Genomic DNA, 453,572 nt, shown 5'->3' on the forward strand with positions numbered 1-453,572 from the left:
ATCCAAGTAACCGGGAGGCCCCATTCGCGAGCAAGCTCGCTCCTACGAAAAGCCCATCCCCCAGCAATCACCCCAAAACTGCCAACACCCCACCCACCAGCGGCACCCCCGCCGCCGCCGGCAGCGCCAGGCGCGGCAGCCAGGCCAGCAGGGCCACCAGGGTGGTGGTGGCGAGCATCAGCAGACAGGCCCAGTAGACCAGGCCCAGCTCGATGCCCAGCAGGTGGATGCAGTAGGCCAGCGCTAGCCCGCCGTCCACCAGCGCCACGCCGCGCAGCAGGCGCACGCGGGCCTCGCTGGGCGCGCGGCCGAACAGTTCGCGGTGGTGGCGGGCGAGGCCCAGGCAGGCGGCGGTCATCGCCAGCAGGTTGAGACCGAAGACCAGCAGCATCAGGCGTACTCCCCTTCCACGCGTTCACGGCGGCGCGCCTTGGCTTCGGGCGCCGGCGGGCGGCCCAGGCGCCAGGCCAGGGCTGCGCACAGCGCGCCGGTGAGCAGCAGCGCCAGGTCGATGCCGGCGAGCAGCCAGTCGCCACGGGCCAGGCTGCTGGTCAGGCGGCCCGGCTCGGGGCCGAACAGCCCCAGCAGCGGTAGGCCCAGGGCCAGCACGGCGGCGACCAGCGCCTGCTCGCGGGCGGTGCGGCCGCTGCCCTGGCGCCACGCCGCGTGCAGCAGCGCCAGCAGCCAGACCACCACGAAGCTGGTGATTTCCCAGCGATCGCGCTGCGCCAGTTCCGCCGGCAGCAGGCGCGAGGCCGCCAGCAATCCCAGGCTGGCCAGCGGCAGGCCGCCGCAGACCGCGGCGTTGAGCGTGCGCACCAGGCCCAGGCCGGCGCTGCCGCGGGCCTCGCGCTTGGCCACCCAGACCTGCAGGCCGCCGAAGATCATCCCGCAGCCGACCAGGCCCAGCAGCAGGTAGAGGATGCGCACCAGGGTGCCGCCGAACTGCGCCATGTGCAGCCCGGTCAGCCAGGCGTAGGTCTTGTAGCCGTTGCCATAGGGCGGCTGCACGTGCAGTAGCGCGCCGGTGGCGGCGTCGAAGGAAACGGTGCGCTGGTCGTTGACCATGCCGCGGTCCACGGCCCGGCGGATCTGCACCATGGACGAGGCGTCGTTGGGGTGTTCGAGGTTGATCCAGCCCACCCGGCTGTCGTCGCCCCACTGCTCGCGGGCGCGCTCGACCATGCGCGAGATCGGCTTCGGCGGCTTGGCCGGGCGGCCCAGCTCCTCGCGGTCGAAGGCGTGCTGCACCTCGTGTTCGAAGCGCTCGAAGTCGCCCTTGTAGGCGACCTTGATGCCGGCCTGCATGTACAGGGTGATGAAGATCACCAGCCCGGTGTAGGCCAGCAGCACGTGGAACGGCAGGCCGATCACCCCCAGCACGTTGTGCGCGTCGAGCCAGCTGCGCTGGCGCGCCGCCTTCGGCCGCAGGGTGAAGAAGTCCTTGAAGATGCGCCGGTGGACGATCACCCCGCTGACCAGCGCCACCAGCATGAACATCCCGGCGATACCGACGATGTAGATGCCCGGGGTGCCGGCGTGCAGGGCATAGTGCAGCTCGAAGAAGAAGCCGCCGCCGACGGTCTTCGGCAGTTCCTCGCCGGTCTGGGCGTCGATCAGGAAGGAGCGGAAGGCGCTGAGGTCGCTGGGCACCCAGCCGGCGGTCCAGTAGGGCCCGCGCTCGGTCGGCGGCAGCATCCAGTAGGCATGGGCCTTGGGCGCGCGCTCGACCAGGGCGGCGTGGACCTGGTCCACGCCCACCGCCGGCTGCTGCGCCTCGTGCAGTTGCGGCAGCATCCAGCGCGTCAGCTCCGGCTCGAAGCACGACAGGCTGCCGGAAAAGATCACCACGAACAGCAGCCAGCTGACCAGCAGGCCGCTCCAGGTATGCAGTCCGGACATCGACTGGCGCAGGCTCATGGGCGCACTCCGAAGTCGTGGGGCAGGAACGCGGCCAGCGCCAGCAGCGCGCTCAGCGCCAGCGGCACCAGGCAGGCGCGCCAGGTGCTGCGGGCGGCGAACACGTAGAGGATGGCCACCACCCAGACCATGAAGCAGCCCAGGCTGGCGAAGGCCACGCGGTCGGCGCGGGCCAGCGGCAGGTAGACGCTGAGGAAGGCGGTGCTGGTGTAGGCCAGGGCATAGCCGCCGAACAATGCGGCCAGGATGCGCGCGCTGAGTTGCGCGCCGAAGCGGCCCTTGCTGCTCATGGGCGTACCTCGGGCTGGAACGGCGGGAATCCGGACGGGTGCATGGCTGTGCTCACCTGCTGACAGAAGTTCACCCCGAACAGGGGTGGGCAAAAGCGGAAATTTATATGAAATGCGTTCGCATTTGAAAGAGATACGCAAGAACGGATGTGAATAATCCCGCGCCTCTTCCCCACCATCAGGGCATTCCAGGCCGGGCGTAGGCGCTGTGGCTGAGCGCGCCCGAGGCCGGCAGGAAGTTGTCCTGGGCGCAGCACAAGCGGGATTGCACAGAGGCCGAACGACCGTGGAAAACCTGCAGAAAAAATCAGAAAAGTTTTCAGCGCCCCCGCCGGGCCTTTTCCATGGCCCGTTCGAGCAGTTGGAAGACCCGCGGCGACTGGCACTGGGCGACGTTGAAGCGCAGGAAGTCCGGCGCGTTCTGGCCCAGGCTGAAGACGTTGCCCGGCGCCAGCACCATGCCCTGCTCCAGCGCCGCGCGGGACACCGCAGCGGCATCCAGAGCGCCGGGCAGGCGCGCCCAGACGAACACCCCGCCGCGCGGCTCCAGCCAGGGCTGCAGGCCCAGGCCACGCAGGCGCGCCAGGGTTTCGCCCATGGCGTCGGCCAGGCGCACGCGCAGGCTTTCTATATGCCGGCGGTAGCCGCCCTTGCGCAGCAGTTCGTGGAGCAGCTCGGCGTTGAACGGGCTGTTGCCGAAGGACGTGGCCAGTTTCAGGTCCACCAGTTGCTCGCACCACTGCGGTCGCGCCGCGATGTAGCCGCAGCGCACCGAGGCGGACAGCGTCTTGGAGAAGCTGCCGACCTGGATCACCCGCTGCAGGCCGTCGAAGGCGGACAGCCGCGGCGCCTGCTCGTGCTCGAAGTCGGCGAAGATGTCGTCCTCGACTATCAGCAGGTCATGGGCCTCGGCCAGCTTCAGCAGGCGGTGCGCCACCAGCGGCGAGAGCTGCGCGCCGGTGGGGTTGTGGAAGGCCGAGTTGGTGATGTACAGGCGCGGCCGGTGGCGCTGCAGGATGCCGGCCAGGGCCTCGATGTCCGGCCCCTGCGGCGTGTAGGGCACGCCGATGGCCACCGCGCGGTGGGCGCGCAGCAGGGCCTGGAAGTTGAAGTAGCCGGGGTCGTCCACCAGCACCTCGTCGCCGGGCTCCAGCAGGAAGCGGCAGACCAGGTCGATGGCGTGGGTGCCGCCGTCGGTGAGCACGATCTGCTGCGCGCCGACCTGCAGGCCGTAGTCGCCCAGGCGCCGCGCCAGCTGCTCGCGCAGGCCGGCGTGGCCGTAGGGGCGGCCGTATTCCAGCAGGCTCGACTGCGGCTCGCGGGCCAGTTGGCGCAGGGCACGGCGCAGCTCGTCCTCCGGCAGCCAGGACGGCGGCAGCCAGCCGCAGCCGGGCTTGAGCGAGTCCTCTGCGGCTTCCAGCGCCTGTCGGGAAATCCATAGCGGGTCGATGCTGCGGTCCAGCGCCGGGCCGATCTCGGCCAGCGACAGCGGCGGCAGCCGGCCGCAGACGTAGAAGCCGGAACCGCGCCGGGCGGCGATCAGCCCCTCGGCGGCAAGGCGCTCGTAGGCCTCCACCACGGTGCTCTTGGACACCTCCAGGCTCTGCGCCAGCGCGCGGATCGACGGCAGCCGCTCGCCCGGCACCAGGCTGCGCGCCGCCAGGCGTTCGCGCACCTGGCGCATCACCCCGTCCACCCGTGTCACGGCCATGGCCACCTCGACTGTACCGATGAAAATCCAGGACAGTTTGTTCGAATTGTACTGATCTGTCACTGGCCGCCCGCCCTTCCCGGCGCCACCATCGAGACTCCCCTCTGCTCTTGGCGAATGCTCGATGAATGCTTCTTTAGGCGGTTGGTTCAGCGGTTTCCTCGGCGTGCTCATCTTCAGCGGCTCGCTGCCGGCCACGCGGGTGGCGGTGGGCAGCTTCGAACCGACCTTCCTCACCCTGGCCCGGGCCAGCATCGCCGGGCTGCTGGCCGCGGCCATCCTCTTCGTGCTGCGCCAGCGCCGCCCGGCGCGCCAGGACATCCCGGCGCTGCTGGTGGTGGCCCTGGGCGTGGTGGTCGGCTTCCCGCTGCTCACCGCCCTGGCCCTGCGCCACGTCAGCTCGGCCCATGCCATCGTCTTCGTCGGCCTGCTGCCGCTGGCCACCGCCAGCTTCGCCGTGCTGCGCGCCGGCGAGCGGCCACGCCCGGCGTTCTGGGCCTTCTCGCTGCTCGGCAGCGCGGCGGTGGCCGGCTACGCGCTGAGCCAGGGCGGCGCCGGCAGCCTGCTGGGCGATGTGCTGATGCTGGCGGCCATCCTCGCCTGCGGCCTGGGCTACGCCGAGGGCGCGCGGCTGTCGCGGCACCTGGGCAGCTGGCAGGTGATCTGCTGGGTGCTGGTGCTGTCGTTGCCGCTGATGCTGCCGCTGACCTTGTGGACCTGGCCGGCCGACCTCGCCGCGGCCAGCCTGCCGGCCTGGTTGAGCCTGGGCTACGTGTCGCTGTTCAGCATGCTCATCGGCTTCTTCTTCTGGTACCACGGCCTGGCCCGCGGCGGCATCGCCGCGGTGGGCCAGCTGCAGCTGCTGCAACCCTTCTTCGGCCTGGCCCTGGCCGGCCTGCTGCTGCACGAGCAGGTCAGCCCGCTGATGGCCGTCTCGACCCTCGTGGTGGTGGCCTGCGTGGCAGGAGCGCGGCGCTTCGCCCGCTGAGCCGCCCGTGGCAGCGCGTCGCGGGAAATAGGGGTATCATCGGGCGTTTGTGTATTTCCCCGGGCTTGCCGGAAGGAACCTCCGATGACCCCACCCGCCGAGCCGCCCGCGGCGCCCGCCGACCTGGCGCCGCGCCCGCGCCTGACCCTGGGCAGCCACGTGCACAGCGGCTTCGACCTGCGCAGCGGGCGCATGCAGAACATCGCCCGGCACCGCGCCGCGCTGGCCTTCCTGTACGCCGGCATGCCCGTCTCGGGGCCGATCAACCCGCGCACCGGCAGCGAGCTGCGGGTGTTCCGCGACGACCGCATCGTCCGCCTAAGCCGCCAGCCCGAGCGCGAGCAGCAGCTGCGCCAGCAACTGCGCCAGTTCGGCTTCAAGCCGGCGATGCGGCGCAGCGATGCCCTGGAGGAAAGCGCGGGGGAGATGTTCGAGCTGCCCGACGACGCCACCTGGCAGCAGTTCATGCGCGAGGGCCTGCCGCAGCTGCGTGAGCTCGGCTGGGACGTGGACGTGCGCCCGGAGTTCGTCTTCGACCTGACGCCCATCGAGAACTGGTACGCCGAGATCGAGGAGACCGACGACCGCCAGTGGTTCGACCTGGAACTGGGCATCGAGGTCGACGGCCGCCGCATCAGCCTGCTGCCGGCGCTGATCGAGCTGATCCGACGCATGCCGGCGCTGCTCGACCCGCAGGCCCTGGCCCGCCACCCCGACGACGAGCAACTGGTGCTGCGTCTGGACGCCGGGCGCAACCCGGTGCACAGCTGGCAGACCGCCTCGGAGCGGCCGCTGCGGGTGGCCCTGCCCTTCGGCAAGCTCAAGCCGCTGCTGGGCACCCTGTCGGAGTTCTACCTGGGCGACCAGGCGCCGGTGCGCCGCCTGCGCATGGGCGCGCCGGACGCCGCGCGGCTCTCCGAGCTGGAAGAACTACCGCTGCGCTGGCAGGGCGGCGATGAGTTGCGCGAGATCGCCCTGCGCCTGCGCGACTACCGCGCCCAGCCGGCGCCGCTGCCCGAGGGCCTGCGCGCCGAGCTGCGCGCCTACCAGCACGAGGGCCTGAGCTGGATGCAGACGCTGCGCGCGGTGGGCGCCAGCGGCATCCTCGCCGACGACATGGGCCTGGGCAAGACGCTGCAATCCCTGGCCCACGTGCTGCTGGAAAAACAGGCCGGGCGCCTCAACGCGCCGGCCCTGGTGGTGATGCCCACCAGCCTGATCCCCAACTGGCTGGACGAGGCCGAGCGCTTCACCCCCGGCCTGCGCGTGCTGGCCCTGCACGGCGCCGGCCGGCGGCGCGACTTCGCGAAGATCGAGGAGCACGACCTCATCCTCACCACCTACGCCCTGCTCCCGCGGGATGCGGAAAAGCTCGGCAAGCACGCCTACCACCTGCTGATCCTCGACGAGGCGCAGAACATCAAGAACGCCGGCACCAAGGCGGCCCAGGCCGCGCGCCAGCTGAACGCGCGGCACCGCCTGTGCCTAACCGGCACGCCGCTGGAAAACCACCTGGGCGAGCTCTGGTCGCTGTTCCACTTCCTGCTGCCCGGCTGGCTGGGCGACGCCAAGCAGTTCGCCCAGCACTACCGCACGCCCATCGAGCGCCACGGCGACCAGGCGCGCCTGGCCCACCTGGCCGCGCGCATCCGCCCCTTCCTGCTGCGCCGCACCAAGGAGCAGGTGGCCTCGGAGCTGCCGCCCAAGAGCGAGTTCATCCAGCACATCGAGCTCAGCGAGGCCCAGCGCGACCTCTACGAGACGGTGCGCCTGGCCCTGGACCGCAAGGTCCGCGACGAAATCGCCCGCCGCGGCCTGGCGCGCAGCCGCATCATCATCCTCGAGGCGCTGCTCAAGCTGCGCCAGGTGTGCTGCGACATCCGCCTGGTGCAGAAGGACGCCCCGCCGCCAAGCGGCCGCGCCAAGGCGGTGACCTCGGGCAAGCTGGAATACCTGCTGGACATGCTCGAGGAACTGCTCGCCGAAGGCCGCCGCGTGCTGCTGTTCTCGCAGTTCACCTCGATGCTCGCGCTGGTCGGCGAAGCCCTGCAGCAACGCGGCATCGACTACGCCCTGCTGACCGGCGACAGCCGCGACCGCCGCCAGCCGGTGGAAGACTTCCAGCAGGGCCGCGTGCCGCTGTTCCTGATCAGCCTGAAGGCCGGCGGCGTGGGCCTGAACCTGACCGCGGCGGACACGGTGATCCACTACGACCCCTGGTGGAACCCGGCCGCCGAGAACCAGGCCAGCGACCGCGCCTACCGCATCGGCCAGGACAAGCCGGTGTTCGTCTACAAACTGATCGCCCGCGGCACGGTGGAAGAGAAGATCCAGCTGCTGCAGCGGGAGAAGGCCGCGCTGGCAGCCGGCATCCTCGAAGGCGCGGGAACGGATTGGCAGTTGGACGATGCCGATATCGATGCGCTGTTCGCGCCTTTGCCGAAGGCGGTTTGAGGAGGTTCGTGGGGCGGTCTGTGGGGGCGAGCTTGCTCGCGAATGGGCGTATCCCTTTGGCCACTGTTTCTGGGGCCAACTCTGCTCCCTCTCCCTAACCCTCTCCCTGAAGGGAGAGGGGACTGTTCGGAGCGCTTTGGTATTCCTGAGTCAGCCGGCAACACCTGGGGTTTCCGGCTGAAACCATTCCTTCTCTCGGCACGGACAAGCCCCCTCTCCCTTCAGGGAGAGGGCTGGGGAGAGGGCGCTCTTGAACCCAGCACCTACGCCACCGGCAAACGCCGTTCGCGAGCAAGCTCGCTCCTACGAAAGCCCCCTACAACTGCGCCACATGCCCCGCCGTCTGGTGCGCTCGCAGGTAAGGCAACACCGCCGCCAGCAACGGTGCCTTGAACGCCTCCTGGAAACGGTGGGCCATCCCCGGAATCAGCTTCAGCTCCGCCCCGCGGATATGCGCCGCCACATGCACCCCATGCATCACCGGCAACAACGGATCGGCGGTGCCATGGATGACCAGGGTAGGCACATTCAAACGATTGAGCAGGTCGACCCGGCTGGGCTCGGCGAGGATCGCCAGCATCTGCCTCTGCACCCCCTCGGGGTTGAAGGCGCGGTCGTAGGATTGCGCCGCCTGGCGCAGCAGTTGCTCGCGGTCGTCTTTCACCTCCGGGCTGCCCAGGGCAGCGAGCAGGTCGGCCTGCTGCTCGATGGCCTGTTCGCGGCTGCCGGCCTCGCGCCGGGCCAGCAGTTTCAGCAGGCTGTCGCTGGGCGCCGGCAGGCCCTCGGCGCCGGAACTGGTCATCACCAGGGTCAGGCTGAGCACCCGCTGCGGCGCCAGGTCGGCGACGTGCTGGGCGATCATCCCGCCCATGCTCGCGCCCAGCACGTGGGCCTGCTCGACGTGCAGCCCGTCCAGCAGGCGCAGGGCGTCCCAGGCCATGTCGGTGAGGCTGTAGGGCGCGCTGACCGGCAGGCCCAGGCGGTAGCGGATCACCTCGTAGGTGAGGTTGGCATCGGGCGTGGGTACGCGCCAGGCGCTCAGGCCGACGTCGCGGTTGTCGTAGCGGATGACGCGGAAGCCCTGCTGGCAGAGGGTCTGCACCACTTCGTCGGGCCAGTGGATGAGCTGGCCGCCCAGGCCCATGATCAGCAGCAGCGTCGGGTCCTTCGGCGAGCCTATGCTCTGGTAGGCCAGGCGCACGTCGCCCAGGTCCAGGGTGTCGGTGGGCACCCGTGGGTCGCAACGATCGCCGGCAAAGGCAGTGAAGGGCGCCAGGCACGACAGTGCCAGCGCCAAGAGAAACGCACGCATGTGAAAATCCGGAATGCAGAACCCCAGTGAAAGCCGATTCTGATGAATTTCCGTGCATCGCTCTGCCACACAACCGTGACACTTTGATGAAAGGCGCCGAGCGGTCGCCGCCAGCCTGACCGGCGTCATGGCACGGGCGCGGCCGGCCCGGCATGGTTCCAGGGAAGCAGTCGTTCGCCAAGGGGCGCCCATGAGCTATCCGATCCTGCTGGTCCTGCATCTGCTGGCCGCCATCGCCTTCGTCGGCACCGTGTTCTTCGAGGTGCTGATTCTCGAACGGGTGCGCCGCCATGTGCCGGCAGACGCCCTGCGCGCCGTGGAGCGCGCCCTCGGCCAGCGCCTGCGGCGGGTGATGCCCTGGGTGATCCTGACGCTCTTCGGCAGCGGCCTGGGCATGCTGAAGCTGCGCTACCTGCCGCTGCTGGCCCATCCGCTGGACTCGCCCTTCGCCACCCTGCTCAGCCTGAAGCTGCTGCTGGCCGCCAGCGTGCTCTGCCACTTCTTCTGCGCCATGTACCTGATGCACAGCGGCGGGATGACCGGACGGCGCTCGCGGATCATCCACTACAGCGTCTTCGCCCACGTCCTGGGCATAGTGCTGCTGGCCAAGGGCATGTTCTATCTGAGCTGGTAGATCGGCGGCGGCACGGGCGGGTCGACAGCCGGCCGCGCATGAGACAAACTCAATCCAGTTTCGGATGTAATCAAGTTTTACTCATGTTGGAAGCGGCACCATGCTCGAGATTCGTCACCTGAAAACCCTCCACGCCCTGCGTGAGGCCGACAGTCTGGTGGAAGCCGCCGAACGCCTGCACCTGACCCAATCCGCCCTGTCCCACCAGTTCAAGGAACTGGAGGACCGCCTGGGCCTGTCGCTGTTCATCCGCAAGACCAAGCCGGTGCGTTTCACCAGCGCCGGCCTGCGCCTGCTGCAGCTGGCCGACGCCATCCTGCCGCAGCTGCGCACCGCCGAGCGCGACCTGGCGCGCCTGGCCGGCGGCACCGCCGGGCGCCTGCACATGGCCATCGAATGCCACAGCTGCTTCCAGTGGCTGATGCCGACCATCGACCAGTTCCGCGACGCCTGGCCGGAAGTGGAGCTGGACCTGGCCTCGGGCTTCTCCTTCGCCCCGCTGCCGGCCCTGGCCCGCGGCGACCTCGACCTGGTGGTGACCTCCGACCCGGTGGACATCGCCGGCATCACCTACGTGCCGCTGTTCACCTACGAGGCGCTGCTGGCGGTGGACAACCAGCACGCGCTGGCCGGCAAGCCCTACATAGTGCCGGAAGACCTGGCCAGCCAGACGCTGATCACCTACCCCATCGAGCGCGACCGCCTGGACATCTTCACCCGCTTCCTGGAACCGGCCGACGTCGAGCCGGCCCAGGTGCGCACCTCGGAGCTGACGGTGATGATGATGCAGCTGGTGGCCTCCGGCCGCGGCGTGTGCAGCCTGCCCAACTGGGCGCTGCACGAATACAGCTCGCGCGGCTACGTGACGGCCAAGCGCCTGGGCGAAAAAGGCCTGTACTGCACCCTCTACGCGGCCATCCGCGCGGACATGCTGGATGCGCCCTTCATGCGCGACTTCCTGCTGACGGCCAAGGACACCTCCTTCGCCACCCTGGAGGGGGTCAGCGCGGCGAAGGGGTGAAATCGCGGGCAGCGCTTGCGCTGGCCCAAAGGGGAATAACCCAGCTGCCTTCTTGTTTGGGTGTAGCGCGCCGCTCCGAGTCTGCGGAGATTTTTTGTTTCGCCCCCTCGGGCGAGTCCCTTTTGTCAATCGCCACAAAAGGAACCAAAAAGGCTTGCCCCGACATACGGGCCCGATGGAGCCGGGCTACCCTCGCGAATTCCCCCGCCACGGAGGCCCGCCCCGAGGGTACGTCCCTGTAGCCCATCGGGGCTCTCGCGACATCCATGTCGCATGACCTCCTGAGCGCCGGTTTCGCTCGGCCTTCTGAAGGGGCGTTTCGGAGTGCGCGGATGTTTCTCTGGAAGTCCCAAGAGCAAACGCGCTTTTGCTTTTCGTAGGAGCGAGCTTGCTCGCGAACCCTGGGCTCCCGCGTTCGCGGGAATGACGGGGTGGGGGTTAGGCGTTTCAGGATGACTCAGGATTCTCCGGCCACTCCGAACAGCCCCCTCTCCCGCTTGCGGGAGAGGGCTGGGGAGAGGGCGCTCTTTGCAGAGCCCCAACCCCTGCCGCAACCCCGTCGGAAATCCGTAGGGCGGATAACGCCTACGGCGTTATCCGCCGAATCGCGGGCAGGGCCCGCTCCTACACCTTTCCCGCCGCCTTGGCGTGTTCCGCGTGCCATTGCGCGTCCCGTTCGGCGATCTTGGCGAAGGAGGGCCGCGCGGTGACTTTCGCGATGTAGCGCTCGATGGCCGGGGTCTTCGGCACTATGCCGAAGTGCGTGGTCCAGGCCAGCGCCGAGCCCCAGAGCACGTCCGCCGCGGTGAAGCGTTCGCCGAGCAGGTAGGGCCCCTTCTGCAACTGCTCGTCGATGACCTTCATCACCGTCTCGAAATCGCCATAGGGGCTGCGCGCCTGGGGCGCCGGCTCGCGGCCCAGGGAACGGTCGGTCACCGCCGGCTCGAAGCTGGAGCCGTAGAACACCAGCCAGCGCAGGTAGGGCCCGCGCAGCGGGTCGCCGATGGCCGGCGCCAGTCCGGCTTCCGGGTACAGGTCCGCGAGGTAGATGTAAACGGCGCCCTGCTCGGTCACCAGCGCCTCGCCATGGCGGATGGCCGGGACCTTGCCCATCGGGTTGATCGCCAGGTAGGCCGGCTGGCGCTGCTCGCCGGCCTGCATGTTGAGCAGGTGCAGGTCGTAGTCGGCGCCCAGTTCCTCCAGCAGCGCCAGGGTGCCGGAGGAACGGGTTTGCGGGGAGTGGTAGAAGGTGATGCGACGGTCGCTCATGGTGCTTGCCTCTGCCGATGACGGGTCGGCCCCAAAGCATAGACCGCTCGCAGCGGAACGGCGCCATCACCTGGCGCAGGTCCCCCACGTGGGCAAAACCGCCGGAAAGACTCAGCCGCGGACGATGCCGCGCCGGTACAGGGCCTCGATGGTCTCGGGCGCCAGGCCCAGCTCCGCGAGCACCTCGCGGGTATTCCCGCCCAGGGCCGGCGGCGCGCTGCGGTAGCTGGCCGGGGTGCGCGAGAGCTTCACCGGCGAGGCGATGCCGCGGTAGTCGCCCAGTCGCACCACCAGGCCGCGATGCGCGGTGTGCGGGTGCTCCACCACGCGGTCCACCGTGGCGATGGCGCCGCAGGGCACGCCCAGGCGGATCAGCCGTTCGGCCAGCTCGCGGCCGTCGTGGGCCGCCAGGTGGCCCTCCAGCGCCTGCTTGAGCGCTTCGCGGTTGACCGAGCGCTGGCCGTTGTCGGCGAAGCGCGGGTCCTCCAGCAATTCGCCGGCGCCCAGGTAGTCGCACAGCCTGGCGAACTGGCGGTCGTTGCCCACGGCGAGGAAGATCGGCTCGCCGCCGGTGCGGTAGCTGTCGTAGGGGGCGATGTTCGGGTGGGCGTTGCCGGTGCGTTGCGGCGTGCGGCCGGAGACGAAGTGGTTCGGCAGGTGCGGGTGCAGCAGCGAGATGCCGCAGTCGTACAGGGCGATGTCCACCGACTGCCCGCGCCCGCTGCGTTCGCGCTCGTGCAGCGCCAGCAGGATGCCGGCCACGGCGTTCAGCCCGGTGACCATGTCGACGATCGGCAGGCCGATGCGCAGCGGCCCGCCCTCGGCCTCGCCGTTCACGCTCATCAGCCCGGCCATGGCCTGGATCGCCGCGTCGTAGCCCGGCAGCCCGCCCAGCGGGCCGTCGGCGCCGAAGCCGGACACCGCGCAGTGGACCAGCCGCGGGAAGCGCGGGCTGAGCACCTCGGCGTAGCCGATGCCCCAGCGCGCCAGGGTGCCGGGCTTGAAGTTCTCGATCAGCACGTCGGCGCCTTCCAGCAGTTGCAGCAGCAACTCGATGCCCTCGGGCCTGGACAGGTCGACGGCGATGCCCTTCTTGTTGCGGTTGACGCCGCGGAAATGGAAGCCGTGCCGTCCTCGAAGGGCGGGCCCCAGCCGCGCGTCTCGTCGCCGCCCAGGGGTTCCAGCTTGATCACTTCCGCGCCGTGGTCGGCCAGGGCCTGGGAGCAGTAGGGGCCGCCCAGCACGCGGCTCAGGTCGATGACTTTCAGGCCACGCAGGGCACCGGTCTCGGGGTTCATGGCAACTCTCTCTTGTCGATTCTTGTCGGTTGCGGGAAATCAGGCCGGCAGCAGTTGCATGGCTTCGTCCAGGCTCATCTCGCTTTCGTCGAGCAGCCGGGCCAGCAGCGGCGCCCCGGCCTGCAGGCCCAGCGGGTCGCGCGGCAGCAGCTTGTGCTGCAGCACCAGGTGGGCCAGGGCCAGGCGCCGGCGGTCGCTGGCCTGGCGGCCGGCTTCCCAGGCCATGAAGATGGCGCTGGCGATGTGGTAGAGCGCGCTGCCAGCCTGGCGCACCTGCTCGTCCTGGCGCGCCTCGGCCACGTCGGCCATGAGTGCCACGCTGCGCTCCAGCAGCGCCTCGAAGCGGGCGCGGCTGGCCTCCGGCAGGCCGCTCTCGGCCAGCAGGCCGCACAGGTACTGGTGCAGCGGCTCCAGGGCCTGTTCGCGGGTGACGGCGCGGGCGATGTCCAGCGCGACTATGTTGCTGGTGCCTTCCCAGATGGAGCCCAGGTGGGCGTCGCGGACCAGGCGCGCGTCGCTCCATTCCTCGATGTAGCCCACCCCGCCGCGCACTTCCATGGCGTCGCCGGTGACGCGCCGGGCATCGCGGCAGGCGCGGAACTTGATCAGCGGGGTGAGGATGCGCACGCACTTCTGCGCCGCGGCGTCGCCGCCGTCGGCGCGCGGCAGCAGGGTGGCGATCTGCATGAACATGGAGCGCGCCTGCTCGGCCGGCAGCATCAGCTTCAGCAGTTGCTTCTGCATCAGCGGCATGTCGATCAGGTGCTTGCCGAAGGCGCGGCGATGGCGGGCGATGAACAGCGCCTCGCTCAGCGCCCGGCGCATCAGGCCGGCGGCGCGCACGCCGTTGGACAGGCGCGACATGTTGACCATGTCGGCCATCTGCTGGAAGCCGCGGCCGACCTCGCCGATCAGGTAGGCGCTGGCGCCCTCCAGGCAGATTTCGCCGCTGGCCATGGAGCGGCTGCCCAGCTTGTCCTTCAGGCGCAGGATGCGGTAGGCGTTGCGCGAGCCGTCCGGGCGGTGCTTGGGCAGCAGGAACAGGGTCACGCCCTTCATGCCCTCGGGTGCGCCTTCGGGGCGGGCCAGGACCATGGCCAGGTCGGCGTCGGGGTTGGAGCAGAACCACTTGTCGCCGTACAGCTTCCACTCCCCGTCCTCTTGCCGCGCCAGGGTGCGGGTGCGGGCGACGTCGGAGCCGGCGGCCTGCTCGGTCATGAACATGGCGCCCTGGAACAGCCTGTCGAAGTCCCGCGAGGCCAGCGACGGCAGGTAGCGCTCCACCAGCTCCGGCGCGCCGAACTTGCGCAGGGTGCGGGTCAGCGAGTCGGTCATGCTGACCGGGCAGCACAGGCCGAACTCGGCCTGCACGAACAGGTAGGTCAGCGCGTACTTCACCAGCGGCGGAGCGCCGTCCGGGCGGTGGCTCATGGAGGCCAGGCCCAGTTCCGAATAGGCCACGCGCTCCAGGGCGACGTAGTCCGGGTGCTTGCGGATGCTCTGCAGGTCCTCGCCGCGGCGGGTGCGCGGCGCCAGCTGCGGCGGGTTCCTGTCGGCCGACAGGGCCAGCACGTCCAGTTCGTCGCCGGCGCGGGCGCCGAGGCGTTCGAGGGTGTCGCGCCACTGCGCCAGCACCTCCGGCGGCAGGTACACCTCCAGCAGGCGCTGCAGCGAGGGGTCGCAGGCATACAGGTTGATGCCGCGGCTGTCGGGGATGTTCAGGGCGTCTTCGGGGGCTGTTTCGGGCATGGCGGTCATGGCGCGTCTCCGGGTCTTGTTCTGGCGCCGAGACTAGGAGTGCGTGACGATAAGTATCCAATACAATAAAAATCATCCACGATAAGAAAAACAAATCGTAGAAACCCGGGTGCCCTGCCATGGACCTCAAGCAACTGCGCTACTTCATCGCCGTCGCCGAGGAGCTGCATTTCGGCCGCGCCGCCGCGCGCCTGTTCATCTCCCAGCCGGCGCTGAGCTTCGACATCAAGAAGCTGGAGGAGCAACTGGGCATCCAGCTGCTGGTGCGCAACAACAAGTCGGTGAAGCTGACCAACGCCGGCCAGGTGCTGCTCGACGAGGCGCGCAGCCTGTTGCTGCAGGCCGAGAAGGTGAAGCGCCTGACGCTGCTCTCCGCCGAGGGCGCGGTGGGCCAGCTGCGCGTGGGCTTCGTCAACTCCATGCTCTACCGCGGCCTGCCGCGGGCCATGGCGCGCTTCGAGGCGGAGCAGCCGAACATGGAGGTGCTGCTGATGGAGATGAACACCTCGGAACAGGCCCTGGCGCTGCAACGCGGGCAGATCGACATCGGCTTCGTGCACTGGGCCAGGCTGCCGGCCGGGATCGCCTCCGAATGCCTGGTCGCCGACCCCTTCCTCTGCTGCGTACCGGCCGGCCACCGCCTGGCCGGACGGGCGCGCATCGACCTCGCCGAGCTGCGCGACGAGGGCTTCATCCTCTTCCCGCGCAGCCTGTCGCCGCACTACCACGACCTGATCATCGCCCGCTGCGTGGACGCCGGCTTCAGCCCGCACATCCGCCACGAGGCGCGGCTGTGGCAGACCATCGCGGCCATGGTCGGCCTGGGCATGGGCGTGGCCCTGCTGCCGCAGACACTGTGCCTGGCCTGGAAGAACCAGGTGCGCTACCTGGAGATCGAGCAGAGCGGCGCGCGCTCGGAAATCCACGCCATCCTCGCCGCGCAGGACGCGCCCCATGCGGCCCAGGCCTTCCTGGCCACGCTCAAGGCCTGCCTGGACGAGGGCGTCGATACGCAATCGCTTATCGCACCATAAGATTAAAAAACTATTGATCCGCAGGGGCGCCGCATAGACTCCGAACCAACCCGGGGCAACACCGACGCACGCCAGTCGCCACCCCGCGCCCTCCCCCGGAGGGCGCGCGCGAGGCCTGCGCGTCGGCGACCAGAACAACAACAACAATAAGCAGGACCCGCCCATGCCCAGCACGCCCTCCTCCGCAGACGCAGCGCTGCACCGCAAGGCCCGCAAGGCCGGCATCGCCTCCTTCATCGGCACCACCATCGAGTGGTACGACTTCTACATCTACGGCCTGGCCGCCGCCCTGGTGTTCGGCAAGGTGTTCTTCCCGCCGGACATGGACCCGGGCCTGGCCACGCTGCTGTCCTTCGTCACCCTCTGGTCCGGCTTCGTCGCCCGCCCGCTGGGCGGCATCATCTTCGGCCACCTGGGCGACCGGATCGGGCGCAAGAACACCCTGGTGATCACCCTGATCATGATGGGCATCGCCACCACCTGCATCGGCCTGCTGCCGGTCTACGCGCAGATCGGCCTGTGGGCGCCCGTCGCCCTGGTGGCATTGCGGGTGATCCAGGGCGTCGCCGTGGGCGGCGAATGGGGCGGCGCCATCCTCATCGCCAGCGAAAGCGCGCCCAAGGGCAAGGGCATCCTCTACGCGGCCTTCGCCCAGCAGGGCTCGCCCACCGGCAACCTGCTGGCGACCCTGGTGTTCTTCGCCCTCAGCGCCCTGCCCATGCCGGACTTCATGCTCTGGGGCTGGCGCATCCCGTTCCTGATCTCCGCGGCGCTGGTGATCGTCGGCATGGTCATCCGCCTGAAGCTGGAAGAGTCCGAGGACATGAAGCGCCTGCTGCAACAGAAGAAGACCGTGAAGCTGCCGCTGGTGGAAGTGCTGCGCGAGCACTGGCTGATCGTGCTGCTCGGCGCCGGGGTGCTGCCGATCATCCACGTCACCTACTTCAAGAGCACCTTCGCCCTGTCCTGGGCCACCAAGACCCTCGGCTACAGCCAGGGCACCTTCCTCAGCATCATCGTCATCGCCCTGGTGGTGCAGTTCTTCAGCCAGCCGTTCGGCGCGCTGCTGGCCTCGCGCATCGACATGCGCAAGGCGGCCTGCCTGATGGTGCTGCCGGAGTTCATCCTGATGCCGGCGATGTTCTTCGCCGTGGAGACCAACGTCTACTGGATAGCCGCCGTGGGCATGTGCCTGGCCACGGTGCCGCACGCGATGTTCTACGGCGCGGTGGGCGGCATCCTCGCCCGCGCCTTCCCGGCGCGGGTGCGCTACACCGGGCTGTCGCTGGCCTACCAGCTGTGCTCGCTGCTGGTGGGCGGCGGCACGCCGGTGCTGGCGCAGTGGATACTCAACAGCACCGGCAGCATCGTCGGCGTGGCCATCGCCTCGGGGCTCTACGCCCTGGTCTCGCTGACCTGCACCCTGGCGCTGCTGCGCATCACCGGCTTCCGGGCCGGCGAGCTGTCCAGCGCCGAACGCGCCGATGCCCGCGAACTGGCCGCGGGCGCCGCGGCGGAGCCCGATGCACCCGAGCGCGGCCGGCCGTTGCCCGCCGGCCCGCACCCGGCCTGAATCAGGCCTCCTCGAAGTGCATCTCCGGCGGCTGCTGACGGAAGCCGCCGGTGAGCACGGCCAGGTACAGCACCCCGGCGGCGAGCCAGGCCAGGCCCAGGTAGATGGCCAGGTGGTCGAGGCTGGCCATCAGCCAGAGGTCGGCGACCAGGCCGATCAGCGGGAAGGCCAGGAACAGCACCGCGCCGCGCAGGCCGCGTTCGCCGCGGGCGATCCAGTAGTGGAAGATCACCGACAGGTTGACCAGGCTGAAGGCCAGGAAGGCGCCGAAGTTGATGAACGAGGTGGAGGTGGTCACGTCCATCTCCAGCGCCAGCAGGGCCACCACGCCGCACAGCACGATGCTGCCCACCGGGGTGCCGAAGCGTTCGCTCAGGGTGCCGAAGAAGGCCTTGGGCAGCACGCCGTCGCGGCCCATGGCGAACAGCAGGCGCGAGGCGCTGGCCTGGGCCGACAGGCCGGAGGTGAACTGGCCGACGATCAGGCCGATGAGGAAGAGGCTGACGAACAGGTCGCCGCCGATGTTGCGGGCGATCTCGTAGGCCGCCGAGTCGGCGTTCTGGAACTCGGTGGACGGGTGTGCGAGCTGCACGAAGTAGCTGGCGGCGATGAAGATGAAGCCGCCGATCAGGGTGATCAGCAGGATGGCGCGCGGGATGTTCTTGCGCGGCTTGTGGGTTTCCTCGGTCAGGGTGCTGACCGCGTCGAAGCCCAGGAACGAATAGCAGGCGATGGCCGCGCCGCTCATGATCAGCGGCAGTTGCACGCCCTCCTTGAAGAAGGGTTCCAGCGACCACAGCGGCTTGCTGGCGTCACCCAGCACGTAGTGCACCGCCAGCAGCACGAAGGCCGCCAGCACCAGGAACTGCACCAGCATCAGCACGCTGTTGACGTTCTTCGCCAGGCGCAGGCCGATGACGTTGATGCCGGTGGTCACCCCGATGAAGGCCAGCACCCACAGCGCCTGGGGCACCGCCGGGAAGGCCGAGTGCAGGTAGGCCGCGCCGATCAGCCAGATGGCCATGGGCAGGAACAGGTAGTCCAGCAGCACGCCCCAGCCAGCGAGGAAGCCCAGCTTGGGGCTGATGGACTTGCGCACGTAGGTGTAGGCCGAGCCGGCCACCGGGAAGGCGGCGGCCATGCGCCCGTAGCTGAGGGCGGTGAAGAGCATCGCCACCGAGGCCACGAGGTAGGCCGCGGGCACCACGCCGCCGGTGGTGTCGGCGAGGATGCCGAAGGTGCCGAGGACGATGATGGGGGTCATGTAGGCGATGCCGAACAGCACCACCGAACCCAGTGAGAGGGTGCGCTTGAGTCGAGCCATTGAGTGCTTACTCCGAGTTGTGTTTGTTATGGCAGAGTCGAAATCGACGCGTGCAAAGGCGGCGCCCCTCACCCGGGAGCCGCCTGGCGGGAGGGACGCTCCCGCCGGTACTTCTTGGCTGGATCGTTGGCGCGGCCCTGCGCCTTCCGGGGCTCAGCCCGGAATCAGCAGCTCGCGCAGGCCGTCGGCGTGCTCGCGCGTCTCGCCTGGCAGCACGAAGCGGCGCTCGGCGATGTAGCTGTAGTCGCGGCGCGCCTGCTGCAGGCGCGCCAGGTCCAGTTCCACGCGCATCCGGCATTCCTCGCGGCCGGCCTCGCAGAGCAGTTGGCCGAAGGGGTCGACCACCGCGCTGCCGCCGGCGAACACCAGGCCGCCGTCGCCTTCGCCGACGCGGTTCACCATCACCGCGTAGGCCTGGTTCTCCATGGCCCGGCCGGTGATCGCGGTGCGGTGGGTGGGGCCGTAGGGGTCCATGTTGCCGTTGGTCACCAGGATCAGCTCGGCGCCCAGTTGGCCGAGGGCGCGGGCGCTTTCCGGGAACTCGATGTCGAAGCAGATCAGGATGCCCACCCGCACGCCCTTGAACAGCGCGGTGGCGTAGCGGTCGCCAGGGGTGAAGATGCCGCGGTCGGAGGCCCACAGGTGGGTCTTGCGGTACTTCAGGGCGATGCCCTCGGGGGTGACCAGCAGCGTGGTGTTGTAGAAGCGGCCGTCGTCGCCGGCCTCGGCGATGCCCACCACCACGGCCACGTCGCGCTCCCGTGCGGCCTGCTGCACGGCGCGCACGCTGGGGCCGTCCAGCGGCTCGGCCAGGCGGGCGACGTTGTCCTCGGTGGGGAAGCCCATCAGCTGTGTCTCGGGGAACACCACCAGGTCGGTATCCGCGGCGCAGGCGCGGATCGCCGCCAGGGTACGCCCGAGGTTGTAGGCGGTGTCGCCGTCGCGGCCGGCCAGTTGGACGAGTTCGACCTTCATTGCAGCTCCTGTCGTTCTTGTGCGGGCTCGTTCGCCGCGCGGGGTGGATCGGCCATCCTGGCGGGAAACATGACCGCCCGGCGCAAAAGGGTCAGAATGCGCGCCGGGCCGGTGCAAGGCATTCACCGAGTATGCAGTTCGCCATCGCGCCCGGGTAATTACGCCCACGTGGTAACCCAACAGGGGTAGAGGCATGAACCTTACGCTGCAGGACATCGCCTGGCACCGCTCGGTCGGGCAACTGATCGAGACGCTGGACAAGCCCAACTTCTGGCTCGCCCTGGTGCGCCTGCTAAACGAGTATGTGCCATTCGACAGCTGGGTGGCGCTGCTCTTCAGCAACGGCCGCCCGCAAGTGTTCGCCGAATGCCCGGGCGAGGACGGCGGCCCCGACCCGCTGTTCCAGGACTACCTCAAGGGCCTGTACCTGCTCGACCCCTTCTACATCGCCAGCCGCGAGGCCCCGGGCAGCGGCCTGCTGCGCCTGGCCGACGTGGCCCCGGAATGCTTCGAGCAGACCGACTACTACCAGCGCTACTTCCGCCTCAACGTGGTGGCCGACGAAGTGCAATTCAACGTGCAGCTCGACGCCGAGCGCACCCTGTGCCTGTCCTTGGGCAGCAAGGGCCGCTTCAGCGCCGAACAGGCCGCCCTGCTCGACCTGCTGCGCCCCTGGGTGGCCGGCCTGATGCGCCAGCGCATGGCCTTCGAACGCGAACTGCTGGAACAGGCCACCCCACCGGCGCCCCGCTGGCAGAGCCGCCTGGAAGAAACCGTGGAACGCCTGGAAACCCCGCTGACGGCCCGCGAGCTGGAAGTGGGCCGGCTGATGCTCAGCGGCTGCTCCAGCAAGGAGATAGCGCGCAAGCTGGCGATTTCGGCGGAGACGGTGAAGGTGCACCGCAAGCACATGTACAGCAAGCTGGGGATCAAGTCGCAGTCGGAGTTGTTTTCGTTGTTTCTGCAGGCGCAGGGGTAAGGGGCGTCGCCGGGCTTCAGTGCATAGGCCGGCGGCGGATAACCGCGAACGGTTATGCGCCCTACTACCTGCCGGCTGACGCTGCGTTATCCACCCACGCCGAACGGCCCCCTCTCCCTTCAGGGAGAGGGCTGGGGAGAGGGCAACAGACGTCACCGACACTCCACTGCCAGCCCCGTACTCCGCTCCCCCACCCTAACCCTCCCCCGCAAGCAGGAGAGGGGACCGTTCGGCGTGAAGCGCAATCACCCAGCTCCCTGAACCCTGTGCAAGGCTCTGGCTTCCGGCGTTCGCGGGAGTGGCGTGGTGGAAGGATAACTCCGGATTCTCCATCCGCTCCGGACAGCCCCCTCTCCCTCCGGGAGAGGGCTGGGGTGAGGGCAATGGACTTCGCCGACACTCCACTGCCAGCCCCGTACTCCGCTCCCCCACTCTAACCCTCCCCCGCAAGCGGGAAAGGGGACCGTTCGGCGTGAAGCGCAATCACCAAGCTCCCTGAAACCCTGTGCAAGGCTCTGGCTTCCGGCGTTCGCGGGAGTGGCGTGGTGGAAGGATAACTCCGGATTCTCCATCCGCTCCGAACAGCCCCCTCTCCCTTCAGGGAGAGGGTTGGGGAGAGGGCGCTCTTGAACCCAACACACCAAAACCACCAACCAGCCCCAATCGACCATCCCCCCAAACAGGTCCATGCTTGAACACAGGAGGACCACAACCATGACCCTCAGCGTCTTCGACATGTTCAAGCCCGGCGTCGGCCCGTCCAGCTCGCACACCGTCGGCCCGATGCGCGCCACCCGCGAGTTCGTCGAGCGCCTGCGCACGGCCGACCAACTGACCCGCGTGGCGCGCGTCGAGGTCAACCTCTACGGCTCGCTCAGCGCCACCGGCAAGGGCCACGCCACCGACCGCGCCTGCCTGATCGGCCTGCTCGGCATCGACCCGACGGACGCCGACCCCGCCGCCCTGGCGCCGCTGGTGGACGCCATCTTCGCCGAACACAGCCTGGCCCTGGACGGCGAGCACGTCATCGACTTCAGCCCCGGCCGCGACCTGGTGTTCCACGACGGCAGCCTGCCGGCCCACCCCAACGGCATGCGCCTGCGCGCCCTGGACGCCGCCGGCCACGTGCTGGCCGAGCGCACCTGCTACTCGGTGGGCGGCGGCTTCGTGGTCGACGAGGCCGACTTCAACACCGACCGCGCCCTGCCCGACAACCCCATGCCCTATCCCTTCCACAGCGCCGAGGAACTGCTGCGGCTGTGCCATGCCCACGGCTTCCGGCGCATCAGCGACCTGATGTGGGCCAACGAGCTGAGCCTGCGCAGCGAAGAACAGATCCACGCAGGCCTTGCACACATCTGGGCGGAAATGCAGGCCTGCGTGCGCCGCGGCCTGGAGACCGAGGGCACCCTGCCCGGCGGCCTCAGGGTGCGCCGCCGCGCGCCCATGCTCTACCGCCGCCTGAACGAGGCCGGCAGCGGCAACCTGATCGCCAGCACCCTGGGCGCCATGGACTGGGTGGACCTCTGGGCCCTGGCGGTGAACGAGGAAAACGCCGCCGGCGGCCGCGTGGTGACGGCCCCCACCAACGGCGCGGCCGGTATAGTCCCGGCGGTGCTGCACTACTACGCCCACTACCAGGCCGACGCGCCCATGGACGCCATCGAGCGCTACCTGCTGACCGCCGCCGCCGTCGGCATCCTGTGCAAGCTCAACGCCTCCATCTCCGGCGCCGAGGTGGGCTGCCAGGGCGAGGTCGGCTCGGCCTGCGCCATGGCCGCGGCGGGCCTGGCCGAAGTGCTGGGCGGCAGCCTGGAACAGGTGGAGAACGCCGCCGAAATCGGCCTGGAACACAACCTCGGGCTGACCTGCGACCCGGTCGCAGGACTCGTCCAGGTGCCCTGCATCGAGCGCAACGCCATGGCCTCGCTCAAGGCCATCAACGCCGCCCAGCTGGCCCTGCGCGGCGACGGCCAGCACCTGGTGTCGCTGGACAAGGCCATCGACACCCTGCGCGAAACCGGCCGCGACATGATGGACAAGTACAAGGAGACCTCGAAGGGCGGCCTGGCGGTGAACGTGATCGCCTGCTGAGCACGACCGCCCGGTCGGAAATCGGACAAAACACCATTAACCATCTAGTTAATTAGCTTGCTAAGGGTATAATTCGCACTCCCACACTGCGAGATTCCCGGCATGAGACAAGCACAGCGCGCCTCTGGCGCCAGCACCTTCATTCTGGTCGGCCTGGGGGTGGTCATCGCCCTCCTCGGCCTCGCCCTGGCCGCCGGCGGCGCCCGCCTGGCCAGCCTGGGCGGTTCCTGGTACTTCCTCATCGGCGGCCTGGCCATGGCCCTGTCCGGCGCCTTGCTGGCGCTGCGCAAGCCGGCCGGCGCCTGGCTGTTCGCCGCCTTCCTGGCAGGCACCGCCCTCTGGGCCCTGGCCGATACGGGGCTGGCTTTCTGGCCGCTGTTCTCGCGGCTGTTCATGTTCGGCGCCATCGGTCTGGCGGTGGCGCTGGTCTACCCCATGCTGGTGCGCGCCTCCGGCGGCGTCGCCGGGCGCGGCGCCTATGGCGTGGCCGCGGTGCTCGCCGTGCTGCTGGCGGTGGCCGCCGGCAACATGTTCGTCGCCCACCCCAGCGTCGCCCCCACAGGCGACGGCCCGGGGCTGACGCCGGTGGACCCGGCCCACGCGCAGAAGGACTGGGCCCACTACGGCAACACCGAGGGCGGCAGCCGCTTCGCCGCGCTGGACCAGATCAACCGCGGCAACGTCGACAAGCTCAAGGTGGCCTGGACCTACCACACCGGTGACGTGGCCGAGAGCGACGGCAACGGCGCCGAGGACCAGCTCACCCCGCTGCAGGTCGGCGACAAGGTGTTCATCTGCACCCCACACAACGACCTGATCGCGCTGGACGCCGACACCGGCAAGCAGCTGTGGAAGAACCAGATCAACGCGCAATCCAAGGTCTGGCAGCGCTGCCGCGGCCTGGCCTACTTCGACGCGACCAAGGCCGTCGTCCAACCCACCCAGCCCAACAGCACGCCGGTCACCGTCGTCAGCGTGCCGGCCGGCGCCAATTGCCAGCGCCGTCTGCTGACCAACACCATCGACGCCCGCCTGATTGCCGTGGACGCCGACACCGGCGCCTTCTGCCAGGGCTTCGGCAACGACGGCCAGGTGGACCTCAAGGCCGGCCTGGGCGACGTGCCCGACTCCTACTACCAGCTCAGCTCCGCGCCGCTGATGGCCGGTACCACAGTGGTGGTCGGCGGCCGTGTGGCGGACAACGTCCAGACCGACATGCCCGGCGGCGTGATCCGCGGCTTCGACGTCATCAGCGGGCAGATGCGCTGGGCCTTCGACCCGGGCAACCCGCAGGACAAGCAGGCCCCGGCGCCGGGCAGCACCTACGTGCGCAGCACCCCCAACAGCTGGGCGCCGATGTCCTACGACGCGGCGATGAACACCGTGTTCCTGCCCATGGGCAGCTCCTCCACCGACATCTACGGCGTGGAGCGCACCAAGCTCGACCACACCTACGGCGCCTCGATCCTCGCCGTGGACGCCACCACCGGCGCCGAGAAGTGGGTGTTCCAGACCGTGCACAACGACCTCTGGGACTTCGACCTGCCCATGCAGCCGAGCCTGGTGGACTTCCCCGTAGCCGACGGCAAGAGCGTGCCGGCCGTGGTGATCGGCACCAAGGCCGGGCAGATCTACGTGCTCGACCGCGCCACCGGCAAGCCGCTGACCCAGGTCGACGAAGTGCCGGTGAAAGCCGCCAACATCCCCAACGAGCCCTACTCGCCGACGCAGCCGAAGTCGGTGGGCATGCCGCAGATAGGCGCGCAGACCCTCACCGAGTCGGACATGTGGGGCGCCACGCCTTATGACCAGCTGCTGTGCCGCATCGACTTCAAGAAGATGCGCTACGACGGCCTCTACACCGCGCCGGGCACCGACCTCTCGCTGAGCTTCCCCGGCTCCCTGGGCGGCATGAACTGGGGCAGCATCTCCACCGACCCGGTGCACGGCTTCATCTTCGTCAACGATATGCGCCTGGGCCTGTGGGTGCAGATGGTCCCCTCGGCCAACAAGGGCCAGGCCGCTTCCGGCGGCGAGGCGCTGAACACCGGCATGGGCGCGGTGCCGCTCAAGGGCACGCCCTACGCGGTGAACAAGAACCGCTTCCTCTCGGTGGCCGGCATCCCCTGCCAGGCGCCGCCCTTCGGCACCCTCAGCGCCATCGACCTGAAGACCCGCAAGGTCGCCTGGCAGGTGCCGGTGGGCACGGTCGAGGACACCGGCCCGCTGGGCATCCGCATGCACCTGCCGATCCCCATCGGCCTGCCGACCCTCGGCGGCACCCTGTCCACCCAGGGCGGCCTGGTGTTCATCGCCGGCACCCAGGACTTCTACCTGCGCGCCTACGACAGCGGCAACGGCAAGGAAATCTGGAAGGCCCGCCTGCCCGTGGGCAGCCAGGGCGGCCCGATGACCTACGTCTCGCCGAAGACCGGCAAGCAGTACATCGTGGTCACCGCCGGCGGCGCCCGCCAGTCGCCGGACCGCGGCGACTACGTGATGGCCTACGCCCTGCCCTGAACCACGCGCCCGCCACTCCGGCGGGCGCCTTCTTCCGGCGCGGCCCAGGGCCGCGTCTCCCCTCATCCGGTAAGTGTCCCGTCATGCGATTCCCCTCCACCTCCCTGCGCCTGCTGCTGGGCGCCGCCTGCCTCACCCCGTCCCTGGCCCTGGCCGACGACCCGCTCGAACGCTCGACGCTGAGCGGCGACTGGGGCGGCCTGCGCCACGAACTGGACGACCAGGGCATCCGCTTCACCGGCGAATACAGCGGCGAGACTGTGTACAACGCCGACGGCGGCCTCAAGCGCTCGGCGCGCTACTCGCAGAACCTCAAGCTCGGCGTGCGCTTCGACCTGGGCAAGCTGTACGGCCTGGACAACGGCGGCCTGGTGCAACTGACCGTGAACGACCGCCGCGGCAACGACGGCTCCGGCGACCTGGTCGGCAACCGCCTGCCGGTGCAGGAAAACTACGGCGGCCTCTACACCCGCCTCACCGAACTGAGCTACGAGCGCAGCCTGTTCACCCCGGCGCTGGACGTGAAGCTCGGCTACATGGCCATGGGCAACGACCTCGGCGGCCTGGACAGCGGCATCCTCTGCAACTTCATGAATGCCGGCTTCTGCGGCCATCCGCTGAACATGTCCGGCGGCAGCGGCTGGAGCAACTACCCCAACGCCCACCTGGGCGTGCGCCTGAAATACAGCTTCTCGCCGGCCTGGCAGTTGCGCGTGGCGGCCTTCGACGTCGACCCCGAGAGCAACGGCAACTCCAGCCGCGCCTGGCACCTCACGCCCAAGCACAGCACCGGCACCGTGGTGCCCATCGAACTGGTCTACAAGCGCCTCGACGAGCTGCCCGGCGAATACAAGCTGGGCTGGTACTACGACAGCTCCGACGCCCAGCGCATCGGCAGCGACGAGAAGGTCGCCGGGCGCGGCGGCCACTATCTGCTCGCCGACCAGGCCGTGTGGCACGCGCAGCATCGCCCGGGGCAGAGCCTGCACCTCTTCGGCCAGGCCTCGGTGGCCAGCTTGGCGGCCTCGCCCTTCACCAGGTGGTACAGCGCAGGCGTGGTGCTCTACCAGCCCTTCGCCAGCCGCCCGCGCGACACCCTCGCCCTGGGCTTCGGCCGCGCCGTGCCCAACCCGCGCAGCCGCGAAGTGCAGGAAGACAACGCCCTGGCCAACGGCCAAGCCTACCCCGAGCTGGACAACGCCGAGCGCCTGGTCGAACTGAGCTACGGCTTCCAGGCCACGCCCTGGCTGCTGCTGCGCCCGGACATGCAATACGTGATCGAACCGGGCGCCTTCTCCGGGCAGAGCATCGACAACGCCCTGGTCTTCGGCCTGCAGGTCAAGGCCACGCTCTGATCCGCAGCGCCGGCCGCCAGCGAACGGCGGCCGGCGCGCCAATATTGCAGTTCGCGCCACAAGCTTTCTCAGCGACGGAAAATATCGTTAGCTTGCTTTCTTTTTTCCTCGCTTCGGGCTAAGTTCGGCCTCGCTAGCCTTCCACAGCATAAGAATCCGCCCGCAACGCCCAGCCCATTGACCTCCGCCCGAGCGCAGCGGCGCAACGCCTGCCATGCTCAATGGCGGTCCGCTGTGCCATGCCGGCAGCCCACCCCGTGATCAAGCCCGACGACTGGAGATTCCATGAACCTGTCGCTGCTAAGCCGTTACGCCTTCTTCGCCGCCTGTGTGCTCTTCACCCTGTTCAGCCTGCCCTTCCTCGGGCACGACTGGGTCTGGCCCTTCACCCTGGTGACCCTCGCCCTCAGCCTGCTGGGCGTGTTCGACCTGCTGCAGGCGCCCCACGCCGTAAGGCGCAACTACCCCATCCTCGGCAACATCCGCTACCTGGTCGAAGGCATCCGCCCGGAAATCCGCCAGTACCTGCTCGAAGGCGACCGCGAGGCCCTGCCCTTCTCCCGCGCCCAGCGCGGCCTGGTGTACGCCCGCGCCAAGCAGGAAACCGCCGACAAGCCGTTCGGCACCCTCATCGACGTCTACGAGTCCGGCTTCGAATTCATCGCCCACTCCATCCGCCCGGCGCCGCTGGCCGACCCCAGCACCTTCCGCGTGATGGTCGGCGGGCCGGAGTGCAAGCAGCCCTACTCCATCTCGGTGTTCAACATCTCCGCCATGAGCTTCGGCGCCCTCAGCGCCAACGCCATCCGCGCGCTGAACAAGGGCGCGCGCATGGGCAACTTCATCCACGACACCGGCGAAGGCAGCATCAGCCCCTACCACCGCGAGTACGGCGGCGACCTGACCTGGGAACTGGGCAGCGGCTACTTCGGCTGCCGCGGCGACGACGGCCGCTTCGACGCCGAGCGCTTCGCCGCCCAGGCCGCCAGCCCGCAGGTGAAGATGATCGAAATCAAGCTCAGCCAGGGCGCCAAGCCCGGCCACGGCGGCATCCTGCCGAAAGAGAAGCTCACCGCCGAAATCGCCGCCACCCGCGGCGTGCCCATGGGCCAGGACTGCGTGTCGCCCTCCAGCCACAGCGAATTCAGCACGCCCAAGGAACTGCTCGACTTCATCGTCCGCCTGCGCGAACTCTCCGGCGGCAAGCCGGTGGGCTTCAAGCTGTGCATCGGCCACCCCTGGGAATTCATGGGCATCGCCAAGGCCATGCACGAAACCGGCATCCTCCCCGACTTCATCGTGGTCGACGGCAAGGAAGGCGGCACCGGCGCCGCCCCGGTGGAATTCGTCGACCACATGGGCCTGCCGATGCGCGAAGGCCTGCTGTTCGTGCACAACACCCTGGTCGGTCTGAACCTGCGCGACAAGATCCGCATCGGCGCCAGCGGCAAGGTGGTCAGCGCCTTCGACATCGCCAGCGTACTGGCCATGGGCGCCGACTGGGCCAACTCCGCCCGCGGCTTCATGTTCGCCATCGGCTGCATCCAGAGCCAGAGCTGCCACACCAACAAATGCCCCACCGGCGTGGCCACCCAGGACCCACTGCGCCAACGCGCCCTGGTAGTGCCGGACAAGGCCGAACGCGTCTACAACTTCCACCGCAACACCCTGAAAGCCCTGGCCGAAATGCTCGCCGCCGCCGGCCTGCGCCACCCCTCGGAAGTGGAAGCCAAGCACCTGGTGCGCCGCGTGTCCTCCAGCGAAATCCGCCTGTTCGCCCACCTGCACTACTTCCTCAAGCCGGGCGAACTGCTCAGCGGCAATATCGAAGGGGAGTTCTACGAGCGCATGTGGCGCATGGCGCGCAGTGACAGCTTCGAGGCCAATGGGGCCTGATCCTGAGGAGATCGGCAGAGCGAACAGGTCGGTGGCCGGTAGCTATTGGCCAGGAGCAGATTGCCTATCCAAAATTCTCGCCCCAGCCGCCGCCCTGTTCCGTCCGATTGACAGCCCCGCGGCAACTCCCTAACGTTGCCTCGCCGCCCAACCTGGGCGGTACGGGATTGGCGTCCCGTACTCGGTAGGCGCAGGAGGACTTTGTCCTGCGTCTAGCACGGCTGCACCCGCGTTATGGGAGGGCCGTGTGGGGCATCTTCGGATGCGCCGGTCCGAGTCCGGTACGCCAACCTGCACGGTCCGCCCACCCTGATTGGCGTCAGGGCGCGGAAAACCAGCCTACTCGGAGATTTTCCCATGCATATCGCATCCGCTGTTCTACCCCACCCTCTCAAGAACACCGCCCCGTCGGAGCTTTACGACGCTGCCCAATCCCGCCAATCGGCCCTGGTCAATCTGCTGCGCCTGCTGGCCGGCGCGCCGGACCTGGGTTCGCCCGCCGAGGATGTGCTGGACAGCGCCTTCTGCGCGCTGGAGTACCTGGCGGCCGATGCCGAGCGGTTGTATGCCGCCGCTGAGGAACGCGGCCAGGCGTAAGGGGCGTGACGTGAAGCGCTATCCGCCAGTAGTGGGTGGCGCTTCAATCCCGTAGGCGCAACTGTCGTGCTGACTGCGCCGAGGCGCTCTTCGTAGGATGGGTTGAGTTTGCGAAACCCATGCGGTCATGGCGATGGGTATCGCTTCGCTCAACCCATCCTACGAGGTCCAGTGTTTGCTGAAGCTCGCTCCTACGAGAAGCCGTGCGTCCTGAGACCGAGCGGACCTTGTCCGCGATAGCCGGACTCACGGCGCGATTCGCGGATGAGATCCACTCCTACGGGCGGCCACGCACCGAGCCTCTTGTAGGAGCGCGCCCTGCGCGCGAATCCCGGGCGCGTACAAAAAGCCGCATTACTGCACCAGCTTGTGTATCGACCTCCCAAACCAGGAAGACCAGAAGCTGGACGGTGAGCCAGTAGCGCGCCATCAGGTTGACCACGGTGTAGTCGTCCTGCCCCACGCGGCTGTTGTAGCGGCTGAAGTACAGCGAGTTGCTGGAGTTCCAGCTGGCGCCGCCGCCCAGGGTCAGGCGGTTCCAGTCGCCGGTCAGTATGAGGGTGAGCTTTTCGGCGGTAGCGGTGGGCCGAAGATTGCCGTAAGGGGACGGTGGTTATCCGCCAGGAGCGGACAAGCCCTTTCGTGTGGCGTCTTCAGTGATCTACCTCAACACTGGCCAGGTTCGAATCCCGCAAAGTGCCTTTTTCACTCCCCTGGAGAACCCTCATGTTTCCCGAGTTCCGCGAAAAGATTTCTCGCCTCAAGACCGAGGATCCGCATTTTGCAAAGCTCTTCCATAGCCACAACGAGCTCGACCAGGAGATCAAGAACATGGAAGCGGGCATCACTCCCGCAACCCACGACACCATTGAGTCGCTGAAGAAGCAGAAGCTGCAGCTCAAGGACGATCTCTACGAAATTCTGCGCAAGAAAGATGGCTGCCAATGCGGACATGGCTGCGGCGGTTGACTCGCCCCGGGGCATAGATCCCGGCCTTCGATGCAAAGCCGCTGAATCAGGCCAACGACCACGGGCCCCGACTACCACAACGATTCACCGATAATGGAACCCCAGCTACTAGCTGGGGTTTCATCATTTCAGCCCCTGCCCTGCCTGCGGCACAACGTCGTTGAATTGATCCTGCCAAGGTCCCCTGACTCGTCTTCTTGGGGTACCAGGTCACCACGCAGTAGTCGAGCCACCGGTTGAATCCACAGCCGGAAGCAAACCTTTCATGAGTAGAAAATCGAACCCTTGAAACCACTATGACAGAGCAGCCCAGTGCGTCCTGTTGCTCGAGTTTTCGCAGGCTCCAAAACTGGGTTCGTGGCTTTCTGGCTCGTTGATTTCGACACGTTGAGCGACAGCTTTCGGCCATTAGCGGTCATTTGAAATTGTTTATAAAACACAAGAGCGTTAGCATCCCAGGCAAATAACCGATGGTCGACAGCCGCGCTGCTATGACTAGCTCTGCACACATCTGCTACAACTCAAAACGCTTTAGTTTGACTTTGTCAGACATTGCCAAACATCTGCGAGAAAACTCCTCGTGGCACGTCTCAGTGACTGAGTGGAGCGGCTATGGGATTGTAGTGCCACAATTGCTAGTCCAGACTCCCATCCCTTTTCTAATTCAGATAGAGGACGATCCTGATTGGGTGCCTGGGGAAATTCAGGAAATTATCGAATGGGAAGATCTCGATCCGAACTCTGATATTGCCCAAAGAATCGCTCAATGTGATGCCAGATTAGCCGTCCAGTCGACCACGACCGACCAAGTTATTAATGATGGATCTTCGATAACCGTCTCTACGCTTGGTACGGCGATAGATCCTTCCAATTTCGAAATTTCGGACGTGCTGATCGTTTTGTGTCGAAAGATAGAAGGCGTCATTCACGATTGTGTAAACGGCGGAGTCACCGTTCGCTGATAACGCCAGACGCTCATCAAGATCGGACCTTTATGCCTTGGATGGCTGCTTTGGGTCGGTAGCGGCCCTTGGTCGAAGGCAGCAATCGGCCAGGGGCGGACGCTCACGATGGCCAGAATTTGAGGGTAGGAGGAACCCACGAAACTAAAAGCTATTCAACTTAACGCCTCGCAGACGTTGCGAGGCAAGACATGCATATCCGCTTGAATCGTTACCCGAACAAGGTCGAATTGATCTACACGGACGCTCACAGGCCTAATGGCCTCGATCACCTCAAGGAACAGAGCCCTATGTATGCCCGCTTTATCTTGGTCACGGTCGCCCTCATCCTCAGCGGATGCACTGCCAACCAGTACGACAACAGCAAACCCCTGGACCCAACTCAAGCCGTCATAGTTGGCCGCATCGCCGAAGGTTTCCTCACGCAACCGCACGGTCTGCAGATAGACATCCAACGTCAGGGCGAGCCCGCCACACGTATCCAGCTCAGGACCCTCGGCAACAACAAAGACATCCACGGCCGTTTCGTTCTGGGCGAACACTTCATGTACCAGGTTCCACCAGGTACCTATGAAGTCACCGGTTGGCAGTACCAGTACTACGCTGGCAAGTCGATGGCCAGGCGCACCGCCGACCGTTTCACCGTCAAGGCTGGAGAAGTAGCTTACATCGGCAACTACACCGCTAATTCCCTGAGCTACTGTCTGACCCGCAACAGCCAGTTGGAGCCGGCCGTGGAGCCTTTGGTGAAGAAGTTCCCGATACTCAAAGACCGCCCCATCAACAACGTCGCCGAGAGCGTCCCCTTCGCCCCCTGGCCCACGTCTGATGCCCGTGACGATGGCAAAGGCCTCTGCAACTTCTGATCGAGTAGCCCCCCACGATGATCAAGCACTTCCTGGCCGCTGTAGCGGTCGCCACCTCCCTCCTCCTCGCCGGCTGCAGCACTTCCAACTTGGAGGGGCGCCCATTCTTCGACACACTCGAAGCGCCACGCGCCGACCAGGCCACCCTGTACTTCTACCGAGTCATGCCCACCATCGCAGCCAAGGTCCCGGCAACCATCACCGTCAACGGCAACACCGCCGGCGAACTGCTAGGTGGAAGCTATTTCGTCACCCACCTGCCAGCTGGCAAGTACCACATCAAGTCGTCAACCTCGCCCCTGCTTGCAAGCCGGGACAATAGCGCTTTCGATCTGCAGGTTGAGAGTGGCAAGACCTACTTCATCGCCGACCAGGAAAACACAGAGCCCTTCAAAGCCGACGGCCAGTTGCTTGGATTGGAGTCCCACGCCAACTACCAGCGTAGCCCGTTCTATTTCCGTTACGCCCTGGTAACCCAAGATGAAGCACTGCGCGCGCTTAAGTGGTGTCAGAAAAGTACACCGGTGCGCTGAGGTTGAAACTCGGGCTACTACAGCGAACGGATGGAACTCAGATAGTCTCCGGTGGCAGGCCCAAGAAATTGGGTCTTTAGGCCGCAACATGAGCGTCCGCAATGGGTCGGAAGCAGCCCCTCGCCAAAAGCAGTTATCGGTCACAAACAGCCTGGTAGATAGAGAGATTTACTTTTCTACCCTCGAATAACTCCTCAGCTAACCACCGCGGCCCCTCCCTGGACCGCTATCCCGCAGAACGTGGAACGAAGCCTCAGTCCCGCGCCAACACCGCCCTGACCGCCCCCAGCAACACCGCCTCAGCATCAGCCGCCGCGCCCTGCGAACGCCAGGCCACATGCTGATCCGGCCGCACCAGCAGGCATCCATCCTCGTCGATCTCCCGCAGCCGCGCCCAGTCGCCATAGCTGTCTTCGTAATCGAGACCGAGGCCGATACGGCGCACCGCCAGGTCGATACCCAGTTCGCGACTCATGGTCTCGGCAGCCCGGCACCAGGCATCGCCGCCGTGGCCGGTGAGCAGGGTCAGGCGGCCCTGGCCGCAGAGGTCGAGGGTGGAGAGCTTGCGCCCGGCGGTGTCGTGCAGCCAGGCGTGCGGCAGGTGGGCGCCGGGCCAGGTGGTGGGGTGGTAGTAGAGTTCGCGGTCGCGGGTGTAGGCCGGCTCTTCGCTGCCGTCGGCGAGTACCGCGCCACTGCGATAGCGCTGCCCCAGTTCCACGCCGTGGCAGCTGAACTGGTAGTGCTGCAGCTGGATGGCCTTTTCCAGGGCGGCGCGGCGTTCGCGTCCCAGCGGGCTGTCGGCGCTCAGTTCGTGCAGGCTGTTCCAGCCCTCGGCCTCGCTCTGGCCCGGCTTGAAGCCCAGGGCGTTGGAGATCGGCAGCATGTTGCGCACGCTTTCCATGGCCCGGTCCACCACCTGGCGGCCGACGGGCTGGCGCTCGGCGGAGTAACTGTCCAGCAGCCCGGGGCCGGCCTGGCCCTTGAGCACCAGGGCCAGTTTCCAGGCCAGGTTGTAGGCGTCCTGCACCGAGGTGTTGGTGCCCAGGCCGTTGGCCGGCGGATGGCGGTGCACGGCGTCGCCGCAGCAGAACACCCGGCCCTCGGCATAGCGCTGGGCGACCACGTGGTTGATCTGCCACTTGCTGGTGGCCAGGATTTCCACCGGGATGTCGGCGTCGCCGATCACCCGCCGCGCCCGCTCGATCACCGCGGCCTCGCCGAGGTCCGGCTCGCCCTGGGCGGGGTCGTACATGAACAGCATCACCCATTCGTTCCACGGGCGGACGCAGATGAAGGTGCCGCTGCCGACCCAGTAGTCGTTGCCCGGCTGGACCATCCAGTAGAGCACGCCCGGGCGGCTCTCGCAGTAGCGGCGCAGGTCGGCGCGCAGCCAGACGTTCACCGCGCAGCCCAGGCCCATCTCGCCTTCCAGGGGGATGCCGAGCAGTTCCATCACCCGGCTGCGGGCGCCGTCGGCGCCGATCATGTACTGGGCGCGCACGGTGAATTCGCGCCCGGTGCCGCGGTCGAGGATGCGCGCGGTGACGCCCTCCCCGTCCTGGGTGAAGTCCAGCAGTTCGTTGTTGAAGCGCATCTCGCTGCCCGCGCGCAGGGCCTCGTTGGCGAGGATCGGCTCCATCAGGTGCTGGGGGATGTTGCACATGGCCGAGGGGCTGGCCAGCTCATAGTCGGACTTGCGCTCGATGGCGTTGCCCCAGGTGAGCAGGCGGCCCAGCTCCTGGCCGCTGAAGCTGGTGGCCCAGACGTTGTTGGCCATCAGCTCGTGGGGGCTGGCGGCGGCCACCACCTGCGCCTCGACGCCCGCGTCGCGGAACACCTCCATGGTGCGCTGGTTGGTGATGTGCGCACGCGGGCTGTTGGCGGTCCAGCGGTACTTGTTGACCAGCAGGTTGCGGATGCCATAGCGCGACAGCAGCAGCGAAGCCGTCAGGCCGGAGGGGCCGCCGCCGACGATCAGCACGGGGACTTCGATGACATGGGAGGTGTTTTGCGGGTTCATGAGCGTGACTCCGTACTCTTGTTCTTGAAATCGGAAAGGTGCCCGCCACGGCGGGCGCTCGGGCCTGGGCCCAATTCACGGAGCACGGACAAGCCGACCCCGTGCCGCCTGCCTTGGCTGCCGGCAAATACGAAGGGAATGCGGACCGGGAGCGACGCGTGCCGGTCCCGGTGTCGAAGCTGAAACGGCCTGGGGGCGAGGCCTCCAGCGCTCTCGACGTAGCCGACGGCAGTCACGGTAATTCCGCAACGATGCTGCCGGTAGTCGCGCCAAATGGCCTTCAGCGTTCCATTATGTGAACGCTGGACGGCGGCAAGCACGGGTGCATTCAAACGCACCCGCGCGTTGATCGTTGGAGACACGTGCAACAAGGGCAGGCACGTCCGTGCTGCCGCCCTCCTCCTCTCTGAAAGGCCCGGCTTTGAGCCACCGGACATGCGGTATTGCGAATCCTTCTCGCCAAAATGTAATATTATTACATTACATACAGGAGGCACCATGAAACCAGGCATCCACCCCGAATACCGCCCCGTGCTGTTCCACGACACGGCCGCCGACGTGTTCTACCTGATCCGCTCCACCGCGCAGACGGACAAGACCCACACCTACGTCGACGGCAACACCTACCCCTACATGACCCTGGACGTGTCCAGCGCCTCGCACCCGGTCTACACCGGCGAGCAGCGCAAGACCAAGGCCGAGGGCCGCGTGGCCGGCTTCAACAAGCGCTTTGCCGGGTTCGTCGGCAACAAGGGGGCGTGATGAAAGTCCTCGCCTCGCTGAAGAAGGCCAAGCTGCGCCACCGCGATTGCCAGGTGGTGAAACGGCGCGGCCGGCTGTACGTGATCTGCAAGTCCAACCCGCGCTTCAAGTGCGTGCAGGGCCGGCCGAAGCCGAAGGTTCGGCGTTGAGCCTGACCTGCAATCACAGGCGGTGACCGAACCGAAGCCTGGTTCGGCGCCGCCGCCTCGCCTCTTGGCCAAGACGTCTTTTCCTGAACGGTTCAGCGACATCTGCGACAAGCGCATGGCCTCCTTCTGTCCTGGGTCCTTCATGCGCCATCACGTGATTCCGTCACGCATATGAACAGCGGGTTGTCGAGAATGACACTCGTGAGGCTCATCGCTGAAGGGAAAAAGCCGGAGCGATCGATCGTTTGTCACCGAAGATGACCTCCGCTCCAGCGGCCTTCGCGACAGCGATCTGCTACGCCGCGCGAGCAGACCGGCTGGAAAGACGCACATATCGACACCTCCGGTCTTTACCCCTGGCGTGATTCGGACAAGCGCAACCTGGTCATCGGCATACCCGCGACCAAGGCATCGCAGGCCATCAACGAGTCGAGGCTGCAGTACGACGAATACGTGGTGCCTGCAAACAAACCTCTGATCGCCGCCTTCGCAACCGGCGGAGGCGCTTACAGCTGCTGGCCCAACCCCATCCTCTTCACCCCCGAGCCCGGACACGACTACGAACTCCAGCTGGAAATGCTCAAGATCAGTACTTTCAAGAGCAGCTGCGTGATCCGCGCTCGCAAGCTGAGCAACGTCGGCACCACCACCGTCGAACGCCCCGTGCTTCAGGATCTCTGCGTCAAAGGCGTCGACGGCACCTTCCGCACGGTCGGCCTGCAGGAGCAATTGGAGAAGATCCGGCAGAATGCCAAATCCGCGAACTAGCGCATCGGTCCCTGCTGGCATCCAGCAAGGTGGTTCACCATCCAGGTCTTGAGCTCATGTAGGCTACGCCATCAATGCCCCCGTCCCTGGCCGCCGGGCGGAGTGCTCTGCCAGTCACGACCGACAGAGAGCGGCCAGAAGTTAAGATGTGCATTGTGGCCGAACTCCGATCTGCTTCGGGGGCTCGGCGTCGCCAGTTCGACCGTAGAACCCAGCCAAGAAGGAACCCGCCTCCATGGCCTCCCCAGACAAACAGAAGAAGCGTGCCCGACGGGCCAAAGCCAAGGCCAAGCAGAACCGCATGGGCAAGTCGAAAGCCCATGTCGTCCATCCGCTTCTGGCCAATCCACTGATCAACGAGCCGTTCGAGGATTTCGATCTCGACTTGAGCGCCTTCGACTTCGAGAACATCGAGGAGAACGGCTTCGACCCGGCATATTTCAGCGATCTGTTCCAGGCCATGGAAGACGCCGAGGACATCAGCCTGCTCGCCATGTGCCTGGTGTTCCTGCAATACCCGCTGCTGCAACTGGTGATCGCCGAGGAGCCGGAAGAGGCTGCGACCGATTTCATCATAGGCCTGCTGATCGTCTATCGCTCGATCCTCCACGGCGAAGACGAAGACACGGCATTGGCCTGGGTCGAAAGCGAGGCCTTCCAGCGTGCCTATAACGAAGCATCGGTGATCCTGCAGAAGAAGAACGCAAGCGCTTAAAGGACATCGGCGATCCCCCCCCGGACAAGCCCGCACGCCGAACCGACGGCCACCCACCGAAGTGAGAATGACTATCAATTATCGTTCACGCTTCCTGGGTGGGAGGTCGTGGCTTGAGCAAGAATCAGATGGGGCTGTTGTACATGGAGCACAACAGCTGGCTGAAGGGTTGGCTGTACGGTCGCCTGGGCTGCACCAGCCAGGCGGCCGACCTGGTCCAGGGCACCTTCCTGCGCCTGGATGATCAGAATCAGCTGGACCACCTGGGTGATCGACCCGGACACCCAGACCGCGGATGCGGCGCGCTACTCGTACTACGAGCGCATCAAGACGCTCGGCCTGGACAGCTTCGTCACCGCGCCCTTCCAGTTCGCCGGCCGCCCCCACGAATTCACCCTCGGCGGCGAATACCAACACCTGGACAAGGCCTTCACCTACGGCTCGGTGGACCTCGACGGCGATGGCTACGCCGACGAGCTGCCGATCGGCATCGATGGGGCCAACGACCTGCCCCGCCTGAATCTCCTTGGCCAGGCAGGGGCGCTGAAACGGCCCAGTCTATCACCGGTTGCGCAGAGCATCCGACCGCAGGGCCCCGCCGCAACCGTGGTTCGGCAGCAGGCCGTGCCACCGGGGCGTTCGGCGTGACCGGTGAGCCCCATCGCGGACGGGGAACGTAAGAGCCACTCATCAAGGCTCTTTTCGTAGGATGGGTTGAGCTTGCGAAACCCATGCTGCCATTGGTGATGGGTATCGCTTCGCTCAACCCATCCTACGGGGGAGTATGTGCAGGCTCTTGCCTGCAGCCTGCTGGAGCATGCGCTGCTCTTCGTAGGGGCGGGCCCTGCCCGCGATTCGCGCGCAGGGCGCGCTCCTACAGGGGAATGGCGCGCGGGTGGGGCTACGTAGCGGATCTCATCCGCGAACCGCGCCGATGCCTCCGGCTATCGCGGACAAGGTCCGCTCCTACGGGGGGAGGAATGCCGTGCTTCCCGGCTACCTTGTAGGAGCGGACTCCACGCCCTCTTTGGCACGATGGGCCTCAACGCCGGCTCAGCGCCAGCCGCGCGGCGAACAGGAGAAAGACCGTGCCCGTCGTCCTGTCCATCCACTTGATGACCTTTTCGCGGCGCAACACCCCCGCCAGCGGCCGGGTCGCGCCGATGAGGGCCAGCGACCAGAGCAGGCCGATCGCCACGTGGATGCCGACCAGGCCGAAGGTCCAGGCCACCAGGGGCTGGCCCTGCGGGATGAACTGGGGCAGGAACGAGACGTAGAAGACACCGACCTTGGGGTTCAGCAGGTTGCCCAGCATGCCCTTGAGGAACCAGTTGGTTTCCGCCCTGCCCCGGGTTTCGACTGGTGCCAGGCTATGCCGCGGCCGCAGCAGCAGGTTCAACCCGAGCCATGCCAGATAGGCGGCGCCGCAGTACTTCAGCGCGTTGAAGGCCAACTCGGACACGGCGATCAATGCGCCCAGCCCGAAAGCGACGGCGGCGCCCCACAGCAGGCAGCCGGCGTTGATACCCAGCGCGGCGCGCAGCCCTTCCCGCTTGCCTTCCACCGCGGCCGTTCTGAGCACCAGGGCGGTATCCAGGCCGGGAGTCAGCGCCAGCAATGTGGCAGCGAAGGTAAAGGCAAGCAGGCTGTCGGCGATGGACATGGGCATTCGGGACCTGGAGGTGGGGTGCGCGCACATTAGCACAGGCGCGCTGATGGCAAGGTCCACGCTCCGGGCCGGAAGTGGCCACCCACGAAATCCCCCCGGAAATCGGCTATCGTCCCGAGGTCGCTCACATGACCGCAGGGACCGAACCCACATGCACATCGTCATCCCCGACGACTACCAACACGCCATCCAGACGCTCGACTGCTTCGCCCGCCTGGCCGGACACGAGGTCACCCTGATCCACGACCTAGGCCCGGCGTCGCCGGACGAGCTGGCGACGCGGTTCGCCGACGCCGACGCCCTGGTGCTCACCCGCGAACGCACACGCATCGATGCCGCGCTGCTCGACAGGCTGCCGAAACTCAAGCTGATCAGCCAGACGGGCAAGGTCTCGGGCCATCTCGACCTCGACGCCTGCACCGAACGCGGCATCGTCGTGACCGAAGGCCGCGGCTCGCCCGTGGCGCCCGCCGAACTGGCCTGGGCGCTCATCCTCGATGCGCGCCGACAACTGGTACCGGCCATCGAAGCGTTCAAGGCGGGCCACTGGCAGGTCAATGTGGGCCAGGCACTGGCCGGGCAAACGCTGGGCATCTGGGGCTACGGCAAGATCGGCCAGCGCCTGGCGCGCTACGCCCGGGCGTTCGACATGCCGGTGCTGGTCTGGGGCAGCGAAGGCAGCCGGGCGGCCGCCACGGCCGACGGCCATCAGGCAGCGACCTCTCGCGAAGCCTTCTTCGCCGAAGCGGACATCCTCAGCCTCAACCTGCGCCTGTCCGAGCGTACGCGCCATGGCGTCACCTTCGACGACCTCACGCGGATGAAAAGCACCGCCCTGCTGGTGAACATCAGCCGCGCCGAGCTGATCGCCCCCGGCGCATTGCTCCAGGCCCTGGACGCGGGACGCCCCGGCTACGCGGCCGTGGACGTCTACGAACAGGAACCCCTGCTCGCCCCCGACAATCCCCTGCTGAACCACCCGCGCGCGCTCTGCACCCCGCACCTGGGGTACGTGGAGAAGAACGGCTATGAGCTGTACTTCGGCGATGCCTTCGACAATGTGCTGGCCTTCTTCGAAGGCAAGCCGAAGAACGTTGCGAACCCGCAGGCGCTGGCGGTGCGGCGTGGTGAGCAGGCTGGGAGCAACCGCCCCTAGAAAGCGTATTCCGCCCCCACGGTCAGGCTGCGCCCGTTGCCGCTGAGAAAGGTCGGCTGGCTGGCATCGGCGCGGTTGCGGATCACGTAGCTGCTGGCATAGGTCTTGTCCGCCAGGTTGTCGCCCTGCACGTACACACTCAGGCCCTCGCGCGCCTTATAGGCGGCTTTGAGGCCCCAGAGCGCGTAGGCGTCCTGATAGTTGTTGCGCGTGTTGGCGTGGTCGGTCGGGGTGTCCTGGGGCAGCCAGCGCAGGTTGGGCCCGACGCTCCAGGGCCCGCGCCGGTAGAGCAGCTCGGCCGACCAGAGCTGGCGCGGCACGCCGGCGATCCGGTTGCCCTGGAACTCGCCGCCGCGGAAGCGGAAGTCGCTGAAGGTCCACGCCACCCGGTAGGCCAGGTCGCCGCCGATGCTGGATGCCGTCGGCAGCATGCCGTTCAGCCCCGCTTCGACGCCGCGGTGGCGGGTGCGCGAGCCGTAGTTGTAGGTTCCCACCTTCACCCCGTAGGCGTCGCTGGTGGAGATCAGCTCGTCTTCCACGTCGCTCTGGTACAGCGTCAGGCTCCAGTCGGTGCGGGCGATGCGACCGGCGCCGCCGATCTCGTAGGTGGTAGCGCGCTGCACGTCGAGGCCGACCAACTGCGCCTGCGCCGTCGCCGGGGCTGCGGGCGAGACTTCGGCGGAAACGATTTCCCAGAACGTCGGCGCTTCGTGGCTGCGGCTGATGTTGGCGTACCAGCGCAGGTCCGGGCTGGGCGTCCAGTTCAGGCCGATCTTCGGCGTGGCGAAGTTCCAGCCCTGGTCGAGATGGCCGGCGCCATCGCGCGAATCCGCATCGCGGCTGACATCGCTCCACTTCACCTCGGTCACCAGGGTCCAGTCCGCCGCCAGGTTCCAGTCCAGGCCAAGCAGCAGATCGAGGTTGGAGGCCGTGAGGTCGAAGTTGCCGAAACGCTGCATGCGGCTTCCGTTCTGGGGGTTGTTGGCGTACAGCTCGCGGGTCATATCGCTGTAGGACCAACTGGCGCCCAGGCGGTAGCCGAACAGGCGCTGCTCGCCTTCGAGCAGCCATTGCGCGCCGAGCGTGTCGCTGTCGGTCAGGGTGTGGCTGAGCGGGTCGGTGAAATCGTCCTGGGTGTTCTGCCCGTAGACGCCGAAGCTCTGCTGCCAGCCCGCCCCGCTCCACTGCGTACGGTTGGCCAGCCGCAGTTGCTGGGTATCGCGGTGCGGGTCACGCTGGTAGACGTTGAGCAGGCGGTCCTGCGGCGTGTTGCCGTCGCCCAGCACGCTGCGCGGGTCGTCCTTCAGGCGCGCCTTGGTGATGACGTTGGGAATCTCGAAAGTCAGGTCGCTGTAGGACAGGTAGCTGCGATTCTGTACGCCGTTGCCCAGGTCCAGGCCGAAGTTGCTCTGCATTATGGTGCGATGGGAAGCGGAGTGGTGGCGATAGCCGTCGTACTCGTCGTGGCTGACGCTCACCCGTCCATCGTACCGCCCCTCATCCATCCCGGCGGCAGCCTGCAGGCCCTGGCGGCCGAAGCTGCCGGCCTCCAGGCGGACGCGTCCGGCTTCGTCGGCGCCGGTCAGCGAGTTGAACTCCAGCTCGCCACCCAGGGCGGTGGCGCCGGGGCTGCCCGCGTTGGCGCCGCGACGGGCACTGATCCACGACGCATTGCGCGGCTCCAGCAGGCCGATGATGAAGGAACCGTCGGCCTCGTTGAGCGGCAGCCCATCCTGCAACAGCAGCACGCCGCGGTTGACCGGATTGCTCTGGATGCCCGAACCCCGGATGTTCAGGCGCGGCTGGTCGGTGCCGCCGAAGAAGTCCTGGATCACCAGGCCGGGCTGGTAGTCCAGCGCATCGCGCAGGGTCGCCAGGCGTGTTTCCTGTTGCGGCTCGGCGAGGTTGGTGCCGCCCGGCACGCGGGCCAGGCGCTGGCGCTCGGCCTGCGCGGACTGGCTGACCGGCGCGAGGCTTTTTTCGCTGATCTGCATCGGCTCCAGCTCGAGGCGGTCCTCCGCCGCCACTGCCAGTGGCAGCAGGCCGAGGGCCAGCAGGGGAAGTGAAAGTTTTGGGGAAAAGTGGCGTTTGGGGGAAGGACAACGACTCATGACAAGCTCCGTCTGCACGAAATCTGGCTTACCAGCTCAGGTAGAACATGCCCTTGGCCAGCAGCACGATGCCGACCATGTGGCTGAAGACGCTCAGGTGGATTCGGCGGAAATACGTCGAATTCATGCGCCCGCTGTGGAGCAGGAACATGGCGCTGAAGAAGTGCCCGAGCACGCTCAGGGCGAGCAGGATCTTCAGGCTCAGCAAGGTGCCGAAGGACGATGCCAGCGGGTCCGCCAGCAACGGCAGGTAGCGCGTCCAGACCATGCCCAGGCCGGCGCCGAACAGCACCAGCAGCACCCAGGGCATCAGCCGCCGCGCACGCTTGCCGATGCCCTGCTCCACCTGGCGCATCACCGCGGCCGGCACGTGCTTGCGCACGCTTTCGAGGATCAGCACCTCGAAGAACACCGTGCCGACGAACATCAGCGCGGCGAACAGGTGCAGGGTCAGCAGGATGGGATAGATCATGGCGCGGGTGCCTCCAGGGCCAGCAGGGTCTGATGTAGCACCGTCGCCGCCTGGTCGGCGGCGTATCCGGTGAGGTCGAAGGGCTGCAACGCGCCGTCGTTGACCAGCACGAAGCGCTCCACCAGGCCGATCAGTTCGGCCGGATGGTGGCTGACGCAGAGCAGCGCCGCGCCCGAGCTGGCGAGCCAGTCGCGGCAGAGGTCGAGCAGGGATTCACGCAGGGCCGGGTCCAGCGCGCTGAATGGCTCGTCGAGCAGCAGCAGGTCCGGCTCGATCGAGAACGCGCGCGCCAGGGCAACGCGCTGGGCCATGCCGCCGGACAGTTGATGCGGCCAGGCGCGCTCGTGCCCGGCGAGGCCGACACGTTCCAGCCAGTGGCTGGCCATCCGCCGCGCAGCCGCACGCTCGAGGCCGCTCGCCCGCAGGGGGATTTCCAGGTTCTCCGCGACCCGGCACCAAGGCAGCAGGCGCGGCTCCTGGAAGGCCAGCACGGGATGGCGGAATCCATTCTCCACCCACCCCCGGCGGGGATTCAGAAGGCCGGCAGCCAGGCGCAGCAGGCTGCTCTTGCCGGCGCCGCTGGGCCCGAGAATGCCGACCCGCTCGCCGGGCAGCAGGCGCAGGGAGGCATCGGCAAACACTCGACGCTCGCCCAGCACCAGATCGACGCCGTGCCACTCAAGCATGGGCGGCCTCCTGCCAACGGCCCATGCGCCGCTGCAGCGGTTGCAACAGAAGAAACTCCAGCGCGGCGACCAGCAGCAGGATCAGCAGCGTCCAGGCATACAGCCCGGCGCTATCGAAGGTGCTGCGCGCATTGGCCAGCGCGAAACCGGCGCCACTCTCCGCGCCAAGCACTTCGGCCATCACCACCAGGCGCACGCCGCCGCAGGTGGCGATCAACAGCGCCGCGCCCAGCGGCGCGGTGAGTGACGGGATATAGAGCCGCCGCAGCTTCTGCCAGGGGCTGAAGCGGTAGACCCGCGCCATCTCCAGCAGGCCGCGGTCGACCATCTGCATACCCTTGACGGTGTTCACGTACATGCCCGGCGCCAGCATCAGCACACTGATCAGCACCACCATGGCCGACCCGAGCCCGACCCAGAGCATCGCCAGCACCACGACCACCACCGGCGGCACCGACATCAGCAGCCAGCGCAGCGGCTCCAGCAGACCGCGCACACGGGCGTCGAGCCCGGCCAGCAGCCCCAGGCAGAAGCCCAGCAGGCAGCCCAGGCCGACGCCCAGGACGATACGCAGCAAACTGGCGCCGGCGTGAAGACGGAAATCGGCCTCCAACGGCAGGCGGACCATGGCTTGCAGCGTCTGCCATGGCGTCGCCATGAGCAGCGGGCCCAGGCGCAGCGCCAGCAGCTGCCAGCCTACCAGCAGAAGCGCGCCGCCCAGCAAGGCCCAGCGTCGGGAAGTCATGGGTCTCATCTCAGGGCCCATAGAAGCTGGCGGGCGGCAGGGCGCCCCCGATTGCCTGCGGATGGCGCTTGGCGATCAGCCCGAACAGCGCCTCCAGCGGTCCACGCGCCGCGCTGGCGGAAACACTCTCCAGGCGCGTGACGTGGATGGACTCTTCCAGCGCCTCCACCGGCAGGTGCGGCAGGTGCCGATGGACCAGCTCCGCGCAGGCCCGCGGGTGCGCGCTGCACCAACGGGCGGACTCGGCGTAGGCGGCGTCCACCGCCCGCGCCAGTTCGCCGTCCTCGGCGCGCTGCGGGCTGCTCATCAGCCCTGCCTGAGGCAGTTCGGCCTGCTGCGGGAAGGCCTGCCGCCAGGCGCTCTCCAGGCTTTGCACGCGGTACAGCGGCGCCCCGCCCTGGCTGCGGTTGCGCCAAAGCAGCAGGGACACCGCCGGCTCCACCAGCAGGGCATGATCGGCGCGGCCTGCCAGCAGCAGCGCCTGGGCGTCCTGGCCATCGCGGACCGGGCGCAGCGTCAGGTCCCTGCCCGGCTTCAGGCCGTGGCTGAGCAGCAATTCATCGACCAGGATCGCCGGCAGGTCGCGCTGGAACGGCAGCACCACCTCCTTGCCGGCCAGGTCGGCGAAGCCCTTCACCTGGGGGTCGCGGCTCACCAGCCAGATGATTCCCCACACCGAGACGTTGAGCAGCCGCACGGGCTGCCCGCGCCCGGCCATCAGCGCCGGCAGGTTCACCGGGGCGGCGCTGTAGTCGAGTTCGTTCTTGGCCAGCAGCACGCGCAACTGATCGGGGTTCTGCCAGAGGCGGAACTCGACGCGCTCGGCGTACGGTTGCAGAGCGCCGCTCTCTACCATGTGCAGCAACGGGAAGCTCACCACGGCGCCGGGGCCGCCCAGCCGCAGCACCGCTTCCCTGGCCGTACCGGCGGGCGCCTGCAGGCACGCGCCGGCCGCCAGAACGAAAGAAAGGAGCAGGCGGGGGAGCCTTCGATTGATTGACTTGCGAATAAGACTTATCTTCATTCGCAGATCATTGCAGCCCGCACGCCCGCCACGAATGACAAATGTTAAGTTCGCGCCAGATCGCGGCGAATGCCTGCGATTGCTGGGCGCCATCCCCCTCTTCGCCGACCTGCCGCAGGGCCTCATGGCCAGCCTGTGCGACTCGGCCAGCCCGCTGCGCGCCGAGGGCGGCAAACTGCTGTTCCGCGAAGGCGACCCGGCCGAGCACTTCCTGCTGGTGCGGCGTGGCTGCGTGGAAATGCTGCGCTTCACCTGCGACGGCGAAGAGCATGTCTTCCAGCTGTTCCGCGAAGGTCAGCTGATCGCCGAGGCGGCCATGTTCATGCCCCACGGCCGCTACCCGATGAACGCCCGCTGCCAGGGTAGCGGCGAATTCTTCCGACTGAGCCGCAACGCGCTGCACAAGGCCTGCGAGGGCCATCCGCCATTGGCCATGCGCATGCTGGAAAGCCTCAGCCTGCGTCTCTATCGCCAGGTCAACGAGGTCGACTGGCTGACCGCCAGCTCCGCCTCCCAGCGCCTGGCCGCCTACCTGCTGGGCCTGCACCGTCGCCAGGGCGAAAGCCTGATGCTGCCGATCAGCCAGCGCCAACTCGCCACCCACCTGGGCATTCGCCCGGAATCCCTCAGCCGTCTGCTCTCCGACTGGCAGCAGGCGGGGCGCATCCAGGGCCGGCTCCGGCAATGGCGGCTGTGCGACCTCACCTACCTGCAGGAACTGGCCAGCCCGGCGGTACGCTCTTTTTGAGGGGGGCGGCTTGTGCTCGTAGTCACCACGATCATCGCCATGTCGCTAGTCGAGCGAGCCGTGCCTGCACGGCAACTGGCTGAAAGATCGTTGCCTGGCTGAGCACTTTCCACCTGCGCGGTCAGGAGGATCCAGGGAGGTGCAAAGCCGCTCAGTGGGGCTTGTCTACGCCGGAGCCGGACTACGCCTGATGAATTCGAAATCGGTTCAAGGGGCCGGATTGACTAGGCTGCCACTCTTCAGGGAACCTTCCGCCAGTGGCGGCTATCGGCCAAATGCGGACGGTTAGGCGACGAAGCGGAAGTTCGGATGTGGTCTGACTACCTCGCCGTTGTTTTCTGCAATCACTAGTGGACGGCCTTCGTGTACAGCATGAAGCCCTGCGGTGACTGCAGGATCCAGGGTGTCCCACTCATCCAGCACAAAGATGAAGCCATTGCGCATCGTCTTCGTGATAGGGTCATCAACAAACCTGGTGTTAAGGTCCCTATTAGCAGGTCAGTGACCGGCAGGTTGTATCCGACGAGCCCTGGCATCTCTATCCGGCTATGAGCCGAAACAGTGAGGGTATTCACCTGCTGTGATCTGAGATCGAAGGGCGAGCTTCGTAGGCAGCACATGCTGGATTAACTCGAGAAAATATGTCTCGGTCGGATTCTCATTCAGCGTAGAAGATTGCATGATTCAATTTGAGTCAGGTCTGAAGGCTGGCTTCATCCAAGGTTACCTCGCTGGGTACTGTCTGTTGAATAGGATCACTTTTGAAGCTCAGCGGATGAGATTTGGTTAACCTGTGTCGCGTAGCGAAGAATGTTAGGAGAAGGGATGTATCACCATTACAAACCGCTGCGCAATCTGATGCAGAAGCTTGAAATTAAAAGATCCCTAATTGCCTTGTGGCAATACAGCGGAAATATTGATCACGGACGCGCACTTCCATACGAATTCGTCAAGATCAACCCTGCTGGTCGTGCTTCTTTGGAAGGGGTGGTTCATCCGTGGGAGTTGGACATTCTCGCACGCGAAGTTGTTTTGAATTCCGGAGCTACCTCAAGGGACAATAAAGACCTTTACAAGCCAAGCGATATTGCTAGGGCAGTTAATCTTGTTCGAGACATTCAGGATAAGCAGAGGGATCTGGCCCCAGGCGAGGCAATCTTGCACGAGCTGCATAGATTGGCCCAGCAGCAGTTTCCTTGGCAAGCCCCCGTTCATATAAAACTTTCGAGATTGCTTCGTATCTTTCGAGATGAAAGTCTTAACCAGCTATTGGTTTCGAGAACAGGCCTGTCGGTTTCGCACTATTACTTGATGGGCATTGCTATGGCCGGAACATTGCTCAGGCAGCCATTTTTTTACCTCAAGCAGAGTTACGCCTCAGTCGGAGTTAGCGATTCTCTTAGAAGTTTATTCTTCGATAAGATCATGCTCCCCCTAGACGCTCTTCGCGAAAGAACTCGCAGTGTCCAAGAGTATAATGGGAACTGGTCATATACGATAAATCCACTTCGAAAAACTCCGCTGGTGATTTTGCCAAACATACCGACGCTGGCATTTTGCCCGATTCCACGGTTCCTCTTGGAGAGGATTTCGGACGGGCTTTATTATGATATCACAGAAGTTTCTGGCTTTGAGAATACTTATGGCTCGGCATATGAGGGCTATGTGGGCGAAATTGCAACCGAGCTAAGCTCAGGTGGCATAAAAGTCGAAAGACTCGCTCCATACAAAGTCGGGAAAACACAGAAGGATGGTGCGGATTGGGCAATATCCGACGACGCGGCTGTGTTGCTAGTTGAAGCTAAAGCTAAACGATTAAATCTTCGCGCCAGGTACGAATTTGATACAGCTGCTATCGATGAAGAGATGGGTAAGCTGGCCAAATTCATCGTGCAGAACTACAAGAATCTCGTAGAGATTAAGGCTAACCTGACTGCCTTCAAAGCTGACGGGAGAAAAATTTTTCCGGTGATTGTAACTTTGGTTGAGTGGCATCTTTTCAACCCCAATGCACGTGGGATATTGGAGTTGAAGGTGACGCAGCGTTTGACTGATGCTGGATTATCCGAATCGTTACTCACAGAACACCCGTTCACTGTCATGTCTATTGATGAGTTCGAGACGGCGATTCAAGTTATGAACGAAGTAGGGGTCGCGAAGTGCATGGACAAGAAGTGCGATTCTGAGCATCTCACATGGCAGATGGCTCCATTTCTGCTGAACGAGTACAAGGAGCAGGCAGCGCGGGCGAATGTGAAGCATCTCAACAATGAACTCTATCGAGTTATCGCTGATGCAGAACATTATGTAAGCAGCTAACGACTTCGTAGTCTCTGTATAGGCCTTGCTGCTTTCTCTCCTTAGCCCATGCTGTGGTCCTAATGCTTCAATTGGCTCAAGGCTGTAAGCTGGGTCTGTCCAGAGAGGTTTTTTGCTTATTTTATCAATACACTGATTACAGCTTTTTCAACTAGTTCAGGTGTAGCATGGAACCATTCGGTTCCATGCCCATCAGTATCATTGCACCCCATTCTGCGTAGCTCTTGGTGGATGGCTCGCTCGTGGCCTCGCGGATCAGAGGTTTTCCATTTTCCCAAAATCACAGGTCGCTCGAATACAGCAGTGCCTTTGCACTGCTCATGGACTCTTTTTTCAACACCTTGTCGAGTCTGTCCAACTTTTATTGGGTAGGGTCGATCATCCCGTTGGCATGAGCTGAATGTATAGGCGTAAATCCAGCCAGTGGACTTTTGAGGTTTTGACTGGGTTTTATTTAGTGTTTTAACTCGATTTTCATATGCAGAAAGCCACGCGATGTGATTCTCGTCGTGTATTGGGGGCGAATTGGGGTGGGTATTATTTAGTGATTTAATTCGATTTTCATATGCGGAAAGCCATGCAGTATGGTTCTCGTTGAACGTTGGGTGTGGTTGGTTGGGTGTTTTCCATAGTTTTACGTCAAGGGGAGGCGGCGTCTTGAGAGTTCTCTTTGCGATAACATTCTCGTCGCGTGTTGAGTGCGACTGGGATGGACCGGAATTTATTTCAGGGCGGAGTGATGCCTTGAGGGTTTTCTTTATGATTTTTGTTTTGTTTATAATGATTGGAATTATGTGCTTTGCAAGAATTGGAATGCCAATCGTAAATAATAATAAGATTGCGCTGGGAGAGATCGGTAAGGGGTCTAGATTTGCGCTCAATTTTGGGATTCCATTGCTTATTTTATATTTTAATGCGGAGTGTGATCCGCTCCGTGGAAATCTCTTTCTGCGTGAATTTCGAGCTTTAGGAGTCTCTGCTTTTGTCGCTATAAGTTCGCAGTCCAACGTGACTAGAGTACAAGCATGCGAGAGTGCTGACATCCGGTACTTTGCTGCTAGCTTCTAGGTCTAAGTGATTTTCGGGCTCGAAGAGCGGACGGCCGATATACAACTAGCCATGCTGCCGCCTCGGTCCGAAGGCATAGTGCTATCACATCTACCATAGACAGTTCTTGGCCGGTTGCAGCCAATGGCGAACGACAGATAGCCACTAACCCATGTTCCCCCCACATCTTGGACCCTGTCGATGGCCGAGTCAGCTTGCAAGCCGGCCGGGAAGCTTGCCAACTTCGGAACCAGCACCTCGCTCAGCAAGGCCAGGTGATGTCAGACGAAGCCCTCACCCAGGCCCAAAAACATCCCTCCCCTTCCCTCACCACCTCTTTTTACATATAAGATATGATTTCATACTAATTTGACATCACCGCAAGCGGCGAGGAGTGGCGAGGCATGTGGTTCGCAAAGGGGGCGAGGGAACTGGCGGGTGAGGTGGGTGAGCTGTGCCGGCAGTGGCTGGCGGGGAATTGGCGTAGCCCGGCCGAGTATGCCGCGCTGAGCCGGCACCGCGAGCTTGCGCTGGCCCTGCAGGATGTTCAGCGCCACTGGCAGGACAACATCGCCACCCTGGAGCGCCAGGTGGAACACCACGCCTCCGTCGATGAAACCCAACTGCAGGAACTGCAGGCCGCGCTCAGCTTGCGCGAGCAACAGCAAGCCGAAGCCGAGCAGGCGCTGAAGCGTGCCGAGGAGTGGGCCGCCGCGGTCGAGGCGGAGCGGGCGCGGCTGCTGGAGGAGCAGCAGGTGTGGGAATTGACCAAGCAGACACTGACCGAGGGCTGCTGGGACCTCAGTGTGGTCGATGGCAACCCCGATCATCCCGACAACGTGATTCGCTGGTCGGATCAGTTCCGTTCGTTGATCGGCTACAACCGCCAGGAGTTTCCCGATGGCTGGGACAGTTATTTCGCCATCACCCAGCCCGAGGACCAGCAGCGGGTGATGCGCGCCTTCGGCGAGATGATGGCCGACCCCACCGGGCAGCGCGTCTATGTCGTCGAGTACCGCATGCGCCACAAGACCCGCGGTGACCTGTGGTTCCGCGAGCGTGGGCGTTGCCTGCGAGATGCCAACGGCGTGCTGTTGCGGGTGACCGGCGCTACCCGGGAAATCACCGATGAGAAGGCTGCGCAGGCGCTGCGCGAGCGGGAGCAGGTGAGCATCCAGAACACCTACGCCGAGATTTCGCAGATGGCGGGCGTGATCAAGGGCATTGCCGAGCAGACCAACCTGCTGGCCCTGAACGCGGCCATCGAGGCGGCGCGGGCGGGTGAGCAGGGGCGCGGCTTCGCCGTGGTGGCCGACGAGGTGCGCAACCTGGCCAAGCGCACCCAGGACTCGGTGCTGCACATCCAGTCGATGCTCAACAAGCAGCAGGGCCAGGGCTGAGCGAGGTCGTACGACCTCGCTCGCTTCGCCTCGAAAAGGCGTATAGCTGCTATGGCGCGTTGGGCCGTCACGTCTAAGAGGTTGTAACTATGCTGCGCAATGAGACCGGATTTATTTTTCTCCCGAAGCCGGTCAATCGTTCCAGCTACATTATTAAAATGGTGTAAGGCTTAGAAGATACTTTTTGATAAACAATACCGTTCTAAGTCTTGAATCCAGGCAGGCCATTGGCCTCACGCCATGTTTTTACAGCGAGAGCGATACCAGCAGACGAATTATCCGCGCCCTCTTCTGGGTAGTAGATAAGGTCTGTACCATCCGGATGCTCAGTAATTTCACAAAAGTGCTCTAAAAGCTCTCCTAGCACACCATCTGAAGCCGACTTATTCGCCGCACGTATCTCGTCAACGAGCCGAATAAACTCATCTTCCGTGTAGTCAGTAATTCTCTTCATAACTCACCTATGAATATCAATATGATTTTTTGGCGTAACGACGCGGAGATTATCTATCCCATACAGCTCACCGCCTTCGGACACCAATTCTACATGGTGCAACTCAAAAGACTTGCGCTTCCCCATCGCATCCCTGTTCCGTGCAATTGGAGCATTGCCGCCTAGCATCCGTTCAAGGTTATCATGCCCGAACTGGCTTGCCAGTTCAGCATCACTTGCTACAGACTTCCAGAACATTTCTCTGAAACTATCAAAGCTGTTGAAACTCATCCCTCGTAACGTATCAGCAATTTTCGTAGGAATAGGGCTCCCACTTCCCTCTCCTGCCCCAGCCAACCAGATGCCCTGCACATCCTCGCCCGTTCCTGTAACAACTCCCGGTTCGCGCCGGACATTCAGAACTATATATAACGGCTCAACTCCGGAATCCGCCGGAAAAACAAGAATAAAGTCCTTGTATTCAGGAGGATAGATGGGATTGACGATTATCTGTTCCGCCTTTCCGGTAGGCGGGAATATCCAGATAAGCGGCGCTCGTGGAGGAGCTTCTAATGCAGGAATTCTGCTGGAAGAATCAACAGCGGGAGTCCAGAGCAGCGTAATTCCGTCGCCCAGATCAGCAATCCTTCGCTCGTTGAACTGGACAACATCCAGCATTTCCCAATCGCGATTCTTCTGTGTATTGAAGCCATATCCCTTCAGGCTTCCATCTGGCTGTTCTTCAATACGTAACCTGACCCTTGATCTGGCCTTGCCGAGCGACCTCAATTGTTCCTCACTGTAAAGGGCGCTATCTCCCAGGCTAGAAGGCCACAGCAATGCAACAAGCCCTACGAATGTGCCCGCTGCTACGCCAGTGGTGACAACAGGCACACTGAGCGGTGCGCAACGACCTGCGCAAGATGCTCCTCTTACCGAAAGCCCTTGCAACACCAGCCGACCGAAGGTTGAGGGTACATCCCCGCTGATTTTCTTTAGAAGAAGACTTCCCTCACCGTCGACTTCGCGCCCTCCCAGCAACGCAAAGCTACCGTAATCCTCTAAGTTTCCTACAGGAATCGGATTGGCATGATCGATTACAGCGTCAGGTAGCTTGCAGGATTTCGCAAACACAAACCCAGGTATCGTAGGACGGGCTTCTACAGGTATAGGAATTTTCCTGGGGTATGACGACTCACGTGGCCAATCTGGCTCCTGTTTCTTGTACTTCATTTTCTTGAGCGGTGGATTGGGCATCGCAGGTTTGCATACCTGCGGCATTGGCCCTGGCCCTGAACTTCGGTTACCCATGGTATTTCCTTGATTACTGCCATGAACAAAGAAATACGATTAGCGGCGCTGCATGCCTGTGCAAGTAGCAACCCCGAAGGAAGCTTCCTTTTTCCCTCTGAGGCACATCCCATAAACAAGAAAGCTTATTGAAACGGCCTTTCTTTTAGCTCCAGAGGAAATTGATAGAGACCTTATTCTCTCAGCCCCAACCCAGTACCCCAAGAGAATCCAGGGAAAGTTGGAGAAGAACTCCACTACGCACATCCATCTCAAGATTCAGAAAATTTTGAATAGGCTTTTAGTTACTCCAATCACATACGCCCCTTCGTAACACCTCGTTGAATATGGACGGCGGCCTTCCAAACCACCCGAAATTTCCCACCCACATTCGCCCTTGTGAGCCTACAAACCCCATCGATAGATTCCGTTCCTGCCACGGTCAATCCCGTGGCCCGGATCGCAGTCCGGCGATAACCAACGTGCACGAAGCGCCGACGCACCTTGCACAGGCGCTTTTTCTTGCCTGCTGTTATGTGCAGCCATGGCGAGCCGTGCGGGGCAGGCTTCGGCCTGGCCGGTCTTTACGTTGGTTAACCGGTACTGCGACCCCGCACGGTCCGCCGCCCTTCCCGGGCGGGCGGCTCCTTCCTCCGAAACAGGAGCAACGGAAATGCCTAAACACCCACTGTTCGTTGTACGTGCCTTGCTGTCCTCCCTCCTCTTCGCCTCCATCCCGGAGGTGCGTCATGCCTGATCGCAAGCTGGTAGCGCTGCAATCCCAGGCCTTCGATGGCGTGCTGTATGTCGACCTTTCCGCCCCTGCGGAGCATCTCTACGACGTGGCCGAGCGCCGGATGAACGCGCTGGAGGACCTGCTGCGGGTGCTGGAGGTGCACGAAGGCCATGATGTGCTGGTGCATGAAACGGCGCGGGTCGCCTCCGCCCTGGTGCCGCTGGTGGGCGAAGCGCGGCAGTTGTACGAGCTGGCGCGCAAGCGCGCACAAGCTCCCGCCAACGCGTAACCCCGTTCCACTGCCTGACCAGGCCGGCGCCCGTGCCAACGGGGCCGGCCTTTTTCGTGCGGGTTCAGTCGCGGTCGGGCGCGCCCAGCGGGAACAGCGGGCGGTAGGGCCGGGCCTCGTCCACCGCCCTGGCGAACGAGGGGCGCGCCAGCAGGCGGGCGCGGTAGGCGCGCAGGGTCGGGTAGGCTTCGCCGATGGGGTGCGTCCAGTCGGCGTAGAACAGCGAGGGCGCGGCCGCGCAGTCGGCCAAGGTGAAGGCTTCGCCCGCGGCCCAGGCGCGGCCCGGCAGTTGGCCTTCCAGCCAGGCATAGGCGCGTTCGAGCTTTTCCACCGCGTCGGCCAGGGCTTCCTGGCGCTTGGTCGCATCGCCCGTCAGCGCGCCGCCCACGGCGTGTTGCACCGGCGTCATCACGTGCAGGTCGAAGAAGCGGTCGAGAAAGCGCACGTCCAGCGCCGCCAGCGGGTCGTCCGGCAGCCAGCGCACGGGGCCGCCGTGGGTGAGCTGCAGGTATTCGATGATGATGCTGCTCTCGGCGAGGCTGCGCTCGCCGTCCAGCAAGAGCGGGAACTTGCCCAGCGGCCATAGCCGCAACCACTGCGCCGCGTGCTGCGGCGTGTCGGGGCCGATGCAGCGGAATTCGAAGGGCGTCTGGTTCTCGTACAGCGCCATCAGCACCTTCTGGGTGTACGAGGAAAACGGGTGACCGTAGAGCACGAGCGCCATGGCGGACCGCCTGTTTGCTGTGGGTGTGCCAGCGGCAAGTGGTAGCACAGCCTGCCGGGGGCTGCACGCCAACCGACCGCCGACGCGTTGTCCAGTGGCCGATTTTTATTATCGACAATGTATGTAAATTCCTGGCGCCTTATATTCGGCAGAGGCTCAAAAGACCACGGAAACTGTCACCTGGAATTTACACTTCAAATAACAAAATCAAATAATAATTTCCTACATGATTTCATTCCAAGATTATCGAAAAATACTTTGCGGGCGCCTTGGACAGGTAGGCGAACGACAGCTAGCTTCAGCTTGAACGCCGCAGTCCTGGCGCCCTCCACCATCCACAGGGAAGTACGAAGATGGCCTTCGATCGCTTCAATTCCCGTATTGCAATCACCCTCGGCCAATTCACTTTATTGAAACGCGCCGACCTGTTATTCGACCGTTATAGCGAGCCCTATATAGTTTCCCTCGCCATCGATACTTCGAATATCCAGCAGGGTGCCCTTACTTTCAATTACATGCCCTTCCCGAAAGTTCGCCAGGGCTCGACGGTGAGTATGCTCGGCGACGGCCACCTGCTGTATGGCCCGGCCAACCCCGGCGAGTACGTCGCGCTGTCGTTGCTGATGATGGAATCCGACCGTGACCTGCGCGAGGCGGGCGAGCGCATCCGCGACGTGGTCGGCAGCAAAGCCGCCGACCTGGGGCTCAAGGCGGTGATGCTGGCCAACCCTGGCTCCGCCGCCGTGGTCGCCTTGCTCAAGGAACTGACCGCCTTCACCGCCGGGCGCCTGGCCAGCGATGGCGACGACGAGCTGTTCCGCACCGAGGGCGCCTTCCTGCGCGACCAGCCCAACCCCTACCACATCAACCGCAGCTACCGGCAGGGCAACGACTTCATCGACCTGGAGTTGCGCATCCTCCCGCTCGACGCCCCCAACGGCGAAGGCGCCACCCCGCAGACGGTGGAACTCGCCTGAGCCCTGCCCCGCCCCATTACCGAGGAACGCACCATGGTCACCGGACTGGATCTGTACACGCTCGCCGCCACGAAAAAGAACCAGAAGTACGCCAACGTGCTGGTCCCCAAGGACAACCCCAACTGGAACGGCCCCTGGGACTGCGCGGAATTCGTGTCCTGGGTGGCCTACCAGAAGCTGAAGAAGCTCTACGGCTGCGTGAACAACCAGGGCAACCCGGCGACCACCGAGGCCTATTCCGGCGCCTGGGTGCATGACGCCAGCAACGGCACCCTCATCCCCACCAACGAGGCCGACGCCATGCTCACCGCCGGCGTGGTGCTGGTGCGCAAGCCGCCGCTGCCCGGGCACATGGGCCACGTCGCCATCACCGACGGCGCCGGCAAGACCATGGAGGCCGCCGGCACCGGCCTGGGCGTGCGCGCCGGCAATGTCACCGGGCGCGTCTGGGACTATTACTGCCGCCTGCCCGATGTGAGCTACAGCAGCAACCCGGGCACGCCCAGGCTCAAGCCGCCGCCCTCGGTCATCCGCCTGGAGCAGCCAAACGTGAAAGGGCCGAAGGTGACGGAAATCCAGCAGGCGCTGAAGGCGGCCGGCTTCGACCCCGGCAAGATCGATGGCGCCTACGGCCCGCACACCACCGCGGCCGTGGCCGCCTTCCAGACCACCCACCGCCTGGTCGCCGATGGCGTCGTCGGCCCGGCCACCGCGCGCGCACTGAAGATCCAGTGGCCCTGAGCAGGAGACCGAGCATGGAACAGCAACCGATGAAGGCGCCCTTCTACCCGATCATCTACGTGCGCGGCTACGCCATGAGCCGCGGCGAGATCGACGAGACCACCGCCGACCCCTTCTGCGGCTTCAACCTGGGCTCCACGGTAATGCGGGCGTCGGCCAAAGAGAACGAGCCGCCGCACAAGTTTATCTTCGAGTCGCCAGTGGTCCGCCTGAGCAGCCAATTCAAGTATCAGGACGTGTACGAGGACGGTTATGACATCCTCGACCCCGGCTGGCTGAAGCAGGAAAACAACAAGCTGGCCGCTCGCTCCATCATCATCTATCGCTACTACGACCCCGCCTCCACCCTGCTGGGCGTCGGCAAGACACCCAGCATGGAGCAGTTCGCCAAAGGCCTGAACGATCTGATTCTGCGCCTGCGCGATCTGGCTTTCGCCAACCCGGACAATCAGTTGGCGAAGAAGGAAGATTTCCGCTGCTATCTGGTGGCGCACTCCATGGGTGGCCTGGTCTGCCGCACCTTCCTGCAGAACCCGGCCTGCGGTTCGGACGATGCTCGTCGCGCCGTGGACAAGTTCTTCACTTACGCTACGCCGCACAACGGCATCGATATGGTCGGCATCAACGTCCCGAGCCTGCCGATATTCTCGCTGCCGTTCGACATCGAAAACTTCAACCGCGACAAGCGTATGCACGAATACTTGCGCTTGCCCCAGCAATACAAGGACGTCGACCTCCTCCCCGAAAGCGCCCTACCCTCCAGCCGCGTGTTCTGCATGGTGGGCACCAACCGCAGCGACTACGAGGTGGCCGCGGGCCTGTCGCGCACCTTCGTTGGCCACGGCAGCGACGGCCTGGTGCGCATCAAGAATGCCACGCTGCGTGGCCTGAACGCCGATGGCACGATCGGCGAGGAATGCGCCAAGGCGTTCGCCTATCGCTCTCATTCCGGCTTTTTCGGCATCGTCAACAGCGAAGAGAGCTTCCAGAACCTGGTGCGCTTCCTGTTCGGCAACGTGCGCGTCGACATTTGGCTGGACATCGAAGAACTGCGCCTGCCCAAGAAAGTCCGCGAGGCCGCTAAAGGCAACACAACTGTTGATGCACTCTATCCGGTCGAGCTACGGGTTTCGCCACGCAGCAAGCCCTGGTTCCTGTCGCGACGCACGGCGGAAGAGGATTCTGCGGCCGTCGTTACCTGGACAGACTGGAAGAAAGGCAAGCAGTTCTATCTGTCCAGCGTCTTCCTCGCCGACTTCGGCAAGGTAAGAAGCGACCTGCCCGGGCTGGCCTACAACCTGTACCTCGGCGTCCGTGCACCGGATTACGAAATCGACGGGCGCACCTGGTTCGAGGATCACTACGAAGGCAGCTATCTGTTCAACGACACCGTGAACATCCAGCTCAACCGCCCTACCGACGGCAGCGACCAGTGGAGCATCGGCTACGCCTGGCAACAGAATGGCATGAATACTTCACTCATCCCGCTGCAGGCCAAGGAGCTGGACGGCAGCGGCATCCAGGTGCTGCTGCCGATCGACAGCGACATCCACGGCAACCCCGACGCCGCCGCCATCAAGGGGCAGGTGCGGTTGATGGTCTCGACCTGGAACCCGGAGGGCACCTGGCCCTGACGGCCGGCTGCACAAATCTTCCAGACGCCGCCCGCCCGCGCGGTATGCTGAACGACTCGCGGGCGCGGCGGAGGCGCGGCATGCACAGCGACAACTGGATCGACCTGGCGCAGGATGCCGACACCGGCATCGAGACGCTGCGCGCCCATTTCAAGGGCCACGCCTACGATCCGCACTGGCACGACACCTACCTGATCGGCTTCACCGAAACCGGCGTGCAGCAGTTCCGTTGCCGCCAGGCGCGCAACGTCAGCACGCCGGGCAAGGTGTTCTTCCTCGAACCCGGGGAGATCCACGATGGCGATGCGCCCACCGCCGGCGGCTTCACCTATCGCATGCTCTATCTCGATCCGCAGTGGCTGGAACGCGAGGTGGGCGCGCTGTTCGAGGAGGCCCCGGCCGCTTGCCAGTTGAGCGTGCCCCAGGTGCTGTTCGACGACACGCGCATGGCCGCCGCCATCGACGCCGCCTTCCAGGCCGTGCATGGCCAGGACCTGCGTATCGTGCGCCAGGCAGCCCTCGACGAATTGCTCGGCGGCCTCACCCAGCGCCTGCACTGGCGCAAGCGCATCGACGACCACCCGCGCCTGCCGCTGGTGGCCCTGCGTGCCCGGGACTACCTGCACGCCAACCTGATGCAGGACATCGACCTCGACGACCTGGCCCGCGCCGCCGGCTACGACCGCTTCCGCCTCAGCCGCGCGTTCAAGGAGGCCTTCGGCCTGCCGCCGCACGCCTACCTGATCCAGCTGCGCCTGGCCCGCGCACGCCAGTTGCTGGGCCGCGGCCTGGCTCCGGCGCAGGTCGCCGCCGACCTCGGTTTCGCCGACCAGAGCCATCTGGGGCGCTGGTTCCGCCGCGCCTATGGCGTTACCCCGGCGTACTACCGGCAGCGCTGCTCAAAGCTTCCAGACTGACGGCCGGGCCGCGGCGAGGATAGCGGCTCCACGTCCCACGGAGCCCTTGTCATGATCCAGGCCCTGCAGCAATGGCTGCCCTTCCTGCTGTTCGCTTTCGTCGCCGCCATCACCCCCGGGCCGACCAACCTGCTGATCTTCAGCAACAGCGCCCGCCACGGCTGGAGCGCGGCGCTGCCCATCGTCTTCGGCGGCTGCGGCGGCGCGGCGCTGGTGGTGCTGGCGGTGGGCAGCGGCCTGGGCGAATTGTTGGCCGGGCGGCCGCAGGTGCAGGGCATCATGGCCGCCGCCGGGGTGCTGTGGCTGACCTGGCTGGCCTGGCAGATCTGGAGCAGCCCGCCGCCCGGGCTGGAAGATGCCGCACCGGCGCGGCGCATCGGCCTGTTGGATGCGGCGCTGTTGCAGTTGGTGAACCCGAAGAACTGGACGGTGGCCCTGGCGGTGATCGGCGTCTATGCCGGCCAGGACGATGACCGCCTGTTGCGCATCCAGCTGATGTCGCTGTTGTTCTTCATGGTCGGCGTGCCGTGCCTGAGCGCCTGGGCCGGGCTTGGCGCCGGCAGTGCGCGGTTGTTGCGCTCGCCGCGGGCGTTGCAGCGGTTGAATCGGGGGTTGGCGGTACTTCTGGTGCTGTCGGCGTGGGCTGGGGTTTTGTAGGAGGGGTGGAGCGGAGCGTTCTATCCATCCCGGAAAGATGCCGCCCCTGAACAGACAGGCTTCGAGACGACTGGTTTTATAAAAATAAAACTCGACGAGTTATACTTCTGTAAAACCCCAACAGGAGGCATGTCCATGACCACGCTTGCCCTGCGCAAATCCGGGGGGTCCCTGATCATTTCGGTTCCCTCGGCCTTCGTCGCCCAGAACAAACTGCACGCTGGCAGTCAGGTTGAGTGCGACATCGTTGAGGGAGCCCTGGTGATCAAGCCGATGACGCGCCCGAGCCTGGCCCAACTGATCGCCGAAACGCCCAAAGACTCGCTCGCCCCGGACTGGGACAGCATGCCGGCCGTAGGCGCGGAACAATGGTGAGGCGCCCGCCGAGCGTTCCCGACCGCGGTGAGATCTGGCACTTGCAGTTCGATCCCTCGACGGGCCGTGAAATGATCGGCGACCACTTTTGCCTGGTCCTGTCGAAACGCGAATTCAATGAAATGGGCCTGGCCCTGGTCTGCCCCATCTCGCAAGGCGCATCCAATGTGGCGCGCAACCAGGGCTTCCTTGTCACCCTGATGGGCGAAGGCACCGATACCCAGGGCAATGTCCACAGCCACCAGGTGCGGACGCTGGACTGGAGGGCGCGCCGAGCCGCATTCAAGGAAAAGGCCCCCGATTCCGTAACCAACTACGTGCTTTCGCTGGTCGGGGCGATCCTGGAGTAGTCCCCGGCTCCAGTAGGCCCGCTGCGCGAAAGGTGCTGACCTGCCGACACTCTCGACGTGGGCGGGGGTTGAGCGCGGCCTGCGGTTTGTGGCCTGAAGAGCCCTTTCCCTTCAGGGAGAGGGCTGGGGTGAGGGGAAAGCCCGAGCTCCAATGTCATTCCCATTGTAGGAGCGCGCCCTGCGCGCGAATCGCGGGCAGGGCCCGCTCCTACAGGTGTGGGGGAGTGCTGTGCCTCGCGGAGAGCGTAGGGGAATGGCATCGAGCGAGCAGGCTGCGGCCCCCTCACCCTAACCCTCTCCCGGAGGGAGAGGGGACCGTTCGGCGTGCGCGGGTGTTTCGGCGTTAGCCGGCTAGCACAGGGATTGCCGGCTGAAACCTGGCCGCCTCTCGGCACGGACTAGCCCCCTCTCCCTCCGGGAGAGGGCTGGGGTGAGGGAAAAGCCCGAGCGCCGATGTCACACCCATGCAGCCACCTACCAGCGATAACGCAGCAACCGACCGATACGGCCCAGGGTGGGCCAGCGCTGCATCAGTTGCACGAATGCGCGGGACGACCAGGCCATCCGCCGGCATTCCTCGGGGGTGTAGGTGAGGCGCTCCTCGACCAGTTGCAGCCCCGGCACCAGCGCCTCCAGCTCCTTGGGCTCGTCCAATGCCCAGTGCACCCGGGCGCCGCGTGCCCAGAACGGCAGGAACAGCCCCAGCATGCGGATGCCGAAGCGGTTGTAGCCGTCGAAGATCAGCTCCCCCTGGGGGAAGCGCGCCAGCAGGCCGCGCAGCAGTGCGCTCACCTCCGCTTCGCGCAGGTAGGGCATCAGGCCTTCGGCGACAATCAGCAGCGGGCGCCCGGTGGGCAGCGCGTCGAGCCAGGACGGGTCGCCCATGGCGCCGGGCAGCAGGGTGCAGCCTTCGCGTGCCGGGTATACCTCGCCGCGCAGCGCCAGCACGTCCGGGTAGTCCACTTCGAACCAGGCCACGCTGGGCGGCGGGTCCAGGCGGAACACCCGGCTGTCGAGGCCGCAGCCCAGGTGTGCGACGCAGGCGTCGGGGTGGGCGGCGAGGAAGGTTTCGGCCCAGCGGTCGAGCTTCCAGGCACGCAGGGCTATGCCGACGTAGCTGCTGCGGCCCAGGCGGAAGCGCGCGAAGTCGTAGTCCAGGCGCGCCAGCGCGGCGGCCGCGAAGCGGTCCTGCAGCAACGAATCGGGCAGGCGGCTTTCCATGGCCTTGGCGTAGAAGGTGATCAGCAGGGTTTCCTTGACCCCGCCGAGCTGGACGCGTGGCATTGGCGGCTCCCGGGGCGGACGACGGCACCGCCCTCCCCCGCAAGCCTAGGACCGCTTCCGCCGATGCCGCAAGCGCAGCGGCGCCGTCGGCTCAGCGCAATTGCAGGCGGGCCCAGTCCCGCGGGGCGATCTCGCCGGCCAGTTGCAGGCCGCCGCGGGCGTCGCTGAACAGCACCAGCGAGGTGCCGTAGCCGGGGGTTTCCAGGTCCCGGTGGCTGAGCGCCTGGGCCAGTTGCTCCATGCATTCGCTGTGGGTGACCAGGATCAGGTTGCGGTGGCTGGCCTTGTGTTCCAGCACGTGGTTGAGCAGGTTGCCGGTGCAGTCGGCGACCCAGGCCTGGCCCAGGGTGCCGTCGCCGAACATCAGGCTGGCGGTCTGCAGGGTGCGCGTCAGCGGGCTGGCGTAGACGTCGGCATTGCCCAGGCCGAAGCGGCTGCGGTAGTCGTCGCCCAGGGCCGTGGCCAGCGCCCCGCCGCGCACGGTGATGCCATCCTCGGCGCCCAGGCAGGGGGCGTCGGAACGGTCGCAGCGCTCGGCGTGGCGCACCAGCACCACCACCTCGCCCAGGCGCCAGTGGCGGGCCAGGTCGTCCTCGCCCGGCAGCGGCGGGCGCTGCGCCGCGACGCTGGCCGCGCCGCACAGGGCCACGGCCAGCAGGCCGAGCAGCCCGCAGGCCAGGGCCATTACCCGTCCGGATGGACGCCGCCAGGTTTCCGGAATCTGCCTCACTTCGCCACAGGCCTCGCGCTCGATGGTTCGGGACGCACCCGGCACGCTGCCGGATGCTGGCCGCCATCCTGCACGGGCGAAGGTGAAAACTCCGCGAGGCGAATGTGAGGATTTCGTTGAGCGCCAACCGCCGCTCGGGATGCCGACGCTCCGCAGGGCCAGGGCCGTCGGCGGGCCCTGGCCGGGCGGGGGTCAGTCGCTGATGCCCTGGATGTCGTTGAAGGTGGACAGCAGGGTGTTCAGCGAATCCAGGCTGCGATCCTTGTCCGGGGACTTGGCGTGCAGTTCCCGCACCGCGCCTTCGACCGCCGCGTTGGCGGCCTTCCAGTCCTCCGGGCTCTTGCGCTTGAGCTCGGCGGCGGCGGCGCGCCACTTGGCCTGCAGGGCGTCGACCTTGGCCCGGGCGCTGGCGAAGTCGTCGGCGCCCACCGCGTCGAGCGACTCCTCGGCCAGGCGACCATATTCGCTGAGGTCGCCCAGCGGGCCCTGCTGGTCGTCGGCCTCCATGCCGCTGGGCGGTGCGGCGTCCTCGGCCCAGGCCGGGTTGTGTGCGACCGGAACAACAGCAACCAGCAGCGCCGCCAGCGCTGCCGCCAATACCGTCCGCGAGGAAGAACTCATCGTCTGGCTCCTTAGGCTGGCCAATGTGACTTCGAGGAGTGTAGAGGCTGGACGGTCAAATTTGCAGCCACCGGGCACGGCCTCGGCAAACCGGGAACGCCATCGAGAAAACCCTCATCAAGGAATTTCCCTACAGCACATAACGCTCAGCTCCCACGAGCCGGATCGATAGTCTTCCCGCCGTCATGGCGTTTGCCATGACAGGGTGTCGCAACCCAAAGGTCCTTCAGCACAGCAGCAGCATTCAAAGCAAAGGCGCTACCTGCGCCTAGCGTTTGCCTTGGTCATGGCTGGCCGTGCAGGGCAGGCTTCCGCCTGGCCGGATTCTCCTTGGACCTCCGGTTTGCGACCCCTGCACGGCTCGCCGCCCTCCGTGTCGCAACGGAAGCGGCGGGTTCCATCCGGTCCAAGGAGCGTAAGGAAATGCACCAGTTCCCTTCCAAGCCCGCGCCCCTCCGCGCGAAGAACGCCCGCCCGGGCATTCAAGAGCCTTTCAGGATTCGTGAGTTCAAACCCCTTCCGGAAAGCTCGCAGGCCTTCTCCGAAGTGCTTTACATCGACACGCTGGCTCCCTCGACGCAGTTGCTCGACACCGCCCTGCAGCGCCTGCGGGCGCTCGGCGGCGTACTCGACCTGCTGGAGGAGCACCCCGCCGCCAGTGCCTCGCAGTGGGACCTGGCGCGCTGGAGCGCGACGTTGCGCATGCTCCACGCCGACACCCAGGCACTGCTCGAGGCCGCGCACCAGCGCACCCACGAGGAGCGCCCGGAGTAACCGGCCCCCGCCGCGCCCGCCTCAGCGGCTGGTCTGCAGGCGGCGGCGCGCGGCGTGGCGTTCCAGGGCCAGGTCGATCAGCCGGCTGACCAGTTCGCTGTAGCTCATGCCGGCGGCCTGCCAGAGCTTGGGGTACATGCTGATGCGGGTGAAGCCGGGCAGCGAGTTGAGTTCGTTGACCAGCACCTGGCCATCGCCGGTGAGGAACACGTCGACCCGCGCCAGGCCCGAGCAGCCCAGCACCTGGAAGGCTTCCACGGCGAGCTGGCGGATGCGCTCGCAGGCCGCGGCATCGATGTCCGCCGGCACCACAACCCGGGCGGCGTCTTCGTCGATGTACTTGCTGTCGTAGGAATAGAAGCCGCCGCGCACCACGATCTCGCCACAGCCGCTGGCGATGGGCTCGTCGTTACCGAGCACCGCGCACTCGATCTCGCGGCCGTTCACCGCGGCCTCCACCAGCACCTTGTCGTCGAAGGCCAGGGCCTGTTGCACGGCGGCGACGTAGCCGGCCTCGTCCTCGACCTTGCTGACACCCACCGAGGAACCCAGGTTGGCCGGCTTGACGAACAGCGGCAGGCCCAGTTGGCGCTGCGCCTCGGCGAAGGGCGTGCGCGCGGCGTTGGCGCGGGTCAGGGTGATGAAGGGGGTGATGGCGATGCCGGCGTCGCGCAGCAGGCGCTTGCTCACGTCCTTGTCCATGCAGATGGCCGAGCCGAGCACGTCGGCGCCGACGAAGGGGATGTCGGCCATGCGCAGCAGGCCCTGCAGGCAGCCGTCCTCGCCCTGGGTGCCGTGGACGATGGGGAAGATCACGTCGACGTGGTCGAGCAACTGCCGGCTACCGGTTTCCACCAGCTGCCGCTCGGCCTTGCCGGGCACCACGGCCAGCTCGCGGTTGGAGCGGTTGAGCGCGATCAGCGCCGGGTTCTCCTGGTTCAGCAGGTAGTCGGAGGCGTCGTTCAGGTGCCAGCGGCCGTCCTTGTCGATGCCGATCAACACCGGCTCGAACCGCGAGCGGTCCAGGGCATCGACTATGTTCTTCGCCGACTGCAGCGATACCTCGTGCTCCGCCGAACGCCCACCGAAAATCACCCCGACACGCAACTTGCCCATGACTGCCTCCAGCTTGCTGATGGGCGCTTCTTATCATGGCGGGGGGGATTTTTATAGGAGCGGTGGTCGGGTGGGGTGTTCTGGTCGGGGTGGTGCCTGGCCTGAAGAGCGCCCGAACACCTGCATATCCGGGAGGCACCGTTCGCGAGCAAGCTCGCTCCTACGAAAAGCCAAAAGCCAAAAGCCAAAAGCTGAAAGCTGAAAGCTGAAAGCTGAAAGCTGAAAGCTGAAAGCCAGAAAGCCAGAAAGCCAGAAAGCCAGAAAGCCAAAAGCACGGACAGCCTCAAACCACCGCCAGATGCATCTTCCGCCTTGGCGGCGGGAAGGCCGCGTCCAGCTTCGCCAGGTCCTCCCCATCCAGCCGCAACTGCAGCGCCGCCGCATTGTCGCGGACATGCACAGCCTCCACCGCCTTGGGAATGGCGATCACCCCTTCCTGGCGGATCAGCCACGCCAGGGCCACCCGCGCCGGGGTGGCGCCGTGGCGTTCGGCCACTTCGCGCAGGGTGGCGTTGCGCAGCAGGCGGCCGCCCTGGCCCACCGGGCAGTAGGCCATCAGCGGCATGCGCTGTTCCTGGCACCAGGGCAGCAGGTCCCATTCGATGCCGCGTTCTTCCAGGCTGTATTGCACCTGGTTGGTGGCGCAGTGCAGGGCGCCCAGTTCCCGCATGTCGTCGAGGTCGAAGTTGGAGACGCCCCAGCGGCGGATCTTGCCGTCCTGGCGCAGGCGCTCAAAGGCCTCGACGGTTTCCTCCAGTGGGTACTGGCCGCGCCAGTGCAGCAGGTAGAGGTCCAGGCAGTCGGTGCCCAGGCGCTTCAGGCTGCGCTCGCAGGCCGCCGGCACGCCGCGGGCGCTGGCGTTGTGCGGGTAGACCTTGCTGACCAGGAAGACCTGCTCGCGCAGGCCACGGATGGCTTCGCCGACCACCTCTTCCGAGCCGCCCTCGCCGTACATCTCGGCGGTGTCGATCAGCGTCAGGCCCAGCTCGATGCCTTCGCGCAGGGCCGCCACCTCGCGCTTGCGCGCCGCCCTGTCCTCGCCCAGCCGCCAGGTGCCCTGGCCGATGGCCGCAACCCGCGCGCCATCGGCGAATACCACCTCTTTCATGCCTTGCTCCTTCTTCGTTCAATGCCAGGGGTCGTAGGTGCCGAAGCTCCACACGTGGCCCTCGGGGTCGCGGCAGGTGAAGCCCTGGCCGCCGTAGTCCTCGTCGCGGATGTCGATGACCATCCGCGCGCCGGCGTCCAGCGCGCGGCGGTACAGGGCCTCGGCGTCGGGCACCAGCAGGTACAGGCTCTGGGTGCAGCCGCCGACGTCCTCGGGCCGGCGCATCAGCCGGCCGTACTCGTTGTCCACCGCCGAGCCCAGCATCAGCATGCCGCTGCCGTCGGGCAGGCACAGCTGGGCATGGGCCACGCCGCCTTCGCCGTCGTCCACCACCAGTTGGCGGACGAAGCCGAAGGTGTCGCACAGCCATTGGATGGCCGCCGGCGCGTCGCGGTAGCGCAGGCAGGGGATCAGGCGGGGATGGCTGGCCATGGCGGTCTCCTCGTGGCGCTGGGGCCCACACAGCATAGACCGCGCCCCGTCACAGGCGCAGGCGCCAGCGGCCGTGGCGGACCAGGCGCAGCACGCCCAGCGGTTCGACGTCGATGGCGTTGAACGCCGCCGCATCGGCCCGCAGCACGTGCAGCGCGGCGGCGCGCAGCACCGCGGGATGGCTGACGACGATGAAGTGGCCGTCCTCGTCGAAGGCGTCGAGCCAGGCGCCCACGCGCTCGCACAACTGCGCCTGGGATTCGCCGCCGTGGGGCGCGGCGGCGGGGTCCGTCAGCCAGGCGGCCAGATCCTGCGCTGCCGCGGCCTGAAGGGCCTCCAGGCTTTGCCCGCGCCAGGCGCCGTAGTCGCAGTCGCGCAGGGCTTCCACCAACTGCGGCTCGGCGCCCCAGGCGGCGGCGGTCTGCCGGGCGCGCAGCTCGGGGGCGCAGAGCACCCGGCGCGGCGCCTTGAGCCCGGCGCGGCGCTCGGCCAGGCGCTCGTCCTGGCCCGGTTCCAATGGCTCGTCGGCCTGGGCGAAGCAGCCCTGGCGCTGGGCGGCGGTGCGCCCGTGGCAGACGAAGCTCAGGCGGCTCGGCATCGAATTCTCTCCCATTCGCAGGCGCCGGGGTTTACACTGCCCGACGCTCTCGTAGCACTTTGTTACTTGGAAGGAAGCCGGTGAAAACCCGGCACGGTCGCGCCACTGTATTCGGTCCCGGCACCGAGAGTCAGACCCTTCCCCACAAAACGAACCGCCAACCGTTTCAGGACGCGCAATCCTAGGAGGTTTCCATGGCTCATTCAGCCACCCACGCCGATACCGGCGCATCGCTCCCCGTCATCCCGCTTTCCGAGCTGCAGCCCTGGGCCATCTTCGGCGGCCTGCTGCTGCTCCTGGCGCTGTACTTCGTCGGCGCCGAACAGGGCGCCACCTCGATGTTCAAGGGCATGTACGTGCACGAATTCGTCCACGACGGCCGCCACCTGCTGGGCTTCCCCTGCCACTGACCCGGGGACACCCTGACATGACTGGAAAACTCCTGCTGCGCGGGATGCTCGTCGGCGTCCTGGCGGGCCTGATCGTCTTCGCGTTCGCCTTCGTCTTCGGCGAGCCCCAGGTGGACCGCGCCATCGCCTTCGAAGAACAGATGTCGGCCCTGCACGAGGCCGAGGAAGCCACCAGCGGCGGCGCCGCCCACGACCACGAGGAAGAGCTGGTCAGCCGCGAGGTCCAGGCCAGCTTCGGCCTGCTCACCGGCGTGGTGGTCTACGGCGCCGCCATGGGCGGGCTGTTCGCCCTGGTGTTCGCCTACGGCCTGGGCCGCACCGGGCGCCTGAGCCCGCGCGCGCTGAGCGCCCTGCTGGCTCTGGCGGCCTTCGTCACCCTGTACCTGGTGCCGAGCCTGAAGTACCCGGCCAACCCGCCGTCGGTGGGCGACCCGGAGAGCATCCGCCAGCGCACCGCGCTGTTCTTCCTGATGATCGCGCTGTCCATCGCCGCCGCCGTCATCTCGCTGAACCTGGGCCGCCGCCTGCTCGCCGAGCACGGCGCCTGGACCGGCGCCGTCGCCGGCATCGCCGTGTACCTGGGCATCTGCGCCGTCGCCGGCCTGCTGTTCCCGGCGGTGCGCGAAGTGCCGGCGGACTTCCCGGCCGACCTGTTGTGGCAGTTCCGCCTGGTGTCCCTGGGCATCCAGGCGATCCTCTGGAGCACCGTCGGGCTGGTGTTCGGCTGGTGGATCGAATCCCGGCCGCTGAGTCAATCGCTCATAGGAAAGGCCTGACCGCCTCCGGCCAGCCATTTTCCGCCGCGGGTCCCGTCATCGGGACCCGCTTTCCTCCCCCGCCATCTCCCCGCTTTTTCCAGACACCCTCCCCCATCGGCACTGTAGACAAAGCCGTCGATTCTTGAGGCCTGCAAGGCCTACATAGGCCTACAAAAAACACCCGCTCGATCTGGCGAATAAGCCTACGAACCCAACAGCAGTTTCAGATAGTTCGACTTGGTCATTCCTGGGGAAAATTTCCGCAATTCCCTTAGCGAGGCCAAGACCATGCCGCATCACAAGCTCAAGTACGTCCTAGCCACCGCCTTCGCCCTGCCCCTGAGCCAGGCCGCGGCGGACATCAAGGGCCAGGTGGGTGTCGTCCTGGAGGTTTCCAAAGGCTGCCAGGTGACCCAGGGCAGCGCCTCCAGCGAAGGCATCCTCAACTTCGGTACGCTCAACTTCCCCCGGACCAGCCCGACCTGGACCCGCGCGCTCAAGGCACGCCTGGCCGGCCCGGACGGCAACAGCCTTCAGGTCACCTGCGACCCGGTCACCACTTTCTTCAATGTCATCATCGACGGCGGCCTGCGCGGTGACCGCTCACTGCTCAACGGCAGCGGCACCGACACGGTCAGCTACTTGCTGTACCGGGACTCCGCCGGCAAGAGCCCCTATGTCATCAACAGAGGGGCAACCTTCAGGGTTCCCGCCGACGGCAAGGCCGTGGATGTGCCGATCTACGGCACCATCGCACCGAACGCCAACGCCAAGGGCAGCGGCGTCTACAGGGACACGCTGACCCTCACCCTGGAATTCTGAGGCCGCTGCCGCAATCGCCCAGGGCGAAACCGGCCGGTCCTTCCCCGCCATGACGCTTCCTCACCTGCTGCCCCGCGCCGCGGCGACCGGGCTGGCCCTGCTGCTCGCCAGCCTGCTGCAGGCGCCGGGCAGCGATGCCGCCACCCGGGCCGGCTTCCGCGTCTCCGCCAGCGTTACCCAGGGCTGCCTGGTCAACCATGCGCCGCCCGGCAACGGCGGCAACCTGGGCAACCTCGGCCGCTTGGACTTCGGCCGCCATCCGGCCACTTCCACGGCCAGGATCGGCGCCCAGCTGACGCCCAATGGCGCCATCACTCTCGCCTGCACCCCCGGCATCGCCCTGCGCATGACGGTCGATGGCGGCCAGCACGCCACCGGTGGCCTGCGCCACCTTGGCGCGGGCAACGCGCGGCTGGCCTATCGCCTGTACGCCGATGCCGGCCTCAGCCGGGAAATCCCCATCGGCGGCAACCTGAGCATCGACTACGGCAACCCCGACGACATCCGCCTGCCGATCCATGCCGCCCTCCAGTTGCCCGGCAACCAGTCCGCCGGGCGTTACCAGGACCGGCTCACCGTGACCCTGTCATGGTGAGCGCGCCAGGAGCCCCGTGATGCCCTTGCCCGATACCCGCCTGCGCTTCGTCGCGGCCCTGCTCGCCGCCCTCGCCCTGCCGGCCGCCACGGCCCGCTCCGCCAGCTCGATCCTGATCTGGCCGATCGACCCGGTGCTGGAACACGACCAGCGGGCCAGCGCGCTCTGGCTGGAAAACCGCGGCGCCGAGCCGGCCCAGTTGCAACTGCGCATCTTCGCCTGGAGCCAGGCCGGCGGCGAGGAGCACTTCCAGGCGCAGCGCGAGGTGGTCGGCAGCCCGCCGATGCTGCGCATCCCGGCGGGGGCCAGGCAACTGGTGCGCCTCACCCGCCTGGCGCCGACCGCCCCCGGCAGCGAGCGCGCCTACCGCATCGTCATCGACGAGATTCCCGCGCCGCAGGCCCAGCAGCCAGCGGCCGAGGGCAGCGACATCCGCTTCCAGCTGCGCTATTCGGTGCCGCTGTTCCTCTACGGCGACGGGCTCGGCGCGAAGGACGCGACGGCCGCGCGGCTGGACTGGCGCCTGGTCGACGAAGGCGGCCGCACCTACCTGGAGGTGCGCAACCGCGGCGCGGTGCATGTCCGCCTGACGCGGGCGGCCATCGAACAGGGCGACGGTACCCTGCCGGTGGGCGACGACCTGCTCGGCTACGTGCTGGCCGGCAGCGCCATGTGCTGGCCGCTGCCGCGCAAGCCCACTGGGGGCGGACGCCTGTGGGCCGAGATCAATGGCGTGCGCGGCGAGATTCCCGCCGCGGCGCCCTGAAGCATGGGCAGGCAGACGCGCCCCTGGCTACCGCTGCTCACCGGCGCCACCCTGCTGTTCGAGGCGGAACGCCTGTCGAGTGCGCCGCTGCCACCGCCGCCCCGGGATGCGGGCGCCCTGTCCGACGACCAGCAACTCTACCTGGAGCTGCTGGTGAACCTGCGCACGAGCGGCCAGGTGGTGGCGGTGACGTTGCGCCAGGGCCGCTTCTGGGTCGAGGCCGCCGACCTGCGCGCGGCCGGCCTGCCGGTGCCGCGCGGCGGCCAGGTCGATGTCGGCGGCCTGCCCGGCGTCGAGGTGCGCTACGAGGCCGCCAGCCAGCGCCTGCTGCTGCAGGTGCCGCCGCAGTGGTTGCCCGAGCAGCAGCTCGGCCAGGCGCGCGCCACCGGCTACGTGCCGGCACGCAGCAGCTTCGGCGCTCTGCTCAACTACCAGTTCTACGCCAGCAGCCCGCGACGCGGCCAGGATACGAGCACCGCCTGGGCCGACCTGCGCCTGTTCGGCGGCTTCGGCGTCTTCAGCCACAGCGGCGTCTACCAGCAGGTCCATGGCGGTTCGGCACAGCCCAGCCGCTACCTGCGCTACGACAGCAACTGGCGCTACGACGACGAGGAACGCCTGCTGACCTACGAGGCCGGCGACCTGGTCAGCCGCTCCCTGGCCTGGAGCACGCCGGTGCGCCTGGGCGGGCTGCAGTTGTCGCGCAACTTCGCCATCCGCCCCGACGTGCTGACCTACCCGCTGCCGCGCTTCGCCGGCGAAGCGGCGTTGCCCAGCACCCTGGACCTGTTCATCGACGGCTACCGCAACAGCAGCTACCAACTGCAGCCCGGCCCCTTCAGCATCGGCAACCTGCCCTACATCAACGGCGCCGGCCAGGCGGTGCTGCAGACCACCGACGCCCTGGGCCGCCAGATCTCCACCAGCGTGCCCTTCTACGTCAGCAGCGACCTGCTGCGCCCGGGCCTGAGCGACTTCTCCCTGGGCCTGGGCAACCTCCGGCGCGGCTATGGCCAGGACAACTTCGCCTACGGGCCAGGCGCCTTCACCGGCGCCCTGCGCCACGGCCTGAGCGACACCTTCACCCTGGAGGCCCAGGCCGAAGCCGCCGCCGGCCTCGCCCAGGCCGGCCTGGGCGGCATGCTGCGCCTGGGCACCCTGGGCGTGCTCAACGGCGCCATCAGCCACGGCCAGCACGGCGGCGACGGCGGACGGCAGCTGAGCTTCGGCTACCAGTACAACGCGCGGCGCTTCAGCTTCACCGTGCAACGCCTGCAGCGCGATGCCGACTACAGCGACCTGGCCCGCTACGACGACACCCGGCAGCGCCCCCGGCGCCGCCAGGACGACGATGACCGCTACTGGCGCCTACGCCCCAGCCGCAGCAGCACCCAGGCCACCGCCAGCGTGACGCTGGACGACTGGGGCAGCCTGGGCGCCGGCTATTTCGACGTCGAGGCCGGCGACGGCAGCCGCACCCGCCTGCTCAACCTGTCCTGGAGCCGGCCGCTGTGGGGCGATGCCAGCCTCTACCTGTCCGCCAACCGCGAGCTGGGCAACGGCAAATGGAGCAGCGCCGTGCAACTGGTGGTGCCGTTCGACCTGCGCGGCACCCTCAGCGTCGGCGTCGAACGCAGCGCCAGCGGGGACGGCAGCCGCCGCGTCGACTACAGCGAGTCGGCGCCCAGCGAGGGCGGTTTCGGCTGGAACCTCGGCTACGTCGACAACGGCCGGGCCGACGACTGGCGCCATGCCGCGCTGAACTGGCGCGGCGACCGCCTGCAACTCCAGGGCGGCGTCTATGGCAGCGCGCGGGAGCAGACCCACTGGGCCGACGCCAGCGGTTCGCTGGCCTGGATGGACGGCGCGCTGTTCCCCGCCAACCGCGTGCACGATGCCTTCGTGCTGGTCAGCACCGACGGCCAGGCCGGCGTTCCGGTGCGCTACGAGAACCAGCTGGTCGGCCACACCAACGCCGACGGCCACCTGCTGGTGCCCTGGAGCAGCGCCTACTACGCCGGCAAGTACGAGATCGACCCGCTGGGCCTGGCCTCCAACGTCGTGGCGCCGCTGGTGGAGCAGCGCGTGGCGGTGCGCTCCGGCAGCGGCTACCTGCTGCGCTTCCCGTTGCAGCGGGTGCTGGCCGCCAGCCTGCTGCTGCACGACAGCCACGGCCGGCCGCTACCGATCGGCGCCCAGGCCCGCGTCAACGGTGGCCCGCCGGTGCCCGTGGGCTGGGACGGGCTGGTCTACCTGGAACACCTGCAGGCGCACAACCGCCTGCGCGTAAGCCTGCCCGACGGCCAGGCCTGCAGCCTGGTCTTCGACCTCGACCCGCAGGCCGAAGAACTGGCGCAGCTGGGCCCGTTGCCCTGCCGCTGAACCCCGGAGTCGACCATGACCATACCGCGCTACCTGCTCCCCCTCCTGGCCCTGGCGCCACTCACCGGCCTGGCCCATACCGTGACCGAGCAATGCAAGCCCAACCCCGGCAACGCGAGCTTCGGCGCCCACGGCTCGATGACCATCGCCAACGGCGCCCCGGCCAGGCAGCTCTCCGGCGGCGCCCAATGCAGCCTCAAGGGCTACCCGATCCGCGAAAACTGGATACGCCTGCTCCCGGAGAACCTCAACGGCGGCGTGCTGCGCAACGCCGCCACGGGCGACGCCATCCCCTTCGAGCTGTACGGCGACGCCGGCCTGACCCAGCGCCTGCAGCAGGGCCTGTTCTACGACTATTCCCGCTTCCCGTTTCCCGGCGGCACGCCGGACGTCTCGCAGTTCCCCCTGCACGCCCGCCTGCGCCCGGCCAACGTGGCGCCCGGCACCTACACCGCCACCATCCAGCTGCGCTGGCACTGGCGCATCTGCGTGGCCGGCCGGGTGCTGGGCGCCTGCTATTTCCCCGGCTGGGACATCACGCCCGGCGTGAGCGGCGGCTGCCTGCTGGAAGTCTGCACCTCGGCGCCGACCGACTGGGGCACGGGCGTGCTCACCAGCCTGCAACTGACGGTGCAGGTCCGCCGCGACTGCCAGCTCAACGCGCCCGCCGTGAACTTCGGCAGCGCGCCGCTGATCGCCGGCTTCCGCCCGGTGCAGCAGCGCATCCAGGTGCGCTGCTCCAAGGGCACGAGCTACGACGTCGGCCTGAGCGACGGCGTCAACGCCAGCGGCGGCCAGCGGCACATGGCCAGCGGCGGCAACCGCCTGGCCTACGAGCTGTACAAGTCGAGCAGCGGCAGCGAGCGCTGGGGCTCTGCGGGCACTGAAAGGCGCCCCAGCAGCAGCGCCGAACTGAACCCCGGCAGTCTCGACGGCCTCACCTACCAGGGCTTCGACTACCGCGCGGAAATCCTCCCCGACCAGCCCACGCCGCCAGCCGGCACCTACAGCGACAGCGTGGTGGTGGATGTGCGCTTCTGAGCGTGCTCAGGGATACAGGGCCTCGGCCAGCGACCGCGCCGCACGGCCGCTTTCCACGCCTGGCACCAACTGGCTGAACGGCAGCGTCACGAAGCGCCCTTCGCGCACCGCGCGCAGCCGCGAGAGCAGCGGGTGCGCGCGCAGGTAGCGGACCTTCTCCGCCGCCGGCGACCAGCGCGCATCGGCCAGCAGGATCACGTCCGGGTCGCCCGCGAGCAGCGTTTCGGGGCTGGCCAGGTAGCCGCGCAGCGCCACCGCCTCGAACAGGTTGCGCGCCCCGGCGGCGCGCAGCAGCTCGCTGACGAAGCCGCGCCCGCCCTGGCTGGCCAGGCCGGCGTCGCTGCTGTCGAGGTAGAACACCCGCAGCGGCGCGCGGCCGTCAGCCCTGGCGGCCGCCGCGCGCAGATCGGCCTGCTGGGCGTCGATCAGCGCCTGGGCCCGTGGCTCGGCGCCGAGCAGCCGGCCCAGGGTGCGCAGGTCGTCGCGCACGTTGCCGAAGCCATCTCCCGTGCGCTGAGCACAGGCCGCCTCCAGCAGGTAGCTGGCGATCCCGGCGGCGGCCAGTTCGGCGCGCCCGCGCCCGGGGTCGAAGGCCGTGGCGAAGCCGCCCACCACCAGGTCCGGGCGCAACGCATAGAGCAGTTCGGTGGACGGATAGCGCGCCGACACCACGGGCACGCCGCGGTAGCGGTCGCCCTGCAACTGCGGCCCCGGGTCGTCCAGATAGGCCACGCCCGCCAGCCGCTCCCCGGCGCCCAGTTCCAGCAGCAGGTCGGCGGCATGCTGGTTGAGCGCGAGGATGCGCTCGGGCGCCTTGGCCAGGTGCCAGGTCTCGCCGCAGTTGCGGTAGTCCTCGGCGGCCAGGGCCGGCGCCGCCACCAACAGCCCCAGCAGCAGGGCGAAGCCTTTCATGGCGCGCCCTCGATCAGCAGTTCGGCCACCGGCTCGCCGCCCGCCAGGTGCTGCTCCACCACCCGCAGCACCTGGGCCTCGTCATGCACGCCGTACCAGCAGCGGTCCGGGTAGACGGTCAGCAGCGGCCCGCGGTTGCAGGGGAACTGGCAACCGGTGCGGGTCAGCAGCACGCCTTCGGCGGTTTCGATCAGCTCGCGCCTGGCCAGTTCGCGGCGCAGCGACTTCCACAAGGGCAAAGCGCCGCGGCGCACACAGCGCGGGCCGGTGCAGAGGAACACCTGGCGCTTGTGCGGCGGCGGTGCCGACCAGTCCGGTTGTTCCGGCACCGGGCCGACGGTGCGGCATTCCAATTGCTGGCGGCCATCATCGATGGCCGCGCCGACCAGCCGGGCGTCCAGGCCACGGCGGCCGAGGGCCGAGGCGGTCAGCCGCGGGCACGGCGCCTGGGGAAAGTCGCCGGCCAGCTGCGCCACCTCGCCGCGCAGCCAGTCGAGGTAGGCGCCATCGCTGGCCGGCTCCAGGTCCACCAGCAGCAGCGCCCTGCCCGCTCGCAGTTGCGCGCGGATGGCCGACCACAGGGCGTCGAAGCCGTCGCTGGTATCCACCAGCGTCACGGCGCGGTGGGTTGCCGCCAGCTCGGCGCGCAAGGCCTCGCCCTGGGCGCCCGCGAGGGGGCCGACGATCAGCAGCGCCTGGTCCATGGCCACCTCAGAAGCTGAAGGTGTAGCGCAGCTCGGCGGTGCGCGGGCGGCCCAGGTTGTCCACCTGGCGGATGCCGTTGGTGGTGCGGCTGGTGGCGTAGTCGCGGTCCAGCAGGTTCTCCAGCAGCAGGCTCAGGCGGTGGCGGCGGGCGCCGTCCAGGTAGCGGTAGGCATCGCCGTCGAGCACCCTGTAGTGGCCGTAGTCGTCGCCCTGGGGGCTGACGATGGAGCCGACGTAGCGCAGCGCCATACCGAAGCCCCACGGGCCCTGGTCGTAGCCCAGGCGGGTGCGGGCGAAGAAGTGCGGGATGTTGTTCACCGTCACGCCCTCGCGGGTGTCCACCAGGTTGCGGGTGGCTTCGGCGTCCAGCTGCCAGTGCTCGCCCAGCCGCCACTGGCCGTTGGCCTCGATGCCGCGCACCTCGATCTCGCCGTCGCCGTTCACCCACTGGTCGCCGGCCAGGGTGATGAGGTCCTTTATCTCGCGGCGGAACAGGGTGACGCTGCCGCTCCAGGGCTGGCCGAACAGCGCGCCGCTGTAGTCCAGGCCCAGCTCGGCGTTGCGGCTGCGCTCGGGCTTGAGGTCGCGGTTGCCGATCTCGCTGCCCGGCTCGTTGACGAACAGCTGCTCGGCGTTGGGCAGCTTGAAGGCGGTGCCCAGCTGGCCGCGCAGCTTGAGCTGGTCGCTGAGGTCGTAGAGCGAGGTGAGCATCCACACGGTGGCGCCCTCGCCGCCGCTCATTTCCTCGCGGCGCACGCCCAGGCTGGGGTGCCAGTTCGGCAGCAGGTCCAGCTGCGGGCGCAGCTGGGCGTACAGGGCGTGGGACTCGGCCTGGTCGTTGTCGATGATGAGGACGTCGTCCTGGCCCTTGTACCACTGGTTGTCGCTGCCGAAGACCAGCTCGTGGCCGCCGGCCAGGCGCGCCTTGCCTTCGAGCTGCGCGCCCCAGTCGGTGAAGCCCCAGTAGTCGTTGTGGTTGAGCACCCGGGTACCGCCGCCGGCGATGTTGTAGATGCGCGTGTAGCGGGTATCCCAGTCGTTCAGGTGCGCCTTGGCGAACCAGCTGAAGTCGTCGTTCAGGTGCTGCTCGAAGGTCGCCGTGGCGATCTGCTGGATGCGGTCGTTGCTGGTGTGGCGGTTGTCCGCCGGGCGGGCGAAGTCCAGGTCGGCGTCGGCGTACTGGTAGAACAGTTCCAGCCGCGAGCTATCGCCGAAGGCCTGAATGGCCTTGGCGCCGAATACGTTGACGTCGTAGGAGCGGCGCTTGTCGCTGACGGTGGCGGTCAGGTCGCGCTCGCGGTACGGCTTGTAGCCGTCGGAGCGGTTGTGGCTGACGTAGGCCAGCAGGCCGAGGTCGCCCAGGCCGTTCTCCAGCACCTTCTCCACCCGCGCGTCGCCGTTGCGCCCGCGGAAGCTGTCCAGGCCCAGGTTGACCTCGCCGGAAGCCTCGCGGCTGCGCGCGCTGCGGGTGACGATGTTGATCACCCCGGACACCGCCTGGGTGCCGAACAGCAGGCCCTGGCCGCCCTTGAGCACCTCGATGCGCTCCACCGCGGTGGTCGGCAGGGTGTCCAGGTAGAGGCCGCCATACAGGCGGTTGTTCAGGCGCACGCCGTCGAGCAGGATCAGGGTGTCGTCGTTGCGCCCGCCCAGCAGCGAGTAGGTGCCGTAGTCGAAGGGGCCGTTCTTCGGCGCCACGAACAGGCCGGGCACGTACATCTGCAGCACGCGGGTGATGTCGGCGCTGGGGCCGGCGCGCTCGATCTGCTCGCGCTCGATGACTTCGAGCTTGCTGCCGTAGCGGGCCATCTCGGCGACGGTGGTGGATTCCACCGAAGGCGCGCTGACGATTTCGTCGCGCAGGCCCAGGGGCTCGGCGTTCAGGCAGGGGCTCAGGCACAGGCCGGCGAGCCAGGGGGCAAGCCGAAGTGCGGATTCGGAAGAAGGGAAGTGCAAGGTGATCGCCTCGAAACGGGAATTTCGCAGGCGGCGCAGCGAGTTCCGGCGCGAGCGCGTCCGGAATCCGGCTCACGCCCGCCCACCGCGGGTTTGCCAACAACGCTCCAGGCCGGTCTCCGGGCTTGCGAGGGTTCTGGAGCATCCGCCTTCCCATGCCTGAGCACAGTGGCCTCGTGGATGCCCCGCTCGCTTACCGTTGCGGGGGCAGCGCCGGACTGATCGCCAAGGGCGACGCACCGGCTTCCCGTTTCACCTCATGCACGGCGGCATGAGGCACCTGGAACGGCCCGCATCTGACCATCGGTGCGGCGGGGCGTCAAGGGCAGCCCTTTACAGCATGCTTCCGCTTCCGGGCACAGCCCGTGATGCCTTTCCTTCCGCCGTGGAAGCTTTCCGCTATCATCGGCGGACCTTTCCCGACGCTCGAAAAGGACCTCCCATGTCGGTTTCCTCCCTGGTCACCCTGCTCGTCCTCGCCGTGCTGTTCTTCGGCGTCATCGCCATCTACAACCGCCTGGTGAACCTGCGCGCCCGCTACCGCAACGCCTTCGCGCAGATCGAGGTGCAGCTCAAGCGGCGCTACGACCTGATCCCCAACCTGGTGGAAACCGCCAAGGCCTACCTCAAGCACGAACGGGAAACCCTGGAGGCGGTGATCGCCGCGCGCAATGCCGCGGTGGCCGGGCTCAAGGCCGCCGCCAGCCAGCCCGGCGCCGCCGCCGGCCTGGCCCAGCTGGCCAGCGCCGAGGGCGCCCTGGGCGGCGCGCTGGGGCGGCTCAACGTGACCATGGAGGCCTACCCGGACCTCAAGGCCTCGCAGAACCTGCAGCAGCTCACCGAGGAGCTGTCGAGCACCGAGAACAAAGTGGCCTTCGCCCGCCAGGCCTACAACGACGCGGTGATGGAGTACAACGCCTACCGCCAGTCGTTCCCCGCCGTGGTGCTGGCGGCGAATTTCGGCCACAAGGCCGAGGTCGCGCAGCTGGAGTTCGCCGACAGCAAGCAGATCCAGGACGCGCCCAAGATCGCCTTCTGACGGGCGGTGCGCGCGATGAACTTCTTCCAGCACCAGGACCGCGCCCGCCGCCAGACCGGCCGGCTGATCCTGCTCCTGGCCGCGGCGGTGGCCTGCCTGGTGACGCTCACCAGCCTGGTCCTGGGCTGGCTCTGGCGCCACATCGGCGAGCCCGCCAGCCACTGGACCTCGCCGCAGCGCCTGCCCGACTTCGAACTCTACCTGTGGGTGGCCCTGGTGGTGGTCGGCGTGGTGATCGTCGGCGCCTGGTACAAGCACCGCCAGCTGCGCCTGGGCGGCCGCGCCGTGGCCGAGCGCCTGGGCGGCCGGCTGATCAACCTGGACGCCCGCGACGCCGATGAACGCCGGGTGCTCAACGTGGTCGAGGAAATGGCCATCGCCTCGGGCACCCCGGTGCCGCCGGTGTACCTGCTGGAGGACAGCGGCATCAACGCCTTCGCCGCCGGCCTGACGCCGCGTGACGCGGTCATCGGCGTCACCCGCGGGACCATCGCCCTGCTCAGCCGCGACGAACTGCAGGGGGTGATCGCCCACGAGTTCAGCCACATCCACCACGGCGACATGCGCCTGAACACCCGCCTGGTGGCGCTGCTGCACGGCATCCTGCTGCTGGGCCTGATCGGCGAGACCATGGTCCGCGGCCTGTGGGACAGCCACCGCGCCGACGACGTGGCGCGCATCCGCATGCAGCGCAGCAACGCCGGCAATGACAGCGGCTCCGGCTCGGCCCTGGGCTTCATCGCGCTGGCCTTCGTCGCCGGCCTGTGCCTGTGGGGGCTGGGCTCGGTCGGGACCTTCTTCGGCAGCCTGATCAAGGCCGCGGTGAACCGCCAGCGCGAATACCTGGCCGACGCCTCCGCCGTGCAGTTTACCCGCAACCCGGCCAGCATCGCCGGGGCGCTGAAGAAGGTCGGCGGCTACGGCTCGCTGCTCGGCGCCCTGCACCGCGCCGAGTTCAGCCACCTGTACTTCAGCGACGGCCTGGCCAACCACTGGTTCGGCCTGGCCACCCACCCGCCGCTGGAGGCGCGCATCCGCCGCATCGAGCCGGGCTGGGACGGCCTCTACTCGAAGCTGGAGCCGCGCCTGGACACCCCGCTGGTGGACCGCGAGACCTGGAACGCCGCCCTGCGCGGCTACCCCTCGGGCGCTGCATTGGCGTCGGTCGAGGCCATCGGCGAGCCGGCCGGGGCGCACCTGGCGGAAGCGCGGCACACCCTGCGGCGGCTGGATGAAAGCCTGCGGGCGGCGGCGCACAAGGTCGATGGCGCCCAGGCGCTGGTCTACGGCCTGCTGCTGGATGCCGAAGCGCTGGCCCGCGCCCAGCAATTGCAACTGCTCAAGCCGCGCCTGGAGCTGGGCGTGGCCTTCCAGTTCGACCGCCTGGAGGAGCACCTGCACGCCCTCGATCCGGGCCAGCGCCTGCCTCTGCTGGACCTGGCCATGCCGGCGCTGAAGCAGCTGGACGCCACCCAGGTGACGAGCCTGCTGGGCAACATGGCGCTGCTGATCAAGGCCGACCGCCGGGTGAAGCTGCTGGAGTGGACGCTGCTGCGCATCGTCGAACGCAACCTGCGCCCGGCCCCGGCGCGCATCGGCAACCTGCCGCTGGCCGAACTGGGCGACGAGGCGGCGGTCCTGCTGGCCTTCCTCGCCGGCGTCGACGGAGCCGAAGCGGCCCATGCCGAACAGGCCTTCGCCCAGGCCTGGGCCAGCCTGCCCTTCGCCGTGCGGCAGCCGCCGCAGGCCGGCACCCTGCGCGAGCTGGAAGCGGCGCTGCAGCGCCTGGCGCAACTGCGCCCATTGCAGAAACCGCAGCTGCTCAAGGCCATGGTCCGCTGCGGCGAATACGACGGCCGCATCAGCGTGGCCGAGGCGGAACTGCTGCGCGCGGTGGCCGACATCCTCGACTGCCCGATGCCGCCGTTGTTGGCGGATACGGCTTTTCGTAGGAGCGGATCTTATCCGCGATAGCCGGAGGTTCCGGCGCGATTCGCGGATAAGATCCGCTCCTACGCTGCCCCACCCGCGCCATTCCCATGTAGGAGCGCGCCCTGCGCGCGATTTCGCGGGCAGGGCCCGCTCCTACAGTTGTCGTGAGGCATGGAGTTTCCTCTCCGTCCGCGATTCGCCACACAAAAGAAAAGGGCCTCCGAAGAGGCCCTTTGTCATTTCGCCATCAGGCTCACGCGCCGCTGGCGACCGCGCCCCGCTCGCCCTTGGGCGCCAGGTCGAACACGCGGTACAGCACCACCAGCAGGACCAGGAAGGCCGGGCCGATGTAGAGGGCGATGCGGGTGTCCTCGAAGAACGCCATCAGCGCCACCACCAGCACCAGGAAGGCCATGGCCAGGTAGGAGCTCAGCGGGTACAGCCACATCTTGAACTGCAGCTTGCCGGCCTCGGCCGGGCTCAGGCCGCGGCGGAATTTCAGCTGCGCCAGCAGGATCATGGCCCAGGTCCAGATGGCGCCGAAGGTGGCGATGGAGGTCACCCAGGTGAACACCTTCTCCGGCACCAGGTAGTTCAGCAGCACGCCGAACAGCAGCGCGACTATGGACAGGATCAGCGCATTGCGCGGCACGCCGCCCCTGGAGGTCTTGGCGAACACCGCCGGCGCCTGGCCGTGCTGGGCGAGGCTGTAGAGCATGCGCCCGGTGCTGAAGATGCCGCCGTTGCAGGAAGACAGCGCAGCGGTGATCACCACGAAGTTGATGATGCCGGCGGCGGTCTTGATGCCCAGGCGCTCGAAGGTCATCACGAAGGGGCTGCCCTGGGTGCCGATCTCGCTCCACGGGTAGATCGACATGATCACGAACAGCGCGCCGACGTAGAACAGCAGGATGCGCCAGAACACCGAGTTGATCGCCCCCGGGATGGTCTTCTGCGGGTTCTTCGCCTCGCCGGCGGTGAGGCCGATCATCTCCACGCCCAGGTAGGCGAACATCACCATCTGCAGCGACATCAGCACGCCGGTGATGCCATGGGGCATGAAGCCGCCGTTGCTCCACAGGTTGGAAATGCCGGTGGCCACGCCGCCGTTGCCCAGGCCGAAGACGATCATGCCGCCGCCCACCAGGATCAGCGCGAGGATGGTGACGACCTTGATCAGGGCGAACCAGAACTCGAACTCGCCGAAGGCACGCACCGCGATCAGGTTGATGGTGCCCATGCTCGCCAGGGCCGCCAGGGCCCAGATCCAGCGCGGCACCTCGGGGAACCAGATGCCCATGTAGATGGCCACCGCGGTGATCTCCGCGACGCAGGTCACCAGCCAGAGGAACCAGTAGTTCCAGCCGGTCAGGTAGCCGGCCAGCGGGCCGAGATAGTCCTGGGCGTAGCGGGCGAAGGAGCCGGCCACGGGGTTGTGCACGGCCATTTCGCCGAGGGCGCGCATGATGACCAGGATGGCCAGGCCGCCGATGATGTAGGAGAGCATGATGGCCGGGCCGGCCATCTGGATGGCCTTGGCGGAGCCGAGGAACAGGCCGACGCCGATGCAGGCGCCGAGGGCCATGAGACGGATGTGCCGCTCGTTGAGATCCCGTTGGAGATCGTGGGACGACATGATGGTGCAACCTCGATTTTGTTGTTGGGTATATCAGCGGCGACTCGAAGCGCAATCGGGATGAGGAAGGCCCGCGACGGAAAAAGCGCCGCCACCGCGCCGCTGGGCACGGGGAGGATTCGTCTGGGGCCTTCCGGGACTGCACACCGGAAGAGGCTGCCCGCCCTTGTGGAGCGGACGTGGGCATTGCGGGAGTGAACCGCTGAGGTCGCCGCGGAGTGTTGCACAAGATTGCCGGGGCGTCTGCCCCCTTATGGTGCGAACGAGACCAAAGGCTTACCCAGCCTCGCCCACCAGTTCGGCCTGGCTCAGCACTTCGTACTGTCCTTCGCCGGCCTGGCGCGCGGCCTCGATCAGCGCTGGCGAGGCGTCGATGCCCACCACTTCGCAACCCCGGGCCTCCAGCACCCGGCACAGCCAGCCTTCGCCGCAGCCGATGTCCAGCACACGATGCGGCGAACCTTCCAGCACGGCGCGGACGATGGCCTCGTCGGTGGCCAGGCGGCGGCTGTCGATGCGCTGCTCGCGCACCACGCGGGTCCAGGCGCCGGCGTTGCTGTCCCAGCTGTGGCGGATGCGGGTGGGGTTGTCGGGCATGGTGGGGTCCGGAGGGAAAGGGAAAACTCCATTTTAGGTTGTAGGAGCGAGCTTGCTCGCGAACTGTGTTTCCCGGTGGCTGCGGCGCAGGCCCCGAAGAGCGCCCTCTCCCTAACCCTCTCCCTGAAGGGAGAGGGGACCGTTGGGCAGACGCTGATGTTTTGGAGTCAGCCGGCTAGCACTTAGATTGCCGGCTGAAACCATGTCTGTTCTCGGCATGGACAAGCCCCCTCTCCCTTCAGGGAGAGGGCTGGGGAGAGGGGACAGCGTCAACCCCAAACACCGAAGCCGCCGGTTACCTCGTTCGCGAGCAAGAACTGGGCGTCCCCCTCGCTCCTACAAAAGAAAAGCCCGCCCCTCACAACCCCTTCGGCACCGCCAGCCCCTTGGTCGAGGGCCCGCTCTTCAACGGCTGCCGGCACCCCGCATCGCCGAACGGCCCGGACAGCCGCGTCCAGCCCTCCCCCGGCGAGGTCTGGCTGCAGGTCAGGTGGCCGTCCACGCGGCTCTGCCACAGGTAGAACGGCATGGGCGCGGCATGGGCGCTCAGGCTGGCGATCAACGGCAGGAACAGCAGGAACAGGCGCATCGGGTCGTTTTCCAGGTCACTCGTCGGGCATTGTCGCGGCTTGGGCCGGACGAAGGCACGACATTCAGCAGAATTTTCCCCGCCTACTACGCTCAAAGAAAGGGGAGGCCGCTGGCACGGGGGCTTTCGCGGCACCGGGATGGGTGCCGGTCGTCACGTCGGCGGAGACCGCTTACTCAGGCTTTCGCAAGCATGGGCAGGTCGTGATATGGCGCATACGGAGCATACCGGTCAACTGCATTCTCAACCGGGCGTGCCGGAGCCTGGCTTTTCCCCGAAAAAACCCAGCCACCACCGCTTCCTGCTGCTGTTCCTGTTCGTCCTGCCACTGCTGGCGGCGATGGGCGCGGCGCTGCTGTACGAGGCGCATACCTCCAAGCTGCAGGCCCGCGAGCTGGCGCGCCTGGCCGGCGAGCTGACCTGGCAGGTCGGCGCCGGTTCCAGCGACCAGGTGGTCTACCCGAAGGACGGCCCCTTCGACCGCCGCCTGGGCTACCTGCAACTGCCGGACTTCCTGCAGCGCCTGCACGACCGCGACTTCGTCACCCTCGACCAGGCGCGCTTCTCCCCTGCCCTGCTGCAATACGCCGGCTACGGCATGTTCCCGCCCTACGCCGAAAAAGCCCAGGCCGGCGTCGACATCAGCGACTGCCGCGGCCTGCCGATCTACAACTTCCGCTACCCGCAGCGGCTCTACGCCAGCTACGACGCCATCGCCCCGCTGATCGTGCAGAGCCTGCTGTACATCGAGAACCGCGACCTGCTCGACGCCAGCCGCCCCTACCTCAACCCGGCCATCGACTGGAGCCGCTTCACCCAGGCCGCCGTGGCCCAGGCCGGGCGCCTGGTCGGCATGGGCAACCACGCCCCCGGCGGCAGCACCCTGGCCACGCAGATCGAGAAGTACCGCCACTCGGTGGACGGGCGCACCAACTCCATCCGCGACAAGCTGCGGCAGATGGCCTCGGCCAGCGTGCGCGCCTACCAGGGCGGCGCCGAGAACCTGCCGGCGCGGCGCAACGTGGTGCTCACCTACCTCAACTCGGTGCCGCTCTCGGCGCAGCCGGGCTACGGCGAGGTCAGCGGCCTGCCCGACGGCCTGTGGATCTGGTACGGCGCCGACTACCAGCAGGTCAACCGCCTGCTCTCCTCGCCCGTTGGCAAGGGCGCCGAACTCGACGCCCAGGGCCGGGCGCTGCGCCAGGTGGTTTCGCTGATGATCGCCCACCGCCGCCCGTCCTATTACCTGGCGCGCGGGCGCAAGCCGCTGGGCGAGCTGACCGACAGCTACCTGCGCCTGCTGGCCCAGGCCGGGGTGATCGAAGCGCCGCTGCGCGATGCCGCCCTGGCCCAGCGCCTGGAGTTCCGCGACCCGCAGAACCAGCCGACGGTGCAGCCGCTGGAGCCGAACAAGGGCGTGAGCCTGGCCCGCACCCGCCTGGCGGGGATGCTCAACGTGCCGCTGTATGACCTGGACCGCCTCGACCTGAGCTTCAGCACCACCCTGCAGGACGAGTTGCAGAACAAGGTCAGCGCCTACCTCAAGCAACTGGCCGATCCGGACTTCGCCTCGCAGATCGGCCTGTTCGGCGAGCACCTGCTGTCCAAGGACAAGACCGCCGACGTGCGCTACAGCTTCGTGCTGTTCGAGCGCACCGCCGACGGCAACCGCGTGCGCGTGCAGACCGACAGCACCGACCAGCCCTTCGACATCAACGAGGGCAGCAAGCTGGAGCTGGGTTCCACCGCCAAGCTGCGGGTGCTGTCCAACTACCTGGAGCGCATCGCCGACCAGTACCGCGCCTACAACGGCAAGCCCGCCGCCGAGCTGCGCAAGGTGCCGGTGGAGCCGCTGGACTTCATCAGCCGCTGGTCCATCGACTACCTGATCGCCAACCCCAACGCCGACCTCTCGGCCATGCTCGCCGCGGCCATGCAGCGCAAGTACTCGGCCAGCCCCTACGAGAGCTTCTTCACCGGCGGCGGCGTGCACACCTTCTCCAACTTCCGCAAGGAAGACAACGGGCGCATCCCCACCCTGCTCGAAGCGCTGCGCGAATCCATCAACCTGCCCTTCGTGCGCCTGCTGCGCGACCTGGTGCGCCACGACATGTACCAGAAGGACGGCAACAAGCTGACCGTGCTGCAGGACGACAAGGACCCGCGCCGCCAGCTGTACCTGGACCGCTTCGTCGACCAGGAGAGCCGCGTCTACCTGCTGCGCTTCTGGCAGAAGTACCGCGGGCAGAACGCCGACGAGCGCCTGGACACCTTCCTCGACGGCCTGCGCCCGTGGCCGGTGCGCCTGGCGGCGATCCACCGCTACCTGCAGCCCCAGGCCGACCAGGCGACCTTCGCCGCCTTCCTCCAGGACCGCCTGAAGCAGAGCCACTACACCGGCGAGAAGCTCACCGACAAGCGCATCGCCGACCTCTACAAGCGCTACGGCCCCGGCGCCTTCGACCTCAACGACCAGGGCTACGTGGCCCGCGTGCACCCGCTGGAGCTGTGGCTGCTCGGCTACCTGCAGCGCCAGCCGCAAGCCAGCTTCGCCGACGCGGTGGCCGCCAGCAACGCCGAGCGCAAGCAGGTCTACGGCTGGCTGTACAAGTCACGCTACAAGGCCGCCCGCGACAAGCGCATCCGCATCATGCTGGAGGTGGAGGCCTTCCTCGACATCCACCAGCAGTGGAAGCAGCTGGGCTACCCCTTCGACCACCTGGTGCCCTCGCTGGCCACCGCCCTGGGCAGCTCCGGCGACCGCCCGGCGGCGCTGGCCGAGCTGATGGGCATCATCCTCAACGACGGCATCCGCCTGCCCACCCTGCGCATCGACAGCCTGCACTTCGCCGCCGGCACGCCCTACGAGGTGAGCCTGGCGCCGCAGGCCAACGTCGGCACCCGGGTGATGACCTCGGAGGTGGCCAGCACCCTGCGCGACTCGCTGTCCCAGGTGGTCGACCAGGGCACCGCGCGGCGCCTGTCCGGCAGCTTCCGCCGCGACGACGGCAGCCCGCTGGTGATGGGCGGCAAGACCGGCACCGGCGACAACCGCATCGAAAGCTTCACCCGCGGCGGGGCGGTGAAAAGCTCGCGCTCGCTGAACCGCACCGCGACCTTCGTGTTCTACCTCGGCCCACGGCACTTCGGCACCCTCACCGCCTACGTGGCCGGCAGCGCATCGAGCAACTTCAAGTTCACCTCGGCGCTGCCGGTGCAGGTGCTCAAGGGCATGGCGCCGATGCTGCAGCACTACCTGGAGCCGGGCACCGAGTGCCACGCGCCCCAGGACACCCTGCGGGTGAGCTGGCTATGAGGCCGCGCGCCGCCGCGGCCTGAACCCGGGAAAGGCCAGGGAAGCACGGCGCCAAGGGTTCGGCGCCGGGAGGTCCGGCCGGCCGTCAGCATGACCTGGCGCGGCGCCCCTTGCCGCGCGGGTCCGGAGCCGGAGGGCACCGCTATGCCGCGCCGCCATGGGAACCTCAGGGACCAGGAACAGGCGCTGCTGCGCCAGCGCCGCGCCCAGGCCGGCATCGACGTGCCGAGCGACTTCAGCTGGGGCCTGGCCCTCTCCGGCGGCGGCGTGCGCAGCGCCACCTTCAACTTCGGCCTGCTGCGGGCGCTGGCGAAGAACCACGTGCTCAAACGCTTCGACTACCTGTCCACGGTGTCCGGCGGCGGCTACGTCGGCGCCATGCTCGGCCGCCTGTACGGCCCCGCCCAGGGCGCCCGCGAGGTGGAGAACGGCCTGGCGGCGGACGACTCGCTGCTGCTCTGGTGGCTGCGCAACAACGGCCGCTACCTGGCCCCGGCCGGCGGCCGCGACCTGCTGATGGCCGGCGCCTCGATGCTCCGTGGCTTCATGGCCACCCAGCTGGAGATCGGCATCCTGCTGCTGTGCATCGGCATGCTCACGGTGCTGCCCCACGTGTTGCTGGCGCTGCTGGGCACGCCGCCGGTGTTCCTCGGCAACCTCTGGTCGCTGTGGTTCCTCGTCGTGCCGCTGTTATTGCTGGCCGCCGGCGCGCTGTGCTGGGCCTACTGGTTCAGCCGCGACCGCCAGGACCACGCCCTGCGCGACCTGCTCTCGGTGCTGCTGGCCCTGCTCGCCGCGCTGGTCCTGGCGGTGCAGGGCCTGTGGCCGCAGTTGCAGAGCGACATCGAGCTGGGTCCGCGGCTGCTGGCCTACGCCCTGCTGGTCGGCGCGCTGCTGATCGCCCCGCTGGGCTGGCTGCTGCGCCTGCCGCTGCGCGCCTGCCCGCCGGAGCAGCAGCGCCTGCGCCTGACCCACTGGCTGGGCTGGGTGCTGCTGGGCGGCGCCGGGGTGTTGCTGCTGGGCGTCTGCGAGGCGGTCACCTGGCACTTGGTCGTGCGCCTGCGCGAGAGCGGCAACTTCACCCTCATTTCCTCCAGCGTGCTGGGCTCCACGGGCCTTGCCGTGGTGCTGCTGCGCGCCCTGCTGCCGACGCTGCTGGAGCGCCTGCGCCAGCAGGGCCTGCCGAGCGCCTATGGCAGCCAGCTGGCCAACCTGCTGGGCCTGGCCCTGCTGGCGTTCCTGCTGCTGGCCTGGCTGACGCTGCTGCAGGCCTTCCTCTACCTGGGCGGCAACCTGCTCAGCCCCGGCGCCGCCATGCAGCCCTGGCTACCGCTGCTGTACTGGGCCCTGGTGCTGGCCGCGCTGGGCTTCTACATCGGTATCAGCGGCGCCAACCTCACCCAGCTGAACCTCGCCTCGCTGCACTACTTCTACCGCTCGCGCCTGGCCCGCACCTACGTCGCGGTGGCCAACCACGGCGGCCCCGAGGCACGCTTCCCGACCTCGCTGCTGGTGCCGGCCGAGCGCCGGCTGATCGAGGGCATCGAGTCGCTGCGGGAGATACTGCCCGGCGACGACGTGGCCCTGGCCGACTACCAGCCGCACGCCTACGGCGGGCCGCTGCACCTGATCAACTGCTGCATCAACCAGACCCTCGACGACCGTACCCACAGCTACAACGCCGACCGCAAGGGCGTGGCCCTGACCGTCAGCGCCCTGGGCGTGGAGACCGGCACCCACGGCCCGCGGCCGCCCCAGAGCATGGAGCGCAGCAGCCTGGCGCAATGGGCGACTATCTCCGGCGCCGCGCTGAGCACCGGCATGGGCTCGCGCACCAGCGCCGGGCTGGCCGCACTGGTGTTCATGACCGGCCTGCGCCTGGGCTTCTGGCTGCCCAACCCGACGCGCGCCGCCGAGACCGGCTGGCGCGCGCGCCTGGCCAAGTACCTGGCCACCCGCGCCGAGATGCTCGCCCAGTTCCCCGGCCTGCGCGCACCCTTCTGGTACCTGTCCGACGGCGGCCACTTCGACAACAGCGGCGTCTACGCCCTGCTCAAGCGCGAGGTCGACCTGGTCGTCGCCAGCGACTGCGGCGCCGACCCGCGCTACCTGTTCGAGGACCTGGAGAACCTGGTGCGCAAGGCCAAGATCGACTACGACGCCGACATCGAGTTCATCGACCCGGACAGCCTGGCGCGGGTCTCCGCCGGCGACGCCCGCGCCCTGCTGTTCGGCACCCCGGAATCCATCTCGCCGGATTGCGGCCGCGAATACCTGCTGCTGGCGCGCATCACCTACGCCAGCCACAGGCGCGGCACCCTGCTGGTGGTCAAGCCGCACCGCTGCGACTCGCCGCTGCTGGAACTGCCCTTCGACCTGGTGGGCTACGCCGACCGCAACCCGGCCTTCCCGCAGCAGGGCACCGACGACCAGTTCTTCGACGAAAGCCAGTGGGAGGCCTACCACCAACTGGGCCTGGCACTGGGCTCGGTGCTCAGCCGCGACTTCCTCCAGCGCCTGCCGGGCTGGGCCGACCTGGCCAGCATCGTGACCCTCACCGCGGTCGGCCAGCCGGCCCCGGCCAACGGCCCGAACCGCCGCCAGCGCATCGCCCAGAACGTGCGCACCACCCTCGGCGTGGGTCTTTCCGCCAGCCTGGTGGTGGCGCTCTGGCAGGGCCTGGAGCAGTACCGCGGCAACATCGCCGACAGCGAGTCGAAGTACGCCAGCCAGCTGGAGGCCATCGCCGATCTCTACGCCAAGGGCAACAAGGTCAGCGACGCCCTGCGCACGCGCATCGGCCACCTGGAGAACTTCGCCAGCCGCAACGGCCTGTCGGTGGAGTTCGCCAGCGACATGCGCACCCTGTTCGAACGCGCCAGCGCGGCCTGCGCCAATGGCACCGAGTCGGCCGACTGCAACTACCTGCGCCAGCTCACCAGCGACCCGCACCCCAACAGCCCGGTGCAGCAATACTGGTTCGGCTTCACCCCGCTGCCCGAAGACAACCCGGCGCTGGCCAGCGCCCCGCCGCCGCCCCCTCCGCCACCGCCAGCCGCGGCACCGCCGGTCAGCGCCGAGATGGCGCCACCGCCCGCCGTCACGGCCGGCGCCGCGCCCGCACCCGCAGCAGAGCCGATGGCCAACCCCTGCATGCGCGAAGGCAGGCGGCCGGTGGTGCTCTATACGCAGATCTACTCGGCCGACGAACAGCGCACGGCGCGGGACTTCCTCAAGCTGCTGGAAGGCAGCGGCATCAGCACCCCGGGCATCGAGAACGTGGTCAGCGCCGCCGCCCGCCGCGGCTCGCCGCCGCCATTGCCCTGGCCGCGGCCGACCTTCATCTACCACGCCCGCCGCGACGGCGAATGCGCCCGCTGGCTGGCGCAGAAGTTCAGCGACAAGGCCGTGGCCCTGCCGCTGGCGGCAAGTCTGCAGGCCTCGCCCGGGGTCATCGAGTTCTGGCTGCCGGCGCAGGCGAAGCCCAATTGAGGTGACGCCGAAGTGCTCGCTCCTACGAGAAGCCATGTGCACCGGTATGGTCCGCGATAGCCGGGAGGTATCGGCGCGATTCGCGGATGAGATCCTACGCCACGCCATTCCCCTGTAGGAGCGCGCCCTGCGCGCGAATCGCGGGCAGGGCCCGCTCCTACAGGTTGCCGGGAGGCACGGTATTCCTCCCCCCGTAGGAGCAGACCTTGTCCGCGATGGCCGGGCGTATCGGCGCGATTCGCGGATGAGATCCGCTCCTACGCTGCCCCACCCGCGCCATTCCCCTGTAGGAGCGCGCCCTGCGCGCGAAATCGCGGGCAGGGCCCGCGGGAGGCACGGTATCCCCCCGTAGGAGCGGACCTTGTCCGCGATAGCCGGACGCCCCGGCGCGATTCGCGGATGAGATCTCCTACGCTGCCCCACCCGCGCCATTCCCCTGTAGGAGCGCGCCCTGCGCGCGAAATCGCGGGCAGGGCCCGCTCCTACAGGTCGCCGGGGGCCGGACTATCCGCTCAACCCCGCCCGCGCACCATCTGCACGTAGAGCTTCTCCACCTGCTCCCGCGCCCAGGGCGTGCGGCGCAGGAAGGTCAGGCTGGACTTGATGCTGGGCTCGCTCTTGAAGCAGCGGATGTCGATGCGCTTGGCCAACCCCTCCCAGCCGTACTGCTCCAGCAGGCGTTCGAGGATGGTCTGCAGGGTCATGCCGTGCAGCGGGTCCTTGGGTTTCTCGCTCATGGTCGGGCTTCGTCGTCGGTGCGTAAGTGCGCGCACCTTAGCAGCAAGCCGCCAGGCGCGCAGCCCGGGCGCAGACAGGCGCCCAACGCGCGGCGTAGAATGGCCGCCGCGACCGCCGCAGCCCCCATACCAACAACGATTCCTCTTCGCCCGCCAGCACCCGGCCCTTCGCCGCCGGGGCCCCGCGCGTGGCCGGGGGACTCGGCCTGAGCCCCACCCTCACTCAGGATTCCCATGCACACCGCGCAAGACACCCGCACCGGCAGTTGGCTGAACGTCATCGCCCTGGCCATCGCCGCCTTCATCTTCAACACCACCGAGTTCGTCCCGGTGGGCCTGCTCAGCGACATCGGCCGCAGCTTCGACATGCGCCCGGAACAGGCCGGGCTGATGCTCACCCTGTACGCCTGGGTGGTGTCGCTCACCTCGCTGCCGCTGATGCTGGCCACGCGCAACATGGAGCGGCGCCGCCTGCTGGTGGCGATCTTCTGCCTGTTCATCGGCAGCCACCTGCTCTCCGGCGTCGCCTGGAGCTTCACCACGCTGATGCTCAGCCGCTTCGGCATCGCCTTCGCCCATGCGGTGTTCTGGTCGATCACCGCGTCCCTGGCGGTGCGCGTGGCGCCGCCGGGTCAGCAGGCGAAGGCCCTCGGCCTGCTGGCCACCGGGACCATCCTGGCGATGGTCCTGGGCATTCCCCTGGGCCGCGTGCTCGGCGAGGCCATGGGCTGGCGCGCGACCTTCCTGGCCATCGCCGGCGTCTCGCTGGTGGTGGTGCTCTGGCTGGCCCGCGCGCTGCCGCTGCTGCCCAGCCAGAACTCCGGCTCGCTGCGCAGCCTGCCGCTGTTGCTGCGGCGCCCGGCGCTGGTGGCGCTGTACGTGCTCACCGTGCTGGTGATCACCGCGCAGTTCACCGCCTACAGCTACATCGAGCCCTTCGCCCGCGAGGTGGCCGCCCTGGACAGCCAGCGCACCACCCTGCTGCTCCTGCTGTTCGGCGGCGCCGGGCTGTTCGGCTCGATCCTCTTCAGCCGCTACAGCGAGCGCTTCCCGCGCGGCTTCCCGTGCCTGACCATCGCCGTGCTCGGCAGTTGCCTGCTGCTGCTCCTGCCGCTGGCCCACGAGCCCCTGGCGCTGCTCGGCCTGAGCCTGTTCTGGGGCGCCGCCATCCTGTGCTTCGGCCTAGCCCTGCAGGCCAAGGTGCTGCAGCTGGCCCACGACGCCACCGACGTGGCCATGGCCATGTTCTCCGGGCTCTACAACGTCGGCATCGGCGGCGGCGCGCTGCTCGGCAGCCGGGTGGTCGGCGGCATCGGCCTGGCGCAGATCGGCAACGTCGGCGGCGCCCTGGCCATGGCCGGCCTGGCGCTGTGCCTGTTCGCCTCCTGGCGCTATGCCGAGGCGCTGCGCGGCGGGCACAAATGAAAAAGGCCGCGGCCCCTTGCGGGACCGCGGCCTTGGCTACCGCTCAGCGGATCAGCGGCCGGCGGCGGGAGCCGAGGCCGGCAGGTGGGCCTCGCCGTACTCCGCCTCGGCTTCGTCGAAGCGCTGCTGCATGGCCCTGGACGGAGCCGGGCCGAGCAGGCTGAAGACCACGATGGCGACGCTGGCGAACAGGAAGCCGGGGATGATCTCGTACAGGCCGAGCCAGCCGAACTGCTTCCAGACGATCACGGTGACCGCGCCGACCAGCATGCCGGCCAGGGCGCCGTTGCGGTTCATGCGCTTCCACAGCACCGAGAACAGCACCAGCGGGCCGAAGGCGGCGCCGAAGCCGGCCCAGGCGTAGGACACCAGGCCCAGCACGCGGTTTTCCGGGTTGGCCGCCAGGGCGATGGCGATCAGCGCCACCAGCAGCACCATGGCACGGCCGACCCAGACCAGCTCCAGCTGACTGGCATTCTTGCGCAGGAAGGCCTTGTAGAAGTCTTCGGTCAGCGCCGAGGAGCACACCAGCAGCTGGCAGCTCAGGGTGCTCATCACCGCGGCGAGGATGGCCGACAGCAGCACGCCGGCGATCCACGGGTTGAACAGGATCTTCGCCAGCTCGATGAAGATGCGCTCATGGTTCTCGGTGACCGCGCCGGCCTGCTCCGGGTTGGCCTGGAAGTAGGCGATGCCGAAGAAGCCCACGGCCACGGCGCCGCCCAGGCAGAGGATCATCCAGGTCATGGAGATGCGACGCGCGGCCGGGATCGACTTGACCGAGTCGGCGGCCATGAAGCGCGCCAGGATGTGCGGCTGGCCGAAGTAGCCCAGGCCCCAGGCCATCAGCGAGATCACGCCGATGAAGGAAGCGCCCTTGAGCATGTCGAAGTTGGCCGCGTCCTTCAGCTCGATGGCGGCGAAGGTCGGCTCCACGCCACCGGTGGCGAACAGCACGATGATCGGGGTGAGGATCAGCGCGAAGATCATCAGCGAGGCCTGCACGGTGTCGGTCCAGCTCACCGCCAGGAAGCCGCCGACGAAGGTGTAGGCGATGGTCGCGGCGGCGCCGGCCCACAGGGCGGTCTCGTAGGACATGCCGAAGGTGCTTTCGAACAGGCGGGCGCCGGCGACGATGCCCGAGGCGCAGTAGATGGTGAAGAACACCAGGATCACCACCGCCGAGAGCACGCGCAGGATGCGGCTGTTGTCCTCGAAGCGGTTGGTGAAGTAGTCGGGGAGCGTCAGCGCGTTGCCGTTGTGCTCGGTGTGCACGCGCAGGCGCCCGGCGACGAACAGCCAGTTCAGGTAGGCGCCGACGATCAGGCCGATGGCGATCCAGCTTTCGGAGATGCCGGAGAGGTAGATCGCCCCCGGCAGGCCCATCAGCAACCAGCCGCTCATGTCCGAGGCGCCGGCCGACAGGGCCGTGACGAAGCTGCCGAGGCTGCGGCCGCCGAGGATGTAGTCGGAGAAGTTGTTGGTGGAACGGTAGGCGGCGAATCCGATCAGGACCATAGCCGCGATGTAGATCACGAACGTGACCAGTGTTGGCGTGTTGACGCTCATGGGGGCTCCCCTGAAGCTTGTTTTTATCCAGGCCCGGAGGGTAGCCCGGGCCCTTGCTCGTCGGGGCCGGCGCGGTTGGCGTCGGTCCCCCTGCCGTGCCCTTCGGCACGGCGGGGCGGCAGCGGCCCTGCGCAAGCTCCGCTACCACCCCTGTCGCCCCCCGTCGCGGTTGCACCCCGCGGGCGGCTGATTCTTCGGCGCCCCCTCACCGTCCCGGGGCAGCCGTCGCCACATTGCCCGGCGCACGTCCGGGGACACGCGCGGGCGGCGGATTCTAGCGCAAGGAAAAGCCCTTGTTGCACCGAATCGCCGAACGGTTGCACTCAAGGTGCAACCCGGATGGGCGAATGGCGGAATCTAGTGGCACCCTGCCCCGGCATTCTTGCGAAAAGCTCTGGACTTGTTGCGAAAAACTCCAGGACACCCGCCCTGTGCAGCCAGCGGCTAGCACTTTCGGATCTGAAAGCACTTGATTTTCAAACCACAGGGAATGTTATGTTATAACAACATAAATCAAGGCCGCCCCACCGAGCGACCCGCCAAGCCCCTGCCTAGAGCCTTCGCACAGCCCGAATCGCCACGGGAGGGGCGCGTTCTGCCCGAAAAAAACCAAGGAGCCCCCGATGTCCACGTCCCGCCCCCTGCCCCGCTGGCCACTCGCGCCGCTGACCCTCGCGCTGTTCGCCGTTCCCGCGCTCGCCGACACCCGCCCTGCCGAGCTGCAGCCCCAGGTGATCACCGCCAACCCGCTGGGTGAGGTGCAACCCGCCGCGCCCAGCAGCGTGCTGCAGGGCGACGACCTGACGCTGCGCCAGAAAGGCAGCCTGGGCGAGACCCTCGACGGCCTGCCGGGGGTGTCCTCCACCTGGTTCGGCCCCGGCGCCAGCCGGCCGATCATCCGCGGCATGGACGGCGACCGCATCCGCCTGCTGCGCAACGGCGTGGGCGCGCTGGATGCCTCGTCGCTGTCCTACGACCACGCGGTGCCGGAAGACCCCAACGTGGTCGAGCGCATCGAAGTGGTCCGCGGCCCGGCCGCCCTGCTCTACGGCGGCAACGCCATCGGCGGGGTGGTCAACAGCTTCGACAACCGCATCCCCAGCGAAGCGGTGGACGGCGTGCACGGCCGCGGCGAGCTGCGCTACGGCGGCGCCGACACCACCCGTAGCGCCGCCGGCGCGCTGGAAGCCGGCGACGGCAACTTCGCCCTGCACCTGGACGCCGGCTCCCGCGAGTTCAACGACCTGCGCATCCCCGGCTACGCCCATTCCCGCGCCCAGCGCGCGATCGACGGCGACGATTCGAAGCACCGCGTCGAGAACAGCGACGGCCGCCAGGACAGCGGCGCCATCGGCGGCAGCTACCACTGGGACCACGGCTACGCCGGGCTTTCCTACAGCGGCTACGACGGCAACTACGGCTCCCCCGCCGAGGAGGACGTGCGCCTGAAGATGCAGCAGGACCGCTACGCCTTCGCCTCGGAGATCCGCGACCTGGAAGGCCCGTTCAGCTCGGTGAAGCTGGACGCCGCCTATACCGAGTACCAGCACAAGGAGATCGAGGACGGCGAGACAGGCACCACCTTCAAGAACGACGGCTACGAGGCGCGCATCGAGGCTCGCCACAAGCCGCTGGGCCCGCTGCAGGGCGTGGTCGGCGCGCAGGTGGCCAACAGCCGCTTCTCGGCCCTGGGCGAAGAGGCCTTCGTGCCGCACACCGAAACCGACAGCGCGGCGCTGTTCTTCCTGGAGAACTGGCAGGCCAGCGAGCGCCTGGCGCTGAGCTTCGGCGGCCGCCTGGAGCACAGCCGCGTCGACCCCGACGCCAAGGACAACGAGCGCTTCGCCGAGAACGACGGCAGCCGCAGCTTCACCGCCGGCAGCCTGTCCTCCGGCGCGGTGTACCAGCTGACGCCGATCTGGGCGCTGGCCGCTACCCTCAGCTACACCGAGCGCGCGCCGACCTTCTACGAGCTGTACGCCAACGGCCCGCACGCGGCCACCGGCACCTACGAGGTGGGCGACGCCGATGCGGACAAGGAAAAGGCGGTCTCCACCGACCTGGCCCTGCGCTTCGACAACGGCATCCACAAGGGCAGCGTCGGCGTGTTCTACAGCCGCTTCTCCAACTACATCGGCCTGCTCGCCAGCGGCCGCTACCGCGACGAGGAAGGCGAAGTAGTCGCCGCCGACAGCGACGAGGCCCTGCCGGAATACCTCTACAGCGGCGTGCGCGCGGAGTTCTACGGCGTCGAGGCACAGGACCGCATCCACCTGCTGGAAAGCCCCTACGGCAACTTCGACCTGGAGCTGTCCGGCGACTACACCCGGGCGAAGAACCGCGACACCGGCGAGCCGCTGCCGCGCATCGCCCCGCTGCGCCTGAACAGCGCGCTGATCTGGGAACTGCAGCAATGGCAGGCGCGCCTGGAAGTGGAACACGCAGCCTCCCAGCACCGCGTGCCGGACGAGGAACTCTCCACCGACGGCTACACCACCCTGGGCGCCAGCGTCGGCTACAGGTTCGACATGGGCGGCAGCCAGTGGCTGGCCTTCGTCAAGGGCGAGAACCTGACCAACCAGACGGTGCGCTACGCCAGCTCCATCCTGCGCGACAGCGTGCCGGCGGCCGGGCGCGGCATCGAGGCGGGGGTGAAGGTGGCGTTCTGATGGAGCGCGGCAAGGCGCTCTTCGTAGGATGGGTTGAGCGAAGCGATACCCATCGCCGGCCCTGCCGGCGCAATCGCGGATGAATCCGCTCCTACAGGGGAATGCCGTGCCTCACAGCAAACTGTAGGAGCGGGCCCTGCCCGCGATGGGGCTACCCGGCAACATCGGCGTCTTGGGTTGACGCCGCTCCCTCTCCCCAGCCCTCGGCTGCACGCCCGGCCCTCAAGGGAGAGGGGGCCGTTCGGCGTTGTCCTGAACCATTGGTTCGCGAGCAAAAACAGAAGGCCCCGGTTCCTCACGAAACCGGGGCCTTCGTTCAAGCGCAAAACCGCGCCGTTACTGCCGCATCCCCCGCCCGCTCACCAGCAGGCGGATGCAGAAGAAGTACAGGATCACCGTCGCCACCAGCATGAAGATCAGCGCCGTGCCGATCTGGATGTCCGACACCCCGAGGATGCCGTAGCGGAAGGCGTTGACCATGTGCAGGATGGGGTTGGCCAGCGATACCGTCTGCCAGAACTCCGGCAGCATGTGGATGGAATAGAACACCCCGCCCAGGTAGGTCAGCGGCGTCAGCACGAAGGTCGGGATGATCGAGATGTCATCGAAGTTGCGCGCGTACACCGCGTTGACGAAGCCGCCCATGGAGAAGATGGTGGCCGTCAGCACCACCACCAGCACGGTGATGCCCAGGTGGTGCACCTGCAGCTTGGTGAAGAACAGCGACAGCGCCGTGACGATGACGCCCACCGCCAACCCGCGCAACACGCCGCCCACGGTGTAGCCGAGGAGGATGGTGTGCGGCGACACCGGCGACACCAGCAGCTCCTCGATGGAGCGCTGGAACTTGCTGCCGAAGAAGCTCGACACCACGTTGCCGTAGGCGTTGGTGATCACCGACATCATGATCAGCCCCGGCACTATGTACTGCATGTAGCTGAAGCCGCCCATGCCGCCGATCTGCCGGCCGATCAGGTTGCCGAAGATGACGAAGTACAGAACCATGGTGATCGCCGGGGGCAGCAGGGTCTGCGGCCAGATGCGGGTGAAGCGGCGGACTTCGCGGTAGACGATGGTGTTCAGGGCCACCCAGTTGGCGCGCAGCTCGCTCATACCGCCACCTTCGACAGGTTCTTCTCGACCAGCGACACGAACAGCTCCTCCAGACGGTTGGTCTTGTTGCGCAGGCTCAGCACCTCGATGCCCTGCCCGTTCAGTTGGGCGAACAGGCCGTTGATGCCGGCCGCCTTGTCCACCTGCACCTCCAGGGTGTGGTCGTCCAGCAGCCGCGCCGGGTAGCCGGGCAGTTGCGGGAGCTGGGCCACGGCGCCCTTGAGGTCGAGCACGAAGGTCTCCACGTGCAGCTGGGTCAGCAGCTTGCGCATGCTGGTGTTCTCGACGATGGTGCCGTGGTCGATGATCGCGATGTTGCGGCAGAGCTGCTCGGCCTCCTCCAGGTAGTGGGTGGTGAGGATGATGCTGATGCCCTGCTGGTTCAGTTCGGTGAGGAAGTTCCACATCGAGCGGCGCAGCTCGATGTCCACCCCGGCGGTGGGTTCGTCGAGGATCAGCAGGCGCGGCTCGTGGATCAGCGCGCGGGCGATCATCAGCCGGCGCTTCATGCCGCCGGAAAGCTCGCGCGAGGCCGAGTTGCGCTTGTCCCACAGGCCCAGCTGGTTGAGGTACTTCTCGGCGCGCTCCTTGGCGATCTTCGCCGGAATGCCGTAGTAGCCGGCCTGGGTCACCACGATGTCGAAGACCTTCTCGAACTGGTTGAAGTTGAACTCCTGGGGCACCACGCCCAGGCAGCGCTTGACCTTCAGCGGCTCGCGGTCGAGGTCGTGGCCGAACACCGTGACCGTGCCGCTGGTCTTGTTCACCAGGGTGGAAAGGATGCCGATGGTGGTGGACTTGCCGGCGCCGTTGGGGCCGAGCAAGGCGAAGAAATCGCCCTCGGCGACGTCCAGGTCGATACCCTTGAGGGCCTGGAAACCGTTGCCGTAGGTTTTCGTCAGTTGACGGAGGGTAAGCGCGGAACTCATGGAATTTCCCGTGGCTGGGCGGCGCAGAAAATGGAACAGCTAGATAAGGGCCGGCGCCGGCAATTGCAACCTTCGCCGGCGTCGCGGGCGGTTCAGGTCAACTCGGTCATCACCGCGCTGCGGTAGGCCGGGCGCTCGCGCAGGCGGGCGTACCAGGCTTCCAGGTGCGGCATCGGCGGGCGCTGGATGGGCATCTCGAACCAGGCGTAGATGAAGCTGCCCAGGGGGATGTCGCCCATGCCGAAGCGCTCGCCGGACAAGTATGGCTGGCGCCCCAGGGCCTGCTCGGGCACCGCCAGGGCCGTCACGCAGGCCTCAATGCCGGCGGCGATGGCCGCTTCGTCACGCTGCTCCGGCGGGGTGCGCAGGGTACCCCAGAACACCGTGCGGAAGGGCCCGGCGAAGGTCGAGGTGGTCCAGTCCATCCACTTCTCGGCGCTGGCGCGCTGCTGCAGGTCCTGCGGGTAGAGGCTGTCGGGCGCGTACTTCGCCGCCAGGTAGCGGACGATGGCGTTGGATTCCCAGAGCACGAAGTCGCCGTCCTCCAGGGTCGGCACCACGCCGTTGGGGTTGAGCGCGCGGTAGGCCGGCTCGTTCACCACGCCGAAGGCGCCGCCGGCGTCGATGCGCTGGTAGGCCACCGCGGCCTCCTCGGCGCACCACAGCGCCTTGCGCACGTTGGACGAATTCTTGCGGCCCCAGATTTTCAGCATGGCGTGCAGCCTCTTCTTGTTCGGTGGGTGAACGCGGCCGCGGCAGGTCGGCCGGTGAACCCAAGCACCCTACCGGTCGGCGCGGCAAGAAGAAAGGCGTGCGGACTGATGATGACTATCGATTGCCTTCATGCTTCGGCGCTTCGGCCTGCATGTCGCCGGACAGCGGCGTGGGGCCGGCGTCGAACAGGTGCGGGTAGCAGGCCCGCAGATGGCCGAAGAACAGGTCCTCGGGGACGTCGGCGAACTGGCCGTGGTCGCACAGGTACTCCATGTGCCGCCGGCCGCCCTGGTCGAATTCGTGGAAGACGCTGTCCTGGCGCCCGTCGAATTCCAGCGGCAGCACGCCGAAGGCCTCGCACAGCTCGCGGTTGAAGGCCGGCGTGGCCTTGACCCAGCGGCCGTCGAGGAACAGCTCGGTGTAGCCGTGCATGGCGAACACCTCGCTGCGCAGCATCTCCACCATGCGCCCGCTGGCCAGGTGGTTCTTCACGTCGGCCAGGCCGATGCGCGCGGGGATGCCACAATGCCGGGCGCAGGCCGCCAGCAGCGCGGCCTTGGGCACGCAGTAGGACTGCCCGGCCTGCAGCGCGTGGCTGGCCTTGAGCGTCTGCGCATCGAGGCTGAACACATAGGGGTTGTAGCGGATGCTGTCGCGTACCGCGTAGTACAGCGCCACCGCCTGCTCGCGCGGCTGCGGCGAGGCGCCACGGTGCCGTTGGGCGAACTCGATCACCGCGGGGTGGTCACTATCCAGGTAGCGGCCGGGTTCGAGGTAAGCCTGCATGGGGGAATCTCCTTCACGGTTCCGGCCAGTCTAAACAGCCCGTCCGCGCACCGTGGAGGACGATCCGGCCAAGCTCGCCGAGGAAGGCGCCAACACCCGGCTAAGCTGTGAGGGATCGCCCCGTCGTTCGTCATGGAGGAAAGTGCATGTCGTTGCTCTGGTTGATCGTTCTCGTGCTCGGCGTCGCCTGGCTGGCCCACCGGCGCGTGGCGCCGGCCCCGGCGCTGGGCATAGTCGCCGTCTATCTCATCTTCATGGGCCTGTTCAGCCACGCCCACGGCTGGATGATCCTGCTCTGGCTGCCCTGGCTGGCGGTGGCCGCCGCCCTGGCCCTGCCCGACCTGCGCCGCAAGCTGTTCAGCGGCCCGTTGTACGCCTGGTTCAAGCAGGTGCTGCCGCCGATGTCCGACACCGAGCGCGAGGCCATAGAGGCCGGCACCGTGTGGTGGGATGGCGACCTGTTCAGCGGCCGCCCGGACTGGAGCAAGCTGCTGGGCGCCCCGGCGCCGCAGCTCACCGAGGAGGAGCAGGCCTTCATCGACGGCCCCACCGAACAGCTCTGCGCCATGGTCAACGACTGGGACATTTCCCGGCGCATGGACCTGCCGCCCGAAGCCTGGGCCTTCATCAAGGAACAGGGCTTCTTCGGCCTGATCATCCCCAGGGAATACGGCGGCAAGGGCTTCTCCGCCTTCGCCCACTCCCAGGTAGTGATGAAGCTGGCCAGCCGCAGCGGCGACCTGGCCTCCACCGTGATGGTGCCCAACTCCCTGGGCCCGGCCGAACTGCTGCTGCACTACGGCACCGACGAGCAGCGCCAGCGCTACCTGCCGGGCCTGGCGCGCGGCGAGGAAATCCCCTGCTTCGGCCTGACCAGCCCGCAGGCCGGCTCCGACGCCGGCGGCATGACCGACATCGGCATCGTCTGCAAGGGCCAGTGGCAGGGCGAGGAAGTGCTCGGCCTGCGCCTGACCTGGGAGAAGCGCTACATCACCCTGGGCCCGGTGGCCACCCTGCTCGGCCTGGCCTTCAAGTGCCACGACCCGGACCACCTGCTGGGCGGCGAGGAAGACCTGGGCATCACCCTGGCCCTGGTGCCCACCGACACTCCCGGGGTGGAGATCGGCCGGCGCCACGTGCCCCTGGGCGCGGCCTTCATGAACGGACCGAACTCGGGCAAGGACGTGTTCCTGCCGCTGGACTGCATCATCGGCGGCCAGGCCATGATCGGCAAAGGCTGGATGATGCTGATGAACTGCCTGTCGGTGGGCCGCTCCATCTCCCTGCCGGCGGTGGGCACCAGCGCGGCCAAGGGCTGCAGCTACAGCAGCGGGCGCTACGCGCAGATCCGCGAGCAGTTCAACGTGCCCATCGGCGCCTTCGAGGGCATCCAGGAAGCCCTCGGGCGCATCGGCGGCAACGCCTGGATGATGGACTGCGCGCGCATCCTCACCGCCCACGCGGTGGACCTGGGCGAGAAGCCCTCGGTCCTGTCGGCCATCCTCAAGTACCACCTCACCGAGCGCGGCCGCGAATGCATCAGCCACGCCATGGACATCCACGGCGGCAAGGGCATCATCCTCGGCCCGCGCAACTACCTGGGCCGCGCCTGGCAGACGGCGCCGATCTTCATCACCGTGGAAGGCGCCAACATCCTCTCGCGCAACCTGATGATCTTCGGCCAGGGCGCCATCCGCTGCCATCCCTTCGTGCTCAGGGAGATGGCCCTGGCCCAGCAGGAAGACCAGGCCCACGCCGCCCACGAGTTCGACCGCCTGCTGCTGCGGCACATCGGCTTCGCGGTGAGCAACGCCGCCAGCAGCCTGCTGCTGGGCCTGGGCTTCGGCCGCTTCGACCACGTGCCCGGCGACCGCCTGACGCGCCCCTACTTCCGCGCGGTGAACCGCCTGGCGGCCAGCTTCGCCATGCTCGCCGACTTCAGCATGATGCTGCTGGGCGGCGAGCTGAAGCGCAAGGAACGCCTCTCGGCGCGCCTGGGCGATGCCCTCAGCCACCTCTACCTGGCCTCGGCGGCGCTCAAGCGCTACCACGACCTGAACCACGCCGAGTACCTGCAACCGCTGCTGCGCTGGGCCCTGGAGGAGAACCTGGCGAAAGCCGAGGAAGCCCTGGCCGCCCTGCTGGAGAACTTCCCCAACCGCTGCGTCGGCTGCCTGCTCAAGCTCCTGGTGTTCCCCCTGGGCCGCCGCCACAAGGGCCCGAGCGACGCGCTGGACGCGGAGATCGCCGGCATCCTCGGCCGCCCGCTGGACGACCCGGCGCTGCAGGCGATCCTCTACGGCGCCTTCCTGCCCACGGCGCAAGACGACCCGCTGGCCGACCTGGAGCGCGCCCTCACCGCCCTGCGCGAGGTAGCGCCCCTGCAGAAACAGCTGCACAAGGCGCTCAAGGAAGGCAAGGTGCGCCCGGCGCCCGGCCAGTCGCCGATCGACGCCGCGGTGGCCGCGCGTGTGCTGGACGAAGACCAGGGCCAGCAGCTGCACGCCGCGGAGAAGGCCCGGCGCCAGGTGATCGACGTCGACGACTTCGCCAAGGAGGAACTCGGCCAGCCCGGCAAGGTCTGACCACCCAGAACCCTTCCCTACCCCATGAAGGGAGCAGTACGCCAAGGGCGCCGACACGGCGCCCTTGGCGTTTTCGCCCTGGGGGCTGCCAGTGCCGGCGGATGGGTGCACACTGGCAGGCAAAGGCAACCGGGAGAACGCCCATGCGCATCCTGCCCATCCTCCTCGTCGGCCTGGCCCTGGCAACCACGGCGCAGGCCGATTCCTGGCTCTACCCGAGCCGCAACAGCCCGCCACCGGCGCCGCTGGTCGACCTGGACGCGCAACAGCAGCAGATCGACAACCTGCAGCGCCAGGCCGAGCAGCGCCGCGCGCAGCAGCAGGACCAGCGCCTGCAATACGAAGACCAGCGCCTGCAGCTCAAGCAGCAACAGCTCAAGGACCAGCAGCAGGCCCTGGACCGCCAGCGCCAGCAACAGCGCCTGCAGGACCAGACCATCGAGCGCCAGCGCACCGACCTGCAGCAGTTCCGCCTGCAGCAACAACAGCAGCAGCTCGACATGCAGCGGCGGATGATCGACAACCAGCGCCGGCAGACGCAATCGCGGCCGCTGCGTTGAACGCCGCCGCGCGGCTGGGGGCGGCGAAACCCTATATACTCCGCCCCCGTTTCAGCCGTTTCCGCAGAGGACCCCACCATGGCCAGCGCCTACCTTGACCACCACCTCGCCCTGCTGCAGCACCTGCGCATGATCCTCGGCGCCCTGGGCGAAGCCGAGCAGGTCCCGGAGGAGAACCACGGCCTGTTCCTCGAACGCTTCGACGAACTGCTGCAGGAACTGCCGTGCGACCCGGTGGGCGCCCAGTACCTGGGCCAGGACCTGATTTCCCAGACCTTCCACCGCTACCCGCAGATCGCCCACCTGGTGCCGCGCGACCTGCTGTGGTTCTTCGGCGGCGACTGCCTGCACTTCATGCCCGACGAAGAGATCGACCTGTACCAGCAACTGGACGAACGCCGCTTCGCCGCCGAGGAAAACGGCGAGCCCTTCGACTGGAACAAGGAAAAGGCTTTGCTGGCGTTGCCGGAAGACTCGGCCAAGCATTGAGCCGACGCAATCGCGGATACGGGGATACCGCGTAGGGCGCATAACGCCTACGGCGTTATCCGCCGTTTGGCCTCGATCCCCGGCGGTTCCGGGGTTGGCCTGGGCATTGGCAGGGAAGCACGATCGTAGGAGCAACTGTCTTGCGCCGAGGTGCTCTTCGTAGGATGGGTTGAGCTTGCGAAACCCATGCTGTTGCGGCGATGGGTATCGCTTCGCTCAACGCCATCCTACGAAAAGCCGTGCTTCCTGGAACCGTAGGAGGACTGCGTCCGCGATCCGGCCGCCAGGCCGCCCTACCCCTCCTCCGGCACCCGTATCCGGTGGCAATCCTTGATCTCCCGCAGCGCCAGGGTCGACTGGATCGACGCGATGCCCGGCTGTTTGCGCAGCACCTTCTCGACGAATTCCGCATAAGCGTCCAGGTCCTTCTCCAGCACCTGCAGAAGGAAGTCCGCATCGCCGGTGATCTTATGGCAGGCCAACACCTCCGGCAGGTCGCGCACGGTCGCCTCGAAGCGGTCCGAGGCGTCGTCGGAGTGGGCGGCGAAGCGCACGTGGACGAAGGCCAGGATGTCCAGGCCCAGGCGCCGGCGGTCGAGGTTGGCCTGGTAGTCGCGGATGTAGCCCTCCTCCTCCAGGCGCTTGCGCCGCCGCCAGCAGGGCGTGACGCTCAGCGCCAGGCGCTCGCTCAGCTCGGCATTGGACAGGCTGGCGTCCTCCTGCAACAGGCGCAGCATCGCTAGGTCGGTGGCATCCAGGTCGGCCACGCTGGAATTTCTTTTCTTCATTCCCCTGATCCTGAGTCTGTCTTTGCGAAGAAGCCTAGCCCATGCAGTCAGAAAGCACAGTTATTCCCGGCCAGCGGCATAGACTGACCCCAGGCGCCCGATGAACGCGCGGCGCTCCCACTCAGGAGGATGGCAGCATGACCCGTTATCTGGATGTGCAGGACGTTGGCCGACTGCTCGGCGAGATCGGCCCGGGCGCGGCCATCCGCGCCATGGCCGGCTACATCGAAGCCGACTACCGACGCTGGGATGAATTCACCAAGTGCGCCCGCGTCGCCAACCACTCCGCCCTCGGCGTGATCGAACTGATGCCCGCCGACGACGGCAAGCTGTATGCCTTCAAGTACGTCAACGGCCACCCGAAGAACCACCGCGTCGACCTGCCCACGGTGATGGCCTTCGGCGTGCTGGCCACGGTGAACACCGGCTACCCGCTGCTGCTCGGCGAACTGACGCTGACCACCGCCGTGCGCACCGCCGCCACCTCGGCGCTGTTCGCCGGCTTCTTGGCCCGCCCCGACGCCCGAAGCATGGCGCTGATCGGCAACGGCGCGCAGAGCGAGTTCCAGGCCATCGCCTTCCACGAGCTGCTGGGCATCGAGGAAATCCGCCTGTTCGACATCGACCCGGCGGCCACCGCCAAGCTGCAGCGCAACCTCGCCGGCCTCCCCGGCCTGAAGCTGGTAGTCGCCGACTCGGTGCGTGAAGCGGTGCGCGGCGCCGACATCGTCACCACGGTCACCGCCGACAAGACCAACGCCACCATCCTCACGGCCGACATGCTCGAACCGGGCATGCACATCAACGCCGTGGGCGGCGACTGCCCGGGCAAGACCGAACTGCAGGCCGAAGTGCTGGAGCGCGCGCGGGTGATAGTCGAGTTCGAACCACAGACCCGCATCGAAGGCGACATCCAGCAGATGCCGGCGGACTTCCCGGTGATCGAGTTCCAACGCATCCTCGCCGGCGCCGCCGAGGGCCGGCAGAACGCCGAGCAGATCACCGTGTTCGACTCGGTGGGCTTCGCCCTGGAAGACTTCTCCGCCCTGCGCTGGCTGCACGACGCCGCGCGCGAACGCGGCATCGGCCGCGACATCGAACTGGTGCCACGGCCGCAGGACCCGAAGGACCTGTTCCAGTTACTGCAAGCCCCTCAGCCAGCCGCGCGGGCAGTTGGCTGAAGGCCGCAGAAACTAACAAGCGGCACGATACAGGGAAGACCATCGACCGCCGGGGCAGCGAACGCTCAGAGTAACTGGATGCCCGTTGGTCCCAGGCAACAATGACTCTCACTATGAACAATAGCCGGGCTGACTGACCATTGATGGAAGTTCTCGCCTCATACGCCCGTCGAGGAGACAGGCGTATGAGATTGCGAAGCCATCGCTACGTCAGACAAGCCGCTCCAACGTATTACCGCGTGTACGCTTGGCCTCATGCGTCAGGCCATGGATACCTGCCACCTCGCCCTGGCAGCCAGCATCCCTGAAAGCGATACCAGCAACAGGACGAAAAACACGCCGGCAATCGCCAGGTTCGACTCCAGCGGCAGGGTACTGACGACACCCGAGGTCAACGCCCCGAACACCAGCATAAGGCACCCCTGCAAACTCGCCGCCACCCCTGCGCGGTCGGGGAACAACGACATGGAGCGAGCCATGGCATTAGAGAAGATGAAGCCCTGGCCGAAGGCAATGAGCATGATGCCACCGAGGATGTTCGTCAGACTCAACGCATCCGGCACTGCAGCGATGCTGATGATGCCCAGCAAGAACAGCCCCAGGCCCGTCCACATCAGCGTCTCCGGAAAGACGACGCGGATCAGAACACGATTGAACAGGGTTCCTGCCAGATAGCAGCTGCCCACCCCCAATGCCGTGGTACCGAAGTATTGGGCGCTATGGCCCAGGCGCTCCTGGACGATATGCGGGCCAAACACGTTCCACAACAGGAAGGCCGAAAAGCTTGAGCCGAGAATGATCACCGAGGTGCAGAAACGGCTGTCAACGAGGATGAAGCGATACCCTCCAACGATCTGCAGCACACTACGCCGGGCAACTGGAGCGAGGGACTCCTTCAGCCCGGCCAGTACGAACGCCAGCACAATCACGGCATAAGCCGCATACAGGACGAAGTTGTAGCGCCAGCCCAGGTGCACCTCGATCACCCCACCCACGTACGGCGCGACGACCGGTCCCAGGCCGAAGGCCAGGCTCAGGTAAATGATCGCCACATAGAAGCGAGGCCCCTTGACGACGTCCACCAGCAAGGCCCGGGCAACCACCTGGCATGCACCGATGGCAAAGCCTTGCAGGGCCCGGGCCAGTAACAGCATGTCGATGGAGGTCGCGGCCGTGGCCAGCAAGCTACCCGCCAGGAACACGGAAAGCCCCAGCAGCACAGCCGGCCTGCGGCCTCGAGCATCGGCCATGATGCCGAAGAACAGTTGGCCGATGGCATAGAACAATAAGGTGATGGTAATGGTGTTCTGCATGAGCGAGGGGCCAGCCCCCAACTCACGGCCCATGGAAGGAATGCTGGGCGCATACAGGTCGATGGCGATACCACCGAGGCTGTTAATCAGCGGCGCCAAAAAGACGATGAAATTCTCGTAACGCTTGTTCGCGTTCATGGCTATCTCCGGAATTCCGGGCGTGGGTATGCCCGGAATGGGATGTGGTTAGGCAAATTTCCGACTGGCGAAATGAGACTGGGCTACTGGTGGCGTGGGCGCCGTGAGCCACGCGATGGGGGATGACAAACGAGCGGCTACTACCCGCGGTGCCTGATCGTAATAGGTGCCCCAATTGACACCTGGGTCCTTGACACGACTGCGCTCGGCGCCGCCGAGGTCATCGAGGTTGTCAACAATCGGCGCCAGGAGTTGGCGTACCTGCGCTGTCGCGGTCAGTACCACCAGCCCAAAATTGCGTAGCGCCAAAGCCTTGATGACATTGTCGAGCAGGTACTTGCCTGCCCCGCTGCCGCTTTGGAACGAAGAGAAAGCACCGATTTCGGCAATGCGTGCACGGTCGATCGCATAACGCTCGTCCAGCTCCTCGTCCAGGTAGTACTCGCTGAACAACTTGCCGGAATCACCGTAGCTAACGCCTGCACAGGCATAGCCCGGAGCGCCGCCATTCGAGTTGGTGAGGCAGACGAACAAGTCGGGCCGGGGCTCCGGTGTCGCGCCGTAGTGCTTGAGGTAATGGGCGCGCACCGCCTCCTGCAGACAACGGTAGCCGGGGCAGCCCTTGTAGAAATTACGCACGAGATACATGGCCATTCCCCTAGACATACATCTGGTCGATGAAATGGGCCTCTATCTCGGCGCGCCGTGGCCGACCGGTGACGGTGTAGAACTGGTCACGGAAGCTGGCGATATCGTCGATAACGCGGATACGCCTTACCCGGGCGAAATCGGCAAGCCGGTGCTCCAGGCGGGCCATCTCCTCGCGCACCCGTTCCTGGTCAGAAGTGCTGAGCACAACGGCACATGGCTCGTCTCGTCCTTCGCCCATGACGATTATGTCGTCCACCACCGGGCTTTCCTTGTAGACGCTCTCCACCCATTCCGGAGAAATGTTGCGAGCAGTGGAAAGGATGATCACATGCTTCTTGCGCCCGGTGATGTAGAGGTAGCCGTCGCGCAACTCGGCAATATCACCGGTGTGCAGATAACCGTCGGACAGATCGCAGGCGGTGTCGTCGGCGTTGTAGTACCCCGCGCATAGCGTCGGCGTCTTCACCAGTAACTCGCCATCGACCAGCTTGGGCTCGATGCCGTCGAGCAACTTGCCTGCCGATCCTATGCGACGCTCAACGGGCGAGTTCAGCGAGATGATCGAAGAGTTCTCGCTCAGGCCATACGCCTCGAACACCTGCACGCCTCGAGCGTCCAGGACTTCCAGCACGCTGACCGGAATCTTCGCACCACCTGTGATGATGTGCGGGCGCAGCGGGCCGAACAGTTCCTCCACCGAACAGTGCTCGAGCAACAGGTTGGCCTCCTCCAACAGCTTTGGCGGCAGATAGAGAAAGTTGGGTTGGTTAGGCGCAATCAGCTCCAGGTACTGCCTGGCATTTCCACTCGCGGCGCCGTATTCGGCCACGCCTTCGGGCATGAGTGTCAGGGTGCCGCCAGACAGAACCGGAATGAACACCCCCAGCACCTGCTCGATCAGAAGGCTCATTGGCACGATCGAGAAATAATGCAGTGGTTGTTGTGGTAACCGCATCATCACGTTGTCGACCAGCAACCCGACCGCCTCGTCCCGGATCATCACGCCCTTGGGGCGGGAAGTGGTGCCGGAAGTATGAATGATCGACACGATGCCCGCCGGGATCAGCTCATCTTGCTGACCCCATGCCTCGCCGACCTCCTCGTTCATCAAGTGCTCAGGAATGAAGCAAGACTTGCCCGGGAAAATGTTGTGCAAGCGGCTGGCAGTCCTTTCATCGTTCACAAACACTGCCGTAGCCTTGCCCAGCAGACTACCGATTTGGTCATCGGAGAACTCGATAGGTACGGGCAGCAGCACACCGCCAACCTGTTGAATCGCCAACAGGGTGTAGATCCACTCATAGCAGGAACGCATGGCGATCCCGAACACTTTGCGCTCGCAATGACCCATACGGCCTTCCAGGGCGCATGCCAAGCGCATTACGTCCCGACGCAACTCGTGCAGCCTATAAGTGCGGCCATTCATCTCCCGAATCACCACACGGTCGGGTGCGCTCGCCAAATAGTCTTGCATTTTCCTGCTGATCATTGGCTGTTCCCCCCATGCCGATAGCTCTGGGCACCAAAGATCCGGCGGGAAGTATCGTCCAGCCGACGGCGACCGTGCATAACACGGGTGTTGTCAATGACAACGATGTCGCCCTTTTTCCAAAAATGGCTGTAAGTGTTGCGCGCAGTTATTTCCTTGATCTCGTCCCAGATATCCAGCGAAATATCTTCACCATCGGCCCATGTAATGAGTGGAGGCTCGTAGTTGACACTGGGCCCAAGCATGGAGTTGCAAAAAGCTTTCCTGCCGCTAAAGCAACTTATTTCCAGTGCGGAGACAACAAACTTCGAAGAAATAAGATTTTGATCAATGCGTTGATAAGCCTGACCTTTCACATGTTCGTTAACCTGGTATAAATGCTCATCCGTAATATCTTCTATCGGCAGATTCAACTCGATACTGAGGAAGCGCTTTACATTTGCCCAGGGAATACGCCGGACATAACGGATATCGCGAGTTTCGAAGTGCTTGCGGGTTTTCGCCGAAAGCTCAAACAGTACTCGCCAGCCGTCGCACATCGTCGTTTCGGATCCTACCAGCGCAGGTTCCAGGCAATAGAACCACTGCAGATCAGGATTAAATGGTAGGTTGCCGTTCTCACGATGCAGGCCCATCTCGTACACGCCCGCTTCGATTTCCGCAGTGTTCGAAGTCGCGGCCTTGCGCGCCGGATCGAAGGTGACACGTGATGAATGCGCACTGACGAGGTTGTTGAAATCCTCGAGCGTATCGGCAAAGTCACGATAGATCACTGCACCGCTATGAGCGAGATCGCCATAGAGTGTTTCGCTGTTGATCGAGTCGGAAACACGCAGTCCCGACTCGACAGCATAGACACATTCGAATCCATAGCAGGGCACAGGCTGCCGATAAAATGGAAAAACTACCGATTGAACTTTATTCAGCATCTTCAATTCCTCTTCCTATTGTGAACAGGCAGTAGTCTTGACCACCTGGGCAGATACACAATAAGTGAATTTTCGAAGATACTGGTTTTAAGAAATCTAAATGCCTGTAGAAAATTTAAAAGTACATTCTCAGCGTTCTATCAGCATCCCCCCGGCCACGTCGTGGACCAGCTTGCGCAGACTGGAAATGTCCTTGCTCTGTCCACGACTCCGAGCCCAAACCATGTCTAATGTGAAGGAGGGGAAGCCCATCGGCGGTTGGCAGACCTTCAGTTCCTGCGGGATGCGTAAATACGGCAGAAGACGCGCGGGCATCGCTACGGTCGAAGGCACCGCAGCAACGATGTTGACGCAAGCCTGATAACCATTCGCCCGTACCAGAACATTGCGCGAACGGCCGACCTTTTCCAGCCAACTGTCAACCATGTTCTTCTCCGAGATCCACGGTGTCGGAAACACCTGAGGCGAAGCACAGAATTCATCCAGGCTCATGGCTTCTTCGCTGGTGAGTGACGCTTGGCTGGTCAAGCACACAAACTCATCGTTGAGCACCGGCTGCCATTGCAGCTCCGGGTGCATCTGGTGATAACCAGGTCCGAAGCCAATGGCGATATCGATGTCGCCAGAGATCAGCCGATCTACCGGCAGGTCGCGGCTCAATCGTTCAAGGTGCAGGGAAGTATTCGAGGCATGGGCGCTTGATAGCACGGCCAACGCCTGAGACAGAAACAACAGCTCGAAATACTCGGGGGCGCATAGCTTCCAGATCTTGCGCTCCGTCAGGGGCAAAGCTTCACCAATGCCCTCTGCGCAGCGGTTAACCGACTCGACCACCATCCGCAGGTAAGGCGCAATCTTTTCCGCCTTGGTGGTAGGTTTCAGTCCCCCTTGCGACGAAGCAAACAATGCGTCGTCGAAGCAGCTGCGCAAGCGCTTGAGGCAGTAGCTAACAGTGGGTTGGCTGACGTTCATGAGCTCGGCGGTACGCTTGGCGCTACGCTGCTCCAACAGGTTGAGGAACACCACGATGTCCTGCAAATCCAGCTGCTTCAGATAATTGCTGTGAAGCATGAAAATTCCTCCTGAACTTTCTGGCTCATTCGGCTGTGCAAATCCTCGGTGGGACGGGCAGCAAACATCTGCTTCAACAGCTTCAACAACCGACAAAAACCTCTAGTCGGTCAACAGCTTATCCTGCGAGATCAGAGCAACTGATAAGCTGCATTCGGTGCAGTCGTCAGCAATAGGTTCAACCATGGCCATACGATCGAGCCTGGCAAGATGGCCTATCATGCCCCTGCAACGATAGGCGGCTCGGTCAGTGCGAGCAGATGGCTCTTGCACTGCCCTTCCTCAGGAACAACAAGACTCTACCGCTGAGCTGGACCCAACATTGAGGATTCATCCGATCCCTGGTCAATGCAAAGTAAGTGAGGCACTGAGATATAAGAGACTCCTTAAAGGGATGACCATCGGCACAAGCCTATATTCCCGTATGTATTTTCCTGCTATGTGTGGGAATGTGATCTAACACCCTCACCATCTCACGACAACCCAATACCCGCATCAACAAGATGCAGCTCTAGCACAGCGGCAAGTTGGTGGCCGACTTCCCGGCGAGTTGCCCACCGACTAGGCGTGCTACTACTAGTTGCTGCCCCAATGGCAAGCCACCGAGCCCAGCAGTACTACTTTCCGACAATAGCTGCTGGCGACCACTGGTGGTGGCCTAGGCAGCCACTAGCCGATCCGGTATCGGGAAGCCCGGAGCGGCTGACCTCTCGATCACTCCAGCACGCTGAACTCGATACGCTGGTTGCGCGCCCGGCCCGCCTCGGTGGCGTTGCTGAAGAGCGGCTGGCTGCGCCCGTAGCCCTTGGCCTGCAGGCGGTCGGGCGCCACGCCCAGTTCCACCAGGCGCGCCACCACGGCCTCGGCCCGAACGCGGGAGGCCTGCTGGCTGCTTTGCGAATCGTCGCTGTCGTCGGTGTGCCCGCCCACTTCCACGAGGGTGCCCGGCGGCGCCTGGCGGATGGCTTCGGCGGCTTCGGCCAGCACCTCGTCGCTGTCGCGGCTGATGGTGCTCGAGCGGTTGTCGAAGCGAATCCCCAACTGGGTCAGGGCATCGGCCAGTTGCCGGGCGCCGGAGCCCGGCGGCAGGCCGTTGAGGGCGGCCAGGGTGCGGTTCCACAGCCCCAGGAATTCGAAGCCGCCGAAGGTCTCGCGCAATTTCTGCGACAGCTCGATGCGCTGCCCCTGGCTCAGCGCGGTGGAATCCATGCGGATGCGCTCGCCGTTGAAGCCCAGCTTGAGCCCCTCGACCTTCAGTTCCGGCAGCAGCTCCAGCAGGCCGTCGAGCCAGGCCGCGGGGCTGGTTTGCCGCTTGACCAGGATGTCGCCCCGCAGGCGCTCCGCGCCGAAGACCTCCTTCAGCCGCCCCAGCAGCGCCGCGCGCTCGTCGATGCTGGTGAGCTGGCCATTGATGCGCACCTTGCCCTCGCGCAGTTCGAGCATGAAGCGCGGCGCCTCCAGCACCGGGCTGGCCTCGGGCTGCGGAGCCACCTCCACGGCTGACGCCACCCGCGCCTGGGCCACGGGCGCGGACGAGCAATGGCGGAACGACAGCACCATGGTGAGCAGCGACAGCACCAGCAGCGCGCCCAACCAGGGCGCCAGCCCACGCTTCGCCTCCGGTCGCGGCCCGGCCGGCTCGCCGATCGCCTCCGGCCGCAGCGCCGGCAGCAATTCGGCGGTGTCGGCCATCAGCACAGTCAGCCCCTCGGCTCCGGCCTGCGCCGCGCCACTGGCGGCGTCCAGCCCGGCCAGCAGTTCCGGCAGGCAGGCGGCGACCGCCTCTTCCAGCCCCTCGTCGGACAGCCCCAGCTGCCGGGCAAAGCGGCCCAGCGTGCTGGCGTCGAACACCTGCTCCAGCTGGGCGCGGTCGGGCGCCTGCGCAGGGGGGCCACCCTGCAGCCAGGCGCCCAGCCCCTGCCGGCGCAGGTGCTGGACGAAACCGGCCCAGCCGCCGCGCTGCTCGTCGAGCACCAGGTGCGCCAGCAGGCCCAGGAGCTTCCCGGCGTTTTCCGGCGCCATGTCGAAGCGGCGGCAGACTTCCTCTAGAAGCGGCCCTACGAAATCGTTTTGCATGATCGAAATAGTCCACAGATGAACGGCCAACCCGCGCACGCCATGGGACGGAGCGCGCTGTCGCTCCGCATGGCGGAGAAAGGCGGGCCATGGCGCGCGCCCTTCCTGCGGGAGGCGCCATCTCAACAAAGGCCCCGGACGGGGCCTATAGGGACAATCCGAATGCACGCAGCGGGGGCCCTGAAAAGGGCGAAAAATGGGGCCACCGCGCTTTTGGCATCAAAAGACAGGTCGTTGTCATGCCCGGCTATCCCCGCCGAAAACCCCGCGCCGTACCTTTTCCGCAACGCACCAATCGAACCGCGCACCACCGGAAAAGGAGAATGCGTCATGCGAGGGTATCCCGAGGGACTATTGAAGAACCGCTCCGTCGTCAAGCACGGCAACTACGCCGTCATCTCGCCGGACGGGCGCGTCATAAACAGCATCCCCGGCATCGTCGACTGCTGCATGACGCTGCTGGCCACGCCCAAGGTAGGTGCGAGCTTCGTGCAACTGATCGGCACGCTGGGCCCGCAGGCTCGCACCACCCAGGCCTACGGCGGGCTACCCCACGAGGAAGCCTTCCTCTATCTGCTCGACGGCGAGGCGCAGCTGAAGGTTCGCGTGGGCGACGACAGCACCACCCTGCGCCAGGGCGGATACGCCTACGCGCCACCGGGAACGGGCATCGCTTTCGAGAATGCCAACGGCCAGCCCGGCCGCATCCTGCTCTACAAGCAGCGTTTCATCCCCCACCCGGCCGGCTCGTGCCCATACGCGGTGTTCGCCAATGCCAACGACATCGCCTGGACCGACTACGAAGGCATGGCGAACGTCCATATCAAGGACCTGCTGCCCGTCGAGCCGTGCTTCGACATGAACATGCACATCCTCAGCTTCGACCCGGGCGCCAGCCACAACATCATCGAGACCCACGTCCAGGAGCACGGCGCCTACGTCTACGAGGGCCAGGGCTGCTACCTGCTGGACGAGGACTGGTATCTGATCCAGAAGGACGACTTCATCTGGTTCGGCCCGTACTGCAAGCAGGCCGCCTACGGCGTCGGACGCGAGCCGTTCACCTACATCTACTCCAAGGATTGCCACCGCGACGTCGAGGTTTGAGCAATCCCGCGCCGGACGCCACCAGTCCCGCCAACGAGGCCGCCCGGCTTCCCTACGAATCAGTAACGACACAGTAGGAGCATCTCATGGCACTCGATCAGAACTTCAAGACACTGGATATCCGCGACCACCTCGCCGCCACGCAAATGCGAGGCCGGAACATCACCTTCCTGGATGACTTCAGCAGCGACCAGCTCGGCGCTCTCTTCCAGGCTGCGCGGCAGTTGGAGCCCTTCATGCGCACCGGGCTGGACCTGCTGCGGGGCAAGGTGCTCTATACCCTGTTCTTCCAGCCATCGACCCGCACGCGCTGCAGCCACGAGGATGCGATGTTGCGCCTGGGCGGCAGCGTCATCACCGAGTCGGATCCGCTGCACAACTCATCGGCCGCCAAGAACGAAAGCCTGTACGACAGCCTGCGGGTGACCTCGGAATATGCCGACGTGATCGTCATGCGCCATCCCGATGACCGCGAAGCGCTGGAGACGCTGGCCGAGCTGGAGGGCCATGCGTCGCCGGTGATCTCCGGCGGCTATGGGCACGTGACCCACCCCACGCAGGGCCTGCTCGACTGCTACACCTGCTGGCGCGCCTTCGGCGACCTCAGCCGCGTGACGGTGGCCATCGCCACGCCCGACCTGTCGCGGGCCCGCTCCGGGCAGTCGTTCGCCCTGGCGCTGGCGGCGATGGGCGCCAAGATCATCTACACCGGCACCAGCGAACTGCGCACTCCCGCAGTGGTACGCGACAAGCTGGTGCGCATGGGCGCGCAATTCGAGGAGCACTTCGACCTGAGCGAAAGCCAGAACAAGGAGCTGTACATCGAGAGGGACGTAGACCTGATCTATCTGCCCGGCTGCTCGGTCAAGAAGGACGATCCGAACCGCGAAGACTTCGTCAAGACCATGGCCAAGTACTACCTGAGCATGGAAATGCTGCAGGAGATCCGCCAGAAGACCGGCAAGGTGGTTGGCGTACACCACTCACTGCCGCGCAATCCCGGCGAGTTCGACTTCGCCATCGACAACACCGAACACCAGTTGTACTTCCGCGCCATCGGCTTCTCCGTCGCCATCCGCATGGCGCTGCTGTGCGCAGTCGTGGGAGTGAACTGATGATGACGCCCCATGCCCCGCCCCCCATAGACGGGGGACGCCCGAAGTTCCGCATGCCGGACATCTACATCGTGCTGGTGCTGTTCATCCTGGCCGTGGCCGCGCTCACCTACGTGATCCCGGCCGGGCAGTACGAAAGGCAGACCGTGGAAACCTCACGGGGCCAGCAGACGCTGGTGATCGCCGGCACCTACCATCGGATCGAGCAGCAGCCGGTGGGCGTCATGGACCTGGTATCGGCGATCCCCAACGGCCTCAAGCGCGGTGCCGGGGTCGTGTTCCTGACCTTCATGATGGGCGGGTGCATGGGCCTGATCAAACGCGCGGGCCTGATCGACATGGGCGTGCTGCAGTTGAACAGGGCCGTCGGCGACAAAGGCTTCATGGTGATCCCGATCCTGATCGGCATTTTCACCAGCCTGGCGGCCTTCATCGGCACCCCGGAGCTGTCGCTGGCCTACCTGCCGGTGCTGCTGCCGCTGTTCTATCGGCTCGGCTACGACGGCATGACGGCGACGGCCGTGGCCCTGCTCGGCCCCTGCCTGGGCTTCACCTTCGGGCTGACCATTCCCAGCTCCATCGGCGTCGGCCAGCAGATCGCACAGCTGCCGATGTTTTCCGGTTCCGCCTTCCGAGCCCTTGTGCTGCTGGTCGTCCTGCTGGTCGGCATCGCCTATGTGATGCGCTATGCCGCGCGGGTCAAACGCGACCCCGCATCCAGCCTGAGCCTCGAGTCCGACCGGGAAATCCGCGCGAAGATCGCCGAGGAAGAAGGCGAGGATCGAAAGCTGACCTTCAGCGCCCGCCAGAAGCTGGCCGGGATCGCCTGCCTGGCGATGTTCCCGATCGCCATCGCCCTGATCCTGACGCAGAACCTCGGCTTCGAAGCCATCGGCGGCCTGTTCCTGTGCATAGGCGTGATCACTGCGGCGGTGGCGGGCAAGCGGCCGCAGCAGATCTGCGACGACCTCAATGCCGGCATGCGCGACATGATGGTGGCGGCCCTGCTGTGCGGCGTGGCCAGCGCCATCGCGGTCGTCATGGACCAGGGCGTCATCACCGATACGCTGGTGTACTGGCTGGAGAACATGATGCGCTCGGTCCCCCCGGAACTGAGTGCGATCGCCATCTTCTGGGAGCAGTCGCTCTTCAACTTCCTGATCCCCAGCGCGACGGCGCTCACCGTGCTGACCATGCCGATCATTTCCCCGCTGGCCTCGCTGCTCGATATCTCGCAGCAGGCGGTGGTTTCGGCCAATGCCTGGGGCGGCCAGCTCACCGACGTATTCTTCCCCACCTCCGGGTTCTTCGTGGCGACGCTGAGCATCGCCCGTATCGAGTACGGCAAATGGCTGCGGTTCTATACGCCCCTGATGCTGATGCTGGGCGCGATCGCCAGCGCAGCGCTGTATCTGATGCAAAGCCTCTCGCTAGGCCTGTAGGGAGATCCGAGCATGTTCGACACCCTGATCAAGAATGGACTGGTGGTGCTCCGGGACGAGGTGAAACGGCTCGACCTGGGCCTGCACGACGGGCGGATCGCCGCCATAGGCACCGAACTGGGCGAGGCGGCGCGGACGATCGACGCCCAGGGCAGCTACGTGCTGCCGGGCATGGTCGATGTGCATATGCACATTTCCGAACCCGGGCGCACCGAATGGGAAGGCTACCGCACCGGTACCCGGGCCATGGCGGCGGGAGGCACGACCTCCTTCGTGGAAATGCCGCTCAACACCCTCCCCGCCACCACCGACCTCGCCGCCCTGGAGATCAAGCTGGCCGCGGCTCGCGGCCAATGCTACGTCGACTACGCAGCGATGGCCGGGCTGGTGCCCTGGAACCTGGCCGACCTCGAGCCGCTGTCCGCGGCCGGCGTCGCGGCCTACAAGTGCTTCGTCGCCACCTGCGGCTCGGACGAGCCGGGCGACTTCAGGAACGTCGACGATTACCAGCTCTACCTCGGCATGCAGACACTGGCGCGTACCGGTGACCTGCTGGTGGTCCACTGCGAGAACGCGGCCATTACCGACGGGCTCGGCCAGCAGGCCAGGGCGCAGGGCAAGACACTGGTGTCCGACTATGTCGCGACGCGGCCGGTGTTCACCGAGGTGGAGGCCGTGCAGCGGGTACTGTTGCTGGCCAGGGAAACCGGCTGCCGTGTGCACATCGCCCATTGCAGTTGCCCGGAGGCCATCGAGGCCGTGCTGCAGGCACAGGCGGAGGGCGTCGATGCGTCCTGCGAGTCCTGCCCGCACTATTTCCTGCTGGCCACCGAGGACCTGGACGCCATAGGCCCCCGCGCGAAATGCTCCCCGCCCATTCGCGACCGCGCGAACCAGGCGCGCCTGTGGCAACTGCTGGAGCAAGGGCGGATCGCCATCCTGGGTTCGGACCATTCGCCTTGTACGCCGCAGCTCAAGGCATCGCCCAACGCCTTCGATGCCTGGGGAGGCATCAGCGGTTGCCAGAACAGCGTGGATGCGATGTTCGACGCGGCCGTTCTGAAACGCAGCATCAGCCCGACGATCCTGATGAACGCGCTGGCGACCGAACCGGCACGGCGCTTCCGCCTGCCGGCGAAAGGGGAAATCGCCCTGGGCAAGGATGCCGACATCGCCATTCTCGACCCCTGCCAGAGCTATACCGTCACGGCTGCGCAGTTGCACTACAAGAACCGCATGAGCGCCTACGAGGGCATGCGGATCGGTTGCCGCATCACCCACACGCTGGTGCGCGGCCATCTGGTGTACCAGGCCGACACGGGCATCCAGGGCGAGCCCATCGGCGAACCGATGCGTGTCTGCAAATACTGAACACAGGGGGCAAGACATGAGAATCGTGATCGCACTGGGCGGCAACGCCCTGCTCAAGCGCGGCGAGCCGATGACCTCGGAGAACCAGCGGCAGAACGTCCGCGCGGCCTGCGAGCAGATCGCCAGGGCCTATGAGGGCAACCAGTTGATCGTCACCCACGGCAACGGCCCGCAGGTCGGCCTGATGGCGCTGCAAAGCAACGCCTACAAGGACGTGCCCATGTACCCGCTGGACGTGCTGGGAGCCGAATCGGTGGGCATGATCGGCTACATGATCCAGCAGGAGCTGGCCAACTTCGTGCCCAGGAGCGCCTCGCTGGCGACCATACTCACGCAAACCGAGGTGGCGCCCGACGACCCGGCCTTCCAATGCCCCAGCAAGCCGGTCGGCCCGGTATACGAGCGGGAAGAGGCCGAATGGATCGCCGCCGAGAAGGGCTGGACGATGGCCCGCGACAACGGCCACTACCGGCGCGTGGTCCCCAGCCCGCGCCCTGTAAGAATATTCGGTCTGACCCCGCTGAAACTGCTCATTGAGCATGGTTGCATCGTGATCTGCGCGGGCGGAGGGGGCATTCCGGCCTACTATGACGCCCAAGGCATGCTGTGCGGAGCCGAAGCGGTGATCGACAAGGACCTGGCCACGGCGCTCCTGGCGCAGTCGGTCCAGGCCGATCTGCTGGTCATAGCCACCGATGTCGATGGTGTCTACGTCGATTGGGACAAACCCACGCGGCGACGGATCAGCGCTGCCGACCCCGACTCGATCCTGCAGTTCGAATTCGCCGCGGGCTCCATGGGGCCCAAGGTGCAGGCAGCGGTGGACTTCGCCCGCGCCACGGGATGCCCGGCGGTCATCGGCGCGCTGCAGGACATCGAACGGATCATCGCCGGGCAGGCCGGCACGCGTATTTCGACGCAAGCCTCGGGTGCGACCTACGCAGCGGCCTGAGGCGCCCGGGATGCCCTTTCCCATGTACAGGGGCATGTGACAAATGTCAGAAGCAGCAGTCACCAACGAGAGGAAACCAGGCGACGGGGGTCGCCTTGGCGTCAGAACCTCGGTGCTTTCCAGCCTGGTTCGATCGGTCTGTCAGACGCTCAGGGGATACGACGTGGACCCGATCGCGCTGATGGAGGCGACCGGGCTGGAGGTCCGGCTGCTGAACGTCCCCGCGGCGCGCTATGACGGAGAGGCGGTCAAGTGGTTCTGGCGCCTCGCCATCCGCGCCAGCGCAGACCCATTGCTTGGCCTGCGGGTAGGCAAGGAGGTGCAGGCTCCCGCGCTCCATTCCCTGGGGCTGGCCCTGATGGCCAGCGGCTCGCTGGCCCAGTTGCTGGAACTGTTCGCGAACTACAGCAGGCTCGTCTGCACCTCATTGAGCATCGAGCTGCAGCACGAGCGCCGGCGCACGCGGGTGATACTGCACACCGACGAGGACGACATACGCCAGCGCCCGCTCAGCCTGGCGATGCTGGCCTTCATCAGCCGCCAGGCCTGTTCCCTCGCCCAGCATCCGGTGGTGCCGCTGGGGGTCACCTCGGTCATGGCGGCCGGACCGCAGGCCCGGGCCCTGGATGCGTACTTCGGAACGGAGGTATGCCTGGGCGCGGAGTGCGACTCCATCACCTTCCACTACGAGAACGTGATCGAGCCCTATGCCGGCGGCAATCCCCAACTGGTCCAGGTCAATGAAGAGCTGATCAACGGCTACCTGTCGCACTTTCGCGAGAACGACGTGTTCAACCGGGTGCGCGCCCACATTCAACGCATGCTTTCCGCGGGCGAGCCGCCCCTGTGCCAGGTGGCACGGGTCATGAACCTGTCGCCCAGGACGTTGCAGCGTCGGCTCGACGATGCCGGCTGCTGCTACAAGCAACTGGTGGACAACGGCCGCAAGGAAATGGCCTACGACCTGCTGGCGCACAGCGAGACCAGCGTCACCGAGATCAGCTTCCTGCTGGGCTTTTCCGATCCCAGCAACTTCAACCGCGCCTGCCACCGCTGGTTCGGCTGCAGCCCGCAGCAATTCCGCCAGCGAATGCTGTGCGTGACCGTCTAGCGGGCGTCACCACGATTGGCGTCCAAAGCCAGGTGCTTGTCAGCGAGCGACAGGTGGATGGACCGGCAAGAGCCATAGACTGGGCCACACAAGCATACGGGGTGCTCGCTCGCCCCAGCATGGAGGTAGTGCCGCAATGACCCAGCCCGACTCGCAGCACCGCGCACACTCGCCCGATTCCGATCCATCCCGGCCGCCGAGCGACACGGACACCTCCCTGGCCAACGAGGACCTGTTGCCGACGAAGCAGACCTGGAACTGGTACAACATCTTCGCCTTCTGGATGTCCGACGTGCACAGCGTGGGCGGCTACGTTTTCGCCGGCACCCTGTTCACGCTGGGCCTGCAGTCCTGGCAAATCTTCCTGGTGCTGGTGGGCGGAATATGCATCGTCATGCTGCTCGCCAACCTGATAGCCGAACCCAGCCAGAAGAGCGGCGTGCCCTTCCCGGTGATCGCGCGGCTTTCCTTCGGCGTCTACGGGGCCAATATCCCCGCGCTGATCCGCGGCATCATCGCCATCGTCTGGTACGGCATCCAGACCTACCTGGCATCTGTGGCGTTGAGCATCATCCTGCTGCGCGTCTTCCCCGGGCTGGCGGTGCTGACCGAGCACAGCTTCCTGAACCTGTCCTACCTGGGCTGGATCGGCTTCCTGAGTATGTGGGCGCTGCAGACCGCCCTGTTCCTGATGAAGATGGATGCCATCAAGGTGTTCATGGACTGGGCGGGGCCCGCCGTCTACCTGGTGATGTTCATGCTGATGGGCTGGATCGTCTACCAGGCGGGCTGGAGCGAGATCAGCCTGTCCCTGTCCGAAAAGACCCTGACGCCCCTCGAGACACTGGGGCAGGCCCTGGTGGGCACCTCGCTCATCGTGGCCTACTTCGCCGGGCCGACGCTGAACTTCGGAGACTTCTCGCGCTATTGCCGGTCGATGAAGGATGTGCGGCGCGGCAACTTCTGGGGGCTGCCGGTCAACTTCACGGTGTTCTCGCTGATCTCGGTCGTGATCATCTCGGGCACCCCGGCGGTCTTCGGCCGGATGATCGAAGATCCGATGGAAACCATCGGCCTGATCGACAACACCACCATGGTGGTACTGCTGGCATTCACCTTCGTCACGGCGACAGTGGGGGTGAACATCGTGGCCAACTTCGTCTCCGCCGCCTTCGATGTCTCCAACGTCGCGCCGGATCGAATCAGTTGGCGTGGCGCAGGCCTGATAGCCGCCGTCGCCTCGGCGCTCCTGACGCCCTGGAACCTGTACGACTCGCCGGCGATCATCCACTACACCATCGACATGCTGGCGGCTTTCATTGGCCCGCTGTACGGGATTCTGATCGTCGACTACAGGCTGGTCCAGCATCGAAAGATCGATGTCGCCGAGCTGTTCAGCAACGCTCCCGGGGGGCGCTACTGGTACTGCGGGGGCGTCAACCCCGTCGCGCTCAAGGCGCTGGTGCCGGCAGCATCGCTCGGCATTCTCTGCGTGACTCTCCCCGCCCTGAACCTGCTGGCGAACTTCTCGTTCTTCGTCGGCATGTCAACCAGCGGCCTGCTGTACTACTGGCTCGCCCGTGGCCGCGCCGCTGCCGGTGCGCCGGCGAGCGGGGCTCCGGTGGATAGATGATGGGGGCGCCGGGGAAGCCGTCGCTCTCACAGCAAATCCCCCCGGCGGACCCAATAAGGGCAATCCGAATTCGCTGCCCGGCGCCGGCATTGCCCGGGGGCGAGGAAACGTCTCACCGGCGCCCGCGCCTGCGCCTTATTCCACCGGCCGGGCAAGCCTTGCCAAGCTGGCCGGAACACTTCGCCAAGGCGCTATCGCAGGACCTCCCCATGCCGCACCTCCCACCGATGACCACCAGCCATGGAGGGCTGCGGCTGCGCTCGGGCAGCATCCTCGCCCTGCTGCTGGTGCTGCTGGCGAGCCTGGCGCCCAGCAGCCAGGGCCAGAGCCAGGGCGGGCAGCGGACGGCGAAGGTCGAGGTGGAAAGCTTCGTGCGCCGGCTGTACGGCGACGAAGGCCCCGGGGCGCTGTCCGGCGATATCGGCGAGGCGCGCGCCCGGCGCTGGCTGAGCCCGGCGCTGGCGCGGGCGCTGAAGGCCTACCGCGCCGCCCGCCACGAAGGCGCGGGGCTGCTGGAGAACGACCCGCTCTGCGTCTGCCGGCGTTCGCCTGGCCTGGAACTGGAGCAACTGCACGTCAGCCTGGCCGGCGAGGGCCGGGCCACGGCCAGGGTGATCCTGGTGCACGAGCAGTGGCGCCGCGGCGTGCTGCTGCGCCTGGTCAGGCGCGGGGGAGCCTGGCGCCTGGACGACCTCGCGCAACCGGCCATGCCCAGCCTGCGCCAGGCGCTGGAGCGGGAAACGCGGGGCAGCGAGCCGGCGCCTGCGGATAAGCGAGGGGACGGAAACGCAAAAAGGCTGCCCTGAGGCAGCCTTTTTGTGTGGATCACCGCGAAGGCGATCCGAATTGGAGCGGGAAACGAGACTCGAACTCGCGACCCCGACCTTGGCAAGGTCGTGCTCTACCAACTGAGCTATTCCCGCATCAACTTGTTGCAACCTCCAGCTTTCGGCCGGAGGGTAACGCCATTTCGCTTTCCGTTCACCGCCGGGGCGATGACCGGGAATCTGGAGCGGGAAACGAGACTCGAACTCGCGACCCCGACCTTGGCAAGGTCGTGCTCTACCAACTGAGCTATTCCCGCAATGGCGTCCCCTAGGGGACTCGAACCCCTGTTACCGCCGTGAAAGGGCGGTGTCCTAGGCCACTAGACGAAGGGGACGCGGCCCGGAACTTACAACATTCTTTCCGGCTTCTTCGCTCTGCCTTTCGGCTTTCGCGTCGAAGTGGCGCGCATTCTATGGAGCCTTTGGAGGGGCGTCAACCCTTCCGGAAAATTTTTTTTAAATCAAAGACTTCTGGTCAAATTTTGCGCCGCCGCTATGACCGGTGTCAGCGAGCCATTACACTCGGGAAAAATCCTTCAGGGAGTTTCCAAGGTGTCGCCACTCGTCATCACCGCCCTGGTCGTCGCCGGCATCGTCATTCTGATCGCCATCGTCTTCATCAACCAGCAGCTGGAAAACCGTAAGCTGGAGAAGGCCCGGGAGAAAGCCGACCTGCAGGATCGCTTCCGCCGCTGCGGCGCCATCGCCGAGAGCCTGCCCGGCCAGTTCATCTCCGCGGACCTCAAGCTGCTGCTCAGCCGTTTCGAACTCGCCCTGGGCGAACGCCTGCTCAAGCTGGAAAAGACGCCCCAGGTCGCCGAGCGCGTCGCCGAACTCAACCGTCTGGTAAGCCAGGGCAGCGCCATGGAAGTGCGCAACGCCCCGCAGTTGATCCTCACCGAAGCCAAGGCCAAGGAAGTCCGCTTCCTTTTCGAGGGCCTGCACGCCCAGATCAACCGCTTCGCCCAGGACGGCCTGTTGTCGCGCAACGACGCCCAGCGCTGGCTGAAGGAAATCCGCCACCTGCTCACCCAGCTGCATATAGAGTTCTTCACCAACATCGGCCAGCAGGCGCTGCAGCAGGGCCAGCCCCGCCAGGCCCGCCTGGCCTTCGAGCGCGGCGTGCAGTACCTGCAGAAGCAGGCCGACCTCGGCCGCTACCAGGCCCAGCTGAAGCAACTGGAACAACAGCTCGAACGCGCCAACGCCCTGGTCCTGGAAAGCAGCAAGCCCTCCGCCGAGGAAAACACCGAGCTGACCGAAGGCCTGAAGGCGCTGGACGAAGACGACATCTGGAAGAAGAAGAATCTCTACGACTGAGGAGACCCGCATGAGCCTGACCCTCTACGGCGCCGCTCTATCCCCCTTCGTCCGCAAGGTCCGCCTGTGCCTGGCGGAGAAGGGCCTGGACTACCAGCTGGAGAACGTCGACCCGTTCAACCAGCCGGACTGGTACGCCGACCTCAACCCGCTGCGACGCATCCCCGCCCTGCGCGACGGCGACGTCACCCTGGCCGACTCCAGCGTCATCTGCCACTACCTGGACGACCGCGATCCCCAGGCCACGCCCCTGTGCGGCGGCAACGCCCTGGCCCGCGCGCGGATCAGTTGGCTGGAAAAATACGCCGACTACGAAGTGGCGCCCCTGGCCACCTTCACGGTGTTCCGCAACCGCCTGCTCAAGCCGCTGCTGGGCAAGCCGTGCGACGAGGCGGCGGTAGAGGCCGCGCTGCAGGAGAAACTGCCGCCGCACTTCGACTACCTGGAAGGCTGCCTGGGCGGAGCCGAGTATTTCGTCGACGACCGCTTCAGCCTGGCGGACATCGCCGTGGCCAGCCAACTGGTGAACATGCGCCACGGCGGGGAAGTATTGGATGCCGGGCGCTGGCCGCGTCTGGCCGCGCACTTCCAGCGCATGCTGCAGCGCCCTGCCCTGCAGGCGCTTCTCGAGGGTGAACAGCGGGTCGTCGACAAGATCCGCGCACGCATCGCCCAGGCGCCGGCCTGAATAGAAAGACGCCTTCGGTCGGGGCACGGCGTACATCCCCGTAGCGGACCTTGTCCGCGATAGCCCGAGGTATCGGCGCGGTTCGCGGATGAGATCCGCTCCTACGCCGCCCCACCCGCGCCATTCCCTTGTAGGAGCGTGCCCTGCGCGCGATTTCGCGGGCAGGGCCCGCTCCTACAGGTGCGGGGAAACGCCGTGCCTCACGGAGCGCATAGGGGCACGGAATCGAGCGAGCAGGCCTGCGCCCCCCTCACCCTAACCCTCTCCCAGAGGGAGAGGGGACCGTTCGGAGTGCGTTGGTGTTTCGGCGTTAGCCGTCTAGCGCAGGGGTTGCCGGCTGAAACCAGGCCTTCTCTCGGCACGGACTGGCTCCCTCTCCCTCCGGGAGAGGACCGTTCGGCGTGCGTTGGTGTTTCGGCGTTAGCCGGCTAGCGCAGGGGTCGCCGGCTGGAACCAGGCTTCCTCTCGGCACGGACTAGCTCCTTCCCTCGGGAGAGGACCGTTCGGCGTGCATTGGTGTTTCGGCGTCAGCCGGCAAGCACAGGGATCGCCGGCTGAAACCAGGCCTCCTTTCGGCACGGACTGGCTCCCTCTCCCTCCGGGAGAGGGCTGGGGTGAGGGGAAAGCCCGAGCGCCGATGCCATTCCCCTGCGCGCGATTTCGCGGGCAGGGCCCGCTCTACAGGTGCGGGGGGAAACGCCGTGCCTCACGGAGCGCATAGGGGCACGGAATCGAGCGAGCAGGCCTGCGGCCCCCTCACCCTAACCCTCTCCCGGAGGGAGAGGGGACCGTTCGGCGTGCGTTGGTGTTTCGGCGTTAGCCGGCTAGCGCAGGGGTCGCCGGCTGGAACCAGGCCTCCTCTCGGCACGGACTGGCTCCCTCTCCCTCCGGGAGAGGGCTGGGGTGAGGGGAAAGCCCGAGCGCCGATGTCATTCCCCTGTAGGAGCGCGCCCTGCGCGCGATTTCGCGGGCAGGGCCCGCTTACAATTCGTGCCTCAGCAATCGGTCAGGCGCAGGAAGATCTCGGCCAGGCGCTCGATGCCGGCCTGGTCCTCGGCGCTGAAGCGGCCGATGCTCGGGCTGTCCAGGTCGAGCACGCCGATCAGCCGGCCGTCCTTGACCAGCGGCACCACCAGCTCGCTGTTGGAGGCACTGTCGCAGGCGATGTGCCCGGGGAAGGCGTGCACGTCCTCCACCCGCTGCGTCTGGCGGGTGCGCGCCGCGGCGCCGCACACACCCTTGGCGAAGGGAATGCGCACGCAGGCCACCTTGCCCTGGAACGGGCCCAGCACCAGTTCCTCGTCCTTGTTCAGGTAGAAACCGGCCCAGTTCAGGTCGCCCAATTCGTGGAACAGCAGGGCGGCGAACTGCGAGGCGTTGGCGATGAAGTCGCGCTCGTCGGCGAACAGCGCTTCGGCCTGCGCCGCCAGCAGCGCGTAGCCACCCAGCCCGGCGCCGGTCTGTTGCAGGTCGATCATGGTTCTTCTCCTTCGAGCAATTGACGGCCCACCCACTGGCGGGCGAATTGATAGGCGCAGCGGCCGTTGCGGTTGCCGCGCCCGAGGGCCCAGCGGATGGCTTCCTTCTCCAGCGGCTCGTCCCAGGTGAAGGCCAGCCCCGAACGGCCGGCCAGCACTTCCACCCAGTGCCGCACCACGTCCAGGAAGTGCTCCTGGGTGAAGGGGTAGAACGACAGCCACAGGCCGAAACGATCCGACAGGGCAATCTTGTCCTCCACCGCCTCGCTGGGGTGCAGCTCGCCGTCGACCATCTTCCAGTTCTCGTTGTCGCTCTGCTTCTCCGAGACCAGGTGGCGGCGGTTCGAGGTGGCGTACAGCAGGACGTTGTCCGGAGCCTGCTCCAGCGAGCCGTCGAGCACGCTCTTGAGCACCCGGTAGTCGCCCTCGCCGGCGTCGAACGACAGGTCGTCGCAGAACAGCACAAAGCGCTGCGGCAGGCCGTGCAACTGCTCCACCACCCGCGGCAGGTCGGCCAGGTGGTCGCGCTCGATCTCGATCAGGCGCAGGCCGTCGCCGGCCAGCTCGGCCAGCAGCGCGCGCACCAGCGAGGACTTGCCCGTCCCCCGGGCGCCCCACAGCAAAGCGTGGTTGGCCGGCCTGCCGGCGACGAACTGGCGGGTGTTGCGGGCCAGCTGTTCGCGCTGCTTGTCGACGCCGAGCAGGTCGTCCAGGCGCAGGTCGAGGCTCACCTGCAGCGCCTGCAGGTAGCCGCTGCGGCCATCGCGGTGCCAGCGGGCGGCCAGGCAACGCTGCCAGTCGATGGGCTCGCGCAGCGCCGGGAGCAACGGCTCCAGCCGGGCCAGCACGCTTTCGGCGCGGGCCAGGAAATCATTCAGACGGGAATCCACGGCTTTCTCCCTGGGATCTTCAGCGTAGCGACGCTGTCGTTCGGTCATGTCACATGGATGGCATCGCCTCTGCCGACAGCCTGCCGGCTTGGGCTATGCTACGCGCCTGGAAAGCATTCTCGAGGCGAAGTACCGCACCTCATGGATATTGCGCTCACCCATCGCCTCTCGTTCAAGCAGGCCAGCCTGACGGTGCTGGTCGCCTTCATCCTCGGCACCCTGCTCAGCCTCATCCAGGTGGGCGTCGATTATGCCAGCCAGGACGCCTCCATCAACCGCGAAGTACGCGCCCTGCTGGACGTCAGCCACAACCCGGCGGCGCGCATCGCCTACAACATAGACGCCGAACTGGCCCAGGAACTGGTGGTCGGCCTGCTGCGCTCGCCGGCGGTGATCCGCGCAGAGATCATCGACAGCGCCGACGTGGCCCTGGCCAGCGCCGGCCGGGCGCCGGCGGAAAGCAACCTGCGCCCGCTCAGCGACTTCCTCTTCGGGCACATGCGCGTCTACGAGGAACCGCTGTATATAGAGCACCAGCCCGGGGAGTCCCTCGGCGTGCTGCGCCTGGAGATCGACACCTTCGTCTTCGGCAACGACTTCCTGCGCCGCGCCGGCATGACGCTGCTCTCCGGCTTCGTCCGCAGCCTGCTGCTGTCGCTGATCCTCCTGGTGCTGTTCTACGGCCTGCTGACCAAGCCGCTGGTGAGCCTGATCGAAGTGCTCGCCCGCCACGACCCGCGTTCGCCCACACGCCTGCGCCTGCCCTGCCCCCACGGCCACGAGCGCGACGAGATCGGCGTGCTGGTGGAGGTGACCAACCGCCAGCTCAGCCACATCGCCGTGGAGATGGAGCAGCGCCGCGAGGCCGAGGACCGCCTGACCCGCTACCTGGCCGAGCTGGAAAACATAGTGGCGGCGCGCACCGCCGAGCTGAAGGCGGCCAACGCCCGCCTGACGCAATCCAACCAGCAACTGGAGCGCGCCCGCCTCAACGCCCTGGACATGGCCCAGGCCCGCGCCACCTTCCTGGCCAACATGAGCCACGAGATCCGCACCCCGCTCAACGGCCTGCTGGGCATGCTCGGCCTGGCCCTGGACGGCCCGCTGAGCCCGGAGCAGCGCCAGCAGCTGTCCATCGCCCACGACTCGGGCAAGGTGCTGGTGGACCTGCTCAACGACGTGCTCGACCTGTCCAAGTTCGAGTCCGGCCAGCTGGAGCTGGAGAAGATTCCCTTCGACCTCGCCACCCTGGTGGAGGACACCGCCAGCCTGCTGTCGCAGAACGCCGCCCCGGCGGTGGAGCTGACCTGCCTGGTCAGCCCCGACTTGCCGGCGCAGCTGGAAGGCGACCCGACGCGGGTGCGGCAGATCGTCAGCAACCTGCTCTCCAATGCCCTCAAGTTCACCCGCCTGGGCCGCGTCGACCTGCGCGTCGAGCCCTGGGAGGACGGCGTGCGCATCAGCGTCCGCGACACCGGCATCGGCATCGCCGCCGACGCCCTGCAGCGCATCTTCCAGCCCTTCACCCAGGCCGACGCCGGCATTACCCGCCAGTTCGGCGGCACCGGCCTGGGCCTGGCGCTGACGCGCAAGCTGTGCGAGGCCATGCAGGGCGAGCTGAGCGTCAGCTCGCAACCGGGCCTGGGCAGCGAGTTCGCCGCGACCCTGCCGCTGCCCGCCCTGGACCCCGCGCAGGCGCTGGAGCCCCTGAGCGGCAAGGTGGTGGCGCAATGCCCGGCCGGCAGCGGTCTGGCTGAACTATTGCAGACCTGGCTGCCACGCTGGGGCCTGGACTACCGGCGCCTGGACACCGACGCCAGCCTGCTGGGCGTGGAGCTGGACGTGCTGGTGTCCGACTGCCCGGACTGCCTGGTCGGCCTGCGCCAGCACCTCAAGGACCGCCCGGTGCTGCTGGTCACTGCCTATGGCAGCTTCGTCGAGGCCGAACTGGCGCAGCAGTTGGCGCCCCTGCGCCAGTTGGCCCGCCCGCTCAGCCGCGCCACCCTGCACCAGGCCCTGCAGCAGGCCCTCCGCCGCCCGGCCATACAGCCCCAGCGGCAGTTGCCGGGCGAGGCCCCGGAGCAGTTCGCCGCGCGGGTGCTGCTGGTGGAAGACAACCCGGTCAACCAACTGGTGGCCCGGGGCCTGTTGCAGAAGCTCGGCTGCCGGGTGCGGGTCGCCGCCGATGGCCAGGAGGCCCTGGATGCCCTGGCCGAGGAAGACTTCGAGCTGGTGCTGATGGACTGCAACATGCCGGTGATGGACGGCTACGAGGCGACCCGCCGGATCCGCCAGCAGCCGCGCTGGAAGGACCTGCCGGTAATCGCCCTGACCGCCAACGCCTTGCCCGACGAACGCGAGCGCTGCCGCCTGGCCGGCATGGACGACTACCTGGCCAAGCCCTTCCACCGCGACGAGATGGCGGCGATGCTGGAGCGCTGGGCGCAGCCCCGGCTGGATGCCTGAGGCCGGCGGCGCCTTACGGCTCCAGCGCCAGCAGTTGCCCGAGCAGGTCGTCCAGGCGTCCGCGCAGCTCATCCATCGCATTGAGGTCCAGGCCGCGGGCACACAGCAGCGCCTCGCGCAGCGGCGCCACCTTCTCGCGCAAGGCGATGCCCTCCCCGCTCAGGCCCAGGTGCACCTCGCGCTCGTCCTGCCGCGCCCGCCGGCGCTGCACCAGGCCGAGCTGCTCCAGGCGCTTGAGCAGCGGCGTCAGGGTGCCGGAGTCGAGCATCAGGCGCTCGCCCAGGGCCTTCACCGTCGGCTGCGCGGGCGGTTTGTCCTGCCATTCCCACAGCACCAGCATCACCAGGTACTGCGGGTAGGTCAGGCCGAGCGCTTCGAGCATCGGCCGGTAGCCGCGGATGATCGCCCGCGAGGCGGCGTACAGGCGGAAGCACAGCTGGTTGTCCAGCAGCAGCGCCTGTTCCGGTTCGCGGCGGCTCATCGCAGCAGCGCTTCGATCTCGGCGGTGAGCTCCTCCGGCTTGGTCAGCGGGGCGAAGCGCTTGACCTGGCTGCCGTCGCGGCTGACCAGGAACTTGGTGAAGTTCCACTTGATGCCCTGGCTGCCCAGCACGCCCGGCGCGCGCTTCTTCAACTGCACGTAGAGCGGGTGGGCGCCGGCGCCGTTGACGTCGATCTTCTTGAACAGCGGGAAGCTGACGCCGAAGTTCAGCTCGCAGAACTGCGAGATCTCGCCTTCGTCGCCCGGCTCCTGCTTGCCGAACTGGTTGCAGGGGAAGCCCAGCACCACCAGGCCCTTGTCGCGGTACTTCTCCCACAGCGCCTCCAGGCCCTTGTACTGCGGGGTGAAGCCACACTGGCTGGCGGTGTTCACCACCAGCAGGGCCTTGCCGCCGAAATCGGCCAGGGTCTTCTGCTCGCCCTTGATGGTCGTGCAGGGGATATCCAGCAATGCGTCGCTCATGGAACCGGCTCCAGGAAAGTGGGAGCGATCAAGATAGCTCGCAATTAAATTGCACACAATTTATTTACATCGAAAAAAGGCCCGCCGACGACCGGCGGGCCTTGCGTCACTCAAGCCTCGTCGCGCGGCACCAGCTTCAGCGACGCCGAGTTGATGCAGTAGCGCAGCCCGGTCGGCCGCGGCCCGTCGGGGAACACGTGGCCCAGGTGGGCTTCGCAGGCGGCGCAGCGCACCTCGATGCGGTGCATGCCATGGCTGAAGTCTTCCAGCTCGGCGATGGCATCCTTGGACACCGGCTGGAAGTAGCTCGGCCAGCCGCTGCCGGAATCGTACTTGGCGTCCGAGTCGAACAACGCCGCGCCGCAGCACACGCAGTGGTAGATGCCGGGGGTCTTGGTAGCGTAGTACTCGCCGGTGAAGGCACGCTCGGTCCCACCCAGGCGGCAGATGTGGAACTGCTGTTCGTCGAGCTCCTCGCGCCAGCTTTCCAGGGGCTTCTCGATCTTTTCCATCGCTGTACCTCGCAAGCTTGAAAAAAGCCCGTCCGCGCCCTTTCGCGGGAAACGGGCCGCACGTATGATGCGTGACGTCATCGTTGGATGCAGAATCTGCCGCACAAGGGATCATCGACGATAAAAAAGCCTTTTTATGGGCTTTTTTTCGTTCGTTTCTCCGTCAACCAGGCATTTTTTCAGTTTTACCGCCAGGACGCGCGACATTCCGCACCTCGTATAGACGCCAGTCTGTCACCCGCGTTACAGCCTGCCAAGCCAGGGCCGGAGCGCGGGAACCTTCATTTCGGGAACGCCACATCATGCAGGTCAGCAAATCGAACAAGCTCGCCAACGTCTGCTACGACATCCGCGGGCCGGTGCTCAAGCACGCCAAACGCCTGGAAGAGGAAGGCCATCGCATCCTCAAGCTGAACATCGGCAACCCGGCGCCGTTCGGTTTCGAAGCCCCTGACGAGATTCTCCAGGACGTCATCCGCAACCTGCCCACGGCCCAGGGCTACAGCGACTCCAAGGGCCTGTTCAGCGCGCGCAAGGCGGTGATGCAGTACTACCAGCAGAAGCAGGTGGAAGGCGTCGGCATCGAGGACATCTACCTGGGCAACGGCGTTTCCGAGCTGATCGTCATGGCCCTGCAGGCGCTGCTCAACAACGGCGACGAGGTGCTGATCCCCGCGCCCGACTACCCGCTGTGGACCGCCTCGGTGTCGCTGGCCGGCGGCAAGCCGGTGCATTACCTGTGCGACGAGCAGTCCAACTGGTTCCCCGACATCGCCGACATGAAAGCGAAGATCACCAGCAACACCAAGGCGCTGGTGCTGATCAACCCGAACAACCCCACCGGCGCGGTCTACTCGAAGGAAGTGCTGCTGGACATCGTCGAACTGGCGCGCCAGCACAACCTGGTGATCTTCTCCGACGAGATCTACGACAAGATCCTCTACGACGAGGCCGTGCACATCTCCACCGCCTCCCTGGCGCCGGACGTGCTGTGCCTGACCTTCAATGGCCTGTCCAAGGCCTACCGGGTGGCCGGCTTCCGCTCCGGCTGGATCGCCATCTCCGGGCCCAAGCACAAGGCGCAGAGCTACATCGAGGGCCTGGACATCCTGGCCAACATGCGCCTGTGCGCCAACGTGCCGAGCCAGCACGCCATCCAGACCGCCCTGGGCGGCTACCAGAGCATCAACGACCTGGTGCTGCCCGGCGGCCGCCTGCTGGAACAGCGCAACCGCGCCTGGGAACTGCTCAACGACATCCCCGGGGTCAGCTGCGTCAAGCCCATGGGCGCGCTCTACGCCTTCCCGCGCATCGACCCGAAGGTCTGCCCGATCCACAACGACGAGAAGTTCGTCCTCGACCTGCTGCTTTCCGAAAAGCTGCTGATCGTCCAGGGCACCGCCTTCAACTGGCCCTGGCCGGACCATTTCCGCGTGGTCACCCTGCCCCGCGTCGACGACCTGGAGCAGGCCATCGGGCGCATCGGCAACTTCCTCGGCAGCTATCGTCAGTAACCATGGACCTGCAGATCGACGACTTCTACAAGGACGCCGCCGCCGGGATGCTCCTGCTCTACCAGGCCTTCCCGCGCAAGATCGCCCTGTACGTGGAAGACCTCATCGGCCGCGAGGAGCATGACGAGTTCGGCCTGCCCAGCAAGCGTCACCAGGCCTGCCTGGGCGCGCTGCTGTGGCTGGCCGAGGAAGGCTACCTGCGCTACGACAGCTGCATCCGCCACGAAGCCCTGGACCAGGCCGTGCTCAGCGAAAAAGGCTTCCTGCGCCTGAGCCGCGCCCTGCCCCGCGGCAGCGATGACGACGCGCAGCTGCCCGCCAGCGTGCGACGCCAGCAGGCCACCCTCGCGCAGCAACTGCGCGACGCGCTGGCCGATGCGCACAGCGAACGCATCTCGCGCCTGGCCCGGCTACTCTTCGAATGTGCTGGCGTGGAAAAAGAGACATAGTTTGAAATAGTCCCCACGTTGAATCGCCTAGGGGCCGACCGTATATACCCCGCATAATCCAGCCCGGCCCCGGAGCGCGCACGCCCGGGGCACCGGCGCGCCCCTGCGCGCCGTGCGCCCAAGTCGCGAGGAGAAGTCTTACCCATGATGCGCATCCTGCTGTTCCTGGCCACCAACCTGGCGGTCGTGCTCGTCGCCAGCATCACCCTGAGCCTGCTCGGCTTCAACGGGGTCATGGCCGCCAACGGCGTCGACCTCAACCTGCAAGCGCTGCTGGTCTACTGTGCCGTCTTCGGCTTCGCCGGCTCGATCATCTCGCTGTTCCTGTCCAAGTGGATGGCCAAGACCACCACCGGCACGGAAATCATCAGCCAGCCGCGCACCCGCCACGAGCAGTGGCTGCTGCAGACCGTCGAGCAGCTCTCGCGCGAAGCCGGCATCAAGATGCCCGAGGTGGGGATCTTCCCGGCCTACGAGGCCAACGCCTTCGCCACCGGCTGGAACCGCAACGACGCCCTGGTGGCCGTCAGCCAGGGCCTGCTCGAGCGCTTCTCGCCGGACGAGGTGCGCGCGGTGCTCGCCCATGAGATCGGTCACGTGGCCAATGGCGACATGGTCACCCTGGCGCTGATCCAGGGCGTGGTGAACACCTTCGTCATGTTCTTCGCGCGCATCTTCGGCAACTTCGTCGACAAGGCGGTGTTCAAGACCGAGGAAGGCCGCGGCCCGGCCTACTACATCGCGACCATAGTCGCGGAACTGGTGCTGGGCATCCTCGCCAGCATCATCGTCATGTGGTTCTCGCGCCGCCGCGAGTTCCGCGCCGACGCCGCCGGCGCCCACCTGGCCGGCAGCAATGCGATGATCGCCGCGCTGCAGCGCCTGCGCGCCGAGCAGGGCGTGCCGGTGCACATGCCCGACAGCCTGACCGCCTTCGGCATCAACGGCGGCCTCAAGCACGGCCTCGCCGGCCTGTTCATGAGCCACCCGCCGCTGGAAGAACGCATCGAGGCGCTGCGCAACGCGCGCTGATGAAACAAGGGCGGCCCCAGGGCCGCCCTTCTTCTTTCAGTCCCGGTGCAGCCGGAACACCACTTCTTCCAGGCGCTTCACCCCGCGGTCGAGGAACTTCCAGTTCTCGCCCAGCACATCCAGGCGCTCCAGCTCCACGACCTGCCACTGCGCGAAGCGCTCCCTCACTTCATCCGCCGGCACCGCGAACGGCGGCCCGGACATCTGCTCCTGGGGGTATTCCAGGGTGACCAGCAGGCCATCCAGCGGTCGCGGCAGGATGGTGGACAGGTGCCGCGCGTAGTCCTCGCGCATGTCCGGCGGCAAGGCAATGAGCGCGGCACGGTCGTAGAGCGCCTGGCAATCGGCCAGGTGTTCGGCCGTCAGGTCGAAGAAGTCGCCCTGGAGGATTTCCACGGCGCCATGCCGATAACAGCACAGCGCGCCGCGCTGCTCCACCTCGGGTTGCCAGCCCTGTTCGGCGAAGAAATCCTTCACCGCACGCTCGGCCAGCTCCACCCCCAGCACCCGGTAGCCCTGCTCCGCCAGCCAGACCAGGTCGCGCGACTTGCCGCACAGCGGCACCAGCACGCGCGCGCCCCTTGGCAGGGCCAGCGCCGGCCAGTGACGAACGAGGTAGGGGTTGACCTCGGCGAGGTGGAAACCGATTTCGTTGCGCGACCAGCGCGCCTGCCAGAAGTCTTCGTGCATGGGCTCCATTCCTGCTGCGGTGCAGGCCGGATTGCCTGCACGGAATCGGCGGAGCGGCTCCGCCGGATGCCCATGATCGCCCAGCCGGGCGTCTGCCGCTAGCGACCGCGCAGCAACGCCGGCCGCAGCGGCCAGTGCAGCCAGCCATGGCGCTCGGCCTGCTCGCGCTGCTCGACCACCCCCAGGCTCACCCGCCCCGCGCGGATGCGGCGGACGATGAGTTCGGTACCGTCGTCGAGCACGAAACGATCGCCTTCCCGAAGGATCAGCTCTTGCCTGAAGGCTTGCATGGATGGAACCTCGAACGCTGGAAACGACGACTGCACCGCGGGGCGCGAATTATCCTCACCCCCGCCCCTCAGCCAAAGAGACGCAAGCCGCAACTTGCTGTGGCTCTTTTCCGAGAATAGATGGCTTTGCGACGCAGCCGGCAAAAACGCCTCGACCCCGTCACAGTCGAGAGCGACCACTGGTATTGGAGCGGCCACTGGCCATCCAGGTTCCGCCCGACCGTCGCTTCGCGGCACAGCTTGATGGCATCGAATTAACGGATTGTTATGGTCGAAAACCCATACTGGATTTCGATCTATCCCAGCGGGAACATAACGCCATTCCCCTGGAGGTGTTCCATGCTCCCCACCCTGTTCATATCCCACGGCTCCCCCATGCTGGCGCTGGAACCCGGTGCCAGCGCGGCGCCTCTCCAGCGCCTGGCCGCCGAGCTGCCCCGGCCGAAGGCGATCCTGGTGGTATCGGCGCACTGGGAAACGCCGGACCTGCGCGTCACCGCCAATCCCCGGCCGGAGACCTGGCACGACTTCTACGGCTTCCCCCGCGCCCTCTACGAGGTCCAGTACCCAGCGCCCGGCGCCCCGGAGCTGGCCCAACGCGTCGTCGAACTGCTGGCCAGCCAGAACATCCCGGCCAGCCTGGACGCCGAGCGGCCACTGGACCACGGCGCCTGGGTGCCGCTGAGCCTGATGTACCCGGCCGCGGACATCCCGGTGCTGCAGCTGTCGCTGCCCAGCCGCCTCGGTCCGCGCCTGCAGGACCATGTCGGCAAGGCCCTGCGCCAGTTGCGCGAGGAAGGCATCCTGCTCATCGGCTCGGGCAGCATCACCCACAACCTCGGCGAACTGGACTGGCACGCCGGCCCCGAGGTGGTCGAACCCTGGGCCCGGGCCTTCCGCGACTGGATCGTCGAGAAGCTGGCGCGCAACGACGAAGCCGCGCTTTTCGATTATCGCCAGCAGGCGCCGTCGGCAACGCGAAACCACCCCAGCGACGAACACCTGCTGCCGCTGTACTTCGCCCGCGGCGCCGGCGGCCCCGCCATGCACGTCGAGCACGCTGGCTTCACCCTGGGCGCCCTGGGCATGGACATCTACCGCTTCGGCTGAGGCTCGCCACGAAGGGAAGGATGAGGCAGTCCATGCGGCCATGGCGATGGGTATCGCTTCGCTCAACCCATCCTACGTAGCGGCCCCGTAGGGCGCATAACGCTGCGGCGTTATCCACCAATCGAGATCGACTTACGGGTGAGAATGCCGGGCCTCAAGGCACCCTGTAGGAGCGGGCCCTGCCCGCGATTTCGCGCGCAGGGCGCGCTCCTACAATTGAAATCGCGTGGGTGGGGCAGCGTAGGAGCGGATCTCATCCGCGAATCGCGCCGGGGGTTCTGGCTATCGCGGACAAGGTCCGCTCCTACGTTGCAGACGAGCACGGCTAGCGCCTACATGGGATGGCGTCGGTATGCGGCGGATACGAAAAAGGCGGAGCAGGTCACCCTGCTCCGCCTTTTCTCACAGCCGATGGATCAGTACTTCTCGACCTCGGCCTTGTCGCTCAGTTGGCGACGGAAGGCGGCGAAGTCTTCCTGGCCGCTGCGCGAGGCGAGGAACTGGCGATACATGGCCTTCTCCTGGTCGCTCAGGGTGGCGCTCGGCTCGCTGACGCCGTTCAGGCGGATCAGCACGTAGTCGCCATTGCCCAGGGTCACGCCGGCGAAGGTCGGTTGCTCGGCCTTGGCCGGGCGCGCCATGCGGAACACTTCCTGGAGCAGCTGCGGATCGACGCCGTCCTGGCCACGGGAAGCGGCCTCCACCACTTTCCAGGTCTGGCCGCTCTGGGCCTGGGCCAGCGGCGTCTTGCCGTCGCGCAGGCCTGCCAGCAGGGCTTCGCCCTGTGCCTTGGCGGCATCGGCGGCATGCTGGCGCTGCAGCACTTCGCGGATGGAAGCGGTGACTTCCTCCAGGGTCTGCTGCTGCGGCTTGTGGTGCTCCTTGACGCGCAGCACCACCACGGTGTCCGGATCCAGCTCGATGGCGCCACTGTTGGCGCCATCCTCCAGCACCTCGGTGCTGAAGGCAGCCTGGACGACCTGGCGGTTGGCGGCGACGCCCTCGCCGCCCTCGCGGCCGAAGGGCTTGCTGGTCTCGACCTTCAGGCCCAGTTCCTGGGCCGGTTGGGCCAGGTCGGAGGCTTCGTAGGCAGAGCTTTCCAGCTGCTTGGTGGCGTCGACGAAGCGCTGCTCCACCAGTTGGCTCTTCAGGTCCTGTTCCAGCTTCGGCTTCAGGCTGGCGAAGCTCGGGACTTCCGGCGCCTGCACGCCCAGCAGCTTGATCAGGTGCCAGCCGTACTGGGTACGCACCGGCTCGGACACATCGCCCTTGGCCTTCAGGCCGTAGAGCGCATCCTCGAAGGCCGGGTCGTAGACGCCACGGCCGGCATAGCCCAGGTCACCGCCATTGTTGGCGGAGCCGACGTCGTTGGATTCCTCCTTGGCCAGCTTGGCGAAGTCCTCGCCCTTGGCCAGGCGCGCCTTGATCTCTTCGATCTTGGCCTTGGCCTGGGCATCGGTCTGCTTGGCGTTGACCTCGACGAGAATGTGCGCGGCGTCGCGCTGCTCGGAGAGACCGGCGATTTCCTTCTGGTACTGGGCCTGCAGGTCCTCGTCCTTGGCGACGACCTGGTTGAAGAAGGACGACTTCTTCAGCTCGATGTAGTCGATCACCACCTGGTCCGGGCTCATGAACTCGGCCTTGTGGGCATCGTAGTAGGCCTTGATGTCGGCGTCCTCGACCTTGGCCTTGGACGGATCGGCCTTGAAGGTCAGGGTGGCGAAGTCGCGGGTCTGCTTCTCCAGGCGGGCGAAGGCCTGCAGTTCGTTGTCGGTGACGAAGCCGGAACCGGCGATGCCGGCGCGCAGTTGGCCGATGAGCATTTCCTGCTCGAGCATCTGGCGGAACTGCATGCGGGTGTAGCCGTTCTGGCGCAGCGCCTGGTCGAACTTGTCGGCGTTGAACTTGCCGTCGACCAGGAATTCGGGAGTCTGCAGGATCAGTTGGTCGACCTGCTGCTGGGTGAAGGCGAACTTGTCGTTCTGTGCGGCCTGGAGCAGCAGCTTGCGCTCGATCAGGCCCTTGAGTGCGGCGTCCTTGAGCAGCTTGTCGTCCAGGGTCGAGGCGTCGAAGTCCTTGCCCAGGCGCTGCTGCAGCTGGCGGCGCTGCATTTCCTGAGCCTGCTGCAGCTCGGGGATGCTGATGTCATCGCCATTGACCTTGGCAGCGACATTCTCATGATGGGTAGCCCGGATGATGGCATCGAAACCGGTCAGCGCCATCAGCACGACGATGACACCGATGATGGTCTTGGCGATCCAGCCCTGGGAATTGTCCCTGATGTTTTGCAGCATGCGGCCCCCAAAAGCGGCCACGCACCTGCCGTCAGTGGCGGCGAGGCGTGGGTATTTAATATGCGGATATGAGAAAGGCGCATCCGAGGATGCGCCTTCTCGCAACTGGCGGAGCTAGCGGGCCAGGCCCGCGACCCCCGGCGATGCGGGATGGTAACCCATCCCGAGCGCCGCTCCGCGGCCGATCCGACGCTAGGCCGGACCGGACAGGTCAAGTCCAGAAAGACGCTTAGTTGACAGCATCCTTCAGGGCTTTACCGGCTTTGAAGCCCGGGATCTTAGCGGCAGCGATCTTGATCGGCTTGCCGGTTTGCGGGTTGCGACCGGTGCGGGCAGCACGCTCTTTGACAGCGAAGGTGCCGAAGCCAACCAGTACGACGGAGTCACCCGCCTTCAGGGCGCCAGTGACGGACTCGATTACCGCGTCCAGAGCGCGACCGGCAACAGCTTTCGGGATATCAGCAGATGCGGCAATTGCATCGATCAGTTCCGACTTGTTCACTCTAAGTCCCCTTATTTCTGTTGAGTATGTTTCTATGTGTTAGGTGTAAGCAAAAGCAGGTGCTGGTTTGCCAACTGACAAAGCAAGTGCCGCTTTATAACAAGGGCCCAAAAACAGTGTCAAGAAAGCCCCCCGGCTAATGCGTGCTGATTCGCTCCTTGGAATCAGACTCGCGTTTTTCATCCTTTGCAACCATCTCGGGAGCCGCATCGGGCAAGGGCTCCGGCGTGTATTGCAGCGCAATTTGCAGGACCTCGTCAATCCATTTAACCGGTTTAATAACGAGATCTGCCTTAATGTTATCCGGAATTTCCTTGAGATCACGGACATTTTCTTCCGGGATGATCACGGTTTTGATTCCCCCGCGGTGGGCCGCCAGAAGTTTTTCCTTGAGCCCGCCGATGGCCAGCACCTGGCCGCGCAGGGTGATCTCGCCGGTCATGGCGACGTCCGCGCGCACCGGGATCTGGGTGATCGCCGAGACCAGCGCGGTGCACATGCCGATGCCGGCGCTGGGGCCGTCCTTGGGCGTGGCGCCTTCCGGGACGTGGATATGGATATCGTGTTTTTCGTGGAAGTCCGCCGGAATTCCCAGACTTTTCGCACGGCTACGCACGACGGTCAGCGCAGCGGTGATGGACTCCGCCATCACGTCGCCCAGCGAACCGGTCTTGGTCAGCGCGCCCTTGCCGGGGACGATGGCCGACTCGATGGTCAGCAGTTCGCCGCCCACCTGGGTCCAGGCCAGCCCGGTGACCTGGCCGATCTGGTCCTGCTGCTCGGCAAGGCCGTAACGGAACTTGCGCACGCCCAGGTAGTTCTCCAGGGTCTCGGTGGTGACCTTGGCCTCGATGCGCTTGGCCCTGGCCCCCTCCTTCACCGCCTTGCGGCAGACCTTGGCGATCTGCCGCTCCAGGCTGCGCACGCCCGCCTCGCGGGTGTAGTAGCGGATGATGTCGCGGATGGCCGCTTCGTCGAAGGTCAGCTCGCCCTTCTTGAGACCATTGGCCGCAGTCTGCTTCGGTACAAGATATTTCGAGGCGATGTTGACCTTCTCGTCCTCGGTGTAGCCCGGCAGGCGGATGACTTCCATGCGGTCCAGCAGCGGCGCCGGGATGTTCATGGAGTTGGCGGTGCAGAGGAACATCACGTCCGAGAGGTCGTAGTCGACTTCCAGGTAGTGGTCGTTGAAGTTGTGGTTCTGCTCCGGGTCCAGCACCTCCAGCAGCGCCGAGGCCGGGTCGCCGCGCATGTCGCTGCCCATCTTGTCGATCTCGTCGAGCAGGAACAGCGGGTTGCGCACGCCCACCTTGGTCATCTTCTGGATCAGACGGCCGGGCATGGAACCGATGTAGGTGCGGCGGTGGCCGCGGATCTCGGCCTCGTCACGCACGCCGCCCAGGGCCATGCGCACGAACTTGCGGTTGGTGGCGCGGGCGATGGACTCGGCCAGCGAGGTCTTGCCCACGCCGGGCGGGCCGACCAGGCAGAGCACCGGGCCCTTGACCTTCTTCACACGCTTCTGCACGGCGAGGTATTCGAGGATGCGTTCCTTGACCTCTTCCAGGCCGTAGTGGTCGGTGTCGAGAATGTCCTCGGCCTTGTCCAGGTCGTGGCGCACCTTGCTCTCGGCCTTCCACGGCACGTTCACCAGCCAGTCGATGTACGAGCGCACCACGGTGGCCTCGGCGGACATCGGCGACATCTGCTTGAGCTTGTTCAGCTCGGCATTGGCCTTGGCCAGCGCCTCCTTGGTCAGGCCGGCGGCGTCGATGCGCTTCTTCAGCTCCTCGACCTCGTTGTGGCCCTCGTCGATGTCGCCCAGTTCCTTCTGGATGGCCTTCATCTGCTCGTTCAGGTAGTACTCGCGCTGGCTGCGCTCCATCTGCTTCTTCACGCGGCCGCGGATGCGCTTCTCGACCTGCAGCAGGTCGATCTCGGCATCCAGCATGGCCAGCACGTGCTCGACGCGGGCGGCCAGCTCGGTGATTTCGAGGATTTCCTGCTTCTGCTCGATCTTCAGGGCCATGTGCGCGGCCATGGTGTCGACCAGGCGGCCCGGCTCGTCGATGCTGTTCAGCGACGACAGCACTTCGGCCGGGACCTTCTTGCCCAGTTGCACGTACTGCTCGAACTGGCTCAGCAGGCTGCGGATGAAGACCTCGGACTCGCGCTCGCCGACCGGCGCCTCGTCGATGATCGACACTTCGGCGCGGCAATGGGCGTCCTCGTCGATGAAACGCTCGACATGGCCGCGCTGCTCGCCTTCCACCAGGACCTTCACGGTGCCGTCGGGCAGCTTCAGCAGCTGCAGCACGGTGGCCACGGTGCCCATGCGGTACAGGCCGTCTTCGCCCGGGTCGTCGTCGGCGGGGTTCTTCTGCGCCAGCAGGAGGATCTGCTTGTCGCTGGTCATCGCGGCCTCCAGGGCCTCGATGGATTTCTCGCGCCCCACGAACAGGGGGATGACCATGTGCGGATAGACCACTACGTCACGCAGGGGAAGCAGGGGCAACTCGACGAGTGTTTTCATGATATTCGGCTCTACAGCGGCACTTGGCCAAAAAAGATGGGGTTAGACCCTTGGACCTAAGATGGGGTTAGGCCAGGGAAAAAACAAGCGCGGTAGACGGGAAGGAAAAAGGGGGCCCGAAGGCCCCCTTTTCTTTATGCCTCAGGCGCAGCCTTGGCAGGCTGCTCGCTGTTCTCGTAGATCAGCAGTGGCTGGGACGAGCCGTCGATGACGCTCTCGTCGATGACCACCTTGCTGACCTCGGTCTGCGAGGGGATTTCGTACATGGTGTCGAGCAGGATGCCTTCGAGGATCGAACGCAGGCCACGGGCGCCGGTCTTGCGCTCCAGGGCCCTGCGGGCGACGGCCTTGAGGGCGTCCGGGCGGAACTCCAGGTCCACGCCTTCCATCTCGAACAGCCGGGCGTACTGCTTGGTGAGGGCGTTCTTCGGCTCGGTGAGGATCTGCATCAGCGCCGCCTCGTCGAGCTCGTCGAGGGTGGCGATGATCGGCAGGCGGCCGACGAACTCCGGGATCAGGCCGAACTTGACCAAGTCTTCGGGCTCCACTTCGCGCAGGGCCTCGCCGACCTTCTTGCCCATCTCCTGGCTGCGCACTTCGGCGCTGAAGCCGATGCCGCCCTTGGTGGAACGGTTCTGGATGACCTTTTCCAGGCCGGCGAACGCGCCACCGCAGATGAACAGGATGTTGCGGGTATCGACCTGCAGGAACTCCTGCTGCGGGTGCTTGCGGCCGCCCTGGGGCGGAACCGAGGCGACGGTGCCCTCGATCAGCTTCAGCAGGGCCTGCTGCACGCCTTCGCCGGACACGTCACGGGTGATGGACGGGTTGTCCGACTTGCGCGAGATCTTGTCGATCTCGTCGATGTAGACGATGCCCATCTGGGCCTTCTCTACGTCGTAGTCGCACTTCTGCAGCAGCTTCTGGATGATGTTCTCGACGTCCTCGCCCACGTAACCGGCTTCGGTCAGGGTGGTGGCGTCGGCGATGGTGAAAGGCACGTTCAGCAGGCGCGCGAGGGTCTCGGCGAGCAGCGTCTTGCCCGAGCCGGTCGGCCCGATCAGCAGGATGTTGCTCTTGCCCAGCTCGACGTCGTCCTTGCGGTCGCGCTGATTCAGGCGCTTGTAGTGGTTGTAGACCGCTACCGCCAGGGTTTTCTTGGCACGTTCCTGGCCGATCACGTATTGATCGAGGATGGAACGGATCTCTTTCGGCGCCGGAAGCTTGTGCGCGCTACTCTCCGCCTGTGCTTCCTGCACCTCCTCGCGGATGATGTCGTTGCACAGGTCGACGCACTCGTCGCAGATAAAGACCGAGGGGCCGGCAATCAACTTGCGCACTTCGTGCTGGCTCTTGCCGCAGAAGGAGCAATACAGCAGCTTGCCGTTGTCCTCGCCGTTGCGGGTGTCAGTCATTAGATCGTTCCAGTCGGATAGGGCTTGAAACACAAGATGAAGGCAAATGCGGGCATTTTCAAGCCCGCGAAACGGCCGGTCGCCCGGCCGCGTTCGAGCGGAAAGACTCAGGCGGCCGAGGGGCGCTGAGTGTAAACCTGATCGATCAGACCATATTGCACCGCTTCCTCGCCGCTCATGAAGCGGTCGCGGTCGGTGTCGCGGGCGATGACGTCCAGCGGCTGGCCGGTGTGGTGCGCCAGCACCTGGTTCAGGCGCTCCTTGATGAAGAGGATTTCCTTGGCGTGGATCTCGATGTCCGAGGCCTGGCCCTGGAAGCCGCCCAGCGGCTGGTGGATCATCATCCGCGAGTGCGGCAGGCAGTAGCGCTTGCCGGCGGCGCCGCCCGCCAGGAGCAGCGCGCCCATGCTGCAGGCCTGGCCGACGCAGATGGTCGACACGTCCGGCTTGATGAACTGCATGGTGTCGTAGATGGACATGCCGGCAGTCACCGAACCGCCCGGCGAGTTGATGTACAGGTGGATGTCCTTGTCCGGGTTCTCGGCTTCGAGGAACAGCAGCTGGGCCACCACCAGGTTGGCCATGTAGTCCTCGACCTGGCCGACCAGGAAGATGATCCGCTCCTTCAGCAGGCGCGAATAGATGTCGTAGGAACGCTCACCGCGGGCGGACTGCTCCACCACCATCGGCACAAGGCCACCGGCGGCCTGGATGTTCGGAACTTGCGGCATGAAGGTATTCGGCATGTCCGACGATCACTCCCTAATGAAATAGATATGTCTCAAAGACATAAGCCAGCCCGAGGGCTGGCTTATGACGATCGAACGAAGGGTTGGATCAGGCCGCCACAGGAGCTTCAGCAGGCTTGACCGCGTCTTCGTAGGATACCTGCTTATCGGTCACTTTGGCCTTCTGCAGGACAGTATCTACAACTTGTTCTTCCAGTACAACCGAGCGCACTTCGTTCAGTTGCTGGTCGTTCTTGTAGTACCAGGCGACCACTTGCTCGGGCTCCTGGTAGGCCGAAGCCATCTCTTCGATCATCTCGCGAACGCGGGCTTCGTCGGCCTTCAGCTCGTGCTGCTTGACCAGCTCGGCGACGATCAGGCCCAGGACCACGCGGCGCTTGGCCTGCTCTTCGAACAGCTCGGCCGGCAGTTGCTCGGGCTTGATGTTGCCGCCGAACTGCTGGACGGCCTGCACGCGCAGACGGTTCACTTCGTTGCCGATCAGGGCCTTGGGCACTTCGATCGGGTTGGCGGCCACCAGACCTTCCATCACCTGGTTCTTCACCTTGGACTTGATGGCCTGGCGCAGTTCGCGCTCCATGTTCTTGCGAACTTCGGCGCGGAAGCCTTCCAGGGTGCTTTCCTTGATGCCGAACAGGGCGAAGAACTCTTCGGTCAGCTCCGGCAGCTTGGGCTCGCTGACAGTGTTCACGGTGACGGTGAACTCGGCGGCCTTGCCGGCCAGGTCGAGGTTCTGGTAGTCCTCGGGGAAGCTCAGGTTGAGCACGCGCTCTTCACCGGCCTTGGCGCCGACCAGGCCTTCTTCGAAGCCCGGGATCATGCGGCCGGAGCCCAGCACCAGCAGGGTGCCCTTGGCCGAACCGCCGGCGAAGGCTTCGCCGTCGATCTTGCCGACGAAGTCGATGTTCACCTGGTCGTCGTTCTGCGCGGCGCGCTCGACGGCCTCGAAGCGGGTGTTCTGCTTGCGCAGGATTTCCAGCATGTTGTCGACGTCGGCGTCGGCCACGTCGGCCTGCAGGCGCTCGACCTCGATGCCGTCGAAGCCGGCGACCTGGAATTCCGGGAAGACTTCGAAGGTGGCCACGTATTCCAGGCCCTTCTCCTTCTCGAACACTTTCGGCTCGACGGACGGAGCGCCAGCCGGGTTCAGCTTCTGCTCGACCACGGCTTCGTAGAAGGTTTCCTGGATCAGGTCACCGAGGGCTTCCTGACGAGCGGCGGCTTCGTAGCGCTGGCGGATCACGCTCATCGGCACCTTGCCGGGACGGAAGCCGGGAACCTTGGCGCGACGAGCGGTCTGCTGCAGACGCTTGTTGACTTCGGTCTCGATGCGCTCGGCCGGCACGCCAACGGTCATGCGGCGCTCAAGAGCGGAGGTGCTTTCAACGGAAACTTGCATGGATATTCCTCGTGGCACAGACGTAAGCCGGTCCTTCCGGCTCCCAGAATCAAGGGCAAGCATTCTAGTCACAAGAAATGCAGAAGTCACCCAGGCTGAAAGCGGCGGAAATACTCGGGCTGCGAGAGCTTCTGGAAAAGAATGGTGCGGACGGAGAGACTCGAACTCTCACAGCTTGCGCCACCGGAACCTAAATCCGGCGTGTCTACCAATTTCACCACGTCCGCAGGGAACCGCAGAAACGAAAACGCCAGGCTCTGGGCCTGGCGCTTCGGAATATGGGGTGGACGATGGGAATCGAACCCACGACACCAGGAGCCACAATCCTGTGCTCTACCAACTGAGCTACGCCCACCATATTACATGCTTCACCGAACGCCAGTATGGCGCACCCGGCAGGACTCGAACCTGCGACCATCCGCTTAGAAGGCGGATGCTCTATCCAGCTGAGCTACGGGCGCTTTAGTGGCTGCAACCCTTGCTAAGCAGATCAGTGGAAACCACTGAACCGGTTTGCACTGCCTTGGCTTTCTTGCTTCAGGCTGTGCTCGGCAAGCGGGGCGCATGTTAGCGACGAGCCCTACCCTCGTCAACGGTTTTTTCAAAAAAATTTCAAAGAGATAAAGGAGTTACGGCAAATCGGGGACGGCCCGCCTTTGCCTTATGTGGACGGCGTGCGAAAATGCGCGTCCTTTTTTCCCCGTCTCTATGGTTGCTCCTCCGACATGACCGCAAAACTGATCGACGGCAAAGCGATCGCCGCCAGCCTCCGCCAGCAGATAGCCCAACGCGTCGCCGAGCGCCGCCAGCAGGGGCTGCGCATTCCCGGCCTGGCGGTGATCCTGGTCGGCAGCGATCCAGCTTCCCAAGTCTACGTCGCGCACAAGCGCAAGGACTGCGAGGAAGTGGGCTTCCTGTCCCAGGCCTACGACCTGCCGGAAAGCACCACCCAGGAAGAACTGCTGGGCCTGATCGACCGCCTCAACGCCGACCCGGCGATCGACGGCATCCTGGTCCAGCTGCCCCTGCCCGCCCACCTCGACGCCTCGCAGCTGCTGGAGCGCATCAACCCGGACAAGGACGTGGACGGCTTCCACCCGTTCAACGTCGGCCGCCTGGCCCAGCGCATCCCGCTGCTGCGCCCGTGCACCCCGAAAGGCATCATGACCCTGCTGCAAAGCACCGGCGCCGACCTGTACGGCATGGACGCGGTGGTGGTGGGCGCCTCCAACATCGTCGGCCGCCCCATGGCCCTGGAGCTGCTGCTGGCCGGCTGCACCGTGACCGTCACCCACCGCTTCACCCGCGACCTGGCCGACCACGTGCGCCGCGCCGACCTGGTGGTGGTGGCCGCCGGCAAGCCGGGCCTGGTCAAGGGCGAGTGGATCAAGGAAGGCGCCATCGTCATCGACGTGGGCATCAACCGCCAGGCCGACGGCCGGCTGGTGGGCGACGTGGAATACGAAGTGGCGGCCGAGCGCGCCAGCTGGATCACCCCGGTGCCGGGCGGCGTAGGCCCGATGACCCGCGCGTGCCTGCTGGAGAACACCCTGTACGCTGCGGAAGAGCTGCACGCGTAACAGCCTTGCTCCAGCAAAAAAAGGCCGCATCTGCGGCCTTTTTTTCATGGCGCGCCCAGGCCCTGCCTGCGATTCGCGCGCAGGGCGCGCTCCTACATGGGAATGGAGCGGTGGGGCAGCGTAGGAGCGGATCTCATCCGCGAATCGCGCCGGAACGTCCGGCTATCGCGGACAAGGTCCGCTACGTTGCAGCCCGTAGGATGGGTCGAGCGAAGCGATACCCATCGCCGTGACCGCATGGGTTTCGCCAAGGCTCAACCCATCCTACGAAAAGCGCTTCGGTGCAACCGGCAAGACAATTGCTCCTACGGTTCCAGGAAGCACGGCTTTTCGTAGGATGGCGTTGAGCGAAGCGATACCCATCACCACGGCAGCATGGGTTTCGCCAAGGCTCAACCCATCCTACGAAAAGCGCTTCGGTGCAGTCGGCAAGACAGTTGCTCCTACGGCTCCAGGAAGCATGGCTTTTCGTAGGATGGCGTTGAGCGAAGCGATACCCATCACCACGGCAGCATGGGTATCGCAAGCTCAACCCATCCTACGAAGAGCTCCTCGGCGCAATCGGCAGAAAAAAAGGCCGCATCGGCGGCCTTCTTTCCTTATCAGCGGTGGATCACTCGGCCAAACGCCAGGTGGTGCCACCCTTGCCGTCTTCCAGAACCACGCCCATGGCGGTCAGCTCGTCGCGGATGCGGTCCGACTCGGCCCAGTTCTTCGCCGCGCGGGCTTCCAGGCGGGCCTGGATCAGCGCTTCCACCTGGGCGGCGTCGACCTTGCCGGCGGCGCCGGCCTGGAGGAAGGCGTCCGGCTCCAGTTGCAGCACGCCGAGCAGGCCAGCCAATTCGCGGAGCTTGGCAGCCAGGGCTGCCGCAGCCTGCAGGTCGGCTTCACGCAGGCGGTTCACTTCGCGAGCCATCTCGAACAGCACGGCGACGGCCTCGGGGGTATTGAAGTCATCGTCCATTGCCGCTGCGAAACGCTCGGCGAAGGCTTCGCCACCGGCCGCCTCGACCTCGGGCAGGCCGCGCAGCGCGGTGTAGAAGCGTTCCAGCGCGCCCTTGGCTTCCTTGAGGTTGTCCTCGGAGTAGTTGATCGGGCTGCGGTAGTGGCTGGACACCAGCAGGAAGCGCACCACCTCGGGGTGGTACTTCTCCAGCACCTCGCGGATGGTGAAGAAGTTGCCCAGGGACTTGGACATCTTCTCGCCGTCCACGCGCACCGCGCCGGCGTGCATCCAGGTGGCGGCGTAGGGCTTGCCGGTGGCCGCCTCGCTCTGGGCGATCTCGTTCTCGTGGTGCGGGAACACCAGGTCCGGGCCGCCGCCGTGGATGTCGAAGGTCTCGCCCAGGCAGCAGGTGGACATCACCGAGCACTCGATGTGCCAGCCCGGGCGCCCGGCGCCCCAGGGCGATTCCCAGCTCGGCTCGCCCGGCTTGGCCGCCTTCCACAGCACGAAGTCCAGCGGGTCTTCCTTGGATTCGTCGACCTCGATGCGCGCGCCGATGCGCAGGTCTTCGATCTTCTTGCGCGACAGCTTGCCGTAGCCGACGAACTTGCCGACGCGGTAGTAGACGTCGCCGTTGCCCGGGGCGTAGGCGAAGCCCTTATCGATCAGCGTCTGGATCATCGCGTGCATGCCGGCGATGTGGCCGGTGGCGCGCGGCTCGATGTCCGGGCGCAGCACCGACAGGCGCGCCTCGTCCTCGTGCATCGCGGCGATCATGCGTTCGGTCAGGGCGTCGAAGGGCTCGCCGTTCTCCTGGGCGCGACGGATGATCTTGTCGTCGATGTCGGTGATGTTGCGCACGTAGGTCAGCTCATAGCCGCGCTGGCGCAGCCAGCGGGCGATGACGTCGAAGGCGACCATGACGCGGGCGTGGCCGATGTGGCAGAAGTCGTACACGGTCATGCCGCACACGTACATGCGCACCTGGTTGCCGACCAGCGGCTGGAACGGCTCCTTGGCCTTGCTCAGGGTGTTGTAGACGGAAAGCGCCATTTACTGCCCCCAGGAATCGCGCAGGGTCACGGTGCGGTTGAAGACCAGGGCGCCGGCCTTGGAATCCTTGCTGTCGGCGCAGAAGTAGCCTTCGCGCTCGAACTGGAAGCGCTCCTCGGCGCCGGCGCTGGCCAGCGACGGCTCGGCGCGGCAACCCTTGAGCACCACCAGGGAATCGGGGTTGATGTTGTCGAGGAAGCTGCCGCCCTCTTCGGACTTTTCCGGGTTGGCCGAGCGGAACAGGCGGTCGTACAGGCGCACTTCGCACTCCACGCTCTCGGCGGCCGGCACCCAGTGGATCACGCCCTTGACCTTGCGGCCTTCCGGGTTCTTGCCCAGGGTGTTCTCGTCGTAGCTGCAGCGCAGTTCGACGATGTTGCCGGCGGCGTCCTTGATGGCTTCGTCGGCGCGGATCACGTAGCTGCCGCGCAGGCGCACTTCGCCACCGGGGACCAGGCGCTTGTAGCCGGCCGGCGGGACTTCCTCGAAGTCGCCGGCGTCGATGTAGATCTCGCGGCTGAACGGCAGCACGCGCACGCCCATGTCCTGCTTCGGATGGCGCGGCAGTTCGAGGTTCTCGACCTGGCCTTCGGGGTAGTTGGTGATGACCACCTTCAGCGGCTTGAGCACGCACATGGCGCGCGCGGCGTTGGCGTCCAGGTCGTCGCGGATGGCGAACTCCAGCATGCCGATGTCCACCACGCCGCCGGCGCGGTTGACGCCGATCATGTCGCAGAAGTTGCGGATCGAGGCCGGGGTGTAGCCGCGGCGGCGGTAGCCGGAGAGGGTCGACATGCGCGGGTCGTCCCAGCCGTCCACGTGGCCTTCGTCGACCAGTTGCTTGAGCTTGCGCTTGCTGGTGATGGTGTAGTTCAGGTTCAGCCGGGCGAACTCGTACTGGCGCGGCTGCGCCGGCACCGGCAGGTTGGCCAGGAACCACTCGTACAGCGGGCGATGGTCCTCGAACTCCAGGGTGCAGATGGAGTGGGTGATGCCCTCGATGGCGTCCGACTGGCCGTGGGTGAAGTCGTAGCTGGGGTAGATGCACCACTTGTCGCCGGTCTGGTGGTGATGGGCGTGGCGGATGCGGTAGAGGATCGGGTCGCGCAGGTTGATGTTCGGCGAGGCCATGTCGATCTTCGCCCGCAGCGACTTGGCGCCGTCGGGGAACTCGCCGGCCTTCATCCGCGCGAACAGGTCGAGGTTCTCTTCCACCGAGCGCTCGCGGAACGGGCTGTTCCTGCCCGGCTCGGTCAGGCTGCCGCGGTATTCGCGCATTTCCTCGGCATTGAGGTCGCAGACGAAAGCCTTGCCGGCCTTGATCAGATCCACCGCCCAGGCGTGCAGCTGGTCGAAATAGTCGGAGGCGAAGCGCACCGGGCCGGCCCACTGGAAGCCCAGCCACTTCACGTCAGCCTCGATGGCGTCGATGTATTCCTGGTCTTCCTTCGCCGGGTTGGTGTCGTCGAAGCGCAGGTGGCAGTCGCCGCCGAAGTCACGGGCCAGGCCGAAGTTCAGGCAGATCGACTTGGCGTGGCCGATGTGCAGGTAGCCGTTGGGCTCCGGCGGGAAGCGGGTGACGATCTTCTGGTGCTTGCCGCTGTCCAGGTCTGCCTGGACGATGGGGCGCAGGAAGTTGGCGGCGACAGTGGCTTCTTTCGAATCGGCGGTGGGCTTGCTCATGGTGTCCTTGATCGTTACTGACGTTCGGCCAGGGTAGGCCGGCCAAACCAAAGCGCTTATCATAGCCGAAGCTGTCAACCCCCTGACAGGCCTTCGATTTTCCCGACAGAGTGGAATCCCCTCATGATCAAGCTGCACACCAACCATGGCGTCATCACCCTGGAACTCTTCGAAGACAAGGCCCCAGAGACCGTGGCCAACTTCAAGGAGTACGTGAAGAGCGGTCATTACGACAACACCATCTTCCACCGCGTGATCAACAACTTCATGATCCAGGGCGGCGGTTTCGAACCGGGCATGAAGCAGAAGAGCACCCGCGCCCCGATCAAGAACGAGGCCAACAACGGCGTCGGCAACAAGGTCGGCACCGTCGCCATGGCCCGCACCATGGAGCCGCATTCGGCCAGCGCGCAGTTCTTCATCAACGTCGCCGACAACGACTTCCTCAACCACAGCGCGCCGACCGTGCAGGGCTGGGGCTACTGCGTGTTCGGCCAGGTGGTCGATGGCATGGACGTGGTCAACAAGATCAAGGGCGTGGCCACCACCATGCGCGCCGGCCACCAGGACGTGCCCAGCGAAGACGTGATCATCGAGAAGGCCGAGATCGTCGAGTGAGTCGATGAGCGTCCTGTTCATCTCGGACCTGCATCTGGAAGCCGAACGCCCGGACATCACCCGGGCGTTCTTGCATTTCCTCCGCAGCCGCGCCCGCCAGGCCGAAGCGCTCTATATCCTCGGCGACTTCTTCGAGGCCTGGATCGGCGACGACGGCATGGACGAGTTCCAGCATTCCATCGCCCGCGCCCTGCGCGAACTGGCCGACAGCGGCACGCGCATCTACCTGATGCACGGCAACCGCGACTTCCTGATCGGCAAGGCGTTCTGCCGCGAAGCCGGCTGCACCCTGCTGCGCGACCCCAGCGTGATCCGCCTGAACGGCGAGAAGGTGCTGCTGATGCACGGCGACAGCCTGTGCACCCTGGACGTCGGCTACATGAAGCTGCGCCGTTGGCTGCGCAACCCGGTCTCGCTGTTCATCCTGCGCAACCTGCCGCTTTCCAGGCGCCACCAGCTGGCGCGCAAGCTGCGCAAGGAAAGCCGCGCGCAGACGCGCATGAAGGCCAGCGAGATCATCGACGTGACGCCGGACGAGGTGCTCAAGGTCATGCGCCAGCATGGCGTGCGCACACTGATCCACGGCCACACCCATCGCCCGGCGGTGCACAAGTTGCAGCTCGACGGCCAGCCGGCCCGGCGCATCGTCCTCGGCGACTGGGACCGTCAAGGCTGGGCCCTGCAGGCCGACGCCAACGGCCTGCACCAGGCGCCCTTCAGTCTCGAAGCGGAGCCGTCCGGCCACTGACGCGGATCAACTTCATGGCCCCGGGCCAGCAGCTATGCTCAATGCATCCATAGCCGCATCGTCCGGGATCGCCATGAAAAAACACCTGCTGCTCGCCGCTTGCCTGCTCGCCCTCGCCGGTTGCTCCAGCGAATACATCATCAGCACTGCCGATGGGCAGATGATCACTACCGACAACAAGCCGAAGCTGGACAAGGCCAGCGGGATGATTCGCTTCGAGGATTCCGAGGGCAGGGAGCAGATGATTCCGCAGTCGCAGATTCGGCAGATCATCGAGCGCTGAGGGGGGATTGGAGGGGTAAGCGGGCTTGCTCGCCAACCCTCCTGGCCCTACGCACCAATCGCCACCCCGTCATTCCCGCGAACGCGCACTACTGTCCGGCACGCCTCATGCTATTAACAGCTGCCCCTGACGCAGGTTGATCTCGCGTATTCGCTCCTGCCGTCGTCGGTAACGTTCGGCCTCCAGGCCAGGACGCTGAAATAGCGTCGCCTGTACCTCCACCATCAGCATCCACAGGCTTTGCCGCGTTCCCGTCCTGCGTTGGTAAAGGTTCAGCAGCAAGTAGCTGATCAGCGCACAGAGAATCTGGAGGCGCACGGCATTCTCGCTACGGCCCAGGAAACGCCTGACCTTCAGGTGTTGCTTGATCCATTTGAAAAACAGCTCGATCCGCCAGCGATCCCGATAGCGCTCGGCGATTTCTGCCGCCGGGCTGCTCAGGTCGTTGGTCGCCAGGCTCAGAGGCGGCTCATCGCCTGGGCGGTTCACCAGGATCCGCCGCAGGGGCTGGGTGTAGTGATTACGCCGTCGGCCACCTGGGTTGCGGTTGGAGAAGCTCACCTCTTCGTCTCGCAGGATCGTTTCCCGGTCTTGCTGGGGGACTTCGCGCAAGGCCAGGACCTTGAGCCGCACATTGGACTTGAATCGTGTGACGAAGCGGGCCTTCTGGGCATCCAGGCTCGCCCACCAGTTGAAGTCGTAATAGCCCTTGTCGAATACGTAGGTGGCCTGTGGCTCGATACCCAGCGTCCGGCCTTCGTCGATGTCGTTGACGTTGGCTGCGCTGAAGCTGCAATGCACCGGCGCCGCCGCCTGCTCGGCATACAGCACATGGACTTTCAGCCCCTGGGAGCGGGTTCGATTGGACAGCGTCCATTCGTCGAAGCCAGGGCCCTTGAGGGTGATCGTGGTGGAGTCCAGCAGGTACAGCAGTTCCTTCCCGTCACGGCGTAACTGCCGGCAGACGCCCGCCATCAGGTAGTGCGCAACCTGGGCGAAGACCTCGGTATTACGGCGTTCGTTGGCGTCGGCCAGGGTGGAACGCCGGATCGGGCCCGTACCCAGGTGATAGTGCTGATGGGGATGGCTGTTGAAGCTGGTTTCAAGCGCCCGCAGGCTGCTCACGCCGGCCAGTTGGGCATACACCATGGCGACCAGGTGATCCCAGCTGCCAAAGCGCTTGCTGTGCTTGTCGGCGCCGTGTTCGGCGACCAGTCGATCGAAGACGCCGCGAGGCAGCGCTTTTAGTACATCGTGAAAACGGCTTATCCTGAACATCTTGCGGGGGCTGTGAGGTTGAGTTGGCGCTCAACGGTTTAACCCGTGCCTTCAGCCCCCGCAAGCCCTCCAGACTTTCCCCGATAAATATTCCGGACAGTAGTGCGCGTTCGCGGGAATGACGGGGGAATGAGGAGTATCAGGATGACTCAGGATCTTCCGGCGGCTCAGGACAGCCCCCTCTCCCTTCAGGGAGAGGGCTGGGGAGAGGGCGCTCCTCCCCCCAACACCACAGCCACCGGCAAACCCCGTTCGCAAGCAAGCTCGCTCCTACAAAAAAGCCAAAAGCCTCAAGCCACCCGCGGCACACCGCTATGAAAGCGGAACTCCTCGTCCGGCGAACTGATGAGACCCGCCTCGACCTCACGAATATTCTCCACCCGCCGCTGGATATCGGCCTCGTCACCATACCGCCGCGCCAATGCCAGGTATCCCTGGAAGTGCCGCGCCTCGGACTTGAGCAGCGAACCATAGAACTTCGCCAGGTCCGCATCCAGGTGGTCGACCAGGGCGGCGAAGCGCTCGCAGCTGCGGCATTCGATGAAGGCGCCGACGATCAGGGTGTCGACCAGCTTGTGCGGCTCGTGGTTGCGCACCGCCGCGCGCAGGCCCGAGGCGTAGCGGCCGGCGGAGATCGGCCGCAGGGCGATGCCGCGCGTCTTGAGGATCGCCAGCACCTGCTCGTGGTGGCGCAGTTCCTCGCGCGCCAGGCGCGACATGAAGTTCACCAGCTCCTCGTGGGCGCTGTACTTGGCGATCAGCGCCAGGGCGGTGCTGGCGGCCTTGAACTCGTTGTTCTTGTGGTCGATCAGCAGCACTTCCTGGTCCCGCAAGGCGGCCTCGACCCAGGCATCGGGCGTGGCGCAACCGAGGAATTCGCGGATTTCGGACAACATGACGGGCTCCAGTCACTCAGCGCCACCGCGCAAAAGGGTTCGCCGGCGGCCAAAGGCGGAGCATTATACGAATGCAGCGGCGCACGGCCAGCGCCACACTTGATGCACCTCAAGAACCGCTCGGCCGGATCGCGTCTACAGTTGCTGCAAAGCAACGGCAAGTGCCAAGGGAGACGACCATGCAAGCCATCCGCAGCATTCTCGTAGTAGTGGCCCCCGACCAGCCCGACGGCCTGGCGCTCAAGCGCGCCAAGCTGATCGCGAGCGTCACTCAATCCCACCTGCACCTGCTGGCCTGCAGCAAGCAAGGCGACGCCGGCGCCCGGCTCGAGGAACTGACCGCCAGCCTGCGCGAGGAAGGTTACAGCAGCAGTTGCCGGCAGGCCTGGCACGACAGCCTGCACGCCACCATCATCGCCGAGCAGCAGGCCGAGGGCTGCGGCCTGGTGGTCAAGCAGCACCACCCCGACAGCCCGCTGAAGAAGGCGCTGCTCACCCCCGACGACTGGAAGCTGCTGCGCTACTGCCCCGCCCCCGTGCTGCTGGTGAAGAGCGCCACGCCCTGGGCCGGGCGCAACATCCTCGCCGCGGTCGACGTCGGCAACAACGACGCCGAGCACCACGCGCTACACGCCAATATCGTCAGCCACGCCTACGACATCGCCGGGCTGACCCACGGCCAATTGCACGTGATCAGCGCCCACCCCTCGCCGATGCTGTCTGCCGCCGACCCGACCTTCCAGCTCAGCGAGACCATCGAGGCCCGCTACCGCGAGGCCTGCAAGGCGTTCCAGGCCGAATACGGGGTGGACGACCAGCACCTGCACATCGAGGAAGGTCCGGCCGACGTGCTCATCCCGCGTACCGCGCACCAGCTGGACGCGGCGGTGACGGTGATCGGCACCGTGGCCCGCACCGGCTTCTCCGGCGCGCTGATCGGCAACACCGCCGAGGTGGTGCTCGATGCCCTGGAAAGCGACGTGCTGGTGCTCAAGCCGGACGAAGTCATCGCCCACCTCGACGAGCTGGCGGCCAAGGCCTGATAGCTAGGCGCCAGCCCCGGCGCCAAGCATCGCCCGCAGGCGGACGCCCTCCGCCTTGCGGCAGTTCACGTGCACATCCTCCAGGCCCAGCCAGGTGGCCATTTCGCGCAACTGGCCGGCCAGCGCCAGCATCCCCTCCTCGCCCAGCGGCCGCTGCTCCTCGTGCACGGCATGGACCGCCAGGCGCCCCGCCGCCCGCTCGGCGCGCAGGTCGATGCGCGCCGCCAGGCGTTCGCCGAACAGGAAGGGCAGCACGTAGTAGCCGTAGACCCGCTTGTGCTGCGGGGTGTAGATCTCCAGGCGGTAGCGGAAGTCGAACAGCCGCTCGGTGCGGGCGCGTTCCCACACCAGGGAGTCGAAGGGCGACAGCAGCGCGCTGGCCGCCACCTTGCGTGGAATGACCGGCTCGCCGGCGACGTAGGCCGCCTGCGACCAGCCCTGCACGCGCACCTGGCGTAGCGCGCCGGCCTCGACCAGTTCGGCCAGGCGCGCCTTGCTGTCCGCCGGCTCCAGGCGGAAGTAGTCGCGCAGGTCGGTCTCGCTGGCCACGCCCAGGGCGTTGGCGGCATGCAACAGGAGGCCGCGTTGGGCCTGCTCGGCATCCAGTTCGGGCGCATCCAGCACGGCGGCGGGCAGCACCCGTTCCGGCAGGTCATACAGCCGCTCGAAACCTCGGCGCCCGGCCACCGTCACCTCGCCGGCGGCGAACAGCCATTCCAGGGCGTGCTTCTCGTCGCTCCAGTCCCACCAGGGGCCGGCCCGCTCGCTGCGGGTGGTCAGGCTGCCGGCGCCCAGGGCGCCCTGCTCGCGCACCGCCTGCAGCACGCGCTCGATCACCTCGCGGCGTTCCTCGCCGAAGCGCGCCAACTGCTTGTAGATGCCCTGCCCCACGGCCGCGCGACGCATGCGCCAGCGCATCAGCGGATACAGCTCCAGCGGCAGCAGGGACGCCTCGTGGCCCCAGTACTCGAACATCCGCCGATGCCGCCCGGCGCTCCAGGCCGCCTCGTCCAGCAGGGCCTGCGGGTAGCTGCCCAGGCGCGAGAACAGCGGCAGGTAGTGCGAGCGGGTCAGGGCGTTGACCGAATCGATCTGCAGCACGCCCAGGCGTTCCAGCACCTGTTGCAGGTGCCGGCGCTGCACCTGGCTGCGCGGCCGCCGGCTGGCGAAGCCCTGGGCCGCCAGGGCCAGGCGGCGGGCTTGCTTGAGGGACAGGCTGTCGGTCATGGGCGCTTCCTGCTGGCTGGATCGAAGCCCTCGATCCTACGCCAAAGCCGCCAGCGCCGACATCAGGCCGGCAGGGCTCGCGCGCTGGGCGCGGGGAACGGCCGGGCGATGCTGAAAGCCTCGGCGCTCGGCCCGTGCTCGGCCAGGCGCTGCAAGGCCGCGCGGGCCTGGGCCAGGCTCGGCAGTTGCCCGGCCGGCAGCCACCAGAGCGCCAGGCTCGGCCCCGGCAGCTTCTCCATCCAGTCCTTGCGCCGGCGCAGCACGCTCAGGTGCTCGCCGCCATAGACATAGTCGCGCAACGCATCCAGGGATTCCCAGAGCGACAGGTTGACGATGATCCGCGGGTCGTCGAAAGCCTGGACGCCGGTGGCGTCGCCCGCCTCGTCCTGCAGGCGCCAGATGAAGCCGGGGCTGGCCTCGGCCAGGGCGTTGATGGGCGCCAGCTGGTCGACGAAATCCTGCATCAGCGGGTGGTCGAGGGGAGCCCTGGCCCGGGCGATGTTGACCTGGGCCAGGTGGTAGCGTTGCGGCATGGGCCTTTCCTTGTGCTCGTGGATATGGAAGAGGATCAGCGACGCAGGTGGTCGATCCAGAAGGGCTTTTCCGCCTCCTGCAGGATGTCGGCGCGGCTCAGGCCGATGTCCTTGAGCGCCGCATCGCTGAGCCTGGCCAGTTGCTCGCGCTGCCGGGCCAGTTCCCGCCAGCGGCGGATGCGGCCCAGCAGGCGCTGCCAGAAGGCCGCGCCGGCGTGCCGGCGGGTGAAGGCCGAGGGTGTCATCACGAAACCGAATTGCGCTTTCATCGTGTCGTCCTCCCTGTGGGGTTGGCACCAGTCTCGCGCCGGGCATAAGATCAATCCAACGAATCATTCTTATGCATCCCATCTTGGAGATTGATGTATGAGCGCCTTCCCCAGCATCGACAGCGAACTGCTGCGCACCTTCGTCGCCATCGCCGACCACGGCGGCTTCACCCGCGCCGCCGAGGTGGTCAACCGCACCCAGTCGGCGGTGAGCATGCAGATGAAGCGCCTGGAGGAAGACGTGCTGGAACGCACCCTGTTCGAGCGCGACGGCCGCCAGGTGCGCCTGACGCCCGAGGGCCAGGTGCTGCTGGGCTACGCGCGGCGCATCCTGCGGCTGCAGGGCGAGGTGTTCAACACCCTGCGCCAGCCGCACATGGTCGGCGCGGTGCGCATCGGCACGCCGGACGACTACGTGATGCGCTTCCTCCCGGAAATCCTCTCGCGCTTCGCCCAGGCCTACCCGCTGGTGCAGGTGGAAGTGCATTGCGAGAGCTCCTCGCAACTGCTCACCCGCAAGGACCTGGACCTGACCATAGTCACCCGCGAGCCGGGCACCGAGATCGGCCAGTTGCTGCGCCAGGAGCCCTTCGTCTGGATGGCCGCGGAAAGCTTCTGCCCGCAGGAACAGCGCCCGCTGCCGCTGGCGATGTTCAACACCACCTGCTTCTGCCGCGCCTGGGCCTGCAACGCCCTGGAAGCGCTGGAGATCGACTACCGCATCGCCTACAGCAGCCCCAGCCTCTCCGCGCTGTTCGCCGTGGCCAGCGCGGGCCTGGCGGTCACCGCCCAGCTGCGCAGCCTGCTCACCGGCAACCTGCGCATCATTGGCGAGGAGGAAGGCCTGCCGGCCCTGCCCTCGGCGAGCATCGTGCTGCTGCGCAACCCGGCGCGGCAGTCGCCGGTCACCGACAAGCTGGCCGACTACATCGTCGAAGGCTTCGCCGCCTGAACCGCCTCACTGGCGCAGCAAGAGCAGCGCGCAAACCACCAGGAACAGGCTGAAGGCGAAGCGCAGGGCGCGCTCGGGCAGCGCATGGGCCAGCTTCACGCCCCAGGAGATGCTCAGCAGGCCGCCGGCCGCGAGGCAAGCGCCCATGCGCCAGTCGACGTGGCCATGCAGCGCATAGGTGCCCAGCGCCACCGCGGTGCTCGGCGCGGCCAACGCCAAGGCCAGCCCCTGGGCCACCACCTGGGTGAAGCCGAACAGCGAAGTCAGCACCGGCGTGGCCAGCACGCCGCCGCCCACCCCGAACAGCCCGCCCAGGGAACCCGCGCCCAGGCCGAGGGCGGCGAACCAGGGCAGGCCCGGCGTTTCCTCGCGCGGTCGTGCCTCGCCGCGCTGGCGCAGCAGCAGGTAGCCGGCCAGGGCCAGCAGGAACACCACGAAAGCCGTGCGCATGTGCGCCGCGTCGATACGAAGCGCCAGGCTGGAAGCGAGGAAGGCGCAGAGCAGGCCGGTCACCGCAAGCACCGCCGCCTGGCCGGGATCGATGCGATTGCGCTGGTGATAACGGCGCAGCGCCAGCAGCACGTTGGGCACCACCATCACCAATGCCGTGCCCTGGGCCAGTTGCTGGTCGAGGCCGAACAGCACGCCCAGCGCCGGGATCGCCAGCAGGCCGCCGCCGATGCCGAACAACCCGCCCAGGCAACCCAGGACCAACCCCAGGACGAAATCCAGCCCCATCTCCAGCATGCGAACCTCCAAATACGTCGAGGCCATGCTAGAAAACCGCCGCTGGATGGGAAACGCAAAGCCCAGCACAATGGCTTTGCGCTTTACGCATAGGCAAGCACCATGACCCCGACCGCCCTGGAAGACCAGCTGGACCTGTTCCTCGACGTACTCGACAGCGGCAGCTTTTCCGCCGCCGCGCGCCTGCGCCAGCTCACGCCCTCGGCGGTGGCGCGGCGCATGGACGCCCTCGAACGCGGCCTCGGCAGCCCGCTGCTGGCCCGCAGCACCCACGTGGTGCGCGCCACACCGGCGGGCCTGGCCTTCGCCGAGCGCGCCCGGCGCATAGTCGAGGAACTGCGCCAGGCCCGCGCCGAAGCGGTATCGCTGAGCACCGCGCCCGAAGGCCTGATCCGCATAGACGCGCCCGTGCCCTTCGGCCGCCGCCACCTGGCACCGGCCATCGCCGACTTCCTCAAGGCCAACCCCGGCCTGGACGTACAGCTGCGCCTGATCGACAGCTTCACCGACCTGCAGGGCGACAACCTCGGCCAGGTCGACCTGGTGCTACGCATCGGCCCGCTGCCGGACAGCCGCCTGGTGGCCACGCCGCTGGCGCCCATGCGCCGCATCGTCTGCGCCAGCGCCGACTACCTGGCCCGCCACGGCCGGCCAACCTCGCCATTGCAGTTGCCCGAGCACGTCGGCCTGGACTGGGAAGGCCTGGCGCCGCCGCTGGCCTGGCGCTTCGCCGTCGACGGGCGCCTGCAGCACCTGCGCCCGCGGCGCCTGCGACTGACCGCCAACAACGCGGAAACCCTGGTCGAAGGCGCCCTGCAGGGGCTCGGCGTGGCTCACCTGCCAACCTGGCTGTGCAGCGAATACCTGGTGCGCGGCGAACTGCAGCCGCTGTTCTGCGAGCCGGGCCTGCCGGAAGCCGAACCGGGCGGCATCCACGCCCTGCGCCTGGAGCGCGGCACCCACCCGCGCAGCCAGCGCCTGCTGGCCTTCCTCGTCGAGCGCTTCGGCTTCCCGCCGCCCTGGGACAGCGCCCTCGCCGCGCACCTGGCAGGTAATGAACTGGCGAAGAAATAGCCAGCGCGCTAAATTAAGGCGCAATCATCTATTCGGAGGCCCGTCATGAGCCAACCCAAGGACGCCTGCGAATCGCTCAAGCTCGACAATCAGCTGTGCTTCGCCCTCTACTCCACCTCGCTGCAGATGACCAAGGTGTACAAGCCCCTGCTCCAGCAACTGGGCCTGACCTATCCGCAGTACATCGCCATGCTGGTACTCTGGGAACAGGACGGCATCACCGTCGGCGAGATCAGCGCGCGCATGCTCACCGACCCCGGCTCCCTCACCCCGCTGCTCAAGCGTCTGGAAGGCGAAGGCCTGATCACCCGCAAGCGCAGCGCCAGCGACGAGCGAGTGGTCGAACTGCGCCTGACCGACAAGGGCCGGGAGCTGCGCCAGCAGGCCGAGAGCATCCCGGCCTGCATCCTCGCCGCCAGCGGCCTGTCCCTCGAAGAACTGGGCAGGCTGAAGAACGAACTGGTGGAGCTGCGCGGCAGCCTGCAAGGCTCGGACTAAAGGCTTATTCCCTGCATCGCCATTTCTTATCGCGAATTCTTCCAATAAATATCTTGCGCGCAAAATAACTCAGGACTAATTTCTGCTTCACGCACTTACTTAGTGCGCAAAATTTTAACGAGCAAATAGATATCCGGAGACACCGCCATGCAAACCATCAAAGCCCTCTACACCGCCACTGCCACCGCGACCGGAGGCCGCGACGGTCGCGCCGTCTCTTCCGACGGCAACCTCGACGTGAAACTGACCACCCCGCGCGAACTGGGCGGCCAGGGCGGCGCCGCGACCAACCCCGAGCAGCTCTTCGCCGCCGGCTACTCGGCCTGCTTCATCGGCGCGCTGAAGTTCGTCGCCAGCCAGAGCAAGCGCCAGCTGCCCGCCGACGCCTCCATCACCGGCAAGGTCGGCATCGGCCAGATTCCCGGCGGCTTCGGTCTGGAAGTGGAACTGAACATCGCCCTGCCGGGCCTGGAACGCGCCGTCGCCGAGGAATTGGTGGCCGCGGCCCACCAGGTCTGCCCGTACTCCAACGCCACCCGCGGCAACATCGACGTGCGCCTGAACATCGCCGTCTGACCCCACCCAGCCCAAGGAGACCCGAACATGAAAGCGCTCAGCAAAACCCTCGCAGGCGGCCTGCTCGCCCTGGCCATCGGCAACGCCTTCGCCGCCGGCAGCCCCGGCGTGCAGCACGACACCCAGGCCTTCCTCGAAGCCCTGCAGGCCGGCGGCGGCAAACCTCTGGAAACCCTGTCGCCGAAAGACGCCCGCGCGGTACTGAGCGGCGCCCAGGCCTCGGTGAAGGTCGACCTTTCCGGCACCAACGTCAGCGAGAAGACCATCCAGGCCGACGGCCAGCGCATCAGGCTGACCATCGTCCGCCCGGCAGGTGCCGAGGGAACCCTGCCCGCTTTCATGTTCTTCCACGGCGGCGGCTGGGTGCTGGGCGACTACCCGACCCACGCCCGGCTGATCCGCGACCTGGTGGTGAACTCCGGCGCGGTAGCGGTGTATGTCGACTACACGCCCTCCCCCGAGGCCCATTACCCGGTGGCGATCAACCAGGCCTACGCCGCCACCAGGTGGGTGGCCGAGCACGGCAAGGAAATCGACGTCGATGGCGCGCGCCTGGCGGTGGCCGGCAACAGCGTCGGCGGCAACATGGCCGCGGTGGTCGCGCTGATGGCCAAGGACAAGGGCACACCGAAGCTGCGCTTCCAGGCCCTGCTGTGGCCGGTGACCGACGCCAGCTTCGAGACCGGCTCATACGGCCAGTTCGCCCAGGGGCACTTCCTCACCAAGCCGATGATGCAGTGGTTCTGGGACAGCTACACCACCGACGCCAAGCAGCGCGCCGAGATCTACGCCTCGCCGCTGCGCGCCAGCACCGAGCAATTGAAAGGCCTGCCGCCGGCACTGGTGCAGACCGCCGAGTTCGACGTGCTGCGCGACGAAGGCGAAGCCTACGCCCGCAAGCTGGACGCCGCCGGCGTGGCCGTCACCGCCACGCGCTACAACGGCATGATCCACGACTACGGCCTGCTCAACCCGCTGGCCAAGGTGCCCGCCGTGCAGGCCGCCATGCGCCAGGCCGGCGAGGAGTTGAAGGCGCACCTGAAATAACCCACGCCAGAACTGAAAAGGCCCGGCATCTGCCCCCTCACCCCAGCCTTCTCCCGAAGGGAGAGGGGGCAGTTCGTGCCACCGGGGCGTCCGGCGTGGCCGGTGGTTCCAATCGCGGACGGAGTCCTTCCCGGCAACTTGTAGGAGCGGGCCCTGCCCGCGATTCGCGCGCAGGGCGCGCTCCTACAGGGGGAGTGGCGCGGCTGGGGCAGCGCAGGAGCGGATCTCATCCGCGAAACGCGCCGATACGTCCGGCTATCGCGGACAAGGTCCGCTCCTACCCCCTCCGGCGAACACAAGACCCCGTAGGATGGCGTTGAGCGAAGCGATACCCATCACCACGACCGCATGGGTTTCGCCAAGGCTCAACCCATGCGTTGAGGCGCACCTCGGCGCAGCCGGCAAGACAGTTGCTCCTACGCCCGGGGGCGCCTGGTTCGGGCCTGCGTGGCGGGGAGTTCGCGAATGAAAAAATGCCGTTTCTCCCATGGAGAGAAACGGCATTCTTTCTTAAGTGAAAAGCTCTACGGCATCTGCCGGGCTTTTCACATCACGCGAAGGCTCAAGCCTTGACGCGGGACTTGTACTCGCCGGTGCGGGTATCGATCTCGATGGAGTCGCCGATTTCGCAGAACGCGGAAACCTGCAGCTCAGCACCGTTCTTCAGGCGAGCGGTCTTCATGACCTTGCCGGAAGTGTCGCCACGGACAGCCGGCTCGGTGTAGACGATTTCACGAACGATGGTGGTCGGCAGTTCGACGGAGATCACCTTGTCGTTGTAGAAAACCGCTTCGCAGACGTCGGTCATGCCGTCTTCGATGAAGGTCAGCACGCCTTCCAGGTCGCCCTTCTCGATCTCGTACTGGTTGAACTCGTTGTCCATGAAGACGTACAGCGGGTCCGCGAAGTAGGAGTAGGTCACTTCCTTGCGGTCGAGAATGATCGGTTCCAGCTTGTCATCGGCCTTGAACACGGTCTCGGTGCCGGCGCCGGTCAGCAGGTTCTTCAGCTTCATCTTGACGACGGCGCTGTTACGGCCGGACTTGTTGAACTCGGCCTTCTGGATGACCCAGGGGGCGCCGTTGATGTTGGCAACCTGGCCTGCGCGGAACTCTTGAGCGGTTTTCATACGAATATCCGATTTGGATTGGAGACAAAAAACAGGGGACGTATCATAGCCAATTTGTATAAAAACGCACCAGCCCCGCGGCGAGATCCGGCTGTGCGGCATGCTTTTCGCTCCAGCGCAGCGCCCATTCCTGCCAGGCTCCGGCCCGCTGCTGCAATGCCATCCAGGCCGTCGCCGCGTCGCCAAGGCCGTTCCAGGCGTGCCAGTAGGCCAGCAGGGCAGCCTCGAGCCCGGGCTCCATGCCCTCGGTATAGATAGAGAGGAAGGCGTCCAGCTTCTCCAGGTGCACGCCCTCCTCCTGCTCATAGATGTGCCAGACGAATGGCCGCCCCGCCCAGAGCGCGCGAACGAAGGAATCCTCGCCGCGCACCGCGTTGAGGTCGCAGCTCCACAGCAACAGGTCATAGTCTTCCTGGCGGACGAACGGCAATACCTGCAGGCGCAGGTTGCCGCGCCGATGGCGCTCGCCCGGCGCCAGCCCGGGCAGGCCCAGCCAGTCGGCGACATCGCCCAGCACGCGCCCTTCCGGCACCAGCAGCAGCGTCGGCTGCGCGTCTTGCGCCAGCGCGTCCAGCCAGGACGCCAGCGCCGGGTTCTCGTAGGCGAACAGGGAAATCAGACGCTCCTCATCCTCCACTTCCACGCCAAGGGAGGCCAGGAATGCCCGGCGGCTGGCGTCGTCCGCCTGGAAGGCCCGGCGCCGCTCGAGCAGCCCCGCCTCCCGCAGCAGGCCGCCGACGCCCGGCTGCACCCCGGGGAAATAGAAGTACTTCTGCAGGCCGTTGGCCTGCAGCGAAGGCAGGCCGTGGCAGGCAGCCACCCAGTCCTCGGCGCTGAGGTATTCCAGGTTCAGCCACAGTGGCGTCACGGCGCGCTCGCGCATGGCCGCCACATAAGCCAGCGGCAACGGGCAGGCGAATGCCTCGATGACCACGTCGGCGGCCGGTGTGTCTTCCCAGCGCGCGGGCCAGTGGCGGACTTCGACGCCTGCCTGGCGCTGGCCGGGCAGCGCCGGGTCGGCCCCGGGGCACAGCCGCGCGAAGGCATTCAGGTCGTCCACCCACAGGCGCACCGCCTGGCCATGTTCGCCGGCGAGCTGACGGGCCAGGCGCCAGGTCACGCCGATGTCGCCATAGTTGTCCACCACGCAGCAGAAGATGTCCCAGCTCGCCATCGCACTCGCCTTTGGAAGGAAGCCGCCAGTTTAGCAAGGCGGGCCGCCCCGGTTTCCCCTCGACGTCCTTAAGCCGATGAATCCGTTGAAAAAAACATTTGCCTTTCGGAAAACCTTTGAGTAAAGTGCGCGCCTCGACAGACACAGCGCTGTCGAAACCCTGGTGAGGTGTCCGAGCGGTTGAAGGAGCACGCCTGGAAAGTGTGTATACGGGAAACCGTATCGAGGGTTCGAATCCCTCCCTCACCGCCAGATCAAAAAGCCCGGCTGACTGATGAAGTTAGCCGGGCTTTTTCGTTCCAGCGCGTTGCACTCGCAATGCACCCTTGCAATTGGCGACACAGTTAGTCGCCATTAGTTCCCAGCAGACTTTCGTCCTATCGCGTTTTAGCATTACTTCGGACGTCTATACTCGGATATTCCGCCCTCGCCTCGGCTCCTCCCAACAGCCCCGCTGTAGGGCAGTCGCGGACACTTGCACATTTTTTGCACAACTACCGGGCAATTAAGAGTTCAAGCAGGCCCGGCATGAAAAAAAAGTGCCGTACTTGCGCTTGGTCAGTTTACTTACTACAAGTAATGAGTACTATGTAGTCCGGCTAATTTCCCAGTCCCATGGGGAATTGCTTTAATGGAAATGTCCACCTTAAGGGGAACACGATGAACAACGTTCTGAAATTCTCTGCTCTGGCTCTGGCTGCTGTTCTGGCCACCGGTTGCAGCAGCCACTCGAAAGAAACCGAAGCCCGTCTGACCGCTACTGAAGACGCCGCTGCCCGTGCCCAAGCCCGCGCTGACGAAGCCTATCGTCACGCTGACGAAGCTCTGGCCGCTGCTCAGAAAGCCCAGCAGACTGCTGACGAGGCTAACGAGCGCGCTCTGCGTATGCTGGACAAAGCCAGCCGCAAGTAATAGATCCTCGGATCTGTTCGAAAAGCCGACCTCTCGAGGTCGGCTTTTTTATTGCCCGGACTTTCTCCTAGGCAATGAAAAGCCCGCGGACCTTGCGGTCGGCGGGCTCGGCACAACGGCGCAGGCGTCAGGGCATCTGCACGGTGGTGTTCTCGCTGGCGGCCACGGAAGAGCCGGGCTGCTGTGGCATGGCGATGGCCACCGGCAGGCCGTCTTCGGCCGCCACCACTTCGCGCACCACGTTCCAGTCCATCTGCATCTGGTTGGCGATGTCTTCGCGCTTGAGCAGCGCATTGATCACTGCGGTGTGCTTGTCCACGACCGAGGGGTTGCCGTGGTCGTCGATCGGCGTATGGGCCTCGAGGTAGATCTTGCCTTCGCTGCGGCCGAACTTGTACGGCTCGTTGATGATGCGCACCGAAGTGCCCACCGGCACCATCGGGAACAGCTCGGTCACGTCGCCGTTGTACATGCGGAAGCAACCGTGGCTGGTGCGAGTGCCGATGCCGAACTTCTTGTTCGAGCCGTGGATCAGGTAGCCGGGAACGCCCAGCGACATCTTGAACGGGCCCAGCGGGTTGTCCGGCCCCGGCGGCACCACGGTCGGCAGCGGGTCGCCGTCGGCGGCGTGCTCGGCGCGGATCGACGCCGGCGGGTACCAGGCCGGATCCTTGGTCTTGGCGACGATGCTGGTGTGGGCGATGGGCGAGCCCCAGCCCTCGCGGCCGATACCCAGCGGGTAGGTGTAGACCACGTTCTTGCCTTTGGGGAAGTAGTACAGGCGGTACTCGGCGATGTTGATCACGATGCCTTCGCGCGGGCCCGGCGGCAGGATGAAGCGCGTCGGGATGATGACCTCGGTGCCCACGCCGGGCAGCCAAGCGTCGACGCCCGGGTTGGCGGCGAGCATTTCCTGGTAGCCCAGGTCATAGGTCTGGCCGAGGTCGGCGAAGGTGTCTTCGTACTTGGCCTTGATGACCTGCACCTGGCCGACGATATCCTCGCCGGGCGCCGGCAGCGGCAGCTCGAGGGCGGAAACGGGGCCGGCCGAGAGCAGCGCGGCAAAAGACAGCGAGCAGGCGGCGATAACACGCGACAACATCCGGAGATCCTTGGCGAGAGCACAGTTGACAGAGGGGGCGGTAGTGTACCACTCAGACCCTATTTTCCGGGAGAGTTCACAATACCCAGGAAAATCGTTGCCCGCGTTTTTCCTGTTCCAGGCGTTTCAGGCATTCCGGGCACAGCCGCCGGTCGCGCAGCTGCGGTCGCCGGGCCTCGCGCCAGAGCGGTTGCGCCGGCAGCAGGCCGCCGCAGAGGGTGCGGTCCGCGGGGGAGCCGAGCTCCAGCTGCCGGGCGACGAGATGCACGCGCACCTCGCGGCAGGCGAACAGATCGAGCTGGGAATCGGGTTCGATCAGCTGGTAGGCGAAGAGGGTCCAGGCGGGGCGGGACATGGCGGCTCCTGAAGGGTGCGCAAACATAGCGGAAAGCCCCCGCGCGGGGAAGCCTTCCGACAGCCCGGCGATCAGAGCAGCGGCTTGAGCTGCGGCCAGACGTTGTCCAGCAGGCGCGGCTGCGCGGCCACGGCCGGATGGATGCCGTCGGCCTGCATCATCTGCGGCACGCCGCCAACGCCGTCGAGGAAGAACGGCACCAGCGGCACCCCGCCCTGCTCGGCGACCTGCTGGAACACCCGGGCGAAAGCCTGGGTATAGCGTTCACCGTAGTTGGGCGGCAGGCGCATGCCCAGCAGCAGCACCTTGGCCCCGGCCTGGCGCGAGGCCGCGACCATCGAAGCAAGATTCTGTTGCAATTGCTGCGGCGCCTGCCCGCGCAGGCCGTCGTTGCCGCCCAGCTCGATCACCACGACGCTGGGTTTCTCCCCGGAAAGCAGCGCCGGCAGGCGCGCCAGGCCACCGGCGCTGGTGTCGCCGCTGACCGAGGCATTGACCACCCGGTAGTCGAAACCCTCGTCCTTCAGCCGCTGCTCCAGCAGGCTGACCCAGCCGCGGCCGGTATCCACCCCCAAACCGGCGCTGATACTATCGCCGACGACCAGCAGCGTCTGCGCCGCGGCTTGCTGGGCGACCAGCAGCAACGCCAGGCAGACGCTCGATAGCCATGCACGCATCGGACCCTCCATGAGCGAAAGCATTCTCACCGCGCGCAACCTTAGCAAGGTCGTCCCCAGCGCGGAAGGCGAGCTGACCATCCTCCACGACCTCTCCCTGGCCCTGCAGCGCGGCGACAGCCTGGCCATCGTCGGCAGTTCCGGCTCCGGCAAGTCCACCCTGCTCGGCCTGCTGGCCGGGCTCGACGAGCCCAGCGGCGGCAGCGTGGAACTGGCCGGGCACCGCCTGGGCGAGCTCGACGAGGACCAGCGCGCGCGGGTGCGCGCCGCCCACGTCGGCTTCGTCTTCCAGTCGTTCCAGTTGCTCGACAGCCTCGACGCCCTGGAAAACGTCATGCTGCCCCTGGAGCTGGAAGGCCGCGGCGACGCCCGCGAGCGCGCCCGAACCCTGCTCGAGCGCGTGGGCCTGGGCCAGCGCCTCACCCACTACCCGCGCCAGCTCTCCGGCGGCGAGCAGCAGCGCGTCGCCATCGCCCGCGCCTTCGCCGCCGAGCCCGACGTGCTGTTCGCCGACGAGCCCACCGGCAACCTCGACAGCACCACCGGCGAGCGCATCAGCGACCTGCTCTTCGAACTCAACCGCGAGCGCCGCACCACCCTGGTCCTGGTCACCCACGACGAGCGCCTGGCGCACCGCTGCCAGCGGCAGATCCGCCTGGAAAGCGGCCACCTGATCGACCACGCGGAGCCCTGAGCCGATGAAATCGCTGCCGCTGTCGCGTCTGTTCGGCCTGGCCCTGCGCCAATTGCTGCGCGAGTGGAGCAGCGGCGAGCTGCGCGTGCTGTTCTTCGCCCTGCTGGTGGCGGTGGCCGCCAGCTCCGCCATCGGCTATTTCAGCGCGCGATTGAACGGCGCCATGCTGGTGCGCGCCTCGGAATTCCTCGGCGCCGACCTGGTCCTCAGCGGCACCCAGCCGGCCGCGCTGGAGCAGATCGACAGCGGCAAGCGCCTGGGCCTGAAGCACGCCTACAGCGTCGAGTTCTCCAGCGTCATCGCCACCGACCAGGGCATCCAGCTCAGCAGCGTCAAGGCGGTGGACGACAGCTACCCGCTGCGCGGCGAGCTGAAGAGCGCGGCTGCGCCCCTGGAGCCGGAACGCGCCGGCGGCCGGCCGCAACCCGGCGAAGTCTGGGTCGAGACGCGGCTGCTCACCAGCCTCGACCTGAAGGTCGGCGACAGCATCGAGATCGGCCGCCAGGCCCTGCGCATCGCCCGCGTGCTGACCTACGAGCCGGACCGCGCCGGCGACTTCTACAGCCTCACCCCGCGGGTGCTGATGAACCTGCACGACCTGGAGGCCACCGGCGTGGTCCAGCCCGGCAGCCGGGTGCGCTACCGCGACCTCTGGGAAGGCGACGGCCAGGCCCTGCAGGCTTACCGCCGCGCGGTGGAGCCGGGGCTTGCGGCGAACCAGCGGCTGCTCGACGCGCACCACGGCAACCGCCAGATCGGCGACGCCCTGGAGCGCGCCGAGCGCTACCTGAACCTGGCCAGCCTGGCGGCCATCCTCCTCGCCGGCGTGGCGGTGGCGCTCTCGGCCAACCGCTTCGCCGCCCGCCGCTTCGACGCCAGCGCCCTGCTCCGCTGCCTGGGCCTGACGCGCCGCGAAGCGCTGCTGCTCTATGGCCTGCAGCTGTTCAGCCTGGGCCTGGCCGCCAGCCTGCTGGGCGCGGCGCTCGGCTACCTGGCGCAGCTCGGCCTGGTGACGCTGCTGGGCGACCTGCTGCCGCCGCAGATTCCGCCGGCCGGGCCGGTGCCGGCGCTGGCCGGCGTGGCCACCGGCCTGGTCGCCCTCGCCGGTTTCGCCCTGCCGCCGCTGGCCGCCCTGGGCCGGGTGCCGCCGCTGCGGGTGCTGCGCAGCGACCTGCTGCCAGTACCCATGCGCAGTTGGCTGGCCTACGGCTGCGCGCTGCTGGCGCTGGGCCTGATCATGTGGCGGCTGAGCCTGGACCTGCGCCTGACCCTGGCCCTGCTGGGCGGCGGCGTGGTCGCCGCAGCCATCCTCGGCGCCCTGCTGCTGCTCGCCCTGAACGGCCTGCGCCGCCTGCTGTCGCGCGCCAGCCTGCCCTGGCGCCTGGGCCTGGGCCAGTTGCTGCGCCACCCGCTGGCCGCCGCCGGGCAAAGCCTGGCCTTCGGCCTGATCCTGCTGGCCATGGCGCTGATCGCCCTGCTGCGCGGCGAACTGCTGGACACCTGGCACGCCCAGTTGCCGGCCAACGCGCCCAACTATTTCGCCCTGAACATCCTGCCGGCGGAAAAGGACGCCTTCGAAGCCCGCGTGCGCCAGGTCTCGCCCAACGCCGAAGGGCTGTTCCCCATGGTCCCCGGGCGCCTGGTGGCGGTGAACGGCCAGCCGGTGCAGACGCTCAGCGAAGACGTGCGCAGCGAGCGCGCCCTGCAGCGCGACCTCGGCCTGACCTGGTCGCAGAAGCTGCCCGCCGGCAACCAGTTGGTGGCCGGGCGCTGGTGGGGCAATGCGCTAGCCGGCGAACTGCCCGGCGTCTCGGTGGAGGAAAAGCTCGCCGGCAACCTCGGCATCAAGCTCGGCGACCGCCTGAGCTTCAACGTCGCCGGGCAGACCCGCGAGGTGCAGGTGCAGAGCCTGCGCTCGGTGAAGTGGGACAACTTCCAGCCGAACTTCTTCATGGTCTTCCAGCCCGGCACTCTCGCCGACCTGCCGGTGACCTACCTGACCAGCTTCTACCTGCCAAGCAGCGACCAGCGCAGCGCCATCGAGCTGGCCCGAGCCTTCCCCACCGTCACCCTGCTGCCGGTGGACGTGCTGCTGGCGCAGCTGCGCAGCATCCTCGACCAGGTCACCCTGGCGGTGGAATACGTGCTGGTGTTCGTCCTCGCCGCCGGCTTCGTAGTGCTCTTCGCCGGACTGCAGGCGACCCTCGACGAGCGCCTGCGCCAGGGCGCCCTGCTGCGCGCCCTGGGCGCCGAGCGCGAGCTACTGCAACGCACCCGGCGCAGCGAGTTCGCCCTGCTCGGCGCGGTCAGCGGCGTGCTGGCGGCCCTGGGCTGCGAGCTGATCAGCTACCTGCTCTACAGCCTGGTGTTCCAGCTGCCCTGGCATCCGCACCCCTGGCTGCTCGGCCTGCCGCTGCTGGGCGCGTTGCTGGTGGGCGGCGCCGGGCTGTTCGGCACGCGCCGGGCGCTGACCCTGAGCCCGCTGCGCCTGCTCCGCGAAGGCTGATAGACTCCCTGGCCTGCCCAGCCACAGCCGGAACCCCATGAGCCGCTATCGCCCGCCGCGCACCGCCGGAACCCCGTTAATCACCCCCGAAGGCGAGGCGCGCCTGCGTGCCGAACTGCACGAACTGTGGAACGTGCGCCGCCCCCAGGTGACCCAGGCGGTGAGCGAGGCGGCCGCGCTCGGCGACCGCTCGGAGAACGCCGAGTACATCTACGGCAAGAAGATGCTGCGCGAGATCGATAGCCGCGTGCGCTTCCTGCGCAAGCGCCTGGAGAACCTCAAGGTGGTGCGCGACCGCCCGGGCGACCCGAACAAGGTCTACTTCGGCGCCTGGGTGACGCTGGAGGACGAGGACGGCGAACAGGCCCGCTACCGCATCGTCGGCCCGGACGAGCTGGACCTGCGCAGCAACCAGATCAGCATCGACTCGCCCCTGGCCCGCGCCCTGGTGGGCAAGGAACTGGACGCCGAGGTAGTGGTGCGGACGCCGGCGGGCGAGAAGCTCTGGTTCGTGGTCGAGATCGACTATCCCTGAGCGAAGCCCCGCGGTGCAATCGCTGACAAGGCCCCCTCCTACGGTCCCAGGAAGCACGGCTTTTCGTAGGATGGCGTTGAGCGAAGCGATACCCATCAGCGCAACCGCATGGGTTTCGCAAGCTCAACCCATCCTACGAAGAGCACCTCGGCGCAAGACAGTTGCTCCTACGGGGGGAGGAATACCGTGCAACCTGTAGCGGGCCCTGCCCGCGAATCGCGCGCAGGGCGCGCTCCTACAGGGAAATGACATCGGCGCTCGGGCTTTCCCCTCACCCCAACCCTCTCCCGGAGGGAGAGGGAGCTAGTCCGTGCCGAGAGAGGGCCTGGTTTCAGCCGGCAATCCCTGTGCTAGCCGGCTAACGCCGAAACACCAACGCACTCCGAACGGCCCTCTCCCGGAGGGAGAGGGAGCCAGGCCGTGCCGAGAGGCGGCCGGGTTTCAGCCGGCGATCCCTGTACTAGCCGGCTAACGCCGAAACACCAACGCACTCCGAACGGTCCCCTCTCCCTCCGGGAGAGGGCTGGGGTGAGGGGGCCGCAGGCCTGCCCGCGATTTCGCGCGCAAGGCGCGCTCCTACAAGGGAATGGCGCGGGCGGGGCAGCGTAGGAGCGGATCTCATCCGCGAATCGCGCCAGTGGTTCCGGCTATCGCGGACAAGGTCCTACGGGGGAATGCCGTGCAACCTGTAGGAGCGGACTTTCCCCTCACCCCAGCCCTCCCCCGGAGGGAGAGGGAGCCAGGCCGTGCCGAGAGGAGGCCTGGTTCACCGGCGATCCCTGTGCCGGCTAACGCCGAAACACCAACGCACTCCGAACGGTCCCCTCTCCCTCCGGGAGAGGGTTAGGGTGAGGGGGCCGCAGGCCTGCCCGCGATTTCGCGCGCAAGGCGCGCTCCTAACATGGGAATGGCACGGGCGGGGCAGCGTAGGAGCGAATCTCATCCGCGAATCGCGCCGGTGGTTCCGGCTATCGCCCCCTCAGAACACCGGCGGCCGGCGGGTGATCAGCCCCTGGCGGGCGACGCGGGTCAGCTCGTGGACCAGCGGCTGCAGTTCCTCGGCGCGCGGCGACTGGATCACGGCGAAGTCGAAATGGTCGCGGGGGAAGCGGGCGATTTCCGCGAGGTCGGCGGCGAACTGGATAAGGAAAGTGCGCGAGCCCTGCCAGCGCTTCGGCCAGCCTTCGAGGTAGCGAACCAGGGTGGGCTGATGGTGGCCGCACAGGAGGATGCGCGGGTTGCGCCGCAGCAGGCCGGTGGTGATGGGGGCCAGACGCACCTGGGGATTGGGACAGGTCATGGTGTCATGTCTCCGCCTCTGGGGTCCTGCTGGACGCGGCGAGAGGCACACCGAACCAGCGCTTTAGCGGTATTTCGATGCCCCTGAGGCATCAGCGCCCCGCAAGTTGCTACTTAAATCGGCGCTGTGCGGCATCCTAGAGAAGCCCCGGCGATACTGTCAAGGCGACTTCCGGCCGACGAGAGAGCCCCGATGAGCACCCCACCCCTGCGCCTGTTCTTCGCCCTGCCCTGCCCGGAGGAAATCCGCGCGCCCCTGGCCGCCTGGCGCGACGGCCTGGTCATCGACGGCCAGCCGGTGGCGGCGGCCAACCTGCACCTCACCCTGGCCTTCCTCGGCTCGGTGCCACGCGCCCGCAAGGCCGAGCTGCTGGCCTTGGGCGCAAGCCTGCCGCGCACGCCCTTCGAACTGCTGCTGGACCGCCTGGAACGCTGGCGCAACGGCATCCTGCACCTGGCGCCGACGACCATCCCGCCGGCGCTGCCCAGCCTGGTCCAGGCCCTGCAAGACGCCCTGCAGGTCAGCGGCTTCGAGATCGAGCGGCGGCCCTTCCGCCCGCACCTGACCCTGGCCCGTCACTGCCGCCATGCGCCCGATGCCGAGGCGCAATTCGCCTGGCCGGCCCGCGAGCTGGTGCTGTACAGCTCGGAAAACGGTCCCCACGGCGTGCATTACCGGGCCATCGGCCGCTGGCCCCTGGACGGCGAACGGCCGCTCAGCGATTGAGCGCGGCCCACGCCTCGGCGTAATCGAGGAAGCGGCGTAGCCCCTGGGTCGGGTACTTGTCCACGTGCAGGGCACGGAAGAAGGTGCGCCGCAGCGGCCCCAGGGGATTGTCCAGGGCGACCAGCTCGCCGCTGGCCAACTCGTCGGCCACCACCCGCCGCGACAGGCAGCTGATGCCGGCCCCGCTGGCCACCAGGTGTTTGATCGCCTCGGCGTTGCTCACCTCCAGCGGCGCCGCCAGGCTGCCCAGGCGCGGCAGCACCTGCTGCTCGAAGGTCACCCGGGTGCCGGAGCCGGCCTCGCGGAGGATCCAGCGTGTCGCCGCCAACTGTTCGAAGGTCACCTGCGCCGCCCGCGCCAGCGGATGCTCGGGCGCCGCGACCAGCAACAGCTCGTCCTCGATCCACGGCAACAATTGCACCTGCGGATGCTGGATGGGCGACTCGATGTAGGCCACGTCCAGGCGGAACTCGCAGAGCGCGGCCAGGATCTCGCGGCTGTTGGCCACCTGCAGTTGCAGGCGGCTGTCCGGCAGTTCGGCGAGGAACCCGGCCATCACCCGCGGCAGCAGGTAGCCGCCGATGCTGCGGCTGGCGCCCAGGGCCAGTTGCACCGGCGCGTGCTGGAACAGCGTCTCCAGCTCGGCGCCCTGGGCCAGCAGGGCGCAGGCCCGGGGATACAGGGCGCGGCCGTTGTCGTTGAGCGCCAGGCGCTTGCCGCTGCGGTCGAACAGGCGCGTCTGCAGGGTGCGCTCCAGCTCCTGCAACGCCTGGCTGGCCGCCGATTGCGAAAGCGCGATGGCGGCGGCCGCCTGGGTCACATTGCCGTGCTCGGCGATGGCGGTGAAGGTGGCGAGCTGGCGCAGGGTGATTCGCGGGGCCATATCGATAAAACCGTTTGATCCAATAAGAACAATCCGTTTTTACACTAAGCAGGCAGCGCACACCATGGCAGCACCTTACACAAGGAGCCCGTCATGCTTACCCGCCTGCGCCGCACGCCCTACCTGGTCCCCGGCGCCCTGCTCTGCCTGCTGATCGCCGGCGCCGCCAACCTGCTGGTGCGCATCCCCGCCATCAGCCACCTCGGCCTCGGCAGCCTGACCCTGGCCATCCTTCTCGGCCTGCTGCTGGGCAACCTCGGCCTGGCTCGCTTCGGCGGCCTGCGCCCCGGCGTCGAGCTGTCGCGCCAGCAACTGCTGCGCCTGGGCGTGGTGCTCTACGGCCTGCGCCTGACCTTCCAGGACATCGCCGCCCTCGGCCCGGCGGCGCTGGTGATCGACGTGCTGATGGTCGCCAGCACCCTGCTGGTCGCCGGCTGGATCGGCGTGCGCTGGCTCAAGCTGCCGCGCGAGAGCGCCCTGCTGATCGGCGCCGGCAGCGCCATCTGCGGCGCAGCCGCGGTCATGGCGAGCAGCCCGGTGCTGCGCGCCCGCGCCGAGCACACCGCCGTGGCAGTGGCCACCGTGGTACTGTTCGGCACCCTGGCCATGCTCCTGCACCCGCTGCTGTTCGCCCACCTGCCGCACCTGTTCGGCAGCGCCAAGGCCTTCGGCATCTTCAGCGGCTCGACCATCCACGAGGTGGCCCAGGTGGTCGCCGCCGGTCGCGCCATGGACCCGGCCGCCGCCGACGCCGCGCTGATCAGCAAGATGCTCCGCGTCCTGCTGCTGGCCCCGGCGCTGCTCTGCCTGGGGCGCTTCGCCGCCAGCGAGGAAGCGGCCGGCGAAGGCAAGCGCCGCCTGCACATTCCCGGCTTCGCCGTGGCCTTCCTGCTGGTCACCGGCCTGCGTTCGCTGGGCCTGGTGCCGCACGCCTGGCTGGCGCCGCTGCAACAGCTGGACGACGTGCTGCTGGGCATGGCCATGGCCGCCCTGGGCCTGGCCACCCGCCTCGGCGACCTGCGCCGCGAAGGCCCCAAACCGCTGCTGCTGGGCGCCGGGCTGTTCGTCTTCCTGCTGGTCGGCGGCGGCCTGATCAACAGCGGCGTGCAGCACCTGCTGGGCTGAAGCACAATGAAAATAAAAAAGGCGGATGCCGCTGGGCATCCGCCTTTTTCATGGCCGCGGGATCGCTCAGCTGGAGAGCTTGCGGTCCAGGGAGAAGGGGCCGGCGCCGCTGATGAGCAGGGCCACGCTGATCATGATCAGGGTGAAGGCGTATTCGAAGCCGTTGTTGGTGATGAAGAAGCCGTTGGCGATGTGCACGCTGAACACGGCCACCAGCATGGCGACGATCAGCGGGATGCTGGCCAGGCGCACCAGCAGGCCAAGCACCAGGAACAGCCCGCCGAAGAACTCCGCGCTGCCCGCCAGGGTGGCCATCAGGTAACCGGGGGTCACGCCGAGGGATTCCAGCCACTGGGCCATGCCCGACAGGCCCGGGCCGCCGAACAGGCCGAAGAGCTTCTGCGAGCCGTGGGCCATGAAGGTCAGGCCGGTGGTGATGCGCAGCACGGCCAGGCCGACGCCGGCGTTGGTGGACAGAATGGATTTGACCAGAGCGTTCATGGTGCGTCCTTGTGCAGAGGAAAGTGGGTGAGGCAACCGTCGTTGCGTGAGAAGCAATATAGATCATCTAATCGATATAAAAAGCGCAAAAACACGCTAAAACATATCGGAAAGACCGATTACTTCTGGACGGAAGCTACCCGCTGCCGGGACTCCAACCCATCGCGCTCCCGCTGATAGGCAAGATAGTACTTGTTGACGCTGCTGACGTAGTTCACCACGCCCATGCCCACTTCCTGGGCCGCCACGCGCTCCACCTGGAAGAACCAGCGGTCCGGGTTCAGGCCCTGGCGGCGGGCCTGGGCGCGCAGGCCCTGGACGCGCTCGGCGCCGATGTTGTAGGCGGCGAGGATGAAGCCCAGGCGCTCGTGCTCGTCCATGCGCGGGCTGTTGAAGTAGCTGCGGCGCAGCATGGCCAGGTACTTGCTGGCGGCCTGCACGTTGTTCTCCTTGCCCTCCACCGAACGCAGCCCGACGCTGCGCGCCGCCGCCGGGGTGACCTGCATCAGCCCGGTGGCGCCGGACGCGCCGCGGGCGCCGGGGGTGAGGTTGGATTCCTTGTAGGCCACCGCGGCCAGGGCCAGCCAGTCGAGGCGGTACTGCTCGGCGAAGCGCTGCAGGGTCGGGCGCACCGCTTCGAGCTTCTTGCGGTCGCCCTTCTCCAACGGGTTGCGCACCTGGTAGGCGTGGCGGTACAGGCGCTGGAAGTTGCCGTCCTGCTCCGCCGGGGCGTGGTAGTCCTTGAGGAAGCGGTCGACGCTGGCGTGCAGCATGGAGGCGTCGCGGCGCACGTACCAGGTCATGTTCCGCCGGTTGTCGAGCACCAGGTGGCGGTCGATGCGGATCTTCTTGAACACCTTGGCCCAGCGCTCGGCGATCGGCTGTTCCACCACGGTGCAGGGGTAGATGCCGGCCTGGACCATCTCCAGCACGTCTTCCACCGCCAGGGACGGGTCCACCCAGTCGATACCGATAGGCGCCAGGCGGCGTTGCGCCAGGCGCTCGTTGACCTGCTGAATAGCCTCGCCGGCGGCGCTGCCGGGGGCCAGGGCGATGCGCTTGCCGGCCAACTGCTCCAGGCGCGCATAGCGCTTGTTGCCCTGGCGCGAAACCAGCACCAGCGGCACATCCTGGCGCCACGGCAGGCTGGCGGCGACGTCCTGGCCGTCGCGGGCCACCAGCACCTCGCCGGGGGCGACCAGGTCGCCTTCGCCACGCAGCAGCGCGGCCAGCAACTGGTCCTTGGCCTTGGGAATGAACTTCAGGGTGAGCGGCTTGCGCCCGGGGGCGTTGTCGTTGAGGTATTGCTCGAAGGCGCGCAGGCGGTTGTACTCGACGCCGATGGGCTCGCCCTTGATCTCGCCGGAGCTGTTGCGGCTCTGGTTGACCAGCACGCGCAGCACACCGCTGCTGCGGATGCTGGCCAGATCGCGGGTGTCGGCGCTCTCGCGCTGCCAGTTGTCCGGCTGGCTGGTCAGGCGCGCGGCCGCCGGCTGCGGCAGCCATGCCAGCAAGCAGAGAGTGAGCAGCAGCAGTCGCGTCATCCAGGTCTCCAAGGATTGGTGATTCGCCGGCGGTCCACTGAGAACCTGATTACGATCTGCTGCGCGTCGGCATAACTGCGTTAAAAACAGGCGAGTAATGCTCATTTAGAAATCTAAACTGCGCTTCCTCGCCTGTTTTTGCCTTGTTCTGCTCTAGCTCGCGAGATCGTAAACGAGGTCCTAAGAAAGCGGCGCCCTCCGCAAGTTCCCGGCCCCGAAAAAGGGGCGCGAGCGTCTCACAAGCGGAGATCGATGCCAATCCAAAATTCCCGAAGCACTTTCACAAGTGCATTCAACAGGCTGTTTTTTAAGGCTTTCTTAAGAAAACAGAAGATTCTGCTATGCTGCCCGCCCGAATCCACAGGGGTCTGAAGATGTTTGATCACGACCGCGACGGCGCCTGTTTTTGTGCGGGACTAGGCGCGAGGAGAGCGGTTTGGTCATTCCAAATAAACGACGAGCAACGACGTACCGCACAAAAACAGGCCCGTCCCTTCGGGTTGCGCGGCAAATGGCGCCATGCGTCGTTGCGGGACTTGGCAAGGGGGCACCATTCCCGGCGTCCCGCGCCTAACCTGGCGCCATTTGACGCAGCAACGCGGTTCGTGATCAAACATCTTCAGACCCCGGTGAACCATGCAACTGATCGACATTGGCGTCAACCTCACTCATCCGACTTTCGCCAACCGGCTACAGGCGGTCATCGAGCAGGCCATCGGCGCCGGCGTGGTGCAGATGGTGCTGACCGGCACCAGCCTCGACGAGAGCGAAGCCGCCCTGCGCCTGTGCCGCGAATACGACGAAAGCGGCCAACGGCTGTTCTGCACCGCCGGCGTCCACCCGCACGATGCTTCGCAGTGGAACAGCGCCAGCGCCGCCACCCTGCGGGGCCTGCTGGCGGAAGACAGGGTACGCGCGGTGGGCGAATGCGGCCTTGACTTCAATCGGGATTTCTCGCCGCGGCCGCAACAGGAAAAGGCCTTCGAGGAGCAGTTGGCCCTGGCCGTGGAGCTGCAGCGCCCGGTGTTCATCCACGAGCGCGACGCCGGCGAGCGCCTGCTGGCCATCCTCAAGGGCTTCCGCGACCAGTTGCCGGCCGCCGTGGTGCATTGTTTCACCGGCGAGCGGCGCACGCTCTACAACTATCTCGATCTCGACCTGCACATCGGCATCACCGGCTGGATCTGCGACGAGCGCCGCGGCACCCACCTGCAGGAGCTGGTGCGGGAGATCCCCCGCGGCCGCCTGATGCTGGAGAGCGACGCCCCCTACCTGCTGCCGCGCAGCCTGCGGCCAAAGCCGAAGCACGGGCAGAACGAGCCGGCCTTCCTCCCCGAGGTGTTGCGCATCACCGCCCTGCATCGCGGCGAGACGGAAGACGACCTGGCGGCCCATACCACGGCCTGCGCCCGGCGCTTCTTTGGCCTGTCGGAAATTGCCGAACAAGGCTGACGAATACCCCTCAAGAATGTCCGGAAAGCGACGCTAACCTGGGAGGCGAAGCTGTCTTGACCCTCATCAAGACAGACTTCTTCTCTTCAACGAGAATGAAGGCCAAAAGCCATCATTCCCACTACAAGAAGCATCCCCATGGGCGCCTGGATCCGCGATATCTCTCTGAAGTACAAGTTCTGGGCCGTGAACGCGGTCGCCTTCTTCACCACCTTGCTGCTCGTGCTGTTCGCCATGCACCAGGAGGTGGACGCACGCAACCAGGCCGCCCGCCAGGGCGCCGAGGCCCAGGCCCGGCTGCTGCAGAACTGGCCGGCCGGCACGGCGCTGCCCAGCGCCGACAACCTGCTGAGCTTCGCCAGCGGCAGCGCCCCGCAACTGCCGGGCGTGGACACCGGCGCGCTGGCTCGCGGCAACGGCTGGGTCGACCTGGGCGGCGCCTCCAGCCGCCTCGGCCCGCTGGCCGGCGCCTGGGTGCGGGATGCCGGCGACGGCCAGCGCATCGCGGTGCTGGCCCCCGGGGCCGATCTCTGGCAGGTGTTCGGCGAGCGCGCCCTGGCTTACGCCGGCGCGGTGCTGGTGCTGATGATGGCCCTGCTGGCCGCCTCGCAACTGCTGATCCGCTTCATCCTCACCCACCTGCTGAAACTGCGCGATGTGATGCAGCACGTGGAGCGCAGCGGCGACCTTTCCGCCCGCGTGCCGCTGGACAGCCGCGACGAGGTGGGCCAGATGGCCACTGCCTTCAACGCCATGCAGGCCGGCTACCAGCGCGTGGTCGGCACCGTGGCCCAGGCCGCCGGGCGCCTCGACGAAGGCGCGCGCACCCTCGCCCAGAGCATGGGCCAGGTGCGCCAGGGCATGCTCGGCCAGCAGAGCGAGACCGACCAGGCCGCCACCGCGATCAACGAGATGTCCACCACCGTGCACCACATCGCCCAGCACGCCGCCGACACCCGCGACCAGTCGCAGGAAGCCGACCGCCTGGCCGGCGCCGGCCAGCAGGTGGTGGGCCGCGTCGGCGAGTCCATCGCCGGGCTGTCCCAGGGTGTGCAACAGACCGCGCAGATGATCCAGCAGCTGGCCGAGGACAGCCAGAAGATCAGCAGCGTGGTCAGCGTCATCCACGGCATCGCCGAGCAGACCAACCTGCTCGCCCTCAACGCCGCCATCGAGGCCGCCCGCGCCGGCGAGATGGGCCGCGGCTTCGCCGTGGTGGCCGACGAGGTGCGCAACCTGGCCAAGCGCGTGCAGGACTCCACCGACGAGATCACCCAGATGATCAACGCCCTGCAGTCCGGCACCCGCGACGCCGTGGAATTCATGCAGGAAAGCTCGATCAAGGCCGACGGCTGCGTCGAGCAGGCCCAGGAGGCCGGCGAGGCGCTGGCGGCCATCGCCGGGGCGGTGGCGCTGATGCGCGAGAGCAACACGCAGATCGCCGTGGCCGCCGAGCAGCAGAGCCAGGTGGCCGAGGAGATGACGCGCTCGGTGGTGGGCATCCGCGACGTCACCGAGCTGACCGTGCAGCAGACGGTGGATTCGGCCGGCACCAGCCACCAGTTGGCCGAGCTGGCCGGCGAGCTGAGCCGGGCGATCCGCCAGCTGCGCCTGTAATCGCCCCGCTCTGCCCCACGCGGCCCGGCATTGTCCGGGCCGCGTCGTTTCCGGCTATCGAAGCCATAGGCGATAGTCACTCGCCGCGCGCCCGCCAGAGACCTAGACTTTGTGCAAGCGTCCGTGAAAACGGGCAAGACCGGAAAAGGAGTCCGCCTATGGGCAAACGTCATCCCAACCTGTTCGCCTGGCAATGGCAAGGCTACGCCGCCAACCACCGCAACCCGACCAACCTGGCGTTGCACCTGGTGGCGGTGCCGCTGTTCGTGGTCGCCGCCCTGGTGCTGCTGGGCGGGCTGTTCAAGCTGAGCCTGGGCAGCATCCTGCTGGGCGTCATCGGCATGGTCGCCGCGCTGGCCATCCAGGGCCGCGGACACAAGCTGGAGGAACAGGCCCCCGAGCCGTTCAGCGACCGCAAGGACGCCGTGAGCCGCCTGCTCGCCGAGCAGTTCGTCACCTTCCCGCGCTTCGTCCTCAGCGGCGCCTGGTGGCGCGCCTGGCGCAACCGCCGGCGCTGAGCCCTAGCCGAAGATGGTCGCGGTCTGCCGCGAGATCGCCAGCAGCTGGCCGTCCGCCGTCCAGCACTGGGCGGCGATGTGCCCGTAGCCGTCGCGGGCGTGTTCGATGGTCGCCAGGTACTGGCACCAGCCGTTGGCCGGCAGGGCCGGTTGCGGCTGGACGAATTCGATGGTCCAGGTCAGCGAGCTGGACGGCGCCGGCGTCTTGAGCATCGGCAGGGTCGCCGGCGGCCAGGCGTCGATCAGCGCCAGCAGGTGGCCGACCTCCATCGGCTCGTCGCCCACGCCGTCGCCGCGGAAGCGCATCCAGCCACCCATCTCCCGTGAAGTGCTCGACGAAAAGGGCATGCCGCCCACAGCCCAGCGCATGGCGATGTGGCGGGTGAACTCGGGCATCAGCTTGCGGATGAAGGGCAGCTCCTGGCAGTCGTCCACTGCCTTGAAGGCCGGCGCCGGCAGGCCCTCGACCTGCACCACCGATTCGCGCGGCAAGCCGAAGCTGGCCTGGGCCAGGGTCAGCACCTGGCCGTTCTGCACGGCGCGGCAGAACACCTGGCTGACCGCCTTGCCTTCGCGCAGCACCTCGGCCTGGAAGCTCACCGGCACTTCCGGCTCGACGGGGCCGACGAAGGTAACGGCCAGCGAACGCAATGGCCGCCCGGCCTCGGCGACGGCGGCCATCGCCTCGTAGGCCATGGCCGCCACCAGGCCGCCGAAGCTGGCGCGGCCCTGGCCCCACTGTGCCGGGATCACCACTTTTTCCGGCGCATTGCGCACCGCCTGGATGAGTTCGGGAAAGGTCATCGTCGCCTCCTGCTGACTGGGTCAGGGGGCATCTTAGGGGGAAAGGCGGCGGGGCTGGCAACCATCCTTAGGGCTGAACGCGGGTCCACTCAAGGGGCGAATGTTCGTTCATAGATGGGAGTGAGGCATGACCCTGTGGCGGTTATCCGCCGAGATACCCAAGCCATGAGCCGCGCCAAGGCCGAACCCGGAGCGGCCGGATGCCATGGTCAAACGGCGTGGTTGATGAACCAATCGCGGACGGAGTCCGCGCCTACGGTTCCAGGAAGCACGGCTTTTCGTAGGATGGCGTTGAGCGAAGCGATACCCATCACCACGGCAGCATGGGTATCGCAAGCTCAACCCATCCTACGAAGAGCACCTCCGCGCAAGGTAGGACTCCGTCCGCGATCATCCGTCGTTGAAAACGGCGGATGGCGCTCAGCCCAGCGCCTTGAGCAGCCGCTCCAGGCTCTCGTCGGCATCCCGCTCGGCCAGGTCGTGCAGAGCGTTCCAGTGCGGCTGCAGGGGCATCAGGTCGAGTTCGCGCTCGCTGCGGATCAGCCACTGCTCGTAGTCGTGCCAGGTGCCCAGGGTGGACTGGGCCTCCTTCAGCGGCGCCAGCACCTTCTGCGGCAAGGGCGAATCCTTCGGGTAGGCCTCCAGGGCGTAGCGCACGCGCTTGATCAGCAGGCGCAGGCGATGGCGGTCGTGGGCCGGGTCCTTGAGGGCTTCGCGCAGCTTGTGCCACTGCTTGGCCAGGCGCTTGCGCACCTGGGCGTGCAGGCCTTCGAGCACGCCGTGGCGTTCGGCGGTGCGCCAGAGCATCGGCCAGCCGTCGAGCAGGCGCATCAGCCGGTCCCACTGCGGGCTGGCGAGCAGCGCCAGGTAGCCGGAGGTCAGTGCCGGCCGGCGCAATGCGGCGGCCTTTTCCAGGCCTTCGGCTTCCAGCACCGGCAGCAGCACTTCGAGGTCGCGCAGCGGCCCGCTCAGGCGGCCCAGTTCGCTCAGCGCCGCCTCGATCTCGTCGATGCCGGGCATGCCCTGGGCCGGATGCAGCAGGCTGCGCAGGCGCCGCACGGCGATGCGCAGGTCGTGCAAAGCCTCGCTGTCGGAGCGCGCGCGCAGGCGCTCGGAGGCCGCGAACAGGGCCACCTCCTGCTCGATCACATGGGAAACCAGATAGTCGCTGAAGGATGACACGGCGAACTCCGTCCGTCGGGGCCTGGAATCTATGAGGTTAGCTGGCGGCGCATCGGCGGCAAGCCGCCGCCCGTGGCCGATGGTCGCAAGGCGTTTCAGCGGCCACGCCGGGTCAGCCACCAGGGCAGTTGCCGGCGCAGCCGCGCCAGTTGCCCGCGCAGTTCCTGCGGCGCGGAAGCGGCGCCGGCGTAGCGCTGGCGTTCGAACGCCGCCAGGTAGGCCTGGATGCTCGCGGCCTGGGCCGGCAGCGCAACCATCGCCCGCTCGGCGAAGGCGCGCGGCCCTTCGCCGGCGTGGCGCTGCAGGCCCTGGGCAGCCAGAAGCTGTTCGAAGCGCTCGAAGCTGCGCAGCTGCGCATCCCGCGTCCGCCGCCAGGGCTTGAACAGCAGCAGCGCCAGCAGGCCCAGCGACAGCGCCCCGCCACCCACCAGCAGCACGCCGGTCCAGAGGCTGTCGCGCGCGCCGAACCAGGCCCGCAACAGGCCCGCCTGCTGCTCGCCCTGGTAGCCCAGCACCCAGCGCTGCCAGTCGTAGTTGAGGTTATCCCAGCTCAGGCGCAGTTGGCTGAGCAGGCCGAAACCGCCATAGCGCAGGCGGGCGAAGGGCGAGTCGGCGAGGAAGCTGCCCTCCTCCGCCAGCGCCGCCTGCAGGCCGCGCTCGATGCGCGAGGGGGCGACCTGGAAGGTCGGGTCGACGCTGCGCCAGCCCGCGCCCGGCGACCAGTACTCGACCCAGGCGTGGGCGTCGAACTGATGCACCAGCAGGTAGTCGCCGGCCGGGTTCAGCTCGCCGCCCTGGTAGCCGGTGACCACCCGCGCCGGGATGCCGGCCGCGCGCAGGACGAAGGTCATGGCCCCGGCGTAGTGCTCGCAGAAGCCGCGGCGGGTGTCGAACAGGAAGCCGTCGATGCGCTCCTCGCCGGTGGCCGGCGGACGCAGGGTGTAGGCGTAGGGCTGGTCGTGGAAGTGGCGCAGCACCGCCTGCACCAGCGCCTCGGGCTGCGGGTAGCGCTCGCGCAGCTCTGCGGCCCAGGCCCGCGCGCGCGGGTTGCCGCGGGCCGGCAGCTGCAGGTCGCGGCGCAGCGCCGTGGCGCTGCTGTCCGGCTCGCGCAGGGCCCGGGGCCAGGAGCTGGCGCGGTACATCAGCACGTCCTGCACCGGGCGCCGCCGCTCCAGGCGGAAGTCGCTCATCATGCGCGCATCGTCCGGGCCGCCCTCGGCGACGTCGAGGGTGAACAGCCAGGGCCGCGAGCTGGGCTGCATGATCACCTGGTAGCTCAGCGATGGCCCCTGCCTGCGCCAGTCCGGCGCCCGTTCGCTGCGCCCCTGCCAGGACTGCGTCCAGCGCTGGCCGTCGAAATTCTCCAGGGTCAGGGCGCGCCAGTAGAGCTGCTCCTGGGGCGGCGCGGCGTCGTCGAACTTGACGCGGAAGGCCAGCTCGGTGGACTGGCTCAGCTCGACGAAGTCGCCGGGCATCATCGAGTCGCTGAGCCCGGTGGTGGCCTGGCCGCCGGGCAGCGGCAGCGACCACAGCGGGCCCAGGCGCGGGAACAGCAGGAACAGCAGGAGCATCAGCGGCAGCGCCTGCAGCAGCAGGCCGCCGGCCAGGCGCAGGGTGCGCCAGGGGCCTTCGGCGAAGCTGCTCTGCTGCAGGCCGATCAGCGCCGCCAGCAGCGCGGTGACCGGCAGCAGGCTGAAGGCCGCGGCCAGCAGGCTGGCGTCGAACAGGTAGCTGGTGGCCACGGCGAAGAAGCCGAGCAGGATCAGCACCAGGGCGTCGCGGCGCGTCTTCAGCTCCACCAGCTTGATGACGAAAGCGGCGATCAGCAGCACCACGCCGGCGTCCAGGCCGATCAGCGAGCCGCGCGACAGCCACACGCCGATGCCGGCGGCGATCACCAGGGCCAGCTTGGCCAGGCCGTTGGGGTAGCGCGCGCGCATGCGGTAGACCTGCACGCGCCAGGCCGCGCAGCCGAGCCAGAAGCCCACCACCCAGAACGGCAGGTGCTCCAGGTGCGGCAGTATCACCAGGGCCTGGGCCACCAGCAACCAGGTCAGGGCTATGCGCGGGATCGGCTGCTGGCTCACGGCCGTACTCCGAACAGCGCCAGCTCGCGCAGGCAGGCGCCGCGGTGGGCATCGCCGCTGGCCAGCGGCAGCTGCACGCCGGGCAGGCGCAGGCCGAAGCTCTGGCCGCGCAGGGACAACTGCAGCACCCAGTGGCAGAGGCAGGACAGGCGCGTCTCGACGTCGCCGCCGAGCAGCTCGAAGTCCAGCCAGAGGTCGCGCCCGCTGAGCGCGGCGAAGTCCTTCACCAACAGGCCCTGGCCGCGGGAGTAGGCCTTCCAGTGCAGACGCCGGCGCGAGTCGCCGCTCTGGTAGGGGCGCAGGCCCTGGAAGTCGTCGGCGCCGCTGCCGCTGGCGCGCAGGCCTTCATCGTGCTCGTCGGCGCGGCCGCCTTCCAGGGGCAGGTCGGCGGGCAGCGGGCGCGGGTAGACCAGGCCGGCCTGGTCCAGGTCGAGCCAGCTCCAGGCCACCAGCAGGCCCAGGGGGAAGCGGCTCTCCACCCGCAGGCGGCCCGGGCGCAGCCAGCCGCGGCGCTCGGCCGGCAGCGTCAGCAGCAGTTCCTCGGCGCCATTGGCGCGCACATCGGCGTACTGCAGCGCCTGTTCCGACCAGCCGAGGCCGATGGCCCGGCGTTCGCGGCCTTCGCCTTCCAGGCGCACGCGGAAGCAGACCTGCTCGCCGACGAACACCGGCAGCGCGCCCAGCGCGGTCAAGCGCAGGCCGCCGAGGTTACGGTAGGTGTGCAGGATGGCGACGATGAACAGCGACAGCAGCAGGAAGGTCAGGCCGTAGGCCAGGCTGTTCTGGTAGTTGATGGCGGTGAGCAGCAGCAGGACCACGGCGACGCCGAAGGCCACGCCCTGCCCCGAGGGGATGATGAAGATGCGCCGCTGGTTCAGCTGCAACGAGGGCGACGGCGGGATGCGCCGGGCGATCCAGCTCTGCCACAGCGGGCGGACCTTCACCAGCATGGCCGGGCCCCGCTCACAGCGCCGGGACTTCGCGCTGCAGCCATTGCACCAGGGCGCCGCCGCCGTGCCCGGAAGGGTCGGCCTGGTCGCGCAGGCGGTGCCCGGCCACCGACGGCAGCACCGCCTGGACGTCCTCGGGGATGGCGTAGTCGCGCCCGGCCAGCAAGGCCCAGGCGCGCGCCGCGGCCAGCAGCGCCAGGCTGCCGCGCGGCGACAGGCCGAGGGCGAAGGCCGGCTGGCTGCGGGTGGCCTCGGCCAGGCGCAGCACGTAGTCGACCAGGGCGTCGCTGACGTGGACCTTCGGCACCTCGGCCTGCAGCGCCGCCAGCTCGTCGGGGGTGAGGATCGGCTCCAGGCGCGGCAGCAGGTCGCGGCGCGCCTCGCCCAGCAGCAGGGCCTTCTCCGCCGCGCGCCCCGGGTAGCCCAGGGACAGGCGCATGAGGAAGCGGTCGAGCTGGGATTCGGGCAGGGCGAAGGTGCCGCCCTGGGTCACCGGGTTCTGCGTGGCGATCACGAAGAAGGGCTCGGGCAGCGGCCGGGTGGCGCCCTCGATGGTCACCTGGCCCTCTTCCATGGCCTCCAGCAGCGCGCTCTGCGCCTTGGGCGTGGCGCGGTTGATCTCGTCGGCCAGCACCAGCTCGGCGAAGATCGGTCCGGGGTGGAAGACGAACTGCCCGGTGTCCTTGTCGAAGACCGAGGTGCCGAGCACGTCGCCGGGCAGCAGGTCGGAGGTGAACTGGATGCGCTGGAAACTCAGCCCCAGCACCCGCGCCAGGGCATGGCTGAGGGTGGTCTTGCCCATCCCCGGCAGGTCTTCGATCAGCAGGTGCCCGCGGGCCAGCAGGCAGGTCATGGCCAGGCGCACCTGGACCTGCTTGCCCAGCAGGATCCGGTCCACCGCTTCCAGGCATTGCTCCAGCTTGCCGCGCATCCTCACCTCGTGCCGTGCAGACGAAAAGTCCGATCCTACTGGCCCGCCGCGGCAGCGAACAGGCCGCTTGGCCACAAACTGTGACGGGGCCGGCTCAACTGGCCAGCAGCCGCTGCACCAGCCAGCGCGCCGCCGGGCCCAGGCTGCGCTGTCGCGACCAGACCACGTCGACCGCCACGCTGCGCGGCCAGCCGGGCACCTGCAGCGGGTGCAGGCGGCCATTGGCGAAGCGCTGGTTCATCCAGGTCGGCAGTTCCACCCAGCCGAAGCCGAGCACCGCCATGTCCAGCAGCAGCAGGTAGGTCGGCGCCGACCAGCAGCGCCCGCCCAGGGGCGGCTCGGCGTCGTCGATGAAGGTGTTCAGGCGCAGGTTGCGGTGGCCCAGCAGGTCGCTGCGCTCGACCTTTTCCAGCTGCGCCAGCGGGTGCGCGCGGCTGACGAACAGGCCGAACTCGGCGCATTCGCCGAGGGTGGCCGAGCCGATGTCCGGCGGATAGTTCGGCTGCGCGGCGAGCAGGCCGAGGGAAGCGCGGCCCTGGCCGACCAGGTCGATGACGTCGCCGTGCTCGGCGATCAGCCATTCGAACTCGATGTCCGGGAAGTGCTGGTCGATTTCCGCCAGGCGCTTCTCGAAGGGTTCGGACTGGTAGGTGTCGGACATCGCCAGGGTCAGCCGCGGCTCCATTCCCGCCGAGAGCTGCCCGGCCAACTGGCCGAGGCGGTCGTTGGCCATCAGCACTTCCTCGACGCGGCCGAGCAGGGCCTTGCCGGCCTCGGTCAGTTTCGGCTGGCGCGCGCTGCGGTCGAACAGCTCCAGGCCCAGGTCGATCTCCAGGCGGGCGATGGCCTCGCTGACGGTGGACTGGCTCTTGCCCAGCTTGCGCGCGGCGGCGCTGAAGGAACCCAGGCAGGCGGCCTCGGCAAAGGCCTGGAGGGATTCGGGGGAATATTGCATGGGGGCCTCGTCCATCGGTTTTGCCGATGCTAGCCAACTTCGAAACAACCCTTCAACCGATGAGAATAGCCGCCAGCCGGCCCGGTGGGGCCCCTCTTTATCTGGAGAAAACCCATGAGCATGCAAAAGACGCTGAAGGAAAGGCTGTTCCACGCCCTGCTCTTCGAATTCATCGCCCTGGCCATCTGCGCCCCGACCCTGGCCTGGCTGATGGACCAGCCGCTGGGCCACATGGGCGCCCTGACGCTGATGTTCTCGCTGATCGCCACGCTGTGGAACATGGTCTACAACACCCTGTTCGACCGCGCCCAGCGGCGCCTGCAGTTCGCCCGCACCCTGCCGGTGCGCGTGCTGCACGCCTCGCTGTTCGAGCTGGGCCTGATCTTCATGCTGGTGCCGCTGGCGGCCTGGTGGCTGGGTATCGGTCTGGTGGAGGCGTTCGTGCTGGATATCGGGCTGATTCTGTTCTTCCTGCCGTACACCATTGCCTTCAACTGGGTGTATGACGCGCTGCGGGCGCGGTGGGTGGAGCGGCCGCGGGAGGTTTTGGTGCGTTGAGGGGCGGCTTGCTCGCGAACGGTGTTTGCCGGGGACTTTCGGTGCTGAATTCGAGAGCACCCTCTCCCCAGCCCTCTCCCGCAAGCGGGAGAGGGGGCTGTCCTGAGCGATGCGTCGGTCAGGCGCCATCCTCCCACCCTCGTCATTCCCGCGAACAGCGCTTGCGCTGCCTTGGCTTGGGTGTTTCTGCGCCGCTCCGAGTTTGCCCGACCGTCTTGTTTCGCCCCCCGGGCGAGTCCCTTTTGTCAAACGGTGGAAGGCCACCCCCGCAAAAAGGAACCAAATCGGCCTGCTGAAGGGGCGTTCCGGTGCGCTCGGAGGTTTCTCTGGAAGTCCGAATCGCGGACAGAGTCCGCTCCTACGGTTCCAGGAAGCACGGCTTTTCGTAGGATGGCGTTGAGCGAAGCGATACCCATCACCACGGCAGCATGGGTATCGCTCAACCCATCCTAGGGTTCAGGGAAGCACGGACGTAGGAGGACTCCGTCCGCGATTGGTTCATCAACCACGCCGGACGCCCCTGTGGCACGAACGCCCCCTCGTTCAGGCCAGGGAAGCGACTATCGCCGCCAGCGCCGCGCCCGGATCGGCGGCCTGGCTGATCGGGCGGCCGATCACCAGGTAGTCGGAGCCGGCGTCCAGGGCCTGGCGCGGGGTGAGGATGCGGCGCTGGTCGTCCTGGGCGCTGCCGGCCGGACGGATGCCCGGAGTGACCAGTTGCAGGGCCGGGTGCGCGGCTTTCAAGGCCGGGGCCTCCTGGGCCGAGCAGACCAGCCCGTCCATGCCCGCCTTCTCGGCCAGGGCCGCCAGGCGCAGCACCTGTTCCTGGGGCTCGACGTCCAGGCCGATGCCGGCCAGGTCCTCGCGCTCCATGCTGGTCAGCACGGTCACGCCGATCAGCAGCGGTTTCGGGCCATTGAAGGCGTCGAGGGTCTCGCGGCAGGCCGCCATCATGCGCAGGCCGCCGGAGCAGTGCACGTTGACCATCCACACGCCCATCTCGGCGGCGGCGCGCACGGCCATCGCGGTGGTGTTGGGGATGTCGTGGAATTTCAGATCGAGGAACACCTCGAAGCCGCGGCCGTTCAGCGTCTCGACGATACCCGCGGCGCAACTGGTGAAGAGTTCCTTGCCCACCTTCACCCGGCACAGTTTCGGGTCGAGCTGGTCGGCCAGCGCCAGGGCGGCCTCGCGGGTGGGGAAATCCAGGGCGACGATGATCGGGGTCTGGCAGACGGACATGGGCTCTCTCGCGGGGGGATTCTGAAAAACGCCGCGCATTGTCGCAGAAAGCGCCGCCGCCGGCAGCTTCCGGCGACGCGTTGCCCGTCCTATACGCTCAGGCGCTCGCGCAGGCGGCCGAGCATGCCCAGCAGGCTGCCGACCTTCTCCCGCTCGCGCTCCTCGCGCGGCGCCTCGGCCAGGCGCGCCACCTGCGGCTGCGGTTGCGCGCGCCACAGCTGGGCCTGTTCGGCGGCGGCCTTCAGGCCCTTTTCGAAGAGGCCGCGGCGGATCGGCTTGGGCAGGTAACGGAAGATCTGCGCCTGGTTGATCAGCGCCAGCAGGTCCTGGGTGTCGCGGAACGGCGTCACCACCAGGCTGAGCAGGCGCGGGTGGGCCTGGGCCAGGGACTTGAGCAGCGGCGCGGTGTCCTCGCCGGCGAGCCTCAGGTCGCTGATCAGGATGTCGATGGGCTCGGCGTTCAGCCGCAGCAGCGCCTCGGCCAGGTTGCGCGCGCGGTGCAGCTGGTGATTGCCGGCGGCGCAGAAGTCGCCGACGCAGGCCAGGGTGTCGGCGGCGTCGTCCAGCAGCAAGACGTTGAGCGGCGCGGCCAGCCGGCTGATGGCCTGCAGGTCGGGCGCGGCGGCCTGGCGCCCGGCGATCTCCGCCGCCTGGCGCAGGGTGAAGGCCATTTCCTGCGGGTCCCAGGGCTTGGTCAGGTAGCGGAAGATGCCGCCGTTGTTCAGCGCTTCCACCGCCGCGTCCAGGTCGGAATAGCCAGTGAGCAGGATGCGCAGGCAGTCCGGGGCGATCTCGCGGGCCCGGGCCAGCAGCTCGGCGCCGCTCATCTGCGGCATGCGCTGGTCGCTGACGAGAATCTGCACCGGCTCGCTGCGCAGGCGCTCCAGGGCGCGCCGCGGGTCGGACTCGGTGAGCACCTCGTAGTGCCGGCGGAACTGCATGGCCAGGCTGCGCAGGATGCGCTCCTCGTCGTCGACGAAGAGGATGCGGGTCAGGCCGGTGGGCCGGGCCTGGCCGGACTGCGGCAGGGCCTTGAGCGGCTGGGTCATGTCAGGCACTCCGTTTCAGGTCGCTGGCCTGCGCGCACGGCAGGCGGATGAGGAATCGCGTGCCGCGCCCCGGCTCGGAGGCGACGCGGATGCTGCCGCCATGGTCCTGGACGATCTTGTAGCTGATCGACAGGCCCAGGCCGGTGCCCTGGCCCGGCGGCTTGGTGGTGAAGAAGGGGTCGAAGATGCGCGCCAGCACCTCGGCGGGCATGCCCTTGCCGTTGTCCTGCACCGAGACGTACACCGCCGCCTCGTCGGCCCAGGTCCTGACGTGGATGTGGCCGTAGCCGTCCATGGCCTGGGCGGCGTTGGTGAACAGGTTGAGCAGCACCTGGTTGATCTGCGAGGGCGCGCAGGCGATGGGCGGCAGCTCGCCGAGCTGGCGGATGATCTCGGCCTTGTCCTTGATGCTGTTGCGGGCGATCAGCAGCGCGCTCTTCACGCACTCGTTGAGGTCCACCTCCTCGCTCATGGCGCGGTCCAGGCGGGCGAAGTCCTTGAGCCCGCCGACCAGCTCGCCGATCTGCGCCAGGCCGTAGGTGGTGTCGCCGAATAGCTGGTCGAGGTCGCCCAGCAGTTGCTCCAGGGCGGCTTCCGCGCGCACCTGCCCGGCGGTTTGCAGCGCGCGGGCCAGGCGCGCCTCGTCGCAGGCCGCGTCGTTCAGGCAGTCCGCCAGCTCGGCCTGGCTCTCGGCCAGCTGCAGCAGCGGCAGGAGCTGTTCGCGGATCAGTTCGAGGTTGTTGCGCACGTAGCCCAGCGGGGTGTTCAGCTCGTGGGCGACGCCGGCGACCATCTGCCCCAGGGAAGCCATCTTCTCCGACTGCACCAGCTGCGCCTGGGATTCCCGCAGGTCGACCAGGGCCTTGCGCAGCACGCGGTTGCGCTGGGCGATGCGCGCCTCCATGGCCTTGAGCAGGTCGAGCACGGTGCCCAGGCCCAGGTAGGCGCCTTCGCCGTCGACCAGGATGAAGTCCTCGGTGATCGGGTACTTCAGCTGCGCGGTGACCTGCTGCGCCGCCTGTTCCAGGCTCCACTCGATGTCCACCCGCAAGGGGCTTGCGTTCATCATCTCGCTGACCGGGCGGCGGCCCCAGAGGTCGCGGCCGAAGCGCTGCATGAAGATGTCCTGCAGGGTGTAGCGGCTGATCAGCCCCAGCGGGCGGCCCTGCCCGTCCACCACCGGCAGCGAGAGGAAGGCGCGATGCTCGGCGGTGAGCAGGCGGTCGGCGACGTCGCTGAGGCTCATCTGCGCCTGCAGCGGTTCCACGGCGCGCAGGAGTGCGTGCAGGGCGCTGGTGGTCATCGGCGGACTCCGCTGGCTGAAATGTCCGCCAGTCAATCAGGTCCAGATTGCCATCATGTGACAGCGGTCGCGCGCCACGCATCCTTCACGGGAAGGTCATACGCCGGCAACAAGCCTGCGTCCGAAAACCGCCACGCACTGACAAGCCGGGCGCGCGGGTTTATGGTGAAAGCTCGCATCCCAAGGAGAACGCCATGCCCTGGTACGCCTGGTTGATCATCGCCCTCGCCCTGGGCTCCATCCTCGGCGGCCTGTTGTTGCTGCGCGACAGCGCCCGCAAGCTGCCGCTGACCGAGGAGCAGCTCAAGCGCATCCATCAGCGCAACGCCGAAATGGACGCCCAGGACGCCCGCGACGACAAGCGCTGAGCGCCGCCGGCCGCCCCGGCGCCCGAGGTCATTTCCCTCATTCACCGCCGCAGGCATGGATCAGGCAGGGCGAATTGCCTAGACTGCGGCCGGTGGATGGAGGACACGATGCTCAGGAAGCTACTCCCGCTGCTGCCAGGGTTGCTCCTGCTCGGCGGTTTCGCCCTCGGATTCGTCCAACCCCTGGGGCTCTTGATAGGCGCACTCTTCGTCGCCTGGACACTCTACGGCGAACAACGCCTGCCCTGGCTGCTCTGGTGGCCGGTGTGCCTGCTGGCGAGCTTCGCCCTGGCCGCGCACCTGCTGCCCGGCACCCAGTCGTGGACGCTCTGGCCGCCGCGGCAGCTCTCCGCCGACGCCCCGGCCTACGCGCTGCGCCTGTCCTGGGACAAGGCGCTGGCCGGCGTCACCCTGCTCGCCTGGTGGCTGCGCCGGCCGCCGCTGGCGGGGGCCTCGCCGGACTATGCCGGCATCACCGTGGTCGCCACCCTGTTCGCCGTGCCGCTGCTGGCCACCGCCCTGGGCCTGGTGGTGTGGCGGCCGAAATGGCCGGACGGCCTGTGGATCTGGCTGTTGGTGAATTTCGCGGTGATCGCCCTGACCGAGGAACTGATCTTCCGCGGCCTGCTGCAGACCTCGCTGGTGGAGCGCCTGGGCGCCCCCGCCGGGATCATTGTCAGCAGCCTGCTGTTCGGCCTGGCGCACCTGCCCTTCAGCGGCCAGTTCGCCGTGGTGGCCGGCATCGCCGGACTCGGCTACGGCCTGGCGCTGCACTTCAGCGGGCGCATGCTGGTGCCCATCCTCCTGCACGGGGTGGTCAACAGCGTGCACCTGTTGCTGCTGAGCTACCCGCTGCACCTGGGCCTGGGCTGATCAGGCGGCCTTGTAGACCAGCAGCAGGGCCTGCTCGGCCAGGTCGTCGAGGGTCATGCTGCCGTCCTGGCGGAACCAGGTCATGGTCCAGGACAGCGCGCCGGTGAGGAAACGCCGCAGGATGAACGGGTCGCCCTCGCAGTAGCCGGCGGCGCGCGCCTCGCCGAGCACGTCCAGCCACATCTGCTCGTAGATGTCGCGCAGGCCGAGGATATAGGCCTGGCCCTCCGGCGACAGCGAGCGCCACTCGTAGACCAGCACCGCCATGGCCTCGCCGGTGCCGCCCATGATCGATTGCAGCTCGCAGCGGATCAGCGCCAGCAGGCGCTCGCGCAGGTCCTCGGCGTCGGCCAGGGCGGCGCGCATCAGCGCGGTGTTGTAGAGGATGGTCTCCTCCATCACCGAGCGCAGGATTTCGTCCTTGCTCTTGAAGTGGTGGAAGATGCTGCCGGACTGGATGCCCACGGCACCGGCCAGGTCGCGCACCGTGGTGCGTTCGTAGCCCTTGGCGCGGAACAGGTGGGCGGCGGTCTGCAGCAGCTTGCCGCGTGCGCTCTCCGGGTCGGTGACCTGCCCGTTCGCCACCAGCTCCAGCATCACTTCGCGCGCTTTCTGGTCATCCACGCTCTGCTCTCCCCTCGTCCGCCATCCGGCCACCACTGTTCAGGGCGATTCCATGATCGCCACGCAAGTACTTGTGCATACAGGTGAAATGTATGCCTGCGGCGGCAACCAAGCAAGCGCTTGGCCATCACTTGGTTGGGTTGTCTGGCGCTTATGCCCTCTTTTCAACCAAGCGCTTGCTTGGTAATGTCGAAACACCTCTCGACCGTCACGGGCAGAACAATGACCAAGACCGTACGCATCGGCTGCGCCTCGGCCTTCTGGGGCGACACCTGCAGCGCCGCCGCCCAGCTGGTGAAGGGCGCCGAGCTGGACTACCTGGTGTTCGACTACCTGGCCGAAATCACCCTGTCGATCATGGCCGGCGCGCGCCTGAAGAACCCCGAGGCGGGCTACGCCACCGACTTCGTCGAAGTGCTGGCGCCGCTGCTGGGCGAGATCGCCGGCAAGCGCGTCCGCGTCGTCAGCAATGCCGGCGGGGTCAACCCGCAGGCCTGCGCCAAGGCCCTGGCGGCCGCCTGCGAGAAGGCCGGGGTGCAGCTGAAGATCGCCGTGCTGGAAGGCGACAACCTGCAGCCCCAGGCCGGCGAACTGGCCAAGGCCGGGACCGTGGAAATGTTCAGCGGCGCGCCGCTGCCGCCGATGTGCGTGTCGATGAACGCCTACCTGGGCGCGCCCGGCATAGTCGAAGCGCTGGCGCTGGGCGCGGACATCGTCATCACCGGCCGCGTGGTGGACAGCGCGGTGGTCAGCGCCGCCCTGGTACACGAGTTCGGCTGGACCTGGAACGACTACGACAAACTGGCCCAGGCCGCGCTGGCCGGGCACATCATCGAATGCGGCGCGCAGTGCACCGGCGGCAACTTCACCGACTGGGAAAGCGTGCCGGACTACGAGCACATCGGCTTCCCCATCGTCGAAGTGCAGGCCAGCGGCGACTTCGTGGTCACCAAGCCGCAAGGCACAGGCGGCCTGGTCACCCCGCTGAGCGTCGGCGAGCAGATGCTCTACGAGATCGGCGACCCGCGCGCCTACCTGCTGCCCGACGTGGTCTGCGACTTCACCGGCGTGCAGCTGCGCCAGGCCGGCCCCGACCGCGTCGCCCTCAGCGGCGCCCGCGGCCTGCCGCCCACCGGCCAGTACAAGGTCAGCGCCACCTACCCCGACGGCTTCCGCTGCACCGCCAGTTGCCTGATCGCCGGCATCGACGCAGTGAAGAAGGCCGAGCGCGTGAGCCGGGCGATCATCGCCAGGACCGAGGAAATGTTCGCCGAACGCGGCTGGGGCCCCTACCGCGAAACCAGCATCGAACTGCTCGGCAGCGAAGCCACCTACGGTCCCCATGGCCGGCGCCGGGACAGCCGCGAGATCGTGGTCAAGCTCGCCGTGCGCCACGCCCGCAAGGAGGCACTGCTGCTGTTCTCCCGCGAGATCGCCCAGGCCGCCACCGGCATGGCTCCAGGCCTGACCGGCATCGTCGGCGGGCGGCCCACGGTGTACCCGGTGATCCGCCTGTTCTCCTTCCTGGTGGACAAGGCGCGCTGCCAACTGGCGGTGCGCATCGGCGAAGACAGCCATGCCGTCGCCCTGCCGCAACTGGAGCACTTCGACCCGGCGAACCTGGCCGAGGCCGCGCAAGCCCCTGCCGCCACCGGCCAGGCCACGGCCAGCGTGCCGCTGGTGAAGCTGGCAGTGGCGCGTTCCGGCGACAAGGGCGACCACAGCAACATCGGCGTGATGGCGCGCAAGCCCGAGTACCTGCCGTGGATCGCCGAGGCGCTGAGCGAAGGCGCGGTGGCCGAGTGGATGCAGCACGTGCTGGACCCGCAGCTGGGCCGCGTCAGCCGCTGGTACCTGCCGGCCAGCCACAGCCTGAACTTCCTGCTGGAGCACGCCCTGGGCGGCGGCGGCGTGGCCAGCCTGCGCATCGACCCGCAGGGCAAGGCCTTCGCCCAGCAACTGCTGGAATTCCCGGTGGCGGTGCCGCAGCACATCGCCGATGAACTCAGCTCTTCTACGACAAGAACGAACGCTTGAGCAGGACGACAAGAACAATGGCATACGACTCGATCTTCAAGCCCGGCCTGTTCGCCGGCCAGACTGTAATCGTCACCGGCGGCGGCAGCGGCATCGGCCGCTGCACCGCCCATGAGCTGGCAGCCCTGGGCGCCCATGTGGTGCTGGTCGGGCGCAAGGCCGAGAAGCTGGAGAAGACCGCCGGCGAAATCGTCGAGGACGGCGGCAGCGCCAGCTGGCACAGCTGCGACATCCGCGACGAGGAGGCGGTGAAGGCGCTGGTGGCGCAGGTGCTCGTCGAGCGCGGGCCGATCCACCACCTGGTCAACAACGCCGGCGGCCAGTACCCCGCGCCGCTGGCCTCGATCAACCTCAAGGGCTTCGAGGCGGTGGTGCGCACCAACCTGGTGGGCGGCTTCCTGATGGCCCGCGAAGTGTTCAACCAGAGCATGAGCAAGACCGGCGGCAGCATCGTCAACATGCTCGCCGACATGTGGGGCGGCATGCCCGGCATGGGCCACTCCGGCGCCGCCCGCGCCGGCATGGAGAACTTCACCAAGACCGCCGCCGTCGAGTGGGGCCACGCCGGGGTGCGGGTCAACGCCGTGGCGCCGGGCTGGATCGCCTCCAGCGGCATGGACACTTACGAGGGCGCGTTCAAGGCGGTGATCCCGACCCTGCGCGAGCACGTGCCACTCAAGCGCATCGGCACCGAGTCGGAAGTGGCCTCCGCCATCGTCTTCCTGCTCTCCCCCGGCGCCGCCTTCATCAGCGGCAACACCATCCGCATCGACGGCGCCGCCAGCCAGGGCAGCCGCGCCTTCCCGCTGAGCAAGGCCAAGCCCGGGCAGAGCCGCTCCTACAACGGCTTCCACCGCGCCTACCTGCCCGACGTGCTGAAGGGCCAGGAGTAAGCCATGCCGCTGATCCAGTCGGAAATCGACACCCAGGGCGAGGACTTCGCCCGCAACCGCGAGGCCATGCTGGCCGCCGTGGCGAGCTTCCGCGAGGTCGAGCAGAAGGTGCTGGACAAGGCCGCCGAGGCCAAGCCGAAGTTCGACAAGCGCGGCCAACTGCTGCCGCGCGAGCGCCTGAACCTGTTGCTCGACCCCGGCGCGCCCTTCCTCGAACTCTGCTCCCTGGCCGGCTATAAGTTGCACGACGACAAGGACGGCACCCAGGCCGGCGGCGGCATCATCTCCGGCATCGGCTACGTGGCCGGGGTGCGCTGCCTGGTCAGCGCCAGCAACAGCGCGATCAAGGGCGGCACCATCTCGCCCACCGGGCTGAAGAAGACCCTGCGCCTGCAACAGGTGGCGCTGGAGAACAAACTGCCGCTGGTGGCCCTGACCGAGAGCGGCGGCGCCAACCTCAACTACGCGGCGGAAATCTTCGTCGAGGGCGCCCGCGGCTTCGCCAACCAGGCGCGGCTGTCGGCGGCCGGCATTCCGCAAGTCACGATCGTGCACGGCTCCAGCACCGCCGGCGGCGCCTACCAGCCGGGGCTGTCGGACTACGTGGTGGTGGTGCGCGGCAAGGCCAAGATGTTCCTCGCCGGCCCGCCGCTGCTCAAGGCCGCCACCGGCGAGGTGGCCACGGACGAGGAACTGGGCGGCGCCGAGCTGCACGCCCAGGTCGCCGGCACCGCCGAGTACCTGGCCGAGAACGACGCCGACGGCGTGCGCCTGGCCCGCGAGATTCTCGCCGCGCTGCCGTGGAACGCCCAGCTGCCGGCGCGCCCGGCCAGGCAATGGGACGAGCCGCTGTACCCGGCCGAAGAGCTTCTCGGGGTGGTCCCGGCGGACGCCCGCAAGCCCTACGACGTGCGCGAGATCATCGCGCGCATCGCCGACGGTTCGCGCTTCCTCGCCTTCAAGAACGAGTTCGACGCCCAGACCGTCTGCGGCCACCTGCACATCGAGGGCCACGCCTGCGGCCTGATCGGCAACAACGGTCCGATCACCCCGCAGGGCGCGGCCAAGGCGGCGCAGTTCATCCAGCTGTGCGAGCAGAGCAACACGCCGATCCTGTTCCTGCACAACACCACCGGCTTCATGGTCGGCACCGAGTCCGAGCGCCTGGGCGTGATCAAGCACGGCTCGAAGATGATCCAGGCGGTGGCCAACGCCAGCGTGCCCAAGCTCACCCTGGTGGTCGGCGGCTCCTACGGCGCCGGCAACTACGCCATGTGCGGCCGCGGCCTGGACCCGCGCTTCATCTTCGCCTGGCCCAACAGCCGCACCGCGGTGATGGGCGGCGCCCAGGCCGGCAAGGTGCTGCGCATCGTCACCGAGGAAAAGCACGCCAAGGAGGGCAAGGAGGCCGACGCGAAGATGCTCGACATGCTCGAACAGGTGACCGCGCAGAAGCTCGACGCCCAGTCCACCGCGCTCTACGGCACCGCCAGCCTGTGGGACGACGGGCTGATCGACCCGCGCGACAGCCGCCGGCTGCTGGGCTATCTGCTGGATATCTGCGCAGAGGCGGCGGTACGGCCGCTCAAGGGCAACAGTTTCGGGGTAGCGAGGTTCTGACCTGATACAGGCTCCCTCTCCCTGAAGGGAGAGGGAGCCAAAGCAACCCGGCATGCAACGGACCACCCGGCCACTCCGGACAGCCCCCTCTCCCTTCAGGGAGAGGGTTGGGGAGAGGGCCAGAGGTGGGGAACCAGACAAGGCTCAAGGAGTACAACAAAAATGCTCTTCACCCAGGAACACGAAGAACTCCGCCGCACCGTCCGCAACTTCGTCGACAAGGAGATCAATCCCTACGTCGACCAGTGGGAGAAGGACGGCCGCTTCCCCATCCACGAAGTGTTCAGGAAGGCCGGCGCCCTCGGCCTGCTGGGCATCTCCAAGCCGGAGAAGTTCGGCGGCATGGGCCTGGACTACAGCTACTCGGTGGTCGCCGCCGAGGAGTTCGGCACCATCCACTGCGGCGGCGTGCCCATGTCCATCGGCGTGCAGACCGACATGTGTACCCCGGCCCTCGCCCGCTTCGGCTCCGACGAACTGCGCGAGGAGTTCCTGCGCCCGGCCATCGCCGGCGAGATGGTCGGCTGCATCGGCGTCTCCGAGGTCGGCGCCGGTTCCGACGTGGCCGGGCTGAAGACCACCGCGCGCAAGGACGGCGACGACTACGTCATCAACGGCAGCAAGATGTGGATCACCAACTCGCCGTCGGCCGACTTCATCTGCCTGCTGGCCAACACCTCCGACGACAAGCCCCACGTCAACAAGTCGCTGATCATGGTGCCGATGAAGAGCAAGGGCATCAGCGTCAGCCCGCACCTGGACAAGCTTGGCATGCGCAGCTCGGAGACCGCCCAGGTGTTCTTCGACGACGTGCGCGTGCCGCAGCGCAACCGCATCGGCGCCGAGGGCGCGGGCTTCATGATGCAGATGCTGCAGTTCCAGGAGGAACGCCTGTTCGGCGCGGCCAGCGGGATCAAGGGCATGGAGTACTGCGTCAACGCCACCATCGACTACTGCAAGGAGCGCAAGACCTTCGGCCAGGCGCTGATCGACAACCAGGTCATCCACTTCCGCATGGCCGAGCTGATGACCGAGATCGAGTGCCTGCGCGCCCTCACCTACCAGGCCACCGAGCAGTACATCCGCGGCAGGGACGTGACCCGCCTGGCCTCCATGGCCAAGCTCAAGGTTGGCCGCCTGGCCCGCGAGGTCACCGACGCCTGCCTGCAGTACTGGGGCGGCCAGGGCTTCATGTGGGAGAACCCGATCTCCCGCGCCTACCGCGACACCCGCCTGGTGTCCATTGGCGGCGGCGCCGACGAGATCATGCTCGGCATCATCTGCAAGCTGATGGGCACCCTGCCGGGCAAGAGGAAGGGGTGAGAGCGGCTGCAGGCGGCAGGCTACAGGCGGCAGGCGGCAGGCGATGCGTCGCCCTGGCCTGAAGCCTGAAGCCTGAAGCCTGAAGCCTGAAGCCTGAAGCCTGAAGCGATCGTATGAGGATTTGCGGCATGAGCGAATTGCCGAACTGCGAAACCCTGCTGCTGGAACGCGATGGCGGCGTGCTGCACGTCACCCTCGACCGCCCGGACAGCCGTAACGCCATGAGCCTGGCCATGGTCGGCGAACTGCGCGCGGTGCTGGCCGCGGTGCGCGATGAACGCGAAGTGCGCACCATCGTCCTGCGCGGCGCCGGCGGGCACTTCTGCGCCGGCGGCGACATCAAGGACATGGCCGGCGCCCGCGCCGCCGGCCCGGACGCCTACGCCGCGCTGAACCGCGCCTTCGGCGGCCTGCTGGAAGAGGCCCAGGCGCAGCCGCAGGTGCTGGTCGCCGTGCTGGAAGGCGCGGTGCTCGGCGGCGGCTTCGGCCTGGCCTGCGTGTCGGACATCGCCATCGCCGCCGACGGCGCCCAGTTCGGCCTGCCGGAAACCAGCCTGGGCATCCTGCCGGCGCAGATCGCCCCCTTCGTGGTCAAGCGCATCGGCCTGACCCAGGCCCGCCGCCTGGCGCTCACTGCCGCCCGCTTCGACGGCCGCGAGGCGCTGCGCCTGGGCCTGGTGCACTTCAGCGAGGCCAGCGCCGATGCGCTCGGCCAGCGCCTGGCGGAAACCCTGGAGCAGGTGCGCCGCTGCGCCCCCGGCGCCAACGCGCAGACCAAGGCGCTGCTGCTGGCCACCGAGACCGAGGCCCTGGGGCCGCTGCTGGACGAGGCCGCAAAACAGTTCGCCGCCGCCGTGACCGGCGCGGAAGGCGCCGAAGGCACCTTGGCCTTCGTGCAGAAACGCAAACCCAACTGGGCACAGTAGTCGCCGGATTCCCGCGCACGCGGGTACCCACGACCAACACCCAAGCCAGCAGGAGCACATCCATGCCCAGCTTCGACAAGATCCTCATCGCCAACCGCGGCGAGATCGCCTGCCGGGTGATCCGCACCGCCCAGGCCCTGGGCTACCGCACGGTGGCGGTGTACAGCGAGGCCGACGCCGAGGCGCGCCACGTGCAGCTGGCCGACGAGGCCGTGTGCATCGGCCCCGCGCCGGTCGGCCAGTCCTACCTGAAGGCCGCCGCCATCCTCGACGCCGCGCGGCGCACAGGCGCCGGCGCCGTGCACCCGGGCTACGGCTTCCTCTCGGAGAACGCCGGATTCGCCCGCGCCTGCGAGGCCGCCGGCATCGTCTTCATCGGCCCCGGCGTGGAAGCCATCCACCTGATGGGCAGCAAGCGCCTGTCCAAGCTGGCCATGCTCGAAGCCGGCGTGCCCTGCATCCCCGGCTACGAAGGCGCCGAGCAGGACGACGCCACCCTGGCCCGCGAGGCCGAGCGCATCGGCTACCCGCTGATGATCAAGGCCAGCGCCGGCGGCGGCGGCCGCGGCATGCGCCTGGTGCAGGCGGCCGACGAGCTGGCCGCGCAACTGCGCACCGCGCGCTCCGAAGCGCTGAACGCCTTCGGCAGCGACGAGCTGATCCTGGAAAAGGCGGTGATCCGCCCGCGCCACGTGGAAATCCAGGTGTTCGGCGACAGCCACGGCAACCTCGTCTACCTCGGCGAGCGCGACTGCTCGGTGCAGCGCCGCCACCAGAAGGTCATCGAGGAAGCGCCCTGCCCGGTGCTCGGCGCCGAACTGCGCCAGGCCATGGGCGAGGCGGCGGTGAAGGCGGCGGCGCGGGTGAACTACGTCGGCGCCGGCACCGTGGAGTTCCTGCTGGACGCCAGCGGCGCCTTCTACTTCCTGGAGATGAACACCCGCCTGCAGGTCGAGCACCCGGTCACCGAGCTGGTCACCGGCCAGGACCTGGTGGCCTGGCAGATCCGCGTGGCCGAGGGCCAGCCGCTGCCGCTGAAGCAGGAGGAAATCCCGCTGCGCGGCCATGCCATCGAGGTGCGCCTGTACGCCGAGGACGCCGCCAGCGGATTCCTGCCGCAGACCGGCGAAGTGCTGCGCTGGGAGCCGCCGCTGCTGGACGGCATCCGCATCGACCACGGCCTGGTGGAAGGCCAGGCGGTGACGCCCTTCTACGACCCCATGCTGGCCAAGGTGATCGCCTACGGCGCCACCCGCGACGAGGCCCGGCGCAAGCTCGTGCGCGCCGTGGAGGACTGCGTGCTGCTCGGGGTGAAGGCCAACCAGCGCTTCCTCGCCAACCTGCTCCGGCACCCCGAATTCGCCGCCGGCAACGCCACCACGGCGTTCATCGCCGAACACTTCGCCGACGACCCCAGCCTGCGCCCGCAAGCGCCGCAGCCCGCAGAACTGGCCCTGGCCGCCGCCCTGCTCTACCAGGCCTCGGCCAGCGCCCGCGCGCACCAGGGCGGCCTGGCCGGCTGGCGCAACGCCGGCAGCCTACCCTGGCGCTACCAGTTGCACGACGGCGAGCAGAAGCACGCGGTGGAACTGGACGTGCTGGAGCCCGGCGCGCAGCCCAAGCTGCTGGCCTACATCGGCGAATCGGTGGTGGCGCTGAGCCTGATCGCCATCGACGAGCGCTGGGTGGTCGCCGAGGTCAACGGCATCCGCCGACGCATCGCCCACCATACCCAGGGCGAACGCGTCTGGCTGTATGGCGCCGACGGCAACCTGGAACTGCGCGACGTCACCCACGAGCCCGCCGGCGCCCAGGGCGGCGCGGCGTCGGGTACAGTCAAGGCGCCGATGGACGGCGCCATCGTCGACGTGCTGGTCAGCGAAGGCGCGCGGGTCAGCAAGGGCCAGCTGCTGCTCGTGCTGGAGGCGATGAAGATGGAACATCCGCTCAAGGCCGGGGTCGACGGCATTATCCGCCGCATCCAGGTGAGCAAGGGCGAACAGGTCAAGAGCCGCCAGTTGCTGGTGGAGGTGGAGGCCGAAGACGCCTGAAACGCTTTTCGTAGGAGCGAGCTTGCTCGCGAAGGGGGTTCTGCTGGTGGCTTCGGTGCTGGGCCTGAAGAGCGCCCTCTCCCTAACCCTCTCCCTGAAGGGAGAGGGGACCGTTGGGCAGATGCTGATAGTTCGACGTTAGCCGGCTAGCACAGTGATTACCGACTGAAACCATACCTTCTCTCGGCACGAACAAGCCCCCTCTCCCTTCAGAGAGAGGGCTGGGGAGAGGGTACGGAGTCCACCGAAAACACCGCAGCTACCGGGAAACCCCATTCGCGAGCAAGCTCGCTCCTACAAGTGCAGTCCGAACACAACAAGAACACGGAGCCAAACCATGTCCCTGAACGCCAAGACCCTCTTCATCACCGGCGCCAGCCGCGGCATCGGTCGCGAGATCGCCCTGCGCGCCGCGCGCGACGGCGCCAACGTCGTGATCGCGGCGAAAAGCGCCGACCCCCATCCGAAGCTCGCCGGCACCATCTTCAGCGTCGCCGAGGAAGTCGAGGCCGCCGGCGGCAAGGCCCTGGCCCTGCAGCTGGACGTGCGCGACGAGAACGCCGTGCGCGAGGCCATGGCCCGCGCCGCCGAGCACTTCGGCGGCATCGATGCACTGGTCAACAACGCCGGCGCCATCAAGCTGGTGGGCGTGGAGCGCCTGGAGCCCAAGCGCTTCGACCTGATGTACCAGATCAACACCCGCGCGGTGATGGTCTGCAGCCAGGCCGCCCTGCCCTACCTGAAGCAGAGCCAGGGCCACATCCTCAGCCTGTCGCCGCCGCTGAACCTGGCCGAAAAATGGTTCGCCCAGCACGGCCCCTACACGGTCACCAAGTACGGCATGAGCATGCTCACCCTCGGCATGCACCAGGAGTTCGGGAAGTACGGCATCAGCGTCAACGCCCTGTGGCCGAAGACCATGATCGCCACCGCCGCCATCGAGTTCGAACTGGGCAGCCGCGACGCCTTCAAGCGCGCCCGCACGCCGGCGATCATGGCCGACGCCGCCCACGCCATCCTAAGCAGCACGGGCCGCAGCATCAGCGGGCGCCTGCTGATCGACGAGGAAATCCTCCGCGAACAGGGCCAGACCGACTTCGAGCAATATCGCTTCGATCCGCAAGGCGGGCCGCTGGTGCCGGATCTGTTTCTGGACTAAAGGCTGGAGGCGTCGCAGCTTTTGACTTCCAGCTTCCGGCTTCAAGCTTCCAGCTCCCCCTTGACCCAACTGCCCCCCGCAAAACGCGCCAGAGTCATAGCCCCAGCCTCGCCGGCGTCCTAGAGTCGAACGGGCGTGCACACGCCAGACAACAATGACAACAAGGGCCCGCGTCAATGAGCCATGCCGACCTGATCACCCCCACCCGCTTCATCGCCCACCTGCCCGCCACCCTCGGGCGCGTGCCGCGCATGCTGCGCGGGCTCTACTACACCGGCATCCGCAACCGCGAGAAGAACCTGTCCCTGGGCTGGGCCCTGGAGCGCGCGGCGCGCCTGTACCCGGACGCCCCGGCCCTGCTGGAGGGCCAGCGGCGCCTGTCCTATGCCCTGTTCAACGGCTGGGCCAACCGCCTGGCGCGTAGCTTCCAGGCCGAAGGCGTGAAGCACGGCAGCGTGGTCGCGGTGATGCTGGAGAACCGCGCCGAACTGCTGGTGACCCTCGCAGCCCTGGCCAAGCTCGGCGCCGTGGGCGCGCTGATCAACACCACCCAGCGCGGCCAGGTGCTGGCCCACAGCCTGAACCTGGTCAGCCCCGGCCACTTCGTGGTCGGCGAGGAACTGCGCGAGGCCTTCGACGAAGTCCGCGCCAACCTGCAAGGCGGCGCCGAACGCCTGTACTGGGTGGCCGACGACGACACCCTGCGCGACCCCGGCCAGGCCCCGGCGGGCTGGGCCAACCTGATGCGCCTGGCCCAGGCCCAAAGCTCCGACAACCTGGCTGAAACCGCCCAGGTGCGCCTGAAGGACGCCTGCTTCTACATCTACACCTCCGGCACCACCGGCCTGCCGAAGGCCTCGATCATGAGCCACGGGCGCTGGATCAAGGCCTACGGCGGCTTCGGCCACTCCGGCCTGGGCCTGGGCCGCGAAGACGTGCTCTACCTGACCCTGCCCTGCTACCACAACAACGCCGTCACCGTGTGCTGGAGCGCGGTGCTGGCCGGCGGCGCGGCCATCGCCCTGCGCCGCAAGTTCTCCGCCAAGGCCTTCTGGAAGGACGTGCGCCATTACAACGCGACCTGTTTCGGCTATATCGGCGAACTGTGCCGCTACCTGCTCAACCAGCCGCCCTGCGAGGAAGAGCGCGACAACAGCCTGACCTGCATGATCGGCAACGGCCTGCGCCCGTCCATCTGGGGCGAGTTCAAGGCGCGCTTCGGCATCGAGCGCATCACCGAGTTCTACGCCGCCAGCGAAGGCAACATCGGCTTCACCAACGTCTTCAACTTCGACAATACCGTGGGCTTCTCCCCGGCCACCTACGCCATCGTCCGCTACGACCTGGAGAACGACCGCCCGCTGCGCGACGCCAAGGGCTTCATGGAGAAGGTCGGCAAGGGCGAATCGGGCCTGCTGATCAGCGAGATCAGCGACAAGTGGCCGTTCGACGGCTACACCGACCCGGCCAAGACCCAGGCGGTGATCTACCGCGACGTGTTCAAGCGGGGCGATGCCTGGTTCAACACCGGCGACCTGATGCGCGACCTGGGCTTCAAGCACACCCAGTTCGTCGACCGCCTGGGCGACACCTTCCGCTGGAAGGGCGAGAACGTCTCCACCACCGAGGTGGAAAACGTCCTCGGCGCCTTCCCCGGCGTGGAAGACGCGGTGGTCTACGGCGTGGAAATCCCCGGCACCGACGGCCGCTGCGGCATGGCCGCGCTACGCCTGGCGCCCGGCCAGGCGCTGGACGGCAAGGCACTGGCCGAACACCTGGATCGCGAACTGCCGGCCTATGCCGTGCCGCTGTTCCTGCGCCTGCTGCAGCAGGTGGAGACCACGGGGACCTTCAAGTACAAGAAGGCGGACCTGAAGAGCGCCGGGTTCGATCCGCGGCAGGTTGGCGAGGCGCTGTTCGTGCGGTTGCCGGGCGAGGTGGATTACCAGCTGCTGGATGAGGGGGTGTTCGGGGCAATCCAGCGCGGGGAACATCGGTTCTGACGGGCTTTTCGTAGGAGCGAGCTTGCTCGCGAACAACCGAGTTAAGCTCGGCTCCGGAGCGATGTCGAAGTCCGTCCCCTCTCCCCAGCCCTCTCCCTGAAGGGAGAGGGGGCTAGTCCGTGCCGAGAGGAGGCCAGGTTTCAGCCAGTAACTTTCAATGCTGCCGGCTGACTCCAGAACATCAGCCTCTGCCCAACGGTCCCCTCTCCCTTCAGGGAGAGGGTTAGGGAGAGGGCGCTCTCCAGGCCCAGCACCAGAACCGCCGGGAAACACCATTCGCGAGCAAACTCGCTCCTACGAAAAGCCCCCCAACTCAATTCCGAAACTGAAACTGCACCTCCGCCCCACGAATCTCCGAATGCCAGCTGTCGTCACTGGGATCGCTGCGCTCCCCGCGCTCCCGCTGGATCAACCGGCCACCCACCTGGAACGGGCTCTCCTTCTCCTCGAACATCGGCGGCAGCAGCGGCTTGTCCATATCCTCGCGCAGGGCGCGGCCCGGCTCCAGGCCGTGCAGCACGTCCCTGGGCAGGCGCAGGTCGAGCTTGGAGGGCGGCAGCGGCTTGTTCACGCTGGGCTCGGCGGCTTTCTTCGGCTTGGCGTCGGCCACCGGCAGGCGCTCGGGGGCCAGGGGCTTGCCCAGTTCCGCCTTGGGCGCGGCCGGCTTCGCGCTGGCGGCGGGCGCCGGCCTGGGCGCGGGTTCGGGCGGCGGGGCCTTTTCCGCCGGGGCGGCAGGCGCCACCGCGGGCGCCTCGGCCTTGGCCGGTGGCGTCTTGTCGGCATCGCCGCAGGCGCTCAGCAACAGCGGCAGGAGGGTCAGCAGAACGAAGCGTCGCAACATCACGGGGCAGGCAAATGGCCAGGGGCGCGCCATCCTCGCCTTAGTTGATCTGTAAGACAAGAGGCTCGGATCAATCCGAAGGCAATTCCGATGGACGCGCTCAGGCTCTCAAGGGCGGGCCTCCAGGCGCCGCAGCTCGGCGTCTATGTCCAAGCGCGGATAACGCCGCTGCAGGTCCTCGCGCAGGCTCGTGGCGGCCGCCTGGTCGCCCTGCCGCCGCAGCTCGGCCAGGCGCCGCAGGCTGGCCTGCGGTTCCGCCGGGGCCGGCTCGGCGCTGCGTTTGGCCATGGGTGCTGCCTCGTCAGCGGCTACCGCGCTTTCCGCCATCTGCTTGCGCTGCTCCAGCTGCGGCGCCGGCGCCGCGGCGGGGGCGGCTGGCGCCGAATACAGCGCCGGGGCGGCCTGGCGGGCGGAGCGGGCCATGGATTCGGCCTTGGGCGCCGGGGCCATGGCCGGCGCGACGGCGTCGTAGCGCGGGGCTTCCTCGAAGGTGCGCAAGGCCAGGCTCAGGCCGATGCCCAGGGTCGCCACCCCGGCCAGGGCCACCGACCAGCGCTGCGGCCGGCCGAACAGCCAGCGGCCCAGGCGCTGCCAGGCGCTCGCGCGCGGCTGCACGGCAGCGCGGGCCGCGGCCAGGATGCGGGCGTCCAGCGGCGCCGGGGGCTGCTCGCCGCCGTGCCGGCGGAAATGCTCGAGCAGCTCGGCTTCCTCGGCGTCCGGCCGCTGCGGATGGCGGGTCATGGGGCTACCTCCTGGGTCGCCGCCGGGTCGGCGAGCAACCGGCGCAGTTTCTGCAACGCGTAGCGCAGGCGGCTCTTCACCGTCTCGGCGGGCGTGCGGGTCAGTTCGGCGATCTCCTGTAGTTCCAGGTCGCCATGGGCGCGCAGCAGGAACACCTCGCGCTGCTCGCCGGGCAATGCCTCCAGGGCCTGCCGCAGGCGCTCGCGGTCGCGGCTCAGGCTCAGTTGCCGCAGCGGGTCCTCGGCCTCGCCGGGCAGCGCCTCGCCGTGCAACTGCTCGTCGAAAGCCTCGTGCTGCGCGCTGCGCCGGCCGTTGCGCCGCCAGTGGTCGATCAACCGGTTGCGGGCGATCCGGTACAGCCAGGTGCGAAAGCTGGCCCGGCCCTCGGGCTCGCTGTCGCTGCGGATCAGGCTCAGCCAGGTTTCCTGGAACACTTCCTCGGCCTGCGCGACGTCGCCGCCCAAGCCGCAGAGGAAGCGGTACAGGCCCAGGCGATGGCGCGCGTAGAGCGTGGCGAAGGCCTCGGCATCGCCTTTGCGGTAGCGCCGCAGCAGCGCGGCGTCGTCTTCGTCCGTGGTCAAGTCAGGGGTTCCGTACCAAGGGGGTTTGCAGGCTGCGCGCCAGCTCGACGAGCTGGAGGAATTCGCCGCGCAGGCCGAACGGGTCCTCGCCGCGCGCGCTTCGGGCCAGGGCCAGAGTATCGCCCAGGTCGAAGCCGCCGGTGTAGCGCGCGCCGTCGAGCTGCTGGGCGAAGGCCGCCACCGCCGCGGCGAAGCGCAGGTCGTCGCTGGCCCGGGCCAGGTCGCCGGCGCCGCTGGCGGCGATTGGGCGTTCGACGAGCTGGCTGGGCCCGCCCTCCGGCTTCTGCCAGCGCACCCGCAGCCAGGCCAGTTCGTCGCCCTTGCCGGCGGGCCTGGCCTCGGCCTGGTAGCGCAGCGGCTCGAGCCAGCCCTTCTGCCCTTTCGGGACGATTTCGTAGAGCGCGGTGACCGTGTGCCCGGCGCCGATCTCGCCGGCGTCGACCTGGTCGTTGTTGAAGTCCTCGCGTTTCAGCGCGCGGTTCTCGTAGCCCAGCAGGCGGTACTCGCTGACCTGCGCGGGGTTGAATTCCAGCTGCAGCTTCACGTTCTTCGCCAGCACCGCGAGGGTCGAGCCGAGCTGTTCCACCAGCACCTTGCGCGCCTCGCGCAGGTTGTCGATGTAGGCGTAATTGCCGTCGCCGGCGTCGGCCAGTTGCTCCATCAGGCGCTCGTTGTAGTTGTCCACACCGAAGCCCAGGGTGGTCAGCGATACCCCGCTGCGGCGCTTCTCGGCGGCCATGGCCTTGAGCGTCTCGAAGTCGCTGACGCCGACGTTGAAGTCGCCGTCGGTGGCCAGCAGGATGCGGTTGATGCCCTTATCGATGAAACCCTGCTGCGCCATGCGGTAGGCCAGCTCGATGCCCGCCGCGCCGGCGGTGGAGCCGCCAGCCTGCAATTGCTCGATGGCGGCGCGGATCTTCGCCTTGTCCTTGCCCGAGGTGGGTTCCAGCACCACCCGCGAGTCGCCGGCATAGACCACCAGGGACACCTTGTCCTGCGGCCGCAGCTGGTCCAGCAGCAGCTTGAGGGTGCCCTTCACCAGCGGCAGGCCCTCGCGGCGGTCCATGGAGCCGGAGACGTCCACCAGGAACACCAGGTTGGCCGGCGGCAGTTGCTCGACGCTGCGCTCGGAAGCCTTGATGCCGATGCGCAGCAGCCGGGTGTGCGGGTTCCATGGCGACGGCGCCAACTCGGTGGTGATGCCGAAGGGGCTGTCGTCGCTGGGCGGCGCGTAGGCATAGGGAAAGTAGTTGAGCATCTCTTCCAGGCGCACCGCGCCCTGGGGCGGCAGGCGGCCCTCGTTGAGCAGGCGGCGGACGTTGGCGTAGCTGCCGGTGTCCACGTCGATGCTGAAGGTCGACACCGGCGCCTCGGCGACGCTGTGCACCGGGTTCTGCGCCAGCTTCTGGTACTGCTCGCGGTCCTGGTCGCGGTAGCCGGCCGGCAGCGGCTCGGGCGCCACCGGCAAGGCGTAGCTTTCCAGCATCGGCGCGGCGGCCGGCATGGCAGCACGGCGGGCCTCGCTCTTGGCGGCCAGGTCGGCGAGCGGCGCCTGTTTCGTCATCGAAGGCTGGGCGGCCTGTTGCTGGGTGGACTGGCCACAACCGCCCACGGCCAGCAGCAGGCCGATGGCGACGGGACGGAAGGCGGAAGCGGGAAGGGACATGACGGCGGCCTCGGTGAAGGAGTCAAACCTTCAGACGAGGCCGTCAGCCAAAACGGGTTAAGCATCAACCCTATTCAACCCCAGGTGTTTCAGGCAGCGATCTGCTCCTCCTGGCACAGCTGGCAGGCCAGCATGCCGAGGGTCATGATCGCCCGCTCCGCCTCGCGGTTCCACGGGATGCCGCAGGTCAGGCGCAGGCAGTTGTTGAACTGCTCGGTGTTGCTGAAGATCAGCCCCGGGGCGATGCTGATGCCCTGCTCCAGCGCGCGCACGTGCAGTTCCTTGGTGTTCACCTTGGCCGGCAGGCTGACCCAGAGGATGAAGCCGCCCTTGGGCCGGGTCATCTGCGTACCTTCGGGGAAGTACTGCTGCACCGCCAGCTGGTAGGCGGTCATGTTCTTGCGGTACTCCTGGCGGATGTAGCGCAGGTGGCGGTCGTAGCCGCCGTTCTCCAGGTAGGCGGCCACGCCCATCTGCGTCACCGTGCATGCCGAGTGGGTGGTGAAGGTCTGCAGGCGGCGGATTTCCTCCTGGTAGCGCTCGGCGATGATCCAGCCGATGCGCACCCCCGGCGAGATGGTCTTGGAGAAGCTCGAGCAGTACACCACCCTGCCCTCGCGGTCGTGGGCCTTGAGTGACTTGGTCTGGCCCTCGTCGAACATCAGCTCGCCGTAGATGTCGTCCTCGATCACCCCGATGTTGTGCTCGGAGGTGAGCTTGAGCAGTTGCTTCTGGCGCTCCTCGGGGATGGTCCCGCCCAGCGGGTTGGACAGCCGCGCGGTCAGCACCAGGGCCTTGATCGGCCACTGGTTGGCGGCCAGCTGCAGGGCTTCCAGGCTGATGCCGGTGAGCGGGTCGCTGGGGATCTCGATGACCTTCAGGCCAAGGATGTCGGCCAGTTGCAGCAGCCCGTAGTAGCTGGGCGACTCGGTGGCGATCAGGTCGCCGGGGCGGGTCATCACCCGCAGCGCCATGTGGATGGCGTCCACGCAGCCGTGGGTAATGGTCACCTGGCTGGGATCGACCACCACGCCGGCGTCGCGCATGCGGATCGCCACCTGGCGGCGCAGCGGCTCGTAGCCGGGGCTGAACATGTAGCTGAAGGCCCGCGGGCTGGAGAAGCGGGTGACCTTGGCCAGTTGCTGGTGCAGCGCGCGCACCGGCAGGTAGTCCACGTGGGGCACCGCCGCGCCCAGGGGGAACACGCCCTCGCGGCGCGACTCGGCCAGCACTTGGTTGATGATGCTGCTGCGGGTCACCAGGCCGGGACGCTCGACCCGCGCGATGTCCGGGGTCGAGGCGGTCAGCGCCGGGGTGTGGTGCACGTAGAAGCCGGACTGCGGGCGCGCGCGGATCAGCCCCTGGTCCTCCAGGGTGGCGTAGGCCTGCAGCACGGTGGCGTGGCTGACGTTGAGCTGGGTGCTCAGCTTGCGTACCGAGGGCACGCGCTCGCCCGGCTGGTAGACGCCGCGGCGGATGTCCTCGGCGAGTTGCTGGGCGATGCGTTGGTACAGAAGCAGATTGCTCATGGCGGCGATCCCTCGGGCATTGGACCGAAACAGTAGCCAAAAACTCGAAACTGTTCCAGAACAGTAGCAGGGAAACATGCCGATACAGCCCGCCGCCGATGATCGGCGCAGGCCGCGCGCCAGAGCGCCTCAGAACTCCCCGAGCCAGTCCAGCATGCTGGCGATCACCAGTTGCGCGTCGTTGGTCACGCCCAGCTTCCTCATGGCGTTGCGCTTGTGGGTGCTGATGGTGGAAACGCTGCGGCTGGTGCGCTCGGCGATCTCGCCGACCGTGGCGCCATGGGACAGGCGGAGCAGAATGTCGATCTCGGTGGGGCTCAGCGGCTGGCCGGTATGGCGCTGCGGGCGCAGGGTGGGGTCGGTGTAGGCCAGCCCCTGACGAATCCGCGTCACCGCCTCGTCCAGTACCGACAACGGGCTGCGCTTGCAGACATAGGCGCTGGCGCCGCACTTGAGCGAGGCCCGCGCCATCAGCGGCGCCCCCGATACCGAGTAGACCAGCACCTTGAGCTGCGGGTAGTTGCGCTGCAGCCATTCGAGCAAGTGCACGCCATCGCGCCCGCGCGAGCCGGGCAAGGCCATCTCGGTGATCAGCAGATCGAGGTCGGGGCGTTCGCTCAACTGGCGCAGCAGCGAATCTGTATCGGTGACCCAGTCCAGCACCTGCACCTGGCTCTGGTCGGCCAGGTAGCGCTGCAACCCCCAGCCGGTCAGCGGCTGGGCATCGGCGACGAGGGCTTTGAGAGTTTCACGTTTGAAGGGCATTGCGGGTTCCTGCTGGCGGACGCCCCGGAGTGGGGTGGTCCCATCGGCATATTTTCGCCAAGGCGACCCTCGAACAGCTTCGAGATGCCACCCTGCCAACAGGTTAGCAGCGCCGGGCCGGCCCGCCCGGCGCCGGGGGGCTCAGCGCTGGGCGCCGAGCTGGCCCTTGTCGTCGGAGAAGACGATTTCCACGCGGCGGTTCTGCGCGCGGCCCAGGGACGAGGCGTTGTCCGCCACCGGATAGGCCTCGCCGAAGCCCTGCACCTGGATGCGCTTGGCGTCCACGCCGAGGTCGGTGAGCACGTCGGCCACCGCCTGGGCGCGGTCCCGGGATAACTGCTGGTTCTCCTGCTCGTCGCCCTGGTTGTCGGTGTAGCCCTCGATGCGGATCACCCGCCGCGGGTTGAGCTGGAGGAACTGCACCAGCTTGAGCACGGTGCGGTTGGCGGCGGGCTTGAGGTCGGACTCGCCGCTGTCGAACAGCACGTCGCCGAGGGTCAGCACCAGGCCGCGTTCGGTCTGGTCGGTGGCCAGGCTGACCATCTGCTCTTCCAGCCACTTGCTCTGCTCCTGCACGCTGGCCAGCTTGGCCTCGCGCAGGGCCAGCTGCAGGCGCTCGCGGTCGAGCTGCTGGCGGGCCAGGCGCTCCTGGTTCAGCGCCAGGTTGCTGCGCTCGCGGGCGATCTCGCTGTAGCGCTGGCTGAGGTAGGCGTACTGCAGCACGTCGTCGTTGCTGCCCCAGTAGCTGGACAGGCGCTCGGCGCGGGCCAGGGACTCGCCGGCGCGGATCACGTCGCGCGGCGCGCTGTGCAGCACGCCGGTGTCGTCCTTGACCGCCTGGAACTCGCTGCGCGCGCGCTCCAGGGACTGCTCGGCGAGCTGCCCGTGGGTGCAGCCCGCCAGGGCCAGGGCGGCGGCGACCAGGCCGCATGGCATCAACCGGCGCGGGCTCATTTCACTTCCCCCAGCTGACGGCGCAGGCGCTGGATGCTCTTGCCCTGCTCGGCCAGTTGCGCGGCGCTCTTGCCGGTCAGCACCTTGGCCTCGGCCAGGCGCGCGTCCAGTTCGGCCTGCTCGGCGAGCTGCCGGGCGCGCTTGTTGGCGGCGCCGGCCAGGGCCTCGCGGGCGGCCTGGTACTTGTCCTCGGCCAGCTTGAACTCGGCCACCTCGTCCGTGGCACCGACCGCCCGGGCCTGGTCCAGGGCCTGTTCGGTGAGACGCATCTGCTCGTTGGGAAGCGGGTCGTTGGCGCATCCCGCCAGGGCGCACAGCAACAGCCCGGGGAGGGTCATGCTTGGCTTGCTCACGAAATCTTCTCTACTGCGTGGGAGAGGCAGCGGACCGCGCTTGCTCGGCCTGCCAGCGCTGCAGGTTGCGCTGCAACAGGCGCTGCGGTACGCCGGCGGCAATCAATTCTGTCATCTTTTCCTGCAGTTGTCCGCGCAGTTCCGGGCCGTAGCAGGGCGAGGCGTGGGCCAGGGTCAGGTACAGCCCTTCGCTGGAGATCGGCGGCTCCAGCGGTTGCAGGCGCTGCTGCAGGCCCAGCCGGGCCGCCGTGGCCAGGCCGGGGAAGCGCTCGTAGAGTACGTAGTCGGTGCGCCCCAGGGCCAGCTTCTGGAAGGCCTGGGCTACGCTGGGCACCTCTTCCAGGGTCAGCTGCTGCTCGGCGAAGTCGTCGAAGGCGGCGCCGAAGCTGTTGTTCACCAGGGTGCCGCCCTTGTGGCCGCGCAGGTCTTCCCAGCGGGCGTAGGGGAAGCCTTCGCCCTTGTGCACCCAGACCACGTTGTCGGTGCTGAGGAAGGCCGGGCGGATGTAGTCCATGATCGCCTCGCGCTCGGGCGTGAGGAAGGCGCCGGCGAGCAGGTCGACGCGGCCCAGGCGCGCCTCTTCCTGGGCGCGGGCCCAGGAGCCGGTGTAGCGCACGCGGATGCTCACGCCCATGGCCTTGCCCAGTTGCTCCAGCAGCTCGGCGCTGGCCCCGACCAGGCGCTCCGGCTGGGCGGGGTCGCGCCAGAGGAACGGCGGGTATTCCGGGTTGCCGCTGGCCACCAGCACCGAACACTGGCTGCTCTGGGCGTGGGCATACAGCGCCAGCAGGCCGACCATGGCCAGCAGGACGCGGCTGCGCCTGATCATGCGCGGTCCTCGCGAACCGGCGAAAGGGAGGGCGATGCGTATGACGACGGCATGCTAGCTTCTGTAAGAAAAAGTTCTGAGCGAAGGGTCAGACTAGGCGAATTCGGACGCCAGTGCAGCATGTCACTGTTCAGGTGGATACGCCAAGCCGGGAACAGTCGCGTTCCCTTCCCGCCCCTCGATTTCCGCTACCCCGGTCACAAGGATCACCGATGAAGAAAGTCCTGCTCGCCCTCGTCCTGCTGCTGGCCGCCGGCGCCGGCGTGCTCTACGCCTTCCCTTCCACCCTGCTGGCCAGCGCCCAGTTCGTCGAGCGCACCCGCGCCGGCCTGGACGAACAGAGCGTGCGTGTCGACGGCCTGGACATCCGCTACTACGAGGGCGGCCCGCGCGAGGCCGAGACCGTCCTGCTGGTCCACGGCTTCGGCGCCGACAAGGACAACTGGCCGCGCTTCGCCCGCTACCTGACCTCGCGCTACCACGTGCTCATCCCCGACCTGCCCGGCTTCGGCGAAAGCAGCCAGCCCCAGGCCATCAGCTACGACGTCGGCACCCAGGCCGAGCGCCTGGTGGACTTCGCCAAGGCCCTGGACATCGGCCGCCTGCACCTGGTGGGCAATTCCATGGGCGGGCAGATAGTCGCGCTGATGGCCGCGCGGCATCCGGACATGGCCTTCTCCGTGGGCCTGTTCGACAACGCCGGGATCATGGCCCCGCAACAGAGCGAGCTGTTCAAGCGCCTGCTCGGCGGGCAGCCCAACCCGCTGGTGCTGAGCCGCCCCGAGGACTTTTCCGGGCTGATGGACTTCGTCTTCTACCAGCGCCCGCCGATGCCCGAGCGCCTGCAACTGTACCTGGGCGAGCGCGGCGTACAGCGCAGCCAGCTCAACGCCTACATCTTCGGCCAGCTGCGCGAGCGCTACATCCCGCTGGAGCCGGAGCTGCCGAAGATCACCGCGCCCACCCTGCTGCTGTGGGGCGACCGCGACCGCGTGCTGGACGTTTCCAGCATCGAGGTGATGAAGCCGCTGCTCAGGCATCCCAGCGTGGCCATCCTGCGCGACTGCGGCCACGTGCCGATGATCGAGCGCCCGGAAGAGACCGCCAGCCGCTACCTGGACTTCCTCGAACAGGCCAAGGCCCAGCGCACCGCCATTCGCTGACGCCGGAATGCAGAACCGGCGCCTGGGCGCCGGTTCTGTGCGGAGCGAAGATCAGCGCTTAAAGCTGGATCAGGCCGGGTATCTGCACGTCCGGATTGACGTCCTGCTCATAGTCCACCCCGGCGATCTCGAAGCCGAACAGGCGCAGGAACTCGGTCTTGTAGCCGGTGAAGTCGGTCAGTTGGTACAGGTTCTCGTTGGTCACCTGGTTCCACAGTTCCTTCACCTTGTCCTGCACGTCCGGCTGCAGCTCCTTGTAGTCGGCGCGCAGGCGGCCGTCGACGTCCAGGTGCGGCTGGCTGCCGTAGAGGCTGTCGCGGAACAGGCCGTCGACCTGTTCGATGCAACCCTCGTGGGTGCCCTTCTCCTTCATCACCTTGAACAGCAGCGACAGGTACAGCGGCATCATCGGGATAGCCGAGCTGGCCTGGGTGACCACGGCCTTGAGCACCGACACGCGGGCGTCACCGCCGCTGGCGGCCAGCTTCTCGCGAATGCCCAGGACCTTCTGGTCCAGGTCCTTCTTGGCGGCGCCGATGGAGCCGTTCCAGTACAGGTCGTGGGTGATCTCTTCGCCCAGGTAGGTGAAGGCGGTGGTCTTGGCGCCATCGGCCAGCACGCCGGCTTCCTGCAGCGCGTCCATCCACATCTGCCAGTCTTCGCCCCCCATCACCGCGACGGTGTTGGCGATTTCCTCGGGGGTGGCCGGCTCCATCACGCTTTCCTTGATCACTTCCTTGTCGGTGTCCAGGCCACGGAAGTTGACGGTCTTGCCCACCGGCTTGAGCACCGAGTTGAAGACTTCGCCGGTCTTCGGATGGGTGCGGCGCGGGGCGGCCAGGCTGTAGACCACCAGGTCGACCTTGCCCAGGTCCTTCCTGATGGTTTCGATGGCGACCTTCTTCACCTCGTCGGAGAAGGCGTCGCCGTTGATGCTGCGGGCGTACAGGCCCTTGGCGTGGGCGAACTTCTCGAAGGCCGCCGAGTTGTACCAGCCGGCGGTGCCGGCCTTGGTCTCGCTGCCGGGGCGCTCGAAGAACACGCCCAGGGTGGCGGCGCCGGCGCCGAAGGCGGCGCTGATGCGCGCGGCCAGGCCGTAGCCGGTGGACGAGCCGATCACCAGGACCTTCTTCGGACCGTTGGCGATGGGGCCATGCGCCTCGACGTACTCGATCTGTTCCTTGACGTTGGCTTCGCAGCCGGTCGGATGGGTAGTGACGCAGATGAAGCCACGCACGCGCGGTTTGATGATCATGAAAACCTCGTTTGCCAGGTGCCGTTAGAACAGGTTCAGGTACTGAAGACGTCGCGCATTGTAGATGAGACACCTTCTCTTGGGCGCAACCGGGAGAAGATTCGTGACCAATGGGTCATCCCCTGCGGCGAACACGGGAAACCAGGGGCCGGAAATGAAAGAACCCGCTCCTGGGAGCGGGTTCCTTCGTCAGCGGTTCAGGCTCAGACGGCCTTTTCCAGCTCCGGTACGAGCTCGAACAGATCGCCCACCAGGCCGTAGTCGGCGACCTGGAAGATCGGCGCCTCTTCGTCCTTGTTGATGGCCACGATGACTTTCGAGTCCTTCATGCCCGCCAGGTGCTGGATGGCACCGGAGATGCCCACGGCGATGTACAGCTGCGGGGCGACGATCTTGCCGGTCTGGCCGACCTGCATGTCGTTCGGCACGAAGCCGGCGTCGACCGCGGCGCGGGAAGCGCCCACCGCGGCGCCCAGCTTGTCGGCCAGGGCGTAGAGGATCTTGAAGTTGTCGCCGTTGCCCATGCCGCGGCCACCGGAGACCACGATCTTGGCGGCGGTCAGTTCCGGACGGTCGGACTTGGCCAGCTCTTCGCCGACGAAGGCGGACTTGCCGGCATCGGCCGGGCCGGATACCTGCTCGACGGCCGCCGAACCGCCTTCGGCGGCGACGGCGTCGAAGCCGGTGGTGCGCACGGTGATGACCTTGACCGGAGCCGAGGACTGCACGGTGGCGATGGCGTTGCCGGCGTAGATCGGGCGCTTGAAGGTGTCGGCGCTGACCACGTCGATGATCTCGGAGATCTGGTCGACGTCCAGCAGCGCGGCGACGCGCGGCAGGTAGTTCTTGCCGTTGGTGGTGGCGGCGGCCAGGATGTGGCTGTAGCCCTTGCCGAGTTCGGCCACCAGCGGAGCGACGTTCTCCGGCAGTTGGTGGGCGTAGGCGGCGTTGTCGGCGACCAGCACCTTGGCAACGCCCGCGATCTTGGCGGCGGCTTCGGCCACGGCGCCGACGTTCTGGCCGGCGACCAGCACGGCGACATCGCCACCGATCTTCTGCGCGGCAGCGACGGTGTTCAGGGTGGCAGCGCCCAGGACGCCGTTGTTGTGCTCAGCGATTACCAGGATAGCCATCAGATTACTTTCGCCTCGTTCTTCAGTTTCTCGACCAGTTCAGCCACGGACTTGACCTTGATGCCGGCGCTGCGGGCAGCCGGAGCTTCCACTTTCAGGGTCTTCACGGTGGAAGCGGTGGAAACGCCGAGGGCGTCCGGGGTCACCACGTCCAGCGGCTTCTTCTTCGCTTTCATGATGTTCGGCAGCGACGCGTAGCGCGGCTCGTTCAGGCGCAGGTCGGTGGTGACGATCGCCGGCAGGTTCAGCGCAACGGTCTGCAGGCCGCCGTCGATTTCACGGGTGACGTTGACCTTGTCGCCAGCCACTTCGACCTTGGAGGCGAAGGTGCCCTGGGCGTAGCCGGTCAGCGCGGCCAGCATCTGGCCGGTCTGGTTGTTGTCGCTGTCGATGGCCTGCTTGCCGAGGATGACCAGCTGCGGCTGCTCTTTGTCGACCACGGCCTTCAGGGCCTTGGCGATGGCCAGGGAATTCAGTTCTTCGTTGGTCTCGACCAGGATGGCGCGGTCGGCGCCCAGGGCCAGGGCGGTGCGCAGTTGTTCCTGGGCCGCGGTCGGGCCGACGGAGACGGCGACGATTTCAGTGGCGACGCCTTTTTCCTTCAGACGCACGGCCTCTTCCACGGCGATTTCGCAGAAGGGGTTCATGGACATTTTCACGTTGGCGAGATCGACGCCGGAGTTGTCCGCCTTGACGCGGACCTTGACGTTATAGTCAACCACTCGTTTGACAGCTACAAGAACCTTCATGGATTCCTCGTTTTTCTCCGGTGAATAGGAATGTCGCCAGACAGGCCTGGCCGGTAGTGCACGCCATCTGCGACTACATCCAGCGAGACCGCGACCGCAAAACCGTGGCTATCTTGACCGCATCGCCCTGTCGGGTCAATACGCGTGAATGCCCGTTCATAAGGCGCGGAAGCCGATTCTATCAGGCTTCCGCGCATTTCAAACAAACGTTTGTATTGCCCAAAACCGGGGGTATAACTATGCTGGGCCCTGTCGCTATAATTGCGCCCCGCTCTGTCCGGGGTAGCGCCCCCGGCCCCATACCAACAAATAGCCTGTAGAGCCTTGAGTTAGGAGAGATCGAGAAGTGGAACGCGAATACATGGAATTCGACGTCGTCATCGTCGGCGCCGGCCCTGCCGGTCTGTCCGCCGCATGCCGACTGAAGCAGAAGGCCGCCGACGCGGGTCAGGAAATCAGCGTCTGTGTGGTCGAGAAGGGTTCCGAAGTAGGCGCCCACATTCTCTCTGGCGCCGTGTTCGAGCCCCGCGCGCTGAACGAGCTGTTCCCCAACTGGAAGGAACTCGAAGCCCCGCTGAACACCCCGGTCAAGCGCGACGACATCTACGTCCTGAAGAACGACCAGGCCGCCACCAAGGTGCCGAACTTCTTCGTGCCCAAGACCATGCACAACGAGGGCAACTACATCATCTCCCTGGGCAACCTGTGCCGCTGGCTGGCCCAGCAGGCCGAAGGCCTGGGCGTCGAGATCTACCCGGGCTTCGCCGCCCAGGAAGCGCTGATCGACGAGAACGGCGTGGTCCGCGGCATCGTCACCGGCGACCTGGGCGTCGACCGTGAAGGCAATCCGAAAGAAGGGTACTACACCCCGGGTATGGAGCTGCGCGCCAAGTACACCCTGTTCGCCGAAGGCTGCCGTGGCCACATCGGCAAGCAACTGATCAGGAAGTACAAGCTCGACAGCGACGCCGACGCCCAGCACTACGGCATCGGCATCAAGGAAATCTGGGACATCGACCCGGCCAAGCACGACCAGGGCCTGGTGGTGCACACCGCCGGCTGGCCGCTGAACGACGACAACCCGGGCGGCTCCTTCCTCTATCACCTGGAGAACAACCAGGTGGTGGTCGGCCTGATCATCGACCTGTCCTACAGCAACCCGCACCTGTCGCCCTTCGACGAGTTCCAGCGCTACAAGCACCACCCGGTGATCAAGCAGTACCTCGAAGGCGGCAAGCGCGTGGCCTACGGCGCCCGCGCCATCTGCAAGGGCGGCCTGAACTCGCTGCCGAAGATGGTATTCCCCGGCGGCGCGCTGATCGGCTGCGACCTGGGCACCCTGAACTTCGCCAAGATCAAGGGCAGCCACACCGCCATGAAGTCCGGCATGCTGGCCGCCGAGGCCATCGCCGAAGCCCTGGCCGCCGGCCGTGAAGGCGGCGACGAGCTGAGCAATTACGTGGACGCCTTCAAGGCCAGTTGGCTGTACGACGAGCTGTTCCGCAGCCGCAACTTCGGCGCAGCCATCCACAAGTTCGGCGCCATCGGCGGCGGTGCCTTCAACTTCATCGACCAGAACTTCTTCGGCGGCAAGATTCCGCTCACCCTGCACGACACCACCCCGGACTACGCCTGCCTGAAGAAGGCCAGCGAAGCGCCGAAGATCGACTACCCGAAACCGGACGGCAAGCTGAGCTTCGACAAGCTCTCCTCGGTGTTCCTCTCCAACACCAACCACGAGGAAGACCAGCCGATCCACCTCAAGCTGACCGACCCGAGCGTGCCGATCGCCAAGAACCTGCCGCTCTACGACGAGCCCGCGCAGCGCTACTGCCCGGCCGGCGTGTACGAAGTGGTGAGCAACGACGACGGCAGCAAGCGCTTCCAGATCAACGCGCAGAACTGCGTGCACTGCAAGACCTGCGACATCAAGGACCCGGCGCAGAACATCACCTGGATCGCCCCGGAAGGCACCGGCGGGCCGAACTATCCCAATATGTAAGGCCCTCGCGTAGAAAGAACGCCGTTTCCCTCACAGGAAACGGCGTTTTTTTGTGCCTGTCGTAAGAGCAAACCTGGCGCAGCCGGCAAGACAGTTGCTGGACTGTAAGCGGGCCCTGCCCGCGAATCGCGCGCAGGGCGCGCTCCTACAAGGAGTACGGGCGCAGGGGCTTGAGGCCCCAACCGCTGTAGCGACACCTTCCGCGAACTACCGGCCGCTCCGGGACCCGCCGGTCACGGCTGCGGGCCGATGGCGAAGAACTCGCCGCCGCTCCACACGCCCAGCCATTCCTGGCCATCGATCAGCCGCGGCACGGCCAGTTCGACCAGTTGGTAGAAGACGTTGCGGTGGATCAGCGCCTCCAGGTTGCTGCGCACCAGCACGTAGGGCGCCGGCTCCTGGGTCTGCGGGTCGATGTCGACGCGGATCGGGTGTTCGGGGCCGGCGACGAACTCGTCCTCGACGTTGCTGGTGAAGCGCAGTCGCTGGGCCTCGCCCTGCCCTTCCACGCTCAGCGTCACGGCGACGAAAGGCGCGTCGTCGACGCGGATGCCGCACTTCTCCACCGGGGTGACCAGGAAGTAGTCGTCGCCATCGCGGCGGATGATGCTGGAGAACAGCTTGACCATCGGCTTGCGCCCGATGGGCGTGCCCAGGTAGTACCAGGTGCCGTCGCGGGCGATGCGCATGTCGATGTCGCCGCAGAACGGCGGGTTCCACAGGTGCACGGGCGGCAGGCCCTTGCCGGCGGGAATCTGCGCCAGCAGGTCGCCGGCCTTGCCTGTATCGGTCATTGGAACTCCTCGGTCGCCTTCACCCCCAGCAGGCTACGGGCGTAGTCTTCCAGCGGCGGCCCGATCAGGTCCTCGGGCCGGGCGTCGTAGAACGTCAGGAAACCGCCGCGGCTGCGGATGGTAGCGCTGTCCAGCAGGAAGCGGTTGCCGGTGTCGATCAGCATCACCTGGATCACGCTGCGGTCGCGTCCGACGTCATTGTCGGTGTCTTCGTACTCTTCCCAGTTTCCCACATTGTCCTCGCCACGGGCGAAGCGCGTGTACAGCAGGTAGTCGGCGCCGGCCGCCCGCGCCTCCTGCATGGCCTCGTCCAGACCCTCCGGGACCTTGGCCCGGCGCACCTGCGGGAAGTATTCGACGAAGCCCTTGAAGGCCTCCTCCGCCACCACGTTGGGCCGCGCGTAGGGATGCCCCGGCGGCACGAAGTGCCCCTGGGCGATGTAGATGAAGGAGTCCGGCTGCACCCGCCAGTTCCCCGTGCGGCGGGTGTGGCTGTGGTCGAGGAAGCCGGCGTCGCCCATGTAGTAGCCGGTGCGTTCGGCCATGTCGCTGGGCTTCATGCAGCCGGCCAGCGCAGCCAGGGCCAGGGTCAACAACAGGTAGCGCATTCGATCTCTCCGCGGCCGGCGTCGAAAAACCGGCGTTGGCCGGACGGATGCAGCTTCCGCGCCATCACAGGCCGCGCTGCCATTCCTGGCGCAGCTTCGCCTGCTGCGGCCGCTCGATGGCCTCGCGCACCTGGGCCAGCAGGCGCGGCTTGTCAGCGCCGAGCACACCCTTGAGCACAAGGTAGTTGGAGGCGTGGTCGCTGCGGAACACAGTGTCGCGCAACTCCAGGCCCTGCAGCAGGCGCTCGACCTCGGCGAACAGTTGGGCCTGGCCCAGCGGCTGGAAGTCGGGGAAGCCTTCGCGCAAGCGCTGCTCGCCGGTGGGGAAGCTGACCACCAGGGTGGAGAGGAACTCCGGCTGCGCGGCGTTCATCAGGCGCGCCGAGTTGTCCGCGTGCTGCTCGCTCAGGCCCTGGCCGCCGAGGCCGTTGAGGATCATCACCGAGCGCTTGATGCCGGCCTGGCCGAGCTTGTCCAGGGCATCGAGGGTCGAGGCGTAGGTCTCGCCCTTGTTCACCCGCGCCAACACCTCGTCGTCGCCGGACTCGGCGCCGACGTAGGCCATGCCCAGCCCGGCGTCGGCCAGTTCCTTCAGCTCCGCCACCGACTTCTTGCGCAGGTTGCGCGGCAGGCAGTAGCTGGACACCCGCCGCACCTCCGGCAGGTGCTCGCGGATCGCCCGCAGGACGTTCAGCAGGCGCCGCGTCGGCAGCACCAGGGCATCGCCGTCGGCGAGGAACACGCGCTGGACGATCAGGCGCTCGCCGCAGCGGCGGATCTCCTCCAGCACTTCGGCCTCGTCGCGGGCGCGGAATTTCTTCTGCGGCTGGGTGTACATCTCGCAGAAGCCGCACTGGTTCCAGGAGCAGCCGTTGGTCACCGGCAGGATCAGCGAATGCGCCTCGCTCGGCGGGCGGAACACCGGTTCGATATAGGAAATGGGGAAGTCGTGCATGGATCGCTTGGCTTGGGGAATGTCGGGTTTCAGCCGCCGATGATCTTCATCACCGTGACGCCGCCGGAGAAGGCCACTTCCTGCTTGTCCGCCAGGGCCTTCACCAGCAGCCGCTGCAGGGCCGGCAGGGCCTGGTGGCGCGGCTTGTCGAGCAGGTCGCCGACGTAGTGGCGGTTGCTGGAGGACAGGCAGCCGTGCAGCCAGCCGGTGGAGGACAGGCGCAGCCGCGAGCAGGTGCGGCAGAAGGGTACGCTTTCGTTGGCGATCACGCCGAAGAAGCCCTGCCCCGGCACTTCGTAGCGCAGCGCGGTGGCGTCCACCGGGGCGTCGGCCTGGACGTAGGGATGGCCGCGGCCGATCAGTTCGAGCAGCTCCGGCAGGCCGACGAACTGGCTGGCGAAGGCGTTGCCGTCGCGGGCCAGGTGGCCCATGCGCATCAGCTCGATGAAGCGCAGTTCGAAGCCGCGCGCCAGGCAGTAGTCCAGCAGCGGGACGACCTGGTCGAGGTTCTGCCCGCGCAGCGGCACCATGTTGACCTTGACCTTCATGCCCGCGGCGCTGGCCTCGTCCAGCCCCTTGAGCACCGTGGCCAGGTCGCCGCCACGGGCGATGCCGCGGAAGGCCGCGGCGTCCAGGGTGTCGAGGGAGACGTTCAGCCGGCGGATACCGCATTCCAGCAGCAGCGGCAGCTTGCGCGAAAGCAACTGGCCGTTGCTGGTCAGGCTGATGTCCTTCAGGCCCAGGCGGCTGACGCCATGCAGGAACTCGTCGAGCTTGGGGCTGACCAGGGGTTCGCCACCGGTGACGCGCAGGCGTTCGATACCGGCGGCCTCGATCAGGTAGGCCACGCCGCGCACCAGGCTCTGCGCGGACAGCTCGTCCTGCGCGGCGACCAGGCGCTTGCCGTCAGGCACGCAATAGGTGCAGGCGTAGTTGCAGGCGGCGGTAAGGCTGACGCGCAGGTTGCGGAAGCGCCTGCCCTGGCGGTCGACGATCATCGATCGACTCCGGCGGAGAGTGGTTCTGTCAGTATATCCCCGCCGGGCCGCGGCGGCGGCCCGAAAGCGCCGCCGGCATTGGCTCAGGCGGCAGGGGTGTCGCCGTCGCGCTTGCGCTTGTTGCCCATGCGCACGCCGATGTCCATGAGGAACTGGAAGAAGCCCTCCTGGTCCTCCAGCACCTCGCGCCAGAAGGGCGAGTGGTACAGCGCCACGGCGCCGTGCACCAGGGCCCAGGCCGCGCAGTAGTGGAAGTACGCGGGCACGTCCTCCAGCTTGCCGGCGGCGATGCGCTCCTTGATCAACTGGCTCAAGCGCTCGAAGTTGGATTCGCGGATCTTGTGCAGTTCCTCGACCATCTCCGGCACCTGGCTGTTCTTCACCACCTTCTCTTCCAGGCGGTCGAACAGGCGGTAGCGCTGCGGATCGCGCATGCGGAACTCGAAGTAGGCGCGCGACAGGCGTTCCTTGTCGCGGGCGACGTCCTCGGAGTGGAACAGCGCCGCCAGGTCGCGCTCGTAGTCGAGCATCAGGCGCAGGTAAATCTCCGCCTTCGACTTGAAGTGCTTGTAGATGGTGCCTTTGCCGATACCCACGGCATCGGCGATCATCTCGACCGTGACACTGTCTTCGCCCTGCTCAAGGAACAGCTTGAGGGCGGTGTCGAGGATCTCCTGTTCGCGACGACGGAATTCGCGAACCTTGCGTGGCTCTTTCTGCATAAAAAGACTGTTCGGTCAAAAATAGTCAAAATCCGGAGCCGCGTATTATGCCTATTCAGCGACAAAATGCACGGAACATCCGCCATGAATCCGCTTTCTTTCGAGTTTCCCCAGGAACCCGGCCTGCGCTACCTGAACCACGCCGCCGTGGCGCCCTGGCCCAAGCGTAGCGCCGACGCCGTCGCCGCCTTCGCCAGCGAGAACATCCGCCTGGGCGCGCGCGACTATCCGCAGTGGCTGCAGGTGGAGAATCGCCTGCGCCAACGCCTTGCGCAGCTGGTCGGCGCCGCCACCACGGGCGACGTCGCCCTGGTGAAGAATACGTCCGAAGCCCTTTCCTTCGTGGCCTTCGGACTCGACTGGCGCCCCGGCGACCAGGTGGTGATCAGCGACCAGGAATTCCCCTCCAACCGCGTCGTCTGGGAAGCCCTGAAGCCGCGCGGGGTGGAGATCATCCAGGTGAGCCTGGAAGGCGCCGATCCCGAGGCCGACCTGCTGGCCGCCTGCGGGCCGCGCACGCGCCTGCTGTCGATCAGCGCCGTGCAGTACGCCAGCGGCCTGCGCATGGACCTGGAGCGCCTCGGCGCCGGCTGCCGCCAGCGTGGCGTGCTGTTCTGCATCGACGCCATCCAGCAACTGGGCGCCCTGCCCTTCGACGCCCAGGCCTACGACTGCGCCTTCGCCATGGCCGACGGCCACAAGTGGATGCTCGGCCCCGAGGGCCTGGGGGTGTTCTACTGCCGCGCCGCCGAGCGCGACCTGCTGTCGTTGCAGGAATACGGCTGGCACATGCTGGAGAACGCCGGCAACTACAACCAGACTGATTGGCAGCCGGCGCGCAGCGCACGGCGCTTCGAATGCGGCAGCCCGAACATGCTCGGCGCCGTGGCCCTGGACGCCAGCCTGGGGCTGCTGGAGGAATTCGGCATGCCGGCGGTCGGCGCAGCCCTGGCCGAACGGGTACAGGCCTTGCAAGATGGCCTGCAACGCATCCCCGGAGCGCGCCTGCACAGCCCGCTGCAACCCGAGCGCCGGGCCGGCATCCTGACCTTCAGCCTCGACGGCTGGGACAACGCCCGCCTGCACGAGCGGCTGAAGGCCGAACAGGTAGTCTGCATCCAGCGCGGCGCCGGGGTGCGCTTCTCGCCGCACTTCTACACCCCGGAGAACGTGATAGAGGACACATTGGCCATCATCTCGGCCCTGGCCCGGGAATAAGCCGCAACCCGCGTGCCAGGGGGGCCTGGCCCCGGGGGCAGGCGGCAAATGGCGGGCCATGGGCGGAGCAGTATTCCAAATCCGTTTAAAAAACCGCCGGGCGGTTGTGGAAGCTCCGCCATCTTGGCCAATACTTCAACTTACTGGTGTGCGGCATCTCCCCCCAAGTGCCCCGCCAGTGAAGGTACCGAGGATCGCGTACCTTATTGTTACACTCCTAATGGTCTTGACCCGGATTCATCCCCCAGAACCCGGGTTTTTTTTATGTGCGTGAAATAATTGGGCTGTGCCTGCCCTTTCCTGCCTGTAGGCGCGAGCCTTGGCCCGCACTTCCATCCCCGTCATTTCTGCGAACGCGGGACGCGGCTCCATCGCGAACAGCGTGTGCGCTGGCCCGAAGGGGGATAACCCAGTGGCTTGGGGGCTTGGTGTAGCGCGCCGCACCGAGTGCTTGGATGTTTCTCGTTTCGCCCCCTCGGGCGAGTCCCTTTTGTCAATCGCCACAAAAGGAACCAAAAAGGCTTGCCCCGACATACGGGCCCGATGGAGCCGGGCTACCCTCGCGAACTCCCCCGCCACGGAGGCCCGCCCCGAGGGTACGTCCCTGTAGCCCATCGGGGCTCTCGCGACATCCATGTCGCATGACCTCCTGAGCGCCGGTTTCGTTCGGCCTTCTGAAGGGGCGTTCCGGTGCGCTCGGGTGTTTCTCTGGAAGTCCAAGAGCAAACGCGCTTTTGCTTTTCGTAGGAGCGAGCTTGCTCGCGAACCGCTCGTCACTGGATTCCCGCGTTCGCGGAAATGGCGGGGTGGAGGTAGGAGTATCAGGATGACTCCGAACTCCCTAGCAGCTCGGGACAGCCCCCTCTCCCGCTTGCGGGAGAGGGTTGGGGAGAGGGCGCTCTTAAACCCAACACCTACGCCCCCGGCAAACCCCATTCGCGAGCAAGCTCGCTCCTACAGGCCGGCGATCAGATCACGCCGCCAACGGGAACAACCGCTTGAAGTTCGCCGTAGTCTGCTCAGCCAACACCTCGAAGCTCACCCCACGCAACACCGCCAGGTACTCGGCCACTTCGCGCACGTACTCCGGCAGGTTCGGCTTGCCGCGGTGCGGTACCGGCGCCAGGTACGGCGAGTCGGTTTCCACCAGCAGGCGGTCGGCCGGTACCTGGCGGGCCACTTCGCGCAGGGCTTCGGCGTTGCGGAAGGTGACTATGCCCGACAGCGAGATGTAGAAGCCGATGTCCAGGGCCGCCTTGGCCATCTCCCAGTCCTCGGTGAAGCAGTGCAGCACGCCGGCCTGGGGCAGCGCCGCCTCGCGCAGCAGCGCCAGGGTGTCGGCGCGGGCCTCGCGGGTGTGGACGATGACCGGCTTGCCGGTGAGCTTCGCCGCCTCCAGGTGCAGGCGGAAGGCTTCCTGCTGCAGTTCGGCGGCTTCGGGTTCGTAGTGGTAGTCCAGGCCGGTCTCGCCGATGGCCACCACCCGCGGGTGGTTCAGTTCGGCCAGCAGCCAGTCCAGAGCCGGCGCGGCGCCGGGTTCCAGGTCCAGCGGGTGGACGCCCACCGAGCAGTGCACGTCGGCGTAGCGTTCGGCCAGGGCCTTGACCGCCCGGGCGTTGTCGGCGCTGACGCCGATGCAGAGGAACTGCCCGACGCCACGGGCGCGCGCGGCGTCCAGGGCGGCGTCCAGCGAACCGCCATGGGCCGCGAGGTCCAGGCGGTCGAGGTGGCAATGGGAATCGACCAGCATCGAATGGGTACTCCGGAAATGACGAAGCGCCCCTTCGGGCGCCTCCTGCGTTCGACGGTACGTCTGCCGCGGATTACATGGTGTGGGTCGGCCTGTCGGACTTCAGCGCCCCGGCCAGGTAGGTCTCTATCTTGTTGCGCGCGGTGTTGTCGCCGTCGTTGAACTGCACGCCGATGCCCGCGGCGCGGTTGCCCTGGGCGCCCTTGGGGGTGATCCAGACCACCTTGCCGGCCACCGGGATCTTCTCCGGCTCGTCCATCAGGTTGAGCAGCATGAAGACCTCGTCGCCCAGCTTGTAGGTCTTGTTGGTCGGGATGAACAGCCCGCCGTTGCGGATGAACGGCATGTACGCGGCATAGAGTACGGACTTGTCCTTGATGGTCAGGGACAGGATACCGTTACGCGGTCCCAGGTTCGGTGGCAAGCTCATTGGGCTGTCCTAGCGATGATCCGATTGGCCGATTCTAGCCCGGCCCCGGCAGGCTTGCCCACTGCGCGAGCAGGGCTTCGAGAAGCAGGGCACGGTTGAGGTTGGCCTTGTTCAGGACTTTCTGCCGGTGCTCCAGCAGCCAGTCCTGGATCGCCATGACCTTGGGCTGGGTGGACTTCTCCGCCAGGTACTGCACCACCTTGCGCATGTCCGCCAGGCCCAGCCCCGCCTCGTCGCGGGTCAGCTGGTAGCGCAGGATGCCCAGCGCCCAGTCGCAGAACCAGTCGAACAGCAGCGGCAGCGGCACGGCGTTCCAGCTTTCCGCCAGTTGGCCGGGGGCGATCTGCTGCTTGAGCAGCTTCTTCACTCCCTCCACCACCAGCGCGCGCTGTTCGCGCACGCCCTGGCCGTACAGGCGCTGGGCGGTCAGCGGCGAGCCGCCGGCCAGGACCAGCAGTTCGTCGAGCGCGGCGGCGTCCTCGCCGGGCAGCACGCTGGCCAGGTAGGCGCGGCTCTGCTCGGCGCTCGGCTGCGGGCAGGCCTGCTGCACGCAGCGGCTCTTGATGGTCGGCAGCAGGCGGCTGGGCTGGTGGCTGATCAGCAGCAGCACGGTGTCGCCGGAGGGCTCCTCCAGGCTCTTGAGCAGGGCGTTGGCGGAGTTGAGGTTCATCGCCTCGGCCGGCTCCAGCAGCACCACCTTGCGCCCGCCCAGCTGCGCGGTCTGCACCACGAAGTCCACCAGTTCGCGGACCTGGTCGACGCGGATGGGCTTCTCCGGCTCTTCAGGCTCCAGCAGGAAGAAATCCGGATGGGTGCCGGCGGCCAGCAACTGGCAACCCTTGCACTGGCCGCAGGCGCGGCCGCCGGCCGGGTGCTGGCAAAGCAGCAGGGCCACCAGGTTGTCGGCCAGGGCGCGCTTGCCGATGCCGGCCGGACCGTGCAGCAGGTAGGCGTGGGCATGCCGCGGGCGGCCACTGAGCTGCTGCCAGAGCGTGGCCTGCCAGGGGTAGATCTCAGCCATGCAGGCGCTCCAGCAGGTTCGGCAGCAGGGCCTCGATGTCGGCCTGTACGCGCGCCAGCGGCTGCGCGGCGTCGAGCACCTGGTAGCGTTGCGGCTCGGCGGCGGCGCGGCGCAGGTAGGTCTGGCGCACCGCCTCGAAGAATTCGCGGCCTTCCTGCTCGAAGCGGTCCAGGCGGCCGCGGGCGGCGGCGCGGGCCAGGCCGACTTCCACCGGCAGGTCGAAGACCAGCGTCAGGTCCGGGCGCAGGTCGCCCTGGACGAAGCGTTCCAGTTCGGCGATGCGCGACTCCGGCAGGCCGCGGCCACCGCCCTGGTAGGCGTAGGTGGCGTCGGTGAAGCGGTCGCAGAGCACCACCGCGCCACGGGCCAGGGCCGGGCGGATGACCTGGGCGAGGTGCTGGGCGCGGGCGGCGAACATCAGCAGCAGCTCGGTATCCACCGCCATCGGCTCGTCACTGGGGGCCAGCAGCAGCTCGCGGATGCGCTCGGCCAGCGGCGTGCCGCCGGGCTCGCGGGTCAGCTGCACTTCCACGCCGCGTTCGCGCAGGCGCTCGGCCAGGTACTCGCGGTTGGTGGTCTTGCCCGCGCCTTCGGGGCCTTCCAGGGTGACGAACAGGCCGCTCACTCGGCTCTCCTTCTGTCTGTGCTACTGCTGCGCCGGCGGTTGCCCGGGAGCTTCCGCCGGCGCCGGTGCGGGAATCGGTGCGGGGCTGGACCGGTAGTCCGCGCGCCGCTTCAGCTGGTATTCCTGCACCGCCTTGTTGTGGTCGTCGAGGTTGTCGGAAAACACGTGGCTGCCATCACCACGGGCGACGAAATACAGGCTCTGGCCATCGGCCGGATTGAGCGCGGCATGGATCGCCTCGCGCCCGGGCATGGCGATCGGCGTCGGCGGCAGGCCGGCGATCACGTAGGTGTTGTAGGGGGTGGGCTCGCGCAGGTCGGCGCGGCTGATCTTGCCGCTGTAGCGCTCGCCCATACCGTAGATCACGGTCGGGTCGGTCTGCAGCAGCATGTTCTTCTGCAGGCGGCGCACGAAGACCCCGGCGATCTGCGGGCGCTCCTGGGGCACGCCGGTTTCCTTCTCCACCAGCGATGCCATGATCAGCGCCTGGTACGGGTCCTTGTAGGGCAGGTCGCCGCTGCGGGCCTGCCACTCCTGGTCGAGGATGCGCTCCATGCGCTGGTAGGCCAGCTTGAGCAGGTCGATGTCGCGCATGCCGCGGACATAGCGGTAGGTGTCCGGGAAGAACTGCCCCTCGGGCACGACGCCGGACTTGCCCAGGCGCTTCATCACCTCTTCGTCGCTGAGGCCGGCCAGGGTGGCTTCCAGCTTGGGCTGGCGCGCCAGCAGTTCGCGGAACTGGTGGAAGGTCCAGCCCTCTACCAAGGTCAGGCTGTACTGCACCACGTCGCCTTCGCGCCACAGCTCCAGCAGGTCATCGCCGCTCATCCCCGGCTTGAGTCGGTATTCGCCGCTGTGCAGGGCCTGCCCGGCCAGGTTGAAGCGCCAGTACAGGCGCAGCCAGAAGGCGCCGTGCAGCACTTCCTCGTCCTGCAGGCGCGTCAGCAGCGCCCCCGGGGTGGCGCCGGAAGGGACGTCCAGCAGGCGTTCTTCGGTCAGCTGCAGCGGCTGCTGCAGGGCCCGGCGCTGCTCCCAGCCGGCCAGGCCGAGCAACAGCCCGGCCAACAGCAGGCCGCTTTCCAGCAGCACCAGCAATTTGCGCATCACAGGTCAGGAATCCAGGCGTTCGCGGAAGTGGGCTTGCAGTTTACGGGTGATCGCCCCGACCGGCCAGGCATGGGCTTCGAGTCGACGCACCGGCCAGACACCATAGAGGCTGTTGCAGAGAAAGACCTCATCGGCCTGCAACAGTTCGACGTAGGCAACATCCCGAACCGCAGTGGGAATGCCCTGCCCCGCCGCCCACTCCAGCAGTTCGGCGCGCATCACCCCGGCCACTCCGCAGCGGCTCAGTTCGGGCGTGATCAATTGGCCGTCGCGGACCAGGAACAGGTTGCTGAATACGCCTTCGACCACGCGCCCGCTCTGGTCGCGCATCAGCCCTTCGGCGAAGGCCGGGTCGCTCCACTCGCTGCGGGCCAGGACCTGCTCCAGGCGGTTGAGGTGCTTGAGGCCGGCCAGCAACGGCTGCTCGGCCAGGCGGGTGGCGCAGGGGAAAAGGGCGATGCCCTCGTCGAAATGGGCCGCCGGGTAGGCCGGCGCCGGCGAGCCGATGAGGATGCGCCGCACCTGGGCATCGGCCGGCGCGGCATAACCGCGCAGGCCTTCGCCGCGGGTCAGCATCAGCTTGGCCACCCCTTCGCCCAGTTGCGCGGCGAAGGCCAGCAGTTCCTGCTCGACCTGGGCCAGCGACACCGGCAGGAACAGGCGCCGGATGCCCTCTTCCAGGCGCGCCAGGTGCCGCGCCAGCAGGCGTGGCCGGCCGGCGCGCACGGCAATGGTCTCGAACAGGCCATCGCCGTAGGCCAGCCCGCGATCGCGCACGGACAGGGCCTCGGCGGGCCGGCCGTCGACCCAGGCGGACATCAGCCGTTGAACCGGCGGAACACCAGGGAACCGTTGGTGCCGCCGAAGCCGAAGGAGTTGGACACCGCCACTTCGATGCTGCGCTCCTTGAGCCGGTTCGCCACCAGGTCGAGGTCGCAGCCTTCGTCCGGGTTGTCCAGGTTGATGGTCGGCGGCGCCACCTGGTCGCGCAGCGCCAGGATGCAGAAGATGGCTTCCACCGCGCCGGCGGCACCGAGCAGGTGGCCGGTCATGGACTTGGTCGAGCTCATCGACAGCTTGTAGGCGTGCTCGCCGAAGATCGACTTCACCGCGGAGATCTCGGCAATGTCGCCGGCCGGGGTGGAGGTGCCGTGGGCGTTGATGTAGTCGACCTGCTCCGGGTTCAGGCCGGCGTCGCGCAGGGCGTTCTTCATGCAACGGGCAGCGCCGGCGCCATCTTCCGGCGGCGCGGTCATGTGGAAGGCGTCGCCGCTCATGCCGAAGCCGACCAGCTCGGCGTAGATGCGCGCGCCGCGGGCCTTGGCGTGTTCCAGCTCTTCCAGCACCACGGCGCCGGCGCCGTCGGAGAGCACGAAGCCGTCGCGATCCCTGTCCCACGGACGGCTGGCCCTGGCCGGCTCGTCGTTGCGGGTGGACAGCGCGCGGGCTGCGCCGAAACCGCCGATGCCCAGGCCGCAGGTGGCCATTTCCGAACCGCCGGCGACCATCACGTCAGCCTCGCCGTAGGCGATGTTGCGCGCGGCCATGCCGATGTTGTGGGTGCCGGTGGTGCAAGCGGTGGTGATGGCGTAGTTGGGGCCCTGCAGACCGAGGTTGATCGACAGGAACCCGGAAACCATGTTGATGACCGAGCCGGGCACGAAGAACGGCGAAATGCGCCGCGGCCCCTGCTCGAACAGAGAACGGCAGGTGTTCTCGATGTTGGTCAGGCCGCCGATGCCCGAGCCGATGGCGACGCCGATGCGCTCGCGGTTGGCGTCGGTGACTTCCAGACCGGAATCGCGCACCGCCTGGTAGCTGGCGGCCAGGCCGTACTGGATGAACAGGTCGAGTTTGCGGGCTTCCTTGGCGGACATGTACTGCTCGACGTCGAACCCCCTCACCGAACCGCCGAAGCGGGTGGAAAAGGCGGAAAGGTCCATGTGCTCGATCGGGGCGATACCGCTGCGGCCGGCCAGGATACCCTGCCAGGAACTCGGCACGTCCACGCCCAGCGGCGAGAGCATACCCATGCCAGTGATGACGACGCGTCTGCGCGACACTACGACTTCCTCATTTTGCGAATACACGGCATAGGCGCCGGACCGCGACCAGGGCTGTCCAGCGCCATGCTAAAGAAAAGCCGCACGCCTTTGCAGGCCGTGCGGCTTCTTCCGTCGGAAACGGCTACTTATTGCTGGTGGGCAACGATGTAGTCGATGGCTTCCTGCACGGTGGTGATCTTTTCGGCTTGCTCGTCGGGGATTTCGGTCTCGAATTCCTCTTCCAGAGCCATCACCAGCTCAACGGTGTCAAGGGAGTCGGCGCCCAGGTCTTCGACGAAGGAAGCGCTGTTGGTGACTTCTTCTTCCTTAACGCCGAGTTGCTCAGCAACGATCTTCTTGACGCGTTCTTCGATGGTGCTCATACCTTGTTTTCACTCCTATGGACAATCCGTACAGCTGGGCTGCGGGTAAGTGTATAGAAAGGGTTTTCTGCATTTCAAGCTGAACGCCGACGCCCCTTCGCGACCACCACGATGTTCTGTCTATAACCCAGTTGCATCTATATAACGGATTTTAGACAGCGCATATGACACATCCGCGAAGAGTAAGGTCACATTCAGCTCATGTACATTCCGCCATTCACCGGTACCGTGGCGCCGGTCACATAGGCGGCACCATCGGAGGCGAGGAATCCTACCACCTTGGCGATCTCTTCGGCTTGGCCGAGACGCCCCAGCGGAATCTGGCCGAGCAGCGCTTCGCGCTGGGCTTCGGGCAGCTCGCGGGTCATGTCGGTGTCGATGAAGCCCGGGGCCACCGCGTTGACGGTGATGGCACGGGAGCCCACCTCGCGCGCCAGGGCGCGGGTGAAGCCCTCTAGGCCGGCCTTCGCCGCGGCGTAGTTGGTCTGCCCGGCATTGCCCATGGCGCCGACCACCGAGCCGATGTTGATGATGCGACCCCAGCGAGCCTTGGTCATGCCGCGCAGCACGGCTTTCGACAGACGGTAGAGGCTGTTGAGGTTGGTGTTGACCACGTCGAACCACTCGTCGTCCTTCATCCGCATCAGCAGGTTGTCGCGGGTGATGCCGGCGTTGTTGACCACGATCAGCGGCTGGCCGAGGTGCTGCTGGATGTGTTCGAGGGTAGAGGCGACGGATTCGTCGCTGGAAACGTCCAGGACCAGGCCGGCGCCTTCGATGCCGTTGGCCTTGAGGTATTCGGCGATCTTCTCGGCGCCCGAGGCGCTGGTGGCGGTGCCGATGACGATGGCGCCCAGGCGGCCCAGTTCCAGGGCGATGGCCTGGCCGATGCCGCGGCTCGCGCCGGTGACCAGGGCAACCTTACCTTGCAGACTCATGCTCTTATCTCCTGTTCAAGCCAGAGCCGCACGAGCCGCCGCGAAGGCGTCCGCCGAATCCAGATTGTGGGTGTTCACGCCCTTGGCGCAACGCTTGTTCAGGCCGGCCAGGACCTTGCCAGGGCCGCACTCTACCAGATCGCTCACGCCCTTGGCGGCGAGCAGTTGCACGGTCTCGACCCAGCGCACCGGGCTGTACAGCTGCGCCAGAAGGTCGCGCTTGAGGGTGTCGAGGTCCGCCGGCACCTGGGCGCTGACGTTCTGCACCAGGGCGATCTGCGGAGCTTGCCAGGCGATGGCTTCCACCGCTTCGGCGAAGCGCTCGGCGGCCGGGCGCATCAGCGCGCAGTGCGACGGCACGCTGACCGGCAGCGCCACGGCGCGCTTGGCGCCGCGCGCCTTGCAGGCCTCGATGGCACGCTCGACCGCGGCGGCGGCACCGGCGATCACCACCTGACCGGGAGCGTTGAAGTTGACGGCGCTGACCACCTCACCCTGCGCGGCTTCGGCGCAGGCGGCCAGCACGTCGGCGTCTTCCAGGCCGAGGATCGCGGCCATGCCGCCGGTACCGGCGGGCACCGCTTCCTGCATCAATTGGCCGCGGCGCTCGACCAGTTTCACCGCCTCGGCGAAGCCCAGGCTGCCGGCGGCGACCAGGGCCGAGTACTCGCCCAGGCTGTGGCCGGCGACGTAGGCCGGCGCGGCGCCGCCCTCGGCCTGCCACAGGCGCCACAGGGCGATGGAGGCGGTGAGGATGGCGGGCTGGGTCTTGTCGGTCTGGTTCAGGCGCTCTTCCGGGCCTTCCTGCACCAGCGCCCAGAGGTCGTAGCCCAGGGCCGCGGAGGCTTCGGCGAAGGTGTCACGCACCAGTGCGTGCTGCGCGCCCAGCTCGGCCAGCATGCCGAGGGATTGCGAGCCCTGGCCGGGGAAAACGAATGCGAGGGATGCGGACATTGCAACGGGTCCCTTGTGTCTGTTTCGTCGAAGGGTAACGCCAGCAGCAGCCTGGCGCATGGAACTGACAGTTGGATGACGGCCTCGACCGCGCGGTCACATCGCCAGGGCGAGCACTTCATCTCGCCGGGCAGCCTTGCGAGCGCGGTGCGCAAGCATACTTCCATTACCGCCAGAAATCTCTATTTCCTTTCTATTCAGTTACTTAGAGAAGGCTCTCGAGCCGCCCATGGAGCCGCTGCGGCAGGTTCTCGCGGATTTCCGCCAGGGCCCGGCGCAGAGCGCTCTGGATGCCCTCCTCGGCCGCGCTGCCGTGGCTCTTCACCACGATGCCCTGCAGCCCCAGGAAGCTCGCGCCGTTGTGCCGGGCCGGCGTCAGGTCGCTGCGCAGACGGCGCAACAGCGGCATGGCCACCAGGCCGATGGCCTTGGCCGACAGGCTGGACGCGAACAGTTGCTCCAGGCGGCTGACCACCATGGCCGCCAGCCCCTCGCTGGCTTTCAGCAGGATGTTGCCGACGAAGCCGTCGCACACCACCACGTCGGCCAGGCCACGGTACAGGCCGTCGCCTTCTATGTAGCCGATGTAGTTGATGCCGCGGGCCTGCTCTAGCAGGGTCGAGGCCAGCTTGACCTGCTGGTTGCCCTTGATTTCCTCGGTGCCGACGTTGAGCAGCGCCACCCTCGGGTTGGCCTTGCCCAGCGCCTCGGCCGCCACCGCGCCCATCACGGCGAACTGGTAGAGGTGCTCGGCGCTGCAATCGACGTTCGCCCCCAGGTCCAGCAGGTGGCAATGCCCGGTCTGGGTCGGCACGGCGGTGACCATGGCCGGCCGGTCGATGCCCGGCAAGGTCTTGAGCAGATAGCGCGACAGGGCCATCAGCGCGCCAGTATTGCCGGCACTGACGCAGGCATGGGCCGTACCGTCGCGGACCAGCTCCAGGGCGACGCGCATGGAGGAGTCGGGCTTGCTGCGCAGGGCCTGGGACGGGCGTTCGTCCATGCCGATGACTTCGCTGGCGTGCTGGATGTGCAGGCGCGGGCGGTCGACCGCGGGAACGCGGGCGCAGAGTTCTTCGAGAAGGGGAGCCTGGCCGACGAGGACCAGTTGCAGAGCGGGGTGCTGGGCCAGGAAGGAAATGCTGGCCGGAACAATGCAGTGGGGACCGAAGTCCCCACCCATTGCATCAATCGCGATGATTGGTGCGGACAAGGATTACTCGTCAGAGCCCTTGTCTACGACCTTGCGGCCGCGATAGAAGCCGTCCGGGGAGACGTGGTGGCGCAGGTGGACTTCACCGGTGCTCTTTTCCACGGACAGAGCGTTCGCATCGAGCGCATCGTGGGAACGACGCATGTCACGAGCGGAACGGGATTTTTTGTTCTGCTGAACAGCCATGATTGATTAACTCCTAAACGTTTGGGTCACGCTTCAACTGCGCCAGTACGCTGAACGGGTTGGGACGTTCTTCCACGTTCTCGCTCGGCTCGGGCGCTGCTGCAAATCCCGCCGGATGCTGGCATTCTTCAGGGTCATGGGCCGGAACGATGGGCAAGGCGAGCAACAGCTCGTCCTCGACCAGAGGCGGCAGGTCGAGGGGTTCCTCCCCCACTTCCAGCGCATCGTACCCCTTCGGCAGCCCTTCGGCAGACTGGCCTTCCCAGAGGATGGCGAAGTCGGACTCGCTGGTGACCTGGAAGGTCGCCGGCTCGAGGCAGCGTTGGCATACCATGCTCACCTGCGCGTCGACTTCGACATGCATGACCGCCAGCTTCTGCTCGTCGCGGTGGAAGAAGAACTTCGCCCGGACGTTGCCGTCGCTGCTGGTCAGCTGTTCGCACACCCGCGGCATACTGGCGAGCGGCAGCACACCCTCGAGGGTGGCTTCGCGCTCTACCAATTTGCGCGGATCGACGTGAGGTGGTATCGGCCCATTCAACATAAGCGCGCCATTATAGGGATGCACCCGCCTCTGTCAAAGGAAATTAGGCATAAACCGCTGTATGGACAGCCTTTTCGCTAGAATCGCGGACTTCGCCCAGGAGACTCCCGATGCGCCCACTGATTCTCGCCTCAAGCTCGCCCTACCGCCGCGAACTGCTGCAACGCCTGCGCCTGCCCTTCGAATGCGCGAGCCCGGATATAGATGAAAGCCCGCTGCCCGGCGAAAGCCCCGAACAACTGGTGCGCCGCCTCGCCGAAGCCAAGGCGCGGGCGCTGGCGGCGCGCTTTCCCGAGCACCTGATCATCGGCTCGGACCAGGCCGCCGTCCAGGGCCAGGCGATCCTCGGCAAGCCGCACACCCTGGAGCGGGCCATGGAGCAACTCAAGGCCTCCAGCGGCAGCAGCGTCAGCTTCCTCACCGGCCTGGCCCTGCTGGACAGCGCCAGCGGCCGCTGCCAGGTGGATTGCATCCCCTTCCGCGTGCACTTCCGCGAACTGGACGAGGCGCGCATCCACCGCTACCTGGAAGCCGAACGCCCCTTCGATTGCGCCGGCAGCTTCAAGGCCGAGGGCCTGGGCGTCAGCCTGTTCCGCGCGACCGAGGGCGAGGATGGCACCAGCCTGGTCGGCCTGCCGCTGATTCGCCTGGTGGATATGCTGCTGGCGGAAGGCGTGCAGGTTCCCTGACCATCGCGGAACCGGCCAGCCGGCCGGATCGCGGATGAATCCGCTCCTACAGCATGAGCGAGCATGGCTTTTCGTAGGATGGCGTTGAGCGAAGCGATACCCATCACCGCAACCGCATGGGTTTCGCAAGCTCAACCCATCCTACGAAGAGCACCTCGGCGCAGCCGGCAAGCCAGTTGCCGCTACAATCGCCCCCTCGACCTGTAGAAGCGGGAATCGACAAGGCCCGCCCCAGAAACGAAAAAGCCGCTGCCTCTATATATAAAGGCAGCGGCTCGTTTCGAACACCAGGGCCTCAGCGCAGCGCCGGCCCCTGCCAGCCCATCCACAACGCCAAACGCTCGGCGACGCTGGCGCCGATCTTCTTGGCGAAGCGGTCGAACGGCGTTTCCTGCACGGTGTAGTCGACGATTTCCTTTTCCTTGATCACATCGCGCGCCACGTAGCTGGTACTGCCCAGGCCATCGATCAGGCCGAGCTGCAGCGCCTGCTCGCCGGACCAGATCAGCCCGGAGAACAGCTCGGGATGATCCTTGTCCTTCAGGCGATCGCCGCGCCCTTTCTTCACGCTGTCGATGAACTGCTTGTGGGTGGTGTCCAGCACGCCCTGCCAGAACTGCGTCTCTTCGGCCTTGGGCGGCTGGAAGGGATCGAGGAAGGCCTTGTGCTCGCCGGAGGTGTAGACGCGGCGATCGACGCCGAGCTTCTCCATGGTGCCGACGAAGCCGAAGGTGGCGGCGGTGACGCCGATGGAGCCGACCAGGCTGGCCTTGTCGGCGTAGATTTCATCGGCGGCGCTGGCGATGTAGTAGGCGCCGGACGCCCCCAGGTCGCTGATCACCGCGTAGACCTTCACGTCCGGGTGCAGGCCACGCTGGCGCTTGATCTCGTCATATATATAGCCGGACTGCACCGGACTGCCGCCCGGGCTGTTGATGCGCAGGACGATGCCCTTGGTGCCGCTGTCCTCGAAGGCCGCCTTCAGCGCCCCGACGACATTGTCGGCGCTGGCCGGCTCGTCGTCGGCGATCATGCCCTTCACCTCGATCAGCGCGGTATGGCTGCCGCTGCGCGAGGCGGACTTGGACAGGCCGCTCAAGGGAGTGAACAGCGCCAGGGCGCCGAACAGGTAGACGAAGGTCAGCAGCTTGAAGAAGATGCCCCAGCGACGGGCCCGGCGCTGTTCCTGCACGCCCGCCAGCACAGCCTTCTCCAGCAGCTTCCAGCTCTTCGCGTCTTCCTTGCCGGGCTCCTCGGCCTTCCACTCATCCGACATGCTCGTTCACCTCGATCCGTAGGTCCTGCGCCCGGCCATCCAGCCAGGCGCGCAATTCGTTGAAATGCCCGATTTCCAGGCGCGGGCCGTACTCGCGCAGCACGGACAGCGGCTGCGCCCCGTAGGACACCGCCACCGAGTCCATGCCCGCCCGGCGCGCCATCTCCAGGTCGAAGGGCGCATCCCCGACCATCAGCGCGCGGCCCGGCTCGACCCGGCAATGCGCGAGGATTTCATGCAGCATGCGCGGGTCGGGCTTGCTCGCCGACTCGTCGGCGGCGCGGGTAATGTCGAAAAAGCCTTCCCAGCCCCGCCCCTTCAGCACCCGATCCAGGCCGCGGCGGCTCTTGCCGGTGGCGACCGCCAGACGGTAGCCGGACTGGCGGAAATGCTCCAGCGCATCGGCCACGCCGGGGAACAAAGGAGAAGGTTCGACCTCCAGCATCAGATAATGCTCGGCGTAATCGCCACGAAAGACTGTCAGCGCCGCCTCATCGTCGACTTCCGGGTACAGCGTCTGGATCGCCTCCGGCAGCCCCAGGCCGATGATGCCTTTTATGGCTTCGTCGCTGCGCCGCGGCAGGCCGGAACGCTCGGCCGCCACCCGCATCGACTCGACGATGCGGCCGACGGAGTCGACCAGAGTGCCGTCCCAGTCGAAGACCAGCAGCGCGTAATCAGGCATCCAGGCGCTCCAGGGTGCTGCGCCAGATGTCGTCCACCTCGGCCTCCAGCTCCAGGGTGGAGCCGTCGGGCATGGGCACGCGCAGCTGCGCGGAATGCAGGAACAGGCGCTTGCCGCCCAGTTCGCGGATCTCGCGGGAGAATTCGTCGTCGCCGTACTTGGCGTCGCCGGCGATGGAATGCCCGGCATGCTTGGCGTGCACGCGGATCTGGTGGGTGCGCCCGGTGATCGGCCGCGCCTCCACCAGGGTGGCGAAATCGCCGAAGCGGCGCAGCACCTTGAACTCGGTGAGCGCGTCCTTGCCTTCGACGTTGACTTCCACCATGCGCTCGCCGGAACGCAGGTTGTTCTTCAGCAGCGGCGCGCGGATCTGCTTCTTCGCCGCCGGCCAGCTGCCGCGCACCAGGGCGTGGTAGCGCTTGTCCACCACGTGCTCGTTGCGCAGCGCATCATGCAGGTGGCGCAGCATGCTGCGCTTCTTGGCGATCATCAGCAGGCCGGAAGTGTCGCGGTCCAGACGGTGCACCAGTTCCAGATCCTTGGCCTCCGGACGCAGCTGACGGAAAGCCTCGATCACGCCATAGCTGAGGCCGCTGCCGCCATGCACGGCGATGCCGGCGGGCTTGTTGATCACGATCAGCGCCTTGTCTTCGTAGACGATGGCGGCCTCCAGGCGCTCGAGCAGCCCCTGGGCCAGCGGCGCCGGCTCGTCGCGCTCGGCCAGGCGCAGCGGCGGCACACGCACCACGTCCCCGGCCTGCAGCTTGTACTCGGGCTTGATCCGCCCCTTGTTCACCCGCACCTCGCCCTTGCGCAGGATGCGATAGATCAAGGTCTTGGGTACGCCTTTGAGCTGAGTTCTGAGGAAATTGTCGATGCGCTGGCCGGCATATTCCGGCGCGACTTCAAGCAGCTGGACGCCGGAAGTCGGAGGGGAGGAAGTCGTCATCCGCCCATCATAGCAATTTTTCATTCAATTGAAGCACTTAATCATTGCTGCTATATTCGGGAGGCCGCCAAAAGTGGCCGGGCCCGCGGATGTCAGCGAAATCGCCATCCCCGCTGCCTGCAAGCACATTGAACGGACGTGAGGCAGTCCTGCGAAGCGTTGCCGTGGCGGACCCATGAATCCCTCGCCGCAACGATTCGGAACCCGAGCCTTGAGACATGACGCACGGTTGCCTCGGTAGCCGTGAAAAGCCAACCCGCTCCCGGATTCTGCGAGCGGCACCCGCTTCTTCAATAGGAAACGTGCAGGGTGGAGATGCACAACTGTCGGACCGCGTAGCTGGCATAGCCTTGTTTCAGACGCACTCTTTCGTCCGCCTCCGACAGCTGATTCCTCCTCCTGTTGATTGCTTGTTCGCAGGACAAGCAGGAGACGTAGTCGCGACCCGGCCCGTTGCTGGCCGGACGTCGCTGGACACGGGAATGGTCCGCCGTTCCTGAGTACGCGCCTGAGCACCGACCGTGAGAGTCGTGGGTGCCGATTGCCGTTTCCGGTGGCCCCGGAAACCATTGGTACTACATGAAAAGAATGCTGATCAACGCAACTCAACCCGAAGAGTTGCGTGTAGCGCTGGTAGATGGCCAGCGTCTGTTCGACCTGGACATCGAGTCCGGCGCGCGTGAACAGAAGAAGGCCAACATCTACAAGGGCCGCATCACCCGCGTCGAGCCCAGCCTGGAAGCCGCCTTCGTCGACTTCGGCGCCGAGCGCCACGGCTTCCTCCCCCTCAAGGAAATTTCCCGCGAGTACTTCAAGAAGAACCCCGAAGGGCGCATCAACATCAAGGATGTGCTCAGCGAAGGCCAGGAAGTCATCGTCCAGGTCGAGAAGGAAGAACGCGGCAACAAGGGCGCGGCCCTGACCACCTTCATCAGCCTGGCCGGCCGCTACCTGGTGCTGATGCCGAACAACCCCCGCGCCGGCGGCATCTCCCGCCGCATCGAGGGCGAAGAGCGCAATGAACTGCGCGAAGCCCTGAACGGCCTCAACGCTCCCGCCGACATGGGCCTGATCGTCCGCACCGCGGGCCTGGGCCGCAGCTCCGAAGAGCTGCAATGGGACCTGGACTACCTCCTGCAACTGTGGGGCGCCATCAAGGAAGCCTCCGGCGAGCGCGGCGCGCCCTTCCTGATCTACCAGGAAAGCAACGTCATCATCCGCGCCATCCGCGACTACCTGCGCCAGGACATCGGCGAGGTGCTGATCGACAGCATCGATGCCCAGGAAGAAGCCCTGAACTTCATCCGCCAGGTGATGCCGCAGTACGCCAGCAAGGTCAAGCTGTACCAGGACAGCGTTCCGCTGTTCAACCGCTTCCAGATCGAGAGCCAGATCGAGACCGCCTTCCAGCGCGAAGTGAAGCTGCCCTCCGGCGGCTCCATCGTCATCGACCCGACCGAGGCCCTGGTCTCCATCGACATCAACTCGGCGCGCGCCACCAAGGGCGGCGACATCGAGGAAACCGCCCTGCAGACCAACCTGGAAGCGGCCGAGGAAATCGCCCGCCAGCTGCGCCTGCGCGACATCGGCGGCCTGATCGTCATCGACTTCATCGACATGACCCCGGCGAAGAACCAGCGCGCCGTGGAAGAGCGCGTGCGCGAAGCCCTCGAGGCCGACCGCGCGCGCGTGCAGGTCGGGCGCATCTCGCGCTTCGGCCTGCTGGAGATGTCCCGCCAGCGCCTGCGTCCGTCCCTCGGCGAGACCAGCGGCATCGTCTGCCCGCGTTGCAACGGCCAGGGCATCATCCGCGACGTGGAATCCCTGTCGCTGGCCATCCTGCGCCTGATCGAGGAAGAAGCGCTGAAGGACCGCACCGCGGAAGTCCGCGCCCGCGTGCCCTTCCAGGTCGCCGCCTTCCTGCTCAACGAGAAGCGCAACGCCATCACCAAGATCGAGCTGCGCACCCGCGCGCGCATCTTCATCCTGCCGGACGAGCACCTGGAAACCCCGCACTTCGAAGTGCAGCGCCTGCGTGACGACAACCCGGACCTGCTGGTCGGCCACACCAGCTACGAGATGGCCCAGGTCGAGCACGAGGAAGTCCAGCCGGTCAGCGCCACCCGCACCCTGGTACGCCAGGAAGCCGCGGTGAAGACCGTTTCCCCGCAGACTCCCGCTCCGCAGCAGGCCGAACAGGCCGCCGCGCCGCAACCGGTGGAAGCCGCCAAGCCGATGCCGCAGCCGAGCCTGTTCCAGGGCCTGGTCAAGTCGCTGGTGAGCCTGTTCGCCGGCAAGGAAGAAGAGGCCAAGCCGGCCGCCAGCGCGGAGAAACCCGCCAGCGAGCGCAGTTCGACGCCGGAGGAGCGCCGCAACGGCCGTCAGCAGAACCGTCGCCGTGATGGCGGCCGTCGCGACGACGAGCGCAAGCCCCGCGAGGAGCGTGGCGAGCGCAACGAGCGCCGTCGTGAAGAGCGCGCCGAGCGCCCGGCCCGCGAAGAACGCCAGCCCCGTGAAGAACGCGCCGAACGCCAGCCGCGCGAGGAGCGTCAACCGCGCGAAGAGCGTGCCGAGCGTCAGCCGCGCGAGGAACGCCAGCCGCGTGAAGAGCGCGCCGAGCGTCAGCCCCGCGAGGAACGCCAACCGCGCGAAGAGCGCGCCGAGCGTCAACCCCGCGAGGAGCGCCAACCGCGTGAAGAGCGTGCCGAGCGTCAACCCCGCGAGGAACGCCAGCCGCGTGAAGAGCGTGCCGAGCGCCAGCCCCGTGAGGAGCGCCAGCCGCGTGAAGAACGTGCCGAGCGCCAGCCGGGTGAAGAGCGTCAGCCCCGTGAGGAACGCCAGCCGCGCGAAGAGCGTGGCGAGCGTCGCGAACGTGGCGAGCGCCAGCCCCGCGAGGAGCGCCAGGCCCGCGAAGCCGCGCTGGAAGCCGAAGAGCCGAACAACGAGGAACTGCTGGAGCAGGACGACCAGGAAGGCAGCGATGACGATCGTCCGCGCCGCCGTTCCCGTGGCCAGCGCCGCCGCAGCAACCGCCGCGAGCGTCAGCGCGAAGTCGGCGTGGAAGGCCCGGAGGCCGGTGAGCAGCCGCAAGGCAGCGAGTCGCCGTCCGCCCCGGCCCTGGCCGCAACCGGCGTTGCCGCGGTAGCCGTGGTCGCCGAGCAGGTCGTCGAAGCCGCCAGCGAGCAAACCGCCGAGCCGGCCGCCGCCGTCGAAGCCGGCGCCGACACCGTCGTGGTCACCGAGACCCGCGAGGAAAGCGCCGGCGAGCAGATCGTCGAGTTCAGCCTGCAGCCGAGCGAATCCGCCCCGGCCGCCGCCGAGCCGGTCGAGCAGCCTGCTGCGCAAGCCGTGGTCGAAGCCGCTCCGGTCGTCGAGACCGCTCACGTCGAACCCGAGGTGGTCGAAGCCCCGGTCGCCCAGGCCGAGCCTGCTGTTGCCGCGCCGAGCCAGGACGAAGCCCAGCCGGCAGCCAACGCCACCGGCCGCGCCCTGAACGACCCGCGCGAGCGTCGTCGCCTGCAGCGCGAAGCCGAGCGCCTGGCCCGTGAAGCCGCGGAAGCCGCCGCTGCCGCTCCGGCCGTAGTGGAAACCGCCGGGGTCGAACAGGCCGCCGAGGTGGAAGCCATCGCCGAGCAGCAAGTCGAGGCCGCGGAAGAAAGCGTCGTAGAAGCGGCCCAGGAGACTGTCGAAGCGTCTGCCACCACCGAAGCCGCCGAAGCACCCGCTGCCGAAGCTGCCGAAGCTGCCGAAGCTGCCGAAGGCGAGCAGGCCATCCAGGCCGTCGAGGAGCAAGTCGAAGCCGACAAGGCCGAGCAGCAGCACCGCGACGAGGTGGAAAAGCACCACGGCTGATCGCCCGCGTGCTGAAAAAGGGGATGCCTAGGCATCCCCTTTTTTTATGGTTCCTGGGTTGCGTGGGGTAGATCGCCATGCCTCACGACAACAACTGTAGGAGCGGGCCCTGCCCGCGATATCGCGCGCAGGGCGCGCTCCTACAGGGGAATGGAGTGGTGGGGCAGTGTAGGAGCGGATCTCATCCGCGAATCGCGCCGGGATGTCCGGCTATCGCGGACAAGGTCCGCTCCTACACCCATACCGGTGGGCACGGCTCGCTCCTACGAAAAGCAGCACGGACAAAAAAGGCGCTTGCCGGCAACGGCAAGCGCCTTTTTCCAAGCCCGCACACCTCAGTAGAGGTTGGGCTCCATCTCCAGCTCCACGCCGAAGCGCTGCCGGATGTCCTCGCGGATACGCTCGGCCAGCGCCTGGATCTGCGCCCCGCTGGCGCCGCCGTAGTTGACCAGCACCAGCGCCTGCTGGGCATGCACGCCGGCGGCACCGTCGCGGAAGCCCTTCCAGCCGGCCTTGTCGATCAGCCAGCCGGCAGCCAGCTTGACCTGGCCGTCGGCCTGGGGATAGGCCACCAGGTCCGGGTATTCGCCACGCAAGCGCTCTGCCACGGCGGCGGATACCAGCGGGTTCTTGAAGAAGCTGCCGGCGTTGCCCAGCACTGCCGGGTCGGGCAGCTTCTCGCGGCGGATGGCGCAGATCACCCGCGCCACGTCGGCGGGGCCAGGAGCGTCTATGCCCTCCTCCACCAGGCGCTGGCGCACCGGACCATAGTCCAGATGCAGGCTGGCCCGGCGCGCAAGCTTCAGGCGCACGCGCAGGATCACCCAGCGCCCCGGCTCGCGCTTGAACAGGCTTTCGCGGTAGGCGAAGGCGCAATCATCCAGGTGGAATTCACGTAAGCCGCCGCTATGGCGGTCCAGCGCCACCAGGCTGTCGAACACGTCCTTCAGCTCCACGCCGTAGGCGCCGATGTTCTGCATGGGCGCGGCGCCGACGGTGCCGGGGATCAGGCTGAGGTTCTCCAGGCCGGCGAAGCCCTGCTCCAGGCTCCAACGCACCAGGTCGTCCCAGACCTCGCCGGCCTCGGCTTCGATACGCACCCGATCGCCGTCGTCTTCGAGGATACGCACGCCACGGCTGGCCATGCGCAGTACCAGGGCCTCGACGTCGCGGGTCAGCAGCAGGTTGCTGCCGCCGCCGAGCACCAGCAGCGGCAGGTCGTGTTCCACCGCCAGGGCAAGGCCCTGCATCACTTCCTGGTCGTCGCGGGCTTCGGCGAACAACCGCGCGCGCGCTTCGATGCCGAAGGTATTGAAGGCTTTCAGGGAAACGTCTTTCTGCAAAACCAGGCTCACAGGCGCCCCTTCACTTCCAGCAGCAAGGCGTCGCAGGCCAGCTCGATCAGGTCCAGCACCTGCTCGAAACCGGCCTCGCCGCCGTAATAGGGATCGGGCACCTCGTCCAGCGCGCCGGCGTAGCGGCGCAGGAACAGGTCCAGCTCAGCCGGGCCACTTCCCCGCAGGCGCTCGAGATGAGCCAGGTTGCTCAGGTCCATGGCCAGGATCAGGTCGAAGTCGGCGAAATCGGCAGTGCTCACCTGGCGCGCGCGCAGCCCCGACAGGTCATAGCCACGGCGCATGGCAGCGACGCGGGTGCGGGCGTCCGGCGCCTTGCCCACGTGCCAGTCGCCGGTGCCGGCGGAATCGACGGTCACCCGCGCCTCCAGCCCGGCCTCGCGCAGCTTGTGGCGGAATACGCCCTCGGCGGTGGGCGAACGGCAGATGTTGCCCAGGCAGACGAAGAGAACCCGCATCAGCCCCCCAGGATGCGCCTGACGCGCTCCAGGTCCTCGGCGGTGTCCACCCCGGCCTGCGGCGCCTCCAGGGCGTCGGCGACGTGGATGCGCACGCCGTGCCAGAGCGCCCGCAGCTGCTCCAGGCACTCGGTGTCTTCCAGCCAGCACGGGCCCCAGGCGACGAAGTCGCGGAGGAAGCGCGCGCGGTAGGCGTAGATGCCGATGTGGCGGCGGTAGGGCACGCCCTGGGGCAGGCCGTCCGGCTCCTTGGCGAAAGCGTCGCGGGCCCAGGGCAGCGGCGCGCGGCTGAAGGTCAGTGCCAGGCCGTTGAGGTCGGTCACCACCTTCACCACGTTCGGGTTGAACAGCGCGGCCAGCTCGTGGATCGGCTCGGCCAGGGTGGCGATGCCGGCTTCCGGGTGGGCCGCCAGGTTGGCCGCCACCTGGTCGATGATGGCCGGTGGGATCAGCGGCTCGTCGCCCTGCACGTTGACCACGATGGCGTCGTCGGCCAGGCCCAGGGCATCGGCCACCTCGGCCAGGCGGTCGGTGCCGGAGTTGTGGTCGACGCGGGTCAGCAGCGCCTCGGCGCCGAAGACGTTGGCCGCTTCGAGGATGTGCGCATCGTCGGTGGCGATCACCACGCGAGATGCGGCGCTCTTGCGCGCCTGCTCCCAGACGTGCTGGACCATGGGCTTGCCGCAGATGTCCTGCAGCGGCTTGCCGGGCAGGCGGGTGGAGGCGAAGCGGGCCGGGATGACGACGGTGAAGGCTTGGCTCATCGCAGGGTCTCGGCTCTCGGTCACTTGTCCAGGCGTTCGTCGACGTTCAGCGTGCGGGCTTCACCTTCGAGCATCACCGGGATGCCATCGCGCACCGGGTAGGCCAGGCCGTCGGCCTTGCAGATCAGTTCGGACTTGTCGTCGGTGAGCTTCAGCGGCCCCTTGCACAGCGGGCAGGCGAGGATGTCGAGGAGTTTCGGGTCCATGGCGGAATCCTTGGAAAGCAATGGGTGGCGGCGCCACCCGTCAGCGCGCGATCAGACGCTCGAGCTGGGCGTCGAACCAGGCGACGAAGGCCGGGGATGGCTGCGCGTCGACCGCGAGGTACCACCAGTCGGCGGCGGCGAAGGCCCGGCATTTCACCGCATCCTTCTCGGTCATCAGCAAGGGCAGCGGCGGGCTGAATTGCAGCTGCTCGGCGCTGTAGGCCGCGTGGTCCGGGAAGGCGTGCGGAACAGGCCGCCAGTGTAGCGCCTCGAGCGTCGCGAAGAAACGCCGGGGGTTGCCGATGCCGGCCAGGGCGTGGACCTGCTGGCCCGGCGGGAAGTGCGTCAGGTCGCGGCGCTCGCCGCTGCGCAGGTTGACCAGTGCGCTCGGCCGCAGGACGAAGGAAAAGGCCCCGGCCGGATCGCTGCTGGCGCCGTTGTAGAGCACCGCGTCCACCGACTCCAGGCGTTCGGCCGGCTCGCGCAGGGGGCCGGCCGGCAGGCAGCGGCGGTTGCCCAGGCCGCGCGCGGCGTCGATCAGCACCAGCTCCAGGTCGCGGGCCAGGCGGTAGTGCTGCAGGCCGTCGTCGCAGAGGATCAGGTCCAGCGGCTCTTCGGCCAGCAGCGCGCGCACCGCGGCCGGGCGGTCCGGGTCGATGACCAGGGGCACGCCGCAGCGCTGGACGATCATCAGCGGCTCGTCGCCGGCCTGCGCCGCGCTCTGTTCGGCGCGCACCCGCCAGGGCAGGCTCGGCGGCTTGGCGCCGTAGCCACGGCTGACCACGCCGACCTTGAGGCCGCGGGCGCGGCAGTGTTCGATCAGCCAGAGGATCATCGGCGTCTTGCCGGTGCCGCCGACGGTGACGTTGCCGACCACGATGACCGGCACCGGCGCGCGGTAGGCCTGGCGCCGGCCTTCCAGGTAGTCGGCGCGCTTGCGCAGGGCGATGCGCCGGTACAGCGCCTCCAGCGGGCGCAGCAGGCCGAGGGCCGGGTGGCCCTGGTACCAGGCCTGCAGCAGGCGCTCGGAAAACGCCATCAGGGCTTGGCCGCCGGCTGCGCCTCGACGGTGGTGATGCGCAGGTGGCTGAAGCCGAGCTTGCCGGCGGCGTCCATGGCGGTGACCACCGACTGGTGGGTGGCCTTGCCGTCGGCGGTGATCACCAGCGGCAGGCTGCTGTCGCCGGCGGATTCCTTCTGCATCGCCGCCATCAGGGTGGCGATGTCGCCGTTGACCAGAGTCTGGCCGTTCAGCGCGTAGTGGCCGGCGGCGTCGATGTCCAGTTCCAGCGGCTTGATGTCGGTGGCTTCCGGCGGCGTGCCGCTGACCGCCTCGGGCAGCTCGACCTTCAGCTGCGTCGGCCGGCTGAAGGTGGTGGTGACCACGAAGAACAGCAGCAGGACGAAGATCACGTCGATCAGCGACGCCAGGTTGATGAACACGTCATCGCGGGCGGCGCTGCCGTTTCTGCGGCGGAATTTCACGCTTTGCCATCCTCGGAGAGGTCGACCTCGCGGTCGCCCTGGACCATTTCCACCAGCTTGATCGCTTCCTGCTCCATGGCCACCACCAGCTCATCGACGCGGCGCAGCAGGTAGCGATGGAAGAACACGGCCGGGATGGCCACGATCAGGCCGGAGGCGGTGGTCACCAGGGCCTTGGAGATGCCGCCGGCGAGCTGCGGGGCGTTGGCCATGCCGTCGCCCATGAAGGCGCTGAAGATCTGGATCATGCCGAACACCGTGCCCAGCAGGCCGAGCAGCGGGGCCATGGCGGCGATGGTGCCGAGGGCGTTGAGGTAGCGCTCCATCTCGTGGATCACCCGGCCGGCGGCTTCCTCGATGCACTCCTTCATGATCTCGCGGCCGTGCTTGGAGTTGACCAGGCCGGCGGCGAGCACCTCGCCCAGCGGGGAAGACGCCTTGAGCTCCTTGAGCGCCTGGCTGTTCAGCTTCTTGTCCTTGATCTGCTTCCACACCTGGCCCAGCAGCTGCGGCGGGGCGATGCGGCTGCGGCGCAGGGTCCAGAGTCGTTCGGCGACGATGGCGGTGGCGGCGATGGAGCTCAGAATGATCGGCAGCATCATCCAGCCGCCGGCTTTGACCAGTTCCCACACAGTGGCGAATCCCCTGAAAAAAAGTGGCGACACTCTAGCACAGGGCCCCTGCCCCGCCGACCGTCGCCGTTCTCATTTTTCCCTCCAGAATCCGGCATTTTCGCGCACGCCGCGCAGCGTTCCACGCTGGCCCAGGAGCAGGCGCAGGGCGCCCTCCCGGGCCACATCGTGCACCTTCGTCCCCTGCTCGGCAAAGCGTTGCAGCACCTCGCTGGACGGATGGCCATGGGCGTTGTGCCGCGAGCGGGAAACCAGCGCCGCTCGGGGCGCCAGTTGCCTGACGAAGGCCGCGGAAGAGGCGCTGCGGCTGCCATGGTGGCCGGCCAGCAGCCAGTCGGCGCCGAGCCCAGGATGGGCGGCTAGCCAGGCGACCTCGCCTGCGGCCGGCAGGTCGCCGGTGAGCAGCAGGCTCTCGCCGCCGGCCTCGACGTGCAGCACGCAGGAGCGGCCGTTGCTGTCCATCGCGCCGGGCCACTGCCAGGTGGAGAAGCGCACGCCGTCCAGCTGCCACGCTTCGTTGCCGCAAGGATCGGCAGGTAGGCTGCCCGGCAGGCGCCCGGGCTCGCCGCTGATGATCCGCGTCACCGGCATGGCCGCCGACACCGAGCGGGCACCGCCGGCGTGGTCGTTGTCGGCATGGCTGAGCAGCAGCACGTCCAGGCGTTCGACGCCCAGGCCACGAAGAGTCGGCAGCACCGCCACCTCGCCGAGGTCGAAATCGCCCCGGCGCGGTCCGGCGTCGTACAGCCAGGTGTGCTGGCGGGTGCGGATCAGCACGGACAGCCCCTGGCCCACGTCCAGCACCCGCACTTCGGCATGGCCATGGGGCGGCGTAGTGGAATGCGGCCAGAACATCGGCAACAGCAACGCCAGGCCCAGCGGGCGCAGCGGCAGCCCGGCCGGCGCCAGGCACAGCAGCGCGCCGAACAGGGCCAGGGCGATGCTCCAGGCCGGCGGTGCCATGGGATGCCAGGCCGGGGAATACAGCGACAGGCGCCCGAGCAGGCCCAGCAGCACGTCGAGCACGCCACCGGCCAGCCATAGCAGCCCCTCGCCCACCGCCGGCAGCCACAGCAGCAGGCTGCCGACCAGCGCCAGGGGCACCACCAGCAACTCGACACAGGGCACCGCGATCAGGTTCGCCAGCGCGCCGGCGGGACTCAGCGGCAGGCCCAGGGCCAGCAACACCGGTGCCAGCCCGAGGGCCATGAGCCACTGCGCGCGCCCCCAGGCCAGCCAGCCGGCCCCCCGCCCCAGGCGCCCGGCGAAGCCGTAGACGAGCAGCGCCACGGCGGCGAAGGACAGCCAGAAGCCGGGCGTCAGGCTGACCAGCGGATCGACCAGCAGCACCACCAGCAGAGCGCCGAGCAGCGGCAGCCAGACGCCCTGGCGACGAAAGTGCAGGCGCCACAGCAGCACCATGCTGAGCATCAGGCAGGCGCGCAATGCCGGCACCTGCAGCCCGGCGATCCAGCCATAGCCCCAGGCGCCAGCCAGTGCGGCGGCACAGGCGCAGGGCAGCCAGGGCACGCGCGCCGGCCAGGCTCCCAGCCGCGCCAGACCCGCCACCAGGGCGTAGAGCAAGCCGCCCAGCAGGGAGATGTGCGAGCCGGAGATCACCATCAGGTGCAGGGTGCCGGTGTCCTGCAGCATGTCCCAGTCGTCCCGGCCCAGGCCGCTGCCGTCGCCTAGGACCAGGGCCACCAGGTAGGCGTTGCGTTCCCGGGCATCCACCGCCAGCAGCCGGTCCTTCCAGTCTTCGCGCCAAGCCATCGGTCCCGTGGCCTCGGCCAGGCGCCGGCCATCCTTGACGCTGCCGGTGGCGCCTATGCCGTCGGCCGCCAGCCAGGCCTCGTAGTCGAAGCCGAAATCGTTGGCCAGGCCATGGGGACGGCGCAGGGTCACGGCCAGGCGCCAGCGTTCCCCGGCCCGCACCTCCGGGCCGCCATACCAGGACACGCGGATGCGCCCGGGCAGGTCCAGGCGCGCCTGGACGTCCTCCAGCTCGAAGCGGACGATGCCATCCGCGGCAGCCGGCAGGCCGGCAACCTGCCCTTCCAGCCACAGCGTCCGCCCGTCCAGTTCGGGAGCCAGGCGCCCTTCCCACGAGTCATGGGCGAACAGGCAGGCCCAGGCGAAGCCGAGCAGGAAGAGCGCCACCGCGTGATGTCGCCGATACAGGCACAGCAGCGCCATTCCGACCAATGGCAGCAAGGCTGCCAGGGGTGGCAACTGGGGCAGGAAACGCAGCAGCAACAGGCCGCAGGCCAGCGCCATCATCCCTGTGCGCACGGGTTGCCTCCCTGGCAGCGAAGTCCGGTGCACCGCGCCCGGTTACACATGGACATAGTTGGTGAACAGAAGCTGTCATCTAGCTAGGCATAATGGCCGGTGTTCGTCTGCCAGAGATTTCCCCATGCCGCGCCGACTTTTCCAGCGCTACATGCCGGACCCCGAGCTGATCAGGAACCACAAGTCCCTGCGCTGCTTCGGGCCCCTGTTGCACTCGCCCAACCTCTGGCACCTGAATCGAAGGTCGGTATCCCGCGCCATGGGCATGGGCCTGTTCGCCGCCTTCGTGCCCATTCCCCTGCAGATGCTGCTGGCCGCCACGCTGGCGGTGTGGGTACGCGCCAACCTGCCGATCTCGGTGGGGCTGGTCTGGCTGACCAACCCCATCACCATGCCGCCGGTGTTCTATTGCACCTACAAGATGGGCGCCTGGGTCATGGGCGTGCCGGCGCGCACGCTGCCGGAGAACCTCACCTGGGAATGGATCAGCGGCGAACTGACGCTGCTCTGGCAGCCGTTCCTGCTCGGCTCGATCCTCTGCGGGCTGCTGGTGGGCCTGCTCGGCTACCTGGCCACCCAGGCCTACTGGCGCTGGTGGATAGGCCGCAGCTGGCGGCGGCGCCAGGCGTTGCGCAATCTGCGGCAGGGGTTATGAGCTCCCCTTGTCCGCGATAGCCGGAGGTATCGGCGCGGTTCGCGGATGAGATCCGCTCCTACGCTGCCCCACCCACGCCATTCCCCTGTAGGAGCGCGCCCTGCGCGCGAAATCGCGGGCAGGGCCCGCTCCTACAGGTCGCCGGGTGGCACGGGATTCCTCCCCGTAGGAGCGGACCTTGTCCGCGATAGCCGGACATTCCGGCGCGGTTCGCGGATGAGATCCGCTACGCTGCCCCACCCACGCCATTCCCCTGTAGGAGCGCGCCCTGCGCGCGAATCGCGGGCAGGGCCCGCTCCTACAGAATGCCGGGTAGCAATTACAATTTGCCGGGAGGCATGGCATTCCCCCGTAGGAGCGGACCTTGTCCGCGATAGCCGGACATTCCGGCGCGATTCGCGGATGAGATCCGCTCCTACGCTGCCCCACCCACGCCATCCCCCTGTAGGAGCGCGCCCTGCGCGCGATTTCGCGGGCAGGGCCCGCTACACCCTTCGGCAAACACGCCCCCGTAGGATGGGTTGAGCGAAGCGATACCCATCACCATGGCCCGACGGGTTTCGCAAGCTCAACCCATCCTGCGAAAAGCAGATCGGCGCAGTCGGCAAGACAGCGCCCACGAAACGAAGAAGCCGCCCCTCGGGGCGGCTTCGTTCATTCGTAGCGCAGCGCTTCGGCCGGCTGCGTCCTGGCGGCGCGCCAGGCCGGGTACAGCGTGGCGAGGAAGCTCATCAGCAGGGCCGCGCAGCACACCAGCAGCACGTCCGTCACCTGCACGTCGGAGGGCAGGTAGTTGATGAAGTAGACGTCGGAACTGAACACGTGGGTGCCCAGGGCCTTCTCCATCGCCGAGACGATGGCGGTGACGTTGAACGCCGCCAGCACGCCCAGGGTGCCGCCGACCAGGGTGCCGATCACCCCGATCACCGTGCCCTGGACCATGAAGATGGTCATGATCTGCCCCGGCGTGGCGCCCAGGGTGCGGAGGATGGCGATGTCGGTGCGCTTGTCGGCCACCACCATGATCAGCGTGGCGATGATGTTGAAGGCCGCCACCGCGACTATCAGCAGCAGCAGCAGGCCGATCATGGTCTTCTCCATCTTCATGGCGCCGAACAGGCTGCCCTGGGTGTGCGTCCAGTCCACCGAACGGAAGCCCGGGCCCAGGTCGGCGGCGATGCGCTGTCCCACTTCCGGCGCCTGGAACAGGTCCTTCAGGGCGATGCGCACGCTCTGCACCTGGCCCGGCTCCCAGCGCAGCAGGTGCGCGGCGTCGTCGACGTGGACCAGCGCCAGGGTGCCGTCCAGCTCGGCGCCGACCTTGAACACCCCGACCACGTTCAACCGCTGCATGCGCGGCGTCACGCCGCCGGCGGCGGAGGTGGACTCGGGGACGATCAGTAGCAGGCTGTCGCCGACGTTGACGCGGAAGCGCCGTGCGGTGATTTGGCCGATCACCACCCCGGACTCGCCGGACTTCAGCGCGTCCAGGCTGCCCTGGACCATGTGCGAGCCGATGATCGAGACCTTCGGCTCCAGGGCCGGGTCGACGCCGTCCACCTCGATCGGCTGCATCATGCCCTTGAACGAGAGCATGCCGTCCAGCTCGGTGTAGGGCACCGCGCCGACCACCTCGCGCTGCTTCGAGGCCTCGGCGGCCACCGCCTGCCAGTCGGCCAGCGGCTTGCCGTCGGCGTTCTGCAGCACGGCGTGGGGCACCATGCCGAGGATGCGCGAGCGCATTTCCTTCTGGAAGCCGTTCATCACCGAGAGCACCACGATCATCGCCAGCACCCCGAGGGTCAGGCCGATCATCGAGGTCAGGGAGATGAAGGAGATGTAGTGGTTGCGCTTCTTGGCCCGGGTGTAGCGGGTGCCGACGAAGATCGATAAGGGTCTGAACATGGCGTCTGCGGCTCGATCAGGCAGCGATCAGGCGGCCGTCCTCCAGGCGCAGCACGCGGTCCATCTGCTGCGCCAGGTGCGGGTCGTGGGTTACCACCAGGAAGGCCGTCTGCAGCGACTGCGACAGTTCGAGCATCAGCTCCTGGATGGAATGCGCGGTGTGCTGGTCGAGGTTGCCGGTGGGTTCGTCGAGCAGCACCAGCTGCGGCTGGTTGACCAGGGCGCGGGCGATGGCCACGCGCTGGCGCTCGCCGCCGGACAGCTCCGACGGCTTGTGCTGCAGGCGCGGCTTCAGGCCCACCCGCTCCAGCAGCGCGGCGGCGCGCTCGCGGGCCTCGGGGATCGGCATGCGGCCGATCAGCAGCGGCATGCAGACGTTCTCCAGGGCGGTGAATTCCGGCAGCAGGTGGTGGAACTGGTAGACGAAGCCCAGCGCGCGGTTGCGCAGCAGGCCGCGCTGCTTCTCGTTGAGCGCCGACAGCTCCTCGCCGGCCAGCCAGACGCTGCCGCTGCTGGGGATGTCGAGGCCGCCGAGCATGTTCAGCAGGGTGCTCTTGCCGGAGCCGGAGCTGCCGACGATGGCCACGCGCTCGCCGGGGAACAGCTCCAGTTGCACGTCGACCAGCACCTCGACCGACTGCGGGCCCTCCTCGTAGCTCTTGCGCAGGTTGCGGCAGCTCAGGACGGTCTTGTCACTCATAACGCAGGGCCTCCGCGGGCTGGGTGCGCGCGGCACGCCAGGCCGGATACAGGGTGGCGAAGAAACTCAGGATCAGCGCGGCGGCGCACACCAGGATCACGTCCTCGCGCATCAGCTGCGAGGGCAGGTAATCGATGAAGTAGACGTCCGAGCTGAGGAACTTGTGGCCGATCAGCTTCTCCAGCAGGGCGATGGCGTCACTCACCTTGAGCGCCGCGAGCACGCCGAGCACGCCGCCGATCAGGGTGCCGATCACGCCGATCACGCTGCCCTGGACCATGAAGATGGCCATGATCTGCCCCGGCGTGGCGCCCAGGGTGCGGAGGATGGCGATGTCCGACTTCTTGTCGGTGACCACCATCACCAGCGTGGAAATGATGTTGAACGCCGCCACCGCGACTATCAGCAGCAGCAACAGGCCGATCATGGATTTCTCCATCTGGATGGCCTGGTAGAGGTTGCCGTGGGTGCGTGTCCAGTCGCGGGCGTAGAAGTCGTTGCCCTTCAGCGTCTGGGCGATTTCCCAGGCGGTGCGCGGCGCCTGGAACAGGTCGTCGAGCTTCAGGCGCAGGCCCTGGACCTCGCCGTCCTTGAAGCGCTGCATGCGCGCGGCGTCCTCGACGTTGGCCAGGGCCACGTAGCCGTCCAGCTCGCCGGCGCCGACGTGGAAGATGCCGGCCACGGTGAAGCGCTTCATGCGCGGAAAGATGCCGGCGGGAGTCACCGAGACCTCGGGGGCGACGAAGGTGACCTTGTCGCCGACCTTCACCCCCAGGTTGGCCGCGGCCTTGTCGCCGATGATGATGCCGAACTCGCCGGGCTTGAGGCTGGCCAGGCTGCCTTGCCTGAAGAAGTCGCCGATGATCGAGACCTTGCCTTCCTCGGCCGGGTCCACGGCGTTGATGAGAATCTTCTGCACTACGCCGTTGTTGCTCAGCAGGCCCTGCATCTGGATGAAGGGCGCCACTTCCAGCACGTTGGGGTGCTGTGCCTTGATCTGCGTGGCCAGGCCGCGCCAGTCGTCGATCGGCTGGTAGGCCTCGACGGTGGCGTGCGGCACCATGCCCAGCACCCGGGTGCGCATCTCGTGGTCGAAGCCGTTCATCACCGAGAGCACCACGATCATCACCATGACGCCGAGCGCCAGGCCGATCATGGAAGTCAGGGAGATGAAGGAAACGAAGTGGCTGCGGCGCTTGGCGCGGGTGTAGCGCGTCCCGATATAGACGGAAAGAGGTCTGAACATGTAGGGCCGTTGTCAGGGGATTGGGGCGTCGATCCGGCCGGCGTCCGCTACCGCGCAAGGGTTTGCGGAGGCCGTTGTGGCGAGCTACGGCGGGCGGCTTTACACTCAGACCATCACTGCCGCCGTGGGTTCGCCATGTCCACTCCAGACGCGGATGACCGCCGCGAATACTACCGTATCGAGGATCACCTCGCACTGGAATTTCGCCCTCTTGCGGAGGACGCGGAGCAGGTGGCGCAAGCGTTACAGGATGATTCGCCGTTGTTCAACCTGCTCGGCGACCTGCACCTGCTGGAAGTGGAGGCGCAGCACCTGCTGCGGCAGATCGCCGAGCGCGACCGCCCCCTGGCCAGCTACCTGAAGCTGCTCGACAAGCGCCTGGACCTGGTGGCCGGCGCCCTCGCCCGCGGGCTGCTGGAGCAGGTCGGCCCGGCGCAGCCGGTGGTCCTCTCCGAGGGCGGCATCGCCTTCATCGCCCCCGAGCCCTTCCACCCCGGGCAGTTGCTGGCGCTGAAGCTGGTGCTGCTGCCCCAGGCCCTGGGCCTGAGCCTGCGCGCGCGGGTCACCCACTGCGAGTCGCGCGGGCTGGGCGAATACGAGATCGGCACCCTGTTCGAGAACCTCGAGGAGCCGCAGCGCCAGCTGCTGGCCCGGCACATACTGCAGAAACAGGCGGCCGAACGGCGCCAGGCGAAGGACCGCGACGACTCATGAAGGCCCTGCACATCCCCTTCCTGCTGCTGTGCCTGGGCATGGCCCTGCCGGCCGCGGCCGATACCCTGGAAATCCCCGTCGGCGCCCAGGGCGACGCCAGCATCGCCCTGCCCGCCCGCGGCGAGAGCCGGCGCGCCGTACTGGAGCGCTTCGGCCTGCCCGACGAGGAGCACCCGGCCGTGGGCAGCCCGCCGATCACCCGCTGGGACTACCGCGAATTCAGCGTCTATTTCGAATACGATCACGTGGTCGACGCGGTTCGCGCGCATCGCCCGCAGAACCCGATCCTTCCCTCTCCCAAGGAGCCCCAGTGACTCTCATCTATGGCCATCGCGGCGCCAAAGGCGAAGCGCCGGAAAACACCCTGCCCAGCTTCCAGCGCTGCCTGGAACACGGCGTGACGCGTTGCGAACTGGACCTGCACCTGTCCCGCGACGGCGAACTGATGGTGATCCACGACCCGACGCTCAAGCGCACCACCGGGCGCCGCGGCAAGGTGTCCGAGCAACTGGCCGAGGACCTGGTCACCTACGACGCGCGCCAGGGCGGCCCGGGCTGGGTGCGCCCCTGCCCCATCCCGCGGCTGGCCGAGCTGTTCGAGCGCTGCGAGTTCGAGCATTGGCAGCTGGAAGTGAAGAGCGCTTCGCGCGAGCGCGCGGCGCGCACCGTGCAGGCCATCCACCAGTTGGTCGGGCGCTTCGGCCTGCGCGAGCGCATCACCGTGACCTCCAGCTCGCGCACCGTGCTGCGCGCGCTGCAGCAGCTGACGCCGGACCTGTCCCGCGGGCTGGTGGCCGAATACGCCTGGCTCGACCCGCTGAAGGTGGCGGCGAACTATGGCTGCGAGCTGCTGGCGCTGAACTGGACGCTGTGCACCCCGGAGCGGCTGCTCAAGGCGCAGAAGCAGGGGCTGCACGTGTCGGTGTGGACGGTCAACGAACCGGCGCTGATGCGCCGGCTCGCCGACTTCGGCGTGGACAGCCTGATTACAGACTTTCCCGGTTTGGCCACTGCCACGCTCGGGAATCGCTGAGCGGGTCGCCCCCGGCCGGCTCAGGCCGCCGGTCGGGGTATTTCAGAAAAGCCGGTTGAGGCCGTCGAACGCCGCTACGCGGTAGGCTTCGGCCATGGTCGGGTAGTTGAAGGTGGTGTTGACGAAGTACTTCAGGGTGTTCAGCTCGCCCGGCTGGTTCATGATCGCCTGGCCGATGTGGACGATCTCCGAGGCCTGGTCGCCGAAGCAGTGCACGCCGAGGATTTCCAGGGTCTCGCGGTGGAAGAGGATCTTCAGCATGCCCACCGGCTCGTTGGAGATCTGCGCGCGGGCCATGCCCTTGAAGAACGCCTTGCCCACTTCGTAGGGAATCTTCGCCGCGGTCAGCTCGTGCTCGTTCTTGCCGATGGAGCTGATCTCCGGAATGGTGTAGATGCCGGTGGGCACGTCGTTGACGAAGCGCCAGGTGTCCTGCTCGACGATGTTGCCGGCGGCCGAGCGGCCCTGGTCGTAGGCGGCGCTGGCCAGGCTCGGCCAGCCGATCACGTCGCCGGCGGCATAGATGTTCGACACCGAGGTGCGGTAGTTCTCGTCCACCTCGATCTGGCCGCGGCTGTTGACCTTGATGCCGATGTTCTCCAGGCCCAGGCGGTCGGTGTTGCCGGTACGGCCGTTGCACCACAGCAGGGCGTCGGCCTTGATCTTCTTGCCCGACTTCAGGTGCAGGATCACGCCGTTGTCCAGGCCCTCGACGCGCTCGTACTCCTCGTTGTGGCGCACCAGCACGTTGTTGTTGCGCAGGTGGTAGCTCAGGGCGTCGGAGATTTCGTCGTCGAGGAAGCTCAGCAGTTGGTCGCGGGTGTCGATCAGGTCGACCATCACGCCCAGGCCGCTGAAGATCGAGGCGTACTCGCAGCCGATAACGCCGGCTCCGTAGATGATCAGACGGCGCGGGGTGTGGCTCAGCGAGAGGATGGTGTCGCTGTCGTAGACCCGCGGGTGGTTGAAGTTGATGTCCGCCGGGCGGTACGGGCGCGAGCCGGTGGCAATGACGAACTGGTCGGCGACCAGGCGCTCCACGGCGCCGCTGGGGGTCACCACCTCGACGGTGCGCTCGTCGACGAAGCTGGCGGTGCCGTTGAACATGTCGATGCGGTTGCGCGCGTAGTAGCCGGTACGCGAGGAGACCTGCTTGTTGATCACCTTCTCGGCGCTTTTCAGCACGTCGGGGAAGGAGAACCAGCGCGGCTCGCCGATCTGGCGGAACATCGGGTTGGTGTTGAACTCGATGATCTGCTTCACCGAGTGACGCAGCGCCTTGGACGGGATGGTGCCCAGGTGCGTGCAGTTGCCGCCGACCACGCGACGGCTGTCCACCACCGCCAGCTTGCGCCCGTACTTGGAGGCGTTCATCGCCGCCCCCTCGCCCGCCGGGCCCGTGCCGAGAATCACCACGTCGTAGTTGTAGACAGCCATGCGTACTCCTTCAGAACAGGCCGGGGCGCCCCTGTGGCGCTTCCGGCAAAGTCCCGGCACGCCTGGCGCCGGGAGCGATCGAATCGATGTTGGCAGCTTAGCCGCGCGACAAATTGCTGCACATTAGCGCTTGGTCGTGCGGTAGGCGAATTTTGCCATCACTACATTTGGTGCGGCTTTCATGGCCGCGCCGGATCGGGGAAGAGCTCGGCGAAGCGCGTACTGGCGCGCATGGCGAAGCCCTGCCCCTGGTGCACGACGAACCAGGCGGCCAGCCCGTGCTGCTCGGCATAGCGGTAGCCTTCGTCCGGGCCCAGCACCATGAGCAGGGTCGACAAGCCGTCGGCGTGCAGCGTCGAGCGGTCGACCACGGTCACCGCCGCCAGCCTGTGGCGCACCGGCGTGCCGGTGCGCGCGTCGAAGGTGTGCGAGTAGCGCTGCCCACCTTCCTCGAAATAGTTGCGGTAGTCGCCCGAGGTCGACACCCCGTAGCCGTCCACCGCCAGCGAGCGCGCCACGCTGCGCTCGCGTTCGCCGCTGGGCACCTCCAGCGCCACCCGCCAGGGCGAGCCGTCGGGCTTGTGGCCCACGGCCTTGAGTTCGCCGGTGATCTCCACCAGGTAATTCTTCACGCCCAGCTCGGCCAGGCGCTGGCTGACGCGGTCCACCGCGTAGCCGGCGACTATGCTGTCGAAGTCCAGCTGCGCCGCCACGTCCTTGCACACCAGGCTGCCGTCCACCCGCACATGGCGGTAGCCGACGCGCGCCCGTTCGCGCTGCAGCGCGTCGGCGGCCGGCACCAGCTCGCCGCGGGACTGCGGGCCGAAGCCCCAGAGATTCATCAGCGGTTCGACGGTGAGGTCGAAGGCGCCGGCGCTGGCCTCGGACAGTTCGTTGCCGTAGCGCAGCAGCTCCACCAGTTCGCTCGGCATGGCCTGGCAGGCGCCGGCCGGCAGGGCGTTGAAGCGCGAGACCTCGGAGTCGTCGCGGTAGGTGGAGAACTGCCGGTCGAGTTCGCCGAGAATGCCCTCGACCTCCGCCTGCAGGCGCTGCGGCGCGGGGCTCTGCGCCGTCGGCAGGTACTGCACGGAATAGCTGCTGCCCATGGTCGGGCCGCCGAAGCGCTCGACACGCTCGCCGCAACCGGCCAACGCCAACAGCCCCAAGCACAGCCAGATGCCTCGCAACGCACCACCTCCATTCCCCTGCCCCGGCACGGGCGGCGCACATTCTACCGGAAACGGCAGGGCTTACTGTTGCCCAGGCGGTAAAGGTTCGTTGACCGAATCGCCGCCCTGCAGCGGCGCGCCGCCGCCCAGGGCCTTGTACAGCGCCACCAGGTCCAGGCGCAGCTGGCCGTCGCTGTCCACCAGGTCGCGGCGCGCCTGCAGGTAGTTGCGCTGGGCGTCCAGCTCCACCAGGAAATCGGTCATGCCGCCGGCATAGCGCGCCTTGGCCATGTCGTAGGCCTGCCCGGCGCTGTTCAGCCGCGCCTGCAACTGGGCGTTGCGCTGGCGCTCGGCGCCGTAGCCGCTGAGGGCGTCGTCCACTTCCTGCCAGGCCTTGAGCACGGTCTGCTGGTAGTTCACCGCGGCTTCCTGCTGCTCCAGCTTGCGCAGGGTCACCTGGGAACGGCGCCGGCCGTTGTCGAAGATCGGTACGCTCAGGCTCGGCCCCACCGCCCACTGGCGGCTGCCCCAGTCGGAGAGGTCGCCACTCTCGAAGGAGGAATAGCCGAAGCTGGCGCCCAGGCGGATGCTCGGGTACAGCTCGGCCACCGCCACCCCGATGTTGGCCGTGGCGGCGTGCAATTGCGCCTCGGCGGCGCGGATGTCCGGGCGCCGCCGCGCCACTTCCGAGGGCAGGCCGGGGCTGAGGTCGGGCAAGACGGCGGATTGCGCGGGCGGCGTCTTCAGCTGCGCCTGCAACTCGCCCGGCTGCGCGCCGACCAGCACGCCGAGCTGGTTGATCGCCTGGCCCTCGGCCGCCTGCAGTTGCGGCAGGCGCGAGCGCAGCTCTTCCAGCTGGCTGCGCTGGCGCACCAGGTCGAAGTCGTCCACCAGGCCGCCGTCGGCGCGGGCCTGCACCAGTTCCAGGGATTCCTCGGTGGCGCGCAGGTCTTCCTGGGTCACGGCGATCTGCTGCTGCACCCGGCGCAGCTCGAAGTAGCCGCGCGCCACCTCGCTGGCGACCAGCAGCCGCGCCTGTTCCAGCAAGGCGCGCTGCTGCTCTACGCGGGCGTCGGCGGCCTCGATGGAGCGGCGCACGCGGCCCCAGAAGTCGATTTCCCAGGAGGCGTCGAAGCCGGCTTCGTAGAGGGTGAAGGGCTGGGCCAGGGTCTTCGCCAGCTCGTCGCTGTCGCCCGGCGCCAGGCTGGAGATCATCCGCGCGCTGGCGCCACGCTCGCTCTGCCGTTGACGCTGCACGTCGGCCTTGCCGTCGACGTTCACCCCGCGCTGGGCAGCGACCATTTGCCGCTGCATGCGCGCCTGGGCGAAGCGCAGCGCGGCGCTCTGCAGGTCCGGGCTGGCCGCCGTGGCGCGGCGCTGCAGGTAGTCCAGCGCCGGGTCGGCGAACTGCGTCCACCACTGCGCGGGGATGGCCTGGCCGCCCTGCCCCGCGCTCAGCAGCGCGGCATCGCCGGCATGGGCCGCGCGCCAGTCGGCCGGGGCCTGCGGCTGCGGCGCCTGGTAGTCCGGCCCCACCGCGCAGGCGCCCAGCGCCAGCAGCAGCGGCAGGAGGAAGTAGGGATTGGGCGACGACGGCATGGCGGCCTCCGGTCAGGCGAGTCGATTGCGGAACAGCCAGGCGGACAGCGGCAGGGTCACGCTCGCCACCACCAGCATCGGCAACAGGTCATGGGCCACCTCGAACAGGCTGGCGCCTTCCAGGTAGATGCGCTGGATCAGGTCGATGGCGAAGCGCAGCGGGTTGATGTAAGTGGCCATCTGCAGCGCCTCGGGCATGTTGCGCACCGGCGTGGCCAGGCCCGAGAGCAGCATGATCGGCATGATCAGCACGAAGGTGTAGAGCATCGCCTGCTGCATGTTCAGCGACACCGCCGAGATCGACAGGCCCAGGCCGACGCAGGAGACCATGAACACCAGCAGCCCGCCGTAGAAGTCCGGCAGCGAGCCGGCCATGGGGATGCGGAACCAGTACAGCGCCATCAGCAGCACCAGCGACGCCTGCACCAGGCCGATGAGGATCGGCGGCAGGGCCTTGCCGAGCATGATCTCCATGGGCGAATAGGGCGTGACCAGCAACTGGTCGAAGGTGCCCTGCTCGCGCTCGCGGGCCACCGAGAGCGCGCTGAGCATCAGCGTCTGCAGCATGCTCAGCGAGGCGATCAGCGCCGGGATCAGCGGCCAGCGCGTCTCCAGGTTGGGGTTGTACCAGGCGCGGGTGATCACGCTGACCGGCGCCTGGGCCAGGCCGCGCTCGCGGTTGAAGTCGTTGACCACGCTGGCCAGCCCGGCCGCCGCGGCGCCGGCGGTGGTGGAGTTGCGCCCGTCGAGGATCACCTGCAGCGGCGCCGGCTCGCCGCGGGTCAGGCGCGTCTCGAAGTCGGCGGGAATCTGGATCACCAGCAGCGCCTTCTCGGCGTCGATCACGCTGGCGATGTCGCGCGGCGCGCGCAGGGTCGCCACGCGGTGGAAGATGCCGCTGCCGTCCAGGCGGTTGGCCAGGCGCTGGGACGACTCGCTGTGGCTCTGGTCGAGCAGCGCGTAGGGCGCGTCGTTGAGGTCGAAGGTCACCGCGTAGCCGAACAGCAGGCTCTGCATCAGCACCGGCGCCAGCAGCACGATGCGGTTGGCCGGGTCCTTGAGGATCACCAGCAGCTCCTTGCGCCAGAGATTGGCTAGGCGACGCAGCAGTTCAGCGAAGGCGCCCATCTCAGTCCAGCCTCTTGCGCGTGGCCAACTGCGCCAGGCCCAGCAGGACCACGGCGTAGCCGGCGAGGATCAGGCAGTTGCGGATGATCAGCGGCCAGAAGTCGCCGGCCAGGAACAGCGACTTCACCAGCTCCATGAAGTAGGTGGCCGGCAGCAGGTTGCCGATCACCCGCACGGCGGTGGGCACGTTGCGCAGGTCGAAGATGAAGCCCGAGAGCATCATCGCCGGGAGGAAGCTGGCGAGCAGGGAAATCTGGCTGGCGAGGAACTGGTTCTTGGTCACCGCCGAGATCAGCAGGCCGATGCCCAGGGCGACGAACAGGTAGAGCATGGAGCTGACCAGCAGCGCCAGCAGAGAGCCGTACATGGGCACGTGGAACAGCAGGCGCGCCGCCAGCAGGCACAGCGCCAGGCCCAGCAGGCCGACCAGGAAGCAGGGGATGATCTTCGCCAGGAGGATTTCCACCGAGCGCACCGGGGTGACGAACAGCGCCTCCAGGGTGCCGCGCTCCCATTCGCGGGCCATCACCAGCGCGGTGAGGAAGGCGCCCACCAGGGTCATGATCAGCACGATCAGCCCTGGCACCAGGTACCAGGTGCTGGTGTTGGCGGCGTTGAACCACATGCGCTGCTCGATGCGCACGCCGCCGGATTGCAGGCCGGCGTTGCGCGCCGCCTGCTTCTCGCCCCACAGCGCCAGGGCCTGGTTGAGGTAGTTGCTCACCCCCGAGGCGCGGGTGGCGTCGGAGCCCTGCACCAGCACCAGCACCTGGGCATCGCCGTCCTGCAGGCGGCGACTGAAGTCGGCGGGCAGGTAGACCAGGGCGTCGGCCTGGCGCGACTCCAACAGCCGCCGGCCCTCTTCGAAGGATTTCAGCGGCAGCGGCCGCAGGTATTCCGAGTCGCTGATGCTGGCGAGCAGGTCGCGGGCCTGCGGCGCCGGGTCGTCCTGCACCACCGCCACCAGGCTGTGGCGCACGTCCAGCGACAGGCCGTAGCCGAAGATCAGGATCAGCGCGATGGGCAGGCCGATGCCGATCATCAGGTTGCTGCGGTCGCGCAGCAGCTGGCGCACTTCCTTGCGCGTCAGCGACAGCAGCCGGCGCCAGAACGAACCGCTCATGCGCGCGCCTCCTGCTGGTGCTGGCGGGCCTGCTCGACGATCTCGATGAAGGCCTGCTCCATGTTCAGCGAGCTACCCTGGCCGCCGGCCTGCTCGCGCACCTGCTGCGGCGTGCCCATGGCGAGGATGCGCCCGGCGTCCTGGATGACGATGCGGTCGCAATACTCGGCCTCTTCCATGAAGTGGGTGGTGATGATGATGGTGGTGCCGCCGGCCGCCAGCGCCGTGATGCGCTGCCAGAAGCCGCGCCGGGCCAGGGGGTCGGCGCCGCTGGTGGGTTCGTCGAGGAAGAGGATTTCCGGCTCGTGGAGCAGGCCCACGGCCATGGCCAGGCGCTGCTTGTAGCCGCCGGGCAACTGGCCGCTGGGCTCGCCCTCGTGGCCGGAAAGGTCGAACTGCCGCGACACCTCGTCCATGCGCCGCCCCAGCTGCCTGCCGGCCAGGCCGTAGGCGCCGCCGAAGAATTGCAGGTTCTCGCGCACCGAGAGGTTGCCGTACAGCGAGAACTTCTGCGACACGTAGCCGATGCGCCGGCGCGCCTGGGCGCGGGCGTGGCGCAGGTTGACGCCGGCCACCTGCAGGCTGCCGGACGACGCCGGCAGCAGCCCGCAGAGCATGCGGAAGGTGGTGGTCTTGCCGGCGCCGTTGGGCCCCAGCAGGCCGAAGATTTCGCCGCGGGCCACGCTGAAGCTGGTGCGGTCCACCGCGGTGAAGTCGCCGAACTTGCGCACTAGGTCCTTCACTTCGATCACCGCCTCGCCGTTGCCGGAAGTACCGCCCGGCGCGGCGGCCTTGAGCGCCTCGGTATCCACCTGCTCGGCGCCGCTCCTGGCCCGCAGCAGGACCATGAAGCCGTCCTCCAGGCGCGCTTCCACCTCGCGCACCGGGGCGCCGTCGAGCAGTTCGTCCAGGCGCTTTTCATCGGCATCGCGCTGGCGGATGAAGCGCACCTCGCCGCCCTGGGGCACCGCGTCGATGATGTTCTGCGGATCGTCCAGCAGCCGCGCCTGCAGCTTGCGCGCCGGCTCGCCGACCGGCGGCACGGCGATGCGGCAGAGACCATCGGCGTGGCGGCGGATGTCCTCGGGCAGGCCCTGGGCCAGCAACTGGCCCTGGTGCAGCAGGTACACCTCGGAGCAGCGCTCGGCTTCGTCCATGTAGGAGGTGGTCAGCAGCACGCTGAGACTCTCCTCCTCCACCAACTGCTGGACGATTTCCCACAGCTCGCGGCGCGACAGCGGGTCGACGCCCACGGTCGGCTCGTCCAGCAACAGCAGTTGCGGCGAGCGCACCAGGGTGCAGGCCAGGCCGAGCTTCTGCTTCATGCCGCCGGACAGCTTGCCCGCAGGGCGGTCGGTGAAGCGTCCCAGGTCGGTCATCGCCAGCAGGCGCTCGAAGCGCTGGCGGCGCTGCTGCGCGCCGACGCCATGGAGGTCGGCGTAGAGATCGAGGTTTTCCTGCACGCTCAGGTCTTCGTAGAGGCCGAAGCGCTGCGGCATGTAGCTGATCAGGTCCTGCACGCGCTGCGGGTGCGCCTTGACGTCGATGCCGAGCACCTCCAGCTCGCCGCCGTCGGCGCGCAGCAACCCGGCCACCAGGCGCAGGAAGGTGGTCTTGCCGGCGCCGTCCGGGCCAACCAGCGCGGTCAGCGCGCCCTTGCGCACCTGCAGGTCGAGGCCGTGCAGGGCCTGCACGATCTGCCCGGATTCCTTGACCAGGAACTGCCTGACGACGCCGCGGGCGTCTATCACCAGGTCCATCAGTCGGCCTTCCCGTCGCGCAGCTGGTCGCCCTCGGCGATGCGCACCGTGGCCGGCATGCCCAGGCGCAGGCGGTTGTCCTTGTCCTCGACTATCACCCGCACCTCGTAGACCAGCGCGGTGCGCAGCTCCTCGGTCTGCACGGCCTTGGGGGTGAACTCGGCGACGTCGGAGATGTAGCCGACGTGCCCCTGTACCGGCTGCTGCGGACGGCTGTCGGTGCTGACGCTGGCGCGCATGCCCGGCTTGATGTGGCCGAGCTGGGTTTCGTTGACGTACACCCGCACCCACTTCGGATCGGTGATGGCCAAGGCGTAGACCGCGCGCTGCGGCGAGGCCATGTCGCCCGGCTCCAGCAGGCGCGAGCGCACCGTGGCGTCCTGCGGGGCGCGCAACTGGGTTTCGTCGAGGTTGTGCTGCAGCAGCGCGAGCTGGGCGCGGGCGCCTTGCAGCTGGGCCTCGGCCTGGGCGATGTCCTCGGCGCGCGGGCCGATCTTCGCCAGGCGCAGGGCCTTTTGCGCATCCTCCAGCCGGGCCTGGTCGACCTTCAACTGGGCGCTGGCGTTGTCCAGGTCCTGCTGGCTGACGGCGCGCCCGCCGGGGCTGTTGGCGCGGATGCCCTGCAGGCGGCGCAGTTGGATGCCGGCCAGCTCGACCTGGGCCTTGGCGCCGTCCACCTGGGCCTTGGCGCGGTCGATGTCCTCGGGGCGCGAGCCGTTGTGCAGGCGCAGCACGTTGGCTTCCTGGGCGGCGATCTGCGCCTTGGCCTGGTCGATCTGCAGCTTCAGGGTGCGGCTGTCGAGGCTGGCCAGGACCTGCCCGGCCTTGACCGCGTCGCCCTCCTCCACGCGCATCTCGGCGATGCGCTCGCTGCCGGTGAAGGCCAGGGACACCTGGCGGATGTCGACGTTGCCGTAGAGCACCAGGTCGCCGCCCTGCTCGGCCTTCGAGTGGAAGTAGTACCAGGCCCCCAGGCCCGCCGCGGCGAGCAGCAGCAGGACAACGACGAGCTTCTTGCGCATGATGACGACCCGCTATCGGTTGACGACAAGGGGCAAGCATAGACAACGAATTCAAATTTGAATTTGATCTAGCCCGGCTCTAGTCTGCACAGACTCCCATCCAGCAGGGTGCAAGCATGCCTGGACCACCCCGCAAGGCTCGCCAGGAGCCGCCCCGCGCCCCGCGCCAGGACGGCGAAGCCACTCGTCGCCGGATACTCCTGGCGGCCGGCGAACTGTTCGCCGAGCGTGGCTACGCCGACACCACCAGCAAGGCCATCTGCCAGCGCGCGCAGTGCAACATGGCCGCGGTGAACTACCACTTCGGCAGCCGCGATGGCCTCTACCACGCGGTGCTGCAGGACATGCACAAGCACCTGATCGGCTACGACCAGCTCGAACGACTGACCTGCGGCCAGCGCCCGGCCCGCGACAAGCTCGCCGACCTGATCGCGGCGCTGACCCTCAACGTCGCCAACGGCCAGCGCTGGCAGGCGCGCCTGTGGGCCCGTGAGCTGCTGACGCCCTCGCCCTTCCTCTCCGAACTCATCGACCGGGAGGCCATGCCCAAGGTGCGCCTGGTGCTGGCGCTGCTCGGCGAGGTCACCGGCATCCCCGCCCAGGAGCCGGCGCTGCTGCGTTGCCTGTTCAGCGTGATAGCGCCCTACCTGACGCTGCAGGTGATCAGCCGGGAAATCCCCACGCCGCTGACCGGCCTGTTCGAGCAGCCGCCGGAAGACCTCGCCCGCCACCTGCAGCTGTTCGCCCAGGCGGGGCTGGAGGCGGTGGCGCGGGATTATCGCGACGGGCGGCTGTAGTACGGCGCTGGCCGGCCTACAGCGCCGCCGGTGGGGCCCATCCTACGGGTGGGAACGCCATGCCTCCGGGCAATCTGTAGGAGCGGACCTTGTCCGCGATAGCCGGAGGTATCGGCGCGGTTCGCTGCCCCACCCACGCCATTCCCCCGTAGGATGGGTTGAGCGAAGCGATACCCATCGCCATGGCGGGTCGGGCCCGGAGTGCCCGGGAACAGGTGCTCCGGGTTCGAACCCGGAACGCGCCTGGAATCACGGTCAAACGGCGGATAACGCCGTAGGCGTTATCCGCCCTACGCAATGCCCAACCATGACGTAGGGCGCATGACCGTTCGCGGTCATCCGCCGCAAACAAAAAGGCCGCACCCCGGTAGGAATGCGGCCCTTTCTCGTCCAGCGCCGGCGGGATCAGGCGGTAGCCCGTGCCTCGCCCTTGCGCTTGAGCAGGTAGCAGACGCCCATCAGCACCACCCATACCGGGATGGCGTACACCGACACGTCGATGCCCGGGATCTGCAGCATGATGCCGAGGATGAACACCACGAAGGCCAGGCACAGCCAGTTGCCGAACGGGTACCACAGGGCGCGGAAGCTGGTGCGCACGCCCTCGCGGTTCTTGGCGCGGCGGAACATCAGGTGGGCCAGGCTGATCATCGCCCAGTTGATCACCAGCGCCGCCACCACCAGCGACATCAGCAGCTCCAGCGCCTGGTGCGGGATCACGTAGTTGACCACCACGCAGGCCAGGGTGATGAAGGCCGAGACACCGATGGCCAGCAGCGGCACGCCGCGGTCGTCGACCTTGGCGAAGGCGCGCGGGGCGTCGCCCTGCTCGGCCAGGCCGAAGAGCATGCGGCTGTTGCAGTACACGCAGCTGTTGTAGACCGACAGCGCCGCGGTCAGCACCACGAAGTTCAGCACGTTGGCCGCGACATCACTGCCCAGCAGCGAGAACACCTTGACGAAGGGGCTGCCGCTGTACGGGTCGCCGGAGCTGTTGATGCTCTGCAGCAGCGCGTCCCACGGGTACAGCGAGAGCAGCACGGCCAGGGCGCCGATGTAGAAGATCAGGATGCGGTAGATCACCTGGTTGATCGCCTTGGGGATCACCTTCTTCGGCTCCGCCGCTTCTGCCGCGGTGATGCCCACCAGCTCCAGGCCGCCGAAGGAGAACATGATGATCGCCAGGACCATCACCAGGCCGGAAATGCCGTTGGGGAAGAAGCCGCCGTGGCTCCACAGGTTGCTCACCGAGGCCTGCGGGCCGCCGTGGCCGCTGGCCAGCAGCCAGATGCCGAGCAGGATCATGCCGATGATGGCGGCGACCTTGATGATGGCGAACCAGAACTCGGTCTCGCCGAAGGCCTTCACGTTGAACAGGTTGATGGCGTTGATCAGCACGAAGAAGATCGCCGCCGTGGCCCAGGTGGGGAACTCCGGCCACCAGAACTGGATGTACTTGCCGACCGCCGTGAGTTCCGACATGCCGACCAGGATGTACAGCACCCAGTAGTTCCAGCCGGACATGAAGCCGGCGAAGCCGCCCCAGTACTTGTGGGCGAAGTGGCTGAAGGAACCGGCGACCGGTTCCTCGACGATCATCTCGCCGAGCTGGCGCATGATCAGGAAGGCGATGAAGCCGCCGATGGCGTAGCCGAGGATCATCGACGGGCCGGCGGATTGCAGTACACCGGCCGAGCCCAGGAACAGGCCGGTACCGATGGCGCCACCCAGGGCGATCAGCTGGATGTGGCGGTTCTTCAGGCCACGCTTGAGCGAGCCTTCATGCAGATGGGGATGTCCATCCATTGCGGGGTTCCTCGGTAGAGGGGTTGGCATTTTTATCGTTATGGTGCGCGGGTAAGCGCGAAGACTAACGAAAAACGGGAGCCCGAGAGCTCCCGTTTTCGATTTTCAGGCCTGGCTTAGCGCGGGAAGGCCGGCGGGTTGACCCCAGCCATCTCTTCCATCACGCGGACCACCTGGCAGCTGTAGCCGAACTCGTTGTCGTACCACACGTACAGCACGACGCGGTTGTCGTTGCAGATGGTGGCTTCGGCATCGACCACGCCGGCGTGGCGGGAGCCGACGAAGTCGGTGGAGACCACTTCCTGCGAGCTGACGAAGTCGATCTGCTTCTGCAGGTCCGAGTGCATGGCCATCTGGCGCAGGTACTCGTTGATCTCCTCGCGGGAGGTCGACTTGTTCAGGTTCAGGTTGAGGATGGCCATGGACACGTTCGGGGTGGGAACGCGGATGGCGTTGCCGGTCAGCTTGCCCTTGAGCACCGGCAGGGCCTTGGCGGCGGCGGTGGCGGCACCGGTCTCGGTGATCACCATGTTCAGCGGAGCGCTGCGGCCGCGGCGGCTGCCCTTGTGGAAGTTGTCGATCAGGTTCTGGTCGTTGGTGTACGAGTGAACGGTTTCGACGTGGCCGTTGACGATGCCGTACTGGTCATCGACTGCCTTGAGCACCGGCACGATGGCGTTGGTGGTGCAGGAGGCGGCAGAGACGATCTTGTCGTCGGCGGTGATGTCGCCATGGTTGATGCCATGGACGATGTTCTTCAGCGCGCCCTTGCCCGGGGCGGTGAGGATCACGCGGTCGACGCCCGGGCACTTCAGGTGCTGGCCGAGGCCGTCGGCGTCGCGCCACTTGCCGGTGTTGTCGACCAGCAGGGCGTTCTTGATGCCGTACTGGGTGTAGTCCACCGAGGACGGATCGTTGGAGTAGATCACCTGGATCAGGTTGCCGTTGGCGGTGATGGTGTTGTTGGCCTCATCGATGGTGATGGTGCCGTCGAACTTGCCATGCACGGAGTCGCGGCGCAGCAGGCTGGCGCGCTTGACCAGGTCGTTCTCGGCGCCCTTGCGCACGACGATGGCGCGCAGGCGCAGACCGTCGCCGCCACCGGTCTTCTCGATGAGGATGCGCGCCAGCAGGCGGCCGATGCGGCCGAAGCCGTACAGCACGACGTCGGTGCCTTCGCGGGCGGCGCCGTTCTGCTTGCCGACCACGTCGGCCAGCTCGTCCTTGGTGAACTGCTCGATGCTGCGGCCGTTACCCTCGGCCTTGAACTTGGCGACCATCTTGCCCAGGTCGACCGAGGCGGCGCCGAGTTTCAGCTCGCTCATGGCCTTGAGGACGGGGAAGGTGTCGTGAACCGACAGCTCGGCTTCGTCGGCCAGGCGGTGGCGGGCGAAACGGTGCGCCTTGAGAATGTCGATCACCGAACGGTTGATCAGGCCACGGCCGTAGATCGAGGTCACCACGTTGTTGTTGCGGTAGAGCTGGCCGATCAGCGGAATCATGGCTTCCGCGAGGGCTTCACGATCGATCCACTCACCGAGACACTGGTCGGGCTTCTGATTCACGGGCATTACCTTCCACATGTAGGAGAAGAAAAAAGGGGCTACATTATGACGGTGCAGGCCATCGCCGGCAATCTGCAGCGCTGCAAAGACTGACAGCCGTCAATCGGGATAGTTACAATCCACCCGGTCAAATTTCCGACCGGAGTCCGCTACGCCCGTGTCCGTATTGCGTATTCCCGCCTTGCCGGCCGCGGCCGGCAAGCAAACCTGGGGCAACCTGCCCGGCGCCGCCCTGAGCCTGGCGGTGGCCGAGGCCGCCGCCCGGGCCAGCCGTTTCACCCTGCTGCTGACCACCGACAGCCAGAGCGCCGAGCGCCTGGAACAGGAGCTGCGTTTCTTCGCCCCGGACCTGCCGGTATTGCAGTTGCCGGACTGGGAAACCCTGCCCTACGACGTGTTTTCGCCGCACCAGGACATCATTTCCCAGCGCGTCGCCACCCTCTACCAGTTGCCCGAGCTGCGCCGCGGCGTGCTGGTGGCGCCCATCGCCACCGCCCTGCACCGCCTGGCGCCGGTGAAGTTCCTGCTGGGCGGCAGCCTGGTGCTGGACGTCGGCCAGAAGCTCGACGTCGAGCAGATGCGCCTGCGCCTGGAAGCCGCCGGCTACCGCTGCGTGGACACCGTCTACGAACACGGCGAGTTCGCCGTGCGCGGCGCGCTCATCGACCTGTTCCCGATGGGCAGCGAGCTGCCCTACCGCATCGACCTGTTCGACGACGAGATCGAGACGCTGCGCACCTTCGACCCGGAGAACCAGCGCTCCATCGACAAGGTGCAGAGCATCCGCCTGCTGCCGGCGCGCGAATTCCCCCTGCGCAAGGAGGCGGTCACCGGCTTCCGCGGGCGCTTCCGCGAGCGTTTCGACGTCGACTACCGGCGCTGCCCGATCTACCAGGACCTGGCCAGCGGCCTGACCCCGGCCGGCATCGAGTACTACCTGCCGCTGTTCTTCGAGGAGGGCGAGACCTCCACCCTGTTCGACTACCTGCCCCAGGACACCCAGGTGTTCTCCCTGCCGGGCATTGAGCAGGCCGCCGAGCAGTTCTGGAACGACGTGCGCAGCCGCTACGAGGACCGCCGCTACGACCCCGAGCGGCCGCTGCTGCCACCGGCCGAGCTGTTCCTGCCGGTGGAGGACTGCTTCGCCCGCCTCAAGAGCTGGCCGCGCGTGGTGGTCAGCGCCGAGCCGGTCGAGCCGGGCGTGGGCCGCGAGAGCTTCCCCGCCGAGCCCCTGCCGGACCTGGCCATCGAGGCCAAGGCCAGCGAGCCGCTGGCCCGGCTGCGCCGCTTCATCGAGGAATTCCCCGGGCGCATCCTGTTCAGCGCCGAATCCGCCGGGCGCCGCGAGGTGCTGCTGGAACTGCTGGCGCGGCTGAAGCTGCGCCCCGGCGAAGTCGACGGCTGGCCGGCCTTCCTCGCCCAGCCCGAGCGCCTGGCCATCACCATCGCACCGCTGGACGACGGCCTGCTGCTGAGCGGCGAAGTCGCGCTGATCGCCGAGAGCCCGCTGTTCGGCCAGCGCGTGATGCAGCGCCGGCGCCGCGAGAAGAGCCGCGACGGCGGCGAGAACGTCATCAAGAACCTCACCGAGCTGCGCGAAGGCGCGCCGGTGGTGCACATCGACCACGGCGTCGGCCGCTACATGGGCCTGATCACCCTGGAGATCGACGGGCAGAACGCCGAGTTCCTGGCCCTGGAGTACGCCGACGAGGCCAAGCTCTACGTGCCGGTGGCCAACCTGCACCTGATCGCCCGCTACACCGGCAGCGACGACGCCCTGGCGCCGCTGCACAAGCTCGGCTCCGAGGCCTGGCAGAAGGCCAAGCGCAAGGCCGCCGAGCAGGTCCGCGACGTCGCCGCCGAACTGCTCGACATCTACGCCCGCCGCGCCGCGCGCAAGGGCTACGCATTCAAGGACCCGCAGGCCGACTACGCCACCTTCTCCGCCGGCTTCCCCTTCGAGGAGACGCCGGACCAGCAGGCGGCCATCGACGCCGTGGTGGCCGACATGCTCGCCGACAAGCCGATGGACCGACTGGTGTGCGGCGACGTCGGCTTCGGCAAGACCGAGGTGGCCATGCGCGCCGCCTTCGTCGCCGTGCACAGCGGCAAGCAGGTGGCGGTGCTGGTGCCCACCACCCTCCTCGCCCAGCAGCACTACAACAGCTTCCGCGACCGCTTCGCCGACTGGCCGGTGAACGTCGAGGTGATGAGCCGCTTCAAGACCGCCAAGGAAGTCGAAGGCGCGATCGGCCAGCTCGCCGAAGGCAAGGTGGACATCGTCATCGGCACCCACAAGCTGCTGCAGGAGGACGTGCGCTTCAAGAACCTCGGCCTGGTCATCATCGACGAGGAACACCGCTTCGGCGTGCGTCAGAAGGAGCAGCTCAAGGCCCTGCGCAGCGAGGTGGACATCCTCACCCTCACCGCCACGCCGATCCCGCGCACCCTGAACATGGCCGTGGCCGGCATGCGCGACCTGTCGATCATCGCCACGCCGCCGGCGCGCCGCCTGTCGGTGCGCACCTTCGTCATGGAACAGCAGAACGCGGTGATCAAGGAGGCGCTGCTGCGCGAGCTGCTGCGCGGCGGCCAGGTCTACTACCTGCACAACGAGGTGAAGAGCATCGAGAAGTGCGCCCGCGACCTGGCCGAACTGGTGCCCGAGGCACGCATCGGCATCGGCCACGGGCAGATGCACGAACGCGATCTGGAACGGGTGATGAGCGACTTCTACCACAAGCGCTTCAACGTGCTGGTGGCCTCGACCATCATCGAGACCGGCATCGACGTGCCCAGCGCCAACACCATCCTCATCGAGCGCGCCGACAAGTTCGGCCTGGCCCAGTTGCACCAGCTGCGCGGGCGCGTCGGCCGCAGCCACCACCAGGCCTACGCCTACCTGCTGACGCCGCCGCGCAAGCAGATGACGCCCGACGCCGAGAAACGCCTGGAGGCCATCGCCAACGCCCAGGACCTGGGCGCCGGCTTCGTCCTGGCCACCCACGACCTGGAAATCCGCGGCGCCGGCGAGCTGCTCGGCGAAGGCCAGAGCGGGCAGATCCAGGCGGTGGGCTTCACCCTCTACATGGAAATGCTCGAACGCGCGGTTAAAGCCATCCGCAAGGGCGAGCAGCCCAACCTGGAGCAGCCCCTGGGCGGCGGCCCGGACATCAACCTGCGGGTGCCGGCGCTGATCCCCGAGGACTACCTGCCCGACGTGCACGCGCGGCTGATCCTCTACAAGCGCATCGCCAACCAGCTGGACGAGGACGGCCTGCGCGAACTGCAGGTGGAGATGATCGACCGCTTCGGCCTGCTGCCCGAACCGGCGAAGAACCTGGTGCGTCTGACGCTCCTGAAACTGCAGGCGGAGAAGCTCGGCATCGTCAAGGTGGATGCCGGCCCCCAGGGAGGCCGGGTAGAATTCGCCGCCGATACCTGCGTCGACCCGCTGGTGCTGATCAAGCTGATCCAGAGCCAGCCGAACCGCTACAGGTTCGAAGGCGCGACCCTGTTCAAGTTCCAGGTGCCCATGGAGCGCCCGGAAGAACGCTTCAACACCCTCGAGGCGCTGTTCGAGCGCCTCGCGCCCAACGCATCCTGAAAGGACCAGTATGTTCCGCTACCTGCCGCTGCTGCTTGCCCTTATCGCCCCGGCGAGCTTCGCCGACGACCTCTACCAGGTCGAACTGATCCTGTTCCAGCAGGAAGGCGACGTCGTCTACTCCAGCCAGCCGGCGCCCGACGACTGGGCCAAGGGCGCCCAGCCGCTGGGCGAGGACGCCCGCCGGCCGACGGCGATGGACGCCCAGGCCAACAAGCTGGCCCAGGCCCAGGGCTACCACGTGCTGATGCACAAGGCCTGGAAACAGTCCATCGGCGACACGCCGGTGAAGATCGCCCTCAGCGAAGGCCGCCAGCAGGATGACCACTTCCCCGTGGAAGGCACCATCAGCCTGCGCCAGCAGCGCTTCGTCGACACCCAGGTGGACTTCTGGATCAACCAGTTCGGCGCCGACGGCCTGCTCGCCAACAGCCAGCACATGGTCCAGGACGTCAGCCTGAAGAACGACGTGCTGGCCTACCTCGACCATCCCAGCCTGGGCATGCTGATCCGCGTCAGCCCGCTCAACGCCAAGCCGACCACACCGCCGCCGGCAGAGATGCAGGAAGAGGCGCCGGCCGGGCAACCGCAGCAGCCCGCCCCGGAAGCCCCGGCCAACGGCGGCTTCGACGCCCCGCCGGCGAGCGAGCCAGACCAGCAGTAAACGCAAAGGGGGCAGCATGCCGCCGTTCATCGAGCACCTGCGACGCATTCCCTGGCGCCGCCTGTTCCCCAGCGTCACCCTGGTCCGCGGCGAAGCCTACGCCCGCGAGGGCCGGATACAGATCACCCGCCTGACCGAGCGCACGCTGGACAGCGTGTGCGATGGCTCGGGCAGCAATCGTTACCGCCAGCGCATCGGCCTTTCCGCCAGCGGCGACACCCTCGAGTGCCAGTGCGATTGCCCGGTCGGCTTCGACTGCAAGCATTGCGCGGCGGCGCTGCTGCACCTGCTGGAAGGCCTGCCCCCCTCGACCTCCGCGGAGCCCGCGCCAGCCGCCCGCCCACCCCAGAGGACCGCCACCGAGCTGTCCTACGACCTGCAGCACTGGCTGAGGAAGCTGCCCGCCGTCCTCAGGGAGCAGCCGCCCGGCACGGCGCTGCACGAGTCGCCCCTGTACTACCGCCTGACCAAGAGCGGCCGAATACTGATCCACACCGCCGCCCATACGGCAGGCGGCAAGCTCCAGGGCTACCTGCGCATCTCCTCGATAGCCCAGAGCCTGCCCTGCGTGGATGCCGTGGACCAGCAAATCCTGGTCCGCGCACTGGACGCCCCGGGCACCCAGCCCCACACCAGCGAAATAGCGCTCAAGGGCCGCAAGGGCGCCGAGCTGCTGGAGCTGATCCTGCGCAGCGGGCGCCTGTTCCTCGACCTGGGCCTGCCGGCCAGCCAGTTGCTCGCAGGGCCGGAACTGCCCGCTCGGCTCGCCTGGCGCAGGGACGAGTACGGTGACTACAGGGTCGCCTGGGATACCGACGCCGAGCCCCGGCCACAACTGCTGACGCAACTGACGCCACCCTGGTACCTCGACCGCAAGAACCTGCGCGTGGGCCCGCTGCACCACGGCCTGCCCGAGGCCCTGGCCAGCTATCTGCCGAGCGCACCGCCGGTGAGCGAGGAAGAGGCCATGCTGTTCGCCCTGCAACTGAAGGAACTGGCGCCCCAGGCGCCCCTGCCAGTGAGCTACGCGGAGCAGCGCCTGGAAGACGTCCGCCCCGTTCCCCACCTGTACCTGACCAGCCTGACCCAGCGCTCCTACAGCAGGGAACGCTATGGCTTCGTCGAGGAGCTGCGCCACCTCGCCGCCCTGGACTTCGCCTACCAGGGGCAGCGGGTGCATGGCCCTGCACGCAAGGACCAGCCGATCCGCTTCCACGTCGATGGCAGCTTCGTCACCATCGAGCGCCAACCCAAGATCGAGCAGGCCTTGCGCAAGAGCTTGCAGAAGCTGGGCCTGGAGAAACTCGGCAAATACGACACTCCCCGCCAGTTGGAGTACAAGTCCGAAGTCTTCTCGGCCGATGCCGAGCGCTGGCCCGCGGTTCTCCGCGGCCTGCCGAAACTGCGCGAACAGGGCTGGGTGGTGGAGATGGCCGACGAGTTTCTCCTCGACTTCAGCGAAGTCGAGGACTGGTTCGTCCACATAGAGGAAGAGGCCGGCAACGCCTGGTTCGACCTGGAGCTGGGCATCCGCGTCGACGGCCAGGAAGTCAGCCTGCTGCAACCGCTGCTGGAACTGCTCCGCCAGCGCCCCGAGGCGCTGCGTGATGGCGCAGCCAACGCCCCCGGAGCCGAGCTGCCCATACGGCTCCACGCACATCGCCAGGCCGACGGCAAGCCGCTGAAGGTCAGCCTGCCGCTGGAGCGGGTCAAGGCGATACTGCAGGTTCTGGAGGGGCTGTACCTCGCCAGCCCGGAAAACAACGGCGACAGCCTGCGCCTGTCGAGCGCCGACGCCGGGCTGCTCGCCCCGCTCGACGAACATCCCCTGCACTGGCAGGGCGGCGAACGCCTGCTGCGCTTCGCCAAGCGCCTGCGCGACCACCACCAGCAAGCGTGCCAGCCCCCCGAGGGCCTGCGGGCCGAGCTGCGCCCCTACCAGTTGCAGGGCCTGGCCTGGATGCAGGCGCTGCGCGAACTGGAAGTGGGCGGCATCCTCGGCGACGACATGGGCCTGGGCAAGACGCTGCAGGTGCTTGCGCACGTTCTCACGGAAAAACGCGCCGGGCGCCTGGACCGCCCGGCCCTGGTGCTGATGCCCACCAGCCTGGTGGCCAACTGGCAGGACGAGGCACAACGCTTCGCCCCGGACCTGCGCGTGCTCACCCTGCACGGCAGCGACCGCCACAAGGGCTTCGACGAACTCGGCCAGTACGACCTGTTGCTCAGCACCTACGCCCTGCTGCCGCGGGACATCGAGGCGCTGAGCCGGCAGCCGCTGCACCTGGCGGTGTTCGACGAGGCGCAGTACCTGAAGAACGCCAGCAGCAAGTCGGCCCGGGCCGCGGCGAAGCTCGACGCCCGCCAGCGCCTGTGCCTGACCGGCACGCCGCTGGAAAACCACCTGGGCGAGCTCTGGGCGCTGTTCGACCTGGTCATGCCCGGCTGGCTGGGCGATGCGCGCAGCTTCGCCCGCCTGTACCGCACCCCCATCGAAAAGGCCGGCGACAGCCAGCGCCTGGCCCACCTCAACGCCCGCATCAAGCCCTTCCTGCTGCGGCGCAAGAAGGAACAGGTGGCCAACGAACTGCCGCCCAAGAGCGAGATCACCCACTGGGTGGAACTCAGCGACGTGCAGCGCGACCTCTACGAAACCGTGCGCCTGGCCATGGACAGCAAGGTCCGTGCGGAAATCCAGCGCAAGGGCCTGGCGCGCAGCCACATCGTGGTCCTCGAAGCCCTGCTCAAGCTGCGCCAGGTCTGCTGCGACCCGCGCCTGCTGGACCAAACCCTGCCGGCGGCGGGCTCGGGCAAGCTCGCCGGCCTGCTGGAAATGCTCGACGAACTGCTGGAGGAAGGCCGCCGCGTGCTGCTGTTCTCGCAGTTCACCTCGATGCTCGAACTGATCCAGGCGGAGCTGGAGCAACGCGGCATCCCCTACGCCCTGCTCACCGGCGACACCCGCGACCGCCGCCAGCCGGTGGAAGACTTCCAGCAGGGCCGCGTGCCGCTGTTCCTGATCAGCCTGAAGGCCGGCGGCACCGGCCTCAACCTCACCGCCGCCGACACCGTGATCCACTATGACCCCTGGTGGAACCCGGCGGTGGAACAACAGGCCACCGACCGCGCCTACCGCATCGGCCAGGACAAGCCGGTGTTCGTCTACAAGCTGATCGCCCGCGGCACCCTGGAAGAGAAGATCCAGCAGTTGCAGGCAAGGAAGGCAGCGCTGGCCGCCGGCGTATTGGAAGAAGGCAAGGACGGCGGCCTGCAGCTGCAGGACAGCGATATAGACGCCCTCTTCGCGCCCCTGCCGAAAGCCTGACCTGCCGCGCGATTCTCATGTAGGAGCGCGCCCTGCGCGCGAAATCGCGGGCAGGGCCCGCTCCTACAGCCGCCGGGAGACATGGCATTCCATTGTAGGAGCGGACCTTGTCCGCGATAGCCGGACCTCCCGGCGCGATTCGCGGATAAGATCCGCTCCTACGGGTACGCCCTCACACCATACGCGCGCCCTGCGCGCGAAATCGCGGGCAGGGCCCGCTCCTACCGCCGCCGGGAGGCATGGCGTTCCATTGTAGGAGCGGACCTTGTCCGCGATAACCGGACCTCCCGGCGCGATTCGCGGATAAGAGGTACGCCCTCACACCATACCCCTTGTAGGAGCGCGCCGAGGGGCTCCTCGTAGGATGGGTTGAGCTTGCGAAACCCATGCAGTTGCGCTGATGGGTATCGCTTCGCTCAACACCATCCTACGAAAAACCATGCTCGCTCATGCGGTAGGAGCGGACCTTGTCCGCGATCAGCACGAATCGCGGCGGCAGGCCTATCAGCCCGCCAACACCCGCGCCAGCACCTCGCGCACCTTGCCGATGCCTTCGTGCAGGGCCTGTTCGATCTCGGCCATGGTGATGATGCCGCTGGACTTGCCGGCCGCCGGGTTGACCACCAGCGACAGGCAGGCGTAGGGCAGTTCCAGCTCGCGGGCCAGGGCGGCTTCGGGCATGCCGGTCATGCCGACGATGTCGCAGCCGTCGCGCTCCAGCCGGGCGATTTCCGCCACCGTCTCCAGGCGCGGGCCCTGGGTCGCGGCGTAGACGCCATGGCTGCTGTGCGGATGGCCCAGCGCCTGCAGCGCCGCCACCAGCTTCTGGCGCAGCCCTTCATCATAGGGATGGCTGAAGTCGATATGGGTGACATGATCGATGTCGCCGGCGAAGTAGGTGTGCTCGCGGCCGTAGGTGTAGTCGATGATCTGGTGCGGCACGCAGAGGTGGCCGCTGCCCATGGCCGCGTGGATGCCGCCCACCGCGTTGACCGCCAGCACCGCCTGGGCGCCGGCCTGCTTGAGCGCCCAGAGGTTGGCGCGGTAGTTCACCTGGTGCGGCGGGAAGCGGTGCGGGTGGCCGTGACGGGCCAGGAACAGCACCTCGCGGCCGGCGTACTCGCCGCGCTGGATGGGCGCCGAGGGCGCGCCGTAGGGCGTGTCCAGGTTCAGCGAATCCTTCAGGGTCAGGCCTTCCAGCTGGGTCAGGCCGGTGCCGCCGATGATGGCGTAGACGGTCATGGCGAATCCTCAGTCGATCAGTTGTGCCGCGCGCAGTTCGCCCACGGCCTGCTGCCAGCGCGGCAGCTGCTTGTATTCGATGCCCGGCCAGGCCCTGGCGCGCATCCGCGCCAGGCGCTCGGGGGCTTTCGTCTTCAGGCGTTGCAGCGCGCCCAGGGCCAGCTCCGCGGAGCCACGGTCGTTGCACACCAGGCCCATGTCGCAGCCGGCATTCAGCGCCGCCTGGATACGGCTGGCGACGTCGCCCGCCACATGGGCGCCGGCCATGGACAGGTCGTCGCTGAAGATCACCCCGTCGAAGCCCAGCTCGCCGCGCAGGATGTCCTGCAGCCAGCGCCGCGAGAAACCGGCGGGGCCGGCATCCACCTGCGGGTAGATGACGTGGGCGGGCATCACCGCATCCAGCTCGCCGGCCAGGCGCTGGAAAGGCACCAGGTCGCTGCGGCGGATCTCGTCGAGGCTGCGCTCGTCCTCGGGAATCCCTACGTGGGAATCCACCTCGGCCCAGCCGTGCCCGGGGAAGTGCTTGCCGGTGGCGGCCATGCCGGCGGCGTGCATGCCGCGGATGAAGGCGCCGGCCAGCCGCATGGCGCGCGCCGGGTCGCCCTCGAAGGCGCGGCTGCCGACCACGGCGCTGCGCTGGTGGTCCAGGTCCAGCACCGGGGCGAAGCTCAGGTCCAGGCCCACCGCCAGCACCTCGGTGGCCATCAGCCAGCCGCACTGCTCGGCCAGGCGCTCGGCATTGTCGTTATCGGCGATGGCGCGCATCGCCGGCAGGCGCAGGAAGCCCTGGCGCAGGCGCTGCACGCGGCCGCCCTCCTGGTCCACCGCCAGCAGCAGGTCCGGGCGCAGGGCGCGGATGGCCGCGCAGAGTTCGCGCACCTGGCGCGGGCTTTCGATGTTGCGGGCGAAGATGATCAGCCCGCCCACTTCGGGGTGGCGCAGGATCCGGCGGTCCTCGGCGGTGAGCCAGGTGCCGCCGATATCGAGCATCAGGGAGCCTTGCATGGGGGAATCCTTAACAGAGTTCGGCCGCGCGCCACTGCGGCTGCGGCGCCTCGTCGAGGCGCACGGGGCAGTGCAGCGGCACACGGGGGAAGAGTTGCAGCAGGTCGGCGTTGCGCAGGCGCACGCAGCCATGGGACAACGGCGCGCCCATGGGTTCGCAATCCGGCGTGCCGTGCAGGTAGATGTAGCGACGGAAGGTATCCACCTCGCCCAGGCGGTTGACGCCCGGCTCGCAGCCGCTCAGCCAGAGGATGCGGGTGAGGATCCAGTCGCGCCCGGGAAACTGCTCGTGCAGCGCCGGGCTCCACACCTCGCCGGTCCAGCGCCGGCCACGCAACACCGCGCCGCAGGGCAGGCCTTCGCCGATCTTCGCCCGCACCTGGTGCAGGCCGCGCGGCGTGCAGCCGGAGCCTTGGCGCTCGCCGGCGCCGTTCAGCGCGGTGGAGACGGGCAAACGCAGCACCAGACGCTGCGCGGCGAAGCCGTAGAGCACCTGGTCGGCGAGGGAAATGTGCAGCAGGTCGAGATCGGGCATCGTCCGCCAGCGACAGCAGGAATGGCCCGCTACTTTAGCCGATCGGCCGTGGCAGGCCCAGCGCGCTCAGACCTTGGCCGGCGCCGGCGCCTTGCTGCGCGGCTTGGGCTGGGCGCCGGCCAGGGACGGGTCGCTGACGCCGCTGTCGGCGCGCATGCCGGCGGCGAGGAACGGCACCATCAGGCGCATCACCTGCTCGATCGAGGTGTTCACCCCGAAGTCGTTCTCGGCCATGGCGCGCAACGCCTTGATCCCGGACATGCTGAAGGCGGCGGCGCCGAGCATGAAGTGCACGCGCCAGAACAGCTCGATGGGCGGCAGGCGCGGCGCGGCTTCGTTGACCAGCTGCATGTAGCGGCGGAACACCTTGCCGTAGACCTCTTCGAGGTACTTGCGCAGGTGCCCCTGGCTCTGGCTGAAGGCCAGGCCCAGCAGGCGCATGAAGATCGACAGGTCGTTGCCGCTGCGCGGCTTCACCGCCATGGCCTGCACCACCAGCAGCTCGAGCAGTTCCTCGAGGCTGGCGCGCGGCGCGTCGGGCTTGGCCTGGCGCCGGTCCAGTTCCTTTTCCAGACTGGCGCAGAAGGGCCCGAGGAAGCGCGAGAAGACCGCCTGGATCAGCGCCTTCTTCGAGCCGAAATGGTAGTTCACCGCCGCCAGGTTGACCCCGGCCTTGCTGGTGATCAGACGCAACGAGGTCTCGGCGAAGCCTTTTTCCGCGAACAGCTGCTCCGCAGCATCGAGGATACGTTCGACGGTTTCCGACTGGGCCATGGATGATTTCACCTGACAAACACTTGTTTGAAACTTACGTTTCAAATCAATCCATTGTCAAGCCTGGCGCGGGGGGATTGTTGCGGATTCTCGGGCAATACGACGAACGATGCCAGCGGGACGTTGGCCGAATCCGCCGAATTACAGCCCCCGGCCGATGAAATAATTCGTTGCCAGCGGCCGACCACTGTATATAATCCCAGCCACTGTACAAAAAGACAGAGTAGGGACATGCAGAAGCTGACGCCGCGCCAAGCCGAGATCCTCGCCTTCATCAAGCGTTGCCTGGAAGACAACGGCTACCCGCCGACGCGCGCCGAGATCGCCCAGGAGCTCGGCTTCAAGTCGCCCAACGCCGCCGAGGAGCACCTCAAGGCCCTGGCCCGCAAGGGCGCCATCGAGATGACCCCCGGCGCCTCGCGCGGCATCCGCATCCCCGGCTTCGAACCCAAGGCCGCGGCCAACGAGGACGAACTGCCGATCATCGGCCGCGTCGCCGCCGGCGCGCCGATCCTCGCCGAGCAGAACGTCGAGGACGCCTGCCGCATCAACCCGGCCTTCTTCAACCCGCGCGCCGACTACCTGCTGCGCGTGCGCGGGCAGAGCATGAAGGACGTCGGCATCCTCGACGGCGACCTGCTCGCCGTGCACGTCACCCGCGAGGCGCGCAACGGCCAGATCGTCGTCGCCCGCCTTGGCGAAGAGGTCACGGTGAAGCGCTTCAAGCGCGAGGGCAGCAAGGTCTGGCTGATCGCCGAGAACCCCGAGTTCGCGCCCATCGAGGTCGACCTCGAGGAACAGGAACTGACCATCGAAGGTTTGAGCGTCGGCGTCATCCGCCGCTGACAGGAGGCCCCATGCAGTATCCCCAGCCGCTGGACCTGCCCCAACTGCCGCTGTTCCAGGAGGCGCTCTGGGCCAACGCCGAAGAGCCCCTGCTGGCCAAGCTGGCAGAACCGGACGCCGTCGAGGACGAAGCCTTCAGCGAACTGTCGCTGCGCGGCCTGCCGGGCCACTGCCAGAGCCTGTTGGCGCCCATCCTGCGCGAACTCAGCGAAGAGCAGGACGCCCGCTGGCTGACGCTGATCGCCCCGCCGGCCAGCCTCACCCACGACTGGTTGCGCAAGGCCGGGTTGAACCGCGAGCGCATCCTGCTGCTGCCGGCGCGCGACCAGGCCTCCGCCCTGAGCCTGGCCTGCGAGGCGCTGCGCCTGGGCCACAGCCACACGGTGGTCAGTTGGCTGCCGGCGCTCGGCGGCAAGGCGCGCGCGCAACTGTCCCGCGCGGCGCTCGCCGGGCAGGCGCAGAGCCTGAATATCCGTCTGGGGTAGAAAAGAAAGGAATCAGTGCAGGACGCGCGGGCCGTCCTGCTCGACTTCGCCACCTTCGGCGAGGCGGCCGGCCAGTTGCACGCCGACGTTGAACATCGCCTTGGCGATCTCGATGTGCTGGCCCTGCAGGAAGCCCTTGGCGTCGTTGGAGAACTCCAGGGTCACCAGCGCCTCCTCGTCTTCCGCGCGGCGCAGTACGATGCGCCCATCGGGCAGTTCAACGATTTCCAGGAATGAGGTCGGCATGGCTAGGTTCTCTCACAGCAGAACGGCCATTGTAACAGTCATGGCCGCTCTCCCCTAGCCCAACCGACTTCCGGCAGGCTCAGAGTTCGGTCAGCGCCCCGCGGAAGCGCAACACCATTTCCTTCAGCGACTTGCGCCAGGCTTCCAGTTCGGCGTTGCCCAGGGCCTGCGGCTCTTCCTCGTCCAGGCTGACGGCCTGGATCAGCGGCTGGGTCGGGTCGACCTTGGCCTTGCGCGGCTCGCGCGGCGGCTGGAACAGCTCGGCGTAGGCGGCCAGCAGCTGCGCCAGCCAGGTTTCCGGCTGCTGCGCCAGCTCCACCAGCTCGGCCAGTTCCGGGCTCGGCGAGGCCGCCAGCACCTCGGCGTTGAGCAGCAGCTCGACGCGCGGCGCATTGGCCTCGGGCAGGCGGTAGTAGCCGGCGATCTCATGGGCTACGCCCAGCACCGCGCCATACAGGTGGAACAGCGCCGCCTCGCGCTCGGCCTGCACCAGCGCCTGGGCGTTCATCGGCCGCGCCTCTTCCGCCTTGCGCCAGGCTTCCAGGGCCAGGCCGGCGAAATACAGCTTCTGGTTGGTGCGGGTGTAGAGTTCCTGAGCCATCAGCGCGCCCTCATGCGGTCACTCGGCAGTATATGCGCGCCCCGCCTGCGCGGGGCGCGCCGCCCATCAGCGCTTGTCCTCGACCTTCCACTTGCCGCCGTCGAAGAAGGCGCGCCAGCCGCTGGGCTTGCCGTCCACCTCGGACTGCACGTACTGCTCCTTGGTCTTGCGGCTGAAGCGGATTACCGCCGGGCGGCCATCCGGGTCCTTCTGCGGCGCGGCGAGCAGGAAGTGGTATTTCGGGTCCAGCTCGTCCTTGTGCGGGATCAGCTCGCTCACCAGGGGCGCGCGGGTCTCGCGGTTCTTGGGGAACTGGCTGGCGGCCAGGAACAGGCCGGAAGCGCCGTCGCGCAGCACGTAGACATCGTCGACCTTCTCGCACTTGAGCTCGGGCATGCGGATGGCGTCCATCTTCGGCGGCGCCGGCTCGCCGTTCTTCAGCAGCTTGCGGGTGTTCTTGCAGGCCGGGTTGGTGCAACCGAAGAACTTGCCGAAACGGCCGGTCTTGAGCTGCATCTGGCTGCCGCATTTGTCGCATTCCAGGCTCGGACCTTCGTAGCCCTTGATGCGGTACTGGCCTTCCTCGATCTCGTAGCCCGGGCAGTCCGGGTTGTTGCCGCAGATGTGCAGCTTGTGCTTCTCGTCCAGCAGGTAGGCGTCCATCGCCGTGCTGCAGATCGGGCAGCGGTGCTTGCCGCGCAGCACGCGGGATTCGGACTCGCCCTCGTCGTCCGCGGCGATCTCGTCGCCGGGGATGAGGTTGATGGTGGCCTTGCAGCGCTCCTTCGGCGGCAGGCTGTAGCCGGAGCAGCCGAGGAACACGCCGGTGGAGGCGGTGCGGATCATCATCGGCCGGCCGCACTCGCGGCAGGGGATGCTGGTCAGCGTCGGCTGGTTGGCGCGCATGCCTTTCTCGCTGACCTCGGCCACTTCGAGCTTCTTCTTGAAGTCGCCGTAGAACTCGTCGAGCAGGTGCTTCCAGTCGCGCTCGCCCTGGGCCACGTCGTCGAGGTGCTCTTCCATGCCGGCGGTGAAGCCGTAGTCCATCAGGTTGGAGAAGCTCTCGTTGAGGCGGTCGGTGACGATGTCGCCCATCTTCTCGGCGTAGAAGCGCCGGTTGTGGGTGGTGACATAGCCGCGCTCCTGGATGGTCGAGATGATCGCCGCGTAGGTCGACGGGCGGCCGATGCCGCGCTTCTCCAGCTCCTTGACCAGGCTGGCTTCGGAATAGCGCGCCGGCGGCTTGGTGAAGTGCTGGCTCGGGTCGAGCTTGAGCAGCTTCATCGCATCGCCCTGGTCCATCATCGGCAGCACGTCGTCCTCGCCCGGCTTGCCCTGCTGCGGCAGCACCCTGGTGTAGCCGTCGAACTTGAGGATGCGGCCCTTGGCGCGCAGCTCGAAGTCACCGGCGGCGACGCTGACGGTGGTGGACAGGTATTCGGCCGGCGGCATCTGGCAGGCCACGAACTGGCGCCAGATCAGGTCGTACAGGCGCTCGGCGTCGCGCTCCATGCCCGACAGCTGGGTCGGACGCAGGTTGACGTCGGACGGACGAATCGCTTCGTGCGCTTCCTGGGCGCCTTCCTTGCTGGAATAGAAGTTCGGCTTGGCCGGCAGGTATTTCTTGCCGAACTCGCTGTCGATGAAGCCGCGCACCATGTCGATGGCGTCGGCCGACAGGTTGGTCGAGTCGGTACGCATGTAGGTGATGTAGCCGGCCTCGTAGAGACGCTGGGCCATCATCATGGTCTTCTTCACGCCGAAGCCCAGGCGGTTGCTCGCGGCCTGCTGCAGGGTCGAGGTGATGAAGGGCGCAGAGGGCCGGCTGGAGGTCGGCTTGTCCTCGCGCTTGGCCACGCTGTAGCTGGAGGCCTTGAGCTTCTCCAGGGCGGCCATGGCCTGGGCTTCGTTGAGCGGCTTGAAGGCTTCGCCCTTCTCGCGCACCACTTCGAAGCGGGCCTTATCGCCGCGCGGGGTGTTCAGGTCGGCGTGGATTTCCCAGTATTCCTCGGGAACGAAGGCGCGGATCTCGCGCTCGCGCTCCACCACCAGCTTCACCGCCACCGACTGCACGCGGCCGGCGGACAGGCCGCGGGCAATCTTCGACCACAGCAGCGGCGAGACCATGTAGCCCACCACGCGGTCGAGGAAGCGCCGCGCCTGCTGGGCGTTGACGCGGTTGATGTCCAGCTCGCCGGGCTGCGAGAAGGCTTCCTGGATGGCCTTCTTGGTGATTTCGTTGAACACCACGCGCTTGTAGCGGCTGTCGTCGCCGCCGATGGCCTCGCGCAGGTGCCAGGCGATGGCCTCCCCTTCGCGGTCCAAGTCGGTTGCGAGATAGATGGTGTCGGCATCCTTGGCCAGGCGGCGCAGCTCCTCGATCACCTTCTCCTTGCCGGGGAGGATCTCGTACTTGGCCTTCCAGCCGTGCTCCGGGTCCACGCCCATACGGGTGAACAGCTGGCGCTTGGCCTTCTCCTTCGGCGACAGCGCAGGGGCTTCGGCAGCGCTCTTGCGGGCCTTGGCCGCGGCCGGCTCCTTCGCGCTGGACGAACCGCTGGTGGGCAGGTCGCGAATGTGGCCGATGCTCGACTTCACCACGTACTGGCTGCCCAGGTACTTGTTGATGGTCTTGGCCTTGGCCGGTGATTCCACGATGACCAGCGATTTACCCATGGATCGGAAGATTCCTGCTTCGAGAAGATGAATATAAGGAGGGAGGCGCCCGGAACGGCACCGCTATATATAGTGGTGGTCCGCCCAAGGTCAAGTTCAGGATTCGCCGAAACCGACCTGGGTCAATCCCAGCGGGTCGTTTTCGGCGCTCACCAGAGCAAAGCGCGGAACCAGCTCGCCGTCCACCTCCACCGCTTCGGTGAACATGCCCAGCGGGCGCACCCAGAGGCCGAACTCGCCGTACAGCGCCTGGTAGACCACCAGGGTCTCCTCGCTCTCCGAATGCCGCGCCACACCCAGCACGCGGTAGTGCTGGCCCTTGTAGTGACGGTACAGGCCGGTCTGCAGTTCCATTCGCTGCCCTCCTCGGCAAAAAAGCCGCGATTCTCCAGGCCCAGGGCGATCAGGGCAACCCCGCCGCCCGGAAAAACGAAAGCCGGGGCACAAGGCCCCGGCTCGTCCATCGACGAAAGCTTAGACGCGTTCGAAGATGGTGGTGATGCCCTGGCCGAGGCCCACGCACATGGTGGACACGCCCAGGGTGCCGCCGTTCTGTTTCATCACGTTCAGCAGGGTGCCGGAGATGCGCGCACCGGAGCAGCCGAACGGGTGGCCCAGGGCGATGGCGCCGCCGTGCAGGTTGACCTTCTCGTCCATCTTGTCGAGCAGCTTGAGGTCCTTCAGCACCGGCAGGGCCTGGGCGGCGAAGGCTTCGTTGAGCTCGACGAAGTCGATGTCGTCGATGGTCAGGCCGGCGCGCTTGAGCGCCTTGTTGGTCGAGGGCACCGGGCCGTAGCCCATGATCGCCGGGTCGACGCCCGCCACGGCCATGGCGCGAACCACGGCCATCGGCTGGATGCCCAGGTCCTTGGCGCGCTGGGCGCTCATGACGATCATGCAGGAAGCGCCGTCGGTGATCTGCGAGGAGGTGCCCGCGGTCACGGTGCCGCCCTTGGGGTTGAACGCCGGCTTCAGCGAGGCCAGGCCTTCCAGGGTGGTTTCCGGACGAATGGTCTCGTCGAAGTCGAAGACCTTCAGGAAGCCGTTCTCGTCATACCCTTCCATCGGGATGATCTCGTCCTTGAACTTGCCTTCCTGGGTGGCCTTCCACGCCAGCTGGTGCGAACGCACGCCGAACTTGTCCTGGGCCTCGCGGGTGATGCCGTGCATCTTGCCCAGCATCTCGGCGGTCAGGCCCATCATGCCGGAGGCCTTGGCGGCGTACAGCGACAGGTGCGGGTTCGGATCGACGCCGTGCATCATGCCGACGTGGCCCATGTGCTCCACGCCGCCGACGACGAAGACGTCGCCGTTGCCGGTCTGGATCGCCTGCACGGCGGTGTGCAGGGCGCTCATCGACGAGCCGCACAGGCGGCTGACGGTCTGGCCGGCGCTGGTGTGGGGGATCTGGGTCATCAGCGAGGCCATGCGCGCGATGTTCCAGCCCTGTTCCAGGGTCTGGTTCACGCAGCCCCAGATGACGTCCTCGACTTCCGCCGGGTCGACCTTCGGGTTGCGTGCAAGCACGCCGCTGATCAGGTGCGCGGACATGTTCTCCGCGCGGGTGTTGCGGTGCATCCCGCCCTTGGAACGGCCCATCGGGGTGCGGCCGAAGTCGACAATGACGGCGTCTCTCGGATTCAGGCTCATAAATTCACTCTCGCTCTATTCGTTCGCACTCAACCGAAGAACTTCTGGCCGTTCTTGGCCATTTCACGCAGCTTCGCGGTCGGGTGGTACAGCGGGCCCAGGTCGGCGTACTTGTCGGCCAGGGCGACGAATTCGGCCACGCCGATGGAGTCGATGTAGCGCAGCGCACCGCCACGGAAGGGCGGGAAGCCGATGCCGTAGATCAGGCCCATGTCGGCCTCGGCGGCGGTTTCGACGATGCCGTCTTCCAGGCAGCGCACGGTCTCCAGGCACAGCGGGATCATCATGTAGTTGATGATGTCCTCGTCGCTCAGCTCACGCTGCTCGCTGACGATGGCCTTGAGCAGTTCGTAGGCCTGCGGGTCGCTGACTTTCTTCGGCTTGCCGCGCTTGTCGGTCTCGTAGGCGTAGAAGCCCTTGCCGTTCTTCTGGCCCAGGCGGTTGGCCTCGTACATGACGTCGACGGCGGTCTTGCCTTCAACGGCCATGCGGTCCGGGAAGCCTTCGGCCATCACGTCGCGGCCATGGTGGCCGGTGTCGATGCCGACCACGTCGGACAGGTAGGCCGGGCCCATGGGCCAGCCGAACTTCTCCATCACCTTGTCGATGCGCGCGAAGTCGACGCCGAAGCCCAGCAGCTTGGAGAAGCCGCCGAAGTACGGGAACAGCACGCGGTTGACCAGGAAGCCGGGGCAGTCATTCACCACGATGGGGTTCTTGCCCATCTTCTTGGCGTAGGCCACGGTGGTGGCGACGGCCACGTCGCCGGACTTCTCGCCGCGGATGACTTCGACCAGGGGCATCATGTGCACCGGGTTGAAGAAGTGCATGCCGACGAAGTTTTCCGGGCGCTTAAGGGCCTGGGCCAGCAGGCTGATGGAGATGGTCGAGGTGTTGGAAGCGAGGATCGCGTCCTCCTTGACCACGCCTTCCACCTCGGCCAGCACGATCTGCTTGACCTTGGGGTTCTCGACCACGGCTTCGACGACGATGTCGACGTTGCCGAAGTCGCCGTAGGACATGGTCGGGCGGATGGCGTTCAGCGCCTCGGCCATCTTGGCCGGGGTCAGGCGGCCCTTCTCGACGCGCTTGCCGAGCAGCTTGGAGGCCTCGTTCAGGCCCATCTGGATACCCTCTTCGCGGATATCCTTCATCAGGATCGGGGTGCCCTTGACCGCCGACTGGTAGGCGATGCCGCCGCCCATGATGCCGGCGCCGAGCACGGCGGCCAGTTTCACGTCCTTGGCGACTTCGTCGTACTGCTTGGCTTTCTTCTTCAGTTCCTGGTCGTTCAGGAACAGGCCGATCAGGCTTTGCGCAACCGAGGTCTTGGCCAGCTTGACGAAGCCCTGGGCCTCGACTTCCAGCGCCTTGTCACGGCCGAAGTTGGCAGCCTTCTGGATCGACTTGATGGCTTCGACCGGGGCCGGGTAGTTCGGGCCGGCCTGGCCAGCGACGAAGCCCTTGGCGGTCTCGAAGGCCATCATCTGCTCGATGGCGTTGAGCTTGATCTTTTCCAGCTTGGGCTGGCGGCGGGCCTTGTGGTCCAGCTCGCCGGCGATGGCGCGCTTGACCAGGTCCAGGGCCGCGGCCTGCAGCTGCTCGGGGGCGACCACGGCGTCGACGGCGCCGACTTTCAGGGCGTCCTCGGCACGGTTTTCCTTGCCCGAGGCGATCCATTCCACGGCGTTGTCCACGCCGATCAGGCGCGGCAGGCGCACGGTGCCGCCGAAGCCCGGGTAGATGCCCAGCTTGACTTCCGGCAGGCCGATCTTGGCGGTCGCGCTCATCACGCGGAAGTCCGCGGCCAGGCACATTTCCAGGCCGCCGCCCAGGGCGATGCCGTTGATCGCGGCGACGGTCGGGACCTCGAGGTCCTCGAAGGCGCTGAAGATCTTGTTGGCTTCGAGGTTGCCGGCCAGCAGTTCTTCGTCCGGCAGCTTGAAGTTGTCGACGAATTCGGTGATGTCGGCGCCGACGATGAACACGCCTTTGCCGCTGGTCACGATCACGCCCTTGACGGACGCATCGGCCTTGATCGCATCGACTGCTTCACGCAGTTCGTTCAGGGTGAGCCGGTTGAACTTGTTGACGGACTCGCCCTTGAGGTCGAAATTCAGCTCGACGATGCCGCTCTCAAGAGCCTTAACCGTGATGGCTTTACCTTGGTAAATCATCAACTGATCTCCACGCTAGGGAAGCTTGAACTCACGCATCGGACGCCGTGTATCGGGACCGTTCCGCAGTCGCGGAGCATAGTCCCAAAGCCTGCGGCACACCCGCCGATGCGATAGTCGGGGCCTTGGTTCGACCGTTCGTACATGGCAAACGCTCGATTCATACGCCCGTTTGATTCGGGTGTGCACACCTTCTTCGAAAAGCCTGCGCTTGTCAATCGCGGACGGCTGTCCGAAAGGCCTCTGGTTCGACGCATTCAGCGAGGTTCTGCCGCGACATTCAGCAAAACCATGGCGCCCCGTGCCGCTGTCTGGCCCGGTACCAGCCGCGTCGTTGGCAAAATGCCCGGACGCGGGTTAGAGTCCGGCGAATCGCTTGTCGCCGAGCATCGCGAAGAACAACAAGAAGCCCCACGGCCCCAAGGAGACGCGCCCATGCCATGCCGACCGCTGGCCCGCCTGTTGTCCCTGTTCGTCCTGTCCGCCCTGCCCTTTCTGGCCCACGCCGAGCCCGCCGGCGACCTGCTGGCGCTGCACCAGATGCGCCTGGCCGCCCAGCGCAGCCTGAGCGACCTGTTCCTGCTCAACGCCATGGCCGGGGACCCGCGCTACGCGGGCCTGGTGGCCAGCTCCACGGCCGACGCCGGCGCCGCCCTGGAACGCCTGGGGCAGATGCCCGGCAGCGCCTCGGCGCAGCTCAGGAGCAAGCTGCAGGAACAGTGGGACGGCTACCGCCAGGCCCTGGAGCAGCAGTTGCAGGCGCAGAAGCAGAACGGCTACAACGACTTCCAGCCCCTGGGCGACCTGGCCAGCCGCAACAGCCAGCTGCTGGATACCGCCGAACAGCTCTACGAGGGCATCCAGAAGGACAGCGGCCAGCAGGTGCCGCCGCTCACCCAGCAGAGCCGCGAGCAGAGCCTGCTGATGCAGTCGATCACCTGGAACTACGTGTCGCGCAACGCCTCGGTGGGCGCCAACCCGGTGCGCAGCGAGGACCAGCAGGCCCTGGACGACCTGACCAACCGCTTCGCCATCAACCTGCTGCAACTGCAACAGGCGCCGCAGACCAGCCCGGAGATCGGCCGCGAGCTGCGGGCCATTTCCACCAAGTGGCGGTTCATCGAGAAATCGCTGCAGGGCGCCGCGCAGAGCAGCGTGCCCTTCCTCATCGACAAGTACTCCGACGGCATCATCGCCGACCTGGAGCAGGTCTCCGGCCGCTATGCCGCGGCGCAGCTCTGAATGACGGCAGCGCCACGGCGCTCAGGCGCGCCGGGAAAGGAACTCGGCGATGCGCTGCAGGTGGCTGGCGTCGCCGCGCTCGCCCCAGTACAGGGCGATGAACTGCGCCGAAGCCTCGACCATGTACACGTCGCCCGGCAGCGTCGCCAGGTCGGCGAGCAGCTGCGCATCGGCGCAGGGCTCGCGCCAGCGGTCCAGCCAGACGCCCGGCGCGCTCTGCCAGTAGCGCCACTCGTCGTTGCGCCCACGGCTGCGGCCGCGGTGGTACTGCGCGCAGCTCTGCGGCGGCTGCCGCTCCAGCCAGTGCGGCCACTCCTGGCGCGCCATCTGCATGGCCAGCCCCAGGCGCCGCGCCTGCAGGCGCAGGTCCATCTGCCCGCGCTGGCCGCGCGAAGGCATCAGCCAGGCCAGCGGGCTGAGCACCAGCGCCAGGAGCAGAATCGACCACCAGACCGTCATATCGGGTATACCTCGGCCCAAAGAGCCATACTTGCATTCATAACTGTCCCCCGGAGGAGACGCTCATGCCCTACCAACACATCCTGGTCGCCGTGGACCTCACCGACGAATGCGATCCGGTGATGAAGCGCGCCGTGGCGCTGGCCTCCAGCACCCAGGCGCAGCTGTCCACCGTGCACGTGGTCGAGCCCATGGCCATGGCCTTCGGCGGTGACGTGCCGATGGACCTGTCGATGCTGCAGCAACAGCAGTTCGACCAGGCCAAGGAGCGCATGCACCAGTTCATCCTCTGCTACCCGCAGGTATCCATCGCCCAGAGCCACCTGGTCTACGGCCAGCCGCGCCAGGAAATCCACCGCCTGGCCAAGGAACAGGGCTGCGACCTGATCATCGTCGGCAGCCACGGCCGCCACGGCCTGGCCCTGCTGCTGGGCTCCACCGCCAACGACGTGCTGCACGGCGCGCCCTGCGACGTGCTGGCGGTGCGCCTGCAGAAGACCGAGTGAGTCAGCCCGGGCGCCTGCCGCGGCGGGCGCCCGGTTTCAGAACACCTCTCCCCCGCTCATCAGGACCGGGCGAACCTTCTGCAACTGCGCCTCCAGCGAATAGCTCACGCTCGAGGACATGGAGAAGAAGCTGAGGAAGGCCTTGAGGTTGGAGTCGCCCACGCAACTGTCGTGGATGCGCTGCCAGAACGCCTGATTGACCAGCTGCAACTGCTGGTACAGGCGCACCAGCCCCTTCAGCTCCCAGTCGGCGTGGCGCCCCTCGCGGTAGTTGAAGTACTGGCGCATCAGGTATAGCGACACCGCGCGGGTGATGAACTCCTGGTTGCTGGCGAACGGCAGGTGCTGCTGGGCCATGGGCTTGAGCCGCCCCAGCAGCGGGCAGGCGCTGGTGGCCATGATCACCCCCAGCAGCGCCCGCAGGCCCTCCTCCAGGCCGACCTGCTTGCGGTACTCGCGTTCGGGAGTGCGCACCAGCACGTCCACCTTCTTCAGCGCCGGCAGGCCGCGGAAATCCTCGATCACCCGGTGCAGGTCCACCGCCGCCGGGCAATGCCTGTGCTGCTCGCGGGACAGCGGGCAGTTGCTGCACTGGTTGTGCTCCAGGCGCGTCCACGCCGGCGCCCCGACGGCCTGTTCGCCATCGAAGCGGCGCTCCAGCTCGATGCGGTAGCTGAAGCCCTGTTCGTCATCCAGATTGATGCGGTACTCGATCGCCATGCCCTTCCCCAACTCGCCGATCGCCGCCGCAGCGGCAGCCCCCGGGCACCTTCCCGACGGGGCGGGTCATTCTTCCAGTTCGGCCCAGCGCTCGATCAGCCGGTCCAGCTCGGCCTGCAGGCTGTCCAGGCGCTCCAGCACCACGCGGGTTTCCTCCGCCGGGCGCTGGTAGAAGCTGGGCGCCGAGATTTCTTCCTGCACGCCGGCCAGTTCGGCCTCCAGGGCGTCGATCTGCCCGGGAATGGCCTCCAGTTCGCGCTGCAGCTTGTAGCTGAGCTTCTTCTTCGCCGCCTCCGGCGCCGCGGCCGGTGCCGCAGCTGCCTGCGGGGCCGGCTCGGGTTTCGCCGCCTTCTCCTCGCCCACGCCCAGCAGGCGCGGCGAACCGCCCTGGCGCAGCCAGTCCTGGTAGCCACCGACGAACTCGCGCACGCGGCCCTCGCCTTCGAACACCAGGGTGCTGGTCACCACGTTGTCGAGGAAGGCGCGGTCGTGGCTGACCATCAGCACGGTGCCGTCGAAGCCCAGCAGCACCTCTTCCAGCAGCTCCAGGGTTTCCACGTCCAGGTCGTTGGTCGGTTCGTCCAGCACCAGCAGGTTGGCCGGCTTGCTGAACAGCTTGGCCAGCAACAGCCGTGCCCGTTCGCCGCCGGACAGCGCCTTGACCGGCGTGCGGGCGCGCTGCGGGGAGAACAGGAAGTCGCCCAGGTAGCTCAGCACGTGGCGGTTCTGGCCGTTGATGGTGATGAATTCGCGGCCTTCGGCGATGTTGTCGATGACGGTCTTTTCCGGCTCCAGCTGGTGACGCAACTGGTCGAAATAGGCCACTTCCAGGCGCGTGCCTTCCTTGATGCTGCCGGAAGTCGGCTGCAGGTCGCCCAGCAGCAGCTTGAGCAGGGTGGTCTTGCCGGTGCCGTTGGCGCCCAGCAGGCCGATGCGGTCGCCGCGCTGCAGCACCAGGGAGAAATCGCGGATCAGCGGCTCGCCGCCGGGATGGGCGAAACCGACCCTCTCGGCGACTATCACCTGCTTGCCGGACTTCTCCGCCGTCTCCATCTGGAAGCAGGCCTTGCCGGTGCGCTCGCGGCGCTCGGCGCGCTCGTTGCGCATGGCCTTGAGCGCGCGCACGCGGCCCTCGTTGCGGGTGCGCCGGGCCTTGATGCCCTGGCGAATCCACACTTCCTCCTGGGCCAGGCGCTTGTCGAACAGCGCGTTGGCCGCCTCTTCCGCCGCCAGTTGCTGCTCCTTGTGCACCAGGAAGCTGGCGTAGTCGCCCTTCCAGTCGATCAGGTGGCCGCGGTCCAGTTCGAGGATGCGGTTGGCCACGGCCTGCAGGAAGGCGCGGTCGTGGGTGATGAACAGCACCGCGCCAGGGAAGCCGGCCAGCGCCTCTTCCAGCCAGGCGATGGCGCCGATGTCCAGGTGGTTGGTCGGTTCGTCCAGCAGCAGCAGGTCCGGCTCGGCGACCAGCGCCTGGGCCAGCAGCACGCGGCGGCGCCAGCCACCGGAAAGCTCGGCGAGGGTCTTGTCGGCCGGCAGTTGCAGGCGCGTCAGGGTGGTTTCCACCAGTTGCTGCAGGCGCCAGCCGTCGCGGGCCTCCAGGGCCTGCTGGACGCGCGCCAGCTGGGTCAGGTCGTCGTCGCCCTGGATGTGCTGGCTCAGGTGGTGGTAGCGGCTGAGCAGCTCGCCGACCTCGGCCAAACCCTCGGCGACCACATCGTAGACCGTGCGCTCGTCGGCCACCGGCAGCTCCTGCGGCAGCTCGCCGATCTTCAGCGCCGGGGCGCGCCAGATGTCGCCGTCGTCGGGCATCTGCTCGCCCTTGACCAGCTTGAGCATGCTCGACTTGCCGGTGCCGTTGCGACCGATGATGCAGACCCGCTCGCCCTTCTCGATCTGCCAGGACACCTTGTCCAGGAGCGGCGTGGTGCCAAAGGCGAGGGATACATCGGTGAACTTCAGCAGGGTCATGGGGCATCTCCGGAAACTGGGGCCGCAGTGTAAGGGAAACTCGAAAAAAGTCAGAGCCTTGCAGGAGCGCCGCGGCTGTCATCTTTTGTGCCCGACGGTACCGCCGCAACGCTTCCGCCATCGCGTCGCAACAGGCTAAGCTTGTGCCTATCGGCGCCGGCCAGACCGCGCCACGAATCACTTTGCGGAAGAGTCATGCGCGGTCGCCTTTCACTATTGTTCTCCTGCCTGATCCTCACCCTGACCAGCGCCGCGCCGGCGCACGCTGCCCCGCTGCAGCAACAGCGGCAGATGTACGACGAGGCCAAGGCCGCCCTGGCGCGCAACGACAACGGCCCCTACCTGCGCTACCGCCAGGCCCTGGCGGATTATCCGCTGGAACCCTACCTGGGCTACGACGACCTGACCAACCGTCTGAAAAGCGCCAGCGACGCCGAGATCGAAGGCTTCCTCACCGAACACGGCGACCTGCCGCAGATCAACTGGCTGAAGCTGCGCTGGCTGCGCCAACTGGCCGACCGCCAGGACTGGAAGACCTTCCTCAACTACTACGACCCGAAGATGAACTTCACCGAGCTGGACTGCCTGTACGGCCAGTACCAGCTCACCCACGGGCAGAAAGCCGCCGGCTACGAGACCGCGCAGAAGCTGTGGCTGGTGGGCAAGTCGCAACCCGACGCCTGCGACACCCTGTTCGACCTCTGGCAGGCCGACGGCCAGCTCACCGAGGACATGGTCTGGAGGCGCCTGAAGCTGGCGGCCGAGAAAGGCAACTACGGCCTGGCCACCACCCTCGCCAAGCGCCTGCCGACCCTCGGCAGCCTCGGCGAGCTGATGGTCAAGGTGGCGCAGAACCCCGCCCAACTGAGCCAGACCGAACGCTTCAGCCTGCGCACCCACGCCATGGCCGACGTCGTCGGCCTGGGCCTGCGGCGCCTGGCCAAGCAGGACCCGGAACGCGCCCTGGGCCTGCTCGACGGCTACGAGAGCAGCCTGCCGTTCACCGGCGAGGAAAAGGTCAACATCGCCCGGCAGATCGGCCTGGGCCTGGCGCGCCGCTACGACCCGCGCGCCCTGCCGCTGATGACCCGCTACGATCCCGAGCTGCGCGACAACACCGTCAGCGAATGGCGCCTGCGCCTGCTGATGCGCCTGGGCCGCTGGGAAGACGCCTACCAGTTGACGCGCCAGCTGCCCAAGGACCTCGCCGAGACCAACCGCTGGCGCTACTGGCAGGCGCGCACCCTGCAACTGGCCCAGCCGCAGAACCCGCAGGCCATGGCGCTGTACCAGCCGCTGGCGCGCGAGCGCGACTTCTACGGCTTCCTCGCCGCCGACCGGATCAACGCGCCCTACCAGTTGAACAACCGCCCGGTGAGCATCAGCCCGCAGGTGATGCAGCGCGTGCGCAACGCCGCCAGCACCCGCCGCGCCCTGGAGTTCTACGCCCGCGGCGACGTGATCAGCGCCCGCCGCGAGTGGTACTACGCCGCGCGGGTGTTCAACCGCGACGAACTGCTGGCCCAGGCCCGCATGGCCTACGACATGCAGTGGTACTTCCCGGCCATCCGCGCCATCAGCCAGGCGCAGTACTGGGACGACCTCGACATCCGCTTCCCGGTGGCGCACCGCGACAGCCTGCTGCGCGAAGCGCGCAACCGCGACCTGCACCCCAGCTGGGTGTTCGCCATCACCCGCCAGGAAAGCGCCTTCATGTCCGATGCGCGCTCCGGCGTCGGCGCCACCGGCCTGATGCAACTGATGCCGGCCACCGCCAAGGAAACCTCGAAGAAGTTCGGCATTCCCCTGGCCGGGCCGCAGCAGCTGATAGTGCCGGACCTCAACATCCGCCTCGGCGCCGCCTACCTCAGCCAGGTGCAGGGCCAGTTCAACGGCAACCGCGTGCTCGCCACCGCCGCCTACAACGCCGGCCCCGGCCGCGTACGCCAGTGGCTAAAGGACGCCCGCCACCTGTCCTTCGACGTCTGGGTGGAGAGCATCCCCTTCGACGAAACCCGCCAATACGTGCAGAACGTGCTGTCCTACGCGGTCATCTACGGCCAGAAGATCGGCGTGCCGCAGCCGCTGGTGGACTGGCACGAACGCTTCTTCGACGAGCTTTGATCGCCCCTTGGCGTAGGGCGGATAACCGTTCGCGGTTATCCGCCGCCTGACCTTCGCATCTGCGCACTTCGAGCGCGGGCCGGAGCGCCTTCCAGAATCGTGGCGATGGGTATCGCTTCGCTCCACCCATCCTAGGGTTGTGTCTACCGAAGAATGTAGGAGCAACTGTCTTGCCGGCCGCGCCGAGATGCTCTTCGTAGGATGGGTTGAGCTTGCGAAACCCATGCGGTTGCGCTGATGGGTATCGCTTCGCTCAACACCATCCTACGGGGTGGTTTGCCGGCGTGGGTAGGAGCGGACCTGGTCCGCGATAGCTGGACATTCCGGCGCAATTCGCGGATGAGATCCGCTCCTCGCCGCTCTTCTGTAGGAGCGCGCCCTGCGCGCGAAATCGCGGGCAGAGCCCGCTCCTACAGGTGCGGGCGAAAGCCCATCCGCGGGAGCTGGATCACTCCAGGACTTCCACCGGCATGCCCACGCGCAGCTCGCCGCGGCCGAGGGGGAGCAGGTTCTGCCCGAGCAGCGCCTCGCCGTCCACCTGGCGGTACTTGAGCAGCGTCGCCAGGGGTTCGCGGTTGGGGTCGCGCTCGCCGGTGTGCGGGTCGATGGTGGTGAGGATGCAGCGGCCGCAGGGCTTGGCCACGCGGAATTCGACGTCGCCGATGCGGATGCGCTTCCAGCCGTCCTCGGCATAGGGCGCGCTGCCCTCCAGCACCAGGTTGGGGCGGAAGCGCAGCATCTCCAGGGGATGGCCGACGCGCACGGCCAGGTCGTCCACCGAAGCCTGGCTCATCAGCAGCAGCGGGAAGCCATCGGCGAAATGCACCTTCTCGCCCGGCTCGGCATAGGCGGTGTCCACCTGCCGCGCGCGCTGCTCGGGAATCTCCACCAGCCGGCACGGGCGGCCGAGGAAGCGGCTCAGCCAGTCCGCCGCGGCCTCGCCGGCATCCGGCACCTGCAGGCTGTCGCGCCAGATGGTCACGCCGCGCAACGCATCGTCCACGCCGGGCACCGCCACCAGCAGGTCCTCCATCCCCGGCGCGCGCAGGCGCAGGGCCTTGCCGCCGTCCTGCCAGCGCGCCTCGATGCGGCCCAACTGCGGCAGCAGGCGCTGGGTGAGGAAGCGCCCGTTGGAAGCCTCCACCGCCATCCAGCGACGGTCGCCCTGCAGGCCGAGGGCGTCCAGCCCGATGCGCTCCAGGGGCTCGAACTGCCCGGACTTGAGCGGGTAACGGTAGAGGGCGCTGAGGGTGATCATGCTGGCGGCTTCCTTGATGCGGCAAAGAAGCCGTTATACGGGGCAGACCGGCGCCTCGCAATCGGGCATCGCGGACCTGTCGGCGCGATTCGCGGATAGGATCCAACACAATCAGCCGTGAGGCATGGCGCCTCCCCGTAGGACCTTGTCCGCGACGGCCGGCGGTTCCGGCGCGATTCGCGGATGAGATCCGCTCCTACGCCGCCCCACCCACGCCATTCCAATGTAGGAGCGCGCCCTGCGCGCGAAATCGCGGGCAGGGCCCGCTCTACACGGGAGGCATGGTATTTCACCGTAGGATGGGTTGAGCGAAGCGATACCCATCACCGTGGCAGCATGGGTTTCGCAGGCTCAACCCATCCTACGAAGAGCACCTCGGCGCGACCCGCAAGACAGGTTGACGCCGAACCACCCAGCCGTGCCGGGCGGTCACGGCTCAGGCCGGCAGCCTCTCCAGGCGCCGGCGGATCACGTCCACCAGCAGGTCCGGCTGGAACTTGGAGAGGAAGTCGTCGCAGCCCACCTTGCGCACCATGGCTTCGTTGAAGCTGCCCGACAGCGAGGTGTGCAGCACCACGTAGAGCCCGGCCAGGCGCGGGTCGTTGCGGATCTCGGTGGTCAGGCGGTAGCCGTCCATCTCCGGCATCTCGGCGTCGGTGAAGACCATCAGCAGCTTCTCGTCCATGTCCTCGCCGGCGTTGGCCCAGGCCTGCAGCTGGCGCAGCGCGCGCAGGCCGTCGGTGGCCACGTGCAGCTTCAGGCCGAGCTGGCCGAGGGTGTCGCGCAGTTGGTTGACGGCGACGCTGGAGTCGTCCACCACCAGCACCTCGCGGCCGCTGGTCTGCGCCAGCAGGTCGTCGTCCAGGCGCTCGGCGGAGACGCGGGTGTTCATCGGCACGATCTCGGCCAGCACCTTCTCCACGTCGATGATTTCCACCAGGCGCTCGTCGATGCGGGTGATGGCGGTCAGGTAGTGCTGGCGCCCGGCCCCGCCGGGCGGCGGCTGCACCGCCTCCCAGTTGAGGTTGAGGATGCGCTCCACGCCGCCGACCAGGAAGGCCTGCACCGAGCGGTTGTACTCGGTGACGATGATGGTGCTGCGCTCCTCGGGGCGCAGCGGGCGCATGCCGATGGCGTGGGACAGGTCGATCACCGGCAGCGTCTGGCCGCGCAGGTTGATCACCCCGCAGATCATCGGGTGGCGCTGCGGGATCAGCGTCAGGCGCGGCAGTTGCAGCACCTCCTGGACCTTGAACACGTTGATCGCGAACTGCTGCCGGCCGGCCAGGCGGAACACCAGGATCTCCAGGCGGTTCTGCCCCACCAGTCGGGTGCGTTGATCGACGCTGTCGAGAATGCCGGCCATGGGGGCTCCTGAAATCGGGATGAATAGCGTGTCGCTGTATCGGCCAGAATTCCGGCGACGAAATACTGGCGCAACGCCATCATGCCTCAGAAGCCCGTTCCGGGCCAGCCCCGGCGATCAGCCGCCGAGCAGCGGCGAACCTGGCGGCAGGTGCAGGCGCAGCGCCGCCGGGCGCACCTCGAAGCGCGCCCGGCTGGCCTGAAGGGGCTCGCCGTCGAGGTTGATCGCCAGGCCCTCGCCGGCCTCCAGTTCGAGCCACGGCAGGCGCGCGCGGACGAACAGCTCCTGCAGCCCACCGCCGCTGCCGAGCAGGCTGCCCAGGGCGGACAGCATGTCGCCCGGCGCCGGCAGGATGCTGACGTCGAGCAGGCCGTCGTCGGCCAGCGCCTGGGCGCATAGCGGGTGCCCACCGCCGGCCTGGCGGCCATTGCCGATGCCCAGGGCGAGGAATTCGCCCTGCCAGTCGAAGCCCGGGCCGCGGAAGTGGCCTTCGGCCGAGTGCACCTCGGAGAAGCGGCTGATCCCGGTCAACAGGTAGGCCGCGCCGCCCAGGGCCTTCTTCAGGTCTTCGGAGGTGTTGGCCGTGACCGTGGAACCGAAGCCGCCTGTGGCCATGTTGAGGAAGATGCGCCCCTCCACCTCGCCCAGGTCGATGGGCCGCGCCGCCTCCTCCAGCAGGCCCAGCGCCGCGGCCGGCTCCAGCGGGATGCCGGCGGCGCGGGCGAAGTCGTTGGCCGTGCCCAGCGGCAGCAGCGCCAGGCTGGCCTCGGCATCGGTGCGGTACAGCGCCTCGGCCACGGCCCGCGCGGTGCCGTCGCCGCCGCTGGCGACCAGCGTCGGGTAGCCGGCCGCCAGGGCCTCGCCGACCAGGCGCTCGGCATCGCCCTCCTCCCAGGTGACGCGCACGTCCAGCCGCCAGCCGGCCTCGCGGCGCGCCAGCACCGCCGCGCGCACCTCATCGTTGGCCGCCTGCTTGCCGTGCAGGATGAGCATCGCTTCGGGTTTCGCCATGGTCCCCCTCCCCTCCTTGAAGTCCATTCACTATGGACCATCGAACCGGGGCGCGAAGTTCAGGCCGGGTAGCCGGTGATTTCGCGGATGCTCCGGTACAGCGGCTTCAGTTGCCGGTACATGCGCTGGTAGACCTCGCGGTACAGCCGCTCGTAGGTGCGCTGCGCCTGCGGGCGCGGCTGGAACACCTGGCCGACGCGGGTCATGGCGGCGATGGCGGCGGCGAAGTCAGGGAACAGCCCCAGCCCCACCGCGCAGTCGATGGCCGCGCCCAGGCCGGAGGCCTCGTAGACGTGCGGGCGCTCCGCCGGCAGGCCGAAGATGTCGGCGGTCAGTTGCATGGCCGCGTCGCTCTGGGAGCCGCCGCCGGCCACGCGCAGGCGCTCGATGCGGGTGCCGGAGCGCTTCTCGATGCGCTCCTTGCCCTGGCGCAGCGCATAGGCCAGGCCTTCAAGAATGGCGCGGTAGATGTGCGCGCGGGTATGCACATCACCGAAACCGATGATCGCGCCCTTGGCTTCCAGGCCGGGTTCGCGGATGCCCGGCGTCCAGTAGGGCTGCAGCATCAGGCCCATGGAGCCGGGCGGCACCTGCTCGACCAGTTCGTCGAACAGCTTCTCCGGCTCCACGCCCAGTTCGGCGGCGCGCTGCATCTCGCGCAGGCCGAACTCGCGCTTGAACCAGCTGACCATCCAGAAGCCGCGGTAGATCATGACTTCGGTGTTGAAGTGATCGGGAATCGCCGCCGGGTACGGCGGGATCAGCGGGATGGTCTCCAGGTAGCGCGCACGGGTGGTGTTGATGGTCGCGGTGGTGCCGTAGGACAGGCAGGCCACGCTGGGTTCGATGGCCCCGGCGCCAAGCACCTCGCAGGCCTTGTCGGCGCCGGCGGCGATCAGCGGCAGGCCTTCGGGGATGCCGGTGTGGCGGCTGGCCTCGGCGCTGATCGTGCCGAGCCTGGCGCCGGGCTTGAACAGCTCCGGCAGTTGTTCCTGGCGCACCTTCACCGCCTGCCATTTCCAGTCCCGCGGGGCGGCCCACTTCAGGCGTTTGTAGTCGAACGGCAGGTAGGCCACGCTGCACGCCAGGGAATCGACGAAGCGCCCGCACAGGCGATGGGTGAGGAAGCCGGACAACAGCAGCACCTTGTGCGTGGCCGCGTGCAGTTCCGGCTGCCGCTGAGCGACCCAGTTGACCTCGGCCTGGCTGCGGAAGTAATCCACCGCGCCTTCGGCGCCGGCCAGCTTGAACAGCCAGCCCCAGGGCCCCTTGATGCGGCCCTCGACCTCGGCGCGGCGCTGGTCCAGCCAGAGGATCGCCGGACGCAGCGGCTTGCCCTGCCCATCGACGTGGATCACGGTGCCGCGCTGGGTAGTCAGCGACACGCCGCGGATCAGCCTGCGGTCGATGCCGCTCTGCGCCCAGAGCAACTGGCAGGCTTCGCCGAGCTTGGCCCAGTAGTACTCCGGGTCCTGCTCGGCCCAGCCGGGCTGGCTGGAGTAGTAGGCCTCCAGCTCGACCTTGCCCTTGCCCACCAGGTTGCCGGCGAGGTCGAAGAGCAGCGCGCGCACGCTCTGGGTGCCGTTGTCGATGGCCAGCAGGTAGCTCTGTTCGCTCAAGGTGCGATCCTTCTCGTCAGGGGGCCTTGCCGGTGATGGGTCTCGTCGCGCCGATGGCACGGGCTCCACGTAGGATGGGTTGAGCTTGCGATACCCATCACTCTCCCCCCGGCAAGCTATAGCAGCGCCGCCAGAGCTCCAGATAGGCGCGCTCTTCTTCGTGCCAGCGCGGGTCGTCCCAGCCCAGGCGCGCCTGGCACAGCGCGCGGATGGCCGGCAGTTCGCCGGCGCCGCCGTTCGCCAGCAGCAAACCCAGGCGCGTGCGGCGCAGCAGCAGGTCGTCCAGATGCAGCACCAGCTCGCCTTCGGCGGCCCAGGCCAGTTCGGCCCACAGGCAGTCGCTGTCGCCCACTCGCCCGTTGCCGATTTCCGCCAGCAACCTCGCCAGTTGCGGCAGGTTGCGGCCGTGGCGGCCGGCCAGGCGCCGCCGCTGCTGCGGGCCCAGGCCGGGCAGGTCGACCTCGGGCACTGCGGCAAAAATTGCTGAGCCGCTGTCCTCCAGCGTCTTGCCGAGCATGGGCGCGCAGGCCTGCAGCACCTCCAGGGCCAGGAGACGGAAGGTGGTCAGCTTGCCGCCGGCCAGGGTCACGCAGCCGGGCTCCTGCCACAGGGCGTGCTCGCGCTTTTCGTCCGAGGGTTTCTTCCGCACGGCGCCGCTGCTGACCACCGGGCGCACGCCGGCCCAGGTCGAACGGATGTCGGCCCGGCCGATGCGCGCGGCGGGGAACTGCTGCGCGCAGGCGGCCAGCAGGTAGTCGACTTCCTCCTCGCTGATGCGGGCATCGCTGTCCAGGCCGTCGCCATGGTCCAGGTCGGTGGTGCCGACCACGCTGGCGCCCTCCCAGGGGAAGACGAACACCGGGCGCCGGTCCGCCGCGTGCATGAAGCTGAAGGCGTGGGCCACCGGCAGGCGCCAGGCCGGCAGCAGCAGGTGGCTGCCGCGCAGGGGACGGATGTGCTCGTCGCCTTCCCTGCGGCGCAAGCCATCGGCCCAGGCGCCGGTGGCCAGGGCCACCGCGCCGGCGCGCAAGGCGAAGCGCTCGCCGCTCTCCCGGTCCTCGGCCAGCAGGCCGCTCACCCGGCCGCCTTCCCGGCTCAGCTCCAGCACGCGCAGGCCATTGAGCGCCTCGCCGCCGTCGGCGCGGGCCTCGTCCAGCACGCGCATGACCAGGCGGGCGTCGTCCACCACCGCATCGGCGAAGCGCGTGCCGCCCAGCAGGCCATCCTCCTTCAGCCCCGGCGCCAGGTAGCGCAGTTGCTGCAGCGGGTAATAGAGGTGGTTGCGCTTGCCGGCCAGGGCGTCGTACACGGCCAGCAGGCCGCCGAACACCTTCGACCCGGGGAAGCCGCCGCGGTAGTGCGGCATGATGAAGCTCAGCGGCTCCACCAGCCCCGCCGCCTCGCCGAGCAGGCGCTGGCGTTCGCGCACCGAGTCGCGGGTCAGGCCGAACTGGCCCTTGGCGATGTAGCGCAGGCCGCCGTGGACCATCTTCGAGGAACGGCTGGAGGTGCCCCAGGCGAAGTCGCGCTGCTCCAGCAGCAGGCAGCGCCAGCCTCGCCGCGCGGCCTCGCGGAGGATGCCGGCGCCGGTGATGCCGCCGCCGACCACGATCAGGTCCCAGTCGCGCCCGGCCAGTTCGGCCAGCGCCTGCCGACGCCAGGCGGCGTTCCACATGGCGTCAGTCCTGCAGCAGGGTGCCGGGGTTGAGCCGGCCCGCGGGGTCGAAATGGCCGGCCAGGGCGCGCAGGGTGGCCATGCCCAGTTCGCCCTTCTCCAGCGCCAGGTAGGGTGCGTGGTCGCGGCCCACGCCGTGCTGGTGGCTGATGGTGCCGCGGTTCTCGACGATCGTCCGGCTGGCGGCCTGCTTGAGCCGGCGCCAGCGCTCATGGGTGGCGGCATAGCTGGACGCCGGACGGAACACGTAGGTGGTGTAGATGCTGGAGCCTTCGCCATAGACGTGGGACAGGTGGCTGAACACGTGCACCCGCTCGCCTTCCGCCGCCAGGCCGTCGCGCAGGCTGGCCTCGATGCGCTGCATCAGGTTGTCGACGTTGCTCCAGTCGGTGGCGGTCTCCAGGGTGTCCACCACGTAGCCGGCCTGCCAGAGCGTCTCGCGCAGGTAGGGCGAGCGGAAGCGGCTGGCTTCCCACTTGCGCCCCAGCAGGGTGCCGGTGAACACCCCGCCGAAGCCCTTCAGCTGGCGCCGCGCGAGCTTCAGCGAAGCGGCGTTCTGCGCGCGGCTGCCGGTGACGCCGAAGGTCAGCATGCACTTGCCCTCGCCCGCCCCGCGCCACTTCAGGTAGCGCTCCAGCCAGGCGATCTGCCCGGGATGGCCGGCCAGGGTCAGCTGGGTGCGGGTTTCCACCGCGTTGGACAGGCGCAGCATGGACAGCTGCACCCGCGCCTGGGCCAGGCTGCGGATGGCCGCCAGGCCCTGTTCCCAGGACGGCAGGAAGACCACGTAGAAGCGCTCCTGCTCGGCCAGCCGCGAGACGCGCACCTTGACCGAGGAGATGACGCCGAAGCGGCCCTCCGAGCCCAGCACCAGCTCGCGCAGGTCGGGGCCGGCGGAGGATGCCGGGAAGGTGGGGATTTCCAGCGGCCCGGCGAAGGTCTCCAGGGTGCCGCCGGCGAACAGCTGCTCTATGCGCCCGTAGCGCAGCGACTGCTGGCCGCTGGAGCGGCTGGCCACCCAGCCGCCGAGGGTCGACAGCTCCCAGGACTGCGGGAAGTGGCCGAGGGTGTAGCCGCGGGCGCGCAATTGGCTTTCCACCTGCGGGCCGTTGGCGCCGGGGCCGAAGGTGGCCACCAGGCTTTCCTCGTCCAGCTCCAGCAGGCGGTTCATGTGCGCCAGGGAAACGGTCAGCACCGGCTTGTCGGAGGCCGGCGGGTTGATGTGCCCGGCCACCGAGGTGCCGCCGCCGTAGGGGATCAGCAGGCAATCGGTGCGTTCGGCATAGCGCAGCAGTTCGCGGATCTGCTCGGCGCTCTGCGGGTAGGCCACGCCGTCGGGGAAGCGGCCGAACTCGCCCTCGCGCATGGCCAGCCAGTCCGGCAGGCTCTGGCCGCGGGCGTGCAGCAGACGGTCCATGGGTTCGCGCAGCAGCAGTGGGTGCTCGGCCAGGCGCGAGGCCGGCACCTTGGCCAGCACGTCGTCGAGGCTGGCGTCGGGCAGCGCGAGGCCGGGGCCTATCTGCTCGGCGAGAAAGGTCCGGCCCGAGCCGGGCAGTTCCATCGAAGTGCTTTCCTCACCCCAGCCATTCCAGCGTCGCATGCCTGCCGTGCTCCTGTTCCGGTCGCTCGCAATGGCTGCCTATACTAGTCGGCCGCCCGGGCCTGTCACTGTCGGATCGGGCCAGCGCCAGTCGCCAATAGAGCCACCAGAACAAGAGCGCACCATGCACGCCCTCGGCTATACCTCCGTACCCGCCCTGCTCAAGTACCTGCGCCAGGCCGAGCACCTCGGCCTGGATGTCGACGCCGCCCTGCGGGCCGCCGACCTCACCCGCGCGCAGCTGGCCGACAACAGCCAGCGCCTGCCCAGCGAAGCCCACGAACGCCTGCTCGGCTATTTCTGCGAACACGCCAATGATCCGCTGTTCGGCCTGCATGCCGCGCGTTTCGTGCAGCCGGGCTCCTGGAGCGTGCTCGGCTACATCACCATGAACTGCGCCACCCTGGGCGAGGCGATGAACCGCATCATTCCCTACGAGAAGCTGGTGGGGGACATGGGCGTGAGCCGCGTCGAACCGGGCGACGGCCACGTGCGCCTGGTCTGGAACTGCCGCCACCAGGCCGCCGACATCCGCCGCCACATGGTGGAGAACGTGCTGGCCTCGTGGCTGCTCTATGCGCGCTGGATCGCCGATTTCGAGGGCTCGCCCGAGGAAGTCTGGTTCGAGCACGCGCAGCCGGCCGGCACCGAGCTGGCCGAGTACGAGCGGCTGTTCGGCTGCCCGGTGCGCTTCGAGAAACCCTGCAGCGCCCTGCTGGTGCCGCTGCCCCTGCTGGCCTTCCCGCTGCGCCAGGCCGACGCCAACCTCCTGCGCACCCTGGAAGAACACGCCCTGGCCATGATGGCCGAACTGGACGACGACGAACCGCTGCCGCTACGGGTGAAGAACGCCCTGCGCCTGCTGATGAAGGACGGCCTGCCGCGCAAGGAGCGCGTCGCCGAGCGCTTCGACATGACCGTGCGCACCCTGCAGCGCCACCTGCAGCAGGCCGGCGCCAGCTACCAGCAGATCCTCGACACACTGCGCCAGGAACTGGCCGAGCACTACCTGCTGCACAGCGACCTGCAGATCCAGGACATCGCCCAGTACCTGGGCTTCACCGAATCGCGCTCCTTCCACCGCAGCTTCAAGGGCTGGACCGGGGAGACGCCGGGGGAATACCGCCAGCGCCATCGGCCGGCGGCGGGGTGAGTAGATTCGCGGGCAAATGCCGGGAGGCACGGCATGTCCCCTGTAGGAGCAACTGTCTTGCCGGCCGCGCCGGGGTGCTCTTCGTAGGATGGGTCGAGCTTGCGAAACCCGTGCGGTGGCGGTGATGGGTATCGCTTCGCTCAACCCATCCTACGGGGCCTTGTGTTTACCGGAGGTGTAGGAGCGGGCCCTGCCCGCGATTCGCGCGCAGGGCGCGCTCCTACATGGAATGGTGCGGGTGGGGCGGCGTAGGAGCGGATCTTATCCGCGAATCGCGCCGGGGGTTCCGGCTATCGCGGACAAGGTCCGCTCCTACATTACCGGCGAGCACGGCGCAGCCGGCAAGACAGTTGCACCTACAACAGCACTTCGCTCAGGGGAATGAAGGGCACCGCCTCGCCCTCTTCCAGCGTCCGCCCTTCGCGCACTTCCACCAGGCCGTCGGCCCAGGCGGCGCTGCGCAGTACGCCGGAGCTCTGGTTCGGGTAGATCAGGGCGCGGCCGTTCTCCAGGCGCGCGCGCAGGTATTCGCGGCGGTTGCCGGCGTGCTTCCAGGCGAAGCCGGCGGGCACCTCGAAACGCAGCGGCATCACCGCCTCGACGCCCAGGCGGCGCAGCAGGTAGGGGCGCGCCAGCAGGGCGAAGGTGACCAGGGTGGAGGCCGGGTTGCCCGGCAGGCCGATCACCGGCGTCCCCTGGTAGTGGCCCACGGTCAGCGGCTTGCCCGGCTTGATCGCCAGTTTCCACAGCGCCAGTTCGCCGGCCTCGCGCAGGGCCGCGCCGAGGAAATCGGCCTCGCCCACGGAGACGCCGCCGGTGGTCAGGATCAGGTCGGCGCCGCCCAGCGAGCCAAGCACTTCGCGGGTCTTCGCCAGGTCGTCGGGGAGGATGCCGGCGTCCCGAACCTCGCAGCCGGAACGCAGCAGCCAGGCCTTCAGCACGGCGCGGTTGCTGTTGTAGATCTGCCCGGTGCGCAGCGGCTGGCCCGGCTCCACCAGCTCGTCGCCGGTGGACAGCAGCGCCACCCGCGGCTTGCGCCGCACGTTCAGCACGGCCTGGCCAAGCGAGGCGGCCAGGCCCAGTTCGATGGCGCCCAGGCGCGTGCCGGCCGGCAGCACCTGGTCGCCCTGGCGGGTCTCCTGGCCCTGCGGGCGGATGTGCTGGCCGAAGCGCAGCGCTTCGCGGAAGCGCACGCGGCCGTCCTCCAGCACCTCGACGTTTTCCTGCATCTCCACGCAATCCGCGCCAGGGGGCACCGGCGCGCCGGTGAAGATGCGCGCGCAGGTGCCGGGTTGCAGCGGCTCGGGGGCGATGCCGGCGAAAATCTTCTGGCTCACCACCAGCGGCTCGCCCTGCCAGTCGGCCAGGCGCAGCGCGTAGCCGTCCATGGCGCTGTTGTCCCAGGGCGGCAGGTCCAGGCCGGCCAGCAACGGCTCGGCCAGCACGCGGCCCTCGGCCTCGCCCAGGGAGACCTGTTCGACTTCCGAAATCGGCGCCTGGGCCGCCAGCGCCATCAGCCGCGCCAGGGCTTCCTCGACCGGCAGCAGGCCGGGCTTGTCGCAGCCGCTCATCCGCGGCTCTCGCAGGGCGCGGCCTGCTTCAGGTGCGGCACGAAGTTGCACGGGCGGTGACGGGCGTCCAGTTGCTCGGCGAGGATGCCGTCCCAGGCGGTGCGGCAGGCATTGGTGGAGCCCGGCAGGCAGCACACCAGGGTGCCGTTGGCCAGCCCGGCCAGGGCGCGGGACTGCACGGTGGAGGTGCCGATATCGGCCACCGAGATCTGCCGGAACAGCTCGCCGAAGCCGTCCACCAGCTTGTCCAGCAGGCAGGTGACCGCCTCCGGGGTGCTGTCGCGGCCGGTGAAGCCGGTGCCGCCGGTGACCAGCACCACCTGCACCTGCTCCTCGGCGATCCAGGCGGCGACCTGGGCGCGGATGCGATAGAGGTCGTCCTTCAGCAGCACCCGCGCGGCCAGGTTGTGCCCGGCGGCGGTGAGGCGGTCGACGAACAGTTGGCCGGAGGTGTCGGTCTCCAGCGTGCGGGTGTCGCTGACGGTGAGCACGGCGATGTTCAGCGGCACGAATTCGGGCGTGGCCAAATGGCTCATGGACGGTGTCCTTGCTTGAGAGACGGGGATGCCGGTGTTATATCACAGGCCCGTTCCGGAGACCTCGCCATGCCTGACGCCACCCTGCCGCCCTGTTCCGTCCTGCTGCTCGCCGGGGGGCGCGGCCAACGCATGGGGGGACGCGACAAGGGCCTGCTGGAATGGCGCGGGCGGCCCTTGATCAGCTACCTGCACGAACGCGTGCGCCCGCTGAGCGACGACCTGATCATCTCCTGCAACCGCAACGCCGACATCTACCGGGCCTACGCCGACCAACTGGTGCACGACGACACCCCGGACTACCCCGGCCCGCTCGCCGGCATCCGCGCCGGCCTGCAGGCCGCCCGCCACCCCTGGCTGCTGGTGCTGCCCTGCGACGCCCCGCTGTTCGACGAAGAGCTCATCGAACGCCTGCGCCAGGCCGCCGCGGCGCAACCACAGGCGCCGCACATGCTGCACGACGGCGACCATTGGGAACCGCTGTTCTGCATCCTGCCCAAGGCCCTGGCGCCACAGCTGGAAGCCGCCTGGCAACGCGGCGAGCGCAGCCCGCGCCAGGTCCTGCTGCCCCTGGGCGCGCGTCCCGTGGCCTGCGCCAAGGGGGACCCCCGCCTGGCCAACCTGAACTCCCCCGAACTGCTGAACGGCCCGGGCTAGACAGCCGATACACTGTCTTTCGAGAATTTACTGGGAACTTTGCCACTACTCTCCCAGTCGGAAACTCCGAACAAACTTCGATTCGTACAGGAGATATACGAATGATCAATCGCGCGCTCCCAGCTTTCCTGCTCGTCCTGGGCCTTGGCGCACTCGCTGGCTGCTCCAGCCCCAGCGTCATCACCCTGAACGACGGCCGCGAGATCCAGTCCGTCGACACGCCCAAGTACGACGACGACACCGGTTTCTATGAATTCGAACAACTGGACGGCAAACGCGTACGCGTGAACAAGGACCAGGTGCGTACCGTCAAGGATCTCTGATCCCCGACCGCCAGCACCCGGGCGCCCCGCCGGACTCAGAGTCCCGCGGGGCGTCGGCTTTTTCGGGGGGCGGGAAATATTTCTGAAAAAATTTTCGCTAACCCCTTGTGCATCAAAAGTTTTTCGGTAGAATGCGCGCCATCAAACGGAGCGTAGCGCAGCTTGGTAGCGCGTCTCGTTCGGGACGAGAAGGTCGCTGGTTCGAATCCAGTCGCTCCGACCAAATCCCGAAAAACCCGCCTTAACCGGCGGGTTTTTTATTGCCTGCGATTTTTCCCGGCAGGCATTTCCCCACCCGCGAATCACGCACTGGGCGCGCGCCTACATGCTGTCCGGGAGAGCGTAGGAGCGGATTTATCCGCGATTCCGCTGGCAAGGCCGGCGTTCATGCCATCGCGGACGGAGTCCGCTCCTACACGTGTCTGGCTTCAGGCCTGCCCCGAACGGCGCATCGCCACCTGCGCCAGTGCCGCCCAGTCCCGTTCGCCGTCGCCCTGGGCCACCGCTTCCAGCAGGTTGTCGCGCAGCACGCTGGCGAACGGCAACGGCACGTGGCGGCTCTGCCCCGCCGCCAGGGCCAGGCCCACGTCCTTCAGGCCGAGCACCAGGCGGAACGCCGCCGGCTCGTAGCGCTGCTCGGCGATCAGCGCGCCGTAGTTGCGGTACACCGGCGCGTTGAACAGGGTGCTGCCCATGATCTCCAGCAACTGCGCCGGCTCCACGCCGAAGCCCTTGGCCAGGACCGAGGCCTCGCCCATGGCTTCGATGGCGCTGGCGATCATGAAGTTGCCGGCGATCTTCACCGCCGCCGCGCTCAGGGGATCGTCGCCCAGCGGCCAGGTCTTCTGCCCCATCAGGTCCAGCAGAGGCTGCACTTCGGCGATGGCCTCGGCGGGCCCGGCGGCGAGGATGTTGAGCTTGCCGGCCGCGGCCACGTCGGTGCGGCCGAACACCGGCGCGGCGATGAAGGCGACGTCGCGCTGGCGATGGCGCTCGGCCAGCTCGCCCACCAGGGCCACCGACAGCGTGGCCATGCTCAGGTGGATCAGCCCCGGCCGCGCCGAGTCCAGGGCGCCGCTGTCGAGAAGCACCGCGCGGGTCGCGGTGTCGTCGGCGAGCATGGAAATCACCACGTCGGCATCGAAGGCCGCGAGCGGATCAGTTGCCGCCAGGCCGCCCAGGGCCAGCAACGGCTCCAGCGCCGCCGGCGAACGGTTCCACAGGTGCACCTGGTGGCCGCCGCGGATGAGGTTCGCGGCCATGCCGGCGCCCATGCCGCCAAGGCCGAGGAATCCGATTTTCATAGTGCTGTCTCCAACGAAAGGGTACGACAGCGCAAGACTGACACAGAGCAGCGCCAGGAGCAGAAACGTCGGAGGAAAAATCAGCAGCGCAAGAAAGCAGCTACCTGTTCGGCGTCGAACGGCCAGTTCAGCTCCGCCCCCGTGTCGCAACGACGCAGCACCGGGATGCTGAGGCCGTAGCGCTCGACCCAGTCCTCGCGGTCGGCGATGTCGACCAGTTCCACCAGCAGGCCGTGCTCGACGAAAGGCATCAGCACCGCCTCAGCCACCTCGCACAGGTGGCAGCCCAGGGTTCCGAACAGTTGGCATTCAGGGCCCATCGTCTCCTCCCCCGTCAATGGCCGGCCTGGCGCAGCAAGGTTTCCGCCACCTCGCGCGCCTCCAGGGCCTGGTCGGCCGGACCGTGCATGTGCGCCATGACCAGCACCCCTTCCAGCAAATATTGCAGCTGCCGCGCCAGCTTGCCCGGTTCGTGCACGCCGAGGTCCTCCAGTTGGCGACGGAAGAACGCCTCGACGAAGCCCTTGTGCTCGGCGGCCTGGCGGTGGATCGGGTGCCCGCGGTCATGGAACTCGGCGGCCGCGTGGATGAAGGCGCAACCGCTGAAGCCATCCTCGTGCAGGTAGCCGTGCAGGTTGTCGAAGACCGCCAGGATGGCCTCGCGCGGCGCCCGCCGCGGCGCATCGCCGAAACGCCGCAAGGTGCGCGCATGGCGTTCCTCCAGGGCGGCCATGATCAGCTCGTCCTTGGACTTGAAGTGCTTATACAGGGTCATCTTGGCCACCCCGGACTCGGCCAGGATGCGGTCGATGCCCGTGGCGTGGTAGCCCTCGCGGTAGAACAGCTCGAGGGCGGTATTGAGCAACTGCTCGCGCTTGCTGGAAGCCTTGCTGGACGTCATGGGCACCTCCTGGGCGGTCATTATGCGCGAGGCGTCGGCGCTCTTGAACCGGCGGGCACGGGATGGCCGTATTTCGAGCTTGAACTATACAGACTTGTCTGTCTAATATTTGCCGAAGCCGTTCCCGACAACAACACCCAGCAGGAACACCGCCATGAAACTGCATGACATCCCGCTCTCCGGAAATGCCTACAAGGTCCGCCTGTTCCTCAGCCTGATCGGCCAGAGCGCCGAACTGGTCGACGTCGACCTGCGCAGCGGCGTACACAAGCGCCCCGCCTTCCTCGCCATCAACCCGCGCGGCCAGGTGCCGGCCCTGGAGGACGGCGATTTCGGCCTGGGCGATTCCCAGGCCATCCTGGTCTACCTGGCGCGCCGCTATGCCGAGCCCTCCTGGTACCCGCTGGACGCCGAGCCCCAGGGGCGCATCGCCCACTGGCTGAGCTTCGCCGCCAACGAGATCCAGCACGGGCCGGCGCAGGCGCGGGTCATCCAGCTGTTCAAACGCCCCGGCGACCTCGGCGCGGCCCAGGCCAAGGCGCGCCAGGCCCTGGAACTGCTCGACGGGGAACTGTCGCGGCAGCCCTGGCTGGCCCACACGGCCGGGCCGAGCATCGCCGACATCGCGGTCTACCCCTACGTCGCCCTGGCCCCCGAAGGCGGCCTGGACACCACTGCCTACCCCCATGTGCAGGCCTGGCAGGAACGCATCCGCGCCCTCCCCGGCTACCTTCCCCTGCCCACGCTCTGAGCCGCCGAAAAGGATGCCGACCATGCGCCTCGCCAGATGCTTCCTCGCCCTGCTGCTGGGGTTGGCCAGCCTGCCCGGCCACGCCGACGGACTGCGCTTCGCCCTAGTGCGCACCTCCGGGCTCACCACCCTCGACGCCCTGACCCTGGCCGACGGCGACTGGACGCGAAAGGTGCGCGTCAACCACACAGCGCTGCTCATCCAGCACCATGCGGCCACGCTGCTGTTCGACACCGGCCTGGGCAGCCAGGCGCAGGCGCAGTTCGCCCGGGACATGCCCTGGTGGGACAAGCCGCTGTTCCGCTTCGGCGAGGTGCATCCGGTGCGCGAGCAACTGGCCGGCAGCGGCATCCACATCGACCGCATCTACCTGTCCCATGTCCACTGGGACCATGCCTCGGCGCTGGTGGACTTTCCCGAGGTGCCGGTGTGGGCACCCTATGCGGAGATCGACTATGCCCACATCGCCAAGCCGCCGGCGGTGTTCCCCAGCCAGTTCAGCGCGGCGACGCCCTGGCGGCCCTACGCGTTCTCGCCCACGCCCTTCCTGGCCTTCGACGAGAGCCTGGACCTGTTCGGCGACGGCAGCCTGGTGCTGGTGCCCATGCCCGGCCACACGCCCGGCTCGGTCGGCCTGTTCCTCACGCTGGAGGATGGCCGCCGCTTCTTCTTCAGCGGCGACACCAGTTGGCGCCTGGAAGGCTTCAGCGGCCCGCGGCAGAAGTTCTGGGTCAGCAGCCGCCTGGTGGACCGCGACCGCGGGCAGACCCTGGCACAACTGGCGAAGGTCCACGAAATGCTCCTGGCCCACTCGGAAATCACCGTGGTCCCGGCCCACGACGCGCAGGTACAGGACCGCCTCGGCTACTACCCGCGCTGGGTCCAGTGAAAGGCCCTCCTTTGGTGCAGGGCACAGGGGGTAGGCCAATTCCAGGCAAATCAGCGGGATAACTCGGAGAACAGCGACTAAGGTCTAAGAGTCGGAAAAAGCCTGTAATGATTTAGTAGGCAGGCTGTAACAGATCGACATGCCGGCGTAGTCCAGGCATCACCGAACTGCTCAAAGCGCTCGAGGAGACAATAACAATGAGCAAGACTCCGATCGCCCGCGCCGTGGCCATGGCCACGCTGGGTTCCACCTGCATCATCCCCGCCCTGGCTCACGCCGACTTCATCTCGGACAGCAAGGCCAGCGTCGAACTGCGCAACTTCTACTTCAACCGCGATTTCCGCACCTCCACCCCGGCCCAGCAGAGCAAGGCCGAAGAGTGGGCGCAGGGCTTCATCCTGCGTTACGAGTCCGGCTACACCGAGGGCACCATTGGCGTGGGGGTAGACGCCATCGGCATGCTCGGCCTGAAACTGGACTCCAGCGCGGACCGCACCGGCACCGGCCTGCTGCCCAAGACCGCCAGCGGCGACGCCGCCGACGACTACAGCAAGCTGGGCATGACCGCCAAGCTGCGCTACGAGAAGAACACCCTGAAGGTCGGCACCCTGATCCCGAAACTGCCGGTCATCATGCCCAACGACAGCCGCCTGCTGCCGCAGGTGTTCCTGGGTGGCGCCTTCAACTCCACCCAGCTCGACGGCCTGACCTTCGACGCCGGCCGCCTGAACCAGACCAACCTGCGTGACTCCTCCGACTACCAGGAGATGACCATCACCGGCGGCGGCAAGAAGAACATCAGCTTCCGCACCGGCACCACCACCAACGAATTCGACTTCGCCGGCGGCACCTACGCCTGGACCAAGAACTTCAGCACCGGTTACCACTACGGCCAGTTGGAAGACTTCTACAAGCAGCACTTCCTGACCGCGACCTACGTCCTGCCGATCACCGAGGGCCAGTCGCTGAAGACCGACCTGCGCTGGGCCAAGTCCAACGACGACGGCACCAGCAACGTCGACAACAAGGCGCTCAACGCCATGTTCACCTACAGCCTGGGCTACCACGCCTTCGGCCTCGGCTACCAGAAGATGAGCGGCGACACCGGCTTCGCCTACATCAACGGCACCGATCCCTACCTGGTGAACTTCGTACAGATCAACGACTTCGCCAACAAGGACGAGAAGTCCTGGCAGGCCCGCTACGACTACAACTTCGCCGGCATCGGCATCCCCGGCTTGACCTTCATGACCCGCTACGTCAAGGGCGACAACATCGACCTGCTGACCACCAGCGGTGAAGGCAAGGAATGGGAACGCGATACCGACATCGCCTACGTGTTCCAGGACGGTGCGCTGAAGGGCTTTGGCGTGAAATGGCGTAACGCGACCACTCGCAGCAACTTCAGCCGGAACTCTGCTGCCGGCAATGCCGCGGACGAGAACCGCCTGATCCTCAGCTACACCATGCCGCTCTGGTAGCGGACTGCCGGCGGGGGCCATGCGTAGTGGCCTTCCGGCCTGGTGCCAGTGGCCTTGGTGATAATTTGGGCCACTCATGAAAATGCCGTTTCTCTCCCTGGGGGAAACGGCATTTTCATGTGGGCTATACGAGTTTGCTCTGTGGCGCCCAACTCATCCCCGCCATTCCCGCGAACGCGGGACGCGGCTCCATCGCGAACAGCGCTTGCGCTGGCCCGAAGGGGAATAACCCAGTGGCGTGGAGGCTTGGTGTAGCGCGCCGCTCCGAGTCTGCCCGACCGTCTTGTTTCGCCCCCTCGGGCGAGTCCCTTTTGTCAAACGGTGGAAGGCCCCCCCCCGCAAAAAGGAACCAAAAAGGCTTGCCCCGACATACGGGCCCGATGGAGCCGGGCTACCCTCACGAACTCCCCCGCCACGGAGGCCCGCCCCGAGGGTACGTCCCTGTAGCCCATCGGGGCTCTCGCGACATCCATGTCGCATGACCTCCTGAGCGCGGGTTTCGCTCGGCCTGCTGAAGGGGCGTTTCGGAGTGCGCGGAGGTTTCTCTGGAAGTCCAAAAGCAAGAGCGAATGCGCATTTGTTTTTTCGTAGGAGCGAGCTTGCTCGCGAACTGGCCGGTGACATCCGCGCACGGGTTCAACTCCGCCCCTCTCCCTAACCCTCGGCTGCGCGCCCCGCCCTGAAGGGAGAGGGAACCGTTGGGCAGGGCTTGATGTTATGGCGTTAGCCGGCAGCCTCGGTGATGTCCGGCTGGAGCCAATTCTTTTCTCGGCACGGACTGCCCCCTCTCCCGCTTGCGGGAGAGGGTTGGGGAGAGGGCGCTCTTGAACCCCAACACCCGGAAAACGCCATATCTCCGAGCAATGGTCTTGTCCTGCGCCGAAGTGCTTTTCGTAGGAGCGGACTCACCAGCCACGCCGGATGCCCCCAATGGCACGGACAGCATTCAATCGTGATTGATCGCCCCGATCTTGTGGATCGACAGGTCCGCGCCGTAATACTCCTCCTCCTGACTCAGGCGGATGCCCACCACCGCCTTGATCCCGCCGTAGACCAACACCCCACCGACGAAGGCGATGACCACGCCCAGCAGAGTGCCCAACACCTGGCTGACCAGACTCACCCCACCCAAACCACCCAGCGCCTGCTGGCCGAAGACGCCGCAGGCGATGCCGCCCCAGGCGCCGCACAGGCCGTGCAGCGGCCACACGCCGAGTACGTCGTCGAGCCTCCAGCGCGTCTGCGCCGCGGTGAACACCCAGACGAACAGCGCGCCGGCCACAAGACCGGTGGCCAGGGCGCCCACCGGGTGCATCAGGTCGGAACCGGCGCACACTGCTACCAGCCCGGCCAGCGGGCCGTTGTGCAGGAAGCCGGGGTCATTGCGCCCCACCAGCAACGAGGCAATGGTGCCGCCGACCATGGCCAGCAGCGAGTTCACCGCCACCAGGCCGCTGGCGTGGTCCAGGGTCTGCGCGCTCATCACGTTGAAGCCGAACCAGCCGACCACCAGGATCCAGGCGCCCAGGGCCAGGAACGGGATGTTCGACGGCGCGAAGGCCACCAGCCGGCCCTCGCGGTAGCGGCCGTTGCGCGGGCCCAGCAGCAGCACCGCGGCCAGCGCCAGCCAGCCGCCGAAGGCGTGCACCACGACGGAGCCGGCGAAGTCATGGAAAGGCGCGCCGAACTTCAGCGCCAGCCAGGCCTGCAGGCCATGGTTGCCGTTCCACGCCATGCCCTCGAAGAAGGGGTAGACGAAGGCCACGATCAGCGCCGTGGCGCACAGCTGCGGGGCGAATCTGGCGCGCTCGGCGATGCCCCCGGAAATGATCGCGGGGATGGCGGCGGCGAAGGTCAGCAGGAAGAAGAACTTGACCAGCGCGTAGCCGTTCTCCGCGCTCAGCTCGCTGGCCGGCTTGAGGAAATCCACGCCGTAGGCGATCCAGTAGCCGATGAAGAAATACGCCAGGCTGGACACGGCGAAGTCCGAAAGAATCTTCGACAGCGCGTTGACCTGGTTCTTCAGGCGCACCGTGCCGACCTCGAGGAAGGCGAAGCCGGCATGCATGGCCAGCACCATCACGGCGCCCAGCAGGATGAACAGGGTATTGGAACCGTGGATCAGGGTTTCCACGGCACTGTTGAGGTTTTCCATGAATCAGGCAGCCCCGGCTCAGACCGAAAAAGCACCAAAACAGCTCATCGCCCCGGCGTGCCGCACCAGCATGAAGCGCAGGCGCACCGATAAGGTCCACCCCACTGCTCCACACAGCACACGAGGATGCGCAGGGGCACCTCTGTTTTTTTGATTTTTCTGTTGTCTTTCATATGGTTAATGGATTTTCCGGCGGTCTTCGGACGTCCCTGAACGCCCCTCTCTGGGGCACTCGCACCGGATGACGCACCATGGCGTTGCAAGCGGCATACCATGCGTGAAACGGGCGAAGCGGCGCGGACTGGTCTTCAATGAACGGGCCTGGGCCCTGCTCTGCATCGCCGCTTCGCCGGCGATTTATGGGAAACTTCCCAACGCCACGGGGCTCAGAAACCAGTGAACCCCTCGCAAACACAAGGAGCCTCACAATGCCCCGCAAGAGCACCGCGAATACCACCAAGGACGAACTGCTGGCCGAGTTCCAGGCCCTGGTGGCCGATACCGAGAAACTCCTGCAGACCTCCGCGGAACTGGCCGGCGAGGAAGCCGACGCCCTGCGCGAGCAACTGCGCTCCGGCCTTGGCCGGGCCCGCGAACGCATCGATGCGGCGCAGAGCGCCGTGCGCGACCAGGGCCGCGCCGCGGTGGACGCCACCGAGGACTACGTCGGCGAACATCCCTGGCAGGCCGTGGGCGTGGCTGCCGGCGTCGGCTTCCTGCTCGGCCTGCTGGTCGGACGGCGCTGACCGATGAGCGACGCCACGGACGCCCCGCAACACCATGGCCCTTCCGTGCGGCGCTTCGGCGCCGCACTGCTGGGCCTGCTGCATGGCCATGTCGAACTCTTCGGCCTGGAACTGCAGGAACAGAAGAGCCGTACCCTGGCGCTGCTGCTGTTCGCCGGGCTGGCGTTGCTGTTCGCCCTGCTGCTGATACTGGGCCTGTCGCTGCTGGTGCTGGTGCTGTTCTGGGACAGCGACCGGCTAGCCGCGGTGCTCGGCCTGTGCGCCTTCTATGCACTGGGCGGCGGGCTGTGCGCCTGGCGCCTGTACCAGTTGGTGGATGACGACAGCTCGCCGTTCAGCGCCACCCTGGAAGAACTGGCCCGCGACCGGGAGCAACTGCTGCCATGAGTGAACTGCCGCAACTCTCCCCCCGCCCCTCGCGGCGGGAACTGCGCAAGGCGGTGCTGCGCCTGCGCCTGGAAGTCCAGCGCCAGCAACTGCGCCAGGAAAGCGAGAAGCTCCTGCAGCCGCTGCGCCAGGCCCGCGACCTGGGCCAGGGCGTGCGCCAGCAGTTTAGCGGCGGCGCCTCCCTGTGGGCCGCCGGCGGCGCAGCAGCCGCGGCCGCCCTGATGCTGCGTCGCAAACGCGGCCTGGTGCGTCTGCTGCGCCTGGCCGTGGTGCTGGCGCCCCTGCTGCTCAAGCTGCGGCAGACGGCGGCCAAACCGGCGAAACCGACTGCGGACCAGGGCGGCTGAGCGCCCTGGCTGCATTCTTGCTAGGAGGCAATCCCGGGCCGGCGGCAACGCCTTCCTTTTCCTCCCACTAAGGATGTGTCCCTTGATCGACGGGCAACCGATCGCCTGCTTCCAGCCCTTCATCGATACCGCCACCGGCCTCATCGCCGGGGTCGAAGCCCTCGGCCGCATGCGCCAGGCCGACGGCCAGTTGCTCTCGGTGGGCCCGCTGTTCGTCGATCCGAAGATTCCCCCGGCCACCTTGCGCCGCCTCGACCGGCAGATCCGCGACGACGCCCTGGCGCGCCTGCCGGAAGCGCCGGCGGACTGGTTCCTCAGCCTGAACATCTCGCCGCGCTGGATCAGCCGGCTGCGCCCCAACCAGCCGCTGCCCAGCCTCAAGCAACTGCAGCAGCACGGCGTCGACCCGCACCGGGTGGTCTTCGAGATCACCGAGCTGGGCGGCGGCAACCAGCGCCTGCCCGAGGTGGTGGCGCGCTACCGCGACGCCGGCGCGCGCATCGCCATCGACGATTTCGGCGCCGGCTACTCCCAGCTCGACCGCGTGCTGGCGCTGCAACCGGACATCCTCAAGCTGGACATGCGCCTGTTCCAGCAGGCCGCCCGTGGCGGCCCCAGCGGCGAGGTGGTCAAGGCGCTGGCGCAGATGGCCGAGAAGACCGGCTGCTGGATCATCGCCGAAGGCGTGGAGACCGAGGCGGAACTGGACTTCGCCCTGGAATGCGGCGCGCGCTTCGTCCAGGGCTACCTGTTCGCCCGCCCGGCCCTGGACTTCCCCGCCAGCGACGCCTATCTCGACGCCTTCGGCCAGTGGCGCGACCGCTACGTGCAGCGCAAGCTGAGCGAACGCGCCCGACTGGTGCAACTGCGCCAGCAACTGGCCGAGCTGGTCGCCAACCTGCGCCCCTGGGCCGAGGGCGGCGCGCGCCTGGCCAGCCTGCCCACGCCCGACGGCTTCCCGCGCCTGCTGCGCGTCTACCAGTGCGACCGCCACGGCACGCAGATCTCGCCCAACCTGGAATGGAACGGCCTGTTCTGGAAGGAGGACCGGCGCTACGTCGGCCACAACTGGTCCTGGCGCCCCTACTTCTACCAACTGCTCGCCGAGGGCTGGGAAGAGCGCCGGCTGACGCTGTCCAACACCTACCGCGACGCCACCTCCAACCAGTACTGCATGACCGCCGGGCAGTTCATCGACCAGGGCCGCCGCCTGCTGCTGATCGACATCGACGCCGAAGGCCTGTAGACCGCGATTGAGATTGCCGCGGGCAAGGGGTAGCGTTGGCTGCACCACGAGCAATCGGACGAGCGAATGGACTGGCATACCCTGCTCCCCCGCGAGCGCCTCGGCAAACCCGTGCACAGCAGCGCGGAACTCGGCCGCAGCGCTTTCCACAAGGACCACGACCGCATCATCTTCTCCGGCGCCTTCCGCCGCCTGGGGCGCAAAACCCAGGTCCACCCGGTGTCGAGCAACGATCACATCCACACGCGCCTGACCCACTCCCTGGAGGTCGGCTGCGTCGGCCGTTCGCTGGGCATGCGCGTCGGCGAGATGCTGCGCGGCGAACTGCCGGAATGGTGCGACCCCAGCGACCTCGGGGTGATCGTGCAGTCGGCCTGCCTGGCCCACGACATCGGCAACCCGCCCTTCGGCCATTCCGGCGAGGACGCCATCCGCCACTGGTTCCAGCAGGCCGCCGCGCGCGGCTGGCTGGACGCCATGGACGCCGACGAGCGCGCCGACTTCCTCAATTTCGAGGGCAACGCCCAGGGCTTCCGGGTGCTCACCCAGCTGGAGTACCACCAGTTCGACGGCGGCATGCGCCTGACCTTCGCCACCCTGGGCAGCTACCTGAAGTACCCCTGGACCGCGCGCCACGCCGACTCCCTCGGCTACAAGAAGCACAAGTTCGGCTGCTACCAGAGCGAGCTGCCGCTGCTGGAACAGATCACCGAGAAGCTGGGCATGCCCAAGCTCGACGACGAGCGCTGGGCGCGCCACCCGCTGGTCTACCTGATGGAGGCGGCGGACGACATCTGCTACGGCCTGATCGACCTGGAAGACGGCCTGGAAATGGAATTGCTCGACTACCCCGAGGTGGAAGCCCTGCTGCTCGACCTGGTCGGCGACGACATCCCCGAGACCTATCGCCAGCTCGGCCCCAGCGATTCCCGCCGGCGGCGCCTGGCGATCCTCCGCGGCAAGGCCATCGAGCACCTGAGCAATGCCGCGGCAAGAGCCTTCGTCGAGCAGAAGCAGGCCCTGCTGGACGGCCGCCTGGGCGGCGACCTGGTCGAACACATGAGCGGCCCGGCCAAGCGCTGCGTGCAGCAGGCCAAGGCCCTGGCGCGGCAGAAAATCTTCCAGGACAAGCGCAAGACGCTGCACGAGATCGGCGCCTACACCACCCTGGAAATCCTCCTCAACTCCTTCTGCGGCGCAGCCCTGGAACAGCATGGCGGGCGCAGCCCGTCGTTCAAGAACCAGCGCATCCTCGACCTGCTCGGGCACAACGCACCGGACCCCGACTGGCCGCTGCACAAGGCCTTCCTGCGCGTCATCGACTTCATCGCCGGGATGACCGACAGCTACGCCACCGAAATGGCGCGGGAGATGACCGGGCGCTCCAGCCCGGTGTGAGGCCCAATGCCGTTCATTTAAGCGATGCTTTGAGTTGGCGAAGGCAGGAGCGTAGGGCGCATGACCTCCACCGCCATCCGTGCCGCCGGGATTTCCGGCGTGGCCGGTGAGCCCAATCGCGGACGGAGTCCTACGTCCGTGCCTTCCTGGAACTGTAGGAGCGGGCCCTGCCCGCGATTTCGCGCGCAGGGCGCGCTCCTACATGGGAATGGTGCGGGTGGGCGGCGTAGGAGCGGCTCTCATCCGCGAATCGCGCCGATATATCCGGCTATCGCGGACAGGGTCCGCTCCTACGAAGAGCCCCACGGCGTGGCCGGCAAGGCAGCCCCGTAGGATGGGTTGAGCCTGCGAAACCCATGCGGTGGTGGCACGGGGTGTGGTGTTTACCGGGGGTAGGAGCGAACTCTGTCCGCGATTCGGCTGGGCTCCCGAACCACGCCATGAGCCCAAATGAAAAATGCCGTTTCTCCCAGACGGAGAAACGGCATCCTTACGGCGCTAGGCCGGATCGTCCTCGGTGGCCGACTGCGCCGGGCGGATCTGGCCTTCCTCGTCCAGTCGCTTCAGGTGGCCATGCAGGCTGGCCTGCAGCGCATCCAGCGCCCTGCGCAGTTGCTCCACGGCACTGCGCAAGGTCGAGAACTCGGCGCGCTCGGTGCAGACCTTCTCCAGCTCCGCGCAACGATCATGCAGGGCCATGGCACCTACCAGCCGCGCCGCGCCCTTGATGCGGTGGGCCAGCTCGGCCAGGCGCCGCCTGTCCTGGGCGTGCAGCAAGGGTTCGAGCTGTTCGGCGTCCGCCTCGTTGCTCGACACCAGCTCGGCCATCAGGTTGCGCGTCAGCTGGGCGTTGCCGCCGGTCATCTCCAGCAGGGCGCCGATGTCCAGGTCGCCCTCCTCCTGCGGGTGTTTTTCAGGAACCGGCTCCGGCGGCATGATCTCGCCGCGCTGAAGTTGCTCCAGCTGCTCACGCAGTTGCTCGATGCTGATTGGCTTGAACAGACAGTCGTCCATGCCGGCCTCCTTGCAACGAACGATTTCGTCGGGCTGGGCATTGGCCGTGAAACCGAGGATGGGGGAACGCGCCGCGCCGCTCTCCCGCTCGATCTCGCGGATTCGCCGGGCCAGGCTGTAGCCGCTGAGCACCGGCATGTTGCAGTCGGTGATGATCAGGTCGAATTCACCGGGCCGCCACATCTGCAGCGCCTCGCCGCCGTCCGTGGCCATGGCCACGGTGTGCCCGAGGTGTTCCAGCTGCTGCGCCAGCAGCAGGCGGTTGACCGGGTGATCGTCCACCACCAGTACGCGCAGCGTCCTCTGCACCACCGCACTGCGCAGGATGATCGAATCGTCTTCCGGCGCCAGGGGCTCCAGCACCTGCAGCACCAACCTGACGTGCACCTTGGTGCCCATGCCGGCCACGCTCTCCAGGCGCACCGAGCCGCCCATCATTTCCGCCAGCTTGCGGCAGATGGTCAGCCCCAGCCCCGTGCCGCCATGGTTGGTGCGCCCCTCGCGCTGCACCTGGCTGAAGGGTTCGAAGAGCTGCTTCTGGTCTTCCTCGGCGATGCCGATGCCGCTGTCCTCGACACACACCTCCAGCGCCAGCCGCTCGTTCGGCAGCGGCTCGCCCGACACCCGCACCCAGACGCTGCCCGCATCGGTGAACTTGATGGCGTTGCTCACCAGGTTGGAGAGAATCTGCTTGAAGCGCAGCGGGTCGATGAGTACGTCGCAGGCGGCCTCGGTTTCGATCTCCAGTTTCAGCAGCAGGCCCTTCTGCCGGGCCAGGCCGTCGAAGACGCGGGCCACCGATTCGATCAGTTCGCGCAGGCGCGCCCGTTCGGGCAGCAGCGTCAGGCGGCCGGACTCGATCTTGGCGACGTCGAGGATGTCGCCGATCAACAGCAGCAGCGACTTGGCCGACTCGTAGGCCACCTCGATCGGCCCCTGTTCGCCGCAACCGCCGCAGCGATTGCGCGTCAACGCCAGTTCGAGCATGCCGATCACCGCATTCATCGGCGTGCGGATCTCGTGGCTCATGGTCGCCAGGAAGGTGCTCTTCGCCCGGCTGGCTTCCTCGGCCTGCTCCTTGGCGATCTCCAGTTGCTGGAGCAGGCGCTCGCGCTCGGTGACGTCGACCCAGCCGGAAACCACGCCGCGGAGCTTGCCGGACGCGCTGTGGTAGGGCGTGAGCCAATGGTGCACCTGGCGCGTCTCGCCGTTGATCTCCAACATGCGGTCGACGGCGACCGGCTCCCCGCTGGCCATCACCTGGAGGTATTCCCGGTGCAGACCCTCAGCCTGTTCCGCCGAGAGCCAGGTGCAGTCCGTCAGCTGCGAGCCCACCGCCAGGTCCTCCGGCAGCCCGGTGGCCTCGCGGAACGCCCTGTTGCAGGTGATCAGGCGCCCATCGGCGTCGCGCACCGAGACCGGCTGGGGAATGCCGTCGATCAGTGCGCGCTTGAACGCCAGGCGGTCCTGCAGCTCCAGCTCGGCGCGGCGGCGCGCGCGCATCCGCAGCAGCAGGTACCAGTTCCACAGCAGGATCAGCCCGAGCAGCGCCAGCCCGCCCCACAGCAGCCAGAAGAACTGCGAGCGGTAGCCTTCCCAGACGCTGTCCGGCGACGCGCCGCTGGTGGACCAGCGGCTGATGATACTGGCCATGTCTTCCGGCGAGATCGCCAGCAGGGCCTTGTTGAGGATGCTCAGCAGCTCCGGGTCGGCCCGCGAGACGCCCAGGGATATCTGCGCCGGCTCCAGGTCCAGGGTCGCGGCGATGCGCAGGTCGCGGTAGTAGCGATTGACCAGGAAGGTGGCGGTGAGCATCGGCTGCAGCGCGGCGTCCGCCTTCCCCTCCTGCAGCAACGGCAGGGCATCGCTGTAGTTGTCCACCTCGACCAGCTTCACCCGCGGGAACTGCTCGCGCACGTAGGACACCAGCGAGCTGCCATGGGCCACCGCCACGCGCTTGCCGTTGAGGTCCGCGAGGTTGTTCAGCCGGGTGTTGTCCTTGTGCGTGAGCAGCACGAAGGAGGTACTCAGGTAAGGCCGGGTGAAGTCTACGTGCGCCTCGCGCTCGACGGTGGGCGACATGGTGGCCAGGGCATCGACCTGGCCCCGGCGCACCTGGGTGAACATGCCGGAGATCGACGAGGTCGGCACCACCTCGAACTGCAGGCCGGTACGGGTGCGGATCAGGTCCAGCAGGTCCGCGACTATGCCGCGGAAATTGCCCTGGGAGTCGAAGAAGGTCAGCGGGGCCAGCGACTGGTCGATGCCCAGGCGCGGCCGCCGGTTGTGCTCCAGCCAGCGAAGCTCCTGGGGCGTGAGGTTCAGCCGGTGGTTGGAGATGGAGAACACGCCGCCCACGCTCCAGCGCCGCTGGATGGACAGGTGTTGCTGGGCGCTGATGTTCTGCAGCACCTCGTTGACGCTGTAGAGCAGCGGGCTGCCGTCCTTGCGCGCGGCGAAGGAAAAGCCGACGCCGTTGAAGTTGGCGAAGTTCAGCAGCTTGAGGTTGACCAGGTAACCCTGGCTGATCAGGTACTGCGCGCTCAGGGCGTCGCCGACGTAGGCGTCCACCTGCCCGAGGGCGACGGATTCCAGGGCGCGGCGCAGCGAGTCGAAATGCACCACCTCGGCATCGGGGAAATGGTCGGCCAGCTCCTTCGGCGAGAAGTAGTCGCCCACCACGGCGAGCCGCCGGCCGGCCAGTTGCAGGTCGCCTTCCAGGCGCATGTCCTGCTGCCCGACGATCACCGGCTGGTTCAGGGAATACGGGCGCGACAGCAGCAGGTCCGGGATCTCGGCCTCGAAGCCGGTGGCGCGGCCGATCAGGTCGATCTCGCCATCCTGCAGCGCCTGGATGGTCTGGCGCCGGGACGGGTAGCGACGCATCTCGATGCGGACGTTGAGCGCTTCGCTGACCAGCCCGAGGTAGTCGGCGGTGACCCCCTCCAGCTCGCTGCCGCTGACGGTGACGATCAGTGGCGCATAGTCCGGCGCGGCCACCCCCACCACCAGCGTGCGCTTCTCGCGCAGCCACTGCCAGTCCGACTCAGGCAGCTCGACCCGCGGCCTCTCGGGAAGCGCCGCGGTACGGGCCAGCAAGGCGAGTTGCGTCCAGGGCGCGGGGGCCTGGACCTCTGCGGCCCAGGCCCCCATCGCCAGCATCGCACCGAGAACGGCACCCAGCAGCGCCCTGCACTTCGAGCCCATGGCGGCTGTCTCAGACCAGTGCGTTGCGCTTGGCGAACTCGATCAGGTCGACCAGCGAATGGGCGTTGAGCTTCAGCAGCAGGCGCGTCTTGTAGGTACTGACGGTCTTGTTGCTGATGAACATCTGCTCGGAGATGTCCTTGTTCGAATAACCATTGGCCAGGTATTGCAATACCGACATTTCCCGGTCGGAGAGGCGCTGGATGAGTTCATGGTCATCCATGCTGCCGTTGTTCTTGCGCGCCGGGCGCACGGCCGTGCTGGGGAAATAGTTGTACCCGGCGATCACCGCATTGACCGCGCTGATCAACTCGGCCAGCCCGCCCTGCTTGCAGACGAACCCGGAGGCCCCGGCCTGCATGCAGCGCATGGCGTAGAGCGAGGCGCTCTGGCCGGTCAGCACGAGAATCTTCAGGGGCAGGTTGAACGCGGTCAGACGGCTGATGACTTCTAGCCCGTCCAGCTTGGGGATGCCGATGTCCAGCACCACCAGCTCCGGCAGCAGATCCTTCACCAGGGACAGGGCGTCCACGCCGTTGTCGGTTTCCCCGATGATGGTATGACCTTCCTTTTCCAGCAGAACGCGCATTGCCATCCGTATCACCGGATGATCATCGACGATAAGAACCTTGCTCAATTTTCAATCTCCGACAGACTTCCCAAGAGTGCGCCGTAAGATATCGTCTAGGAAATCAGTGTCGAGATTAACTGGTGCCACTTTTAACATCTTAAGTAAATTCCCATACATCAAAGTATAAATTCCTACACAAACTTGATCGACCAACTTCCGTTAACTTTCAAGCCGGACTTTTTCAACACCTCCTAATGCAATTTCCTACAACGGAAATGGAAGTTTTTTAAATAAATGGCACCCGCCAGCCGGCACACTGCGGCCGTTATCCAATTCGGTACGCGCGACCATGAACATATCGATCCCATCCAGCCTGCTGGTGCTGGAGGACCATGCATTTCTGCGCGAGGCCACCGTGCACGGCTTGCGGGTCCTCGGCTACGAGCAGGTCCTGGCCGCCGGCGACGGGGACAGCGCCATCGAACTGCTGAGGCAGAAGGGCGGAGTCGACATCTGCATCTGCGACGTGCTGCCGCCGGGCATGGACCTGCTCGGGTTCCTGCGCCTGGCGGCCCAGGAGAAGCTGCTGCGGGCGATCATCGTGGTCAGCGAGGTCCCCGCCGACCTGCGCCGGGCCATCGCCCACATCGCCACGCTGTACGGCCTGTCGGTGCTCGGCGAGCTGACCAAGCCGCTGCAGATGTCCAGCCTGCAGGCACGCCTGCGCCACTACAGCCCTGCGCCCGCCGCCGCCCCGCCGCTGCCGCGGCCGACGCCATCGGCGCTGGAGGTCTGGCAGGCCATGCGCAACCGGGAGCTCAGGGCCTACTACCAGCCCAAGGTCGACCTCGACACCCTGCAGGAGATCGGCGCCGAGGTGCTGGTGCGCTGGGACCACCCGGTCCACGGGCTGTTGCGCCCGGCCTACTTCCTCGCCGCGATCCGCCGGATGAAGCTGCTGCCCGACCTCTTCGACCTGGTTCTGGACCAGGCCCTGGATTTCGCCCGGCGCGAGCTGCGCCACGGCACCCAGCGGGCGCTGTCGATCAACATCGACCTCGAGGTGCTGCAGCAGCGCGACCTGGCAGGCCACCTGAAGGAAAAACTGCGGCAGACCGGCGTCGACCCTGCCAGCCTGACCATCGAGATCATCGAAGGGGGGCTGGCGACCACGCCCCTGGCCAGCCTGGAGAACCTCACCCGCCTGCGCCTGCTCGGCTGCAACGTCGCCATCGACGACTTCGGCACCGGCTACTCCTCGCTGCAGCGCCTTTGCGACCTGCCCTGCAACGAAATCAAGCTGGACGCCTCCTTCATCCGCGACATGCAGCACAACCCGCGCACCCACGAGTCGGTCGCCAGCACCCTGGTGCTGGCGCGCCACCTGCAGTTGCGGGTGATCGCCGAGGGCATCGAGACCTACCAGCAACTGCAGCGCATGCGCGAACTGGGCTGCCGGTTCGGCCAGGGCTTCCTGTTCGCCCGGCCGATGTCGGAGGACGCCTATCGCCACTGGACGGGCGTCGACCTGCAACCGCCGGAGGCGGAAGCCGGCTCCGCGCTGGAGTTGGAGGGCGCGCAGAACCCACCGGGCTGAACCCGGGGCGGGCGCCCACCCTCAGCCCGTTCTCAGCCAGGCTGGTGAATGGGCTGCTCCGGATACCAGGCATCCTGCAGGGGGCTGACCGAACTGCCGCTCAGCTCGCCCTGCTGCTTCAGCCAGTCCTCCACGGCCTTGCGCTGCTCCTCGGTGACCGAGCCGCGGCGCGCCAGGCACACGAAGCCGAAATCGTCGCAACCGGTATAGGCCAGGCCGTTGGCGCCGATGGCCTGCTCCACGAAGCGCTTCAGGAAGGCCTGCTGCTCCTGTTCGGGGAGCCCTTCGCGATAGTCGAGCGACAACTCGAACCCCAGTTCCTGGAATTCATCGACGCAGAGTTTCTTCCGCAGACGACGGGAACGGTTGCTGGCCATGTGGCGGATCTCCTCGATTGATGACGGCATGCGGGGCTGGGCGGGAGCCGCCCCGCACAGACTCTAGCAGCTCGGGCGCGGCGCTCCCACGCGCATCGGCTCACAAACCCCAGCGCATCCCGCAACGGCTTGCGGCATAATGCGCCGGCGCGTTGCCGCGTCACTGGCGCAATCGTCTATCGTCAGTGTCTTCTTTCGTCACCTTCGTCATGTCGATGCCCTGAACCGGGATTTCACTTCAAATATGTTCAAGTCACTGCGTGTTCTCGCCTTCGCCACCCTGCTGCCCTTCGCCCTGCCCACCCTGGCCGCCCCGATCAAGTCCGCCCTGCCCGAACGGGTGGAGAAGGCGCTCAAGGCCAGCAAGCTGACCAACGACGCCCTGTCGCTGGTGATGATCCCCCTGGATGGCCCGGGTACGCCCACCTACTTCAACGCCGACGTCTCGGTGAACCCGGCCTCGACCATGAAGCTGTTCACCACCTATGCCGCCCTGGAGTTGCTGGGCCCCACCTACCAGTGGAAGACCGAGTTCTACACCGACGGCAAGCTGCAGGACGGCGTGCTCAACGGCAACCTCTACCTCAAGGGCGGCGGCGACCCCAAGCTGAACCTGGAAAAGCTCTGGCTGATGATGCGCGACCTGCGCGCCAACGGCGTGCTCAAGGTCAACGGCGACCTGGTGCTGGACCGCAGCTACTTCAACCAGCCGCAGTTGCCGGTGTTCAACGATGACGGCGGCGACGACAACAAGCCGTTCCTGGTCGGCCCCGACGCCGCCATGGTCAACCTCAAGAGCGTGCGCCTGGTGGTGCGCAGCGAAGGCAACCAGGCCTCGGTGATGATGGACCCGCCGCTGGCCAACGTGCGCCTGGAGAACCAGATCAAGGTCAGCGGCCCGGCCAACTGCCCGGCCTGGCCGAAGCTGCGCTTCGTCCCGGAAACCCGCGCCGAGGGCACCGTGCTGGTGGCCGCCGGCGAGATTCCGCGCGGCTGCAGCGCGCAGACCTACATGTCGCTGCTCGACCATCCGGGCTACACCGCCGGCGCCATCCGCGGCATCTGGCAGGAACTGGGCGGCAGCATCAGCGGCGCCGACCGCCAGGGCACGGTGCCGAAGAACGCCACCCTGCTGGCCCGCGCGCTGTCGCCGGACACCGTGGACATCATCCGCGACATCAACAAGTACAGTAACAACACCATGGCCCGCCAGGTGTTCCTCAGCATCGGCGCGCAGAACCGCACCAGCGCGGACGCCAACGATGGCCTGGCGGCACAGCGGGTGATCCGCCAGTGGCTGGCGCGCAAGGGCATCACCGCTTCGCACCTGGTGATGGAGAACGGCTCCGGCCTGTCCCGCGACGAGCGCGTCAGCGCCCGCGAGATGGCCGCCATGCTGCAGGCCGCCTGGCACAGCCCCTACGCCGCGGAGTACATCTCCTCGCTGCCGATCGTCGGCGTCGACGGCACCATGCGCAAGCGCCTGCGCCACACGCCCATGACCGGCGAGGCCCACGTCAAGACCGGCACCCTCAACACCGTCCGCGCCCTGGCCGGGTTCAGCCGCGACGCCCGCGGCAACAACTGGGTGGTGGTAGCCATCCTCAACAGCAACCGGCCGTGGGGCGCTTCGTCCATCCTCGACCAGGTGCTGCTGGACCTCTACGCCTCCACCCGCGGCCAGTGAAACCAGCCGCGGGGCCCTGGCGAATCAGCGAGCGCTGATGCGCCAGGCCCGGTGGATCTTCGGGTTGCGGGCGAAGTCCGGGTCGAGGGTCTGGGCGCTGATGTCCTCGACCTGGTAGCGCGCCGCCAGGCTCGGCTCCAGCTCGAACTTGCGGAAGTTGTTGGAGAAATACAGCACGCCGCCCTTGGCCAGACGGGTCATGGCCAGGTCGATCAGCTCGACCTGGTCGCGCTGCACGTCGAACACCCCTTCCATGCGCTTGGAGTTGGAGAAGGTCGGCGGGTCGATGAAGATCAGGTCGTACTCGCCGCGGTCCGCCCGCAGCCATTCCATGACATCGCTCTGCACCAGCTTCTGCTTGTCGGAGAAACCGTTGAGCGACAGGTTGCGCCGCGCCCAGTCCAGGTAGGTCTTCGACAGGTCGACGCTGGTGGTGCTGCGCGCGCCGCCCTTGGCCGCATGCACGGTGGCGGTGGCGGTGTAGCAGAACAGGTTGAGGAAGCGCTTGCCGGCGGCCTCGCGCTGCAGGCGCAGGCGCATCGGCCGGTGGTCGAGGAACAGCCCGGTGTCCAGGTAATCGGTGAGGTTGACCAGCAGGCGCACGCCGCCCTCCTCCACTTCCATGAAGCGGCCTTCGCTGTTCTGCCGTTCGTACTGCTTCCTGCCGGCCTGGCGCTCGCGGCGCTTGATGACGATGCGCTCGCTGGGGATGCCGAGGGCCTGCGGCAGCGCCGCCAGGGCGTCGAGCAGGCGGGCCTGGGCCTTGGCCGGGTCGATGGACTTGGGCGCGGCGTATTCCTGCACGTGCACCCAGTCGCGGTACAGGTCCACGGCCAGGGCGTACTCGGGCATGTCCGCGTCATACACGCGGTAGCATTCGATTTTCTCGCGCCTGGCCCATTTGCCCAGTTGCTTGAGATTCTTCTGCAGGCGGTTGGCGAACATCTGCCCGCCCTCGCTCAGGCGCGCCGGCTCCGCCGGAGCTTGCACGGCGCCGTCCTGGCGCGCCTCGGCACCGCGCTCGCCGGTGACGAACTGGCGCGGCTCCACCTCGAACATCAGCAGCTTGCACGGCAACGCGCCGTTCCAGAAGGCGTACTGCTTGTGGCTACGGATGCCCATGCGCTTGCCCAGCTCCGGCGCCCCGGTGAAGACCGCGGCGTTCCAGCCCAGGCAGGCCTGGCGCAGGCGCTCGCCCAGGTGTTGGTAGAGGTACAGCAGGCTGGCCTCGTCGCCCAGGCGCTCGCCGTAGGGCGGGTTGCAGATCACCAGGCCGCGCTGGCCCTTGTCCGGGCGCGGTTCGAAGGTGGCCAGCTCGCCCTGGTAGACCTTCACCCACTCGCCCAGACCGGCGCGCTCGATGTTGTTGCGCGCCGGCTGGATCAGCCGCGGGTCCGCCTCGTAGCCGCGGATCCACAGCGGCGGCCGCGCCAGGCCGACGGCGGCGCGTTGCTCGGCCTCGGCCAGCAGCTTGCGCCAGAGGACCGGGACGTGGCCCAGCCACTTGTCGAAGCCCCAGTGCTCGCGTTTGAGGTTGGGGGCGATGTCGGCGGCCATCAGGCCGGCCTCGATCAGGAAGGTGCCGACGCCGCACATGGGGTCGGACAGCGCCCCGCCCTCGGCGGCCAGCTGCGGCCAGCCGGCGCGGATGAGGATGGCCGCGGCGAGGTTTTCCTTCAGCGGCGCGGCGCCCTGCTGCAGGCGGTAGCCGCGCTGGTGCAGGCTGTGCCCGGAGAGGTCCAGGGACAGCACCGCCTGGCCGCGGTCCAGGTGCAGGTGGACGCGGATGTCCGGGTTGACCTTGTCCACCGTCGGCCGCCGGCCGAACTCGGCGCGCAGGTTGTCGACGATGGCGTCCTTGACCTTGAGCGCGCCGAAGTGGGTGTTGTCGATGCCCGAGCCCTTGCCGCTGAACTCCACCGCCAGGCTGCCGCCGGGGTCCAGGTGATCGCTCCAGTTGACCGCGTTCACGCCCAGGTAGAGTTCCTCGGCGTTGGCCACCGGGAAGCGCGCCAACACCAGCAGCACGCGGTTGGCCAGGCGCGACCAGAGGCACAGCCGGTAGGCCGTCTCCAGGTCGCCGCGGCCGCGCACGGCGGACACCTGCGCGCGGGCATCGCTCAGGCCCAGCGCCTGCGCCTCGTCCAGCAGCAGGCCATCGAGGCCCTTGGGGCAGGTGAGGAAGAGTTCGTAGTGTTCCGACATCGCCATTCCCGGGCCGCAGCCCTTTCCAGAGGGGCCTCGGCCCCTGTTGAGCGGATGCCGCGTGAAAACGCTGGCACCCGGCCATGGTTCATTTCAAAAGGTTTCACAAAACCTGCGACCCGAGGTCGCAGGTACTTGCCCGCTCGTCGGGATGAGAGAACCTCTCAATTTCCTGGCAGTTCGCCAGGCTGCCTCGCACAAGCCCCTGAACATGCGGTTTCGGGCAATTTGCCCGACCCGCCCGGGGGAAAAACTTATGGCTTGAACCCATAAGAGTTAAGTCTTTATGACAAATTGGTTGTTCACAGGCTCGAAGCCCATGGTTTAGAACTCAGCTTAACCCGTCGCCGCAAAGGTGTCGGGCGGGGTCTGTCACGCCGGCAACAGGCCCCTTTTTGGCGGAACTGTCCGCCAGGCCTCCCCAGGGGGCCAACGGGACATAACAGTCAACAAGTGAGGGCAACACCCTATGAGAAGACTCAAGCGTGATCCGTTGGAAAGAGCCTTTATGCGCGGTTACCAGTACGGCATCAGTGGCAAGTCTCGCGATCTCTGTCCTTTCACCCATCCCACCACCCGGCAGTCCTGGCTCAACGGCTGGCGCGAGGGTCGCGGCGACAACTGGGATGGCCTCACCGGCACCGCCGGTCTTCAACGTCTGAATCAGATGCAACACGCCACCAGTTGACCAAAGGATCACACCGATTTCCCCAAGGCACGCCCCATCCGGGCGGCAGGGCGTAAGCCCAAGGGCTCCGAAAGGAGCCCTTTTTATTTGCCTGCGCGCTGCGCCTGGGCGATGGCGTCCACCGCCTCGCGGATCAGCGCCGGCCCCTTGTAGATGAAGCCCGAGTAGATCTGCACCAGGCTCGCGCCGGCGGCGATCTTCTCCGCCGCATGGGCGCCCTCGGTGATGCCGCCGGCGGCGATGATCGGCAGGCGGCCGCCCAGTTCGCCAGCCAGCACCTTGACCGTGTGGGTGCTCTTCTCGCGCACCGGCGCGCCCGACAGGCCGCCGGCCTCGTCACCGAACGGCAGCCCCTCGACGCCTTCGCGGCCCAAGGTGGTGTTGGTGGCGATCACCGCATCCATCCCCGCCTCCACCAGCGCCGCGGCGACCAGGGCGGTTTCCTCGTCGGTCATGTCCGGGGCGATCTTGATCGCCAGCGGCACGCGCCGGCCATGCTGTTCGGCCAGGTCTTCCTGGCGCTGGCGCAGGGCCTCCAGCAGTTGCTTGAGCGAGTCGCCGAACTGCAGGCTGCGCAGGCCCGGGGTGTTCGGCGAGCTGACGTTGACCGTGACGTAGCTGGCGTGGGCGTAGACCTTGTCCAGACAGATCAGGTAGTCGTCCACCGCGCGCTCGACCGGGGTGTCGAAATTCTTGCCGATGTTGATGCCCAGCACGCCGCGGTACTTCGCGGCCTTGACCCGCTCCACCAGGTGGTCGACGCCCAGGTTGTTGAAGCCCATGCGGTTGATGATCGCGGTGGCCTGCGGCAGGCGGAACAGCCGCGGCTTGGGGTTGCCCGGCTGCGGGCGCGGGGTGACGGTGCCGATCTCGACGAAGCCGAAGCCCAGTTGGGCGAAGCCGTCGATGGCGTCGCCGTTCTTGTCCAGGCCGGCGGCCAGGCCCACCGGGTTGGGGAAGTCGATGCCCATGACCTGCACCGGCAGGCTGGCCGGCTTCGGGCAGAACAGGCCGTTGAGCCCCAGGCGGCCGCCGGCGCCGATCAGGTCGATGGACAGCTCATGGGAGGTTTCCGGGGACAGTTTGAACAGCAGCTCGCGGGCCAGGCTATACATGGTCGGGCATCGGTCGGCAAAATGGGGCGCTAGTATAGCCGGCCGGCCTGTCCCTAGGCGAGGCGCGGCCGCGGCGGGCCCGGCATGGCGCCCGCCCTTGAAAGGAAGGAAGCAACATTTGTCACTGCCCGGAAGCACAACCGCGACTGGCTTACCTATGCTTAGGGCTGTCGGCCGGGCATCGGGAGTTTGCCTTCGATCATGAATCCACCCCGCAACATGGCCCAGCGCCTCGCGGCCATCGCCCAGCGCCTGGGGCTCGGCAACGCCGACCTGCACAAGGTCTCGCAGCGCACCCGTTCCCTGGCCCTGAGCTTCAGCGCCCCGGCGAGCCCGCCCAGCGGCATCGGCTGGCAGTCCGGCGCGCCGCTGTACCGCCTGATCGACCTGCCGCGCGGCGCCCTGTCCGGGCCGGTGCAGGAAGACAAGGCGCGCGCCCATGCCGCACTGAAGAAACTGGTCGGTTCCCGTCTGCTGGAGCTGCACGATGTCGACCTGCGCGAGGTGGACGGCCTGTGCACCCGCGGCCCCCTGGCGAATTCGGCGCTACCCGACTTCGAAGCCGTGGCGGCCGGCGACGCCGGGCGCAAGGTGCGGATCATCAGCTACCGGGATTTCGGCAAGGCGCTCGGGCAGGCCCTGCCCGGCTTCGAGCGCGGCGTGGAGCTGCAATTGCGCCGGGCCGACTGGCATGGCCAGCGGCTGTTCCTGGAGCTGGACAACCACACCGAGGCGTTCGCCTGCGCGGTGGCCTATGCGCGCCGCCGCGGCCTGGAACTGCGCCTGCCCGGCAGGGTGCGCCAGTTTAGCCTGCAGGGCAGCGCCCTGGACGACCTGGAGCGGCGCTACCACATGCTGGCGATGCCGACCCAGGCCTGGAGCGATGCCGGGTTCATGGGCCTGCTGCTGGACACCGGCCTGCCCTATGCGCGCTTCGGCCTGTTCAACAGCGAAACGCCGGAATCCCTGCTGCTGCCCAAGGACCACCCGCAAGCCGACGAATTCGGCGCCGGCCTGCGCAGCATCGGCGCCCCGGACCTGCTGGGCTACCTGCGCGGCTGCGTCGCCTAGTCCCGCGTCTCTTCTTCGGACTCGTCGTCATCGTCGTCGGTCTCTGCGACGAGTTCGCGCCCCGGCTCATGGCGCAGGCGCTCGAGCACGTCGTGGTGGCGGTTGCGCCACTCCTCCAGGCTGAGGCTGCTGCTCTCCAGCAATGCGGGGTTCTGCTCCACCAGGTAGACGGCGGCGGACTGCGCCGAATCGGCGATCTCCCAGGCCACCGACGCCGAGTCGATGGGCCCTTCGTAGGTGATCCAGCGGGCGAAATCCGGATAGACGCTGCAGACCTTCTCGAAATCCTCGTCGCGCATGCGCTGGCGACCGAACTCGATGTTCTCCACCGTCTTGGCCTTCATGCCGACGATCTTGGCGAATTCCGGGCGTTTGAGCCCGGTCAGCTCACGCAGGCCACGTAGTCTTTCCCCAGCGGTAAAAAGGAAACGTTTCTTCACGATCTGTAATCCATTTCCGGACATTCGAAGCACCATACAAAAACACTAATATTTAGTGTATTGTCTCGAGAGAGTCATTTAGTCTCTCTCCCCTAATAGCGCAGGCCATGGTGCAGGACACCACATGAAAGTGGAAGAACCCTTCTCCCCCGCTCCCGAGGACGAAACCTATTACCTGAGCCTCGAGCGTTTCGCCGAATTGCTCGGGATGTCCGATCAGCCGGAGGTTCTGGAGGAATGGATCGCCAACGGCAAGCTGCCGACGCGGGTAATTGCAGGACATCGCCTGGTTGACCTCAGAGCATTCCTACGCCCGGACGGGAAACCAAAGCCCTGAACACGCCGGAACTCCCACATTTATAAGCAACCCACCGGGAGCAGGTGCGCGGTCATCCGCCATGCCTGGAGAATAGCCAGGGCGTTTTTCCCTGGCAGGGGCCGCCGGAAGGACGGCGGCCGAGGGGGCATCACTCTTCCCGGCTGGCCTCGACCAGGCGCTCGTAGGCCGGCGCCGCCGGAATGCCGATTTCCAGGCACAGGGCCATGACCCTTTCCAGGTCGCAGCGGTACACCAGCACCGCCTGCAGTTCGTCGTCCAGCGGTTCGCTGAAGTCCAGCAGCACGTAGCCGCCCTTTTCCGGATAGAGCGCGCTCAGTTGCACCTGGATGCGCTTCAGCGCGGTGAGCGGGTCGGCCTTGTGCAATTGCTTGGCCTGCAGCACGAAGTTCACGCTGGCGTCGAACGAGGCGCGGATGCCTTCGAACAGTTCCTTGTAGTCGTCGCCCTGGAACAGCACGATGTCCGGCAGGCTGCCGACCACCACCCACTCGCCCAGCGGGATGGGGAAGCTGTCGTCGTAGTTGATGTCCGGGTTGGCGGCGAGGAAGGCCTCGGGGTCGGCATAGGCCGCGGCGGCATCCTCGGCGATCTGGCGGATTTCCTCCGCGCCCATGCAGCCGGAGCTGATCAGGGTGAGGAGTTCGACGAGCTGTTCTTTCATGGCGCGGTCCCGGGAAGTGGCGAAGGCCGCGAAGGATAGCCGGATTCGGCCCGGCTTGCTGGGCCGCCGGAACCTATTGGCGCTCCCGGGTGTCGGAAGCCGGCTCGGACGATAGCGACTATCGACCGGGATGATTTCCCAGGCCGGCGAGCCATCGCTAGCCTTTGTCCATCCCCACTATCCATGCCCCGGGTGAACCCGCCATGTTCCGATTCCTTTCCAGCCTGGTGCTGGCCGTCCCCGTGCTGGTGGGCTGCGCCGCGCAACCGGCCGCCACCGAGCCCCAGCGGGCGTACAGCGACGCCGAGGTCAAGGCCTTCGCCCTGAAGATCCTCAGCGCCAGCAACATGGACAGCGACCTCTACGCGCGCTACCGCCGCGCCCTGACCGAGCCGCACCACGGCAACAGCGGCAGTTGAGGCCGCTCAGGGCGTCTCGACTTCCATCTCCGCCGGGTTCTCCACCCACACCAGGTTGCCATGCTCGTCGTTGTGCAGGGTCACCACCTGGGCCCCATGCAGGCGGGCCAGGGTATCGCCACTGATGTTGAAGCTGCGCGACAGCGCCTGCCGGGACAGGTCGGGCATGCGTGAGCGGCGCTCGTAGCGCGCCGCGCGAATCTGGTTGTAGCGGGCCCAGGACACCAGCAGCGCGGCGATCAAGGCGCTGCACAGCACATAGACCATCAGCGTATCCAGCGTCTGCAGGAACTGCCCGCCCCAGTCCAGGCGCGGCCCTCGCCAGCCGCTGGCGAGCAGGCTGGCAATGCCGCGCTCCATCAGCCAGACAAAGATCGCCCAGGCGCACAGGGTCAGCAGAACGTCCAGGCTCCGGGGCAGCCAGTGCTGCGGTGTCTTGATCAGGTTCATCACGAACTCCTCTTGATGCCACGGTCGGGGCTGGTCCAGCGCGCCCGGGCCTGGCGCGTCTTGAGCATGACCTTGGGGAAACTCACCAGGGTGGTCAGCAAGGTGACCAGCCAGAAGGCGAAGGGGTACCAGATCACCCAGAACAGCGAACTCGCCAGGTGGCGCTCGTAGCGCCGCTCGATCAGCAGGCTCAGGGCGAACTGCAACAGGCACACGCAGGCCAGCAGCAGCCCGGTGAAGGCCGGCGGCACTATGTTGGCGACGCGCAGGCTGGGCGGCATCTCGACCACCAGGCCAAGCGCCCAGAGCAGGATCGACAGCAGGAAAGTGAAGGCCCAGGCCGCCGACAGGCTGAACTCGATGAGCAGCGGCCACATGTAGCGGTAGCGCCAGGTCCAGATGCTGCGGATGTTCTTCAGCAGCACCTCGGCCCCGCCCTGCGCCCAGCGCAGGCGCTGCTTCCACAGGCCACGCAAGGTCTCGGGCATGAGGATCCAGCACAGCGCGCGCGGCTCGTAGAAGATCGACCAGTGATCCAGCTGCAGCTTCCAGCTGATGTCGATGTCCTCGGTGATCATGTCCGTGCTCCAGTAGTCGACCCGCGCCAGGGCCGTGCGGCGGAACGCGGCGACCACGCCGGAGACGGTGAAGACCCGCCCGTAGACGCGCTGGGTGCGCTTGATCAGGCCGATGATCGAGGAGAACTCGCCGACCTGGACGCGGCCGATCAGCGTCGAGCGCGTGCGGATGCGCGGGTTGCCGGTCACCGCGCCGACCCGCGGGTTGTCGATCAGCGGGGCCACCAGGTAGGCCGCGGCGTTGGGATCGAGCAGCGCGTCGCCGTCGATGCACACCAGGTACTCGCTGCGCGCGGCCAGCGCGCCCATGCGCAAGGCCACGGCCTTGCCCTGGTTCTGCGCCAGGTGCAGCACGCGCAGCCGCGGCTCGCCTTCGGCCAGGGCATCGAGCACCTGCGCGGTGTTGTCGGAGGAACCGTCGTTGATGGCGATGACTTCGATGTTCGGATAGTGCTGCGCGAGGGCCGCGCCTATGGTGTCGGCGGCGTTGTCGCCCTCGTTGAAGCAGGGGATCAGGATCGACACCAGCGGCTCGCCCTCCAGTTGCGGGACGTCCTCCGGCCAGGCCCAGTGGCGTTCCCAGTGCGCCCAGAAGTAGATGCCGCCGGCCATCCACAGGGCCGACATGAACAGTGGATAGAAGAACACGAAGTTCAGCAGTATCTCGCCGGTGAGGACGATGGCTACGCCGATCGGGCCGCCGAGCAACAGCAGCAGGACCAGCAAGGCAACGATGCGATCGATCATGGCTCGGGGTACCAGGCGTTGGAGATGGCCGGACGCAGCGCCTTGAGTTCGGGCTGGTCGTTGACGAAATCGTCCGGGTAGTAACCGAAGCTGCGCACGCCCTCCCACTGCAGGCGGTGCATCCAGCGCCGCAACTGCGCGGCGTCGATGGGCGCCTCGCGCCCCTCGCGCCAGTCGCGCGCCTGCAGTTCGAAGACGCTGCGCTGCAGCGCGCCGGGGCGCTTGGCCACTTCGCGCACCAGGCGCTGCAGCCAGGCCTCGGACTGCTCCAGGGGCACGCCCTCCATCAGCGGCATGGCCATGGGCGCGGTCCAGTCGTAGGCGGCCAGGAAGTCGTCCAGGTTCTGCGCGAACCAGGCTTCGCTCTGCGGTTCGAGGATCGGCAGCGCATAGATGTTGCGCGCCGTCTGCACCTGCGGGCCGCGGATGGCGCGTACGCGCTCGGCGAGCTGGCGGGTGAAGTCGATGAGGTAGCGGCTCTTGAAGCGCGTCCAGCGCTGCAGCGTCTGCGCATCGCCGCGCAGGCTGGCGATGTCGCCCGGCAGGCCGGCCGCGCGATAGGCCGCCAGCGCCTGGGGCCCGGCATCCTCGAAGTCGGAGAACAGCGCGTCGTCGTGGAACAGCAGGCCGGCGAAGGCGGCGTGCCCGGCCAGGTCCTCGTAGATCTCGGTGATCTGCCGGCGTACTTCGGGGTCGAACGGCGACAGCCGCCGGTACTGCTGCGGGTCGATCTCCAGGCGCCCGCTGTGCGGGTCCCAGCGCTGCACCCGCGGCAGCTGCGGCGACAGGTCGAAGGCCAGCACCGGCATCCAGGCGAACACTTCCACGCCGGCGCGGGTGCGCAGCTGCCAGGCGGCGCGGTTGAACAGGTCGGCGCGCATCGGCAGGTGCCGGTTGGGGAAGTACAGCGCCTTCACCGTGCCGTCGCCCAGCGGGTCGGCATAGGCCTGGAGGAACACGGTGTTGATGCGCAGGTCGGCGATGCGCTGCACCAGTTGCCCGAGGTTGGCCTCCATCTGCTGCGGGTCGGGATCGTAGACGTAGTCCAGGTCGACGTGGGCGACGCGCAGGTTGTCCTGCGCCTGGACGCGGCTGATGGCCGAGGTGAAGTGATGCAGGTTGGGGTCGCCGTTGAGCAGGAAGCGCGGCAGGTTGTCCAGGTGGTCGATGCTGCCCAGGCCGTCCTCGAGGGTCAGGGCCAGGGCGTAGCCGTCGTCGCCGACCACCTGCAAGGCGGTGCCGCTGGCCGCGCCGTAGGGCCACACCCACACCCGCGGCGCCTTGCCGGTGATGCTTTGCAGGGTGCGGCTGATGCGCTTGACGTCGATGCCCACGCGGTTGCGGTATTCGGCCTCGGTTTCGTAGCGCCCGGCATTGGCCAGGTACAGGCGGTTGGCCGCTGCCGGCAGCTGACTGCCCTGCGGGTTGCCGGGGCCACCGAAGTGCAGGGCCTCGGTGTGTGCGCCTATTTCCACCAGGCCGGACCGGGCGATTTCCGCGAGCTGCTGGCGGGTGAGGAAGCGCCGGCGCTCCACCGCCAGGCCGCCGAAGTCCACGCGCTGCTGGTCCGGGGTATCCAGCCAGACGCCTACCGGCGCCATGATCGCCGGCCAGTCGTAGGCCTTCAGGATCGGCAGCACGCGCTGGTAGAAGCTGCTGTAGCCGTCGTCGAAGCTCAGCAGCAGCGGTTTCTCCGGCAGGCTGCCGCGGCCGGCGCGGGCGGCCAGCAACTGGTCCACGGAAATCGCCTGGAAGCCTTGCTCGTGCAGCCAGGCCAGTTGGTCCACCAGGTTGGCGGTGCGCACGGTCATGAAGGCCTGGTTGGCGTCGCTGTCGGCGATCTCGTGGTAGGCCAGGGTCAGGATGCGCCCCGACGGCCAGGGCTTCTCGTTGGCGGCGAGGGTGCGTTGCGCCGGCTCGACGAAGGGGGGCGCCTCGCTGGCGCAAGCCCCGATCAGCAGCGCCAGCCCCAACAGCAGGAAACGGTAGGTGGCTCTCATGTTCGGGTCCTAGAAGCGGTAGCTGAGGTCGAAGACCAGGCGGTAGTCCAGTTCGCGGTCGCCGTCGTAGGGGCGGCTGACGGCGGACAGGTTGAAGCCTGCGTCGAAGCGGTCGTCCAGGCTCAGGCGCTGGCCGTAGCCGAGCAGGCCGACGGCGCCGGTGCCGTGGTGCTGCTGGCTGTAGCTGCCGGCGCCGAGCTGGCCCTGCTGGGTCCAGCGCGTCTGGTAGCGGCGGTAGAGGGTGTGCTCCAGGTTCAGGCTGGGCAGCAGCAGCAAGTCCGACTTCGGGTTGAAATAGGGGACGTCCTCCGACTTGCTGTTGCGGCTGCCGGAAACCTCCAGGCCGAGGTCCGCCACCAGGTAGGGCGAGCTATGGACACGTTGGCTGCCGGTGAGGGCGAGTTCGTGGCGCATGTTGCCGTCGCTGAAGTGCGAGGGTGAATAGGCCAGGCGCCATTCGCGCTGCTCGTTCTGGCGCCAGCGCAGGTAGCCGTCCAGGCGGTCGGAGCGGATGCCGCTGTTGAGCGCCCGCAGCGGCGTCTCGCGGGACAGGCGCGCGGCGCTCCAGCCGTACTGCCATTGGTCATCGATGTCGTGGACGCCAGACAGCCGCAGGCCCAGCTTGTCGCCGTCGCCGTAATCGTTGTGCGACACCTCCGCCTCCAGCGTGGTGTTACGCCCGCTCCATTCGCTGCCGACGCGCTGCCAGCGGTAATGCCCGGTGCCTTCCTCGAAATCGCCGGTGGCGTAGCCGGCGCCGCCGAACAGCCGCCAGTGGTCGGCGATGGGCGGGCTGTAGAGCACGCTGTCGAAGCCCAGGTCGCGGCTGCCGTTGACCTCGCCGCCGTTGGCATGACCGCCGTAGGCGCTGATGCGCAGCTCGGCCATGTGGTGGACCTGGCGCAGGTAGTCCAGGCGCTGGGCCTGCAACTGTTCGGGGAAGCGCTGGATGACGTCGTCGGCCAGCAGGTCCAGCTGCCGCCATTCCTGCAGCTCGCGCGCCACCATGCCCTGCTCGGTTTCCAGGGCCACGCCGCGCGGGTCGGTGCTTTCGGCTATCTTCAGCTGGTCTTCGGCGCGCCGCGGCCAGCCGCGGGACAGGTAGGTGCTGGCCAGACCGGTGCGCAGCCGCGAGTTGTCCGGCGCGCTTTCCACCAGGCTTTCGTAGTCCTGCTGCGCCGCCGGCAGGTCGTTGCGGTACAGCCGGCCGTTGGCCTGCAGCAGGCGGGCCTCCAGCCAGTCGTCGTTGGGCAGGGCCACCCCCATGCCCGGCGGATGCAGCCGCATCGGTTGCTGCGCCACCAGGCCATCGCTCAGGACAGGCACCTCGTCGAGTCGTTCGCTTTCCACCAGGGCGTAGAACAGCCCCTGGTGGTCGTCCATCCAGTCGCTGTCCTTGTCGTTCTCGCTGGCGATCACCTGGCGGTAGAGTTCCGCGGCCCGCTCCGGCTGGCGCTGGTACAGGCTGGCGCCGGCGACCCAGCGCAGGGCGTAGGGCGGCAGTTGCACGCCCTCGGCATGCAGCCGCTCGTATTCCTCGACCACCTCGGCCATGCGCGCCCGGGCATAGAGGCCGCCCAGGCGGTCGATGCGCACCCGGCGCACTTCCTGCGCCGCGGCCGGGTCACCGGCCCATTGCGCGAGGGACTGGTCGGCCAGGGCGATGGCCCGGTCGGCGACCACGAAGCGCTCGCTGTCGCGCAGGGGCGACACTTCCGCCAGGCGCACCAGCTCGGCGACGCGGTCGGCCTGCAGGCTGCGCTGCTGCGCCGCCGACAGCACGCCGGGGTGGCGCTCGCCGAAGGCCAGCGCCTGGCGCGGCAGGCCGGCGGCCTGCAAGGCATCGACGTATTCGCTGAGCACACGGCTTTGCTGCGGGGCCAGTTGGCGGGCCTGGTCCACCTGGAACAGCGCCGCATAGGGCTCGCCCATCTGCTGGTGGACATAGGCCAGGGCCAGGCGCCGCTCGGCATCGCGCGGCGCGGCGGCGACCAGGGCCGCGGCCTTCTGCAGCGCCTCGGCGCCACGCCCGGCATCCACCAGGGTCATCGCCTGCCCTTGCAGCAGAACCTGATCGCCGGGGTAGGCGGCCAGGCCGCGACGGTAGGCCTCCAATGCCTGGGGCCAGCGCTTGAGGTTGCGATAGGCCCGCGCCACCGAGGCCCAGGCGCCGCTGGACAACCGCGCCTGAGGATGGCGCTGGTAGGTCTGCAGCACCTCCTCGTCCAGCCCCGCCCAGCCGGCGATGATCAGGTGATCGTCGAGGCGCGCGGGGTCGTCGGGGGTCTGCCGCAGGCGCTGCAAGGCCGGCTGGTAATTGCCGGCGCGGGCCTCGCGTACCAGTTGGTCGTAATCCTCGGCGGCCTGGGCCCAGGCGCTGCCGAGCAGCAGCACGGCCAGGCACCCGCCAAGGGACAGCCCTCGCGGGAGCGGCCGTGAAGCAAGGAAGGACAAGGAAGTTTTGGACAGCACGAAGCAATCATCCCTAACTGCATGGAAGCCGCGCGAAAGCCGACACTCTGTCGATAACTGACGCAGCCGCCGCATGCCGGTTTATTGACATTGAGACGAGAAGAAAAGCTTTCCGTCAGAATTTAGTCAACTGCCGTTCGCGAAAAAACGCTGACGTCCTACGACGAACCACTCATCTCGGCCAAGAAGAAGACAATAAATTGACGAATACAGCCAAAACCTGGCAGCGCGATTTTTTGACGGAGGTGCGCTACGACTTCACAAGAGAGGCCATTCGGGGGCCTTAATACCGATAAATATCGACATTTATTCTTGTTTATCGGGAAACCCGTCGATGGATGGCCAATAGCCATTGACCATAGTCGGTTCTTCTGAAGGATCGAAAATAAAAGTAACAAGATATTTCAGAACTACCTCCTGTCCGGAAAAGGATCCTGTGGGTGGAAGGAGGAAGGCAGGGTGATGGGGAAAGTGTCGGTATCAGGCTCCCTCGACGTCGCGCCATTCTTCTGAACGCTGTCGATGGGGACAGTGAGAATAACGGCGTTATTTTCTCGGCATATTCATGATTATGTTGCCGTATTAAATATACGGCCCTTCTTTTGAACTCCAGCCACTTCCTCCGAATAGTTTTCAAGTCTTGCCCAGCAAAATATTCACGCACCCATTACCCCATATATTTCGCAGGTGCCCCCATCAGAACAAGAAAGTTCTCGGTTGATCCCTGGCGAGTGTCTGGTATTTAAGGAGCATAGCCCCCGATATTCTTTGCCGCGGCTCAAGATGAGCCGTACTTGAAGCATTCAAGCTCTTATCTAAGGGATATCGGTCCAATGAAACCTTTCAAACTCCTGCTGCTGACTTCCGCCACCTGCCTGATGGCGAACCATGCACTGGCCGCCGACGGCGTCATCAATTTCACCGGTGAAATCACTGCCGCTTCCTGCGTCGCTTCGGGGGGCGCCGGCGCTTCCGTCAGCGGTAGCAAAGGCAATCAGGTCATCGACGTGAACCTCGGCAAGGTCAGCATGGACGCCCTGGGCGGTTCCGCCGAAGCGGGCCTGGCCGCCGGCACCGCGATCAACCTGAACCTGGACTGCGGCAACACCGCCGCTGGCCTGAGCACCGTCAAGTTCGGCTTCGACCCGCTGTCCGGCTCGGGCGTCGACCCGAAGAACAACAGCCTGCTGAAGACCACCGGCACCGCCAGCGGCGTGGGCATCGGCATGTTCGACTCGGACAGCCACCTGATCAACCTGTCCGCCAACGAAACCTACGTCGCCCCGCTGATCAAGACCGGAGAAGGCCAGGACGCCCAGTACAGCGCAACGCTGAACATGCGTGCCTCCTACGTGGCCAACGGCAACCAGCTCCAGCCCGGCACCGCCAACGGCACCCTGCCCTTCACCCTGACCTACGAGTAAGCCGCCGAACGGGAGCGCCCAGCGCTCCCGTCACCCTGCGAGTCGAACGATGAAACCCAGGTTCCTGTTTCGCACCAGCCTGTTGCTGGCGCTTTGCTCCCTTTCCGGCCTGTGCCTGGCCGCCATCCAGGTCGGCGGCACGCGGGTCGTATTCCCCGCGACCGACCATGAAGCCTCCATCCAGGTGCGCAACGAAGGCACCGAGGACATCATGATCCAATCCTGGATCGAAGCCGCGCCGGGCCAGTCGGAAAGCGACCTGCCCTTCGCCATCACTCCGTCGCTGGCACGCCTGGGCCACAAGAAGCAGCAGATGCTGCGCATCTTCTACCAGGGCAAGGGCCTGCCGGAGGATCGCGAATCCGTGGTCTGGCTCAGCGTCCAGGAGATTCCCCAGGTCTCCAGGACCGAGAACAGCCTGCAGGTCGCCTTCCGCCAGCGCCTGAAAATCTTCTACCGGCCGAAGGGGCTGCCGGGCACGGCCGACGAGGCGGCGAACAAGCTGAGCTGGAAGGTCCTGGAAACTGCCGACGGGCTGGTGCTGCAGGCCGCCAATGATTCGGCCTTCCATGTTTCATTCGGCCAGGTGAAGGTCATTGCCGGGCAGAAGGAATATCCGGTCCAAGCCGCGATGATAAGTCCGCAGAGTAGCGAAAAGATGAAGATCGAAGGTCTTCCGAAAACGTTTAGAGATAGCGCGGAAGTTCACTGGGAATCCATAAATGATTATGGCGCCCTGATAAAACACAAGGCTGCGATTCAACTCTGACGCGTTTTTGAATCCTCTCCACACACTCCTCATGTACTTCATGGGATATCGCGCCCATAGGGCTTCCTGCGCAGAGAAACACTGTTCCGGCAGGACGCCCACTCCTTTCGAGAAAGATGAAAAACATCAGGAAGAAACCGAGCAGAAAGGACGCCAGGATGCGTTTCAACAAAGGATTCCCTTACTTGGCCGCCGTCAGCCTGCTGGGTGCGACTTCGGTATCCGCCACGCAATTCAACCCAATGTTCCTCAAGGACAAGGGTGCCCAGGTCGATCTGCGTTTCTTCGAGAAAAGCAACGGCATGCTGCCGGGGACCTACAGCGTCGACCTCTATCTGAACCAGCGTCTGGAGCGCCGCCAGGACATCGCCTTCAAGACCGACGAGAAGGCCGAAAAAGACGATGCGCAACCGGTCCTGAGTCTCGGCCTGCTGCGCGAGATCGGTGTGGACGTGGAGCGCCTGAAGAAGGAAGGCATCGTTCCCATTGATAGCGGCGACGCCGAACCGGTCGCCCTGCTGCGCATCGAGGGGGCGTCCGTCGAAATGGACGTCTCGAAACTGGCGCTGTATCTCAGCGTGCCCCAGGCCTATATCAAGCGCCACTCGCGCGGCTACGTCGACCCGTCGCTGTGGGACGACGGCGTGGCCGCGTTCTTCAGCAACTACCAGTTGAACTTCAACCGCAACAGCGGCGACGGCAGGCGCAGCGACTATGGCTACCTGGGGCTGCGCAACGGCTTCAACCTCGGCCAGTGGCACCTGCGCAACGAGTCGTCGATCAGCCAGAGCACCGGCGTATCACGCAACTTCTCCAGCAATCGCACCTACCTGGAGCACGACGTCACCGCCCTCAAGGGCCGCTTCGCCATCGGCCAGCTGTACACCAGTGGCGACATCTTCGACAGCAGCCGCTTCCGCGGCGTCCAGCTCGGCTCGGACGTCGGCATGCTGCCCGACAACGAGGCCGGCTATGCGCCGGTGGTGCGTGGCATCGCCGAAAGCCACGCGACCGTGGAAGTGCGCCAGAACGGCTACGTGATCTATTCCACCAGCGTGTCCCCGGGCGCCTTCGAGATCCGCGACATCTACCCCGGCGGCTCCAACGGCGACCTGGAAATCACCGTCATCGAATCCGACGGGCGCAAGCGCAAATTCACCCAGGCCTATTCCTACCTGCCGGTGATGGTCCGCCGCGGCACCTTCCAGTACAGCCTGTCGCTGGGCAAGTACGACAACGACGGCTCGGAATCGCCGCAACTGATGCAGGGCACGGCGGTCTACGGCGCGACCGACAACCTGACCACCTACGGCGGCATGCTCGGCGCCGACGGCTACACGGCATTCAACTTCGGCCTGGGGCTCAACACCCCCCTGGGCGGGACCTCGCTGGACGTGACCAACAGCCGCTCGCGGCCCGACCGCGGCAAGGCCACCAGTGGCCAGAGCGCGCGTTTCCTCTACTCCAAGACGCTCAACAGCACCAACACCACCTTCACCATGGTCGGCTACCGCTATTCGACAGTGGGCTACCGCACCCTGAGCGAACACATCCAGGAAATGGGCGAGGTCGACCACCAGAGCTTCGCCAGGGGCCGCCCGAAAAACCGCCTCGATCTCAACATCAACCAGACGCTGGGCGGCTACGGTTCGCTCTTCCTCAGCGCCGGCGAAACCAACTACTGGGACCGCAGCGGCAACACGCGGCGCCTGCAACTGGGCTACAGCGGCAACCTCGGCGAGGTCAGCTACAGCATTTCCGCCTCGCATACCCGGAGTGCGGGCGGCTGGGCCGACACGGACAATCAGTTGTCCTTCTCGGTGAGCATTCCCTTCGGCTCAACGCGCTCGCAACGCCTCTACAGCAGCTACACGAGTAGCAGCCGCGGCGACGACAGCCTGCAGGCCGGCGTTTCCGGCTACCTCGACGACGCCAACACCCTGTCCTACTCGGCCCAGACCGGGCGGTACGGCAGCGAGCACTCGGGCAGCGTCGGCCTGGCCTGGGACGCGCCCTCGGCCAAGCTCGCCGGCAACTATTCGAAGTCCGACGACTCGCGCCACCTGGACCTCACCGCCTCCGGCTCCATGGTGGCCCATAGCGGTGGCGTGACCTTCAGCCAGCCCGTGGGCGAGACCTTCGCGCTGGTGGAAGTGCCCGGGGTGAAAGGCGTGGGCATCGGCGGCTCGACCGCGCGCACGGATGGCGCCGGCTACACCGTGGAAGGCTACGTGCAGCCCTACCGCTACAACTACCTGGACCTCGACACCCAGACTCTGGGCGTCGACGTGGACGTCGACGAGACCTCGCAACGCGTGGTGCCACGCCGTGGCGCGGTGGTGAAGGCACGTTTCGCCGCCGCCTCCGGCCGCCGCGTACAACTCGACCTGAGCCTGGCCGACGGTAGCAAATTACCCTTCGGCGCCCAGGTGTCCGACGCCAGCGGCAAGCTGCTGGCGGTGGTCGACAACCAGTCCCGCGCCCTGGTGTTCGGCCTCGAGGACCAGGGCCGGCTGACCGTCAGTTGGGCCGATGGCAGTTGCTCGGCGCCCTACGAACTGCCGAGCAGGGACGCATCCCTGACCTACGACCAGGTGCAACTCGTCTGCGGCGTTCCATCCAGCGACGGAACAAATCCGTGAAGAAACTCGCTCTCCTTCCCTTGATCATCCTGGGCGCGGCAGGCATCGATACAGCCCACGCCGCCGACCTCTGTTACTGGTACCCCAACATGAATGACCAGCAGACTCGTATCGAGAACGCTAGGCTGCCCGCCTCAACGCGTCTGTATGAGGCAGCTATCGGCAAGTCGATGGCGGTTATCGATGTATCTATCACGCCCCTCATCGGCGATATAGAGAAAGTCAAATGTGCCATGAGCGTTCCTCGTGTCCGCTGGCAATATTCGGACGACGGGAAAGGGACCAACGTAGGACTCTACGATAATGTGCATAAGACCAACTTGCCCGGAGTGGGTATTCATATCGCTTGGGAGCGGGGGCTGTCTGGGAGCGGTGAATACGAGAACTCACCGACTTCAACAGTCTCTCTCTCGAGGACGGCCAGGCTCGTGTTGGTCCGTACCGCTCGTGAGGTGGCGGGAGGCAACCTCCAGCTGAACCACTGGGTGAAGTTCGTGGTGAACGGCTGGACTGCCGCGGAAGTTGGGCTCGTCGGCCAGATCAACCTGATCAACAATGGCTACTTTTCCGGCTGCACGGGCGTCAAGATGCTCGATCTCCCCATGGGGCGGGTTATGGCCAGCGAGCTGGGCCAGCAGGAGGCGGCCCAGAACTTCAACCTCGACGTATTGTGCAGTGGCTTGCCTGCCGGCTCGAAGCTACCGGTCAAGGTCTATTTCGAAGGCAGCTCGGATGGCCCTGGCCGCCTGAACCTGACGCCGGGCGGCGCCAAGGGCGTGGAGATTGCGCTGACCACCGACAACCCTGGCGTGAAGCTGCCTTTCACCAAGGCTGACGCGTTGGGCATGAAGTGGATCCGCAGCGAACCCAAGGGCGAGCTCTTCCGCCTGCCGATCAGGGCGCAATACGTACGCAAGGGAAAGGAGCCGGTCGGGGGAGGCAAGGCCAACGCCGTGCTCAATTACATTCTCGAATACAACTGAAACGCCTGCGCCGGGCCATGTCCTGCGCCTCTTCCGCCTACTCAGGCAGCAAGGAATCCAAACCGAGCCCCCTCCCCTGGGTTGCCTTGCCCATCCGTCCAACGAAAGAAGATGCCCCCATGAAGATGTCCATTCTTGCGCTCCTCCTGACAGCCCTGGCCGCCGCAAGCATCGGCACAGCCCACGCCCTTCCCATGTGTGGCTGGCCCCGAGACCCCCAGTTCCGCCAAACCAAGACCGAGTTGCCGCCTAGCCTAATAGACCTGGACAATGTACCAATCGGTCAGCCGATGGCCACCGTCATCCTGTTTGTCTATCAGGACAACCTGGGACAGGGGCTTGGTACAAGTTGGCCCTATTGCTCCTCCTTAGTGGACTACGTCTATTGGCGCTTCACGCCAACGAATGCCTCTCTGGCGCCAGGCTACTCGGATGTGTACACGACCAACGTGCCCGGGCTGGGCGTTCGGTATTTTCTGCACCCCTACAGGATGACAAGCGGGGAATATGGGAACTATCGCGGGGCGCACGTCCCGATCCCGCCCACGATCGACATCGAGCTCATCCGTACCGGGCAGAAGGTAGCGACCGGCGATAACATCTACCTGACCTACCCCTCGCTGGGGCTCTACGTAAACGACGAGTATATCCTGGAGATCAGGACCCCCCTCACGTCGCAACTGGCCAGCCGCGGCTCCTTTTCCAGCTGCGTGGGCAGCAAATTTCTCAGCATTCCCTTAGGGCGGGTAACGGCGGACAGGCTGGGCCAGCAGGAGGCCTCCCGCGACTTCGACATCGACGTACTCTGCACGGGCGTGCCGGCGGGCTCGCAGTTGCCGGTCAAGGTCTATTTCGACGGCAACTCGGACGGCCCCGGCCGTCTCAACCTGACGCCGGGCGGCGCCAAGGGCGTGGAGATCGCGCTGACCACCGACTGGGGCCTGAAGCTGCCCTTCGCCAAGGCCAGCGCGCTGAACATGAGCTGGATCAGGACCGAAGCCACGGGCGAGCGCTACCGCCTGCCGGTCAAAGCGCAATACGTGCGCAAGGGCGCGGATCCAGTCACTCCAGGCATGGCCAATGCCGTGCTCAACTACATTCTCGAATACGACTGATCCTCCTGCGCAGGGCCACGTCCCTGCGCCTGTTCATCGATCTCAGGCGGCGAAGCCCGCGCCCTGCAACTTCAGCCAGCTTTCCAGAAGATCCGCCCTCAAGGGTTCGGCGCGCAGGTAACCCTGGCCGGTGCGCACGCCCATTTCCACCAGGCAATGACGCTGCGCCTCGGTCTCGATGCCCTCCACCACCAGTTGCATGCCCAGCTCGCCGGCCAGCGCCAGCACGTGACGGGCCACGCTGCGGTAGTGCTCGCTGTCGGCGATCTGCCGGGTGAACTCGGCGGCCAGCTTGATCTCGTCGAAGGGCAACTGGCACAGGCGCAGCAGCGAGGAATGCTGGGTGCCGAAGTCGTCGATGGACAGCCGCACGCCCAGCAGGCTGAGCTGGATGAGGTTTTCCACGCAGGTCGCACCAGCGCTGGCCGGGCCGTCTTCGGTGATCTCGAAGGTCAGTTGCGACAGCGGCAGGGGATGCTGCCGCAGGCGCTCGACCAGGCGCTGGATCAGCGCGGCGTCGCTCGCCTGGCCCAGGCTGAGGTTGAAGGCGAACGCCAGGTCGTGGCCCTGGCGATGCAGCTCGAGCTGGCAGGCCAGGCCCTGTTCCAGCAGGTCGAACAGCAGATCGTCGAGCAACCCCTCGCGGCTCATCAGGGGGATGAAGCTGGCCGGCGCGAGCAGGCCACGGAAAGGATGCTGCCAGCGCGCCAGGACTTCCACCGCCCGCACCGCGCCGCTGCGCAGGTCGAACTTCGGCTGCACGTAGGCCTGGAACTCCCGATGCCAGAGCCCCAGGCGCAGGTCCTCGGCGCTGGGCGGTTCGGCAACGACATCGGCATCCAGCATGCCCAGCGCCGGCGAATAGTCGGCCAGCCGATCGATCAGCGGAATCCCCCGCAGTTGCGCCCAGTGGCGCATGCCACGCTCGATGGCCGGGTTGCCGGCGAGCAGCAGCAGCGAGCGGAACTTGCGCCCGCGCCGCGCCTGCTGGAGGAAGGCCAGTCGCTCCGGATTCGGCTGCGCCTCGCACAGGGCGACGTCGACCGGGCCGAACTGCTGCAGCAATGCCCGGGCGTGCTGGCAGTCCCTGGCGCTGAGGATGAGCGCGTTGGGGCATTCCCGGCGCAATTGCGAGGCGTAGGCGCGGCGGCTGGTTTCGCTGCTCAGCAGCAGGGCGCTCAGTGAGTGCTGGGGCATGACGGCTGGAACCTCGCTTCGAATCACCCGGAAAGCTTATGCGAGCGGTCTTCCGCACCCTCACAGACGCATCGGGGGTTCGACCGGGGCTCTTCCCGAGTCGGAACGAGACTTTTCCCGCCCGCGGGATTCAGCTCGTGCGCAACGCGCGATCGATCTCGCCCAGGGTTTCCAGCAGCGCGGTTATCGCCTCGCGCAGGTCGTCGGACAGCACGTTGGCGGCGCACAGGTCCTCGACCTCCACGCACTGTTCCAGCAGCTTCTGATGGTTCAGCAGGTAGGCAGTGCCCTTGAGCTTGTGGGCGATGCGCCTGATGGCCGGCAGGTCGCCGCCATCCAGCGCGTGGCCCATGGCCGCGCGCTCGCTTTCGTTGCTGCGCACCACCTGTTCGGCCATGGCCGCACGGATGCCGTCCATGCGCGACGGCATGCCCGCGGGTTGCGGCTGGCCTGCGCCGAACTTGGGAATCAGGCGGTTGAGCCCGGCCAGGTTGATCGGCTTGGCCAGCGCATGGTCCATGCCCGAGGCGCGGCAACGCTCCAGTTCCTCGCGCTGGGCGTCGGCGGTGAGGCCGATGACCAGGCAGGGACGCATCCCCTGCCCCTCTTCCAGGCGGCGGATGGCGCGGGTCATCTCGTGGCCGTCCATCTCCGGCATGTTGCAGTCGGTGATGACGATGTCGACTTCATGCTCGCGCCACGCGGCCAGCCCTTCCAGGCCGTTGCTGGCGGTCAGCGCCCGGTGGCCGAGGTAGCTGACCTGCTGGTACAGCAGGTACTGGCTGGGCAGGTGGTCCTCGACGATCAGCACCGTCAGCGGCCCCTCGGCGCCCTGCCCCGCCTCTTCGCCTTCGGTGGCCCTGGGCTGGGCAGGCTCGGCGATCACCCGGTCCAGGCTGACGCTGAAGGTCATCCTCGTACCGACGCCCACTTCGCTGCGCACGTCCAGGGTGCCGCCCATCAGCAGGCACAGCGACTGGCTGATCGCCAGGCCGAGGCCGGCGCCGGCGTTGGGGTCGTTCACCGCGCCATCGGCCACGAAGAACGGCTTGAACACCTGGTCCAGCTGCGCCGCGGGAATCCCCGCACCGCTATCGACGACCTCGATCACGAAGCGCAGCGCCGCCCCAGCCGGCGCTACCGTGCAACGGACGTCGACGCCGCCTCGTTCGGTGAACTTGATGGCGTTGCTCACCAGGTTGGAAAGGATCTGCTTGACCTTCAACCCGTCGACCCACACCAGTTCGGCGGCCAGCGGGTCGATGTCCAGGCTCAGGCGCAGCTGTTTCTGCCGCGCCAGGGCCGAGAACACGTTGCCCACCGACTCCAGCAGGTCCTTCATCCGCGCAGGCTCCGGCACCAGCGCCAGCTTGCCCGACTCGATGCGCGAGATGTCCAGGATGTCGCCGATCAACGCCAGCAGACCGATGGCCGACTCGTAGGCGATGTGCACCGACTGCGCATTCAGTTCGGCGTCGTCCCTGCGCGTCAGCACCAGCTCCAGCATGCCGATGATGGCGTTGAGCGGTGTGCGGATTTCATGGCTCATGGTGGCGAGGAACACCGACTTGGCGCGGCTGGCCTTTTCCGCCGACTCCTTGGCCCGCCGCAGTTCGTCCAGCAGTAACTGGCGTTGCTCCAGGTCGCGGCGCTTGCGGCGGATGCGCCCGCGCTGGACGAGGATCAGCAGAGCCGCCACCAGCAGCAGCACGCCGAGCACCTCGAAGGAGCGCTGGATGTACGAGGCCACGCCTTCCCAGTACTTGTCGTCGGTGGCCGAGTTGGCGCGCCAGCGGCCGACGATCTGCAGGTACTGGCGGGGCGTGATTTCCAGCATCGCCTTGTCGAGGATCGAGATCAGCTGTGGCTGCCCATTGGGCGCGGCGAACACGATCTGCGCCCCGGGGCCGTCGAAGATGCCGCCGATCTTCAGGCTGGTCTCGTATTTGTAGGACAGGTAGTAGCGCGCCACGTTGGCCGGCGCCAGCACGATGTCGGCGCTGCCGTCGCGCACCAGCTTGAAGGCCTCGCCCATGGTCTCGGTCTGCTTGAACGCCAGGTGCGGATAGTGGCTGGCAAGCATTTCCGGCAGCAGGTAGCCCCTGGCGATGGCCACCGTCGCCCGGCTGCCGGCATCCAGCGCGCCCTGGCCGGCATCCTGGCGCATCACGAACAGGTAGGGCGCGGTGGCGAAGGGCTGGGTATGCAGGTACGGCGGCTGGCGCGGGGTGATTTCCGGCAGGATGCTTAGGCTCGCTTCGCCACGGTCCAGCAAGGCGTCGGCCTCGCTCAGCGAGCTGACGCGGACGATCTTGAAGCGCATGCCGGTCTTGCGCCGGATGATGTCCAGCACATCCGAGGCGATGCCGTTGAAACGCCCGCGGCTGTTGAAGAAGGCGTAGGGCGCCAGGTCCTCGCTGACGGCCAGTTGCACGGTGTCGGCGCGCTCCAGCCAGGCCCGCTCCGACTCGCTCAGGCGGCTGCGGAAATCGTTGAGTTCGCAACCCTCGAGGTCGCCCCAGAGGTACTGCGCGTTGACGGTCTGGCAGCGCGTGAGGCCGCCGAGGGCACGCTGGAAGATACCCTGCAGCAGCGTATTCCCCGGCTCCAGGGCAAAGCCCACCGCCAGTTCGGGCAGTTGCGCGCTCTGGTTGATCGCCAACTGGTTGCTGAACAGCTGGCTGGACAGGTAGTGGGTGGACAGCGTGTCGCCCAGGAAGACGTCGGCATCGCCGGTGAGCACCGCGGCCATGGCCACCAGCGCCGAGGGATAGCGCTGGATGATGCCGCGTCCGCCGGCGGCGCGGTACATGTCCAGCATGACGTCGTTGGCCACGGCGATGCGCGTCTTGCCATCGGTGGTGCTGTATTCGCGCAGGTCGCCGCCCTCGGCGAACAGCGCCAGTTCGGTCAGCGCGTAGGGCGGCGTCAGCACCAGCCCACGGTGCTGCGCCATCAGCGGGGTGACGTTGCTGACCAGGTCGATGCTCCCGGCCTGCAGCGCGTCGTACATCGCGTCGCGGCTGTGAAACGGGCGCACCCGGATCGGCACGCCCAGCTCGCGCTGCAGGGCCACCAGGTAGTCGGCCATGATCCCTTCCAGTCCCTGCCGCTCGACGAAGATGCGCAGCGGCGGCAAGGGGTCGTGGAGCACGCCGACCACCAGCGTCTTCCTCTGCGCGAGCCAGCCGCGCTCCTGCTCGGTGAGCCGCACCTTCAGCTCATCCAGCGACTGCCGCGCGATGGGCGTGAGGTCCTGCGCCCAGGCCCCGCCCGTGACGCCGCAGAGCACGAGCGATAGCCATACGAGGCAGCGCAGAAGGATCGGCAACGGCTTCACCGACGGCCGGTCAGATGAGGTTGTGCTGGCGGGCGATATCGGCCAGCTCCACGATCGAGGTGACGCTGAGCTTGGTCAGGATGTTGACCTTGTGGCCGCTGACGGTCTTGTTGCTCAGGCTGAGCTTGTCGGCGATCTCCCGGTTGGAGAATCCCTCCGCCAGCAGCTTGAATACCTGCAACTCGCGGTCGGTCAGGTCCTCCAGGTCGCCCACCGCGCCGTCGCCGCCGCCGGGCAGCGGCATCGCGTCCCTGGGGAAGAATACGTAGCCTTCGGCGATGGTCTCGATCGCCTTCATCAGCTTGCCGATCGGCTCGCTCTTGCTGACGAACCCGCTGGCGCCCGCCTGCAGGCAGCGCGTGGCGTAGGTCTCCTTCGTCTGCGAGCTGTACACCAGCACGCGGGTGTCGAGGCGCTCCCGGGTGATGCGCTTGAGCACCGTCAGCCCATCCAGCTTCTCCAGGCCGATGTCGAGGATCACGATGTCCGGCTTCAGGGTTTCGATCATCCGCAGCGCGTCCACGCCGTCGGCCGTCTCGCCCAGCGTCTCGAAACCGACGGAGGCCAGCGCCTGGCGTATGGCCTGGCAGATCAGGGGATGGTCATCGACGATCAGTACAGTCTTGCTCATGAGTCTCGGGCAACCTGGGTGGGAGGAATGCAAGAAGCGCGAGCCATGCGGCCTGCGACGCCATGTGACGTCGTATGAGCCAGCCTGGGCACGACCGAAATTTCTCGTTTTCCGCAGCGCATTTCCTGCTATTTCGCAAGAAAGTTTGCAGGCAAGGCATCACGAAGACATCAAGCCGCTTGCCAGGAATTTTCCTGATTTTTCTCACCATGGTAGGAGACTTTTCTTGGTCGTACCTCGCCCTCCCCCGCCGAGCCCCATTCCAGACGATCCCCGGAGGAAATCGGGAAGCCTCCCGTGTTGCCCCACGCCTTCCCGCACTACGGTACTTCCCATTTACCGGGAGCCCAGGGGTGCAAAGGAAAGATCGCGGTGCTCGGAATACACCCCGGCTCGCTGCTGAACTACTGGAGCGCCCTCAACGAACTGGGGCATTACAGCGTCGTCCTCAGTGGCTCGGTGGAAGAGCTGGTGGAGCTTCTGGAGCGAGGCGAACGATTCGAACTGCTGCTCGTCGACGACCTCGGCAAGAGCCTCCATACCCGCTCGCTGGAGCTACTGGCCTGGTATGAGGCCATAGGCTCGATCATCGCGGTGGCAGACGCCAACTCGCAGGAGCGCCAGGCGCTGTTCCGCTGGGCGAGAGCGCAACGCATCCCGTTGCTGGGCGTGCTCCAGGCGCCTTTTCGGCCCAAGGAGCTGGCCAGGCTCATGAGCCTGGGCGGCGATGGCGAAACCGAGCCAAGGGAAATCTTCGGCGGAACCGGCCGATAAGCCCCACCCGCCCCCGTAGGAGCGGGCCCTGCCCGCGATTTCGCGCGCAGGGCGCGCTCCTACAGGTGGATTCGGAGGTGGGCGTGGCGTGTCCGCGAACCGCGCCGATATACCCGGCTATCGCGGACAAGGTCCTACGACGGTGGTTCTCCTTCTCCATAGGTCGCGCCGCGGGGCCCTGCCCGCGATTCGCGCGCAGGGCGCGCTCCTACAGGGGAATGGTGTGGATGGGGCCGTCGTAGGATGGCGTTGAGCGAAGCGATACCCATCGCCATGGCCGCATGGGTTTCGCCAAGGCTCAACCCATCCTACGAAAAGCGTTTCGACGCAGGCGGAACGTCCGGGCAAAAAAAGCCCCGCACAAGGCGGGGCTCGGGAACAGCGACGGACTCAGCCGGCGGGCGTCAGGCAGCGACGCTCGCGCCGTGCTGGCTGCTCTGCGCCAGGTCCAGCAGCTCGCGGTTGGCCACCGCGTACATGGCGTAGTCGGTGCTGGTGGAGGCGCGCAGCTCCACCAGCATGGCGCGCCAGCGCTCGGCCATTTCGTGGTGCTGGTCGATCCACAGCGCCACACGCTCGCCCATGTCCTGCGGGCCGTCCTGCATCTGCAGCACCGAGACGGTGATCGCCCGTTGCTGCCAGTCGAGGTCGTCGCGGAAGGCTTCGCGGGCCAGCGCCTGCCAGTTGTTCTCCACCGGCAGGTTACTGATCTGCTGCAGGTACCAGGTCAGCTCCAGCTCGCTGCCGATGGCGAAGTAGGCGCGCGCCACTTCGGCCGGGTCGCGGCCGGTGACGTCCGCCGCCTCGATGATCGGCAGCAGGGTATAGAGGTGGCTGGTGCCAGCGACCATGCGCGCCAGCAGTTCCGGCACGCCGGCGTCGACGTAGGCCTGGTAGCGCGCCTGCCACAGCTCGCGGGTCGGGCCTTCGAGCAGTTCGTTGAGCTTCAGCCCCAGGGCCGCGATGCGCGGGCCGAAGTGGGCCACGTCGCGGGCGGCGTCCTGCTCGTTGCGGCGGCTACGCAGGAACCAGCGGGTGGCGCGGCGGCCCAGGCGCATCAGTTCGTCCATCAGGGTCAGCTGGACTTCCGCCGGCACCTGGTAGTCGAGCTGCTCGATCTGGCGGAACCAGTGCGGCAGGTGGAACACGTCGCGGACGATCACGTAGGCGCCGGCGACGTTGGCCGGGGTCATGCCGGTGGACTCCTTCAGGCGCTGCACGAAGGTGATGCCCATGTGGTTGACCAGGTCGTTGGCGATCTGCGTGCTGACGATCTCGCGCTTCAGCCGGTGCCGGCGCATGGCCGTGCCGAACTTGGCCACCAGGGTCTGCGGGAAGGCCGTTTCCATGTCGCGGGTGAGGTAGTCGTCGTCCGGCACCAGCGACTTGAGCAGCGATTCCTTGAGGTCGATCTTGCTGTAGGAGATCAGCACCGACAGCTCGGCGCGGGTCAGCCCCTGGCCGGCGGCGATGCGTTCGGCCAGGGCCTCGTCGTTGGGCAGGAACTCCAGGGCGCGGTCGAGCTTGCCGCGCGCCTCCAGGTCGCTCATCAGCCGCTTGTACTCGGCGATGCGCTCGCGGGCGCGGCGTTCGGCCAGGCTCAGCGCCTGGGTCTGCTTGTAGTTGTTGCCCAGCACCAGGTCGCCGACCTGCTCGGTCATCTCGGCGAGCAGCACGTTGCGCTGCTTGCCGGTCATGTCGCCGGCGGCCACCACCTCGTTGAGCAGGATCTTGATGTTGACCTCGTGGTCGGAGCAGTCCACGCCACCGGCGTTGTCGATGAAGTCGGTGTTGCAGGCGCCGCCATTGAGGCCGAACTCGACGCGGCCCAGTTGGGTCACGCCCAGGTTGCCGCCCTCGCCCACCACCTTCACGCGCAGCTCGCGGCCGTCCACGCGCAGGGCGTCGTTGGCCTTGTCGCCGACGTCGGCGTGGCTTTCCTTGCTGGACTTGACGTAGGTGCCGATGCCGCCGTTCCACAGCAGGTCGACCGGCGCCTTGAGCAGGGCATTGATCAGCTCGGTGGGGGTCAGGCGCTCGGCCTGGATGTCGAAGCGCGCGCGCACCTCGGGGCTCAGGGTGATGCTCTTGGCGCTGCGCGGGAACACGCCGCCGCCGGCGGAGATCAGCGAGGCGTCGTAGTCCGACCAGGCCGAGCGCGGCAGGTTGAACAGGCGCTGGCGCTCGGCGAAGCTCACCGCCGGGTCCGGGTTGGGGTCGAGGAAGATGTGCAGGTGGTTGAAGGCGGCCACCAGCTGCAGCTTGTCGGACATCAGCAGGCCGTTGCCGAACACGTCGCCGGCCATGTCGCCGATGCCGATGACGGTGACGCTGTCCTTCTGCACGTCGATGCCGCGCTCGCGGAAGTGCCGCTGCACCGAGACCCAGGCGCCGCGGGCGGTGATGCCCATGCCCTTGTGGTCGTAGCCGGCCGAGCCGCCGGAGGCGAAGGCGTCGCCCAGCCAGAAGCCGTACTCGGCGGCGATGCCGTTGGCGATGTCGGAGAAGGTCGCGGTGCCCTTGTCGGCGGCCACCACCAGGTAGGGGTCGTCCTCGTCGTGGCGCACCACGTTCGCCGGCGGCACTACCTCGCCTTCCTTGAGGTTGTCGGTGATGTCCAGCAGGCCGGAGATGAAGATGCGGTAGCAGGCGATGGCCTCGGCCTGGATCTCGTCACGGCTGCCGCCCACCGGCAGGCGCCGCGGGATGAAGCCACCCTTGGCGCCCACCGGGACGATCACCGCGTTCTTCACCTGCTGGGCCTTGACCAGGCCGAGCACTTCGGTGCGGTAGTCCTCCTCGCGGTCGGACCAGCGCAGGCCGCCGCGGGCGACCTTGCCGCCGCGCAGGTGCACGCCTTCCACCCGCGGGCAGTAGACGAAGATTTCGTACTTGGGCACCGGCTTGGGCAGTTCGGGGATCGCCTTGGGGTTGAACTTGAAGCTGAAGTAGCTCTTGTTCTGGCCGGCGGCGTCGGGCTGGTAGAAGTTGGTGCGCAGGGTGGCCTTGATCAGGTCCAGGTAGCGCCGCAGGATGCGGTCCTCGTTAAGCACCTGGACGTCGTCCAGGGCGCTGAGGATCGCCTGTTCGAGCTTCTGCTGCTTGTCTTCCAGGTCCTCGGCGGTGAGCTTGCGGGCCAGGTAGAAGCGCGTCTTGAACAGCCGCACCAGTTCGCGGGCGATGTCCACGTGGGCGTTCAGCGCGCTGGCGATGTAGCCCAGGTCGAAGCCCAGGCGGATCTGCTTGAGGTAGCGGGCGTAGGCGCGCAGCAGGGCGACGTCGCGCCACGGCAGGCTGGCGGTCAGCACCAGGCGGTTGAAGGCGTCGTTCTCGGCGTCGCCGTTGACGATGTGGATGAAGGCGTCCTGGAGGATTTCGTTGAGCTGCTGGATGTCCACGTCCAGGCCTTCGGCGTAGGTGAAGGCGAAGTCGTGGATCCAGTACTCGCGGCCGTTGGCGTGGCGCAGGCGGTAGGGGAACTCGCCGAGCACGCGCAGGCCGAGGTTCTCCAGGATCGGCAGCACGTCGGACAGCGCCAGCGGCGCGTCGGCGTGGTACAGCTTGCAGTGCAGCTGCTGTTCGCTCTGCGCCAGCGGCTGGTAGAAGCTCATCACCAGCGGGCGGGCGTCGGACAGGCTGAGCAGGTGCTGCAGGTCGACCACCGCGAAGTGCGGGGCGAAGCGCTCGCGGTAGCCGGCCGGGAAGCCCTTGGGGAAGTCCTCGAGGATATTGGTGCCCTGCCCTTCGCCGAAGTTCTCCACCACCAGCGCGGCGTAGTCGTCCTGCCAGGAACGGCAGGCCTGGATGGCCTCTTCCTCGAGCCGCTTGGTGTCGATGTCGATGCGCGTCTTCGGGTCCACCCGCAGGATGAACTGCACGCGGGCCAGGGTCGATTCGGAGAAGAAGGTCCAGAACTCGCAGTCGCTGGCCTTCAGGCGCTCGCGCAAGACCTGCTCGATCTTGATCCGCGTCTCGGTGGAATAGATGTCGCGCGGCACGTAGGCCAGGCAGTAGGCGAAGCGGCCGTACGGGTCCTTGCGCAGGAACAGGCGGATCTTGTTGCGCTCCTGGATCTGCACGATGGCCATGGCGGTGGCGAACAGCTCGTCCACCGGCGTCTGGAACAGGTCGTCGCGCGGCAGCACTTCCAGCACCTGGGCCAGTTCCTTGCCCAGGTGGCCGTTGGCGTCGAAGCCGGAGCGGCGCTCGACCTCGGCGACCTTGCCGCGGATCGACGGGATCTGGCTGACGCTCTCGTTGTACACCGAGGAGGTGAACAGGCCCATGAAGCGGAATTCGCGCAGCACCTTGCCCTTGGCGTCGATCTCGCGGATGGACACGTAGTCCGGGTAGGCCGGGCGGTGCACGCGGCTGGGGTGCGAGGCCTTGGCGAAGGACAGCAGCAGCGGCTCGCGCAGGTAGGCCACCGCGTAGTCTTCGATGTGCAGCTCTTCCTTGCTCAGGCCGGTGCGCAGCAGCTTGGTCACGCCGAGGAAGGATTTCTCGTCGTAGTTCACCCGGCCGCCGTCGGCCTCATCGACCACGGTGAACTCTTCGTAGCCGAGGAAGGTGAAGTGGTTGTCCAGCAGCCATTCGAGGAAGGCGCGCACCTCGGCGGTCTCCTCGGCGCGGGCCTTGGCCTTGGACTTGCCGAGCCAGGCCAGCAGTTCCTCAGCCTTGGCGCGCATGGCCGGGAAGTCGGCCACCGCCAGGCGCACCTCGCCCAGCACTTCCAGCAGGGTCTTCTCCAGGGTGCGCAGCTCGCCGACGTGGGAGGCGCGGTCGATCTCCAGGTACATCAGCGACTCATGGCGCACGTCCTTGCCCTGGCTGTTCTTCGGCAGCACTTCCAGCAGCTCGCCCTTGGCGTTGCGGCGCACGCTGACCACGGTGGTCTGCAGGGTGTGGATGCTGTAGCCGCGGCGGTTCAGCTCCATGCGCACCGAGTCGACCAGGAACGGCTGGTCCGGGTGCAGCACCTGCACGGCGGTGTGCGTGGACTGCCAGCCGTGCTTCTCGTAGTCGGGGTTGTACACGCGCACTTCCGGCTCGGCCGGGTCGAAGCGCTCCAGCAGGCGCCAGGAGGACAGGGTGCAGCCGACCAGGTCGGACAGGCGGCGCTGGGTCAATTCGTCGAGGGAGATGAGGCTGAAGAACTGTTCGGCGAACAGGGCTACTTGTGGCAGCACCTTTTCGCCGACGTGCTGCGCCAGGGCCGATTGCAGTTGCTGCTGGAAATCGGCTTTGCTGGCCGCGGTGAAGAACGCCATGGTCAATGCTCCGCTTGGCTTGTCATTGGGTGAAGCAAGGGCTTTCTCGAGCTGCGAATCGCCCCGGGAGTGGCGCCGGGCCACCGTCTTCCGATGAAGTTCAGCAGATGCTGGGCATTAATCCAGGCAGGGGAGCATCCAGGTAGGCGGCCGGACCGCCCGGTCACGATTCACTTGCGGAGCTTAACGAGACGGCGCGGCAATGGGATTACCAAGCCGCGACATATTCGTTCATGCAGGGGTAACAGGGCGTGCCGGCCGCCGGCCGGCACGCCCGTCGCGGCGGGCTCAGCGCTCCCAGGCGGGCTTCTGCAGGCGCAGGCCGTGGAGGCCGTCGTAGGCCGCGCGCTGCGGCGGCTGCCAGCCTTCGAGCAGGGCCGGCTCGACGCGGTAGATCTCCACGCCCAGCGGGCGGCAGACGCTCAGCGGGTCCTGGGCCTCGGGACCCCACATCGGCAGCGACAGGTCGCCGCCCGGGCAGGTGGACAGCGCGCAGAGCACGTCGATCTCGGCGAAGAACTCCAGGTAGTCGCCCTGCTTCGCCGGGCAGGCCTTCATGAAGTACATGTCATCGTGGTTCAGGCCGGTGCACTGGAAGATGTTCAGCACGTCGTGCACGTCGAACTCGGTGAGACCGTGGGGCAGCACCGCGCGGGTCAGGTTCGAGTGGCAGTGGTGGTGGAAGTCCTCGCCGGTGAGCATCTTGTTGACGTAGGGGTCGCAGCGCGTGCCCAGCAGGTCGTGCACGCGCCCGCCGTGCTCGTCGATGCCGTAGGCGGCCAGGCTGTCGTCGGTGATGGTCAGCAGCGGGCGGAGGAACGGCAGGTTCGACCACAGGCGGTCGTAGGTGCTGACGTGGGCGCCCTGCAGCTGGCGGGTGCGCGCGGCCCACATGCGCTCGCGCGGGTCGTTGGCGTTCCACACGTTGAAGTCGCCGACCTGCGGGCCCACCGGGGTGGTGACGCGGAACAGGTGCCCGGCCGGCACCTTCCAGGCGCGGCCGGTGCGGATCGGCACCTCGAACTGCTCGATGAGGCTGCGCGCGCCCTTGTCCTCGCGCAGGCGGTCGTAGAACGCCTTGTCCACCTGCAGGGCGGAACCCTTGTTGGCCTGGTAGGCGGCGGGATAGTCCTTGTACATGTTCGGTGTCTCCTGGTTCAGAGGGAGTGGGGCGTGCCGAGCAGGTCCAGCAGCGCGTTTTCGGAATCCTCGAGGTAGCTGGCCATGGCCTCCGCCGCCTCGTGCTTGCGGCCGGCGCCGAGCAGGTCGTGGATGTGCCGGTCGCGGTCGATCCAGGGGCGCTGGAAGTTCTCCTCGTTGGGCGCGAGGGAGAACACCAGGCGCATCTGCGCCGCAACGTTGGCGAAGAACTCGTCGAACAGCGGGCTGCGCATCAGCCCGACGATGTGCTGGTGGAAGTGCAGGCTGTGGGTGCCGAAGGCCTGCCAGTCCTCGCGGTCCTGGGCCAGCTCGGCGGCCTCTATGGCTTCGAGCATGCGGTCGGACTGGTACTCGCGCAGCGGCTTGCTGGCGAGGATCGCCTGCAGCTCCAGGGTGCGCCGCACCAGGAAGATGTCGCGCACCTCGGCCAGGCCCAGGCGGCGCACCATCACGCCCTTGTTGCGCACGTAGGTGGCCAGGCCCTCGCGGCCGAGCTGGTGCAGGGCCTCGCGGATGGTGTTGCGCGAGGCGTTGTAGCCCTTCACCAGCTCGCTCTCGACCAGCGCCATGCCCGGCAGCAGGCGCCCGCCGATGATGTCCTCGCGCAGTTCGTTGGCGACCTGGGCCGACAGCGACAGGCCGCCGGCGTCTTTGTTTTTCATCTGCGGCCCTCCTCAGGCCAGTTGGACGTCCTTGAGGAACCGCCCCATGCGCTCGCTGCGCTGCTCCAGCAGCTCGCGCGGCGGCCCGGCCTGGACGATGCGCCCGGCCTCCATGAACACCACGCGGTCGGACAGGCGGAAGGCGAAGTTCATTTCGTGGGTGACGATGACCATGGTCATGCCCTCCTTGGCCAGCTCCTCGATCACCGCCAGCACGTCGCCGACCAGCTCCGGGTCCAGCGCCGAGGTCGGCTCGTCGAACAGCATCACCGCCGGGCGCATGGCCAGCGCGCGGGCGATGGCCACGCGCTGCTGCTGGCCGCCGGAGAGCTGGTGCGGGTACTTGCCGGCGTGTTCGAGCATGCCCACCTTGTTCAGCAGCGCCAGGCTCAGCTGGCGCAGCTCTGCGGCGTCGGCGTGACCATGGTGGTGCGGGGCGAGCATGACGTTCTCCAGCACCGTCTTGTGCGGGAACAGGTTGAAGCCCTGGAACACCATGCCGACCTGGACGATGCCCTGCATGTGCACCTTGTTGCCCAGCGGCCCGCCCGGCTCGCGTGCGCCGCGCAGGAACGGCTTGCCGCAGAGAGTCACCTCGCCCTGGTCGAGCGCTTCCAGGCCGTTGAGGGTGCGGATCAGGGTGGTCTTGCCCGAACCCGAGGGGCCGATGATCGACACCACCTCGCCCCAGCGCACGTCGAGGTCGATGCCCTTGAGCACCTCCAGCTGGCCGTAGTGCTTGCGCGCCCCGCGCACCTGCAGGGCGAAGGCGCCCTGCCCGGCGCTGGCCTCGCTGCGCCGCGAAACCACCGCCGGCAGCTCGCCGACCGGCACCGGGCGCGGCTGCCGGCGGGTGACGTCGAGATGGTTCTCCAGGCGCCGCAGCAGGTAGCTGAACACGGTGACGATGAACACGTAGTAGAAGGCCACCGCCAGCATGGTCTCCATCACCAGGAAGTTCTGCGTGTAGAGCTGCTGGCCGACCAGCAGGATCTCGCTGAGGGAAATCACCGAGACCAGCGAGGTCAGCTTGACGATGGTGATGTACTCGTTGGCCAGGGTCGGCAACGCCACGCGCAGCGCCTGGGGAATCACGATCAGCCACTGCACGCCGCGGTAGCCGATGCCCAGCGCCTTGCCGGCCTCCAGCTGGCCCTTGGCGATCGCCAGCAGGCCGCCGCGGTGGATTTCCGCGATATAGGCCGTCTCGCTCAGGACCATGGCGATCAGCCCGGCGCCGTAGGGGTTGGAGAGCAGCGCGCTGGTGCCGGGGAAGACCTGCGGCAGGTTGTAGACGAAGATCAGCAGCACCAGCAGCGGCAGGCTGCGGAAGAACCAGATGTACAGCGCCGCCGCGTCGCGCAGGTAGCGCCGCGAGGATTGCCGGGCCAGGGCCACCAGGAAGCCGAGGACGATGCCCAGCAGCCAGGTTTCCAGGCTCAGCTCCACCACGGTGCCCACCGCGCGCCAGAAATCGGCGTTCCACAGCAGGCCCAGGGCATAGTGCCAATCGAAATGCATGTTCTTGCTCCGTATTGCTCGGCCGGTCGTCGGTTCAGTTGCCCAGCGCCTGGGCGACGTCCGCCGCGCTCGGTTCGGCGAGGTTGTAGCGCGCCAGCAGGGCCTGGTATTCGCCGTCCTGCTTCATGGCCTCGAAGCCCTGGCGCAGGCCGTCGAGCAGTTCGCCGTTGCCCTTGCGCACGGCCAGGCCGATGACCACCGGGTAGATCAGCTCGCGGGAGGCGATCTGCAGGCGGCCCTGCAGCTTCTCGGCGGTGATCTTGGCCACCGCGGCGTTCTCGAACTGCACGTCCACCGCCTTGGCCAGCAGGGCCTGGGCCGCTTCCGGCGAGGTGGGGAATTCCCGCGACTGGATCGCCGGCTTGCCCTGGGCCTCGCAATACTGGCGGGACACCTCCAGCAGCCTGGGAATCCACGAACCGCCCTTGATCGAGGCCACGCGCTTGCCGCACAGGTCCTCGGCGCGCTGCGGGCGGAAGTCGTCGTCGCTGCGCACCAGCAGCGAGGCGCCGCTCTTCAGGTAGGGCAGGAAGTCCACCTGGCGGGCGCGCTCGGGGGTGACGTAGAGCGCCGAGGCGACCACGTCGAAGCGCCGCGCGTTGACGCCCATCACCAGGTTGGCGAAGCGGGTGTCGCGGAAATCCGGCTGCAGCTGCAACTGCTTGCCCAGCGCCCTCATGAACTCCGGGTCGAAGCCGGCGGGCTGGCTCTGCTCGAGGTAGGCGTAGGGTGGGTAGGTGAGGTCCGAGCCGATGCTCAAGCGGCCCTCCTCCAGGGTGCCGGTTACCGCCGCCATGGCCGGTGCGGCCAGCGCCAGTACGCCGGGCAACGCCAGTGCCGCCAGCCAGCCCGCCTTGCCTGCAAATCGCTGTTTCATGGTGAAGCCCTCGCACGGTGATTGTTCAACAATCTTTTCGTTACGAGTAATCAAATTTGATGCCAATTAATAAAAAGGTCGACTGAAAATGGCGTTGGGAAGGAAAAAATCCGCGCTTTCGGGGGAAGTGCCGGCCCCCACATGCCCCACTACGGGGCGGGCGTTACCAAATGGAGCAGCGTGCTAGCGAAAGGCTACCCAGCGCCCCGGCGGTAACAGCGACAAACCAGGCAACGAGCAGGCTGCACGGCCTAAGGTGGCCGGTAACACGCCGGGAAACGCTCCGTTATCCGTGCCGCCTACGGGCTGGGCCAGGCGTGGATGGCCTGGCGCAGCGCCTGCGCGGTAGCGGGCATGCAAGGGTAGCGGGGGCGCCCAGGCAGCCGAGCTTCCCCCGCAACAGGCGCCCTGGGCGCGGGACTCAGAGCTGGCCGTAGAGCAGGTCGCTGACCAGCATGCAGCCCGGCGCATGGGTGATGAACAGCTCCGGCTCGGCCTCGGCCAGCACCGCCTGCGGAGTGACGCCGCAGGCCCAGAACACCGGCAGTTCGTCGGCGGCCAGGGCCACCGGCTCGCCGTAGTCCGGCGCTTGCAGGTCGGCGATGCCGATCAGCGCCGGGTCGCCGATGTGCACCGGGGCGCCGTGGGTCAGCGGGAAACGTCCGGTGATCTGGCTGGCGCGCACCGCGTCGGCGGCCTTCAGCGGGCGCATCGACACCACCATGTGGCCGGCCAGGCGCCCGGAGGGGGTGTTGGCGATATGGGTGCGGTACATGGCCACGTTGCGCCCCTGCTCGATGTGGCGCAGGGCTATGCCTTCGTCCTGCAGCGCCTGCTCGAAGGAGAACGAGCAGCCGATGGCGAAGGCGACGAAGTCGGCCTCCCACAGCTCGCCGATGTCGCTCGTTTCGCGGTGGGGCTGGCCGCGGCGATACACGCGGTACAGCGGCACGTCACTGCGCACGTCGATGTCGACGCCGAGCTTGTGCAAGCGCGGCGAGCCGGGCTCGGTGACGTCCAGCAGCGGGCAGGCGCGCGGGTTGAGCACGCAGAAGCGCAGGAACTCGTCGGCCCAGGAACGCTGCAGGATCACGATGTTGGCCTGCAGGTGGCGCTGGCCGAGGCCGCTGGTGTGCCCGGCGTAGTCGCCGCGGCGGATCAGCCGGCGCAGTTCGAGCGGGCTCAGGGAGGCGAGATCGTGGGGCTGGGCCGGGGTCATCGGCGGTCTCCTGATGGTGGGCAAGGCCCCCGTTCTAGTCGGCCGGCGCCGACGCCGTCCAACAAATAGTTTCCGCCCCCGGGCATCGGAAAAATTGATTCAGCGGCCCGCAGGCAGCAGCACGATGCGCGACTCGCCGGCGCCGGCCGCGTAGTTAGCGAGCACCGTCCGGCTCATTTCCACCACCTGCTCCACCAGCTCCAGGCCGCTGCCGCCGCGCCAGGAGGCCACCAATGGCAGCTCCGGCGGCGACGGCTCCACGTCCAGCACCCGCAGTTCGCCGCGCTCCAGCTCCTGGACCACCAGGGCCGGCGGCAGCGCGCCTATGCCGAAGCCATCGCGCACCAGGCGCGTCATCGCCGCCACCGAGTTCACGCAGTTCAGCCGCGGCAGGCTGACGTCGCGGGCCTGGAGCATGGTGAGCAGGTCCAGGTGCGGCCGCGAATGCTTGGAGAAGGTCAGCACACGCTCGCGGAACAGGTCCTCCAGCCCCGTGTAGTCGCGGTCGTAGGGCGAGCCCCGGGGCACCACCCAGCGCAGCGGGTAGCTGCCCAGCTCCAGGTTGAGCACCGATTCGTGGCGGATGGCGTCGGTCTGGAAGATCAGGTCCAGGTAGCCCTTGCGCAACTGCTCGGCGAGGTTGATCGCGGTGTCCGCCATCAGCTCGATCTCAAGGTCCGGGAAACGCTCCATGCCACGCGCCACCAGGGGGCTGAGCCAGGTATGGATGACCGTGTCCATGGCGCCGATGCGGATACGCCCCTGGCCGACGCGGCCGGCATCTATGGCCTGGCGCAGCGACTGCGCGGTGTCGAGCATGCGCTCGGCGTACTCCAGCACCTGGTGGCCCTCGGGGGTCAGGGTCACGCCGCGGGAATCGCGAACGAACAGCTTCACGCCCAGATCGCCTTCGAGCACGGCGATACGGCTGGAAATGGCGGCCTGGGTGCTGAAGAGCTTCTCGGCGGTGAGGCGGAAGCTCTTCAGGCGGGCGACCCAGACGAAGGTCTCGAGGAATTTCAGGTTCATGGCCGGTACCGGACGGGGACGCGCAAGCATAACCCCGCCCCGCCGGCGCCGCGAATGCCGCGCCAGGGGCGGGTATCGGAAATTCTTGTCACCGGCGACCGCATAAATTAGTTGGACGCATGCCCCCGCGCCTCGAAGAATCGGGGCCCAGGCGACGGCGAGATGTGGTACCGGCCGCTAGAACAATTCCAAGAACGCAAGAGCGGAGATCCCCCATGGAAAAGCAGGCGAGCCCGGCCGTCCCCCTCGACGTGAGCAGCGGCAGCTATTTCGGCTGGTACCGTGACCTGGACAAGCAGGAACGACGGACCTTCTGGAGCTGCAAGATCGGCTACGGCCTGGACGGCATGGATACCCAGATGCTCAGCTTCGTCATTCCCACGCTGATCGCCCTGTGGGGCATCAGCACCGGCGAGGCGGGCCTGATCCACACCCTCACCCTGCTGGCCTCCGCCGCCGGCGGCTGGGTTGCCGGCATTCTCTCCGACCGCATCGGCCGCGTCCTCACCCTGCAGTTGACGGTGCTGTGGTTCGCTTTCTTCACCTTCCTTTGCGGGCTGGCGCAGAACTACGAACAGTTGCTGATCGCGCGCACCCTGATGGGCTTCGGCTTCGGCGGCGAGTGGACCGCCGGCGCGGTGCTGATCGGCGAGGTGATCCGCGCCCGCGACCGCGGCAAGGCGGTGGGCCTGGTGCAGTCCGGCTGGGCGCTGGGCTGGGGCGTCACCGCCCTGCTCTACGCCCTGCTGTTCAGCGTGCTGCCGCCCGAGTACGCCTGGCGCGCGCTGTTCCTCCTCGGCCTGCTGCCGGCGCTGTTCGTGCTGTTCGTCCGTCGCCTGGTCAAGGAACCGGAGGTCTACCAGCGCGCCAAGGCCCTGGAGAGCGGCGAAAAGACCAGCTTCCACGAAATCTTCGCCCCCGGCATGCTCAGCATCACCCTGCGCGCCTCGCTGCTCACCACCGGCGCCCTGGGCGGCTACTACGCCATCACCTCCTGGCTGCCGACCTACCTGAAAACCGAACGCCATCTCAGCGTGCTCGGCACCGGCGGCTACCTGGCCATGGTCATCCTCGGCTCCTACGTCGGCTACGTGATCAGCGCCTTCCTCACCGACCTGCTGGGGCGCAAGAAGAACTTCATCCTGTTCGCGGTCGGCTCGTTCATCGTGGTGCTGCTCTACACCCAGCTGCCAATCCCCAACGCGGCCATGCTCTGGCTGGGCTTCCCCCTGGGCTTCTTCGCCTCGGGCATCTTCAGCGGCATGGGCGCCTTCCTCACCGAACTCTTCCCCACCCGCATCCGCGGCTCGGGCCAGGGCTTCTGCTACAACGCCGGGCGCGCCATCGCCGCGCTCTTCCCCATGCTCATCGGCATGATCAGCCAGCACGTGCCGCTGGGCCTGGGCATCGGCGGCTTCGCCGCGGTGTCCTACGGCGTGGTCATCCTCGCCGCCCTGAGCCTGCCGGAAACCCGCGGCAAGCAGCTGGAACCCTGAGCCGCAGCGACCTACGAGGACGACCATGCACCTCCCCCTGCTCAACTGCGACATCGGCGAAAGCTTCGGCGCCTGGAAAATGGGCCTGGACGCCGAGGTCATGCCGTACATCGACTGCGCCAACATCGCCTGCGGCTACCACGCCGGCGACCCCGGCAGCATGCGCCGCACCGTGGCCCTGGCGCTGGAGCACGACGTGCGCATCGGCGCCCACCCCGGCTACCCCGACCTGCTCGGCTTCGGCCGCCGTTCGCTGGACTGCAGCGCGCAGGAGATCGAGGACATGCTGCACTACCAGATCGGCGCCCTCGACGGCATCTGCCGCGCCCAGGGCGCCCAGGTGAGCTACGTCAAGCCGCACGGCGCGCTGTACAACGACATGATGCGCAAGCCCGAGCAACTGCGCGCGGTGATGCGCGCGGTCGCGGCCTACGACCGCGGGCTGCCGCTGATGCTGCTGGCCACCCGCGACAACCACGGCGCCCTGGCCATGGCCGCCGAGTTCGGCCTGCGCCTGTGGTTCGAGACCTTCGCCGACCGCGCCTACACCCCGGAGGGCCACCTGGTCTCGCGCCAGCTGCCCGGCGCGGTGCACCACGACAGCCGCCAGGTGATCGCCCAGGCGCTGACCCTGGCCCGCGGCGAGGCGCTCGGCGCCAGCGACGGCAGCGCGCTGCGCCTGCGCGCCGACAGCATCTGCGTGCACGGCGACAACCCCGGCTCGGTGGAGGCCGTGCGCCAGCTGCGCGCCGCCCTCAGCGCCCTGGTGCCGGCATGAAAGCGCGCCTGGAAGTGGTCGCCCTGGACAGCTACATGCTGCGCCTGTTCGACACCATCGACGAAGCCAACATGCCCTGGCTGCTGGCCGCCGCGCAGCGCCTGCGCGCGGTCTTCGGCGACGAGCTGCTGGAGCTGGTGCCTTCCTATACCACCCTGATGCTGCGCTTCGACCCACTGCGGCTGGAGCCGCTGGCGATCCGCGAGCGCCTGTTCGCCGCCCTCGACGGCCTGCGGCCGCTGGCCGGGGAGAACAGCCGCGAGCAGGTCCTGCCGGTGTGGTACGACCCCAGCGTCGGCCCCGACCTGGCGCGCCTGACGCGGCACAGCGGGCTGGGCGTGGCCGAGGTGATCCGCCGCCACAGCGGCCGCGCCTACCAGGTGTTCGCCCTCGGCTTCGCTCCGGCCTTCGCCTTCATGGGCCTGGTCGAGCCGGCCCTGGCCACCCCGCGCCTGGCCACCCCGCGGCAGCGCGTCGCCGCCGGCAGCGTCGGCATCGCCGAGCGCCAGACCGCCGCCTACCCGTTGGCCTCCCCCGGCGGCTGGAACCTGCTGGGGCGCACCCCGGCGCGCCTGTTCGACCGCGGGCGCGACGGCTACAGCCTGCTGCAACCCGGCGACCGGGTGCGCTTCGAGGCCATCGACCACGCCGAATTCATCCGCCTGGGCGGCGACGACACGCCCATGCCCGCCGAGGAGGGCCAGGCATGAAAATCCTCCACGTGGAAAAGAGCACCCCGCTGGCCCAGTTGCAGGACGGCGGCCGCTTCGGCGTGCGCCACCTGGGCGTGACCCAGGGCGGCGCCCTGGACTGGGAAGCCCAGGCCTGGGCCAACTGGCTGCTGGGCAACCGCCTGGACGCGGCGGTGCTGGAGATTCCCCTGGGCGGCGTGACCCTGCGCGCCCATGCCGACGTGCGCCTGGCCCTGGCCGGCGCGGACCTGGCGGCGGAAATCGACGGCCAGCCGCTGGCGCCCTGGCAGGCCTTCGAACTGCGCAGCGGGCAACGCCTGGTCTTCATCCAGCCGCGCAGCGGCGTGCGCGCCTACCTGGGGGCGCCCGGCGGTTTCCTTGGCGAGGCGGTGCTGGGCAGCTGCGCCACCGTCGTCCGCGAAGGGCTCGGCGGCCTCGACGGCCAGGGCAAGCCGCTGATGGCCGGCGACGAACTGCGCGCCGCCGGCGGAACGCCCCCGCAGCGCCATATGCAGGCCCACCAGCAACCGCGCTACGACGGCCCGGCGGAGCTGGAGCTGGTGCTCGGCGCCCAGGCCGGCGACTTCGCCGGGCAGAGCCTGTTCGACGCCTTCGACGCCACCTGGAGCCTGGACCAGCGCGCCGACCGCATGGGCATGCGCCTGCTCGGCCCGGCGTTGCAGTACCTGGGCCGGCCGATGATCTCCGAGGGCATTCCCCTGGGCGCCGTGCAGGTGCCGCCGGACGGCCAGCCGATCGTGCTGCTCAACGACCGCCAGACCATCGGCGGCTACCCGCGCCTGGGCGCCCTCAGCCCCAGGGCCCTGGCGCGCCTGGCGCAATGCCTGCCGGGCGCCGAGCTGCACCTGCGGCCCAGCGTGCAGCCCGCGGCGCTGGCGGCGCACCTGCAGTTGCTGGCGCAATGGCGACAGGTCGACTGAAGCCGGCCAACGATAATGGCACAATGGCATCCTCGACATCACGGAGGATGCCATGCAAGCCGTTCCCCCGTTACAGCGCCCGCTGCTGCGCCACCTCGCCAACCTGCTGGTCACCGCCCTGGGCCTGCTCCTGCTGGGCCTGGCCTGGCTGCTGCAGCCGCTGTTGCTGCAATACCTGCTGGCCGGCGCCCTGCCGGTGTACCTGGGCGTGCTGCTGCCGCAACTGGTCGGCCGCCGCGAGCGCCTGCGGCGCGTGCGTGCCGCGCGGGCGGCCTCGGTGGAGCGCTGGGGCTTCTGCAGCCGCGACAGGCCTGGCCCCTGGGTCAACTACATCGACTTCCCGCTGACGGTGTTCTGCGAAGAGGCCCGCGGCCGCTTCTTCTATAGCGAATGGCTGGTGATCCACGACGGGCGCATCATCGTCAACCCCGGGCACAGCGAGGTCGACCTGGCCCGCGGCGAGGTGCGTTACCACTTCGACCGGCCGCACACCTACGCCTGGGATGGCTGTTCGCCGAAGGTACCCTTCTACTGGCTGGCGATCTTCGGCACCCCGGACTGGTGGGAGCACCTGGAAGACGTGGCCTGCATCCGCGACGGCGAAATCCGCCGCAGGCAGGTGTTCTGGCCGGTGGCGCACCATGCCAGCCTGGTGCACGACGCGCTCTACCAGTTCCTCAACGTCTCGCCGCTGGACAAGGCCAGCGCCGACCGCCTGTTCCTGCGGATGCTGCGCAATGCCGGCATGCCCCGCCCGCTGGCCTGGGTCTATTACCTGGCGGTGGTGCTCGGCGGCGCGCCGAAGATGCGCCAGGTGCGCAACGGCAACAGCCCGCTGCGCTGCCTGACGCCGATCCCCGGCGCGGCCGCCGGGCCAGTGGGGGAAACCCGGTTCGGGGTGCCTGATGCGGTTCATTCGGGCAAGGGCTAAGCGTCCCTTTCCGGGGGCCCGTCACCCCAACCCTCTCCCGCAGCGGGAGAGGGGGCTGTTCGTGCCACCGGGGTGTCCGGCGTAGCCGGTGAATCCAATCGCGGACGGAGTCCGCTCCTACGCCCGTGCTTTCTGGAACCGTAGGAGCGAACTCTGTCCGCGATTCGGCGGATAACGCCGGAGGCGTTATGCGCCCTACGGATTTCCCGAGAGCTTTAGGTGCTGGGTTCGAGAGCGCCCTCTCCCCAACCCTCTCCCGCAAGCGGGAGAGGGGGCTGTTCGTGCCACCGGGGTATCCGGCGTAGCCGGTGAATCCAATCGCGGACGGAGTCCGCTCCTACGCCCGTGCTTTCTGGAACCGTAGGAGCGAACTCTGTCCGCGATTCGGCGGATAACGCCGGAGGCGTTATCCGCCCTACGGATTTCCCGAGAGCTTTAGCTGCTGGGTTCGAGAGCGCCCTCTCCCCGGCCCTCTCCCGCAAGCGGGAGAGGGGGCTGTTCGTGCCACCGGGGTGTCCGGCGCAGCCGGTGAATCCAATCGCGGACGGAGTCCGCTCCTACACCCGTGCTTTCTGGAACCGGAGCGGACTCTGTCCGCGATTCGGCGGATAACGCCGGAGGCGTTATGCGCCCTACGGATTTCCAGAGAACTTCGGGTGCTGGGTTCAAGAGCGCCCTCTCCCCAACCCTCTCCCGCAAGCGGGAGAGGGGGCTGTTCGGAGTGGGGGGAGAATCCTGAATCGTCCTGATACGCCTTACCTCACCCCGTCATTCCCGCGAACGCGCACTACTGTCCGGAATATTTTCGAGGGGGCGTCTGGAGGGCTTGCGGGGGCTGAAGGCACGGGTTAAACCGTTGAGCGCCAACTCAACCTCACAGCCCCCGCAAGATGTTCAGGATAAGCCGTTTTCACGATGTACTAAAAGCGCTGCCTCGCGGCGTCTTCGACCGACTGGTCGCCGAACACGGCGCCGACAAGCACAGCAAGCGCTTTGGCAGCTGGGATCACCTGGTCGCCATGGTGTATGCCCAACTGGCCGGCGTGAGCAGCCTGCGGGCGCTTGAAACCAGCTTCAACAGCCATCCCCATCAGCACTATCACCTGGGTACGGGCCCGATCCGGCGTTCCACCCTGGCCGACGCCAACGAACGCCGTAATACCGAGGTCTTCGCCCAGGTTGCGCACTACCTGATGGCGGGCGTCTGCCGGCAGTTACGCCGTGACGGGAAGGAACTGCTGTACCTGCTGGACTCCACCACGATCACCCTCAAGGGCCCTGGCTTCGACGAATGGACGCTGTCCAATCGAACCCGCTCCCAGGGGCTGAAAGTCCATGTGCTGTATGCCGAGCAGGCGGCAGCACCGGTGCATTGCAGCTTCAGCGCAGCCAACGTCAACGACATCGACGAAGGCCGGACGCTGGGTATCGAGCCACAGGCCACCTACGTATTCGACAAGGGCTATTACGACTTCAACTGGTGGGCGAGCCTGGATGCCCAGAAGGCCCGCTTCGTCACACGATTCAAGTCCAATGTGCGGCTCAAGGTCCTGGCCCAGCGCGAGGTTCCCCAGCAAGACCGGGAAACGATCCTGCGAGACGAAGAGGTGAACTTCTCCAACCGCAACCCAGGTGGCCGACGGCGTAATCACTACACCCAGCCCCTGCGGCGGATCCTGGTGAACCGCCCAGGCGATGAGCCGCCTCTAAGCCTGGCGACCAACGACCTGAGCAGCCCGGCGGCAGAAATCGCCGAGCGCTATCGGGATCGCTGGCGGATCGAGCTGTTTTTCAAATGGATCAAGCAACACCTGAAGGTCAGGCGTTTCCTGGGCCGTAGCGAGAATGCCGTGCGCATCCAGATTCTCTGTGCGCTGATCAGCTACTTGCTGCTGAACCTTTACCAACGCAGGACGGGAACGCGGCAGAGCCTGTGGATGCTGATGGTGGAGGTACAGGCGACGCTGTTTCAGCGTCCTGGCCTGGAGGCCGAACGTTACCGACGACGGCAGGAGCGAATACGCGAGATCAACCTGCGTCAGGGGCAGCTGTTAATAGCATGAGGCGTGCCGGACAGCAGTGCGCGAACGCGGGAACCCAGTGACGGGCGGGTTCGCGAGCAAGCTCGCTCCTACGAAAAGCAAAAGCGCGTTTGCTCTTGGATTTCCAGAGAAACATCCGAGCGCACCGGAACGCCCCTTCAGAAGGCCGAGCGAAACCCGCGCTCAGGAGGTCATGCGACATGGATGTCGCGAGAGCCCCGCGGGCTACAGGGACGTACCCTCGGGGCGGGCCTCCGTGGCGGGGGAGTTCGTGAGGGTAGCCCGGCTCCATCGGGCCCGTATGTTGGGGCAAGCCTTTTTGGTTCCTTTTGTGGCGTTTGACAAAAGGGACTCGCCCGAGGGGGCGAAACAAAAAATCTCCGCAGACTCGGAGCGGCGCAGAAACACCCAAGCCAAGGCAGCTGGGTTCCCGCGTTCGCGCACTGCTGTCCGGCACGCCTCATGCTATTACACGCCTCATGCTATTAACAGTTGCCCCTGACGCAGGTTGATCTCGCGTATTCGCTCCTGTCGTCGTCGGTAACGTTCGGCCTCTAGACCAGGGCGCTGAAACAGCGTCGCCTGCACCTCCACCATCAGCATCCACAGGCTCTGCTGCGTTCCCGTTCTGCGTTGGTAAAGACTCAGCAGCAAATAGCTGATCAGCGCACAGAGAATCTGGAGGCGCACAGCATTCTCGCTACGGCCCAGGAAACGCCTGACCTTCAGGTGTTGCTTGATCCATTTGAAAAACAGCTCGATCCGCCAGCGATCCCGATAGCGCTCGGCGATTTCTGCCGCCGGGCTGCTCAGGTCGTTGGTCGCCAGGCTCAGAGGCGGCTCATCGCCTGGGCGGTTCACCAGAATCCGCCGCAGGGGCTGGGTGTAGTGATTACGCCGCCGGCCACCTGGGTTGCGGTTGGAGAAGCTCACCTCTTCGTCTCGCAGGATCGTTTCCCGGTCTTGCTGGGGAACCTCGCGCTGGGCCAGGACCTTGAGCTGCACATTGGACTTGAATCGTGTGACGAAGCGGGCCTTCTGGGCATCCAGGCTCGCCCACCAGTTGAAGTCGTAATAACCCTTGTCGAACACGTAGGTGGCCTGCGGTTCGATGTCCAGCCTCCTGCCTTCATCAACGTCGTTGACGTTGGCTGCGCTGAAGCTGCAATGCACCGGCGCCGCCGCCTGCTCGGCATACAGCACATGGACTTTCAGCCCCTGGGAGCGGGTTCGATTGGACAGCGTCCATTCGTCGAAGCCAGGGCCCTTGAGGGTGATCGTGGTGGAGTCCAGCAGGTACAGCAGTTCCTTCCCGTCACGGCGTAACTGCCGGCAGACGCCCGCCATCAGGTAGTGCGCGACCTGGGCGAAGACCTCGGTATTACGGCGTTCGTTGGCGTCGGCCAGGGTGGAACGCCGGATCGGACCCGTACCCAGGTGATAGTGCTGATGGGGATGGCTGTTGAAGCTGGTTTCAAGCGCCCGCAGGCTGCTCACGCCGGCCAGTTGGGCATACACCATGGCGACCAGGTGATCCCAACTGCCAAAGCGCTTGCTGTGCTTGTCGGCGCCGTGTTCGGCGACCAGTCGATCGAAGACGCCACGAGGCAGCGCTTTTAGTACATCGTGAAAACGGCTTATCCTGAACATCTTGCGGGAGCTGTGAGGTTGAGTTGGCGCTCAACGGTTTAACCCGTGCCTTCAGCCCCCGCAAGCCCTCCAGACGCCCCCTCGAAAATATTCCGGACAGTAGTGCGCGTTCGCGGGAATGACGGGGTTAGGTTGGGTGCAAAGGATCAAAGCTCGCGAGCCAAGTCGCCCCCCAACCCATATGAAAAATGCCGTTTCCCCAGACAGAGAAACGGCACTCTTTCTCAAGCAAACAGCATCAGGCTCGCAGCACCGGCCTAGAGCATCCACTTCCAGGGAATATGCGACTCGACATCGCCGTTGCTGAAGATATCCCCCTCATCCTCCAGGCTCCCCACGTCCAGATAAAGCTCGGAACCACTGCCCAGCACACCATAGTTGACCAACCGCCCGGCATTCAGCCAGATCTCGTCATAGGCCAGGAGCGTGCCGTGGTTGACGAGCGCGTTGCGGATATCGAGCTGGGCATACATCCCGCTGATCAGGCTGCCACCACGCTCCAGCTCCATGGAGTCGGCACTGATCCTCAAGCCATCCTGGCTGAGCAACCGGCCGCTGCCGCTGTAGCGCCCGCTCAGCTCCAGCGACAACCCGGACTCGCTGGCGATCAGCCCGGCATTGCGCCAGTCGTGGCCGCTGCCGCGCACGCCGAGGGTGCCGTTCAGGCGCCCGCTGGCGCCCTGCTCCAGCTCACCCACCTCCAGGATCAGCTCGCGGGCCTGCAGGCTGCTGTTGTTCAGCCAGTGATCGCGCTTGATGTGCAGCACGGAACGGGTGACGAAGCGGCCGCCGGCCAGGCCCAGCTGCGCCAGGTCGATGCCGAAGCGGCCGTTGCCGCCGTGCCAGACCCAGCCGTTGTCGTTGAGCAGGCTGCCGCTGCGCAGGTCGAGGTCGCGGGCGTAGGTCTCCAGGCTGCCGTTGCGGTTGTCCAGCACACCGCCGATGCCAATGTCGGTGCCGCCCTCCCAGCCGCGGGCGCGGATGCGCCCCTGGCCGTTGCTCAGGGACGCGGCGTGCAGGCGCAGGCCGCCGCGGCTTTCGATCAGCCCCCGGCTGTTGTCCAGCGCCCCGGCCAGGCTCAGGTCCATGCTCTGGGCGCGCAGCTCGCCGCCCCGGTTGACCAGGCCGCCGCCCAGGCGCATGAACAGGCGGCCGGCGCTGTCCAGCCGGCCCTGGTTGGTCAGGCTCCCGGAAGCCCACAGCTCGGCGTCGCCCCCTGCGCTGACCGGCCCGCTCAGGTGCATGTCCCCGGCCTTCAGGCGCACGCCGCCGGCGCTCTGCAGGCGCGCCAGCTCCAGGCGGCCGTTGGCGTCGATGCGGATGTCGCCGGCGCTGGCGGCCAGTTCCCCGGCCAGCTTCACGCCCACGCCCTGCTCGGTGCCGACCAGGCGGATGGCGTTGGCGTACATGCCGCCCAGCGCCGAGCTGTCGATGGCCAGGCGCGGCCGCGGGCGGCCATCGTCGGCCTTGGCGCTGGCCGCCAGGCTTTCGCCGTCCACGCGGTTGCGCCCGGCCACCACGTCGAGCTGCTGCGCATACAGTGCGGCGTTGAGCGTGGCACTGCGGGTGATCAGCTCGAAGCGCCCCACCTCGCGGGCATCGAGCCCGGCGCCTTCGATGCCGATGTGCCCGCCGTCGACGTCGTAGCCCGCCAGGCGCTCGCCGTCGAATATCGGCTTGCCGGTGGTCAGGGTGGCCCGCGGCATGTTGATGAAGCCGCAGCCGTTGCAGGTCACCCCGTGGGGGTTGGCGAGGATGAAGTGCGCGCCCGGCCCGGCGATCTCGATGGCGCCCCGCAGCTGCGAGGGGCTGCCGCCGGTGACCTCGCCGAGGATCTTGCGCGCCGCGCCCTTGCCCAGGTTGGGGTTGCCGGCGATGGCGCCGCCCAGCTGCGACTGCGCCCCGCCCGGCGAGTTGTTGAGGATCAGGCCTTCGCGGCCGACGTTGAACTGGCCGAACTTGTTGTGCGACAGGCCATTGGCGTTGGGGGTGGCGATGTTGACCACGGGCACGCCGTTGCCGGCGGAACCCAGGCCGGCGTTGCCGGAACCGGGGGCCAGGCTCAGCGGCGCGGCCGCGGCGTGCGGGTGAGCGAAGAACAGCAGACCGGCCAGGACGGCCGGGAAATGCAGAGCATTGCGTTCCATGTCCATCTACTCCACGTTGTCCATGAGGAGCTTCCCAAATTAGTGGGAGTGCGCTTCGGAAACGCGTCCTTGTGCCGTGGGAAGCCTCCTCGTCAGCCCGTGGAAGCGGGGAGCCGCACGGCGGCGCCACGCCACCCTGCACGCGCCTGCGCCGATGCAGTAAAGTAATGCCCCCGGCGGCCCCGGCACGCCGCCTTCCCCACTCCAGGAACCCGCATTCGATGGAACACCGTGAGTCGCTCCTCGCGTTGCGACATTTCCTCTCCAGCCAGATCCTCGGCCAGGAAAAGCTCGTCGAGCGCCTGCTCATCGCCCTGCTCGCCGACGGCCACCTGCTGGTGGAAGGCGCGCCCGGGCTGGCCAAGACCAAGGCCATCAAGGACCTCGCCGAAGGCCTGGAGGCCGAGTTCCATCGCATCCAGTTCACCCCCGACCTGCTCCCGGCGGACATCACCGGCACCGAGATCTATCGCCCGGAAAACGGCACCTTCTGCTTCCAGCAGGGGCCGATCTTCCACCACCTGGTGCTGGCCGACGAGATCAACCGCGCCCCGGCCAAGGTACAGTCGGCGCTGCTGGAAGCCATGGCCGAGCGCCAGGTCAGCATCGGCCGCAGCACCTACGACCTGCCGCCGCTGTTCCTGGTGATGGCCACCCAGAACCCCATCGAGCAGGAAGGCACCTACCCGCTGCCCGAGGCCCAGCTCGACCGCTTCCTGATGCACGTGAAGATCGGCTACCCGGAAGCCTCGGTGGAACGCCGCATCCTCCAGCAGGCCCGTGGCGAGGCGCTCAACGGCGAGACGCGGCCGGAGCGCCAGGTGACCCAGGAATCGATCTTCGCCGCGCGCAAGGAAATCCTCGGCCTGTACATGGCCGACGCGGTGGAGGAATACCTGGTGCAGCTGGTCATGGCCACCCGCACCGCGGCCAAGTTCGACGCCGAGCTGGCCGAGTGGATCGCCTACGGCGCCAGCCCGCGCGGCTCCATCGCCCTGGACCGCTGCGCGCGGGCCCACGCCTGGCTGGCCGGGCGCGACTTCGTCAGCCCCGAGGACATCCAGGCGGTGCTGTTCGACGTGCTGCGCCACCGCCTGATCCTCTCCTTCGAGGCGGAAGCCGCGGGGATCGACCAGGACCGCGTGGTCCAGCGCATCCTCGACGTGGTCGCCGTGGCCTGATGCCGGACACCGCCAGCAACGGCGTGACGGTCAGCCTGCAAGAGCTGATCGACATGCGCCATCGCCTGCGCGAGGTGCAGCTGTTCTCCACCCCGGCCCGGCGCAGCCCGCTGATCGGCCTGCACCACTCGCGCCTGCGCGGGCGCGGCGTGGACTTCGACCAGGTGCGCGTGTACCAGCCCGGCGACGACGTGCGCACCATCGACTGGCGCGTCACCGCGCGCTCCCAGGAGCCGCACACCAAGCTGTTCCACGAGGAGCGCGAGCGCCCGGTGTTCGTCCTCGTCGAGCAGAGCCGGCGGACCTTCTTCGGCTCCGGCCTGTGCCTGAAGTCGGTGCTGGCCGCGCGCGCCGCGGCCCTGCTCGGCTGGGCCGCGCTGGCCCACAACGACCGCATCGGCGGCCTGGTGCTGAGCGACCACGACACCCACGAGATCAAGCCGCGGCGCAGCAAGCAGAGCCAGCTGCAGCTGCTCAACCTGATCGTCCGCGCCAACCACGCGCTGCTCACCGACGGCGCCGCGGCGTCCTCCGGCGACAACTTCGGCCTGGCCCTGCGCCGCGCCCGCGAGGTGCTGCGGCCGGGCAGCCTGGTGATGATCGTCTGCGACGAACGCGCCCTCGCCCACTCGCCCCAGGGCGACCTGGCCGAGCAGCAGCTGGGCCTGCTGGCGCGGCACACCGACCTGGTCCTGCTGCCGGTCTCCGACCCGCTCGACCACGCCCTGCCGGCCGCCGGGCTGATGCGCTTCGCCGAAGGCCAGGCCCTGCTCGAAGTGGACACCCACGTCGACGAACAGCGCCTGGCCTACCGCGCCCTGGGCGAGGCGCGCCGCGAGCGCTGGGCGCGGGTCAGCCAGCGCCTGGGCGTGCCGCTGCTGCCGCTGAGCACCCAACTGGACCTGGTCGAGCAACTGCTCGACCAACTCGAACAGCCCGCCGCGGGGAAACGCCCGTGAATCCCCTCGACGCCCTGGAACCGCTGATCCAGCCCGCCGCCGTGCCCTGGTGGCCGCCGGCGCCGGGCTGGTGGCTGCTGGCCGCGCTGCTGCCGCCGCTGGCCTGGGCGCTGTGGCGCTGGCGCCACCGCCTGCTGCCGCGCCGCCGCGCACCAGTTCCGGCGGAAGCGCCGCTGGAGCCTATCCGCGTCGCCGCCCTGGAAGAACTGGCGCGCCTGCCGCGGCCCTACGACGGCGCCCCCGCCGGCCCCTGGCTGCAGGCGCAGAACGCCCTGCTCAAGCGCCTGTCGCGGGCGCGCTGGCCGGACGACAGCTGCCACACCCTGAGCGGCCGCGCCTGGCTGGCGTTCCTCGACAACCGCTGCCCGGCCGCCGGCCTGACACGCTGGATGATCCTGGTGGAAGGCGGCTACCGCGCCGAATGCAAGCTCGACGACAAGGCCATCGACGGCCTCGCCGCCGCCGTGGAAACCTGGGTGCGCAAGCATGTTTGAGTTCGCCTGGCCCTGGGTCTTTCTGCTCGCCCCGCTGCCCTGGCTGCTGCGCATGCTGCTGCCGCCGGCCGACAGCGGCGAGGCGGCGCTGAAGGTCAGCTTCCTCGCCGAACTCGAAGGCCTGGCCGGCCGCCGCGCCCGCGCGCAACTGCCGGCCTGGCGCCTGCAGGCGCCCTTCGTGCTGCTCTGGCTGCTGTTGCTGCTGGCGGCGGCGCGCCCGCAGTGGGTCGGCGAGCCGCTGCCGATCCCCGCCAGCGGCCGCGACCTGCTGCTGGCGGTGGACGTCTCCGGCTCCATGGACACCGCCGACCTCACCTGGCAGGGCAGCGAGATCAGCCGCCTGAACCTGGTGCAGAAGCTCTTCGGCGACTTCATCGAAGCGCGCCGCGGCGACCGCGTCGGCCTCATCCTGTTCGGCAGCAAGGCCTACCTGCAGGCGCCGCTGACCTTCGACCGCCACACCGTGCGCGTCTGGCTGGACGAGGCGCTGATCGGCATCGCCGGCAAGGACACCGCCCTGGGCGACGCCATCGGCCTTGCCGTCAAGCGCCTGCGCCAGCGCCCGGCGCAGAGCCGCGTGCTGGTGCTGATCACCGACGGCGCCAACACCGCCGGCGAGATCCCGCCGCTGACCGCCGCGCGCCTGGCCGCCGAGGAGAGCGTGAAAATCTACACCATCGGTATCGGCGCCGACCCGCAGCCCGGCGGCGTGCTCGGCATGCTCGGCCTCAACCCCGGCCTGGACCTGGACGAAGGCACCCTGAAGGCGATCGCCAGCCTCACCGGCGGCGAATACTTCCGCGCCCGCGACGGCGCCGAGCTGGAGGCCGTCTCCAGCACCCTGGACAGCCTCGAACCGGTGACGCAGAAGCCCACCCAGGCGCGCCCGGCCCTGGCGCTCTACCACTGGCCGCTGGCCGCCGCGCTGCTGCTGAGCCTGCTGCTGGTGGCCGCGGAACTCTGGCCGACGCAGCACTGGCGCTGGCCGTGGAGGCGCCCATGAGCCTCTGGCCGCACCTGCTCTACCCCGGCTGGCTGCTGCTGTTGCCGCTGCTCGCCTGGCTGCTCTGGAAGCTGCTGCACCGCCAGCGCCGCGCCGGGCGCTGGCAACTGCTGCTGCCGGCGGCCTTCCACCCCTGGCTGCTCCAGGGCGGCAGCGGCCGCCCCGACCGCCGCCCCTGGCTGTACCTGGGCCTGGCCTGGCTGCTGGCGGTGCTGGCGCTGCTCGGGCCGAGTTGGGAGCGCGTCGAGCAGCCGGCCATGCAGCGCAGCGACCCGCTGGTGGTGATCCTCGAACTGACGCCGCGGATGCTCGCCGGCGACCTGCCGCCCAGCCGCCTGGAACAGGCCCGGCGCAAGCTCCTCGACCTGCTGCGCGCGCGCCCCGACGCGCAGACCGCCATCGTCGTCTACGCCGGTAGCGCCCACACCCTGGTGCCGCTGTCCAACGACCTGTTCACCGCGCGCAACCTGCTCGATGCGCTCAAGCCGTCGATCATGCCCGAGCCGGGGCAGCGCGCCGACCTCGCCGTACAGCAGGCGCGCCGCCTGCTCGACCAGGGCGCCCAGGGCAACGGGCGCCTGCTGCTGCTCACCGGCGGGCTGGAGGAAAGCGAACGGCAGGGCATCCGCCAGGCCCTGCACGGCCACGGCCGGGACTTCGCCATCCTCGCCGTGGGCACTGCCGGCGGCGCGCCCATCCCGCAGGAAGACGGCACCTACCTGAAGGACGACCAGGGCGGCATCCTCCTGCCGCGCCTCGACGAGGCCGGGCTGCGCCAGTTCGCCGCCAGCCTCGACGCCGGCTACCAGCGCCTGGGCGCCAGCGACCGCGACCTCAGGGCCCTCGGCCTGCTGGACGCCAACCGCGGCCTGGAAGCCGCCGGCAACGACGCCGTGCTGCGCCTGCAGCGCTGGGCCGACCAGGGCTACTGGCTGCTCCTGCCGCTGCTCTTGCTGGCCGCCTGCGCCGGCCGCCGCGGCTGGCTGTTCAGCCTGCCGCTATTGCTGCCGCTGTGGCTGGGCGCGCCGCAACCGGTCATGGCCTTCGAGTTCGCCGACCTCTGGCTGCGCCCCGACCAGCAGGGCCAGCGCCTGCTCGCCGAGCAGCGCCCGGCCGACGCCGCCCGGCATTTCGCCGACTTCCGCTGGCGCGGCCTGGCCCTCTACCAGGCCGGCGACTACGACGGCGCGGCCCGCGCCTTCGCCCTGGGCGACAGCGCCGCCGACCACTACAACCGCGGCAACGCCCTGGCCCGCGCCGAGCAGTACGAGGCCGCCATCGACGCCTACGAGCGGGCGCTGGAACTGCAGCCCGGCCTGCAACAGGCCCAGCGCAACAAGGCGCTGCTGGAGGACCTGCTGCGCCAGCGCGAGCAGGACGCCGCCCAGCAGCGCCCCAATGCCTCCCAGGCCAGCCGCAGCGGCGAAACCGAGCCGGCGCCGACGGCAGCGGCCAAGCCCTCGGAGCAGCAGAACCTGGAAGAACGGCCCACGCGCCCCTCCGCGGCCCTGCAGAACCGCCAGCAGGCCAGCGCCGAGCGCCTGCAGGCCGCCGGCCCGGACGACGAGCCGCCCGCCGATTCGACGGAACTCCCCGCCCCCACGGCGGACGAAGGGAAGCTCAGCGACGAAAGCCGCCAGGCCCTGGAACAGTGGCTGCGGCAGATTCCCGACGAACCCTCCGAACTGCTGCGCCGCAAGTTCTGGTACCAACAGCAGCAGCGCCAGGAAAACCTGCCATGAAACGGATGATCTGCCTGATCCTGCTCAGCCTGCTCGCATTCCAGGCGCAGGCCAGCTTCACCGCCAGCGTCGACCGCGCGCGCCTGACCGAGGGCGAGAGCCTGGACCTGACGCTGGAGTCCGACGACCCCACGCAGTTCGGCAAGCCGGACCTAACGCCCCTGGGCGACGCCTTCGAAATCCTCGGCACCCGCCAGGTCAACCGCCTGACCACCCTCGACGGCCAGGCCCAGGCCACCACGCGCTGGATCATCACCCTGCGCCCCACCCGCAGCGGCGCCCTGCAGATACCGGCGCTGCGCATGGGCAACGGGCAGACCCAGCCGATCGCCCTGCAGGTGCTCAAGGCCGAGGACGCGGACGAGCAGCAGAAGCTCTCGCCGGTGTTCATCGACGCCAGCCTCGACCACGAGTCGGTCTACGTGCAGGCCCAGGCCATTCTCACCCTGCGCATCTACCACTCGGTGTCGCTGTACGACGACAGCAGCCTCAGCCCGCTGCAGATCGACGACGCCAAGGTCGAGCAGCTCGGCCAGCCGCGCACCTACGAGAAGGAAATCAACGGCGTGCGCCATGGCGTCATCGAGGTGCGCTTCGCGATCTTCCCGCAGCACAGCGGCGAGTTGACCATCCCGGCGCTGAACTTCAGCGCCACCCGGGTGGCGCGCAGCAACCCCGGCGACGCCTTCGGCGTGCTGCCCGGCAAGCGCCTGCGGGTGAGCTCGCCGGAGATTCCCCTGGAAGTGAAACCCAAGCCCGCCGACTACCCGGCCGACGCGCCCTGGCTGCCGGCCCGCGCCGTCAGCCTCAGCGAAAGCTGGGCGCCGCAGCCGGAGCAGGCCAAGGCCGGCGAAGCCCTGACGCGCAACCTGATGCTGCGCGTCGAAGGCCTCTCCAGCGCCCAGCTGCCGCCGCTGCCCCAGGCCCTGCCGGCCGGGCTGCGGCACTACCCCGACCAGCCGCAGCTGGCCGAGGAACAGGGCGACCAGGGAGTGATCGGCAGCCGCGAGGAACGCCAGGCCCTGATCCCGGAGCAGGCCGGCCAGCTGAGCCTGCCGGACATCGAGATCACCTGGTGGAACACCCAGGAAGACCGCCTGGAGCACACCACCCTGCCCGGCCGCAGCCTCGACGTCGGCGCCAACCCGCAGTTGGCGGCCCCGCCCCCGGCGCCGCTGGAAGGCGCCGTGAGCAGCGACGGCCAGCGCCTCTGGCCGTGGCAGCTGGCGACCCTGCTGCTGGCCCTGAGCAGCCTGCTCGGCTTCGGCCTCTGGTGGCGCGCCCGGCGCCAGCCGGCCATCGTCCGCGCCGCGGCCAACGCGCCCAGCGCCCGCACCCTGCTCGACGAACTGCGCCGCTGCTGCCAGGCCAACGACCCCCACGCCACCCGCCAGGCCCTCGACGCCTGGGCGCGCCAGCAGCCGGAAACCCTGGCCGACATGGCGGCGCGCTTCGTGCCGCTGTCCGACGCCATGGACGGCCTCAACGGCGCGCTCTACAGCGACAGCGAGGGCGGCCACAACTGGGAAGGCGAGGACCTCTGGCGGGCGATCCGCACCCTGCCCGCCGCGGAAGGCGGCGGCGCGGCGACGGCCGAGGGCAACAGCCTGCCACCGCTCTACCCGCGCTGAGCCATGCCGGCCAGGCTGAGGAAAACCCCTGGCAAGAGGCAGCCCCATGGCCGAACGCCCATGGCGGCTCGCCACCCTGCCGCTCTGCGGCCTGCTGGCCCGCGGCGCCCAGGCCGGCCCCGCGGCCCCGCCGCAGCAGCCGCTGGATGGCCCCGGCGGCTCGCACCTGGCCCACGCCGACCTGCGCTCGCCCGGCGAGCCCATCCGCATCGACGAACCGCCGCGCCGCCGCGTGCGCGGCTGAAGCGCGGCCGGTCCATCCGTAGCGCCCAGCCCGCTCAGGGCTTGCCCACGCCGCGGTCTTCCAACTGGTCGGCCTCGAACAGCGTCTCCAGTTCCTGACGCGCCTCGCGGGCGGTCTGGATCACCGCCGCGGCGTCGTCGTAGACCTTGTACTGGGCCATCAGCACTTCCTCGTCGTGGCGGCGGAAGCGGCGGATGCGCGCCAGCGCCTGCTCCTCGGAAAGGCCCATTTCCACCAGCACCCGCCGGCTCATCTCCAGGCTGGAGTGGAACAGCTCGCGCACCGGGCTGGCCCCGGCGTCGAGCAGGTGGTAGACGTGCTGGCGGTTGCGCGCCCGGGCGATGATCTTCACGTGCGGATAGAGCTTGCGCACCAGGCGCGCGGTGTCGATGTTGGTCTGCGGGTCGTCGGTGGCGACGACGAAGAACTCGGCCTTGTCCACCTGGGCCGCGCGGAGGATTTCCGGGCGCAGCGGGTCGCCGTAGAAGATCGGGATGCTGCCGTAGCTGCGGCTCAGCTCGATGGTGTCCACCGAGGTGTCCAGGGCGATGAAGGGCACGCGCTGGGCGCGCATGATCCGCGCGACCACCTGGCCCATGCGGCCCATGCCGGCGATCACCACCCGCGGCGCGTCGCCCTCGATACGCTTGTACTCCTCCGGCGCCTCGCGCACCGGCACGGGCTCGGGCTTCATCAGGCGCGCGGCCAGCAGCACCAGCAGCGGCGTCACCGCCATCGACAAGGTGATGCAGAGCACCAGCAGGCTGTGCAGGTTGGCGTCCAGCAGCCCTTCGGCGCGGGCCAGCTTGAACACCACGAAAGCGAATTCGCCGCCGGCCGCCAGGACGATGCCCAGGCGCAGCGCCGAATGGCCGTCGAGGCCGCCGGTGAGGCGCCCGAGCAGGTACAGCAGCGGCAGCTTCAGGCCGATCAGCAGCAGCGTCAGGCCCAGCACCAGCAGCGGCGAATGCAGCAGCAGGCCGAGGTCGGCGCTCATCCCCACGCTGATGAAGAACAGCCCCAGCAGCAGGCCCTTGAACGGCTCGATCTGTGATTCCAGCTCGTGGCGGTACTCCGAATCGGCCAGCAGCAGGCCGGCGAGGAAGGCGCCCAGGCCCATGGACACCCCGGCCAGCTCCATCAGCCAGGCGGTGCCGACGACCACCAGCAGCGCGGTGGCGGTGGACAGGTCGGCCATGCCGGTGCGCGCCACCGTGCGGAACACCGGGCGCAGCAGGTAGCGCCCGCCGACCACCACCACGGCGATGCTCCCCACCACTTCGAGGAAGTGGCGCCAGTCGCCGCCCGGCGCGGCCTCGTCGGCCCGCGCGCCGAGCAGCGACACCGCGGCGATCAGCGGGATGGCGGCGATGTCCTGGAACAGCAGGATGGCGAAGGCCAGGCGGCCGTGGGGGCTGGCCAGTTCCTTGCGCTCGGCGAGGATCTGCAGGCCGAAGGCGGTGGACGACAGCGCCAGGCCGCCGCCGAGCACCACCGAGGTGTTCAGCGGCAGCTCGAAGGCCAGGTGCGCCAGCACGCCGATCACCAGCGCGGTGAGCAGCACCTGGGCCAGGCCGATGCCGAACACCGCCTTGCGCATCACCCACAGGCGCTTGGGCGACAGCTCCAGGCCGATGATGAACAACAGCAGTACCACGCCCAGCTCGGACAGGCTGGCGACGCTTTCCGGGTCGTCGATCAGGCGCAGCACCGAAGGCCCGATCAGCACCCCGGCCAGCAGGTAGCCGAGCACCGCGCCCAGTTGCAGGCGCTTGGCCATCGGCACCATGAAGACGGTGGCGATGAGGAAGACCACCGTCGATTGCAGATAGTTGGAACCATGCTCCATGCCGGAACGCTCCTTGGCAGGATGGGGCCCGGCGCGCGGCCGGGCGGGTGGAACGGAAAGGGTGTCGATCAGACCGGCGGCAGGCCCTGGTCGATCAGGTGGCGCTGGAACTGCCCGGCGAGCGCTTCGACCTGCTGCCAGGGCTGCGCGTGCCGTTCGTCCAGCGCGACGTGACTGGTGCCACGGATGTCGGCCGGCAATTCGACGGCGCGGTAGAAGGCGTTGACCACCTCGGCCATGGCCGAGCGCTGGTTCTCCATGAGGATGGCGCCGTGGGCCAGCACCACGTAGCGCCCGTCGCTCTGCCGGCGGCGCCAGCGCTGGGCGGTGCCGACCAGCTTGCGGCCGCCGATGTTGACGTTGTAGCGGCCGTCGCAGAAGGCGCCGTCGACCTCGCCCACGCCGGCGTCCAGGCCCATGGCCGCGAGCCAGTCGCAGAGCGGCTGGCACAGGCGCAGGTAGGCGGTGTCGATGCGCGTCTGCTCGTTGTCGCCATCGGGCACCGCGTAGCACAGGGCGACGTTGAGTACCGCCGGCGACTGCGGCACCGGCTCGCCGCCGGTGTCGCGCAGGGCGATCGGCCAGCCGAGTTCGGCGCAGCGCGCCTCGGCCTCGGCGAAACCGGCCAGGCGGCTGAGCCGACGCGGCATCACCAGCGCCTGCTGCAACGGGCGCCAGAACAGCAGGCGGCTGTCGACCTGGCCGCTGAACACCTGGTCCAGGGCGGCGCGTTCGGCATCCAGGCCGTCCTGTGCGGAAAACCGCAGTACCCGTTCGCCCATGTCCTACTCCTTTCGCCGTGCTGCCTGACAGGTAGCGGACTATGCCCAGCCGCCAGGCCAGGCTGCAAGCGAAAAGCCGCGTTCCCCCGGCAGGCGGCGGGACAGCCTGGCGGCATATGGCTATGCTCATAGCCGGATGCCATCGCGCACAGGACGAGCCCCGTGTCCCAGCCGTTCCCGCAACGCCTTCGCCAGCAATTCCGGCTCGCCCGCTCCCTGGCGCGACCGGTGGCCACGGAGAACCTCAGGCGCCTGGCCTGGCTGGCGCTGCTGGCCGTGCCCTTCGGCCTGGTGCACATCCTGGTGTTCTGGCTCAACCTGCAGGGCAGCCTCCCGGAATTCGACGGCTGGCGCCAGCACATCATCCTCACCCACGCGGTGGTGGCCGCGCTGCTGCTCGGCCTCGGCCTGCTCGCCTGGCAGGCCCGGCAGCGCCCGCAGGCGCCGCCGCCGTGGTACTGCGAGCTGCTGGCGCTGCTGGGCGCCGGCGTGCTGCTGGGCTTCGGCCTGGTCATCACCTGCTTCGACCAGGAGGTGACCAGCAGCATCACGCCCTTCCTCATGGGCGCGGTGGCCACGGCGCTGATCCTGCTGCTGCGCCCGGTGTTCGCCACGCTGCTCTACGTCGTGCTGTTCGTCGCCTTCGAGCTGGCCATGGAAATGGCCCAGCCGGACCCGCAGCTGCGCCTGTCCAACCAGATGGGCGGCCTGACCATCTGCGGCATCGGCCTGCTGCTGTCGCAGATCCTCTGGTTCGGCCACCTGCGCAACCTGCGCCAGCGCCAGCACCTGCGCCGGCAGCGCAAGGAGCTGGAGGAGAAGAACCTGCAGCTGGAATACCTGGCCGGCCACGACCCGCTGACCGGGCTGTTCAACCGCCGCCAGTTCGACCAGCTGGTGAAGCAGGAACTGGCGCGCTGCGACCGCCAGCCGATGCCGGTGAGCCTGCTGATGATCGACCTGGACCACTTCAAGTTCATCAACGACCGCTACGGCCACCCGCTGGGCGACGAGGTGATCCGCCACACCGCCACCCTGCTGCGCAAGCACACCCGCAGCAGCGACAGCGTGGCGCGCCTGGGCGGCGAGGAGTTCCTCCTGCTGCTGCCGGACACCGCCGCGCCCCAGGCCCGGGTGATCGCCGAGAAGCTGCGCAAGCTGCTGGAAGACACCCCGCTGCCGATGAAGGACGGCCTGCTCTACCTCACCGCCAGCTTCGGCATCGCCGGCCTGGCCAGCGGCGTGTCGAGCACCTACGAAAGGCTCTACAGCACGGCCGACCAGGCCCTGTACCGGGCCAAGGCCAGCGGGCGCAACCGGGTGGAAGTGATGGATGCCGCGCCCCATGGGACCTTGGAGTGAGCTTTTGTGTAGGAGCGAGCTTGCTCGCGAACAGCGTTTCCCGGCGGCTGCGGTGTTTGGGGTTGACTCCGCCCCCTCACCCCAGCCCTCTCCCAGAGGGAGAGGGGGCCGTTCGGAGCGGGCGGTAAATTCGGAGTCATCCTGACACTCCCATCTACTTCCGCCATTCCCGCGTCCGCGGTTATGCGCCCTACGGGCCGGCAGTCCCCAAGCAAGAACTGGCACGGCTCTTCGTAGGAGCGAGCTTGCTCGCGAACAGCGTTTCCCGGTGGCTGCGGTGTTTGGGGTTGACGCCGTTCCCTCTCCCCAACCCTTTCCCTGAAGGGAGAGGGGGCCGTTCGGAGCAAGCGGTAAATTCGGAGTCATCCTGACACTCCCATCTACTTCCGCCATTCCCGCGTCCGCGGTTATGCGCCCTACGGGCTGGCAGTCCCAAAGCAAGAACTGGCACGGCTCTTCGTAGGAGCGAGCTTGCTCGCGAACAGCGTTTCCCGATGGCTGCGGTGTTTTGGGTTGACGCCGTTCCCTCTCCCCAGCCCTCTCCCAGAGGGAGAGGGGGCCGTTCGGAGCGTGCGGTAAATTCGGAGTCATCCTGACACTCCCATCTACTTCCGCCATTCCCGCGTCCGCGGTTATGCGCCCTACGGGCCGGCAGTCCCCAAGCAAGAACTGGCACGGCTCTTCGTAGGAGCGAGCTTGCTCGCGAACAGCGTTTCCCGGTGGCTGCGGTGTTTGGGGTTGACGCCGTTCCCTCTCCCCAACCCTCTCCCTGAAGGGAGAGGGGGCCGTTCGGAGCGGGCGGTAAATCCAGCGTCATCCTGATACACCTAAGCCCGTATGGCGGATAACCGTGAACGGCTCCAGGGAGGTCGTGGTGATGGGTATCGCTTCGCTCAACACCATCCTACGACGATGTGCCTACCTGCCATGTAGGAGCGGACTCCGTCCTCGATTGGATTCGCCGGCCTTGGCGGCGGGTAGCCGCGTAGGCGTTTCAGGATGACTCCGGCCTCGCCGCTCGCTCGGGACAGCCCCCTCTCCCTCTGGGAGAGGGCTGGGGTGAGGGAACGGAGTCAACCCGAGCGTCACAGCCGCCGGGAAGCACCATTCGCGAGCAAGCTCGCTCCTACGCCTCAGGGCTGTGCGTAGCGGCGGCTCAACCCCGGCGGCACGCCGTTGGCGTCGGTGGCGGTCCAGGGGCCCTGCGGGCTTACGCCCCAGTACCAGGCGCCGTCCCAGTGGTAGTAGGTGCGCTGGCGGTAGTACAGGTCCTTCTGCCCCTGGATCACGTAGACGCCCAGGTTCGGGTCCCAGCGGCCCTTGCCGCCCGGCGGCGGGGCGAACTGGGTGTGGGTGCTGCGCGGCTTGTTCGAGGGGTTCTGCGGGTTCGGCGTGATGGCCGTGCGCGGCGCCGGCTTGTTCGACGGCAGGGCCGCCGGCGGCTGGCCGCTGGCGCCGGGTTGCGGGACCGGCGCCGGGGCTTGCGTGTGGGGCTGCTGGCCGGCGCAACCGGCCAGGGCGAGCAGGGCCGCGAGGGCGAGGATTCGGCCTTTCACGGGCGCACCTCCAGGAAGGGTTCGATCAATGCTGGTCCGGGCTGTCGATGGTCACCGCCTGATCGCCCGCGCCGGCAGTAGACAACGGCTGGCTGCGTCCGATCCATTCGCCGCTGATGGCATTGCCGGCGCGCGACACCCGCGCCACCAGCTCCACCTGCGGGAAGGCCGACAGCTTCAGTTGCGGCATCATGGCGTCGGCATCGCTGAGCGACACCTCGTCCGGCAGGTCGGCCACCTTCAGGCGCTTGACCGCCAGCGGCATCGGCGGGCCGTTCACCGCGCGGGCGAAGACGAACACGCTGTCGTCCGGCTTGACCTGGCCCTTCACCGCGTCGCTGAGGTCCACCCGCACCTTCAGCGTCACGCCGGCAGTGGCTGCCGCAGCCGGCGCTTCCGGCAGCTTCTCGCCACGCTCGACCAGATGCTGGCGGGCGCGCTCGATACCGCTCTGGATGGCCGCGCGCGACGGATCGTCGGCCGGCAGCGCGGCGACCAGGCGCTGCCAATAGCCGGCGGCGTCGGCGTAGCGCTGGTCTTCGAAGGCGGCGATGCCCATCAGGCCGAGGGTGGTGACTTCCTCCGGGTTCTGCTTGAGCGCCTCGTCGGCCAGGGCCTGCGCGGCGCCGGCCATCTTCTTGCCGTTGGCGAAGTACAGCGCCTGGGCCCACTGGCCGAGCACCTCGGACTGGCGCCCGGAGAGGTTGGCGGCGCGCTCGAAGGCCTTGGCGGCATCCTCGAAGCGCTCCTGGGTCATGTAGGTGCGGCCGAGGAAGTACCAGCCCTCGGCGGAATCCGGCTGGGCCTGCACGACCTTCTCCAGACGCTCGGTCATCTCCGCCATGGAGTGCGGGGGCTCGGCTAACTCGCGGGACAGCGCCAGCTTCTCGCTGGCGCCCCAGTGCAGGTACAGGCCCAGGCCCAGCAGCGGCAGCAGCACGGCCGCCAGCAGCGGCGCGGCGCGGCCCAGGCGCGAGCGGCGCTCGCCCTCGCCTTCGGTGTCGGCCAGCAGTTCGCGGGCGGCCTCGGCGCGCCCGGCCTGCAGCTGGGCGTCGTCCAGGGTGCCAGCGGCGTGCTGGGCGTCCAGCTCGGCGAGGCGTTCCTGGTACAGGGCGACGTTGAGGGCGGTGCGGTCTTCCTCGGCCTGGGCGCGGCGGCCACGCAGCAGCGGAATCAGCAGGAAAGCCATGGCCACCAGCGCAAGCAGGCCGGCGGCGAGCCAGAAATCGATCATTTGTCTTGGTTATCCAGCAATTGATTCAGGCGGGCCTGTTCCTCGGCGGACAGGCTGGCGGACGGACCGGCGGCGCTGCGGCGGCGGCGCGCCACCAGCACGCCCACCACCAGCACACCCAGGCCCAGCAGGGCCGCAGGGCCGAACCAGAGCAGCCAGGTGCGGGCGTTGACCGGCGGCTTGTAGCGCACGAAGTCGCCGTAGCGGTCGACCATGTAGTCGACGATCTGCTCGTCGCTCTTGCCCTGCTGCAGCTGCTCGTAGATCTGCTTGCGCAGGTCGGCGGCGATGGGCGCGTTGGAGTCGGCGATGTCCTGGTTCTGGCACTTCGGGCAGCGCAGCTCGGTGGTCAGGCTGCGGAAGCGCTGGCGCTCGGCCTCGTTGGGGAATTCGTAGGTGTCGATGGCGGCGTGGGCCACGCCGGCGAGGCTCAGGCCCAGCAGGGCCGCGGCGAGGAATCGCTTCATTTGCCCCCCGCCTCGTCCACCAGGCGCTGGTAGATCGGCGCCAGTTGCTCGCGCCAGACCTTCTCGTCGACGGCGCCGACCAGCTTGTGGCGGATGATGCCGTCCTTGTCGATCACGTAGGTCTCCGGCGCGCCGTACACGCCCAGGTCCAGGCCCAGGGTGCCCTGGGCGTCGGCGATGTTCAGCACGTAGGGGTCGTGCAGGTCCTGCAGCCATTTCTGCGCGGCGGCGTTGTCGTCCTTGTAGTTGATGCCGACGATCACCACGCCCTGCTCGGCCAGCTTGGCCAGCACCGGGTGCTCGAAGCGGCAGGTCGGGCACCAGGTGCCCCAGACGTTGACCAGCGCCGGGCGGCCCTTGAGGTCGGCCTGGGTGTAGGTCTTGCCCGGCTCCAGCACGCCGGGCAGGGCGAAGGCCGGGAACGGCTTGTCGATCAGCGCCGAGGGCAACTCGCTGGGGTCGAGCCACAGGCCACGGAACAGGAATACCGCGACGACCAGGAAGATCGCCAGCGGCAACAGCAGGATCGCACGCTTCACACTCAGGCTCCCTGTCCGGCGGCGAGGCCCAGCGCCTCGCGCACCTTGGTTTTCACTTTCAGCCGGTAGCGCCGGTCGCACGCCGCCAGCACACCGCCCAGGGCGGTGAGCAGGCCGCCCAGCCAGATGAAGCGGACGAACGGCTTGATGTGCAGGCGCACGGCCCAGGCGCCGTTATCCAGCGGCTCGCCCAGGGCGACGTAGAGGTCGCGGGTCAGGCTGCCGTGGATGCCGGCCTCGGTCATCATCGAGCGCTGCACGCTGTACAGGCGCTTCTCCGGATGCAGCACGGCCACTTCGCTACCCTTGCGGGTGACGCGGATGGTGCCCTTGTCGGAGGTGAAGTTGGGGCCTTCGAAGTGCCTGGTGCCTTCGAAGGCGAACTGGTAGCCGCCCAGCTCCACGCTCTCGCCCGGGGCCATGCGCAGGTCGCGCTGGGCGCTGAACTGGCTGGTGAGGACGATGCCGATGGCGCACACGGCGATGCCCAGGTGCGCCACCTGCATGCCCCAGTAGCTGCGGTTGAGGCTCGCGGCGCCGGCCACCAGGCCCTTGTGGCGGACCTTGTCGAGGAAGTCGCGCACGCCGCCGAGGATCACCCAGAAGGCCAGCAGGAACACCGCCAGCACCGGCCAGTGCAGGTCGCCGTAGAGGAAGGTGGCGACGCCGCCGAGCACCACGGCGCCGATCAGCACCGGCGTCAGCATGCGCAGCAGCCACTGCGTCGGGGTGTCCTTCCAGCGCACCAGCACGCCCACGGTCAGGGCCAGCATCATCCCCGTCATCAGCGGCACGAACAGCGCGTTGAAGTACGGCGGGCCGACCGACAGCTTGGCGCCGCTGATGGCGTCGAGCACCAGCGGGTAGAGGGTGCCGAGCAGGATCATCGCGGCGGTCACCACCAACACCACGTTGTTCAGCAGCAGCAGGGTCTCGCGCGACCACAGGGCGAAGCCGACCTGGCTCTTGACCACCGGCGCGCGCAGGGCGAACAGCGTCAGCGAGCCGCCGACCACCACCAGCAGGAAGGCCAGGATGAACACCCCGCGCTCCGGGTCGGAGGCGAAGGCGTGCACCGAGGTCAGCACCCCGGAGCGGACCAGGAAGGTGCCCAGCAGGCTGAGAGAGAAGGCGGCGATGGCCAGCAGCACCGTCCAGCTCTTGAACACCCCGCGCTTCTCGGTCACCGCCAGCGAGTGGATCAGCGCGGTGCCCACCAGCCAGGGCATGAAGGAGGCGTTCTCCACCGGGTCCCAGAACCACCAGCCGCCCCAGCCCAACTCGTAGTAGGCCCACCAGGAGCCAAGCACGATGCCGATGCCGAGGAAGGTCCAGGCCACCAGGGTCCAGGGCCGCGACCAGCGCGCCCAGGCCGCGTCGAGGCGGCCGCCGAGCAGCGCGGCGATGGCGAAGGCGAAGGCCACCGAGAAACCGACGTAGCCCATGTAGAGCATCGGCGGGTGGATGATCAGGCCCGGGTCCTGCAGCAGCGGGTTGAGGTCGTTGCCGTCGGCCGGCGCCTGCGGCAGCAGGCGGCTGAAGGGGTTGGAGGTGATGATCAGGAACAGCAGGAAGCCGGTGCTGATCATCCCCATCACCGCCAGCACCCGCGCCAGCATGGGCTCGGGCAGCTCGCGGGAGAAGATCGACACGGCGAAGGTCCAGCCGCCGAGGATCAGCGCCCAGAGCAGCAGCGAGCCCTCGTGGGCGCCCCACACGGCGCTGAACTTGTAGTACCAGGGCAGCGCGCTGTTGGAGTTGCTGGCCACGTAGGCCACGGAGAAGTCGTCATGCAGGAAGGCCCAGGCCAGGCAGGCGAAGGCGAACACCAGGAAGGCGAACTGCCCCCAGGCCGCCGGGCGCGCCAGGCTCATCCACTGGCGGTCGCCGCGCCAGGCGCCGACCAGCGGGAAGAAGGACATCACCAGCGCCATGCACAGCGCCAGGATCAACGACAGGTGGCCGAGTTCCGGGATCATCGTCAGTTGCTCCCCTGGGCCGCGGCGCCGGGCTGGCCGCCCTGCTGGTATTCACCGAGCTTGCCGCTGTCCTTCAGCGCCTTGGTGACTTCCGGCGGCATGTATTTCTCGTCGTGCTTGGCCAGCACCTCGTCGGCGGTCAGCACGCCGCTCTCGTCGAGCTTGCCGAGGGCGACGATGCCCTGCCCTTCGCGGAACAGGTCCGGGAGGATGCCGCGATACTTCACCGTGACTTCCTTGGCGAAGTCGGTGACCACGAATTCCACGTCCAGGGAGTCGGCCGAGCGTTTCAGCGAGCCCTTCTCGACCATGCCGCCGGCGCGGATGCGCGTGTCGTGCGGCGCTTCGCCGTTGGCGATCTGCGTCGGCGTGTAGAACAGGTTGATGTTCTGCTGCAGCGCGGACAGCGCCAGGGCCACGGCAACGCCGACACCGGCGACGATGGCGAGGACGATGTACAGACGCTTCTTGCGGACCGGATTCACTTGCTGGCCTCCCGGCGCAGACGGCGCGCCTCTTCTTGCAGGTAACGCTTGCGCGCCAGGATGGGCGCGGCCACGTTGATCGCCAGCACCACCAGGCTGATGGCGTAGGCCGACCACACGTAGGGGCCGTGGTGGCCCATGGCGAGGAATTCGCCGAAGGAATGGAAACTCATAGCGCGCGCTCCACCTCAGCCTTGACCCAGGACGCGCGGGCTTCGCGCTTGAGCACTTCCAGGCGCATGCGCATCAGCAGCACGGCGGCGAAGAAGCAGTAGAAGCCGAGCACCATCAGCAGCAGCGGGATCCACATCTCCGGCGGCATCGGCGGCTTCTCGGTGAGGGTGAAGGTGGCCGGCTGGTGCAGGGTGTTCCACCACTCCACGGAGAACTTGATGATCGGGATGTTGACCACCCCGACGATGGCCAGCACCGCGCTGGCCTTGGCCGCGCTGTCGCGGTTGCCGATGGCCTGGCCGAGGGCGATGACGCCGAAATAGAGGAACAGCAGGATCAGCATCGAGGTCAGGCGCGCGTCCCACACCCACCAGGCGCCCCAGGTCGGCTTGCCCCAGATGGCCCCGGTGACCAGGGCGACGAAGGTCATCCAGGCGCCGATGGGCGCGGCGCACTGCACGGCGACGTCGGCGATCTTCATCTTCCAGATCAGGCCGATGGCGCCGGCCACCGCCAGCATCACGTAGCAGGACTGCGCCAGGAAGGCCGCCGGCACGTGGATGTAGATGATGCGGAAGCTGTCGCCCTGCTGGTAGTCCGGCGGTGCGAAGGCCAGGCCCCAGACGAGGCCGACGGCCATCAGCAACGCCGCGGCGACGGCGAACCAGGGCAGCCAGCGTCCGCTGATCTCGTAGAACCACTTGGGCGACCCAAGCTTGTGAAACCAAGTCCAGTTCATCATCAGGCTCTGTGTGTCAGGGCACTTTTTTCTAGTGCCGGCGCCGCTCCGCGGCACCGGCAGGCGTCATTCGCCCACGCTGATCTTCAGGCCGGCAGCGATGGCGAAGGGCGTCAGCGTCAATGCTAACGCCGTCAGGCTGGCCAACCAGAGCAGGTGCCCGGCGGTCGGCAGCCCCTGCAGCGAGGCCTGGAGGGCACCGCTGCCGAGAATCAGTACGGGGATGTACAGCGGCAGGATCAGCAGCGCCAGCAGCAGCCCTCCGCGCTTGAGCCCCACGGTCAGCGCCGCGCCGACCGCGCCGAGCAGGCTCAGCACCGGGGTGCCGAGCAACAGCGACAGCAGCAGCACCGGCAGGCAGCGTACCGGCAAACCCAGCATCAGGGCCAGCAGCGGCGACAGCAGGACCAGGGCCAGCCCCGAAACCAGCCAGTGTGCCAGCACCTTGGCCAGGACCAGAAGAGGCAGGGGGTGCGGCGAAAGGACCCACTGTTCCAGGGAGCCGTCCTCGAAATCGCTGCGGAACAGGCCGTCCAGCGACAGCAGCACCGCCAGCAGCGCCGCCACCCACACCAGGCCGGGCGAGAGGTCCTGCAGCATCCGGGTTTCCGGGCCGACGGCCAGGGGGAACAGGGCGATGACGATGGCGAAGAACACCAGCGGGTTGGCCAGCTCCGCCGGGCGGCGGAACTGCAGGCGCGCCTCGCGCGCCAGGAGCAGGCCGAAGACGTTGCTCATGCGCCCTCCCCGGCCGTTTCGCGGGCGTGCTGGCCGAGGTCCAGGTCACGATAGCCGCTGGGCATGCGGCTCAGCGTGTGGTGGGTGGTGAGCACCACCAGGCCGCCGTCCTCGCAGTGCCGCGCCAGGTGCTCTTCGAGCTGGGCGACGCCCTGCTTGTCGAGGGCGGTGAAGGGTTCGTCGAGGATCCACAGCGGCGGCGCCTCCAGGTACAGGCGCGCCAGGGCGACGCGGCGCTGCTGGCCGGCGGACAGGGTGTGGCAGGGCACGTCCTCGAAACCGCGCAGGCCGACCGCCTCCAGGGCGCGCCAGATCGCCGTCTTGTCCGCCGGCTGGTGCAGGGCGCAGAGCCAGGCGAGGTTCTCCTCGGCGCTGAGCAGGCCCTTGATGCCGGCGGCGTGGCCGATCCACAGCAGGTTGCGCGCCAGCTCGCCGCGCTGTTCTTCCAGCGGCCGGCCGTTCAGGCGCACCTGCCCGGCGGTGGGCTGCATCAGCCCGCAGAGCAGGCGCAGCAGGCTGGTCTTGCCGCTGCCGTTGGGGCCGACCACCTGCAGCATCTCGCCGGCGGCCAGGCGCAGGTCCAGGCGCTCGAAGAGCATGCGCCAGTCCCGCTCGCAGGCGAGCGCCACGGTTTCGAGAAGCGGGCTGGTCAAGGCATCGGCACCCATCGGGAAAATCGAATTCAGGCTAAAGTCGGTGCAGCGCAGGCCGCTATAGTGGCCACGGGCGGCGCATTATACACGCCTGTTTCCGGCCCCGGCGCCGGCAATTTCGACAGCTTGTTAAGGCTTTTCAGGCATTCGCCGCCCCCGCGACGATGCGCCGCAAGCCCTGAAGGACGCAGATGCCGAGCGAGATTGGCGCTTCCCGCCCGCTCCCCATGGCCACGGCCAGCCGCTCCGTGCAGAACGCCGCGCAGCTGTCGCTCACGCTCGCCCGCAGCCTGGGCGACCTGCTGCCGCCCGGGCAAAGCGCCCAGGCCGAGGTGCTGGGCGTGAAGCAGGCGGCCTACAACTTCCAGCTGCTGCTGCGCCTGACCCTGGCCGGCGGCCAGCAGACGCTGGTCACCGCCGAGAGCCCGCAGGCCCTGCCCCAGGGCAGCACCCTGAACATTTCCGCCCTGAGCACTACCAGCCTGGCCGCCACCCTGCTCTCCAGCGCCCAGCAGGCGCTGGGCGACCTGCCGCCGCTGGACAGCCTCGACCTGGAACGACTGCCGGTGGGCAGCCTGCTGCAAGGCAAGGTACTGTCCAGCACGCCCCAGGGCGGCACCCCGGCGCAGCCGGCCAGCTACCGGGTGCTGCTCAGCCTGCTCGGCGGCCCCCTGGCCGGCCGCCTGCTGGACATCGACTCGGCGCGCCCGCTGAAGGCCGGCAGCCTGCTCAGCGCCCAGGTCCAGGACAGCCGCGCCCTGCTCTTCCTGCCCCTGGCCGGGCGCCTCGACCGCCTCGAACTGACCAGCCAGTTGGGCACCCAGCAGGCCCGCCAGGCCTCGACCGAGGGCCTGCTCGACAACCTGCTGGCGCTGAAGGCTGGCAACCAGTTGCCCGAGACCTTGCGCGGCGCCGTCGAGCGCCTGCTCGCCGGCCTGCCCGACGTGCGCCAGCTGAGCGACGCCAAGGGCCTGGCCCAGGCCCTGCAACAGAGCGGCGGCTTCCTCGAAGCGCGCCTGCTGCAGGGCCTGGCGCCGCTGCCAGGCGACTTCAAGGCCAACCTGCTGCGCCTGCTAGGCCAGCTCCTGCCCGCCGAACAGGGCAGCGCCGCGCCGGGCCTGCTGGCGAACCTCGCCAACAACGCCGCCGCCAACCTGGCCAGCAGCCTGCCGGCCTTCGTGCGCAACGCCCTGGGCGCGCTTAACCAGAACGGCAGCCCGCGCCTGCAGCAGGCGGATTTCCCGCTGCCCTCGCGCATGCTGCAAAAGCTGGAAGACGAAAACGACCTGGAGTCCCTGCTGAAACTGGCCGCGGCGGCCGTCGCGCGGCTGCAGACGCACCAATTGAGCAGCCTGGTGCAGAGCGAGCCGCTGCGCGGCGGCGGCCAACTGCACAGCTGGCAGATGGAGGTGCCCATGCGCACCGAGGATTCGCTGGTGCCGCTGCAGGTGCGCATCCAGCACGAGGACCGGCGCGAATCCAACGACCCGGAACAGCCGCGGGAAAGCCTGTGGCGCATCGACCTGGCCTTCGACCTCGACCCGCTGGGGCCGCTGCAGGTCCAGGCCACCCTGGCGCCGCTGGGCCTGAGCAGCCAGTTCTGGGCCGAACGCGAAAGCACCGCGAGCCTGATGGAAAGCGAACTCGGCTACCTGCGCCAGCGCCTGCAGGACGCCGGCTTCACCGTGCGCGAACTGTGCTGCAACAAAGGCCGCGCGCCACAAGGCGCGCGCACCGCGCTGGAACAACGCTGGGTGGACGAAAAGGCATGAAGAAACAGACTGCGCCGCGCCAGGCCATCGCCCTCAACTACGACGGGCAGAACACCCCGACGCTGAGCGCCAAGGGCGACGCCGAACTGGCCGAAGCCATCCTCGCCATCGCCCGCGAACACGAGGTGCCGATCTACGAGAACGGCGAACTGGTGCGCCTGCTGGCCCGCCTGGAACTGGGCGACGCCATCCCCGAGCCGTTGTACCGCACCCTGGCGGAGATCATCGCCTTCGCCTGGTACCTCAAGGGCAAGAGCCCGCCGCCGCGAGCGCCGCAGGACGCCGCGAAGGCCTTGATGTTGCGGCCCTAGAGAAACAACGAAGGCACTTCGGGGTGAAGTGCCTTCGCTATCGATGGCATGGCTTGGCGAACGCCAGCCCTATCCGCGCGCCGGCCACTCCGGCATGCCGTGAACCGGCTTCAGCGACGGGGCTTCGCTGGGAACCAGCGGATGGGCACCCGGGAAGCTTCCCTGGTCGGCTTCGGAATAGTCGACGAGGCTGGCGACCACCGCGCGCAGCTGGCCGAGGCTGAAGGGCCGTTCCAGCACCTGCAGCAGCGGCACGTGCTGGTTCCAGGCCCAGTCCAGCAGTTCGCGGCGCTGCGTGTCGCTGAAGCTGCCGACCAGCAGGAACTGCTGGATCTGCGGGTTGCGGCTCAGGTGCAGCAGGGTCGCGAGGTCGTCCTCGCAAAGGCTGAACTTGTCATAGATGAACAGGTTGTAGTGCTGCCCGCCGGACAGCGCCTGGTCCACCTCGGCCAGGCTCACGCACAGGCTCAGGTGGAAGACTTCCAGGCGGTTCAGCAGGATGCCGTACTGCTGCAGACAGCCGGGATGCGGGCAGAACACCAGGGTGCGGCGCGACAGCGGCAACATGGCGATTTCCTCGAAGATGGCGACAGCAGCCACTGTAAAGACAGCTTCTGAGGAAAGAGATCGGACAAATCCGAAAAGCACCTAAGGGTATACCGAGCGGCCGCCCGGCATCATTCCTCGGGCTTGTGGCCGCTGTGCAGGCGGGTGATCAGCTCCGCCTCGGCCTGGGACAGCCCGCAGGCCTGGGCCAGGTCGGCGGCCGAGGCGCCCATCCCGGCCAGGCGCGCGGCCTGGCTGAAGGACAGGCTGGTGGGGTCGCGCTGCTCCAGGCGCGCCAGGCGCTCGGGCAGGTTGGCCAGTTGCTTGCGCAGCTCGCCCAGTTCCTCGCCCATGCGCACGTTGACGCGCTGGTAGGCCTCGCTGCGCTTGGCCAGCTCCTTCAGTCGCTGTTCCAGGGCGGCCTGGCGCGTGGCCTGCTCGGCCAATTGCGCGGCCTGGCGGCGCTGCCCCTGCAGCAGCCAGGCGCAGAAGCCGCCCAGCCCAAGGCAGGCGACGGCGAGCAGGATGACGAGCTCGAGCACCTCAGATGCTCTCCAGCTCCGACCACTCTTCCTCGGTCATCATCTTGTCCAGCTCGACCAGGATCAGCAGCTCGCCGTTCTTGTTGCACACGCCCTGGATGAACTTGGCCGACTCGTCGTTGCCGACGTTGGGCGCGGTCTCGATCTCCGACTGGCGCAGGTAGACCACCTCGGCGACGCTGTCGACCAGGATGCCCACCACCTGCTTGTCCGCCTCGATGATGACGATGCGGGTGTTGTCCGAGACCGGCGCCGGGGCCAGGCCGAAGCGCTGGCGGGTGTCGATGACGGTGACCACGTTGCCGCGCAGGTTGATGATCCCCAGCACGTAGCTGGGCGCGCCCGGCACCGGGGCGATCTCGGTGTAGCGCAGCACTTCCTGGACCTGCATCACGTTGATGCCGTAGGTCTCGTTGTCCAGGCGGAAGGTGACCCACTGCAGGATCGGATCCTCGGCACCTTGCGCAGACGTCTTGTTCATATCCCTAGCCTCTCGTGTTCGGCCACGCTTGATGGGTAGCGCGGCGGTTGTCGTTCAATTGCGTTGCCGGCCCGTCAGTGACGGGCCTGGCTGCGGAGCGCGCCGCTGTCGATCAGCCCGGCCAGGGCCGAGACGTCGAGCAGCGCGCACATCTGTTCGATCACCGTGCCGGCCAGCCACGGGCGTTGCTGGCGCTGGCTGCGCCATTTCACCTCGGACGGGTCCAGGCGCACGGAACGGCTGACCTGGTGCACCGCCAGGCCCCATTCGTAGCCCTGCACGGAAATCACGTACTGCAGGCCCTCGCGGTAGTCGTCGCGGTAGCGCTCGGGCATCACCCAGCGCGCGGTGTCCAGCACCTTCAGGTTGCCCGACTGGCTGGGCAGGATGCCGAGGAACCAGTCCGGCTGGCCGAACAGCGGCGTCAGCTCCTTGCCGGCCAGCGGGTAGATCGAGCCCAGGCACACCAGCGGCACCGCCAGGGTCAGCCCGGCGACGTCGAACAGCAGGCACTCGAAGGGCTCGGCGGCCCACTCCGGGCGGCCGTCGTCGAGCAGCGCCAGCGGCGCCGGGGGCATCTGCGCGCTGCCCGGGCGGTGCAGGTCGATCACCTCGTCGGCAGCCTCCACCGGCGGCGCGGCTTCGACCACCGGCGCGACGGGCAACGGCGCCTCGGCCAGCGGCAGCGGGACAGCGGCGCGGGTGACCCGGTGGGCATCGCGCACCTGCTCCTCGAGCACCGCGGCCTCGAACTCGTCGAGACTGACGCTGCTGACGGGCTCGGGCTCGGCAACCGGCGCCGCCAGCGGCGCGGGCGCCGGCACGGCGGCCAGGACCGGGGCGGCCGGCGCGGGGGCCGGCGCCTCGACCTCGAAATCGTCGAATGTGGCCTCCTGCAGCAGCGCGTCCAGGTAGGACTGCAGCGCGAGCTGGGGGCGTGTGGCGGTAGCGGAACGGCTCATGCAGAAAATCCGCGCAAAGGGTTCACCCAGTCTATCGGCTGGACCGGGCCCGGACTTGAAGGCAGCCGTCGGAAAAACATCGCTCAGGCCACCTGGCTCGCCGGCACCTGGCCGAGCAGGTGCTTGAGCAGCGCGCGGTAGGCGATCACCCCGCGGCTGTTGGCGTCGTGGCGCGACGGCACCACGCCGTGGCGGCTGGCGTCGCGCAGGCGGGTGTCGATCGGGATGAACGCCGGCCAGAGGGTCTCCGGGTAGGTGTCGCGCAGCATGCGCAGGGCGCCGATGGAGGCCTGGGTGCGGCGGTCGAACAGCGTCGGCACTATGCTGAAGGGCAGCGCCTGGCGCCGCGAACGGTTGACCATGTTGAGGGTGTTGACCATGCGCTCCAGGCCCTTCAGGGCGAGGAACTCGGTCTGCACCGGGATCACCAGGTGCTGGCTGGCGGCCATGGCGTTGACCATCAGCACGCCCAGCAGCGGCGGGCTGTCGATGATGGCGTGGTCGAAGTCCTGCCACAGCTGCGCCAGGGCCTTGGAGATCACCAGGCCCAGGCCGTTCTGCCCGGGCGACTGGCGCTCCAGGGTGGCCAGGGCGGTGCTCGACGGCAGCAGGGCGATCTTCTCGTGGCTGGTGGGCAGCAGCAGTTGCCGCGGCAGGCCCTCGGGCACCGCGCCCTGGTGCTGGAACAGGTCGAAGACGCTGTGCTCCAGGGTGTCCGGATCGTGCCCGAAGTAGCTGGTCATGGAGCCGTGGGGGTCGAGGTCGACCACCACCACGCGCTTGCCGGCGTCGGCCAGCAGGCCGGCCAGGGCGATGGACGAGGTGGTCTTGCCGACGCCGCCCTTCTGGTTGGCTACCGCCCAGACTTTCATGCTGCTCTCCCCGGTCCGTATGCTCGGTTCATATACTTCATCTTTCTCAGCTTCCAGGCGCCGGCGGCGGGGAATTGACGCCGCCGGCCGCGGGCGCACCACTGGCAGCCACCGGTGCAGGTTGCGTGCCAGCCTGGCGCAGGGCGCCGTCGGGCTGCGCCTTGGCGCTGCCCACGCCGCTCACGCTGCGGCGCACTTCCAGGTTGCGGGAGATCACCAGCACCACCCGGCGGTTGCGCGCGCGGCCCTCGGCGCTGGCGTTGTCCGCCACCGGCTGGAACTCGCCGTAGCCCACCGCGGCCAGGCGCGAGGGGGCGACGCCGTCCTGGGCCAGCAGGCGGACTATGCTCGCTGCCCGCGCCGTGGACAACTCCCAGTTGGTGGGATACTGGGCGTTGTGAATGGGCACGTTGTCGGTGAAGCCCTCGACGTGGATGGGGTTCTGGTAGGGCGCCAGAATCCTGGCGACCTTCTCGACGATGCCGAAGGCGGCGTCCGCCGGCATGGCGTCGCCGCTGGGGAACAGCAGGCTGGAGTTGAGGGTGATCTCGATCCACAGTTCGTTGCCGCGCACGCTCAACTGGTCGCTGCCGATCAGGTCGCCGAACTGCTCGCGCACGGCGTCGGCGATCTGCGTCAGCGGGTCGCCGTCGACGTTGTCGTCGCCGCCCTGCTGCATGGCGTCGTTGGGCTGCTGGGTGGTGCGCGGGCGGTCGTCGCCCACCGGGATCGGCTTGATCGAACGGTCCGGCTGGTTGAACACGCCGGTCAGCGTCTCGGAGAGGATCTTGTACTTGCCCTCGTTGATCGAGGAGATGGAGTACATGACCACGAAGAAGGCGAACAGCAGGGTGATGAAGTCCGCGTAGGACACCAGCCAGCGCTCGTGATTCTCGTGCTCCTCGCGGGGCGGTCGACGGGCCATGGCGCAGCGCCCCTCAGCCGACGAAGCCTTGCAGCTTCAGTTCGATGGAGCGCGGGTTCTCGCCCTCGGCGATGGACAGCAGGCCTTCCATGAGCATCTCGCGGTAGCTGGACTGGCGCAGCACCAGGCTCTTGAGCTTGTTGCCCACCGGCAGCAGCAGCAGGTTGGCCATGCCCACGCCGTAGATGGTGGCGACGAAGGCCACGGCGATGCCGTTGCCCAGCTGGCTGGGGTCGGCCAGGTTGCCCATCACGTGGATCAGGCCCATGACCGCGCCGATGATGCCGATGGTCGGCGCATAGCCGCCCATGGCCTCGAACACCTTGGCGGCCTGCAGGTCGCGGCCTTCCTGGTTGAACAGGTCGACTTCGAGGATGCTGCGGATGGCCTCCGGCTCCACGCCGTCCACCAGCAGCTGCAGGCCCTTGCGGGCGTAGGGGTCGGGCTCGGCGTCGGCGATGGTCTCCAGGCCCAGCAGGCCTTCCTTGCGCGCGGTCATGCTCCAGCCCACCACGCGGTTGATGCCGCCGGCCAGGTCGACCTTCGGTGGCAGCACTATCCAGCGCAGCAGGCTCAGGGCGCGCTTGAGCACCAGCACCGGGGTCTGCACCAGGGCCGCGGCCAGGGTGCCGCCGACCACGATGAGCGCCGCCGGGCCGTTGGCCAGGGCGCCGATGTGCCCACCCTCGAGGAAGTTGCCGCCGATGATGGCGACCAGCGCGAGGATCAGGCCGACCAGGCTCAGCACATCCATCAGCCACAGGCCTCGGAGAGGTGCCGGCCGATGTCGTCGAGGCTGTACACGGCGTCGGCCAGGCCGGCCTTGGCAATGGCCATGGGCATGCCGTAGATCACGCAGCTGGCCTCGTCCTGGGCCCACACCTGGCTGCCGCTCTGCTTGAGCATGCGCGCGCCCTCGCGGCCGTCGGCGCCCATGCCGGTGAGCACCACCGCCAGGACCTTGTCGCCGTAGGCCTTGGACGCCGAGCCGAAGGTGACGTCGACGCAGGGCTTGTAGTTCAGGCGCTCGTCGCCGGGGAGGATGCGCACCACCCCGCGCGAGTCGATCATCATCTGCTTGCCGCCGGGCGCCAGCAGGGCCAGGCCGGGGCGCAGGTGGTCGCCGTCCTCGGCTTCCTTGACGCTGATCTTGCAGAGCTTGTCCAGGCGCTCGGCGAAGGCCTTGGTGAAGGCCGCCGGCATGTGCTGGATGAGCACCAGCGGCGCGGGGAAGTTGGCCGGCAGTTGGGTCAGCACCCGCTGCAAGGCTACCGGCCCACCGGTGGAAGTACCGATGGCGACCAGCCGGTAGGGCTTACGCTTTGGCGCGGCGGAGGCCGCCGGGGCCGAGGCAGGCGCCGGCTGTGTGGAGGCGCGCGGCGCGGCGCTGGCCGGCGCCGGGGCGCTGGCGCTGCTGCTCGGCGCGCTGAGGACCGAGGCATAGCGGCGGTTGGCGCGGGCGATGCTGTGGACCTTCTCGCAGAGCAGTTGGCGCACCTTCTCGGGGGTGCGCGAGATGTCCTCGAAGTTCTTCGGCAGGTAGTCCACCGCGCCGGCGTCCAGGGCGTCGAGGGTGACGCGGGCGCCTTCGTGGGTCAGCGAGGAGAACATCAGGACCGGCGTCGGGCAGCGCTGCATGATGTTGCGCACCGCGGTGATGCCGTCCATCAGCGGCATCTCGTAGTCCATGGTGATGACGTCGGGCTTGAGCGCCAGCGCCTGCTCGATCGCCTCGCGGCCGTTGGTGGCCGTGCCGACCACCTGGATCTGCGGGTCGGCGGAAAGAATCTCCGAGACGCGGCGGCGGAAGAATCCCGAATCGTCCACTACCAGGACTTTGACAGCCATAAACACTCCTGATTAAAGCCTTGCGGGCGCGCGGGCGTCCCCGCGCGCCGGATCAGATACGCCGCGCGTAGCGCTTGAGCATGCTCGGCACATCGAGGATCAACGCGATGCGCCCGTCGCCGGTGATGGTCGCCCCGGCCATGCCGGGGGTGCCCTGGAGCATCTTGCCCAGGGGCTTGATCACCACTTCTTCCTGGCCCACCAACTGGTCGACCACGAAGCCGATGCGCTGGGTGCCCACCGAGATGATCACCACGTGGCCCTCGCTGGATTCGTCGCACTCGGCGCCCGGCACCAGCCAGCGCTTGAGGTAGAACAGCGGCAGGGCCTTGTCGCGGACGATCACCACCTCCTGGCCGTCGACCACGTTGGTGCGCGACAGGTCGAGGTGGAAGATCTCGTTGACGTTGACCAGCGGGAAGGCGAAGGCCTGGTCGCCCAGCATCACCATCAGCGTCGGCATGATCGCCAGGGTCAGCGGCACCTTGATGACGATCTTCGAGCCCTGGCCCTTGGCCGAGTAGATGTTGATGATGCCGTTGAGCTGGGAAATCTTGGTCTTCACCACGTCCATGCCGACGCCGCGGCCGGACACGTCGGAAATCTCGGTCTTGGTCGAGAAGCCCGGGGCGAAGATCAGGTTGTAGCAGTCGGACTCGCTCAGGCGCTCGGCGGCGTCCTTGTCCAGCAGGCCCTTCTCCACCGCCTTGGCGCGGAGGATGTCCGGGTCCATGCCCTTGCCGTCGTCGGAGATCGACAGCAGGATGTGGTCGCCCTCCTGCTCGGCGGACAGCACCACCCGGCCGCCACGCGCCTTGCCGGCGGCCTCGCGCTCCTCGGGCGACTCGATGCCGTGGTCCACGGCGTTGCGCACCAAGTGCACCAGCGGGTCGGCCAGGGCCTCGACCAGGTTCTTGTCCAGGTCGGTCTCCTCGCCCACCAGCTCCAGGTTGATCTCTTTCTTCAGGTTGCGCGCCAGGTCGCGCACCAGCCGCGGGAAGCGTCCGAAGACCTTCTTGATCGGCTGCATGCGCGTCTTCATCACCGACATCTGCAGGTCGGCGGTGACCACGTCGAGGTTGGCCACGGCCTTGGACATGGCTTCGTCGCCGCTGTTGCTGCCCAGGCGCACCAGGCGGTTACGCACCAGCACCAGCTCGCCGACCATGTTCATGATCTCGTCCAGGCGCGCGGTGTCCACGCGCACCGTGGTTTCTGCCTCGCTGGCGCTCTTTTCGTGGGCCGGCGCGGGAGCCGCGGCCGGGCGCGGGCTGTCCGCAGGCTTGGCGGCCGGCTTGGGCGCGGGCTTGGGCTTGGCCACGGCAGCCGGCTCGACGGCCTTGGCCGGCGCGGGGGCGGCTTGCGGGGCCGGCGTGGAAGCGGCGTCGGCACTGAACTTGCCCTTGCCGTGCAGTTGGTCGAGCAGCGCTTCGAATTCGTCGTCGGTGATGTTGTCGCCGCCGGCGGGCGCCTCGGCTTCGGCCGGCGCAGCGGAGGCGACCGGCGCGGCGGGTTCTTCCGCCGCACCGCCGAACTTGCCCTTGCCGTGCAGCTGGTCGAGCAGCGCTTCGAACTCGTCGTCGGTGATCTCGTCGCCAGCGGCCGGCGCTTCGGCCGGAGCGGGCGCGGCGGCCGGCTCTTCCGGCAGGCTGCTGGCGCCGCTGAACTGGCCCTTGCCATGCAACTGGTCGAGCAGCGCTTCGAATTCGTCGTCGGTGATCTCGTCGCCGGCGCCGGCGGCCTCGGCCTGTGGCGCTTCAGCCTGCGGCGGCTGTTCGGCCGGCGCGGCCTGGCTGCCCGGCTGCAGGGCGTCGAGCAGTTGCTCGAATTCGGCGTCGGTGATGTCGCCATAGGCGGCCGGCTCGGCGGCGGGCTGCGGCGCAGCGGCTTCTTCCTGTTCCTGGGGCGCGGCTTCGACGGCGTCGTCGTCGCCCGGCTCGGCCAGGCGCGCCAGCGCAGCGAGCAGCTCCGGGGTGGCCGGGGTCGGCTCTTCCTGGTCGCGGACCTGGGCGAACATGACGTTGACCGTATCCAGCGCCTGCAGGACCACGTCCATCAGCTCGGAGGTGACGCGGCGTTCGCCCTTGCGCAGGATGTCGAAGACGTTCTCCGCGATGTGGCAGCACTCCACCAGGGCGTTCAGCTGGAGGAAGCCGGCGCCGCCCTTGACGGTGTGGAAACCACGGAAGATGGCATTGAGCAGGTCCATGTCGTCGGGCCGGCTTTCCAGCTCGACGAGTTGCTCGGACAGTTGCTCGAGAATCTCGCCGGCCTCCACCAGAAAGTCCTGGAGGATCTCATCATCGGCGTCGAAGCTCATTCGGTGCTCCCCACGGTGTGTTCACACACCTCAAAAACCAAGGCTGGACAACAGGTCATCGACATCGTCCTGACCGGATACGACGTCCACTCTCTTATCGGCAGCAACCTGCGGACCTTCACCCTTGGACGATCTTTCTTTTTCCACCGCCGTGCGCAGGCCCTCGTGGTCGTGCTCGATGCCGGCGTAGCGATCCACCTGCCCGGCCATCCAGACCAGCTTGACCAGGTTGCTCTCCACCTCGGTGACCAGCCTGGTGACGCGCTTGATCACCTGCCCGGTGAGGTCCTGGAAGTCCTGCGCCAGCAGGATGTCGTTCAGGTGCGCGGAGAGCTTGCGGCTGTCCTGGGCGCTACTGTAGAGGAAGGCCTCGACGCGCTTGGCCAGCTCGCGGAAGGCCTCCGGGCCCAGCTCGCGGCGCATGAAGCGCGACCACTGTTCCTGCAGCTCCTTGGCCTCGCCCTCGATGTGGCCGACCAGCGGCGTGCACTCTTCCACCAGGTCCATGGTGCGGTTGGCCGCTTTCTCGGTCATCTGCACCACGTACGACAGGCGGTCGGTGGCGTCGGCGATCTGCGACATTTCCTCGGCGTGGCGCGAGCGCGGGTCGATCTGGAAATTGACGATGGCGTTGTGCAGCTCGCGGGTGAGCTTGCCGACCTCCTGGTAGAGGCCGCGGTCGCGGGCTTCGTTGAGCTCCTGGATGAGCTGCACGGCCTGCTGCACTTCGCCGCGCTCCAGGCTCTCGACCAATTCGCGCGCGTGTTTCTTCAGGGTCGACTCGAAGTCGCCCCCCTTGGATTCGTTGACGAGATCCATGACGCCCTCTTGGTCGGCTTCAGCCGCCGACCCGCTCGAATATCTTCTCGATCTTCTCTTTCAGCACCTGGGCGGTGAAAGGCTTGACCACGTAGCCGTTGACCCCGGCCTGGGCCGCTTCGATGATCTGGTCGCGCTTGGCCTCGGCGGTGACCATCAGCACCGGCAGGTGCTTCAGGCGCTCGTCGGCGCGCACCGCGCGCAACAGGTCGATGCCGGTCATGCCGGGCATGTTCCAGTCGGTGACGAGGAAGTCGAAGTTGCCGCTGTGCAGCATGGGCAGCGCGGTGGTGCCGTCATCGGCTTCCGCGGTGTTGGTGAACCCCAGGTCACGCAGGAGGTTCTTGATGATGCGCCTCATCGTGGAGAAGTCGTCCACGATGAGAATTTTCATGTTCTTGTCCAAACCTGCCTCCGTCCAGTCCCGGCGCGCCGTGGCGGGCGCGCCTTGAATACCCTTGGGCGGGCGCCTTGGCGGCGCCTGCCGTGTTGCTTGTCGGTGGCGGGGTGCCCCGCCCTTTTCGCCGCCCTCATAGCAAAGGGCCAGCAGTGTCGAACCGACGGGATTCTATACGCCCCGCCGGAAAAATCCGTTACTTCCTTGCGCCCACCGGTCGCTCAGTGTGCCCGCCACTCCGAAAGCCGGGCCCGCAGGCGCGCGGCGCACTGGCTGTGCAGCTGGCTGACGCGCGACTCGCTGACCCCCAGCACCTCGCCGATCTCCTTGAGGTTCAGCTCCTCGTCGTAGTACAGCGCCAGCACCAGGCGCTCGCGTTCGGGCAGCTTGGTGATGGCGTCGGCCAGCGCCTGCTGGAAACGCTCGTCCTCCAGGCCGTGGGAGGGCTCGTTGTCCAGGTGCGTGGTGTCTTCCGCCGGGCCCTGGGCGCCTTCCTGCAGCAGGTCGTCGAAACTGTACAGGCGGCTGCCCTGGGTGTCGCTCAGGATCGCGTAGTAATCGTCGAGACTCATATTGAGTTCGGCAGCGACCTCCTGATCTTTAGCATCGCGTCCGGTCCGCGCCTCGATGGTGCGGATGGCGTCACTCACCATGCGGGTGTTGCGGTGCACCGAACGCGGCGCCCAGTCGCCCTTGCGCACCTCGTCGAGCATGGCCCCGCGGATGCGGATGCCGGCATACGTCTCGAAGCTGGCGCCCTTGCCCTGGTCGTACTTCTTCGCCGCTTCGAGCAGGCCGATCATTCCGGCCTGCATCAGGTCTTCCACCTGCACGCTGGCCGGCAGCCGGCCCAGCAGGTGGTAGGCGATCCGCTTGACCAGCGGCGCATAGCGCTGGATCAGCTCTTCCTGGGCATTGCGCGCCTGCGTCTTGCTGTACATAAGCGCTCCGGAGCCGCTCATCATACGGTCGAACCCGTGGTCGGATGCTGCACCAGGCGCTCCACGAAGAACTCCAGGTGCCCGCGCGGGTTGGCCGGCAGCGGCCAGCTGTCGACTTTCTGGGCGATGGCGCGGAAGGCCAGCGAGGCCTTGCTGCGCGGGAAGGCTTCATAGACCGAGCGCTGCTTCTGCACGGCCTTGCGCACCGACTCGTCGTAGGGGATGGCGCCGACGTACTGCAGCGCCACGTCGAGGAAGCGGTCGGTGACCTTGGTCAGCTTGGCGAACAGGTTGCGCCCTTCCTGCGGGCTGTGCGCCATGTTCGCCAGCACGCGGAAACGCGTCATGCCGTAGTCGCGGTTGAGCAGCTTGATCAGCGCATAGGCATCGGTGATCGAGGTCGGTTCGTCGCAGACGACCAGCAGCACTTCCTGGGCCGCGCGGACGAAGCTGACCACCGAATCGCCGATGCCGGCGGCAGTGTCCACCAGCAACACGTCGATGTTCTCGCTGATGTCGCTGAAGGCCTGGATCAGCCCGGCGTGCTGCATGGGCGAGAGCTGCACCATGCTCTGCGTGCCCGAGGCCGCCGGGACGATGCGGATGCCGCCGGGGCCCTGGAGGATCACGTCACGCAGGTCGCATTCGCCTTCGATGACGTCGGCCAGGGTGCGCTTGGGCGAGAGCCCCAGCAGCACGTCGACGTTGGCCAGGCCGAGGTCGGCGTCTAGCAGCATGACGCGGCGGCCGAGGTCGGCCAGCGCCATCGCCAGGTTCACCGAGACGTTGGTCTTGCCGACGCCACCCTTGCCACCGGTGACCGCGATTACCTGAACGGGATGCATACCCATAGTCTTACCTTGTCTCTTCATCGTCCCCGGCGCGGCTGGCGCCTGGGTCTGCCGGTCGCGGTGCTCTCCCGCCACCAGCGCTTACGGATCTGCTCGAGCATCCGTATCCGCCTGGCGCCCCCGCGTGCGGGGGCGCCCCTGGAATCCGTCAGCCGACGTGTCGCGCCGGCTGCTGATAGAGGCCGGCGAACATGCCGGCCATGGTGTCTTCGCACGGCTCCTCGGGAGCCTGCAGGCTGACCGCGCGGCTGACCAGCTGGTGCGCGCGCGCCACCTGCAGATCATCCGGAATTCGCGGCCCGTCCGCCAGATAGGCAACCGGCAAGCGTTGTGCTATCGCCAGCGCCAGGGCTTCGCCCAGGCTGCCCGCCTCGTCCAGCTTGGTCAGTATGCAGCCGGCCAGGCCGCAGCTGCGATAGGCGTGCAAGGCAGCCTTGAGCACCTGGCTCTGGCTGGTCGCGGCCAGCACCAGGTAATTCTTCACGTTCAGGCTCTGCGCCGCCAGGGCTTCCAGCTGCATGCGCAGCGCCGGGTCGCTGGCCGGCAGGCCGGCGGTGTCGATCAGCACCAGGCGCTTGCCCGCCAGCGGCGCCATGGCCTGCAGCAGCGACTGGCCGGGGTCGACCAGGCTCACCGGCACGTTGAGGATGCGGCCCAGGGACTTGATCTGCTCCTGGGCGCCCAGGCGGAAGCTGTCCATGCTGACCAGCGCCAGGTTGTGCGCACCGTACTTGAGGACGTAGCGCGCCGCCAGCTTGGCCAGGGTGGTGGTCTTGCCCATGCCGGCCGGGCCGACCAGAGCGATCACCCCGCCCTGCTCCAGCAGGTCTTCGTCGGGGGTGCGGATGGCGCGCGCCAGGTGGGCCAGGAGCATGCGCCAGGCCTGCTTGGGCTCGGCGATGGAGGCCACGCGTTCGAGCAGCTGGCGGCTCAGGTCCGCCGGCAGGCCCATGCGCTGCAGGCGGCGCCACAGGCCGGCCTGCTTCGGACGCTGGTGCTGCAGCTGGCCCCAGGCGATGGAGCCCAGCTGCACTTCGAGCAGTTCGCGCAGGCCGTTGAGTTCGAAGCGCATGGCGTCCAGCGCCTGCTGGCTGACGGCGGCCGGCGCGGCGGCGGGCGCCGGGGCGGCCATGGCCTCGGCCAGGCTCGGGCGCCTGGCCGGCTCGGCGCCGTACAATTGACGGTCCTTGCGCGCGGTGGCGGCGGCGCGCACCGGGCTGTCCAGCTCGGCGCGGGCCTGGGCGATGCGCGCCTGGGTCTGGCGCAGCTCGGCCTCCAGCGCCGGGTTCGGCTTGCTGGCCGCTGCCGGCGGTTGATAGTCCAGCGCCGCGGTCAGCTCGACACCGCCGGCGACCCGGCGGTTGCCGATGATGGCGGCATCCGCGCCCAGCTCGTCACGGACCAGTTTCATGGCCTGACGCATATCGGCGGCGAAGAAGCGTTTAACCTGCATGGCGCTGTCCTTCAGTTCTGTCCAACGGTGGCGACGATGGTGACTTGCTTGTTATCCGGAATTTCCTGGTAGGCCAGCACGCTCATGCTCGGCACCGCCATCCGCGCGAAACGCGACATCATCGCGCGGATCGGCCCGGCCACCAGCAGGATCGCCGGCTTGCCGAGCATTTCCTGGCGCTGCGCGGTCTCGACCAGCGAGCGTTGCAGTTTTTCCGCCATGCCCGGCTCCAGCAGAATGCCGTCTTCCGAACCTTGCCCGGCCTTCTGCATACTGTTGAGCAAGATCTGTTCCAACCTGGGTTCCAGGGTGATCACGGGCAGCTCCGGCTCTAGTCCCACAATGCCTTGGACGATTGCGCGGCTCAGCGCCACGCGTACCGCTGCCACCATGGCGGCGGGATCTTGACTCTTGGCGGCAACGTTGGCGATGGCCTCGGCAATGGTGCGGATGTCGCGCACCGGCACCTGCTCCTGCAGCAGGTTCTGCAGGACCTTGAGCAGGGTGGACAGGGAAATCAGCCCCGGAACCAGTTCTTCCGCCAGCTTCGGCGAGGTCTTGGCCAGCAGTTGCAGCAGTTGCTGGACTTCCTCGTGGCCGAGCAGCTCGTGGGCATGCTTGTGCAGCACCTGGTTGAGGTGGGTGGCGACCACGGTGCTGGCGTCCACCACGGTGTAGCCCAGGGACTGCGCCTGGTCGCGCTGGCCGGGCTCGATCCACACCGCTTCCAGGCCGAAGGCCGGGTCCTTGCCGGCGATGCCGTTGAGGGTGCCGAACACCTGGCCGGGGTTGATCGCCAGCTCGCGGTCCGGGTAGATCTCCGCTTCCGCCACGCTGACGCCCATGAGCGTCAAACGATAGGCGTTGGGCAGCAGGTCGAGGTTGTCGCGGATGTGCACCGAGGGCATCAGGAAGCCCATGTCCTGGGACAGCTTCTTGCGCACGCCCTTGATCCGCGCCAGCAGCTGGCCGCCCTGGTTGCGGTCCACCAGCGGGATCAGCCGGTAGCCGACCTCCAGGCCGACCATGTCCACCGGGGTCACGTCGTCCCAGCCCAGCTCCTTGGTTTCCTGGCTGCGCTGGGCCGGCAGCAGTTCCTGCTGGCGCTGGGCTTCCTGGACCTCGGCCTGGGCCGCCTTGCGCTGGCGCTGGACGATCATCCAGGCGCCGCCGGCGGCCACGGCGCCGAGGCCGATGAAGGACACGTGCGGCATGCCCGGGACCAGGCCCATGGCGATGAGGATGGCGGCGGAGATGGCCAGAGCCTTGGGCGAGGCGAACATCTGCCGGTTGACCTGCTGGCCCATGTCCTCGGAGGAAGACACGCGGGTCACCATGATCGCCGCGGCGGTGGACAGCAGCAGCGACGGCAGCTGCGCCACCAGGCCGTCACCGATGGTCAGCAGGGCGTAGACCTTGCCGGCGTCGCCGAACGACATGGAGTGCTGGATCACGCCGATGGCGACGCCGCCGATCAGGTTGATGAAGAGGATCAGCAGGCCGGCGACGGCGTCGCCGCGGACGAATTTCGAGGCACCGTCCATGGAGCCGTAGAAGTCGGCTTCCTGGGCCACCTCGGCGCGGCGCTTCTTGGCCTCGGCCTGCTCGATGAGGCCGGCGTTGAGGTCGGCGTCGATGGCCATCTGCTTGCCGGGCATGGCGTCCAGGGTGAAGCGTGCGCTCACCTCGGAGATCCGCCCGGCGCCCTTGGTGACCACCACGAAGTTGATGATCATGAGGATGGCGAAGACCACGATGCCGACCACGTAGTTGCCGCCGATCACCACTTCGCCGAAGGCCTGGATCACCTTGCCGGCGGCGGCGTGGCCGTCGTGGCCGTGGAGCAGCACCACGCGGGTGGAGGCGACGTTCAGCGCCAGGCGCAGCAGGGTGGCGACCAGCAGGATGGTCGGGAACACGGCGAAGTCCAGCGGGCGCAGGGCGTACACGCAGACCAGCAGGACGACGATGGACAGGGCGATGTTGAAGGTGAAGAGCACGTCCAGCAGGAACGGCGGGATCGGCAGGGTCATCATGCCCAGCATCGCCAGCAGCAGCAGCGGCACACCCAGGTTGCCACGGCCCAGGCCGGCCAGGTTGCTGCGCACTGTTCCGATCAATTGCGTACGATCCACCCCGAACTCCCCTACCCTGGTACAACAAACTTTTGACGCCGAGAGTGGCGCCGACAGGGTATTTGCAGGAAGTGTTCCAACTTTGCCGAGGCCAGGTGTGGCGCGGATTTCCGACGAAGCCCGGGGGGGCGGCCAAGGCCAACGGCGGGAGCGGCGACGTAGCCAGGAGTATCAGGATGGCTGCGGATTTTCCGGCCGCTCAGGACAGCCCCCTCTCCCGCTTGCGGGAGAGGGTTGGGGAGAGGGCGCTCTAAAGCCCAGCACCTAAAGTTCCCTGCAAACCCCGTTCGCGAGCAAGCTCGCGCCTACGAAAAGCACCTCGGCAGCGCTTCCTTGTAGGAGCGCGCCCTGCGCGCGATTCGCGGGCAGGGCCCGCTCCTACACGTTCGGATATTTCCCGTCTGTGGACCCGCCCTCGCCCCGACGGGCAAAAAAAACCGCGGCCGGAGCCGCGGTTTTCTGGGTCACGCCAGGATCAGTGGACCAGGATCGAGGCCTTCTTCGCCCGGACCTTCTCCGGGTTGATCAGGAAGCGGGCCAGGGCCGGCAGCAGCCAGAGCGCGCCGAACATGTTCCACAGCAGCATGAAGGTCAGCATCAGGCCCATGTCGGCCTGGAACTTGATCGCCGAGAAGATCCAGGTGGCCACGCCGATGGCCAGGCACAGGCCGGTGAACAGCACGGCCTTGCCGGTGGACTTCAGCGTCTCGTAGTAGGCCTCCTGCAGCGACAGGCCCTGGCGCAGGAAGGTCTCCAGGCGGGTGTAGATGTAGATCCCGTAGTCCACGCCGATGCCCACGCCCAGCGCGATCACCGGCAGCGTCGCCACCTTCACGCCGATGCCGAGGGTGGCCATCAGCGCGTTGCCCAGCACCGAGGTGAGGATCAGCGGCAGGACGATGCAGAGGGTCGCGGTGAAGGAGCGGAAGGTGATCATGCACATGACCGCCACGCAGATGTACACCAGCACCAGGATGATCAGCTCGGACTGCTTGATCACCTCGTTGGTGGCCGCCTCGATGCCGGCGTTGCCCGCGGCGAGCTTGAACTTCAGGTCATCCTTCTCGTGGTCCTTGGCGAACTCCTGCACGGCGTGCACGGCGCGGTCGAGGGTCTCGGCCTTGTGGTCGTTGAGGAACACCAGCAGCGGCGCCAGCGAGCAGGCGCTGTTGTACAGGCCGTCGGCGCGGCTGATGGAGTTGTTCAGCACGTCCTTGTTGCGCGACAGGGTTTCCCACTTCAGGTTGCCCTCGTTCATGCCTTTGATCACCTGCTTGGACACGGTGACCAGGGAGATGGCCGACTGCACGCCCTCGGTGTTCTCCAGCTTCCACGACAGCTCGTCGATGGCCTGCAGCGTCTGGTGGCTGGAGCAGCCCTCGGCCGCCGACTCGACCATCACCACCAGCACGTCGGAGCTGGTGGAGTAGTTGCGGATGATGAAGTCGTTGTCCTGGTTGTAGCGCGAGTCCGGGCGCAGTTCCGGCGCGCCCTGGTCGAGGTCGCCGATCTTCAGGTGGTGGCCCTGCCAGAGGCCGCCGGCGAACATCACCAGGGCGATCAGGATGGAGATGGGCGCCACCTTGGCGCTGGCGAAGTTGGACAGCAGGCGCCAGAACGGGTGCTCGCGCACGGCGTCCTTCTTGCTGCGCTCCACGGCGCGCTTGCTGATGCCGATATAGGAGATCGCCACCGGCAGCAGGATCAGGTTGGTGAAGACGATCACCGCCACACCGATGGAGGCGCCGATGGCCAGTTCGCGGATCACCCCGATGTCGATCACCAGCAAGGTGATGAAGCCCACGGCGTCGGCGAGGATGGCGATCATGCCCGGCAGGAACAGCTGGCGGAAGGTGCGCCGAGCGGCCAGCAGCGGGGTTTCCGCGTCACTGGATTGCAGGGCGATGCCGTTGATCTTCTGCACCCCGTGGGAAATACCGATGGCGAAGATCAGGAAGGGCACCAGCATCGAGTACGGGTCCAGCCCGAAGCCGATGGTGTGCAGCAGGCCGAGCTGCCAGATCACCGCCACCAGGGTGGTGGAGAGCACGGCGATGGTGGAGCGCACGCACTTGGTGAACCACAGCAGCAGCACCAGGGTGATGACGAAGCAGATGCCGAAGAAGCCCACCACCATGACCAGGCCGTCAATCAGGTCGCCGACCTTCTTGGCGAAGCCGACGATGTGGATCTTCACGTTCGGGTTCTGCGCCTGGTACTTGTCGCGGATCTTCTCTTCCAGCTCATGGGAGAACTGGCGGTAGTCCAGCTTCAGCAGCTTGCTCTGGTCCTGGGCGTCGGGGTAGACCTCCAGCAGCGGCACGTCGACGATGCTGGACTTGAAGTTGTTGGCCACCAGGCGGCCGATCTGGCCGGACTTGAGGACATTGTCGCGCAGCTTGTCCAGGGCCTTGGCCGAGCCGTCGTAGGTCTGCGGGATGACCTCGCCGCCGGCGAAGCCCTCTTCCGTCACCTCGGTCCAGCGCACGCTGGGGCTCCACAGCGACTTCAGGCCGGAACGGTCGACGCCGGGGATATAGAACACCTCGTCATGGATCTGCCGCAGGGTGTCCATGTATTCCTTGGTGAAGATGTCGCCGTTCACCGCTTCCACCGAGATACGCACGGTGTTGCCGAGGTTGGAGAGGTCGTTGATGTGGCTCAGCATGTTCTGGATGAACGGGTGCTTGAGCGGGATCATCTTCTCGAAGCTGGTGGACGGCCGCACCTGGGTCGCCTGGAAGGCGAGGAACAGGGTCGCCAGCAGGCAGAGGATGATAACGATCGGGCGGTTGTTGAAGATCAGGCGTTCGAGCAGGGTCGCCTTGTCCTGGTGATGCGAGTTGACTGCGTTCATAGCGCTTCCCCGGCTCATTGTTGTTCTGTCAGCTCGGCGCCGGTCGCCGAAGCCAGGTGGATGCCGCCCTGGCCGACCAGCACCAGGTTGCCGTCGCCGGCCGCGCCGACCCCGGCCAGCGCCAGGCGGTCGGGCCGGTTGAAGATGTTGAAGGTGCGCCCGTCGTCCTTGCTCACCAGCACGCTGCCGCTGTTGCCGACCACGGCGATGCTGCCGTCGGGCAGCAGCGAGCCTTCGGCCAGGCCGAACTCCAGGGTGCCGTCACCGGCGATGGGCAGCGCCACCTGTTGCCAGGTGTCGCCGAAGTCGGTGGAGCGGAACAGGTGCCCGCGCAGGCCGTAGATCAGCACGGTGCCGGGCTGGGCGGTGCCGACGGTGCCGAACAGCGACCCCTCGTAGGGGCCCTGCAGTTTTTCCCAGGTGGCGCCCCAGTCCTTCGAGCGGAACAGGCTGCCGGATTCGCCCACCACCAGCAGGCCGGAATCCTTCACCGCGGCGATGCCGTTGAGGTGGAACTGGTCCTCGTTGTCCAGGCGCTCGCTGACGTCTTCCCAGCTCTTGCCGCCGTCGTGGGTTTCCAGCATGGCGCCGTAGGCGCCCACGGCCAGGCCGTGGTTCTCGTCCTGGAACCACACGTCCAGCAGCGGCGCTTCGCGCTTGAGGTCTTCGAACTGGCGCGTCCAGGTGGCGCCGCCGTCCTCGCTGGCGAGGATCTGCGCGTCATGGCCGACCGCCCAGCCCTTCTTGTCGTTGACGAAGAACACCGCGGTCAGCAGCTGGCGGGTGGGCACCTTGGCCTGGGCCCAGGTCTTGCCGTTGTCGTCGGAATAGAGGATGTGCCCGCGGTCGCCGACCGCCACCAGGCGCTTGCCGGCGTGGCTGACGCTCAGCAGCAGGCTGCTCGGGGCCTTGGCCGAGGCGATGGCGTAGCCATCGGTGTCGCTGGCCGGGGCTTCGCTCGCGCCGGCATGCAGCGGCGCGGCCGCCAGCCACAGCAGCGAGAACGCGCCGAGCAGCGAAAGCGACTTGCGCAGGGGGGACGGGGTGGCGGAAACCGAGAGCCCGGACGAACGCACGGACAGCTCGCCGGTGGCGTGCCGCAGATGCTCACGCATATAGCCTTACCTCTTTGTTTTTATTGCAGGCGGATAGGGAGTGGTCGTTATATGCCAGCCTTTGCCCAGCCTGACAATTAAAGGCACGTTATCTTTTGTTAAGCGCAGCGGGAGTCATCCGAAAGGACTAGGGAAAGCTGCAGCCCAGTAGCCACGCGGCCTCCAGCGCACAGGAAAAAAGATACCGACGGTAACACTCCGGGTATTTCCGGGTACCTGGAAACGCTCGCGGGAACACTTGGGAGCTTGGCTCGGTCGGCGGGCGGATGCTTTCCCGTAGGAGCGAGCTTGCTCGCGAACGGGGGTTGCCGGCGGCTGCGTGCGTTGAGGTTAAGAGCGCCCTCTCCCCAACCCTCTCCCGCAAGCGGGAGAGGGGGCTGTCCGGAGAACCGTAGGATGGCGTTGAGCGAAGCGATACCCATCGCCATGGTCCGATGGGTATCGCAAGCTCAACCCATCCTACGAAAAGCGTCGCGACGCTGCGGCGAGGCAGTTGCTTCTGCATGGCAAAAGGAGCACCGCCGTAGGATGGCGTTGAGCGAAGCGATACCCATCACCATGGTCCGATAGGTATCGCAGGCTCAACCCATCCTACGAAAAGCGTCCCGGCGCTGCGGCGAGGCAGTTGCTTCTGCATGGTAAAAGGAGCACCGCCGTAGGATGGCGTTGAGCGAAGCGATACCCATCGCCATGGTCCGATGGGTTTCGCAGGCTCAACCCATCCTACGAAAAGCGTCCCGGCGCTGCGCCCGCAAATCCACAGGCGAAAAAAAGGTGTTACCGGCGGGGCCGATAACACCTTTTTTCCGTCAGCCGGGAACGGCGTCAGGCGAGGCTCTTGCTGACCACCTCGTAGACGTCGCTGGACAGCTCGCCGGAGGCCAGGATGCGCTCCAGCTCGGCGCGCATCAGGGCCTGGCGCGCCGGGGCGTATTTGCGCCAGCGGGTCAGCGGCGCCAGCAGGCGCGAGGCGATCTGCGGGTTGAGCGCGTTGAGGGTGATCACCTGGTCGGCCAGGAAGCGGTAGCTCGCCCCGTCGGCGCGGTGGAAGTTGACCAGGTTCTGGTTGGCGAAGGCGCCGATCAGGGCGCGGATCTTGTTCGGGTTCTTCAGGGTGAAGGCCGGGTGGCCCATCAGTGCCTGCACGCGCTCCAGGCCGCCGGGCAGGGTGCAGCCGGCCTGAACGCTGAACCACTGGTCCATCACCAGCGGGTTGTCCTTGAAGTAGTCGGCGAACATCTGCAGGCCCTTGGCCTTCTCGTCGTCGTATGGCGAGTTGACCAGCACCGCCAGGGCGGTCAGGCGTTCGGTCATGTTATCGCAGGCCTCGTACTGCTCGAGGCAGGCCGCCAGCACTTCGTCGCCGCCCACCAGCATCAGGTAGGACAGCGCGATGTTCTGCAGGCTGCGCCGGGCGATGTGCTCGGCCTCGGCCAGGTACGGCGTCTTGCGCGAGGCTTCGCGGTTGGCCTGGTAACGCTGCCACAGCGGCTCGCGCAGGGCCTCGGCGATGCGCTTGCGGGCGAATTCGCGGGCGGCGTGGATGGCCTCGACGTCGGCCACTTCGCTCAGCTCCGTGAGGTAGGCCTCGCTGGGCAGCGAGAGCATCTCGGCGACCATCGCCTGGTCCAGGGCGTTGTCCTGCAGCAGGGTGTGGAAGGCAGCGATCAGGCGCTCGTCGAGCACCAGCTGCTCGCCGCGCTGGTGCTGGTCGATCAGCTCCTGGAGCACCTGCACCGACAGCTGCTGGCCGGCTTCCCAGCGGTTGAAGCCGTCCTCGTCGTACTGCATGAGGAACATCAGCTGGTCGCGGTCGTAGGGGAAGCTCAGCTTCACCGGCGCGGAGAAGCCGCGCAGCAGCGACGGCAGCGGCTTCTCGGCCAGGCCGACGAAGGTGAAGGATTGCTCGGCCTCGGTCACCTGCAGCACGCGGTTGCTGCCGTGGGCGTGTTCCTCGCCGGCCAGGCGCAGCGGCAGCGGGTTGCCCAGGTGGTCGAGCAGGCCCATTTCCACCGGGATGACGAAGGGCTGCTTGTCCTTCTGGCCCGGGGTCGGCGGGCAGCTCTGGCGGAAGGTCAGGGTGTAGCTCTGGGCGGCGGCGTCGTAGCTTTCCTCCACCGCCAGGCGCGGGGTGCCGGCCTGGCTGTACCAGCGCTTGAACTGCGTCAGGTCGACGCCGTTGGCGTCTTCCATGGCCTTGACGAAGTCGTCGCAGGTCACCGCCTGGCCGTCATGGCGTTCGAAGTACAGGTCGGTGCCCTTGCGGAAGCCCTCGGCGCCGAGCAGGGTGTGGATCATGCGCACCACTTCCGAACCCTTCTCGTAGACGGTCAGGGTGTAGAAGTTGGAAATCTCGATGAAGGAGTCCGGGCGCACCGGGTGGGCCATGGGGCCGGCGTCCTCGGCGAACTGGTTGGTGCGCAGGAAGGCCACGTCCTCCACGCGCTTGACGGTGCGCGAGTTCATGTCGGCGGAGAACTCGCTGTCGCGGAACACGGTGAAGCCTTCCTTGAGCGACAGCTGGAACCAGTCGCGGCAGGTCACGCGGTTGCCCGACCAGTTGTGGAAGTATTCGTGGGCCACCACGCCCTCGACGCGCTGGTGCGCGGCGTCGGTGGCGGTCTCGGCCTTGGCCAGCACGCAGCTGGAGTTGAAGATGTTGAGCCCCTTGTTCTCCATGGCGCCCATGTTGAAGTCGTTGACCGCGACGATCATGAAGATGTCCAGGTCGTACTCGCGGCCGTAGACCTTCTCGTCCCAGCGCATGGCCTTCTTCAGGCTGTCCATGGCGTGCTGGCACTTGTCGATGTTCTCCGGCTCGACGTAGATGCGCAGGGCGACTTCGCGCTCGCTCAGGGTGGTGTAGGTGTCTTCCACCGCCCAGAGGTCACCGGCGACCAGGGCGAACAGGTAGGCCGGCTTCTTGAACGGGTCCTGCCAGGTGGCCCAGTGCCGCCCATCCTCTTCCGAACCGCTGGCCACCGGGTTGCCGTTGGACAGCAGCACCGGGTACTTGTGCTGCTCGGCCGAGACGGTGGTGGTGAAGCTGCTCATCACGTCCGGGCGGTCGAGGTAATAGGTGATCTTGCGGAAGCCCTCGGCCTCGCACTGGGTGCAGAACATCTTGCCGGACTTGTACAGGCCCTCCAGGGCGGTGTTCTTCTCCGGGTGGATGCGCACGGTGCTGTCGACGGTGAACTGTTTCGCGGTCGGCTGCAGGGTCAGGTGGTTCTCGTCCAGCTGGTAGTCGCCCTCATCAAGCACGCGGTCGTCCAGGGCCACCCATTGCAGCTCCAGCTGCTGGCCGTCGAGCACCAGCGGCGGCAGGCCCTCGCCGCGCTCGGGGTTGCGCCGCATGACCAGTTGCGCGTGGACCAGGGTGTGGTCCTCGTACAGCTCGAAGGTCAGGTTGGTCTCGTCGATCAGGTACTCGGGCGCCTGGTAGTCCTTGAGGTAGATGACTTTCGGTTGATCGGTGCGCATGTGGCCCTCCGGGCAGCTTCAAGCTTCGAGCTTCAAGCCGCAAGTTCGTGGTTCGCCGGCTCAGCTTGCCGCTTGAGGCTTATAGCTGATGGCTAGCTGATAAGCTGTGTACTTACGGATATTGATGACGCCGGTGTCGAAGATCAGGTACTGGCCCTTGATGCCTTGCAGGGTACCCTCCACCACCGGCGTCTTGTCCAGATCGAAGCTGGTGATCTTGGCCAGGTAGGCCTCCACCGGGTAGCGGATTTCGATCGGCTCGATGTCGCTCACCGGCTGGATGGCCTGCAGGCCGAAGCGCTGCTGCAGCTCGCGCAGGCCCTCGGCGCAGTGGTCGAACAGCTGCTCGCGGATGGCCGCCAGGTCCAGCGGCTCGGCCTCGCCCTTGAGCAGGGCGCGCCAGTTGGTGCGGTCGGCCACCTGGCTGCGCAGCAGGTCTTCCACCAGCCCGGACTGCTGGCGCGTGGCCACCCGCAGGATCGGCAACGCCTGGCGCGCGCCCTGGTCGATCCAGCGCGTCGGCACCTGGGTGGCGCGGGTGATGCCCACCTTCACGCCCGAGGAGTTGGCCAGGTAGACCACGTGGTCGGTCATGCAGAAGCGCTCGCCCCACGCCGGCTCGCGGCAGGTGCCCTCGTCGTAGTGGCACTTTTCAGGGCTGACGATGCAACTGTCGCACTGCGCCAGCTTGGTGAAGCAGGGGTAGCAGTAGCCCTGGCTGAAGCTCTTCTTCGTCTTGCGCCCGCAATGGCAGCAGTGGATGGCGCCCAGGTATTCCAGGCGCAGGGTCCTGCCGATCAGCGGATTGACCGCGATTTCCTCCTCGCCGAGGCGGAAGGCGTACTGCACGGGGCTTTCAAGGCGCGCCGACATCTTGCTCAGGGCGCCGCGTCCTAGCTCTTCCATCAAAGCCCGGCCATCAGTGCAGCGAATTGGACGAGAAGAGGATGTTGGGGATCGGCTCGGCGTGGGACTCGCACTCCTGCGGGCCCATGTAGCCGGTGCGCTGGTCCTCGGGTAGGTTCTGCAGCTCCCAGGCGATCATCGCCTGCAGGCACAGCTCCTTCTGCTCCTGGGTGAGCTTGCGGCCGTCCGGCCACTTGCCGATCTCCACGGCGAGCTTGAGGCTCTCGTAGATTTCCGGGGTGATGTTCTCGATGGTTTCGGCGAAGGACGACATGGGGCCGGCTCCTGCTGGGGGCAAAACCGGCATTCTACCGGGCCGGGCGGCCTGGCGCACGAACAGAGGTCAAACGGTGGCATCGGCGTAGGGCGTATAACGCTCCGCGTTATACGCCGGTTGGCCGTGGCCGCCGGCCTGCTCGCGGTCATGCGGGAAACCGATAACCCTGGTGCCGGTGATGAATTGGATGTTGCGGCGATGGGTATCGCTTCGCTCAACGCCATCCTACGGCGCCAAGGATCAGGCCTGGCGCCCGCGCGCCAGCATGCCGCCCAGCGCGCCGGTCAGGCAGCCGATCGCCAGCCCGCCGACGTGGGCGCCGTTGGCGATGGAGCCGAAGCCCAGCAGGTCGATGACGCCGGACAGGCACACCAGCAGCCAGATCAGCATCATCGCCACCACGCCCTTCGGCAGGCGGTAGGCCGGGGTCGGCGCCAGCAGCTGGAAGATCCAGCAGTGCCCGAGCAGGCCGTAGAGCACGCCGGACAGGCCGCCGAACAGGCTCGGCCCGGAGGCCAGGTACTGCACGACGTTGGACACCAGGCCGAAGCCCAGGCTCAGGCCCAGCAACATGACGCCGCCCTGGCGGTACTCGATGCGCCGGCCCAGTTCCCAGTACCACATGGCGTTCATCGCCAGGTGCAGCCAGCCGAAGTGGATCAGCATGGGCGTGAACAGGCGCCACCACTGCCCCGCCGCCAGGCCCTCGGCCAGCGGCTGGAACAGCACCCGGTCGCTACCGACCAGCTGGAAGTCCTGGAAGGTGAACCAGCGCAGGGTGTCCGGGTTGCCGCCGAGCAGGGTCAGGGCGGCGACCGCGAAGGTCACCAGCAGCACCGCGGCGGTCACCTTGCTGGCCCGCACCTGGGCCAGGAAGCCCGGGCCGCGGCGCTGCGGCAAGGTATTGGAAGCCAGTTCGGGGTCGCCCTGCGGGTAGCGCCGGTAGAGGTCGCGCACCTGCTCGGCCAGGCTTTCGTCCGGCACCCAGAGCACCTGTTCGCCGGCCTCCTCGCTGACCCGGAAGGGCAGATTCAGGCGTTGCAGCAGGCCGACGAAACCGGCGAGGTCCGCCGCCAGGGGCAGGCGCATGGCCACTACCGCGCTCACTCATCCTCTCCCGGACGCTTCACGTCCACCCAGACGAACTTGTCGCGCTGCAGGCGCGTTTCCTGGTCCAGCCGGTAGGCCACCAGCTTGCCGTACATGACCGCGCTGTAGTCCAGGCAGGCCAGGTTCGGGCGGATCGGCGCCGGCGTGCCGCGACGCCAGTAGTGGCCGACGAACAGCAACGGCTCGTCGGCGCCGTAGCTCAGCAGGCTGGACTTCTGCTCGGCGCTCAGGCGCTCGGCGGCCACCTCGTCGGGCAGCGCGTCGGGCTGGAAGACGATGTCGCCGTAGGTCTCCGGCTCGCGGTCCTCTTCCCAGAACTTGGTGCGGAAGAACGCGCGGGTGAAGCCGTCGCTGCCGGTCAGGGTCATGCCGTTGGGCAGACGCATGTCGGTGCCACGCAGCAGGCGGTTGCATACCTGGTAGGCGAAGCTGCCGTGCTCGGCGGAGGACTGCAGGAAGGCCTCGTCGATGCGCCCGTCGGGGAACTGCCGGCGCAGCGAATCGATCAGCTCGTTGTCCCAGCAGGCGTGGACCATGCGGAAGCGCCCGGCGTCGAGGAACAGCGGCAGGCGCCGGAACCAGCCGAGGAAGTCGCGCCAGTCGCCGGGATGGCCCTCGAACTGGTCGAGGGTTTCCTGGATCAGCCGCGCGTGCCGCGGGGTGTGCTCGCGCAGGTACTGGCGGCCGCTGCCCGGCGCCGCCGGGGTGGACCAGCCGAGCAGGTTGTACTCGTGGTTGCCCATGATGCACAGGGCCTCGCCGGCGGCGACCATGTCGTGCACCCGGTGCAGGGCCTCGCGGATGCGCGGGCCGCGGTCGACGATGTCGCCGAGGAACAGCGCCTGGCGCCGCGGGTGGCGCCAGACGCCGCCGTGCAACTGGTAGCCCAGCCGCTCCAGCAGGCGGTCGAGGGTGTGTGCGCAGCCGTGGACGTCGCCGATCAGGTCGTAGCCACGGCCCGGGTCGAGTTCGCTCACTCGCTGCTCCCCAGCCGGCTGCCCCAGCCGAGCTTGGTCCGGCAGACCTCGTAGTAGTTGTGGTCGATCGGGTGGATCAGGCGCAGCTTCTGCGGCTTCTTGCTCACCGTGACCATGTCGCCCGGCGCGCAGGTGAAGTGGTTCTGCCCGTCGCAGGAGACCTGCGGGTAGATCTGCATGTTCGGCGACACCACTATCTTCAGCTCGCTGTTGCCGTCGACCACGATCGGCCGGCTGGACAGGGTGTGCGGGTACATCGGCACTATGACGATGGCGTCCAGCTTCGGATGCATGATCGGGCCGCCGGCGGACAGCGAGTAGGCAGTGGAGCCGGTGGGCGTGGCGACGATCAGGCCGTCGGCCTTCTGGCTGCAGACGAACTGGCCGTCGATGTGCAGCTCGAACTCGATCATCCGCGTCGACTTGCCGGGGTGCAGCACCACGTCGTTGAGCGCGTCGCCCTGGCCGATGGATTCGCCATGGCGGCGCACCTGGGCGTCGAGCAGGAAGCGGCTTTCGACGATGTACTGGCCGCCGAGCACCTCGTCCACCTTGGTTTCCAGCTCGTCCGGGCGGATGTCGGTGAGGAAGCCCAGGCTGCCGCGGTTGATGCCCAGCACCGGCACCTTGTGCCGGGCCAGCGCGCGCGCCGCGCCGAGCATGCTGCCGTCGCCGCCGACGACGACGACCAGGTCGCAGATCTCGCCCATGATCTTCCGCGAGCAGGTCTGCAGGCCGTGGCCGGGCAGCACTTCGGCGATGGTGTCCTCGAGGATCACGTGCAGGTGCCGCTCGGTCAGGAAGCGCTTCAGCCGGCGGATGGTTTCCAGCACCTGGGTGCTGCCGAGGCGGCCGATGATGCCGATGTTGCGAAAGGATTCCATGAGACTCCAGGCGGCGGGTGCGAGCGGGTAGTGCCCGGAATTATGGGGGAAACCCCCGAACAGCGGCAAACCCGCGCACCAGCGCGGGCGTTCGGCTAGGCTGCACGGATGAAGTCGACCGCCTACCTGCTCGATGAGCTGCTAGCCGAACTGCGCCAACCCGCGGTACGCGACCTCGCCTGGACGCTGCTCGGCGAACCCCTGCTGGATGCTGGCGCCCTGCCCCTGCGTCATCCGCTGGCGGCGAGCCGCTGGCTGGCCGAGCCGCGGCTGCTGGGCGGCTGGCTGCGCGAACAGGAAAGGCACAGCGAATCGCTGCAGGCCTGGTTGCAGCGTTCGCCGCAGCAACGCCTGGGCCGCTACTACGAGCGCCTCTGGCAGTTCGCCCTGCAACAGGCTCCGGACCTGCGCCTGCTCGGCGCCAACCTGGCGGTGCGCGACAACGGCCACACCCTGGGCGAGCTGGACCTGCTGCTGGAGGACGACGACGGCCTGCACCACCTGGAGCTGGCCATCAAACTCTACCTGGGCCCCAGCCGCGAAGGCCCGGAAGACTGGCTCGGCCCCGGCGCCGAAGACCGCCTGGCGAACAAGCTGCGCCACCTGCGCGAGCACCAGCTACCGCTCTCCTCCACCCCGCACGGCCGCGCCCTGATCGCCGGATTCAGCAGCGCCCCGGTGCAAGCCGCGCTCTGGCTGGGCGGCTACCTGTTCTACCCCTGGCCCGGCGAGTGCGCGGCGCCGGAGGGCGCCAACCCCGAACACCTGAGCGGCTCCTGGCTGCACCGCAGTCACTGGCCGCTGTACCGCGCCCAGGGCACGGGGCGCTGGCAGCCGCTGCCACGCAGCGAATGGCTGGCTCCGGCGCGCAAGACCGCCGAGCAGAGCTGGGCGCCGGAACGCTTCGATGCCTGGCTGGCGCAGTTGCCGGCGGATGCCTTCCCGCAGTTGCTGGTGCGCCTGGAGGAACAACAGGGGGAGTGGCACGAGGCAGAAAGGCTGTTCCTGGTCGGCGACCAGTGGCCGCGGGTGCATAACGGGTATGCCCATTGACGGTTGCCCTGGAGCGGCAGGGTAGTTCCGTAGGATGGGTGGAGAGCGCCCTCTCCCCAACCCTCTCCCTGAAGGGAGAGGGGGCTGTCCTGAGTTGCCGGAGAATCTGGAGTCAATCCTGATACACCTATCTATCCCCCATCATTCCCGCGAACGCGGGAATCCAGTGACGAGGGGTACGGCCTACACCTGTAGGAGCGGGCCCTGCCCGCGATTTCGCGCGCAGGGCGCGCTCCTACATGCCTGGGAATGATGAGGGTGGGTTAGCGTAGGAGCGGATCTCATCCGCGATCCGCGCCGATATATCCGTCCGACGCGAACGAATACCCTACGGCAATCGCCGCAAACGCTCTTCCATCGCCCGCCTACCCTGCAGGCCGCCGCTGTGCACTGCGACCAGGCGGCTGCCGCGGGGCACCCGCCCGGCGCTTACTTCGTCATGCAGGGCCAGCAGCAGCTTGCCGGTGTACAGCGGCTCCAGCGGCACGCCAGTGGCCGCCTCGAAATCGGCCATGAAGCGCACCAGCCCGGCATCCACCTTGCCGAAACCGCCGCGGCTGGCGTCCAGCAGACGATAACCGGCGTCTTCGTACCCCGCCTCGGCCAGCAGCCGCGGCAGCATGGCTTCCACGCCATGGCCAGGCGGCACCGCCAGGGCGCCGATCAGCGGGTGCGCGCCCTGCTCGCCCAGCACCAGCCCGGCCAGGGTGGTGCCAGTGCCACAGGCGGCCCAGAGCTGGTCGTAGCCGCTCCAGCCGATGCCCGGCAATTGCTCACCCAACTGTTCCACCAACGGCGCGCAACCCAGCGCGCCGGGCAAACCGCCGCCGCCCTCGTCCACCGCCAGCAGGCGCGGGTAGCGTTCGCGCCAGGGCGCCCAGAAGCCTTCGGCATGACGCTCGCGGTAGCCGGCGTAGCCGAGCCAGTGCAGTTGCATGCCCCAGGCGCGCAGATCGCGCACCGTGGGCGTGTCCTGCTCGTTTCCGCGCAGCAGGCCGACGGTGGCGAAGCCGAAGCGCTGGCCGGCGGCGGCCAGGGCGTGCAGGTGGTTGGAATGGGCGCCGCCCAGGCTGATCAGGCCTTCCAGGCCCTGTTCGGCGGCCTGGCGCAGGTAGGGCGCCAGCTTGAACCACTTGTTGCCGGACACCCGCTCGTCGACCAGGTCCAGGCGCAACAGCGCCAGCTCGACGCCAGCTTGTTCCAGCCAGTCGAGGCGCAGCTGTTGCAAGGGAGGTAGCGGGCGCCAGTCTGGGAATCGCAGGGCAGCCACCTAGCCCGCGGTCACGCCACGCAGGCCGCCGCTGGTCTTGTGCCGGGCGCAGCAGTTGCTGTCGCCGTCGACGAAGCGGCCCGGGGTATCCACCCGGTCGACCGGCAGCGCGCAACGTTCGCCGTTGGACAGGCGGCCGTCGCAGGTCGGCTGCTGGTAGTGGGCCAGCCACTGGCAATACTGGGCTTCGGAGACGAAGCATTTGGCGGCGGCGTAGGCCATGGGGTTTTCCTGGTAGCGCGGGATGTCCTGCAGCGGAATGGTCAGGTGCCCGGCGCCGGGATGATAGACGACGAAGATCACCCCGAGCGAGGTCAGCTTCTCCAGCAGCGCATCGCTCTGCGCCCGCGCCGCCTGGGCGGCCAGCTCGCGGCGCAGGGCCTCGTTGTCCTGCTGCAACTGGCGGTCCAGTTCGTTGCGGTAGCTCAGTTCGGCATCGCGCAGCGCCAGCTGTTCCTTGTACTGGGCGATCACCGCCGCGACCTTCGCATCGGCCTCGCCCTCGAACTGCGTGCGCAGCTCTTCCAGTTCCACGCGCCCCTGCTGCTCGATGCTGCGCAGTTGCGCGGTCAGTTCCTCGCGGCCGCGCTGGAAGCCGTCCACCCGCTCATCCAGCTCGCGGCGCAGGCCGGCATTGATCTCTTCCTCGCGCTTGAGCCCCTCGCGCAGCGCGGCCAGTTCGGCCTGCAGCACCTTGACCTGTTCCTCGGCGCCCAGGCGCAGGCGCTGCAGCTCCTGCTCGTGCTGCTGGCTCAGGCTGGACAGGCGCGAAGCCTGCTGGCCGAGCAGCTCGGCGGTCTTCTGCCGATGTTCCTCCAGCATCGCCTGGGCCAGCTTCTCGGCCTGCTCCTGCGGGTCCTGCGCCGGCGTCGCGTACCACTGGTGCTCGGCGGCCACCTTCAGGCGCTGCGGCTCGACGGCGACGGGCTCCTCCTCCACCAGCAGGCCGAGGTGGTTGCGCCGGATCGCGTCGCGCAGCATCACCAGGTGGTTGTTGCCCGTCACCAGGCTCGGGTCCCACAGGTGCATCTGATGCCAGGACACCGGGCACTGGCTGCGGCAGGCCAGGCGGATCGGCCCGGCGCCCATGTCCGGGCCGCGCCCGGCGCGGTCGGCGAGCTGGCGCAGCGGCAGGTTCCAGCCGCGGTCGGCCTCGCCGTTCTCGTCGAAATCCAGGTAGAAGAACACCGCCGCCTTGACCTGCAGGCGCCCGTTGATCAGCACATAGGCCAGGCGCATCTGCCGGTCGGCGAACTCGTGCATCTGCACGACGTTGTCGAGCAGGGCCTCGAATTCGGGATAGAGCATCTGCTTGCAGATGCCTCGCTCATCGAAGAAGGCCACGGCCTCGACCATCTGAGGCTTTTTCTGCAGGCTCATGACGGGACCTCTGGACTGTCGCGAACAGGGTTGGGCCCGCAGAGGGGCCGGCAGCCGGGCTTCGAACGCACCGCTGCCGGGGCAAGTCTAGGGGAAATAGTGACGCAGGCGATGTGACTGGGTTGGCAGTCACTCGGCTGGCTGTAAGAAGGCGACGTACGACAGACAGAAAACTGTGACGGGCTCCGCCCTTTGCCGCCCGGACGGTACATCCGGGCGGCAAGGACAGCGGATCAGAGCTCGGCAGCCAGGCGCGAGCCCTGGTTGATGGCGCGCTTGGCATCCAGTTCGGCGGCCACGTCGGCGCCGCCGATCAGGTGCACCTTCTGCCCGGCGGCGACCAGGCCGTCATGCAGCTCGCGCAGCGGCTCCTGGCCGGCGCAGACGATCACGGTGTCCACCGGCAGCACCTGCGGCTCGCCCTCGGCGATGCGGATGTGCAGCCCGGCGTCGTCGACCTTGAGGTACTCCACGCTGTTGAGCATCTGCACCCGCTTGTTCTTCAGCCCGGTGCGGTGAATCCAGCCGGTGGTCTTGCCCAGGCCGTCGCCGACCTTGGACTTCTTGCGCTGCAACAGGAACACCTGGCGCGCCGCGGCATGCGGGTGCGGCTGGATGCCGGCGACGCCGCCGCGGGCTTCCAGGTTCTCGTCGATGCCCCACTCCTTCCAGAAGGCGTGGCGATCCAGGCTGGTGGATTCGCCGTCATGGGTGACGTACTCGGAGACGTCGAAGCCGATGCCGCCGGCGCCGATCACCGCCACCTTCTGCCCCACCGGCTTGCGCTCGAGGATGGCGTCCAGGTAGCTGATCACCTTCGGGCTGTCGATGCCGGGGATGGCCGGGGTGCGCGGGACGATGCCGGTGGCCAGGAGGATCTCGTCGAAGCCGCCCTTGGCCAGGTCGTCGACCGACACGCGAGTGTTCAGGCGCAGGTCGACGCCGGTGGTCTCCAGCTTGCGCTTGAAGTAGCGCAGGGTCTCGTAGAACTCTTCCTTGCCCGGCACGCGTTTGGCCACGTTGAACTGTCCGCCGATCTCGCCGGCGGCGTCGAACAGCGTCACTTGGTGGCCACGCTCGGCGGCCACGGTGGCGGCGGCCAGGCCGGCCGGGCCGGCGCCGACCACGGCGACCTTCTTCACGTGGGTGGTGGGGATGTAGTTCAGCTCGGTCTCGTGGCAGGCGCGCGGGTTGACCAGGCAACTGGTCAGCTTGCCGCCGAAGGTATGGTCCAGGCAGGCCTGGTTGCAGCCGATGCAGGTGTTGATCTCGTCCGCGCGGCCTTCGGCGGCCTTGTTGACGAAGTCCGGGTCGGCGAGGAACGGCCGGGCCATGGAGACCATGTCGGCGTCGCCCTCGGCCAGCACCTGCTCGGCCACTTCCGGGGTGTTGATGCGGTTGGTGGTGACCAGCGGGATGCCCACCTCGCCGCGCAGCTTGGCGGTGACCTTGGTGAAGGCCGCGCGCGGCACCTTGGTGGCGATGGTCGGGATGCGCGCCTCGTGCCAGCCGATGCCGGTGTTGATCAGGGTGGCGCCGGCCTGCTCGATGGCCTTGGCCAGCAGGACGATCTCGTCCCAGGTACTGCCGCCTTCCACCAGGTCGAGCATCGACAGGCGGTAGATGATGATGAAGTTCGGCCCCACCGCCTCGCGCACGCGGCGGACGATCTCCACCGGCAGGCGCATGCGGTTCTCGTAGCTGCCGCCCCAGCGGTCGGTGCGCTGGTTGGTGTGGGCGACCAGGAACTGGTTGATGAAGTAGCCTTCCGAACCCATGATCTCGACGCCGTCGTAGCCGGCCTGCTGGGCCAGGGCCGAGCAGGTGACGAAGTCCTGGATCTGCTTCTGGATGCCCTCCTCGTCCAGCTCGCGCGGCTTGAACGGGTTGATCGGCGCCTGGATGGCGCTGGGCGCCACGGATTTCGGGCTGTAGGCATAGCGCCCGGCGTGGAGGATCTGCATGCAGATCTTGCCGCCGGCCTCGTGCACCGCCTGGGTGACGACCTTGTGCTTCTCGGCCTCCTCGGCGGTGGTCAGCTTGGCCGCGCCGGCGTACACGCCGCCTTCCTCGTTCGGGCCGATGCCGCCGGTGACCATCAGGCCGACGCCGCCGCGGGCGCGCTCGGCGAAATAGGCGGCCATGCGTTCGAAGCCGTTGGGCTTCTCTTCCAGGCCGGTGTGCATCGAGCCCATCAGGGTGCGGTTGCGCAGGGTGGTGAAGCCCAGGTCCAGGGGCGCGAGCAGGTGCGGGTAGCGGGCGGCGGTCATGATTCCTCCACATCGGGCATGGTGCCGGGGCCTCGGACGGGCCACGGTCGGTATGGGGCAGACTCTAAGCAGCGCCCCGGGCGCGCTCAATGACCGGAAATGACAACTTACTGATCGAAGATGACAGCACCGCTTGGCAAGCCGGCGCCGCTCCCCTACCCTGACGGCCAGTCCCGGAGCCCCGCATGCGCAAGCTGACATTCCTTATCCTGGTCACCCTCTTCGCCGCCTACGCCGGCTGGGCCGAGCGCCGCCCGGTGGGCCACTACCTGTCCGACCTGCGCAGCCAGGTGGTGCTCAACCAGGGCGCGCCTTCCGAACGCGGCAACCTGCTGGGCGTGCAGCCCGAGCTCTACGCCCCCGACTACCAGAACGTCGAGCGCCTGCGCCTGAAGCTTGCGGCCTACCTGGAGAAGGCCCGCAGCGAGGGCCTGCTCGGCCCGCGCACGGTGGTGGTGTTCCCCGAGCACATTGGCACCTGGCTGGTGGCCGCCGGCGAGAAGCCCGAGGTCTACCAGGCCCGGCACCTGGCCGAGGCCATGCAGTGGATGGCCGTCAGCAACCCGGTGAAGCTGGCCCGCGGCTGGCTCATCGCCAAAGGCCGCGACCGCTTCACCGACGCCCTGTTCCGCATGAAGGCGGTGGACATGGCCCACGACTACCAGACGCTGTTCGGCGGCCTGGCCCGGCAGTTCGGCGTCACCCTGGTAGCCGGCTCCATCGTCCTGCCCAACCCCAAGGTGGAGGACGGCGTGCTGGTCACCGGCAACGGCAGCCTGTACAACGCCAGCCTGGTGTTCGGCAGCGACGGCAAGCCGCTGGGCCAGCCGCAGCGCAAGGTCTTCCCCATCGACGACGAGAAGCCCTTCATCCGCGCCGGCCACAGCGACAACCTGCAGGTGCTGGACACCCCGGCCGGGCGCCTGGGCGTGCTGATCTGCGCCGACAGCTGGTACCCGATCAACTACGCGGTGCTGGCCTCGGAAAAGGTCGAGCTGCTGGCGGTGCCCGCCTTCCTCACCGGCAACGGCCAGTGGCAGCAGCCCTGGCGCGGCTACAACGGCGCGCGCACGCCTTCCGACGTGCAGCTCAAGCCCGGTGAGCTGAGCGAAGGCCAGGCCTGGCAACAGCTGGCCCTCGGCGGGCGCCTGGCCGCCAGCGGCGCCCAGGCCGGCATCGCGGTGTTCCTCCGCGGGCAGCTGTGGGACCTGGGCAGCTCCGGCCCCGGTCTGGTGGTCGACCGAGGCGGCCAGCAGCTCGCCGAAGACGGCCCCGGCGCGCGCCTGATCAACCTCTGGCTGTGACCATGAAGCAACCGGGCATGCGGCTGGGCGACCTCTCCATAGGCTTCGTCCACGGCCTGGCCGACGCCCTGGAAGACCGCGGCGTGCCGGCGCAGCCGCTGCTGCTGCAGTACGGGCTGGACGCGGCGCGCTTCGCCGAACCCGGCGGGCGCCTGTCGATCCCGCGCTACATGCGCCTGGGCCACGCGGCCATCCAGCTCAGCGGCGACCCCGCCCTGGGCCTGCGCATGGGCCAGTTCAGCCGCATCCAGCAACTCGGCCTGCCCGGCGTCACAGCCGCCCTGGCCCCCGACCTGCGCGCCGCCAGCCGCGCGCTGATCCGCTTCGAACCGCTCTACGCGCAGAATTACCGCGGCCGCTCCAGCCTGGCCGAGGACGCCGGCGGCGCCTGGCTGAGCTTCTATTCCATCAGCCCGTACAATGCCTACAACCGCTTCGTGGTGGATTCGGTGCTGGCCGGCTGGCTCAGCTACCTGGCGCGCATCGCCGGGCAGCCGCTGCGCCCGCTCCGGGTGGAGATCGAGTACCCGGCGCCGGACTACGCGGCCCGCTACGAGGAATTCTTCGGCTGCCCGGTGGAGTTCGCCGCCGGCGCCAACCGCCTGCGCCTGGACCAGGCCAGCCTGGCCCTGGGCAACCGCGAGCACTGCCCCAGCACCTGGCGGCAGATGCAGGAAATCTGCGAGAAGGAACTGGAGCTGCGCACCCGCACGCGCACCCTGCGCGAGCGCGTGGTACAACTGCTGGGGCCGCTGCTCAACGGCCGCGAGCCGGACCTGGAGGAGGTCGCCGCGCGCCTCAAGCTGCCGACCTGGACGCTGCGCCGCAAGCTGGCCGAGGAAGGCACCCAGTTCCGCAGCATCCTCAACGAGACGCGCCGCGACCTGGCGATGATCTACATCCGCGACACCGACCTGGCCTTCGGCGAGATCGCCTACCTGCTCGGCTTCGCCTCGGCCGAGGCCTTCCAGCGCGCCTTCAAGCGCTGGAGCGGCCAGCCGCCGGGGGAATACCGCCGCGCGCAGCGGCAGGCCGGCTGATCACATCTCGGTGGCGTCGTCCGCCGGCTCCGGCGGATCGCACTCGGCGCGGTGCTCTTCGAGCAGTTCTTCCTGGTAGTCGTCCATGGCTGCCTCCCATCGCGTTCGACAAGGTCATGGATGCAGCCTAGACGGCGCGGATGAAGCGCACATGACCGAGGACTTTTCCCGGCGCAATGAAAAAGCCCCCAGGCATGGCTGCCTGAGGGCTTGGAAAATGGCGCAGCGGACGGGACTCGAACCCGCGACCCCCGGCGTGACAGGCCGGTATTCTAACCGACTGAACTACCGCTGCGCGTCGGCTGGACTTGCGTCCAAGGGTGTTACGGCCTTCCATCCTGCCTGTCGCTACGGAGCCTTGACTCTACGTGGCGGCGAGTTCGGGGTGGTGAACTCCAGGAGGGGGAAGATGGCGCAGCGGACGGGACTCGAACCCGCGACCCCCGGCGTGACAGGCCGGTATTCTAACCGACTGAACTACCGCTGCGCGTAACTTGCGAGATGGTGGGTGATGACGGGATCGAACCGCCGACCCTCTGCTTGTAAGGCAGATGCTCTCCCAGCTGAGCTAATCACCCTTCGTCTCGAAGTGGGGCGCATTCTACCGGCGGCATTTCCTAAGTCAATGCCCTGATTGGATTTTTTTTGAAATTTCGTGCTTTGGAGGAGCGCGGGAAGCTGGCTGCCTTTGGGGCCGGGTGTAGCGCGCCGCTCCGAGCATCCGCTTTCCGGGTGCGTCGAGCCCGACCGCGACGCCGGGCATGGGTCTGGTGTAACGGCGGATAACCGCGAACGGTTATTCGCCCTACGCCAGTCTCGACCTTGGCGTAGGGCGCATAACGCCTACGGCGTTATCCGCCGTTTGACCTCGATTCCAGGCGCGCTTCGGGGACGGTCACGGAGCACTGCTTTCCGGGCGCTTCGAGCCCGACCGCGACGCCGGGCATAAGCTCTGTGAAACGGCGGATAACCGCGAACGGTTATTCGCCCTACGCCAGGCTCGACCTTGGCGTAGGGCGCATAACGCCTACGGCGTTATCCGCCGTTTGACCTCGATCCCAGGCGCGCTTCGGAGACGGTCACGGAGCCCCCGACCTCAGTCGAGATAGATCATCTTGCGCGTCATGCCGCCGTCGACGACGAACTCCTGGCCGGTGACGAAGCCGGCGTTGTCGCCCAGCAGCCAGGCCACCAGCGCGGCGACATCTTCCACCGTGCCGACGCGGCCGACCGGGTGCTGGTCGTGGTCCAGCTCGGTGAGCGGCGCCGCCTGGCGCTCGTGGAGGTCGCGGGCGTCTATCCAGCCGGGGCTGACCGCGTTGACGCGGATTTCCGGGCCCAGGCTCATGGCCAGCGCGTGGGTCAGGGCGAGGATGCCGCCCTTGCTCGCCGCGTAGGCTTCGGAGCTGCGCTCGGACTGGTGCGCGCGGGTCGAGGCGATGTTGACGATGCTGCCCTGGTGCGCCCGCAGGTAGGGCGCGCAGTGCTTGGCCAGCAGCATGGGGCCGCTGAGGTTCACCGCCAGGGTGCGGTTCCACTCGTTGAGCGTCAGGCTCTCCAGCGACGTGACGCCCGGGCGGGCGATGGCCGCGTTGCACACCAGGGCGTCGAGGCGGCCGAACTGCCCGAGCACCTCGGCCACGGTCTGCGCCACCTGGCTTTCCTGGGACACGTCCAGGGCGATGAACCAGGCCTTGTCGCCCAGCGCCTCGGCGACCTTGGCGCCGCGCTCGCGGTCCTGGTCGACCAGCACCACCTGCCAGCCCTCGGCGATCAGCCAGGCGCTGATCCCCAGGCCGATGCCCCGCGCCGCGCCGGTGACCAGCGCGACCTTGCCGTTGCCGATGATCGCTGCCAGGTCGCTCACAGTGCCGCCAGGCCTCGTGCCAGGTCCTTCTTGATGTCGTCGACGTCTTCCAGGCCCACCGCGACGCGGATCAGGTTGTCGCGGATGCCGGCGTTCTCGCGCTCCTGCGGCGACAGGCGGCCGTGGGAGGTGGTCGCCGGGTGGGCGATGGTGGTCTTGGTGTCACCCAGGTTGGTGGTGATGGAGATCATCCGGGTGGCGTCGATGAAGCGCCAGGCCGCGGCCTTGTCGCCCTTCACCTCGAAGCTGACCACCGCGCCGAAGCCCTTCTGCTGCAGCTTGGCCAGTTCGTGCTGCGGGTGGCTGGCCAGGCCGGCGTAGTAGACGCGCTCGATGCCCGGCTGTTGTTCCAGCCACTCGGCCACGTCCTGGGCCGCGGCGCAATGCGCCTGCATGCGCACGCGCAGGGTTTCCAGGCCCTTGAGGAAGATCCAGGCGTTGAACGGGCTCAGTGTCGGGCCGGCGGTGCGCAGGAAGCCGACCACGCCTTCCATCAGCTTGCGGCTGCCGGCGACCACGCCGCCCATGCTGCGGCCCTGGCCGTCGATGTACTTGGTCGCCGAGTGGATCACCACGTCCGCGCCGAGCTTCAGCGGCTGCTGCAGCGCCGGGGTGCAGAAGCAGTTGTCCACCGTCAGCAGCGCACCGTGGGCGTGGGCGATCTCGGCCAGTGCGGCGATGTCCACCAGCTCGGCCAGGGGGTTGGACGGCGACTCGACGAACAGCAGCTTGGTGTTCGGCTTGATCGCCGCTTCCCAGGCCTTGAGGTCGCTCAGCGGCGGGTAGTCCACCTGCACGCCGAAGCGCTTGAAGTACTTCTCGAACAGGCTGATGGTCGAGCCGAACACGCTGCGCGAGACCAGCACGTGGTCGCCGGCGCTGCAGTGGGTCATCACCAGCGAGAGGATGGCCGACATGCCGGTGGAGGTGGCCACCGCCTGCTCGGCGCCTTCCAGGGCGGCGATGCGCTCCTCGAAGGTGCGCACCGTCGGGTTGGTGTAGCGCGAGTAGACGTTGCCCGGCACTTCGCCGGCGAAGCGCGCGGCGGCGTCGGCGGCGCTGCGGAACACGTAGCTGGAGGTGGGGAACAGCGCTTCGCCGTGCTCTGCCTCCGGGGTGCGTTGCTGCCCGGCGCGTACCGCCAGGGTGTCGAAGGCGGCGCCTTCCAGGTCACTGTCCAGGCGACCGGCTTCCCATTCCTGTGCCATCCCCTGCTCTCCTTCAGTCGTTGTACAGATCGATGATGGCGCTGACCGCGTTGGCCTTGGCCTTGGTCGCGTCGTTGCGCGCCTGCTCGATCCGGTTCAGATAGGCTTCGTTGACGTCGCCGGTCACGTACTGGCCGTCGAAGACCGCGCAGTCGAAGTGCTCGATCTTGATCTTGCCGCCGCCGACCGCGTCGATCAGGTCCGACAGGTCCTGGTAGACCAGCCAGTCGGCGCCGAGCAGTTCGCACACCTCTTCGGTGCTGCGGTCATGGGCGATCAGTTCGTGGGCGCTCGGCATGTCGATACCGTAGACGTTGGGGTAGCGCACGGCCGGCGCCGCGGAGCAGAAGTAGACCTTCTTCGCCCCGGCCTCGCGGGCCATCTGGATGATCTGCTTGCTGGTGGTGCCGCGGACGATGGAGTCGTCCACCAGCATCACGTTCTTGCCGCGGAATTCCAGCTCGATGGCGTTGAGCTTCTGGCGCACCGACTTCTTGCGTGCGGCCTGGCCGGGCATGATGAAGGTACGGCCGATGTAGCGGTTCTTCACGAAGCCTTCGCGGAACTTCACGCCCAACCGGTTGGCCAGCTCCAGGGCGGAGGTGCGGCTGGTGTCGGGGATCGGGATGACCACGTCGATGTCGTGCTCCGGGCGCTCGCGGAGGATCTTCTCGGCCAGCTTCTCGCCCATGCGCAGGCGCGCCTTGTACACCGAGATGCCGTCCATCAGCGAGTCCGGACGGGCCAGGTAGACGTGCTCGAAGATGCACGGCGAGTATTTCGGGTTGGCCGCGCACTGGCGGGTGAACAGTTTGCCTTCCTCGGTGATGTACACCGCTTCGCCCGGCGCCAGGTCGCGGATCAGGGTGAAGCCGAGGACGTCCAGGGCCACGCTTTCCGAGGCGATCATGTATTCCACGCCGTTCTCGGTGTGGCGCTGGCCGAAGACGATCGGGCGGATCGCGTTGGGGTCGCGGAAGCCGACGATGCCGTAGCCGGTGATCATCGCCACCACGGCGTAGCCGCCGACGCAGCGGGCGTGCACGCCGGCCACCGCGGCGAAGACGTCTTCCTCGGTGGGCTGCAGCTTGTTGCGCACCGCCAGCTCATGGGCGAAGACGTTGAGCAGCACTTCCGAGTCGGAGTTGGTGTTGACGTGGCGCAGGTCGGATTCGTAGATCTCCTTGGCCAACTGCTCGACGTTGGTCAGGTTGCCGTTGTGCGCCAGGGTGATGCCGTAGGGCGAGTTGACGTAGAACGGCTGGGCCTCGGCGGAGCTGGAGCTGCCGGCGGTCGGATAGCGCACGTGGCCGATGCCGGCCTTGCCCACCAGGCGCTGCATGTGGCGCTGCTGGAAGACGTCACGGACCAGGCCGTTGTCCTTGCGCAGGTAGAGCCTGTCGTCCTGACAGGTGACGATGCCGGCAGCGTCCTGGCCGCGATGCTGGAGAACGGTGAGCGCGTCATACAACGCCTGATTGACGTTCGACTTGCCCACGATACCGACGATGCCACACATGCGACGCAACCCCTAGTTGGTTTACAGGCTAAAAAATCCATTGTCGCCGCCCCGGCGGGGCCGGCGTCGGGCGGCGCCTAGGCGCCACCCTGGCCCAGCCGTCACTGGCTGGGCAGCATACTCCCCATCCCGACCGGCGGTGCCAGCTGGCCACTGGCGAACCAGTGCCCGGCCAGGTTGAGGACGATGTTCTTCGACCAGTCGGCGACCAGCAGGAAGTGCGGCAGCAGCACCGACTGCTGCCACCACGGGTCCTGTTGCACCGGCGCCAGGCTCAGCAGGCCGACCAGCAGCACCACCAGCAGCACGCCACGGGCGCCGCCGAAGGCCATGCCGAGCACGCGGTCGGTACCGGACATGCCAGTCACCCGGACCAGTTCGCTGATGAGGAAATTGACCAGCGCCCCCAGCAGCAGGGTGACCACGAAAAGCAGCGCGCAAGCGGCGATGACGCGGCCGGACGGCAGCTGGATGTAAGGCGCGAGACGTTCGGCCAGCGCGCCGCCGAACATCCAGGCGACCGCACCCGCGACAATCCAGGTGAGCAGGGACAGGGCTTCCTTGACGAAGCCGCGGCTCAGACTGATCAGGCTGGAAATGACGACGATGCCGATCATCGTCCAATCGACCCAGGTAAATGCCACGTTGCGGCCCAGAAACGAAAAAGGCCCCGCATTTTAGCAGAGCCCCGGGGTTTAGCGGAGCCCCCGATGCATCGGGAGCCGCTCGCCGGTTTCAGCCGCGTTCGGGCTGGAAGCGCACCACGAAGCCGTTGAGCTTCTGCTGCTTGCTCAGCTGCTCCTTCAGGCGGTCGGCCTCGGCGCGCTCGATCACCGGCCCGACGAACACCCGGTTCATGCCGTCGAAGCTGCGCACGTAGGCGTTGTAGCCCTGGCTGCGGAGGCTCTTCTGCAGTTCCTCGGCACGGGCGCGGTTGGACAGGCTGGCCAGTTGCACCGACCAGCTCACCGCCAGCTTGTCGGCATCCAGGCGCTGGGCGGGCGCGGCGGGCGCGCTGGCCTGGGCCGGCGGCGTGGCCGGTTGCTGGGCTGGGCGCGGCGCCGGGGCGGCGGGCTGCTGGGCCGGCGTTTGCGGCAGGCTGGCGATGGGCGTGGAAGGCGCAGTGGTCGGCGCGGGACTGGGCACCGGCGCCTGAACCTGGGGCTGAGCGTCGGGGGCCTGTGGCGCTTCGGCCACCGGGGCCTGGGGTTCGGGCACCGGCGTCGGCTGCACTTCCACCGCAGGCATGGCCGGCGTCTTCGGCATCGCCGGGGCGTCGACCGTCACCTGGCGCACCTCGTCCTGGCGGCTGAACAGCATCGGCAGGAAGATCACCGCCAGCGCCAGCAACACCAGCGCACCGACGATCCGCTGCTTGAGCCCCTTATCCAGCAAAGCCATTGCCACTCCCCCGTTTCTTGACCGCTTGTCAGTCCTGGTTGCCGTCCAGCCAGCTCAGGGCATCCGCCACGCTGTAGAAGGAGCCGAACACCAGGATCTCGTCGTCCGCCGTCGCCTGCGCGCACTGTGCCTCGAGCGCCGCGGCGATGTCGTCATGCACGCTGGCCTGCGCGCCGCGCGCAAGCAAGGCTGCCGCCAGCTCGCCGGCCGGGCGCGAGCGCGGCGTGGGCAAGGGGGCGACCGCCCAATCCTGCACCAAGCCGAGCAAGGGTTCCAGCACCCCGTCCAGATCCTTGTCCGAAAGCAGGCCGAAAACCGCCAGGCGCCGGCCCTGCGGCGGCCGCGCGGCAAGGCGGCGGGCCAGGTAGTCGGCGGCATGGGGGTTGTGCCCGACGTCCAGCAGCAGGTGGCGCGGCTGCCCCTGCCAGGTCGCCTCGCGGCGGTCCAGGCGGCCGCTCACGCGGGTCCGCAGCAGGGCCGCGAGCAGGCGCTCGGGCTGCCAAGGCAGGCCCAGCAGCGCATAGACCTGCAGCGCCAGGGCGGCATTCTCCATGGGCAGGTCGAGCAGGCTCAGGTGGTGCAGGCGCAGCGGGGTGCCGTCGGCGCCACGGCCGTGCCAGTGCCAGTCGTGCTCGCCGATGGCCAGGTCGAAGTCGCGGCCGCGCAGCAGCAGCGGCGCGCCCAGGGCGCGGGCCTGGTCCAGCAGCGGCTGCGGCGGTTCCAGGTCGCCGCACACGGCCGGCTTGCCGGCGCGGAAGATGCCGGCCTTCTCGAAGGCCACGCTGTCGCGGTTGTCGCCCAGCCATTCGGCATGGTCGAGGCCGATGCTGGTGACCACGGCGACGTCGGCGTCCACCAGGTTCACCGCGTCCAGCCGGCCGCCGAGGCCGACTTCCAGCACAACCGCATCGAGACCGGCGCGCTCGAACAGCCAGAAGGCCGCCAGGGTGCCCATCTCGAAATAGGTCAGGGAGATTTCGCCGCGCGCCGCCTCGACCGCGGCGAAGGCCTCGCAGAGCGCTTCGTCGCTGGCCTCGCGGCCCTGAATGAGCACGCGCTCGTTGTAGCGCAGCAGGTGCGGCGAGGCGTACACGCCGACCTTCAGGCCCTGCTCGCCGAGCAGCTCGGCGAGGAAGGCGCAGGTGGAGCCCTTGCCGTTAGTGCCGGTGACGGTCACCACGCGCGGCGCCGGGCGCCCCAGGCCGAGGCGGACGGCCACCTCGCGGGAGCGCTCCAGGCCCATGTCGATGGCCGAGGGATGCAGCTGTTCGAGGTAGCCGAGCCAGTCGGCCAGGGAACGCTGGCTCATCCTGCGAGGGCGGTGCTGGGGGTGTTGGTGAACTTGGCCAGCAGCTTGGCCAGGCGGTCGCGCATTTCCGCGCGGTGCACGATCATGTCGATGGCGCCGTGTTCGAGGAGGAATTCGCTGCGCTGGAAGCCTTCGGGCAGCTTCTCGCGCACGGTCTGCTCGATCACCCGCGGGCCGGCGAAGCCGACCAGGGCCTTGGGCTCGCCGACGATCACGTCGCCGAGCATGGCGAGGCTTGCGGAAACGCCGCCGTAGACCGGGTCGGTCAGCACGGAGATGAACGGGATGCCTTCCTCGCGCAGGCGCGCCAGGGCGGCGGAGGTCTTGGCCATCTGCATCAGCGAGATCAGCGCTTCCTGCATGCGCGCGCCGCCGGAGGCGGAGAAGCAGATCATCGGGCAGCGGTGCTCCAGGGCGTAGTTGGCGGCGCGCACGAAGCGCTCACCGACGATGGAGCCCATGGAACCGCCCATGAACGAGAACTCGAAGGCCGCGGCCACGACGGGCAGGCCCTGCAGCTTGCCGCTCATGGCGATCAACGCGTCCTTCTCACCGGTGTCCTTCTGCGCGGCGGCCAGGCGGTCCTTGTACTTCTTGGTGTCGCGGAACTTCAGGCGGTCCACCGGCTCCAGCTCGGCGCCCAGCTCCTCGCGGCCTTCCTCGTCGAGGAAGATGTCCAGGCGGGTGCGCGCGCCAATGCGCATGTGGTGGTCGCACTTGGGGCAGACGTCCAGGGTCTTTTCCAGCTCCGGCCGATACAGCACGGCGTCGCAGGACGGGCACTTGTGCCACAGGCCTTCCGGTACCGAGCTCTTCTTCGCCTCGGAACGCATGATGGAAGGGATCAGCTTGTCTACCAGCCAGTTGCTCATGCTCTGTTCTCCAATGCGGGGACAGTGCGCTCAGCGGCCCGAAGCCTTGCGCCTGCCCGTGAGCAGAAAAAATCACCATCGGCGCCGTGGCTCGGCCACGGCCCCTCGAAATCGCGGCGCGCCCTGGGCGGCGCCTTCGCCAGGCCGACACGGGGCCGGCGCTCGCGTGACAAAACGTCAACAGCTCCTAATGACGGTGGCAGACCGCCTGCCGTCACATGCACCTCACCGGGAATCCGCCTCGCGGCAGCGGCGGATGAAGGCGCGGATCTTCTCGGCGTCCTTGATTCCCTTGCTCGCCTCCACCCCTCCGCTGACGTCCACGGCATAGGGGCGCACCTGGCGGATCGCCGCGGCGACGTTGTCGGCGTTCAGGCCGCCGGCCAGCACCAGCGGGCGCGGCAGGGCTTCGGGAATCAGGGACCAGTCGAAGGCCGCGCCGGTTCCACCGGGAACGCCCTCGACGTAGGTGTCCAGCAGGATGCCGGCGGCGCCGGGATAAAGCGCGGCCTGAGCGGCGATGTCGTCGCCGGCCTTCACCCGCAGCGCCTTCAGGTACGGCTTGTGGTAGCCCTCGCAGTCCGCGGCGCGCTCGTCGCCATGGAACTGCAGCATGTCCAGCGGCACCGCATCGAGGATTTCCCCCAGCTCGCAGCGGCTGGCATTGACGAACAGGCCCACGCTGGTGACGAAGGGCGGCAGCGCCGCGACTATGGCGCGCGCCTGCTGCACGCTGACCGCGCGCGGGCTCCTGGCGTAGAACACCATGCCGATGGCGTCGGCGCCCGCCTCGGCGGCGGCCAGGGCGTCCTCGACACGGGTAATGCCACAGATTTTGATGCGAACGGCGGACAAGATGCGGCGACCTTCCTTCAAAGCAATCCGTCGATGGTAGCAAATGACCCGGACAGCGTCAGCCGAGCGTATCGGGCAAAGATGAAAGGAAATGTGGCCCCAGGTAGCGCTGCGGCAGCTCGAAGGCTTCCGGGTATTCCACCCGCACCAGGTAGAGCCCGAAGGGGTGCGCGGTCACGCCGCCGGCGCGGCGGTCGCGCGCCGCCAGCACCTCGTCGACCCACTCCGGCTCCCGCTCGCCCGCCCCGACCGTCATAAGCACCCCGGCGAAGTTGCGCACCATGTGGTGGAGGAAGGCGTTGGCGCGCACGTCCAGCACGATGAAGCGGCCATGCTCCAGCACCTGCAGGTGGTGCACCGTCTTGATCGGCGACTTGGCCTGGCACTGCACGGCGCGGAACGAGGTGAAGTCATGGGTGCCGACCAGCTTCTGCGCCGCCGCGCGCATGCGCTCGACGTCCAGCGGCCGGTGGTTCCAGGTGACTTCCTCGGCCATGTGCGCGGGGCGGATCGGGTCGTTGTAGATGACGTAGCGGTAACGCCGCGCCACGGCCGAGAAACGCGCATGGAAGTCCGCCGGCATGACCTTGGCCCAGGTCACGCTGATATCCGCCGGCAGGTTGGCGTTGCTGCCCATCACCCAGGCCTTCAGCGGCCGCTCGACGCGGGTGTCGAAGTGCACCACCTGGCCACTGCCGTGCACCGAGGCGTCGGTGCGGCCGGCGCACATGACGCTCACCGGCTCGGCGGCCACCTTGGACAGGGCGCGCTCCAGCGCTCCCTGCACCGACGGCACGCCGTCCTCCTGGCGCTGCCAGCCGCGGTAGCGCGCGCCCTTGTATTCGACGCCCAGGGCGATCCTGGTGACGTCAGCGGTGGCGACCTCGCCCACCGCGCTCTCGAACTCGTTCAACTGCTCAGGCCATCCGAAAAGGCAATTCAGCGGGCTATTCTGCCTGGATTGCCGCGCCCGGGCGATGCGCCGCGATCGGCGCGCCGCCGCCAGGCGCGCAATGTCCGCGCCCTGAAACGACGATGGCAGCCCGAAGGCTGCCATCGCTTTACCTGCGACCTGCTCAGGACAGGCGTTCGAGCAGCTCGCGGGCTTCCTGCTGTTGCTGGTCGCTGCCTTCGCTGATGACCTCGTCGAGGATGTCGCGCGCGCCCTCGGCGTCGCCCATGTCGATGTAGGCACGGGCCAGGTCGAGCTTGGTCGCGGCCTCGTCGGCGCCGGAGAGGAAGTCGAACTCGTCGTCCATGTCGCCCTCGTCCAGCGCGGAGTCCAGCGACGGCTCGGTCTCGGGCTCCAGCGGCGCCGCCGGACTGGCCGGCTGCTCGAGGTCGCTGGCGAGCTTGTCCAGCTCGGCGCTGACCTGGTCCAGCTGGGCCGCGAAGCTGTCGTCGGCCGGCAGCTCCTGGGGAGCCTCTTCGGGCAGCGACAGGTCGAAGTCGTCCGCCAGGCCCTCGACCGGCTTGGCCGCGGGCTCGCTCTCGGCGCCCAGGTCGAAGCTGAAGTCGTCGTCGGCGCTCGCGGCGAGCCCGGCGCCCTCCTCGCCCAGGTCGAAGAGGAAGTCCTCGTCCTTGGCCGCGGGGGCCGCCGGCTCGTCCGGCAGGTCCAGGGTGAAATCGTCCAGCGCATCGCTGGCCGTGGGCGCCGCGGGGGCGGCCTTGGCCAGGTCGTCTTCCAGGTCGAGGTCGAAGGCGAAGTCGTCGTCCGTCTTCGCCGATTGGGCCGGCTGGGCCACCGCGGCGGGCTCGTCCAGGCGCAGGTCGTCTTCGAGGTCGAAGTCTTCCAGCGACAGTTCGTCGGCCTTGGCTTGCGGCTCGGCTGCGGCGTGCGGCACCTCGTCGTCGAGCTGCAGGTCGTCCAGGCCCAGGTCGAAGGCGTCGTCCAGGTCGCCGGCGGCCTGCGCGACCGGTTCGCCGGCGGGCGCAGCGCCGTCGTGGGTCAGGTCGAGGTCATCGAGGCTGAAGTGATCCAGCTCGTCGCTGCTGGCTGCGGCCGCGGCCAGGCCGCCGGCCACGGCAGCCGCCGCGACCATGCCCGGGTAGCGCGACTTCAGCTGCTCCACCTGCGGTTCGGCGCCGCCCAGTTCGCGCAGTTCGTTTTCCTGGCGGGCGAAGCCTTCGCGGTCGCCGATCTCGGCCAGGACCTCCATCAGCTTCAGGCGCAGGTCGGCGCGCTGCGGTTCGTCGTAGATGGCGCCCTGCAGCAGCTCGGCGGCCTGGTTGAAGCGGCCGTAGGCGATGTAGATGTCGGCCTCGCCCAGCGGATCGCTGGTCTGCGCGGCGACCTTTTCACCGGCGGCCGGCGCGCTTGCCGGGGCTGCGTCCTCGTCTTCCAGGCTCAGGCTGTCGAATTCGCCGGCAGCCAGTTCCAGCGGCTCGTCCGTTCCGCTCGGGCCGGCCGCGGCGGGCTCGACCTTGGCGGCCTCAGCCTGGGCCGCGCGGCGGCGCAGCAGGAGCAGCACCAGCAGCAGGACCAGCACCAGGCTGCCGCCGATGGCGGCCAGCAGCGTCGGGTTGGCCAGCAGCTCCTCGATCAGCCCCGGCTCGTTTTCGGCGGCCGGTGCAGGTGCAGCGGGCTTGGGCGCCGCCGGTTTGGGTTCGGCCGGCTTGGCGGCTGCCGGCGCGGCCGGTTGAGCGGGGGCGGCAGGCGTGGCATCGGGCTGCTGAGCCGCTGCCGGGGCGGCCGGAGCTTCGGCGCCAGGCGCCGGCGGCTGTCCCGCGGGCGCGGAGCCCGGCGCGGCGGGCTGCGGCGTAGTCGCCAGCTCGCCCTGCAACTTGGCCAGTTGCGCGTCCTTCAGCTCGATCAGCTTCTGCAGCTTGTCCAGTTGGCTCTGCAGGTCGGTCATGCGGCTCTGCAGTTCGTCGTTCTCGCGGCGGGTGCTGTCCAGGCTTTCCTGGGTGACGGCCAGCTTGTCGGAAAGCGCCTTGCCGTTCTTCGCGCCCTTGTCGGAGCCCTTGGCCTTGCCGGCTTCGCCGGAGACCAGGCGCAGGTTGTCCTTGCTCTCGGCCTGCTCGGGCGCCGCGCCGGCATTGGCGCGGCGGGTGGCGTCCAACTGGCGGGAGGAACCGGCCAGGCTGCGGCCTTCGCGCCAGGCGCTGCGCTGCTCGCGCACCTGCACGTCGGCCTCGCCCGCGGAGCGGCTGCGGATCTGCTCGGCATCGGGCAGGCGCAGCACCTGGCCGCTCTTCAGGCGGTTGATGTTGCCGTCGATGAAGGCGTCGGGGTTGAGATCCTGGATGGCCAGCATGGTCTGGTTGACGGTCACGCTGCCATCGGGCCGCGCGCGCGAGGCGATTTCCCACAGGGTGTCGCGGGAACCGGTGCGGTATTCGTTACCGTCCAGGCGGGCCTGGCGCGGCGCGCTGGCCGCGGGGGCCGGCTCCACGGCGCGGGGCGCGGCCGGGGCCACGGGCTGGCGCGCGATGGGCGCGGGCGCGGCGACCGGCGCACGCGGCGCGGCGGCGGCAGCCACCTGCGGCGAGTACAGCGGCGGGTCGAGCAGCACGGTGTATTCGCGCAGCACCCGGCCGCTGGGCCAGAGCACTTCCACGAGGAAGTTCAGGTAGGGCTCCTGCACCGGCTTGTCGGAGGTCACATGGATGACGCTCTTGCCGTTGGGCTGGACCACCGCGGTGAACTTGAGCCCGGTGAGGAAGAAGTTGCGATCGACGCCGGACTTGCTGAAGTCCTCCGGCGAAGCCAGCTTGGGAATGATCTCGCCGGCCGTCAGGTCGCGGACGTCCGTCACGTCGATATCGGCATTCAGCGGCTGGTTCAGCGCCGAGTGCAGGTGGATGTCTCCCAACCCCAGCGCATGCGCCATGCCGGTGGTCAACGCCGAAGCAGCCGCAATTGCCTGCACCAGTTTACGAAGCCGGACCATAATCTAATCCCTTGTTTTAACAGCTTTCTTCTGGATTCGAGCGTTTCGGAACAACACCTGGCGCCCGCTATGCCCGGCGTCGAAAACGCCGGGATATCCCCCCGCCAGGGCCGTCCAAGCCAGTATTGCCAAGCTAGAATGCTTCTTCAAATATTCGATAAGTATCTTTTACAGATAGTGTTTTATCAATAATGCAGCCAGGTTCGCAGCATTCAGTCCCAGGCCTTTTCGCACATTATCAGACGCAATCCACAAATTGAGGTTGCAAGGGCCGGCGGCACCCTGACGCACCCGGCCGACGTGAATGGCATCCTGGCCCAGGGCATCGCCGATCACCGTCGGGTAATCGTCCTCGACCAGCTCGATGCCCTCGGCCGCCTCCAGAGCGGCCCGGACTTCCGACAAGGCTATCGGCACGGCGCTGCGCAAGTTGAGGTTCAGGGCGTCGCCGAAGAACACCGGGGCCAACAGGCAGTCCGCCTGCACCCTGCCCTGCAGTTGCGGCAGCAGTTCGTTCAGCTCGGCGTTCAGGCGCCGCTCGATGGCGCTGTAGCCCGAGGCGTCGGCCGCACCGACCAGGCCCAGCAGGTTGAAGGCGTACTGGCGGTCGACCAGGCGCGGCTCCACCGGGCGCGCGTTGAGCAGCTCGGCGGTCTGCCGGGCCAACTCCTGCACGCCTTCGCGGCCCAGTTGCGAGGCGGACAGGCAGGCGGTCAGCGACAGTTCCTGCAGTTCGACGCAATCGCCCAGGGCGGCGACCACTTCGGCCACCTCGGCAGCCGGGGCGCAGGGTACGCGCAGCAGCGCCGGGAAGCTGAGCTCGTCCAGGCGCGCCGGGTTCAGCGCCGACAGCACCAGGGCGCCTTCCACGCTGCCGCTCAGGTCGATCACCGTGCAACCCTGGGCCAGGGCGCGCGCGGCGTGCTCGCCGGCGACCTCGGCCGAGGTGGCGAACAGCGCCAGCTTCACCTGGGCGAAGGAGAAACCGTCCAGCTCGCGCACCCGCAGGTTGCGGCCGCGGAAGGGCACGCTCTTGCCGGCGGACTCGCCGCTGGCCAGCAGGTGCAGCTCGGCCACTGGGCAATCCAGCTCTTCCAGCAATTCGACCAGCGCTTCGCCAACCAGACCGGTGGCCCCTACTACAGCAACGTCGACGGACATCGAAAATCCCATGGGCTAGAAGGAAACAAGACGCAGCACTTTACTGCCCCCTTCCCTGCCCAGGCAATCGTGCCCGTGCCCGTCGATCGCCGTTCGCCTTCCCCCTATCGGGCGACTTCCTGCGCGGCGGCCGGCGCCGCCTGCGGCGTTGGGCTGCCCGCCACGGCGACCGGCGGCTCAGCCTCGGTGGGCGCGGCCTGTTGCCGCGACTGCGCTGCCAGGCGCGCCACCAGGGTGGCGATCTGCGCGTCCTTGAGTTCGATGAGCTTGTTCAGCTTGTCCAACTGGCTCTGCAGGTCACCGATCCGGCTGGTCAGCTCCTCGCCCTGGCGGCGCGCGCTGTCCAGGTCTTCCTGCAGCAGCGCCAGGCGTTCCGCGGCGGCCTTCGCCTGGGGTTGCTTCGAGGCCTGCCCGGACTGCAGGCGCAGTTGGTCGCGCACCTCCGCCACGGCAGGCGCGGCGCCGGGCGCCGCCTTGCGGGTGGCGTCCAGTGCGCGGGGGCGTTCGCGCCAGCGGGCTTCCTGGGCCTGGAAGTGGCTCACCGCCTCGGCATGCCCCTGGGCACGGGCCTGGCTGGCGTCGGGCAGGCGCAGCACGGCGCCGACCCGCGGCAGGTTGGCGTTGCCGTCGATGAAGGCCTGCGGGTTCAGCGCCTGGATCGCCCGCATGGTCTGCATTACCGAGGCATCCCCGGCCGGCCGGTGGCGGGAGGCGATGGCCCACAGGGTGTCGCCGGCGACGATGCGGTGGCTGCCCGAAGGCACCGGTGCGGCAACGCCGGGCGCCTTCACCGGCGCCGCGATGGCCGCCGACGGCGCGGCGGAAACGACCGGCGCGCTGGGCGCCTGGGCGACGGCCTGGTAGTTCGGCGGGTCGAGCAGCAGGGTGTATTCGCGCATGGCCCGCCCCTGCGGCCAGGCCACCTGCAGGACGAAATTGACGTAGGGCTCGCGCACCGGGCCGCTGGATTGCACGCGGATCACCCCGCGGCCGTTGCGCCCGACCTCCGGAGTGAAGCGCAAGCCGGAAAGGAAGACGTAGTTGGGCTCCATGCCCAGCCGCTCGGCCTCCTGCTGCGGCACCAGACTGACCTTGAGGTCATCGGCGCCGAGATCGCCCATGCCGCGCAGTTCGATCCGCGCGTCCAGCGTCTGGCCCAGCGCGGCCTGCGAAGCGATATCCCCCAGTTCCAGCGCGCTGGCGCGTGCTGGCAGGAAAGCGGCCACGACGGCGGCGGCCAGAAATACGTGCGCGAAGCGGAACATCCCCATCCCCTGCTGTCGATGACTCCCCCGGCGGCCCCAACCCACCGGCCGGCCCGAACGGGCCGGGCAGCGAGGATAATCACAGGGCGCCAGACGCCAGCCCGCGCTCCGTCACAGAAAACGACACCGGCGCCGGCGACTTCGCCGTTCTGTCGAGTGATCGACTTTTTCCGCCTGTACAAAGCAAGACGCCGGCACAGGGCCGGCGTCTTCGGGGAGGCTGCGATCAGCGCTCCAGCAGGATGCGCAGCATGCGCCGCAGCGGCTCGGCCGCGCCCCACAGCAGTTGGTCGCCGACGGTGAAGGCGCCGAGGTACTGCGAGCCCATGTTGAGCTTGCGCAGGCGGCCGACCGGGACGCTCAGGGTGCCGGTGACGGCGGCGGGGGTCAGCTCGCGCATGCTGGCTTCGCGCTGGTTGGGGATCAGCTTGACCCAGGGGTTGTGCTGGCTGATCAGGCCTTCGATGTCGGTCAGCGGCACGTCCTTGTTCAGCTTGATGGTCAGCGCCTGGCTGTGGCAGCGCATGGCGCCGATGCGCACGCAGATGCCGTCCACCGGGATCGGGTTCTTGAAGCGGCCGAGGATCTTGTTGGTCTCGGCCTGGCCCTTCCACTCCTCGCGGCTCTGGCCGTTGGGCAGTTCCTTGTCGATCCAGGGGATCAGGCTGCCGGCCAGGGGCGCGCCGAAGTGCTCGGTGGGCAGGGCTTCGCTGCGGATGGCCTCGGCGACCTTGCGGTCGATGTCGAGGATGGCGCTGGCCGGGTTGGCCAGGTCGTCGGCCACGGCGGCGTTGATCGCGCCCATCTGCTTGATCAGCTCGCGCATGTTCTGCGCGCCGGCGCCGGAGGCGGCCTGGTAGGTCATGGCGCTCATCCACTCGACCAGGCCGGCTTCGAACAGGCCGCCCAGGGCCATCAGCATCAGGCTGACGGTGCAGTTGCCGCCGATGTAGTTCTTGGCGCCGGCGTCCAGCGACTGGTCGATAACGCGACGGTTCACCGGGTCGAGGACGATCACCGCGTCGTCCTGCATGCGCAGGCTGGAGGCGGCGTCGATCCAGTAGCCCTGCCAGCCGGCTTCACGCAGCTTGGGGAAGACTTCGTTGGTGTAGTCGCCGCCCTGGCAGGTCAGGATGACGTCGAGGGTCTTGAGTTCCTCGATGCTGTAGGCGTCCTTGAGGGTGGCGATGTCCTTGCCGATGGACGGACCTTCGCCACCGACGTTGGAGGTGGTGAAGAACACCGGCTCGATCAGGTCGAAGTCCCGCTCTTCCAGCATCCGCTGCATGAGCACCGAACCCACCATGCCACGCCAACCGATCAGACCTACACGCTTCATCGCTACTACACCTTCGAATAAGTAGTGGACCGCCGCCCCTGCCCGTTCTGTGCGGGTGCCAGGGGCGGGCGAACCGGAGAGATTACAGATTCCGCAGCGCGGCGACTACCGCATCGCCCATTTCGCGGGTTCCGACCTTCTTGCAGCCTTCGGACCAGATGTCGCCGGTGCGCAGGCCCTGGTCGAGGACCTGGCTCACCGCCTTCTCGATGGCGTCCGCCGCGGCGCCCTGGTTGAAGCTGTAGCGCAGCATCATGGACACCGAGAGGATGGTCGCCAGCGGGTTGGCGATGCCTTTGCCTGCGATGTCCGGCGCCGAACCGTGGCACGGCTCGTACATGCCCTTGTTGTTCGCATCCAGGGACGCTGAAGGCAGCATGCCGATGGAACCGGTGAGCATGGAAGCCTCATCCGACAGGATGTCGCCGAACATGTTGTCGGTGACCATCACGTCGAACTGCTTGGGCGCGCGCACCAGCTGCATGGCGGCGTTGTCGACGTACATGTGGCTCAGCTCGACGTCCGGGTAGTCCTTGGCCACTTCTTCGACGATCTCGCGCCACAGCTGGCTGGAGGCCAGGACGTTGGCCTTGTCCACCGAGCACAGCTTGTTGCCGCGCACGCGGGCCATGTCGAAGCCGACGCGGGCGATGCGGCGGATCTCGCTCTCGCTGTACGGCAGGGTGTCGTAGGACTGGCGCTCGCCGTTCTCCAGCTCGCGGGTGCCGCGCGGGGCGCCGAAGTAGATGCCGCCGGTCAGCTCGCGGACGATGAGGATGTCCAGGCCGGCGACGATTTCCGGCTTCAGGCTGGAGGCGTCGGCCAGTTGCGGGTAGAGGATGGCCGGGCGCAGGTTGGCGAACAGGCCCAGTTGCGAACGGATCTTCAGCAGGCCGCGCTCGGGGCGGATGTCGCGCTCGATCCTGTCCCATTTCGGCCCGCCCACGGCGCCCAGCAGCACGGCGTCGGCCTTGCGCGCGCGCTCCAGGGTCTCGTCGGCCAGCGGCACGCCGTGCTTGTCGATGGCGGCGCCGCCGATGACGTCCTCGGTCAGCTCGAAGCCCAGCTGGAACCTGTCGTTGGCCAGCTGCAGGACCTTGACCGCCTCGGCCATGATTTCCGGGCCGATACCGTCGCCGGGGAGAACCAGAATCTGTTTGCTCATCACTTTCTTCCTTCGGAATAGGTAAAAGGCTGCAGGCGCTTGCTTGTCGCCTGCAGCTCGTCGCCTGCAGCTCGTCGCTTGCAGCCGTTACTTGTTCGCCCAGAGCACCAGCACGTCGGTGCTGAAGGAACCCTCGGCGTCGATCTCGAAATACTCGCGCACCTCAATGCCCACGGAAAGCTGCAGGGCGCGGATGGCCTGGCGCATCACCTCCGGCGTGCGCATGCGCTCGACCCAGGAGGTGAACTCCAGGCGCAGGCGCTGGCGGCTGCACGCGGTGAGCGCCAGGCCCGCCTCGCCGACCAGGCGCGCCCATTCGGACGGCGAATAGTCGCGCACGTGGCTGGTGTCGCGCAGCACTTCCACCGCTTGCAGGTGGGTGTCCAGCAGCGGCAGCCCGGGGGCTGCCACGTCGATGAAGCAGGCCACGCCGCCCGGCTTCAGCACCCGGCGCACTTCGCGCAGGGCCTGGCCGACGTCGCGCCAGTGGTGCGCCGAGTAGCGGCTGAAGACGAAGTCGAACTCGCCGTCCTCGAACGGCAGGCGCTCGGCCACGCCCTGGCGCGTGCGGATGTTGTCCAGGCCACGCTCGGCGGCGGCCGAGGCCACCACGGCGAGCATCTGCTCGGAGAG

General features: G+C 67.5%; 396 protein-coding genes, 11 tRNA genes, 3 pseudogenes and 1 riboswitch (1 of these 411 cut by a window edge). Of the genes and pseudogenes, 158 read left to right on the forward strand and 252 right to left on the reverse strand.

Translation table 11 applies throughout. The features are described from left to right. Window positions 1-67 precede the first annotated feature (67 nt). From PM1_RS19595 to PM1_RS19610, 4 genes are all read right to left on the reverse strand, one after another. Window positions 68-391, reverse strand: a complete 324-nt coding sequence (locus PM1_RS19595; RefSeq protein ID WP_009619072.1) for a DUF3325 domain-containing protein — start codon at window positions 389-391, stop codon at window positions 68-70. Continuing rightward, the gene (locus PM1_RS19600) at window positions 391-1,920 is read right to left on the reverse strand and encodes a PepSY-associated TM helix domain-containing protein (protein ID WP_009619070.1); all 1,530 of its coding nucleotides are present in this window, start codon (window positions 1,918-1,920) and stop codon (window positions 391-393) included. Before PM1_RS19600 ends, PM1_RS19595 begins: the two co-directional genes overlap by 1 nt. After that, on the reverse strand, window positions 1,917-2,210 hold the full coding sequence (locus PM1_RS19605) for a DUF3649 domain-containing protein (RefSeq protein WP_009619068.1): 294 nt from the start codon (window positions 2,208-2,210) through the stop codon (window positions 1,917-1,919). Before PM1_RS19605 ends, PM1_RS19600 begins: the two co-directional genes overlap by 4 nt. A gap of 319 nt (window positions 2,211-2,529) precedes the next feature. Beyond that, complete coding sequence (locus PM1_RS19610; protein ID WP_009619066.1) at window positions 2,530-3,921, reverse strand: aminotransferase-like domain-containing protein; 1,392 nt, start codon at window positions 3,919-3,921, stop codon at window positions 2,530-2,532. A gap of 124 nt (window positions 3,922-4,045) precedes the next feature. Between PM1_RS19610 and PM1_RS19615 the strand changes: the two genes are divergently transcribed. Continuing rightward, the gene (locus PM1_RS19615) at window positions 4,046-4,909 is read left to right on the forward strand and encodes a DMT family transporter (RefSeq protein WP_009619064.1); all 864 of its coding nucleotides are present in this window, start codon (window positions 4,046-4,048) and stop codon (window positions 4,907-4,909) included. Window positions 4,910-5,335: 426 nt separating this feature from the next. Beyond that, window positions 5,336-7,363: a DEAD/DEAH box helicase gene (locus PM1_RS19620; RefSeq protein WP_152604500.1), complete on the forward strand. Its 2,028-nt coding sequence runs from the start codon at window positions 5,336-5,338 to the stop codon at window positions 7,361-7,363. A 316-nt stretch (window positions 7,364-7,679) separates the two neighbouring features. Here the strand turns inward: PM1_RS19620 and PM1_RS19625 are convergent, their stop codons facing one another. Next, window positions 7,680-8,675 carry an alpha/beta fold hydrolase gene (locus PM1_RS19625; protein ID WP_009619062.1) on the reverse strand — a complete coding sequence of 332 codons (996 nt, stop codon included), beginning with the start codon at window positions 8,673-8,675 and terminating at the stop codon, window positions 7,680-7,682. Between the two features lie 190 nt (window positions 8,676-8,865). On the opposite strand from PM1_RS19625, the gene PM1_RS19630 reads away from it, so the two are divergent. Both PM1_RS19630 and metR read left to right on the forward strand, forming a co-directional pair. Next, the gene (locus PM1_RS19630) at window positions 8,866-9,309 is read left to right on the forward strand and encodes a CopD family copper resistance protein (RefSeq protein ID WP_009619061.1); all 444 of its coding nucleotides are present in this window, start codon (window positions 8,866-8,868) and stop codon (window positions 9,307-9,309) included. 100 nt (window positions 9,310-9,409) lie between these two features. Then, window positions 9,410-10,330, forward strand: a complete 921-nt coding sequence (gene metR, locus PM1_RS19635; protein WP_009619060.1) for a transcriptional regulator MetR — start codon at window positions 9,410-9,412, stop codon at window positions 10,328-10,330. 624 nt (window positions 10,331-10,954) lie between these two features. On the opposite strand, the gene PM1_RS19640 is transcribed toward metR, so the two are convergent. From PM1_RS19640 to PM1_RS19650, 3 genes and pseudogenes are all read right to left on the reverse strand, one after another. Further along, on the reverse strand, window positions 10,955-11,599 hold the full coding sequence (locus PM1_RS19640; protein WP_009619059.1) for a glutathione S-transferase family protein: 645 nt from the start codon (window positions 11,597-11,599) through the stop codon (window positions 10,955-10,957). Between the two features lie 111 nt (window positions 11,600-11,710). Then, window positions 11,711-12,897: pseudogene (locus tag PM1_RS19645) on the reverse strand (CaiB/BaiF CoA transferase family protein). A gap of 39 nt (window positions 12,898-12,936) precedes the next feature. Beyond that, a complete protein-coding gene (locus tag PM1_RS19650) occupies window positions 12,937-14,655 on the reverse strand; it encodes an acyl-CoA dehydrogenase family protein (protein WP_009619056.1) in 1,719 nt (572 codons plus the stop codon). A gap of 119 nt (window positions 14,656-14,774) precedes the next feature. Here PM1_RS19650 and PM1_RS19655 point away from each other — a divergent pair, with 119 nt between their 5' ends. After that, complete coding sequence (locus PM1_RS19655; protein ID WP_009619055.1) at window positions 14,775-15,689, forward strand: LysR substrate-binding domain-containing protein; 915 nt, start codon at window positions 14,775-14,777, stop codon at window positions 15,687-15,689. A gap of 163 nt (window positions 15,690-15,852) precedes the next feature. Beyond that, a complete protein-coding gene (locus tag PM1_RS19660) occupies window positions 15,853-17,262 on the forward strand; it encodes an MFS transporter (RefSeq protein WP_009619045.1) in 1,410 nt (469 codons plus the stop codon). Window position 17,263: 1 nt separating this feature from the next. Here PM1_RS19660 and PM1_RS19665 read toward each other — a convergent pair whose 3' ends face one another. Next, window positions 17,264-18,586: an APC family permease gene (locus PM1_RS19665; protein ID WP_009619043.1), complete on the reverse strand. Its 1,323-nt coding sequence runs from the start codon at window positions 18,584-18,586 to the stop codon at window positions 17,264-17,266. Window positions 18,587-18,739: 153 nt separating this feature from the next. Then, window positions 18,740-19,561, reverse strand: coding sequence for a carbon-nitrogen hydrolase family protein (locus tag PM1_RS19670; protein WP_009619041.1), 822 nt, complete (start codon window positions 19,559-19,561; stop codon window positions 18,740-18,742). A 193-nt stretch (window positions 19,562-19,754) separates the two neighbouring features. Here PM1_RS19670 and PM1_RS19675 point away from each other — a divergent pair, with 193 nt between their 5' ends. From PM1_RS19675 to PM1_RS19720, 10 genes are all read left to right on the forward strand, one after another. Continuing rightward, window positions 19,755-20,540, forward strand: a complete 786-nt coding sequence (locus tag PM1_RS19675) for a helix-turn-helix transcriptional regulator (RefSeq protein ID WP_009619040.1) — start codon at window positions 19,755-19,757, stop codon at window positions 20,538-20,540. Between the two features lie 714 nt (window positions 20,541-21,254). Beyond that, complete coding sequence (locus tag PM1_RS19680) at window positions 21,255-22,634, forward strand: L-serine ammonia-lyase (protein ID WP_009619037.1); 1,380 nt, start codon at window positions 21,255-21,257, stop codon at window positions 22,632-22,634. Window positions 22,635-22,736: 102 nt separating this feature from the next. Then, a complete protein-coding gene (locus PM1_RS19685; protein WP_009619035.1) occupies window positions 22,737-25,154 on the forward strand; it encodes a glucose/quinate/shikimate family membrane-bound PQQ-dependent dehydrogenase in 2,418 nt (805 codons plus the stop codon). 83 nt (window positions 25,155-25,237) lie between these two features. Continuing rightward, window positions 25,238-26,509 (forward strand): carbohydrate porin, encoded by a 1,272-nt coding sequence (locus tag PM1_RS19690; protein WP_009619033.1) that lies wholly within the window; start codon window positions 25,238-25,240, stop codon window positions 26,507-26,509. A gap of 285 nt (window positions 26,510-26,794) precedes the next feature. Next, window positions 26,795-28,405 (forward strand): FMN-binding glutamate synthase family protein, encoded by a 1,611-nt coding sequence (locus PM1_RS19695; RefSeq protein WP_009619031.1) that lies wholly within the window; start codon window positions 26,795-26,797, stop codon window positions 28,403-28,405. Between the two features lie 357 nt (window positions 28,406-28,762). After that, a complete protein-coding gene (locus tag PM1_RS19700) occupies window positions 28,763-29,002 on the forward strand; it encodes a hypothetical protein (RefSeq protein ID WP_009619029.1) in 240 nt (79 codons plus the stop codon). 726 nt (window positions 29,003-29,728) lie between these two features. Beyond that, complete coding sequence (locus tag PM1_RS19705; protein WP_009619027.1) at window positions 29,729-29,971, forward strand: YdcH family protein; 243 nt, start codon at window positions 29,729-29,731, stop codon at window positions 29,969-29,971. Between the two features lie 470 nt (window positions 29,972-30,441). Continuing rightward, window positions 30,442-30,933, forward strand: coding sequence for a hypothetical protein (locus PM1_RS19710; RefSeq protein WP_141679780.1), 492 nt, complete (start codon window positions 30,442-30,444; stop codon window positions 30,931-30,933). A 191-nt stretch (window positions 30,934-31,124) separates the two neighbouring features. Continuing rightward, entirely contained in the window at window positions 31,125-31,799 is a 675-nt protein-coding gene (locus tag PM1_RS19715; RefSeq protein WP_009619025.1) for a hypothetical protein, read from the forward strand. Window positions 31,800-31,816: 17 nt separating this feature from the next. Continuing rightward, window positions 31,817-32,332 carry a DUF2846 domain-containing protein gene (locus PM1_RS19720; protein ID WP_009619023.1) on the forward strand — a complete coding sequence of 172 codons (516 nt, stop codon included), beginning with the start codon at window positions 31,817-31,819 and terminating at the stop codon, window positions 32,330-32,332. 253 nt (window positions 32,333-32,585) lie between these two features. Here PM1_RS19720 and PM1_RS19725 read toward each other — a convergent pair whose 3' ends face one another. Further along, window positions 32,586-34,352: an FAD-dependent monooxygenase gene (locus PM1_RS19725; RefSeq protein ID WP_009619022.1), complete on the reverse strand. Its 1,767-nt coding sequence runs from the start codon at window positions 34,350-34,352 to the stop codon at window positions 32,586-32,588. A gap of 498 nt (window positions 34,353-34,850) precedes the next feature. On the opposite strand from PM1_RS19725, the gene PM1_RS19730 reads away from it, so the two are divergent. From PM1_RS19730 to PM1_RS19755, 5 genes are all read left to right on the forward strand, one after another. After that, a complete protein-coding gene (locus PM1_RS19730; protein ID WP_009619021.1) occupies window positions 34,851-35,114 on the forward strand; it encodes a type B 50S ribosomal protein L31 in 264 nt (87 codons plus the stop codon). Then, a complete protein-coding gene (gene ykgO / locus PM1_RS19735; protein WP_009619020.1) occupies window positions 35,114-35,263 on the forward strand; it encodes a type B 50S ribosomal protein L36 in 150 nt (49 codons plus the stop codon). Before PM1_RS19730 ends, ykgO begins: the two co-directional genes overlap by 1 nt. Before the next feature lie 456 nt (window positions 35,264-35,719). Continuing rightward, a complete protein-coding gene (locus PM1_RS19740) occupies window positions 35,720-36,031 on the forward strand; it encodes a hypothetical protein (RefSeq protein ID WP_152604449.1) in 312 nt (103 codons plus the stop codon). A 235-nt stretch (window positions 36,032-36,266) separates the two neighbouring features. Further along, entirely contained in the window at window positions 36,267-36,746 is a 480-nt protein-coding gene (locus tag PM1_RS19745) for a hypothetical protein (RefSeq protein ID WP_009619018.1), read from the forward strand. A gap of 240 nt (window positions 36,747-36,986) precedes the next feature. Beyond that, window positions 36,987-37,394, forward strand: coding sequence for a TonB-dependent receptor (locus PM1_RS19755; protein ID WP_009619017.1), 408 nt, complete (start codon window positions 36,987-36,989; stop codon window positions 37,392-37,394). A 394-nt stretch (window positions 37,395-37,788) separates the two neighbouring features. Here PM1_RS19755 and PM1_RS19760 read toward each other — a convergent pair whose 3' ends face one another. After that, window positions 37,789-38,409 (reverse strand): LysE family translocator, encoded by a 621-nt coding sequence (locus PM1_RS19760; RefSeq protein ID WP_024128296.1) that lies wholly within the window; start codon window positions 38,407-38,409, stop codon window positions 37,789-37,791. A gap of 157 nt (window positions 38,410-38,566) precedes the next feature. On the opposite strand from PM1_RS19760, the gene PM1_RS19765 reads away from it, so the two are divergent. Then, window positions 38,567-39,571, forward strand: coding sequence for a D-2-hydroxyacid dehydrogenase family protein (locus PM1_RS19765; protein WP_009619013.1), 1,005 nt, complete (start codon window positions 38,567-38,569; stop codon window positions 39,569-39,571). Here PM1_RS19765 and PM1_RS19770 read toward each other — a convergent pair. From PM1_RS19770 to PM1_RS19790, 5 genes are read right to left on the reverse strand one after another with little or no spacing between them, the layout of a single operon-like run. Further along, window positions 39,568-41,682, reverse strand: a complete 2,115-nt coding sequence (locus PM1_RS19770; protein ID WP_009619011.1) for a TonB-dependent receptor family protein — start codon at window positions 41,680-41,682, stop codon at window positions 39,568-39,570. The two genes, PM1_RS19765 and PM1_RS19770, sit on opposite strands and share 4 nt — an antisense overlap. A 28-nt stretch (window positions 41,683-41,710) precedes the next feature. Continuing rightward, window positions 41,711-42,154 carry a CopD family copper resistance protein gene (locus tag PM1_RS19775; protein ID WP_009619009.1) on the reverse strand — a complete coding sequence of 148 codons (444 nt, stop codon included), beginning with the start codon at window positions 42,152-42,154 and terminating at the stop codon, window positions 41,711-41,713. Further along, entirely contained in the window at window positions 42,151-42,840 is a 690-nt protein-coding gene (locus PM1_RS19780) for an ABC transporter ATP-binding protein (RefSeq protein ID WP_009619007.1), read from the reverse strand. Before PM1_RS19780 ends, PM1_RS19775 begins: the two co-directional genes overlap by 4 nt. Next, a complete protein-coding gene (locus tag PM1_RS19785) occupies window positions 42,833-43,585 on the reverse strand; it encodes an ABC transporter permease (RefSeq protein WP_009619005.1) in 753 nt (250 codons plus the stop codon). The genes PM1_RS19780 and PM1_RS19785 overlap by 8 nt, the downstream gene beginning before the upstream one ends. Before the next feature lie 10 nt (window positions 43,586-43,595). Further along, window positions 43,596-44,609 (reverse strand): ABC transporter substrate-binding protein, encoded by a 1,014-nt coding sequence (locus tag PM1_RS19790; protein ID WP_238603218.1) that lies wholly within the window; start codon window positions 44,607-44,609, stop codon window positions 43,596-43,598. Between the two features lie 34 nt (window positions 44,610-44,643). On the opposite strand from PM1_RS19790, the gene PM1_RS19795 reads away from it, so the two are divergent. Then, entirely contained in the window at window positions 44,644-45,357 is a 714-nt protein-coding gene (locus tag PM1_RS19795) for a Crp/Fnr family transcriptional regulator (RefSeq protein ID WP_009619001.1), read from the forward strand. Between the two features lie 285 nt (window positions 45,358-45,642). Here PM1_RS19795 and PM1_RS31405 read toward each other — a convergent pair. After that, window positions 45,643-45,828: pseudogene (locus PM1_RS31405) on the reverse strand (AAA family ATPase); the annotation flags it as partial. 354 nt (window positions 45,829-46,182) lie between these two features. Here PM1_RS31405 and PM1_RS19800 point away from each other — a divergent pair. Beyond that, window positions 46,183-47,676 carry a hypothetical protein gene (locus tag PM1_RS19800; RefSeq protein ID WP_009619000.1) on the forward strand — a complete coding sequence of 498 codons (1,494 nt, stop codon included), beginning with the start codon at window positions 46,183-46,185 and terminating at the stop codon, window positions 47,674-47,676. A gap of 116 nt (window positions 47,677-47,792) precedes the next feature. Here PM1_RS19800 and PM1_RS31410 read toward each other — a convergent pair whose 3' ends face one another. Continuing rightward, window positions 47,793-48,719 carry a GIY-YIG nuclease family protein gene (locus PM1_RS31410; RefSeq protein WP_009618999.1) on the reverse strand — a complete coding sequence of 309 codons (927 nt, stop codon included), beginning with the start codon at window positions 48,717-48,719 and terminating at the stop codon, window positions 47,793-47,795. A 408-nt stretch (window positions 48,720-49,127) separates the two neighbouring features. Here PM1_RS31410 and PM1_RS19805 point away from each other — a divergent pair. Then, a pseudogene (locus PM1_RS19805) lies at window positions 49,128-50,111 on the forward strand (methyl-accepting chemotaxis protein); the annotation flags it as partial. A gap of 214 nt (window positions 50,112-50,325) precedes the next feature. Here the strand turns inward: PM1_RS19805 and PM1_RS19810 are convergent. Both PM1_RS19810 and PM1_RS19815 read right to left on the reverse strand, forming a co-directional pair. Further along, window positions 50,326-50,577, reverse strand: a complete 252-nt coding sequence (locus PM1_RS19810; RefSeq protein ID WP_081884552.1) for a bacteriocin immunity protein — start codon at window positions 50,575-50,577, stop codon at window positions 50,326-50,328. A 3-nt stretch (window positions 50,578-50,580) separates the two neighbouring features. Further along, a complete protein-coding gene (locus PM1_RS19815; RefSeq protein WP_009618997.1) occupies window positions 50,581-51,867 on the reverse strand; it encodes an S-type pyocin domain-containing protein in 1,287 nt (428 codons plus the stop codon). 728 nt (window positions 51,868-52,595) lie between these two features. Here PM1_RS19815 and PM1_RS19820 point away from each other — a divergent pair. After that, window positions 52,596-52,871, forward strand: a complete 276-nt coding sequence (locus PM1_RS19820; RefSeq protein WP_009618996.1) for a hypothetical protein — start codon at window positions 52,596-52,598, stop codon at window positions 52,869-52,871. Window positions 52,872-52,935: 64 nt separating this feature from the next. Here PM1_RS19820 and PM1_RS19825 read toward each other — a convergent pair whose 3' ends face one another. Together PM1_RS19825 and PM1_RS31415 are read right to left on the reverse strand one after the other, a co-directional pair. After that, window positions 52,936-53,595, reverse strand: a complete 660-nt coding sequence (locus tag PM1_RS19825) for a glutathione S-transferase family protein (protein WP_009618995.1) — start codon at window positions 53,593-53,595, stop codon at window positions 52,936-52,938. Window positions 53,596-53,893: 298 nt separating this feature from the next. Continuing rightward, on the reverse strand, window positions 53,894-53,968 hold the full coding sequence (locus tag PM1_RS31415; protein ID WP_370311620.1) for a hypothetical protein: 75 nt from the start codon (window positions 53,966-53,968) through the stop codon (window positions 53,894-53,896). A 142-nt stretch (window positions 53,969-54,110) separates the two neighbouring features. Here PM1_RS31415 and PM1_RS19830 point away from each other — a divergent pair, with 142 nt between their 5' ends. The 7 genes from PM1_RS19830 (at window position 54,111) to PM1_RS19860 (ending at window position 59,246) form a co-directional block, all read left to right on the forward strand. Beyond that, window positions 54,111-54,572, forward strand: a complete 462-nt coding sequence (locus PM1_RS19830) for a hypothetical protein (RefSeq protein ID WP_169720932.1) — start codon at window positions 54,111-54,113, stop codon at window positions 54,570-54,572. A 33-nt stretch (window positions 54,573-54,605) separates the two neighbouring features. Further along, the gene (locus PM1_RS19835; RefSeq protein ID WP_009618993.1) at window positions 54,606-55,313 is read left to right on the forward strand and encodes a peptidoglycan-binding domain-containing protein; all 708 of its coding nucleotides are present in this window, start codon (window positions 54,606-54,608) and stop codon (window positions 55,311-55,313) included. Window positions 55,314-55,327: 14 nt separating this feature from the next. After that, window positions 55,328-56,947 (forward strand): hypothetical protein, encoded by a 1,620-nt coding sequence (locus tag PM1_RS19840; RefSeq protein WP_009618992.1) that lies wholly within the window; start codon window positions 55,328-55,330, stop codon window positions 56,945-56,947. An 80-nt stretch (window positions 56,948-57,027) separates the two neighbouring features. Then, window positions 57,028-57,864, forward strand: coding sequence for an AraC family transcriptional regulator (locus tag PM1_RS19845; RefSeq protein ID WP_009618991.1), 837 nt, complete (start codon window positions 57,028-57,030; stop codon window positions 57,862-57,864). Window positions 57,865-57,915: 51 nt separating this feature from the next. Continuing rightward, the gene (locus PM1_RS19850; RefSeq protein WP_009618990.1) at window positions 57,916-58,521 is read left to right on the forward strand and encodes a LysE family translocator; all 606 of its coding nucleotides are present in this window, start codon (window positions 57,916-57,918) and stop codon (window positions 58,519-58,521) included. A gap of 135 nt (window positions 58,522-58,656) precedes the next feature. Continuing rightward, a complete protein-coding gene (locus tag PM1_RS19855) occupies window positions 58,657-58,896 on the forward strand; it encodes an AbrB/MazE/SpoVT family DNA-binding domain-containing protein (protein ID WP_009618989.1) in 240 nt (79 codons plus the stop codon). Next, on the forward strand, window positions 58,890-59,246 hold the full coding sequence (locus PM1_RS19860) for a type II toxin-antitoxin system PemK/MazF family toxin (protein WP_009618988.1): 357 nt from the start codon (window positions 58,890-58,892) through the stop codon (window positions 59,244-59,246). Before PM1_RS19855 ends, PM1_RS19860 begins: the two co-directional genes overlap by 7 nt. A gap of 474 nt (window positions 59,247-59,720) precedes the next feature. On the opposite strand, the gene PM1_RS19865 is transcribed toward PM1_RS19860, so the two are convergent. From PM1_RS19865 to PM1_RS19875, 3 genes are all read right to left on the reverse strand, one after another. Next, window positions 59,721-60,530, reverse strand: coding sequence for a class I SAM-dependent methyltransferase (locus tag PM1_RS19865; RefSeq protein WP_009618987.1), 810 nt, complete (start codon window positions 60,528-60,530; stop codon window positions 59,721-59,723). A gap of 91 nt (window positions 60,531-60,621) precedes the next feature. Further along, window positions 60,622-61,215 (reverse strand): lipopolysaccharide core heptose(II)-phosphate phosphatase PmrG, encoded by a 594-nt coding sequence (pmrG, locus tag PM1_RS19870; protein ID WP_009618986.1) that lies wholly within the window; start codon window positions 61,213-61,215, stop codon window positions 60,622-60,624. A gap of 237 nt (window positions 61,216-61,452) precedes the next feature. After that, a complete protein-coding gene (locus PM1_RS19875; RefSeq protein WP_009618985.1) occupies window positions 61,453-61,881 on the reverse strand; it encodes a hypothetical protein in 429 nt (142 codons plus the stop codon). Between the two features lie 423 nt (window positions 61,882-62,304). On the opposite strand from PM1_RS19875, the gene PM1_RS19880 reads away from it, so the two are divergent. Beyond that, on the forward strand, window positions 62,305-62,655 hold the full coding sequence (locus PM1_RS19880; protein ID WP_009618984.1) for a hypothetical protein: 351 nt from the start codon (window positions 62,305-62,307) through the stop codon (window positions 62,653-62,655). Between the two features lie 21 nt (window positions 62,656-62,676). On the opposite strand, the gene ddlA is transcribed toward PM1_RS19880, so the two are convergent. The 4 genes from ddlA to PM1_RS19900 all read right to left on the reverse strand — a co-directional run bounded on the left by ddlA (window position 62,677) and on the right by PM1_RS19900 (window position 65,909). Continuing rightward, complete coding sequence (gene ddlA, locus PM1_RS19885; protein ID WP_009618983.1) at window positions 62,677-63,771, reverse strand: D-alanine--D-alanine ligase; 1,095 nt, start codon at window positions 63,769-63,771, stop codon at window positions 62,677-62,679. 283 nt (window positions 63,772-64,054) lie between these two features. Then, window positions 64,055-64,879, reverse strand: coding sequence for an aldo/keto reductase (locus PM1_RS19890; protein WP_009618982.1), 825 nt, complete (start codon window positions 64,877-64,879; stop codon window positions 64,055-64,057). Window positions 64,880-64,897: 18 nt separating this feature from the next. Then, window positions 64,898-65,311, reverse strand: coding sequence for a VOC family protein (locus tag PM1_RS19895; RefSeq protein WP_009618981.1), 414 nt, complete (start codon window positions 65,309-65,311; stop codon window positions 64,898-64,900). Window positions 65,312-65,360: 49 nt separating this feature from the next. Further along, entirely contained in the window at window positions 65,361-65,909 is a 549-nt protein-coding gene (locus tag PM1_RS19900) for a histidine phosphatase family protein (RefSeq protein ID WP_009618980.1), read from the reverse strand. A gap of 194 nt (window positions 65,910-66,103) precedes the next feature. Between PM1_RS19900 and PM1_RS19905 the strand changes: the two genes are divergently transcribed. From PM1_RS19905 to PM1_RS19935, 7 genes are all read left to right on the forward strand, one after another. Then, window positions 66,104-66,319: a CbtB domain-containing protein gene (locus PM1_RS19905; protein ID WP_009618974.1), complete on the forward strand. Its 216-nt coding sequence runs from the start codon at window positions 66,104-66,106 to the stop codon at window positions 66,317-66,319. A gap of 17 nt (window positions 66,320-66,336) precedes the next feature. Then, window positions 66,337-67,095, forward strand: coding sequence for a CbtA family protein (locus PM1_RS19910; protein ID WP_009618972.1), 759 nt, complete (start codon window positions 66,337-66,339; stop codon window positions 67,093-67,095). Window positions 67,096-67,365: 270 nt separating this feature from the next. Then, a complete protein-coding gene (locus PM1_RS19915) occupies window positions 67,366-67,899 on the forward strand; it encodes a Csu type fimbrial protein (protein ID WP_009618970.1) in 534 nt (177 codons plus the stop codon). Window positions 67,900-67,948: 49 nt separating this feature from the next. Continuing rightward, window positions 67,949-68,494 (forward strand): Csu type fimbrial protein, encoded by a 546-nt coding sequence (locus PM1_RS19920; RefSeq protein ID WP_009618968.1) that lies wholly within the window; start codon window positions 67,949-67,951, stop codon window positions 68,492-68,494. Between the two features lie 19 nt (window positions 68,495-68,513). Further along, window positions 68,514-69,260 (forward strand): fimbrial biogenesis chaperone, encoded by a 747-nt coding sequence (locus PM1_RS19925; RefSeq protein WP_009618966.1) that lies wholly within the window; start codon window positions 68,514-68,516, stop codon window positions 69,258-69,260. A 3-nt stretch (window positions 69,261-69,263) separates the two neighbouring features. Then, window positions 69,264-71,642, forward strand: a complete 2,379-nt coding sequence (locus tag PM1_RS19930; protein WP_009618964.1) for a fimbria/pilus outer membrane usher protein — start codon at window positions 69,264-69,266, stop codon at window positions 71,640-71,642. 15 nt (window positions 71,643-71,657) lie between these two features. Further along, window positions 71,658-72,683 carry a Csu type fimbrial protein gene (locus PM1_RS19935; RefSeq protein ID WP_009618963.1) on the forward strand — a complete coding sequence of 342 codons (1,026 nt, stop codon included), beginning with the start codon at window positions 71,658-71,660 and terminating at the stop codon, window positions 72,681-72,683. 6 nt (window positions 72,684-72,689) lie between these two features. Here the strand turns inward: PM1_RS19935 and PM1_RS19940 are convergent, their stop codons facing one another. The 3 genes from PM1_RS19940 to PM1_RS19950 are packed head-to-tail and all read right to left on the reverse strand — an operon-like array spanning window position 72,690 to window position 76,256. Beyond that, the gene (locus PM1_RS19940) at window positions 72,690-73,595 is read right to left on the reverse strand and encodes an ABC transporter substrate-binding protein (protein ID WP_009618961.1); all 906 of its coding nucleotides are present in this window, start codon (window positions 73,593-73,595) and stop codon (window positions 72,690-72,692) included. After that, window positions 73,592-74,299, reverse strand: a complete 708-nt coding sequence (locus tag PM1_RS19945; RefSeq protein WP_009618959.1) for a (2Fe-2S) ferredoxin domain-containing protein — start codon at window positions 74,297-74,299, stop codon at window positions 73,592-73,594. Before PM1_RS19945 ends, PM1_RS19940 begins: the two co-directional genes overlap by 4 nt. A gap of 7 nt (window positions 74,300-74,306) precedes the next feature. Further along, the gene (locus PM1_RS19950; protein WP_009618957.1) at window positions 74,307-76,256 is read right to left on the reverse strand and encodes a TonB-dependent receptor plug domain-containing protein; all 1,950 of its coding nucleotides are present in this window, start codon (window positions 76,254-76,256) and stop codon (window positions 74,307-74,309) included. 93 nt (window positions 76,257-76,349) lie between these two features. Beyond that, window positions 76,350-76,555, reverse strand: a riboswitch (cobalamin riboswitch). A 143-nt stretch (window positions 76,556-76,698) separates the two neighbouring features. Between PM1_RS19950 and PM1_RS19955 the strand changes: the two genes are divergently transcribed. After that, window positions 76,699-77,295, forward strand: coding sequence for a LemA family protein (locus tag PM1_RS19955; RefSeq protein WP_009618955.1), 597 nt, complete (start codon window positions 76,699-76,701; stop codon window positions 77,293-77,295). A gap of 15 nt (window positions 77,296-77,310) precedes the next feature. After that, window positions 77,311-79,269, forward strand: coding sequence for a M48 family metallopeptidase (locus tag PM1_RS19960; RefSeq protein WP_009618953.1), 1,959 nt, complete (start codon window positions 77,311-77,313; stop codon window positions 79,267-79,269). A 211-nt stretch (window positions 79,270-79,480) separates the two neighbouring features. Here PM1_RS19960 and PM1_RS19965 read toward each other — a convergent pair whose 3' ends face one another. The 3 genes from PM1_RS19965 to PM1_RS19975 form a co-directional block, all read right to left on the reverse strand. Continuing rightward, window positions 79,481-80,863, reverse strand: a complete 1,383-nt coding sequence (locus tag PM1_RS19965; RefSeq protein WP_009618951.1) for an amino acid permease — start codon at window positions 80,861-80,863, stop codon at window positions 79,481-79,483. A 276-nt stretch (window positions 80,864-81,139) separates the two neighbouring features. Next, on the reverse strand, window positions 81,140-81,460 hold the full coding sequence (locus PM1_RS19970; protein WP_009618949.1) for a class I SAM-dependent methyltransferase: 321 nt from the start codon (window positions 81,458-81,460) through the stop codon (window positions 81,140-81,142). Window positions 81,461-81,818: 358 nt separating this feature from the next. Next, a complete protein-coding gene (locus PM1_RS19975) occupies window positions 81,819-82,049 on the reverse strand; it encodes a hypothetical protein (protein WP_009618948.1) in 231 nt (76 codons plus the stop codon). Window positions 82,050-82,353: 304 nt separating this feature from the next. Here PM1_RS19975 and PM1_RS19980 point away from each other — a divergent pair, with 304 nt between their 5' ends. After that, the gene (locus tag PM1_RS19980; RefSeq protein WP_043300230.1) at window positions 82,354-85,365 is read left to right on the forward strand and encodes a transglycosylase domain-containing protein; all 3,012 of its coding nucleotides are present in this window, start codon (window positions 82,354-82,356) and stop codon (window positions 85,363-85,365) included. 144 nt (window positions 85,366-85,509) lie between these two features. Then, a complete protein-coding gene (locus tag PM1_RS19985) occupies window positions 85,510-88,857 on the forward strand; it encodes a patatin-like phospholipase family protein (protein WP_009618946.1) in 3,348 nt (1,115 codons plus the stop codon). Between the two features lie 512 nt (window positions 88,858-89,369). On the opposite strand, the gene PM1_RS19990 is transcribed toward PM1_RS19985, so the two are convergent. Then, entirely contained in the window at window positions 89,370-89,594 is a 225-nt protein-coding gene (locus PM1_RS19990; RefSeq protein WP_009618945.1) for a VF530 family protein, read from the reverse strand. Window positions 89,595-89,828: 234 nt separating this feature from the next. Between PM1_RS19990 and PM1_RS19995 the strand changes: the two genes are divergently transcribed. Beyond that, the gene (locus PM1_RS19995) at window positions 89,829-91,019 is read left to right on the forward strand and encodes a sugar transporter (RefSeq protein WP_009618944.1); all 1,191 of its coding nucleotides are present in this window, start codon (window positions 89,829-89,831) and stop codon (window positions 91,017-91,019) included. Between the two features lie 51 nt (window positions 91,020-91,070). Here the strand turns inward: PM1_RS19995 and putP are convergent, their stop codons facing one another. Then, window positions 91,071-92,588 (reverse strand): sodium/proline symporter PutP, encoded by a 1,518-nt coding sequence (gene putP / locus PM1_RS20000; RefSeq protein WP_009618943.1) that lies wholly within the window; start codon window positions 92,586-92,588, stop codon window positions 91,071-91,073. A 623-nt stretch (window positions 92,589-93,211) separates the two neighbouring features. On the opposite strand from putP, the gene PM1_RS20005 reads away from it, so the two are divergent. Continuing rightward, the gene (locus PM1_RS20005; protein ID WP_009618942.1) at window positions 93,212-95,257 is read left to right on the forward strand and encodes a TonB-dependent receptor; all 2,046 of its coding nucleotides are present in this window, start codon (window positions 93,212-93,214) and stop codon (window positions 95,255-95,257) included. A gap of 336 nt (window positions 95,258-95,593) precedes the next feature. On the opposite strand, the gene PM1_RS20010 is transcribed toward PM1_RS20005, so the two are convergent. The 4 genes from PM1_RS20010 to PM1_RS20025 all read right to left on the reverse strand — a co-directional run bounded on the left by PM1_RS20010 (window position 95,594) and on the right by PM1_RS20025 (window position 98,799). Then, window positions 95,594-96,370, reverse strand: coding sequence for an ABC transporter permease (locus tag PM1_RS20010; RefSeq protein WP_009618941.1), 777 nt, complete (start codon window positions 96,368-96,370; stop codon window positions 95,594-95,596). Continuing rightward, a complete protein-coding gene (locus PM1_RS20015; RefSeq protein WP_009618940.1) occupies window positions 96,367-97,299 on the reverse strand; it encodes an ABC transporter ATP-binding protein in 933 nt (310 codons plus the stop codon). Before PM1_RS20015 ends, PM1_RS20010 begins: the two co-directional genes overlap by 4 nt. 92 nt (window positions 97,300-97,391) lie before the next feature. Continuing rightward, window positions 97,392-98,012: a glutathione S-transferase family protein gene (locus PM1_RS20020; protein ID WP_009618939.1), complete on the reverse strand. Its 621-nt coding sequence runs from the start codon at window positions 98,010-98,012 to the stop codon at window positions 97,392-97,394. A gap of 115 nt (window positions 98,013-98,127) precedes the next feature. Next, complete coding sequence (locus tag PM1_RS20025; protein WP_009618938.1) at window positions 98,128-98,799, reverse strand: transglutaminase-like domain-containing protein; 672 nt, start codon at window positions 98,797-98,799, stop codon at window positions 98,128-98,130. Between the two features lie 146 nt (window positions 98,800-98,945). On the opposite strand from PM1_RS20025, the gene PM1_RS20030 reads away from it, so the two are divergent. The 3 genes from PM1_RS20030 (at window position 98,946) to PM1_RS20040 (ending at window position 102,433) form a co-directional block, all read left to right on the forward strand. After that, window positions 98,946-101,384 carry an acyl-CoA dehydrogenase gene (locus PM1_RS20030; protein WP_009618937.1) on the forward strand — a complete coding sequence of 813 codons (2,439 nt, stop codon included), beginning with the start codon at window positions 98,946-98,948 and terminating at the stop codon, window positions 101,382-101,384. A 143-nt stretch (window positions 101,385-101,527) separates the two neighbouring features. Further along, entirely contained in the window at window positions 101,528-101,944 is a 417-nt protein-coding gene (locus tag PM1_RS20035; protein WP_009618936.1) for a PA2816 family glutamine-rich protein, read from the forward strand. A 78-nt stretch (window positions 101,945-102,022) separates the two neighbouring features. Further along, complete coding sequence (locus tag PM1_RS20040) at window positions 102,023-102,433, forward strand: PA2817 family protein (RefSeq protein ID WP_009618934.1); 411 nt, start codon at window positions 102,023-102,025, stop codon at window positions 102,431-102,433. 293 nt (window positions 102,434-102,726) lie between these two features. Here PM1_RS20040 and PM1_RS20045 read toward each other — a convergent pair whose 3' ends face one another. Then, window positions 102,727-103,221, reverse strand: a complete 495-nt coding sequence (locus PM1_RS20045; protein WP_009618932.1) for an Lrp/AsnC family transcriptional regulator — start codon at window positions 103,219-103,221, stop codon at window positions 102,727-102,729. Window positions 103,222-103,358: 137 nt separating this feature from the next. Between PM1_RS20045 and PM1_RS20050 the strand changes: the two genes are divergently transcribed. Beyond that, a complete protein-coding gene (locus PM1_RS20050) occupies window positions 103,359-104,402 on the forward strand; it encodes an ornithine cyclodeaminase (protein ID WP_009618931.1) in 1,044 nt (347 codons plus the stop codon). Between the two features lie 260 nt (window positions 104,403-104,662). Here the strand turns inward: PM1_RS20050 and PM1_RS20055 are convergent, their stop codons facing one another. From PM1_RS20055 to PM1_RS20080, 6 genes are all read right to left on the reverse strand, one after another. Beyond that, complete coding sequence (locus tag PM1_RS20055; protein WP_009618929.1) at window positions 104,663-105,853, reverse strand: multidrug effflux MFS transporter; 1,191 nt, start codon at window positions 105,851-105,853, stop codon at window positions 104,663-104,665. 48 nt (window positions 105,854-105,901) lie between these two features. Then, entirely contained in the window at window positions 105,902-106,501 is a 600-nt protein-coding gene (locus PM1_RS20060; RefSeq protein ID WP_009618927.1) for a thermostable hemolysin, read from the reverse strand. A gap of 10 nt (window positions 106,502-106,511) precedes the next feature. Beyond that, entirely contained in the window at window positions 106,512-107,993 is a 1,482-nt protein-coding gene (locus PM1_RS20065) for an AMP-binding protein (protein WP_009618925.1), read from the reverse strand. Then, window positions 107,990-108,922, reverse strand: a complete 933-nt coding sequence (locus PM1_RS20070; RefSeq protein WP_009618923.1) for a TauD/TfdA family dioxygenase — start codon at window positions 108,920-108,922, stop codon at window positions 107,990-107,992. The genes PM1_RS20065 and PM1_RS20070 overlap by 4 nt, the downstream gene beginning before the upstream one ends. Before the next feature lie 129 nt (window positions 108,923-109,051). Beyond that, entirely contained in the window at window positions 109,052-109,993 is a 942-nt protein-coding gene (locus PM1_RS20075; protein WP_009618921.1) for a LysR family transcriptional regulator, read from the reverse strand. A gap of 714 nt (window positions 109,994-110,707) precedes the next feature. Next, the gene (locus tag PM1_RS20080; RefSeq protein ID WP_009618918.1) at window positions 110,708-112,069 is read right to left on the reverse strand and encodes an OmpA family protein; all 1,362 of its coding nucleotides are present in this window, start codon (window positions 112,067-112,069) and stop codon (window positions 110,708-110,710) included. 330 nt (window positions 112,070-112,399) lie between these two features. On the opposite strand from PM1_RS20080, the gene allE reads away from it, so the two are divergent. The 8 genes from allE (at window position 112,400) to PM1_RS20120 (ending at window position 121,606) form a co-directional block, all read left to right on the forward strand. After that, entirely contained in the window at window positions 112,400-113,176 is a 777-nt protein-coding gene (gene allE / locus PM1_RS20085; protein WP_009618917.1) for a (S)-ureidoglycine aminohydrolase, read from the forward strand. 86 nt (window positions 113,177-113,262) lie between these two features. Beyond that, complete coding sequence (locus PM1_RS20090) at window positions 113,263-114,291, forward strand: aspartate/ornithine carbamoyltransferase family protein (RefSeq protein ID WP_009618916.1); 1,029 nt, start codon at window positions 113,263-113,265, stop codon at window positions 114,289-114,291. 53 nt (window positions 114,292-114,344) lie between these two features. Next, complete coding sequence (locus PM1_RS20095) at window positions 114,345-115,733, forward strand: YfcC family protein (RefSeq protein WP_202964461.1); 1,389 nt, start codon at window positions 114,345-114,347, stop codon at window positions 115,731-115,733. A 12-nt stretch (window positions 115,734-115,745) separates the two neighbouring features. Further along, on the forward strand, window positions 115,746-117,104 hold the full coding sequence (gene allB, locus PM1_RS20100; RefSeq protein ID WP_009618914.1) for an allantoinase AllB: 1,359 nt from the start codon (window positions 115,746-115,748) through the stop codon (window positions 117,102-117,104). 16 nt (window positions 117,105-117,120) lie between these two features. Beyond that, window positions 117,121-118,056, forward strand: coding sequence for a carbamate kinase (arcC, locus tag PM1_RS20105; protein WP_009618913.1), 936 nt, complete (start codon window positions 117,121-117,123; stop codon window positions 118,054-118,056). Between the two features lie 163 nt (window positions 118,057-118,219). Further along, entirely contained in the window at window positions 118,220-119,167 is a 948-nt protein-coding gene (locus tag PM1_RS20110) for an AraC family transcriptional regulator (RefSeq protein ID WP_009618912.1), read from the forward strand. Between the two features lie 136 nt (window positions 119,168-119,303). Continuing rightward, on the forward strand, window positions 119,304-120,800 hold the full coding sequence (locus tag PM1_RS20115) for an NCS1 family nucleobase:cation symporter-1 (RefSeq protein WP_009618911.1): 1,497 nt from the start codon (window positions 119,304-119,306) through the stop codon (window positions 120,798-120,800). Window positions 120,801-121,009: 209 nt separating this feature from the next. Then, window positions 121,010-121,606, forward strand: a complete 597-nt coding sequence (locus tag PM1_RS20120) for a hypothetical protein (protein WP_009618910.1) — start codon at window positions 121,010-121,012, stop codon at window positions 121,604-121,606. Between the two features lie 41 nt (window positions 121,607-121,647). Here PM1_RS20120 and PM1_RS20125 read toward each other — a convergent pair. From PM1_RS20125 to PM1_RS20135, 3 genes are all read right to left on the reverse strand, one after another. Then, window positions 121,648-121,723, reverse strand: a tRNA-Gly gene (locus tag PM1_RS20125). Window positions 121,724-121,808: 85 nt separating this feature from the next. Beyond that, window positions 121,809-121,884: transfer RNA gene (locus tag PM1_RS20130), tRNA-Gly, on the reverse strand. A 2-nt stretch (window positions 121,885-121,886) separates the two neighbouring features. Then, a tRNA-Glu gene (locus PM1_RS20135) sits at window positions 121,887-121,962 on the reverse strand. Window positions 121,963-122,179: 217 nt separating this feature from the next. Between PM1_RS20135 and PM1_RS20140 the strand changes: the two genes are divergently transcribed. Together PM1_RS20140 and PM1_RS20145 are read left to right on the forward strand one after the other, a co-directional pair. After that, on the forward strand, window positions 122,180-122,947 hold the full coding sequence (locus PM1_RS20140) for a hypothetical protein (protein ID WP_009618909.1): 768 nt from the start codon (window positions 122,180-122,182) through the stop codon (window positions 122,945-122,947). A gap of 10 nt (window positions 122,948-122,957) precedes the next feature. Beyond that, window positions 122,958-123,635: a glutathione S-transferase family protein gene (locus PM1_RS20145; protein ID WP_009618908.1), complete on the forward strand. Its 678-nt coding sequence runs from the start codon at window positions 122,958-122,960 to the stop codon at window positions 123,633-123,635. 995 nt (window positions 123,636-124,630) lie between these two features. Here PM1_RS20145 and PM1_RS20150 read toward each other — a convergent pair. Both PM1_RS20150 and PM1_RS20155 read right to left on the reverse strand, forming a co-directional pair. After that, window positions 124,631-125,113, reverse strand: coding sequence for a GAF domain-containing protein (locus PM1_RS20150; RefSeq protein WP_009623401.1), 483 nt, complete (start codon window positions 125,111-125,113; stop codon window positions 124,631-124,633). Continuing rightward, window positions 125,110-126,003 (reverse strand): ATP-binding protein, encoded by an 894-nt coding sequence (locus tag PM1_RS20155; RefSeq protein ID WP_009623402.1) that lies wholly within the window; start codon window positions 126,001-126,003, stop codon window positions 125,110-125,112. The genes PM1_RS20150 and PM1_RS20155 overlap by 4 nt, the downstream gene beginning before the upstream one ends. 141 nt (window positions 126,004-126,144) lie before the next feature. Here PM1_RS20155 and PM1_RS20160 point away from each other — a divergent pair, with 141 nt between their 5' ends. Further along, window positions 126,145-128,469, forward strand: coding sequence for a hybrid sensor histidine kinase/response regulator (locus tag PM1_RS20160; protein ID WP_009623403.1), 2,325 nt, complete (start codon window positions 126,145-126,147; stop codon window positions 128,467-128,469). Window positions 128,470-128,482: 13 nt separating this feature from the next. Here the strand turns inward: PM1_RS20160 and PM1_RS20165 are convergent, their stop codons facing one another. The 3 genes from PM1_RS20165 to msrB all read right to left on the reverse strand — a co-directional run bounded on the left by PM1_RS20165 (window position 128,483) and on the right by msrB (window position 129,944). Continuing rightward, the gene (locus PM1_RS20165; protein WP_009623404.1) at window positions 128,483-128,950 is read right to left on the reverse strand and encodes a MarR family winged helix-turn-helix transcriptional regulator; all 468 of its coding nucleotides are present in this window, start codon (window positions 128,948-128,950) and stop codon (window positions 128,483-128,485) included. Next, entirely contained in the window at window positions 128,947-129,432 is a 486-nt protein-coding gene (locus PM1_RS20170) for a glutathione peroxidase (RefSeq protein WP_009623405.1), read from the reverse strand. The genes PM1_RS20165 and PM1_RS20170 overlap by 4 nt, the downstream gene beginning before the upstream one ends. A gap of 110 nt (window positions 129,433-129,542) precedes the next feature. Further along, complete coding sequence (msrB, locus tag PM1_RS20175) at window positions 129,543-129,944, reverse strand: peptide-methionine (R)-S-oxide reductase MsrB (RefSeq protein ID WP_009623407.1); 402 nt, start codon at window positions 129,942-129,944, stop codon at window positions 129,543-129,545. A gap of 302 nt (window positions 129,945-130,246) precedes the next feature. On the opposite strand from msrB, the gene PM1_RS20180 reads away from it, so the two are divergent. The 3 genes from PM1_RS20180 to htpX all read left to right on the forward strand — a co-directional run bounded on the left by PM1_RS20180 (window position 130,247) and on the right by htpX (window position 132,939). Then, the gene (locus tag PM1_RS20180) at window positions 130,247-131,458 is read left to right on the forward strand and encodes a pyridoxal phosphate-dependent aminotransferase (protein ID WP_009623409.1); all 1,212 of its coding nucleotides are present in this window, start codon (window positions 130,247-130,249) and stop codon (window positions 131,456-131,458) included. Between the two features lie 2 nt (window positions 131,459-131,460). Continuing rightward, on the forward strand, window positions 131,461-131,907 hold the full coding sequence (locus PM1_RS20185; protein WP_009623411.1) for a hypothetical protein: 447 nt from the start codon (window positions 131,461-131,463) through the stop codon (window positions 131,905-131,907). A 144-nt stretch (window positions 131,908-132,051) separates the two neighbouring features. Continuing rightward, window positions 132,052-132,939: a protease HtpX gene (htpX, locus tag PM1_RS20190; protein ID WP_009623413.1), complete on the forward strand. Its 888-nt coding sequence runs from the start codon at window positions 132,052-132,054 to the stop codon at window positions 132,937-132,939. Window positions 132,940-132,975: 36 nt separating this feature from the next. Here the strand turns inward: htpX and PM1_RS20195 are convergent, their stop codons facing one another. Together PM1_RS20195 and PM1_RS20200 are read right to left on the reverse strand one after the other, a co-directional pair. Beyond that, complete coding sequence (locus PM1_RS20195; protein WP_009623415.1) at window positions 132,976-133,629, reverse strand: thiopurine S-methyltransferase; 654 nt, start codon at window positions 133,627-133,629, stop codon at window positions 132,976-132,978. A gap of 98 nt (window positions 133,630-133,727) precedes the next feature. Then, window positions 133,728-133,919, reverse strand: a complete 192-nt coding sequence (locus PM1_RS20200) for a hypothetical protein (protein ID WP_009623417.1) — start codon at window positions 133,917-133,919, stop codon at window positions 133,728-133,730. 339 nt (window positions 133,920-134,258) lie between these two features. Between PM1_RS20200 and PM1_RS20205 the strand changes: the two genes are divergently transcribed. Continuing rightward, complete coding sequence (locus tag PM1_RS20205) at window positions 134,259-135,029, forward strand: DODA-type extradiol aromatic ring-opening family dioxygenase (RefSeq protein ID WP_009623430.1); 771 nt, start codon at window positions 134,259-134,261, stop codon at window positions 135,027-135,029. 416 nt (window positions 135,030-135,445) lie between these two features. Here the strand turns inward: PM1_RS20205 and PM1_RS20210 are convergent, their stop codons facing one another. The 9 genes from PM1_RS20210 to PM1_RS20250 form a co-directional block, all read right to left on the reverse strand. After that, window positions 135,446-137,323, reverse strand: a complete 1,878-nt coding sequence (locus PM1_RS20210; RefSeq protein WP_009623432.1) for a SurA N-terminal domain-containing protein — start codon at window positions 137,321-137,323, stop codon at window positions 135,446-135,448. Between the two features lie 229 nt (window positions 137,324-137,552). Beyond that, the gene (gene hupB, locus PM1_RS20215; RefSeq protein ID WP_003087931.1) at window positions 137,553-137,825 is read right to left on the reverse strand and encodes a nucleoid-associated protein HU-beta; all 273 of its coding nucleotides are present in this window, start codon (window positions 137,823-137,825) and stop codon (window positions 137,553-137,555) included. Between the two features lie 136 nt (window positions 137,826-137,961). Continuing rightward, entirely contained in the window at window positions 137,962-140,358 is a 2,397-nt protein-coding gene (gene lon / locus PM1_RS20220) for an endopeptidase La (RefSeq protein ID WP_009623456.1), read from the reverse strand. A gap of 134 nt (window positions 140,359-140,492) precedes the next feature. Continuing rightward, the gene (gene clpX / locus PM1_RS20225) at window positions 140,493-141,773 is read right to left on the reverse strand and encodes an ATP-dependent Clp protease ATP-binding subunit ClpX (protein WP_009623458.1); all 1,281 of its coding nucleotides are present in this window, start codon (window positions 141,771-141,773) and stop codon (window positions 140,493-140,495) included. Window positions 141,774-141,880: 107 nt separating this feature from the next. Beyond that, entirely contained in the window at window positions 141,881-142,519 is a 639-nt protein-coding gene (gene clpP, locus PM1_RS20230; RefSeq protein ID WP_009623460.1) for an ATP-dependent Clp endopeptidase proteolytic subunit ClpP, read from the reverse strand. Between the two features lie 91 nt (window positions 142,520-142,610). Further along, window positions 142,611-143,921: a trigger factor gene (gene tig, locus PM1_RS20235; RefSeq protein ID WP_009623462.1), complete on the reverse strand. Its 1,311-nt coding sequence runs from the start codon at window positions 143,919-143,921 to the stop codon at window positions 142,611-142,613. 142 nt (window positions 143,922-144,063) lie between these two features. Further along, window positions 144,064-144,148, reverse strand: a tRNA-Leu gene (locus tag PM1_RS20240). A 52-nt stretch (window positions 144,149-144,200) separates the two neighbouring features. Beyond that, window positions 144,201-144,276 (reverse strand) — tRNA-His (locus PM1_RS20245). Between the two features lie 29 nt (window positions 144,277-144,305). Beyond that, window positions 144,306-144,382, reverse strand: a tRNA-Arg gene (locus tag PM1_RS20250). Window positions 144,383-144,646: 264 nt separating this feature from the next. Here PM1_RS20250 and folD point away from each other — a divergent pair. Then, a complete protein-coding gene (gene folD / locus PM1_RS20255) occupies window positions 144,647-145,501 on the forward strand; it encodes a bifunctional methylenetetrahydrofolate dehydrogenase/methenyltetrahydrofolate cyclohydrolase FolD (RefSeq protein ID WP_009623464.1) in 855 nt (284 codons plus the stop codon). 613 nt (window positions 145,502-146,114) lie between these two features. Here the strand turns inward: folD and cysS are convergent. Next, window positions 146,115-147,500, reverse strand: a complete 1,386-nt coding sequence (gene cysS / locus PM1_RS20260; RefSeq protein WP_009623465.1) for a cysteine--tRNA ligase — start codon at window positions 147,498-147,500, stop codon at window positions 146,115-146,117. Continuing rightward, window positions 147,501-149,183, reverse strand: coding sequence for a glutamine--tRNA ligase/YqeY domain fusion protein (locus PM1_RS20265; protein WP_009623467.1), 1,683 nt, complete (start codon window positions 149,181-149,183; stop codon window positions 147,501-147,503). A gap of 123 nt (window positions 149,184-149,306) precedes the next feature. Here PM1_RS20265 and PM1_RS20270 point away from each other — a divergent pair, with 123 nt between their 5' ends. The 3 genes from PM1_RS20270 (at window position 149,307) to PM1_RS20280 (ending at window position 150,832) form a co-directional block, all read left to right on the forward strand. Next, entirely contained in the window at window positions 149,307-149,801 is a 495-nt protein-coding gene (locus PM1_RS20270; protein WP_009623469.1) for a peptidylprolyl isomerase, read from the forward strand. A gap of 4 nt (window positions 149,802-149,805) precedes the next feature. Beyond that, entirely contained in the window at window positions 149,806-150,549 is a 744-nt protein-coding gene (gene lpxH, locus PM1_RS20275; protein ID WP_009623471.1) for a UDP-2,3-diacylglucosamine diphosphatase, read from the forward strand. Window positions 150,550-150,622: 73 nt separating this feature from the next. After that, on the forward strand, window positions 150,623-150,832 hold the full coding sequence (locus PM1_RS20280; RefSeq protein ID WP_009623473.1) for a YgdI/YgdR family lipoprotein: 210 nt from the start codon (window positions 150,623-150,625) through the stop codon (window positions 150,830-150,832). Between the two features lie 105 nt (window positions 150,833-150,937). On the opposite strand, the gene PM1_RS20285 is transcribed toward PM1_RS20280, so the two are convergent. Together PM1_RS20285 and miaE are read right to left on the reverse strand one after the other, a co-directional pair. Next, window positions 150,938-152,110 (reverse strand): IS4 family transposase, encoded by a 1,173-nt coding sequence (locus PM1_RS20285; protein WP_009618636.1) that lies wholly within the window; start codon window positions 152,108-152,110, stop codon window positions 150,938-150,940. Between the two features lie 290 nt (window positions 152,111-152,400). After that, window positions 152,401-153,006 (reverse strand): tRNA-(ms[2]io[6]A)-hydroxylase, encoded by a 606-nt coding sequence (gene miaE / locus PM1_RS20290; protein ID WP_009623478.1) that lies wholly within the window; start codon window positions 153,004-153,006, stop codon window positions 152,401-152,403. A gap of 179 nt (window positions 153,007-153,185) precedes the next feature. Between miaE and PM1_RS20295 the strand changes: the two genes are divergently transcribed. Then, window positions 153,186-154,049, forward strand: coding sequence for a universal stress protein (locus tag PM1_RS20295; RefSeq protein ID WP_009623480.1), 864 nt, complete (start codon window positions 153,186-153,188; stop codon window positions 154,047-154,049). A gap of 3 nt (window positions 154,050-154,052) precedes the next feature. Here PM1_RS20295 and PM1_RS20300 read toward each other — a convergent pair whose 3' ends face one another. The 3 genes from PM1_RS20300 to PM1_RS20310 all read right to left on the reverse strand — a co-directional run bounded on the left by PM1_RS20300 (window position 154,053) and on the right by PM1_RS20310 (window position 156,078). After that, window positions 154,053-155,276 carry a winged helix-turn-helix domain-containing protein gene (locus tag PM1_RS20300; protein ID WP_009623483.1) on the reverse strand — a complete coding sequence of 408 codons (1,224 nt, stop codon included), beginning with the start codon at window positions 155,274-155,276 and terminating at the stop codon, window positions 154,053-154,055. Window positions 155,277-155,338: 62 nt separating this feature from the next. Further along, entirely contained in the window at window positions 155,339-155,809 is a 471-nt protein-coding gene (locus tag PM1_RS20305) for a DUF3291 domain-containing protein (RefSeq protein WP_009623485.1), read from the reverse strand. A gap of 35 nt (window positions 155,810-155,844) precedes the next feature. Beyond that, window positions 155,845-156,078, reverse strand: coding sequence for a DUF1127 domain-containing protein (locus PM1_RS20310; protein WP_009623489.1), 234 nt, complete (start codon window positions 156,076-156,078; stop codon window positions 155,845-155,847). A 97-nt stretch (window positions 156,079-156,175) separates the two neighbouring features. Between PM1_RS20310 and PM1_RS20315 the strand changes: the two genes are divergently transcribed. Beyond that, window positions 156,176-157,030 carry a LysR substrate-binding domain-containing protein gene (locus PM1_RS20315; protein ID WP_009623491.1) on the forward strand — a complete coding sequence of 285 codons (855 nt, stop codon included), beginning with the start codon at window positions 156,176-156,178 and terminating at the stop codon, window positions 157,028-157,030. 6 nt (window positions 157,031-157,036) lie between these two features. Here PM1_RS20315 and PM1_RS20320 read toward each other — a convergent pair whose 3' ends face one another. Then, window positions 157,037-157,777, reverse strand: coding sequence for a sulfite exporter TauE/SafE family protein (locus tag PM1_RS20320; RefSeq protein ID WP_009623493.1), 741 nt, complete (start codon window positions 157,775-157,777; stop codon window positions 157,037-157,039). 102 nt (window positions 157,778-157,879) lie between these two features. Between PM1_RS20320 and PM1_RS20325 the strand changes: the two genes are divergently transcribed. From PM1_RS20325 to PM1_RS20340, 4 genes are all read left to right on the forward strand, one after another. Beyond that, entirely contained in the window at window positions 157,880-158,851 is a 972-nt protein-coding gene (locus PM1_RS20325; RefSeq protein WP_009623495.1) for a LysR family transcriptional regulator, read from the forward strand. A 45-nt stretch (window positions 158,852-158,896) separates the two neighbouring features. Continuing rightward, entirely contained in the window at window positions 158,897-159,349 is a 453-nt protein-coding gene (locus PM1_RS20330; RefSeq protein ID WP_009623497.1) for a MarR family winged helix-turn-helix transcriptional regulator, read from the forward strand. 147 nt (window positions 159,350-159,496) lie between these two features. Then, window positions 159,497-159,925: an organic hydroperoxide resistance protein gene (locus PM1_RS20335; RefSeq protein ID WP_009623499.1), complete on the forward strand. Its 429-nt coding sequence runs from the start codon at window positions 159,497-159,499 to the stop codon at window positions 159,923-159,925. A 27-nt stretch (window positions 159,926-159,952) separates the two neighbouring features. Continuing rightward, window positions 159,953-160,972 carry an alpha/beta hydrolase gene (locus PM1_RS20340; RefSeq protein WP_009623500.1) on the forward strand — a complete coding sequence of 340 codons (1,020 nt, stop codon included), beginning with the start codon at window positions 159,953-159,955 and terminating at the stop codon, window positions 160,970-160,972. A 562-nt stretch (window positions 160,973-161,534) separates the two neighbouring features. Here the strand turns inward: PM1_RS20340 and efp are convergent. Both efp and earP read right to left on the reverse strand, forming a co-directional pair. Beyond that, on the reverse strand, window positions 161,535-162,101 hold the full coding sequence (gene efp, locus PM1_RS20345) for an elongation factor P (RefSeq protein WP_009623501.1): 567 nt from the start codon (window positions 162,099-162,101) through the stop codon (window positions 161,535-161,537). Between the two features lie 43 nt (window positions 162,102-162,144). Beyond that, complete coding sequence (gene earP / locus PM1_RS20350) at window positions 162,145-163,275, reverse strand: elongation factor P maturation arginine rhamnosyltransferase EarP (RefSeq protein ID WP_009623503.1); 1,131 nt, start codon at window positions 163,273-163,275, stop codon at window positions 162,145-162,147. 162 nt (window positions 163,276-163,437) lie between these two features. Here earP and PM1_RS20355 point away from each other — a divergent pair. After that, window positions 163,438-163,527, forward strand: a tRNA-Ser gene (locus PM1_RS20355). A gap of 408 nt (window positions 163,528-163,935) precedes the next feature. Continuing rightward, the gene (gene oprI, locus PM1_RS20360) at window positions 163,936-164,187 is read left to right on the forward strand and encodes an outer membrane lipoprotei OprI (protein WP_024128796.1); all 252 of its coding nucleotides are present in this window, start codon (window positions 163,936-163,938) and stop codon (window positions 164,185-164,187) included. 127 nt (window positions 164,188-164,314) lie between these two features. Here the strand turns inward: oprI and PM1_RS20365 are convergent, their stop codons facing one another. From PM1_RS20365 to PM1_RS20375, 3 genes are all read right to left on the reverse strand, one after another. Beyond that, window positions 164,315-165,289 (reverse strand): L,D-transpeptidase family protein, encoded by a 975-nt coding sequence (locus tag PM1_RS20365; RefSeq protein ID WP_009623505.1) that lies wholly within the window; start codon window positions 165,287-165,289, stop codon window positions 164,315-164,317. A 76-nt stretch (window positions 165,290-165,365) separates the two neighbouring features. Beyond that, a complete protein-coding gene (locus PM1_RS20370) occupies window positions 165,366-165,644 on the reverse strand; it encodes a hypothetical protein (protein WP_009623507.1) in 279 nt (92 codons plus the stop codon). A 71-nt stretch (window positions 165,645-165,715) separates the two neighbouring features. Further along, window positions 165,716-166,321 (reverse strand): arylesterase, encoded by a 606-nt coding sequence (locus PM1_RS20375; RefSeq protein ID WP_009623508.1) that lies wholly within the window; start codon window positions 166,319-166,321, stop codon window positions 165,716-165,718. 10 nt (window positions 166,322-166,331) lie between these two features. On the opposite strand from PM1_RS20375, the gene PM1_RS20380 reads away from it, so the two are divergent. The 3 genes from PM1_RS20380 to greB are packed head-to-tail and all read left to right on the forward strand — an operon-like array spanning window position 166,332 to window position 170,056. After that, window positions 166,332-167,015, forward strand: a complete 684-nt coding sequence (locus PM1_RS20380; protein ID WP_009623509.1) for an ABC transporter ATP-binding protein — start codon at window positions 166,332-166,334, stop codon at window positions 167,013-167,015. A 13-nt stretch (window positions 167,016-167,028) separates the two neighbouring features. Continuing rightward, window positions 167,029-169,521, forward strand: a complete 2,493-nt coding sequence (locus PM1_RS20385) for an ABC transporter permease (RefSeq protein ID WP_152604545.1) — start codon at window positions 167,029-167,031, stop codon at window positions 169,519-169,521. 37 nt (window positions 169,522-169,558) lie between these two features. Continuing rightward, on the forward strand, window positions 169,559-170,056 hold the full coding sequence (greB, locus tag PM1_RS20390; RefSeq protein WP_009623511.1) for a transcription elongation factor GreB: 498 nt from the start codon (window positions 169,559-169,561) through the stop codon (window positions 170,054-170,056). A 979-nt stretch (window positions 170,057-171,035) separates the two neighbouring features. On the opposite strand, the gene PM1_RS20395 is transcribed toward greB, so the two are convergent. Then, window positions 171,036-171,356 (reverse strand): hypothetical protein, encoded by a 321-nt coding sequence (locus PM1_RS20395; protein WP_009621564.1) that lies wholly within the window; start codon window positions 171,354-171,356, stop codon window positions 171,036-171,038. A 192-nt stretch (window positions 171,357-171,548) separates the two neighbouring features. Between PM1_RS20395 and thpR the strand changes: the two genes are divergently transcribed. Beyond that, window positions 171,549-172,082 carry an RNA 2',3'-cyclic phosphodiesterase gene (thpR, locus tag PM1_RS20400; RefSeq protein WP_009621562.1) on the forward strand — a complete coding sequence of 178 codons (534 nt, stop codon included), beginning with the start codon at window positions 171,549-171,551 and terminating at the stop codon, window positions 172,080-172,082. Here thpR and PM1_RS20405 read toward each other — a convergent pair. After that, on the reverse strand, window positions 172,072-172,965 hold the full coding sequence (locus tag PM1_RS20405) for a LysR family transcriptional regulator (RefSeq protein ID WP_009621560.1): 894 nt from the start codon (window positions 172,963-172,965) through the stop codon (window positions 172,072-172,074). The two genes, thpR and PM1_RS20405, sit on opposite strands and share 11 nt — an antisense overlap. A 93-nt stretch (window positions 172,966-173,058) precedes the next feature. Between PM1_RS20405 and PM1_RS20410 the strand changes: the two genes are divergently transcribed. Continuing rightward, the gene (locus tag PM1_RS20410) at window positions 173,059-174,090 is read left to right on the forward strand and encodes a YeiH family protein (protein ID WP_009621558.1); all 1,032 of its coding nucleotides are present in this window, start codon (window positions 173,059-173,061) and stop codon (window positions 174,088-174,090) included. A 66-nt stretch (window positions 174,091-174,156) separates the two neighbouring features. On the opposite strand, the gene PM1_RS20415 is transcribed toward PM1_RS20410, so the two are convergent. After that, complete coding sequence (locus PM1_RS20415; protein ID WP_009621557.1) at window positions 174,157-174,591, reverse strand: DoxX family protein; 435 nt, start codon at window positions 174,589-174,591, stop codon at window positions 174,157-174,159. 119 nt (window positions 174,592-174,710) lie between these two features. Continuing rightward, the gene (locus PM1_RS20420) at window positions 174,711-176,135 is read right to left on the reverse strand and encodes a transglycosylase SLT domain-containing protein (protein ID WP_009621555.1); all 1,425 of its coding nucleotides are present in this window, start codon (window positions 176,133-176,135) and stop codon (window positions 174,711-174,713) included. 636 nt (window positions 176,136-176,771) lie between these two features. Between PM1_RS20420 and PM1_RS20425 the strand changes: the two genes are divergently transcribed. The 3 genes from PM1_RS20425 (at window position 176,772) to PM1_RS20435 (ending at window position 179,722) form a co-directional block, all read left to right on the forward strand. Continuing rightward, window positions 176,772-177,587: a TatD family hydrolase gene (locus PM1_RS20425; RefSeq protein ID WP_009621553.1), complete on the forward strand. Its 816-nt coding sequence runs from the start codon at window positions 176,772-176,774 to the stop codon at window positions 177,585-177,587. Window positions 177,588-177,725: 138 nt separating this feature from the next. Then, window positions 177,726-179,204 carry a methyl-accepting chemotaxis protein gene (locus tag PM1_RS20430; RefSeq protein ID WP_009621550.1) on the forward strand — a complete coding sequence of 493 codons (1,479 nt, stop codon included), beginning with the start codon at window positions 177,726-177,728 and terminating at the stop codon, window positions 179,202-179,204. A 158-nt stretch (window positions 179,205-179,362) separates the two neighbouring features. Continuing rightward, complete coding sequence (locus tag PM1_RS20435) at window positions 179,363-179,722, forward strand: Mpo1-like protein (RefSeq protein ID WP_009621548.1); 360 nt, start codon at window positions 179,363-179,365, stop codon at window positions 179,720-179,722. A gap of 3 nt (window positions 179,723-179,725) precedes the next feature. On the opposite strand, the gene PM1_RS20440 is transcribed toward PM1_RS20435, so the two are convergent. The 6 genes from PM1_RS20440 to PM1_RS20465 form a co-directional block, all read right to left on the reverse strand. After that, a complete protein-coding gene (locus tag PM1_RS20440) occupies window positions 179,726-180,526 on the reverse strand; it encodes an acyl-CoA thioesterase (RefSeq protein ID WP_009621545.1) in 801 nt (266 codons plus the stop codon). Window positions 180,527-180,946: 420 nt separating this feature from the next. Then, a complete protein-coding gene (locus tag PM1_RS20445; protein WP_009621543.1) occupies window positions 180,947-181,708 on the reverse strand; it encodes a CHAD domain-containing protein in 762 nt (253 codons plus the stop codon). Window positions 181,709-181,803: 95 nt separating this feature from the next. After that, window positions 181,804-183,795, reverse strand: coding sequence for a transglutaminase TgpA family protein (locus tag PM1_RS20450; protein ID WP_009621541.1), 1,992 nt, complete (start codon window positions 183,793-183,795; stop codon window positions 181,804-181,806). Further along, on the reverse strand, window positions 183,792-184,745 hold the full coding sequence (locus PM1_RS20455) for a DUF58 domain-containing protein (protein ID WP_009621539.1): 954 nt from the start codon (window positions 184,743-184,745) through the stop codon (window positions 183,792-183,794). Before PM1_RS20455 ends, PM1_RS20450 begins: the two co-directional genes overlap by 4 nt. 13 nt (window positions 184,746-184,758) lie before the next feature. Next, on the reverse strand, window positions 184,759-185,676 hold the full coding sequence (locus PM1_RS20460) for an AAA family ATPase (protein ID WP_009621537.1): 918 nt from the start codon (window positions 185,674-185,676) through the stop codon (window positions 184,759-184,761). Window positions 185,677-185,770: 94 nt separating this feature from the next. Continuing rightward, a complete protein-coding gene (locus PM1_RS20465) occupies window positions 185,771-186,631 on the reverse strand; it encodes a LysR family transcriptional regulator (protein WP_009621535.1) in 861 nt (286 codons plus the stop codon). A gap of 114 nt (window positions 186,632-186,745) precedes the next feature. Here PM1_RS20465 and PM1_RS20470 point away from each other — a divergent pair, with 114 nt between their 5' ends. After that, entirely contained in the window at window positions 186,746-187,189 is a 444-nt protein-coding gene (locus PM1_RS20470) for a multidrug/biocide efflux PACE transporter (RefSeq protein WP_009621533.1), read from the forward strand. 543 nt (window positions 187,190-187,732) lie between these two features. Here the strand turns inward: PM1_RS20470 and pyrF are convergent. The 3 genes from pyrF to PM1_RS20485 form a co-directional block, all read right to left on the reverse strand. Beyond that, the gene (gene pyrF, locus PM1_RS20475) at window positions 187,733-188,431 is read right to left on the reverse strand and encodes an orotidine-5'-phosphate decarboxylase (protein WP_009621531.1); all 699 of its coding nucleotides are present in this window, start codon (window positions 188,429-188,431) and stop codon (window positions 187,733-187,735) included. Window positions 188,432-188,520: 89 nt separating this feature from the next. Next, window positions 188,521-189,480, reverse strand: coding sequence for a response regulator (locus PM1_RS20480; RefSeq protein ID WP_009621529.1), 960 nt, complete (start codon window positions 189,478-189,480; stop codon window positions 188,521-188,523). Window position 189,481: 1 nt separating this feature from the next. Then, window positions 189,482-190,783 (reverse strand): sensor histidine kinase, encoded by a 1,302-nt coding sequence (locus tag PM1_RS20485; protein ID WP_009621527.1) that lies wholly within the window; start codon window positions 190,781-190,783, stop codon window positions 189,482-189,484. Between the two features lie 194 nt (window positions 190,784-190,977). Between PM1_RS20485 and PM1_RS20490 the strand changes: the two genes are divergently transcribed. Beyond that, the gene (locus tag PM1_RS20490) at window positions 190,978-191,151 is read left to right on the forward strand and encodes a DUF2897 family protein (protein ID WP_009621525.1); all 174 of its coding nucleotides are present in this window, start codon (window positions 190,978-190,980) and stop codon (window positions 191,149-191,151) included. 108 nt (window positions 191,152-191,259) lie between these two features. Further along, the gene (locus PM1_RS20495) at window positions 191,260-192,024 is read left to right on the forward strand and encodes a CPBP family intramembrane glutamic endopeptidase (RefSeq protein ID WP_009621524.1); all 765 of its coding nucleotides are present in this window, start codon (window positions 191,260-191,262) and stop codon (window positions 192,022-192,024) included. Here the strand turns inward: PM1_RS20495 and PM1_RS20500 are convergent, their stop codons facing one another. Continuing rightward, complete coding sequence (locus PM1_RS20500; protein WP_009621522.1) at window positions 192,025-192,648, reverse strand: TetR/AcrR family transcriptional regulator; 624 nt, start codon at window positions 192,646-192,648, stop codon at window positions 192,025-192,027. A 222-nt stretch (window positions 192,649-192,870) separates the two neighbouring features. Here PM1_RS20500 and PM1_RS20505 point away from each other — a divergent pair, with 222 nt between their 5' ends. The 8 genes from PM1_RS20505 (at window position 192,871) to PM1_RS20540 (ending at window position 204,660) form a co-directional block, all read left to right on the forward strand. Beyond that, complete coding sequence (locus tag PM1_RS20505; RefSeq protein WP_009621520.1) at window positions 192,871-194,685, forward strand: acyclic terpene utilization AtuA family protein; 1,815 nt, start codon at window positions 192,871-192,873, stop codon at window positions 194,683-194,685. A 17-nt stretch (window positions 194,686-194,702) separates the two neighbouring features. Next, window positions 194,703-195,578, forward strand: a complete 876-nt coding sequence (locus PM1_RS20510) for an SDR family oxidoreductase (RefSeq protein WP_009621515.1) — start codon at window positions 194,703-194,705, stop codon at window positions 195,576-195,578. Window positions 195,579-195,581: 3 nt separating this feature from the next. Further along, window positions 195,582-197,198 (forward strand): geranyl-CoA carboxylase subunit beta, encoded by a 1,617-nt coding sequence (gene atuC, locus PM1_RS20515; RefSeq protein WP_009621500.1) that lies wholly within the window; start codon window positions 195,582-195,584, stop codon window positions 197,196-197,198. 162 nt (window positions 197,199-197,360) lie between these two features. Next, complete coding sequence (gene atuD, locus PM1_RS20520; RefSeq protein WP_009621499.1) at window positions 197,361-198,521, forward strand: citronellyl-CoA dehydrogenase; 1,161 nt, start codon at window positions 197,361-197,363, stop codon at window positions 198,519-198,521. Window positions 198,522-198,649: 128 nt separating this feature from the next. Continuing rightward, window positions 198,650-199,447 carry an isohexenylglutaconyl-CoA hydratase gene (gene atuE, locus PM1_RS20525; protein ID WP_009621497.1) on the forward strand — a complete coding sequence of 266 codons (798 nt, stop codon included), beginning with the start codon at window positions 198,650-198,652 and terminating at the stop codon, window positions 199,445-199,447. 62 nt (window positions 199,448-199,509) lie between these two features. Next, window positions 199,510-201,498, forward strand: coding sequence for a geranyl-CoA carboxylase subunit apha (gene atuF, locus PM1_RS20530; protein WP_009621495.1), 1,989 nt, complete (start codon window positions 199,510-199,512; stop codon window positions 201,496-201,498). 337 nt (window positions 201,499-201,835) lie between these two features. Beyond that, a complete protein-coding gene (locus PM1_RS20535) occupies window positions 201,836-202,657 on the forward strand; it encodes an SDR family oxidoreductase (protein ID WP_009621492.1) in 822 nt (273 codons plus the stop codon). A 176-nt stretch (window positions 202,658-202,833) separates the two neighbouring features. After that, window positions 202,834-204,660, forward strand: a complete 1,827-nt coding sequence (locus PM1_RS20540) for a long-chain-acyl-CoA synthetase (RefSeq protein ID WP_009621487.1) — start codon at window positions 202,834-202,836, stop codon at window positions 204,658-204,660. Between the two features lie 313 nt (window positions 204,661-204,973). Here PM1_RS20540 and PM1_RS20545 read toward each other — a convergent pair whose 3' ends face one another. The 9 genes from PM1_RS20545 to PM1_RS20585 form a co-directional block, all read right to left on the reverse strand. Then, the gene (locus tag PM1_RS20545) at window positions 204,974-205,501 is read right to left on the reverse strand and encodes a hypothetical protein (RefSeq protein WP_052059051.1); all 528 of its coding nucleotides are present in this window, start codon (window positions 205,499-205,501) and stop codon (window positions 204,974-204,976) included. Window positions 205,502-205,609: 108 nt separating this feature from the next. After that, the gene (locus PM1_RS20550) at window positions 205,610-206,242 is read right to left on the reverse strand and encodes a hypothetical protein (protein ID WP_024128793.1); all 633 of its coding nucleotides are present in this window, start codon (window positions 206,240-206,242) and stop codon (window positions 205,610-205,612) included. Continuing rightward, window positions 206,239-206,823 carry an RNA polymerase sigma factor gene (locus PM1_RS20555; RefSeq protein ID WP_009621481.1) on the reverse strand — a complete coding sequence of 195 codons (585 nt, stop codon included), beginning with the start codon at window positions 206,821-206,823 and terminating at the stop codon, window positions 206,239-206,241. Before PM1_RS20555 ends, PM1_RS20550 begins: the two co-directional genes overlap by 4 nt. A gap of 1 nt (window position 206,824) precedes the next feature. Continuing rightward, on the reverse strand, window positions 206,825-208,489 hold the full coding sequence (locus PM1_RS20560) for a vWA domain-containing protein (RefSeq protein WP_009621479.1): 1,665 nt from the start codon (window positions 208,487-208,489) through the stop codon (window positions 206,825-206,827). 89 nt (window positions 208,490-208,578) lie between these two features. Beyond that, on the reverse strand, window positions 208,579-210,018 hold the full coding sequence (locus PM1_RS20565; protein WP_009621477.1) for an aminotransferase-like domain-containing protein: 1,440 nt from the start codon (window positions 210,016-210,018) through the stop codon (window positions 208,579-208,581). Window positions 210,019-210,147: 129 nt separating this feature from the next. After that, a complete protein-coding gene (locus PM1_RS20570) occupies window positions 210,148-210,783 on the reverse strand; it encodes a response regulator transcription factor (protein ID WP_009621475.1) in 636 nt (211 codons plus the stop codon). A gap of 141 nt (window positions 210,784-210,924) precedes the next feature. Then, complete coding sequence (locus tag PM1_RS20575) at window positions 210,925-211,737, reverse strand: OmpA family protein (protein ID WP_009621473.1); 813 nt, start codon at window positions 211,735-211,737, stop codon at window positions 210,925-210,927. Further along, window positions 211,734-212,075 (reverse strand): DUF4398 domain-containing protein, encoded by a 342-nt coding sequence (locus PM1_RS20580; RefSeq protein ID WP_009621471.1) that lies wholly within the window; start codon window positions 212,073-212,075, stop codon window positions 211,734-211,736. Before PM1_RS20580 ends, PM1_RS20575 begins: the two co-directional genes overlap by 4 nt. 25 nt (window positions 212,076-212,100) lie before the next feature. Further along, complete coding sequence (locus PM1_RS20585) at window positions 212,101-212,919, reverse strand: substrate-binding periplasmic protein (protein WP_009621470.1); 819 nt, start codon at window positions 212,917-212,919, stop codon at window positions 212,101-212,103. A 212-nt stretch (window positions 212,920-213,131) separates the two neighbouring features. On the opposite strand from PM1_RS20585, the gene PM1_RS20590 reads away from it, so the two are divergent. Then, window positions 213,132-214,082 carry an alpha/beta fold hydrolase gene (locus tag PM1_RS20590; protein ID WP_009621468.1) on the forward strand — a complete coding sequence of 317 codons (951 nt, stop codon included), beginning with the start codon at window positions 213,132-213,134 and terminating at the stop codon, window positions 214,080-214,082. Between the two features lie 58 nt (window positions 214,083-214,140). Here PM1_RS20590 and fabV read toward each other — a convergent pair whose 3' ends face one another. The 3 genes from fabV to PM1_RS20605 all read right to left on the reverse strand — a co-directional run bounded on the left by fabV (window position 214,141) and on the right by PM1_RS20605 (window position 217,219). Continuing rightward, entirely contained in the window at window positions 214,141-215,337 is a 1,197-nt protein-coding gene (fabV, locus tag PM1_RS20595; protein WP_009621466.1) for an enoyl-ACP reductase FabV, read from the reverse strand. 203 nt (window positions 215,338-215,540) lie between these two features. Next, on the reverse strand, window positions 215,541-216,470 hold the full coding sequence (locus PM1_RS20600) for an electron transfer flavoprotein subunit alpha/FixB family protein (protein WP_009621464.1): 930 nt from the start codon (window positions 216,468-216,470) through the stop codon (window positions 215,541-215,543). Then, window positions 216,470-217,219 carry an electron transfer flavoprotein subunit beta/FixA family protein gene (locus tag PM1_RS20605; protein WP_009621462.1) on the reverse strand — a complete coding sequence of 250 codons (750 nt, stop codon included), beginning with the start codon at window positions 217,217-217,219 and terminating at the stop codon, window positions 216,470-216,472. Before PM1_RS20605 ends, PM1_RS20600 begins: the two co-directional genes overlap by 1 nt. Before the next feature lie 346 nt (window positions 217,220-217,565). On the opposite strand from PM1_RS20605, the gene PM1_RS20610 reads away from it, so the two are divergent. Further along, window positions 217,566-219,221: an electron transfer flavoprotein-ubiquinone oxidoreductase gene (locus PM1_RS20610; RefSeq protein WP_024128791.1), complete on the forward strand. Its 1,656-nt coding sequence runs from the start codon at window positions 217,566-217,568 to the stop codon at window positions 219,219-219,221. A gap of 233 nt (window positions 219,222-219,454) precedes the next feature. On the opposite strand, the gene PM1_RS20615 is transcribed toward PM1_RS20610, so the two are convergent. From PM1_RS20615 to PM1_RS20635, 5 genes are all read right to left on the reverse strand, one after another. After that, a complete protein-coding gene (locus tag PM1_RS20615) occupies window positions 219,455-220,015 on the reverse strand; it encodes a DUF1285 domain-containing protein (protein ID WP_009621458.1) in 561 nt (186 codons plus the stop codon). After that, window positions 220,012-220,623 carry a DUF4823 domain-containing protein gene (locus tag PM1_RS20620; protein WP_009621457.1) on the reverse strand — a complete coding sequence of 204 codons (612 nt, stop codon included), beginning with the start codon at window positions 220,621-220,623 and terminating at the stop codon, window positions 220,012-220,014. Before PM1_RS20620 ends, PM1_RS20615 begins: the two co-directional genes overlap by 4 nt. A gap of 64 nt (window positions 220,624-220,687) precedes the next feature. After that, window positions 220,688-221,578, reverse strand: coding sequence for a radical SAM protein (locus PM1_RS20625; RefSeq protein WP_009621455.1), 891 nt, complete (start codon window positions 221,576-221,578; stop codon window positions 220,688-220,690). A 29-nt stretch (window positions 221,579-221,607) separates the two neighbouring features. Continuing rightward, the gene (locus tag PM1_RS20630) at window positions 221,608-222,576 is read right to left on the reverse strand and encodes a GTP 3',8-cyclase MoaA (RefSeq protein WP_009621453.1); all 969 of its coding nucleotides are present in this window, start codon (window positions 222,574-222,576) and stop codon (window positions 221,608-221,610) included. 83 nt (window positions 222,577-222,659) lie between these two features. Next, a complete protein-coding gene (locus tag PM1_RS20635; RefSeq protein ID WP_009621451.1) occupies window positions 222,660-223,298 on the reverse strand; it encodes a TetR/AcrR family transcriptional regulator in 639 nt (212 codons plus the stop codon). 84 nt (window positions 223,299-223,382) lie between these two features. Between PM1_RS20635 and PM1_RS20640 the strand changes: the two genes are divergently transcribed. Next, window positions 223,383-224,516: an aminotransferase class V-fold PLP-dependent enzyme gene (locus PM1_RS20640; RefSeq protein ID WP_009621450.1), complete on the forward strand. Its 1,134-nt coding sequence runs from the start codon at window positions 223,383-223,385 to the stop codon at window positions 224,514-224,516. A 973-nt stretch (window positions 224,517-225,489) separates the two neighbouring features. Here PM1_RS20640 and PM1_RS20645 read toward each other — a convergent pair. The 13 genes from PM1_RS20645 to PM1_RS20705 all read right to left on the reverse strand — a co-directional run bounded on the left by PM1_RS20645 (window position 225,490) and on the right by PM1_RS20705 (window position 235,712). Next, on the reverse strand, window positions 225,490-226,266 hold the full coding sequence (locus PM1_RS20645) for a TatD family hydrolase (RefSeq protein ID WP_009621448.1): 777 nt from the start codon (window positions 226,264-226,266) through the stop codon (window positions 225,490-225,492). 73 nt (window positions 226,267-226,339) lie between these two features. Beyond that, window positions 226,340-226,696 carry a PilZ domain-containing protein gene (locus tag PM1_RS20650; protein WP_009621447.1) on the reverse strand — a complete coding sequence of 119 codons (357 nt, stop codon included), beginning with the start codon at window positions 226,694-226,696 and terminating at the stop codon, window positions 226,340-226,342. Window positions 226,697-226,730: 34 nt separating this feature from the next. Then, window positions 226,731-227,717 (reverse strand): DNA polymerase III subunit delta', encoded by a 987-nt coding sequence (locus PM1_RS20655; protein WP_009621446.1) that lies wholly within the window; start codon window positions 227,715-227,717, stop codon window positions 226,731-226,733. Further along, window positions 227,710-228,342: a dTMP kinase gene (gene tmk / locus PM1_RS20660; RefSeq protein WP_009621445.1), complete on the reverse strand. Its 633-nt coding sequence runs from the start codon at window positions 228,340-228,342 to the stop codon at window positions 227,710-227,712. The genes PM1_RS20655 and tmk overlap by 8 nt, the downstream gene beginning before the upstream one ends. A gap of 21 nt (window positions 228,343-228,363) precedes the next feature. Further along, complete coding sequence (gene mltG / locus PM1_RS20665; protein ID WP_009621444.1) at window positions 228,364-229,446, reverse strand: endolytic transglycosylase MltG; 1,083 nt, start codon at window positions 229,444-229,446, stop codon at window positions 228,364-228,366. A gap of 6 nt (window positions 229,447-229,452) precedes the next feature. Further along, window positions 229,453-230,268 (reverse strand): aminodeoxychorismate lyase, encoded by an 816-nt coding sequence (gene pabC / locus PM1_RS20670; RefSeq protein ID WP_009621441.1) that lies wholly within the window; start codon window positions 230,266-230,268, stop codon window positions 229,453-229,455. After that, a complete protein-coding gene (gene fabF / locus PM1_RS20675; RefSeq protein WP_009621439.1) occupies window positions 230,268-231,512 on the reverse strand; it encodes a beta-ketoacyl-ACP synthase II in 1,245 nt (414 codons plus the stop codon). Before fabF ends, pabC begins: the two co-directional genes overlap by 1 nt. 128 nt (window positions 231,513-231,640) lie before the next feature. Beyond that, on the reverse strand, window positions 231,641-231,877 hold the full coding sequence (gene acpP / locus PM1_RS20680; RefSeq protein ID WP_007160597.1) for an acyl carrier protein: 237 nt from the start codon (window positions 231,875-231,877) through the stop codon (window positions 231,641-231,643). Window positions 231,878-232,071: 194 nt separating this feature from the next. Then, on the reverse strand, window positions 232,072-232,815 hold the full coding sequence (gene fabG, locus PM1_RS20685) for a 3-oxoacyl-ACP reductase FabG (RefSeq protein ID WP_009621431.1): 744 nt from the start codon (window positions 232,813-232,815) through the stop codon (window positions 232,072-232,074). A gap of 15 nt (window positions 232,816-232,830) precedes the next feature. Next, a complete protein-coding gene (fabD, locus tag PM1_RS20690) occupies window positions 232,831-233,769 on the reverse strand; it encodes an ACP S-malonyltransferase (protein ID WP_009621429.1) in 939 nt (312 codons plus the stop codon). 205 nt (window positions 233,770-233,974) lie between these two features. After that, window positions 233,975-234,982, reverse strand: a complete 1,008-nt coding sequence (plsX, locus tag PM1_RS20695) for a phosphate acyltransferase PlsX (protein WP_081884555.1) — start codon at window positions 234,980-234,982, stop codon at window positions 233,975-233,977. A gap of 3 nt (window positions 234,983-234,985) precedes the next feature. Beyond that, window positions 234,986-235,168 (reverse strand): 50S ribosomal protein L32, encoded by a 183-nt coding sequence (rpmF, locus tag PM1_RS20700; RefSeq protein ID WP_009621425.1) that lies wholly within the window; start codon window positions 235,166-235,168, stop codon window positions 234,986-234,988. Window positions 235,169-235,181: 13 nt separating this feature from the next. Continuing rightward, the gene (locus PM1_RS20705; RefSeq protein ID WP_009621422.1) at window positions 235,182-235,712 is read right to left on the reverse strand and encodes a YceD family protein; all 531 of its coding nucleotides are present in this window, start codon (window positions 235,710-235,712) and stop codon (window positions 235,182-235,184) included. Between the two features lie 110 nt (window positions 235,713-235,822). On the opposite strand from PM1_RS20705, the gene PM1_RS20710 reads away from it, so the two are divergent. Next, window positions 235,823-236,401 carry a Maf family protein gene (locus PM1_RS20710; RefSeq protein WP_009621420.1) on the forward strand — a complete coding sequence of 193 codons (579 nt, stop codon included), beginning with the start codon at window positions 235,823-235,825 and terminating at the stop codon, window positions 236,399-236,401. A 295-nt stretch (window positions 236,402-236,696) separates the two neighbouring features. Here PM1_RS20710 and sppA read toward each other — a convergent pair whose 3' ends face one another. Genes sppA through rluC form a run of 3 tightly spaced genes read right to left on the reverse strand, consistent with a single transcriptional unit; the run spans window position 236,697 to window position 239,311 of the window. Beyond that, entirely contained in the window at window positions 236,697-237,677 is a 981-nt protein-coding gene (gene sppA / locus PM1_RS20715) for a signal peptide peptidase SppA (protein ID WP_009621418.1), read from the reverse strand. Beyond that, on the reverse strand, window positions 237,667-238,362 hold the full coding sequence (locus PM1_RS20720) for an HAD-IIIA family hydrolase (protein ID WP_009621416.1): 696 nt from the start codon (window positions 238,360-238,362) through the stop codon (window positions 237,667-237,669). Before PM1_RS20720 ends, sppA begins: the two co-directional genes overlap by 11 nt. Then, window positions 238,355-239,311 carry a 23S rRNA pseudouridine(955/2504/2580) synthase RluC gene (gene rluC / locus PM1_RS20725; protein WP_009621414.1) on the reverse strand — a complete coding sequence of 319 codons (957 nt, stop codon included), beginning with the start codon at window positions 239,309-239,311 and terminating at the stop codon, window positions 238,355-238,357. Before rluC ends, PM1_RS20720 begins: the two co-directional genes overlap by 8 nt. Window positions 239,312-239,890: 579 nt before the next feature. Here rluC and rne point away from each other — a divergent pair. Then, window positions 239,891-243,163, forward strand: coding sequence for a ribonuclease E (gene rne / locus PM1_RS20730; protein WP_009621412.1), 3,273 nt, complete (start codon window positions 239,891-239,893; stop codon window positions 243,161-243,163). A gap of 335 nt (window positions 243,164-243,498) precedes the next feature. Here rne and murB read toward each other — a convergent pair whose 3' ends face one another. From murB to PM1_RS20770, 8 genes are all read right to left on the reverse strand, one after another. Further along, on the reverse strand, window positions 243,499-244,518 hold the full coding sequence (gene murB, locus PM1_RS20735; protein ID WP_009621410.1) for a UDP-N-acetylmuramate dehydrogenase: 1,020 nt from the start codon (window positions 244,516-244,518) through the stop codon (window positions 243,499-243,501). Then, on the reverse strand, window positions 244,515-244,976 hold the full coding sequence (locus PM1_RS20740) for a low molecular weight protein-tyrosine-phosphatase (RefSeq protein ID WP_009621408.1): 462 nt from the start codon (window positions 244,974-244,976) through the stop codon (window positions 244,515-244,517). The genes murB and PM1_RS20740 overlap by 4 nt, the downstream gene beginning before the upstream one ends. Then, window positions 244,976-245,740, reverse strand: a complete 765-nt coding sequence (gene kdsB / locus PM1_RS20745; protein WP_009621406.1) for a 3-deoxy-manno-octulosonate cytidylyltransferase — start codon at window positions 245,738-245,740, stop codon at window positions 244,976-244,978. The genes PM1_RS20740 and kdsB overlap by 1 nt, the downstream gene beginning before the upstream one ends. Before the next feature lie 20 nt (window positions 245,741-245,760). Then, entirely contained in the window at window positions 245,761-245,946 is a 186-nt protein-coding gene (locus PM1_RS20750; RefSeq protein ID WP_009621404.1) for a Trm112 family protein, read from the reverse strand. A 40-nt stretch (window positions 245,947-245,986) separates the two neighbouring features. Next, entirely contained in the window at window positions 245,987-246,985 is a 999-nt protein-coding gene (gene lpxK / locus PM1_RS20755) for a tetraacyldisaccharide 4'-kinase (protein ID WP_009621402.1), read from the reverse strand. Continuing rightward, window positions 246,985-247,431, reverse strand: coding sequence for an ExbD/TolR family protein (locus tag PM1_RS20760; protein ID WP_009621400.1), 447 nt, complete (start codon window positions 247,429-247,431; stop codon window positions 246,985-246,987). The genes lpxK and PM1_RS20760 overlap by 1 nt, the downstream gene beginning before the upstream one ends. After that, on the reverse strand, window positions 247,428-248,063 hold the full coding sequence (locus PM1_RS20765) for a MotA/TolQ/ExbB proton channel family protein (RefSeq protein ID WP_009621398.1): 636 nt from the start codon (window positions 248,061-248,063) through the stop codon (window positions 247,428-247,430). The genes PM1_RS20760 and PM1_RS20765 overlap by 4 nt, the downstream gene beginning before the upstream one ends. A 72-nt stretch (window positions 248,064-248,135) precedes the next feature. Next, entirely contained in the window at window positions 248,136-250,343 is a 2,208-nt protein-coding gene (locus PM1_RS20770; protein ID WP_152604544.1) for a DNA internalization-related competence protein ComEC/Rec2, read from the reverse strand. A gap of 136 nt (window positions 250,344-250,479) precedes the next feature. On the opposite strand from PM1_RS20770, the gene PM1_RS20775 reads away from it, so the two are divergent. Then, a complete protein-coding gene (locus PM1_RS20775; protein WP_009621394.1) occupies window positions 250,480-251,010 on the forward strand; it encodes a DUF2062 domain-containing protein in 531 nt (176 codons plus the stop codon). Window positions 251,011-251,664: 654 nt separating this feature from the next. Here the strand turns inward: PM1_RS20775 and PM1_RS20780 are convergent. The 3 genes from PM1_RS20780 to PM1_RS20790 are packed head-to-tail and all read right to left on the reverse strand — an operon-like array spanning window position 251,665 to window position 254,861. Next, entirely contained in the window at window positions 251,665-252,915 is a 1,251-nt protein-coding gene (locus tag PM1_RS20780; protein ID WP_009621392.1) for a lipoprotein-releasing ABC transporter permease subunit, read from the reverse strand. Window positions 252,916-252,931: 16 nt separating this feature from the next. Further along, window positions 252,932-253,615 (reverse strand): lipoprotein-releasing ABC transporter ATP-binding protein LolD, encoded by a 684-nt coding sequence (lolD, locus tag PM1_RS20785; protein ID WP_009621390.1) that lies wholly within the window; start codon window positions 253,613-253,615, stop codon window positions 252,932-252,934. Beyond that, window positions 253,608-254,861: a lipoprotein-releasing ABC transporter permease subunit gene (locus tag PM1_RS20790; RefSeq protein ID WP_009621388.1), complete on the reverse strand. Its 1,254-nt coding sequence runs from the start codon at window positions 254,859-254,861 to the stop codon at window positions 253,608-253,610. Before PM1_RS20790 ends, lolD begins: the two co-directional genes overlap by 8 nt. A gap of 135 nt (window positions 254,862-254,996) precedes the next feature. Here PM1_RS20790 and PM1_RS20795 point away from each other — a divergent pair, with 135 nt between their 5' ends. From PM1_RS20795 to PM1_RS20805, 3 genes are read left to right on the forward strand one after another with little or no spacing between them, the layout of a single operon-like run. After that, window positions 254,997-255,575, forward strand: coding sequence for a PilZ domain-containing protein (locus PM1_RS20795; RefSeq protein WP_009621386.1), 579 nt, complete (start codon window positions 254,997-254,999; stop codon window positions 255,573-255,575). After that, on the forward strand, window positions 255,572-255,889 hold the full coding sequence (locus PM1_RS20800) for a hypothetical protein (protein ID WP_009621384.1): 318 nt from the start codon (window positions 255,572-255,574) through the stop codon (window positions 255,887-255,889). The genes PM1_RS20795 and PM1_RS20800 overlap by 4 nt, the downstream gene beginning before the upstream one ends. Then, on the forward strand, window positions 255,886-256,608 hold the full coding sequence (locus PM1_RS20805) for a glycerophosphodiester phosphodiesterase (RefSeq protein WP_009621382.1): 723 nt from the start codon (window positions 255,886-255,888) through the stop codon (window positions 256,606-256,608). Before PM1_RS20800 ends, PM1_RS20805 begins: the two co-directional genes overlap by 4 nt. 42 nt (window positions 256,609-256,650) lie before the next feature. Here PM1_RS20805 and sthA read toward each other — a convergent pair whose 3' ends face one another. The 7 genes from sthA to PM1_RS20840 form a co-directional block, all read right to left on the reverse strand. Then, window positions 256,651-258,045, reverse strand: a complete 1,395-nt coding sequence (gene sthA, locus PM1_RS20810; RefSeq protein WP_009621380.1) for a Si-specific NAD(P)(+) transhydrogenase — start codon at window positions 258,043-258,045, stop codon at window positions 256,651-256,653. A gap of 179 nt (window positions 258,046-258,224) precedes the next feature. Continuing rightward, window positions 258,225-259,232, reverse strand: coding sequence for an FAD:protein FMN transferase (locus PM1_RS20815; RefSeq protein WP_009621379.1), 1,008 nt, complete (start codon window positions 259,230-259,232; stop codon window positions 258,225-258,227). A gap of 63 nt (window positions 259,233-259,295) precedes the next feature. Beyond that, a complete protein-coding gene (locus PM1_RS20820; RefSeq protein ID WP_009621378.1) occupies window positions 259,296-260,813 on the reverse strand; it encodes an efflux transporter outer membrane subunit in 1,518 nt (505 codons plus the stop codon). A 12-nt stretch (window positions 260,814-260,825) separates the two neighbouring features. Continuing rightward, window positions 260,826-261,941, reverse strand: coding sequence for an ABC transporter permease (locus PM1_RS20825; protein ID WP_009621377.1), 1,116 nt, complete (start codon window positions 261,939-261,941; stop codon window positions 260,826-260,828). Window position 261,942: 1 nt separating this feature from the next. Beyond that, window positions 261,943-263,064: an ABC transporter permease gene (locus tag PM1_RS20830; protein ID WP_009621376.1), complete on the reverse strand. Its 1,122-nt coding sequence runs from the start codon at window positions 263,062-263,064 to the stop codon at window positions 261,943-261,945. Then, a complete protein-coding gene (locus PM1_RS20835; RefSeq protein WP_009621375.1) occupies window positions 263,061-264,824 on the reverse strand; it encodes an ATP-binding cassette domain-containing protein in 1,764 nt (587 codons plus the stop codon). The genes PM1_RS20830 and PM1_RS20835 overlap by 4 nt, the downstream gene beginning before the upstream one ends. Then, entirely contained in the window at window positions 264,824-265,846 is a 1,023-nt protein-coding gene (locus PM1_RS20840; RefSeq protein ID WP_009621374.1) for an efflux RND transporter periplasmic adaptor subunit, read from the reverse strand. Before PM1_RS20840 ends, PM1_RS20835 begins: the two co-directional genes overlap by 1 nt. A gap of 116 nt (window positions 265,847-265,962) precedes the next feature. Here PM1_RS20840 and PM1_RS20845 point away from each other — a divergent pair, with 116 nt between their 5' ends. Continuing rightward, window positions 265,963-266,643 (forward strand): TetR/AcrR family transcriptional regulator, encoded by a 681-nt coding sequence (locus PM1_RS20845; RefSeq protein ID WP_009621373.1) that lies wholly within the window; start codon window positions 265,963-265,965, stop codon window positions 266,641-266,643. A gap of 405 nt (window positions 266,644-267,048) precedes the next feature. Here PM1_RS20845 and PM1_RS20850 read toward each other — a convergent pair whose 3' ends face one another. Both PM1_RS20850 and PM1_RS20855 read right to left on the reverse strand, forming a co-directional pair. Further along, on the reverse strand, window positions 267,049-268,449 hold the full coding sequence (locus PM1_RS20850; RefSeq protein ID WP_009621372.1) for an amino acid permease: 1,401 nt from the start codon (window positions 268,447-268,449) through the stop codon (window positions 267,049-267,051). A 116-nt stretch (window positions 268,450-268,565) separates the two neighbouring features. Further along, window positions 268,566-270,032: a glyceraldehyde-3-phosphate dehydrogenase gene (locus PM1_RS20855; protein ID WP_043267306.1), complete on the reverse strand. Its 1,467-nt coding sequence runs from the start codon at window positions 270,030-270,032 to the stop codon at window positions 268,566-268,568. Between the two features lie 139 nt (window positions 270,033-270,171). Here PM1_RS20855 and mfd point away from each other — a divergent pair, with 139 nt between their 5' ends. The 3 genes from mfd to PM1_RS20870 are packed head-to-tail and all read left to right on the forward strand — an operon-like array spanning window position 270,172 to window position 277,610. Then, the gene (mfd, locus tag PM1_RS20860) at window positions 270,172-273,621 is read left to right on the forward strand and encodes a transcription-repair coupling factor (RefSeq protein ID WP_009621370.1); all 3,450 of its coding nucleotides are present in this window, start codon (window positions 270,172-270,174) and stop codon (window positions 273,619-273,621) included. 10 nt (window positions 273,622-273,631) lie between these two features. After that, on the forward strand, window positions 273,632-274,285 hold the full coding sequence (locus PM1_RS20865) for a CsiV family protein (RefSeq protein ID WP_009621368.1): 654 nt from the start codon (window positions 273,632-273,634) through the stop codon (window positions 274,283-274,285). A 16-nt stretch (window positions 274,286-274,301) separates the two neighbouring features. Next, a complete protein-coding gene (locus PM1_RS20870) occupies window positions 274,302-277,610 on the forward strand; it encodes a DEAD/DEAH box helicase (RefSeq protein WP_009621367.1) in 3,309 nt (1,102 codons plus the stop codon). Between the two features lie 504 nt (window positions 277,611-278,114). Here the strand turns inward: PM1_RS20870 and PM1_RS20875 are convergent. From PM1_RS20875 to PM1_RS20890, 4 genes are all read right to left on the reverse strand, one after another. After that, a complete protein-coding gene (locus tag PM1_RS20875; protein WP_009621366.1) occupies window positions 278,115-278,852 on the reverse strand; it encodes an S-methyl-5'-thioinosine phosphorylase in 738 nt (245 codons plus the stop codon). A 9-nt stretch (window positions 278,853-278,861) separates the two neighbouring features. Then, complete coding sequence (nagZ, locus tag PM1_RS20880; RefSeq protein WP_009621365.1) at window positions 278,862-279,860, reverse strand: beta-N-acetylhexosaminidase; 999 nt, start codon at window positions 279,858-279,860, stop codon at window positions 278,862-278,864. Between the two features lie 10 nt (window positions 279,861-279,870). Further along, window positions 279,871-280,395 carry a L,D-transpeptidase family protein gene (locus PM1_RS20885; RefSeq protein WP_009621362.1) on the reverse strand — a complete coding sequence of 175 codons (525 nt, stop codon included), beginning with the start codon at window positions 280,393-280,395 and terminating at the stop codon, window positions 279,871-279,873. 66 nt (window positions 280,396-280,461) lie between these two features. Beyond that, window positions 280,462-281,169: a TetR/AcrR family transcriptional regulator gene (locus PM1_RS20890; protein ID WP_009621360.1), complete on the reverse strand. Its 708-nt coding sequence runs from the start codon at window positions 281,167-281,169 to the stop codon at window positions 280,462-280,464. 231 nt (window positions 281,170-281,400) lie between these two features. Here PM1_RS20890 and lexA point away from each other — a divergent pair, with 231 nt between their 5' ends. Further along, entirely contained in the window at window positions 281,401-282,015 is a 615-nt protein-coding gene (gene lexA, locus PM1_RS20895) for a transcriptional repressor LexA (RefSeq protein ID WP_009621359.1), read from the forward strand. Window positions 282,016-282,026: 11 nt separating this feature from the next. Beyond that, on the forward strand, window positions 282,027-282,500 hold the full coding sequence (gene sulA, locus PM1_RS20900; protein ID WP_009621358.1) for an SOS-induced cell division inhibitor SulA: 474 nt from the start codon (window positions 282,027-282,029) through the stop codon (window positions 282,498-282,500). Window positions 282,501-282,512: 12 nt separating this feature from the next. On the opposite strand, the gene PM1_RS20905 is transcribed toward sulA, so the two are convergent. The 6 genes from PM1_RS20905 to fadB all read right to left on the reverse strand — a co-directional run bounded on the left by PM1_RS20905 (window position 282,513) and on the right by fadB (window position 289,850). Beyond that, window positions 282,513-282,746, reverse strand: coding sequence for a hypothetical protein (locus PM1_RS20905; RefSeq protein WP_009621357.1), 234 nt, complete (start codon window positions 282,744-282,746; stop codon window positions 282,513-282,515). A 79-nt stretch (window positions 282,747-282,825) separates the two neighbouring features. Then, window positions 282,826-283,347, reverse strand: coding sequence for a DUF6586 family protein (locus tag PM1_RS20910; RefSeq protein ID WP_009621356.1), 522 nt, complete (start codon window positions 283,345-283,347; stop codon window positions 282,826-282,828). A 66-nt stretch (window positions 283,348-283,413) separates the two neighbouring features. Continuing rightward, a complete protein-coding gene (topA, locus tag PM1_RS20915; protein WP_009621355.1) occupies window positions 283,414-286,023 on the reverse strand; it encodes a type I DNA topoisomerase in 2,610 nt (869 codons plus the stop codon). 96 nt (window positions 286,024-286,119) lie between these two features. Continuing rightward, window positions 286,120-286,377 carry a DUF1653 domain-containing protein gene (locus tag PM1_RS20920; protein WP_009621354.1) on the reverse strand — a complete coding sequence of 86 codons (258 nt, stop codon included), beginning with the start codon at window positions 286,375-286,377 and terminating at the stop codon, window positions 286,120-286,122. A gap of 120 nt (window positions 286,378-286,497) precedes the next feature. Then, entirely contained in the window at window positions 286,498-287,673 is a 1,176-nt protein-coding gene (gene fadA / locus PM1_RS20925) for an acetyl-CoA C-acyltransferase FadA (protein ID WP_009621353.1), read from the reverse strand. A 29-nt stretch (window positions 287,674-287,702) separates the two neighbouring features. Further along, window positions 287,703-289,850, reverse strand: a complete 2,148-nt coding sequence (fadB, locus tag PM1_RS20930; RefSeq protein ID WP_009621351.1) for a fatty acid oxidation complex subunit alpha FadB — start codon at window positions 289,848-289,850, stop codon at window positions 287,703-287,705. 435 nt (window positions 289,851-290,285) lie between these two features. On the opposite strand from fadB, the gene PM1_RS20935 reads away from it, so the two are divergent. Next, on the forward strand, window positions 290,286-291,092 hold the full coding sequence (locus PM1_RS20935; RefSeq protein WP_009621350.1) for a hypothetical protein: 807 nt from the start codon (window positions 290,286-290,288) through the stop codon (window positions 291,090-291,092). 21 nt (window positions 291,093-291,113) lie between these two features. Here PM1_RS20935 and PM1_RS20940 read toward each other — a convergent pair whose 3' ends face one another. Continuing rightward, on the reverse strand, window positions 291,114-291,551 hold the full coding sequence (locus PM1_RS20940; protein ID WP_009621349.1) for a hypothetical protein: 438 nt from the start codon (window positions 291,549-291,551) through the stop codon (window positions 291,114-291,116). Window positions 291,552-291,616: 65 nt separating this feature from the next. On the opposite strand from PM1_RS20940, the gene PM1_RS20945 reads away from it, so the two are divergent. Next, window positions 291,617-292,057 (forward strand): universal stress protein, encoded by a 441-nt coding sequence (locus PM1_RS20945; protein WP_009621348.1) that lies wholly within the window; start codon window positions 291,617-291,619, stop codon window positions 292,055-292,057. Window positions 292,058-292,093: 36 nt separating this feature from the next. On the opposite strand, the gene PM1_RS20950 is transcribed toward PM1_RS20945, so the two are convergent. Together PM1_RS20950 and PM1_RS20955 are read right to left on the reverse strand one after the other, a co-directional pair. Next, window positions 292,094-292,777: a DUF6901 family protein gene (locus PM1_RS20950; protein WP_009621347.1), complete on the reverse strand. Its 684-nt coding sequence runs from the start codon at window positions 292,775-292,777 to the stop codon at window positions 292,094-292,096. A gap of 66 nt (window positions 292,778-292,843) precedes the next feature. Continuing rightward, window positions 292,844-294,745: an ATP-binding cassette domain-containing protein gene (locus PM1_RS20955; RefSeq protein ID WP_009621346.1), complete on the reverse strand. Its 1,902-nt coding sequence runs from the start codon at window positions 294,743-294,745 to the stop codon at window positions 292,844-292,846. A gap of 195 nt (window positions 294,746-294,940) precedes the next feature. On the opposite strand from PM1_RS20955, the gene PM1_RS20960 reads away from it, so the two are divergent. Then, entirely contained in the window at window positions 294,941-296,869 is a 1,929-nt protein-coding gene (locus PM1_RS20960) for a transglycosylase SLT domain-containing protein (protein ID WP_009621344.1), read from the forward strand. 448 nt (window positions 296,870-297,317) lie between these two features. Here PM1_RS20960 and PM1_RS20965 read toward each other — a convergent pair whose 3' ends face one another. From PM1_RS20965 to PM1_RS20990, 6 genes are all read right to left on the reverse strand, one after another. Further along, window positions 297,318-298,127 carry an MOSC domain-containing protein gene (locus tag PM1_RS20965; RefSeq protein ID WP_009621342.1) on the reverse strand — a complete coding sequence of 270 codons (810 nt, stop codon included), beginning with the start codon at window positions 298,125-298,127 and terminating at the stop codon, window positions 297,318-297,320. A gap of 436 nt (window positions 298,128-298,563) precedes the next feature. Further along, window positions 298,564-299,493 carry a chemotaxis protein CheV gene (locus tag PM1_RS20970; protein WP_009621340.1) on the reverse strand — a complete coding sequence of 310 codons (930 nt, stop codon included), beginning with the start codon at window positions 299,491-299,493 and terminating at the stop codon, window positions 298,564-298,566. Between the two features lie 117 nt (window positions 299,494-299,610). Beyond that, window positions 299,611-300,504, reverse strand: a complete 894-nt coding sequence (gene yegS, locus PM1_RS20975) for a lipid kinase YegS (RefSeq protein WP_009621339.1) — start codon at window positions 300,502-300,504, stop codon at window positions 299,611-299,613. Between the two features lie 59 nt (window positions 300,505-300,563). After that, complete coding sequence (locus PM1_RS20980) at window positions 300,564-302,123, reverse strand: FGGY-family carbohydrate kinase (RefSeq protein ID WP_009621337.1); 1,560 nt, start codon at window positions 302,121-302,123, stop codon at window positions 300,564-300,566. Window positions 302,124-302,220: 97 nt separating this feature from the next. Beyond that, window positions 302,221-303,798: a glycerol-3-phosphate dehydrogenase/oxidase gene (locus PM1_RS20985; protein ID WP_009621335.1), complete on the reverse strand. Its 1,578-nt coding sequence runs from the start codon at window positions 303,796-303,798 to the stop codon at window positions 302,221-302,223. A gap of 4 nt (window positions 303,799-303,802) precedes the next feature. After that, the gene (locus tag PM1_RS20990) at window positions 303,803-305,398 is read right to left on the reverse strand and encodes an FAD-binding oxidoreductase (protein WP_009621333.1); all 1,596 of its coding nucleotides are present in this window, start codon (window positions 305,396-305,398) and stop codon (window positions 303,803-303,805) included. A 124-nt stretch (window positions 305,399-305,522) separates the two neighbouring features. Between PM1_RS20990 and gliR the strand changes: the two genes are divergently transcribed. Then, window positions 305,523-306,551: an AraC family transcriptional regulator GliR gene (gliR, locus tag PM1_RS20995; RefSeq protein WP_009621332.1), complete on the forward strand. Its 1,029-nt coding sequence runs from the start codon at window positions 305,523-305,525 to the stop codon at window positions 306,549-306,551. A gap of 356 nt (window positions 306,552-306,907) precedes the next feature. On the opposite strand, the gene PM1_RS21000 is transcribed toward gliR, so the two are convergent. Together PM1_RS21000 and moaB are read right to left on the reverse strand one after the other, a co-directional pair. Continuing rightward, complete coding sequence (locus PM1_RS21000) at window positions 306,908-308,122, reverse strand: molybdopterin molybdotransferase MoeA (RefSeq protein WP_009621331.1); 1,215 nt, start codon at window positions 308,120-308,122, stop codon at window positions 306,908-306,910. After that, window positions 308,119-308,658 carry a molybdenum cofactor biosynthesis protein B gene (moaB, locus tag PM1_RS21005; RefSeq protein WP_009621330.1) on the reverse strand — a complete coding sequence of 180 codons (540 nt, stop codon included), beginning with the start codon at window positions 308,656-308,658 and terminating at the stop codon, window positions 308,119-308,121. Before moaB ends, PM1_RS21000 begins: the two co-directional genes overlap by 4 nt. A gap of 69 nt (window positions 308,659-308,727) precedes the next feature. On the opposite strand from moaB, the gene mobA reads away from it, so the two are divergent. The 3 genes from mobA to PM1_RS21020 all read left to right on the forward strand — a co-directional run bounded on the left by mobA (window position 308,728) and on the right by PM1_RS21020 (window position 309,861). Beyond that, on the forward strand, window positions 308,728-309,315 hold the full coding sequence (gene mobA, locus PM1_RS21010) for a molybdenum cofactor guanylyltransferase MobA (protein WP_009621328.1): 588 nt from the start codon (window positions 308,728-308,730) through the stop codon (window positions 309,313-309,315). 101 nt (window positions 309,316-309,416) lie between these two features. Further along, window positions 309,417-309,638 carry a YgdI/YgdR family lipoprotein gene (locus tag PM1_RS21015; protein WP_009621327.1) on the forward strand — a complete coding sequence of 74 codons (222 nt, stop codon included), beginning with the start codon at window positions 309,417-309,419 and terminating at the stop codon, window positions 309,636-309,638. Window positions 309,639-309,784: 146 nt separating this feature from the next. Further along, window positions 309,785-309,861: transfer RNA gene (locus PM1_RS21020), tRNA-Pro, on the forward strand. A gap of 205 nt (window positions 309,862-310,066) precedes the next feature. On the opposite strand, the gene PM1_RS21025 is transcribed toward PM1_RS21020, so the two are convergent. From PM1_RS21025 to PM1_RS21035, 3 genes are all read right to left on the reverse strand, one after another. Continuing rightward, the gene (locus tag PM1_RS21025) at window positions 310,067-310,942 is read right to left on the reverse strand and encodes an NAD(P)-dependent oxidoreductase (RefSeq protein ID WP_009621325.1); all 876 of its coding nucleotides are present in this window, start codon (window positions 310,940-310,942) and stop codon (window positions 310,067-310,069) included. An 80-nt stretch (window positions 310,943-311,022) separates the two neighbouring features. Further along, window positions 311,023-311,262: a glutaredoxin family protein gene (locus PM1_RS21030; protein WP_009621323.1), complete on the reverse strand. Its 240-nt coding sequence runs from the start codon at window positions 311,260-311,262 to the stop codon at window positions 311,023-311,025. Between the two features lie 14 nt (window positions 311,263-311,276). After that, window positions 311,277-311,843 carry a TetR/AcrR family transcriptional regulator gene (locus PM1_RS21035; protein WP_009621321.1) on the reverse strand — a complete coding sequence of 189 codons (567 nt, stop codon included), beginning with the start codon at window positions 311,841-311,843 and terminating at the stop codon, window positions 311,277-311,279. Between the two features lie 154 nt (window positions 311,844-311,997). On the opposite strand from PM1_RS21035, the gene PM1_RS21040 reads away from it, so the two are divergent. From PM1_RS21040 to PM1_RS21050, 3 genes are all read left to right on the forward strand, one after another. Then, entirely contained in the window at window positions 311,998-312,594 is a 597-nt protein-coding gene (locus tag PM1_RS21040; RefSeq protein ID WP_009621319.1) for a glutathione S-transferase family protein, read from the forward strand. Between the two features lie 22 nt (window positions 312,595-312,616). Further along, a complete protein-coding gene (locus tag PM1_RS21045) occupies window positions 312,617-313,483 on the forward strand; it encodes an MBL fold metallo-hydrolase (protein ID WP_009621318.1) in 867 nt (288 codons plus the stop codon). A 197-nt stretch (window positions 313,484-313,680) separates the two neighbouring features. Next, window positions 313,681-314,964, forward strand: coding sequence for an OprD family porin (locus PM1_RS21050; RefSeq protein WP_009621317.1), 1,284 nt, complete (start codon window positions 313,681-313,683; stop codon window positions 314,962-314,964). Between the two features lie 946 nt (window positions 314,965-315,910). Here the strand turns inward: PM1_RS21050 and PM1_RS21055 are convergent. Further along, window positions 315,911-317,119 (reverse strand): ammonium transporter, encoded by a 1,209-nt coding sequence (locus PM1_RS21055; RefSeq protein WP_009621316.1) that lies wholly within the window; start codon window positions 317,117-317,119, stop codon window positions 315,911-315,913. 428 nt (window positions 317,120-317,547) lie between these two features. Between PM1_RS21055 and PM1_RS21060 the strand changes: the two genes are divergently transcribed. The 5 genes from PM1_RS21060 (at window position 317,548) to PM1_RS21080 (ending at window position 321,243) form a co-directional block, all read left to right on the forward strand. Next, entirely contained in the window at window positions 317,548-317,865 is a 318-nt protein-coding gene (locus tag PM1_RS21060) for a DUF883 family protein (protein ID WP_009621315.1), read from the forward strand. A gap of 3 nt (window positions 317,866-317,868) precedes the next feature. Continuing rightward, window positions 317,869-318,252 carry a phage holin family protein gene (locus PM1_RS21065; protein ID WP_009621313.1) on the forward strand — a complete coding sequence of 128 codons (384 nt, stop codon included), beginning with the start codon at window positions 317,869-317,871 and terminating at the stop codon, window positions 318,250-318,252. After that, entirely contained in the window at window positions 318,249-318,599 is a 351-nt protein-coding gene (locus PM1_RS21070) for a hypothetical protein (protein WP_009621311.1), read from the forward strand. The genes PM1_RS21065 and PM1_RS21070 overlap by 4 nt, the downstream gene beginning before the upstream one ends. 82 nt (window positions 318,600-318,681) lie before the next feature. Further along, window positions 318,682-319,845, forward strand: coding sequence for an EAL domain-containing protein (locus PM1_RS21075; RefSeq protein ID WP_024128783.1), 1,164 nt, complete (start codon window positions 318,682-318,684; stop codon window positions 319,843-319,845). A gap of 66 nt (window positions 319,846-319,911) precedes the next feature. After that, window positions 319,912-321,243, forward strand: coding sequence for a deoxyguanosinetriphosphate triphosphohydrolase (locus tag PM1_RS21080; RefSeq protein WP_009621308.1), 1,332 nt, complete (start codon window positions 319,912-319,914; stop codon window positions 321,241-321,243). Window positions 321,244-321,741: 498 nt separating this feature from the next. Here the strand turns inward: PM1_RS21080 and PM1_RS21085 are convergent, their stop codons facing one another. Both PM1_RS21085 and PM1_RS21090 read right to left on the reverse strand, forming a co-directional pair. After that, window positions 321,742-325,464 carry a transporter substrate-binding domain-containing protein gene (locus PM1_RS21085; protein WP_009621306.1) on the reverse strand — a complete coding sequence of 1,241 codons (3,723 nt, stop codon included), beginning with the start codon at window positions 325,462-325,464 and terminating at the stop codon, window positions 321,742-321,744. A 10-nt stretch (window positions 325,465-325,474) separates the two neighbouring features. Beyond that, on the reverse strand, window positions 325,475-326,101 hold the full coding sequence (locus PM1_RS21090; protein ID WP_024128782.1) for a response regulator transcription factor: 627 nt from the start codon (window positions 326,099-326,101) through the stop codon (window positions 325,475-325,477). Between the two features lie 283 nt (window positions 326,102-326,384). Here PM1_RS21090 and PM1_RS21095 point away from each other — a divergent pair, with 283 nt between their 5' ends. Continuing rightward, window positions 326,385-327,632, forward strand: coding sequence for an EAL domain-containing response regulator (locus PM1_RS21095; protein ID WP_009621301.1), 1,248 nt, complete (start codon window positions 326,385-326,387; stop codon window positions 327,630-327,632). Window positions 327,633-327,664: 32 nt separating this feature from the next. Here the strand turns inward: PM1_RS21095 and PM1_RS21100 are convergent, their stop codons facing one another. Next, on the reverse strand, window positions 327,665-328,009 hold the full coding sequence (locus PM1_RS21100) for a YggL 50S ribosome-binding family protein (RefSeq protein ID WP_009621298.1): 345 nt from the start codon (window positions 328,007-328,009) through the stop codon (window positions 327,665-327,667). A gap of 244 nt (window positions 328,010-328,253) precedes the next feature. On the opposite strand from PM1_RS21100, the gene dacB reads away from it, so the two are divergent. Further along, window positions 328,254-329,696: a D-alanyl-D-alanine carboxypeptidase/D-alanyl-D-alanine endopeptidase gene (gene dacB / locus PM1_RS21105; RefSeq protein ID WP_009621296.1), complete on the forward strand. Its 1,443-nt coding sequence runs from the start codon at window positions 328,254-328,256 to the stop codon at window positions 329,694-329,696. A 24-nt stretch (window positions 329,697-329,720) separates the two neighbouring features. On the opposite strand, the gene rlmKL is transcribed toward dacB, so the two are convergent. Further along, window positions 329,721-331,901, reverse strand: a complete 2,181-nt coding sequence (rlmKL, locus tag PM1_RS21110) for a bifunctional 23S rRNA (guanine(2069)-N(7))-methyltransferase RlmK/23S rRNA (guanine(2445)-N(2))-methyltransferase RlmL (RefSeq protein WP_009621294.1) — start codon at window positions 331,899-331,901, stop codon at window positions 329,721-329,723. Window positions 331,902-332,370: 469 nt separating this feature from the next. Here rlmKL and rmf point away from each other — a divergent pair, with 469 nt between their 5' ends. Continuing rightward, window positions 332,371-332,589, forward strand: coding sequence for a ribosome modulation factor (gene rmf, locus PM1_RS21115; RefSeq protein WP_009621292.1), 219 nt, complete (start codon window positions 332,371-332,373; stop codon window positions 332,587-332,589). Between the two features lie 83 nt (window positions 332,590-332,672). Here rmf and PM1_RS21120 read toward each other — a convergent pair whose 3' ends face one another. Further along, a complete protein-coding gene (locus PM1_RS21120) occupies window positions 332,673-333,704 on the reverse strand; it encodes a quinone-dependent dihydroorotate dehydrogenase (protein WP_009621290.1) in 1,032 nt (343 codons plus the stop codon). Between the two features lie 201 nt (window positions 333,705-333,905). On the opposite strand from PM1_RS21120, the gene PM1_RS21125 reads away from it, so the two are divergent. After that, window positions 333,906-334,775, forward strand: coding sequence for a DUF6685 family protein (locus tag PM1_RS21125; protein ID WP_043267363.1), 870 nt, complete (start codon window positions 333,906-333,908; stop codon window positions 334,773-334,775). Here the strand turns inward: PM1_RS21125 and PM1_RS21130 are convergent. Further along, window positions 334,772-335,215 carry a helix-turn-helix domain-containing protein gene (locus tag PM1_RS21130; RefSeq protein ID WP_310889450.1) on the reverse strand — a complete coding sequence of 148 codons (444 nt, stop codon included), beginning with the start codon at window positions 335,213-335,215 and terminating at the stop codon, window positions 334,772-334,774. The two genes, PM1_RS21125 and PM1_RS21130, sit on opposite strands and share 4 nt — an antisense overlap. Before the next feature lie 124 nt (window positions 335,216-335,339). On the opposite strand from PM1_RS21130, the gene PM1_RS21135 reads away from it, so the two are divergent. After that, window positions 335,340-335,552, forward strand: coding sequence for a helix-turn-helix domain-containing protein (locus tag PM1_RS21135; protein ID WP_009621285.1), 213 nt, complete (start codon window positions 335,340-335,342; stop codon window positions 335,550-335,552). A gap of 130 nt (window positions 335,553-335,682) precedes the next feature. On the opposite strand, the gene PM1_RS21140 is transcribed toward PM1_RS21135, so the two are convergent. Next, the gene (locus PM1_RS21140) at window positions 335,683-336,216 is read right to left on the reverse strand and encodes a hypothetical protein (RefSeq protein WP_009621284.1); all 534 of its coding nucleotides are present in this window, start codon (window positions 336,214-336,216) and stop codon (window positions 335,683-335,685) included. A gap of 203 nt (window positions 336,217-336,419) precedes the next feature. Between PM1_RS21140 and PM1_RS21145 the strand changes: the two genes are divergently transcribed. Further along, window positions 336,420-336,635 carry a hypothetical protein gene (locus PM1_RS21145; RefSeq protein ID WP_009621283.1) on the forward strand — a complete coding sequence of 72 codons (216 nt, stop codon included), beginning with the start codon at window positions 336,420-336,422 and terminating at the stop codon, window positions 336,633-336,635. A gap of 6 nt (window positions 336,636-336,641) precedes the next feature. Here PM1_RS21145 and pgaD read toward each other — a convergent pair whose 3' ends face one another. Genes pgaD through pgaA form a run of 4 tightly spaced genes read right to left on the reverse strand, consistent with a single transcriptional unit; the run spans window position 336,642 to window position 342,804 of the window. Further along, a complete protein-coding gene (gene pgaD, locus PM1_RS21150; protein ID WP_009621281.1) occupies window positions 336,642-337,085 on the reverse strand; it encodes a poly-beta-1,6-N-acetyl-D-glucosamine biosynthesis protein PgaD in 444 nt (147 codons plus the stop codon). Beyond that, window positions 337,085-338,410, reverse strand: coding sequence for a poly-beta-1,6-N-acetyl-D-glucosamine synthase (gene pgaC / locus PM1_RS21155; RefSeq protein WP_009621279.1), 1,326 nt, complete (start codon window positions 338,408-338,410; stop codon window positions 337,085-337,087). Before pgaC ends, pgaD begins: the two co-directional genes overlap by 1 nt. Further along, window positions 338,407-340,410 carry a poly-beta-1,6-N-acetyl-D-glucosamine N-deacetylase PgaB gene (gene pgaB / locus PM1_RS21160; protein ID WP_009621277.1) on the reverse strand — a complete coding sequence of 668 codons (2,004 nt, stop codon included), beginning with the start codon at window positions 340,408-340,410 and terminating at the stop codon, window positions 338,407-338,409. The genes pgaC and pgaB overlap by 4 nt, the downstream gene beginning before the upstream one ends. A gap of 9 nt (window positions 340,411-340,419) precedes the next feature. Then, window positions 340,420-342,804, reverse strand: a complete 2,385-nt coding sequence (gene pgaA / locus PM1_RS21165; protein ID WP_161788532.1) for a poly-beta-1,6 N-acetyl-D-glucosamine export porin PgaA — start codon at window positions 342,802-342,804, stop codon at window positions 340,420-340,422. A gap of 911 nt (window positions 342,805-343,715) precedes the next feature. On the opposite strand from pgaA, the gene PM1_RS21170 reads away from it, so the two are divergent. From PM1_RS21170 to PM1_RS21190, 5 genes are all read left to right on the forward strand, one after another. Continuing rightward, complete coding sequence (locus PM1_RS21170; protein WP_009621272.1) at window positions 343,716-344,306, forward strand: fimbrial protein; 591 nt, start codon at window positions 343,716-343,718, stop codon at window positions 344,304-344,306. Window positions 344,307-344,355: 49 nt separating this feature from the next. Then, the gene (locus tag PM1_RS21175; protein ID WP_009621270.1) at window positions 344,356-345,075 is read left to right on the forward strand and encodes a fimbrial biogenesis chaperone; all 720 of its coding nucleotides are present in this window, start codon (window positions 344,356-344,358) and stop codon (window positions 345,073-345,075) included. 158 nt (window positions 345,076-345,233) lie between these two features. Further along, window positions 345,234-347,717 carry a fimbria/pilus outer membrane usher protein gene (locus tag PM1_RS21180; RefSeq protein WP_009621268.1) on the forward strand — a complete coding sequence of 828 codons (2,484 nt, stop codon included), beginning with the start codon at window positions 345,234-345,236 and terminating at the stop codon, window positions 347,715-347,717. After that, a complete protein-coding gene (locus PM1_RS21185; protein ID WP_009621267.1) occupies window positions 347,714-348,700 on the forward strand; it encodes a fimbrial protein in 987 nt (328 codons plus the stop codon). Before PM1_RS21180 ends, PM1_RS21185 begins: the two co-directional genes overlap by 4 nt. Before the next feature lie 119 nt (window positions 348,701-348,819). Continuing rightward, window positions 348,820-349,815, forward strand: coding sequence for a fimbrial protein (locus PM1_RS21190; RefSeq protein ID WP_009621266.1), 996 nt, complete (start codon window positions 348,820-348,822; stop codon window positions 349,813-349,815). A gap of 42 nt (window positions 349,816-349,857) precedes the next feature. Here the strand turns inward: PM1_RS21190 and PM1_RS21195 are convergent, their stop codons facing one another. The 3 genes from PM1_RS21195 to PM1_RS21205 all read right to left on the reverse strand — a co-directional run bounded on the left by PM1_RS21195 (window position 349,858) and on the right by PM1_RS21205 (window position 354,983). Next, on the reverse strand, window positions 349,858-351,012 hold the full coding sequence (locus PM1_RS21195; protein WP_009621265.1) for an EAL domain-containing protein: 1,155 nt from the start codon (window positions 351,010-351,012) through the stop codon (window positions 349,858-349,860). Window positions 351,013-351,142: 130 nt separating this feature from the next. Next, complete coding sequence (locus PM1_RS21200; RefSeq protein WP_024128776.1) at window positions 351,143-354,304, reverse strand: ATP-binding protein; 3,162 nt, start codon at window positions 354,302-354,304, stop codon at window positions 351,143-351,145. Window positions 354,305-354,362: 58 nt separating this feature from the next. Further along, on the reverse strand, window positions 354,363-354,983 hold the full coding sequence (locus PM1_RS21205) for a response regulator transcription factor (protein WP_009621263.1): 621 nt from the start codon (window positions 354,981-354,983) through the stop codon (window positions 354,363-354,365). Window positions 354,984-355,355: 372 nt separating this feature from the next. Here PM1_RS21205 and PM1_RS21210 point away from each other — a divergent pair, with 372 nt between their 5' ends. Continuing rightward, on the forward strand, window positions 355,356-355,757 hold the full coding sequence (locus PM1_RS21210) for a hypothetical protein (RefSeq protein ID WP_009621261.1): 402 nt from the start codon (window positions 355,356-355,358) through the stop codon (window positions 355,755-355,757). A 404-nt stretch (window positions 355,758-356,161) separates the two neighbouring features. Here PM1_RS21210 and PM1_RS21215 read toward each other — a convergent pair whose 3' ends face one another. From PM1_RS21215 to PM1_RS21250, 7 genes are all read right to left on the reverse strand, one after another. After that, the gene (locus tag PM1_RS21215) at window positions 356,162-361,027 is read right to left on the reverse strand and encodes an NAD-glutamate dehydrogenase (RefSeq protein ID WP_009621259.1); all 4,866 of its coding nucleotides are present in this window, start codon (window positions 361,025-361,027) and stop codon (window positions 356,162-356,164) included. A gap of 288 nt (window positions 361,028-361,315) precedes the next feature. Beyond that, window positions 361,316-362,167, reverse strand: coding sequence for an urea carboxylase-associated family protein (locus tag PM1_RS21220; RefSeq protein WP_009621257.1), 852 nt, complete (start codon window positions 362,165-362,167; stop codon window positions 361,316-361,318). Between the two features lie 17 nt (window positions 362,168-362,184). Continuing rightward, complete coding sequence (locus tag PM1_RS21225; RefSeq protein ID WP_009621255.1) at window positions 362,185-362,850, reverse strand: GntR family transcriptional regulator; 666 nt, start codon at window positions 362,848-362,850, stop codon at window positions 362,185-362,187. 12 nt (window positions 362,851-362,862) lie between these two features. Then, the gene (locus PM1_RS31155; RefSeq protein ID WP_009621253.1) at window positions 362,863-364,371 is read right to left on the reverse strand and encodes an amino acid ABC transporter permease/ATP-binding protein; all 1,509 of its coding nucleotides are present in this window, start codon (window positions 364,369-364,371) and stop codon (window positions 362,863-362,865) included. 34 nt (window positions 364,372-364,405) lie between these two features. Beyond that, window positions 364,406-365,248, reverse strand: a complete 843-nt coding sequence (locus PM1_RS21240) for an ABC transporter substrate-binding protein (RefSeq protein ID WP_009621250.1) — start codon at window positions 365,246-365,248, stop codon at window positions 364,406-364,408. A gap of 421 nt (window positions 365,249-365,669) precedes the next feature. Continuing rightward, window positions 365,670-366,467, reverse strand: coding sequence for a putative hydro-lyase (locus PM1_RS21245; protein ID WP_009621249.1), 798 nt, complete (start codon window positions 366,465-366,467; stop codon window positions 365,670-365,672). Between the two features lie 99 nt (window positions 366,468-366,566). Beyond that, window positions 366,567-367,496, reverse strand: coding sequence for a LysR family transcriptional regulator (locus tag PM1_RS21250; RefSeq protein WP_009621247.1), 930 nt, complete (start codon window positions 367,494-367,496; stop codon window positions 366,567-366,569). Between the two features lie 215 nt (window positions 367,497-367,711). Here PM1_RS21250 and PM1_RS21255 point away from each other — a divergent pair, with 215 nt between their 5' ends. The 6 genes from PM1_RS21255 (at window position 367,712) to PM1_RS21280 (ending at window position 374,397) form a co-directional block, all read left to right on the forward strand. Next, entirely contained in the window at window positions 367,712-368,992 is a 1,281-nt protein-coding gene (locus PM1_RS21255; RefSeq protein ID WP_009621245.1) for an MFS transporter, read from the forward strand. Window positions 368,993-369,017: 25 nt separating this feature from the next. Beyond that, window positions 369,018-369,770, forward strand: a complete 753-nt coding sequence (locus PM1_RS21260; RefSeq protein ID WP_009621243.1) for a 5-oxoprolinase subunit PxpA — start codon at window positions 369,018-369,020, stop codon at window positions 369,768-369,770. Then, entirely contained in the window at window positions 369,767-370,480 is a 714-nt protein-coding gene (locus PM1_RS21265) for a 5-oxoprolinase subunit B family protein (protein ID WP_009621241.1), read from the forward strand. Before PM1_RS21260 ends, PM1_RS21265 begins: the two co-directional genes overlap by 4 nt. Further along, the gene (locus tag PM1_RS21270) at window positions 370,477-371,403 is read left to right on the forward strand and encodes a 5-oxoprolinase subunit C family protein (protein ID WP_009621239.1); all 927 of its coding nucleotides are present in this window, start codon (window positions 370,477-370,479) and stop codon (window positions 371,401-371,403) included. The genes PM1_RS21265 and PM1_RS21270 overlap by 4 nt, the downstream gene beginning before the upstream one ends. A 52-nt stretch (window positions 371,404-371,455) precedes the next feature. Further along, window positions 371,456-372,334 carry a DUF1353 domain-containing protein gene (locus PM1_RS21275; protein ID WP_009621238.1) on the forward strand — a complete coding sequence of 293 codons (879 nt, stop codon included), beginning with the start codon at window positions 371,456-371,458 and terminating at the stop codon, window positions 372,332-372,334. A gap of 890 nt (window positions 372,335-373,224) precedes the next feature. After that, window positions 373,225-374,397 (forward strand): IS4 family transposase, encoded by a 1,173-nt coding sequence (locus PM1_RS21280; protein ID WP_024128628.1) that lies wholly within the window; start codon window positions 373,225-373,227, stop codon window positions 374,395-374,397. Between the two features lie 456 nt (window positions 374,398-374,853). Here the strand turns inward: PM1_RS21280 and PM1_RS21285 are convergent, their stop codons facing one another. Together PM1_RS21285 and PM1_RS21290 are read right to left on the reverse strand one after the other, a co-directional pair. Beyond that, entirely contained in the window at window positions 374,854-376,026 is a 1,173-nt protein-coding gene (locus PM1_RS21285; RefSeq protein ID WP_009618623.1) for an IS4 family transposase, read from the reverse strand. Between the two features lie 257 nt (window positions 376,027-376,283). Further along, entirely contained in the window at window positions 376,284-378,173 is a 1,890-nt protein-coding gene (locus PM1_RS21290) for a filamentous hemagglutinin N-terminal domain-containing protein (protein ID WP_009621156.1), read from the reverse strand. A gap of 221 nt (window positions 378,174-378,394) precedes the next feature. On the opposite strand from PM1_RS21290, the gene PM1_RS21295 reads away from it, so the two are divergent. From PM1_RS21295 to PM1_RS21325, 7 genes are read left to right on the forward strand one after another with little or no spacing between them, the layout of a single operon-like run. After that, entirely contained in the window at window positions 378,395-379,354 is a 960-nt protein-coding gene (locus PM1_RS21295; protein ID WP_009621155.1) for an AAA family ATPase, read from the forward strand. Beyond that, a complete protein-coding gene (locus PM1_RS21300) occupies window positions 379,354-380,313 on the forward strand; it encodes a DUF58 domain-containing protein (RefSeq protein WP_009621154.1) in 960 nt (319 codons plus the stop codon). Before PM1_RS21295 ends, PM1_RS21300 begins: the two co-directional genes overlap by 1 nt. Beyond that, complete coding sequence (locus PM1_RS21305; RefSeq protein ID WP_009621153.1) at window positions 380,310-380,807, forward strand: DUF4381 domain-containing protein; 498 nt, start codon at window positions 380,310-380,312, stop codon at window positions 380,805-380,807. The genes PM1_RS21300 and PM1_RS21305 overlap by 4 nt, the downstream gene beginning before the upstream one ends. Beyond that, window positions 380,800-381,810 carry a vWA domain-containing protein gene (locus PM1_RS21310; protein ID WP_009621152.1) on the forward strand — a complete coding sequence of 337 codons (1,011 nt, stop codon included), beginning with the start codon at window positions 380,800-380,802 and terminating at the stop codon, window positions 381,808-381,810. Before PM1_RS21305 ends, PM1_RS21310 begins: the two co-directional genes overlap by 8 nt. Then, window positions 381,807-383,552 (forward strand): VWA domain-containing protein, encoded by a 1,746-nt coding sequence (locus PM1_RS21315; protein WP_009621151.1) that lies wholly within the window; start codon window positions 381,807-381,809, stop codon window positions 383,550-383,552. The genes PM1_RS21310 and PM1_RS21315 overlap by 4 nt, the downstream gene beginning before the upstream one ends. Next, on the forward strand, window positions 383,549-385,183 hold the full coding sequence (locus PM1_RS21320) for a BatD family protein (RefSeq protein ID WP_009621149.1): 1,635 nt from the start codon (window positions 383,549-383,551) through the stop codon (window positions 385,181-385,183). The genes PM1_RS21315 and PM1_RS21320 overlap by 4 nt, the downstream gene beginning before the upstream one ends. 46 nt (window positions 385,184-385,229) lie before the next feature. Then, the gene (locus PM1_RS21325; RefSeq protein ID WP_009621147.1) at window positions 385,230-385,427 is read left to right on the forward strand and encodes a hypothetical protein; all 198 of its coding nucleotides are present in this window, start codon (window positions 385,230-385,232) and stop codon (window positions 385,425-385,427) included. Window positions 385,428-385,461: 34 nt separating this feature from the next. On the opposite strand, the gene PM1_RS21330 is transcribed toward PM1_RS21325, so the two are convergent. Together PM1_RS21330 and PM1_RS21335 are read right to left on the reverse strand one after the other, a co-directional pair. Continuing rightward, window positions 385,462-387,276, reverse strand: a complete 1,815-nt coding sequence (locus PM1_RS21330) for a monovalent cation:proton antiporter-2 (CPA2) family protein (protein WP_009621145.1) — start codon at window positions 387,274-387,276, stop codon at window positions 385,462-385,464. A gap of 68 nt (window positions 387,277-387,344) precedes the next feature. Continuing rightward, the gene (locus tag PM1_RS21335) at window positions 387,345-388,058 is read right to left on the reverse strand and encodes a lipoate--protein ligase family protein (RefSeq protein ID WP_009621143.1); all 714 of its coding nucleotides are present in this window, start codon (window positions 388,056-388,058) and stop codon (window positions 387,345-387,347) included. Window positions 388,059-388,220: 162 nt separating this feature from the next. Here PM1_RS21335 and PM1_RS21340 point away from each other — a divergent pair, with 162 nt between their 5' ends. Beyond that, the gene (locus PM1_RS21340) at window positions 388,221-389,420 is read left to right on the forward strand and encodes a GGDEF domain-containing protein (protein WP_009621141.1); all 1,200 of its coding nucleotides are present in this window, start codon (window positions 388,221-388,223) and stop codon (window positions 389,418-389,420) included. 1,133 nt (window positions 389,421-390,553) lie between these two features. Here the strand turns inward: PM1_RS21340 and PM1_RS21345 are convergent. From PM1_RS21345 to ccmA, 10 genes are all read right to left on the reverse strand, one after another. Then, window positions 390,554-390,976: a hypothetical protein gene (locus tag PM1_RS21345; RefSeq protein WP_009621139.1), complete on the reverse strand. Its 423-nt coding sequence runs from the start codon at window positions 390,974-390,976 to the stop codon at window positions 390,554-390,556. A gap of 25 nt (window positions 390,977-391,001) precedes the next feature. Continuing rightward, window positions 391,002-392,210 carry a c-type cytochrome biogenesis protein CcmI gene (gene ccmI / locus PM1_RS21350; RefSeq protein WP_009621137.1) on the reverse strand — a complete coding sequence of 403 codons (1,209 nt, stop codon included), beginning with the start codon at window positions 392,208-392,210 and terminating at the stop codon, window positions 391,002-391,004. Continuing rightward, the gene (ccmH, locus tag PM1_RS21355; RefSeq protein WP_009621135.1) at window positions 392,207-392,677 is read right to left on the reverse strand and encodes a cytochrome c maturation protein CcmH; all 471 of its coding nucleotides are present in this window, start codon (window positions 392,675-392,677) and stop codon (window positions 392,207-392,209) included. The genes ccmI and ccmH overlap by 4 nt, the downstream gene beginning before the upstream one ends. Continuing rightward, window positions 392,674-393,216: a thiol:disulfide interchange protein DsbE gene (dsbE, locus tag PM1_RS21360; RefSeq protein WP_009621133.1), complete on the reverse strand. Its 543-nt coding sequence runs from the start codon at window positions 393,214-393,216 to the stop codon at window positions 392,674-392,676. Before dsbE ends, ccmH begins: the two co-directional genes overlap by 4 nt. Before the next feature lie 2 nt (window positions 393,217-393,218). Further along, window positions 393,219-395,195 (reverse strand): heme lyase CcmF/NrfE family subunit, encoded by a 1,977-nt coding sequence (locus tag PM1_RS21365; RefSeq protein WP_009621131.1) that lies wholly within the window; start codon window positions 395,193-395,195, stop codon window positions 393,219-393,221. 2 nt (window positions 395,196-395,197) lie between these two features. Then, complete coding sequence (ccmE, locus tag PM1_RS21370; RefSeq protein ID WP_009621129.1) at window positions 395,198-395,680, reverse strand: cytochrome c maturation protein CcmE; 483 nt, start codon at window positions 395,678-395,680, stop codon at window positions 395,198-395,200. Then, the gene (ccmD, locus tag PM1_RS21375) at window positions 395,677-395,853 is read right to left on the reverse strand and encodes a heme exporter protein CcmD (RefSeq protein WP_009621127.1); all 177 of its coding nucleotides are present in this window, start codon (window positions 395,851-395,853) and stop codon (window positions 395,677-395,679) included. Before ccmD ends, ccmE begins: the two co-directional genes overlap by 4 nt. Further along, window positions 395,850-396,596, reverse strand: a complete 747-nt coding sequence (locus PM1_RS21380; protein ID WP_099049042.1) for a heme ABC transporter permease — start codon at window positions 396,594-396,596, stop codon at window positions 395,850-395,852. The genes ccmD and PM1_RS21380 overlap by 4 nt, the downstream gene beginning before the upstream one ends. Before the next feature lie 63 nt (window positions 396,597-396,659). Next, on the reverse strand, window positions 396,660-397,331 hold the full coding sequence (gene ccmB, locus PM1_RS21385) for a heme exporter protein CcmB (RefSeq protein WP_009621123.1): 672 nt from the start codon (window positions 397,329-397,331) through the stop codon (window positions 396,660-396,662). After that, a complete protein-coding gene (gene ccmA, locus PM1_RS21390; RefSeq protein ID WP_009621121.1) occupies window positions 397,328-397,999 on the reverse strand; it encodes a cytochrome c biogenesis heme-transporting ATPase CcmA in 672 nt (223 codons plus the stop codon). Before ccmA ends, ccmB begins: the two co-directional genes overlap by 4 nt. 176 nt (window positions 398,000-398,175) lie before the next feature. On the opposite strand from ccmA, the gene fliK reads away from it, so the two are divergent. Beyond that, window positions 398,176-399,756 carry a flagellar hook-length control protein FliK gene (fliK, locus tag PM1_RS21395; protein WP_009621119.1) on the forward strand — a complete coding sequence of 527 codons (1,581 nt, stop codon included), beginning with the start codon at window positions 398,176-398,178 and terminating at the stop codon, window positions 399,754-399,756. Next, window positions 399,753-400,067, forward strand: coding sequence for an EscU/YscU/HrcU family type III secretion system export apparatus switch protein (locus PM1_RS21400; RefSeq protein WP_009621117.1), 315 nt, complete (start codon window positions 399,753-399,755; stop codon window positions 400,065-400,067). The genes fliK and PM1_RS21400 overlap by 4 nt, the downstream gene beginning before the upstream one ends. A 69-nt stretch (window positions 400,068-400,136) precedes the next feature. Here PM1_RS21400 and PM1_RS21405 read toward each other — a convergent pair whose 3' ends face one another. The 23 genes from PM1_RS21405 to PM1_RS21515 all read right to left on the reverse strand — a co-directional run bounded on the left by PM1_RS21405 (window position 400,137) and on the right by PM1_RS21515 (window position 426,768). Next, a complete protein-coding gene (locus tag PM1_RS21405; RefSeq protein ID WP_051878429.1) occupies window positions 400,137-400,667 on the reverse strand; it encodes a hypothetical protein in 531 nt (176 codons plus the stop codon). A 77-nt stretch (window positions 400,668-400,744) separates the two neighbouring features. Continuing rightward, window positions 400,745-401,155, reverse strand: coding sequence for a DUF2802 domain-containing protein (locus tag PM1_RS21410; RefSeq protein WP_009621113.1), 411 nt, complete (start codon window positions 401,153-401,155; stop codon window positions 400,745-400,747). A gap of 1 nt (window position 401,156) precedes the next feature. Then, window positions 401,157-401,636, reverse strand: coding sequence for a chemotaxis protein CheW (locus PM1_RS21415; protein WP_009621111.1), 480 nt, complete (start codon window positions 401,634-401,636; stop codon window positions 401,157-401,159). Window positions 401,637-401,710: 74 nt separating this feature from the next. Beyond that, window positions 401,711-402,598 carry a CheW domain-containing protein gene (locus PM1_RS21420; protein WP_009621109.1) on the reverse strand — a complete coding sequence of 296 codons (888 nt, stop codon included), beginning with the start codon at window positions 402,596-402,598 and terminating at the stop codon, window positions 401,711-401,713. A gap of 83 nt (window positions 402,599-402,681) precedes the next feature. Then, a complete protein-coding gene (locus PM1_RS21425; RefSeq protein WP_009621108.1) occupies window positions 402,682-403,470 on the reverse strand; it encodes a ParA family protein in 789 nt (262 codons plus the stop codon). A gap of 46 nt (window positions 403,471-403,516) precedes the next feature. Beyond that, the gene (gene motD / locus PM1_RS21430; RefSeq protein WP_009621107.1) at window positions 403,517-404,395 is read right to left on the reverse strand and encodes a flagellar motor protein MotD; all 879 of its coding nucleotides are present in this window, start codon (window positions 404,393-404,395) and stop codon (window positions 403,517-403,519) included. A gap of 13 nt (window positions 404,396-404,408) precedes the next feature. Beyond that, complete coding sequence (locus PM1_RS21435; RefSeq protein WP_009621106.1) at window positions 404,409-405,149, reverse strand: flagellar motor protein; 741 nt, start codon at window positions 405,147-405,149, stop codon at window positions 404,409-404,411. Then, window positions 405,149-406,243 (reverse strand): protein-glutamate methylesterase/protein-glutamine glutaminase, encoded by a 1,095-nt coding sequence (locus tag PM1_RS21440; protein WP_009621104.1) that lies wholly within the window; start codon window positions 406,241-406,243, stop codon window positions 405,149-405,151. Before PM1_RS21440 ends, PM1_RS21435 begins: the two co-directional genes overlap by 1 nt. Before the next feature lie 52 nt (window positions 406,244-406,295). Beyond that, window positions 406,296-408,563: a chemotaxis protein CheA gene (locus PM1_RS21445; RefSeq protein ID WP_009621102.1), complete on the reverse strand. Its 2,268-nt coding sequence runs from the start codon at window positions 408,561-408,563 to the stop codon at window positions 406,296-406,298. 30 nt (window positions 408,564-408,593) lie between these two features. Next, window positions 408,594-409,382, reverse strand: coding sequence for a protein phosphatase CheZ (locus PM1_RS21450; protein WP_009621100.1), 789 nt, complete (start codon window positions 409,380-409,382; stop codon window positions 408,594-408,596). A 19-nt stretch (window positions 409,383-409,401) separates the two neighbouring features. Then, window positions 409,402-409,776, reverse strand: coding sequence for a chemotaxis response regulator CheY (locus PM1_RS21455; protein WP_009621098.1), 375 nt, complete (start codon window positions 409,774-409,776; stop codon window positions 409,402-409,404). Window positions 409,777-410,000: 224 nt separating this feature from the next. Beyond that, window positions 410,001-410,744: an RNA polymerase sigma factor FliA gene (gene fliA / locus PM1_RS21460; RefSeq protein WP_043267440.1), complete on the reverse strand. Its 744-nt coding sequence runs from the start codon at window positions 410,742-410,744 to the stop codon at window positions 410,001-410,003. Continuing rightward, the gene (gene fleN, locus PM1_RS21465) at window positions 410,741-411,592 is read right to left on the reverse strand and encodes a flagellar synthesis regulator FleN (protein WP_370311049.1); all 852 of its coding nucleotides are present in this window, start codon (window positions 411,590-411,592) and stop codon (window positions 410,741-410,743) included. The genes fliA and fleN overlap by 4 nt, the downstream gene beginning before the upstream one ends. Before the next feature lie 127 nt (window positions 411,593-411,719). Beyond that, window positions 411,720-413,024: a flagellar biosynthesis protein FlhF gene (gene flhF / locus PM1_RS21470; protein ID WP_009621092.1), complete on the reverse strand. Its 1,305-nt coding sequence runs from the start codon at window positions 413,022-413,024 to the stop codon at window positions 411,720-411,722. Between the two features lie 11 nt (window positions 413,025-413,035). Beyond that, a complete protein-coding gene (gene flhA / locus PM1_RS21475; RefSeq protein WP_009621090.1) occupies window positions 413,036-415,159 on the reverse strand; it encodes a flagellar biosynthesis protein FlhA in 2,124 nt (707 codons plus the stop codon). 475 nt (window positions 415,160-415,634) lie between these two features. Further along, window positions 415,635-418,016 carry an efflux RND transporter permease subunit gene (locus PM1_RS21480; RefSeq protein ID WP_009621088.1) on the reverse strand — a complete coding sequence of 794 codons (2,382 nt, stop codon included), beginning with the start codon at window positions 418,014-418,016 and terminating at the stop codon, window positions 415,635-415,637. A 14-nt stretch (window positions 418,017-418,030) separates the two neighbouring features. After that, window positions 418,031-419,131 carry a YCF48-related protein gene (locus PM1_RS21485; RefSeq protein ID WP_009621087.1) on the reverse strand — a complete coding sequence of 367 codons (1,101 nt, stop codon included), beginning with the start codon at window positions 419,129-419,131 and terminating at the stop codon, window positions 418,031-418,033. An 825-nt stretch (window positions 419,132-419,956) separates the two neighbouring features. Next, entirely contained in the window at window positions 419,957-422,614 is a 2,658-nt protein-coding gene (gene pepN / locus PM1_RS21490) for an aminopeptidase N (protein ID WP_009621086.1), read from the reverse strand. 60 nt (window positions 422,615-422,674) lie between these two features. Further along, window positions 422,675-423,520 carry a DUF2797 domain-containing protein gene (locus PM1_RS21495; protein ID WP_009621085.1) on the reverse strand — a complete coding sequence of 282 codons (846 nt, stop codon included), beginning with the start codon at window positions 423,518-423,520 and terminating at the stop codon, window positions 422,675-422,677. A 13-nt stretch (window positions 423,521-423,533) separates the two neighbouring features. Beyond that, window positions 423,534-423,794, reverse strand: a complete 261-nt coding sequence (locus PM1_RS21500; protein WP_009621084.1) for a YeaC family protein — start codon at window positions 423,792-423,794, stop codon at window positions 423,534-423,536. 243 nt (window positions 423,795-424,037) lie between these two features. Further along, complete coding sequence (locus PM1_RS21505) at window positions 424,038-424,904, reverse strand: rhomboid family intramembrane serine protease (RefSeq protein ID WP_009621083.1); 867 nt, start codon at window positions 424,902-424,904, stop codon at window positions 424,038-424,040. Then, a complete protein-coding gene (locus PM1_RS21510; protein ID WP_009621082.1) occupies window positions 424,901-425,884 on the reverse strand; it encodes a metallophosphoesterase in 984 nt (327 codons plus the stop codon). The genes PM1_RS21505 and PM1_RS21510 overlap by 4 nt, the downstream gene beginning before the upstream one ends. Next, window positions 425,881-426,768: an NAD(+) kinase gene (locus tag PM1_RS21515; protein ID WP_009621081.1), complete on the reverse strand. Its 888-nt coding sequence runs from the start codon at window positions 426,766-426,768 to the stop codon at window positions 425,881-425,883. The genes PM1_RS21510 and PM1_RS21515 overlap by 4 nt, the downstream gene beginning before the upstream one ends. Before the next feature lie 108 nt (window positions 426,769-426,876). Between PM1_RS21515 and PM1_RS21520 the strand changes: the two genes are divergently transcribed. After that, entirely contained in the window at window positions 426,877-427,821 is a 945-nt protein-coding gene (locus PM1_RS21520; protein WP_009621080.1) for a DUF1853 family protein, read from the forward strand. A 328-nt stretch (window positions 427,822-428,149) separates the two neighbouring features. Here the strand turns inward: PM1_RS21520 and PM1_RS21525 are convergent, their stop codons facing one another. From PM1_RS21525 to PM1_RS21535, 3 genes are all read right to left on the reverse strand, one after another. Then, on the reverse strand, window positions 428,150-429,049 hold the full coding sequence (locus PM1_RS21525) for a 1-aminocyclopropane-1-carboxylate deaminase/D-cysteine desulfhydrase (RefSeq protein ID WP_009621079.1): 900 nt from the start codon (window positions 429,047-429,049) through the stop codon (window positions 428,150-428,152). Between the two features lie 42 nt (window positions 429,050-429,091). Further along, complete coding sequence (locus PM1_RS21530) at window positions 429,092-430,471, reverse strand: chromosome segregation ATPase (protein WP_009621078.1); 1,380 nt, start codon at window positions 430,469-430,471, stop codon at window positions 429,092-429,094. 233 nt (window positions 430,472-430,704) lie between these two features. Further along, on the reverse strand, window positions 430,705-432,741 hold the full coding sequence (locus PM1_RS21535; RefSeq protein WP_009621077.1) for an NADPH-dependent 2,4-dienoyl-CoA reductase: 2,037 nt from the start codon (window positions 432,739-432,741) through the stop codon (window positions 430,705-430,707). A 185-nt stretch (window positions 432,742-432,926) separates the two neighbouring features. On the opposite strand from PM1_RS21535, the gene PM1_RS21540 reads away from it, so the two are divergent. Next, on the forward strand, window positions 432,927-434,045 hold the full coding sequence (locus PM1_RS21540) for a carbon-nitrogen hydrolase family protein (protein WP_009621074.1): 1,119 nt from the start codon (window positions 432,927-432,929) through the stop codon (window positions 434,043-434,045). 2 nt (window positions 434,046-434,047) lie between these two features. Beyond that, window positions 434,048-435,085 (forward strand): AraC family transcriptional regulator, encoded by a 1,038-nt coding sequence (locus tag PM1_RS21545; RefSeq protein ID WP_009621073.1) that lies wholly within the window; start codon window positions 434,048-434,050, stop codon window positions 435,083-435,085. 218 nt (window positions 435,086-435,303) lie between these two features. Here PM1_RS21545 and PM1_RS21550 read toward each other — a convergent pair. The 18 genes from PM1_RS21550 to PM1_RS21635 all read right to left on the reverse strand — a co-directional run. Next, window positions 435,304-435,380, reverse strand: a tRNA-Asp gene (locus tag PM1_RS21550). Window positions 435,381-435,495: 115 nt separating this feature from the next. After that, a tRNA-Asp gene (locus PM1_RS21555) sits at window positions 435,496-435,572 on the reverse strand. Between the two features lie 15 nt (window positions 435,573-435,587). Beyond that, window positions 435,588-435,663, reverse strand: a tRNA-Val gene (locus tag PM1_RS21560). Between the two features lie 518 nt (window positions 435,664-436,181). After that, entirely contained in the window at window positions 436,182-436,943 is a 762-nt protein-coding gene (locus PM1_RS21565) for an SDR family oxidoreductase (RefSeq protein WP_134163509.1), read from the reverse strand. Window positions 436,944-436,948: 5 nt separating this feature from the next. Continuing rightward, on the reverse strand, window positions 436,949-438,160 hold the full coding sequence (locus tag PM1_RS21570) for an O-succinylhomoserine sulfhydrylase (RefSeq protein ID WP_009621069.1): 1,212 nt from the start codon (window positions 438,158-438,160) through the stop codon (window positions 436,949-436,951). 13 nt (window positions 438,161-438,173) lie between these two features. Next, a complete protein-coding gene (gene purF / locus PM1_RS21575; protein WP_009621067.1) occupies window positions 438,174-439,679 on the reverse strand; it encodes an amidophosphoribosyltransferase in 1,506 nt (501 codons plus the stop codon). 101 nt (window positions 439,680-439,780) lie between these two features. Next, entirely contained in the window at window positions 439,781-440,323 is a 543-nt protein-coding gene (locus PM1_RS21580) for a CvpA family protein (protein ID WP_024128269.1), read from the reverse strand. Between the two features lie 91 nt (window positions 440,324-440,414). Continuing rightward, a complete protein-coding gene (locus tag PM1_RS21585) occupies window positions 440,415-441,080 on the reverse strand; it encodes an SPOR domain-containing protein (RefSeq protein ID WP_009621064.1) in 666 nt (221 codons plus the stop codon). Window positions 441,081-441,108: 28 nt separating this feature from the next. Then, on the reverse strand, window positions 441,109-442,389 hold the full coding sequence (gene folC / locus PM1_RS21590) for a bifunctional tetrahydrofolate synthase/dihydrofolate synthase (protein ID WP_009621062.1): 1,281 nt from the start codon (window positions 442,387-442,389) through the stop codon (window positions 441,109-441,111). Beyond that, a complete protein-coding gene (gene accD / locus PM1_RS21595) occupies window positions 442,386-443,261 on the reverse strand; it encodes an acetyl-CoA carboxylase, carboxyltransferase subunit beta (protein ID WP_009621059.1) in 876 nt (291 codons plus the stop codon). Before accD ends, folC begins: the two co-directional genes overlap by 4 nt. A gap of 225 nt (window positions 443,262-443,486) precedes the next feature. Then, on the reverse strand, window positions 443,487-444,116 hold the full coding sequence (locus tag PM1_RS21600) for a phosphoribosylanthranilate isomerase (RefSeq protein WP_009621056.1): 630 nt from the start codon (window positions 444,114-444,116) through the stop codon (window positions 443,487-443,489). Between the two features lie 58 nt (window positions 444,117-444,174). Further along, window positions 444,175-445,173, reverse strand: coding sequence for a tRNA pseudouridine(38-40) synthase TruA (truA, locus tag PM1_RS21605; RefSeq protein WP_009621054.1), 999 nt, complete (start codon window positions 445,171-445,173; stop codon window positions 444,175-444,177). Between the two features lie 19 nt (window positions 445,174-445,192). Further along, window positions 445,193-448,009, reverse strand: a complete 2,817-nt coding sequence (locus tag PM1_RS21610; protein WP_009621052.1) for a motility protein — start codon at window positions 448,007-448,009, stop codon at window positions 445,193-445,195. Between the two features lie 168 nt (window positions 448,010-448,177). Beyond that, window positions 448,178-449,170, reverse strand: coding sequence for an aspartate-semialdehyde dehydrogenase (locus tag PM1_RS21615; RefSeq protein ID WP_009621050.1), 993 nt, complete (start codon window positions 449,168-449,170; stop codon window positions 448,178-448,180). Between the two features lie 104 nt (window positions 449,171-449,274). Next, complete coding sequence (locus PM1_RS21620) at window positions 449,275-450,435, reverse strand: type IV pilus assembly protein FimV (RefSeq protein ID WP_024128266.1); 1,161 nt, start codon at window positions 450,433-450,435, stop codon at window positions 449,275-449,277. 226 nt (window positions 450,436-450,661) lie between these two features. After that, window positions 450,662-451,774, reverse strand: coding sequence for an aspartate-semialdehyde dehydrogenase (gene asd / locus PM1_RS21625; RefSeq protein WP_009621046.1), 1,113 nt, complete (start codon window positions 451,772-451,774; stop codon window positions 450,662-450,664). An 82-nt stretch (window positions 451,775-451,856) separates the two neighbouring features. After that, entirely contained in the window at window positions 451,857-452,939 is a 1,083-nt protein-coding gene (gene leuB / locus PM1_RS21630; protein ID WP_009621045.1) for a 3-isopropylmalate dehydrogenase, read from the reverse strand. 87 nt (window positions 452,940-453,026) lie between these two features. Next, on the reverse strand, window positions 453,027-453,572 hold the 3' portion of the coding sequence (locus tag PM1_RS21635; RefSeq protein ID WP_009621044.1) for a class I SAM-dependent methyltransferase. The gene runs 219 nt beyond the window's last position; 546 of the gene's 765 nt are visible here — the last part of the coding sequence; its start codon lies beyond the right edge, outside the window — the gene reads right to left on this strand; its stop codon occupies window positions 453,027-453,029.

This window comes from Pseudomonas sp. M1, from assembly GCF_022760135.1.
Lineage (GTDB): Bacteria > Pseudomonadota > Gammaproteobacteria > Pseudomonadales > Pseudomonadaceae > Pseudomonas > Pseudomonas citronellolis.

Coding starts and splice junctions, on each gene's coding strand:
- PM1_RS19595 (WP_009619072.1), bottom strand. CDS start 391: ATGCTGCTGGTCTTCGGTCTCAACCTGCTGGCGATGACCGCCGCCTGC.
- PM1_RS19600 (WP_009619070.1), bottom strand. CDS start 1,920: ATGAGCCTGCGCCAGTCGATGTCCGGACTGCATACCTGGAGCGGCCTG.
- PM1_RS19605 (WP_009619068.1), bottom strand. CDS start 2,210: ATGAGCAGCAAGGGCCGCTTCGGCGCGCAACTCAGCGCGCGCATCCTG.
- PM1_RS19610 (WP_009619066.1), bottom strand. CDS start 3,921: ATGGCCGTGACACGGGTGGACGGGGTGATGCGCCAGGTGCGCGAACGC.
- PM1_RS19615 (WP_009619064.1), top strand. CDS start 4,046: ATGAATGCTTCTTTAGGCGGTTGGTTCAGCGGTTTCCTCGGCGTGCTC.
- PM1_RS19620 (WP_152604500.1), top strand. CDS start 5,336: ATGTTCGAGCTGCCCGACGACGCCACCTGGCAGCAGTTCATGCGCGAG.
- PM1_RS19625 (WP_009619062.1), bottom strand. CDS start 8,675: ATGCGTGCGTTTCTCTTGGCGCTGGCACTGTCGTGCCTGGCGCCCTTC.
- PM1_RS19630 (WP_009619061.1), top strand. CDS start 8,866: ATGAGCTATCCGATCCTGCTGGTCCTGCATCTGCTGGCCGCCATCGCC.
- metR (WP_009619060.1), top strand. CDS start 9,410: ATGCTCGAGATTCGTCACCTGAAAACCCTCCACGCCCTGCGTGAGGCC.
- PM1_RS19640 (WP_009619059.1), bottom strand. CDS start 11,599: ATGAGCGACCGTCGCATCACCTTCTACCACTCCCCGCAAACCCGTTCC.
- PM1_RS19650 (WP_009619056.1), bottom strand. CDS start 14,655: ATGACCGCCATGCCCGAAACAGCCCCCGAAGACGCCCTGAACATCCCC.
- PM1_RS19655 (WP_009619055.1), top strand. CDS start 14,775: ATGGACCTCAAGCAACTGCGCTACTTCATCGCCGTCGCCGAGGAGCTG.
- PM1_RS19660 (WP_009619045.1), top strand. CDS start 15,853: ATGCCCAGCACGCCCTCCTCCGCAGACGCAGCGCTGCACCGCAAGGCC.
- PM1_RS19665 (WP_009619043.1), bottom strand. CDS start 18,586: ATGGCTCGACTCAAGCGCACCCTCTCACTGGGTTCGGTGGTGCTGTTC.
- PM1_RS19670 (WP_009619041.1), bottom strand. CDS start 19,561: ATGAAGGTCGAACTCGTCCAACTGGCCGGCCGCGACGGCGACACCGCC.
- PM1_RS19675 (WP_009619040.1), top strand. CDS start 19,755: ATGAACCTTACGCTGCAGGACATCGCCTGGCACCGCTCGGTCGGGCAA.
- PM1_RS19680 (WP_009619037.1), top strand. CDS start 21,255: ATGACCCTCAGCGTCTTCGACATGTTCAAGCCCGGCGTCGGCCCGTCC.
- PM1_RS19685 (WP_009619035.1), top strand. CDS start 22,737: ATGAGACAAGCACAGCGCGCCTCTGGCGCCAGCACCTTCATTCTGGTC.
- PM1_RS19690 (WP_009619033.1), top strand. CDS start 25,238: ATGCGATTCCCCTCCACCTCCCTGCGCCTGCTGCTGGGCGCCGCCTGC.
- PM1_RS19695 (WP_009619031.1), top strand. CDS start 26,795: ATGAACCTGTCGCTGCTAAGCCGTTACGCCTTCTTCGCCGCCTGTGTG.
- PM1_RS19700 (WP_009619029.1), top strand. CDS start 28,763: ATGCATATCGCATCCGCTGTTCTACCCCACCCTCTCAAGAACACCGCC.
- PM1_RS19705 (WP_009619027.1), top strand. CDS start 29,729: ATGTTTCCCGAGTTCCGCGAAAAGATTTCTCGCCTCAAGACCGAGGAT.
- PM1_RS19710 (WP_141679780.1), top strand. CDS start 30,442: ATGGTCGACAGCCGCGCTGCTATGACTAGCTCTGCACACATCTGCTAC.
- PM1_RS19715 (WP_009619025.1), top strand. CDS start 31,125: ATGCATATCCGCTTGAATCGTTACCCGAACAAGGTCGAATTGATCTAC.
- PM1_RS19720 (WP_009619023.1), top strand. CDS start 31,817: ATGATCAAGCACTTCCTGGCCGCTGTAGCGGTCGCCACCTCCCTCCTC.
- PM1_RS19725 (WP_009619022.1), bottom strand. CDS start 34,352: ATGAACCCGCAAAACACCTCCCATGTCATCGAAGTCCCCGTGCTGATC.
- PM1_RS19730 (WP_009619021.1), top strand. CDS start 34,851: ATGAAACCAGGCATCCACCCCGAATACCGCCCCGTGCTGTTCCACGAC.
- ykgO (WP_009619020.1), top strand. CDS start 35,114: ATGAAAGTCCTCGCCTCGCTGAAGAAGGCCAAGCTGCGCCACCGCGAT.
- PM1_RS19745 (WP_009619018.1), top strand. CDS start 36,267: ATGGCCTCCCCAGACAAACAGAAGAAGCGTGCCCGACGGGCCAAAGCC.
- PM1_RS19755 (WP_009619017.1), top strand. CDS start 36,987: ATGATCAGAATCAGCTGGACCACCTGGGTGATCGACCCGGACACCCAG.
- PM1_RS19760 (WP_024128296.1), bottom strand. CDS start 38,409: ATGTCCATCGCCGACAGCCTGCTTGCCTTTACCTTCGCTGCCACATTG.
- PM1_RS19765 (WP_009619013.1), top strand. CDS start 38,567: ATGCACATCGTCATCCCCGACGACTACCAACACGCCATCCAGACGCTC.
- PM1_RS19770 (WP_009619011.1), bottom strand. CDS start 41,682: ATGAGTCGTTGTCCTTCCCCCAAACGCCACTTTTCCCCAAAACTTTCA.
- PM1_RS19775 (WP_009619009.1), bottom strand. CDS start 42,154: ATGATCTATCCCATCCTGCTGACCCTGCACCTGTTCGCCGCGCTGATG.
- PM1_RS19780 (WP_009619007.1), bottom strand. CDS start 42,840: ATGCTTGAGTGGCACGGCGTCGATCTGGTGCTGGGCGAGCGTCGAGTG.
- PM1_RS19785 (WP_009619005.1), bottom strand. CDS start 43,585: ATGACTTCCCGACGCTGGGCCTTGCTGGGCGGCGCGCTTCTGCTGGTA.
- PM1_RS19790 (WP_238603218.1), bottom strand. CDS start 44,609: ATGAAGATAAGTCTTATTCGCAAGTCAATCAATCGAAGGCTCCCCCGC.
- PM1_RS19795 (WP_009619001.1), top strand. CDS start 44,644: ATGACAAATGTTAAGTTCGCGCCAGATCGCGGCGAATGCCTGCGATTG.
- PM1_RS19800 (WP_009619000.1), top strand. CDS start 46,183: ATGTATCACCATTACAAACCGCTGCGCAATCTGATGCAGAAGCTTGAA.
- PM1_RS31410 (WP_009618999.1), bottom strand. CDS start 48,719: ATGTCAGCACTCTCGCATGCTTGTACTCTAGTCACGTTGGACTGCGAA.
- PM1_RS19810 (WP_081884552.1), bottom strand. CDS start 50,577: ATGAAGAGAATTACTGACTACACGGAAGATGAGTTTATTCGGCTCGTT.
- PM1_RS19815 (WP_009618997.1), bottom strand. CDS start 51,867: ATGGGTAACCGAAGTTCAGGGCCAGGGCCAATGCCGCAGGTATGCAAA.
- PM1_RS19820 (WP_009618996.1), top strand. CDS start 52,596: ATGCCTGATCGCAAGCTGGTAGCGCTGCAATCCCAGGCCTTCGATGGC.
- PM1_RS19825 (WP_009618995.1), bottom strand. CDS start 53,595: ATGGCGCTCGTGCTCTACGGTCACCCGTTTTCCTCGTACACCCAGAAG.
- PM1_RS19830 (WP_169720932.1), top strand. CDS start 54,111: ATGCCCTTCCCGAAAGTTCGCCAGGGCTCGACGGTGAGTATGCTCGGC.
- PM1_RS19835 (WP_009618993.1), top strand. CDS start 54,606: ATGGTCACCGGACTGGATCTGTACACGCTCGCCGCCACGAAAAAGAAC.
- PM1_RS19840 (WP_009618992.1), top strand. CDS start 55,328: ATGGAACAGCAACCGATGAAGGCGCCCTTCTACCCGATCATCTACGTG.
- PM1_RS19845 (WP_009618991.1), top strand. CDS start 57,028: ATGCACAGCGACAACTGGATCGACCTGGCGCAGGATGCCGACACCGGC.
- PM1_RS19850 (WP_009618990.1), top strand. CDS start 57,916: ATGATCCAGGCCCTGCAGCAATGGCTGCCCTTCCTGCTGTTCGCTTTC.
- PM1_RS19855 (WP_009618989.1), top strand. CDS start 58,657: ATGACCACGCTTGCCCTGCGCAAATCCGGGGGGTCCCTGATCATTTCG.
- PM1_RS19860 (WP_009618988.1), top strand. CDS start 58,890: ATGGTGAGGCGCCCGCCGAGCGTTCCCGACCGCGGTGAGATCTGGCAC.
- PM1_RS19865 (WP_009618987.1), bottom strand. CDS start 60,530: ATGCCACGCGTCCAGCTCGGCGGGGTCAAGGAAACCCTGCTGATCACC.
- pmrG (WP_009618986.1), bottom strand. CDS start 61,215: ATGGCCCTGGCCTGCGGGCTGCTCGGCCTGCTGGCCGTGGCCCTGTGC.
- PM1_RS19875 (WP_009618985.1), bottom strand. CDS start 61,881: ATGAGTTCTTCCTCGCGGACGGTATTGGCGGCAGCGCTGGCGGCGCTG.
- PM1_RS19880 (WP_009618984.1), top strand. CDS start 62,305: ATGCACCAGTTCCCTTCCAAGCCCGCGCCCCTCCGCGCGAAGAACGCC.
- ddlA (WP_009618983.1), bottom strand. CDS start 63,771: ATGGGCAAGTTGCGTGTCGGGGTGATTTTCGGTGGGCGTTCGGCGGAG.
- PM1_RS19890 (WP_009618982.1), bottom strand. CDS start 64,879: ATGAAAGAGGTGGTATTCGCCGATGGCGCGCGGGTTGCGGCCATCGGC.
- PM1_RS19895 (WP_009618981.1), bottom strand. CDS start 65,311: ATGGCCAGCCATCCCCGCCTGATCCCCTGCCTGCGCTACCGCGACGCG.
- PM1_RS19900 (WP_009618980.1), bottom strand. CDS start 65,909: ATGCCGAGCCGCCTGAGCTTCGTCTGCCACGGGCGCACCGCCGCCCAG.
- PM1_RS19905 (WP_009618974.1), top strand. CDS start 66,104: ATGGCTCATTCAGCCACCCACGCCGATACCGGCGCATCGCTCCCCGTC.
- PM1_RS19910 (WP_009618972.1), top strand. CDS start 66,337: ATGACTGGAAAACTCCTGCTGCGCGGGATGCTCGTCGGCGTCCTGGCG.
- PM1_RS19915 (WP_009618970.1), top strand. CDS start 67,366: ATGCCGCATCACAAGCTCAAGTACGTCCTAGCCACCGCCTTCGCCCTG.
- PM1_RS19920 (WP_009618968.1), top strand. CDS start 67,949: ATGACGCTTCCTCACCTGCTGCCCCGCGCCGCGGCGACCGGGCTGGCC.
- PM1_RS19925 (WP_009618966.1), top strand. CDS start 68,514: ATGCCCTTGCCCGATACCCGCCTGCGCTTCGTCGCGGCCCTGCTCGCC.
- PM1_RS19930 (WP_009618964.1), top strand. CDS start 69,264: ATGGGCAGGCAGACGCGCCCCTGGCTACCGCTGCTCACCGGCGCCACC.
- PM1_RS19935 (WP_009618963.1), top strand. CDS start 71,658: ATGACCATACCGCGCTACCTGCTCCCCCTCCTGGCCCTGGCGCCACTC.
- PM1_RS19940 (WP_009618961.1), bottom strand. CDS start 73,595: ATGAAAGGCTTCGCCCTGCTGCTGGGGCTGTTGGTGGCGGCGCCGGCC.
- PM1_RS19945 (WP_009618959.1), bottom strand. CDS start 74,299: ATGGACCAGGCGCTGCTGATCGTCGGCCCCCTCGCGGGCGCCCAGGGC.
- PM1_RS19955 (WP_009618955.1), top strand. CDS start 76,699: ATGTCGGTTTCCTCCCTGGTCACCCTGCTCGTCCTCGCCGTGCTGTTC.
- PM1_RS19960 (WP_009618953.1), top strand. CDS start 77,311: ATGAACTTCTTCCAGCACCAGGACCGCGCCCGCCGCCAGACCGGCCGG.
- PM1_RS19965 (WP_009618951.1), bottom strand. CDS start 80,863: ATGTCGTCCCACGATCTCCAACGGGATCTCAACGAGCGGCACATCCGT.
- PM1_RS19970 (WP_009618949.1), bottom strand. CDS start 81,460: ATGCCCGACAACCCCACCCGCATCCGCCACAGCTGGGACAGCAACGCC.
- PM1_RS19975 (WP_009618948.1), bottom strand. CDS start 82,049: ATGCGCCTGTTCCTGCTGTTCCTGCCGTTGATCGCCAGCCTGAGCGCC.
- PM1_RS19985 (WP_009618946.1), top strand. CDS start 85,510: ATGCCGCGCCGCCATGGGAACCTCAGGGACCAGGAACAGGCGCTGCTG.
- PM1_RS19990 (WP_009618945.1), bottom strand. CDS start 89,594: ATGAGCGAGAAACCCAAGGACCCGCTGCACGGCATGACCCTGCAGACC.
- PM1_RS19995 (WP_009618944.1), top strand. CDS start 89,829: ATGCACACCGCGCAAGACACCCGCACCGGCAGTTGGCTGAACGTCATC.
- putP (WP_009618943.1), bottom strand. CDS start 92,588: ATGAGCGTCAACACGCCAACACTGGTCACGTTCGTGATCTACATCGCG.
- PM1_RS20005 (WP_009618942.1), top strand. CDS start 93,212: ATGTCCACGTCCCGCCCCCTGCCCCGCTGGCCACTCGCGCCGCTGACC.
- PM1_RS20010 (WP_009618941.1), bottom strand. CDS start 96,370: ATGAGCGAGCTGCGCGCCAACTGGGTGGCCCTGAACACCATCGTCTAC.
- PM1_RS20015 (WP_009618940.1), bottom strand. CDS start 97,299: ATGAGTTCCGCGCTTACCCTCCGTCAACTGACGAAAACCTACGGCAAC.
- PM1_RS20020 (WP_009618939.1), bottom strand. CDS start 98,012: ATGCTGAAAATCTGGGGCCGCAAGAATTCGTCCAACGTGCGCAAGGCG.
- PM1_RS20025 (WP_009618938.1), bottom strand. CDS start 98,799: ATGCAGGCTTACCTCGAACCCGGCCGCTACCTGGATAGTGACCACCCC.
- PM1_RS20030 (WP_009618937.1), top strand. CDS start 98,946: ATGTCGTTGCTCTGGTTGATCGTTCTCGTGCTCGGCGTCGCCTGGCTG.
- PM1_RS20035 (WP_009618936.1), top strand. CDS start 101,528: ATGCGCATCCTGCCCATCCTCCTCGTCGGCCTGGCCCTGGCAACCACG.
- PM1_RS20040 (WP_009618934.1), top strand. CDS start 102,023: ATGGCCAGCGCCTACCTTGACCACCACCTCGCCCTGCTGCAGCACCTG.
- PM1_RS20045 (WP_009618932.1), bottom strand. CDS start 103,221: ATGAAGAAAAGAAATTCCAGCGTGGCCGACCTGGATGCCACCGACCTA.
- PM1_RS20050 (WP_009618931.1), top strand. CDS start 103,359: ATGACCCGTTATCTGGATGTGCAGGACGTTGGCCGACTGCTCGGCGAG.
- PM1_RS20055 (WP_009618929.1), bottom strand. CDS start 105,853: ATGAACGCGAACAAGCGTTACGAGAATTTCATCGTCTTTTTGGCGCCG.
- PM1_RS20060 (WP_009618927.1), bottom strand. CDS start 106,501: ATGTATCTCGTGCGTAATTTCTACAAGGGCTGCCCCGGCTACCGTTGT.
- PM1_RS20065 (WP_009618925.1), bottom strand. CDS start 107,993: ATGATCAGCAGGAAAATGCAAGACTATTTGGCGAGCGCACCCGACCGT.
- PM1_RS20070 (WP_009618923.1), bottom strand. CDS start 108,922: ATGCTGAATAAAGTTCAATCGGTAGTTTTTCCATTTTATCGGCAGCCT.
- PM1_RS20075 (WP_009618921.1), bottom strand. CDS start 109,993: ATGCTTCACAGCAATTATCTGAAGCAGCTGGATTTGCAGGACATCGTG.
- PM1_RS20080 (WP_009618918.1), bottom strand. CDS start 112,069: ATGCAAAACGATTTCGTAGGGCCGCTTCTAGAGGAAGTCTGCCGCCGC.
- allE (WP_009618917.1), top strand. CDS start 112,400: ATGCGAGGGTATCCCGAGGGACTATTGAAGAACCGCTCCGTCGTCAAG.
- PM1_RS20090 (WP_009618916.1), top strand. CDS start 113,263: ATGGCACTCGATCAGAACTTCAAGACACTGGATATCCGCGACCACCTC.
- PM1_RS20095 (WP_202964461.1), top strand. CDS start 114,345: ATGCCGGACATCTACATCGTGCTGGTGCTGTTCATCCTGGCCGTGGCC.
- allB (WP_009618914.1), top strand. CDS start 115,746: ATGTTCGACACCCTGATCAAGAATGGACTGGTGGTGCTCCGGGACGAG.
- arcC (WP_009618913.1), top strand. CDS start 117,121: ATGAGAATCGTGATCGCACTGGGCGGCAACGCCCTGCTCAAGCGCGGC.
- PM1_RS20115 (WP_009618911.1), top strand. CDS start 119,304: ATGACCCAGCCCGACTCGCAGCACCGCGCACACTCGCCCGATTCCGAT.
- PM1_RS20120 (WP_009618910.1), top strand. CDS start 121,010: ATGCCGCACCTCCCACCGATGACCACCAGCCATGGAGGGCTGCGGCTG.
- PM1_RS20145 (WP_009618908.1), top strand. CDS start 122,958: ATGAGCCTGACCCTCTACGGCGCCGCTCTATCCCCCTTCGTCCGCAAG.
- PM1_RS20150 (WP_009623401.1), bottom strand. CDS start 125,113: ATGATCGACCTGCAACAGACCGGCGCCGGGCTGGGTGGCTACGCGCTG.
- PM1_RS20160 (WP_009623403.1), top strand. CDS start 126,145: ATGGATATTGCGCTCACCCATCGCCTCTCGTTCAAGCAGGCCAGCCTG.
- PM1_RS20165 (WP_009623404.1), bottom strand. CDS start 128,950: ATGAGCCGCCGCGAACCGGAACAGGCGCTGCTGCTGGACAACCAGCTG.
- PM1_RS20170 (WP_009623405.1), bottom strand. CDS start 129,432: ATGAGCGACGCATTGCTGGATATCCCCTGCACGACCATCAAGGGCGAG.
- msrB (WP_009623407.1), bottom strand. CDS start 129,944: ATGGAAAAGATCGAGAAGCCCCTGGAAAGCTGGCGCGAGGAGCTCGAC.
- PM1_RS20180 (WP_009623409.1), top strand. CDS start 130,247: ATGCAGGTCAGCAAATCGAACAAGCTCGCCAACGTCTGCTACGACATC.
- PM1_RS20185 (WP_009623411.1), top strand. CDS start 131,461: ATGGACCTGCAGATCGACGACTTCTACAAGGACGCCGCCGCCGGGATG.
- htpX (WP_009623413.1), top strand. CDS start 132,052: ATGATGCGCATCCTGCTGTTCCTGGCCACCAACCTGGCGGTCGTGCTC.
- PM1_RS20195 (WP_009623415.1), bottom strand. CDS start 133,629: ATGCACGAAGACTTCTGGCAGGCGCGCTGGTCGCGCAACGAAATCGGT.
- PM1_RS20200 (WP_009623417.1), bottom strand. CDS start 133,919: ATGCAAGCCTTCAGGCAAGAGCTGATCCTTCGGGAAGGCGATCGTTTC.
- PM1_RS20205 (WP_009623430.1), top strand. CDS start 134,259: ATGCTCCCCACCCTGTTCATATCCCACGGCTCCCCCATGCTGGCGCTG.
- PM1_RS20210 (WP_009623432.1), bottom strand. CDS start 137,323: ATGCTGCAAAACATCAGGGACAATTCCCAGGGCTGGATCGCCAAGACC.
- lon (WP_009623456.1), bottom strand. CDS start 140,358: ATGAAAACACTCGTCGAGTTGCCCCTGCTTCCCCTGCGTGACGTAGTG.
- clpX (WP_009623458.1), bottom strand. CDS start 141,773: ATGACTGACACCCGCAACGGCGAGGACAACGGCAAGCTGCTGTATTGC.
- clpP (WP_009623460.1), bottom strand. CDS start 142,519: ATGCCGAATACCTTCATGCCGCAAGTTCCGAACATCCAGGCCGCCGGT.
- tig (WP_009623462.1), bottom strand. CDS start 143,921: ATGCAAGTTTCCGTTGAAAGCACCTCCGCTCTTGAGCGCCGCATGACC.
- folD (WP_009623464.1), top strand. CDS start 144,647: ATGACCGCAAAACTGATCGACGGCAAAGCGATCGCCGCCAGCCTCCGC.
- cysS (WP_009623465.1), bottom strand. CDS start 147,500: ATGGCGCTTTCCGTCTACAACACCCTGAGCAAGGCCAAGGAGCCGTTC.
- PM1_RS20265 (WP_009623467.1), bottom strand. CDS start 149,183: ATGAGCAAGCCCACCGCCGATTCGAAAGAAGCCACTGTCGCCGCCAAC.
- PM1_RS20270 (WP_009623469.1), top strand. CDS start 149,307: ATGATCAAGCTGCACACCAACCATGGCGTCATCACCCTGGAACTCTTC.
- lpxH (WP_009623471.1), top strand. CDS start 149,806: ATGAGCGTCCTGTTCATCTCGGACCTGCATCTGGAAGCCGAACGCCCG.
- PM1_RS20280 (WP_009623473.1), top strand. CDS start 150,623: ATGAAAAAACACCTGCTGCTCGCCGCTTGCCTGCTCGCCCTCGCCGGT.
- PM1_RS20285 (WP_009618636.1), bottom strand. CDS start 152,110: ATGTTCAGGATAAGCCGTTTTCACGATGTACTAAAAGCGCTGCCTCGC.
- miaE (WP_009623478.1), bottom strand. CDS start 153,006: ATGTTGTCCGAAATCCGCGAATTCCTCGGTTGCGCCACGCCCGATGCC.
- PM1_RS20295 (WP_009623480.1), top strand. CDS start 153,186: ATGCAAGCCATCCGCAGCATTCTCGTAGTAGTGGCCCCCGACCAGCCC.
- PM1_RS20300 (WP_009623483.1), bottom strand. CDS start 155,276: ATGACCGACAGCCTGTCCCTCAAGCAAGCCCGCCGCCTGGCCCTGGCG.
- PM1_RS20305 (WP_009623485.1), bottom strand. CDS start 155,809: ATGCCGCAACGCTACCACCTGGCCCAGGTCAACATCGCCCGGGCCAGG.
- PM1_RS20310 (WP_009623489.1), bottom strand. CDS start 156,078: ATGAAAGCGCAATTCGGTTTCGTGATGACACCCTCGGCCTTCACCCGC.
- PM1_RS20315 (WP_009623491.1), top strand. CDS start 156,176: ATGAGCGCCTTCCCCAGCATCGACAGCGAACTGCTGCGCACCTTCGTC.
- PM1_RS20320 (WP_009623493.1), bottom strand. CDS start 157,777: ATGCTGGAGATGGGGCTGGATTTCGTCCTGGGGTTGGTCCTGGGTTGC.
- PM1_RS20325 (WP_009623495.1), top strand. CDS start 157,880: ATGACCCCGACCGCCCTGGAAGACCAGCTGGACCTGTTCCTCGACGTA.
- PM1_RS20330 (WP_009623497.1), top strand. CDS start 158,897: ATGAGCCAACCCAAGGACGCCTGCGAATCGCTCAAGCTCGACAATCAG.
- PM1_RS20335 (WP_009623499.1), top strand. CDS start 159,497: ATGCAAACCATCAAAGCCCTCTACACCGCCACTGCCACCGCGACCGGA.
- PM1_RS20340 (WP_009623500.1), top strand. CDS start 159,953: ATGAAAGCGCTCAGCAAAACCCTCGCAGGCGGCCTGCTCGCCCTGGCC.
- efp (WP_009623501.1), bottom strand. CDS start 162,101: ATGAAAACCGCTCAAGAGTTCCGCGCAGGCCAGGTTGCCAACATCAAC.
- earP (WP_009623503.1), bottom strand. CDS start 163,275: ATGGCGAGCTGGGACATCTTCTGCTGCGTGGTGGACAACTATGGCGAC.
- oprI (WP_024128796.1), top strand. CDS start 163,936: ATGAACAACGTTCTGAAATTCTCTGCTCTGGCTCTGGCTGCTGTTCTG.
- PM1_RS20365 (WP_009623505.1), bottom strand. CDS start 165,289: ATGTTGTCGCGTGTTATCGCCGCCTGCTCGCTGTCTTTTGCCGCGCTG.
- PM1_RS20370 (WP_009623507.1), bottom strand. CDS start 165,644: ATGTCCCGCCCCGCCTGGACCCTCTTCGCCTACCAGCTGATCGAACCC.
- PM1_RS20375 (WP_009623508.1), bottom strand. CDS start 166,321: ATGCGTGCATGGCTATCGAGCGTCTGCCTGGCGTTGCTGCTGGTCGCC.
- PM1_RS20380 (WP_009623509.1), top strand. CDS start 166,332: ATGAGCGAAAGCATTCTCACCGCGCGCAACCTTAGCAAGGTCGTCCCC.
- greB (WP_009623511.1), top strand. CDS start 169,559: ATGAGCCGCTATCGCCCGCCGCGCACCGCCGGAACCCCGTTAATCACC.
- PM1_RS20395 (WP_009621564.1), bottom strand. CDS start 171,356: ATGACCTGTCCCAATCCCCAGGTGCGTCTGGCCCCCATCACCACCGGC.
- thpR (WP_009621562.1), top strand. CDS start 171,549: ATGAGCACCCCACCCCTGCGCCTGTTCTTCGCCCTGCCCTGCCCGGAG.
- PM1_RS20405 (WP_009621560.1), bottom strand. CDS start 172,965: ATGGCCCCGCGAATCACCCTGCGCCAGCTCGCCACCTTCACCGCCATC.
- PM1_RS20410 (WP_009621558.1), top strand. CDS start 173,059: ATGCTTACCCGCCTGCGCCGCACGCCCTACCTGGTCCCCGGCGCCCTG.
- PM1_RS20415 (WP_009621557.1), bottom strand. CDS start 174,591: ATGAACGCTCTGGTCAAATCCATTCTGTCCACCAACGCCGGCGTCGGC.
- PM1_RS20420 (WP_009621555.1), bottom strand. CDS start 176,135: ATGACGCGACTGCTGCTGCTCACTCTCTGCTTGCTGGCATGGCTGCCG.
- PM1_RS20425 (WP_009621553.1), top strand. CDS start 176,772: ATGCAACTGATCGACATTGGCGTCAACCTCACTCATCCGACTTTCGCC.
- PM1_RS20430 (WP_009621550.1), top strand. CDS start 177,726: ATGGGCGCCTGGATCCGCGATATCTCTCTGAAGTACAAGTTCTGGGCC.
- PM1_RS20435 (WP_009621548.1), top strand. CDS start 179,363: ATGGGCAAACGTCATCCCAACCTGTTCGCCTGGCAATGGCAAGGCTAC.
- PM1_RS20440 (WP_009621545.1), bottom strand. CDS start 180,526: ATGACCTTTCCCGAACTCATCCAGGCGGTGCGCAATGCGCCGGAAAAA.
- PM1_RS20455 (WP_009621539.1), bottom strand. CDS start 184,745: ATGCTGGTGAAGGTCCGCCCGCTGTGGCAGAGCTGGATCGCCCGGCGC.
- PM1_RS20460 (WP_009621537.1), bottom strand. CDS start 185,676: ATGCGCGGCAAGCTGGAGCAATGCCTGGAAGCGGTGGACCGGATCCTG.
- PM1_RS20465 (WP_009621535.1), bottom strand. CDS start 186,631: ATGCAATATTCCCCCGAATCCCTCCAGGCCTTTGCCGAGGCCGCCTGC.
- PM1_RS20470 (WP_009621533.1), top strand. CDS start 186,746: ATGAGCATGCAAAAGACGCTGAAGGAAAGGCTGTTCCACGCCCTGCTC.
- pyrF (WP_009621531.1), bottom strand. CDS start 188,431: ATGTCCGTCTGCCAGACCCCGATCATCGTCGCCCTGGATTTCCCCACC.
- PM1_RS20480 (WP_009621529.1), bottom strand. CDS start 189,480: ATGACCCAGCCGCTCAAGGCCCTGCCGCAGTCCGGCCAGGCCCGGCCC.
- PM1_RS20485 (WP_009621527.1), bottom strand. CDS start 190,783: ATGACCACCAGCGCCCTGCACGCACTCCTGCGCGCCGTGGAACCGCTG.
- PM1_RS20490 (WP_009621525.1), top strand. CDS start 190,978: ATGCCCTGGTACGCCTGGTTGATCATCGCCCTCGCCCTGGGCTCCATC.
- PM1_RS20495 (WP_009621524.1), top strand. CDS start 191,260: ATGCTCAGGAAGCTACTCCCGCTGCTGCCAGGGTTGCTCCTGCTCGGC.
- PM1_RS20505 (WP_009621520.1), top strand. CDS start 192,871: ATGACCAAGACCGTACGCATCGGCTGCGCCTCGGCCTTCTGGGGCGAC.
- PM1_RS20510 (WP_009621515.1), top strand. CDS start 194,703: ATGGCATACGACTCGATCTTCAAGCCCGGCCTGTTCGCCGGCCAGACT.
- atuC (WP_009621500.1), top strand. CDS start 195,582: ATGCCGCTGATCCAGTCGGAAATCGACACCCAGGGCGAGGACTTCGCC.
- atuD (WP_009621499.1), top strand. CDS start 197,361: ATGCTCTTCACCCAGGAACACGAAGAACTCCGCCGCACCGTCCGCAAC.
- atuE (WP_009621497.1), top strand. CDS start 198,650: ATGAGCGAATTGCCGAACTGCGAAACCCTGCTGCTGGAACGCGATGGC.
- atuF (WP_009621495.1), top strand. CDS start 199,510: ATGCCCAGCTTCGACAAGATCCTCATCGCCAACCGCGGCGAGATCGCC.
- PM1_RS20535 (WP_009621492.1), top strand. CDS start 201,836: ATGTCCCTGAACGCCAAGACCCTCTTCATCACCGGCGCCAGCCGCGGC.
- PM1_RS20540 (WP_009621487.1), top strand. CDS start 202,834: ATGAGCCATGCCGACCTGATCACCCCCACCCGCTTCATCGCCCACCTG.
- PM1_RS20545 (WP_052059051.1), bottom strand. CDS start 205,501: ATGTTGCGACGCTTCGTTCTGCTGACCCTCCTGCCGCTGTTGCTGAGC.
- PM1_RS20550 (WP_024128793.1), bottom strand. CDS start 206,242: ATGACCCGCCATCCGCAGCGGCCGGACGCCGAGGAAGCCGAGCTGCTC.
- PM1_RS20560 (WP_009621479.1), bottom strand. CDS start 208,489: ATGTCCCTTCCCGCTTCCGCCTTCCGTCCCGTCGCCATCGGCCTGCTG.
- PM1_RS20565 (WP_009621477.1), bottom strand. CDS start 210,018: ATGAGCAATCTGCTTCTGTACCAACGCATCGCCCAGCAACTCGCCGAG.
- PM1_RS20570 (WP_009621475.1), bottom strand. CDS start 210,783: ATGCCCTTCAAACGTGAAACTCTCAAAGCCCTCGTCGCCGATGCCCAG.
- PM1_RS20575 (WP_009621473.1), bottom strand. CDS start 211,737: ATGAGCCCGCGCCGGTTGATGCCATGCGGCCTGGTCGCCGCCGCCCTG.
- PM1_RS20580 (WP_009621471.1), bottom strand. CDS start 212,075: ATGACCCTCCCCGGGCTGTTGCTGTGCGCCCTGGCGGGATGCGCCAAC.
- PM1_RS20585 (WP_009621470.1), bottom strand. CDS start 212,919: ATGATCAGGCGCAGCCGCGTCCTGCTGGCCATGGTCGGCCTGCTGGCG.
- PM1_RS20590 (WP_009621468.1), top strand. CDS start 213,132: ATGAAGAAAGTCCTGCTCGCCCTCGTCCTGCTGCTGGCCGCCGGCGCC.
- fabV (WP_009621466.1), bottom strand. CDS start 215,337: ATGATCATCAAACCGCGCGTGCGTGGCTTCATCTGCGTCACTACCCAT.
- PM1_RS20600 (WP_009621464.1), bottom strand. CDS start 216,470: ATGGCTATCCTGGTAATCGCTGAGCACAACAACGGCGTCCTGGGCGCT.
- PM1_RS20605 (WP_009621462.1), bottom strand. CDS start 217,219: ATGAAGGTTCTTGTAGCTGTCAAACGAGTGGTTGACTATAACGTCAAG.
- PM1_RS20615 (WP_009621458.1), bottom strand. CDS start 220,015: ATGACCGATACAGGCAAGGCCGGCGACCTGCTGGCGCAGATTCCCGCC.
- PM1_RS20620 (WP_009621457.1), bottom strand. CDS start 220,623: ATGCGCTACCTGTTGTTGACCCTGGCCCTGGCTGCGCTGGCCGGCTGC.
- PM1_RS20625 (WP_009621455.1), bottom strand. CDS start 221,578: ATGCACGACTTCCCCATTTCCTATATCGAACCGGTGTTCCGCCCGCCG.
- PM1_RS20630 (WP_009621453.1), bottom strand. CDS start 222,576: ATGATCGTCGACCGCCAGGGCAGGCGCTTCCGCAACCTGCGCGTCAGC.
- PM1_RS20635 (WP_009621451.1), bottom strand. CDS start 223,298: ATGCAGAAAGAGCCACGCAAGGTTCGCGAATTCCGTCGTCGCGAACAG.
- PM1_RS20640 (WP_009621450.1), top strand. CDS start 223,383: ATGAATCCGCTTTCTTTCGAGTTTCCCCAGGAACCCGGCCTGCGCTAC.
- PM1_RS20645 (WP_009621448.1), bottom strand. CDS start 226,266: ATGCTGGTCGATTCCCATTGCCACCTCGACCGCCTGGACCTCGCGGCC.
- PM1_RS20650 (WP_009621447.1), bottom strand. CDS start 226,696: ATGAGCTTGCCACCGAACCTGGGACCGCGTAACGGTATCCTGTCCCTG.
- PM1_RS20655 (WP_009621446.1), bottom strand. CDS start 227,717: ATGGCTGAGATCTACCCCTGGCAGGCCACGCTCTGGCAGCAGCTCAGT.
- mltG (WP_009621444.1), bottom strand. CDS start 229,446: ATGCGCAAATTGCTGGTGCTGCTGGAAAGCGGCCTGCTGTTGGCCGGG.
- pabC (WP_009621441.1), bottom strand. CDS start 230,268: ATGTCCGCCTGGGTCGACGGCCGGCCCGCCGAGGCCCTGTCCGTGCGC.
- acpP (WP_007160597.1), bottom strand. CDS start 231,877: ATGAGCACCATCGAAGAACGCGTCAAGAAGATCGTTGCTGAGCAACTC.
- fabG (WP_009621431.1), bottom strand. CDS start 232,815: ATGAGTCTGCAAGGTAAGGTTGCCCTGGTCACCGGCGCGAGCCGCGGC.
- fabD (WP_009621429.1), bottom strand. CDS start 233,769: ATGTCCGCATCCCTCGCATTCGTTTTCCCCGGCCAGGGCTCGCAATCC.
- rpmF (WP_009621425.1), bottom strand. CDS start 235,168: ATGGCTGTTCAGCAGAACAAAAAATCCCGTTCCGCTCGTGACATGCGT.
- PM1_RS20705 (WP_009621422.1), bottom strand. CDS start 235,712: ATGTTGAATGGGCCGATACCACCTCACGTCGATCCGCGCAAATTGGTA.
- PM1_RS20710 (WP_009621420.1), top strand. CDS start 235,823: ATGCGCCCACTGATTCTCGCCTCAAGCTCGCCCTACCGCCGCGAACTG.
- sppA (WP_009621418.1), bottom strand. CDS start 237,677: ATGTCGGATGAGTGGAAGGCCGAGGAGCCCGGCAAGGAAGACGCGAAG.
- PM1_RS20720 (WP_009621416.1), bottom strand. CDS start 238,362: ATGCCTGATTACGCGCTGCTGGTCTTCGACTGGGACGGCACTCTGGTC.
- rluC (WP_009621414.1), bottom strand. CDS start 239,311: ATGACGACTTCCTCCCCTCCGACTTCCGGCGTCCAGCTGCTTGAAGTC.
- rne (WP_009621412.1), top strand. CDS start 239,891: ATGAAAAGAATGCTGATCAACGCAACTCAACCCGAAGAGTTGCGTGTA.
- PM1_RS20740 (WP_009621408.1), bottom strand. CDS start 244,976: ATGCGGGTTCTCTTCGTCTGCCTGGGCAACATCTGCCGTTCGCCCACC.
- kdsB (WP_009621406.1), bottom strand. CDS start 245,740: ATGAGCCAAGCCTTCACCGTCGTCATCCCGGCCCGCTTCGCCTCCACC.
- PM1_RS20750 (WP_009621404.1), bottom strand. CDS start 245,946: ATGGACCCGAAACTCCTCGACATCCTCGCCTGCCCGCTGTGCAAGGGG.
- lpxK (WP_009621402.1), bottom strand. CDS start 246,985: ATGGCGTTTTCCGAGCGCCTGCTGCAGGCCTGGTACCAGGGCCACCCG.
- PM1_RS20770 (WP_152604544.1), bottom strand. CDS start 250,343: ATGATGGCGCTGGCCTGCGGCCTGTTGCTGCTGCGTTTCCTGCCCCAG.
- PM1_RS20775 (WP_009621394.1), top strand. CDS start 250,480: ATGCCGCGCCGACTTTTCCAGCGCTACATGCCGGACCCCGAGCTGATC.
- PM1_RS20780 (WP_009621392.1), bottom strand. CDS start 252,915: ATGTTCAGACCCTTATCGATCTTCGTCGGCACCCGCTACACCCGGGCC.
- lolD (WP_009621390.1), bottom strand. CDS start 253,615: ATGAGTGACAAGACCGTCCTGAGCTGCCGCAACCTGCGCAAGAGCTAC.
- PM1_RS20790 (WP_009621388.1), bottom strand. CDS start 254,861: ATGTTCAGACCTCTTTCCGTCTATATCGGGACGCGCTACACCCGCGCC.
- PM1_RS20795 (WP_009621386.1), top strand. CDS start 254,997: ATGTCCACTCCAGACGCGGATGACCGCCGCGAATACTACCGTATCGAG.
- PM1_RS20800 (WP_009621384.1), top strand. CDS start 255,572: ATGAAGGCCCTGCACATCCCCTTCCTGCTGCTGTGCCTGGGCATGGCC.
- sthA (WP_009621380.1), bottom strand. CDS start 258,045: ATGGCTGTCTACAACTACGACGTGGTGATTCTCGGCACGGGCCCGGCG.
- PM1_RS20820 (WP_009621378.1), bottom strand. CDS start 260,813: ATGCCGTCGTCGCCCAATCCCTACTTCCTCCTGCCGCTGCTGCTGGCG.
- PM1_RS20825 (WP_009621377.1), bottom strand. CDS start 261,941: ATGGGCGCCTTCGCTGAACTGCTGCGTCGCCTAGCCAATCTCTGGCGC.
- PM1_RS20830 (WP_009621376.1), bottom strand. CDS start 263,064: ATGAGCGGTTCGTTCTGGCGCCGGCTGCTGTCGCTGACGCGCAAGGAA.
- PM1_RS20835 (WP_009621375.1), bottom strand. CDS start 264,824: ATGGACCTGGTGATAGACGCCCGCGGCGTCGTCAGGCAGTTCCTGGTC.
- PM1_RS20840 (WP_009621374.1), bottom strand. CDS start 265,846: ATGCGCAAGAAGCTCGTCGTTGTCCTGCTGCTGCTCGCCGCGGCGGGC.
- PM1_RS20845 (WP_009621373.1), top strand. CDS start 265,963: ATGCCTGGACCACCCCGCAAGGCTCGCCAGGAGCCGCCCCGCGCCCCG.
- PM1_RS20850 (WP_009621372.1), bottom strand. CDS start 268,449: ATGGATGGACATCCCCATCTGCATGAAGGCTCGCTCAAGCGTGGCCTG.
- PM1_RS20855 (WP_043267306.1), bottom strand. CDS start 270,032: ATGTGGAAGGTAATGCCCGTGAATCAGAAGCCCGACCAGTGTCTCGGT.
- PM1_RS20865 (WP_009621368.1), top strand. CDS start 273,632: ATGTTCCGCTACCTGCCGCTGCTGCTTGCCCTTATCGCCCCGGCGAGC.
- PM1_RS20870 (WP_009621367.1), top strand. CDS start 274,302: ATGCCGCCGTTCATCGAGCACCTGCGACGCATTCCCTGGCGCCGCCTG.
- PM1_RS20875 (WP_009621366.1), bottom strand. CDS start 278,852: ATGACCGTCTACGCCATCATCGGCGGCACCGGCCTGACCCAGCTGGAA.
- nagZ (WP_009621365.1), bottom strand. CDS start 279,860: ATGCAAGGCTCCCTGATGCTCGATATCGGCGGCACCTGGCTCACCGCC.
- PM1_RS20885 (WP_009621362.1), bottom strand. CDS start 280,395: ATGCCCGATCTCGACCTGCTGCACATTTCCCTCGCCGACCAGGTGCTC.
- PM1_RS20890 (WP_009621360.1), bottom strand. CDS start 281,169: ATGGCCCAGTCGGAAACCGTCGAACGTATCCTCGATGCTGCGGAGCAG.
- lexA (WP_009621359.1), top strand. CDS start 281,401: ATGCAGAAGCTGACGCCGCGCCAAGCCGAGATCCTCGCCTTCATCAAG.
- sulA (WP_009621358.1), top strand. CDS start 282,027: ATGCAGTATCCCCAGCCGCTGGACCTGCCCCAACTGCCGCTGTTCCAG.
- PM1_RS20905 (WP_009621357.1), bottom strand. CDS start 282,746: ATGCCGACCTCATTCCTGGAAATCGTTGAACTGCCCGATGGGCGCATC.
- PM1_RS20910 (WP_009621356.1), bottom strand. CDS start 283,347: ATGGCTCAGGAACTCTACACCCGCACCAACCAGAAGCTGTATTTCGCC.
- topA (WP_009621355.1), bottom strand. CDS start 286,023: ATGGGTAAATCGCTGGTCATCGTGGAATCACCGGCCAAGGCCAAGACC.
- PM1_RS20920 (WP_009621354.1), bottom strand. CDS start 286,377: ATGGAACTGCAGACCGGCCTGTACCGTCACTACAAGGGCCAGCACTAC.
- fadA (WP_009621353.1), bottom strand. CDS start 287,673: ATGAGCCTGAATCCGAGAGACGCCGTCATTGTCGACTTCGGCCGCACC.
- fadB (WP_009621351.1), bottom strand. CDS start 289,850: ATGATTTACCAAGGTAAAGCCATCACGGTTAAGGCTCTTGAGAGCGGC.
- PM1_RS20935 (WP_009621350.1), top strand. CDS start 290,286: ATGCCATGCCGACCGCTGGCCCGCCTGTTGTCCCTGTTCGTCCTGTCC.
- PM1_RS20940 (WP_009621349.1), bottom strand. CDS start 291,551: ATGACGGTCTGGTGGTCGATTCTGCTCCTGGCGCTGGTGCTCAGCCCG.
- PM1_RS20945 (WP_009621348.1), top strand. CDS start 291,617: ATGCCCTACCAACACATCCTGGTCGCCGTGGACCTCACCGACGAATGC.
- PM1_RS20950 (WP_009621347.1), bottom strand. CDS start 292,777: ATGGCGATCGAGTACCGCATCAATCTGGATGACGAACAGGGCTTCAGC.
- PM1_RS20955 (WP_009621346.1), bottom strand. CDS start 294,745: ATGACCCTGCTGAAGTTCACCGATGTATCCCTCGCCTTTGGCACCACG.
- PM1_RS20960 (WP_009621344.1), top strand. CDS start 294,941: ATGCGCGGTCGCCTTTCACTATTGTTCTCCTGCCTGATCCTCACCCTG.
- PM1_RS20965 (WP_009621342.1), bottom strand. CDS start 298,127: ATGATCACCCTCAGCGCCCTCTACCGTTACCCGCTCAAGTCCGGGCAG.
- PM1_RS20970 (WP_009621340.1), bottom strand. CDS start 299,493: ATGGCCGGCATTCTCGACAGCGTCGATCAACGCACCCGACTGGTGGGG.
- yegS (WP_009621339.1), bottom strand. CDS start 300,504: ATGGCGAAACCCGAAGCGATGCTCATCCTGCACGGCAAGCAGGCGGCC.
- PM1_RS20985 (WP_009621335.1), bottom strand. CDS start 303,798: ATGTGGAACGCCGCCTGGCGTCGGCAGGCGCTGGCCGAACTGGCCGGG.
- PM1_RS20990 (WP_009621333.1), bottom strand. CDS start 305,398: ATGCGACGCTGGAATGGCTGGGGTGAGGAAAGCACTTCGATGGAACTG.
- gliR (WP_009621332.1), top strand. CDS start 305,523: ATGCACGCCCTCGGCTATACCTCCGTACCCGCCCTGCTCAAGTACCTG.
- PM1_RS21000 (WP_009621331.1), bottom strand. CDS start 308,122: ATGAGCGGCTGCGACAAGCCCGGCCTGCTGCCGGTCGAGGAAGCCCTG.
- moaB (WP_009621330.1), bottom strand. CDS start 308,658: ATGAGCCATTTGGCCACGCCCGAATTCGTGCCGCTGAACATCGCCGTG.
- mobA (WP_009621328.1), top strand. CDS start 308,728: ATGCCTGACGCCACCCTGCCGCCCTGTTCCGTCCTGCTGCTCGCCGGG.
- PM1_RS21015 (WP_009621327.1), top strand. CDS start 309,417: ATGATCAATCGCGCGCTCCCAGCTTTCCTGCTCGTCCTGGGCCTTGGC.
- PM1_RS21025 (WP_009621325.1), bottom strand. CDS start 310,942: ATGAAAATCGGATTCCTCGGCCTTGGCGGCATGGGCGCCGGCATGGCC.
- PM1_RS21030 (WP_009621323.1), bottom strand. CDS start 311,262: ATGGGCCCTGAATGCCAACTGTTCGGAACCCTGGGCTGCCACCTGTGC.
- PM1_RS21035 (WP_009621321.1), bottom strand. CDS start 311,843: ATGACGTCCAGCAAGGCTTCCAGCAAGCGCGAGCAGTTGCTCAATACC.
- PM1_RS21040 (WP_009621319.1), top strand. CDS start 311,998: ATGAAACTGCATGACATCCCGCTCTCCGGAAATGCCTACAAGGTCCGC.
- PM1_RS21045 (WP_009621318.1), top strand. CDS start 312,617: ATGCGCCTCGCCAGATGCTTCCTCGCCCTGCTGCTGGGGTTGGCCAGC.
- PM1_RS21050 (WP_009621317.1), top strand. CDS start 313,681: ATGAGCAAGACTCCGATCGCCCGCGCCGTGGCCATGGCCACGCTGGGT.
- PM1_RS21055 (WP_009621316.1), bottom strand. CDS start 317,119: ATGGAAAACCTCAACAGTGCCGTGGAAACCCTGATCCACGGTTCCAAT.
- PM1_RS21060 (WP_009621315.1), top strand. CDS start 317,548: ATGCCCCGCAAGAGCACCGCGAATACCACCAAGGACGAACTGCTGGCC.
- PM1_RS21065 (WP_009621313.1), top strand. CDS start 317,869: ATGAGCGACGCCACGGACGCCCCGCAACACCATGGCCCTTCCGTGCGG.
- PM1_RS21070 (WP_009621311.1), top strand. CDS start 318,249: ATGAGTGAACTGCCGCAACTCTCCCCCCGCCCCTCGCGGCGGGAACTG.
- PM1_RS21080 (WP_009621308.1), top strand. CDS start 319,912: ATGGACTGGCATACCCTGCTCCCCCGCGAGCGCCTCGGCAAACCCGTG.
- PM1_RS21085 (WP_009621306.1), bottom strand. CDS start 325,464: ATGGGCTCGAAGTGCAGGGCGCTGCTGGGTGCCGTTCTCGGTGCGATG.
- PM1_RS21095 (WP_009621301.1), top strand. CDS start 326,385: ATGAACATATCGATCCCATCCAGCCTGCTGGTGCTGGAGGACCATGCA.
- PM1_RS21100 (WP_009621298.1), bottom strand. CDS start 328,009: ATGGCCAGCAACCGTTCCCGTCGTCTGCGGAAGAAACTCTGCGTCGAT.
- dacB (WP_009621296.1), top strand. CDS start 328,254: ATGTTCAAGTCACTGCGTGTTCTCGCCTTCGCCACCCTGCTGCCCTTC.
- rlmKL (WP_009621294.1), bottom strand. CDS start 331,901: ATGTCGGAACACTACGAACTCTTCCTCACCTGCCCCAAGGGCCTCGAT.
- rmf (WP_009621292.1), top strand. CDS start 332,371: ATGAGAAGACTCAAGCGTGATCCGTTGGAAAGAGCCTTTATGCGCGGT.
- PM1_RS21120 (WP_009621290.1), bottom strand. CDS start 333,704: ATGTATAGCCTGGCCCGCGAGCTGCTGTTCAAACTGTCCCCGGAAACC.
- PM1_RS21125 (WP_043267363.1), top strand. CDS start 333,906: ATGAATCCACCCCGCAACATGGCCCAGCGCCTCGCGGCCATCGCCCAG.
- PM1_RS21135 (WP_009621285.1), top strand. CDS start 335,340: ATGAAAGTGGAAGAACCCTTCTCCCCCGCTCCCGAGGACGAAACCTAT.
- PM1_RS21140 (WP_009621284.1), bottom strand. CDS start 336,216: ATGAAAGAACAGCTCGTCGAACTCCTCACCCTGATCAGCTCCGGCTGC.
- PM1_RS21145 (WP_009621283.1), top strand. CDS start 336,420: ATGTTCCGATTCCTTTCCAGCCTGGTGCTGGCCGTCCCCGTGCTGGTG.
- pgaD (WP_009621281.1), bottom strand. CDS start 337,085: ATGAACCTGATCAAGACACCGCAGCACTGGCTGCCCCGGAGCCTGGAC.
- pgaC (WP_009621279.1), bottom strand. CDS start 338,410: ATGATCGATCGCATCGTTGCCTTGCTGGTCCTGCTGCTGTTGCTCGGC.
- pgaB (WP_009621277.1), bottom strand. CDS start 340,410: ATGAGAGCCACCTACCGTTTCCTGCTGTTGGGGCTGGCGCTGCTGATC.
- PM1_RS21170 (WP_009621272.1), top strand. CDS start 343,716: ATGAAACCTTTCAAACTCCTGCTGCTGACTTCCGCCACCTGCCTGATG.
- PM1_RS21175 (WP_009621270.1), top strand. CDS start 344,356: ATGAAACCCAGGTTCCTGTTTCGCACCAGCCTGTTGCTGGCGCTTTGC.
- PM1_RS21180 (WP_009621268.1), top strand. CDS start 345,234: ATGCGTTTCAACAAAGGATTCCCTTACTTGGCCGCCGTCAGCCTGCTG.
- PM1_RS21190 (WP_009621266.1), top strand. CDS start 348,820: ATGAAGATGTCCATTCTTGCGCTCCTCCTGACAGCCCTGGCCGCCGCA.
- PM1_RS21195 (WP_009621265.1), bottom strand. CDS start 351,012: ATGCCCCAGCACTCACTGAGCGCCCTGCTGCTGAGCAGCGAAACCAGC.
- PM1_RS21205 (WP_009621263.1), bottom strand. CDS start 354,983: ATGAGCAAGACTGTACTGATCGTCGATGACCATCCCCTGATCTGCCAG.
- PM1_RS21215 (WP_009621259.1), bottom strand. CDS start 361,027: ATGGCGTTCTTCACCGCGGCCAGCAAAGCCGATTTCCAGCAGCAACTG.
- PM1_RS21220 (WP_009621257.1), bottom strand. CDS start 362,167: ATGTACAAGGACTATCCCGCCGCCTACCAGGCCAACAAGGGTTCCGCC.
- PM1_RS21225 (WP_009621255.1), bottom strand. CDS start 362,850: ATGAAAAACAAAGACGCCGGCGGCCTGTCGCTGTCGGCCCAGGTCGCC.
- PM1_RS31155 (WP_009621253.1), bottom strand. CDS start 364,371: ATGCATTTCGATTGGCACTATGCCCTGGGCCTGCTGTGGAACGCCGAT.
- PM1_RS21240 (WP_009621250.1), bottom strand. CDS start 365,248: ATGAAACAGCGATTTGCAGGCAAGGCGGGCTGGCTGGCGGCACTGGCG.
- PM1_RS21245 (WP_009621249.1), bottom strand. CDS start 366,467: ATGACCCCGGCCCAGCCCCACGATCTCGCCTCCCTGAGCCCGCTCGAA.
- PM1_RS21250 (WP_009621247.1), bottom strand. CDS start 367,496: ATGAACCTGAAATTCCTCGAGACCTTCGTCTGGGTCGCCCGCCTGAAG.
- PM1_RS21255 (WP_009621245.1), top strand. CDS start 367,712: ATGGAAAAGCAGGCGAGCCCGGCCGTCCCCCTCGACGTGAGCAGCGGC.
- PM1_RS21260 (WP_009621243.1), top strand. CDS start 369,018: ATGCACCTCCCCCTGCTCAACTGCGACATCGGCGAAAGCTTCGGCGCC.
- PM1_RS21265 (WP_009621241.1), top strand. CDS start 369,767: ATGAAAGCGCGCCTGGAAGTGGTCGCCCTGGACAGCTACATGCTGCGC.
- PM1_RS21270 (WP_009621239.1), top strand. CDS start 370,477: ATGAAAATCCTCCACGTGGAAAAGAGCACCCCGCTGGCCCAGTTGCAG.
- PM1_RS21275 (WP_009621238.1), top strand. CDS start 371,456: ATGCAAGCCGTTCCCCCGTTACAGCGCCCGCTGCTGCGCCACCTCGCC.
- PM1_RS21280 (WP_024128628.1), top strand. CDS start 373,225: ATGTTCAGGATAAGCCGTTTTCACGATGTACTAAAAGCGCTGCCTCGC.
- PM1_RS21285 (WP_009618623.1), bottom strand. CDS start 376,026: ATGTTCAGGATAAGCCGTTTTCACGATGTACTAAAAGCGCTGCCTCGT.
- PM1_RS21290 (WP_009621156.1), bottom strand. CDS start 378,173: ATGGAACGCAATGCTCTGCATTTCCCGGCCGTCCTGGCCGGTCTGCTG.
- PM1_RS21295 (WP_009621155.1), top strand. CDS start 378,395: ATGGAACACCGTGAGTCGCTCCTCGCGTTGCGACATTTCCTCTCCAGC.
- PM1_RS21300 (WP_009621154.1), top strand. CDS start 379,354: ATGCCGGACACCGCCAGCAACGGCGTGACGGTCAGCCTGCAAGAGCTG.
- PM1_RS21310 (WP_009621152.1), top strand. CDS start 380,800: ATGTTTGAGTTCGCCTGGCCCTGGGTCTTTCTGCTCGCCCCGCTGCCC.
- PM1_RS21315 (WP_009621151.1), top strand. CDS start 381,807: ATGAGCCTCTGGCCGCACCTGCTCTACCCCGGCTGGCTGCTGCTGTTG.
- PM1_RS21320 (WP_009621149.1), top strand. CDS start 383,549: ATGAAACGGATGATCTGCCTGATCCTGCTCAGCCTGCTCGCATTCCAG.
- PM1_RS21325 (WP_009621147.1), top strand. CDS start 385,230: ATGGCCGAACGCCCATGGCGGCTCGCCACCCTGCCGCTCTGCGGCCTG.
- PM1_RS21330 (WP_009621145.1), bottom strand. CDS start 387,276: ATGGAGCATGGTTCCAACTATCTGCAATCGACGGTGGTCTTCCTCATC.
- PM1_RS21335 (WP_009621143.1), bottom strand. CDS start 388,058: ATGGGCGAACGGGTACTGCGGTTTTCCGCACAGGACGGCCTGGATGCC.
- ccmI (WP_009621137.1), bottom strand. CDS start 392,210: ATGATCGATTTCTGGCTCGCCGCCGGCCTGCTTGCGCTGGTGGCCATG.
- ccmH (WP_009621135.1), bottom strand. CDS start 392,677: ATGAAGCGATTCCTCGCCGCGGCCCTGCTGGGCCTGAGCCTCGCCGGC.
- PM1_RS21365 (WP_009621131.1), bottom strand. CDS start 395,195: ATGATCCCGGAACTCGGCCACCTGTCGTTGATCCTGGCGCTGTGCATG.
- ccmD (WP_009621127.1), bottom strand. CDS start 395,853: ATGAGTTTCCATTCCTTCGGCGAATTCCTCGCCATGGGCCACCACGGC.
- PM1_RS21380 (WP_099049042.1), bottom strand. CDS start 396,596: ATGATGAACTGGACTTGGTTTCACAAGCTTGGGTCGCCCAAGTGGTTC.
- ccmB (WP_009621123.1), bottom strand. CDS start 397,331: ATGAGCAACGTCTTCGGCCTGCTCCTGGCGCGCGAGGCGCGCCTGCAG.
- ccmA (WP_009621121.1), bottom strand. CDS start 397,999: ATGGGTGCCGATGCCTTGACCAGCCCGCTTCTCGAAACCGTGGCGCTC.
- fliK (WP_009621119.1), top strand. CDS start 398,176: ATGCCGAGCGAGATTGGCGCTTCCCGCCCGCTCCCCATGGCCACGGCC.
- PM1_RS21400 (WP_009621117.1), top strand. CDS start 399,753: ATGAAGAAACAGACTGCGCCGCGCCAGGCCATCGCCCTCAACTACGAC.
- PM1_RS21415 (WP_009621111.1), bottom strand. CDS start 401,636: ATGAACAAGACGTCTGCGCAAGGTGCCGAGGATCCGATCCTGCAGTGG.
- PM1_RS21420 (WP_009621109.1), bottom strand. CDS start 402,598: ATGAGCCGTTCCGCTACCGCCACACGCCCCCAGCTCGCGCTGCAGTCC.
- PM1_RS21425 (WP_009621108.1), bottom strand. CDS start 403,470: ATGAAAGTCTGGGCGGTAGCCAACCAGAAGGGCGGCGTCGGCAAGACC.
- motD (WP_009621107.1), bottom strand. CDS start 404,395: ATGGCCCGTCGACCGCCCCGCGAGGAGCACGAGAATCACGAGCGCTGG.
- PM1_RS21435 (WP_009621106.1), bottom strand. CDS start 405,149: ATGGATGTGCTGAGCCTGGTCGGCCTGATCCTCGCGCTGGTCGCCATC.
- PM1_RS21440 (WP_009621104.1), bottom strand. CDS start 406,243: ATGGCTGTCAAAGTCCTGGTAGTGGACGATTCGGGATTCTTCCGCCGC.
- PM1_RS21445 (WP_009621102.1), bottom strand. CDS start 408,563: ATGAGCTTCGACGCCGATGATGAGATCCTCCAGGACTTTCTGGTGGAG.
- PM1_RS21450 (WP_009621100.1), bottom strand. CDS start 409,382: ATGGATCTCGTCAACGAATCCAAGGGGGGCGACTTCGAGTCGACCCTG.
- PM1_RS21455 (WP_009621098.1), bottom strand. CDS start 409,776: ATGAAAATTCTCATCGTGGACGACTTCTCCACGATGAGGCGCATCATC.
- fliA (WP_043267440.1), bottom strand. CDS start 410,744: ATGATGAGCGGCTCCGGAGCGCTTATGTACAGCAAGACGCAGGCGCGC.
- fleN (WP_370311049.1), bottom strand. CDS start 411,592: ATGAAGAGACAAGGTAAGACTATGGGTATGCATCCCGTTCAGGTAATC.
- flhF (WP_009621092.1), bottom strand. CDS start 413,024: ATGCAGGTTAAACGCTTCTTCGCCGCCGATATGCGTCAGGCCATGAAA.
- PM1_RS21480 (WP_009621088.1), bottom strand. CDS start 418,016: ATGAACGCAGTCAACTCGCATCACCAGGACAAGGCGACCCTGCTCGAA.
- PM1_RS21485 (WP_009621087.1), bottom strand. CDS start 419,131: ATGCGTGAGCATCTGCGGCACGCCACCGGCGAGCTGTCCGTGCGTTCG.
- pepN (WP_009621086.1), bottom strand. CDS start 422,614: ATGCGCACCGATCAACCGAAAGTCATCTACCTCAAGGACTACCAGGCG.
- PM1_RS21495 (WP_009621085.1), bottom strand. CDS start 423,520: ATGGAAGAGCTAGGACGCGGCGCCCTGAGCAAGATGTCGGCGCGCCTT.
- PM1_RS21500 (WP_009621084.1), bottom strand. CDS start 423,794: ATGTCGTCCTTCGCCGAAACCATCGAGAACATCACCCCGGAAATCTAC.
- PM1_RS21515 (WP_009621081.1), bottom strand. CDS start 426,768: ATGGAATCCTTTCGCAACATCGGCATCATCGGCCGCCTCGGCAGCACC.
- PM1_RS21520 (WP_009621080.1), top strand. CDS start 426,877: ATGAAGTCGACCGCCTACCTGCTCGATGAGCTGCTAGCCGAACTGCGC.
- PM1_RS21530 (WP_009621078.1), bottom strand. CDS start 430,471: ATGAGCCTGCAGAAAAAGCCTCAGATGGTCGAGGCCGTGGCCTTCTTC.
- PM1_RS21535 (WP_009621077.1), bottom strand. CDS start 432,741: ATGACCGCCGCCCGCTACCCGCACCTGCTCGCGCCCCTGGACCTGGGC.
- PM1_RS21540 (WP_009621074.1), top strand. CDS start 432,927: ATGCGCAAGCTGACATTCCTTATCCTGGTCACCCTCTTCGCCGCCTAC.
- PM1_RS21545 (WP_009621073.1), top strand. CDS start 434,048: ATGAAGCAACCGGGCATGCGGCTGGGCGACCTCTCCATAGGCTTCGTC.
- PM1_RS21570 (WP_009621069.1), bottom strand. CDS start 438,160: ATGGCACAGGAATGGGAAGCCGGTCGCCTGGACAGTGACCTGGAAGGC.
- purF (WP_009621067.1), bottom strand. CDS start 439,679: ATGTGTGGCATCGTCGGTATCGTGGGCAAGTCGAACGTCAATCAGGCG.
- PM1_RS21585 (WP_009621064.1), bottom strand. CDS start 441,080: ATGGCTTTGCTGGATAAGGGGCTCAAGCAGCGGATCGTCGGTGCGCTG.
- folC (WP_009621062.1), bottom strand. CDS start 442,389: ATGAGCCAGCGTTCCCTGGCCGACTGGCTCGGCTACCTCGAACAGCTG.
- accD (WP_009621059.1), bottom strand. CDS start 443,261: ATGAGCAACTGGCTGGTAGACAAGCTGATCCCTTCCATCATGCGTTCC.
- truA (WP_009621054.1), bottom strand. CDS start 445,173: ATGGCAGCCTTCGGGCTGCCATCGTCGTTTCAGGGCGCGGACATTGCG.
- PM1_RS21610 (WP_009621052.1), bottom strand. CDS start 448,009: ATGGTCCGGCTTCGTAAACTGGTGCAGGCAATTGCGGCTGCTTCGGCG.
- PM1_RS21615 (WP_009621050.1), bottom strand. CDS start 449,170: ATGTCCGTCGACGTTGCTGTAGTAGGGGCCACCGGTCTGGTTGGCGAA.
- PM1_RS21620 (WP_024128266.1), bottom strand. CDS start 450,435: ATGTTCCGCTTCGCGCACGTATTTCTGGCCGCCGCCGTCGTGGCCGCT.
- asd (WP_009621046.1), bottom strand. CDS start 451,774: ATGAAGCGTGTAGGTCTGATCGGTTGGCGTGGCATGGTGGGTTCGGTG.
- leuB (WP_009621045.1), bottom strand. CDS start 452,939: ATGAGCAAACAGATTCTGGTTCTCCCCGGCGACGGTATCGGCCCGGAA.